Raw genomic sequence first — 461,373 nt, forward strand, 5'->3', positions numbered from 1 at the left:
AGAGCAGCGACAGCCGCTTGACCTTCTTGCCGGGTGGCCGGGCCTCGACGTCGACGCCGGTGGCGAGCATGTCACCTGGCTCGGTGAGCACCATCCTGCCCTCGCCACCGGGGAACAGCGCCGCGAACACGGTCTCGAACTCGCGTGCCACGTCCTCGTAGGCCGAGGTGAACACTTCGAGGATCTTGTCGTCGACGTCGGAGATCACCGAGAGCAGGTCCTCGCGGGTGGCCTTGAGGTCTTCGAGCTGCGTCGACAGGAACTTGTAGCGTTCCTCCAGCGCGGCGTACTCCTCCAGCGCGAGCGGGTTGACCTTGCCAAGCGTCGCGAGGTCACGCTCGGCTCGCTTGAGCCTGCGCTCCTGCTCGCCCCGGTCGTACGGGATCGGCTGCGGCTCGCTGACCTCCTCACCGCGTTCCTTCGCGGCCTCGTACTCGACCATCTCACCCGGGCTGGCAGGCACCGGCAGGTCCGGCCCGTACTCGTTGACCAGGTCCTCCAGCCCGATGCCGAACTCCTCGGCGATCTTGGTCTCCAGCTGCTCCAGTCGCATTCGCTGCTCAGCGCGCACCACCTCGTCGCGGTGCACGGCGTTGGTCAACTTCTCCAGCTCGGCGGACAGCTCGCGCGCCTTCGTGCGCACCTGCGCGAGCGCGTCCTCGCGGGACTGCCGCTGCTGCTGGATCGCGTCCCGCTCGGCAGCGGCGCGCTGCAACGACACCTCGATGCGCTCCAGCGCGACCTCGCCGCCGTCGACCACCGCGGCGGCCACTTCGGCCCCGCGCTGCCGGGCGATGCGGGCCTGCTCGGCGCGTTCCCGCGCCTGCCGCTCGGCCTGCGCGGCTCGCAGCAGCGAGTCCGCCCTCCCCGCGATGCCGCGCGCCCGTTCCTCGGAGGTCCGCAACGCCAACCGGGCATCCATCTCCTGCTGCCTGATCTCGGTGACGGCGGCAGCGGCCTCGTCCCGCTCGGTGGTGTCCGGATCGTCGTCAACCGGCTGATCAGACACCGCGGTGAGCCGTTCTTCCAGCTCAGCGAGCTGCTCTAACGCGGACTGCCTGCTCGCCTCGACCTTGTCGCGCTGCTGACGCAGCCGCTCCACCTCGGCCTCCGCCGAGCGCGCCGCCTGCCGCAGCCGGTCAAGCCGCTCCGCGACGCGAGCCTTGTCGATCTTCGACTCGGAGATCGCCTCGCGGGCCTGGCCGACCTCATCCCGGCGGGCCTGCTGCTCCGCCCGCGCGCCTTCCAGTTCAGCGGTGATGCGTTCCAGGGAGCGCTGCGCCTCGATGAGCCGATCTTCTGCCTCGTCAACGGCGGCTTGCACTTCGAGCACGCTTTCGCTGCGCGCGGACCCGCCGAACGCGAAATGCGCGCCGAGGACGTCGCCCTCGCTGGTCACGGCGCTGACATCGGGGTGATCGCGGACCAGCGCCTCGGCGGCGGGCAGGTCGGCGACGAGCGCCATCTTCTCCAGCGCAAGCTCGACGGCGGGCCGCAGTTCCTCCGGCGCTGAGACGACGTCACGCGCCCAGCGGGCACCGTCCGGCAGCGCGGGCCAGCTCGCGGGGTCGATGGCCGCGGCCGCGCCGCCGAGCAGCAGCGACGCCCTGCCGGACTCCTGTTCCTTGAGGTATTTCAACGCGATCAGCGCGTCCTCACCACAGCGCACCGCGACGGCGTCAGCGACCGGTCCGAGCGCGGCGGCCAGCGCGACCTCGTGGCCCGGCTCCACGGTCAACAACGCGGCGACCGACCCGAGCAGGCCCGGCAGTTGTCCCGTGGCGCTGAGCAGGTCGCCCGCGCCGTCCTTGCGGGCGAGGCCCATCGACAGCGCGTCAACTCGCGCCTTCTCGCTCGCGATCTCGCGCTCGGCCGCGCGTTCGGCCTCGACCAGCTCCGCGACCCGCGCCTTGGCGGCGTCGTTGGCGCGCATAGCCCGCTCAAGACGTTCGGTGAGGTCGCTGTCGTCGGTCTCAGGGTCGCCCTCGGCGGCCTTGGCCTCTTCCAGCTCCTCGGTCGCGGTCTCCGCGCGGGCGCTGGCCTCCTCGATGGCGGTGGTGAGGCGGTCGATCTCCTCCGACGTGGCGCCCGTCTTGCTGCGCAGCGCCTCGACCTGGCCGGACAGCTTCGCGATGCCCTCGCGCCGGTCCGCGACGGCCCGCACGGCGGCCATGTGGGCGCGCTCGGCGTCCTGCGCCTGGCGTTCCATCTCCTCCCGACGCTCGATGACGCTGGACAGCGCCGCTCGCGCCTGCTCGACCTCCTCGGTCAGCTCGGCCTCGCGCTCGGCGGCCTCCTCGGCCTCGATCTCCAGCTCTTCCGGATCCTTACCGCTGGACGGCATGGGTTCCTCTTCGGAGAGGTGGCGCTGCCGCTCGACGGCGAGCCGGACAGTGCCGCGCAGTCGTTCCGCCAGCGAAGAGAGCTTGTACCAGGTGTCCTGCGCGGCGGAGAGCTTCGGCGCGTCCTCGGCGAGGGCTTCCTCCAGCTCGGTCTGTTGCGTGCTGACGGCTTCGTACTCGTGCTCGACCTCATCGCGCCGCTGCTTCACGCGTGCCTCGTCGGCCTCGTCCTTGGCGATGGCCTCGCGCTGGCCGACCAGGTCGTCGGCGTAGAGGCGCAACTTGGCGTCACGCAGCTCGGACTGCACCGCCTGTGCCTTGCGCGCGATCTCTGCCTGCTTGCCGAGTGGTTTGAGCTGCCTGCGCAGTTCGGCGGTCAGGTCGTTGAGCCGGTCCAGATTGCCCTGCATCGCGTTGAGCTTGCGCAGCGCCTTTTCCTTGCGCTTGCGATGCTTGAGCACACCCGCTGCCTCTTCGATGAAGGCACGGCGATCTTCTGGCTTGGACTGCAGGATCTCGGACAGCTGTCCCTGCCCGACGATGACGTGCATCTCCCTGCCGATACCGGAGTCGGACAGCATCTCCTGAATGTCGAGCAGGCGGCAACTGTCGCCGTTGATCTCATACTCGCTGGCGCCGTCGCGGAACATCCTGCGGGTGATGGACACCTCGGTGTAATCGATCGGCAGCGCACCGTCCGAGTTATCGATGGTCAGCGTGACCTCGGCGCGGCCGAGCGGGGATCGGCCGGACGTGCCAGCGAAGATGACGTCTTCCATCTTGCCGCCGCGCAGGTCCTTGGCGCCCTGGGTACCCATGACCCAGCGCAGCGCGTCCAGCACGTTGGACTTGCCGGAGCCATTGGGGCCGACGACGCAGGTGATACCTGGTTCGAAGCGCAGCGTCGTCGCCGATGCGAAGGACTTGAACCCCTTCAGCGTCAAGCTCTTCAAATGCACAAGTGACGACCCTTCATAGTCCGCGTCAAGCCACACATCGTACCGGCGGCCCAGTACGGGGTTCGCACTGCTCGGCGTGTGTCAGGCGGCATTCACTCGCAGGAGGGTCTCTCCCGCACCACCAGGCTCACCAGCCCCGTGAGTCACCCAGCGCATCACCGTTGTGCGAAGTCCGACAGGGTCCCTTTGGGCTCGGACCAGCGTTCCACGACAGTGTCCACCCAACCGGGTGTATTGCCGGAGCGTAGCGCGGCCAGCAGTCGCTCGCAGTGATCACGCGGCCCTTCCGCGACGACCTCCACCCTGCCGTCGGAAAGGTTGCTCGCATGGCCGACGAGTCCAAGCTCCAACGCCTTGCTGCGCGTCCACCAGCGGAAACCGACGCCCTGCACCGCGCCGTGCACCCACGCGGTCATTCGGGCGTGCTCACGTACGTCGCTCACAGAATCCATGGTGCCCTACTACCCTCCGAAGTCAGTTATGCACGCCTCATGACACCTGAGAGGTGTCAGACTCACTCGTCGGTGATACAGTTCGCACCGCCTCCGTGAAATAGCTGTTCTGCTGCGGCCCCGACCGCGTCCCAGGAACAAGGAGCCTGTATGCCCCCGACTGGCTCTGCCGATGAGCCGCGCGTCACCGTGGCACCCCCGACCGTCGGCGACGCCAAATCCCGCAGGGCCGGATACCTCGCACTGCTCGCGAGCGGCCTGATCACCGCGACCGCCTTCGCTGGCATCGCGGACATCGCTGGCACCACCATGAACACCGCCAGCCCACCCCCGACACAGGACTACGAGCGCGCACCGTCCGACTCCGGCGACGGCTCGGACCTGATCCCCGGCAACGCGAGCCCTGAGAGTGAGGACGTCGCCGTCAGCGGCGCCGCGGCCACGGACAAGCTCGGCGCGTCGAAGCCGAAGACGACCACGCCCACCACCGTGATCATGACCAACCCGGACGGCACGACCACGACCACGGTCATCCGGCCGGACGGCACGACCACGACCACGACGGCGGACTCGACCAGCACGACGACATCGGGCTCGACCGAGCGGTCCTCGACGTCCAGCAGCAGTCCCGGCACCACCACGTCGACCTCCGAGACACAGCCGACGACGTCGGAGACGACGACCACCGAGACCACGACCACGACCACGACGTCGGAGACGTCGGAGACGTCGGAGACGACCACGACATCCGAGACGTCTGAGTCGACCACCACGACAACCCAAGGCACGCAATCCGGTGGCGACGGCGGCGGGGACGAGTAGACCTGCCCGGCCCACCACGTTTGATCAAGCACCTAACGCACAGTTGATCTCCGTTGCTCCCTGGCTGACCATCTTGACCGGACATTCGGGACGAATTTTGGTAACCGAGGGAGCAATGACGATCACAATGCCCCACAAGCGCGCCCAACTTGGAACGTGACGCGGTTTGGGTGCCCAGCGACAACGGCGAGCAGGACTCGCCGTGTGGACGCGGGGCTCCCGGCTAGGTACGCCCGCGGGGACGCGGCTGGCAGCGCGGGCAGAAGTACGACGACCGGTTGGTGAATCTCTCCCGCAAGATGAGCGCGCCACAGCGCAGGCACGGCTCATCCTCGCGGCCGTAGACGTTCAGCGATCGGCTGAAGTAGCCCGAGCTGCCGTTGACGTTGACGTAGAGCGAGTCGAACGACGTCCCACCTGCTGCGAGCGCTTCCGTCATCACCTCGCTGGCAGCCTGCAACAATCGAGTGGCCGTGGCGGTCGCGAGCCGTCCGGTCAGCCGAGTGCCGTGCAGTTTGGCGCGCCACAGCGCCTCGTCGGCGTAGATGTTGCCGATGCCGGAGATCAAGGTCTGGTCGAGCAGGGCACGTTTGATCTCGGTCCGCTTGGTGCGCAGCCGCGTGACTACCTGCGAAGGGTCGAACCGGGGGTCCATCGGATCGCGGGCGATGTGCGCGATCGGCTCTGGCACGGCGGTGCCGTCGACGTCAACCAGTTCGGTGAGGGTGAATCCTCCGAAAGTGCGTTGGTCGACGAAGCGTAGCTCGGTTCCGTTGTCGGCGAACCGCAGCCGGATGCGCAGGTGCGGACCGTCGTCGATGTCCGAGGGCTGCACCAGCAGCTGGCCGCTCATGCCAAGGTGGCCGAGCATCGCGTCGCCTGAGCTGAGCTCGAACCAGAGATACTTGCCCCTGCGACATACCGCATCGATGCGCTGACCGGCGAGCCTGCCGATGAAATCGGCGTCGCCGGGCACATAACGTCGGATCGCGCGCGGATGCAGCACCTCGGCGGCGACCACGGTCCTGCCGGTGACGTGGTTCGCGAGGCCAGCGCGCACGACCTCGACTTCGGGGAGCTCGGGCACGGCCGCTCAGTTCGCGGCGTCGTCGGCCGACGAGGCCGTGGCACCCGCGGTGATGTTCAGCTCGGCCGACAGCGCACGCCACGCCTTCTCGGCGGCGTTTTGCTCGGCTTCCTTCTTGGTGGTGCCGCTGCCGCTGCCGCGCTCGTCGTCGTTCACGATGACGGTCGCGGTGAACTCCTTCTGGTGGTCGGGCCCGGTGTCGACCACCTTGTACTCGGGCACGCCAAGCGAGGCGGACGCCGTCAGCTCCTGCAGGCTGGTCTTCCAGTCGAGACCGGCGCCTCGCAGCGGCGCTTCGGCGAGCAGGTCGCCGAACAGCCGGTGCACCAGTTGCCTGGCGACGTCGATGCCGTGCTCAAGGTAGACCGCGCCGATCATCGCCTCGAGGCCATCGGCAAGGATGCTGGCCTTGTCCCTGCCGCCGGTCATCTCCTCGCCCTTGCCGAGCAGCAGATGCGCGCCAAGCCCACCCTCGCCGAGACCCCGGGCGACTCCGGCGAGCGCGTGCATGTTCACCACGCTGGCGCGCAGCTTGGCTAGCTGCCCTTCCGGCAGGTCGGGGTGCTCGTTGTAGAGGTGGTCGGTGACCACGAGGCCGAGCACGGCGTCACCGAGAAACTCCAGCCGCTCGTTCGGCGGCAGCCCACCGTTCTCATAGGCATAGGAACGGTGGGTCAGCGCGAGGGTGAGCAACTCATCGCGCAGTTCGACACCCAGCGCCCGCAACAGCGGTGTGGTGTCGGACGCGGGGCCGCTCACCGTGTTCGACGCCATTCTCGCCTCAACCGATCAGGCAGGCTCGACGACCTGCCGACCGGAGTACTGACCGCAGTTCGGGCAGGCGACGTGCTGCGGCTTGAGCTCCTTGCACGCGCGGTTGGCACAGGGCACGAGGTGCACGGCGCTCGCCTTCCACTGCGAGCGGCGGGACCGCGTGTTGGAGCGCGACATCTTCCGCTTCGGGACAGCCACGACTACCTCTCCTCAATCTGGTCAGCTCGCACTGCGAGCGTGTTTCGGTCTTTGTTGACGCGGACAACGCGTCCGCGAAGTCCTTCGGTGGCAACAGCGCCGTCACCGAATCAGGTCACTGCGTGCCGCCTTCTGGGGTCGGCCTGTCAGAGCCGGGTTCCCCGAAGCGTTCGACAAGCGCTGCCCACCGAGGATCTATCTTCTCATGGCCATGTCCCGGTTCGAGATCGGCCCACTTGATCCCGCATTCGGCGCACAATCCCGGGCAGTCTGGCGAGCACAGCGGCACCTGCGGCAGCGCGAGCACGGCCGCATCGCGCACCACGGGCTGCAAGTCGATCAGATCATCGACGAGGCGGCTGACCTCGTCCTCATCTGTGGTCTCTTCGGTGGCGGAGTCCGGGTAGGCGAACAGTTCGGTGAACTGAATCGAGACCTCGTCAGCGATGGGATCGAGGCAGCGCGAGCATGCGCCCTCGATCGGGGCGGTGGCCTCCCCGGAGGCGAGCACGCCCTCGACGACGGCCTCCAGCAGGACGTCCAGCGCGAACTCCGCTCCGGCTCGCACCTCGATCACGCCCGAGACGCCAAGCGACTCGGCCACGGGGAGCTGACGCCGCACATCGCGGCTGGAGCCCGCCCGCCTGCCAAGGTCCCTGGTGTCGATGACCCACGGATCGCGCGGATCGAGTGCGGCCGAACGCTCGGCACGGTGCATGTCTGACATCACCTCAAGCCTACCGGTCACACCTGTGACTCCGTTGCCGACGTATGCCAGGGTGCGCCGCGCCTCGGCAGACGTGCGGCAGCGGCTCCGACCCGAGCCGGGGTGGTCTTGCCGGGTGCGCCGCTGCCTCAGTAGTCGTAGCCGTTGCGGGAGTAGCCGCTGGCACTGCCAACGGCACCGCCGCGCAGGTGATTACGTCCCTGGTCGACGGTACGCAGCGTCTGCGAGAGCAGGTCGGCGAACTCAGCGAGCTTGTCGTCGACGTAGACGTCGCACTCGTTGCGCTGCCGGTCCGCCTCGGCGTTGGCGTCGTCCACGATGCGTGCGGCCTCGCTGTGCGACGCGCGCACCACCTCGGTGTCGGCCACCAGCCGTGCCTGCTCGGCGAGGCCTTCCTGTACCGACCGGTCGTAGGCGTCCCTGCCTGCCTCGATCATCCGCTCCGACTCGCCGCGCGCCCGCTCGGTGAGCTGGTCGTACTCCGCGCGGCCAGCCGCGACGGCCCGATCGGCCTCAGCGTCGGCATCCGCGAGGATCTGATCCGCCTGCGAACGGGCATCCGCGACCAGCCGCTCGGCCTCCGCACGCGCGTCCGCGAGCGTCTGCTCCGCGTCGGCGTTGGCCGAGTTGATCGTCTCGTCGGCCTGCTGCCGCGCGGTGTTGACGATCTCATCCCGCTTGTCCAGGACGTCCTGCGCGTCGTCCACCTCACCAGGCAGCGCATCCCGCACGTCATCGAGGAGTTCGAGGACATCGCCACGCGGCACGACACAGCTGGACGTCATCGGCACGCCGCGTGCCTCTTCCACGATCGTGACGAGTTCGTCGAGAGCCTCGAACACGCGATACACGGCAGTCTCCTTGGGCCTTGCTGGGTTTGCTTGACACAAGTCTGCCCCGAGACGCCACGAAACGGGCGCAGGTGCGTGGTTGTTGGGCGTGTTGCTCAGCCGTTCTCGCGAATCCGGCGCAGCAGTTCCTTGCGCACGTGCTCCGGCACCAGCCCGGTGACGTCGCCGCCGTGAGTGGCGACCTCCTTGATCAGCGAACTCGACAGGAAGCTGTACTCCGGGTTGGTGGACATGAACAGCGTGTCCACGCCGGAGAGTCGCTTGTTCATCTGCGCCATCTGCAACTCGTAGTCGAAGTCGCTGACCGCGCGCAGCCCCTTGGTGATCGCCGCGATGCCGTTCTCGGTGCAGTACTCGACGAGCAGGCCGTACCACGAGTCGATGCGCACGTTCGGCAGGTGCGCGGTGACCGTGCGCAGCAGCTCTATCCGCTCATCGATGGAGAACAGGCCCTTTTTGCTCTTGTTGACCAGCACCGCGACGACGACCTCGTCGAAGAGACCGGCAGACCGCTCGATGATGTCGAGGTGGCCGTTGGTGACGGGGTCGTACGATCCGGGACACACCGCTCGCCGCATGCAGCGGACGGTAGCACTCACGTGGACCGTCCGATGGGGTGAGTGGCTCAGGCCACGTACTCGGCGCGGTGCAGCTTCGTGCCGCCGTAGCTGCGGCCGCGGAGCCGCCGGAACCCGGCCGGCCAGTCGATCTCGGACGTTTTGCTGTCCCGTTCGAGGATGATCAGCGCGTCCGGCGCGAGCCAGCCGTTGGCGGCCAGCGACGTCAGGGCCTGGTGGAGCTCCTCGTTGGATACCGTATACGGCGGGTCGAACAGCACCAGGTAGAACGTCGTGGGCGCCTCCTCGGCCAGAACCGAGGTGACGGTGCCGTGTCTGATGGTGCCGCCGAGGCCGAGGGCGTCGACGTTGGCACGCAGGTCGGCGACCGCGCGCCGGTCGGACTCCACGAAGTAGGCATCCGCCGCACCCCGCGACAGCGCTTCCAGGCCGAGCGCGCCGGAGCCCGCGTAGAGGTCGAGCACCCTGGCGCCCTCGACGTCTCCTGCGGCGTCGAGCGCATTGAACAGCGCTTCCCTAACCCGCTCGGCCGTCGGCCGTGTGCCGCGCGGCGGCACACGCAACCGCCTGCCGCCGACCGAGCCAGCCACGATCCTCGTCACACCGGGATTGTCGCAGCATGCGTTCACCCGCCCGCCGCAGGATGTTGGCGAACGGTGGCAGGGCCGCTAGCGGAACTGTGTCGCGCCCCGCCAGTCACCCTCGTCGTCGATGAACTTGGCGAAGCAGTCATCGGCCGGTATTCCCTCTGCCTCGCACCAGCCGTTGGCCTCGTCACCGGTATCGAACGTCACCGCGACGATGGTGACGTATGCGTTGTCACGGCGGAACACGGGATAATCACCGGACCACAAGATCCTGGCGGCGTCGTAGCGCTGCCGTAGTCGCTGGTGGTCGCTGAGGATCGCATCCGGGTCATAGGTCGTGCCGTCCACTTCGAGACCCACCCACTTCGCGGAAATCTGCGGTACCCAGTTCCCGAGCAGCGACCGAACGTCAGCCCGATCGTGACCGACCATCTCCGCCAACTGCTCCTCGGCCGTCAGCGGCTCCTCTGCTCCGGTGTCACGCGTCCCGGAGTCATCGGTCCCGGTGTCGCCGGTGCCGGTCGCGGCACCCGCGCCGCTCCCGCTGTCAGTGCTCGCCGCACTGTCGGACCACCAGCCAGCGCGCTCGCCCCACCACAAGCCTCCGATGCCTGCTGCCAGCACGATCATGACCGTGACGGCGATCAACACTGCTTTCCGGGACGTCGTCACCTCGAACGGCGAGGTCTGCTGCGTACGACTCGCCATCATCGATTCCGGCGCGGACACCGGTGCCGCCCTTGGTTGGCCGTGTGACTGCCTGTCCGGCGGCGTGCCGGACAGGCTGTGCGAAGCCGCCTGCGGTGTCACTTCCGGTGTCCCCGGTTCGGCTGGCGACTGCTGGGCTATCGGCGCGGTCGTCTTCGCTGGTTGCCGCGGCGGGGGCGCAGGCGGCTGCTGGGCGACGGGCGGCTTCCGCTGTGAGGAAGCGACGTCAGCGCCCGCGAGCAACGCGGCGCCGAGCGCGACCGCGTGCTTCGGGTGGGCGTCAACCGCTACGGGGCAACCGAACTCGGATCCGACAAGCTGAGCGACAAGCGGCATTCGCGACGAGCCACCGACAAGCAGCACCGAATGCAGATCCCCGGCAGTTACCCGCGCCGACTCGAGGGCACGCCGCAATGCCTCAATCGTCACGTACACCGTCGGCCGCACCATCGCCTCCAGCTCGGCCCTCGTCAGCCGGACCTCGGTCGTGATACTCGGCAACAGCACGGGTATCGCGACGTCGGTGTCGGACGACAGTGCTTGCTTGGCATCGACGCACTCCTGCTTCAGCCGAGCGACGGCCGCGACGGCGGCGGGGTCGTCCTCGTCGAGCTCATCGATGCTGTCACCGACCGTCTGGCTCACGTGGTCGTAGACGGCGGCATCGATGTCGATGCCGCCGAGTTGCTGGATACCTTCCGGCGTACCGAGGATCTCGAAGCCAGTGTCGCGTTTGCGCAGTACCGAAGCGTCGAAGGTGCCCCCGCCGAAGTCATAGACGGCCACGATCGAGCCGGGTTCGATGCGTTGCTGGCTGGCGTAAAAGACCGCTGCGGCCTCCGGCTCGGTGATGAACCGGTGCGCCTGGTCGAGACCGGCGAGCCGGAACACCTGTCGCAACAGATCGCGTTTGAACGGTCCCCAGTTGGCGGGATGCGTCAGGCACAGCTGGTGGGGCGGCCCGCCCTCCCGTTCCGAGACGTGTTCGACGACCCGGTCCAGCATCGCGGCCACGAGTGATTCCGCGGAGTACGGAGTGCCGCCGAGCATGATCGGCACCTCGTCACCGAAGCGGCGCTTGAACTGCCTAGCGATGCGCCCCGGTTCCAACAGTCCCCGCCGCAGTGCGGCATCACCTGTCAACGCGGAACCGTCATCGCGCATCAGCACCACAGAGGGGATCGCGGCCGCCTGCTCACCAAGCGTGGCCATTTCAGCATGGCCGTGACGCCATATCGCCGCCGCCGTGTACGTCGTGCCGATGTCGATGCCCAGCGCATACATCACATGCCCCCGGCAGATCACTTGCGAAATATCGCGATGTGCGAATTTTCGTTTCGAATGACCGTACTCGATCGGCCGACCGCGGGTCACGTGGTTGACGAACCTGGCGGGGCACGCGGGCGGCTTGCCCGGGCAAGGGGCGTATTCTCGACCTTCCCCTCTCATCTCTAGGAGCGCTGCGTGTCGGAACCTCGGGTCAGGCGAGCCGAGATCGCACTGGAGCAGGCCCACGTCGACCAGGTTTACGCACGCCTCGGCGAGCTGCGCGAGAACGCGGAGCAGATGCGCTCCAAGGGCTACGAGATCGGCCACGGCGCGCAGCAGGAAGCCGTCTTCGAGCAGGCGTCGATGCTGTTCGAGCGCGACATGATGGTCTTCCACGCGAATCAGACGCTGCACACGCTTGACGCCGAGTACGAGGGCCTCGTCTTCGGCCGCCTCGACTACGCCACATCCGGCGAGCCGATCTACGTCGGCAGGCTCGGCGTCCGCGACGCGGAGTTCAATAACGTCGTCACCGACTGGCGCGCCCCGGCGGCGGCGCCGTTCTACCAGGCAACGGCGCAGGAGCCGATGGAGGTCATCCGCAGGCGCGTCATCCGCTGTTCCGGTGCCGAGGTGCTTGACGTCGATGACGACGTGCTCATGGCGAGCGCCGTGCCGGACGACATGGTGATCGTCGGCGAAGGCGCGCTGATGGCCGCGCTGGGCAGGGCACGAGGCGACCGGATGCGTGACATCGTCGCCACCATCCAGAAGGAGCAAGACGACGTCATCCGCGCACCATGGCGAGGCGTCACCGAGATCACCGGCGGGCCTGGCACCGGCAAGACAGCGGTCGCGCTGCACCGGGCCGCCTACCTGCTGTACCGGCACCGACGGCAGCTCGGTGGCGCTGGCGTGCTCGTCATCGGGCCGTCCGGGGTGTTCACCAGCTACATCTCACGGGTGCTGCCCGCGATGGGCGAGACCGACGTCGAACTGCGCGCGCTCGGCGAGGTGCTTGACGGCGTCACCGCCGAGCACGCCGACCCCACCCCGGTCGCGGCGCTCAAGGGCTCACTGCGCATGCGCAAGGTGCTGCAGCGGGCCATCCGTGACACCCCGCCGAACGTGCCAACGCGGTTGCGCATGGTCTACCAGGGCCAGGTGCTGACCCTGGAGCATGACGCACTCGAACGGGTGCGGAAGCGAGTGCTGGCAAGCGGCGGCCAGCCGAATCGCATCCGAGTGCGCGCCGCTGAGGCACTGCTCGAAGCACTGGCCGACGTCGCCGAGCACGCCGCTCACGACGACGGCACACCCTTCTCGCCCGCCATGCGCGCCGACCTGATTACCGATCTGGGCGAACGGATGGATTTCCACCGGTTCGTCGTCGTGTGGTGGCCGATGCTGCACCCGGACGAGGTGCTCGGCTGGCTGGGTGATCCGAAACGGCTGGCCAGGGCGGCCCGCAAAGCGCTGACCGCCGACGAGGTCGCACTGCTCGCCGCCTCGTTCGCGGACCGCTCACGCGGCTTCTCCGTGGCGGACATCGCGCTGCTAGACGAGCTGCGGGTACTGGTCGGCAAGCCGCGACGCAGGCGGCGCGCCGTCGAAGCCTCGGAGCCGGACCGCACCGGGCACGGCGGGCGGCACCGGCCGGAACACTACGACGAGTACTCGCACATCGTCGTCGACGAGTCGCAGGACCTGTCGCCGATGCAGTGGCGGATGGTCGGCAGGCGCGGCAAGCACGCGAGCTGGACCGTGGTTGGCGACCCGGTGCAGAGTTCCTGGCCGGACACCGCCGAAGCCGAGACAGCGGCGGTCGAGGCGTTCGGGGCGAGCACCGCCCGCAGGCGGTTCACGCTGCGCACCAACTACCGCAACTCAGCGGAGATCTTCGACCTCGCGGCACGGGTCGTCGCGGACACCGCGGCGCCAGGCGAGCTGCCGCACGCGGTGCGCAGGACCGGGATCGTTCCCGAGGTCCGCGACGTCGCCGTCACCGAGTTGAAGACGGCCGTCGCCAGCGCCGCCGAGGAGATGCTGCGATCCGTCGACGGCACCGTCGGCGTGATCAGTGCGATGGAGCGGGTGCCGCACGTCGAGAAATGGGTGTCAACGCTGGCCGATGAGCGGCTGAAAGTGGTCGGCAGCCTGGACTGCAAGGGGCTGGAGTACGACGCGGTCGTGCTGGTTGAGCCGCGGGAGTTGATCGCGGAGTCGATCACCGGCGCCCGGCTCCTCTACGTCGCCCTGACCCGCGCCACCCAGCAACTGGTCGTGCTGGCCGCCGACCGGGACTGGCTGGCGGGGTAACCAGGGCGTGACAAGCGCCCTCAGCGTGGTCGTTTGCCGCCGTCGGCCAGGATCGCCACTCTCGTGCGCTCCGTTCTGCCGCGGAGTGGGACGCGCTTGTACTCCCGCCAGTGCTTGCGTTCGTCCTCGTCGCAGGCCCGCTCCAGCACGTGCATCGAGGCGGCGACGCTGCCCCGCACCGACTTGGCCAGTTCGGTCAGCCGTGCCGCTTCGTTGACCGGGTCACCGATCACGGTGTACTCGAACCGGGTCTCCGCACCGACGTTGCCCGCGACCGCGGGGCCCGCCGAGACACCGATACCCGCCGAGAACTCCGGCACCTCGGCGCGCAGCCGCTCGTTCATGCGCCGCGCGGCCTTGAGCGCCATGCATTCAGCATCGGGCAGCTCGGTGGGCGCGCCGAAGATCGCGAGCGCAGCGTCACCCTGGAATTTGTTCACGAACCCGTCGTGGGCGTGCACTTCGTCGACGACGACCGCGAAGAACCGGTTCAGCAACTCGACGACCTCGGTCGGCGGGAGGGTGGCCGCGATCGAGGTCGAGCCGACGACGTCGACGAACAGCACCGCGACGTCGCGCAGCTCGCCGCCCAACTCGACCCGCTGCGACATCGCGACCTCGGCGACGTCCTCCCCGACCAGCCTGCCGAAGATGTCCTTGACCCGTTCGCGTTCCCGCAGCCCGGCGACCATGTCGTTGAAGCCGGTCTGCAGTCTGCCCAGCTCGGTGCCGTCGAAGACGACGACCTCCGCGTCGAAGTCCCCGCGTTCCACCTTCGCCAGCGCCGCGCGCACGGTGCGGATCGGCGCGGTGGTCGCCCGCGTGGTGAGCAGCGTGAGGCCGAACCCACCGACCAGCGTCACCCCGCCGAGCACGATCATCGTCATCGCGAAGTCGAACCGCGAGACTTGATCCACCCGCAGCAGCGCCATCAGCGCGACCAGCATCATGCCCGCCACCGGAACCCCGGTGCCGATCGCCCAGAACAGCAACGTCCGCAGCGTCACGCCGACGGTCAGTCGCCGCAGTCTCGGCCCGGTCGACAACGCCCGCGCCGCGATCGGCCGCAGCGCGAACTCGCTGAGCAGGTAGGCGTTGGCGCAGGTCACGGCACCACTGAGCACGATGCTGAACGCGATCTTGAGCAGCAGGTCCGGGTTGGCGAGCCCATAGAGCAGTGAGAACACCACGAGCCCGCCGAACCACGCCAGCGCTTGCATCACGGTGAACTCGGCAGGCAGCCGCAACGTCGCCCTGCGCTGATGCTCGTCGAGCGGCCCGCCTTCGGTAGCCCACCGCAACACCCGAAGCCCGCGCATGACGGCCCAGACGTTGATACACGCCCAGGAGACGACGATGTACGCGGGCACCGCGACGAAGTTGACCAGCACCAACTCGTCTGTGAACACCGGCGGGCCGGGCATCACCAACGTGACCAGCAGGATCGCGACGGTCGCGCCGACGATGTTGGCGATGGCGAGCAGGCCGCCGAGCAGCCAGCGCACCCGGATGCGCAGTTTGCTGCCGTCCTGATCGCCTGAGCCGAGCAGCCACGACCCGAACGGCGACTCCCGCATCACCCGGTCCTCCGACTTGCGCGCCATCCGCAGCCGGTCGGCCATGGTGGGTGGCGACGTCGGCTGCTCACTCACCATGCCTCCCAGTGCTCGTCAACGGCGCTCAGTCCAGTACGACGAGGAGGTCTCCGCCTTCGACCTGCTGGACCGTGTTGATCGCCAGTCGGGACACGGTGCCCGCGGTGGATGCGGTGATCGCGGCTTCCATCTTCATCGCTTCGATAGTCGCTACGGTATCCCCAGCGGCGACGGTATCGCCCTCGGACACGGCAAGTGTGACAACTCCCGCAAACGGCGCAGCCACATGCCCCTTGTTGGACTTGTCCGCTTTCTCGGCGGCTGGCAGGTCGGAGGCGACCGACGTGTCACGAACCATGATGGGCCGGAGCTGGCCGTTCAGGCTGGCCATGACGGTGCGCATACCACGCTCGTCGGCCTCGCCGACCGCTTCCAGCTCGATGAGCAGCCGCACACCGGGCTCAAGATCAACCGCATACTCCTCGCCGGGGCGCAGCCCGTAAAAGAAGTCCTTGCTGGCCAGCACGCTGGTGTCGCCGTAGGCCTGCCGGTGCTCCTCGTAGTCCTTCGTCGGCCCGGGGAACAACAACCGGTTCAGCGTGGTGCGCCGCTCGGCTGCCAGCCCGGTGCGATCCTCAGCGGACAGCGCGGCGACCGGCTTGGCCTCGGCCCGCCCTTCGAGGGCCTTGCTGCGGAACGGTTCCGGCCAACCGCCGGGCGGGTCGCCCAGCTCGCCGCGCAGGAACCCGATCACCGAGTCCGGGATATCGAAGCTGTTCGGGGACTCCTCGAATTCCTTCGGCTCCACCCCGGCGCCCACCAAGTGCAGCGCCAGATCCCCGACGACCTTGGACGACGGCGTGACCTTGACCAGCCTGCCGAGCATGCGGTCGGCGGCGGCATACATCGCTTCGATGTCCTCGAACCGGTCGCCGAGGCCGAGCGCGATCGCCTGCGTGCGCAGGTTGGATAGCTGCCCGCCGGGGATCTCGTGGTGATAGACCCGCCCAGTCGGCGAGGCGAGCCCCGCCTCGAACGGCGCGTAGATCTTGCGGACGCTCTCCCAGTACGGCTCGAGGTCGGTGACCGCGCGCAGGTCGAGGCCGCTTGGCCGGTCGGAGTGATCGGTAGCGGCGACGATCGCCGACAGCGACGGCTGGCTGGTGGTGCCGGACATCGAGGCCACCGCCCCGTCCACGGCGTCGGCGCCAGCCTGCACGGCGGCAAGGTAGGTGGCGAGCTGCCCGCCAGCGGTGTCGTGGGTGTGGACGTGCACCGGCAGGTCGAATTCCGAGCGCAGCGCCGTGATCAGCCGGTTGGCGGCGGGAGCGCGCAGCAGCCCTGCCATGTCCTTGATCGCCAGCACGTGCGCGCCCGCTGCCACGATCTGCTCGGCGAGTTTGAGGTAGTAGTCCAGCGTGTAGAGGCTCTCGGACGGATCCGACAGGTCCGAGGTGTAGCAGAGCGCGACCTCGGCAATCGCGGTGCCGGTCTCCCGTACGGCCTCGATCGCCGGACGCATCTGCTCGACGTCGTTGAGCGCGTCGAAGATGCGGAAGATGTCGATACCGGTGGTAGCTGCCTCCTCCACGAAGGCGTGCGTCACCTCGGTCGGGTACGGGGTGTAGCCCACGGTGTTGCGGCCGCGCAGCAGCATCTGCAGGCAGATGTTCGGCACCGCCTCCCGCAGCGCGGCCAATCGTTCCCACGGATCCTCGGCCAGGAACCGCAGCGCGACGTCGTAGGTCGCCCCACCCCAGCACTCGAGCGACAACAGCTCAGGACAGGTCGCGGCGACCACCGGCGCCACCGCGAGCATGTCCTTGGTGCGCACCCGTGTGGCCAGCAGCGACTGGTGGGCGTCGCGGAACGTGGTGTCGGTGACGCCGAGCGTCGGCGAGGACCGCAGCCACTGCGCGAACCCCTCCGGGCCGAGCTCGGTCAGCTTCTGCTTCGATCCCGCCGCGGGTTCGATGCCGCTAATGTCGGGCAGCTTCGCCGCCGGGTCGATCATGTGCGGCCGCGTCCCGTTTGGCTTGTTCACCGTGACGTCGGCCAGGTAGGTCAGCAGTTTGGTGCCCCGGTCGGCGGAGTGCCGCGCGGTCAGCAGCTGCGGGCGTTCCTCGATGAACGACGTCGTCACCCGGCCCGCCCTGAAGTCAGGGTCGTCCAGCACGGCCTGCAGGAACGGGATGTTGGTCGCCACGCCACGGATCCGGAACTCGGCCACCGCCCGGCGAGCCTTACGCACCGCCGTGGCCAGGTCGCGGCCCCGGCAGGTCAGCTTCACCAGCATCGAGTCGAAATGCGCTGAGATCTCGGTGCCCGCGAACGCTGTGCCGCCGTCCAGCCGGATACCGGATCCACCCGGCGAGCGGTAGCCGGAGATCATGCCGACGTCGGGCCGGAACTCGTTCGCGGGGTCTTCCGTGGTGATGCGGCACTGCAACGCCGCACCCCGCACGTAGATCGCTTCTTGGTTCAAACCAAGGTCGTCGAGGGTTTCGCCGGACCCGATGCGCAGCTGCGACTGCACCAGGTCGACGTCGGTGACCTCTTCGGTCACCGTGTGCTCCACCTGGATGCGCGGGTTCATCTCGATGAAGTGATACTCCCCGCTCTCGTCCAGCAGGAACTCCACCGTGCCCGCGTTGCGGTAGCCGATCTGGCGGGCGAAGGCGACCGCGTCCGCGCAGATCCGTTCCCGCAGTTCCGGATCGAGGTTCGGGGCTGGGGCCAGCTCGATCACCTTCTGGTGCCGCCGCTGCACCGAGCAGTCCCGCTCGTAGAGGTGGATCACGTTCCCGGACCCATCGGCGAGGATCTGCACCTCGATGTGACGCGGGTTCACCACGGCCTTCTCCACGAACACCGTCGCGTCCCCGAACGCCGACTCCGCCTCCCGCGACGCGGCCTCGATCGCCTCCCGCAGCCGGGCGGGTTCCGACACTCGCCGCATGCCGCGCCCGCCGCCACCGGCGACGGCCTTGACGAAGACCGGGAATCCGACCTCCTCCGCCGCCGCGACCAGCTCATCGACGTCGGTCGACGGTCTGCTCGAGCCAAGCACCGGGATACCGGCCTCGCGGGCGGCGGCCACAGCGCGGGCCTTGTTGCCGGTCAGTTCCAGGATCTCCGCGCTCGGCCCGACGAACGTGATGCCCGCCTGCTCGCAAGCCCTTGCCAGGTCCGGGTTCTCCGAGAGAAACCCGTATCCGGGGTAGACGGCGTCAGCGCCTGCCTGTTGGGCGGCGCGCACGACCTCGTCAACGGAGAGGTACGCCCGGACCGGGTGCCCCCGCTCCCCGATTTCCAGCGACTGATCGGCCTTCAGCCGGTGCAACGAGTTGCGGTCCTCGTACGGAAACACCGCGACGGTCCCTGCCCCCAGTTCATAGGCGGCCCGGAACGCGCGGATCGCGATCTCGCCGCGGTTAGCGACGAGCACCTTGCGGAACATGCCCGATCCTTCCTCAGCAGGTTACTGAATCGGTTCTGAGACATTACTCGGTTCGCCACGATTTGCCGAGCCCCCGGCCACATAGTGAGAGCGTGCCAGGGGTGCGAGCACAGCACCACGTCGTCAGAACCTTACCGGTGCACGGCCGCGTTGTGGTGACACGACGAGGTGGGGCTGGCAGACACGCGATGTGTCTGCCAGCCCCACCTCAGTCCCGGTCAGTGGTCCAGTTCGGCCTCGGCGCGCGCGATGGCCTCGAACTCTTCCTCCGGCGCGTTGGCCACAAGGCGATGACGGGAGTAGAACCAGAAATACGCGATCGCGGCGAGGAAGATCGCCGCGACGATGGCCGCGGCGAGCAGGTCGACCAGGAACACCGCGATCAGCGCCGTCACCGCGAGGACCAGCGCGACACTCGTTGTCGCGATGCCGCCCGGGGTGCGATACGGCCGCTCCATGTCCGGTTCGCGCTTCCGCAGCACGATGTGCGCGACCATCATCAGCACGTACGACACCGCGGCGCCGAATACCGCGATCTGGATCATCAGATCGCCCGCCTGCGTGATGGAGGCCAGCGCGAAGCCGATCGTGCCGGGGATGATCAGCGCGAGATAGGGCGTGCGCCTGCTGCCGGTGACCGACAGCCAGCGTGGCAGATACCCGGCCCGCGACAGCGCGAACAACTGCCGCGAGTAGGCGTAGATGATCGAGAAGAAGCTCGCGATCAGCCCGGCGAGTCCGATGTAGTTGACGAAGTCCGCCAGGAAGGTGTTGCCGCCGTAGGCCTCTCGCAGCGCATCAGGCAGCGGGTTGTCGGAGTCCATCAGCGCCTGCGCTCCCGCACCGCCTGGCGCGGTCACCAGGATCAGCGCGGCGGTGACCAACAGGATCGCCATGCCGACGATGATTCCCCTTGGCATGTCGCGCTTGGGGTCGCGCGCCTCCTCCGCCGCGAGCGGGACGCCCTCGATGGCGAGGAAGAACCAGATCGCGAAGACCAGCGCGCCCCACACCCCCACGACGCCGAACGGCAGGAACGAGCTGGCGCCGAACGCGTCGGTCATCGGGACGTCGAACAGGTTGTCCACGTCGAACTCGCCGATCATGCCGACCACGAACACCACCAGCGCGACCAGAGCGAACCCGGTGATCACGAACATCAGCCGGAGCGCCTCGCCGACGCCCCACAGATGGATGCCGACGAAGATCGCGTAGGTGACGAGGAAGACCGGCCAGCCGCTGGTCAGGCCGAACAGCCCGAGCGCTTCGACGTAGCCGCCGATGAACACCGCGATCGCGGCGGGCGCGATCGCGTACTCGATGAGGATCGCGGTGCCGGTCGCGAAGCCGCCGAGCGGCCCGAGCGCCCGGCGCGCGAAACCGTAGCCCGCTCCCGCCACCGGCATGGCCGCGCTCATCTCCGCGAGGCCGTAGACCATGCAGGTGTACATCGTCGCCATCAGCACGGTGGCGATCAGCAAGCCGCCCCAGCCGCCCTGGGCGAGCCCGAAGTTCCAGCCCGCGAAGTCACCCGAGATCACGTACGACACGCCGAGTCCGGCGAGTAGTACCCACCCTGCCGCGCCACGGCGCAGCGAGCGCTGGTCGAAGTACTCCTGACCCTTGCGTTCGTAGTCCACGTCTACGCCGTGGCCGTGGACGTGGACGTGGGTGACGTCCGCCCCGCGCTTTCGGCCCTGTTCCATACCGGGCTGTTCCGTACCGGCCATCGCGCTCCCTTTCCTGCTGCGTGGCAGTAGATCGACGTCGGGCCGACCGCCGGGTTTCAATGGTCTAGGGTCGGTCCATTGCCAGATGGATGGTGAGAGTGGCATGGATCACTCGAAGGTGTCAAGGTCATCCTCGTGGCGTCCGCCGCGCCGCCGAGAACCCGGTTCCTCGCCCACCATTGACCGCGAGCCCGGTTGGTGGTTGCATAACTTAAAGGACTGTTCTTAGACCTTTAGTTCGGCACTGCGGCCGCGTGACTGGCGTACGCGGGCAGGAAGGAGCGGCGATCGTGTCCGCACAGCAGGGATTACTCACCGTCGACGAGCTCCGTGCGCTGGTGGACGCGGGCGAGATCGACACCGTGCTCGTCGCCGCGACGGACATGCAGGGGCGGCTGCAGGGCAAGCGGTGCGCCGCCGGCTACTTCCTCGAGGAGGTGTTGCCGCACGCCTCGGAGGCGTGCAGCTACCTGCTCGCGGTCGACGTCGACATGAACACCGTCGACGGGTACGCGATGTCGTCATGGGAGCGCGGCTACGGCGACTTCGTGCTCCGGCCCGACCTCGCGACACTGCGCAGGGTGCCCTGGGCCGACGCGACCGCGCTCGTGCTGTGCGATGTGCAGTGGGAAGGCGGCGACCCGGTCACCGCGTCGCCCCGGCAGGTGCTGCGCAAGCAGCTGGACCGGCTCGCCGAGCGGGGACTGCGCGCCTACGTCGGCACCGAGCTGGAGTTCATCGTCTTCAACGACACCTACGAGAGCGCGTGGCGAGGCGGCTACCGCGACCTCGAGCCCGCCAACCAGTACAACGTGGACTACTCGATGCTCGGCACCGGCCGGGTCGAAACGCTGCTGCGGCGCATCCGCAACGGCATGACAGGCGCCGGAATGTACGTCGAGTCGGCCAAGGGCGAGTGCAACCTCGGCCAGCACGAGATCGCGTTCAAGTACGACGAGGCGCTCACGACCTGCGACAACCACAGCATCTACAAGACCGGCGCGAAGGAGATCGCCGCGCAGGAAGGCATGAGCCTGACCTTCATGGCGAAGTTCGACGAGCGGGAGGGCAACTCCTGCCACATCCACATCTCGCTGCGCTCGGCAGGCGGCGACCCCGTCCTCGCCGGGGACGGACCGCACGGGTTCTCCCCGCTGATGGAGCACTTCCTCGCCGGGCAACAGGCCTGCCTGGCCGAGCTCACCTACTTGTTCGCGCCCAACGTCAACTCCTACAAGCGCTACCAGCCGGGCAGCTTCGCGCCGACCACCGTGGCGTGGGGGCTGGACAACCGCACATGCGCGCTGCGGGTGGTCGGGCACGGGCCGTCGCTACGGGTGGAGAACCGGGTGCCCGGCGGCGACGTCAACCCGTACCTCGCCGTCGCGGCGCTGGTCGCTGCCGGGCTGCACGGCATCGAGCACGAGCTGGAGCTCGAACCCGAGTTCACCGGCAACGCCTACACCGCCGACCTGCCACAGGTGCCCGCGAACCTGCGCGACGCAGCCCAGCTGTTCTCCGAGAGCAAGCTCGCCCGCGCCGCCTTCGGCGAGGACGTCGTCGACCACTACGCCAACGCCGCCAGGGTGGAGCTGGCCGCCTACGACGCGACCGTGACCGACTGGGAGAGGTTCCGTGGTTTCGAACGGCTCTAGCGCGACACGGCCGCTGATCGGGCTCACCACCTACGCCGAGCGGGCACAGACCGGCGTCTGGGACACCGGCTTCGCGCTGCTGCCCTACAACTACGTCGAGTCGGTCAGCCGTGCGGGCGGTGTGCCGGTGCTGCTGCCGCCGATCGACAACACGGCGCATGGTGCCGAGGAGGTCATCGCCGCGCTCGACGGGCTGGTGGTGTCCGGCGGCGCCGACATCGACCCCGCCCGCTACGGCCACCAGCCGCACCCGGCGACCACCGCCACCCGCCCCGGCCGCGACGGGTGGGAAGCGGAGCTGGTGCGCCACGCGCTGCCACGGGACCTGCCGGTGCTCGGCGTGTGCCGCGGCGCGCAACTGCTCAACGTCGCGCTCGGCGGGACGTTGCACCAGCACCTTCCCGACGTGGTCGGGCACGAGACGCACCGGCCGGGACCAGCCGTGTTCGGCACCATCCGGGTACGGCTGGCGGCAGGCAGCCTCGCCGCCAGCATTCTCGGCGACGAGGTCACGGTGCCGTGCTATCACCACCAGGCGCTCGACCGGATCGCCCCGGCGCTCACGACGACCGGCTGGGCCGCGGACGGCACCATCGAGGCCGTCGAACTGCCAGGGCACCGCTTCGTGCTGGGCGTGCAGTGGCACCCCGAGCAGGACGCCGACGACCTTCGTCTCTTCCAGGCACTCGTGACCGCCAGCACAGCGGCACGCCACGACACGAAAGAGAGCCAGTGACGACGTTCGACGTGATCAACCCCGCGACCGAGCAGCTGGTGCGGAGCGTGCCGCTGGCAGGCGTCGATGAGACCTCCGAAGCCATCGCGCGCGCCACGCGGGCGCAACGGCGGTGGCGCACTGTCGCACCCGCCGACCGGGGACGGCTGCTGCGCCGGTTCGCCGACGCCGTCGACGCCGACCTGGGGCACCTGGCCGAGCTGGAGGTGCGCAACTCCGGGCACACCATCGGCAACGCACGCGGCGAGGCGGGCAACGTCCGGGACGTGCTGCACTACTACGCGGCCGCGCCGGAACGGCAGTTCGGCAGGCAGATCCCGGTCGAGGGCGGCGTTGACATCACCTTCGCCGAGCCGCTCGGCGTCGTCGGGATCATCGTGCCGTGGAACTTTCCGATGCCGATCGCGGCGTGGGGCTTCGCGCCAGCCCTCGCCGCGGGTAACGCCGCGGTGCTCAAACCCGCCGAGCTCACCCCGCTGACCGCGCTGCGGCTGGCCGAGCTGGCACGGGAGGCGGGCATCCCGGAGGACGTCTTCCAGGTGATCCCCGGCAAGGGCGCTGTGGTCGGCGAGCGGTTCGTCACCCATCCCGACGTGCGCAAGGTGGTCTTCACCGGCTCCACAACGGTCGGCAAGCGGATCATGGCGGGCTGCGCCGAGCAGGTGAAGCGGGTGACCCTTGAGCTGGGCGGCAAGAGCGCCAACATCGTCTTCGCCGACGCCGATCTGGAACGGGCAGCGGCGACCGCGCCGTACGGCGTATTCGACAACGCGGGACAGGACTGCTGTGCCCGCTCCAGGATCCTGGTGCAGCGCGACGTCGTCGACGACTTCATGGCGCTGCTCGAACCCGCCGTCACCGGGGTGAAGGTCGGCGATCCCGGCGACGAGTCCACCGAGATGGGGCCGCTGATCTCAGCGGCGCAGCGCGAGACCGTGGCGTCCTTCGTCCCCGACGACGCCCCGGTCGCGTTCCGGGGCAGCTGCCCTGCCGGGGCGGGCTATTGGTTCCCGCCGACTGTGCTCGCGCCGGTCGATCTGGAATCACGCGCGTGGCGCGAGGAGATCTTCGGGCCAGTCGTCGCGGTGATGCCGTTCGACGACGAGGCCGACGCGATCCGCATCGCCAACGACACCGACTACGGTCTCGCGGGCTCGATCTGGACCCGCGACGTCGGCAAGGCGCTGCGGGTGGCGCGCGGCGTCGAGAGCGGCAACCTGTCCGTCAACTCGCATTCGGCCGTGCGGTACTCGACGCCGTTCGGCGGCTTCAAGCAGTCCGGCCTCGGCCGGGAGCTCGGCCCGGACGCGCTGGCCGCGTTCACCGAGACCAAGAACGTGTTCATCAACACCCAGGAGTGAAGCCATGACCCAGCGACTCGACGGCAAGGTGGCCGTGGTGACCGGCGGCGCGAGCGGGATCGGCCTCGCCGCCGTGCGCAGGCTCGCCTCGGACGGCGCGACGATCGTGATCGGCGACGTCGACCCGGGCGCGGGCAAGGCCGCCGCCGACGAGGTGGGCGGGCTGTTCGTGCCGACCGACGTCACCAGCGAGACCGACGTCGCGAACCTGCTCGCCGCGGCGGACGACAGCTACGGCGCGATCGACATCGCTTTCAACAACGCGGGCATCTCGCCGCCGGACGACGACTCGATCCTCGACACCGATCTCGACGCCTGGCGCAGGGTGCAGGACGTCAACCTCACCTCGGTGTACCTGTGCTGTAAGGCGGTCATTCCGTACATGCGGCGGCAGGGCAAGGGCTCCATCATCAACACCGCGTCGTTCGTGGCTGTCATGGGCGCCGCGACGTCGCAGGTCTCCTACACCGCGTCCAAGGGCGGCGTGCTCGCGATGTCGCGAGAACTCGGCGTGCAGTTCGCCCGCGAGGGCATCCGCGTCAACGCGCTGTGTCCCGGCCCGGTCAACACGCCGCTGTTGCAGGAGCTGTTCGCCAGGGACCCGGAGAAGGCGGAGCGCCGCCTGGTGCACGTGCCGATGGGCCGGTTCGCCGAGCCGGAGGAGATCGCCGCGGCGGTGGCGTTCCTGGCCAGCGACGATGCCTCGTTCATCACCGCGTCCACGTTCCTTGTCGACGGCGGCATCTCCAGCGCCTACGTCACCCCGCTGTAAGCGCGGCTCATCCGGCGGTCCGGCCACCATCCGTACTGTGCCGGTAGATTCCATTCCGACAGGAAGTAAGCCGAACTGGCAGGTCAAACGAGTGAGCCAGTCGACTGACTTCCGGTCTACTTGGTAATTTCGTGGTGTCAGACCATGAACCATTGAGGGCCGGAGGCCGCCGTGGCGAGCAGTCAAGAGGCGACCCCGCTCGAGTCGGCAGGCACCGTCGATGCGTTGTTCCGGCCGGTCAGGGCGGGCAACGCCTTCGAGGAGACCGTCGAGCGGTTGCTGCAAACGATCCGGCTCGGCGTGGTCGATCCCGGCGAGCGGCTGCCTGCCGAGCGAGACCTCGCCGCCCGGTTCAACGTCAGCAGGGTCACGCTGCGGGAAGCGATCCGCGCGCTGGCGCAAGCCGGATACGTGGAGTCGCGCCGGGGCCGCTACGGCGGCACGTTCGTCAGCCGCACGCCGCCACGGCCGCGCAAGCGCGACCTCAAGCGGATGGCGAGGCAGCTTGGCGACGGGCTGGACGACGCCCTCACCCTGCGCTACGTCCTCGAGGTGGGCGCGGCGGAGGCGGCCGCGGCGCGCGAGCTGTCCGACACGGAGCGGGACTACTTGCGGCGCAGGCTCGACGAGTGCGGCGGGGCGACGCTGGACAGCTACCGGCGGCTCGACTCCCGGTTCCACCTCGCCATCGCCGAGCTCAGCGGCTCATCCTCACTGACATCCGCCGTCGCCGACGCGCGGATGCGGCTCAACGAACTGCTCGACGCGATCCCGCTACTGACGCGCAACATCGAACACTCGAACCAGCAGCATGCCGCCATCGTCGAGGCGATCATCGCCGGTGACCAGGACGCCGCGCGACAGGCGATGGCAGAGCACGCGGCAGGCACCGCGTCACTGCTGCGCGGGTTCCTCGCCTGAGGCAGCCGGAGCCGGCCTCAGCTCTTCTCAAGAAAGTCCGCCCTGTCCGGGTCGATCAAGTCGGTGACAAGGTGTGCGAGGCCGAGGTGGCCACCAAGCGATGGGTCGTCGGCGACGATGCGCAACGCCGCCTCTCGCGCGTCGGCGATCATGTCCTCGTCAGCCAGCAACGACAACAGCTTGAGGCCAGAACGCTTGCCGGATTGTGCCGCGCCGAGAATGTCACCCTCCCGGCGTAGTTCCAGGTCTTTGCGGGACAGCTCGAAGCCGTCCAGCGTCGACTCGACGGCGGCCAGTCGTTCTCGCGCGGCCGTGCCCGCCAGCGTCTCGGTGACCAGCAGGCACAGCCCAGGAACGTCGCCCCGGCCGACCCGGCCGCGCAACTGGTGCAGCTGAGAGAGCCCGAACCGCTCGGCGTCCATGATCACCATCGCGGTCGCGTTCGGCACGTTCACGCCGACCTCGATCACCGTCGTCGCCACGAGGACGTCGACCTTGCCCGCCGCGAACGCCCGCATCACGGCGTCCTTATCCTCGGCGGCCAGCCTGCCGTGCAGTACCCCGACGCGCAGTTCGGACAGCGGACCGTTCTCCAGCTCGGCGGCCATGTCGAGCACCGAGATCGCGGGCCTGCCTTCGCCGTTGTTCGAGGGTGGCTCGTCACCGATCCTCGGGCACACCACGTACGCCTGGTGGCCCTTGCGCACCTCCTCCACGATGCGCTGCCATGTCCGCTCCAGCCAGGCTGGCTTCTCCGCGGCGGGCACCACGCTCGTCTTGATCGGTGACCTGCCCGCGGGCAGCTCCCGTAGCGCCGAGATCTCCAGGTCGCCGTACACCGTCATCGCCACCGTGCGCGGGATCGGCGTCGCGGTCATGACCAGCACGTGCGGGCTGGTGAAGTCCGCACCCCGCGACCGCAGAGCGTCCCGTTGTTCGACGCCGAACCGGTGCTGCTCGTCGACGACGACCAGCCCGAGATCAGCGAACGACACGGTGTCCTGGATCAGCGCGTGGGTGCCGACGATGATCCCCGCCGCGCCGCTCGCCGCGTCCAGCAACGCCTGTTTGCGCTGCTTCGCCGTCATCGAGCCGGTCAGCAGCGCCACCCTCGTCGCGCCATCGGCCGCACCCAGCTCCCCGGCGCAGCCGAGGTCGCCGAGCAGTTCCCGCAGTGAGCGAGCGTGCTGGGCGGCGAGCACCTCGGTGGGCGCGAGCATCGCTGCCTGCTTGCCCGCGTCGATGACCTGCGCCATCGCCCGCAGCGCCACCACGGTCTTCCCGCTGCCGACCTCGCCCTGCAGCAGCCGGTTCATCGGATGGTCCTGCGCGATATCCGCCGCGATGTCCTCACCGACCTCCCGCTGCCCGTCGGTGAGGGTGAACGGCAACCGTTCGTCGAACGCCTCCCGCAACCCGCCGGACACCGGCGGGCAGGCGGGCGCGGGACGAGACACCGCCGACATCCTGCGCTCCGCGAAGATCAGCTGGATCGCCATCGCCTCGTCCCACTTCAACCGCTCGCGGGCGACGTCGAGCGACTCGAAGTCCGGCGGCCGGTGGATCAGCCGCAGCGCGGCGTCGAGGCTGGCGAGCCCGCGCGTGGCGAGCAGTTCTGGCGGCATCGGGTCGTCGTCGATCTCCACCATGTCGAGCACCTGCCGCACGCAACGCGCGATCACCCAGGACTGCATCCCCTCCGCGGCGGGATACACCGGGATGATCTCGCTGACGAACTCGTCGACTGACGACGCGCTCATGTCGTCAAGCAGCTCGTACTCCGGGTGCGCGAGCTGCAACACCCGCCGGTACTCGGACACCTTGCCGGCGAACAGGCCGGTCTTGCCCGGCCGCAGTCGCTGTGCGTGGAACTTGGCCTTGTTGAAAAACGCGCAGCGCAGCTGCTTGCTGCCGTCGGTGATGGTGACTTCGAGGATGCTGCCCTTGCGGTTGCGCATGGTGCGGACGTTGGCGTTGACAACCCGCGCCATCACGGTGACGTGTTCGCCCTGCTCAAGCCCGGCTATCTCGGTCAACGCGCCGCGATCGGAGTAGCGGCGCGGGTAGTGCCGCAGCAACTCCCCAACGGTGGTGATCTCCATCGTCTTGGCAAGCAAGTTCGCCGATCGTGTCCCGATCAGCGACTTGAGGTCGTCGCGCAGCGTGGCCACGGTTGCTACTCCACTCCGAACGTCAGCATCGACTCGGTCTGTCCACCCTGGTACGCGGCGAATTCGACCTCGGGATGCGCCCGCGCGAGCCGTTCGGCGACGGCGGCGTCGATCCCCTCCGGCGCCCGGGCGCCGAGCAGCAGGGTGACGAGCTCGCCACCCGCGCTCAACATCCGTTCGACCACGCTCATCGCCGCGTCCGCGGCTACGGTAGCCGACGGCACCGACACTCCCGGTTCGATCAGCATCACCTCGCCGTCGACGAACCCGACCAGATCACCCGCGTGCACCCGGCCCACCCAGGTCATCGCGTCCTCGGCGGCGACGAGCAGCTCACCCCTGCGGGTGGCGGCGGCGGCCTCGGCCATCGCGACGACGTCGTCGGCGGCCCTGCGCTCGACGTCGTGCACCGCGATCGCGGCGAGCACCTGCACCGGCGACGCGCACGGGATGACGACGACGTCCTTGCCAGCCGTCACCGCGCGTTCGGTCGCGGCTTCGACGACGCCGGTCGTCTCCGCGCCAGCGGGCAGCACCACGACGTGCGACGCACGCAGCTCGGTGACGGCACGCATGACCCGGTCGATGCTCAGCGGGGTGCGGCTGTCGCACGCCAGCGCCCGCACACCCTCCTGGCGGCACAGCTCGGCGAACGGGCGACCGTGGACGACGGCGAGCACGGCCCTGCCGCCGAGCAGCGAGCCGCCAGCCACCGCGAGCGACTCCACCCGCACGTCACGCGGCCTGCCGACGTCCAGCCCAGCCTCGAGCGCCGCGCCGATGTCCGCGCAGTGCACGTGGACGGCGTGGCTGCCAGCGCCGTCACCAGCGATGGTGACGCAGTCGCCAAGCGAGCTGAGCCGATCCCGCAACTCGGGCAGGGCCATGTCCGACATCCCGTCGAGCAAGTACATGACCTCCCACGGCTGGGAGCTCTCGGTGAGCCTGCCCTGCGACGGCACCGGGTCCGCGCTGCCCGCGAACTCCGGGCGCTGCCTGGCCGGCCTGCCAGCCACCACACCGGCGAGCTCATCCAGCACGGCGAGCACGCCGCGTCCGCCCGCGTCCACGACGCCCGCGTCCGCGAGCACGGCGAGCTGCCGCGGGGTTTCGACGAGCGCCTCGGCCGCCGCATCCGCCGCTGCCTCCGCGACGGCGGCGACGCCGCCTTCCGTTGCCTCCTCCGCGGCGCGCGCGGCGGCAGCCAGCACGGTGAGCATCGTCCCGTCCACCGGCCGGGCGACAGCGGTCGTCGCTGTGCGCTCCGCCTGGGCGAGGGCGGCGGCGAGGCCGGGGGCGTCGACCACGGCGGCGTCCCCGGCGGAATCCGCGATGCCCCGCAGCAGCTGCGACAGGATCACCCCGGAGTTGCCGCGCGCTGCCCGCACCGCGCCTCGCGCGAACACCGCGAGCGCCGCACCAGCGCCGTCGTCCGGATTGCCCGGTCCGTGCAGCATGAGGGCGTCCCGTGCGCCGGTGACGGTGTAGAGCAGGTTGGAGCCGGTGTCGGAGTCCGGCACCGGGTAGATGTTGATCCGGTCGATGTCAGCGCGCAGCGCGTCGAGCACGGTGACGCAGGACGTCGCCCACTCCCGCACCGCAGCCGCGTCAACAGCCCGCATACCTACCTCGGAACCTCTGCCTGAGTCGCCACCGTGTGCCTTCTGTGCCTGCTGTGTCGTCCGTACCGGCTGGGTCGCTCGCGCCGGCGCCCAGTGCGGCGCCGGAACCGCGTCCGACCTGCCGATCTACCCGTGCGGGAGGGACGTCTCGTAGCCTGTGCTCAGCAAGCCTATCGACCCCGGTGCGCCCGGCGAGACCGCACCGGATACCCTATCCGAGTCGCCCGATGCGTTTCGGGCCTGCACATTTCTTTCCCTGATCTAAGGAGTGTTCGACGTGGCTGCCGTGTGCGACGTCTGCGGTAAGGGGCCGGGCTTCGGCAAGTCGGTCTCGCACTCCCACCGGCGCCACAACCGCCGGTGGAACCCCAACATTCAGACTGTTCACGCCAAGATCGGTCTTTCCGGTAAGAAGCGCATGAACGTCTGCACCTCGTGCCTGAAGGCTGGCAAAGTGACCCGTGTGAGCCGCACCGCGGTCTGACGTGTGAGCACTGCTCGCAGGTTCGAACCGATATCAGCGCGGCGCGAGAGCGCGAACTGACGAACCCCGGCGTGACCTGGTCACGCCGGGGTTTCGCGTGTGTGGGGTGCTGCCGCTAGGGCAGCTTCCAGTCGATGGGGGCCGCACCCTGCTTTTCCAGCAACTCGTTGGCACGACTGAACGGGCGGGAACCGAAGAAGCCGTTGTGCGCCGACAGCGGGCTCGGGTGCACCGACTCGATGCAGCGGTCCGCGCCGATCAGCGGCTTGAGCTTGCGGGCGTTGCTGCCCCACAGGATCGCGACCAGCGGCTCGTCTCGCGTCGCGAGCGCGCGGATGGCCTGCTCGGTGATCTCTTCCCACCCCTTGCCCTGGTGGGAGTTCGGCTTGCCTGGCTGCACACTCAGCGCTCGGTTCAGCAGCAGCACACCCTGCTCGGTCCACGGGGTGAGGTCACCATTGGACGGCAGCGGGTGGCCGAGGTCGTCCGAGTACTCCTTGAAGATGTTGACCAGGCTCTTCGGCAGCGGCCGGACGTCCGGCGCGACCGCGAAGCACAGCCCGATGGGATGGCCAGGCGTCGGGTACGGGTCCTGGCCGACGATCAGCACCCTGACGTCGTGGAACGGCTGTTTGAACGCCCGCAGCACGTTCTCCCCCGACGGTAGGTAGGTGCGTCCCGCCGCTATCTCCGCGCGCAGGAACTCTCCCATCCGCGCGATCTTGGGCGCGACCGGTTCGAGGGCCGTCGCCCAGCCTGCTTCAACGATCTCTTCGAGGGGCCGTGCTGCCATGCCGCCTGAGCCTAGCGCGCCGCTTCACGCCGACTGCGGCAGGTCCTTCGCGTAGCAGCGGCTGCACGGGTCGTCGCGGTAGGCGCCGAACCGAGGGATGGCGTGATACCCGGACGACTCATACAGCGACATCGCCTCAGGCTGCTCGGTGCCGGTCTCCAGGATCATCCGCTTCCTGCCAGCGTCACGGGCACTCTGCTCGATGACCTCGAGCAGAGCACGCGAGTAACCATTGCCACGCACCGAATCAGCGACGTACATCCGCTTGATCTCGGCATCGCCCGGCGTGTACTCGGGTTCGGGACCGTCCTGGCAACGCCAACCGCCGCAGGCTACCGGCGCGCCGTCGAGATACCCGACGAAGAACCGGCCGCGCGGCGGCGCGAAGTCATCCGGATCAACCGGCGTGATGTCCTCGTGGCCGTAGCGGATGATGTACTCCCGCTGCACCTCGACGATCAGCTTCGTCGCGTCGGGGTGGTCATAGGGCACTGGTGCGAATTCCACTCGCACGAGGGTACGCGAGGACCGTGCGCGAGTTCGCCCGGTTTTCCGACGGTGAGACGGACGGCTCAGCCGCGCCAGTGCTGCCAGCCCTGCTCCGGCTCGTACGGCTTGCCGTCGACCGTCACGCCGACTCCCCTGTCGGCCGCCGCCGCGACGACACCGATGCGCCGCCACCCCTGCGGCACCTGCTGTGCGCTGGGGAACGTCGCGGCGAGCGCGTGGTCCTCACCGCCGGTGAGCACCCACCGCAGCGGCTCCGCACCGAGCGCGGAGGCAACCTCGATCAGCTTTTGGTCCACCGGAAGGGCGTTGGAGTCGACATCGATGCCCACGCTGGACGCCTTGGCCACGTGTCCGAGGTCGGCGAGCAGACCGTCGGAGATGTCGATCATGGCGGTCGCGCCTGCCGCCGCCGCCTCGGGGCCAGCCGCGTACGGCGGCTCTGGGTAGCGATGCGCGTTGACCACGCTGACCGGGGAACGGAATCCCCTGCCGAGCACGGCGAGCCCCGCGGCGGACCAGCCCAGCCTGCCGTTGATCGCGACGATCTCGCCCGGCCGCGCGCCGGAACGCCGCACCGGCGCGGTGCCGCGCAGGTCGCCCAGCGCCGTGACACTGATCACGATCGCCTCGGCCGCGACGACGTCCCCGCCGACGAGGCCGACACCGGCGCGTTCGGCCTCCTCCCACATACCGTCGGCCAGCTCGGTGACCTGTTCGGTGCGGGTCGCGCCGGGGCAGGCGAGCCCGACAAGCACCGCCGTCGGCATCGCACCCATGGCGGCGACGTCGGCGAGGTTCACCGCGACCGCCTTCCTGCCGACCTGCGCCGGGCTGGACCAGTCGAGCCGGAAGTGCACGTTCTGCACCAGCATGTCCGTGCTGGCCACGACTTTGCCGTCCGGGGCCGCGACGATGGCGGCGTCGTCGCCGGGGCCGAGCAGCGTGTGCTCCGGCTGGCTGCGATGCCGGGTCACCGAGTCGATCAATCCGAACTCACCGATCTCCGCGACGGTGCCTTCGGTTGGTCCCTGCTGCGACGGCACGCTAGACCTCCAGGAGTCTCGGGGTGGGTACGTGCGAGGCTGGCACACGGCGGCCAGCGATGGCACTGCGCTGCCAGCCGCCGATGGCTGCGGTAGGTTGGGCGATCCACGTCAATCCTGCCTCACTACATTGGACACTGAACCGACCGACGCAGACGAAAGGGCGCGCCGTGGTCAACGCATACATCCTGATTCAGACCGAAGTCGGCAAGGCCGCCTCGGTCGCGGCCGAGATCGCGGAAATCCCAGGTGTGGCCAGCTCAGAGGACGTGACCGGCCCGTACGACGTCATTGTCAGGGCCGAAGCGGAGAACGTCGACCAGCTCGGCCAACTGGTTGTCGCGAAGGTGCAGAACGTCAGCGGAATCACACGCACCCTGACCTGCCCCGTGGTGCATCTCTGAGCTGTGGTCTCGTAACGCCGTGTCTGAACCGGATGCCGCCGCCCCCTCCCGCTCGCTGATCATCGTCGCCGCCGTGCTCGGCCTCGGGCTGGTGGCCGCCGTCGTCGCCATCGGCATCGCCACCGGCGGCGGTGACACCTCCGCTGACGACGCGGACAAGCCGACAGGCCCGCTGCCGCTTGTCGCCGTCGCGGCGCCGGAGTCAGGCTCTGCCGCGTGCACGACCCTGACCGGCGCGCTGCCGGACACGCTGGAGTCCGCGGGCAAGCAGTTGCCGCGCCGGGAGTTGGCCGACCCAGCGCCAGAGGGTGCCGCCGCCTGGGGCGCGGTGAATCCGGTCGTGCTGCGGTGCGGCATCCCCAAGCCGGGCACGCTGACCAAGACGGCCAAGCTGCGGCAGGTCAACGGCGTGCAGTGGCTACCAGTCACTGATCAAGGCGCGACGACCTGGTACGCCGTGGACCGCAAGGCCTACATCGCGCTGACGGTGCCCGCCGACGCTGGCACCGGCCCGCTGCAGGAGATCTCGGACATCATCGACGCGGAGCTGACGGCGGTGCCGCCTCGGCCGTGAGGCCAGGAGTCGCGTCGGGATCTGGCGCGCCGGTCAGCGCAGCCCGGTTCCCCTGCTCAGCGCCGTTTCAACCAGCGTGGTCAGCAGCGTCGCGTAGTCCACGCCGGTGACCTCCCACATCTTCGGGTAGGCCGACGTCGTTGTGAACCCTGGCAGTGTGTTGACCTCGTTGATCGTCAGCTCGCCGTCAGCGCCGACGAAGAAGTCGACCCGAGCGAGGCCCTCGCAGTCCAGCGCGCCGAACGCGCGCACCGCCATCGCCCTGAGCCGTTCGGTGGTGGCGTCATCGATCTTGGCGGGGATGTCCAGTTCGGCGGCGTCACCGAGGTACTTGGTCTCGAAGTCGTACCAGGCGGAGTCGTCGTCGGCGAGCACCCTGATCTCGGCGGGCAGCGATGCCTCGACCCTCCCGTCGGGGAACTCGAGCACGCCGCACTCGATCTCTCTGCCTGCGACTCCGGCCTCGATAAGCACCTTCGGATCGGTCTCGCGTGCCATCGCGATCGCGTCATCGAGCTGCGCCCAGTCGGTGACCTTGCTGATACCGATGGACGACCCCGCTCGCGCCGGTTTGACGAACACCGGCAGCCCGAGGCGGTCGCGTTCGGCGTCGTCGAGCGTGGCGGCGTTGCGGTCGAGCACGGCGTAGGTGCCGACCGGCAGCCCTTCCGCGGCGAGCAGCTTCTTGGCGAACACCTTGTCCATCGCGGCGGAGCTAGCCAGCACACCCGCGCCGACGTACGGCAGCTCGGCCATCTCAAGCAGGCCCTGGATGGTGCCGTCCTCCCCGAACGCGCCGTGTAGCACCGGGAACACGACGTCGACCCCAGCGAGCGTGTGAAGCTCGTCGCCGGACCCGATCATGACGAGGTCGCGGCGGGTCGGGTCACCCGCGAGCACCAGTTCGTCGCCGGACTCCACCGAGGGCAACGTCCTGCCGCTGATGGCGAGCGCCTTCGGGTCGCTGGCGCCGAGCACCCAGCCGCCCTCCCGGGTGATACCGATCGGAACGATCTCGAATCGTTCCGGATCAAGGTTGGCGAGGATGCTGCCCGCCGAGACGCACGAGATGGTGTGTTCGCTACTGCGGCCGCCGAACACGACCGCGACCCTCGTTTTGTGTCCGTGCGGCACCGAATTTGCCTCGCTCATGAGCGCCGACCCTACCGCTGCCGGGTGAGCACGCTGACGAGCACACCCACCGCTTCGTGCAGTTCCTCGCGGGAACACCCAGCGTAGCCGATCGCGATGCCGTGTGCGGTCGGTTCGTCCGCGTAGTGCCTTGCGAGCCCGTCGAGCAGGATGCCCTCCTGGCGCGCCGCACGCAGTTTCGCCCGCTCGTCGTCCGCCGAGCGCAGCGGGACGACGAGGTGCGCGCCCGCGTCGTCCCCGGCCATGCCGATGCCCGCCTCCCGGAGCGCCCCGACGAGCAATTGCCGTCGTTCGGACATCTCCCTGCGCACCCGCCGCAGGTGCCTGCCGAGGTCGCCGCTGTGCGCGAACTCGGTGAACACCCGCTGCCCCGCTGGCGACGGCCGGGTTCCAGTGCGGTCACGGTAGGTCAGCACGGTGTCGGCGACCCCGCGTGGCGCGACCAGCCAGCCAGCGCCAAGAGTCGGGGTGAGGATCTTGCTCGTGGTGCCAAGGTGCACCACGACATCCGGCGCGAGCCCCGCCAACAGCGGCAACGGGGCGACGTCGAAGCGCAGCTCACCGTCGTAGTCGTCCTCGATCACCAGGAATCCCTCGGCGCGGGCGCGCTCGACCAGCGCCACCCTCCGCGTCGCGCTCATCCTGCTGCCCATCGGGTACTGGTGCGCCGGGGAGCAGAACACCGCCTTGGCCCCCGTTGGGATGGCATCCACCACAACGCCATCGGTGTCGACCGGAACGCCTGCCACCCGCAGCCCCGCGGCGAGGAACACCTGCACCGCGCGCTGATAGCCGGGTTCCTCGACCGCGACGACGTCGCCTGGCTGGAACAGCGCGGAGGCCAGCTCGGCAACGGCGCTGGTGGTACCCGCCGTGGCGAGCACGCTGGCCGAAGCGATCATCAGACCCCGGTGCCGCAACAAGTGCTCGGCGATGGCCGCCCGGTACGCGGTGAGACCCGCGCGCTCGGTCTGCTGCGACGGCGGGGTGTCGGCGGCGGCCCGCCACGCCCTGCGCCACGTGGCGCGTTCGATGCCGTCCGCCCACGGGACGCCGGGCACCAGCGCGAGCAGGTCCTCGCCGTCGGTTTCGTCTTCCGGGATGGCACTGCGCTGCGGCGCGTCGGCCGGCGGCGTGGTGGTGACGTAGGTGCCTGAGCCGTGCTTGCCCGCGATCCAGCCCTCGGCGTGCAGCTGCTCGTACGCCGCCGACGTCACGGTCCTGCTGACGCCGAGCCGCCCAGCGAGCGCGCGGGTGGACGGCAACCGGTCCCCGCCGCGTAGGTGCCCGGTGGCGGCGGCGTCGCGCAGCGCGTCGGCGAGCTGCACCGCCAGCGGAACCCCGGACCGCCGATCCAGCGCGACCGGCAGGGCAGTGCCGACACCGGTGTTCACGCCGCCTCGCGCCGGGTAGGCCGTCATGCCAGCTCCAAGCGGACTTCTCGTTTACGGAAAGATTGGCCGTTCCATCATGCCACTTGGCTGGCGAGGATGATGCCATGATCTCCACCGCACTGTCTCCGACCGAACGCAGCACCCCTGGCCGCACCAAGCACCGCACCGTGCTCGAGCGCCACGCGCTCTACGACGTGCTGGACACCGGGCTGGTCTGCCACATCGGGCTGGTGCTCGACGACTCGCCCGTCGTCCTGCCGACAGGGTACGGCCGCGACGACGACACGCTGTACCTGCACGGTTCGACCGGGGCACGCAGCCTGCGCACGCCGCCCGACGGCGTCGACATCTGCGTCACCGTGACACACGTCGACGGCATCGTCTACGCGCGCAGCCTGAACCACCACTCGATGAACTACCGCAGTGCCGTCGTGCACGGCCGCGCCCGGCCGGTCACCGAGCGGGACGAGAAGCTGCACGGGTTGAAGGTGATCACCGAGCATCTCGCGCCCGGGTCGTGGGACCACGCCCGCGGGGTCAGCAACAAGGAGTACGCCGCCGTGTCGGTGCTGGCGCTGCCGTTGCATGAGGCATCGGTCAAGGTCAGGGCCGAAGGCCCGAACGACGACCCCGAAGACGTCGAGGCGAACGCGGTGTGGGCAGGCGTGCTGCCGGTCCGGCAGATGTTCGGCACGCCGGAGCCCGCCGCCGACCTCGCGACGGACCTGCCGGTGCCCACGCATGTCACAGCCCGCGCGGCCGCACCGGTGGCAGGGCATGCGGCCACGGACACGGCGGACTGACCACGCTCAGGCCAGCACCGGACCCCGCACGTCGTCGCGGTAGGAGCGCATCGTTCTGCCGCCGTAGCGGTAGACGTGGATGCTCACGGCCGGATCCGGCCCGACGTTGGTCACCTGGTGCACGTACCCGGGACCGAACACCCGCGACTGGCCGACGGACAGTTCGTGGATGTCCAACGCTTCGGGCCGGGTTTCCGGTTCGGCCACCGCACTACCACGCGCGACGACCTCGGTGAGCTTGCCGCTGACGACGGTGAACGCACCGCTGGTGTCGCCGTGGTCGTGCAGGTCGGTGCGCTGACCGGGCAGCCAGCTCAGCAGCCAGATCTCGTCGGTGTCGGTGCGCTCGATGAGCGTGGCGAACCGCTCGTCGGGGTCGTAGCGGAGCAGGTGCCGCCAGGAGTCGCGGTCGGTGGCATACGAAAGCGCGACGCGCACCGGGTGGCGCAACGCCGGGTTCTCAGGGGCGGCGACAGTGTTATCAGGAACGGCGAACATCGAGAGGTCCTTGCTGGTCACGACGGTGGGAATGCGAAGAAGGTGTACGCGCGCGAAGCGCGGCTGATCACCGACAACAACAAGGACACGGACACGGCGCGGCGGCGGCACGGGCGATCCCCGGCCGCGAGAACAGCGCACGCTCGATCATGACGTCTAGCGAAGCAGGTGCGTCAGCGCCGGTCAAGCCAGCGCCCACGGAGTGAGACACGGCGCACAGGCCGAGCCCCGAAGCGAGTGGATCTTGAGGCGGTCTGGTGATACGGATCGCCACAACGTCGCAACATCGACGAGACGAGCTCGCAGCGAGTTGATCTTGAGACTTTCTGGTCGCTATAACGACCACAACGCCTCAAGATCCACTGAGTTTTGGCAGGTTAGGGGCGGAAACGGGCGGGCTGCCGCACTCAGCCCCACTCGGACTTCTTCGCACGGTCGAACAGCTCCGCCACGAGCTTGCGCGGGGTGACATCCTCGTGGCAGACGCGGTGCATCGCGTCGGTCAGCGGCATGTCAACGCCATGCGCCCGCGCCAGTTCCCGGATCGACGAGCACGACTTGACGCCCTCTGCCACCTGTCCGCCAGTCGCCTCCTGGGCCTGCGCGACCGTCTCTCCCCTGCCGAGCCGCTCCCCGAACGTGCGGTTGCGCGACAACGATGATGAGCACGTCGCGACGAGGTCGCCCACCCCAGCGAGCCCGGCGAACGTCAGCGGGTCAGCGCCCAGCTTGCCGCCGAGCCGGGCCATCTCCGCGAGACCCCGGGTGATCAGGCTGGCCACGGTGTTGGCACCGTAACCGAGCCCCGCGGCCATGCCGCAGCTGAGCGCGATGACGTTCTTGCAGGCACCAGCAAGCTCGCAGCCGACGACATCGACGTTGGTGTACGGCCGGAAGTACGGCCCGGAAATCGCGCGCTGAATCGCCACCGCGCGGTCGTGGTCCGGGCACGCGACGACGGCGGCGGCAGGCTGTTCCGCGGCGACCTCAACGGCGAGGTTCGGGCCGGATACCACCACGACCTGCTCCGCGGGCGCGCCGGTGACCTCGGCGATCACCTCGCTCATCCGCTTCATGGTGCCGAGCTCGACACCCTTCGCGAGGCTGACCAGTGGCACGCCGGTCGGCAGCACCGGCAGCCATGAGGTCAGGTTCGCCCGCAGCGACTGGCTCGGCACCGCGAGCACGACGGCTTCGGCACCAGCAAGCGCACTCGCCGCGTCGCTGGTCGCGCGCACCCGTCGCGGCAGCACGACGTCGGGCAGATACGCCTCGTTGGTGTGCTTCTCGGTGATCTCCTCAGCCACCTCGGCCCTGCGGGCCCAGATCGTGACGTCTCTGCCGGCGTCGGCGAGCACCTTGGCGAACGTGGTCCCCCACGAGCCAGCGCCGAGCACGGTGATCCGCTGCGGCGTCGGCAGCGGTCGCTGCTGCGTGGTCTCCTGCCGCACGCTGGCTTCAGGCATCGTCGGCCTTCGATCCGCGCTCGGCTGCCGGTGGTTGCTCACCGCGCAACTCGGCGAGCAAGGTGGTGACCTCGCTGGTGATCAGGTCGGTGGCTTCACGCCTGACCGACGCGCTCTGCGGCAGTTCGCGGTACTTCGCGAGGTCGATCGGCTCCCCCACGTGGAACTCGACGGTCTTGCGGGGGAAAGGGCGGAATTTCTTGCGATAGCCGTCGAGAATCAGGTTGGTGCCCCAGCGTGCGATCGGGATCACCGGGACGTCGTTCTCCAGCGCGAGCCGCGCCACGCCGGTATACGAGTGCTTCATCCAGCCGTCAGGATCCTTGGTGATGGTGCCCTCCGGATAGATCACGACGATCTTGCCTTCGCGGAGAGTCCGGTGCGCCTCGCGCAGCGCGTCGCCCGCGCTGGTCGTGCCCCGATACACCGGGATGCCGCCTGAGCCGATGAGGATCTGCTTGAGCACGGGGATCGAGAACAGGCTCGCCTTCGCCATGAAACGCGGCACCCTGCGCTGCCGGTGCACGAACACCGCGTCGACGACCGGATCGAAGTGGGAGACGTGGTTGAGCACGAGCAGCGCTCCCCCACTGCGCGGAATCCGGTCAGCATGCCGGTAGCGATACCCGGCGAACCAGCTGAGGGGATAGAAGATCGCCGCGGTGAAACCGACCCAGAATCCGCCCCGCTCCCGCTCGGTCACCGTCGCATCCCTCCGTCCGGACTGCTGTGTCGCAGTGTCGCGCGCCTTACCATTCTCGGTCCAGCACGGGCAGACCTCACCACGGTCCGTGCGTCAGGCAAGATAGCCGCGTGGCACCTTCGGTGAGTCTTGTCGTGCCGATCAAGTCGTTGACGCTAGCAAAGTCACGACTGCTCGGCTGCTGCTTCCCGAGTGATGAACGCAACCGTGTCCGCCTCGTGCTCGCCATGGCAGCCGACACGGTAACCGCCGCGCTGGCCACGCCCGGCGTCGGCAGGGTGCTGGTCGCCGCCGCCAAGCCGGACGAGGTTGCCGGACTGCACCGGCTCGGCGCCGACGTCGTCGACGACGGGAACGCGGCGGACCTCAACGACGCACTGCGCCACGGGGCCGCACTGCTGCGGCGGGCCGATCCGGACGGCGTCGTCGGGGCGCTGCAAGCGGACCTGCCCGCGCTGCGGCCAGGGGATCTGGCCGCGGCCATAGTCGAGGCAGCTGGCAGGCGGGCGGTGTGCGCCGACCACGCGGGCACCGGGACGACCCTGCTGCTCTCGGCCTCCGGCTGCCCCCTCGACCCACGCTTCGGTGACGACTCCGCTGCGGCTCACGTGCGCTCCGGCGCACTGCGGCTGGCCACGCCCGCCGCGACGTTACGCACCGATGTGGATACCGTCGGCGACGTCGAGCGGGTGCGGGCGCTCGGTGTCGGCCGCAACACACTCGCGGTACTGCGCGGCGAACGACACAGCTGCGCCAGCGCTGAGCCGGTATCGTGATGCCAGGAGGATCACTCGAGCCGCGGTGGATGCGGCCCGGGGTCGGACGACGTGCGAGACAATGACGGGGTGAGCACACGACGGGCGCCACAACCGCGTGACGCGCGGGGACGATTCATTCGGGCGGTACAGGTGAGCACAAGCAGCACGGAAGGCACACCCAGTACCCGGCAGGCGGCCGGGAACGGGTACGTCGCGACCGATTCGCTCGCCGTGCCAACGGCTCCGCCCGCGGTGACCCCCGCGACGGCCGCCGGTGAGCTGCCCGACGACCGCTACCTCAACCGGGAACTGTCTTGGCAGGATTTCAACGCACGGGTGCTGTCACTGGCCGAGGACACCTCGCAGCCGCTGCTGGAACGTGCCAAGTTCCTCGCCATCTTCGCGTCCAATCTCGACGAGTTCTACATGGTGCGGGTCGCGGGGCTGAAGCGCCGCGACGAGACCGGCCTGTCGGTGCGCAGCGCGGACGGCCTCTCGCCCCGCGAGCAGTTGGCCTACATCGCCAAACGCAACCAGGACCTGGTCTCCCGGCAAACCAAGGTGTTCGAGGAGTCGGTGCGCCCCGCGTTGGACGCCGAGGGCGTGCGCATCGTGCGCTGGGCCGATCTGCCGACCGGGCAGCGCGAGCGGCTGTCGCACTACTTCAGCGACCAGATCTTCCCCGTGCTGACGCCGCTCGCGGTCGATCCAGCGCACCCCTTCCCCTACATCTCCGGGCTCTCGCTCAACCTCGCGGTGACGGTGCGCGACCCGGACGGCGGACTGGAGCGGTTCGCCAGGGTGAAGGTGCCGAACAACGTGCCCCGGCTGATCAGGGTCGAAACCACTCCTGACGCGCCGACCGCGACGTTCCTGCTGCTCGAGGAGTTGATCTCGGCGCACCTCGGTGACCTGTTCACCGGCATGGAGGTCTCCGAGCACCACGTCTTCCGCGTCACCCGCAACGCCGACTTCGAGGTCGAGGAAGACCGGGACGAGGACTTGCTGCAAGCGCTGGAACGGGAACTGGCGCAGCGCAGGTTCGGCCCGCCGGTGCGGCTCGAGGTCGAGCAGGACATGAGCGAGCACATGCTCGAACTGCTGTTGCGGGAGCTGGAAGTGGACCCCCGCGACGTCGTCGCCGTGCCCGGTCTGATCGACATGACCTGCCTCGAGCTGCTGGCCGACGTCGACCGCAAGGAACTCAAGTACCCGCCGTTCGTGCCAGCGACGCACCCGGCGTTCGCGGATCGGGAGACACCCCGCAGTGTGTTCTCCACCCTCCGCGAGGGCGATGTCCTGGTGCACCACCCGTACGACTCGTTCTCAACCAGCGTGCAGCGGTTCATCGAGCAGGCGGCCTTGGACGACAAGGTGCTGGCGATCAAGCAGACGCTGTACCGGACATCGGGTGACTCGCCGATCGTCAACGCGCTCATCGACGCGGCCGAGGCTGGCAAACAGGTCGTCGCACTGGTCGAGATCAAGGCGCGGTTCGACGAGCAGGCCAACATCGGCTGGGCGCGTGCGCTTGAGCGTTCCGGCGTGCACGTCGTCTACGGCCTCGTCGGGCTCAAAACGCACTGCAAGACATCGCTGGTCGTGCGGCAGGAGGGTCAGCGCATCCGGCGCTACTGCCACATCGGCACCGGTAACTACAACCCGAAAACCGCGCGGTTCTACGAGGACATCGGGCTGCTGACGGCCGACGACGACATCGGCGCGGACCTGACCGATCTGTTCAACGTGCTCACCGGGTACTCCAGGCAGAGTGCCTACCGCAACGTGCTGACCTCGCCGAGCGGCATCAGGAAGGGCATCCTGCGCAGCATCGCCGAGGAGATCGACCGTGCCCGCGACGGCCAGCAGGCGGGTGTGCGGCTCAAGGTGAACTCGCTGGTGGACGAGCAGATCATCGACGGGCTCTACCAGGCATCGCGCGCTGGGATTCCGGTCGAGATCGTGGTACGCGGGATCTGCGCCCTCAAACCGGGCGTGCCGGGGCTATCGGACAACATCACGGTGCGCTCCATCCTCGGCCGATTCCTCGAACACTCGCGGGTCTTCCACTTCGCGGCGAGCGGGCAGTATTGGATCGGCAGCGCCGACATGATGCACCGCAACCTCGACCGCAGGATCGAGGTCATCGTTCAGGTCAAGGACCCGAAGCTCACCGCACAGCTTGACGAACTGTTCGACTCCGCGCTCGACCCCGTGACCCGGTGCTGGGTATTGAGCTCCACCGGCGAATGGACCCCGTCGCCTGCCGAGATCACCCAAGTCAGGGACCATCAGGTGGAACTACTGGCCAAGCACAGGGCGACCGGGTGAGCTGAGGACACGCGTGGGCAACTTCGACGGCAGCCACGACAGCGACCAGCAACAGGACCACCACGACCCGAGACCGGGCACGACGACGACAGCGCCGAGACGCACCGTGCGCGCCGCGGGTGCGGTGTTGTGGCGCACGGGACCCGGCGGCGTCGAGGTGGCGGTGGCGCACCGGCCCCGCTACGACGATTGGTCACTGCCGAAGGGCAAGCTGGATCCCGGCGAGACAGTGCCCGAAGCGGCGGCACGGGAAGTAGCCGAGGAGACTGGGTTCTCCTGCGTGCTCGGGCAGCAGCTGTCGCACTGCCACTACCAGGTACGTGGCGGATCCGGCGCACTCGCGGACAAAACGGTCACGTACTTCAGCGCCCGCGCGCTCGATGGCGCGTTCCAGCCGAACGAGGAAGTCGACGCGCTGCGCTGGCTCAGCCCCGCCGCCGCACGGGACCTGCTCGACTACGCGGGCGAGACCGAGGCGCTCGACCAGTTCGTGCGCCTCGGCACCGACCTGACAACGGTGCTGCTCGTGCGGCACGCCAAGGCGGGCAAACGAGAACACTGGCGCGGCGATGACGACCTGCGCCCGCTCACCCCGGCGGGCAACCGGCAGGCCGACGCGCTGCGGGCGCTGCTTCCGCTGTTCGGCCCGGATCGGGTGCACTCCGCACCCCGCCTGCGCTGCGTGCAGACCGTGCAGGGCATAGCCGACGACCTCGGCACGGGAATCACGCACGAGCCATTGCTGTCCGAGGAGGGTTACTGGGGCGACCCGGAGGCCAGCCTCGACCGGATCCGCGCGCTCGCCGCCGACGAGGGCACGCCGCTGATCTCCAGCCAGGGCAAGGTGATCCCGCACCTGCTCGCCACGCTGACCGAACGCGACGGCGTCCCGCTCGACGAGGCGCCTAGCAAGAAGGGCTCGGTATGGCTGCTGAGCTTCCGGCGCCCCGCCGCGCATGACATGAGCACCGATGGCGTCCCGCTACTGGTCGCGGCCAGCTACCTGCCGCCACCTCCGGCAGCCACGGCGCCGGACTGACGCGAAGTTCAGCGGAGGTGCAACAGAGGTGCGACAGAGGGTTGTTGCCTGATTACGCCTTGCCATCGAGGATCATAGTGCGGTCCCGGGGCAGGGCAGGCCCGGACACAACTCAGCCCCGGTGACCGCTTCACTTGCGGCAGCGCACGAAGCGCGCCAGGCAGCGAAGGGGGCTCGGTGGCAACTCAGGACGGCATCGGCGTGGCGGTCACGCACCTGCGCATGGCCGCGGCCAGGACGAACGGCACGGAGGTAGGCGCGGACGCGCATACGGGCGCCAGGTACGAGGCCGCGTTCGCGGCGGTGGACAGAGAAGACTTCACCGCGGGGCCGCAGCAGCCACCATCGGCCGCCACGCTGGAACGGGTGTTGCGGTTGCTCGGCGCGCGCTCTGGCGATCGGGTGCTCGAAATCGGCACCGGATCCGGCTACCCGGCGGCGGTGTTGTCCGAGATCGTGGGCAGGCATGGCGATGTCGTCACGACCGAGGCCGACGTCGATGTCGCGAGCCAGGCGCGGGAACGGCTGATCACGTCGGGCAGGGAATGCCGGTACGGCACCGGCCTCATCAACGTCACCGTGCTCCGGCGCGAACCGTCCGATGTACCCGCACCGCCACAGTTGTGGGACCGCGTGCTGCTGAGCACGCCCGTGCCGCTCGGCAGGGTGCCGTACGCCGCTGTCGCCGGCACCCGCCCCGGCGGCGTGCTGGTCGCGCGGTTGAGCACCGAGTTCACCATCGGACCGCTGGTGCGGTTCGATGTCGGACCGGACGGCATCGCCACGGGCACGGCCGACGCCACCAGCATGGAGCGCATCACTCCGGTGCCGACCGAGCCATCCCGCTCCCGCGCCGTGCTCACGGACGTCGACGTCAGTCACACCACCATCGACGTCGCGAATCTGGTGCGACACCCTGCCTGGCGTTGCGCGGCCGCCGTGGCAGTGCCGTCATGCCGCTACCAGGACGTGGTCATCGCCGAGGACCGCTCCGGTCCCACGCGCCCCGGCCTGATGCTGACCGATCCGATGACGTCGTCATGGGCGCACATCGAACATGGCGACGGCAGCGACCACGTCACCGTGCGGCAGGCTGGCCCCCGGCTGCTCGCGGACGAGGTACTGGCCGCCGTCCGCTGGTATGCCGATCGCGGCGCGCCGCCGCTTGAGTCGTGGACATGGGAAGTCGGCCCGGACCGTCAGTGCGTCACCATTGGCGAGTGACGCACTGACGGCCCGGCGCCTACTTCTTTTTCTTGGCGGTGGCGGCCTTCTTGGTAGTGCTCGCCTTCGACGTCGTTGACTTCTTCGTCGACGGAGACGTCTTCGCCGTCGACTTCTTCGGCGCCGTCTTGCTCGACTTGGCCGTCGACGACGTCGCCGAAGCCTTCGGCGCCGCCTTGGCGGTCGATCGTGTCGTGGACTTGGTCGCCGTCTTGGCGGTGGACGCCTTCTTCGCCGTTGCCTTGGCAGGAGCCTTGGCGGTGGTCGACTTCGTCGACTTCGCGGGTGCCTTGGTGGCCGTCCGCGTCGTGGACTTCGCCGCCGTCTTGGCTGGCGCCTTCGCCGCGGTCCTCGTCGTCGACTTGGTCGCGGTCTTCGGCGCTGCCTTGGTCGTCGACTTCGCGGTCGTCGCACGCTTCGTCGTCGTCCGCGTGCTGGCGGCCTTCGTCGTTGTGGCAGGCGCCTTCTTCGCGGTCGTCGACCGGGTGGCAGCGGGCTTCGAACCCGCCCGCGACGTCTTGCTTGCTGGCTTGGCCGCCGTGGCGGTGGTGGTCCGCCGCGTTGTGCTCGCGGTCGACGCGCGCTTAGCGGGCGCCTTCGGCAGCTTGCGCTGACCGCCGACGACCTCGCGGAACATCGTGCCTGCCTTGAACGCGGGCACGTTGGTCTTCTTCAAGCGCACCGCCTCGCCAGTGCGAGGATTCCGGGCCGTGCGAGCAGCCCTCGGGCGCTTCTCGAACGCACCGAAGCCTGTGATCGTCACCTTCTCGCCCTTGTTCACGCGGCGCACGATGATGTCGACGAGACCATCAACCGCCTCGGCAGCGACCTTCTTGTCACCAAGGCGATCGGCGAGCGCCTCGACAACTTCTGACTTGTTGGCCATACGAGTCCTCCGGAGAACTGCAGTTGTTCACGGCCTCACGGACCGACTTGAATGGCACGCTATTACTCAAATCACGAGATGGCCACACGACACAGCTTCAATTGCGTTGTGTGGCCGGAAAAAACCCCTCCGGGTGAACGTTGGCGATACTTGTTAAGCCCCAGCGACCGGAGTCGTCGTCGGTTTATATGACGGCCGAGAACGCTCAAACGCCTCGATATCGTCGGCATAACGCAAGGTCAACGCGATGTCGTCAAGCCCTTCCAGCAGCCGCCAGCGCGTGTAGTCATCAATACGGAACGACGCGGTGAAGTCCTTCGCGGTGACCGTCTTTTCGCGCAGATCCACCGTCACCTCGGTACCGGGATCGTTCTCGAGAATCTTCCAGAGCTGCTCTACATCAGACTGCTCGCACTCGGCGGCGAGCAGTCCCTGCTTGCCCGAGTTGCCACGGAAGATATCGGCGAAACGGGACGAGATCACGGCCCGGAAACCGTAGTTCATCAACGCCCAGACGGCGTGTTCGCGCGACGATCCCGTGCCGAAGTCCGGCCCGGCGACCAGCACGCTGCCACCGCGGAAAGCGTCCTGGTTCAGCACGAACGTCTCGTCGCCGCGCCACGCGGCGAACAGGCCGTCCTCGAAGCCGGTGCGCGTGACGCGCTTGAGGTAGACGGCGGGGATGATCTGGTCGGTGTCCACATTAGAACGCCGCAGCGGGACGCCGACCCCGGTGTGCTGGGTAAACGGTTCCATTGAGTGGTCTCCTTGAGAAAGTCTGGGATCTAGAGGTCCGCTGTGTCTAATGGTCGGACCCTGCAAGCAGGTCCCCGTGTCTACTGGTCGGACCCTGCAAGCAGGTCCTCCGGAGACGACAACGTGCCTCGCACCGCCGTCGCCGCGGCCACCAGCGGCGACACCAGGTGGGTACGGCCGCCCTTGCCTTGCCTGCCCTCGAAGTTGCGATTCGACGTCGAGGCGCTGCGCTCGCCCGGGGTGAGCTGATCCGGGTTCATGCCGAGGCACATCGAGCAGCCCGCCTGCCGCCACTCCGCACCCGCGTCGAGGAACACCTTGTCCAGGCCTTCCTCCTCGGCCAGCTTGCGCACCCGCATCGAACCGGGCACCACCAGCATCCGCACACCGTCGGCGACCTTGTGACCAGCGAGCACATCGGCCGCGGCGCGCAGGTCCTCGATACGGCCGTTGGTGCAGGAGCCGAGGAACACCGTGTCCACCGCGATCTCCCGCAACGGGGTGCCCGGCTTCAGGTCCATGTACGCCAGCGCCTTCTCAGCCGAGTACCGCGCGGTTTCATCGGCGATCTGCTCCGGGTCAGGCACCGACTCGCTGAGCGGCAGCCCCTGCCCAGGATTGGTACCCCAGGTGACGAACGGCGTCAGCTCGTCGGCGTTGATCTCAACCTCGGTGTCGAACTCCGCGTCGTCGTCGGTGGGCAGCGCCCGCCACGCCGCGACGGCCTCGTCCCAGTCGGCGCCCTGCGGCGCGTGCGGACGCCCCTTGAGGTACTCGAATGTCGTCTCGTCCGGCGCGATCATGCCCGCGCGGGCGCCCGCCTCGATGGACATGTTGCAGATCGTCATCCGCGCTTCCATCGACAGCGACTCGATGGCCTCGCCCCGGTACTCCAAGACGTAGCCCTGTCCGCCACCGGTGCCGATCTTCGCGATCACGGCGAGGATGATGTCCTTCGCGGTCACGCCAGGGCGCAGCTTCCCGGTGACGTTGACCGCCATGGTCTTGAACGGCCGCAGCGGCAACGTCTGCGTGGCCAGCACATGCTCCACCTCGGATGTGCCGATGCCGAACGCCATCGCGCCGAACGCGCCGTGGGTCGAGGTGTGGCTGTCGCCGCACACGACCGTCATGCCGGGCTGTGTCAGGCCGAGCTGCGGGCCGATGACGTGCACGATGCCCTGCTCGGCGTCGCCCATCGGGTGCAGCCGGACGCCGAACTCCTCGCAGTTCTTGCGCAGGGTGCTGACCTGCGTGCGCGAGACCGGGTCCTCGATCGCCTCGATGTCGGCGGACTTGCGGGAGGGGTCAAGCGTCCACGTCGTCGGGACGTTGTGGTCCTCGGTCGCGATCGTGAGATCGGGACGACGCACCGGACGGCCGGCGAGCCGCAGCCCGTCGAACGCCTGCGGGCTGGTCACCTCGTGCACCAAGTGCAGGTCGATGTAGAGCACGTCGGGTTCAGCGCCGTCGCCACGGCGCACCACATGTGCGTCCCACACCTTCTCGGCCAATGTGCGGCCCGTCGTCGCCGTCATGACGTTCCTCCTAGCGTGCACCGATCGCTACGCCCTAGACTACGTCTCAACATCTGGACATCTCACGATTCGGGAATATAGTATCGCGCTGTGGGACAGCATACAGGTCACGAGGCACCCGTATCGCCCGGCACAGCGACCAAGCTGTCCAGCGGTATCGGGGTGCTCGACAAAGCCGTCGCCGTGCTGCAGGCCGTGGCGACCGAACCATGCGGGCTCGCCGAGCTCTGCGCGAAAACCGGCTTGCCACGAGCAACGGCACACCGGCTCGCGGTCGGGCTTGAGATGCACCGGATGTTGCGGCGTGCGCCGGACGGACGCTGGCGGCCGGGCACCGCGCTCGCGGAACTGGCGGGAGGTGCCACCGACCCGTTACTGGACGCCGCAGCCTCGGCGCTTCCCAAGTTGCGAGACATCACCGGCGAGAGCGTGCAGCTCTACCGCCGCGACGGTGCACAGCGGGTGTGCGTCGCCACCGCGGAACCGCCGAGCGGGTTGCGCGACACCGTTCCTGTCGGCGCGCGACTGCCGATGACGGCGGGCTCGGGCGCGAAGGTGCTCGCCGCGTGGTCCGATCCCACGACCCAGCGCAGCATCCTTGCCGACGCCGTGTTCGGCGAGCGCACGTTGCTCGAGGTGCGCAGGCGCGGCTGGGCGCAGAGCGTCGCCGAGCGCGAGCCAGGCGTGGCGAGCGTGTCCGCCCCGGTGCGGGACTCGACGGGCGCGGTCGTCGCGGCGGTATCGGTATCCGGCCCCATTGAGCGCATCGGCCGCAAACCGGGCGTGCGATGGGCGTCCGATCTGCTCTCGGCCGCCGACGCGCTGACCGAACGTCTGTGATCCGGCGAGGTTTTCCGGCGTGACTTCTGGCTGGCAGTTCTGGATCGACCGCGGCGGCACGTTCACCGACATCGTGGCGCGCCGCCCCGATGGCACGCTGCACACGCACAAGGTGCTGTCCGACAACCCGGCGCGCTACCGGGACGCCGCCGTGGCTGGCATCCGTGCGTTGCTCGGGATCGGTGAGGACGACCCAGTGCCCACCGACGTCGAGTCGGTTCGGATGGGCACAACGGTCGCGACCAACGCGCTGCTGGAACGTACCGGGGAGCGCACCGCGCTGGTCATCACGCGCGGGTTCGGTGACGCGCTGCGCATCGGCTACCAGAACCGGCCGCGCATCTTCGCGCGGCGCATCGAACTGCCGAGTGCGCTATACGAGCGGGTCATCGAAGTGGACGAGCGCGTCGCCTCCGACGGCACCGTGCTGCGCGAGCCCGATGTCGAGGCGCTTGGCAGGGAACTGCGCGACGCATATGACACTGGCATCCGCGCGGTCGCCGTCGTGTGCCTGCACAGCCACCTGTATCCAGAGCACGAGCAGCGCATCGCCCAGGTGGCCGAGGACATCGGCTTCCCGCAGGTGTCGCGATCGGCCGAGGCGAGCCCGCTGATGAAGCTGGTGCCACGCGGCGACACCGCCGTGGTGGACGCCTACCTCTCCCCCGTGCTGCGCCGCTACGTGGACCAGGTCGCCAGCGAGCTCAACGGCGTGACTGCCTCGAGAACCGGCGGGCTGGAAACTGCCTCCAGGGCCGGCGGGCCCGGAACTGCCTCCAGGGCCGGCGGGCCCGGAACTGCCTCCAGGGCCGGCGGGCCCGGAACTCGGCTGATGTTCATGCAGTCCAACGGCGGGCTGGCCGAGGCACACCACTTCCGGGGCAAGGACGCGATTCTGTCCGGCCCTGCGGGCGGGATCGTCGGCATGGTGCGGATGTCGCAGCTCGCCGGGTACGAGCAGGTGATCGGCTTCGACATGGGCGGCACGTCCACCGATGTCTCCCACTTCGCGGGCGAGTACGAGCGGGTGTTCCACACCGAGGTCGGCGGGGTGCGGCTGCGCGCGCCGATGCTCGACATCCACACCGTCGCTGCGGGCGGCGGGTCGATCCTGCACTTCGACGGCAGCCGTTACCGCGTCGGACCAGATTCGGCTGGCGCGGACCCTGGCCCTGCCTGTTACCGCAAGGGCGGGCCGCTCACCATCACCGACGCCAACGTGATGCTCGGCAGGGTGCAGCCAGCGCACTTCCCGCACGTCTTCGGCGCGGACGGCGACCAGCCGCTGGACGTCGACGTGGTACGGGCGCGGTTCACCGAGCTCGCGGGCGAGATCAAGGCCGCCACCGGGGACGACCGCGGTCCCGAGGAGGTCGCGGCCGGATTCCTGCGGATCGCGGTGGCGAACATGGCCAACGCCGTCAAGCGCATCTCGGTCCAGAAAGGACACGACGTCACCCGCTACGCGCTGACCACGTTCGGCGGCGCCGGGGCGCAGCACGCCTGCGCGGTGGCGGACTCGCTCGGCATCGACACCGTGCTGGTGCCACCGATGGCCGGAGTGCTGTCCGCGCTGGGTATCGGGCTCGCGGACACCACGGTGATGCGCGAGCAGTCGATGGAGCTGCGGCTATCCGCCGAGGCCGCACCCCAGCTGCACCAGGAGGCGGACGTGCTGGCCGACGCGGCCGAAGCCGAACTGCACGCTGAGGGAATCCCCACTGAGCGGATCAGCACCACTCGGCGGGCGCAAGTGCGCTACGACGGCACCGACACGACGGTCACCGTCGCACTCGCCGACGCGGACGCGATGGTGGCGGAGTTCGAGGCGGCGCATAAGGCGATGTACTCGTTCCTGATGGACCGGCCGCTGGTCGTGGAGGCGTTGTCGATCGAGGCGACCGGACTCACCGAGCAACCGGACCTCACGCTGGCGCGCGCCGATGCCGTCGCGGACAAGGCCGAGCCCGAGACCGTGCGGTTGTACGGACAGGACAGCTGGCGAGACGCCCCGCTACACCAGCGGGATCGGCTGCGGCCCGAGGACATCGTGACCGGACCGGCGATCATCGCGGAGGCCAACAGCACCACCGTGGTCGACGAGGGCTGGCAGGCGCGGGTCACCGCGCAAGGGCACCTCGTAGCCCGCCGGGTGGCACCACGCGCGGGCAGCGAGGCCAGCGCGACCGAGGTCGACCCGGTACTGCTGGAGATCTTCAACAATCTCTTCATGTCCATCGCGGAGCAGATGGGCACCCGGCTGGAGTCCACCGCGCAGTCGGTGAACATCAAGGAGCGGTTGGACTTCTCGTGTGCGCTGTTCGACCCGGACGGCAATCTCATCGCGAACGCGCCGCACATCCCGGTACACCTCGGCTCGATGGGCACCAGCGTCAAAGAGGTCGTGCAACGCCGCGCGGGCGAGATGCGGCCCGGCGACGTGTACGCAGTCAACGACCCGTATCACGGCGGCACGCACCTGCCCGACGTCACCGTGATCACGCCGGTGTTCTCGTCGTCCGGCGACGACGTGTTGTTCTATGTGGCTTCCCGGGGGCATCACGCCGAGATCGGTGGCCTCACGCCGGGTTCGATGCCCGCGCACAGCAGCGACGTCCACGAGGAAGGCGTGCTGTTCGACAACTGGCTGCTGGTCTCACGAGGGCACTTCCTTGAGGACGAGACGCGGCGGCTGCTTGCCGACGCGACGTACCCGTCGCGAAACCCCGAGACCAACCTGGCGGACCTGCGCGCGCAGATCGCGGCTAACCAGAAAGGCGTCGATGAGGTCGGCACGATGATCGAGCACTTCGGGCTGGACGTCGTGCAGGCGTATATGCGGCACGTACAGGACAACGCCGAGGAAGCCGTCCGCGGTGTCATCGACACGCTCACCGACGGCGAGTACGGCTACGAGATGGACTCCGGCGCGAGGATCGCGGTCCGCATCACCGTCGACCGTGCGGCGCGTTCGGCCACTATCGACTTCACCGGCACGACCGCGCAGCTACCGACGAACTTCAACGCGCCGTCGGCGGTGGTGACGGCGGCGGTGCTGTACGTGTTCCGCACGCTCGTGGCCGACGAGATCCCGCTCAACGACGGCTGCCTCCGTCCGCTCCGGCTGGTCATCCCGTCCGCGTCGATGCTCGCGCCGGAGTATCCGGCCGCCGTGGTGGCAGGCAACGTCGAAACGTCCCAGGCGATCACCGGCGCGCTGTACGCCGCGCTCGGCGCACAGGCCGAGGGCGCGGGGACGATGAACAACGTGACGTTCGGCAACGACCGGCACCAGTACTACGAGACGCTCGCGTCCGGCTCGGGCGCCGGTGACGGATTCGACGGCGCGCCAGTGGTGCAGACGCACATGACGAACTCGCGGTTGACCGACCCCGAGGTGTTGGAGTGGCGGTATCCGGTGCGGGTAGAGGAATTCGCGGTGCGGCGCAGCAGTGGTGGCGCCGGCCGGTGGCGTGGCGGAGACGGTGCGGTGCGCCGGTTGCGGTTCACCGAGCCGATGACGGTGTCGACGTTGTCCGGACATCGGCGGGTGCCGCCGTACGGGATGGCCGGTGGCTCCCCCGGTGCCTTGGGGGCCAACCGTGTGCGGCGCACGGACGGCAGCACCGAGGACCTGCCCGGCTGCGGCTCCGCCGACCTGGCACCGGGTGACGTGCTGATCGTCGAGACTCCAGGGGGCGGCGGCTACGGCACCCCGTAGCCGCCGTGTCCGACACTCAGGCCGCCGTGTCCGACACTCAGGCCGCCGTGTCCGACACTCAGGGTCCGTGTCCGACATTCCCGACGTCGTGTTTGGCGCATCCGATCGCCCTGATTTGTAGTCAGCACATCAACGCGCACCGCGAGCACGCACCCAAAGTTTATGAATTTCCTTCAAATTAGCCGTAACGGCGCTCCGCGCTTGCTCGTTGTTCGATCTATACGGCCGTCAGTGGCCCGGCTCACGAACGGAGGCGGTAGTGGTGCGCGTAGTTCGGACAACGGTCGTCGCGGCGCTGGCGACGCTGGTGGCCACCCTTGTCAGTCCCAGTCCACCGACGAGCGCGCAACCAGCACCGACCGACCGATTCGCGCTCGCGAGCGGCTGCTTCACGGCGCAGACCGCTGACGGCGACTACCTCAGCCGCACCGAGAACACCGTCACCGCGACCGGGGCGTCGCCCGCCGACGCCGAGCCATGGCACCTGCGAGCCACCGACCTAGGGCGCTACCTGCTGTTCGGCAGCGAGCGGGATTTCCTCGCCGCATCGGATGGCGAATTCGGCAAAGCCCTCGACGGCGCGCTGAACAACTCGGCAGGCGCGATGGCCGATGGGCTCAGCAGAGGCACGACCGGACAACTCGCCGACGACCTCGCCGCAGGACCACTCGGCACCACGACTGGCCGAGGCGCCCGGATCGTCACCGCCGCCGAGCCGAGCGATCTGGCTGACTGGCGGATCATCGAGGCACCCGGCGGATTCCACATCAGCCTCCCTTCTCTCGATGCGTGGCTGACCACCGACGACAGCGGCACCGTCAGCCTCACCCCGAACAAGGACAACGCCACCACCCTGGCGTTCCGGCACGCCACTGGCTGCGCGCCGTGGCCGGAGGCCGACGTCAACGTCACCGGTCCGGTGGCAACCGGCGAGACACCGTACGGCGAGGTGCGTGGATTCCTCGACGGCCACCTGCACGGCATGGCGTTCGAGTTCGTCGGTGGCAGGGCGCGTTGTGGCAGGCCGTGGCACCGCTTCGGCGTCATCGAGGCGTTGCAGGGCTGCCAGGAGCATGAGGCGTCCGGCGGGCGCACCCACCTGCTGGAAGCCGTCCTCTCCGAGCGCGACCCGATCGCGGGCCATGACACGCAGGGCTGGCCGACGTTCCACGACTGGCCCGCGCACGACTCGCTGACCTACGAGCAGGTGTACTACCGGTGGCTGGAACGCGCCTGGCGCGGCGGGCTGCGCATGGTGACCAACCTGCTCGTCGAGAACCACGCGCTGTGCGAGCAGTACCCGTTCAAACGCAACGACTGCAACGAGATGAACAGCGCCGCGCTGCAAGCCAAGCGCATCCGCCAGTTGGAGCGCTACATCGACGCGCAACACGGCGGCCCAGGCGAGGGCTGGCTGCGCATCGTGGACGACCCGTTCGAGGCGCGCCGCGTCGCGAACTCCGGCAAGCTCGCCGTGGTGCTCGGCGTCGAGCTGTCAGTGCCGTTCGACTGCGGACTGAAGGCGAATCAGCCCACGTGCGATCGCGAGCAGATCGACGCCGCCATCGACGAGTTGTACGACCTCGGGGTGCGACAGCTCGAACTGGTGAACAAGTTCGACAACGCATTGACCGGGGTGAAGGGCGACGCAGGCAGCACGGGCGTCGTGGTCAACAGCGGCAACTTCTACTCCACCGGCCAGTTCTGGCGGATGCGCAACTGCGAGGACGCGCATGCGCACGACCACACCCAGCCGAACGTCTCCGACGACTCGGGCGCACCCCAGGAGTTCACCGGAAGGGATTCCATCTTCGGCGCGATTCTGGCCGCGACTGGTACCAGTGGCGTGGCGCCGCTGTACCCGGAAGGGCCGCACTGCAACGTCCGCGGTCTGTCCGAACTGGGCAAGCACGCGCTGAATCGGATCGTCGAGCGTGGCCTGCTGTTCGATCCGGACCACATGAGTGCCAAGGCCGCCGACGAATCGCTCGACCTGCTCGAACGGAAGGGCTACTCCGGCGTGATCTCCAGCCACAGCTGGGCGGACAAGACGATCTACCCGCGTGTCTACGAGCTCGGCGGGGTGGTCACGCCGTATGCGGGTGACTCCGATGGCTTCGTCGAGAAGTGGCGCGAACACCGCGAGTGGGCGGACGACCGGTTCTACTTCGGATTCGGCTACGGCTCGGACACCAACGGCTTCGGCGCGCAGGGTGCGCCGCGCGGGGACACTCCCACGGCGGTGCGATACCCGTTCACCGGATTCGGCGGCACCACGATCCACCGGCAAGTCAGCGGCGAGCGGACGTTTGACGTCAACACCGACGGCGTCGCGCACTACGGCCTCTACCCGGACTGGATCGAGGACCTGCGGAGGCAGGCTGGCGAGCAGATCGTCGATGACATGACGCGCGGGCCGGAGGCATACCTGCAGATGTGGGAACGCGCCATCGGTATCGCGCCGGATTCCTGCCGGGACGACGTTGGCGACCTCACCGACGCCGACGCCACCCGCGTCACGACGGGCATGCCCCCTTCCGAGGTGCTGCGTGCGCTGGGCCAACCGGCCTCGCGTGACAACCGCACCTTCACTTACTGCCTCGCGGGGGATCGCTTCCTGCGAGTGCGGTTCGACCGACACGACCGAGTGGCGCAAGTCCGGGTGAGCCGGACTCGCTAGTCGTCTAGGAGGTTGTCATGGTCCGCTGTACCAGTCTGATCACACTGGTGGTGGCGCTCATATTCGGCGCCGCCACACCCGCGTTGGCCCACGAGGAACGCGAGTCGCGGTTCCCGCCGGGCGACGGGAGCGTCCCGGTGCACCGCGGCATCGACGAGGCCGCCGACGTCCACGTGGTCTGTAAACCAGACTCGCGGCAACGAATCCGGCAGATCGACGATCCTCGGCTGCGGTCGTTCAATCAGAAACTGCTCGGGCAGTGCGAGTTCGAGCACCTGCAGGCCGCGGTGGACGCGGTTTCCGAGCAGGGCACGAACATCTACGTCCTTCCGGGTGAGTACCGCGAGGAGCCGTCGTGGGCCCCGGAATGCACCAAGGACTACGACGGCGGTGTCGTCGACTACGAGCTGATGACTCGGTGCGGTGAGGTGGTCAACCTCGTCACCATCGCGGGTGACGACCCGGACGACCCGGACATCACCTGCGACAACGCACTCTGTGACCTGCAGATCGAAGGCACCGGCGACGACGCGCAGGACGTCGTGTTCACCGGCGGGTTCCAGCGGAACGGCGACTGGGTCAAACACAACGGGCTCAAGGCGGACCGGGCGGACGGCTTCTACCTCACGAACATGACGTTCGAACTGTTCCGGGAGAACGCCATCTACGTGCACGAAACCGACGGCTACACGCTCGACGACGTCGTCGCCAGGAAGAATGACCTCTACGGCATTCTCACGTTCACCTCGGACCACGGCCTGATCAGTGACTGCGAGACGTCGCACAACGGCGACTCCGGGGTGTATCCAGGCTCGCCCGCGGACGTGAACTCGCAGGACACCAACACCGGGCCACTGGAACGCTGGGCGGTGGAGATCACTGGCTGCGACACCCACCACAACGCGCTCGGTTTCTCCGGCACGGCGGGGAATTCAGTGTATTTCCACGACAACGACGTTCACCACAACGGCGCGGGCTACGTGACCGATTCCGTCGTCGGCGATCACCCAGGCATGCCGCAGGATCACGCCTGGGTCGAGGACAACCAGATCTACTCGAACAACGTCAACTACTACCCGAATGTGCAGGAAGGCGGCCCCTGCACAGCGGACAAGCCCGCCGACCGAGGGCATCAGGACGGCGTGGTGTGCCCGGCCTTCCCGGTACCGGTCGGCACGGGCGTGCTGATCGCGGGCGGGAACCACAACTTCGTGACGTCCAACGAGATCTACGACAACTGGCGCAACGGCGTCATGCTGTTCTGGGCGCCGGCGGCGATCCGGGGCGAATACGACCCGACATTGCAGCAGGACAATCCGCATCACAACGCGTTCACCAAGAACCAGATGGGTTACCAGCCCGGCGGCGCGGTGCTGCCGAACGGCACCGACTTCTGGTGGGACGACGCGGGCAACGGCAACTGCTGGGACGGCAACCTCGCCGCGCCTGGCGCGGAGATCACACACAACGCCACGGATCCGCGCGGCCTGCCGGGCTGCCCGCGCGGATCGACATGGCCGATCGGCAACGTGGTGAAGTCCGCGCAGCTGCTGCCGTGCTCGCAGTACAACCGGGAGTCCAATCCGGACCCGGTGGGCTGTGACTGGATGGACACGCCGCCCCGGCCGGGCTCTTCGGCATCGGAGGGCACGGTGAACACGATGTCGATGCCGGTCGGCGCGAGCGGAATCGGTGTGCTGCTGGCGGCAGCGGCGCTCAGTCTGGTGGCATGGCGCCGCAGGCGTGCCGGAACGTCGGCATGATCTGGCGCAGATGGACGTGGCGTGGGACGACCTGGCGCGGGATTGTCCGGCGCAGCTTGGCCCCGCGCAGCGTGGCCAGACGCAGGTGGGTTGCCGCGAGCGGGGTGCTGCTCGCGGCACTCGCCGTGGCCGGGTACGTCGTGGTGCCGTCACTCGCGCACTTCGCTGGCGGGACATCGCCGACGATGCCGGACGACGCGCACGTGGCGGTGCCGACGTTCGGTGAGCGCGGCAGCGACGTGCTGGCCTACCAGGACGGCGACACGTTCACGATGACGTTCCCACTGGTCAACGACGGCTGGCTGCCGGTGACCGTGCGCGATGTCCTGCTGTCCGACGGCCCGCGTCCGCTCGTCAGGGTCACGTCGGTGACATCCCATGGCACGCCGCTGCCGGTGACCGTGCCCGCCGGTGAGACGCGGCGGGTGGAGCTCACGGTGCGGTTCGACAACTGCCGCTACTACCACGAGCGGGAGATGCAGGTGATCTCCGGCGCGGTCGTCGACGGCAGCGTGTTCGGCCGTGACCTGCGGACGACAGCTGGCTTCGAGCACGATCTGGTGGTGTCCAGTCCGATGATCGCCAGCTGCCCCGACCGGACGCTGCGCCGCGACGACGACGTCCGGCGGTAGGTCCACGGCGGCACACGTAACTCCACGCCACTAACCGTCGTTGACTCGCTGGCAAGAGTTTCCGGCTTGCCGGGGCATGGGTTCGGCGCCACGCGCGGCGACCTCAGGCGCGTCATCCACAGGTGGTGTGCCTTCGCCCTTCCCTGCGTACCAACGGAGAAGGCACATGAAGTTCAAACGGACGCTGATCGCGCTGGCCACGGTAGTGACGATGGCAGCGGTGGGTGCCGCGCACGCGGGCGGCACCGTGTCAACTGTGTCGGATGACCCGTTCGCCGGTGCGACCGTCAGCGAGCTGAGTGCCCCAAAACCCGACTGGTACACCGACGAACTCCACGCGCAGGTCGTCGCGGCAGGCAAGAAGGGCGACACGGTCCCGATCCCCGACGGCGTCGACTACCCGACCAGCGGGCTCGCGTTCACCGGCATCCGCCCCGGCGCCTGGATCATCGCGCCAGCAGGCTGCACGACGAACTTCGTGTTCGGACGCAAGGGTGACTACTCGATTGGCACGGCAGGGCACTGCGCCGAGGTCGGCGACGAGGTCACGCTGATCGCCGCACCCGGAGTGCTGATGAACATCGGCAAGACGGTCAAGAGCGTGGACAACGGCGTCGGCAACGACTTCGCACTGATCGACATCTACCCACGCATGCAGCAGTACGTGAATCCGTCGATGGCGTATTTCGGCGGCCCGACGTCAGCTGGGGATCCCCGGTTCGGAGACCTGGTCGAGCACGCGGGGCATGGCCTCGTGGTCGGCACTGGCGGCACGCCTCGCGCCGGGATCGTGGTGTATCGGGGCTCTGGCGAGACCCGGCGTGGCGATGCGTTCGCCTGGGACGGTGCCGCGGCGCCTGGCGACTCCGGCTCGTCCGTGCGGCTGACCACCGGCGAAGCGGCGGGCAACCTGACACACCTCGTCGTGGGCGGACAGTACGCGCCGGGCCTCGTCGCGGGGACGTCGATCGACCGCATGCTCCGTATCGCGGGCAAGTCCCTCGCTACGGCACCAGACCTGCCGGATCCGCTGTACTGAGCGCGGTTTAGCGACCGCCCGGAATGCCGAACACAGCGTCCCGAGTGCCAAATACAACGTCGGGAACGCAGGACACGGCGTCGGCAGCGTCGGACACGGCGGCTACAGGCCTGCGAAGAGATCGTCGCCGGAGTCGCCGGGGCGGATGAACCACTCCGTTCCGAACATCAGGCGGAACGCGTCGTCAGGCATGCTCAGGAAGAACGACTGCTCGCTGATCTGACTCGCGTGCGCGCGCATCGCGGCACGCTTCACATCCAGAAACGCCGTCACGTCGACACCGGTGGTGATCACGGACTCTGGCTTGCCGAAGTCGGTGTTCGATTCGATGTCAGGCAACTCCACACCAGCGGCCTCAGCCTGCTCCGCGAACACGGCCATGGTGCGCAGCGCGTGGTCGCGGTTGATCGTGCTTTCGTATACCTTCGGCGTCCCGGCGAGTTCAGCCGCGCGCGTGCCGACGCGATGGACCTGGATGTGATCCGGGTGGCCGTAGCCGCCGTTGTCGTCGTAGATCGTGAGCACGTCGGCGCTCTCTTCCCACAGAATATCCGCGAGTTTGGCCGCCGCTTCCTCAACCGACGTCGTCCAGAACGAGCCGGGCGCGTCGTTGCTCGCCTCGCCCATCATGCCGGAGTCGTTGTAGCCGAGGAACTCCACGCGATGCGCGCCAAGGATCTCCGCGGCGGCATGGGTCTCGGCGACCCGCCGCTGCCAGAGCTGCTCTCCCTCCGCGAGGAACCCATCCGGCACCTCGCCTTCCTCACCCCTTGTCGCGACGACGAGCACGACGCGATGACCGTCCTCGTACGCCTTGCGCATGACACCGCCGCAGGTGATGCACTCGTCGTCAGGGTGGGCATGAAATGTCACCAAAGTAGCCACGGCCTCAGACGATACCCAGCCCCACCGACAGCGGGCATGCTCCAGCGTGCTCAGGCGGTCTGTTGCTGATCCGCGACCGTGTACTCGTTCAACGGCGGCATGGTGGCGGTGATGTGGAACCTGCCGGTGAGCCCGGCGACCTCGATGGGACGCAGCACCGCGCGGTCGGCCGCGACCACCAACAACGTGACGTCGCGCTCCCGACACTCCTGATCCGCCCAGATCAGCAGTTGAAGGCCGACCGTGCCGAAGAACACGACGCGGGAAAGATCAAGGACCAGCTTGCGCCGGCCATCCGAGGCCACCAGCGCGCTGCGCAGCCGATACTCCAGGTTCTCTGCCGTACTCACGTCTACCGCCCCGTGGGCCTCGACCACGATGGAATCGCTGAAAACGTGAGAGTCGACGCGCAAGGTCCGCATGCTCATCGCCCTCTCTATCGGGGGTGTAGACCGGCAGGGTGACGGCCTAAGACCTTGCTATCAGAGACAGACAGGTCTGTCTAGCAGTACGATAAGGGGACTATGAGTGCTGGTAGCCCGACCGACGACCCCACAGCGGCGCAGGGGCGCATCCTCGACACCGCGTACGACCTGTTCGCGCAACGGGGTATTCGCGCGGTCGGCATCGACGAAGTCATCTCCCAGTCCAAGGTCGCGAAGGCCACTCTTTACCGGCACTTCCCCTCCAAGGACGACTTGGTCCTGGCCTTCCTCGAGAATCGAGAGCAGCGCTGGACCTTCGGGTTCGTTGAGGCAGAGTCACACCGCAGGGGCACCACACCCGAAGAACAACTGCTCGCCATCTTCGACGTCTTCCACGACTGGTTCCAGGGCGCTGGTTTCGAGGCATGCTCGTTCATCAACGTCCTGCTGGAGATGGGACGGGATCACCCGGCAGGGGCAGCCTGCGTCAAGCACCTTGCCACCATTCGATGCGTGGTGGCCGAACGCGCGGAACGCGCGGGGCTGCGCGACCCGGACGAGTTCGCGCGGTCGTGGCACATCCTGATGAAGGGCTCGATCATCAGCGCCGCCGAGGGCGACACCAAGGCCGCCCGACGCGCCAAGGCGATGGCCCGCGCGCTGATCGAACAGTACCGGCCGGACAACAGCTGACTCCCGTCAACCGCGCCGCCTGACCAGCGTCACCGCCGGGCGGGTACCGGTACGCGCATCAGGTCGGCCGCGACGATGACATCCCCGCCGAACTCGGCTCCTGCTTCGTCCGCGAACCGGTCGGCCTCGCCATACCGCTGCGAGAAGTGCGTCAGCACCAGGGTCCGCACGCCGCACTCAGCGGCGACCCTGCCCGCCTGCGCCGCCGTCAGGTGGCCGTACTCCGTAGCGAAGCCGGCGTGCTCGGACAGAAACGTCGACTCGATCACCAGCAGGTCGGCGCCGGTCGCGAGCTGGAATACCGCGTCGCACAGCCGGGTGTCCATGACGAACGCGAACCGCTGCCCGCGCCGGGGCACGCTGACGTCGTCCAACCGGACCCGCCGCCCGCCCACCGTGAGCGCGCCATCGCGCTGCAGCCTGCCCACGTCCGGGCCAGTGACGCCGAACCGCGCGAGCGCGTCCGGCAGCATCCGCCTGCCATCCGGTTCGACGAGCCGGTAACCGACGGTGTCGATTCGGTGGTCCAACCACCGCACGGACAGCTCCCCGAACGCGCCGGTCGCGAGCACGCCCTCCCGCTCGACCGGTTCCTCCCGCAACTCGGCGTGCTCGGCGAACACGCACGCACCGCGCAGCCGCGCGAAGTACTCCGCCCCTGACGCCGGATAGTGCGCGATGACCGGGTGTGGCACCGCGTCGAGGCTGAGTCGCTGGATGATGCCAGGCACGCCGAGACAGTGGTCGCCATGGAAATGCGTCACGCAGATCCGGGTGATGGCAGTCGCCGCGACCCCGGCGAAGATCAACTGCCGCTGCGTCCCCTCCCCCGGGTCGAACAGCAGACCTTCACCGTCCCAGCGCAGCAGGTAGCCGTTGTGGTTGCGGGTCCGCGAGGGGGCCTGGCTGCCCGTACCAAGCACGACGAGTTCCCTGACAGACACGCCAGCGACCCTACTGCCCGTGAGGACGTCAGCGCGCGAACCGGCCGACCAGCGTGCCGCGCGCCAGCACGTGCCCGGCCATCGCGGCGCGGACGTCTCCAGCGTTGGCGTCCATCCGCAGCCGCAGCGGCGTGTCGACGGCGTAGAGCTGGAAGACGTAGCGGTGTGGTTCGTCACCGGCAGGCGGATGCGGCCCGCTCCAGCCAGGTGCGCCGAACCCGTTGCGGCCCGCGATGCCGCCACGCGGCGTGTCGGCCTCGTCAACGCCGTCGGCGTCCGGCTCGATGTCCTTGACGACCCAGTGCACGAACGTGCCGATCGGGGCGTCGATGTCCTCGCACAGCAGCACCAGTTCGGCCGTGCCGTCGGGAACCCCATCCCACAGCAGCGGCGGGGAGAGATTGTGACGTGCGTAGGAGAAGCGAGCGGGCAGCAGGCCGTCGTCATCGAACTCGGGACTGATCAATTCCAGCTCGGCGTCCCCGTCCGCCGCTTCGGTGATCTCGGGGCCGCTGGCGCGAGTGACCTGCTCGGGCATCACGTTACCTCCCAGGGCGAGCTGTCCGACTCACTCGCTACGTATACCCGCCGCAGCCGCACTCTTACGCACAGGGCGACCGCTTACCGAGCAGTGCGGTTAACGAGGTTTGATTTGTCGCATCGATGGCGATTCCGTTGGCACACGCGCCAAAACGGGGAGGAGGCACCATGGCACAACTCGCCGGAATGGTGCTGATCATGATCATATCGGCCGCCCTGTTCGGATTAGAGGCGCCGGGGGTCGTGCTACTCGCCAGGGCCGGGGTGCTGTTCGTCGTACACGTCCTGTTGAGCGAGCCTCATGCGACGCGATGATTAGCCGCTTGGCATCCGGGGTAGCCAGCCATCGGCGTTTGATGCATCCGAAGGAGGGTCAACCCATGGCAGCACCGACGACCGCGACGAAGGACAAGAACTACGACCTGATCTCCGCGCTGCATGCGTCACTGCACAACGTGTGGCAGGTCGAGACCTGGGCGAAGGACGCGGAGCGTGAGGGCGACACCGAGCTCGCGGAATGGTTCCGCAAGATCCAGCACAACAACCAGAAGGCCGCTGACCAGGGCAAGGAGCTGCTGATGCGGCGGCTGCGGGAAGACAGCTGACCAACGGCCGGGACGCCCGGCCGGGCAGGCAGCCGAACACATGACGCGGCCAGGTCGCACGTCGCGACCTGGCCCTCCTCCGTTCCAGGTGATGCCCGGCATAGTGTCGGTGACGCTTGGTAGCGTGCGCGCCATGACTGAGGGGCTGCGATCCATCGAGGAAGACTGGTCAACGGCGCTGGCGATCGTCGCGCATCCGGACGACTTGGAGTACGGTGCCGCCGCCGCGATCGCACGCTGGACCGCGCAGGGCAAACGAGTCGCGTACTGCCTCGCGACCAGTGGTGAGGCGGGGATCGACGGCACCCCGCCTGAGAAGGCTGGCCCGCTGCGTGAGCAGGAGGAACGCGACTCGGCGGCGATCGTCGGCGTGGACACCGTCGAGTTCCTCGGCTACCCGGACGGAGTTGTCGAATACGGCCTGCCGCTGCGCCGCGACATCGCGCGGGCGATCCGCCGCCATCGCCCGGATGTCGTGATCACAGGGAACTTCCGGGAGTACTGGCCCGGTGGCTTTCTCAACCAGGCGGATCACATCGCGGTGGGGCGCGCGGTCGTGGACGCGGTGCGCGACGCGGGCAACCGCTGGGTGTTCCGCGAACTGCTCGACGAGGACCTACAGCCGTGGGACGACGTACGCATGGTGCTGGTGGGCGGCTCACCTGAGGCCCGGCACGGCGTGGACGTCAGCGACCACTTCGAGGCCGGAATCCAGTCGCTACGGGCGCATGCCGCGTACCTGGCCGGACTCGGCGACGGCCCGATGAGCGATCCGACGGAGTTCCTGACCAGCATCGCGAGTGATGCGGGCACGCGGCTAGGCTGCCGCTACGCGGTGGAGTTCGAACAGCTCGCGATGTGAGGGTAGTGCGTCGGCTTCGGCCAGCAGGCATGCTGCTCCCGCAGGGTGCGACGGACATGATCGTGCGATGCGGCCCTCGCGTCGTCAGCGGCCGATGACCTGCGCGGACTGCGGCGCATAACCACCGCCACCATCAGTTCCGCCGCTGTCCGGACACGCGGTCAGCAGCAAGCCGCTCGCCGCGAGTGCTGCGCACGCCCGCAGCACGCTCTTCCACCGTGTCGTCATCATGCCCATCCTGTTCCCTGTTGTCAGCATCCGCAAACCCGCGACAGGCACAGGTGCGCTGGACGGCGGGCGGCTTGATCGGACTCCGCCCGGCTGCTCAGCGCGCCATCACGGCGTCCGGCGACTGGTGGACCGTCGGCCGGGTGTCGAGCCGCAACACCAGCCGGTAGGTCTCGTCGTCATAGCGCGGGGTGATCGCGCTGACCGGCTCGCCGAGGCCGTTGATCAGGCTCTCCAGATCGCCGTTGAGCAGGTCAACCGGGGTCTGCACCGAGGACTCGACGTCGGACGTCCTGCCGGTGAAGCTGTCCGAGATGGTCTGTTCGACACTGTCGACGTTGCCGAGGTTCTTCAGCCACCGGACGGCCGTTCCAACCTTGTAGCTCCAGTCGCCGTCGACGCTGACGCCGTTGGCATCGGGCATGACCACCGCATCGGCTGACTTCAGGTCGAGCGGTTCCTCAGGCCAGGTGTCGGTGCCGAGATCCAGCCGCAAGCCGATGGCGAAGTCCATCGTGGCCGTCGGGTTCTTGACGTAATCGGCATCGACCTTGGCTCGCATCTGGTGGTCACCAACCAGGTAGAACAGCGACACGCTCTGCCACTTCGGGCTGACGGTCAGGTTGAGCAGGCTGTCCGCGTCCGCGCTGGCCAGCGTCACGTCGACGTTGTATAGCTTGCCGCCGGACTCGGCCTCGATCTGCTGCTCCAGCTGGGTTTGCAGGTCACGAAGGCCGAAGTTCCACGCTGCCCGCAAGCCATCCTTCACATTGAAGCTGTCCACTTCGGTCTCAAAATACGGGAAGCGGTACACCGTGACGGCCGTGTCGCCGCTCCAGCCGCCGGAGTAGCTGCCGGGGTCAGGGTCGGCGTCTGGGTCACCGTCCGGTGGCGGGATGACGTCACCGTCGCCGAGGTCCATGCCCGGGCGCAGTGGCAGCCGCTGCCGGGTGACCGCCTCCGGCGCGTCGGGGCTCGATGTTGCCTCGGGCACCACCGACAGCTCGGGTGCGGCGGGCGGCGTCGCGCCCGAGACGGCGTCCGATGTGACGCCATCCGACGCGGCGTCTGTGGCGCTCCCCGGCGTGGCCGCCGCTGACCCGGTGTCCTGCGCGCCGGGGAACAGTCGTCCGAGGAAGAATCGGAACGGGTCCTCCGTTGTGGCATCGTCCAGCGCAGCCTGGGCAGTCGACGTGCCGCCAAGCACGGACGCGATCAGCGCCGCGGTGATCACCGCCCCGTGGACAGCGAGTTTGGCAGGAGACGCGGGCTTGCGATGACGACGAGTTGACATGGCGGGCACTCCTCACGCTCGGGCAGGCCATACCCGAGCGTGCGGGGCGCGCCTACGGCCCGGCATCGGGGCGAACCCCCTCCTAGCCGGACACCGTTAGGGGATGTGGATAAGTACGCGGGCCGGGTGACGATTCCCGGCCCGCGCTCGATTCGCTGTGACAATCAGCGTGCTGACCGGCGTGCTGACATCATCGGCAGCATCGCGGCCAGCCCGAACACGATGACTGCCGCGCCGCCGATGATGTTGCTCAGCAGCATTCCGGTGGTGGTGGCAACACCGGCCATCACCCAGTGCGCGATGATCACCCACACACCCAGCAGCGGGCACACCCACGTCAGCCGGTGGGTGCGCTCGTATGCGAACGCGTACCCCGCGCCGAGCCCCGCGATCGCGAGGCCGATGACGAGGTTACTGATCGCCACAGCAGATTCCGTGAACCCGACGATCCACGGGGACAGCGCCACGAACAGGCCTGCGAGGACGGTCAGCGCGTCCGACGCCTGTGCGGTCGGGGTCTCCGCGGCGCGCTCATAGCGAGCGCCCATCGCCACGATGTCGGGATGCTCGGCCAACTTGGTCGAACCTGTGCCCATGTTCTCCGTTGACATCCCATCACCTCCATGCGAGATGGTCCCCCGATTCTGAATTATCCCCCTTTATGCGGGATCTGACCATCACAATCCGTCACAGATCGTCGCTTCCGCGGAGTCCCCGGCGTGTCCGACCACCACCTTGGTCAGTCGACGCCGTGCTCGCGGTAGAAGTCGAGAGCCAGCCTGCCCGTCTGGTGTGCGGCGTTGGTGTGCACGGTGATCGGGACACCGGTCTCCTGGTGCGCCTCGCAGATCGCCGCCTGCACCCTGGTCTGGTCCGGCGTCATGCCCCGCTGCTCAACCACGCAATTCAACAGCCCCGCGCGTACCCCGGTGTGCCCGATGCCGTGCTGGATGTCGCGTACGAACATCTCGGTCATCGGCTCCGGGCCGCCGAGTAGCGTGCCGGGGCCCCGATAGTGGAAGAAGTGCGGGATCTCATCGAAGGTATACAGCCCGGCCGCCGCGACGATGTTGATGTCGGCTTCGCGATTGACCTCCTGGATGCGCGGAATGTAGCGGCCGAGTCCCACCACTGTCGGGTCCACAATGGTGTCCACCCCGGCTTGTTTGAGCGCCCGCAGCTTGTCGATGGCGTCCGAGACCCGCTCCTGCTCGTCCCACCACTGGTCGCCGTAGTTCTGCATGATGTCGGGCGTGAGCACGAAGACGTGTTCGTGCATCAGTGTCGACCGGGGGACACTCCTGTCGGTGGCAGTCAGGCCGGTGCGGTGATCAACGACAGCCAGACTTGTCGGTGGCTCGCGCTAGCTTCGCGTGGTGCCGTCTCAACTCCACGAAGCGCTCATCGAACTGTTCCACCATCGCCCCGCGCTGGCGGCGGAACTCCTGGCGACGTCGCTGGGCGTCGCGGTGCCGTCATATCGACACGCGAGGTTGGAATCGTGCGAGCTGACCGATCTCACGCCGACCGAGTACCGGGCGGACACCGTCGTCGTGCTGACCGACGACACAGGGCCCGTGTTCGCCATCATCGTCGAGATCCAACTCGGCCACGACGGCGACAAACGCTGGAGCTGGCCCGTGTATCTGACGACGTTACGCGCCCGGCTGCGCTGCCGCACCGCGCTGCTCGTGCTGTGCCCCAACGACGGCCTCGCCGACTGGTGCGCGACGCCAATCTCGCTGGGACACCCTGGCATGGTGATGCGGCCGCTCACTATCGGACCCGATCGGGTACCCGTGGTGACCGACCCGGCCTCGGCCAGCGACAGCCCCGAACTCGCCGTGCTCTCCGCCATGGCACACGGCAGCCATCCTGAGCGCGACAAAATCCTGAACGCCCTGCTCGCGGGCTTGCAAGCCGTCGATGATGATCACGCCGACCTGTATGCTGATGTCGTGCTCGCGGCACTGCCAACAGCGGCACGAGCGCACCTGGAGGAACTGATGCGGACCGGAACCTACGAGTACCAAAGCGACTTCGCACGCCACTACTTCAGCCAAGGCGAAGCCAGCGGGGAAGCCCGAGGCGAGGCCAAAGGCGAAATGAAAGCCCTGCTTGCCGTGCTGGCCGCACGTGACATCGCCGTGCCCACGGCCGCGCGCGAACGCATCATGTCTTGCACCGACGCGGGCCAACTCGAAGCGTGGGTCCGCCGCGCCGTAACCATCACCACCATCGACGAACTCTTCGACTGACGCTGCACCTCACGCGCGGGTGTGCTGTGCCCTGCGCCGCCGACTCACCGAGCCGCGACACCACCAACGCGCGATACTGCGAGAGCAGTACTGAGCGAAATTGGCACAAAAAAAAGAAAGGACGCACCCGAAGGCGCGTCCTTTCTTTCTGTACCCCCGATGGGATTCGAACCCACGCTACCGGCGTGAGAGGCCGGCGTCCTAGGCCGCTAGACGACGGGGGCTTGCTCTGTTTCGACCTAGAGTAACTTACCAGATCCTTGCGAACCTCTCGCAGCTGGGGTACCAGGACTCGAACCTAGACTAACTGAACCAGAATCAGTCGTGCTGCCGATTACACCATACCCCAAGGGCAGGTCCCTGCCTGCCGGAAATAAATACTAGACCACGGCATTCACGCCGCGAACACCGGGCCCCCTAGCGTGGCGGTGGCGCTCCGAGCTGCGCAAACTCGCACACCACCAGCTCGGGGATGTCGGCGAGGCTGGCGAGCCGCAGCACACCAGACTCCTCGGCCACACCTTCGGTGTCCTGCTGACCGTCTCGGTTCAGCCAGACACCGCGCATACCGGCGGACTGGGCGCCGATCGCGTCGGTGTGCAATCGGTCACCGATGTGCAGCGCCTGGGATGGTTCGCAGTCCAGCGCGGCGCACGCGGAGTGGAAGATCATCGGATCGGGTTTGGCCGCGCCGACCTCGCCCGCGATCGTGACGTGGTCAATAAACCGGCCCAGCCCGAGCGCGTCGAGCTTGGCCCGCTGGTGCGAACCTGAGGCGTTGGTCACCGCCGCGATGCTCACCCCGGCCGTGCGCAGCCAGTCGAGGCACGGCAGGACATCGTCGAAGAGCCGGAACCCGGAGCGCATCTCGGCCGCGCGGCTGCGCTCGAATCGCGCGGCGTCGTGATCACTCACATGCCTACCCAGCTCGGCCAGGAACGCCTTGGTGCGCTTGCGATGCATCGTCGGGTAGTCAAGCTCGCCCGTGACGACCATGGCCACGTGCGCCTCGGTGACGCACTCCCATAACGGCCACATGTCGTCCCTGCCGATCATGGTCGCCAGGGCGTCCCTGGACGCCGACGTGAAATCGATCAGGGTGTCATCGATGTCGAAGCACACGACGCGCAGATCAGATCGATCCCAAACAGTGGGATAGGACTGCGCATTACGCGGCTCGGTCGGGGCAAGCGCGAACTCCACCTAAAGAGGTTAGACGTTCGGAGGCCGTTTTCGCCTCGTCCAACGAGGTGAACTAGACCGACACTGACACGGTCAAGCTATTCACTCTTCGAAATTGTTCAATGCCTTGGTTAACCGGGAAACCGATTTCTCACGGCCGAGCAATTCCATGGACTCATACAAAGGGGGTGACACTGTTCGTCCGGTTACCGCAACGCGCACCGGAGCAAATGCCTTACGGGGTTTGAGTCCGAGCTCATCAACGAGCGCGGTTTTGAGCGCTTGTTCAATAGCGCCCGCTTCCCACACTTCGAGAGCATTCAGCGCGTCCACCGACGCCCGCAGCACCGTGGTGGGGTCGCCCTTGAAGCCCTTCGCCGCGGCGGATTCCTCCACCTCGAATTCCGCCTCGTCGACGAACAGGAAGCGCACCAGCGGTGCGGCTTCGGACAGCACCGTGACCCGCTCCTGCACCATCGGCGCGATGACGCGCAGCGTGGCGAGCTGCTCCTCGCTCGGCCGCTCCGGCAGCACACCGGCCTCGGTGAGATATGGCAGCACCCGCTCGGTGAAGTCCTCGACGTCGAGCGCGCGCACGTGCGTGGCGTTGATCGCCTCGGCCTTCTTGACGTCGAACCGCGCCGGGTTGGCGCTGACGTCGCCGATCTCGAAGGCGGCGACCAGCTCGTCCACGGTGAAGATGTCCCGATCCGGCGCGATGGACCAGCCAAGCAGCGCGAGATAGTTCAGCAGCCCCTCGCGGATGAACCCCCGCTCACGATGCAGGAAGAGGTTCGACTGCGGATCGCGCTTGGACAGCTTCTTGTTGCCCTCCCCCATCACGTAGGGCAGGTGGCCGAATTCCGGCGTGAAGTCGGTGACGCCGACCCGCCGCAACGCCGCGTAGAGCGCGAGCTGACGCGGGGTCGATGGCAACAGATCCTCGCCGCGCAGCACGTGGGTGATGCCCATCAGCGCGTCGTCGACCGGGTTGGTCAGCGGGTACAGCGGGTCGCCGTTGCCGCGTACGAGCACCGGGTCGGGGATGGTGGCCGCGTCAAAGCTGATCTCGCCGCGCACCAGGTCGTGCCAAGCCAGCTCGCCCTCAGGCATCCGCAGCCGCAGCACCGGCGTACGCCCCTCGGCACGAAACGCCGCCTTCTGCTCCTCGGTGAGATCGCGGTCGTAGTTGTCGTAACCGAGCTGCGGATCCTGCCCAGCGGCCTGGCGGCGCGCCTTGACCTCGTCGCTCGTGGAGAACGCCTCGTACAGTTCGCCAGCGTCGAGTAGTCGCTTGACGACGTCGTCGTAGAGCGCACGACGCTCGCTCTGCCGGTACGGGCCGTAGTCGCCGCCGAGTTCTGGACCCTCATCCCAGTCGATGCCGAGCCAGCGCAGCGCGTCGAGCAGCGCGGTATAGGACTCCTCGGAGTCGCGCGCGGCGTCGGTGTCCTCGATCCGGAACACCAGCGTGCCCTTGTGGTGGCGAGCGAAGGCCCAGTTGAACAGCGCGGTCCTGATCAGCCCAACGTGCGGGGTTCCGGTGGGCGACGGGCAGAAGCGGGCGCGGACGGGCCTGTCGGTGGACGTCAAAGTGGCGGCGTTGTCAGTCATAGCTCATTCAGCGTATAGCGGCGCTGGCTCACTTGACGCGGGGAGTCCGTGAAGGCAGTCTCGAAGTATTCAACATGTGCTGAATATGGGGAGGTACGGCATGACGGAGCGGACGTCCTGCGTGATCGCGGGCGGTGGACCTGCGGGAATGATGCTCGGACTGCTGCTGGCGCGAGCAGGGATCGACGTCACGGTGCTGGAGAAGCACGCCGATTTCCTGCGGGACTTCCGAGGCGACACCGTGCACCCCTCGACCATGCGACTACTCGACGAGCTAGGTCTCGGCGAGAAGTTCGCCGCGTTGCCGCAGAGCGCCCTGACCGAGATCGCGTTCCCTGTCGGCCAGGACGATCAGGTGGTCATCGGTGACCTGCGCAGGCTGCGCGTGCGGCACCCCTACATCGCGATCACTCCGCAGTGGGACCTGCTGACACTACTCGCGCAGGCGGCCGAGGCGGAGCCGACATTCACGCTACGGATGCGCACCGAGGTGACCGGATTGGTGCGCGAGGCGGGTCGAGTCCGTGGCGTGCGGTATCGCACCGAGGACGGCGTCACCGGTGAGATCCGCGCCGACCTGACCGTGGCGTGCGACGGTCGCCACTCGATCGTGCGAAACGAGGCGGGACTGCGCCGACGCGAGTTCCCGGTGCCGATCGACGCGTGGTGGTTCCGGTTGCCGCGCGACCCCGACGACGTGACGTCCACCCTCACGCCACGGATGGCGAACCGCCGGTTCGCCATCGTCATCCCACGCGAGGGTTACTACCAGGTCGCCTATATCGCCAAGAAGGACGCGGACGCGGCGCTGCGGGCGGCTGGGATCGAGCGGTTCCGCAGTGAGGTGGCGGCGGTCTTACCCGCGCTTGCCGACCGGGTCGACGCGATGACATCGATGGACGACGTGAAGCACCTCGACATACGGCTGAACCGGTTGGGCCGCTGGCACCTCGACGGACTGCTGTGCCTCGGCGACGCCGCGCATGCGATGTCGCCGATCGGCGGGGTTGGGATCAACCTCGCGGTGCAGGACGCGGTGGCCGCAGCGACGCTGCTCGCGGAGCCGCTGCGGCGCGGAGAGGCCGATACACGGGCGCTGGCGCGGGTGCGCGCCCGCCGGTTGCTGCCGACCGCCGTCATTCAGCAGCTACAGCGGGTCCTGCACCGGCTGGTGGCCAAGCCGGTGGTCGAAGGCCGCCGTGAGGGACCACCCGCGCCGATGGTCACGCTGTTCCGGCGGCTGCCGTGGCTGTCCGTCGTTCCGGCATACCTGATCGGCGTCGGGATCCGGCCCGAGCACGCGCCGGACTTCGCGCGCCGCTGATGCCGTGCGGTGAATGACGGAGTCAGCCCGCCTGGACCGGATTGGTCAGCGTGCCGATGCCCTCGACGGTGACCGACACCTTCTGCCCTTCGGCCAGCGGGCCGACGCCTTCCGGCGTGCCGGTGAGGATGACGTCGCCGGGAAGCAGCGTCATGATCCCGGAGATGAACTCGATCAGGTGGTTCACCTTGTGCACGATCGCGCTGGTCCGGGCCTGCTGCTTGACCTCGCCGTCCACATCGGTGCGGATCTCAAGATCAGCCGGGTCGACGGCGGTCTCGATCCACGGCCCCAGCGGACAGAACGTGTCGTAGCCCTTCGCCCTGGTGAACTGCACGTCGGCCTTCTGCTGGTCACGGGCGGTGACGTCGTTGGCGATGGTGTAGCCCAGCACCGCGGCACTCGCCCGCGCGGCCGAGACGTTCTTGACCGGCTGCCCGATCACCACCGCCAGCTCGCCCTCGAAGTCCACCCGCTCCGAACTCGGTGGCAGCTTGATCGCCACATCGGGGCCGATGACGCTGGTGTTCGGCTTCATGAAGATCAACGGCGTCTCGGGCACCTCGCCGCCGAACTCGGCCGCGTGCGCGGCGTAGTTCTTACCCACCGCGATGATCTTCGTGGGCAGGATCGGCGCGAGCAGCCGGACGTCGACGAGTGGCCACCGCTTCCCGGTGAAGTTCGGGTCCCCGAACGGGTGGTCGGCGATCTCCAACACCTCGTCGCCCTCGATCGAGGCGAACGCGACACCGGCGGGATGAGCGATTCGAGCTAGACGCATACCCGAACTCTAACCGGCGCCCGCACCGGCCCTGACCGGCACCGCGTCGCCATCGACACCCACCAGGCGTCAGGGCCGGACGCGCATGGATTTGTGCACCAGCGCGTCACACAGCGCCAGCCAGCTCGCTTCGACGATGTTCTCGTGCACGCCGACAGTGGTCCACTCGCGCTCGCGGTCGGAGCTTTCGATGAGCACCCGGGTGACGGCCTCGGTGCCGTGGGTGCCGGGCAGGATGCGCACCTTGTAGTCGGTGAGGTCCACACTGTCGAGCCATGCCAGTCGCGGCGTGAGCGCCTTGCGCAGCGCGGCGTCCAGCGCGTGCACTGGGCCGTTCCCCTCGGCCGTCGCGATCACCCGCTCCCCCGCGACGTGCACCTTCACCGTGGCCTCGGAAATCACCTCGTCATTCGAACGGTGGTCGAGCACCACCCGGTAGGACTCCAGCTCGAACGGCGCCTCCGGGGCGAGCGTGTCACCTGATCCGTCACCGTCATCGTCCATCGCCCGGCGGAGCAGCAGCTCCAGCGATGCGTCGGCGGCCTCGAACGACCACCCTTTCGCCTCAAGCGCCTTCACCTTCTCGACGACGTTGGTCAGTGCGGTCGGTTGGCTGGCGAGGTCAACCCCGAGCTCACGTCCCTTGAGCTCAAGGCTGGCCCTGCCAGCCATCTCGGTGACGAGTACCCGCATGTCGTTGCCGACGACGGGTGGATCGATGTGGTTGTACAACAACGGATCCACCTTGATCGCGCTCGCGTGCAGCCCCGCCTTGTGGGCGAAGGCCGACGCCCCGACATAAGCCTGGTGGGTGTCGGGTGCGATGTTCGCGATTTCGGCAAGGGCATGGGAGACGCGGGTGAGCTCGGCAGCGCCGCCGGTAGGCAGCACGTCCATGTCGAGCTTGGTCACCAAGTTCCCGATCACGGCGAACAGGTCGGCGTTGCCTGCCCGCTCGCCGTAGCCGTTGGCGGTGCACTGCACGTGCGTGGCACCGGCCTGTACCGCGGCGACGCTGTTGGCCACCGCGCACGAGGTGTCGTCCTGGCAGTGAATGCCGAGCCGCAGCCCCGTCTTGTCGGCCACCTCGCGCACCGTCTCGGCGATGCCGAGCGGAAGTTGCCCCCCGTTGGTGTCGCACAGCACGGCGACGTCCGCGCCGCCGTCGGCGCCAGCCCGCAGCACCCGGAGCGCGGTGTCCGGGTCGAAGGCGTAGCCGTCGAAGAAGTGCTCGGCATCGAGGAACACCCTGCGACCCTCGCTGACCAGGAACGACACCGTGTCGCGGACCATCGCGCACGCCTCGGCGACGTCAACCTTTAGCGCGCGCTCGATGTGGCGGCGGTCGGACTTGGCGACCAGGGTGATGACCGGGGCGTTCGAGTCGAGTAGCGCCCGGACCTGGGCGTCCTCGGACGCCGTTGTGCCCGCCTTGCGGGTGGCACCGAACGCGACGAGCGCGGCGTGCTTGAGCGCCAGCTCTCCCGAGCTGGCGCGGGCGAAGAACTCGGTGTCCTTGGGCAACGCGCCCGGCCAGCCGCCTTCGATGAAGCCGACGCCGAGCTCGTCGAGCAGCCGCGCTACGGCCAGTTTGTCGGTGACCGAGTACGAAATCCCCTCGCGCTGCGCGCCGTCGCGCAGGGTGGTGTCGTAGACGTGGAAAGTGTCACCGAGGGGCGTATCGGCGGGTTCCGTTCGGTTCACGGGTCACTCCTGGATCGTCTGGCCGCTTGTCGGTAGCAACAAAAAAACCTCCCGCAAGATGCGAGAGGTCAGCGCGCCGGTGGGCTCGTGTCGAGCACCTACTCGGCGCGCTTGCGAATAATGATCGCGGCAACGGGGCCGTAGAAAGCCATGTGCGACATCATGCCACATCGACGTCGTGTCCCACACCCAGACCCGCGTGTTTCACTCCCAGGGCTGCCGTGTCCCCTGTTCAGAACGCCGTGTTCCCCCTGCATGACGCCGTGTCCTGCAGTGCGGACGCCGTGTCCGACACTCGGACAGCTGTGTGCGATATCACGACCGGCGGCGAGCGTCGCGACTGCAGGACACAGCGTTCAGAACGTCGGACACAACGTCGCGACTGCAGGACACAGCGTTCAGAACGTCGGACACAACGTCGCGACTGCAGGACACAACGTCGTGAGCGCAGGACACGGCGTCCCTGGCACTGGCGCTAGGCGCCTTCGCGGACGTGAGAGGACACCAGTGCGGCCAAGCGGTCGCCAATGGCCTTCGTCGTCCCCGGCGAGGAGTGGTCTCGCGTCGCCAGGTCGAACGCCACCGAGGCCTCGATCCTGCGTGCCGCTTCCTTATAGCCGAGGTGGTCCAGCAGCAGGGACACCGACAGCACGGCGGCCGTCGGGTCCGCGATGCCCTGACCCGCGATGTCCGGAGCGCTGCCGTGCACCGGCTCGAACATGCTCGGATTGGCCCTGGTGACGTCGAGATTGCCGGAGGCGGCGAGCCCGATGCCGCCGGTGATGGCCGCGGCCAGGTCAGTGACGATGTCGCCGAACAAGTTGTCCGTGACGATCACATCGAACCGCGACGGGTCGGTCACCATGTGGATGGTCGCGGCATCGACGTGCTGATAGTCGACCGTGACCTCGGGGTGCTCCAGCGACACCTCCTCCACGATCCGCGACCACAACGACCCCGCGTGGGTGAGCACATTGGTCTTGTGCACCAACGTCAGATGCCGCCGGGGCCGCTGCGCCGCCCGCGCGAAGGCGTCCGAGACGACCCGCTTCACGCCGAACGCCGTGTTGAGACTGACCTCGGTGGCGATCTCGTGCTCGGTGTCCTTGCGGAGGATGCCGCCGTTGCCGACGTACGGGCCCTCGGTGCCCTCGCGGACGACGACCATGTCGATCTCGCCGGGGTCCATGATGGTGCCGCGCACACCGGGGTACAGCCGGGCTGGCCGCAGGTTCACATGGTGGTCCAGTTCGAAACGCAGCCGCAGCAGCAGACCGCGCTCCAAGATGCCGCTCGGCACCGTGGGGTCGCCGACCGCGCCAAGCAGGATGGCGTCGTGCTGCCGGAGCTCACCGAGCACCGACTCGGGAAGCAGCTCGCCGGTGGAATGCCAGCGTGCCGCACCGAGGTCGTAATTGGTGGTCTCCAAGTCAAACGCCGATGGCGCGACTTCGGCGAGCACCTTCAACGCCTCGGTCACAACCTCGGGCCCGATCCCGTCACCCGGGATCACCGCGAGCCGCATCCAACACCTCCATGTACTAAGGCCTGCACGTCGTCCGGCTTCCCCAGCCACGGCAGGTTACCGGTCCAACACACCATCCGTAACCTCGCCACCCCTGGCAGAGACCGAGATCGCAGTGCGCATCACTCAAACGGGGCAGCGCACTGCGATCCGGTAATCCTGCCACCGTGATCACGGACACGGTGGGGTGGTCAACATGGGTGTCAGGGGAAGGTGACGGCCCGCACGGTCGAGGCGCCAACGGTAGAGCCGATCGGGCCGAGCACGTCGGCGTCGACCGAGCGGTCCACGCGCAGCAGCATGACGGCGTCCGAGCCGTCGGTGGTCTGACTGATCTGGGCGGCTTCGATGTTGACGCCGGCCTCGCCGAGCAGCGTGCCAACACGGCCCATGACACCAGGGCGATCCGGGTACTCCAGCAGCAGCATGTGGCCCTCGGCGCGGATGTCGAAGTGGCGGCCGTTGACCTCGACCAGCTTCTCCACCTCGTCGAGGCCGGTGATGGCACCGGACACCGACAGCGCGGTGCCGTCGGCGTGCACGGCGCGCACGGTGACCTCGCTGCGGTAGATGACGCTCTCCGGCTGCGTCGAGACCTCGACGCTGACGCCGAGGTCGTCGGCGAGCTGCTGCGCGTTGACGAACGTGACCTGGTCCTCGACCACGGCGTCGAACACGCCGCGCAGCGCGGCGAGCGAAAGCACGCTGACGTCCTCGCTGGCCAACTCACCGGACACCTGCACGGCGACCGACGTCGGTGGCTTGGTGGAGAACGCCGAGAGCACGGTGCCGAGCTTCTGCGTCAGCGGCAGGTACGGCCGCAGCTCATCGCTGACGACGCCGCTGGCGACGTTGACCGCGTCGGGCACGAAGTCGCCCCGCAGCGCCAGCTTCACCGACTTCGCGACGTCGGTGCCCGCCCTGTCCTGCGCCTCGGCGGTCGACGCGCCCAGGTGCGGCGTGACAACGACGTTGGGCAACCCGAACAGCGGGCTGGAGGTGGTCGGCTCGGTGACGAACACATCGACGCCCGCGCCACCGACATGGCCGTCGGCAACCGCCTTGGCCAGGGCTTCCTCGTCGACGAGGCCACCACGCGCCGCGTTGATGACGATGACGCCCTGCTTGGTCTTAGCCAGCGCATCCGCGTCGATCAGACCCTTGGTCTCCGGCGTCTTGGGCAGGTGGATCGAGATGATGTCGGCGCGCGACAGCAGCTCATCGAGCGAGACGAGCTCGATGCCGAGCTGCTTGGCGCGCGCGGCCGACACGTACGGGTCGTAGGCGATCAACTCGGTGTCGAAGGCCGCGACACGGTGTGCGAACAGCTGGCCGATCTTGCCGAGTCCGACGACACCGACGGTCTTGCCGTTCAGCTCGACGCCGGTGTAGGAGCTGCGCTTCCACTCCCCGCCCTGCAGGCTCTGGTTCGCGGCAGGCACCCGGCGCAGCACCGAGAGCAGCAGCGTGACGGCGTGCTCGGCAGCGGAGACGATGTTCGACGTCGGGGCGTTCACCACCATGACGCCGCGCTCGGTCGCGGCGGGTACCTCGACGTTGTCGAGGCCGACACCGGCGCGCGCGACCACCTTGAGCTTGTTGGCCGCGGCGAGAACTTCGGCGTCCACCTTCGTCGCGGACCGCACCAGCAGCGCGTCGGCGTCCGCGACCGCTTCCAACAGTGCGGGCCGGTCGGTGCCATCGACACGGCGGATCTCCACCTCATCACCGAACACCTCAACAGCGGACGGCGCGAGCTTCTCAGCAAGCAGGACAACAGGGCGAGTAGCGCTGGTCACGAAACGACTCCGGTCGGTTGTGGCGTGCACAGGAAAGGGCGAGAGCGCGCTCAGCGGGCGCTGGGAACCTCTCGCGGCGCGTTACCACGGTGTAACGCGCAACAGGGGTGAGTCTAGCCAGCAGAACATCCCCGTTCGACCCTTGAGCGCCGGTGTGTGCGAAACCACCGCATCAGGGGGCACAACCACTGGTGACAGAGCCGCACGGCGTTCCACTGACTGGGAACCGGCTCCGACCAGCGAGGACGTCGCCCGCGGCGGCCCCGCCGAGCCGCCGTCACCACGGCGTGTCGAACTCGCCATCCTTGGCTCCAGCGATGAACGCCCGCCACTCACTTGGAGTAAAGATGAGCGTGGTGTCAGCTTGCCGAAGCGCCACATAGGTCAGCCCGTCGGTATGCGGGACGAAGGCGATCTCGAACGGCTCGCCGACATCGGCAGGGCTGTCGCCGGCCGCGACGGGACGCTGCCAGTGCGCCCCGCTGAGGTCGATCTCGCCCCGGATCGCGGCCTTGTCATCGTCGGCATCGTCGGCATCGGCACCCCCAGTCGCATTCTTCGCACCCCCCGGATCGTCTGTCATGCCGGTCACGGTAACCCGCATCGGCCCAGCTCACAGTAGGTGAGACAAGGCGCGACGCGGGATCACCGTGTCAGCCAGCGCCGCGCTATACCGTCTGTGCCCGCAGGGGTGCCCCGATCTGGTGCAAATACCGCAGCACGTGGCCGTAGGAGCGGAACCAGCCACACTGACTGTAGGAAATGCCGTGCTCGGCGCAGAACCGCTGCACGATTCGCTGAGCGTGCCGCAGGTTGGGCCGGGGCATGGTCGGGAACAGGTGGTGCTCGATCTGGTAGTTCAGCCCACCGAGCGCGAAATCGACAACCCGGCTCCCGCGCACGTTGCGCGCCGTCAGCACCTGCTTGTGCAGGAAGTCCAGCTTCTGTCCCTCGGGGACCGTAGGCATGCCCTTGTGGTTGGGCGCGAATGAGCAGCCCATGTACAGGCCCCACAGCCCCTGGTGCACCACGATGAACAGCACCGCGATCCCCGGAGAGAGAACGAGGAACAGCACCGTCGTGTAGACGGCGATGTGCGCCACCATCAGCGCCCCTTCCAGGGCGCGTAGCCGCACCTGGCCACGTAGGATCGCGATCGCGCCACCGACGCGCAGGTTCAGCCCTTCGAGTAACAGCAGCGGGAAGAACAGCACCGCCTGATACTTCGCGATCCACCGCAGTATGCCGCGCTTGGTGCCCGCCTGGCCGTTGGTGAACGCGAGTGCGGGAATCTCGATGTCGGGATCAGAACCCTCGTGGTTCGGGTTCGCGTGGTGCTGATTGTGCTGCTTGAGCCAGGAACCGTAGCTGAGCGCGACCAGCCCGCCATGCATATAGCCGACGACGTCGTTGAGCTTCTTGCTGCGAAAGATCTGCTTGTGGCCAGCATCGTGGCCGATGAAGGCAAGCTGCGCGAACACGATCGCGAGGAACGCCGCGATGAACAGCTGCCACCAGGAGTTCCCGATGAAGGCGAAGGCGACCCATGCCCCGGCCAGCATCAGCAGGTTCACGGCGATCCTGGCCGCGTAGTAGCCGTACCTGCGTTTCAGCAGGCCGGCGGATCGGATGCTGCGGGTCAGCTCGGCGAAGTCGCTCGGTTTACGAGCAGGCGTAACTGTAGGGGTGGAGGAAGTAATGGGAGTCACCTAGATTTCGTGTTGGAACCCCAGACACCGTCCACGATACGCCGATATGCGCTCACAGCGTCAAACATCAGCCGAAGGGCGGCACCCCACCGTGGCGGTGCCGCCCTTCGCGCGTTCCGTGCTATGTCATCGGATTACTTCATCCAGGCCATCAGGCCACGCAGCTTCGTGCCGACTTCCTCGATCGGGTGCTTCGCGCCCTGCTCGGCGAGCTTGGTGAAGTTCGGGCGGCCCGCTTCGTCCTCGGCGACCCATTCCTTCGCGAACGTGCCATCCTGGATCTCGCCCAGGATCTTGCGCATGTCCTCCTTGACCTGCGAGCCGATGACCCGGGGGCCACGGGTGAGGTCGCCGTACTCCGCGGTGTCGGACACCGAGTAGCGCTGGCCAGCGATGCCGCCTTCGTAGATCAGGTCGACGATCAGCTTCACCTCGTGCAGCACCTCGAAGTAGGCGATCTCCGGGGCGTAACCCGCCTCGGTCAGCACCTCGAAGCCGTTCTGGATCAGCGCGCTGATGCCACCGCAGAGCACCGCCTGCTCACCGAACAGGTCGGTCTCGGTTTCTTCCTTGAACGTCGTCTTGATGACACCCGCACGAGCACCACCGATCCCGGCGGCGTAGGAGAGCGCCAGCGCCTCGGTCTTGCCGTCCGGGTCCTGCTCGACGGCGATCAGGCACGGCACGCCCTTGCCGTCCACGAACTGACGGCGAACGAGGTGACCGGGGCCCTTCGGCGCGACCATCGCGACCGCGACGTCCGACGGCGGCTGGATCAGGCCGTAGCGGATGTTGAAACCGTGGCCAAAGAACAGCGCGTCACCCGACTTCAGGTTCGGCGCGATGTCCTCGGCGTAGATCTTGCGCTGCGCGGTGTCCGGCGCGAGGATCATGATCACGTCGGCCTCCGCCGCCGCCTCCGACGGCGTGACCACGCGCAGGCCCTCTTCCTCAGCCTTGGCGCGGGACTTCGAGGTCTCCGGCAGGCCGACGCGCACGTCGACCCCGGAGTCACGCAGGCTCAGCGCGTGCGCGTGCCCCTGGCTGCCGTAGCCGATGACGGCCACCTTGCGGGACTGGATGATGCCGAGGTCGGCGTCGTCGTCGTAGAACATTTCCACTGCCATGAGGGCTGCTTACTTCCTTTCCTGCTTCCAAGCATCGGCCGCGGCGGCACCAGGTGGGCCAGCGCGGCCAGGTCTGACTAGCGGGTCGACGTGGCCGTGATGGACTTCGCGCCCCGACCGACGGCGACCATGCCCGACTGCACCAGCTCCCTGACCCCGTAGGGCTCGAGCATGCGCAGCAGCGCGTTGATTTTGTCTGCGGTGCCGGTCGCCTCGACGGTCAGTGCCTCTGGCGAGACGTCGACCACCTTCGCGCGGAACAACTGCACCGTCTCCAGTACCTGACTGCGCACGGTCGCATCGGCGCGCACCTTCACCAGCAGCAGCTCACGCTGCACCGACGTCTGCGGGTCAAGCTCGACGATCTTGATGACGTTGACGAGCTTGTTGAGCTGCTTGGTCACCTGCTCAAGCGGCAGGTCCTCGACGGCGACGACGATCGTCATCCGCGAGACTTCGGGGTTCTCGGTCGGGCCGACCGCGAGTGATTCGATGTTGAACCCACGACGCGAGAACAGGCCGGCCACGCGCGCGAGCACACCGGGCTTGTTCTCGGTCAGCACGCTCAAGGTATGAGTACTCACGTCATGCTCCCTCGAATAGTATCCGCCGCCAGCATCGCCTCAGACCTCGTCGTCCTCGAACAGCGGGCGGATGCCTCGCGCGGCCATGATCTCGTCGTTGCCGGTTCCCGCGGCGACCATCGGCCACACCTGGGCGTCCTTGCCGACGATGAAGTCGATGACGACCGGCCGGTCGTTGATGTCCATCGCCTTCTTGATCACGTCGTCGACCTCGTCCTTGGCGTCACACCGCAGCCCGACGCAGCCCATCGACTCAGCGAGCAGCACGAAGTCGGGGATGCGGTGGGCGTGGGTGCCGAGGTCGGTGCTGGAGTAGCGCTCGGCGTAGAACAAGTTCTGCCACTGGCGCACCATGCCCAGGTTGCCGTTGTTGATGACCGCGACCTTGATCGGGGCACCCTCGATCGCGCAGGTGGCAAGCTCCTGGTTGGTCATCTGGAAACACCCGTCCCCGTCGATGGCCCACACCTGCTTGTCGGGATACGCGAACTTCGCGCCCATGGCCGCGGGCACCGCGAAGCCCATCGTGCCGAGGCCACCGGAGTTGATCCAGGTGCCTGGTTTCTCATATCCGATGAACTGGGCCGCCCACATCTGGTGCTGGCCGACGCCAGCGGCGTAAAGCGCATCCGGCCCGACAAGCGAGCCGATCCGCTCGATCACGTACTGCGGGGCCAGCGAGCCGTCGGTGGGCCAGTCGTAGCCAGCAGGGTAGGTGTCCCGCCACGACTCGATCTGCGTCCACCACGCGTCGTACTTACGCTCGCCGTCGCGGTCGATCTCGGCCTTCACCGCGGCGATCAGCTCATTGATGATCTCCGCGCAGTCACCGACGATCGGAACGTCAGCCTTACGGTTCTTGGAGATCTCCGCCGGGTCGATATCGGCGTGCACGACCTGCGCGTCCGGCGCGAACGACGACAACTGGCCGGTCACCCGGTCGTCGAACCGGGCGCCAAGCGCGACAAGCAGATCCGAGCGCTGCATCGCGGCGACCGCGGCAACCGAACCGTGCATGCCGGGCATACCGAGGTGCTGGGCGTGCGAGTCAGGGAACGCACCGCGCGCCATCAGCGTCGTCACCACCGGAATGCCGGTCAGCTCGGCCAGCGTCTTGAGCTGCTCCGCTGCCTTCGCCTTGACCACACCGCCACCGACATAGAGCACAGGGCGACGCGCGGACATCATCAGCCGCGCCGCTTCCCGCACCTGCTTGCCGTGTGGACGCAGCGTCGGCCGGTAACCGGGCAGCTGCATCTCAGGCGGCCAGACGTACGCGGTCTGCTCTTGCAGGACGTCCTTGGGGATGTCGACGAGAACCGGACCCGGCCTTCCGGTGCTCGCCAAATGGAATGCCTCCGCGATCGCGGCCGGAATATCAGCCGGATCGGTGACCAAGAAATTGTGCTTCGTGATCGGCATGGTGATGCCGCAAATATCGGCTTCCTGGAATGCGTCAGTACCGATCAGCGCACGGGTCTGCTGCCCGGTGATCGCCACAACCGGAACGGAATCCATATTGGCGTCAGCCAATGGAGTGACAAGATTCGTCGCGCCCGGCCCCGACGTCGCCATGCAGACACCGACCTTGCCGGTCGCCTGCGCATATCCCGTCGCCGCGTGACCGGCACCCTGCTCGTGCCGGACGAGCACGTGGCGCACCTTGGTCGAGTCGAGCAGCGGGTCGTACGCGGGCAGGATCGTGCCGCCGGGAATGCCGAACACGACCTCGACACCGACCGCTTCTAGCGAGCGCACCAGCGACTGCGCGCCGGTGAGCCGTACGGGAGCACCGGCCGGTGGTGCTGGCTTGGGTCGGGTACCTGGCTTCGCCTCGCGCGCTGCGGGCTCCTGCCCTGCGCGCGAACTCGGCCGCGAGGTGGCGCTTGTCATCGGATCTGCCTCGTTGGTCGTGGTTATCGAGTTTGATTATCGCCTATGGTGCCGGGTTCGGACGCTTGGGCCATTCACCGTTCCCGGTCTCCCTTCATCCCGCGTGACTACCGTCAGCGGGCTGGCGATAGTCAGTCGTAGATCGTCCGAGTCGTGAAACAGCGTCCAACGAAAAAACCCCCGCCGACCGAAAGGTCGCACGAGGGTCGCGCGTCGACGCAGCCAGCGGCTTCTTTCACGCGTCGACGCGCGAAAGAAGTACGAGGCTCGTCAGCTGTTCCACGCCGCAAACGCTACTGTTCCGCGCGTGCGAGTGTCAACTCTGCGGGATCGAGTTCCCGGATACTGAGAGCACCGCCACGTGGCGGGACCCCGCGTGACGACGATTTCGCCCGTCACGGCACCATCTACGAGTGAGCAGTACCCCGAACAGTGAGTCAGAAGCGGCCGCAGCGGCGCCCAAGCGCGCCATCTTCCGGATGCCGGGCGTCACGATCTTCGCCGCGTTCTTCGTCATGCTCTGCGCCACGCCGCTGGCATGGTCGGCCCTCTGGCTTACCCCGGTCTACCTGCTTCCGATCTCCTACATCGTCTGGGTCGTGCGCACGCGAACCGTGGCCGACGCCGACGGGCTCACCGCGCGGACCATCTTCAGCAGCAGGCGACTGGCCTGGTCGGAGCTGAAGGGACTGACGATCACCTCGCGCGCCGAGGTCCGTGCCGTGCTCACCGACGACTCAGAGGTGCGCCTGCCGACGGTGCGCACCAGGCACCTGCCCGTGCTCGCCTACGTCAGTGGCGGACGCGTCACTGACCCGACGACGCACGAGGCAACGCCGGAAGAGCCGTCAGAGCAGGATCAGCAGGCACCTTCCCAGGAGTAACGATGCCCGAACTGCGCTCCCGCACCACCACCCACGGCCGCAATGCGGCAGGCGCCCGCGCGCTGTGGCGTGCCACCGGCATGACCGACAGCGACTTCGGCAAGCCGATCGTGGCCATCGCCAACTCCTACACGCAGTTCGTGCCCGGCCACGTGCACCTGCGCGACCTCGGCGACATCGTGGCCGAAGGCGTCCGCGAGGCGGGCGGGGTGCCGCGCGAGTTCCACACCATCGCCGTCGACGACGGCATCGCCATGGGCCACTCCGGGATGCTGTACTCGCTGCCGTCGCGCGAAGTCATCTCCGACGCGGTGGAGTACATGGTCAATGCGCACCAGGCCGATGCGCTGGTGTGCATCTCCAACTGCGACAAGATCACCCCGGGCATGCTCAACGCGGCGATGCGGCTCAACGTGCCGGTGGTCTTCGTCTCCGGCGGGCCGATGGAGGCGGGCAAGGCGGTCGTCGTGGAGGGTGTCGCACAGGCACCGACCGACCTCATCACCGCGATCGCTGCGTCCGCCAGCAGCGCCGTCGACGACGACGGGTTGTCCGAAGTGGAGCGTTCGGCGTGCCCGACGTGCGGCTCCTGCTCCGGGATGTTCACCGCGAACTCGATGAACTGCCTGACGGAAGCGCTCGGGCTCGCGCTGCCGGGCAACGGCTCGACACTGGCCACCCACGCGCTGCGCCGGGAGTTGTTCTCCGACGCCGGGCGCACCGTTGTCGACCTGGCGACCCGCTACTACCGCGACGGCGACGAGTCCGTGCTGCCGCGCTCGATCGCGAACCGGGCAGCGTTCGAGAACGCGATGGCGCTGGACATGGCGATGGGCGGCTCGACGAATACCGTGCTACACGTCCTCGCCGCCGCCCAGGAGGGCGAGATCGACTTCACCATCGACGACATCGACGAGATCGGCAAGCGCGTGCCGTGCTTGAGCAAAGTCGCGCCGAACTCCGACTACCACATGGAGGACGTTCACCGAGCTGGCGGAATCCCGGCGATCCTCGGTGAGCTGTACCGGGGTGGCCTGCTCAACACGGGGGTGCGCGCGGTGCACGCACCGTCGCTGGAGCAGTGGCTCGGTGAGTGGGACATCCGGGCGGAGAAGCCGAGTGAGCGGGCAGTGGAGCTGTTCCACGCCGCTCCAGGCGGGGTCCGCACCACGCAGGCGTTCTCCACGGAGAACCGCTGGTCCAGCCTGGACACCGACGCAGAGGGCGGTTGCATCCGCGACGTCGCGCACGCCTACACCGCCGACGGCGGGCTCGCCGTGCTGCGCGGCAACCTCGCCGAGAACGGCGCCGTGATCAAGTCGGCGGGCATCGACGAGGAGCTATGGCGCTTCCAGGGCCCGGCACGGGTCGTGGAGAGCCAGGAGCAGGCGGTCTCGGTCATCCTCGGCAAGCAGTTGCAGCCGGGCGAGGTGCTCGTGGTGCGCTACGAAGGCCCGTCAGGCGGGCCTGGCATGCAGGAGATGCTGCACCCAACCGCGTTCCTCAAAGGCTCAGGGCTGGGCAGGAAGTGCGCGCTGATCACAGACGGCCGGTTCTCCGGTGGCTCGTCGGGCATCTCCGTCGGCCACATCTCGCCGGAAGCCGCCGCCGCGGGCACGATCGGGCTCGTCGAGGACGGTGACCAGATCCTCATCGACGTCCGCGAGCGGCTGCTGTCGTTGCTTGTCGACGACGACGTCCTCGCCGAGCGCCGCGCGAAGATGGCGGCGTCCGAACACCCGTGGCAGCCGGTGGACCGGAACCGCCCGGTGACCAAGGCGCTGCAGGCCTACGCCCGGCTGGCGACCTCCGCCGACACCGGCGCGGTGCGGGACCCGAGCCTGTAGGGCACGGACACGCTCGCGGCACGGAGTTGATCTACTTCCCCTGCCGTGCGACCACATCACGTCCGGCTTGTCCGGTTCTGGTGGTCGCAGCACAGGGGAAGTAGATCAACTCAGCGGAGCCGCACGCTCAGCGCGCCCCTCAGCGGAACAGCACCAGCACCGCGACCGCCGCGCCCGCGGCGAGCAACACACCGACGATGCCGAACGGAACCGGCTTACGCCGCCACGTCGTCGCGACATCGACCGCGATCCTGCCTGGGCCAGTGAACAGCAGCGCCAGCGCTGCGGCACCGGTCATCAGCGGGAAGGCGTAGCCGGGCAGCTGTGCGCCATCGACCTGCACGAGCGGGAAGTAGCCGATCTCGCGGTGCAGGTACACCGCGGTAGACGTGATCGCGAGGATCGCCGCCGCCGCGAGCGGGCTGAACATACCCAGCACCAGCAGACCGCCCGCGCCCACCTCGGTCATCCCGAGCAGCCATGCCAGCAACGTCGTCTGACTGGTGAAGCCGTTCGCGGCAAGCCCGTCGGCAACGCCGTCCATACCAGGCCCGCCGAACAGGCCGAACCGGTACAGCCCGTGCAGCAATGCCGTGCCGCCGACCGCGACTCGCAATATCAGCAAGCCGACGTCGAGTCCGGCGTGCCATCTGGTGACGGGTTCCTGCTCCTCTTCGACCGAGTCGTAGTCGTTGAGAAGATGTGCTGGCTCGTCGCGATGGCGTCGGCCACCCGAACTGGGGGTTTCGGTGGGTTCCTGACCGTAGAGCTCGTCGTGTGTGCTCATGGCCGGTCACACTAGCCAATGACGGGTGCGATTGGACACTCACCGTGGCACTTCGGCGCGTGTTCTTACCCCAATTGGGTGGCCAACTCGACCAGGGCACCCGGAGTAGCACTCACGGGACATTCACGGCCATCGCCGTACCCTCGGTACCTGTGCGGATCCGACACCGGCCCCTGCGTCGCGGCTACACGGTGCTGGCCGTATCACTCGCGCTGATGCTCAGCGGCTGCGCGGAATTCGACGACACCGCCGCGTCCGAGACGGCATGGCGCACGCCACCGGAGCTGACCGCGGAACAAGGCCCACAGCCGGAGGGCCGCCGGCCACCGCGGACCGGGCCGGACCCCCAGCAACGCGACATCCCACCGCCGGATGGCTGCACCGACCACGATCCCGCGGTGCTCGCCACCTGCCTCGACACCGTCACCGCCGTCGCCGCGATCGCGGGCACCAAGACGCCGATGGCGATCGCGGGCGAACGCCGCACCGGCAGGGTGCTGCGGGTAGAGCAGGGTGAGAAGCCGCAGGTGATCGCGAAGCTGAAGGTCTCAGCGGCCGGGGGCGGCGGGCTGACCGGCCTCGCACTGTCCTCGACCTACAACGAGGATCAGCTCGTCTTCGCCTACATCACCACGGCGAAGGACAACCGGGTCGTGCGGTTCGGGCCGGGTCAGCGGCCGAGCCCCGTGCTGACCGGAATCCCCAAGGGCCGCAGCGGAAACCGGGGCGTGCTCGCGCCGGACAACAGCGGCGCGCTGCTGGTCGCCACCGGTGATGCGGGCCGCCCGCAGGCCGCGAGCGACCCGGCGTCGCTGGCGGGCAAGGTGCTGCGCATCGACGGCTCCGGCGACCCGGCGCCCGGCAACCCGAATGCCAACTCCCGCGTCATCGCCAGTGGCCTGCACTCCCCCGGCGGCGTGTGCACCTCGGCGGACGGCTCCCGCACCTGGGTCACCGACCGGGCGGATGACGCCGACGCGCTGTACGAAGTCACGCCAGGCGACGAACTGGGCACCGCCGTGTGGAGCTGGCGTACCAAGCCGGGCGTCGCCGGGTGCGTCGATGCGGGTCAGGGCGTCACGATCGCGACGTCGATCGCGGGCAACCTGCAGTTCCTGCCGATCGGGCAGCGCGGGTCGGTGACCGGCAAGCCGACCGTCGCGCTCGACGGCGAGAACGGCTACGGCAGGCTGTCCGGCCTGAGCGTCCTCACCGAGAGCATCGCCGTCGCGGGCACGGTCAACAAGGACGGCGGCAGCCCGGTGTCCAGCGACGACCGTGTGGTCCTGCTGCCGATCCAGCCGGAAGGCGGAGGCGGCGGCAAGGACTGACCACCGCCCGACGTATGGATCTTGATGCGTTGTGGGCCATATGGATCGCCACAACGCATCAAGATCACTGCAGACGAGCGAAGGGCACGGCCCTACTGGCAGCGCTCCAGCACGAGCTCTCGGACGCGCTTGGCGTCGGCCTGCCCCTTCGTGGCCTTCATGACCGCGCCGACGATCGCGCCCGCGGCCTGGACCTTGCCGCCGCGGATCTTCTCCACGACGTCCGGCTGCGTGGCGAGCGCCTCGTCCACGGCTGCCAGCAGCGCCGAGTCGTCCGAGACGACCTCGAGGCCCCGGTCGGCGATGACCTGGTCTGGATCGCCCTCGCCCGCGAGCACCCCCTGTACGACCTCGCGCGCCAGCTTGTGGGTGAGTGTTCCCTCCCCGATCAGCGCGATCACCCGCGCGACCTGCGCTGGAGTGATGGGCAGCTCGGGCAGCTCGGTCTCGCGGGTGTTGGCCTGCTGTGTCAGATACTGCACCCACCAGCTGCGGGCCTCCGCGACGGGCGCGCCCGCGTCCACCGTCATCGCCACCAGATCGGCAGCGCCGGTGTTGAACAGGTCGCGGGTCTCCTCGTCGGTCAGGCCCCACTCCTGCTGGACGCGCTTACGGCGTTCCCACGGCAGCTCGGGCAGCGTGCCACGCAGTTCCTCGACCCACTCGCGGCTCGGCGCGATCGGCACCAAGTCCGGCTCGGGGAAGTACCGGTAGTCCTCGGAGGTCTCCTTGGGGCGGCCGGGCGAGGTCGTGCCGTCCGCCTCCTGGAAGTGCCGGGTCTCCTGCGTGATCGAGCCACCAGCGCGCAGCACCGCGGCCTGGCGGGTCATCTCGTAGCGCACCGCGCGCTCCACACTGCGCAGCGAGTTGACGTTCTTGGTCTCGGTGCGGGTGCCGAACTCCGTCGTGCCCTTCGGCATCAGCGACACGTTGGCGTCACAGCGCATCGAGCCCTGGTCCATGCGCACGTCGGACACGCCGAGCGCGAGCATCAACTCACGCAACGCGGTCACGTACGCCCGCGCGACCTCGGGAGCCCGGTGACCCATACCCTCGATCGGCTTGGTGACGATCTCGATCAGCGGCACGCCGGCGCGGTTGTAGTCCAGCAGCGAGTGCTCCGCACCGTGGATCCGGCCGGTGGCGCCACCGACGTGCAGCGACTTGCCGGTGTCCTCCTCCATGTGCGCGCGCTCAATGCCGACTCGCACGACCTCGCCGTCGTCCAGCACGACGTCAAGGTGCCCGTCGAAGGCGATCGGCTCGTCGTACTGCGACGTCTGGAAATTCTTCGGCATGTCGGGGTAGAAGTAGTTCTTCCGCGCGAATCGGCACCACGGCGCGATCTCACAGTTCAACGCCAGCCCCATGCGGATGGCCGACTCCACACCTTTGCCGTTCATCACCGGCAGCGCGCCGGGCAGGCCAAGGCACGTCGGGCACACGTGGGTGTTGGGCTCGCCGCCGAAGACGTTCGCGCAGCCGCAGAACATCTTGGTGTTGGTGTTCAGCTCGACATGCACCTCGAGCCCGAGCACGGGGTCAAAGTGTTCGAGGACCTCGTCGAAATCTAGGGTCTCTGCGATAGCAGTCACTTACAGCTCCGGGATCTGGTTGATCAACGCGCCACCGGCTGCGGCGTCGCGAGCGGTCTCGTAGGCGGCGGCCACCCGGTACATCCGGTCGTCGGCCAGCGCGGGCGCCATGATCTGCAGGCCGACCGGCAGTCCGTCGTCGGCGGCGAGCCCGCTCGGCACGCTCATCGCGGCGTTGCCGGCGAGGTTGGCCGGGATGGTGCACAGGTCGGCGAGGTACATCGCCATCGGGTCGTCCACCCGCTCACCGATGCGGAACGCTGTGGTCGGCGTCGTGGGCGAGACCAGCACGTCGACCTGGGAGTACGCGGCGGCGAAGTCGCGGGTAATGAGCGTGCGGACCTGCTGCGCCGAGCCGTAGTAGGCGTCGTAGTAGCCGGACGACAGCGCATAGGTGCCGATCATGATCCGGCGCTTCACCTCAGGACCGAAGCCCGCCTCGCGGGAGGCCGACATGACTTCCTCGGCGCTGCGGTCGCCGTCGTCACCGACGCGCAGGCCGTAGCGCATCGCGTCGAACCGGGCGAGGTTCGAGGAGCACTCACTCGGCGCGATCAGGTAATAGGCAGGCAACGCGTAAGCGAAGTTCGGGCAGGAGATCTCCACGACCTCGGCACCCAGCGCGCGTAGCTGCTCCACCGCTGCCTGGAATGAGTCCAGCACGCCCTGCTGGTAGCCCTCACCGCTGAACTCGGTCACCACGCCGACCTTCACGCCGGTGAGATCACCGCTCGCGCCCTGCCTGGCCGCCTCAACCACGTTCGGCACCGGGCTGTTGATCGACGTCGAGTCCATCGGATCGTGGCCCGCGATGACCTCGTGCAGCAGCGCCGCGTCCAGCACGGTGCGCGCGCACGGACCCGCCTGGTCCAGCGACGACGAGAACGCCACGAGACCGTAGCGAGAGACTCCGCCGTAGGTGGGCTTCACGCCGACGGTGCCGGTGACCGCGCCCGGCTGGCGGATGGAGCCACCGGTGTCGGTGCCGATCGCCAGTGGCGCCTCGAACGCCGCGAGCGCGGCCGAGGATCCGCCGCCGGAGCCGCCGGGGATGCGGCTGGTGTCCCACGGGTTGCGGGTCGGACCGTACGCGGAGTTCTCGGTGGACGAGCCCATGGCGAACTCGTCCATGTTCGTCTTACCGAGGATCGGGACACCGGCCTCCCGCAGCTTGCGGGTGACGGTGGCGTCGTACGGCGGCAGCCAGCCCTCGAGGGTCTTCGAGCCGCAGGTGGTCGGCACGCCCTTCGTCGTGAGGACGTCCTTGAGGCCGAGCGGCACGCCTGCCAGCGGCGATGCGGGGGGATTACCCGCAGCGATGTCGGCGTCGACCTTGGCCGCGGCCGCCAGCGCACCTTCGGCGTCGACGTGCCGGAAGGCGTTGAGCTGGTCGTCCACCTTGGTGATGCGGTCCAGGTGCGCCTGCGTCACGTCGACGGAGCTGAGCTCGCCGGAGTGGATGCGCGCCGCGAGTTCGGCGGCGGTCTGCTTAATCACGTTCACTGCTCCTCCCCCAGGATGCGCGGCACGCGGAAGCGGCCTTCCTCGGCGGCTGGTGCGCCGGACAGCGCTTGCTCCTGGGTTAGTCCTTGCCGCACCTCGTCCTCACGGAAGACGTTGGTCAGCTCGACCGCATGCGACGTCGGTGGCACGTCCTGTTCCGTGCCGACGACCTCGCCGACCTTGGCTACGGATTCCAGAATCACGTCGAGCTGCGGGGCGAAGGTGTCGAGCTCTTCGTCGGTGACGCCGAGCCTCGCCAGCTTGGCGAGGTGCGCGACCTCGTCGCGAGATATGTTGGGCACGCGGGTAACCCCCGGATGGTGCGGTTCGTGTTGGACTTCCAGATGCTCGAGTCTATGGCGTGCGGCGCGGAAGTCAGACGGCGGATCCGTTCCCGCGTGACAGTCTGGAACAATTCGCTGCGGCAATCAGGATCCGATGGTTCGGACCTGCGAGCAGTCCTCAGTACCCGAGGGCTCGGACCTGCAAGCAGTCCTCACCGTCCGATGGTTCGGACCTGCAAGCAGTCCTCACACACCAGGGAAGAGGTTCACGTTGTCTTTTCTGATCCGGGTGCAGCTCCCGGACAGCCCAGGATCGCTCGGCGCGGTCGCTTCGGCGCTCGGCATCGTCGACGCGGACATCCTCAGCGTGGACGTCGTTGAGCGCTCCGGCGGCGTCGCCGTCGACGATCTCGTCGTGGACCTCCCGGCAGGCAGCCTGCCGGACGCCCTGATCACAGCGGCGGAGAGCGTGGAAGGCGTCGTCGTCGACGCTGTCCGGCCCTACGCCGGTGTGCTCGACACACACCGTGAACTGGAGCTGGTCGAGGAGATCGCGGGCAGCCCGAAGGAAGGGCTCACGCTGCTCGCCGACGGGGTGCCCAGGATCATCCGATCGGGGTGGGCACTGGTCGTCGGCCACCGCGACAACGAGGTGGTGCGACTCGCGGCATCCAGCGCCGCCCCGGAGGCGCCGATCACCGAACTCCCCTGGTTACCACTCGAACGGGCGACGATCCTGGACGCTGAGGACGACTGGATCCCGTCGACCTGGCGTGAGCTGGGCACTGAGCTGGCCGCGACGCCGCTGGGCAAGCCGGACCGGGCACTGCTCGTCGGCAGGCCGGGCGGCCCGCAGTTCCGCGCCGCCGAGGTGGCCAGGTTGGCGCACCTGGCGGGGATCGTCTCCGTCGTCCTGGACGGCTGAGCCGCGAGTTCCGCGTTACGGGACCGCGAGTTCCGACTTGCGGGGGCCGCTACCCCGCTGCGGCGCCTCCGTCGAGCGCCCTGCGTAGCAGCGTGACGAGCTGTGCCCTGTCCTCCGGCTCGTCGCTGAGCACGGCCTGCATCAGCAGTCCGCACAGCAACACGCCAAGCATCCGACCGGTCACCGGGTCGGTGCGTTCGCTGAGGACGTCGGCGAGCGCGCGGTCCCAGTCGACGGCGGCTTTACGCAGCCGGGGGCGGTGCAGCGCGAGCGCATAGAGGTTGTACTCGGCCATGGTGTCCCCCCGATTGACACTGACCGAGTCGACGACGAAGTCGGCGAGCGCCTCGGCGAGATCGGCGTCCGGTGGCAGGGCGCGCTCCCACTCCCTGAGCTGCGCGACGCTGCGGTCGGCCGCATGTTGAAGTGCCGCCGCGATCAGGTCGTCCAGGGTCGCGAAGTGATACGTCGTCGAGCCGAGTGGCACCTCGGCCGCGGCGGCCACCCTCCGATGGGTGAGCGCGTCGACCCCCTGCTCGCCAATCACCTTGATGGCCGCCCGCGCGATGCGGCCTCGCCGGTCGGGGTCCGTCGGGCCGCGCTGCCTGCGCTTGGCGGGCACCTCGCTTGTCGTCATGACTCTGTGTTGTCCCCTCACTGCCGCTGAACGTCCCTGAAAGCCCTCGTAAACCTTCCGATGACCACCGTATCTTGCCCCAGTTGTGGACGCCAGTACACATCTTGTGTACGGTTGTACGCATCCGATGCCAGCAACCACTGGAGGAGCCAGCCCCATGCGCGAGCTGTTCATCGACGGCCGCTGGGTCGACACGACGGGAACGGCCCCGGCGCGCGTCGTCCTCAACCCGGCGAACGCCGCCGAACTGGCCACCGTCTGCGAGGCGGACGAGAAAGACGTCGACGCCGCCGTAGCCGCCGCCCGCCGGGCCTTCGACGACAGCCCCTGGCGCGCCACCACCGCGCGGGAACGCGGCGAGCTGCTGCGCGAGATCGCGCGGCTGCTGCAACGTGACAAAGAACACCTGGCCCGCACCGAAAGCCTCGACACCGGCAAGACGATGGCTGAGGGCAGGGTCGACGTCGACGACGTCACCTCGGTGTTCCGCTACTACGCCAACCTCGCCGACAACGAGGCGGGCCGCGTCGTCGACACCGGCGACGCGAGCGTCATCAGCCGCGTGGTGCACGAACCGGTCGGCGTCTGCTCGCTGATCGCACCGTGGAACTACCCGCTGCTGCAGATGTCGTGGAAGCTCGCGCCAGCCCTGGCGGCGGGCAACACTGTCGTGATGAAGCCCAGCGAGGTCACGCCGCTGACCACGATCGAGCTGATGCGCCTCGTTGAGGAGGCCGGCGTACCGGCGGGCGTGGTCAATCTGGTGCTCGGCGGCGGCGCGAACGTCGGCGCGCCGATGGTGTCACACCCTGACGTCGACCTCGTCTCTTTCACCGGTGGTCTGGAAACCGGCAAGAAGATCATGGCGATGGCCGCTGAGGGCGTGAAGCGCGTCGCACTCGAGTTGGGCGGCAAGAACCCCAACGTCGTGTTCGCCGACGCCGACTTCGACACCGCTGTCGACTACGCGCTGATGGCGGCGTTCGCACACTCCGGCCAGGTCTGCTCGGCGGGCTCGCGGCTCATCGTGGAATCCGACATCCACGACGAGTTCGTGGCGGAACTGGCGCGCCGCGCCGACGCGATCCGGCTCGGCGACGGCCTCGACCCCGCCACCGAGTGCGGTCCGCTGTCCTCGGCCGAGCACCGCGACAAGGTGGAGCGCCACATCGAAGAAGCCAAGACCGAGGGCGCACGACTGGTCGTCGGCGGCCACCGGCCGACCGAGCCGGAGCTGGCCGACGGCTACTTCCTGCGGCCAACGGTGTTCGCCGACTGCGACCGGGAGATGCGGATCGTGCAGGATGAGGTGTTCGGCCCCGTCGTCACGGTGGAGCGGTTCGACACCGAGGACGAGGCGATCCGGCTGGCCAACGACACCGAGTACGGCCTGGCCGGGGCGGTGTGGACTTCCGATGCCTCCCGCGCGCAGCGGGTCGCTGGCGCGCTGCGGCACGGCACCGTCTGGATCAACGACTTCCACCCCTACCTGCCGCAGGCGGAGTGGGGCGGCTTCGGCAAGTCCGGTATCGGGCGCGAGCTCGGCCCATCCGGACTCGAGGAGTACCGGGAGACCAAGCACATCTACCAGAACATCCGCCCGGCGCCGATGCGCTGGTTCGCGGGTCCCGAAGGAGATGCGGCATGAGGACTGCTAGCAGGTCCGAATCATCGGACATGAGGACTGCAGAGCACTACGACTACGTCATCGTCGGCGGCGGCTCGGCGGGCTGTGTGCTCGCCAACCGGCTGTCGGCAGACCCGAACACCAGCGTGCTGGTGCTTGAGGCGGGCAGGCCGGACTGGATCTGGGACCCGTTCATCCACATGCCAGCCGCGCTGACCATGATCATCGGCAACCCGCTCTACGACTGGCGCTACGAGTCCGAGCCGGAGCCCTACATGGGCGGCCGCCAGGTCTATCACGGCCGGGGCAAGGTGCTCGGCGGCTCCAGCTCCATCAACGGCATGATCTTCCAGCGGGGCAACCCGATGGACCTGGAGCGCTGGGCCTCCGATCCCGGCATGAAGAACTGGGACTACGCCCACTGCCTGCCGTACTTCAAACGTATGGAGACCTGCACCGAGGGCGGCGACGACTGGCGTGGCGACGACGGCCCGCTGGTGCTTGAGCGTGGTGAGGCGAAGAACCCGCTGTTCGGCGCCTTCCTGTCGGCGGCCAAGCAGGCGGGTCACCCGGTGACCTCCGACGTCAACGGTTACCAGCAGGAGGGCTTCGCCCGCTTCGACCGCAACATCAACAACGGCCGTCGCTGGTCATCGGCGCGGGCGTACTACCACCCGGTCAAGCGGCGCAAGAACCTCACGCTACGCACCCTCGCGCACGTCAACCGCGTACTGTTCGAGGGCAACCGCGCGGTCGGCGTCGAGTACCGCAGGGCTGGCGTCACCCGTACCGTGCGAGCGGGCGAGGTCATCCTCTCCGGCGGCGCGATCAACACGCCGCAGCTGCTGCAGCTGTCCGGTGTCGGCAACCCGGACGAGCTGCGCCGGTTCGGCATCGACGTCGTCAGCGGGCTGCGCGGCGTCGGCGAGAACCTGCAGGACCACCTCGAGGCATACGTACAGCACGCGTGCACCCAGCCGGTCTCGTTCAACCCCGCGCTCAAGCTGCACAACCGGCCGAAGATCGGGCTGCAGTGGCTGTTCGGCCGCACCGGGCCCGCCGCGACCAACCACTTCGAGGCGGGCGGCTTCGTCCGCGGTAACGACGAGGTGGACTACCCCAACCTGATGTTCCACTTCCTGCCGATCGCGGTGCGCTACGACGGCACGCCGGTGGACGCCGAGCACGGCTACCAGGTCCACATCGGACCGATGTATTCAGATGTGCGCGGCACCGTGAAGATCACGTCGACGAACCCGAAGCAGAAGCCCGCGCTGCGGTTCAACTACCTCTCGACGCCGAACGATCGCAAGGAGTGGATCGAGGCGATCCGCGTCGCCCGCGAGATCATGGCGCAGCCCGCATTCGCGGACTTCAACGGCGGGGAGATCTCGCCCGGCCCCGGCGTGCAGAGCGACGCCGAGATCCTGGATTGGGTCGCCAAGGACGCCGAGACCGCCTACCACCCGTCCTGCACCGCGAAGATGGGCATCGACGAGATGTCCGTCGTCGATCCCGATTCGATGCGGGTGCACGGCACCGAGGGACTGCGCGTCGTCGACGCATCGGCCATGCCGTACCTGACCAACGGCAACATCTACGCCCCGGTGATGATGCTCGCCGAAAAGGCAGCCGACCTGATTCAGGGCAATACCCCACTACCTCCATCCACTGTGGACTACTACCGCCACCGCGAACAGGAGAAGTGACGCCATGAGTAGCAGTACTAACCCACCAACGGATACCGCGGCGAAGGAACCGGAGGCGGCAGCCACCAAAGATCGCGCGCTGAAGCCGGTCGTGTTCTTCGGCTCGGCCGCCGTGATCCTCGCGATCTCGATCTGGGCGATCATCACGCCGGACGGCGCCGCCGACGTCATCGGCACGGGCGTCGGGTGGATCTCGTCCTGGTTCGGCTGGTACTACTTCCTCGCGGCGACGCTGTTCCTGGTGTTCGTCATCTTCATCGCCGCGTCTCGATACGGCAAGATCAAGCTCGGGCCACAACACTCCACACCGGACTACAGCCTGTTCGCCTGGGGCGCGATGTTCTTCGCTGCCGGCATCGGCATCGACCTGGTGTTCTTCTCGGTGGCCGGACCGGTCACCCACTACCTCGACCCACCGACCGGTAGCCCCGAGACCATCGAGGCCGCCAGACAGGGCGTGGTGTGGACGCTGTTCCACTACGGCATCACCGGCTGGGCGATGTACGCGCTCATGGGAATGGTGCTCGGCTACTTCGCGTTCCGGCACCGGCTGCCGCTGGCGATCCGATCGGCGCTGTACCCACTGATCGGCAAGCGCATCCACGGCCCCATCGGTGACGGCGTCGACCTCGCCGCCATGCTCGGCACCATCTTCGGCATCGCCGTCTCGCTCGGCATCGGTGTCGTGCAGCTCAACTACGGCCTGAACTTCATGTTCGGCGTGCCGCAGGGCGTGGCCGCCCAGATCGGGCTGATCGTCATCGCCGTCCTGATGGCCACGGTGTCCGCCGTCGCCGGTGTCGACAAGGGCATCCGGCGGGTGTCTGAGCTCAACGTCGTGCTCGCCATCGTGCTGATGGTCTACGTGGCGATTTTCGAGAGCCCGATCCGGGTGCTCAACGGCCTGATCATGAACATCGGCGACTACCTCAGCCGGTTCCCAAGCATGACGCTGAACACCTTCGCCTACGAGCAGCCGACCGAGTGGCTCAACGCCTGGACGCTGTTCTTCTGGGCATGGTGGATCGCATGGGCACCGTTCGTCGGGCTGTTCCTTGCCAGGATCTCGCGCGGCCGCACCATCCGGCAGTTCGTGTCCGCGACGCTGATCGTGCCGTTCCTGTTCACGCTGGCGTTCCTGTCGGTGTTCGGCAACGCGGCGCTGCGGCTGGTCCGCGACGGTAACGCCGAGTTCGGCGAGACCGCGGTATCCGCCCCTGAGGAGGGCTTCTTCGCGCTGCTCAGCCAGTACCCTGGTGTGAGCTTCAGCGCCGGACTCGTCGTCCTCGTCGGGCTGTTGCTGTACGTGACGTCGGCCGACTCCGGCGCGCTGGTGATGGCGAACCTCAGCTCGCACCTGCGCACCCCGACGACCGACGCCGCGCCGTGGCTGCGGATCTTCTGGGCATCGGCGACTGGTTTGCTGACACTGGCGATGCTGCTTGTCGGTGGCGTCAGCGCGCTGACGAACGCCACCATCATCATGGGGCTGCCGTTCTCGTTCGTGATGTTCCTGGTGATGTGGGGTCTCTACAAGGCGCTGCGCAAGGAGAGCATCCGCGAGGACGCGATGCTGTCCAGCCTGCCCGCCACACTGTCGGAGCGGACCACGATCGAGCCGCGCGGCGTACACCGCAGCTGGCGGCAGCGGCTGGCTCGGGTGATGAACTACCCGGGCAAGCGCGCGGCACAGCGGTTCGTCAACGACGCCGCCCGCCCGGCGTTCGAGGACGTCGCAGAGGAACTGCGCGCCCAGGGTGCCGAGGCGACGGTGACCGAGGGCCTCGACGACAGCCGCATCGAGCACCTCAGCCTGACCGTGCCGATGGAGCCCGAGGAGACGTTCGTCTACCGCGTGTGGCCGAGGGAGGTCCCGACGCCATCGTTCGCGATGCGCTCGGTCACCGACGACACCTACTTCCGGTTCGAGGTCTACCTCGGCGACAGTGGCCAGGGCTACGACGTCATGGACTACAGCAAGGATCAGCTCATCGGCGACATCCTTGACCAGTACGAACGACACCTGGAGTACCTGCGGCTGCATCGCGAGATCGGCGGTGCGGCACTGCCCGAACCCAGCTGACCCGGCTGGACCCCTGACCCAGCCACCCCGGCTGGACGCGCTCCCCGCGCACATGACGACGCCCCTGCCGCGCACCCGGCGGCAGGGGCGTCGTTCGTATGCATGATGACGTCGGCCGACGCATCAGCCGTCGACGTCGAGACCAAACGCGATCAGTCGAACGTCCGGCACCGGTTTCCAGTCGCGCTCGGGCAAGCGGACGAAGCCAAGCCTGTCGTAAAGCCGAATGGCTTTGGCGTTCTCGTCCACCACGCAGAGCACCACCCTGTGGCAACCGAACTCGCGCGCCCGGTCGATGACGGCGTGAACCAACAGCTCGCCGACGCCCCTGCCGCGCGCGGCGACCGACGTCGACAGCATGCGGAACTCCAGTTCGCCGTCACCCGCGATTTGCGACAGCGGCGTCCCGCTCGGTGCGACAGTGACCGTGCCGAGCATGGTGTCGTCGCCGTCCACAGCGACGAGCAGTTCGGCCTGCTCGTAGCGCGTCGTCGCGTCTCGCAGCACCGCCTCGTAGTGGCTGTCGTCGTCCAGCAGCCCCTCAGCGCGATAAGCAGAGACGGCGATCTCGGCGGTGGCGTCCACCTCGTCGTAGCGCGCGGGGCGGATGGTGATCTCGGGCGCCATGGTCCGGACCTGCGAGCAGTCCTCAGGGTCCATGGCTCGGACCTGCGAGCAGTCCTCACTCATCCTCGGTGACCTCCGCGACCTTGCGTGCTGCGTCCGGGCCCTGGTCGAGCAGCACGCGGAAGCCGTCCTCGTCCAGCACCGGCACCTTGAGCGACAAGGCCTTCTCGTACTTGGAGCCCGGCGCGTCACCGACGACGACGAACGCGGTCTTCTTCGACACCGACCCCGCGGCCTTGCCTCCCCTGGACATGATGGCTTCCTTGGCCTCGTCGCGGGAGAGGCTCGGCAGTGATCCGGTGACCACAATGGACAGACCTTCCAGGTGGCGAGGGATGGACTCGTCCCGTTCATCGGCCATCCGCACCCCGGACTCGGCCCACTTGCGCACGACCTCGCGGTGCCAGTCGACGGCGAACCATTCCTTCACCGCACTCGCGATCCTGGGACCGACACCGTCCACATCAGCCAATGCTTCCTCATCGGCGTTCTCGATCTCCGGAATGGAGCCGAACTCTCGAGCCAACGCCTGCGCCGCCGTCGGCCCCACATGGCGTATCGACAAACCGACAAGGACCTTCCACAGTGGACGTTCCTTGGCATCCTGCAAGTTGGCCAGCAATCGCTCACCGTTGGCAGATAGCTCGCCCGACTTGGTGCGGAACAGATCGACCGCCTTCAGCGTCTCTGCGTCGAGGTCGAACAGGTCGCCCTCGTCACCGATCGCCTCGGAGTTGACCAGCGCTGACGCCGCCTCGTACCCGAGCCCTTCGATGTCGAACGCGCCCCGGCTGCCGATGTGGAACAGTCGCTCCCGCCGCTGTGCGGGGCAGTACTGGGTGTTCGGACACCGGATGTCGGCGTCGCCTTCCTTCTCATACCGTAGGGTGGTGCCACACTCCGGGCACTCGGTGGGCATGACGAACTCGTGTTCGTCACCGGTGCGGACATCCACGACCGGCCCCAGCACCTCGGGGATGACGTCACCCGCCTTGCGAATCACCACGCGGTCGCCGATCAACACGCCCTTGCGCTTGACCTCGTTGGCGTTGTGCAGCGTGGCCATCGCCACCGTCGACCCGGCGACCTTGACCGGCTCCATCACCGCGTACGGGGTGACCCGGCCGGTCCTACCGACGTTCACCCTGATGTCGAGCAGCGTCGTCATCGCCTCTTCTGGTGCGTACTTGTACGCGATCGCCCAGCGCGGCGCACGCGACGTCGTGCCGAGCCTGCGCTGCAACGGCACCTCGTCGATCTTGATCACGATGCCGTCGATCTCGTGCTGCGCGTCTTGGCGGCGGCCACCCCAGTAGCTGATGTGGTCGAACAGCTCATCGCGGGTGGCGAGGACCGTGGTGTGCGGCGAGACCGGCAGGCCCCACGCCGCCAGTGCCTCGTAGGCCTCCGACTGCCGTTGTGGCTCGAAGCCGTCCCGCCTGCCGATACCGTGGCAGATCAAGCGCAACGGCCTGCTCGCGGTGATCCTCGGATCCTTCTGCCGCAGCGATCCAGCCGCGGTGTTACGCGGGTTCGCGAACGGCGGTTTGCCCGCCTCGACCAATTTCGCGTTCAGCTCGACGAAGTCGTCCACCCGGAAGAAGACCTCACCGCGCACCTCAAGGACGTCCGGGATGGGGAACTTGTCGCTCTCGGCGAGCCGCAGCGGGACGTCGTCCATGGTGCGCACGTTAAACGTGACGTCCTCGCCAGTGCGGCCGTCACCCCTGGTCAGAGCCCTGGTGAGGCGACCATTCTCGTACAGCAGGTTGATCGCGAGGCCGTCGATCTTGAGCTCGCACAGATAGTGCGCGTCAGCGCCCGCCTCACGCTCTACCCGATCGAGCCACGCGCTCAGCTCGTCCGAGTCGAAGGTGTTGTCCAGGCTGAGCATGCGTTCGAGGTGGTCGTACGTCTCGAACTCGGTGGAGTACGTGCCGCCGACCTGCTGTGTCGGCGACTCCGGCGTCACCAGCGCCGGATACTTCTGCTCGATCCGCTCGAGCTCGGCCATCATCGAGTCGAACTCGGCATCGGAGATGGTTGGTGTCGCCACGTAGTACCGGAACTGGTGGACCTGGATCTCCTCAGCCAGCTCGGCATGCCGTTCCCGCACGTCGGCGGGGACGTTCTCGACCCCATCGGCCGTTACGGCCGCTGCTTCCTCGCTCACGTCACCAGGTTAGCCAGCACCACCGACAGCCTCGCCCTCGCCTGCGGTGCCCGCATCAAGGCTGTGGACCAGCTCACGCAGATCGAGAAGAGTGATGGCGTTCTCCGGCGCGTTGTCCGCCGTCTCGACCCTGCCAAGCCAGCGGGCGGCCAGCCGCTCCCCCAGCGTCGCGTCCAGCGGCAGGAAGGTCAGTGCCTCCCGCGCGCGTGGCTCCAGTTCGGCCAGCTCTGGGTGGTGCACAGCGACGTCAACGGCACCGCTCGCCTCGTCGACCTGGGCGACGATCCGGACGTCGGCGAGCGCGATCTGGTGCGCGCCAAGGTTGACGGTGACCTCACTCGGATCGGGCACAGGAGGCACCGAATCGTGGTACTCCCAGATGGCGTCCTCATGCGGTGCGGCAGCCAGCCAGGCATCGGTGTAGGGCCGCAGCGCAGGGTCCTCCTGACCGGTGACGACGAGGGAGTAGATCGCGCGCTGCCCCCGGTCGACGGAGAACTGCAGGTCCGGGTGCATCGCGGCGACGGCTTCGGTCAGGTCGTGCTCGAACCGCTGCGGCTCGCGGTCCCCGAGCGCGGCGCTGATATCGGGCAGCAGTTCGTGCCATCGCTGCCAGAACTCTCGCGCGACCTGCTCCGGCTCCCCCGGGCGCTCATCGATGATCTCGGGCTGCCGCCGGAACCGTCGGAACCATCCCATGACCGCCCACCGTACGCGCCGCCGATGTCAGCTGGGGGCGGAACGGGCGAAGTCACATCGGCAGCGAGGAACACGGCGTCCTGAGCGCAGAACACGGCGTCCCGAACGCGGGACACGACGCACGCAGGCGGCTACCAGGACTCCGGGGGTTCCGCGAAAGCGTGCCCGAGGTCGCGAGTGAGTGCGAGCGCGCGACGGACCCAGGCGTTGCTGGCGCCCGCGAGGCCGCAGGTCGGTGTCGGGACGGCTTGGTCTCGCAGGATCGTACGACTGAAGCCGATGCGGTCGACGAGCTGGAGCGCGGGCTCGGCCACGCCGCGCAGGTCGAGCCGTTCTGCCGGTTCGAGGGCGGGCACCAGCCCAAGCAGGAAGGCCACGCCGCCGTCCCACGCCTCGCCGATGGCGTCCAATGTGGTCGCCGGCGCGCCGTCGAGCAGGGTCGCGTCGATCGCGATGGCACCCGCCCCCGCGTGGTGCATCAGTCCGATCGGCGGACGGCGGGCGCAGCAGTGCACGATCACAGGCGCGCCGGTTGCGTCAGCGCAGCCATCGATCATGGACGCCAGCAGCGCCCGTGCTTCCGGCCCCGGAACCGAGCGCACCGTGCCGTATCCAGACGCGGTCGGCAGGGTGCCCGCGAGGACGTCGGGCAAGGTCGGTTCGTCGAGTTGCACCACGATGGTCGCGCCGGTGCGCGCGGCCAGCTCCTTGACATGTGCCGTGACGCCCTCGATCAACGACTGGGTGAACTCGCGCACCGCGCCGTGATCGGTCAGCACCCGGTGACCGCGTGGCAGCTCAATCCCTGCCGCGAGCGACCACGGCCCCGCCACCTGCGTCTTGATCACACTCGGATTGCCCGCCGTGTGCGCCGCCTGCTCGATCGCGTCGAGATCCCAACGCCGCAGGTCCTGGGCGCGTCGGTGCTCGCGACCAGAACGAGACGTCACCCGGTACCCAGTCGGCATCGACTCCACCGCGAGGTCCACAAGCAGTGCGGCGCTTCTGCCAAGCATGTCCGCGCCGAATCCGCGGTCCGGCAGTTCGGGCTGGTACGGGAACTCGGGCAGCTCGCCGAACACGGTCGCGACGGAGTCCGCGCAGTCGGTGCCGGGCATCGAGCCGATACCGGTCGCCGCTGCCACCGGCCAGGGAAACTCACGCATGCCTCTAGTGTCTCGCGGACCGCCGATGGTGGCGCGGAGGGCGCGCTGGGTGTCGCGAAGGGCTTCTTTGGGACGTCAGGTGTCGCGAAGAAGCCCTTCGCGACACCGCTCACGCCGCGGTCGAGGCGATCTTCGCCGCGCCAAGCACCAGGTCGCCGCCGGCATCCTCCCGGTAGAGCACGATCGTCTGCCCCGGCGCGACACCCTTCAGCGGCTCTCGCAGCTCAACCCGCACGCCGTCGCCAACGCATTCCGCGACGGCGGGCGCGGTGCCGCCGTGCGCACGGACCTGCACCACGCACTCGGTCGGGCCGTCGAGCGAACGTTCGCTCGGCCACACCGGACGATCTGCGTCGATCCTGGTGACGCCGAGCTTGTCGCCCGAGCCGACGGTCACGGTGCCGGACACCGGCTCGAGGCTGAGCACGTAGCGCGGCCTGCCATCGGGCGCGGGCGCCTCGATGCCGAGCCCCTTGCGCTGCCCGACGGTGAAGCCATGCACCCCGGTGTGCTCACCGAGCACCGCACCGGTCTCGTCATCGACGAGCTGGCCCGGCCGCGAGCCGAGCCGCGACTCCAAGAACCCCTTCGTATCGCCGTCCGGAATGAAGCAGATGTCGTGGCTGTCCGGCTTGCTCGCGACCATCAGCCCACGCCGCTCGGCCTCCGCGCGCACGTCGGACTTCTCCGAGTCGCCCAGCGGGAACATCGCGTGCCGCAGCTGCTCCGGGGTCAGTGAGGCGAGCACATAGGACTGATCCTTGCCCGCGTCGGCGCTGCGCCGCAGTTCGGGCACGCCGTCGACCATCGCGAGCCGCGCGTAGTGGCCGGTGGCGACCGCGTCGAAGCCGAGCGCCATCGCCTTCTCGAGCAGCGCCTCGAACTTGATCTTCTCGTTACAGGTCACGCACGGGTTCGGCGTCCGGCCAGCGGCGTACTCCCCGACGAACGTCTCGATGACGTCCTCGCGGAACCGCTCGGCGAAGTCCCACACGTAGAACGGGATGCCGAGCAGGTCGGCTACCCGGCGGGCATCGCGGGAGTCCTCGATGGTGCAGCAGCCGCGCGCGCCGGTGCGCAGCGTACCCGGCTTGGCCGACAGCGCCAGGTGCACGCCGACGACCTCGTGCCCCGCGTCAACCGCGCGCGCCGCCGCGACGGCGGAGTCAACGCCGCCACTCATCGCGGCGAGCACCGTCATCTTGCTCATGTGCGCACCCCCTCGGCGTCGCTCTGCTTACCGGTAAGACCCGCCTTGCGTGCCCGTGCGACGACCCCGCCGATTTCCGCGAGCAGCGCGTCGACGTCTTCCTTGGTCGAAGTATGGCCGAGCGAGAACCGCAACGACCCGCGCGCCGACTGCTCGTCGACGCCCATCGCGAGCAACACGTGACTCGGCTGTGCCACCCCGGCCGTGCATGCCGAGCCGGTGGAGCACTCGATGCCCTTGGCGTCGAGCAGCATCAGCAGGCTGTCGCCCTCGCAGCCGGGGAAACTGAAGTGCGCGTTGCCCGCGAGCCGCTGATCGCTGTCGAGCGGCGCGCCGTTCAGCACGGCATCGTCCACCTGCTCCAGCACGCCACCCACGAGTGCGTCTCGCAGCGCGCTCAGGTCGGCGACGCGCCCAGGGATGTCGGTGGTGGCCTCCCGCACCGCCGCCGCGAAGGCGTGCACGCCGGGGACGTCGAGAGTGCCGGACCGCACGTCGCGCTCCTGGCCGCCGCCGTGCAGCAGCGGCGTGCACTCGACGTCGCGCGCCAGCAGCAACGCGCCGACACCGTATGGGCCGCCGAGCTTGTGACCGGTCAGGGTGAGCGCGCTGGCCCCGCTCGCGGCGAAATCGACATCGACCGCGCCAACGGCCTGCACCGCATCGGTGTGCAGCGGAACGTCGAACTCCGCGCAGACCTCCGCGATGCCTGCGATGCGGTTGACGGTGCCGACCTCGTTGTTCGCCCACATGACGGTGACCAACGCCACGTCGTCCGGGTTGGTCTCGATCGCGGCGCGAACAGTCTCCGGCAGCACCTGACCGGTCGCGTCGACCGGGAGCCAGGTGATCTCGGCACCCGCGTGCTCGGCAAGCCACTCGACGCTGTCCAGCACGGCGTGGTGCTCCACGGACGACACCAACACCCGGGTGCGGGCAGGGTCGGCCTTACGACGTGCCCAGTAGATGCCCTTGACGGCGATGTTGTCGCTCTCGGTGCCGCCACCGGTGAAAAGCACCTCGGACGGTCGCGCGCCGAGCGCCTCGGCGATGGCCTCGCGGGCCTCCTCGACCCTGCGGCGGGAACGCCTGCCCGAGGAATGCAACGACGAGGCGTTGCCGGTGTCCGACAGCGCCTCGGTCATCGCCGCAACGGCGCGCGGCGACATCGGGGTGGTCGCCGCGTGGTCAAGGTAGGTCATCGCCTTTCAAGGGTAACCGGGGCGGCAGCGCGCCGGCGCGTGGTGCGCGGTATGACGCTTGCACCACACCCAACGCCGCGAAGGCGTCATTCACCGCGCCGGCACGGGTACGTCCCTGCCGACCGGCGCCACGACGTCGCGGCCGAGGGCGGAGTGCACGGCGGCCTCGGTCAGCCGCGCGAGTTCCCCTCGGTCGCGAGCACGTCCCGGCGCGATCTCGTCGCACACGAAGACCTCGACGACGAGCCCGCGCAGCCGCAGCACCCGCCGGACGGACGCCAGCAACGAGTCCGGGCCGAGGAACGCGGGCCGGGTCGTCTCGGTGCCGCCCGCGAGCCGGTAGCGCAACGCGACCGGCCGCACCGGGACGCCGCCGTCGATGGCCGCCTGGAACGGCGCTGGTACGAACCGCCCGCTCGCCGCGCCACACCACGTCGTGCCCTCGGCGGAGACGTTGACCAGCGCGCCCGCCCGCAGCGCGGCGGCCAACTCCGCGACGGTGGCGGGCAGTGTCGAGAGGCGTTCCCTGTCGACGAAGATCGTCCCCGCCCGCGCGATGAGACCGCCGACCACCGGCCACGACGCGATCTCGGCCTTCGCCAGCGCCCGCATCGGGGTGACGGCGTTGACCGCGAGGATGTCCAGCCAGGAGATGTGATTGCTGGCAACCAGCGCGCCACGTCCTGATGGCGGCAGCTCGCCATGCACCACGAGCCGCGCCCCGCACGCCCGCAGCACCCTGACGCACCGCTGACTGGGTGGCGTCCGATGCAGCACGGCCGCGGCAATCGCGCCGAGCAGCCGAATCGCCCGCACGAGCACCCTGAGCACGCCAACTTTCGGCGCGGTGTCGACACAGCTCGGCCCGCACGGCGAGGTTGGCATCCACGGGTGGGCGCGCATCTACCCGGCTCCGAGGAAGTAACGGAGGTAGCGGTCGTTGAGCTGGTGCAGGTCGAGCAGCACGAAGAAGTCCGCGACGCCGAAGTCGGGGTCATGCGCGGGCGGGCCGCACACCCGCGCGCCCAGCCGCAGGTAGCCACGCAGCAGTGGCGGCAGCATCGGCCGTTGCCGACGTGGGACGCCGGAATCGTCCCAGGGATACAACGGCCTGATGCGCTGGGTGGCTGGCGCGTAGTGCTTGGCGAGCACCGTGTCCCAGACGCCAGCGGCGAGCGCGCCCCCGTCGGCGAGTGGCACGGACGCGCATCCGACGAGGTAGCGGTGTCCTGACAACAGCATGTAGCGCGCGATACCTGCCCAGGCCAGGCTGACGACGGCGCCGCTGCGGTGGTCAGGGTGCACGCAGGAGCGACCGGTCTCGACCAGGCTCTCCCGCAGCGGGTCGAGCGCGGTGAGGTCGAACTCGGCGTCGGCGTAGAGGCCACCGGCCAGCGCGGCCCTGTCCGGCGGCAGCATCCGGTAGGTGCCGACGACCGCGCCCGAGGCGTCGTCGCGGACGACGAGGTGGTCGCAGTAGGAGTCGAAGAAGTCCACATCGAGGCCGTCGACCGGGCTGGCCAGCCGGGCGCCCATCTCCCCGGCGAACACGTGGTGGCGGAGTCGTTGGGCGGCGACGACCTCGTCGGTACCGCGCGCGACGCGCAGCGAGTAGCGCGGAGGCGCGTTCTCGGTGTCATCCGTGCTGGTAAGCAGGAGTGAAGATGTCATGCCCGTAGATGTACGGGCCGGCCATGAACCGCACTTGGTGACACGACAGGCATGCGGTGCACAGCGCGTGAACGTGCGGTGAGGCTCCAGACAGCACGAAGGGCTCCTTCAGGACGTCATGCGTCCCGAAGAAGCCCTTCGCGTCAACTCGCCGGAGCGTCAGCCCTTGCGCTTGGCGACTTCCTCCTGCAGCTGCGGAGCGACCTGGAACAGGTCACCCACGATGCCGTAGTCGGCGATCTCGAAGATCGGTGCCTCGGGGTCCTTGTTCACCGCGACGATCGTCTTCGACGTCTGCATACCGGCACGGTGCTGGATAGCACCGGAGATGCCCAGCGCGATGTACAGCTGCGGCGAGACCGTCTTGCCGGTCTGGCCCACCTGGAACTGCGCGGGGTAGTAGCCGGAGTCGACGGCGGCACGTGAGGCGCCGACGGCGGCGCCCATCGCGTCCGCGAGACCCTCGATCACGGAGAACTGCTCGGCGCTGCCGACACCACGACCCCCGGAGACGACGACCGAGGCCTCGGTCAGCTCCGGCCGGTCGCCACCGACGACCGGCTCGACACCGGTGACCTTGGCGGCCTTCGCGGCGTCGACGGCGGGGACGTCGACGCTCTCCTCAGCGGCCGCGCCCTGCGCCTGCTCGGCGTCGACGCTGCCGGGACGCACGGAGATGACCGGCGCGCCCTTGGTGGACTTCGACTTCACGGTGAAGCCGCCACCGAAGATGGACTGCTCGACCGTGCCGTCACTTTCGACGCCGACGGCGTCGACGAGCAGACCGGAGCCAGTCCGCAGCGCCAGGCGAGCAGAGACCTCCTTGCCCTCCGGCGTCGCGGCGACCAGCACCGCAGCGGGTGACGTCTTCTCCGCCAGCGCGGCGAGCACCTCAACCTTCGGGGCCACGTGGTAGGACGCCGCGTCGTCGGACTCAGCGGCGTAGACCTTCGCCGCGCCGAAGGACGCCAGCGTCTCCTTCGCCTTGCCAGCCGTGCCGGGCGCGCCGACAACGACGGCCGATGGCTCACCAAGCGCACGAGCCGCGGTCAGCAGTTCGGTGGTGACTTTCTTGACCTCGCCGTCAACGTGGTCGACGAGTACCAGGACTTCAGCCATGGTTGTTTTCCTCCTCTTCGCCGCAGCTCGTCAGATAAGTTTCTGGCCGACCAGGTACTCGGCGATCTTCGTGCCGCCGTCGCCGTCGTCCTCGACCTTCTCGCCAGCCGTACGCGGCGGCTTCGGCGCGGCCTCCGACACCGTGGACCAGGCGTTGTCGAGGCCGACCTCGCCCGCGTCGAGGCCAAGGTCAGCGACAGTAAGCGTCTCGACCGGCTTCTTCTTGGCCGCCATGATGCCCTTGAACGACGGGTAGCGCGGCTCGTTGATCTTCTCGGTGACCGACACGACCGCGGGCAGGTTCGCCTCGAGGTGGGTGATGCCCTCGTCAGCGGTCTCGCGGTCCACCTTGATGGCCGAGCCCTCAACGCTGACGTGGTGCGCGTAGGTCAGCTGCGGCATGCCGAGCAGCTCGGCGAGCAGCGCGGGGACGGCACCGGCGCCACCGTCGGACGACTCGTTACCGGCGATGACCAGGTCCACACCCTCGACCTTGCCGATGGCCGCGGCGATGACCTTGGCGGTGGCGAGGATGTCGGAGCCGTGCAGCGCCTCGTCGGAGACGTGGATGGCCTTGTCCGCACCCATCGACAGCGCCTTGCGGATGGCGTCGGTAGCGCGGTCGGGGCCGACACACAGGACGGTGACCTCGCCCTCGCCGGCCTCCTTGATCTTCAGCGCCTCTTCGACGGCGCGCTCATTGATCTCGTCGAGCACCGCGTCGGCGGACTCGCGATCAAGCGTGTGGTCAGTCTCGGCGAGCTTGCGCTCCGAGTAGGTGTCAGGCACCTGCTTGACCAGGACAACGATGTTGGTCATGGGTCCTCTTCGACCTCCGTATCTCTGCCTCACCCCGGCGTTGCCGGTCGCGCGGCGCTGGTGCTCGTCTCTGCGGTGTCACGCACTCCCGCACTCAACCTAAGCGCGCGGCGGTGAATCCGCTCTCTGGACGCATCGGACGACGCCCGCTCCTTGGCCTTACTGACCGGTAGATTAGGCGTCTTTCGCGCGTCGGCAACGCCGGGGTGACAGCTTTCACCTGGATGCGTGTTTTCCTTGGACTATCGTCCAAAAAGTTTGCTGCACTTTCGTGCAGGTTCTTTACGCCTCTCGTCGGCGCACGTCAATCGGTTCTCGTTGACAACCTGACGTGGCGATCGTCACACTATTCAGGCTGCCGAACGAGAGGACCGGTCCATGGGGTTGGAGACCGCGCACGCATCAGCTCAATCAGGTACGACCGCACTCGCCGATCACGCGCTCTCCGCCCAAATACTCGCGGCGCATCGAGACGACACCGCATGGCTCAACGACCACGTCGAGGGCTGCGTGCATCCCTGGCTGGACGGCTACACCTGCGCGTACTGCGAGCTGCCCGTCCGCACCGACGGCGACCATCGCCACCCGGGCTACGGCGTCGTCGAGCACACCGACGGGCCTGCCGCCGCCACCGACCCGGACGCGCCGCTTCGCGTGCTGCACCGGTTCTGCAACCGCATGCGCAAGTGCCACACAACTCCGAACAGCACGGCCAATGGAGCGAGCGCCGACGACGTCGAGCACTACGGCATCGCACTACGACGCGCCTGGCTCGGCTGGGCCACCGACCAGTTCGTCAAAGGCGTCAAGGAGCGGCACTTCGGTGCCAAGCACTACGAACGCCTCGGTCTCCACCCGGACAAGCTCCGCAATCCCACGCTGTTCCGGAAGTACTGGCTGGTGCGCAAGATGCGCTGTGCGGCCCACGCGATTCACTACTACTCCGGCCTGCCGCGTAGACCCACCCGGGACTGAACGCCTGGTAGCGGCGGGTGATGAATTCCGGCCGCTGGTATCACCGCTGGTGGTGATAACGCTGCTGGAGCAGCGGCACCATCCGTGTCTCACTTCACACGAGCGCCAACGGCGCGCTACGTTGGCGCAATTACAGATTGTGTGATGCGGAGGCGCTGTGCTCATAACGCTGATCCTTGGCCTGCTCATGACCGTGGTCGGTCTTGGGTTCGCGGCCAAGCGCGTGCTGTGGCTGAAGAACCTGATCATGTCCGGCCAGCCGGCCCCTGGCAGGACGGACGGCGCTGGCGAGCGCGTCAAGGCGCACCTGCTTGAGGTCTTCGGTCAGCGCAAGCTCCTGAAATGGTCGATACCCGGACTGGCGCACTTCTTCACCTTCTGGGGCTTCGTCATCCTCGCCACGGTCTACCTCGAGGCCTACGGAGCGCTGTTCGACAAGTCGTTCGCCATCCCACTGGTCGGTGACTGGGCGGCACTCGGTTTCCTGCAGGACTTCATCGCGGTCGCGGTGTTCGCCTCGCTGGTGGTGTTCACCGTGATCCGGCTGCGCCAAGCGCCCGAGCGCCAGCAGCGCGCGTCCCGGTTCTACGGCTCGCACCTCGGCGGAGCGTGGATCACGCTGTTCATGATCTTCAACGTCATCTGGACGATGTTCCTGTTCCGGGGCGCGGCCTCGGCGGCGGGCCACTTCCCGTACGACAGCGGCGCGTTCGTCTCGCTCGGCGTCGGCAACCTGTTGGAGCCGCTGGGTGAGGACGTCAACTTCGTGCTCGACCGAGTCGGCCTGCTCGCCCACATCGGCGTGATGCTGGCGTTCCTGATCTTCGTGCTGCACTCCAAGCACCTGCACATCTTCCTCGCGCCGATCAACGTCACGGTCAAGCGCATGCCGGACGGCCTCGGCCCACTGCTGCCGATGGAGTCCGACGGCAAGCAGATCGACTTCGAGGACCCCGACGAGGACGCCATCTTCGGTCGCGGCAAGGTTGAGGACTTCACCTGGAAGGGCCTGCTCGACTTCGAGACCTGCACCGAGTGTGGCCGGTGTCAGAGCCAGTGTCCTGCGTGGAACACCGGCAAGCCGCTCTCGCCGAAGCTCGTGATCATGGACCTGCGTGATCACCTCAACGCCAAGGCGCCGTACCTGATCGAAGGCAAGGAAGCGCCCGAGGAAGGCTCGGTCACCATCGAGCCGAACGGGCACAACGGCCACGGCGTGCCGGAGTCCGGCTTCGAACGGGTGATGGGCTCCGGTCCGGACCAAGCCGCACGCCCGCTGGTCGGTACGGCCGAGCAGGGCGGCGTGATCGACCCGGATGTGCTGTGGGCGTGCACCTCCTGCGGTGCCTGCGTCGAGCAGTGCCCGGTCGACATCGAGCACGTCGACCACATCATCGACATGCGCCGCTACCAGGTCATGATCGAGTCGGAGTTCCCCAGTGAGCTGGGCACCCTGTTCCGCAACATGGAGAACAAGGGCAATCCGTGGGGCCAGAACAACTCCGAGCGGATGGACTGGGCCAAGGAACTGGACTTCGAGGTCCCGGTCTTGGATGCCGCTGCCGGGGAGTCCTTGGACCCCGACACCGAGTACCTGTTCTGGATCGGCTGCGCGGGCGCGTTCGATGACAACGCGAAGAAGACCGTGCAGGCCACGGCGGAGCTGCTGAACCTGGCGGGCGTGAAATACGTGACGCTCGGCAAGGAGGAGACCTGCACGGGCGACTCCGCGCGCCGGGCTGGCAACGAGTTCCTGTTCCAGATGATGGCGCAGCAAACCGTCGAGATGCTGAACAGCGTGTTCGAGAACCGCGAGCCGGTGCAGCGCAAGATCGTCACCACCTGCCCGCACTGCCTGAACACGCTCGGCAGGGAGTACCCGCAGTTGGAGGGCCACTACGAGGTCGTCCACCACACCCAGCTGCTGAACAAGCTGGTGCGGGACGGCAAGCTCACCCCGGTCAAGCCGCCCGCCGACGGCGGCGGGCCGTCGGTGACCTACCACGACCCGTGCTACCTGGGCAGGCACAACAAGGTCTACTCCCCGCCGCGTGATCTGATCGAGGCGACCGGTATGACCCACGCCGAGATGCCCCGGCACGCCGATCGCTCGCTGTGCTGCGGCGCGGGCGGCGCGCGGATGTGGATGGAAGAGCACATCGGCAAGCGCATCAACCTGGAGCGCGTCGATGAGGCGATCGAGACGCTGGGCGCGCAGGGCGACGCCGCCGGCACCGTCGCGACCGGTTGCCCGTTCTGCAAGGTGATGGTCTCCGACGGGCTGACGCAACGCTCCAGCGAGAACGTCGGCAGCAACGTCGGCGTCAAGGACGTCTCGCAGCTCCTGTTGGAGTCCGTCAAGCGTAACGACAAGACCGCGTCCGCCTCGACGACGTCTGGCGAGTCGACGTCGGACAGCGACGGCTGACGGGAAAGGGTTCCGAAACGGTGGATCTTGAGGCGTTCTGGTCGCTATAGCAGCCAAAACGCCTCAAGATCCACACTTCACGTCGTGAGCCGCTACCGCCCAGCGCTGACCAGCTCACGCTCCTCGGACTCCGCTGGACCGCGCAGCTTCTCCCCCTCGATGTCGACGCGGGGCACGATGCGGTCCAGCCACGCCGGAAGCCACCAGGCCCAGCGGCCGAGCAGCGTCAGCAACGACGGAATGATCACCATCCGGACGATGAAGGCGTCGAAGAACACCCCCGCGGCGAGCGCGAAGCCCATCGACCGGGCAGCGATGTCGTCCTCCAGCATGAAGGCGCTGAACACCGAGATCATGATGATCGCGGCGGCCGTGACGACGCGGGCACCGTGGTGGTACCCGTGCATCATGGCGTCCCTCGGCGAGCGGCCGTGCACGTACTCCTCACGCATCCTGGTCACCAGGAACACCTGGTAGTCCATCGCGAGGCCGAACACGAGCCCGATCAACATGATCGGCAGGAAGCTGACGATCGGATGCGGGTCGCTGACCAGCCCGAACGTACCTTCCTGGAAGATCAGCACAGTCGCGCCGAACGTCGCGGCCATCGACAGCAAGAAGCCAAGCGCCCCGGTCAGCGGCACCAAGATCGACCGGAACACCAGGATCAGCAGCAGGAACGCGGCAGTGGCGACGATCGCCATGTACGGCACGATCGAGCCGAGCAGCTTGTCGTCGATGTCGGCGTAGATCGCGGTGGTGCCGGTGACGCCATAGACCATGCCGTACTTCGCCGCGAGCTTCTCCTCGGCGTCACGCGCATCGGTGACCAAGTCCTTGGTCTCCTGGTTGTTCGGCCCGTATAGCGGCACCGCCTGGAACAGCGCGCCCTTACCGTCCTCACTGGGACGTGGGCCGACGACGTAATCCATGGTGTCGTACGACTCGAGCTCACTCCGTAGCTCACCGAGCGCCTGGTCACGCAGCCCCTCCGGGGTGTCGGTGAGGTCGACGGCGACCATCAGCACGCCGTTGGAACCCTCTCCGAAGCCCTCGGTGCGCAGCTCGTACGCCTGCCGCACGGTGCTGTCCTCGGGCGCGCTCTCGTCACCGGGCAAGCCGAGGCTCAGGTTCAGCGCGGGCGCGGCGAGCAGGCCGAGCACGATGATGCCCGCGGTCAGCGTCAGCGCCGGTGCCTTGGCGATCAGCCGGGCGAACCGCTGCCCGTTGGTGACGTAGCTGTCGTCCTCAGGATCGTGCTTGGCTACGAACGGGATCTTCGGCTTGAACAGGAACCGCCCGAACGCCCCGAGCAGCGCGGGCATCAGCGTCAGCGCCACCAGTACGGCGAACGCCGCCGCGAGCGCCCCGCCAAGACCCATGAACGTCAGGAACTCGATGCCGACGACGCTGAGCCCGGACAACGCGATGATCACCGTCAGCCCGGCGAAGACCACTGCGGTACCCGCGGTCCCGACGGCGCGACCGGCCGCTTCCTCCTGGTTCGGCGCGACATGCAGTTCGTGCTTGTAGCGCGAGACGATGAACAGCGCGTAGTCGATGGACAGCGCGATCCCGATCATCGAGGCGAGGAACGTCGTGAAGCTCGGCATCTCGATCACCGAGGTCCCGATCATGATCGTGGCGGTGGCCGCGCCGAGGCCGACGATCGCGGTGATGATCGGCACGAACGACGCCACGATCGCTCCGAACGCGATGATCATGACGAGGAAAGCGATGCCCATGCCGATCATCTCGGCGGTGCCGCCCGGTTCTTCCTGCTGCATCGCGATGGAACCGCTGAGCTCCACCTGGAGACCGGAATCCCGGGCGACGTCAGCAGCCGCATAGGCCGCCTCCCGATCGGCCTCCGTGATGTCCTGCCAGCTGTCGATGGTGAACGGCACGTCGAGCAGCGCGACCGAGTCCGGCCGCTCGTCGGCGAGCACGTTCAGCGGTGCCCCCGAGCACCGCGACGTGAACTCCTGCCCCTCGCGCTCGGGCGTGAGGCAGCCCATCTCCGCGGCGGCGTCGACCGGGTTCACCAGCGGCGTGCTGTGATCGACGATGTCCAAGCCGTTCAACTCGCGAATCAGCGCGTCGATGGCCTGCTTGTTCTCCGGGTCGGTGAGTTGCTCCCCCTCGGGAGCACCGATGACGTACGTGCCGGTCACGGCGTCGAAGTCGAACTGGGCTGACATCCCGGGGAAGTGCTCGTCCATGATCTCGGTGGCCCGCTCCGAGGGCAGGCCCGACATGGTGAAGTCGTCCTCCATCGGCTGGGAGACGACGCTGGCCAACGCGCCGAGACCGACCAGCAGGACGAGCCAGATCGGTAACACGACCCATTTGCGCCGGTAGGCGAGCTTGCCGAACCGGTACAGGTAGACGGACACGTGGAACTCCTTTTCACAGCCCTCGCAGGAAAAACCGGATAACGCGCACATCGTGGCGTTCAAGCGATCTGCCAGACATCAGGGATGGCCCTGATGTTCACCCCAGGAAGACCCCAAGTCGGGCGCGAGCATAGGTGAATCTTCCTCACCTGCGCCGCCGAAGCTGAGATGGGACTGAGAAAGCGGCACGTGATCTCGACCACCGGGCGGGACACCGGAGCCGATGTCGGCTCTGCCCACTCCGCTCCGCACGGTCGTTTTGCCACCTTTCCCCGCGGGTAACCGGAGGTGACCCAATTCCCACACGAGAAGGGGTGCTGGGCATGACAACGAGGCAGAACTACACCAGTCCTGTTCTGATCCGGTGGGGCGCAGTACTCGCGGGTACCATCCTCGGTTTCGGGTTGATGGTGTTGCTGGCGGCGTTCTGGGTCGCACTCGGCGGAAACATCGGCGCGATCTCCGCCAACATCCACTGGTACAACTTCGCGTCGGCAGTCATTGCCCTGTTCGTGGCCGGTCTGGCGGCGGGCCTGCTGTCCGGCATCAAGAGCACGGGCCACGGCGTCTTCCACGGGTTCACGGCATGGGGGCTGATCCTGGCCGCCACCACGTTGTTCCCGTTGCCCGCCGCGTTCGGACTGTTCAGTGTGTTCACGACACCGCTGCCGGAGATCGGCACCGGACCGGCGTGGGCATCCTTCTTCGCGTTGCTCATCGGCCTGGTGGCGGCGGCCGTCGGTGGCGCCATCGGCGGCACGCTGACACGGCCACCGGAAGCGCACGAGGAGGCCTACGGGCGGACCGCACCGGCGCCGCGCGGTGAGGAGCAGGCCGCGCGCACGCAAGAGTCGGTCTCGACGGGGCGGAGTCGCTCCGAGTAACCGGCGCAGTAGTGACAGGGGCCCGGCACCGGCCGGGTCCCTGCTCATAGTGCCAGGTGCCGGGCACTTCCTACCCGCACGTTAACCTCGCCGGTGTGAGTACCGTGCCGACAAGCCGCGCAGCAGCGCTGCACCTGACGGGCGAACGCACCGCGCCCGGCGTCCCTGAGGAGAACTACTGGTTCCGCAGGCACGAGGCCGCCTATCACGCGTTGCTGCCGTACTGCGCGGACGCGCGGGTGCTGGAGGCGGGCTGCGGTGAGGGCTACGGCGCCGGGTTGATCGCCGAGACCGCCGCCAGGGTGCTCGCGCTGGACTACGACACGCCGTCGACCGAGCACATCGCCGCTCGGTATCCGCAGGTCGACGTCGCGCGCGGCAATCTCGCGTACCTGCCTGTCGCGGACGGCGCGATCGACGTCGTGGCGAACTTCCAGGTCATCGAGCACCTGTGGGACCAGGACGGCTTCCTCGCGGAGTGCTTCCGGGTACTGCGGCCGGGCGGCAGGCTGCTGTGCACCACCCCGAACCGGCTCACCTTCACCCCGGATTCCGACACCCCGTTGAACCCGTATCACACCCGTGAGCTGGCGCCGGACGAACTGGCGGACCTGTTGCGCGACGCGGGCTTCGACGTCGAACTGCTGCACGGGCTACACCACGGCGCTGGCGTGCGCGCGCTGGACGAACGATATGGCGGGTCGATCATCGACGCGCAGCTCAACGTCGTCATGGGGCATCTGCCGGGTACCGCGCCGTGGCCGGAGCAGCTACTGGCTGACATCGATGCCATCCGGCCCGATGACTTCGACATCACCGGCGATGACCTCGACGTCAGCCTCGATCTCGTCGCGGTCGCGGTGCGGCCATGAGCGGTAACGACGGCGACCACGAAGGCACCTTCTGCCTCGTCCTGCACAGCCACCTGCCCTGGCTGCCACACCACGGGTCGTGGCCGGTCGGCGAGGAATGGCTCTACCAAGCATGGGCGCACTCCTACCTGCCGGTTGTCGATCTGCTGCGCCGGTTCGCCGACGAGGGCAAGCGCGACGTCCTCACCCTCGGGGTCACGCCAGTACTCGCCGCGCAGCTCGACGACCCATACACGCTGCGGGCGTTCCACGATTGGCTCGGCCACTGGCAACTGCGCTCCGAACACGCCGCCGGCCTGTGGCACGACCGCGGCCCGGTGCTCCGCGAACTCGCCGCCGCCGAGCATCGGCAGGCCTCGGAGGCCGTCGAGACATTCGAGACACGCTGGCGGCACGGCTTCTCCCCGCTGCTGCGCTCGCTGGTGGACGATGACGTCATCGAGTTGCTTGGCGGGCCGCTGACCCATCCGTTCCAGCCGCTGCTTGAGCCGAGGGTGACCGACTTCGCGCTGCGGGAGGGCCTCGCGGACACCGCGCTGCGTATCGGAACGACGCCCGAGGGGATTTGGGCGCCGGAGTGCGGCTACGCGCCCGGCATGGAACGACACTATGCGGCGGCGGGCGTGCGGCGGTTCCTGGTAGACGGCCCCGCGCTGCGCGGCGATACCTCGGCGGCCCGCACCGTCGGTGACTCAGACGTCGTGTGCTTCGGCAGAGACCTGGAGGTCACCTACCGGGTGTGGTCGCCCAAGGCGGGCTATCCCGGCCACGCGCACTACCGCGACTTCCACACCTGGGACCACGATGTCGGTATCAAGCCGTCACGGGTGACCGGCAAGCACATCGAGCCGCGTGACAAGGCGCCCTACGATCCCGAGCTGGCGCAACAGACCCTGCGCACCCACGTGAAGGACTTCGTCGACACCGTGGTGGAGCGATTGCGGTCGTTGCGCGCGCAGCACGGCAGGGAGGCGCTCGTCGTCGCGGCGTACGACACCGAGCTGTACGGGCACTGGTGGCACGAGGGCCCCGCGTGGTTGGAAGGCGTGCTGCGAGCGCTACCGGAGGCCGGGGTGCGGGTCACGACGCTGCGGGGCGCGCTGGAAGCGGGCCACCTCGGGCCTCGCTACGACCTGCCCGCGTCGTCCTGGGGCTCGGGCAAGGACTGGCGGGTGTGGGACGGCGAGCAGGTGTCCGACATGGTCGCCGACAACGCCGCGCTGCAGCGGGAACTGCTGGACACCCTCGACGATACGCCAACGCGGGTGCGCTCGGCCGCACGCGACCAGTTGGCGCGGGAGGCGCTGCTGGCGCTGTCCAGCGACTGGGCGTTCATGGTCACCAAGGACTCCGCCGCCGACTACGCGCGCGGCCGGGCGCACGAGCACCACGCGCGGTTCGGTGAGTTGGCGCGGCTGTTGCGCGCGGGCGACCCGGCCGCGACCGCCCGCGCCGCTGCGTTGCGGGCGCGGGACTACCCGTTCGGCCAGCTCGACGCCCGGCGACTCTGAGTCACTGGCTCAGGCCGAAGACCTGCCGCAGTCCACGATCGACTTGTTCCATGAGGCTCATCGGCAACCGCCCCACCGGTCCATCGAGGTCGGCTTTGTTGACGGTCACGAGCGCCGTGATGTTGACCACGGAATCCTTCGGCAAGCCACTGGCCACCGAGGGCACGAAGACGTTGCCCGGCATCGCCGACAACGCGGTGTTTGACGTCAGCACGGCGGCCAACGCGGTCGCCAGTTTGCTGTCGTTGTAGGAGTCAGCTTGGACAAGCAGCACGGGACGGTGCTTGGCAGGACGACTTCCGACCGTATCGCCGAGATCGACCCAATACACGCCCCCTCGCCGGATCACCAGTCACCCGACAACGCGGCGATACTCCGACGTCCCGCAGCCGCTGCGGCATCGTTCGAGTCGTCCTCGCCCACGATCGCGATCGCCTCGTTGATCTTCTCGGAAAGCTCCGCTGACTCCAGTTCATCGAGGTAACGCTGCGCCGCCTTGGTGTAGAACTCCGAGCGGCTCATACCCGAGTGAGCGGCATACTCCTCCACCCGCTCGAACGTCGTGTCAGGTACCGAAATCGCTGTCTTCACGACGTCGAGTATAACTCGGTATAACCAGAGCGGCAACGCCAGACACCCGGCGACTCTGAGTCACCCCTCCGGCGCGTCGTCCTACTCACGGGTAGACAGGACCGGGCCGTGCGCAGGGGTGTTTTCACCGGATGGGAGGATCGACGTCTATGCGCGTGCTGATGATGTCGTGGGAATACCCGCCCGTGGTTGTCGGTGGGCTGTCCCGGCACGTGCACGCGCTGGCCCGGCATCTCGCCGCCGGCGGCCACGACGTCGTCGTGCTGTGCAGGCATGTCGCGGGCACCGATGGGCAGACCCACCCCACCACTGATCGCGTCGTCGACGGCGTCCGGGTCATCCGGGTGGCCGAAGACCCAATGCATGTCACCTTCGAGCGTGACCTCGTGGCGTGGACGCTGGCGATGGGACACGCCATGGTGCGGGCGGGCACCGAGCTGCTGCGGCAGTGGCAGCCGGACGTCGTCCACGCGCACGACTGGCTGGTCACCCACCCCGCGATCGCGCTGAGCGAGGCCGCGGGAGTGCCGTTGGTCGGCACGGTGCACGCTACCGAGGCGGGCAGGCACTCCGGCTGGCTGTCGCACCCGCTGAACCAGCAGGTGCACTCGGTCGAGTGGTGGCTGACGCAGCGCGCGGACGAACTGATCACCTGCTCGGTGGCGATGCGGACCGAGGTGGCACACCTGTTCGACGTCGACGCCGCCGCGATCCACGTGATCCACAACGGCATCGAGGAGCGCGGCTGGCGGGTCAGCGACGCGGAGATCACCGAGGCGCGGCAGCGGCACGGCGCCGACGCGCCACTACTGCTGTACTTCGGTCGGCTGGAGTACGAGAAAGGCGTGCAGGACCTGCTCGCCGCACTCCCCCGCATCCGCCAGCGCCACCCCGGCACCCGGCTGGTCGTGGCTGGCAAGGGCAGGCACCTGGACCCGCTGATCGAACAGGCACGCAAGCTGCGTATCCGGCGCGCGGTGGACTTCACCGGGCACCTGTCCGACCGCGACCTGTGCGCGGTGCTGTCCGCGGCGGACGCCGTGGTGTTGCCCAGCCGCTATGAACCGTTCGGCATCGTCGCGCTTGAGGCGGCGGCGGCGCAGGCGCCGCTGGTCGCGTCCACGGCAGGCGGGCTCGGCGAGGTCGTGCTGGACGGCAAGACCGGGCTGGCATTCGCACCCGGCGACGTCGACGCGCTGGCGACGGCCGTCGGCACCGTGCTCGACGACCGGGACACCGCCACCCGCCGCGCGGAGGCCGCCGCTGCCCGGCTGGCGGGCTCGTTCAACTGGGCCACCATCGCCGAGGAGACCGTCGAGGTCTACCGCCGCGCCCGGCCATCGGGACCGCGTGACATGGCGCGGCCGAAGATCCCCACTGGCAACGTCTTCGACGTCGACGCGTAGCGCCCGCCAACGCCGACGATCATGAGGCGTTTGGGTAGTCATAGCAACCGCATTGCCTCATGATCAACCGCTCAGCCCGGACCGGCGGACGACGTGGCGTGCTGCGCACGGGGCGCATCGGCGGGGCGTAACACGAGCCGGGTGCCGCACTCGGGTCTGGGCAGCAGCCGGGCCGAGTGCCAGCCAGGCAGCCCCCGCCCGGCGGCCAGCGCGCACCGGACCGTTCGCGCGTCACGCACGTGGCGTGCGAAGGAGCGCGGCGAGCTCACCCTGCCACGCTCCACCTGCCCACGCCACGCGTCCGCGGGATCGACATCCAGCCAGAGCATCCGCCGGGTGCGGCGAGCGCATACCCCGATGCAGAGCAACAGGACCCTGGTGCGTCGGCGGGTGGCGGGAATGTGCGCCACGACCGGTCCGCACGCTCGCAGCGCCACCAGCCAGATGCGCCACCGGTGCGCGAGGTGGACGAGCGGGCGGTACCACCGGTATGGCAACCACGACGGCAGGAGGGCGGCGAGCCGATGCGCGACGTGCTCCGAGTCGAGAATGACGGCGCTGGCATGGTTGTCCAGATTGTGCAGCACGGTACTTTTACCCGCGCCGGGAATCCCCGCCACGATGACGAGATCGTCCGCTCCAAGTGCGATGTCCCAATCGGACACGGGACCCGGTGTGGTCGTCGACGGTGCGGCCATATCGGCAAGAACGTGACATGATCACGAACAGTTCCCGCGACGAGAAAATCCCTCCCCTCGCGTCGGTGGCGGGTGATCACCGACGCGAGCGGGAGGGACGTCTTTGGGTATCGCAACCGTGCCACACAACGTCGCAAATGCCGAACACAGCGTTCTGAGTGTCGGACACGGCGTCGTGAGTGCAGGACACGACGCGGGCGGTTACGTCGTGGTGAGGTACCGGGCGTAGGCGCTGGTGGTGAAGAAGCTCGGCAGCTTCTCCCCCAGCGCCGTCTCGACGACGATCTGCCGTGCGTCGCCGAGCGTGCCACTGGCGCCACCAAGATCGGCCGACACCGTCGCCAGCTCCTCGTCAAGCAGCTCGGTCACCAGCTCGGTGGTGATCGCGGTGCCGTCGGAGAGCTTGGTGCCGTTGTAGATCCACTGCCACACCTGGCAGCGCGCGATCTCGGCGGTCGCGGCGTCCTCCATCAAGTTCGAGATCGCCGCGGCTCCCGTGCCACGCAGCCACGAATCGACGTAACGCAGCGCGACGTTGAGGTTGGCACGCAGCCCCTCCTCGGTGACGTCGCCGCCAGCGCTGGCGACATTGAGCAGGTCCTCCGCGCCCACGGAGACATCCTCGCGCAGCCGGTCGAGCTGGTTCGGCTTGCCGCCAAGCACGCCGTCGAAGACCTCGCGGCACACCGGAGCGAGACCGGGGTGGGCGACCCAGGAACCGTCGAAGCCGTCACCGGCCTCGCGCTCCTTGTCCTGCCGCACCTTCTCGAAGGCCAGCGCGTTGGCGTCCGGGTCCTTGCTCGGGATGAACGCCGCCATGCCGCCGATCGCGTGTGCGCCCCGCCGGTGACAGGTGCGCACCAGCAGCTCGGTGTAGGCGCGCATGAATGGCACCGTCATGGTGACCTCGGCCCGATTCGGCAGCACGAAATCGGCGCCCTGCTTGGCGAAGTTCTTGATGACGCTGAAGATGTAGTCCCAGCGACCCGCGTTCAGACCGGCGGCGTGCTCACGCAGCTCGTAGAGGATCTCGTCCATCTCGAACGCGGCGGTGATGGTCTCGATCAGCACCGTCGCGCGGATGGTGCCCCGCGGGATGCCGAGCAGCTCCTGCGCCAGCAGGAAGACGTCGTTCCACAGCCGCGCTTCCTCGTGACTCTCCAGCTTCGGCAGGTAGAAGTACGGTCCGACACCGGCGTCGATCAGCCGCTTGGCGTTGTGGAAGAAGTAGATGCCGAAATCGAACAGCGCCGCCGACACGGGGCGGCCGTCGATGCGGACGTGCTTCTCGACCAGGTGCCAGCCGCGCGGCCGGACGACGATGGTCGCCGGGTCGTCGCCGATGGCGTAGCGCTTGCCCGCGTCGGTGGTGAAGTCGATGTCGCCGCCGATGGCGTCGTAGAGGTTGACCTGCCCGTCGACGATGTTCGCCCAGGTCGGCGAGGTGGCGTCCTCAAAGTCGGCGAGCCACACCTTCGCGCCGGAGTTCAGCGCGTTGACCGTCATCTTGCGGTCGGTCGGACCGGTGATCTCCACCCGCCGGTCCGCAAGACCAGCGGCGGCACCGGCGACGCGCCAGGAATCGTCGTCACGGATGTGCGCGGTCTCGGGCAGGAAGTCGAGCTGGCGCTCACCGCTGTTCAGCTCGTCCTTGCGGACCCGCCGCTCGTCGAGCAGTTCCCGGCGGCGACCGGCGAACTCGTTGTCGAGCCGCGCTACGAACTCCAGCGCCGCCGGGGTGAGGATCTCGTCCGAGCGTTCGGACGTCGACGGTGAGACCGCGATTCGGTAACCCAAGCTGGTGGCCATGATCGTCCCTTCGAGTCAGACACTGCGGACGCTGGAGTGAAGGTGGTGGGGTCGGGTCGTGAGTGGCTATCAGAGTTCTAACCCTGATAGCCACTCACGACCCTGAGGGGATTGATCAGAACTGCGCTTCCTCGGTGGAGCCAGTCAGCGCGGTGGTGGAGCTCTCCGGGTTGATCGCGGTCGACACGAGGTCGAACCAGCCGGTGCCCGCCTCACGCTGGTGCTTGACGGCGGTGAAGCCGCGCTCCTCCGACGCGAACTCGCGATCCTGCAGGTCGACGTAGGCGGTCATGCCCTCGCGGGCGTAGCCGTAGGCCAGGTCGAACATCGAGTAGTTGAGCGCGTGGAAGCCGGCCAGCGTGATGAACTGGAACTTGTAGCCCATGTGGCCCAGCTCGCGCTGGAACTTCGCGATGGTCGCATCGTCCAGGTTCTTCCGCCAGTTGAACGACGGCGAGCAGTTGTAGGCCAGCATCTGGTCCGGGAACTCGGCCTTGACGGCCTCGGCGAACTGGCGAGCCACCTCGAGGTCCGGCGTGCCGGTCTCCATCCAGATCAGGTCGGAGTACGGCGCGTAGGCCTTCGCACGCTCGATGCAGGGCTCGATGCCGTTGCGGACCTTGTAGAAGCCCTCCGAGGTGCGCTCACCGGTGAGGAACTTCTCGTCGCGCTCGTCGACGTCGCTGGTCATCAGCGTGGCGGCCTCGGCGTCGGTACGCGCGATCACGATGGACGGCACGTCGGAGACGTCGGACGCGAGCCGGGCGGCGTTCAGCGTGCGGACGTGCTGCTTGGTCGGGACAAGCACCTTGCCACCGAGGTGGCCGCACTTCTTCTCCGACGCGAGCTGGTCCTCCCAGTGCACACCGGCGGCACCCGCGGCGATCATGCCCTTCATCAGCTCGAACGCGTTGAGCGGGCCACCGAAGCCAGCCTCGGCGTCGGCGACGATCGGCGCGTACCAGTCGATGTCGGTGTTGCCCTCGGCGTAGTTGATCTGGTCAGCACGGCCGAGCGCGTTGTTGATGCGGCGCACGACAGCCGGGACCGAATTGGCCGGGTAGAGGCTCTGGTCCGGGTAGGTCTGGCCAGCCAAGTTGGCGTCGGCGGCGACCTGCCAGCCGGACAGGTAGATGGCCTTCAAGCCCGCGCGCACCTGCTGCACAGCCTGGCCACCGGTCAGCGCACCAAGCGCGTGCACGTAGTCCTCGGTGTGGAGCAGGTCCCACAGCTTCTCGGCACCACGGCGAGCAAGCGTGTTCTCCTCGATCACGCTGCCGCGCAGCTTGACGACGTCTTCCGCGGTGTACGAGCGGTCGATGCCCTTCCAGCGCGGGTTGGTCTCCCACTCCTTGGCGAGCTCGGCGGCGGCCTGCTCACGCGACTTGGTCGTGTCGGTCATCCGGTCTCCAGTGTTCGTGTCTGCGAGCTTGGCGCGAGGTGCGCAGACGCGGACCAAGCTCAAAGGTTGCAAAGGTTGCTATCCCGCATCTGCTTGCCAAGACCATTGCACAAGCAGCAAAAATCGCGCCACCAAGCGAATTTGCAAATTTATGTGAACGATCGGTAGCATCTTGTAAAGGCTGCGAAGATCGCCGTGGCGACACTGATCAAAACGACGGCGAAACGCGGGATTAACCTGAAGAAACTGCGGGTAGAGAGGCCCTTCATGGAGAAAACCTTCGCCGGGGCGAAGCTTCGACACCTCCGCGAGAGCCGTCAGATGAGTCAAGCGGATCTCGCAAGAGTGTTGGAGATCTCACCGAGCTACCTGAACCAGATCGAACATAATGCGAGGCCGCTCACAGTCCCGGTGCTGTTGCGCATCACGCAAGCATTCGGGGTCGACGCCGAGTTCTTCGCGAGCAACGACACCGCCCGGCTCGTCGCGGACGTCCGTGAAGCGCTGCTGGACGAGTCGGTCGACACCGATGTCAGCTCCGGGGAGTTGAACGACCTCGCCACGAACCTGCCGAACGTGGCAACCGCCCTGGTCAAGCTGCATCGGCGATACCGCGACGCGGTGGAGAACACCGCCGCGCTGGTCACAGAGGACGGCAGAGGCACCCACGGCAGCACCGCCGCTCCCCTGCCGCACGAAGAGGTCCGCGACTTCTTCTACGAGCGGGAGAACTACGTCGCCGAACTGGACGAACGCGCCGAGCGGATGTCGCTGGACATGAACCTGCGCCGCGGCGATCTGCGCAACGCGCTGCGGGAGAAGCTCGCCGATGTCTACGGCGTCATCGCCACCACGGAGGGCATCGACGAGTCGACCGGCGAGCAGCACCGCTACGAGCAGGACGCGAAGGTGCTGCGCATGGCGCCCAGCCTGCGAGTAGGCCAGCAGGCGTTCCGGATGGCATCGCAGATCGCGCTGCTCGAGTACTCCGAGCTGATCAACGAGCTGGCCGACTCCTGGGCGTTCTCCGGTTCGGCAGCTCGGTCGCTGGCGCGGGTCGGGCTGGCGAACTACTTCGCGGGCGCGCTGATCCTGCCGTACACCGCGTTCCACACGACGGCCGAGCGCTATCGCTACGACATCGAGCGGCTGTGCGACCACTTCGGCGTCGGCTTCGAGACGGTCTGCCACCGGCTATCGACGTTGCAGCGGCCGAAGCAGCGCGGCGTGCCGTTCTCGTTCGTGCGGGTCGACCGGGCGGGCAACATGTCCAAACGGCAGTCGGCGGCAGGGTTCCACTTCTCCCGGGTTGGCGGTTCCTGCCCGCTGTGGAACATCTACGAGGCGTTCGCCTCGCCGGGCAAGATTCTCACCCAGGTGGCCGAGATGCCGGACGGCAAGAAGTACTTCTGGGTGGCCCGAACCGTGTCACGCAACATCGGTGGCTACGGCAAACCAGGCAAGATCTTCTCGGTCGGACTCGGCTGCGAACTGCGGCACGCCCGCAGGCTGGTGTACTCCACCGGGCTCGACCTGGACGACTCATCGGCGGCAACGCCGATCGGCATGGGTTGTAAAGTCTGCGAACGGCAGGCATGCCCGCAGCGGGCGTTCCCGACGATCGGCAAGCAGCTCACCGTGGACGAGAACACGTCGACGTTCGTGCCGTACCCGGCGGTGCCCAAGGACGACTAATTCCTTGTGGATCTTGAGGCGTTGTGGTCGCTATCACGGCCACAACGCCTACAGCTTCGCCCTAAGCGACGTCAGTGCTCGTCGAGGGTCTGCCGCAGCGCGGCGTTGGCCTTGCGCGCCATGTCGGCGACGGCCTCCCTGCGGGCTCGGTCGGCCTCGTAAGCGTCCTGCCTGTCCCTGAGCACCTTCGCGGGGATGCCCCCGGCGACGGCGTAGTCCGGCACGTCGCCCTTGACCACGGCATGCGCGCCGAGCACGGCGCCGCGCCCGACCCGGGTGCCCTTGGTGACGGTGACCTTGGTGCAGATCCAGGTGTCCGGGCCGATACGCACCGGGGCCTTGATGATGCCCTGGTCCTTGATCGGCAGGTTGATGTCGGTCGTGACGTGATCGAAGTCGCAGATGTAGACCCAGTCGGCCACCAGCGTCGCGGCGCCCATCTCGATGTCGAGGTAGCAGTTGATGACGTTCTGCCGCCCGAACACGGTTTTGTCGCCGATGCGCAGTGATCCCTCGTGGCAGCGGATGGCGTTGCCGTCACCGATGTGCACCCAGCGGCCGATCTCCAGCCGCCCGTACCCGGCGCGGGCGTGCAACTCGACGTCCTTGCCGAGGAACACCATGCCGCGCAGGATCACGTGCGGGTTCGTGAGGCGGAACTTGAGCAGCCGCCAGTACCGCACCAAGTACCAGGGCGTAAACGCTCGATTGCGCAACACCCAGCGCAGCGAGTCCCTGGTCAGGAACTTCGCCTGGCGCGGATCGTTACGGGTCTTCCGCCACGCCTGAACTCGGTCGAAAACCGGTGAACCCCACATCGACGTCACGGCTGCACGGTAACCGACACGCTCAGCCGCTGCGAGCGTCACCCGGCCACCAGTCGGTGATCGCGGCGACGATCTCCTCGGGCGCGTCCTCCTGGATGTAGTGCGACGCGCCGCGCAGGATCCTCGTCGTGTGGTTCGGGAACGCCTGCTCCCAGCGCTCGCGGTGACGTTCCTTGAATGCCTGGTCCTTGTCCGCCCACACCAGCAGCGCGGGCTTGTCCCGTAGCGAAGCGAGCCCGGCCTCGACCTCGGCGAGCAGGTCGGTCGCTGCCAGGATCTCGTGCGGCATGACGTGCACCGGCACCCGCGACTCCGGCGTGGGATGCGGCGCCTTGTACATGGCGTGCTCAGCCGGGGTGAGCTTCTTACGTCTGATGCCGGCTTTCAGGAAGACGCTGGTGAAGACGTCGGCGTGTTTGACGAGCACGCCGCCGGGGATGCCGCTGCCGAGCAGTTTGGAGAACGTGGCGATGCTGCGGTCGTCGCGCACCGGCCAGGCCCAGGTGTTGCCGATGACGAACGCCCGGAACCGGTCCGGCTCATGGGTCGCGACCCAGAACCCGATCGGCCCGCCCCAGTCCTGCACCATGAGCGTGACGTCGCGCAGGTCGAGCTGCCGGATGAACTCCCGCACCACCCGTGCGTGCTCAGCGACCGTGTAGGCGTAGCCGTCGGGTGCGGTGGAGAGCCCGAAACCCGGGTAGTCCAGCGCGATGCAGCGGAACCGGTCCTTGAGTCCGGTCACGATGTGCCGGTACAGGAACGACCAGGTCGGGTTCCCGTGCAGACCGAGGAAGACCGGGCCTTCGCCTTCGTCGATGTAGTGCACCCGCGCGCCCGCCACCTCGGCGAAGTGGCTCTCGAACGGGAAGAGGTCGTCGTCCACCCAGCTTGGCCGCTCAGCCATGATGCACTCCTTACCTCGACGATTTGTCCATTCTGCTCCGGTGCCGACCGATGGGCATGCCAGCGAACCCGACTGGGGCAATGGCAGGATCGCGGGCATGACGCGCCTGATCATCGACACCGACCCTGGCGTCGACGACGCCATCGCGATCGCCATCGCGGCGCTGAGCCCCAGCACCGATCTGCTTGGCGTGACCACGGTGTTCGGCAACGTCCCATTGGCGAAGACCACCCGCAACGCGCTGCGCATCCTCGAGATGTGCGGGCGGGACGACGTCCCGGTCGCCGCGGGCGCTGCCATGCCACTGGTGCACCCGCAGGCACGCCAGGACAGCACCGCGCACGGCGACGACGGCTTGTCCGGACACGCTGACGTGCTACCCGAACCGTCTCGCGATGCCGTAGCGGATGGCGCGGTGGGGCTCATGGCGTCGCTGCTGGAACAGGCCGAGGAGCCGGTGACGATCTCGCCGATCGGCCCGCTGACCAATATCGCCGTGTTGCTTGCCGCGTATCCACACCTCAAGCCGAAGATCGAGCGCCTGGTGATCATGGGTGGCGCGCTCGAGGGTGGCAACGTCACCGCGCGGGCCGAGTTCAACGTCTGGAGCGACCCGGAAGCCGCCCGCCGGGTGCTGGTCACCGAAGACGTCCCGTGCGTGCTGGTGCCGATGGACCTGACCTACCGCTGCGCGGTCGACACGGATTGGCTGGAGCTGCTGGCCACGTCCGGCCGGGTGGGCGAGGCGCTGCGGGCACTCACGCCGGAGTACGTCCGGCACTACACCCGAGCGCTCGGCTGGCCGGGGATGGTGGTGCACGACGCGGTGGCCATCGTCGAAGCCATCACGCCGGGCACCCTGGTCACGGAGTCCCTGCCACTGGACATCGAGTGCTCATTCGGGCCGTCACGCGGGGCTGTGATCGCCGACCGCCGCAGGCGCGAGCAGATCGACGACACCGTGGCCCTCGATGAGGCTGGCCGGGTCGACGTCGCCATGGACACCGACATTGCTCGGCTGCGCGCAGTGCTTCTCGAGGGAATCGAGGAGAAGATGGAAGCATGACGGACCGGCGACTAGCGATCCTGCGACACGCGAAGGCTGCATGGCCGGAGGGCGTAACCGACCTCGAACGACCGCTGGCCGAACGTGGCGAGCGCGACGCGCCCGCTGCCGGCCGCTGGTTGGCCGAGAACCTTCGGCGCATCGACGTCGCGGTGTGCTCCCCGGCGGCCCGCGCCCGGCAGACCTGGATTCTGGCGGCAGGCGAACTGGCAGCGACCCCGCAAACCCGCTACGACGAGCGGATCTACGACGGCTCGCCCGGCGACCTGCTCGCCGTCGTGCAGGACATCGACGAGGCGGCGAGTACGGCGGTGCTGATCGGGCACAACCCCGGGGTGTCCCAGCTGGTGACGGCACTGACCGGTCAGCAGCACGAGCTCAGCACGTCAGGCATCGCGGTGCTGACCTGGTCCGGCGACTGGGCCAACGCGGGGAGCGTGCCGGTGGAGCTGGCGGAGGTGGCGAAGCCCCGAGGTGAGCTTTAGCGACGCGTGCTCTTGTCCTTGGCAGGCAGCGAACGCGCATAGGCAACGCCACGATTCACCCAGTCGCCGAGCTGGCGCTCGGACTTGATGGCCGCGGTATCGACCTTGAGCCACCCCCGCATCTCACGCCCACGCATCACCATGGGTCGTACCCGCTCGTCATCGACCAAGTCAGCGGCATTGTCGGGACTCATCCTGACCAGCAGGCCACCCTGCCCGCTCGCGGCCACCGACATGTTCCCGTTGATGAGAAACGCCAGGCCGCCGAACATCCGCTGCTCGGTCACGCCTTCCGTGCCGGCCACCAATTCGCGGATACGGTCGGCTAGTTCGTGGTCATAAGCCATGGACCAAGTATCCATCGGACACCGACAATTTCGACCCAGCTCAGGCCCTGGGCGGCCTAGCAGTCGTTGTCGAGGCAGAAGCTGTTCTCGGCTTCGTCGGTCTTGGCGACCTTCAACGTGATTTCGATGTCCGTGCGCACGCGCTTGCCGGCGGCGGGATCCTGACCGACGATCCGCCAGTTCGCGTAGTTGGCGGCGAACGCATGGCCGTCGACCGGCAGGGGCACGATGTCGGTGAATCCTCGCTTCTCCAACTTGTGGACGCTGACCTTCAGGTTCGTTCCCTTGACAGCTGGCATCTTCACGGCAGCTGGTGCCGTCGTCTCCGGCTCAGCCTCCGACGTCACGTCCACATGTGGAGTTGACGAGACAGTCGGGGAATCGGTCGGGCCGGTGGGTGTGCCGCACGCCGAGAGACCACCCGCCAGGACCGCGGCGAACGCAACGGCGACCAGCGACTTCAACACTATGGTTCCCCTCCCGACACGCACATGGCAGATCCACCGAAACGTCGCGTTCAGCCGACCTCACCGACAGCGTCCCATCGCGGCAGGATGGTGCGCGTCGCCTGGCTGTGCCCATCTTCAGGGCCGAACGGATGACATGCCCGTCGAGCAGCGGACTCACAACAGCAGCACCGTCGGCACCACGACCAGCGCCACGGCCGCGAGCCGCACGGCGAACCGGGCCGCGCGCGGCAGGGGTCGCGGTGGGGACTCGATTCGCGTCAACCGCTCCCCCATCGACGCCGAGAATCGCGTCAGCGCGGCGGACTCCGCACCGCCAGCGACCGATCGCAGCGCCCCCGCCAGCTCAGCAGGGCCGGCCTCGGCCGCCGCGACGTCGTCGGCGCGCATCTCGATCAATCGCGCGACCGCTCGCTGCGCGGCGACCATTCCCGGCACGCGACGTGCGGTCGCGCCCCAGGCGACGAACGGCAACACCACGAGGTCGTGCCGTTCGCGCAGGTGCGCGCGTTCGTGCGCGAGCACGGCGTCCAATTCGGACTGCGCGAGCGTCGTCACCGCACCGGCGCTGACGACGAGGCGGGACCGGGGTCCTGGCAGGCAGTACGCCACCGGGACCGGGTGGTCCAGCACGTGTGCCCCGGACGCCGATGGCCATGGCGTCGCGAGAACGTCCAGCAGGTCGCGGTGTTTGCGCCGCGCCCGCAACGTGCGGGTGGAAATCAGCCCAAGCACGCCAAGCAACCACGCGGCGACCACTAACGTGACCGCGAGGACGACATCGTGCAGCGGGCCGAGGTCGTGGAACTGCCCGGCCAGGATCGCGCGTCCTGCGGCCAGCAGGCCGTCGCCGAGCGGCGCGATGCCGAACGTGACACCCGCACCGAGCAGCGACAACCCGCCCGCCAAACCGATCGCCTGCCACAGCATCAACGCGCCGACCGGGTCACGCTCGGTCCACGCCGCGGCGGCGAGCCAGCGGCTGACTGGCTCGGCCAGGGCGATCCCGAGCGCGAGCAGGATCGGCCAGGCAGTGCTCATGGTGAACTCATGCCGGCTCAGTCCAGCAGGTCGCGCAGCGTCGAGCGGTCGTCGGGCGGCACCGAACCGAGGAAGCTCGCCAGCGCGGCACCGCGGTCAGGCGCGGCATCCAGAACGTCGCGCATCAGCTCGGCGATGTGATCCTCGCGGCTGGCGGTCGGCCGGTAGCGGTGCGCGCGACCGTCCTTCGCACGAGCGAGCAGCCCCTTGCGCTCAAGACGTCCCAGCACGGTCAACACCGTGGTCGTGGCCAGGTCCCGCTCGGCGAGCGCGTCCTGCACCTCACGGGCGGTCATCGGCTCGGGCGCGGCCCACAGCGCGTCCATGATCGCGCGTTCTAGATCTCCCAATGGCGGCACGCAAGTTATTCTACATCACGTAGAAGTTCTACAGCGTGTAGAAGTATGGTGACGTCATGCTGGATGATCTGACCGCCGCCAGGGAGCAGATGGCGTTCTCGCTCGGGTTCCACATCATCTTCGCGGTACTCGGCGTGGGGATGCCGTGGCTGATGCTGTGGGCGGAGTGGCGCGGCTTCCGCACCGGCGACGGCCGCTGGACGGCGCTGGCGCGACGCTGGTCGAAGGCGGTCGCGGTGTTGTTCGCGGTTGGCGCGGTCTCCGGCACGGTGCTGTCGGTCGAGTTCGGACTGCTGTGGCCGGAGTTCATGGCGCGATTCGGCTCGGCGTTCGGGATCTCGTTCACGCTGGAGTCGTTCGCGTTCTTCCTGGAAGCGATCTTCCTCGCGCTCTACCTGTACGGCTGGGACCGGCTCAGTCCCCGCGCGCACCTGCTGTGCGGCATCCCGGTAGCGGTGTCCGGGGTTGCCTCGGCGTTGTTCGTGACCACGGCGAACGCCTGGATGAACGGCCCCGTCGGGCTCGTCGAGGGTCCGGACGGCGAACTGGTGTCGACCGAACCGCTCGGCCCGTTCCTCGCGCCGACGACGGGGCCGCAGGTGGTGCACATGGTGCTCGCGGCGTTCCTGTGCACCGGGCTGGCGGTGGCGGCGGTATACGCGGTGGCGATGCTGCGCGACCCGGCCAAGCGGGACGGCTACCACCGACGCGGGTTCGCCGCCGGGGCTGTCATGGGACTCGGCCTCGCGGTACCGCAGGCCCTGGTCGGCGACTGGGCGTCGCGGGTCGTGGCCGAGTACCAGCCCGCGAAGTTCGCCGCGATGGAGGGACTGGAGCACACCACGGACGGCGCGCCGTTCTCCATCGGACCATGGGAGATTCCGAACCTGCTGTCACTGCTGCTGACGTTCGACCCGAATGCCCGCATCACCGGGCTGGACGTCGTGCCGCCCGCCGACCGGCCGCCGGTGGCGATCACCCATCTGGCCTTTCAGGTGATGATCGGCATCGGCGTCGCGCTGATCGCCCTCGGCGCGTACGCGGCATGGGCGTGGTACCGCGACCACCGGCGTGGCGCGCACGTCACCGACCGGCGCGGGCTGCTCATCGCCATGGCGGCCGCCGGCCCGGCACCGTTCGTGGCGCTGTTGGCGGGCTGGATCGTCACCGAGGTCGGCAGGCAGCCGTGGATCGTCTACCAGGTCATGCGCACACCCGAGGCGCTGACCAGCCAGACCGGCCTCGAGACGTACTTCTACGTGACCATCGTCGTCTACCTCGCGCTGTCCGTGGCGCTGGTGGCGATCCTGCGCCGCATCGCGGCGGGACCGCATCCAGCACCGGACCGCACGCCAGAAACGCGCGACCGGCACCGCGCCTTCAGCGACCAGTGGCACTGAGCGCGGAGCAAGCCCGTCGGCGTGTGAGACATAGCTAAGGAGCGCGGCATGACCACATCGGACATCTTGGCGCTGCTGGTGCTGGCCGGACTGACCGCCTATACCGTGCTCGGCGGGGCGGACTTCGGCGCGGGCCTGTGGGACCTCAGCCGCGACCGGCGGCAACGCGACCTCGTCGTGCGTGCGATGGGGCCGGTCTGGGAGGCCAACCACGTGTGGCTGATCTTCGTGCTGATCGCGCTGTTCTCCGGGTTCCCAGGCGGATTCGCGACACTGTCCCGCTCGCTGACCGGGCCACTGTCGATCGCGCTGCTCGGTATCGTGCTGCGCGGCGCGGCGTTCGCGTTCCGGCAGTACGGCGCGCCGCACGGCGGACCGCCGGTGCGCGGAACCGCGCTGTGGGGCCGGGTGTTCGCGGTGTCGTCGTTGATCACACCGTTCGCGTTCGGCGCGGCGGCGGGCGGGATCACCACCGGCGCGTTGCGCGCGGACGGCTCGGCGGGGTTTCTCGCGCCGTTCCTGGCGCCGTTGCCGTTGATCGCCGGACTGCTCGCCGTCGCAGCATGCGGGTTCATCGCGGCCGTGTACCTCACCACCGACGCCGATCGGGCGGGCGAGCCGGACCTGGTGGCGAAGCTACGCACGCGCGCGCTGGCGAGCGGGCTGGCCGCTGGAGCGCTGGCGTTGCTGGCACTTCCCTTGCTGCCAAAGGGGTTCCTCGACCGACTGCCATGGCTTGCCGTCGCGGTGAGTGTCCTCAGCGGTGCGCTCGCACTGGAGCTGATGCGGCGTGGCCAGTTCCTGCTGGCGCGGGTAGCGGCCGCGGGCGCACCGGCCGGACTGCTGACCGGCTGGGCGCTGGCGTTGTACCCGTGGGTACTTCCCGGCGAGGCGGCGCTGTCCCCCGCGCCATCGGCCACCGCCGGACTGATCGCGGGCGTGCTGATCGTCGGACTGCTGGTGGTGATCCCGAGCTACGTGTTCATGATCCGGGTGCTGCGAGCACCGGTAGATCGTACGGATGCCGTTACGGGCGTCGGCTGATATCAGTGGAACGTGACCGGCAGTTCGGTGAGGCCGCGGTTGCGGAACGACGGCTGCCAGCGCAGATCCTCGGCGGCGACCGCGAGGGTGCAGCCGCGCCGCAGCAGCGCGGATACCGTCACCGAGGTCTCCAATTGGCTGAGCCGCGACCCGAAGCTGCGGTGGATGCCGTGCCCGTAACTGAGATGCGGGTTCGGGGCCCTGCGCAGCCGCAGCTCATCGGGGTCGGCGAAGACATCTCCGTCGTGGTTGGCTGAGGCGATCCCCAGCAGGACGGTCTCCCCCGCTGAGATCGTCACGCCAGCGATGTCGACGTCGGTGAGCGGAAACCGGCGGATAGCGAACTGCAATGGCTGGTCGTAGCGAGTGAGTTCCTCGATGGCGCTGGGTAGCAGGGTCTCGTCGGCCCGAAGCTCGGCATACTGTTCGGGGTGGGTCAGCAACGCTCGCATGCCGTTGCCGATCAGGTTGACCACGTTCTCGTAGCCGGCCCACAGGCCAAGGAACACCAGCGATACCAGCTCGTCCTCGCTGAGCCGGTCACCGGCGTCGCGGACCGCGATCAGCTCCGAAAGCAAGTCGTCTGCCGGTTCGGCGCGCTTACGAGCCACCAGGTCGAGCAGATAGCGATGCATGTCTCCGACGGCGTCGCGCGCGGCCGTCGGAGCCTGACCTGGGCTCGGGGCGAGCAACGTGGTCGTCCACGTGCGGAACCGCGAGCGCTCGGCGGGCGGAACGCCGAACAAGTCACCGATGACCCGCACCGGAAGCGGCGCGGCGACGGTGGCGATCAGATCGACGGTCTCGCCGGGCGCGACGGCGTCCAGCAGCTCAGCGGCCGCCGCTTCAACCCGCGGGGCTAGCGCGGCCACCCGCTTCGGTGTGAAGGCACTGGCGATGAGCGAGCGCAGCCGGGTGTGATCCGGCGGATCCATGTTGAGCAGGTTCTCATCGAGTGCGGGCGGTAGCGAGTAGCCCTGGTAACCCCCGCGCGCGTTCTTCCGGTTCAGGGAGAGCCGCTCGTCTGCCAGTCCGGCACGGACGTCGTCGTAGCGGGTGATCAGCCATGCCTTCGACCCATCCGGCAGCGACACGTGGTGTGCCCCGCCCTCGGCACGCAACCGCGCGTACGTGGGATACGGATCGGCATGGAACGCCGAGTCGAACAGCTCGCTCATGATGTCTCCAGGGTTGCGAAGGCTCGGGCCACGCGCACCAGCCACGCGGTCTCCTCGCGGGATCCGTCGTTCGCGGGGTCCGGTACGGCGACGGTTGGTGATGGCGATGCCGGTACCGTCGCCTTCGCCCGTGCGGCGAGCGCCGTGGCGATGGTGACGGCTTCGGCGTGGGCGCGCCTGGCGTCGTCGGCTCCGGCATCACCGGCGTCAGCGACGTCCGCGCTGTGGTACGGCCGCAACCAGCGAATCCCGTCCCTGATCTCGATTACTCTCCGGTGCAGCCGGAAGTCGAGGTCACGGACCGCGCGCCGCCCCGCGTTCGGCTCGAGCGCCAGGTCAGGGTTGGCGCTGAGCAAGGCTCGCCACAACGGGTAGAGGTCCCGGTAGGCACGGTAGCGCCGCAGCCGCTCGCGGACGGCCCTGACCTGTGGCGCCCAGCCGGGCACGCTCCAGCCGACCAGCGCGAGGATGCCACCGACGCCCGCGCCGAGCCGGGCAAGGAACTCCCACCGCTGCGGATCGAGGTCAACCAGCTTGGCGACGACATCCGCGTACCGCACCGCGCAGTAGACGAGACCGCCGACAGCGCCTGTCGCGGCCAGCCGCAGACCGCGCCGCAACCATCTGCCGTCGACCACTCGGGCGTACTGGAAGCACCGCACAGCGATGAAGTACTCGGCTACGGCGAACGCGGTGACATACAACATCAGGTAGACGGAGTACAGACCCTCGCCCGCGAACCGCATCGCTGCCGTTGTGGTGTCTTCCTCGGTCAGGTCAGCCAGTGTGAACAGCACGACCATAGCGACAAGCACCCCGCCGAACGCGATCACCTGCCCGCGCACCCGCCGCGTGGCCCGCTCAGGTACGTCCTCCCAGAAGGTCAGCGCCGCGAGCTGGCTGGCGGCCACGCCGATAACGCATCCCTGGGACAGCACCAGCGCCAGGTTCGGCACACCGCTCGCGCTGCCGATCATCGCCCACACCCTCGGATCGCTGATGGTGAAGGTCAGCCCCATGAACAAGTAGAAGCACCCGACCGCGGCGGCCGCATGCCCACGGTCGCGACCGAGCAAGGCAGGGATCTTGAACAGCAGCCCAATCCATGCGACCGCGGCGCATAGCGGGTACAGGATGGCGTTCATCGCGATTCGGGATGGGACGAATGGTTGAGGGACCGGGCGATACGGCCGGCGACGTCACCACAAGACGTCGACGCTCCGGGGTTACGCAGCCGCTCCGCGAGCAGGAAAGCCATCACCTCGGCCTGCTGCTCCTGCTCGTCGCTGTAGGTGGTGCGGGCGACCATGTCGCGTACGAGTTGCGGGTCGATGTCGGGAAAGAACGCCGATGCGGTGTCTTCGTCGAGCTGACCGCTCCCACGGTGGCAGCAGATCATGTGTCCGATCTCGTGAAGAATGATGTGCTCCTGGTGCGCTCGAGTGGTGTCGGCGTCGTAGAAGATCCAATCGGCATCGGTCGCGGCGACCCATACGCCGCATGGTTGCGAAGCCATCAGCGAGACTGGCACGACACGCAGCGGCCGTCCCCTCGCATCGGACAGGTACCGGATCAGTGCCGGCAGATCCTCGCAGTCAGGCAGTCGGAGTTCGGCGAGCAGCGCGGCGCACTCGCGCCGCACCCGGCGCAGTTCCGAGCGCCTGGACACCGCCATCGCCTTAGGCCTCCGTCTCGTCATCAATCGGGGGCAAGCCCTGCTGGCGGCGGACCTGATCCAGCACGGCGGTGATGAACTCGATGTTGTCCTGCTGCAGCCCGACGGCGCGCTGTGCGATCCCGACCACGCCGTGCTTGCGCAAGGTGTCCAACTGCTCCAACTGCCGACGCACCCGCTCACCGTGACCATCGTCGTCATCGAAGAAGTAGCTGGTGCTCACGCCGAAGAACCGTGCGAGTGCGACAAGCAGATCCGTCGACGGGCTGGTGCGCTTGCCGGTGCGCAACATCGACAGGTATGCCCCGCTGACTCGCAGATCAGGATCGAGTTGCTTGATCCCCTCGGCGACCTTGGCGTTGGACCATTGCTTGCCTTGGGGACGGCTAACCCGGAACAACCGATCCAGACGGGCAGCAAGCCGTGCGCCATCGCCGTCCGACATCGCAACCCCCACGATCTCCCTGCGTCGATAAGGCCGAATAAGTGTGGCACGGTAACCATCAGTTGACAAAGCGTGGCAACACCCCGCTATTATCCGGACCCTGCGCTAACTGCCAGTTATGTCAGTTATTACTGGGGGTGTGCCGTGAACTGGGTATCGCCAGGGATCACGGGACCAGCCGCAGGCGGGGCTGTCGCACGATTCTCGGCGTGGGGTGCCGAAGACGTGCGGCGGCTCCGCAACACGGCCCGTAGCGACAGCTTTCGGTACTCGATTCTCACGCCATACCCCGCAGCAACTCCTGGACCGGGGCGTCCGCGTGGATGGGTATGCCAAGCGCGCGAGCATTGCTCTCGATCAACGCGAGGATCGAGTCGGCCAGCCTGCTGCTGACCTCCGCCGGAGCCACGACGGAGGCCGGGTCGCTTCGCCAAGCATTGACCACCCCGTCCACCAGGCCGATCACCCCGAACGCCATCGGCCTCGCGAAGGACGTGTCCTTCCCGAAATGGGCGAGCGCTTCGGTGAACAGGGCCGCCAGCTGCGCCGCGATGGCATCGCGCGCTCCGCTGACCACCGACGATCCGGTGGCGCGTTCGTGGTGCCGCCCGGTGCCGAGAAAGTGATGCAACCGCGGATGCCGCTCGACCCAGCTGAGGTAGGTGCCCACGGCGTGCCGGACGGCTTCGGCGACCGTGCCGCCCGGGTGCAGCGCTGGCTCCAGCTCCGCCAGCAACATCTCGAGGATGCGAGCCCTGATCTGCTCGTCGAGGTCCGTGCGCCCGTTGAAATGGCGGTACACCACCGGCCTCGGCAACCCCAGCCGGTCGGCGATCTGCTTCACCGTCACGCCGACGCCGTGCCGCTCGATCGCCTCGATCGCCGCGTCGAGCACGTCCAGCCTGCGCCGCGCGTTGTGTTCATCCCACCGGCTACTTCTGCCGTCGGCGGCGTGGCGTTCGGTCACTCGTGACACGTCGAGAACGATACCGCCACCCACTTGCCTGATACACGATGTCTCACTTAATGTAGGTGTGACACGAAGTAATAGATACTTGCGAGCAAGGGAGCTCGGTCATGGCGAACACGGTCGGCAGCGACCCGCGCGAGAAGGTCGCGCAGCGGTTACTCGGCGGCTCAGTGAAGCGGTCCTACGACCCAGACGTCGACATGGACTGGGACGCGCCACTCGATCCGGACAAGTTCTTCCTGCCGGCCGAGGTGCTGTCGCTCTACGGCACGCCGATGTGGCAGCGGATGACACACCAGCAACGCCAGGAACTCTCCCGCCAGGAGTTGGCGAACGTTCTCAGCGTCGGCATCTGGTTCGAGAACATCCTGAACCGGATGCTGTTGCGGGATCTGATCGACGAGGACCCAACCAGCAAGCACGCCCACTACACGCTGACCGAGATGGGCGACGAATGCAGGCACATGGTGATGTTCGGCAGGGTGATCGACCGGGTCGGCGCCAAGCCGTACTGGCCGAAGGGTCTCGACGCGCTGTTCGTCAAGGCGTTGCCGTTCTTCCTGCGCAGGTCGATGGTGTGGACCGGGGCGCTGCTCGGCGAGGAGATCTTCGATGCGCTGCAACGCCGCATCATGGCCAACCCTGACCTGCAGCCGCTGGTCGCACGGCTGATGCGGATCCACGTCACCGAGGAGGCCCGCCACATCCGCTTCGCACGGGAAGCCATCGCCCGCGACGCTGGCACCCTGCCCGCGTGGGAGCGCCGCTACACCCAGACGTTGACGGCGATCGCCGCACCGCTGTTCGCCGACATGTTCACCAACCGGCACATGTACCGGCGCGCCGGGCTCGACGCCCGCGAAGCCAAGCGCGAGGCGATGGCCAACCCGCACTTCCGCCAAGCCCGCGAAACCGGCGCCGCCAGCCTGGCCGAGTTCCTCGACGACGTCGGCCTGATGGGCAGGCACACCAAGGCGTCGTGGCGGCGGTGGGGATTCCTGGCATGAGCGAGGACTACCGCGGCCCCGCCACACTGGCCTGCGGCGACACCCACATTCCGGTGAGCGTGGTGCTCGGCGGTCACCGGGAACCGCTCGACGGCAAGTTCCACTGGTACGGCCGGATCAACACCGATGCCCGGGTGCGGTCACTCAAGGAGTCGGGGCGCTCGGACGTAGCCGTGACACTGCCTGACGGCGACCCGACGCCCGCCAAGCTCGGTGAGATCGACCCGTGGGGGCACGTGCGCGTCACCGGCGTCGGCACGCCGCCGTTCCCGCTGGAGACGCTCGAGGACATCGAGGGCTCGCTCGACGTCTAATCGAACGGCTGCCGCCTCGCGACACTAGAGCCGACCGGCCTGGCTCACCGATGAGCACTCCACCGAGGCGTCGGCGTTGTCAGCCTCGCTTACGTTCCCGGAACGCGGCGGCTTTGACCCGGTTCTGGCAGGCGGTGGAGCAGAACCGGCGCGTGCCGTTGCGGGAGGTATCGACGAACACTCGATCGCACGCCGACGCGGTACACACGCCGAGCCGGTCGTGCACCGGGTTGCCCAGCACAACGGCAAGTCCGGTCGCCATCGACGCCGCGCAGTTACGCGCCCACTCGTCGTCGATGGCGTGAAAGTGCAGGTGCCACGGCTCGTTGTCGTGCCGGGCGAGCACCGGCGCCGCGCGCGTCTCCCACAACACAGCGTTGGTGCGCTCACAAGCGTCGTCCATATTCCCCGCGTCGACGTCGGCGAATACCGCGTAGAGGCGCGCGGCGTACTCACTCAACTGGTCGATCTCGGCCGCGGTCGGCACGTGGCCAGGCCGGGAACTGCGGGGGCTCAACAGGCGCCGCAGTTCGTCACGGGGATCAGTCACACGGTATTCGCGACCGCGCGCGTGGCCCGGCACCAACAGGTTGACCACCGCGACGGCGGTCGCGACCACATCGCTTGTGTGACTGTCAAAATTCACTTGACCAGTTACTCCTAGCGCCGTAAGTTCGTCACTACTCAATACGATAATGACAGTGACGGAGGGGACCGTGACTTATCAGATCAACGCACCGACCGTACCCAGCGACGTCGCCGCGACCTGGCTGCGCCGCTGGGACACGCAACAAGAGCGCTACATCGCCGATCGCGAGGAACGATTCGCCGTCATCTGCGACATCGTTGACACCGTGCTCGCGGACGAAGCGGAACCTGTCATCGTCGACCTCGGCTGCGGACCCGGCTCCCTTGCCGCGCGGCTCCACGAACGGCGTCCCACGGCCCGCATCATCGGCATCGACTCGGACCCGCTGTTGCTCGCACTGGCGCGCTCGCACTACGGCGACGTCGCGGATTGGATCGATGCCGACCTCAGCGGGACGGCATGGCACGATCAGCTGCCACCAACCATCCACGCCGCCGTGTCCACCACCGCGCTGCACTGGCTCGCGCCCAATCAGCTTGCCGAGCTGTACCTCACCCTCGGCAGCCTGATCGCGCCGGGCGGCGTCTTCGTCAACGGCGACCACCTCGGACTGGGTGACGAGCGGATGCACACGCTCGCTCGGACGCTGCGCGATCGCAGAGCCCAGCGCGTCGGCGTGCGGGACAACGAGGAGTGGCACGCCTGGTGGGACACCATCCTCGCCGATCAGCACTTCACCGACGTCGCTCGCGACCGAGCGCAGCGGCTCAGCGCGCCCAACACGCCGTCCCCCGCTGGCGACTCGCACAGCCACGGCGACAACGGCGTCACCCTCGCCGAACACATCGATCTGTTGCGAAACGCCGGCTTCGGCAGCGTGTCACCGCTGTGGCAGGTCGGCGACGATCACGTGCTCGCCGCCGTGCGGTAGCCGCCGTCCGACGTCGTGAGAGCGACCGTGTAATCCTCGAGGTCCACACGGGACAGCTGACGGACGTACTGGGTGGCGAAACCGGGATACATGGTGGCGTTGAAGCCGTCCTCGGTGAGATACCAGCTCTGGCACCCCGAGTTCCAGGTTGTGGACTCGAGCCGCCGCTGGATATCGCGGTTGAACTCGTCCTGCCTGTCCTTGCGGACGTCGATAGCGCGCACCCCTTCGGCACGCATCAGCCGGATCGCGCTGACGATGTAGTCGATCTGCGCCTCGTTGTAGACAAGCACGGAGTTGTGGCCGGGCCCGGAGTTCGGGCCAAACGTGAAGAACAAGTTGGGAAACCCGGCGACGTTGACGCTCTTGTACGCGTACGCACCAGTGGCCCATTCCTCGCCGAGAACGCGCCCACCACTACCGGTGATCGGAAATGGCGTACCGGTCTTGCTCACGTCGAATCCCGTGGCGAAGACGATGCAGTCGAGTTCGTGCTCAACGCCCTCGGCCGTGCGGATGCCGTTGGGCGAGATCGCATACATCGGCCAGGTGATCAGCTTGCAGTTGTTCTGCTGCAGGGCCGGATAATAGTCGCTGGTCATCAGGATGCGCTTGCAGCCGATGCGGAAGTCAGGGGTGAGCTGGCGGCGCAACCACTTGTCCTTGACCGTGAGCCGCAGATGCGCCCGAGCTATGCCTTGCACGGCTGTGGTGGCAACCGAATCCCACACCACACCGAGTGCCACCACCTCGTGCAGCCAGAACAGCGCCTGGCGGGCCGCGCTCTGCACGGCGGGACGCCGCCGGAACGCGGCATTGAGCCAGTGCGGATGGGGCGGATTGGGTTTGGGCAGCACCCACCCTGGCGTCCGCTGAAACACCTTCACGCTGCTGGCCCGTTCGACCAGTTCCGGCACGATCTGTACCGCACTCGCGCCGGTGCCGATCACACCGACACGCTTGTCGGTGACGTCGTAGTCGTGGTCCCACCGTGCACTGTGGATGGTCTTTCCGGTGAAACCGTCGATGCCGGGAATATCCGGCCAGTCTGGATTCGCCAGCGGCCCGGCGGCCATGACCGCCGTCCGCCCGGTGAAATCGCGACCGTCCTCGGTGTGTGCGGTCCACGTAGCGGACTCGTCGTCGTAGTGCAATCCGATGACGTTGGCGCCGAAGTGGATGTGCGGACGGAGATCGAACCGCTCCACCATGGAGTCGATGTAGGCCAGGATCTCGGCGCTGCCGGAGTAGGCCCTGCTCCAGTCGGGGTTGGGCACGAAGGAGAACGAGTACATCAACGACGGGATGTCACAAGCGGCGCCGGGGTAGGTGTTGTCCCGCCAGGTACCGCCAACCTGACTGCCTCGTTCCAGGATGACGATGTCGGTGATTCCGGCTTGTTTGAGGCGGATCGCGGTGCCGAGACCGGCGAAACCGGCGCCGATGATGAGCACGGTATCTGTCATGCTGCTGCCCTTCGCCTGGGATGGTGTGCTCACTTGGCCACCGGTTCGTGGGTGAGTTCCTTCGACCAGGACGGCTGTTTGCCCATCAGCCGCGCCGGGATGCGGTTGGTGACCTTGACCATCGGATCGGCGAGGTAGCGGTGGTAGCCGTGGCCACGGTCCACGACCATCCGCGCCTGTGCCTTGAACACGTGATACACCGGGATCCGTTTGGTGTTCTCGCTGCGGTCACCGTTGCTGACGAAGCGCTTGACGGCGTTGTAGAGCTTGTGCTCGGGCAGCCCCATGGCCGCGATGTTGTCCCGCATCTTGTTCAGCAGCGGCACGAACACCACGATCAACCCGAGCAACATGTGCGGCTGCATCGCTGAGGCTGTCTCGATGAGCAGCCTGCGCGCGGGACCGGCGCCGACCAGGTCGAGCACCTGGAAGTCCACGGCGATGTGCCGGGACTCGTCGGAGTTGATGTGCCGGAACACCTCGTGGCACAGCGGATCGGCGACCTCGTCGAGCAGGAACTTCACCAGGGCGCCGTCGAGTGCGCATTCCAGCATGGGAATGAGCGTGGCGAGCGCGCTCAGCGGGATGTCGTCGCCGTAGGTGTCCAGCACCTTGATCGCCATCCGGATCTGGGTGTTCGGCGCGGGCTGTTCGCCGTCGGCCAGCATGCCCCAGCGCCGCATCAGCGCCAGTTCGGCATTGGCATGCTTCTGCTCCTCGGCGTGGAAGTACTCGTAGATCCGCTTGACGGTGTCGTTCGGGGCCTTCCGCGCCAGCGCGGCGAATCCGCGCGCCCCGATGTTCTCGATCCACACCAGATCGGACATGAATTGCTTGAGCTGAGGCCGTTGCTCCTCGGTGATCAGGTCGGCGCCGGGCGCGTCCCAGTCGATATCGGCCAGCGACCATTGCTTGTCCTTGATGGTGCGCAACATGGTGTCGAAGTCGAACGCCATTGTTCTCTCCCCTTCTGTGGTACGGCCACGGAATTACGACGACGGCAGCACTCGGCCGAGCAGGCCGAGTGCGCGGGTATAGGGCACGGGCAGCAGCCGCTTCATGCGCCAGATCAGGCGTGCGTCCCACTGCGGCACGACGTAGAGACGTCCCCGGTCGTGCGCGTCGAGGGTGGTCCTGGCGATGTCGTCCGGCGAGGCACCGGTTAGCCGCATCAGCCGGTCGGCGAGCCGGGTGGCCGCCGCACCGATCAACTCGCCCGAGGTGATGTTGGTCGTGACGAACGTCGGACAGAGCACGGTCACCGCCACACCAGTGCCGGACAGTTCGGCGGCCAGCGTTTCGGACAGCGCGAGCACGGCGGCTTTGCTCACGTTGTAGGCGCCCATCCGGGGTGCGGCGGCGAAACTCGCGGCGGAGGCGACGTTGATGATCCCGCCGCCCTCGGCGAGCCGAAGCCACGGTGTGAAGACATGACAGCCGTGAACGACACCCCACAGGTTCACGCCAAGGGTGCGCCGCCAGTCGCCGAGCGGGGTCTCCCCCACCACGTCACCACCCGCGCCGACGCCGGCATTGTTGATCACGAGGGTCGGCTGCGCGCCCAGCCAGTGCTCCGCGGTCTCGCTCAGCTCCCACACCTGCTGTTCGACGGCGACGTCGCAGGTCACCGCCAAGCCCTGCGCACCGAGCGCTTCGATCATCCTGACGGTCTCTTTGGCACCGCGTTCGTCCACGTCCGCGCACACGATGCGGCCGCACCTGCGGGCGAGTTCCAGCGCGAAAGCACGGCCGATACCGCTGCCGGCGCCGGTCACCACCGCCCGCGCATGGTAGGTACGGGCATCCACGGGACGCCTCATGAGGCCACCTCCAGCTCAGCAGGAATCGTGTCGAGTTCGGCGTCTACGAACGCCGCCGCCTCCGCCAGCGCCCGTCCGGCTTCCGGAACGAGCACTGGCAGGGCCTGGAAGACATGCATCTGGTCTGGCCACACGTCCAATTCGCACCGGCCGCCCGCGGCGCGGATGCCATCCGCGAGATGCTCGGCATCGGCGGTGAGCATCTCCCGCTCACCGGCCTGGATCAGGGTGGGCGGAAACCGCCGCGCCGAGGTGACGTCCAGCGCAAGCCGGGGATGTGCGGGGCTAGCGTCCCTGGTGTAGAGCGCGACCAGCCGACGCGCGCGGTCAGCGGAGATCATCGGGTCACGGCGCCGGGTTTCTCGCTCACGGGCAAAGCCGAGGCTGAGGTCGATCAGCGGCGAGAACAGCACCATCGCCGCGGGCGGGGTCGCGCCGCGCCGGAGTAGCTCCAGCACGAGGTCAACGGCGAGGTGGCCGCCGGCGGAGTCCCCTGCCAGCACAATTCGCTCCGGTGGGAACCCCTGGCCGGTGAGCCAGTCGAACGCGGCCCGCACGTCCTCGGCCGCTGCCGGAAACCGGTGTCCTGGTGCCAGCCGATAGCCGCAGGCGAACACCGGCACCCCGGCCCGCACCGCCAGACGCGTTGTCAGGCCTCGGTGGGTGCGCGGGGAGCACACCGTGTACGCACTGCCGTGGAGGTACAGCACCACGGCACTCTCGCGATGCTCACCGGGCGGGCGCACCCATTCGCCCCGGACCCGCGTCCCACCAGGCGTGGCGACGTCGACCAGCTCGATTCCGGTGTCTCGCTCGGCAGGTCCGAACAGGGCTAACGAACCCGCCACGATGCGGCGGAACAGCCACACCCGGCGATCGGTAGCGGGAACCGCCGTGGTGAACGGGCGCAGGGTGGCGGCGGTGACCTTGGCCAACGCTCGTGCCTGCCAGGAACCTCGGCCGCGACGTGATCGGTCGGGCGGCGCATCCCGACATTCTGAGGTCGCTTGCCCTCTCTGATGGCGCATGCCCTCAGATTGAGCGAGGCGGATAACCTTGTCAAGATGAGGTGGTGGGCAGCACAAAGAAGAAGTCCGGCATCTACGGCGGACTCAGTGCGGAAGAGCGCAAGGCCGAGCGGCGCGAGAAGCTGATCAACGCTGCCCTGAGCATCTGGCAGGAGCACGGCTGGGCGGCCGTCACCATGCGCGGTGTGTGCGCACAGGCTGGGCTGATCGACCGGTACTTCTACGAGAGCTTCAGCGACCGGGACGCGCTACTGGCCGCGGCATGGGACCACGTCCGCGACCAGACCCTCGCCATGCTGCTCCACTCGATCGCCGACAAGTTCGACCAGCCTCCGCTCGCTCAGCTACGGACGGCCATCGAAGCCTTCGTGCGTCACCTCGTAGCCGATCCGCGCCGGGCGCAGATCTTCTTCGGCGAGCACGCGGGCAGCGAGGTGCTCGAGCGCCGCCGCCACGACACGCTGCAACGCGCCACCGATCTACTCACCGAACAAGCCCGGCCCTTCCTGAAAGCCGGCGTCGACGAGGACGAGTTCCGAATGACCGTCTTGATGGGAATCGGCGGTTTCGTCGAGCTCATCACCGCCTGGCAATCCGGCATCGTCAAGGTCGACGCCGATCAGATCATCGAGCGGGCCGCCCAGTTCGGTTCCGTCCTCGGCAGCCAGTTCCTCCCTGACGAGTTCACACGCTGATCGTTCGCCGACTACGCGGATGCGGTTCCTCACGGAATCCGTTTCGCCTCGCACAGGAAGGCCATCGGACCGCGGCCGATCCGGGTCAGCACCACGCTCAGCTCTGCGGGGCCACGCAGCTTCAGCCGGGGCCGCAGCGCGTTCGGATCGACGTCGAGACCCCTGACCAGGATCTCCACTCGACCGACGTCCAGTTCCCGCAGCCGAGAACGCAGTTCCTTCTCTCGGTACGGCCCGAACTCCAGCACGTGGAACGCGCGGATGCCAGGCGGCGGTTCGTCGCCGGTCAGGTAGGCGATGCGCTCGTCGAGTTGCCACAACCCGTGCCGCGCCGCGTAATGGCGCACCAGCCCGGCCCGCACGACAGCGCCATCCGGATCGATCAGCCACTCCCCCGGCTCGCCGACCTCACAGTCGTCCGGCTCGTCATCGGAGATGGACCAACTCTTCCCCGAGTTGCGCAGCACGGTCGCCCGCCGCCCCGCGGTGGCGACCGACCCCGCCCACAGGCACGCCTCCCGCACTTGGCCGTCCAGCGACACGACCTCGAACTCGTCCGCCCACGGCACCGCGTCCGGATCGATACCCGGCGCGGACTTCACCACGAGGTCCCGGCCCCGGTACGCCGCAGCGAGCGCGTCGAGCGGCGGCTGGAAGTCATCCGTCCGCCAGCGCCTGCGGCCGCGCGCGTCGCGGCGAGCGGGGTCGGCAACGACGACGGCGTCCCGGGTGACCGGGCGCAGCGCGTCCGCGCGCACCAGCGCGGGCGCGACACCCGCGCGTTCGCAGTTGTGCCGCGTCATGGCGAGCCGGACCTCGTCCAGGTCGGAGCCGACGCACCGGCTGGCCGTCGCCGTGATGGGCACCAGGTCCGACCCGATGGAGCAGGTGACGTCGTGCACGTCGCGGCCAGCGAGGCGTTCCGCACGGCGCTGGGCGACGGCGGTGGGGCTCGCCTGCTGCAATGCCTCATCGGTGAGCAGCCAGTCGTCCGACAAGTCCAGTTTGGACGCGGCTTTGCGCCGCAGCAGCACGGTCTCAAGCACGGCGGCCGCCCGGTCCTCGCCGACCAGTTCCCTGGCGCGCCGGACGTCGCGCAACCGTGTCGCGTCGGTCAGCTCCAGATCGGCACACGCGACGACGGCGTCCGTCCCCGCTGCCGAGCGCAGGAACGCGACGTCGTCCATGGTGAAGGCATACCCCACGGCGCTGACGCTACCGGGCACACATCACCAGACCGGCGAGGCCCCGCGCGCATAGTTGATCAACTTACCGCGCGCCGTGACCATCACAATCGGACGAATCGGACACGACGTGGTCACAGCGCGCAGGGAGTTGATCGACTCGGACCACCGGCAAACCCACGGCCGCGACGGTATAGACAGCCACTCGAACTACGCTAATATCTTAGCGAGTGCATTCTTACTCATAAATAAGCTAGGGGATGGACATGGCACGACGCGGGACTCCACAGCCCGACGCGGTCGATCTGATGCTGGAGCAATGGCGCCGCGAGCGCCCCGATGTCGACACGTCGCCGCTGGGCGTGTTCGGCAGGCTGCACCGCTCATTCAACCGATACCAGAACCAGCTCACCAAACTCTTCGACAGCTACGACCTGAGCATGGCCGGGTTCGGCCTGCTGGCAGCGCTGCGCAGGCTGGGCGCACCGTACCGCTGCACGGCTGGCCAGCTCGCCGACACCATCCTGCTCTCCACCGGCGGTATCACGCAGCGCGTCGACAAACTGGAGACGGCGGGACTGGTACGCCGCGACCGCGACCCAGTCGACCGCAGGGTGGTCTACGTCGAGCTGACCGACAAGGGCCTCGCCTTGATCGACGAGGTCGCCGCGGCGCACTTCGCCAACGAGGCGCGCATGCTGAGCGGGCTCACACAGTCGGAGCAGGCGCAGCTCGCGAAGTTGCTGAGCCGCCTGGAGCACTCGCTCGATCTGGCGGAAATGAGCGCCAACTCCAGCACCGGAACATAGCCTCCAGCGGAGTGCCTCATCGAGCACGCCGCGACCCAGCGCGAAGCCGCCCCAACCAGGCGGCCGCGTGGCACGGCGACCAACCCGCCCCAGACAGCGCTCAACCCCGCGCCCAGGGCAACGGCTCCTCGTTGAGCCCGAAGTACACGCTCTTCTGCCGCTGGTAAGCACGGATGCCGTCCCGCCCCTTCTCCGTGCCGATCCCACTCGCCTTCATCCCGCTGAACGGCGTGGCGATACTGAATTGCTTATAGGTGTTGATCCACACAGTGCCAGCCTCGATCCGCCGCGCCAGCGACCACGCCGTGCGGTAATCCCGCGTCCAGATCCCGCACGCGAGCCCGTACACCGTGTCGTTGGCCTGCTCCACCAGGTCGTCGACGTCGTCGAACGGCAGCACCACCCCGACCGGGCCGAAGATCTCCTCCTGGCATGTCTTGCTGTCGTTGGCCAGCCCGGCAAGCAGCGTCGGCAGGTAGTACGCACCCCGCGCGAGCGCCGGGTCATCCGGGACGTCGCCGCCGCAGAGCACCCGCGCGCCTTCCTCGCTGGCGCGGTCGACCAGCGCCGCCACCCGGCCGCGGTGCGCGAACGTCGCCAGCGGTCCCACCTGGGTCGCCGAATCGGTACCCGGCCCGACCCGCAGCGATGTCGCCGCGCGCACCAGCCGGTCGACGAACTCCTCGTGGACGTCGCGGTGCACGAAGATCCGTGACCCGGCGATGCAGCTCTGCCCGGTCGAGGAGAAGACCCCGTACAGCACCCCGGCGACGGCGTGGTCAAGATCGGCGTCGGCGCACACGATCGTCGGCGACTTACCACCCAGTTCGGTGGTCACCGGCATGACCTTGTCGGCGGCGAGCCTGCCGATGAGCCGCCCGGTGTCGGTGCCGCCGGTGAACGACACCTTGCCTACCTTCGGGTGCCGCACGATCGCCTCGCCGACGACCCTGCCAGCACCCGGCAACACCGAGATCAGCCCCGGCGGAAACCCTGCTTCCAGCAGAAACGCCCCCAGCGCGAGCGAGACCAGCGGCGTCACCTCGGCCGGTTTCAGCAGCACGGCGTTGCCCCCGGCGAGCGCGGGCGCGACCTTCTGCGCGTCGCTGGCTATCGGCGAGTTCCACGGCGTGATCGCGCCAACGACGCCGATCGGCTCGTACATGCTCATGGCCAGGTGTGGCCCACGCGGCGGCGTCAACTCCGAGGATGCGGTTTCCAGCGCGGCGGCGTAGAACCGGAACGTCCCCGCGGCACTGCCAACCAGCGCGCGAGTCTCCGCCAGCGTCTTGCCGGTGTCGCGAGTCTGCAGCAGTGCCAGGCGTTCGGTGTCCCGCTCGATGAGGTCGGCTGCGGTGGCGAGCAGCCGCGCCCGCTGGTGCGGCAGCATGTCGCGCCACCCGGCTTCCGATGCCGCTCGCGACGCCCGCTCGGCAGCATGGTCGACGTCGTCAGCATCGGCACCGTGCAGCCTGGCGATCACCTCGCCCGTCGCGGGGTCGACCGTCTCGATGATCGGACCGTGACCGTGCCGCCACTCTCCCGCGACCAGGATCTCGCCGGGTGCGTCCCGCGAACCCGCCATGACAACTCCTCCACTCACCTAGTTAGCTTACTTCTAAGATTTATCGGATACCGAGACCATGCGCAAGCCCTCCCGATAGCGCACCCGCACGCACACCCCCTCTTAAAGGCCCTATTCACCGAGCAAGCGCACGAGGGCTTGCCATCAGGGCCAGCCAGTGCTACAAGTTTAGAAGTAGTTCGTTTAGCTCTAAGAGATCTAGTGAGGTGTGGACATGAGCGCCCCTTCGGACACGGCCGTGGACCTGGAGACGTTGATCGACTCCTGCATCGCGAGCAAGAAGTCGCGCGACGAGGACTGGGACACGCTGGGCTTCCAAGCCCAGGCGGGCGAGCAGTTCCGCCGCGCGCAGATTCGCTACATCGGCTCCGGCGCGACCGGCGACCACTCCGGCGACGACCGGATCCTGCCGTCGGAGCACTTCACGTTCTCCAACATGCGGCTGCCAGTCGGCGCGATCGGCCCCGAGCACACCCACCACGACGTCGAAGAGGTCTTCTTCGTGCTGGAGGGCAACCTCGAGGTCACCGTGCACGACGTCGAGGACGGCACGAAGACCGCCAGCCGCGTGCTCGGCTACCGCGACCTCATCCGCGTACCGGCAGGGGTTCCGCGCAGCCTGCGCAACATCGGTGACGTCGACGCGCTGTTCTGCGTGATCATCGGCGCACAGCGGCCGCAGCTGCCCACCTACCCGTCGACCTCGCCGATGCACGGCCTGAGCCGGGACTGATCCCAGACGGCGGGAAATACGAGGTGAGGGACATGGCCATCACGTTACGGGTGCAGCAGACGACCTGGCTGGCACACGGCGTCGTGCGCGTCGACCTGCGCCACCCGGGAGGCGACGCGCTGCCGGAGTGGCAACCGGGCGCACACCTGACGCTCCACCTGGCGAACGGGCTGCAGCGGCAGTACTCGCTGTGCGGCGACCCCGCTGACCGCCACGTCTACTCCGTCGCGGTGCTGCGCGAGCCGGCGTCGCGGGGTGGCAGCGCCTGGGTGCACGAGCGGTTGACCGCGGGCACCCTGCTCGACGTCGACGGCCCGAGGAACAACTTCTCGCTCACCGAGGCCGAGCGCTACCTGCTCATCGCGGGCGGCATCGGCATCACCCCGATCCTGCCGATGGCGCGACACCTGGCTGCCCGCGATCGGCCGTGGCAGCTGCTCTACTGCGGCCGATCGCGGGATTCCATGGCGTTTCTGCCCGAACTGACGCGCGACGAGGTCAGGGTGCACGCCGACGACGAGCGCGGTGGTCCGCCCGATCTGGCATCGGCGCTCGCGGACGTCGCCCCGGGCACGGCCGTGTACTGCTGCGGACCCGAGCCGCTGCTCGCCGCCGTAGAGCAGGCCGTGCCCGACGACGTCGACCTGCATGTCGAGCGGTTCCGGCCCGCCGCATCCCCGGCGACCGCCGCCGAGGACACCACCTTCGACGTCGTCTGCGCCGGATCGGGCACGCGCGTGCGGGTCGACGCGGACATCTCCATCCTCGACGCGCTCGCCACGGCGGGTGTCGCCGTGCCCAGCTCATGCCGCGAAGGGGTGTGCGGCACCTGCGAGACCAAGGTGCTCTCCGGTGAACCGGACCACCGCGACGTCCTGCTGACCGACGACGAGAAGGCGTCGGGCGCCACCATGCTCCCCTGCGTCTCCCGCTGCCGGTCGTCCGAACTCGTCCTCGACCTCAGCTAGCGGAGCCGATCATGAAAGCCTGCGTGAACTTCCGCCAGCGAGCCATGCTGCGCGCCGTCGCGGCCGGGCACGCCGAGATCACCTGCAGCTGCGAACCGGACCTCTACGTCGACGGCCTGCCGTGCTGCGACCAGACGGCCGCCCGCGAGCTGGTGCGCGCAGGACTGCTGCGAGCAGCCCGGCCCGGCCGCGTCGGCCAGCGGGTGCCCGCGCTGCTCACCGAACCTGGCCACGCGGCGCTGTCCGACCAGCTCGACCGCGCCGGCTGAGCCCCTGACTAACGAGGAGAACCCGACATGTCGCTCACCTTGCGACCAGTGCAGACCCGGACCCATCCCCCGGCCAGCTACGAGAACGCGCTCGCCGACGAGCTGGAGTCGATCTACGGCAGGGGCGTGCACGACCTGCCGGGCGTCGTCGCCGCGCTCAACGACAGCGGCGTCCGCCCGCCGGCCGGCACTGACTGGACCGAGGAGTCGTTCACCGCCGAGCTCGCCCGGCTCGGCGGCCCCGAGGAGGCACGGCCATGATCGCACCGACCCAACCACTCGACACCGCCGAAGGCATCCTCGCGCTGGGATTGCGCGACCGCTGGTACCCGCTGTGCCCTTCCGAGCAGGTGCGACGCGGCGAGCTGACCCGCATCGACCGTGCGGGCGAGGAACTGCTGCTGTGGCGCGACGCCAGCGGCAGGGTGCACGTCCAGGAGGACCGCTGCCCGCACCGGGGCGCACGGCTCTCGCTCGGCGTGCACATGGGCGATCGGATCGCGTGCAACTACCACGGCGTCCAGCTCGACGCAGCAGGCACGGTCGTGTCCGTGCCTGGTAGCCCCGGCTGCTCGCTGGAGGGCAGGCGGGCGCTGCGCACCTTCCCCGCCGAGGAGCACGCGGGCGCCATCTTCGCCTGGTTCGGCCTCGACGAGCAGACCCCGCCCGCCCCGCTGCACATCCCCGACCCGATCGCCGACGGGGGAGAGTGGGCGCACTTCTTGTGCTACGTCGAGTGGGACGCGCCTTACCTGTACTCGCTGGACAACCTGCTCGACCCGATGCACGGCGCGTTCCTGCACCGCGATAGCCACACCATGTTCGCGGGCAAGCAGGAGGCGGAGTTCCAGATCCGCGCCAACGACAACGGCTTCGTGTTCGAGAAGACCGACCAACGCGGCGTGAACTTCGACTGGGTGCAGCTCACCGACGCGGGCGCGCAGTGGATCACCCTCGACATCCCCTACCCCGACACCGCCGGTCCTGGCGGTCCCTTCACCATCGTCGCCGCGCTGGTGGCGATCAACGAACACCAGCACGCCGGGTTCTTCTGGCGCTGCCGCAAGGTGACCGGCTGGCAGCGCGACTCGTGGCGCTTCCTCTACCGCAACCGGCTGGAAGCCAGGCACTGGCAGGTGCTGGAGCAGGACCGGGGCATGGCCGAGGCGATGCCCGCAGACGCCTGGGCGCGGGAGAACCCCTACCAGCACGACATCGCGCTGATCCGGATGCGCCGCATGCTGCGCGCCGAGGCGAGTAAGCAGGCCGGTGCTCGCACCCAACCCGCGAACGGCAAGGCCGCCGCCGCCAGCCAGCCCGCCACCCACTGAGAGCGCTGAGAACAGGAGCACCCGATGACGTCGACTACCCCAGGGCCCATCGCGCGGCTGCGCGCGCTGCGCTCGGTCACGCTGCGCTCCACCGCCTGCGCCGACGCGGCCGAGTTCTACCACGAAGTGTGGGGACTGCGGCCGGTCGAGCACGACACCGGCGCGGTGTGGCTGCGCGGCACGAGCCCCGAGCACCACGTGCTGCAACTCCAGCAGGCCGAGCAGAACGCGCTCGGTAAGGTCGCCTTCGCCGTCGCCACCCCGGCCGACGTCGATGCGGCCGCCCACCGGCTCGCCGCGCACGGCGTGCCGCTCGTCACCGAGCCGGGCAAGCTCGACCAGGTCGGCGGCGGTTACGGGCTGCGGTTCGCCGACCCCGAGGGGCGGCTGATCGAGCTGTCCGCCGACGTCGACGCCGTCGTGCCGGACGACCCCGACGGGCATCCAGCCGTGCCGCGCAAAATCGCGCATGTCGTGCTCAACACCGCCGACATCGACACCGCCTGCGAGTTCTATACCCGCGTGCTCGGTATGCGGATCTCCGACTGGTCCGAGCACCAGATGGCGTTCCTGCGCTGCAACGCCGACCACCACGTGATCGCGTTCAACCAGGCGGAGTTCCCGTCGATCAACCACGTCGCCTACGAGATGCCCTCGATCGATCACTTCATGCGCGGCATCGGCAGGCTGCGGCACAACGGCATCACGCCATTGTGGGGACCCGGCAGGCACGGGCCGGGCAACAACACCTTCAGCTACTTCGCCGACCCGGCAGGGCTGGTCTGCGAGTACACCTCCGAGGTGGAGCAGATCGTGGAGGATGCCTGGCTGTGCCGGGTGTGGCGGCGCACCCCCGAGCTGTCCGACCTGTGGGGCACGGCGGGTCCGCCGTCGAAGGACGTCCGCGCACACATGAAGGGCGTGCCCGACCCCGGCTACACCGCGTGGTGGCAGGCATGAAGGTCGGCGTACTTGGCGCGGGCGCCATCGGCGGGATCGTCGCGCGGGCGCTGCGCGACGGCCAGGTGCCTGGTGCCGCGTTGACCGGCGTGGCCCACGACGGCGCCGCCGATCCCGACGGCCTGCCGGTGCTGGCCATGCCCGACTTGATCGCTGGCTCCGACCTGGTCGTCGAGGCGGCGGGGCAGCACGCGCTGGCGGAGCACGGTCCCGCCGTGCTCGATGCGGGCACCGACCTGCTCGTGGTCTCCGTCGGAGCACTGGCCAACACCGCGCTGTTCGACCGGCTCCTCGCAGCAGGCCCGGGTGCGCTGCACCTGTCTACTGGCGCGATCGGCGGCCTTGACCTGCTCCGCGCCGCCGCGCGAATGGCGCCGCTCGACCGGGTGGAGATCGTCACCACCAAGCGCGCCACCAGCCTGATCCAGCCGTGGATGGACGACGCCGAACGCGCAAGGCTGCACAGCGCGACCGCGCCCATCGAACTGCGCCGCGGCCCGGCCCGCGATATCACCGCGGCCTTCCCCAAGTCGGCCAACGTCGCGGCGTCGGTGGCCCTCGCGGCTGGCGACTGGGACGTCGTCGAGGCTGCCGTCGTCGCCGACCCGGCCGCCGCCACCACCTCGCACGTCATCACGGCCGACGGTGCGGCGGGCGAATACCGGTTCGAGATCCGCAACCAGCCATCCCCGCAGACCCCGACCAGCAGCCAGGTCGTGCCGTACGCGGTGCTGTCCGCACTCACCGCGCTGGCCACACCGAAGGGAGCGTTCCGGTGAACGTGAACGGCATCCACCTGCACACCGCTGGCGACACCGGCTCGCCTGTACTGCTGCTGCACGGCATCGGCGGATCGGGCCGGTCGTTCGACGCCCAGCTACCGGAGCTGGGGCGCGGGCACCGAGCCTTCGCCTGGGACGCCCCTGGATACGGCGCTTCCGCCGATCCACATGGCTATCCCGGCATGTCCGGCTACGCCGCCAGCGTCGTCGACGTGCTGGACGGGCTCGGTGCCGACAGCGCCCACCTGGTTGGCGTGTCCTGGGGTGGGGTCATCGCGACCCGCACCGCGCTGCTGCACCCCGACCGGGTGCGCTCGCTGGTGCTAGCGGACTCCACCCGGGGCTCCAGGCTCACCGAGGAGTCGGCCTCGCGGATGCGTGCCCGCGCGCGAGAGCGCGCCAGGCTCGGCAGGCTGGCGTTCGCCCGGGAACGCGGTCCCCGGCTTACCGCCCCTCACGCCAACCCGGACGTCGTCGAGCAGGTCATCACGCTGATGAGCGAGCTGCGGCTACCCGGGTACGCGGCGGCGGTGGAGTCGATGGCCGAGACCGACCATTCCGACGCGCTCGCGCACCTGAGCGTGCCGACGCTGGTGGTGGTCGGCGCGCAGGACCGCGTCACAGGGGTGGCCGAGAGCCGGGCGCTCGCCGAGGGAATCCCCGGCGCGAGACTGCGGATCATTCCCGGCGGCCACGCCGCCAACCAGGAGCACCCTGGCGAGTTCAACGCAGCCGTACGCGAGTTCCTGTCCGACGTGGACAGTGCGGTGCCCGCTGGGCCCGCCTGCCAAGCGGGAGGTGCCTGATGTCGCTGCACGGCAAGCGCATCGTCGTCACCGGAGCGGGGCGCGGGCTCGGCTATGCCATCGCCGCCGCGATCGGCGCGCATGGTGGGTCGGTGGTGCTCGCCGAACGCGACGCGGAGCTGGCCGAGCGGGCCACGGCGGAACTGACCGCAGCGGGCGTCGACGTCACCCGGGTCGATACCGACGTCGCCGATCCGGATTCCGTGCGCGGACTCGCCGAGCGGGTGGCCGAGACCGGCGGGACGGACGGGCTGGTGAACAACGCGGCACTGGCCGACGGTGTTGGCGGCAAGCATTTCGCCGAACTGGACGTAGCCGCATGGGACCGGCTGATGACCGTGAACGCGCGCGGCCCGTGGCTGGTGTCGGCCGCGCTGTATCCGCAGCTCGCCGCGCGGTCGGGACGGATCGTGCAGCTCGCCTCCGACGCCGCGCTGTACGGCTCACCCCTGCTGGCGCACTACATCGCGTCCAAGGGCGCGGTGATGGCGCTGACCAGGGCGATGGCCCGCGACGCTGGCCCGGACGGCGTCACCGTCAACGCCGTCGCGCCTGGCCTGACCGAAGTCGAGGCCACCGAGGCGGTGCCCCAGGAGCGGCACCAGCTCTACGCCCACAATCGGGCGCTGGACCGCGCCCAGCAGCCTGAGGACGTCGTGGGTGCCGTGACCTTCCTGCTCTCCGACGCCGCATCGTTCATCACCGGTCACACGCTCGTCGTCAACGGCGGGTTCGTCTTCAGCTAGGAGCTCCTCATGGATCTGGGACTTTCCGGCCGCAGCGTGCTGGTCACCGGTGCCAGTTCCGGCGTTGGCCTGGCCACCGCCGCCGCGCTGCTGGCCGAGGGCGCGAACGTCGCGGCCTGCGCGCGGGACAAAGCGCGGCTGGACGTCGCGCTCGCTGAGCTGCCGCGTGCGGAGAAGGCGCGCGTGGTCACCGCCGCCTGCGACGTGCTCGACGCCGAATCGGTCGACCAGTTCGTCGCCGACGCGGCCGCCGAACTGGGCGGCATCGACGGCGTGGTCAACAACGCGGGACGCTCGCTGCTGGCGCGGCTGGCCGAGACCACCGACGAGCAGTGGCGGGCCGAGCTGGAGCTGAAGATCTTCAGCGTGCTGCACGTGGTGCGCGCGGCGGTGCCGCGGTTGCGCCGCTCCCCCGCCGCGTCGGTGGTCAACGTCAACGCGATCCTCGCCCGCCAGCCGGAGCCGAAACTCGCCGCGACCTCGGCGGCACGGGCGGCGCTGCTGAACCTGTCGACGACGTTGGCTAGCGAACTCGCGCCGGAAGGCATCCGGGTGAACTCGGTGTGCCTCGGGTTGATCGACACCGGCCAGTGGCGCCGCCGCTACGAGACATCCGGTAGCCCGCTGAGGTTCGAGGAGTGGAGCGCCGAGCTGGCGGCCGACCGCGGCATCCCGCTGGGTCGGCTCGGCACCGCCGACGAGGTCGCCTACGCGGTGCTGTCGCTGCTCTCGCCCCGCGCGTCCTACATCACCGGCAGCTCCCTCGACGTCGGCGGCGGCGTCGCCCGTTACGTCTAGAAAGGACTCTCCATGCCCGAGACAACCGGCGGTGACCTGCTGGTGCGGCTGCTGCGTGAGCACGGTGTCAACACCGCGTTCGGCGTGGTCAGCGTGCACAACCTGCCCCTCGTCGATGCCATCGCTCATGAGCTCCGGTTCGTGCCAGTGCGCCACGAGGCCGCCGCGGTCAACGCCGCGGACGGCTACGCCCGCGCTACTGGCGGGCTGGGCGTCGCGGTCACCAGCACCGGAACCGGGGCGGGCAATGCCGCCGGGTCCATGATCGAAGCACTGTCGGCGGGCAGCAGGGTGCTGCACGTGACCGGCCAAGTCGACTCCGAGTTCATCGGCACCAATGGTGGCGTCAGGGGTGTTATTCATGAGACGCGCGATCAGCTCGGCATGCTCACCGCGATCTCCAAGCACGCCGCGACAGTGGCCTCGGCGGCGACGGCGGAACACACGCTGCGGGAGGCCATCGCGGCGGCACTGACCGCGCCGACCGGTCCTGCCAGCGTGGAATGGCCTATCGACCTGCAGTACGCCCGGCTCGGCGGCGCTGCCGTCGACGACGACACCGTCGCGACTGCCAGCACCACTCCTGCCACGCCGCCAGTCGACGAGGACGCGCTCGCTCGCGCTGTCAACGCCCTCACCGGCGCGCGTCGCCCCGCGATCTGGGCGGGCGGCGGCGCGACCTGCGCACGCGAGCAGGTGCGCGCGCTGGCCGAACGGCTCGGCGCGGCGGTGTTCACCAGCAACTCCGGCCGTGGCACACTCCCCGAGGACCACGACCTCGTGATCGGCAACTTCGCCGCCGCACCGGATGGTGCCGCGCTGCTCGCGGACGCCGACGTGCTGCTGTCGGTCGGCACGCACTTCCGCTCCAACGAGACCAAGCACTACCAGCTCACGCTGCCCGCCACCCATGTGCAGCTCGACATCGACTCCGCCGCGCTCGGCCGCTCCTACCCCGCCGACGTCGCGCTGCACGGCGACGCCGCCATCGTGCTGGACGCGCTGCTCGCGACGCTCGGCGAGCCCGCGACCGAACCGGGCTGGCGGGAACGGGTGACCGCGACCCGCATCGCGGTGCGGGACCGGCTCCGCGCCGCGATCGGCCCGTACGCGCTCATGTGCGACGCACTCCGGGAGCAGCTGCCGCGTGACGCGGTGATCGCCCGCGACGTCACCATCCCGTCGAGCCAGTGGGGCAACCGACTACTGGAGATCTACGACCCCGACACCAACGTCTTCCCGGTCGGCGGCGGCATCGGACAGGGCCTGGCCACCGGCATCGGCGCCGCCCTGGCCCGGCCAGACGCGCCCACCGTGGTCATGGTCGGCGACGGCGGTCTCGCCGTGCACCTCGGGGAGCTGGCCACGCTGGCGCAGGAACGACCGTGGCTGGTCGTCGTGCTGTTCAACGACGGTGGCTACGGCGTGCTCCGCAACATGCAAGAACGCCACAGCGGACGGCGCAGCGGCGTGGACCTCTTCACCCCGGACTTCCACCGGCTCGCCCGCGCCGTCGACCTGCCGTACGAGCTGGTCCACCGCGCCGAGCAGTTCCCAGCCGCGTTGACCAAGGCGCTGGATCAGCACGGTCCCGCCGTGCTGGAGGTGGACGTGACCGCGCTGGAGCCCGCGCCGGAGCCGTTCGTGCCGCCGGTGCACGTGCCGAACCAGGAGTGACACCGCTGAGTTACCGAGGAGTCCGCCCATGACCTCATCGACCAGCCCGCTCGACCATCACCACACGCACGGCCCAGCCAACCGGGGCCGTCGCGTGCTGGAGACGTCGGCGCCGCTGTTCGTGCGCTGGCCCGAGACACCGCCGCGTGGCGCCGTCGTGGTGCTGCACGACGTCTACGGGCTCACCGAGGACGTCGAACGCCGCTGCGCCACGCTGGCGGCACACGGAGAGCTCGCGGTCGCGCCGTACTTCTACTACGAGACCGGCGGCCGGGAGTTCACCACCACCTCCCCGGAGCGTGCCTGGCGTGCGTGGGCGCGGCTGACCGAGGCAAGCAAGCTCGCCGACGTCGCGGGGGCGTTAGACCACCTGCGACGTCGCTGCGGCATTCCGCAGGACGCCATCACGCTGCTTGGCATCGGCGCCGGTGCTGACGTCGCCGCGGCGGCGAGCGTCATTTCGAGCGGTCATACGCTCGCCCGCTGGCGTGCGTCGGTCACGACCTCTTCAGCCCATCGGTAGTCGGCCTTGCCGGTGGGTGCGCGCACGACGCGGTCCACGCGAACGACCGCCTTGGGCACTTTGTACCGCGCCACGTGCCGACCGCATTCGGCCAGCAGCTCCTCGTCGCGCACCGCGACATCGTCCTGAAGTTCCACGACGGCGACCACCTCGCTGCCCCACCGGCTGCTCGGCCGGCCTACCACGATGACGTCGCGCACGGCGGGATGTCCGATGATCGCGCGCTCGACCTCTTCGACGAAGATCTTCTCCCCGCCCGAGTTGATCGTGATGTTGTCGCGCCCGAGCAGCGCGATGCGGCCGTCGTCGAGCAGGTCGGCCCGGTCACCGGGAACCGCCCAGCGGACACCGTCCACCGTGGGGAAGGTGCGCGCGGTCTTGTCGGAGTCGCCGAGGTAGCCGAGGGGGACGCGGTCGCGGCGCGCGAGCCAGCCACCGCCCTCGCCGGGCTCAAGCACCCGGGTCAAGGCATCGTCGAGCACCGCGGTGTCCGGCTGCGGAGTGAAAATCGCTGCCTCCACCTCCGCGCCCTTGACCGACACGGAACTCATCTGGATTCCCGTCTCCGACGAGCCGGCGCCGTCAAGCAGGAGCACGTGCGGGATGGCTTCGAGTAGCCGGCTCCGCAGGCTGGGGCTGAGCGGAGCACCGCCGTTGTTCACCGCGGCGACCGATGACAGGTCGTACCCGGCCCCGGCAGCGGACGCCCGCTCCACCTCTTCCACCAGCGGCAGCGCCATCGCGTCCCCGACCACCGGAATGCTGATCACGCGTTCCCGCTGCACCAGGTCGAGCGTGTCCGCGGCCGAGAAATGCCGGGTGTCGTCCGGAAGGACGACCGTCCCGCCGCCGGTGATCGTGTAGAAGCTGGACCATTGGGCGTTGCCATGCATGAACGGCGCCACGACGAGCAACTTCATCTGGGCCTCGCCGGACCGGGCATGCTCCGCGATCGCGTCGTAGGATGCGTGCGGCTCCGGCGCCCCCGAACGGGGTGCCGCCCATGGAGGACACGAAGATGTCGTCCTGCCGCCACAGCACGCCTTTCGGCATACCGGTCGTCCCCCCGGTGTAGAGGACGTAGAGATCGTCCGGACTCGGCACCGGCATTCCGGTGGCGGGTGCCGGGGTGGTGACGATCGACTCGTAGTCGATCGCGCCGGGCAGCAGTTCGTTGCCGGACTCGTCGGCCACCTGGATCAGGATCGTCAGCTCGGGCAGTCGCTCACGGATGGCCCGCACGCGCGGCGCGAACTCCGCGTGGAAGACCAGCGCCCGCACCCTGGCGTCGGTCAGCAGGTAGACGAGCTCGTCCTCGACGTAGCGGTAGTTCACGTTCACCGGGGCCACCCGGGCGCGATAGCTGGCCACCATCGCCTCGAGATACTCGTTGCCGTTGCGGAGGTAGAGGCCGACGTGGTCCTGGCCAGACTCGTGACCGGCAAGGTTCGCCCGTTCGACATGGCAACCAAGGCCATGGCCGGCCAGGAAGTGCGCTACGCCGTCGATGCGCGTGTCCACCTCGGCGTACGTCAGCCGCCGGTCCCGCCACACCAGCACCTCGCGGTCGGGCACGGCGTCGGCGACGGTGCGGAAAACGGTCGCGAGATTGAACGCGGTCATGGTTCCTCCGATTGACAGTGCACCCGTTCCCCACGGTCGTGGTCAGAGTTTGTGCGGAATGTTCTGCACAGTGCCGCCGTCCATGACGAACTCGGTGCCGGTCGCGTAGGAGGACTCGTCGCTGGCGAGGAACAGGACGAAGCTCGCGACCTCGTCGGCAGTGCCTGCCCTGCCGAGCGGAATGGAGATCATATCGTCGGGGATGCCCTCGGTCAGCGGCGTGCGGATCAATCCGGGGTGGAGCGAGTTGACTCGGACTCCGTGCGGCGCCAGCTCCATCGCGACGGACTTGGTCAGGCCGCGGACACCCCATTTCGAGGCGACATACCCGTGCGCCCACGGGGTGCCGCGGAGACCTTCGATCGAGGAGACGTTGATGATCGATCCGCCACCCGCTTCGATGATCGCGTCGGCTGCGGCCTGGATGCCGTAGAAGGTCCCGGTCAGGTTGATCGCGATGATGCGGTCCCACTCGCCGTGGTCGAACCGCTGGACCGTGCTGCCGTTCGCGATGCCTGCGTTGTTGACCAGGACGGTGAGCTTGCCAAACGCCTCGACCGCCGTCGCCACCGCCGCCCGCCAGTCATCGGGCTGGGTGACGTCGAGGTGGACGTAGCGCGCGGCAGCGCCCAGCTCATCGGCCAGCGCCTTGCCCTCGTCGTCGCGCACATCGCCGATGACCACTTTGGCGCCCTCTGCCACCAAGAGCCGGGCGTCGGCCTCGCCGATGCCCCGCGCGCCGCCGCTGATGAGCGCGACCTTGCCGCTAACCCGCATGTCGGTTCCCTTCTGTCATTCCTGGCTGACGGTGCCGAAGCCGTTGCCTGCCACCAGCGGGAGGTCGAGTGTCGTCCTGATACCCGGTTCGGCGGCCATCACCGCTGGGATGGCGTTCACGATCCGGCCCGCACCAGCGAGGATCGCGGCGTGGTTGTGGTCACCCTCACGACTCGCCGGGCAGATGTCCACCGTGTATGACGGCTCCCCTGTGATCTCGATGCGGTACGAGCCGCCCGGCTGCGCGGGCTGCGCCCAGTCCGGCCGCAGCTCAGCGCGCAGTCGCGTGACATGCTCGACCACCAGCACCGGCCGCCCGGCCGACATACCGCTGACCTGGAAGCGCAACGCGGCCATGCCGCCCTTGGGGATGTGTCCCGCGGCGACGTCGAACGCCTCAGGCGCAGGCTCCCGCTCGTAACTCTCGACGATCTCGTCGATCTCGATTCCGAGTCCCGTCGCGAGCTGGCGGATGGTCACGCCCCATGCGCTGCTGAGCACGCCAGGGATCAGCAGCAGCGGCGTCTTCTCTTCCTGGAGGCCGAAGCCCATCACGTCGAACATCACCGTAGCGCCGGCATACGACGCGTAGTCGGCGATCTCGACGCAGCGGACCTGTTCGATAGTCCGGCAGGTACCGGCAAGCGTGAGCGGCATCAGGTCGTTGGCGAAGCCAGGGTCGACCCCGTTCACGAAGATGCTCACGCCCGCAGAGCGGGCGGCGTCCTCGATCGGATCGACCCACTTGTCGGGCAGCACCTGCCACGGATAGATCAGAGACGTCGGTGCCGTGCCGACGACGTTGGTCCCTGACTCGAGGATCCGGCGGCAGTCCTCCATCGCCTCCCGAAGACGGTTGTCGCCCATCGCGCAGTAGACGACAACCTCCGGCCGGGTGGCCAACACGGCGTCGAGCTCCCCTGCAGCCTTGATACCCGTGTCGGCGTCGAGTCCCGCGAGCTCGCCGGCATCGCGGCCCACCTTCTCCTCGGTGGAAACGCAGACACCAGTGAGCTCGAAGCGAGGATCGTCGATCACGTGCCGCAGCGCCAGGCGGCCGACAGTGCCGGTGCCCACATGCGCTACGCGGATCGGCATGGACCTCTCCTCACCCGATCGCGCCGGAGGCGCCGATCGTGGAAACAAGAACACGTTCCACCAAGGATAGACATATGACTGGACATCTGTCCATACGCGCACGAAATGCTGCTAGATCACGCTCTTTCCCTGCGCGCCAGGCTCAGACCGCCACGGACGCGGCGTGCCCCGCCGGACCGAGCGGCACCCGCCAGGCGTCGTAGGCGTACACCCAGTCCGCGTCGCCGGAGTCCTTCAGCCAGTTGTTGCCGCGCGAGCCGAGCTGGATGCGTGCGGTGCGTTCCCGTCGCGCCGCCTCGTACCGCCGCAGCGCATCCGCCACCGACGCGCTGTCCACGCCGGACAGTGCCCGCGCCAGCACCACGGCGTCCTCCACCGCCGTGCCAGCGCCCTGCGCCATGAACGGCATCATCGGATGGCAGGCATCGCCGAGCAGCGTCACCGTCCCCGCCGACCATCGCGGCAGCGGATCGCGCACGTACAGCGCGGACTTCAGTACCTCGTCGCAGGCGTCCAGCAGCGCACGGGCGTCCGGATGAAAGGCGCGGTAACGCTCCCGCAGCTCGGTCACGCTGCCCGGCATGGTCCACGACTCGTGCGTCCAGTCGTCCTGCGGCGCGGTGGCGAACACGAACGTCTCGGTGCCTCGGTTCAGCGGGAACGTCACGATCTGCGTGTCCGGGTCAGGTCCCCACCACTTCGTGAACGCCGTGATGTCCGGCACCGCGCGCACCCGCTCCGTCGGCACCACCGCGCGGTAGGCGACCACCCCGGTGAACGTCGGATGCTCAGGACCGAACAGCGCGGTGCGCACCGCAGAGTGGATGCCGTCCGCGCCGATCAGGACGTCGACCTCGGCGTCGGTGTCGTCGTCGAACCGCAGCCGGGACCGCTCACCCGGCTCCACGGCGGTCAGCCGTTTGCCGAACTCGATCACGCCGCCCGGCAGCGCGCCGGTGAGCGCCGCAAGCAAGTCCGCGCGATGAATCGTGAGCTGGGGCGAGCCGTAGCGCTCCTCGGCGGCGTGCGACATCGCCAGCCGGGACGTCTCATGCCCGGTGTCCCACATACGGCTGATGCGGTGCGTGGGGCGCGCCGCCGTCGCACGCAGCCGGTCACCGAGTCCAAGGCCGTCGAGGGCGGTGACGGCGTTCGGGGTCAGGTTGACGTCGGCGCCGACGCGGGCGAAGCCGGGTGCCTGCTCGAAGACCCGGACCTGGTGGCCGAAGCTCCGCAGCGCGATGGCCGCGGCGAGCCCGCCGATGCCGCCGCCGACGATTCCGATAACTCTGTCGCTCATGGGGCTGTCCTCTCTGTCGTGCGCCGCGGACGCCGGGGCGCGCCCGTGGCGCGGTGTACCGCTGCCGGTGAGTGCCGGGCCGTCATGCGGTGTGGGTGGGGGTCACGCCCTCGTCGGCGTGCGCGAGCATCGTCTGGACAAGCAGGTCGGTGAGGTCCGCGCGCAAGCCGCGGGAACGGTCGTGGTGCCAGCGGTTACGCATTTCCAGCGGGTCGGCGTCGTGGTCGAACAGCTCCCCGTCGTCGTGCCCCGCGTAGGTGGTCAGCCGCGCGTGCTCCGTGACCAACGAGCGCATCCGGATCGGACCAGGCAGGCCGGGCAGGCTGAACAGCTCGTCTTCCTCGACCAGCAGCGTCTCCCGCGGCCGCGCACGCGGATTGGTCAGCAGCGGCACCAGCGACTGGCCCTGCATCCCCCGGTACTCACGCGCGCCGCACAGGTCGAGGATGGTGCTGGCGATGTCCAGCGAGGACACCAGCGCGTCGCTCACGCCGGGCTCGTAGCCGGGCGCCCGAACCACCAGCGGTACCCGGACGCAGGCCTCGTAGTGCATGGCGTGCTTGAGCATCATGCCGTGGTCGCCGAACATGTCGCCGTGGTCGCTGGTGAAGATCACCACGGTGTTGTCGTCGAGGCCAAGTCGTTCCAGCGCGGCCATGAGCCTGCCGACGCCCTCGTCGACCATGGTGATCATGCCGAACTGGACGGCCGCGGCGACCCGGAACTGTTCCTCGGTGGGTGCCCAGCCGGTGAAGAACGTGCGCGCGTGCCCCCGTTCGGCGGCCATCGCGCGATAGTGCGGCATGGAGTGCTCGTGCGTGTCCGCGAAGGACTCCGGCAGGTCCACGTCGCTGGGCGAGTACATCTCGTAGTGCCGCTTCGGTGGCGCGAACGGGTGGTGCGGGTCGGGGAACGAGCACCACAGCAGGAACGGCTCGTCGTCGCCTGCGCGGTCGCTGAGGAAGTCGATGCTGCGGTCGACGATGTAGTTCGTCGGATACAGCTCCTCTGGCATCGGGGTCTGCCACACCTGGTTCCAGTCGTCGTAGCGCTGGGCGGCGTTCTGCCGCCCCTGCAGCAGCTCAGGGTCGACGCCCTGGCGCAGCAGCCACTGGTAGTAGTGCCCTGATGCGTTGGCGGAGTAGCCGCCGACCAGCCGGACGTGGTCGAAGCCGTAGAAATCCTCCGGAAGTTCGACGTCGGCGTGCCGGTGGCGTTCGACATCCTCCCACTGGTCCCACCCGTGCGGGTGATTTCTGGTCACGGCGTCGCCCTCGCGTTCGGCCAGCAGCTCCAGCACCTGTTCGGCACCTTTGCCAAGATTCTGCAGGTGGGACTTGCCGACCAGCCCGGTGCGATAGCCCTGCGCGCGCAGCACGCGGGCGAAGGTGTTGGCGTCGGGGTCGAGTGAGATGCCGTTGACCCTGGTGCCATGCGCCGAAGGCAGCCGGCCAGTCAGGATCGACGCCCGATTGGGCATACATATCGGGTTTGCGACGAATGCCCGGTCGAACCGCGTCCCAGACCGCGCCAACGCGTCCAGGTGCGGCGTCGCCACCAGCGGGTTTCCGCCGAATCCGACGTGGTCAGCACGTTGTTCGTCGGTCATGATCACCACGACATTCGGTGCTCCGGCACGCGGCATCACTCACTCCTTCCCCGTCGTCGACGTCTCGGGACGCCGCTGTTCTGCGGGCAGCGGCCCAGCGGAGGAGGCTTTCTCCACCCGAACCCTTGCGATCAGGCGACCGAGTGAGGTAAACCTCTTAGTGCTAAACCTCATACTAGCAAGATAGTTGCTGGAGTCACCCCCCGGATTTCCCCGGCAGGCCCGAGGACGGTCCGCCAGAGAAGGAGCCCCGCAATGCCAGGAACGAGATCACTGAGAGCTGTCGGCGCAGCGATCAGCGCACTCGGAGTGGCCGCAACGCTGGTCGCGTGCGGCGATCAGGGCGAAGCCGCCGCGCAGCTCGCCAACGCGCCCCGCTGCGCGGACGTCGACCTGTCGACACCGCCGCAGGAACCGGTCGAGATCCGGCTCGGGGTGCAGCCTTCCGTCATCGAGCCGCTACAGATCCAGTACGTGGACCCAGAGTTCGCGGGCGCCGAGCACTACGGCGAGTGGTACACCGTCAAGGCCACCACCTATGCGCCCGCCGATCGGCTGGACGCCTTCCAGGCGGGCCAGATCGACGGCGGCACCGCGTCCGCCCCGCAGCTCATCCGCGCGGTGGCCCAGGGCCTGCCGCTGCGGGTCGCGGCGTCGATCACGACGGAGTCCAGCGAGGGCTTCACCACCAAGTTCGCCACGCTCTCCGACAGCGGGATCACCGAGCTTGCTGACCTCAAGGGCAAGCGCATCGGCATTCTCGACCCGGTGACGTCCACCGCCTACTGGGCGCGCAGCACCGTCGCCAGCGCGGGGCTCGATCCCGACCGCGACGTCGAGTTCGTCACCATCCCGGTCGCCGAGCAGGAGAAGGCGCTGCGCGCGGGCACCATCGACGTCGCGGTGCTGCCGCAGCCCTTCTTCGACATGGCCAACGGCAGCGGCGGCATCGAGGTGCTGTTCGACTCTCGTACCGGCCCCGGCATCGACCAGGAGCTGATCGACGTCTTCTTCGGCGTCGAGTTCATCGCGAACAACCCGGAGGCGTACTGCGCGTGGCGGGCCGACTACCAGTCCGCCGTCAGCGCCTACCAGCAGGACCGCGCGACCGCGGTGACAACGCTCAACGAGGCGGAGGCCATCCGCGTCATGGACCTGGAGGCGTTCATCGAGGCGGAGGACTACGCCCGGCCCGATGACGGCAAGATCGACCTGGCCAACCTCGACGCGATGATCGACAACATGGCTGACGTCGGCTTCCTCAAGCCGAACCAGACGGTGCCCGCAGCCGACCTCGTCGCGGAGGGATACTCCCTTGTTAAGTAGCAATGCCGCGCCCTCGGGCGCCACGACGATGGAAGCGATCACGGACCAGCCGCAGCTACGCCTCACCGGCGTCAGGAAGACGTTCCACCGCGACCGCAAGACGGTCGAGGCGCTGCGCGACGTCTCCTTCGAGGTGCCGCGCGGGCAGTTCCTGTCCGCGCTGGGACCGAGTGGGTGCGGCAAGAGCACGATGCTGCACATCATCGGCGGGTTCGAGACGGCGACCTCCGGCTCGGTGCACCTCGACGGCAAGCCGGTGACAGCGCCGGGCCGCGACCGGGGCATGATGTTCCAGCAGGCCACGCTGTTCCCGTGGAAGACCGTGCAAGCCAACGTCGCGTGGCCGCTGCTCGTCGACGGCTGGAAGCGCAAGCATGCTCGCGAGCGAGCGCGGGAACTGCTGGCCACGGTCGGACTGAGCGGGTTCGAGCACTCCTATCCCGCCGAGCTGTCCGGCGGGATGCGCCAGCGCGCCGCACTGGCCCGCACCCTTGGGCTCGCCCCGGACATCCTGCTCATGGACGAGCCGTTCGGCGCGCTGGACGCGCAGACCAGGGAGCTGATGCAGGAGGAACTGACCCGGATCTGGCAGGAATCCCAGCTCACCGTCATCTTCATCACCCACGACATCAACGAGGCGGTGTTCCTCGGCGATCGCGTGCTGGTGATGGGCGCGCGGCCGGGCCGGATCATCGCCGACGTCGAGATCGAGCTGGATCGGCCACGCGGCGCGCACACCAAGCGTGATCCGAAGCTGGTCGAGTACCACAACGAGTTCTGGGACCTGATTCGCCAGGAGGCAGGCCCGCAGCCGTCCGGCTCACGGGACGCGGGAGAGACACCGTCATGACCGCCACGCTGACCCCCGAATCACGGGTGGGCAGGCGCGAATGGGCGGAGTGGATGCTCGACCGGCGCTGGCCGGTCGCCACGGCCGTCGTGCTGGTGCTGCTCGCCGCGTGGCAGACCTACGGCGTCATCGCCGGGCTGCCGGAATACATCCTCACGCCGTTCGAGATCGCGGGCTCCGTCACGGAGCTGTTGGCGTCCGGACGGCTGGTCGAGCTGAGCTCGGCCAGCCTCGGGCGGCTGACGGCAGGCTTCCTGCTCGGCACAACGAGCGGCGTGCTGATCGGCCTGCTCTCCGGAGTGTCGCGCTGGTTCGGTGACATCGTGGACGGCGCGGTCGGGTTCACCTACCCGATCCCGAAGATCACCCTGCTGCCGATCCTCGCGATCTGGCTCGGCTTCACCGACTCCACGCGAATCCTGGTGATCGCCATCGCGGTGTTCTTCCCCGCCTACATCAACGCCAACGCCGCGACCCGCGGTGTGGACCAGGAACTGGTGTGGGTCGCCAAGAACGCGGGCGCGGGCACCCTGCGCACCGTGCTGCAGGTGGTACTGCCCGCGGCGCTACCGAGAACGGTCGCCGGGATCAGGCAGAGTCTCGCGCTGTCGTTCATCTTCATGTTCGCCACGGAAGCCATCGGCAGCTCGACCGGTGCCGACGCGGGGCTCGGCGGGGAGATGTTCGCCGCCCGCGCCAACGGCGAGTACGACGTGCTGTGGGCCGCGCTGGCCACCGTCGCCGTGCTCGGCGGGACGATCGACGCCGGGTTCCGCTGGCTCGTCGGACGTCTGATGCGTGGGCAGGAGCTGGAGGTGACCGGTCGTGGCTAACGTGACCTTTCCGCGCGCCCTCGCGCCACGGAACCTGCTGACGGGCGCCGCGCTGCGCCGGTTGCTCGGCGTCGCCGCGCTGCTCGGCGGCTGGGAACTGGTCGCTCGGCTTGGTGGTACCCGGCTGACGCCGACGCTGGACGAGATCGCCATCCGCGTGCTCTACGACATCGAGACCGGCACGCTGCTCTTCCACGCGCAGCGGACGCTGCTGCTGGCGTTCAGTGGGCTGGCGATCGCGGTGGTGGTCGGGTGCGCCGTCGGGCTGCTGATGGCACGGAGCCGCTGGGCCGAGGCCGCGCTGCAGCCGCTGCTCGGGGCGACGTATCCGATCCCCCGGCTGGCGCTGTATCCGGTGTTGATCCTGCTGTTCGGCCTCGGCGCCGCGCCGAAGATCGTGCTGGTCTCGCTGGAGTGCCTGTATCCGATGGCGCTCGGTGCGTACGTCGGTGCCCGATCGGTGACCACGACCCAGCTGTGGCTGGCCCGCAACGTCGGCGCGAGCTGGTCACGCACCCTGCGCGACGTGATCGTGCCCGCCGCTTTGCCGTCGATGTTGACCGGACTTCGGGCGGCGGCCCCTGTGATGCTGATCGTGATCGTGGTGACCGAGATGATCGGCGAGAACCGGGGACTCGGCTACATGATCATGCTGGCGCGGGCGAACTTCGAGCCGGACGGTGTGCTCGCTGTCGTCGCTGTCCTCGCGGTGCTCGGCTTCGCCTTCGACCGTGCGGTCGTGCTGCTCAGCCGGGTCCTGGTGTTCTGGGAACGCGACGTCCGGTTGTAGGTTGCCGCGGGCCGGGCGATGCGCCCGGCCCCGGGCCTCGGGCCGCTGCCCGCGATCTTTAGACGTTTGGGGTGCTCCAGCGACCACAACGCCTCAAGATCCACAGGTCGAGCAGCCGCACGCCGGGTCGAGCGCAGGGGATCTCGCCGCGCTACAGCGCCACGGGCCCCGGCGGCTTCGTCCCGGCGATCATCACGTTGTAGAACACCGAACGCGGCAGCACCTTCGCCAGCACGCGTTTGTCGAGCTCGGACAGCCGCAGCCACGCCTTGTACGCGAACAGCCGCCACTGCGGCGTCAGCTTCTCGTCACGCACGGCGGCCTCGAAGGTGCGCACCGGCCAGCCGAACAGCGCGCCGGCGAACTCCTCGGTCACCGCCTGGACGTCGATCGCGCCGGCACCGAGCGCCCAGCGCTCCAGCTCGGCCGGGTCGAAGGTGTGCAGGTCGACGACGGCCTCCAGCGCCGCGGCGCGGGACGACTCGTCCAGCTCGGCCTGCGGACGTCGCCAGCCACGCAGCGCGGGCAGCTTGGTCAGGTTCGTCGTCGCCCACCAGGTGAGCTGGCCGAGCTTGCGGGCGTAGGTGTCACCGATCCGCGTCGGCTCGCCACAGAACACGAACCGCCCGCCCGGCTTGAGCACCCGAAGCACCTCGCGGAACGCGGCTTGCACGTCCGGGATGTGGTGCAGCACCGCGTGCCCGATGACCAGGTCGAAGCTGTCGTCGTCGTACGGCAGCCGCTCGGCGTCGGCGACCCTGCCGTCCACGTCGAGGCCGAGGTGTTCGGCGTTGCGCAGCGCGGCCTGCACCATGCCGGGTGAGAGGTCGGTGACCGAACCCTGCTTGATCACCCCGCCTTGCATCAGATTGAGCAGGAAGAACCCGGTGCCGCTGCCCAGCTCCATCGCCGTCTCGTACGGCGTGTCCTCCACACCGGCCGCGGCACGGAAGACATCGACGGCGTAGGTGATGCAGCGCTCGTCGTAGGAGATCGACCACTTCTCGTCGTAGGTGCCAGCCTCCCAGTCGTGGTAGAGCACGTTGGCGAGCTTCGGGTCGTCGTAGGCTGCCTGCACCTCGGCCTCGGTGGCGTGCGGGTGCGGCGCCGGATCGGACGGCTCCGGCTTGATCGCTTCGGTCACGGAGTGCTCACTTTCCGGAGAAGGTCGCCTTGCCGGGACCGTGTTCGAGGAACGACCGCATGCCTTCTGCCCTGTCCTCGGTGGCGAACAGTCCGGCGAACAGGTGGCTTTCCAGCTTGAGACCACTGGCGAGATCGTTGTCCAGACCGCCGTCGATGGCGGCCTTCGCGGCGGCGAGCGCCCTGCTCGCCGCGCCGACGAACTGCTCGGCCCAGGCGCGCGCGGCGCGGTAGACGTCGTCCGGTGCGACGACCTCGTCGACGATGCCAAGCCGCAGCGCCTCGTCCGGCTTGACGAACCGGCCGGTGTAGACAAGGTCCTTGGCCTTGCTCGGGCCGACGAGCCGCGCGAGTCGCTGCGTGCCTCCGGCGCCGGGGATGATGCCGAGCAGGATCTCCGGCTGGCCGACCTTGACGTTGTCACCAATCACGCGACGGTCGGCGGCCAACGCCAGTTCGAGCCCGCCGCCGAGCGCGTAACCGGTGATCGCGGCGACGGTCGGCTTCGGGATCTCGGCGATGGACGACAGCGAGGAGCTGAGGCCAGGCGCGCGGGCAGCCATGTCGGCGTACGACATCGCGGCGAACTCCTTGACATCCGCGCCACCAGCGAAGGTCTTCTCGCCGCCGTAGATGATCACCGCGGCGACGTCGTCGCGCTCGGTCGCCTCGTGGGCTGCCGCGCGGATCTCCTCCTGCATCTGCTTGTTCAGCGCGTTGACCGGGGGCCGGTCCAGCCGGATCGTGCCGATACCGGCCTCGACCTCAAAGCGTACGAACTCTGCCACGCGCTTCCTCCTCATCTCCACGGCCACGGACGACGTACTCGAATGCTACTCGCGAGTATCTTCGGCGCTGCGACAGGCTACGCCCGGTGCGGGTCGCAAAAATGGGAACACGTGTCGAAGCACTCCGCAGCACCTTGTGATCAAGACCCCGTTATCGGAGCCACAGTCTCACGACAACCTACCGTGCCCAGGAAGACAACTCGTGAACGAGATACCGCGTCAACGGCGGCGCGCGAAGAACCGATCACCCGAACGTTCCAGGACCAGCTGCTGGTCGAACGTCTCGGACAGGCTCTCGCTGCTGAGGACGTCCTCGATCAGGCCGCTGGCAACCTCCTCGCCGTCACGCAGTAGCAGCACGTGAGTGAAGCCGGGCGGGATCTCCTCGACGTGGTGGGTGACCAGCACCGTCGCGGGCGCATCCGGGTCCATGGCCAGCACGGAAAGCCGCGCGACCAGGTCCTCACGGCCGCCGAGGTCGAGTCCGGCCGCCGGTTCGTCAAGCAGCAGCATTTCCGGGTCGGTCATCAGCGACCGGGCGATCAGCGCGCGCTTGCGCTCGCCCTCGGAGAGCGTGCCGAACTTGCGGTCGGCCAGGGTCGCGATGCCGAGCCCGCCGAGCAACTCCTCCGCCCGGTCGTGGTCGATCTCGTCGTAGTGCTCGCGCCACCGGCCCATCACCGCGTACCCGGCACTGAGCACGACGTCACGGGCGGTCTCATCCGGCGGCACCCGATTCGCCAGTGCGGCCGAGGTGAAGCCGATCCTGGGCCGCAGCTCGAAGACGTCCGTCTTACCGAGCTGTTCCCCCAGCAGGTGCACCGACCCGGACGTGGGATGCAGCTCGGCGGCCGCGATCCGCAATAGCGTGGTCTTGCCGGCCCCGTTCGCGCCGAGCACGACCCAGCGTTCGTCCAGCTCGACCGACCAGGTGAGCTTGTTGAGCAGTGAGTTCTGCCCGCGCCGCACGACGACGTCGTCCATGTGCACGACAAGATCGTCCAGCACGACAGGCGGCGAGCTGATGGTCTCCGAGGCGTTCGGTGTCGATCGATCGGGGGTCACCGCGCCATTCTGTCCTAGCCGGCCGCCAGGCTCCCCGACGCCCGGCATCAGCTCGTCTTGTTCACCAAGCGGCTTGCGCCACTGCTCAAGCATCTGCATCGCTGAGCGCGCCCACCCCATCGGCCGTCATCACCTCGCCGTCATTTCCTCGGCAGCGCTTCGAGCTCGATCATCAGGCCGACCTTCGATCGACCAGCAGCGATCAGCACTGTCACCGATTGCCACCGTCCGCCACCATGACATCACCCACATCGGTAGCGGGCGCCACTTGACCCTGGCGCTGTGAACACAGTACCGGCATCCTCGCGCGACCCGCAGCCGCTACTGCGCCGGTAGGTAGCAATCCGACCGGAAGTCAGCAAACGCGCAGGAAAGCCAGGGTGGCACGTCCGCTGACTTCCGGTCTGCTTGCTACTGCAACACGACCTTGCCCAGCTCAGCGGGGCTCGCAAGCAGATTGTGACGCGGCAGCACCCGCACGGTGTAGCCGAGCGCGCCCGCATGGGGCAACGGCACCTCGGCAGCGAATCCCCCGTCCGGCTCACGCCGCATCGAGGTGGTGACGACGTCATGTAGATCCTCGGTATCGCCGACCTTGCCCAGCACCGCCTGGACGTCGACCTCATCGGGCGACAACCCGGCCAGTTCGACCTTCGCCGTGATCCGCACCGGCGTTCCGACGACTAGCTCGCTTCTGCCATCGGTACCGGTCAGCGCGGAGTCGGACACCCTGACGTGCTCCCACGCCCTGTCGAGCCGCGCGCGGTAGCCCGCCAGTTCGCGCGCGCCGTGGTAGTCGTCGGCCGACGTCGCCGCGACCGACGCCGCGGCAGGCAGGTAGTAGCGCTCAACGTACTCGCGCAGCATCCGGGAGGTCTGCACGCTCGGGCCGAGCGTGGCCAGCGTGTGCCACACCATCGACAGCCAGCCCTTCGGCACCCCGCCACCGTCACCGCCGTCGCGGTCGTAGAACAGCGGCGCGACCTGCTGCGTCATCAGCTCGTACAGCGCGGCGGCCTCCAGGTCATCGCGGCGCAGCGGATCCTTGATGCCGTCGGCGGCCGGGATCGCCCAGCCGTTGCTGCCGTCGTAGTAGTACTCCCACCAGCCGTCCTTGATGGACAGGTTGAGCCCGCCGTTGAGCGCCGATTTCATGCCTGAGGTGCCGCACGCCTCCAGCGGCCGGGTCGGGTTGTTCAGCCAGACGTCGCAGCCCCAGTACAGGTAGCGGGCCAGCGACATGTCGTAGTCCGGCAGGAACACGATCCGGTGGCGGACGTCGGCGTCGTCGGCGAACCGCACGATCTGCTGGATCAACGCCTTCCCACCCTCGTCTGCCGGGTGCGACTTGCCCGCGACGACGACCTGCACCGGCCTGCGTTCGTCGAGCAGGATGCGGCGCAGCCGTTCGGGATCGCGCAGCATCAGCGTGAGCCGCTTGTAGGTCGGCACCCTGCGGGCAAAGCCGACGGTGAGCACCTCGGGATCGAAGACCCGCTCTGTCCAGCCAAGCTCAAGCGCCGACGCGCCCCGCTGCAACCAGGACTCCCGCAGCCTGCGCCGCACCTCACCGATCAGCCGTTGCCGAAGCTCGCAGCGCACCCGCCACAGGTCGGCGTCGGTGACGTCGTCGTCGGCGAGCAGTTCGCTCATCTCACGGGCGGTCCAGGTCGGCCCGTGCACGCCGTTGGTGACCGAGCGAAGCGGGATCTCGTCCTCGGCGAGCCCTGGCCAGAGTCGTTTGAACATCCGCCGCGATACCGCGCCGTGCAGCCGGGAGACGGCGTTCGCGCGCTGCGCCAGCCGCAGCCCCATGTGCGCCATGTTGAACAAGCCAGGGTTGTCCTCGGCACCGAGCTCAAGCACCCGCTCGACGTCGATGCCTGGCACGAGCCTGCCGTCGCCGAAGTAGCGGCGCATCTTCTCGATCGGGAACCGGTCGATACCGGCTGGCACCGGGGTGTGGGTGGTGAACACGGTGCCCGCTCGCACCGCGGAGACAGCCTCGTCGAACGACAGCCCGGCGTCGGCGACCAGTTCCCGCGCCCGCTCGACGCCGAGGAACCCGGCGTGCCCCTCATTGGTGTGGAACACCTCGGGGTGCGGGTGGCCGGACAGCGCGCAGTATCGGCGCACCGCACGCACCCCGCCAATGCCCGCGAGCAGTTCCTGCCGGATGCGGTGGTCGGTGTCGCCGCCATAGAGACGGTCGGTGACCGAGCGCAGGTCCTCGTCGTTCTCCTCGATATCGGTGTCGAGCAGCAGCAGCGGCGCCCTGCCAACGGTGGCTTGCCACACCTGCGCGAGCAGGTCCCGGCCGCATGGCATGGCGACGTCGACCAGCACGGGCTCGCCGTCGTCGTCCTCCATCCTGGACAGCGGGAGCCCGCTGGGGTCGATCACCGGGTAGTGCTCGATCTGCCAGCCGTCGATCGACAGCGACTGCCTGAAATACCCCGCGCGGTAGAGCAGCCCGACACCGATCACCGGGACGCCCAGGTCGGAGGCCGATTTCAGGTGGTCGGCCGCGAGCACGCCGAGACCGCCCGAGTAGTTCGGCAACGCCTCGGTGACCCCGAACTCCATCGAGAAGTACGCGATGCCGCGCGGCAGCGGCCTGCCATCGTTGTCCTGCTCGGCCAGCCGCTGGTACCAGCCGGGTTCGGTGAGGTAGCGGTGCAGCTCCTCGCTGGCCGTCCTGGTGCGGGCGATGAAATCCTCGTCGGCGGCGAGTTCGTCCAGCCGCGCCGGGGTCACGCCGGTAAGGATGCGCAGCGGGTCGCCGCCGACCTCCGAGGCAAGCTCGGGGTCCATGGCCTTGAACAGTTCTCTGGTCTCCGGGTGCCACGTCCAGCGCAGGTTGGTCGCCAGCTCGGTCAGACCGGCCAGCGGCTCGGGAACACGGGCGCGCACGGTGAACCGTCGGACTGCCTTCATGTCTGGAGACTAACGGCAGCCGGTGACCACGTCGCCACGATCCGGCCGAGTGCCATCCCACCGAGCGGGGCGGGCGCGCGTTCCACCCGCCGATTGATCGGTACGGACCACGCGCGGGCGCACCGGCATCTCGGTAGGGTTTCCGCCTGTCGGCGCAGGAGAAAGGTCCTGGCTGGGGGCCGAGAACGGAGAGAATCACAGGATGTTTCCCGCACACAACGGCAGAGCGACGGTCGCGGTTTGCACCGCGCTCGCGCTCGCCACGATCACCGGGTGCGACCAGGCGACCGAGGGGCAAGCGATGCCGGTCGACGTCACCAAGGTCAGTGGCTTCGAGGTCACGCATTTCGAGAGCGGCATCAAACCGGACGCGCCCACCCCGGACGTCACGGTGGAGAACGCGACTAGTGAGCAGGTCGACACGCTGGCGATCGCGACCATCGCCGACCTGAACGAGTACTGGGGTGAGACGTTGCCCGCCGAGTTCGGCATGGAGTTCGACCCCGTCAGCAGGCTGGTCTCATATGACTCCCGCACGGACGACGTCCAGACGCCGTGCGGCACGCTGAACCAGCCGAACGCCTTCTTCTGCGAACGGGGCGACGTCGTGGCATGGGACAGGGGCGTGCTGCTGCCGGGCATGATGGCCAAGTACGGCCCGCTGGCGCCGGTGACCGTCATGGCGCACGAATACGGCCACGCGGTGCAGCACCGGCTCGGCGACAAAGCGGGCATCACCGACGCCACGGCGTCGATCGTCAAGGAGCTGCAGGCCGACTGCTTGACGGGGACCTATTTCCGCTGGGTCATCGCGGACAACAGCGAGTACCTGCGTGTCTCCACCGCCGAAGGCCTCAACGCCACGCTCAGCTCGCTGTACTTCGTGCGGGACGCACCAGGCACGCTGCACGGCGAGCAGGGCGCGCACGGCACGTCGTTCGATCGCGCCTACGCGTTCCAGGAGGGCTTCGAGCGCGGGCCGAAGACCTGCGCGGGCTACGACAAGGCGCTGCTCGAAGACCGCACGACACAACAGGCCTTCAGCGACCAGGACACCAACCAGGGCGACCTACCGGTCACCGACGACAATGTGCGGCTGGTCAAGGAAAGCCTCGACGCGGCGTTCGACGGCACCGGCGGCGCCGAGATCGTCGCGGCGTCAACGGGCACCGCGAGCTGCGACGACGGCGGGCGGGCCGCCGCCTACTGCGCTGGCGAGCGGACCGTGGTGCTCAACGTTTCGGAGTTGACCCGGATCGCGCGGCCGCTCGACATCGCCGCGGAACGCCAGGGGCAAGGCTCGCCCGGCAAGGGCGACTTCGCGGCGTGGGCCTCGATCGCATCGCGCTACGTGCTGTCGGTGCAGGAAGCCGATGACCTGCCGCTGGACGGCCCGCTGACCGGGCTGCGCACCGCGTGCCTCGTCGGCTCCTGGGCCGGTGCTGCCAACCAGCCGCGCCAGGTCGATAAGGTCATCCGGCTCTCACCAGGCGACGTCGACGAGGCGGTGCTCGAGATGCTGCAGCCGGAGAGCTTGATCGCCTCCGACGTCAACGGCGCGTCGGCGCCAAGCGGGTTCCTGCGCATCGAGGCGTTCCGCGTCGGCTACACCAACGGCCCTGATACCTGCACGGGGCGCTACAGCTGACGCGCGTGACCCTGCCGAGGGCAGCACGCATCGCCGATCGGCCCGCCGGGTGATGGCGGGGGCGTCCCCGCCATCACCCGCAAACCGCTCAGCGCACGCTCAGAACAGCGCGCTGGCCAGGTCCCTGCGGGCCTTGACCACGCGCTCGTCTGCCGGGTCGAACAGCTCGAACAGCTCGACGAGGTGGTTGCGCAGCTCGTCCTTGGTCTCGCCAGCGTTGACGCGGATGGCGGCGATCAGCCGTGCGAACGCCGCTTCCGGCTGCTGCCGCGCGACCTCGACGTCGGCGGCGGACATGGCGGCCGTCGCGTCGGCGGGGTCGGCGTTCGACGTCTCGATGACGGCGGGGTCGATCGACTCGGTCCGAGCGGCGAAACGCACCTGGTTCAGCGCTGCTTTGGCCTCGGTGTTGGCCGGTTCCTCGTCGAGGATGCGCTGGTAAGCGGCCTCCGCCTCGGCGAAGTCACCCCGTTCGAAGGCTGCTTCCGCCTCGGTGAACCTCGGGTCCTCTGGCTCTTCGGCCTCGACCTGCCCGCCCGCTTCCTCGGCGGCCTTGACGCCGGGCAGCTTGTCCCGCAGCGCGTCGAGCAGCGAGTTCAGCCACTTGCGGATCTCGGGCTCTGGCAGCGCGCCGGAGAACGCGTCGACCGGCTGACCGCCCGCGATGGCGACGACCGTCGGGATCGACTGCGCGCCGAACAGCTGCGCGATGCGCGGGTTCGCGTCGACGTCGACCTTGGCGAGCACCCAGGCGCCGTTGGCCTCGTTGGCCAGCTTGTCCAGGAGAGGGCCGAGCTGCTTGCACGGCCCACACCACTCCGCCCACAGGTCGACGACGACAAGCTGCTGCATCGAGCGCTCGACGACGTCGGACTGGAAGCTCGACTCCGTGACGTCGATGACGGCACCACCTGCGCTGGGCGGCGCCCCCGTCTGCTGCCCGCCTGGCGCCTGCTGCTGGGAAGCGGCTTCCGCCCGCTGCTTGAGACTGGACAGGTCGACCGCGCCCGCGAGCGACGCCGACATCGCGGGTGAAGGTTGTGCTGATTGCGCACCTGATCTCGGTGCGGATCCGGGTGGTTGTGTCACGCCACCATCCTGGCACGAAACACCGCTACGCTCACCATGACCCGACGCGTGAACCATTACACCTCGCGGCCGGTCGGCCTCCGGCAACGACCAGCGCTGTTGGTAGCTTGCCCGCTATGAATGATCCGTTGCCGTTCGACCCCATCGCCCGCGCCGCGGAACTCTGGGAGGAACGCATCGGACCCGCGCGGACCATGGCCGCCGCCACCGGCGTGATGCGCGTGCAGCAGATCATCCAGTCCGCCGTCGACGGCGCGCTCAAGCCGCACAAACTCACCTTCGCCCGGTTCGAAGCGCTGGTGCTGCTGACCTTCGCCCGCCGCGGCAGCTTGCCGATGCGGGTCATGGGCGAGCGGCTGCAGCTGCACCCGACCAGCGTCACCAACATCGTCGACCGGCTGGAAGCGGACGACCTGGTGACCCGGCTACCGCATCCGACGGATCGGCGCACCACGCTGGTGGAAATCACCCCCGCAGGCAGGCAGCGCTGCGAGGAGGCCACCAAGGCCGTCACCGACATCGACTTCGGCCTGAACGGGCTGACCGACAGGCAAACGGATCAGCTCGTCGAGCTGCTGACCAGGGTGCGGAAAGCGACCGGCGACTTCACGTGATCAGCCGCGCGTGATCAGGCGGTCGCCTGCCCGCGACCGCTCGGCAGGTACAGCGCGACACCGGCGCGGCGATCGATCTCGGGCCCGTCGAACTTGCCGGAACGCAACGCCCACAGCTCGAACCACCAGGTGCACAGCGGCGGCACGCTCGCGGCGAGCGCGAGCAGCAGGGTCTTGGCGTCCCAGCCGAAGATCCGGTGCACGGCCAGCGCCGTCACGACGTAGACGGCGAACAGGATGCCGTGCACCATCCCGATGACGGGCACGCCACCCTCACCGAACTCGAGCACGTACTTGACGAACATGCCCGCGAGCAGCGCCGCCCAGGACAGTGCCTCGGCGACGGCGATGATCCGGAACACCGTTGCGGCCTTGCCAACCACGATTTCCTCCAGACACACGAAACGGCGGCTCTCGCTCACTGAGTAGGGAGTGGGCTCAGCGCTGAACCCGCCAACAGCGGCGTGATTGCCGCTCTGGTTGTCATTCTGAAGCGTGACGGTGGTCACCGGGACACTGGGCGGCATGAATGACGCGAACCGGCAGCAGCCGAAAGCCGAATCCTTGCCACCGAACCAGCCGCCGCACTTCTACCGGGGCGGCACGGCGATCGCCGCGTTCCGGGGTCTGCCGGTGGCAGACGACTACCTGCCCGAGGACTGGGTCGCGTCCACGACTACGCGGTTCGGCACCACCGGCACCGGACTGAGCGTGCTCGCGGACGGCACGCCGCTGGCGGACGCCGTCCGCGCCGATCCGGCTGGGTGGCTCGGCGCCAGGCATGTCGCCAGGTTCGGTGACAGCACCGCGCTGCTGGTGAAGCTGCTCGATGCCGGGCAGCGGCTGCCGGTGCACTGCCACCCGTCGGACGACTTCGCGCGAACGCACCTCTCGTCGGGATGCGGCAAGACCGAAGCATGGCTCGTGCTGGGAACCACAGGAGAGCGACCCTCGGTGCGGGCCGGATTCCGCGCCGACGTCGATGAGGCGACGGTGCGGCGCTGGGTGTCTGACCAGGACAATGCCGCGCTGCTTGACGCACTGAACGAGATCCCGGTGCGCGCGGGCGACGCGCTCGTCATCCCAGCTGGACTGCCGCACGCCATCGGCGAGGGCGTGTTCGTGCTCGAACTGCAGCAGCCGAGCGATCTGTCGCTGACGCTGGAATGGCAGGGCTTCCTGGACACCGAGACGCAGGCGCACCTCGGCATCGGTTTCGAGCGGGCGCTGGCCGCGCTGGACCACTCCACCTGGGACGAGGACCGGCTCGCGACGCTGCTCACCCGGCGCGAGTCCGGTTCGCTGCTTGCCCCCGCCGCGGACGACTTCTTCCGCGCGCACCGGCTGTCCGACGACACGACGCTGGCGGCGGGGTTCGCGGTGCTCATCGTGCTGGACGGCAGCGGTACGCTGCACACCGCCGACGGCGCAACCCTGCCGCTGGCTCGAGGCACCACTGCCGTCGTCCCGCATTCCGCCGGACCGGCGCGACTCGACGGGCCCCTCGACGTAATCGCGTGTCGGCCCCCTGCAGTGCCCAATCCGGGTGATGCGGTGTCGTAATTGGCTCTTCCCGGTTAGGTTAACGCCACGCCCCATGCGGCTGTCGAGAAGAACGGAGAGGTGCCCGCGACGTGTCCACCGGCAATGGGCCACGTGCCCTGCCCCGTCGCACCCTCCTGCGCGGGGCGGCGGCCACCGGGCTGGTCACACTCACCGGCTGCGGGCCGGATGGCGCGAGCACCAGCTTCCAGTCCGCACAGCGAACCGGCTCCATCAAAGTCGGCTTCGCCAACGAGGCGCCGTACGGATTCCTCGACGAGACCGGCAGGCTCACCGGCGAGGCGCCCGAGGTGGCGCGGGCGGTGCTGCGGAAGTTCGGCATCACCGAGCTTGAGGGTGTCCTCGCCGACTTCCGTCAGCTCATCCCGGGGCTCAAGGCCAACAGGTATGCGTTCGTCGCGGCAGGCATGTTCATCAACCCGTCGCGGTGCGCCGACGCGGCGTTCTCCATTCCTGACTACCAGGTCGAGTCGGCGTTTCTCGTCCCGAAGGGCAACCCGAAGGGCATCACGCGGTTCACCGACATCCCCGATACGGACGCCCTGATCGCGGTGCTCACCGGCGCGGTGGAGCTGGGCTATGCGGTCGAGGCAGGCGTGCCGGAGGAACAGGTCGTGACGCTCGGCGACCAGGACAGTGTCTTCCGCGCCGTGCGGGAGGCCCGGGTCTACGGCGCCGCCGTCCTGGACACGACGGCGGCGTGGCTGTTGGAGCAGAACCCCGGCTCGGGGCTGGAGAAAACCGAGCCGTTCCGGCACGAATCGGAGCCGGGTATCGGCGCGTTCACCTTTCCGCGCGGCGCTACCGACTTCGTCGAGGCGTTCAACACGGAGCTGCGCAAGCTCAAGGAATCCGGCGAGTGGCTGCGCATCGTGGAACCGTTCGGCTTCAGCGAGCGGAATGTGCCCCCGCCGGATGTCACCACCGATCAGTTGTGCGGTGACGCGTGACCGACGACACCGCAACAGATGATGGCGCCGCGACACACGACCGCGACGTGGTCAAGGACGGCTCCGTCATCGAGGACGGCACTGTGATCAGGAACGTCGCCGAGCACGCCGTGCGCCCGTCGGCGCTGGGGATGGCCCGCAAGGACTTGCTGCGCAGCACGCCGGGCCAGTTGGGCGTACTACTGCTGGTGCTCGTCGTCGCGGGGCTCGTGGTGGGGCTGGTGACGTCGTTGAGTGTGCGTTCGCGGCAGCAGACGCTGGCCGACTTGGCCACGTCGTCCGGGCAGTTCCGCATGGCGGCCGCTGAGTTCCACCGCTCGCTGTCCACTGCCGACACGGCGGCAGCGGCCGCGTTTCTCGCCCGCGACCAGAACCGGGCGACCGACCGGGTCCGCTACGAAACATCGTACGAGACGGCGATCAGTGAGGCGCAGTCCGCGCTCGCGTCGCTGGTAGCCGCGCGCGACGAGGACGCCGACTCTGCCCGCCGCAATCTGCTCGGCACGCTGCCGGGCAGGCTGTCGGAGTACACGGTGCTGATCGAGACGGCGCGGGCCTACAACCGGCAGGGCGAGCAGGTCGCGTCGACGTACCAACTGCTCGCCGCCGACGCGATGCGCGCGCATCTGCTGCCAGCCGCGCGAGAGCTGCACCAAGCGACGCGGGCGCGGGTGGCCGACAAGCAATTGTCGGCGATGTCGTTCCCGCTGCTGGAAATAGTGCTGATCGGGTTGCTGATCGCGACCCTGGTGACCGCGCAGGTGTGGCTGCGACGGCGCACCAACCGCCTGGTGAACGTCGGTCTCGTCGGGGCGACCGTCTCCGCCATCGCGATGTTGGTGTGGACGACGGTGGGCGCCGTCGCTGCCGGTTCGCACACCGAACGGTCGGTCGAAGACGGCACCAAGGTCGGGAACGCGCTGACCGACGCGCACATCACCGCACTCGCGGCGCGGAGCAACGAGGCACTACTGCTGGTGTCCGCCCGCGACGGCCACGACACCAGCCGCTACCAGCAGCGTTTCGTTGAGCTGCGGGATCGGCTGGTGGGGTCGGGCTCTGACTCGGGCGGCGAACTCGCCTTGGCGAAGGCGGCCACCGACGACCCGGAGATACGGGACAGGATCGACACCGCCGCTACCGCCGCCGATCTCTGGCTGGCTCAGCACGACGTCGTGCTGAGCGCAGCGGGCGCCGCCCAGGCCGGTGCCGTCGAGGCGCTGCTCGGCTCGCCGGGCGCTAACGCGTTCACCACCGTCGACGACGCACTCGGTTCTGCCGTTGACGACGTCAGACACGACGTCGACGTCGATATCACCGCCGCCCGCTCTGCTCTCACAGCCATGACGCCCGGCGTCGTGATCCTGAGCGTGCTCACCGCACTCGCCGCGGGCGCCGGCGTCTGGCAGCGCCTCCGCGAATACCGCTGATCCGTGTCCCCCGCTCCCGGCGCCGTGTCCCCCGCTCCCGGCGCCGTGTCCCCCGCTCGCGGCGCCGTGCTGTCCGGTTAGGACATCGAGTACACCGCTCGCGACGTCGATTTCATGAGCAACCAGGAAATCGATAACGCCCGTTGCGTAACGCACATCTTCCGGACATCGAACTCGAGGGAGTAAATCAACTCGATTCAACCTAATGGGGTTATATGTCTAGGTTCGGAGCTGCCCTCGCGGCTGTCACCTTGGCCGCGGGAATGTCACTGACGTTCACGGCACCCGCGCTCGCACAACAGGACTACGACTGCGCTGACTTTGATACACAAGAAGAGGCACAAGCCGAGTACGAGAAGGACAAAAGCGACCCGCATGGCCTCGATGGTGATGGCGACGGCGTCGCCTGTGAGTCACTGCCGTCCAGCAGCGGAACGGGCGACGGCGACCAGGGTGATCAAGGCGATGGTGGCGATCAGGGCGGCCAGGCCAGCGGCGACCAGTACAACTGTTCGGACTTTGATACACAAGAGGAAGCCCAGGCCGAGTACGAAAAGGACACGAGCGATCCACACGGCCTCGATGGCGACAATGACGGCGTCGCCTGCGAGTCACTGCCGTCCAGCAGCGGAACGGGCGACGGCGGCCAGCCACCAGCGGACGACGGTCAGGGTGACCAGTCCACCGACACCGATAGCCAGGTGGAGCAGGTACCGCAGGGCGGTGTCGAAACCGGTGGCGGCACCGACGACAACGGCGTCTACCTGCTCGGCGGCGGGCTGATCCTCGCCGCGGCAGGCGGAACGGCACTGGTCGCGCGCCGCGCGCGCCGATGGTCAAGCCAGCAGTGACGCCTGATCACATTCAGCACGGTAACCCCCGCCGAGCGCTGTCCACAGCGCTGACGGGGGTTGCCCTCGTGCTGGCCACGAGCGCCGGTGCCTGCGGGTCGCCTGCTGCGCCGACTGCGCCAAGCATGCCGACCACCAGCGCGGGCCATACGACGCAGCCGACCGGGAACACCTCAGCGACCGCCGCATCGAAGCAGGATGTCGCGCCGATGTCCGCCGCCGACCCGACCAACCTGGCAATCCCGTCGCTGGGCGTGACCGCTCCGATCATGGATCTCGGGCTGCAGTCCGATGGGTCGCTCGAAGTGCCGCCCGGCGCGGAGCAAGCCGGGTGGTACACCGGCGCGCCGACACCGGGAGAACTTGGGCCAGCGATCATCGCCGCACACGTCAACTGGGAAGGCGAAGACGGTCCGTTCGCCCGGTTGAGCGAGCTGACGCCGGGAAGCCACGTTGTGGTCTCCCGCGCGGACGGTCGGCACGCCGTGTTCGCGGTCGATCGTGTGGAGCAGTATCCGAAGACGCAGTTCCCGACCGAGCGCGTCTACGGCGACATCGACCACGCCGGATTACGGCTGATCACCTGCGGTGGGGAGTTCGACAGCGCAGCAGACAGTTACAGGGACAACATCATCGCCTTCGCACGTCTCGTCGCGATCGAGAGGTAGCTAAGCAGCCTCTCGCACAATGGCTTCGCTCGCTTCGACGAGATGCTTGGCCTGGCGAAGCGAAGCAATGGCTCGCTGAGGCGTAACGAATGTCATGCCGTAGTGGGCACCGTCCTTGATGTCCAACAACCGGCCGAGATGACGTCCAATCGTCTTCCCGTTCGGTTCTATACTGGACAGCAGATCAACCGCCTGACGATGATCCTGGCCACGTGGGCGCTCATGCAGGGATGCGCAGCAGATCGCATCCGATGCGGCGATACCCGCAAGCACAGCAAGGGCGGCGGCGACATTGGGCGTCGCCACCTCGTCGTCAACGTCGGCCACCAACTCACCTGTATCCAGGAACGCACGAGCCTGTCGCGCGCGAACACGGGCATCCGCGCGGCCGCATGCCTGGGTTCGACCGCTCGGTCGCGGATTCACCGTAGGCTCCGCGACGGTGCTGACGAAAGCAGGGCGCGAAAGTCCTCGCCTGCGATGGTGATGGCGTCGCTGCGCCAGTCAGCGACGATAGGCTCCCGCACTCGTACGTGCTGTCCGAGCTCACTCGCCGACAGCGAGTAAATCTGACACCTGTTACCTGTCCATTCCTGCACTCGCTCACGCAAGCGATCCAATTGCCCCTCCCAATTTTCGTCGTTGTCGATCTCATCTCCCCGCACGACCACGACATCAATGTCGCTATCGGTGCTTCCGTCGCCTCGCACCGCGGAACCAAAGAGCGCCACCGAGAGCGGTGACAACACCCACGAGCGAACCTCGCGGCTCATCCTGTCGATCAACTCATTTCGAAGGTTTGCGAGTCGCGCAACGAGTGGCCACGCGACATGCTCACGGTTCGCCTCGTACAGCACCGACCGACCTGCTTCCGAGGCACGCACCAAGCCGTGATCGACCAAACGGCCGAGCACTTTTCGCACGCCAGCTTCCGACCCAACGCCAACGAGCTGGTGGACCTTCCGGCCGGTGACAGGACGGCCCAGCCGAGCCAGTGTCATCAACACCGGGCCATCGAGAGTCGGAATCACCGCACGATAAGGCGCCGCTACATCCATGACTCCCTACTATAGTTGGGATATCCCTATAATAGTAGGTATATCCCAATAATAGTGCGGATTAGGCTAGGGCGAGCGTGCCCGCGCGGGCACGACCCGCAGGCCACCATCGACCGCGATCAGCGCGATGTCACCCCGGATGTCAGTGCGCACGACCAGCGCTCCCCCGTCGCGCAACTCGTCAATCAACGTGGTGTTGGGGTGGCCGTACCGGTTCGTCGCGCCGACGCTGATCACGGCAATGGTGGGATCAACGGCATCCAGGAACCTCGGCAGCGTGGACCTGCTGCCGTGGTGCGGCACCTTGAGCACGTCGGCGCGCACGTTCTCGCCTGATGCCAGCAGGTCGGCCTGCGCTGCGAGTTCGACGTCGCCCGTGAGCAGCAGGCTCCCCGCTGATGTCTCAGCCTTGAGGACCACGGAGGCGTTATTGACCTCGGTGCCGTCCGCCTCGGGATCGGGCGGCGGCACGTACCTTGGGCCAAGCACGTGTAACCGCAGCCCTGGCCAGGTCAGCCGCTGCCCGACCGCCAACTCCAGCACCGCGACGTCGAACCGGCGTCCCGTCGTCACGACCTGCCGCCAGGCCCACTCAGGTGTGCGGCCTCGTCCGGTAGCGACGCCTCCCACAGCGCGTCCATCGAGCACGGCGGCCAACCCGCCGATGTGGTCGGCGTGCAAATGACTCAGGATCACCAGCGGCACTCGCTCGACGTCGAGCCGATCGAGGCACCGATCGATGTCGCCGAGCTCGGTTCCGGTGTCCACCACGACCGCGCTGCCACGCACCCCTGTCGACAGTACGAGCCCGTCGCCCTGGCCGACGTCGCAAGCTACGAACACCCACCGTTGCGGCGGCCACCCCGGTGCCACGACGAGGACGGGAATGGCGACGACGGCAATCCCGACCGACCCGGCGGTGAGCATCGTCAGCAGCAGGCGGGAACGCACCGCCAGGACGACACCGACACAGACGAGCGCGGCGGCGAGTCCGCCCCACCAGCCGTCCGGCCAGCCGACGACGGCGCCGGGCACGCTCGCGGCCTCCCTCGCGACCAGTACAAGCCAACTGACCGCTGGACCCGCCAGCCACACAGCCACCTCGGCCAGTACGGGCACGGCCGTCGCGCAGACAGCCGCCACTACGCCGAGCACGGTGGCCGGAGCGACCACGGGCGCGGCCAGCACGTTCGCCGCAACCGTCACCAAGCTGACCTCGCCAGACGTCCCCGCGATGATCGGCGTGGTCGCGACGAACGCCGCCAACGGCACCGCGATGCCTTCAGCGACACCAGCAGGCACGCCATGACGCCGCGCCGCTGCCACCCACACCGGCGCTAGCAGCACCAGCGCTGCCGTCGCGACCACCGACAACGCGAAGCCGACACTGATCGCCATCGCGGGATCGGCCAGCACCAGCACGATCACGCTGAACGCCAACGCGGGCAGCGCCGAGCGGTTCCTGCCCAGCGCGAGCGCGAGCAACCCGACGGCGCCCATCACACCAGCCCGCAGCACGCTGGGCTCGGATCCGACGAGCACCACGTACCCGAGCAACACCACCCCGGCGATCACCGCGGACGTTCGTGGCCCCACCCGCATCACGCGCAGCAGTACGAACGCGGCGCCAACGACGATCACGACGTTGGAACCGGACACGGCCGTCAGATGAGACATGCCCGCCGCGAGGAATTCCTCCTCCACCCGCAGCGGCAGCGCCGAAGTATCTCCGACGACCAGCCCTGGCAACAGGCCTGCCTCGTCGGGATCCAGCACGTCCGCCGAGACCGTGCGCAGCGCGTGCCGCATCGACCGTGCCGCGCGCTGCCACCACGGTGCCGCCGTGACGCGGGCAGGGTCGGTGCGAACTCGCAGCACCGCCACGATCAGTTCATCGGACTTCGCTGGCAGCAGCATCCCGGTAGCCCGCAACCGCTGTCCCGGCACGAGTCCGGACCAGCCGTTCGACGGCGCCACTAGCAGAACCCGCCCCGTGCTCGCGACCACTCGCCCCGACACCGCCGCTCGCTCAACCTCGGCGTGCAGCACGACCTGGCCACTACCGGCGGACTGACCCGCGTACCCGGCCGAGCGGATGGCGCGGGCCCTACTTGTCAGAACGACGTCCAGCACCGCGTCGGCGCTGCTGGCAGCGACGTCACGCAATGGATCGTGTTCGGCGTCGTGGAGCGCGACGGTCAGCGGCACCGCACTCAGCACGCCTGCCACCCCAAGCGCCGCAGCGCCATGGCGACGGCCGAACGTGGAACGCCGCACAGCGGGAAGCACGGCCGTCACGAACGCGCCGCCGCCGCACAATGCCGCTAGCCACCACGCGCCGAGCAACCCCAGCAGGCCGGCCGCCCACACCGTCAGGGCAGCGGGCACCAGCCGGTAGTCGTGCTGGGCGCCGCTAGCCGGCGCCGCGCTCGCCGAAGGCGAGGCAGAGATGAACCGACGCGCGACGCCACGAGTCGGTGTCATCCAGCGGCCGCGACGGTGACGCGCTCCCGGAGATCGGCCAGGCGCTGCTCCCCGATCCCGGACACCTCGCGCAACTGCTCGACGCCGGTGAAGCCACCGTGTTCCGCGCGCCACTCCACAATGCGCTGCGCCGTCACTTCCCCCACTCCTGGCAGCTCCCGCAGCTCAGCCTCTGTGGCCGCGTTGAGGTCAACCCGCGACTCCGTGGCACCCTCGCTACCCTCGGCCGCAGCCTGAGTCATCCCGGCAGGGACAGGAACGTCGACGTAGATCTGTTCGCCGTCGGACAATTTCCGGGCGAGGTTGATCGTGGCCAGATTCGCCCCACCAGTGGCACCACCGGCAGCCTCCAGCGCGTCGGCGACCCTGGCATCCTCATCGACCGTGACCAGGCCCGGCTCGGCCACTTTGCCCACGACGCTCACGACGAGACGCGCGGTGGTGGCGCTAGCAGCGGTAGACCCGCCAGCCGCGGTGGCGCCGCTGACCGTACCTGCGCCGCTGGCAGCCGTCGCACCGCCAGCAGCCCCCGGCTCCGTCGTGGTCGTCACCGTGTCATGGGCGGCCAGCGGCAACGGAGGTGCGGGCGTTGACTCCTGTCCGCCCGCCAGGAGCAGGAGGGCGACCGTGACGACCGAACTCAGCGCCCCGACGGCAACGGCGACGCGCGTCAAGCGAGTGCGTTTCGGAAGGGGCGGGCCAGTTGGCGAGCCGCCCGTGACGCCGGACGAGCCCGCAACGCCGACGCCGCCCGGCGGCGCGCCGGACCCACCAGGCGGCTCACCGGACGCCGGCGACCCGGGCGGCGCGGGCTCCCACAGTCGGCTCAACCGCGCCCGGACCACAGAAGCACGCACGGTATTGGACTTGGACACGAAGGGTGATTGCGCGAACATGCAGGCGACAGTAGAAGCCGATTGCAATCCCACGCCAGCCCCCTGATTGGGGCTGTGGACTGCCAACAACCTGTGGATACACCGGCACACTAGTGTCGGGACGTCACACCGGCTGGACCACTACGCCGACCACGCCGGGACCGGTGTGTGCCCCGATCACCGCGCCCAACTCGGCCACGACACAGCCCGTCGCGCCGGGGATCCGTTTTTCAAGCTGTTCAGCCAGCCGAGCGGCTCGTTCGTGCGCACCGAGGTGCTGCACCGCGACCTCAACCTGCTGGTCACCAGCCGCTTCCACGGCCAGATCGGCCAGCCTCGTCATCGCCCGGCTGAGCGTGCGCACCTTCTCCAACGGCTTGATCTTGCCGTCGTCGATATGCAACAGCGGCTTCATCGCCAACGCGGTTCCGAGCACAGCCGTGGCCGCTCCGATCCGGCCACCGCGGCGCAGGTGCTCCAACGTCTCGACGACGAACAACGTCCGTGAACGGGCAGCAGCGGACACCGCCGCGGCCTCAACTTCGGCCCCAGTTGCCCCGCGAGTGGCGACATCCGCAGCCCGCACGGCGGCGAACCCGAGTCCCATGACGGTCGTTCGGGAGTCCACGACTCGCACCGAGCCCTCGCCGCGTTCGGCGTTCACCTCGTCGGCGGCGGCGACGGCGGCACCCCACGTGCCGGACAGCTCGCTGGAGATGTGCACCGACACCACCATGTCAGCACCATTGTCCAACGCCTCGCGGTAGGCCTTGCTGAACGAGACGGGCGACGGCATCGACGTCGTCACCTTGCGCTTGGCCTTCAGCGCGTCGACAAGTTCACCCTGATCGACGTCGACGCCATCAAGCCCCTCCTCACCGTCGATGAGCACATACAGCGGCACCGTCGTGATGGAGTGCCGGACGGCGAAGCCCTCCGGCAGATAGGCTGTGGAATCGGTGACGACAGTGACCTGCACGTCGTCCAGCGTAAATCAGTTCGCGCCGGGAGCTTCGTGCCGCACGGCAAGCAGTGGCCGGAGTGCCCCGGCCATCGCCACCGCCATCTGGGCGTGACCTTCCCAACCCCAATGCATGCCGTCCGGGTTGCCACGCCCCGACATCACATGTTCGCCAGTGACAGCTGCCTGGTCGACGATCGGCACCCCGGCCCGTTCCGCCCACGTGTTAATCGCGGCGGCCGTGCGGATCCGGCCGGTGTGCACGAAGCCGTACGACGCCGCGCGGTGCTTCGGCGGCACCACACCGACGATCGGCAGGTCGGCGCGCAACGTCCGCAACGCGGTCACCGCCGCGTCCAGGTACCGCACGGTCTGCGCGGTCGGCAGCACCAGCGGACGTCCGCGCAGCGCCACCGACAGCCTCGGCTGCGCGGCCCGATAGGCACCGCGCACCGCCCGGCGCAGCCACTCGGGGCGGAGGTATCGCAGCCCGGTGCGCAGATACGTCGGCAACGGTGACGGCATCGAGTCCATCCCGCCGACTGCGAGCACCACGGCGTCCGCCCGGTGCAGGTCCGCCCACACCCGCGGGTCGCCGATCATCGACCACCAGGCGTCCCGCGCGGTCCAGCCTCGCCCGGCAACCAGGATCGCCTCACCGCCAAGCTCGGCAGCGGCGAGATTCGGCCACAGCCTCGGCTCGTCGGCGGCGTAAGCCTGATCAGGACCGTGGAAACTCAGCGAGTCCCCGAACACCAGCAGCGTGCCCAGCGAGCCGGACTCGACCTCCTGCGGCCCGTGAGCCGCCGGCGTGCCCGATGCGTCGGACCCATGGGCGGTCGCCATCGGACTACCCGGTCATCCCGGCGTTGTAGGCGTGCAACCGCCATCGGCCGTCTGGCCGCGCCAGCTCCACCCAGTGACAGTTGCCGATGCCACCGAGCACCGTCCAGTGCTCGATCGGCAGGTCGAGCAGCCGCGCGCTCAACGCCACGATCAGCCCGCCATGGGCGGCGAGCAGCACGGTGTCCAGGTCTTCTCGCTCCAGGTCCTCGACCACCTCGTACGCCCGATCGGCGACGTCGACGCGCGACTCGCCACCCGGCGGCGCCCACGTGGCGTCCACCCGCCACCGACGTCGATAGCCGGGCCAGCGCTCATCGACCTCGGCGCCGGTCAACCCCTGCCACTGGCCGAGACAGGTTTCGCGCAACCGCTTGTCAACGCGCAGTGGCACCCCCATGCCCTCGGTGAACACCGTGGCGGTGTCGGTGGCCCGCCGTAAATCGGACGCCACAACCAGATCCGGCGCGAACCGAGAGAGCGCGGGCACGGCGAACCGCGCCTGGTTCCAGCCGATCTCGGTCAGCTCGGTGTCGATGTGGCCCTGCATCCGGCCACTGGCGTTATAGGTCGTCTCGCCGTGGCGCCACAGGATGATCCTGCGCACTCCCGGGTCACTCACAGCTCATCGCCGACGTCCGCTGGCCGCAGACCGTCGACCTCCAGCTGCGGACAGTCCTTCCAGAGCCGTTCCAGCCCGTAGAAGGCGCGCTCCTCGTCGTGCTGAACGTGCACCACGACGTCGACGTAGTCCAGCAGCACCCACCGGCCCTCGCGCGCACCTTCGCGGCGCACCGGCTTGTGCCCGGTGGCCAGCAGCTTCTCCTCGACGTTGTCGACGACCGCGCCGACCTGGCGTTCGTTGGGCGCCGATGCGATGACGAAGACGTCGGTGATGACCAACTGGTCTGAGACGTCCAGCAGGACAATGTTGGACGCCTTCTTGTCCGCGGCGGCCCGTGCCGCCGTCTCAGCCAGCTCGCGTGCCTGGCCCGTCGCTGTCACCGTCGCTCGCTCCTTCGCCGTGTCACTTGAGTGCGCTGGTCGAGCGTACCTGCCCGCCCGGCTCACTCCCGGTAGAGCTTGTGTTTGTCGATGTAGCGCACCACACCGTCCGGGGTCAGATACCAGACGGGCTCGCCCTTGCGTACCCGTTCCCGCAGGCCGGTAGACGAGATCGCCATCGCGGTGACCTCGACCAGGCTGACCTTGCCTTCCGGCAGGTGATGGTCGTTGAGGTCATAACCCGGACGGGTGACGCCGATGAAGTGGGCGAAGTCGAACATCTCGTTCACGGCATACCAGGTAAGGATCTGCTCGATCGCGTCGGCACCGGTGATGAAGTACAACTCGTCGTCGGGATAGCGTTCGTGCAGTTCCCGCAATGTGTCGACCGTGTAGGTAGGACCGGGGCGGTCGATGTCGACCCTGCTGACGGTGAACACCGGATTGGACGCGGTCGCGATGACGGTCATGAGGTAGCGATCCTCGGCGTCACTGACCGTCTGGTCCGACTTCTGCCACGGCTGGCCCGTCGGGACGAAAATGACCTCGTCGAGCGAGAACCGCGACTGCACTTCGCTCGCGGCGACGAGGTGTCCGTTGTGGATCGGGTCGAATGTGCCACCCATGACGCCGACCCGTCGATGTGCTGCCATAACGGCCTCGAGCTTACGTCGGCGGTGAGACCGGAGACGACGCGGTGCGCGGATGGGACCCCGAATCCCCTGACAACATCACCCGCGCACCGCGCCGAGCGGTGAACTGGAATCACCGGCAGTATCCGCGCTACCCCGCGAGCACCGATACGCCCAGGAGACTTGCCCGCAGCTGGGTCATGACGCGTATCCGGAGCGTGGCTGTCCGTGATCACGGCCACACTCCCTTGGACGCACCCGCGTGATGGCTGTCGGGGGCATGCGGTAGACGTTGCAGCGTGGATACGAGCTCGCTGCGCACCCGTGCCGACACCGTGCTGCGCGCCCTCGCTGGCCCCGACGCCGTCCTGCGCGACGACCAGTGGCGCGCGATCGAGGCGCTGGTCGCTCAACGACGGCGTGCCCTGGTGGTGCAGCGCACCGGGTGGGGCAAGTCGGCGGTGTACTTCGTGGCCACGGCGCTGCTGCGGGAGCGTGGCGAGGGGCCGACGGTGATCGTGTCGCCACTGCTGGCGCTCATGCGCAACCAGATCGAGGCCGCGCGCCGCGCCGGGATCGCGGCGGTGACGATGAACTCCGCCAACCAACAGGACTGGGATGAGGTGCAGGCGTCGATCGCGGAGGGCACGGTCGACGTTCTGCTGGTGAGTCCGGAGCGACTGAACAACCCGGATTTCCGCGACGCCGTGCTGCCGAAGCTGGCCGCGACGGCGGGGCTGCTGGTCGTCGACGAGGCGCACTGCATCTCCGACTGGGGGCACGACTTTCGCCCGGACTACCGGCGACTCCGAACGCTGATCGCAGACCTGCCGGACGGAGTCCCGGTGCTGGCGACGACAGCGACAGCGAACGATCGCGTCGTGGCGGATGTGGCGGAGCAGGTCGTGCCTGGGGCGGCATCGTCCGGCGGGAGCGCCGACTCGGGTTCGGGAGTCGATGCCAGTGCGGAATCGTCAGGTGCGTTGGTGCTCAGGGGGCCGCTGGATCGGGAGAGCTTGCGGCTCGCCGTCGTCACGCTACCCACGCCTGAGGCGCGGCTGACGTGGCTGGCTGAGCGGCTCGACCAACTGCCCGGCTCGGGCATCATCTACACACTGACCGTCGCCGCCGCGCACGACATCGCCACGTTCCTCCGCGACCGAGGCTTCGCCGTCGCCGCCTATACCGGCAAGACCGACCCAGCCGAACGGTTACAGGCCGAGCAGGAGTTGCTGGACAACGACGTCAAGGCGCTGGTGGCGACATCCGCACTAGGCATGGGGTTCGACAAGCCTGACCTCGGGTTCGTGGTGCACGTCGGGGCGCCGTCGTCGCCGATCGCGTACTACCAGCAGATCGGCCGCGCGGGCCGTGGTGTCCGTCGCGCCGAGGTGATCCTGCTTCCTGGGCAGGAGGACGAAGCGATATGGAAGTACTTCGCCTCGCTGTCGTTCCCGGGCGAAGACCGGGTGACACAGGTGCTCCAGGCGCTTGAGGGGCAGGAGAAGCCGTTGTCCACCGCCGCGTTGGAGCCAATGGTGGAACTGTCGCGCTCGCGGCTTGAACTGGTGCTCAAGGTGCTTGACGTCGATGGCGCGGTGCGCCGGGTCAAGGGCGGCTGGGAATCAACAGGACAGGGCTGGCACTACGACGCGGAACGCTACGAGCGGGTGGCGCGGGCGCGTCGCGCCGAGCAGGCTGCGATCCGAGAGTACATCGAGTTGGACGGCTGCCGGATGGCGTTCCTGCTCCGCCAGCTCGACGACCCGCACGCCGCACCCTGCGGGCGCTGCGACAATTGCACCGGCGAGCGTTGGTCCCCTGAGGTCGACGCCAGTGTCGTGGCGGCGACGGGTGCGCGGCTCGCGCAGCCAGGAGTGGAGATCACGCCCCGGCGGCAATGGCCAACGGGGCTCGGGGCACTGGGCGTGTCGTTGTCTGGGCGGATCAAGGCGGACGAGCGCGCCGAGCCGGGGCGCGCGCTCGGCAGGTTGACCGACATCGGCTGGGGCTCCCGGCTGCGGGAGGTGCTTGGCACGAGCGCGGCGGACGGCCCGGTGCCCGCGTCGATGTTCGACGCTTGTGTGCGAGTGCTGTCCGAGTGGGACTGGGAGCAGCGACCTATAGCCGTCGCCGGAGTGCCGTCCTCGACCCGGCCGACGCTGGTGAACAGCCTGGTCGAGCGACTCGCGACGGTCGGGCGGCTGCGCGATCTCGGATTCGTCGAGCTGCGCGGCGGCGCGGGCAAGCGAGCGAACAGCGCGCTGCGGGTGGCCGACCTGGACGAGCGGATGGCGCTACCTCCTGGGATGGCGGACGCGCTGACGTCGCTGGACGGCCCAGTGCTGCTGGTCGACGACTACACCGACACCGGTTGGACGTTGACCCTCGGCACGCGGCTGCTCCGCTCAGCGGGCGCCCCCGCCGTGCTGCCCTTCACCCTCGCAACGACGAACTGAGCACCCCGGACGCCGTGTCTGACACTCAGGACGTTGTGTCATGCACTCCCGTCTTTGTGTCATGCGCTCAGGACGTTGTGTCATGCGCTCCCGACGAATCGTTGGTCGAGCGGGAACGGGTTTTGATGAGCGCCCATGCGACGAGGCCTGCCGCCACACCGACGAAAGTGCCCGTCACAACGCTGCTTATTGCTGCGAACACGCGGATGATGACGGTCTGAACGTCGGGATCTATGTCGGCCAGGTTGCCACCAAGCATCACTGGATCGTCGCTGTTGATGTTCCACAGGATTTGGTGGCCGACGGCGAGCAGTACGCCGTAGAACACGCCGACCACAAAAAGCGTCAAGATCGGGCGGTGAATCTTGCGGAGAACCGCGATTCCGATCCAAATCAATGGGGGAATGAACACGAAGAGGGCGTTGACGAATGTGCCTTCCTCAATGACGTCCAGATCGTGAAGGACGACGCGTGGCGCAGCGAGGAGCGCTAGCGCGAAAACGGCTGGCAATGGCAGTCCGATTCGGGGCGACCTCACCCAGCTGCCATGAGGCTCGTGCTCAGTCATGACCAGCACGCTAGATCCGACACACCGGTGGGAGACATCCGGGTAGCTCCTGAGATGTCCCTGAGGTGGACGGATCGGCGGCAGCAGCACCCCGGGACTTCATCTCGGTCAGTGGATGGACACGAGCGTCCGAACGTTGAATACGGCGTCGTGAATGTCGGACACAACGCCTGGAACGTCAGACACGACGTCATGGGCGTATGACACAAAGACGGGAGCGCATGACACGGCGTCGTGAATGTCGGACACGGCGTCGGGAGCGCATGACACAACGCCTGGAACGTCGGACACGATGCGGTGGGTCAGGGGGTGAGGGGGACCAGGTCGTCGGCGTGGACGACTTCGCGGCGGAGGTCGGGCGGGATCTGGTGACTGGAGCGGCCGATCAACTCTGGCAGCTCGCCCGCGTCGAAGCCAACGACGCCCCGGGCGACGACCCGTTGCTCGGGATCGACCAGGTCCACGACGTCGCCCGCGACGAAATCACCGTCGATACCGGTCACGCCAGCGGCGAGCAGCGAACGACGTCGCCGCACCACGGCGGAGACCGCACCGTCGTCCAGGTGCAAGCGCCCGGTCGCGCCAGCGGCGTAACCCAGCCAGAACCGGCGTGCCGTCAGTCGTGCTCCGGCGGCGGTGAACGCCGTGCCGACGTCCGCCGCGCCCAGCGCCCGTTCCGCGTCGCCCGAACTCGCCAGCAGCACTGGGATCCCGGCGGCAGCGGCCATCCGCGCGGCGGACAGCTTAGACACCATGCCGCCGGTGCCGAGGCCAGAACTGGACATGCCGATGTCGAGTCCCGCGAGGTCGGCCGCCCCGTCGATCTCAGTGATCTTGCGAGTCGCGCCGTGGCGGGGGTCGCCGTCATAGAGAGCGTCCACATCGGATAGCAACACGAGAGCGTCCGCGCCGATGAGGTGCGCCACCAACGCGGCGAGCCGGTCGTTGTCGCCGAACCGGATCTCCTCGGTGGCGACGGTGTCGTTCTCGTTGACCACGGGGACCGCGCCCAGCGCCAGCAGCCGGGAGAAGGTTCGCTGCGCGTTGCGGTAGTGCGCGCGACGCACGACGTCGTCCGAGGTCAGCAGCACCTGGCCCACGGTGAGCGCGTACCGGCCGAACGACTCGGCATACGCGTGCGCGAGCGCGAGTTGGCCGACGCTCGCCGCTGCCTGCTGGGTCGCCAGGTCGCGGGGCCGCACCGGCAACGCCAGCGGTGAGATGCCGGCGCCGATCGCGCCGGACGACACCAGCACCACCTGCACGCCCTGCTTGACCCGACTAGCGAGGGCGTCGACGAGCCCATCCAGCTTCGTACGGTCAAGGCCGTCCGCCGCGGTCGTCAGCGCCGAGGAACCGACTTTGACGACGAGCCGATCCGCCCCGACGACTGCCGCCCGGGAGGCCGACACGGTCACGACGACTCCTCGTCCGAATCGTCCGGATCATCGGAAAGGTCGTGAGTGCCGGATCGGTCGGCGGAACCGCCGGACGAGCCGCCAGCAGGCTCCTCCTCCGGCATGCCGTCCCGCCGCAGCTGCCGCGCCCGCTTACGCTCGGCCGCGCCCACCCGAGTGCTCTGCTCCAGCCGGGCGTCGGTGCCGCGTCCGGTCATCTGCACCGCGACGCCAGCAGGCGTCGACGGCTCCCAGTCGAACGTCACCCCGGCGATGGTGACCGGGCTGCCCGGCTTCGCACCGGCCTTAGCCAGCGCATCCTCCACGCCGAGCCGCGCCAGCCGGTCCGCTAGGTAACCGACGGCCTCGTCGTTGTCGAAGTTCGTCTGCGAGATCCAGCGCTCCGGACGCTCCCCGCGCACGATGAAGGCTTCCGGGTCCTCGGGGTCGGCCTCGATGGTGAACCCGGTGTCGTTGACCGCGGCAGGCCGCAGCACGATGCGCTTCGCCTGCTGTGGGGGCTGCGACGCCCGGTGCTCGGCGACGACCTCGCCCAGCGCGAACGTCAACTCACGCAGTCCCTGATGAGTCGCGGTGGACACCTCGAACACCCGCAGCCCGCGCGCCTCCAGCTCCAGTCGCACCAACTCAGCCAGCTCGGCGGCCTCCGGGACGTCCATCTTGTTCAGCACGATCACCCGAGGCCGTTTGGCCAGCTCATCGCCGAGGCTCGGTGTGTAGCGCGCCAGCTCGTCCTCCAGCGCGTCGACGTCAGAGAGCGGGTCGCGTCCCGGCTCGTAGGTGGCGCAGTCGACGACGTGAACCAGCACCGCGCAGCGGTCGATGTGGCGCAGGAAGTCGAGTCCGAGTCCCTTGCCCTCGCTCGCGCCGGGGATCAGGCCCGGCACGTCGGCCATGGTGAACGACGTCTCCCCCGCCGTCACCACACCGAGGTTGGGCACCAGCGTGGTGAACGGATAATCCGCGATCTTGGGCTTGGCCGCCGACAGCACCGAGATCAGCGACGACTTCCCAGCAGAGGGAAACCCAACGAGGCCGACGTCGGCGACCGAGCGCAGCTCAAGCACCAGGTCGTGCGCCTCGCCCTCCTCACCGAGCAGCGCGAAACCGGGGGCCTTGCGCGCCTTGGACGCCAGCGCGGCGTTGCCGAGACCGCCCCGGCCGCCCCTGGCTGCGACAAACGTCGTGCCAGGCCCGACGAGGTCGGCGAGCACCTCGCCGTCCTTGCTGAGCAAGACCGTGCCGTCCGGCACCTTCAGCTCGAGCGGCTCGCCAACGGCACCAGCCCGGTTGCTGCCCTGGCCGTGCTTACCGTTCGCCGCGCGGGCGTGCGGGCGGAAGTGGAAGTCGAGCAATGTGTGCACGTTGGGGTCGACGACGAGCAAGACATCGCCGCCGTTGCCACCGTTGCCACCGTCGGGACCGCCGAGCGGCTTGAACTTCTCGCGATGCACCGAGGCACAGCCGTTCCCGCCGTTGCCCGCGGCGATATGAATCACCGCACGATCAACGAACCGAGACATCTCGACGTCCTCCTGCTAGGCGTGCGCTACATACACAAAACGAGGGGCGGAGCCGGAATCGCTCCCGGCCCCGCCCCTCGCGTGGACTTCTGTGGCGGAAACCCGGTCAGGCTTCCACCGGGACGATGTTGACGGTCTTCTTGCCGCGCTTCTCGCCGAAGTGGACCGCGCCGGACTCCAGCGCGAACAGCGTGTCGTCACCGCCACGGCCGACGTTCACGCCGGGGTGGAACCGGGTGCCACGCTGGCGGATCAGAATCTCGCCCGCGTTCACTTCCTGGCCGCCGAACCGCTTGACACCAAGCCGCTTGGCATTGGAGTCACGACCGTTGCGAGAGCTCGATGCGCCCTTCTTGTGTGCCATGCCTGGTCAGCTCCTTATGCCTTGATCCCGGTGACCTCGACGCGGGTCAGCTGCTGCCGGTGACCCTGCCGCTTGTGGTAGCCGGTCTTGTTCTTGAACTTGTGGATCCGAATCTTCGGACCCTTGGTCTGCTCGACGACCTTGCCGGTCACCGCTACCTTCGCGAGGCTGTCGGCGTCGGCCGTGACCTTGCCGTCGTCAACGAGGAGGACCGCGGGGAAGGTGTGCTCGGTACCCGGCTCGCCCTCGAGCTTCTCAACCTCGACGACGTCGCCGACAGCAACCTTGTATTGCTTGCCGCCGGTCTTGACGATCGCATACGCCGACACGGATGCTCCTGCTACTCGATAGTGGGTGGGTTCTCGTGCGCCGTCCGGACGATGTGTTCGGAGGCACACGGTAAGGCCGCATTACCTGCGGGCCGACCTATAGGTTACGTTGCCGCCGAAACGGCGATCACACCGGGGGTCACGTCGGCTCCTCCTGTTCGGTAGCCGAGCCTGGCGCGGACGCGCCGACCGGCGGCCCAGCGGGTCGCGACGCGGCACGCCGCGCGCGGGTCCGCACTGTCCGCACAGCGGGCGCGGGCACGTCCGGGGTGGCCGTGTCGTCGCGCGCGACGTCGGACGCCGCGGTAGTCGCCGGCGCCGAGGTCGTCACCGAGGGCATTGGGGGCGCTGGCTCGGACTCGCGCGGCGCCGCGGCCCCGGCGGGCCGGGTGACGCGCGACCGTGCGGTCGACCTCACCGGCTTCGCCTGCGACTCCGTGGCTTGTCCGGTGTTCTCCTGCGCCTCAGCGCTCGCTGGGCTCTCCGGTGCGCTCGGGGCCGGCGCGGGCCGCGGCGTGGCTGGCTCCTCGGCGGTGGGCGCGGCGGATTCCTGCGGCTCCGCTGGCTTCACGGGCGCACCAATCCTGCCGGTCGCCGCTGGCTTCTCCTGCGCTGGCTGCTCGGAAGTCTCCGCGTCGGCGGACTTCGACGGCCCGCCGATCTTGCCCGTGACACCCGGCGAGACAGCACCCGAGACGGCGCCCGACGCCGGGGTTGGCTCCGCGCTGGCGGCAGCGGCGGCGTCCTTGCCAGCCTCGGTGGCGGTGCCGGCCTTGCCGACGCGCTTGCCTGCCGCCTTGCCCGTGTCCTTGGCCGCCTCGCCGGTGTCCTTGACGTCCTTGCCGGAAGCGGCATCAGCCGCCTTGCCGGTGTCCTTGGCAGCGGCGCTTTCAGCACCGGTGTCCTTGCTCGCGGCGGCCTTGGAGGCGTTCGCCATCGCCGCGACGGCGCTGGCGACGGTCTCCCGCTGTTCCGGCGTCTGATCCGGCACCTTGGGCACCGAGTCGTCACCCTTGCCCTTGCCGCGCTTGCGGCCCTGCTGACCGCTGTCGGAGCCGCCCTGACGCGGCTCGGACGTCACGATGACGCCCCTGCCCTTGCAGTGTTCGCACTGCGTCGAGTACGCCTCGAGTAGCCCGGTACCGATCCGCTTCCGGGTCATCTGCACCAACCCGAGCGAGGTCACCTCCGCGACCTGGTGCCGTGTCCGGTCGCGCGAGAGGCACTCGGTAAGCCTGCGAAGCACCAGGTCGCGGTTCGACTCGAGCACCATGTCGATGAAGTCGATCACGATGATGCCACCGATGTCGCGCAACCGGAGTTGCCGCACGATCTCCTCAGCCGACTCCAGGTTGTTGCGGGTCACCGTCTCTTCGAGATTGCCGCCAGATCCGGTGAACTTCCCGGTGTTGACGTCGATGACAGTCATCGCCTCGGTGCGGTCGATGACCAGGTATCCACCGGACGGCAGCCAGACCTTGCGGTCCAGCGCCTTGGTGATCTGCTCGTCGATGCGGAAGTCGGCGAAGACGTCACCGTTGCCGGTGTAACGCTGCAGCCGGTCGGACAGGTCAGGAGCGACGTTCTCCACGTAGGAGTTGATCGTCTCCCAGGCAACGGAGCCCTGCACCACCAGCTTGGTGAAGTCCTCGGTGAACAGGTCGCGAACGACCTTGACCAGCAGGTCCGGCTCCTCGTACAGCAGCGCGGGGGCCTTCTTGTTCTTGCCAGACTTACCGTTGCCGCCAGTGCCCTTGTCCGTCTTCTCCTTGATCGTCTCCCACTGCGACTGCAGCCTGCGAACGTCGCGCTCCAGCTCGTCGGCGCTGATGCCTTCCGATGCCGTCCTGATGATCACACCAGCATCCTCGGGGACGATCTGCTTGAGGATGTCCTTGAGCCTGCGGCGCTCGTTCTCCGGCAGCTTGCGCGAGATGCCGGTGGCGCCACCGCCCGGCACGTACACCAGGAAGCGACCGGGCAGCGAGATCTGCGTGGTCAGCCGCGCACCCTTGTGGCCGACCGGGTCCTTGGTGACCTGCACCAGCACCGGGTCGCCCGTGGACAGCGCCTGCTCGATCTTGCGGGACTTGCCTTCGAGACCGGCCGCGTCCCAGTCGACCTCTCCCGCGTACAGCACCGCGTTGCGGCCCTTGCCGATGTCGACGAACGCCGCCTCCATGCTGGGCAGCACGTTCTGCACCCGGCCGAGGTAGACGTTGCCGACGATGGAGCCGCTGCCGGACGAGGTCACGAAGTGCTCGACGAGGACGCCGTCCTCCAGCACACCGATCTGCGTGGTGCGATCCGCCGCGCTGCTGCTCTCCCGGACGATCATGGTGCGGTCGACGGACTCGCGCCGCGCGAGGAACTCCGCCTCGGACAGAATTGGCGCGCGCCGTCTACCCGCCTCTCGACCGTCCCTGCGGCGCTGCCGCTTGGCCTCGAGCCGCGTCGAGCCGCGAACGCTGCGCACCTGATCACGGGACGACGTCTCAGCCCGCGCCCCGTCCCTGACGTGCACGACGGTGTCTGGCGGGTCGTCACCCGTGGCGTTTTCGTCCCCAGAGCCACCCTTCCTGCGGCGACGGCGGCGACGCCTGCGGGACGCGCTGTCGCCCTGGTCGTCACCGGAGTCCGGCTCGCCCTGGTCGTCCTTCTGCTTCGCGTCGGTGTCCGCGCCGGACTCCGCTTGCTCGCCGGAGTCCTTGCCGCCCTGCTGAGTGTCGGTGTCCTTCTGCTCGTCGCCGCCCTTGCCACGGCCCCGGCCGCGCCTGCCGCGACGGCGACGGCGACGGGGGCCGCCGTCCTCCTCGCCATCGGTGTCGCTACCGGAGTCCTCACCGGAGTCGTCCGTGCTCTCGGCGGGCTCGCTCGCCGTCTTGGTGTCGCCGCTGGCCTCCGTCGTGGTGGTCGTCGCGGCGGCGGTGTCCGCGGTGGAGGCCTTGCTTGGCTCCGGCGGCAGGAACACCGGCGTCGGCGGCGCGAACATGGGCGCGGTTGGCTGGCCAGCTGGTTCGGCACTAGTCGGCGCCTCCGGCTGCGGCGCATGCGACATCAACGGGTGCGATGGCCCCTGCGGCGCCTGCTCACCGCTGGCGGCCGCGCTCGAGGCCTCGGCGCCCGCAGCCGCCTCGGAGCTCGCGGACGCATCGGCAGCAGGAGCACCCGTACCGCTCGCGCCCTGCACTCCATGGTGCTCGGCGACCTTGATCGCCACGTCCCGCGACACGCTGGACTGCGCGCTACGAGCCGTTTCGCCCAGCGCGTGCAGCGTGGCCAGCATGTCCTTGCTCGTCGTGCCCATGAGCTTCGCCAGGGCGTGCACCCTGATCCTGGGCGGCAGTGACGCCAGCTCCTCTGTCGCGGGTGTGGCGGCGTTCCCGCCGCTCTGGTCGGCGGGTGTTTCCGCGTGTGACATACATCTCCTCCGCCCCCGGGCGCGTTCCGAACGCCGCCAGCACCACTCGTGCTGCGAACATCGGAACGCGGCCGCGCAGGGGCCCTTTCTGTTGTGTGCCGCCTCTGGCTAGCGCCACAGGCGGGAATCCTGTGTGTTGCACCATCGTGTGTGTCAGGCGTTCTGACACCCAGATGGCCGGGTCTGCAGCAACCTGCCACGAAGAGCGACGGCGCACTGGCCGTCGTCGTCGAGCCGATCTTCCGGCGACGACGCGCCTCCCTCTGGACGTGGTCGCTCAGCCTCGGCACCGGAGCCTGCTGCCTTCACTGGCAGGGCCTGCCGCCACCGTGACCAATCTCAGTATCCCATATCGACCCGTCATCGTGTGCCGGTCGGTACCCGCGAGGGTCGCCCGTCGCACGAACGTGCACCATTACCTGCCTGGTTACCACCGGCAGGAACACGCAGTGCCGGAAAAATCCCACCGAGAGATGACCCACCTAGGTCATCTTCGTGTCGTCACTTGTCGCAGTGGCCCACCACTAGCTACCGTGCGCAGCTATGACCCTGTTGAGGTCGGGTGTGCGCGCACTACGCAGGGTGGTCATCGCCGCCGGTGCCGCACTGCTGGCTTTGGCGCTGTTCACGCCGCCCGCGTCGAGCGTGATCCCGGAACCGGCCGCCACCTGCGCGGCCGAGCCAACCGGCGATCCGCTGCGCTACATCGTCGTGTTCGACGAGGGCACGTCTCCGCGGCAAGCCAGAAGCGAGATCAACAGGGCCTGCGGCACGCAGACCGAGTACTACCCGCAGATCGCGGTCGCCGTCGCCACCTCAGCCGAACCGGAGTTCCGTCAGCGCATCGGCCCCGATAAAGCGTTCAGCGCCCAGGCAGCGCGCCGCGCGCACACCGGCGGGGGCGGACACCAACAACAGCGACTCACCAGGGAGCGCCGGGCGACCACGGACCGCACCGGTGAGCAGTGGGACATGCGGATGATCAACGCCCACCAGGCGCGCGAAGCGGGCGTGCGTGGCGATGACGACGTCGTGGTCGGCGTGCTCGACTCCGGTATCGATGCCAAGCATCCCGACCTCGCCGACGCCGTCGACCCAAACCTGTCAGCGGACTGCCTCACCGGCACCCCGGACACCCGACAGCGCGCGTGGCGGCCAACAGCGTCGCCGCACGGCACACACGTCGCGGGCGTCATCGCGGCGGCCGACGACGGCATCGGCATCACCGGCGTCGCCCCGGAGACCAGGCTCGCCGCGATCAAGGTGATCGGCGAGCAGGGCTATGCCGACCCGGAGTCCGCGGTGTGCGGGTACATGTGGGCGGCCCGTCACGACATGCCGATCACCAATTCGAGTTATTTCATTGACCCGTGGTCGCTATCCTGCGCGAGCCGGGATGGCCTCGACGTCGTCCGCGAAGCCATCGGCAGGGCGGTCGACTACGCCGCAGACCAAGGCACCATCCACGTCGCGGCGGCAACCAACGACGCCGCCGACCTCACCCCGGTCACCATCGGCGCCGAGACCGGCTGCGAGGCGCTGCCCGCCAGCCTGCCCTCGGTGATCACGGTATCGGCGACCGACAAGGATCGCCTCAAGTCCGGCTACAGCTCCTACGGCCTCGGCGTGATCTCGGTGGCCGCGCCCGGCGGCGGTGGCGACCGGTGCGTGCTGTCCACTGTGCCGAATGGCTACCGGACGATGTGCGGGACGTCCATGGCGGCCCCGCACGTTTCCGGTGTGCTGGCGCTGCTCGCGGCCGAGCACCCGAACGCGACCCCCGAACGGCTGCGGCAGCGGCTCACCGCGAACACCCAGCAACTGCCCTGCCCCGATGACTACGACCTGGCAGAAGATGGCACCCAGGACGCCTACTGCACCGGCTACCGGGCATACAACGGCTTCTACGGTCACGGCATGGTCGACGCGCTGGCCGCCGTCGACCACTCGGCGGTCTCGCGGAACTGAGGCTAGCCGAGCAACAGCGCGCCGATTCGCCGCGACGTCGCCACGACCCCGACGGCGGCCAGCGCGGCAAGCACACCGACGTGGCCGATCATGCTGACGTCGAGCACGCCAGCCGCGAGTCCGCGCATCAGCTCGACACCGTGGTACAGCGGTGACACCTGCACCAGCCACTGCACCGAGTCCGGGTAGACCGACACCGGGTAGAAGGTGGCCGAGAACAGGAACAGCGGCATCACCACGAGCCGGATGTAGTCGAACTGCGATGGCGAGCGCAGGAACGTCGACAGCGCCATACCCACCGAGGCGAACGCGAACGACACCAGCAACGCGGCGGGCACCAGCAGCACGGCGAACGGCGAGCCGACCAACCCCATCGTCGCCATCACCAGGACGAACGCCACCGAGTACACCCCGCCTCGGATAACCGCCCAGGTGATCTCGCCGAGCGCGATGTCGAACGGCCCAAGCGGGGTCGCCAGCATCGCGTCGTAGACCTTGGCGTAACGCAGCTTGAAGAACACCGGAAACGTCGTCTCGAAGATCGCGCCGTTCATGGCGGACGCCGCGAGCAACGCGGGCGCGACGAACGCGACGTAGTCCACCAGCTGCCCGCCCGGCCCCGCGACCTGGCCGACCAGTGCGCCGAAGCCGATCTGGAAGGCCAGCAGGTACACCACCGGCTCGGCGAACCCGGACACCATGATGACCCACGTCCGCGAATGCACCCGCATCGAGCGTTCCACGACCGAACCCGGCCCCCTGGTGTAGCGCCCGAACGGCAGGATGCGCAGGGCGAGACCCGGCATGCGCTCCGTCGACCTGTCCATCGTGCGCATGTCAGACCACCAGCCTGCGGTAGAACAGCTTCTTGGCGAGCAACACGCCCCCTGCCAGCAGGGCGAGCAGGAACCCACCGTGTCCGGCGACGGCGAGCGGATCGGCTCCGCCGAGCGCGACCGCGCGGGCGATCTCGTTGCCGTGCCACAGCGGGGAGATCCAGGTCAGCCAGCGCAGCTCGATCGGGATCTGTTCGATCGGGAAGAACGTCGCGGAGAACAGCATCATCGGCACCATGACGAATCGGAACATCACAACGAATCGACGCCCCTCGTCGTAGGTGGCGGCGGCCAGTGCCATCACCGGCGCCGCACACGCCAAGCCGGTAATCACCCCGACGCCGACCACAAGCACCGCGCCTGGGCGCAACCATGCCCCGAAGGTCAGCGCGACCAGGCCGTAGATGACACCGGACAGCGTCAGCCGGATGGCGAGCCACATGAGCTGCCCGCCGAGCAGCTGACCAGGCGTGATCGGGGTGGCGGTAACGGCGATGTAGTCCTTCTGCCACTTGAACCCGGACAGCACCGGGAAGCTGGACTCCCCCATCCCGCTCATCGTCGCGCCCGCGACCAGCAGCGCGGGCGCGACGTAGTGCAGGTACTCGTGCCCACCGGTCGCCGCGCCCGCTTCGACCTGCGAGCCGAAGCCGAGGCCCATCGCGGCGAGGAACAACAGCGGCTCGATGCCCGACGAGTAGAGGCTGGAACGCCAGTAGCGCCGGTACCAGGCCCAATGGCCTTCGACGCGCAGCCACATCGCCCGCCACGTTGGCACGACGGTGCCGGTCGAGCGCCGCACCGGCGGCACGGTCGGCGTCGGTTCGGGACGCGGATCAGTCGACAAGGCTGCGTCCCGTGAGTCGCAGGAAGACGTCCTCCAGCGTGCTACGCCGGATCAGCGTCGAGACTGGGCGCACCCCGCGCGCGTGGACCGCCTCCAGGGTGGCCTCGCCGTCGTCGGCGTAGAGCAGCAGCCGGTCAGGCAGTACCTCGTGCCGACCGGCGAGGTCGGCGACGCGGGAGAGCTGCCCGTCTTGCTCGCCCGGCGGGAAGCGGAGCTCCAGCACCTCGCGGGTGGAGAACCGCCGAATCAGTTCGGACGGCGAACCCTCCGCCACGATCTGTCCGCCGTCCATGACGACGAGGCGGTCGCAGAGCTGCTCGGCCTCGTGCATGTCGTGGGTGGTGATGATCTGCGTGACGCCCTGCTGTTTGAGCTGGTAGAGCCTGCCCCACAGCAAGTGCCGAGCCTGCGGGTCGAGCCCGGTGGTCGGCTCGTCGAGCAGCAGCAGTTCGGGGTCGTTGACCATGGACCGGGCGATCGTCAGCCGCCGTTTCATGCCGCCGGACAGCGGCTCGACCTGGTCGTCCGCGCGGTCGGACAGCTCGGCGAACTCCATCAGCTCGACCGCCTTGGCCCGCACCCGCGCCCGGGAAAGTCCGAAGTAGCGGCCATAGACCTGCAGGTTCTGCCGGACGGTGAGCTCGACGTCGAGGTTGTCCAGCTGCGGCACGACGCCGATACGCGCCCTGATCCGGGGGCCGTCGGTCTCCGGGTCCATGCTGAGCACCCGCAGTTCGCCGTCCGAGCGCGGCGACACGCAGGCGATCATCCGCATGGTGGACGATTTACCAGCGCCGTTCGGCCCAAGGAACCCGAATGACTCTCCCCGCCGGACCTCGACGTCGATCCCCGCGACCGCTGCGACGCCGCCGAACCGTTTGACCAGCGCCTTGCCGGACACCATCAGGTGCGGTTCGCGCTCGTCGTCCTCCCCGTCTCTCGCCATACGCCCACCCTGCACTCTCGAGTTCGCTGGAGGTCAACCGCGACGGGGTATGTCCCGGCTGACGCCCTTTGCTCGAGCCTACGAGCGGGCACCGACAGGGAGCGAACGGATTCTTGCCATCGTGGGGTGTGACATGGCGGGCGCTGAGTGCGGTGAATGACGCTTCGCCGCACTCAGCGCGGGGAAAGCGTCATTCACCGCGAACCAGGGCCGAAGCCGTGGCCCGGACGACAGACCGGGACCACGGCGGAAAGCTCAGCCCAGCTCGGGGAACCAGAGCTTGATCTCGCGCTCGGCCGACTCCGGGGAGTCCGAACCGTGCACGATGTTGTTCTGCACCTCAAGGGCGTAGTCACCCCGGATGCTGCCGGTCGCCGACTTGATCGGGTCGGTGGCACCGGCGAGCTGGCGAAAGCCCTCGATCGCGCGCGGGCCCTCGACGACCGCCGCGACCAGCGGGCCGGAGGTGATGAACTCGAGCAGGTCGCCGAAGAACGGCTTGTCCTTGTGCTCGGCGTAGTGCTCCTCGGCGAGTTCGTTGGCAACGGTGCGCAGTTCGAGCGCGACCAGCGAGAGGCCCTTGTTCTCGATCCGCGAGATGACCTCACCGATGAGGCCCTTGCTGACACCGTCCGGCTTCACCAAGACGAGCGTGCGCTCACTCACGACTATCCATTCCCCTTCGGTTCGCACCGCGCCAACGCGAGCGTCAGCAGCGGGTTTTCAGTCCGGATTACCCGCGCAGCTTACGACGCGCGCCACAGCGCATCCGCCCGCAGGGGTCGGCAACGCCGTCAAGACGTCTGCTGGCTGGGCAACGTGCCCGCCGCCATCCGCTTGGCGACGTCGTGGCGGAGCCAGAAAAGATACAGCCATACCCCGAGGAACAACACCCCGATGATGCCGATGGCAACCAGCGTGACGACGAAACCGATCAGCACGAGCTGGAGAACGAGAATCACCGGGCGGATCCAGGCGAATCGAAGCAGGCCGCACGCGGCAAGGTGCGCCACGGCGACCGCGATGGTCAGCCAGCCTTCCGCGCTGGTCACCCCGCCACCAAGCTGGGCAACAACCGGCAGCGCCAGCCCGAGCGTGATCGCCTCCATGATCAACGCACCGGCCATGATGCCCCGGAAGGACTTCATCGGGTCCTTCGGCGGCGGCGCCGACCCGTCGGCGTCCGACCCAGCCTCGGCGCCGTGCTCGGCACCCTTCTCCGGCTGAGCGGCGTCGTCGCTCATGCGGGTTCCTTCCCGAACAGCGAGCGAGCCTGTCCCGCCGTGACCACCGAGCCGGTGATCAGCACGCCGCCACCGGACAGTGGCTCTTCGACGTCACCGCCCTGCTCGACCTGTGCGACCGCTGTCTCGACCGCCTCGTCCAGCTGCGCCTCGACGTGCACCCGGTCCTCACCGAAGATCGAGCGCGCCAGCTCGGCCAGCTCGAACGGGTCCATCGAGCGCGGCGAGTTGTTGCGGGTGACGACGACATCGGTCACCACGGGCTCCAGCGCCTCGAGGATGCCGCGCGCGTCCTTGTCGGTCATGACCGCGACGACCGCGGCGAGTCTGCGGAACGCGAACTCGGCCTCGACGGTCTCGGCCAGTGCCCGTGCGCCAGCGGGGTTGTGCGCGGAGTCAAGCAGCACCGTCGGCGCGGAGCGCACGCGCTCAAGACGTCCCGGCATCTCGACATCGGCGAAGGCCTCCCGCACCGCCTCGATGACGAGCTGCTTGTCCTTGCCCGCGCCGAAGAACGCCTCGACCGTCGCCAGCGCGAGCGCGGCGTTGGCGGCCTGGTGGGCGCCGTGCAGTGGCAGAAAGATGTCGTCGTAGACGCCGCCGAGGCCCTGCAGCTTCAGCCGCTGCCCGCCGACTGCGACCTCGCGTTCCAGCACGCCGAACTCCTGGCCAGCGCGGGCGACCGCGGCGTCAACCTCGACGGTGCGTTCCAGGAGCACCCGCATGACGTCGGGCGGCTGTTCGGCGATGACCGCGACACTGCCCTGCTTGATGACCCCGGCCTTCTCGGCGGCGATCGACGCGATGTCGGAGCCGAGGTAGTCGGTGTGGTCGATGCTGACCGGGGCAATCGCGGCGACCTGTGCGTCGGCGACATTGGTGGCGTCCCAGCTGCCACCCATTCCGACCTCGAGGACGGCGGCTTCGACCGGGGCGTCGGCGAACGCGGCCAGCGCCATGCCGGTGAGCACCTCGAACTTGGTCATCCTCGGGCCATCGTCACCCGTGGCGCTGTCGACCATCCCGACGAACGGCGCGATGTCGCGGTACGTGTCGATGTAGGTCGACGCGGGGATCGGTGAGCCGTCGACAGCGATGCGCTCGGTCACCAGCTGCAAGTGCGGGCTGGTGTAGCGACCGGTCCGCAGGCCCATACGCGTCAGCAGCGCGTCGATCATCCGCGCGGTCGAGCCCTTGCCGTTGGTACCCGCGACGTGCAGCACCGGATACGTCGTATGCGGGTCGCCGACCAGGTGCAACAGCGTCGTGATCCGATCAAGCGACGGCGCGATCTTGGTCTCGCCCCAGCGCTGGTCCAGCTCGGCCTCGACCTCGCGCAGCTCAGCCAAGGCCTTCGCCTCGAGCACCGGATCCGGCTCGATCGGCTCGCCGGTGTCCGGCTTGGCCTCGTTCTCATCCTCGTCGTCCGGCAACGGACCGGCGACGGCGTTGTCACCCGTCGTGAGCTCGACGGGATAGTCCGGATCCCGCCCCTCGAACTCCAGCTCGCCCAGCTCGTCCAGCTCGGCTTCCTCGTCGTCTCGCGCCACGCACTCACTCCCAATTCACGCTACGCAGAGTCTACGAGCGAGGGTGACCGCGACGGCCCTCGGGCTGGGCGGGTGCCATGAAGGGCGTCTTACTGGCACGAGACACCAGCACGATGCCCTTCACAACACCTCACGGCAGTAACCCAGCGTGACGGGCGGCAGCCAGCGTCTCCACGCGGTTGCGCGCGCCGAGCTTGCGCATGGTGTTGCGCAGATGGGTCTTGACGGTGGTGGGAAGGATGCAGAGCCGTTCGGCGATCTCCGCGTTGGTGTAGCCCGCGGCGAGCTGGGTGATGACGTCGGATTCTCGCTGCGACAGGTGCACCACCGCCCGCGTCGTCGTGCCGACGGCGCCAGCGCTGCCGGTCACCCGCTGACTGAGCGCATGCAGCCGGTCGCGCAGCACGGCGTCCTGCGAGGCGGCGGCGATCGCGATGATCTCGGCGTTCAGCTCGGCCAGCTCGGACTGGCTCAGCGCGCCGCGTTCGGCTTCTGGCTGCTCATCGGCGACCCGTCGGAGCCTGCGCTGCACCTCGTCCTCGACCTCGATGTCGTGCGAGAGCTTCCGCGCGATCATGGTCGCCGTGGCGACGGTCCGGTCACCGAACGTCATCTCGCCGCGCGTGGCACCATAGATCATCGCCCTGGTCTCACCGCGCACGATGATCGGCAGCGCGATGGCGCTACGGACCCGGTCCGCGATGGCGGCGCGGTCGAACTGGTGGGTGATAGACGGTGAGGACACGTAGTCCTCGACCGATACCGGGCGACGGTGCTGCATGGCGACGCCACCCAGCCCGACCCCTGGCCGGATCACCACGCCGCGAAACAGTTCGCAGCGCAGGTTGTACAACTCACTGAGCACGAGCCTGCTCCCCGCCTGGGTGACAAGGCCACCCAGTCCCATCGACAGGCCGTCGAGCTGCGACAAATCGCGCAAGGTGCGACGCAGATGTCCAGCTATGGCATCTGTCGTAGTCACATCCGTCGTCATCGTCGACCTCCACGGCGTTAAGTGCCTGGATAATCCGACCTACCCATCAGTAGGTCAATGGGACTCACTCGTGTCGCGCTGTCAGAGCGCCAGCAGGCGTGCTACCAGGACCTCATCCGGTTCCGCACTCGCCTCATCCCTTTGGATGAGGCACTCGCCACAACAGGTGTTTTCCTGTGGCACAACGCACACGTTGAGCAATCAGTAACGAATCTATCGCAGAGCTTGGCGATGACCGTTCTGTGATCAATGCTCTCAGTGCGCTGTGATATCAGTCATACTACTGCGGAAGCGGAGGTTGAATGCTCGCCGTACGCAACCTCGAAGTCGTCTACAACGACGTCATTCTGGTTCTGCGGGGGGTTAGCCTCGACGTCGCCGATGGCAAGATCGTCGCACTGCTCGGGGCCAACGGAGCGGGTAAGACAACGTTGCTACGGGCGATCTCGGGACTTCTCGATGTGCACGACGGGGAGGTCACCAAGGGCTCGGTCACGCTCGACGGTGAACCCATCCATCGGCATAACCCCGCCAAGATCGTCCGGCTGGGCGTCAAGCAGGTGCTGGAAGGCAGACGGATCTTCGCCGAACTGAGTGTCGACGAAAACCTGCGGACAGGTGCCCACACCAACGCCAAGCACGTCCGGGAGAACCTGGACCGGGTCTACTCGCTGTTCCCCGTGCTCAAGGAACGACACAAAGGCACAGCCGGTTACCTGTCCGGAGGTGAGCAGCAGATGCTCGCCATGGGCAGGGCGCTGATGTCCAACCCCCGTTACCTGCTGCTCGACGAGCCGAGCCTGGGGCTCGCACCGTTGCTGGTGCAGCAGGTTCGAGACCTCATCGTCGAGATCAACAAACAGGGCACGACGGTGCTGCTCGTCGAACAGAACGCCACCATGGCGCTCTCGGTCGCCGAGCACGGCTACGTCATGGAGACCGGCAAGATCGTCATGGACCGGCCTGCCAAGGAACTACTCGACGACTCCGACATCCGCGAGTTCTACCTCGGCCTCGGCGCCGAGGGCACCGCTAAGTCGTTCCGCGACGTCAAGCACTACAAGCGCAGAAAGCGGTGGTTGTCATGACCGCGCAACTCGTCACGGAGCCAGCGACCACCCCAACCGCACCGATCCTGACCTTCACCGGCGTCACGCTGTCGTTCGCCGGCGTGACCGCCGTCAACGATGTCTCATTCGAGGTCGGCCAGCGGGAGCTGTTCGCCATCATCGGGCCGAACGGTGCGGGCAAGACGTCGATCTTCAACGTGCTGTCCGGGGTGTACCGGCCAGCGCGCGGGAAGGTGACGTTCAACGGCAGCGACATCATCGGCGCGAAACCGCACCGGATCGCCGAGCGGGGCATGGCGCGGACGTTCCAGAACATCGAGTTGTTCTCGAACCTGACCGTGCTGGACAACCTCATGCTCGGCCGCCACAACCACATCTCCTACGGCGCGATGTCGGCGTTCGCCTGGCTCGGCCGTGCTCGCAAGGCGGAGCTGCGGCACCGGGCCACCGTCGAGGACATCGTCGACTTCCTCGAACTGGAGCAGTGGCGGATGCTGCCGGTTGGGCTGCTGCCCTACGGCGTGCAAAAGCGCGTCGAGCTGGGCCGTGCCCTCGCGATGCAGCCCAAGCTGTTGCTGCTCGATGAGCCGGTGGCGGGCATGAACCAGGAGGAGACCGAGGACATGGCCCGGTTCATCCTCGACATCCGCGATGAGCTGGACATTCCGATGATCATGGTCGAGCACGACATGGGCCTCGTGATGGACCTTGCCGATCGGATCATGGCCGTCGACTTCGGCAAGCAGATCGCTACCGGAACACCAGCCGAGGTGCAGAACGACCCCGACGTCATCCACGCCTACCTCGGGGAGGACTCGTGACCAGGACGATCGTCACCAGGATCCGCGACCGGGCGAAGAACACACCGGGCACGGTCGCGATGCGGGAAAAGGACTTCGGCATCTGGCAGGAGGTGACCTGGGCGCAGTACTGGGACACCATCATCACCGCGGGACACGCGCTGATCGCGCTGGGCATCGAGCCGGGCGACCGCGTCGCGATTCACTCAGAGAACCGGCGCGAATGGCTGTACTCCGACATGGCGACGGTCGCGGTGCGCGCGATGACGGTAGGCCTCTACCCCACCAACCCGGCGCCCGAGGTCGCCTACCTGCTCTCGCACTCCGGCACCAAGATCCTCATCGCCGAGGACCAGGAGCAGGTCGACAAGGCGCTGGACGTACTCGACGAGCTGCCCGATCTCGAGCACATCGTCTACCTGGAGCCGCGTGGCATCCAGCGTCGCTACGACAACCCGAAGCTGCTGTTCTGGGAGGACTTCCTCGCCATCGGTGAGCGGCACCGGGCAGAGCACCCCGGTGCCGTCGAGGACCGCATGGCCGAGGCCACGTCTGAGGACATCTTGACGTTGATCTACACCTCGGGCACAACAGGACCGCCGAAGGGCGCGATGCTCACGGTGTCCAATGTGGAGTTCTGCGTCCATGAGCTGATCGAGGCGGGCGGGTTCACCTCTCCCCCGCCGAGCGAGAAGGACATCCTGCTGTCCTACCTGCCGCTGTGCCACGTCGCCGAGCGCATCTTCACCTCGTGGTTCAACGCGGCGTCCGGGGTGCAGGTGAACTTCGCGGAGTCGATCGCGACGGTGCAGGACAATCTCGCCGAGATCCAGCCGACCATCCTGTTCGGTGTGCCTCGCATCTGGGAGAAGGTGCTGGCAAGCGTGAACATCAAGCTGACATCGGCGTCGCTGCTGAAGCGGCTGTTCGCCCGGTTCTGGCTGAAGGTCGCGGACGGCATCGGCGACGCCATGGTGCGTAACGGCGGCAACCACACGCTGGGCACCCGATTGCGCTACGCACTCGGGTGGGTGTTCTTCTACCGCGCGCTGCGGGACCGGATCGGGATGCGCAAGGTGCGCTACGCCGCGTCCGGCGCGGCGCCGATCGCGCCCGAGGTGCTGAAGTTCTTCATGGGCATCGGGGTGCCGATGCACGAGGTGTACGGCATGACCGAGAACACCGCCATCGCCACCGGAAACATGCCGGGCAGAGTCAAGCTCGGCACCGTCGGCGAGCCGCACTCCGGCGTCGAGCTGCGCATCGACGAGACCACCGGCGAGATCCTGACCCGTCACCCCGGGGTGTTCGCTGGCTACTGGCGCAACCCCGACGCGACGGCGAAGAGCATCGACTCTGACGGGTGGCTGCACACCGGCGACGTCGGTGAGTGGGTCGACGGCACGCACATCAAGATCGTCGACCGGATGAAGGACATCATCATCACCGCGGGCGGCAAGAACATTTCGCCATCGGAGATCGAGAACGCGCTCAAGGCGTCCGAGTACATCAAGGAAGCGATCGTGCTCGGGGATCAACGCAACTACCTGACGGCGCTCATCGGCATCGAGATGGAGACCGTCGGCGACTGGGCGCAGCGCAACAAGATCCCCTACACCACCTACCGCGACCTGTCAGAACGCGAGGAGGTGATCGAGCTGGTGCAGGGCATCGTCGACCAGGTCAACAGGCGCTTCGCCCAGGTCGAGACCATCAAGAAGTTCCGAATGCTGCCCAAGGAGCTCGACCACGAGGACGGCGAGCTGACCGCGACGCAGAAGGTCAAGCGCGCCGCGATGGCCGAGCGGTTCAGCGACCTGGTCGAGTCGATGTACTCCGGCCAGAAAGCAGGTGCGGCATGAGGACTGCTTGCAGGTCCGAATCATCGGACCCGAGGACTGCTTGCAGGTCCGAATCATCGGACCCGAGGACTGCTTGCAGGTCCGAATCATCGGACCCGAGGACTGCTTGCAGGTCCGAATCATCGGACACCACGCTCGCCGACGCCATGGCACCGGCGCGGCTTGCCGCGCGGGGAGAGGAGGCGGCGTGAAGGAACTGCTCAGCAGCACGCTCGCCGGGCTGGGCCAGGGTTCGGTCTACGCCCTGCTCGCCCTCGGCTTCGTGATCATCTACAAGTCGATGCGGGTGATCAGCTTCGCGCAGCCGGCGCTGATGCTGGCAGGAGCGGTACTGGTCAGCTACCTGGTCGGTCCGTTCGGCTTCATCATCGCGGTGATCCTCGGTGTCGTCGGCATCGCGTTGCTCGGGCTCGGCCTCGAGCGCACCGTGATCCGGCCGATGGTCGGCAAACCGGTGTTCGTCGTCGCGATCATCACCCTCGGCATCGACATCGCGCTGCGCGTGGTGATCAACGGCTTCATCGGCACCGACGTCAGGCAGGTCGGCGACCCGTGGGGCTTCAGCCGAGTCTCACTGCTCGGGGTGACGGTGCAGGAGCGCTACATCGCGATGTTTCTGACCACCGCTGTGGTCATCACCGTGTTGTTCGCGTTCTTCAAGTACACGCGACTCGGGTTGGCGACACGGGCGGCGTCGTACGACCAGGAGACCGCCTTGGCACAGGGCATCTCGGTGAGCACGGTGTTCGCGATGGCGTGGGCCATCGCCGGTGGCCTCGCCGCTATCGCGGGCACCTTCGTGGCCACCGGCGTCGGCGTTGACCAGCAATTGTGGATCATCGCGCTGAAGGCGTTGCCCGCGATCATCCTCGGCGGTCTCGACTCGCTCGGCGGCGCGGTCGTCGGCGGGCTCACCATCGGCGTCGTCGAATCGCTCATCGCCACCTATCAGAGTGATTTCGCCCCCTGGCTCGGTGACAACTTCTCGGTTGTGTCGCCATATGTGGTGATGCTGCTGGTGCTGTTGGTTAAACCGTACGGACTCTTCGGCACCAAGGAGGTGGAGCGGGTATGACCACGCCGACATCCCAGCGTCCGCCCGGGCGCAAGCCCCGGCAGCTGTCCGGCAGGCCAGGGCTCTACACCTCCTACGCGCAGCACCTGCGGCTGCTCAACACCCGGCCGAAGCTCGTCGCGGTGGGAGCGATCGTGTTGCTCGCGCTCGCGATGCCGTGGCTGGTCCAGGACCGCACGCTGAGCCTGCTCGCGCTGGCCTGCGCCGCGTCGATCGGTGCGATCGGGCTCAACATCGTCACCGGCTACGCGGGGCAGGTCTCGCTCGGCCACGCGTTCTTCCTCGCTATCGGCGCTTACACGGCGGCGGCGCTGTCCGGCGACCCCGACGGCCGCACGATCGGCTTCGGCGTCACCAACGTGCTGGTGTGGCTGCTCGCCGCGGGCCTGGTCGCCGCGGTGTTCGGGGTGCTGGTCGCACCGCTGGCCACCCGGTTGCGCGGGCTCTATCTCGCGATCGTCACGCTCGGGCTCGTGTTCATCGGCGAGCACGTGTTCAAGGAGTGGCGGGACCTGACCGGCGGCGCTGGCGTCGGCAGGCCAGGACCGGTGCCGGAACTGTTCGGCGTCACGCTCAACAAGTCCGGCGACGTGCTCACATCGGATCAGAAGCTGTACCTGCTCATGCTGGTCTGTCTTGTGGTGCTCGGGATACTCGCCCGCAACCTGGCTCGGTCCAAGGTCGGCAGGGCGTTCGCCGCGATCCGCGACCGCGACATCGCGGCCTCGGTGATCGGCGTGAACCTGGCCCGGTACAAGATGATCGCGTTCGCGGTGTCGTCGTTCTACGCCGGCTGCGCGGGTGCGCTGCTCTACACCATCACCGGATTCATCGAGCCGACCTCGTTCAACCTGCTGCTGTCGGTGCAGTACATCGCGATGGTGCTGATCGGCGGAGTCGCCACGATCTCCGGTTCGATCATGGGCGCCTTCTTCATCACGCTGCTGCCCGCGCTGACCAGGGAGCTGCCGACCGTGGCGCCGTTCATCTCAAGCGACGCCAGCGCGCCGCTGAACGTGTTCCAGGTCGAGACGGTGCTCTACGGCCTGCTGATCATCGGGTTCCTGATCTTCGAACCACGCGGCTTGTACGGGATCTGGACCCGCATCCGTAACTACTGGAAGGCCTGGCCCTTCTCCTACTGACCCGGCCCTACCGATCGCCCTACGAAAGGATCGAATCATGGCCAACTGGAAACACAGGCGGACCGCTTTCGCCGCGGCTCTGTTCGCCGTCGCACTCGTCGCGACCGCGTGTCGCGGGGGCGGCGACACCGGCGGTGGCGGTGGTGATGGGGAGGTCGCCACCGGCACCGGTGTGACCGCGGAAGCCTGTCCGGACACGCCGAACCAGGACAACGGCTGCATCTACCTGGGCATCATCTCCGACCTGACGTCCGGTCCGTTCGCCGCGCTCGCGGTGCCGATCACCGACGCGCAGAAGGCGTTCTGGGAGCGGGTCAACGAGCAGGGCGGCATCCAGGCCGGTGACCAGGCCTTCGACGTCGATGTCACCAGCTACATCAAGGACAACAAGTACAACCCCGAGGTCCACCGGCAGGTCTACCAGGAGATCGAGAGCGAGGTGCTCGGGCTGGCCCAGACCCTCGGCTCACCAACCACCGCCGCGATCATCAACGACCTTGAGGCGAACAACGTCGTGTCGGCCCCCGCGTCGTGGACGTCGGCATGGGACTTCAAGGACGTCATCCTGGAGTCCGGCACCAACTACTGCTTCGAGTCGATGAACTCGGTCGACTACGCGGTCGATGAGTTCGGCGCGGAGTCGGTCATGGCGGTGCACTACGCCGGTGACTACGGCGAGGACGCCGCCGGCGGCGCCGAGGTCGCCGCCGAGGCCCAGGGCCTCGACTTCACCGCCATCGAAACCGGCCAGGGCCCGGAGAACCAGGCTGGCGCGATCAACGCGATCACCAAGCAGAAGCCTGACCTGGTGATCGTGACGACGGGGCCGACTGACGCCGCCGCCGTCGTCGGTCAGTCCGCTGCCAAGGGTTTCAAGGGCAAGTTCATCGGGACAAGCCCGACGTGGAACCCTGCCCTGCTCGAGAGCCCTGCCGCTGACGCGTTCAAGGCGCTGTACCTGCAGTCCGGTCCGTGGGCACCGTTTGGCGCCGACACCCCCGGCCACCAGGCCATGCGGGACGCGCTCGGCGACGTCGACCCGAGTGATGGCTACACCGCTGGCTGGGCCTGGTCCTACCCGATGAAGGCCGCACTGGAGACCGCCGCCGAGAACGGCGACCTGACCCGTGAGGGCCTTGTCGAGGCGGTGAAGTCGCTGACCACGGTCGACTACGAGGGCATGCTGCCCGAGGAAGCAGGCAACTTCGCCGACGAGCCGAACGACGCGGTCTTCCGGCAGAGCGTGATCAGCGAGGTCGACGAGGACGCCCCGACCGGCGTGTCCGTGACGAAGGACCTGTACACGGGTCCGAGCGCCGAGGGCTACGAGTTCTCGGAGCCCTGCTTCTGATGAACTCGAAGTTCTGAGTGGGGGACACGGCCGCCTCCCCGCCCCGGTCGTGTCCCCCACTCCAGACGCCGTGTCCTGCACTCACGACGTTGTGTTCCGCACACGGTAGGGTCACGTACGACAAAGGGCGTCTTACTCGCATCTCGTGCGAGTAAGACGCCCTTTGTCGCGCTGTAATGGCTACGCGCTCGGCAGCGACGCCAGCCGCGCCGAGATCCGTTCGATGTCGGACTCCGCCGCCTGCTTGCGGCCGCGGATCTTCTCGACGACATCCGCTGGCGCCTTCTCGACGAACGACGGGTTCGCCAGCTTCTTCTCCGTCTGCTCCAGCTCCTTACGGGCTGCGGCGAGATCCTTATCGAGCCGCTTGCGTTCGGCGGCGACATCGATCGCGCCGGACAGGTCCAGCTCGACGTGTGCGGTGCCGGTGGCAAGGCCGACCTCGAACGACGCGCTGCCGGAGAAGTCGTCGCCCGGTTCGGTCAGCTTCGCCAGCGTCCGCACCGACGACTCATGCCCGGCGATGCCATCGAAGCCAGCACCAGACAGCCGTGCCGCGACCTTCTGCCCCGGCTTGAGCCCCTGGTCAGAGCGGAACCGGCGGATCTCGGTGACCAGCTTCTGCACGTCCGCGATCCGCGCGGCAGCGCCAGTGTCCCGCTCCCCGCCGGTGGCACCCGGCCAGTCCGCGACCACCAGCGACTCTCCCCCGGTCAGCGACGTCCACAGCTTCTCGGTGACGAACGGCAGCACCGGGTGCAGCAGCCGCAGCACTGTGTCGAGCACGTGGCCAAGCACCGCCCGGGTGGAGTCGGCACGCTCGCCGCCCTCGGCGAGCTGCACCTTGGCCAGCTCCAGGTACCAGTCGCAGAACTCGTCCCAGGTGAAGTGGTACAGCGCATCGCACAACTTGGCGAACTGGAAGCCATCGAACAGCGTGTCCACATCGGACACCAGCTGGTCGGTGAGATCGAGTATCCAGCGGTCGGCGTCGGTCAGCGACTCCCGCGCTGGCAGCTCTGCCGCCGTCGTCGCGCCGTTCATCAGCGCGAACCGGCTTGCGTTGAACAGCTTGGTGCAGAAGTTACGCGACCCAGCGGCCCATTCCTCCGCGATCGCCATGTCGCTGCCAGGGTTGGCGCCGCGCGCCAGCGTGAACCGGGTGGCGTCGGCGCCGAAGCGGTCCAGCCAGTCAAGCGGGTCGATGACGTTGCCGCGCGACTTGGACATCTTCTTGCCGGTGGCGTCGCGGATGAGGCCGTGCAGGAAGACGTCTCGGAAAGGCACTGCACGGTTGGGACCTTGATCCGCCATCGCGTACAGCCCGAACATCATCATCCTGGCGACCCAGAAGAACAAGATGTCGTAGCCGGTGACGAGCACGCTCGTCGGGTAGAACGCGCGCAGGTCGGCGGTGTCGTCCGGCCAGCCGAGCGTGGAGAACGGCCACAGTCCCGACGAGAACCAGGTGTCGAGGACGTCGCCGTCCTGCGTCCAGCCCTCGCCGGACGGCGGCTCCTCGTCGGGGCCGACACAGACCTTCTCGCCGTTCGGGCCGTACCAGACCGGGATCCGGTGGCCCCACCACAGCTGGCGCGAGATGCACCAGTCGTGCATGTCGTCGACCCAGTCGAAGTAGCGCTTGGCCAGTTCCGGCGGGTGGATCGTGGTACGGCCGTCGCGCACCGCGTCGCCAGCGGCCTTCGCCAGTGGCGCCACCCGCACCCACCACTGCAACGACAGCCGGGGCTCGACCACGGTGTCGCAGCGGGAGCAGTGCCCGACCGAGTGCACATACGGGCGCTTCTCCGCGACGATGCGGCCCTGCTCACGCAGCGCGGCGATCACGGCGGGGCGCGCCTCGAAGCGGTCAAGCCCCTCGAAGGAACCGTGCGCGGTGACCACGCCGGTCTCGTCCATGATCGTCAGCATCGGCAGGTCGTGGCGCTTGCCGATCTCGAAGTCGTTCGGGTCGTGGGCTGGCGTCACCTTGACCGCGCCGGAGCCGAACTCCGGGTCGACGTGCTCATCGGCGACGATCGGGATCCTGCGGCCGGTCAGCGGCAGCTGCACCTCGGTGCCGATCAGGTGTGTGTAGCGCTCGTCGTCCGGGTGCACCGCGACGGCGGTGTCGCCGAGCATCGTCTCCGCACGCGTGGTCGCGACGACGATCGCGTCCTCCCCGTCGCCGTAGCGGATGGAGACCAGCTCACCATCGACCTCGTCGTGCTCCACCTCGATGTCGGACAGCGCGGTGTGGCAGCGCGGGCACCAGTTGATGATGCGCTCGGCCTGGTAGATCAGCCCGTCGTCGTAGAGCCGCTTGAAGATCGTCTGGACCGCGCGGGAAAGCCGGGAGTCCATGGTGAAGCGCTCACGGCTCCAGTCGACACCGTCGCCAAGGCGACGCATCTGGCCGAGGATCTTGCCGCCGTACTCTTCCTTCCACTCCCAGACGCGCTCGACGAACTTCTCGCGCCCGAGATCGTGGCGAGAGACACCCTGATCGGACAGCTCGCGCTCAACGACGTTCTGAGTCGCGATGCCCGCGTGGTCCATGCCGGGCAGCCACAGTGCCTCGTAGCCCTGCATCCTGCGGCGGCGAGTCAGCGCGTCCATCAGCGAGTGGTCGAGGGCGTGCCCCATGTGCATCGCGCCGGTGACGTTCGGCGGCGGCAGCACGATGGTGTACGTCGGTTTGCCGCTGTCCGGGTCGGCCGCGAAGTAGCCCGCGTCTACCCAGCGCTGGTACAGCTCGGCCTCGTGATCGGCCGGGTTCCAGGCGGAGGGCAGGTCTGTGCTGGGGTTATTCGCGTTCTCGGTCACAGTCGGTAAGTCTACGAACCGGCTAATCGGCGCAGCACAAGGCCCCGTGTCACTCCTCCCCTCACCCGATAAGGTGCACCGGGAAGAAAAGGGGGAACCATGAATGAACCGGACATAGACCGCCGTCTGTATTCGAGGTGGAACGCCTCCGGCTTGCGTGCGCGATGGCAGGCACGCCGCACGCATGCCAAGCTCCGGCGGAAGTGGGCCACCCCGGAGGTGCGCCGCCGTCGGCGCTACCGCACCATCGTGCGCCTCGCTGCTGTAATCACCGCCCCCATCGCGGCCGTCGCGCTCGTGACGTACTGGGACGACGTCCGTGTCATGGCGGGACTCACCGACCAGTCGACGTCCACCGAGGTACCGCGCACCTCACCAACGACGACTGTGTCGACCCATGTGCCAAGCAGCGTGCTCGACTTGGACCAACCGTTCGTCGGTACACCCGCCGCGTCCTGGGAAGACGGCATCGACGGCATCTCGGTCCCGAAGCCCAAGCCGGTCGGAGACTTCACCACGAAGCAGGTCGCACGCGCGCTCAGACAGGTCAAGCGCACCATCTCCGCGTCGCTACTCGATCGCAAGGTGATCGAGGACCACCGCATCCGGCGGTACCTGGCCACCCTGGCCCCTGGCGTGCGCCGTGACCTACGTGACCGTCTCGACGACCCGGCGATGGCGGCGAACTACATGGTGCTGATCCACGAGGACTACCCGCTGCTACCGGCATCACCCAAGCTCAGTGGCACGTTGCGCATGCGAGCGGGCAAGCCGGGTGAACTGATCATCACGGCAAAACTCGCCGCGGCCTACGCCTTCGACACCGATCACCCGGACCGGCTGCTCCGGGCGCTCGACATCGTCGCGGTACGGCGATCGGTGACGACCTACAAGGTCTACACCGGTCCGCGTTGGCAGGAGGCCGGGCATGGCGTGCACGTCCGACGCACCAAATACTTCATCTACTCGATGTCCTGCGATGCGGCCAAGAACGGTTACCTCGCTCCGCAGTACAGCGACCGGGGCTGGAACCGCGACAAGTTGGAGCACTCCGACGAGCACTACTTCGACCCGGCCAAACCAATTGACACCAGAACAAACTGCGACCTGTAGCTAATCACTTCCGCAGCAGTTCAGCGAGCACGGCGGCGTGCGAGTGGTCGACGTCCTTGGTCGCGGTGAGCAGGGTGAGGTCTTTCCCTGCGTGCTCCGTGAGACGCCGCAGCGCCCCCGCCCGCTCGCCGTGCTCCAGCTCGGCGAGGTAACGCTCCCGGAACTCCGAGAACCGCTCCGACTGGTGGCCGAACCAGCTCCGCAGCTCTTTTGACGGCGCGACGTCGCGGAGCCATTCGGTGTAGTCCAGCGCGTCTTTGCGAATACCGCGTGGCCACATACCGTCGATCAGCACCCGAGCGCCGTCGTCGGCACCCGCTTCGTCGTAAACGCGGCGTACCTGGACGCTCATCAATCAGCTCGTCCCCGTGATCACTGTCGGCACAATCACCGCGGCCGCCACTGCCGCGGTCAGCTCCTCGACGGCCTTCTTGGTGGCCGCCGACGCCCAGTCGCCCTCGGCGATCTGCTCCGCACGCTGCTTGGCGTCCTTGCGTTCGTGCTTCTCGACCACCTCTCCCACAGCGTCGACCGCCGAGAGCAGCGCGATCAGCGGCGCGGTGCGCTCGTCCGGCTCCGCGCCGCTGACGAGGACCGTGCGCAGTCGCTCCCGCAGCGCGAGCTCGTGGCTGGAATCCTCCGCGGGCCAGCGGGTCGTCGGGAAGATACCGAGGACCTTGCCCTTCTCCTCCCGTAGGATGCCGCGTTCGGCGAGGGTGGCGAGTAGCCGGTCAGCCAGGCCCGAGCTGAGGCCAGAGACCGCGTCCTTCGGTTTCTTGCCCTCGTACTTGGCGACCTTGCCGAGCCAGTCGTCGAGGACGGCCTGCCCTGTCGGCGCGTCGTCGACGACGGTCAGCCTCCCCTTTTCGGTGACATCGAGCCTGCCGAGATCGGCCAGGTCGATCAGCACCGCACCCGCCAGCGCGTAGTCGAGGTTCCCCACCCCGGACTTGCGCCCCGTATCGTCGTCATAGGACAGCAGCAAAAGATCCTCTGCGAGCAGCATGATCCCAGGCTAGGCCGATGCCAGGACGCTCGCAGACGGTTCGTGGAAAACGGAGGAATCGCCCAGGTGGGTCGCATCACCGTACGCACGCCCGTGTTGACCCTGCGCGCGGATGGCACCACACGCAGACAGGACACGCTGGCCGCCGAGGAGCCCTTGGAGTTACGCGTCGACGGCAAGGCGCTGACTGTCACCATGCGCACGCCGGGCAGCGACGTCGAACTGGCGCACGGCTTCCTGCTGACCGAAGGCGTGATCGGCGCGCGCGAGGACGTCTCGACGGCGCGGTATTGCGACGGCGTGGACGATCAGGGCCGCAACACCTACAACGTGCTGAACGTGACGCTCGCGCCCGGCGTCGCGCCACCGGACGTCGGGGTGGAACGCAATTTCTACACGACATCGTCCTGCGGCGTGTGCGGGAAGGCAGCGCTGGACGCGGTGCGACTGGCGTCGCGGTTCGACGTCGGGACGGAGTTCGCGGTGACACCCGAGGTGCTCGGCGGCCTACCGGACGCGCTGCGGGCGCGGCAGCGGGTGTTCCAGGCGACCGGCGGACTGCACGCCGCGGCGCTGTTCGACGCCGACGGGGAGCTGCTGGTGGTGCGTGAGGACGTCGGCAGGCACAACGCGGTCGACAAGGCAATCGGCTGGGCGGTGATGTCCGAACGGGTACCGCTGCACGACGCTGGGCTGCTGGTGTCAGGGCGGGCGTCGTTCGAGCTCGTGCAAAAGGCCGCGATGGCGGGCATCCCCATGCTGGCGGCGATCTCCGCGCCATCCTCGCTCGCGGTGGAACTGGCGGCGGAGCGGGACATGAGCCTGGTCGGTTTCCTGCGTGGCCGCGAGATGAACGTCTACACCGGGGAGAAGCGGGTGTCGTTGCCGTAGGTGTTGGGCATACGGCAAGACCGCCCGTTCGGTGGGTTCCCGCCACGTGGGCACTGTTGGCGGTGCGCGTGATCGACTTCTGAACGTACCGTGGCAGACGAGGAGCTGCCATGGGCGAATCTCGGATCAACAGGCGCACGATGCTCACGGCGGGCGCGACCGGGCTCGCGCTCACCGGCACTGGGCTGACCTCGCTGCTGCGTCCGTCCGGCGGTGGCGGCGCGTCTCCTGCCAGCTACCTGAGCCTGCGCCGCGTCGAGCGGGTGCACTCGCGGGCGCGTGGCCGCGACCTCGATCTGGTCACCATGCTGCCGCGTGACGACGTTCCCGATGCGCTACCGGTGTGTGTGGTGCTGCACGGGCTGGGTGGCGACGCCGTCGGTACTCACAAGTACGGCTTCGGTGCCCAACTGGTGAGCAAGGCGGCGCTGGGAACGATTCCACCGTTCGCGCTGGTCGCCGTCGACGGCGGGGACAACTACTGGAACCAGGTGCGTGCGGGCGACGATCCGATGGCGATGTTGCTCACCGAGCTACCGGTGTGGCTGCGGGAGCGCGACCTCGGCGACCGGCCATTCGCGTGCGTCGGGGTGTCGATGGGTGGCTTCGGCGCGTTGCACTACGCACGTATGCGCGCGGAGCGGCGGGAGCCGCTGCGTGCGACGGCGGCGGTGTCACCCGCGTTGATCACGTCCTGGGAAGTGATGCGCACCCGGCGAATCTTTCCGTCGCGCGAAGCATGGGCGGCACTGGACCCGCTGCATCACCCGGACGCGGTGGGCGACACCGCGCTCGGCGTGTGGTGCGGCGCCGACGACCCGTTCGTCACCGGCACCCGGCGGTTCATCGGGATGACCCAGCCAGCCGTAGCCCACATTGGTCCTGGTCGGCATACGACGGACTTCGTGAAGGGAGTCGCCGACGACGTCGTGCGATTCCTCGGAGCGCACGTGCCCTAGGCGGACTTCTCGCTGCGCTCGGTTTGGGCCCTGCGACGGGAGGGACGGCGGGACACGATCGTCGGGTTGACGTTCTCCCGTACGGTCTGCTCGGTGATGACCACCTTGGCGACATCCTCGCGGCTGGGGATGTCGTACATGACCTGCTGCAGAACCTCTTCCATGATCGCCCGCAGACCGCGGGCGCCGGTGCCACGCAGCACCGACTGGTCCGCGATCGCCTCCAGCGCCGTCTTGGTGAATTCCAGCTCGACGCCGTCCAGCTCGAACAGCTTCTTGTACTGTTTGACCAGTGCGTTGCGCGGCTCGGTAAGAATCTTGACCAGCGAGTGCTTGTCGAGGTTGGTCACGCTAGCCACGACCGGCAGCCTGCCGATGAACTCCGGGATCAGGCCAAACTTGATCAGGTCCTCCGGCATGGTTCCGCCGAAGATGTCGCTTTCCTCGATCTCGGTCCGCGTACGGATCTCCGCGCCGAAGCCGAGGCCGCGCTTGCCGATGCGCTCGTTGATGATCTTCTCAAGGCCCGCGAACGCGCCAGCGACGATGAACAGCACGTTCGTGGTGTCGATCTGGATGAACTCCTGGTGCGGGTGTTTGCGGCCACCCTGCGGCGGCACCGAAGCCGTCGTCCCTTCCAGGATCTTCAGCAGCGCCTGCTGCACGCCCTCGCCAGATACATCCCGAGTTATGGACGGGTTCTCACTCTTGCGCGCTATCTTGTCGACCTCGTCGATATAGATGATGCCGGTCTCGGCGCGCTTGACGTCGTAGTCGGCGGCCTGGATGAGCTTGAGCAGTATGTTCTCGACGTCCTCACCGACGTAGCCCGCCTCGGTGAGCGCGGTGGCGTCCGCGATGGCGAACGGCACGTTGAGCAACTTGGCGAGCGTCTGCGCGAGGTAGGTCTTACCGCACCCCGTCGGGCCGAGCATCAAGATGTTCGACTTGGCGATGTCGACCGGCTCGTCCTTGGACTCCTTGGTGCCACCACCCTTGGCGTCGGACTGGATGCGCTTGTAGTGGTTGTAGACCGCGACGGCGAGGGACCGCTTGGCGTCATCCTGTCCGATGACGTACTGCTCGAGAAAGTCGTGGATCTCGGCGGGCTTGGGAAGTTCATCAAGCTTGACGTCGCCGGCCTCGGCGAGTTCTTCCTCGATGATCTCATTGCAGAGGTCGATGCATTCGTCACAGATGTACACGCCGGGCCCGGCGATGAGCTTTTTCACCTGTTTCTGACTCTTGCCACAGAAAGAGCACTTCAACAGGTCTCCGCCGTCACCGATTCGCGCCATGGCCGTTGACCTCTGTCCCCTCCGGCGCACCGTCGCTGGTACGCCTGATGCGTGCGTGCTGGTGGGCTTCGCAAGGTGTCCTGCTACTGACGGTACCCGCCAGCTCTGCCCTTGGGGAGGACCAATTGCTGTCAGGACCGCGGTAGCCGACCTTAGTCCCCATCACGGGGTAACGCCCGCAATCGACACGCCCCGTAATGGAGCCGGTATGTTTCGCGGTCGGCGAAGCTCGGCTCCGGGAACACATGCCGGCAGGCAACCACCCGTCTGGGGGTTGACCTGCCAGCATGCGCACGTGACGACTAGCTGGCCGAGCCCTTGCGGTACGGCAGCACCTCGTCGATGATTCCGTAATCCAGCGCCTGCTCGGCGGTCAGAATCTTGTCGCGCTCGATGTCCTTGCGCACCTCTTCCGCCGCGCGGCCGGTGTGCTTGGACAGCGTCTGCTCCATCTGGGTACGCACCCGCTGGATCTCGTTGGCCTGGATCTCAAGATCTGAGACCTGACCGTATGCGCCCTCCATCGCGGGCTGGTGGATCAGCACCCGCGAGTTCGGCAGCGCAAACCGCTTGCCCTTGGTGCCAGCGGCCAGCAGCACGGCCGCCGCCGAGGCCGCCTGGCCGAGGCAGTAGGTCTGCACGTCGGGCCGCACGAACTGCATCGTGTCGTAGATCGCCATCAGCGAGGTGAACGAGCCACCCGGCGAGTTGATGTAGATGACGATGTCGCGGTCCGGGTCCTCGTGCTCGAGGTGCAGCAGCTGCGCCATGACGTCGTTGGCCGACGCGTCGTCGACCTGGACGCCGAGGAAGATGACCCGTTCCTCGTACAGCTTGTTGTACGGGTTGGATTCCTTTATCCCGTAGCTGGTGCGCTCGACGTAGCTCGGCAGCACGTACCGCGACTGCGGCAGCTGCCCAGGGTTGGCGCCCGACACCGGTGAGGGGGAACTGTGCTGGCTCATGAGGGTCTCCTGTATCAGCTCGCCGAGTTGATGTTCGCGAGGTGCTCGCGGGTCAGGACGTGGTCGACGAAGCCGTACTCCTTGGCCTCGGACGCGGTGAACCAGCGGTCCCTGTCACCGTCGGCGATGATCTGCTCCACCGTCTGCCCGGTCTGGTCCGACGTGATCTTGGCGAGCTCCTGCTTCCACTTGCCGAACACCTCGGCCTGGATCGCGATATCGGACGCGGTACCGGTGACACCGGCCGACGGCTGGTGCATCAGGATGCGCGCGTGCGGCAACGAGTAGCGCTTGCCTGGGGTGCCTGAGGACAGCAGGAACTGCCCCATCGAGGCGGCCAGGCCCATCGCGTACGTGGCCACGTCGGGCTCGATGAGCTGCATCGTGTCGTAGATGGCGAAGCCCGCGGTGACCGAGCCACCCGGCGAGTTGATGTAGAACCGGATGTCGGCCTGTGAGTCCTCCGCGGCCAGCAACAGCAGCTGCGCGGTGATCCGGTTCGCGATATCGTCGTTGACCTCGGAGCCGAGCACGACGATCCGTTCCTGGAGCAGTCGCTCGTACACCGAGTCGGTCAGGTTCAGCCCGGCGGTCGTCGTCCGCATATCGGGCGTTGGGTGCTGCGTCACGTCTGCCTGCCTTCTCTCCACAGTGTCTCCGTGACCGGGCACCGGTCCGAAGATCCACTGTGGACTTACGTTGTGAAGTACCTGCGATCTTGCAACCGACACTAACGAATGTGACGGCCTCGTCATGCCCGTTTGGCGCCGCGTTCGCTCAGAGCGTCACCGATTGGTGGAAGACTCCGCTTCCTCGTCAGCCTTCTCGTCCGACTCGGCGACCTCATCGGTGACGTCCGTGGCCTCGGCCTCGACCGTGTCCGGCTGCTCGTCACCGCCCTCGTCACCGAAGAACTCGCTGAGGTCGACTTCGTTGCCGCTCGCGTCGGTGACGGTGACCTTCCGCACGATCGTGGCCAGCGCCTTGCCCCGGCGGACGTCGGCGAAGATCGCGCCGAGCTGGCCGGACTGCTGCGCCCGCTGCACGTACTCGTCAGGGCTGACACCGAACCGCTGCGCCTGGTAGATGATCCGCTCGGTCAGCTCCGAGTCATCCACCTGGACGTTCTGGTCCTCGGCGATGGCGTCCAGCAGCAGCTGGGTGCGCACCGACTTCTCCGCCTCGGCGCGGGTCTCCTCTTCGAACTGCTCCAGGGTCTTGCCCTCGGCCTCAAGCGACCGGGCAAGCGCGTCCTCGTCGTGGTCGAGCTCGTGCAGCGCGTCGTGCTTGCGGTTGTCGACCTCGGCCTGGACGACGGCCTCCGGCAGCGGGATCTCGGTGGACTCGATCAACGAGTCGAGCACCTTGTCCCTGGCCTGCACGCCCTGCTGCATGCGCTTGACGCGGGTGAGCCGCTCGCGCAGGTCATTGCGCAGCTCGTCGATGGTGTCGAACTCGCTGGCCATCTGCGCGAACTCGTCATCGGCCTCCGGCAGCTCCCGCTGCTTGATGGACTGCACGGTGACGTTGACCTCGGCGTCGGTGCCCGTGTACTTGCCCGCGAGCAGCTTCGTGGTGAACGTCTTGGTCTCGCCCTCGGACGCGCCGATCAGCGCATCGTCGATGCCGTCGACGAGCTGGCCCGAGCCGATCTCGTAGGACAGCCCAGACGTGCTGGCATCCTCGACCTCCTCGCCGTCGACTGTCGCCGAAAGGTCGATGGAGACGAAGTCGCCGTTCTGCGCGGGACGGTCGACGCCGGTGAGGGTGCCGAACCGGGCGCGGAGTTCGTCGAGCTGCTCGTCCACCTCTTCCTCGGTCAACTCGATGTCATCGACGCTGACCTCGAGGCCCTCGACGTCCGGCATGTCGATCTCCGGCCGGATGTCCACCTCAGCGGTGAACTCGAGCACGTCCTTGTCCTCGAGCTTGGTCACCTCGAAGTCGGGCTGGCCCAGCGTACGGACCTCACCCGACTGCACGGCTTCCATGTACTTCGCGGGAATGGCCTCGTTGACGACCTCGTCGAGCACCGGGGCACGACCGATCCGGCTTTCCAGGACGCGAGCAGGCGCCTTACCAGGACGGAAACCCGGGATGCGGACCTGCTGAGCGATCTTGCGGTAGGCGCGGTCGAAGTTGGGCTTCAGCTCGTCGAACGGCACCTCGACATTGATCTTCACGCGCGTCGGGCTCAGCTGCTCGACGGTGCTCTTCAACGTATGCTCCTCAAGCTTGAAAACTAAAAGTGGCTGCCCCACGGAAATCTGCGGGCGAAACCTGAGTCTATGACAGTGTGCACCCAGCTACCGGACGGGGTTGACTGACACGGTATAGGCGCTCCATGGGGTGGCGGCGTCACTGCCCTTCGTTACGTTCCGCGACGAACTCCCCGGCGCGGGCCAGCGTCGCGGCGGCCGGAACCGCGATGAACGCGCCGAAGACTCCCAGCAGCGCACCACCGAGCGTGATCGCGACGATCACGACGAACGCGGGCAGCCGCACCAACCGTCCGGAGATCAGCGGTTCGAGCACGTTGCCCTCGAGAGCCTGCACACCGACGACGATCGCGGCGGCGATCAGCGCGACGCCGAGGCCGGCATCGGCGAACGCCACCAGCACCGCGACCAGCCCGGAGACCAGCGCGCCGATGTAGGGGAAGAAACCACCGAAGAAGATGAGCAGCGCGAGCGGCACCGCGACCGGTACCCCCAAGATGGCGAGCCCGGCCCCGATCAGCACCGCGTCGAGAACGGCGATGAAGAACAGCGCCCGGAAGTACGCACCAAGCGTCCACCAGATCCGCGTGGCGAGCTCGAGGGCGGACGCGCGTCGGGCGGGTGGCAGCACCCGCAGCGCGCCGCGTGCCAGCCACTCCCCCTGGTACAGGAAGAAGAACAGCGCGACCAGGAGGAACACCACCCCGGCGAGGGCGACGACGACGTTGCGGGTGATGCCAAGCGCGCTACCGAGTCCGTCACCCTCGGTGAACACCCGCAACAGCCGCTCGCCAACCGCCTGCCAGCTCGTGTCGGACGGTATGCCAGGAACGTCCTTGAGTAGCGAACGTAGCTCGTCGAGCGAGCGGGTCAACGAGTTGATGAGCGAAGGCAACTCGGCGAGGAACAGCGGCACCGCCACCGCGAAGAGGCCGCCGATGACGGCGAGCACGCCGATCTCGGCGATCACCGCGGCGAGCCATCGCGGCACCTTGCGGGCGTGCAGCCACGCGACGGCGGGGGTGAGTGCCGCTGCGGGGAACAGCGCGAGCAGGAGCGGCACGGTGAGCAACGCGACCGAGGACAGGGCGTAGTAGGCACCAGCGGCGACCACCACGATGCCGATCACAGCCCAGGCCGTCTGACCTGCGCGCAGGAACCGGTCCCGGTCAACCACGACGATCTCGCCTGCCCGGCATCGACGCCATGTGCTTAGTGTGCCAGCTACCGCAGGGGGTCAGCGTCAACATCGACCACGGCGGTGTGATGGGCGGGTGGCTGGGGTCACCGGGAACCGGTGCGAGAAAGCGTTAGGCGTACCCGCTAAGCTGTCGTAGCGCCGGTTGGCAACGACCGGGTGCGGGCGTAGCTCAATGGTAGAGCCCCAGTCTTCCAAACTGGTGGTGCGGGTTCGATTCCCGTCGCCCGCTCTATACCAGACACGGGGTGTGGCGCAGCTTGGTAGCGCATCCGCTTTGGGAGCGGAGGGTCGCAGGTTCAAATCCTGTCACCCCGACATTGTGGCCCTGGTGCGCATCGCACTACATCGCGCTGCGAAACCGGATGCGGCGCTCGCTACTCGATTCGTAGACTCCGGTCGTGTCCGAGATCGAGATCGCGCCGGACGACCCGCGCGCCGCGGATGTTCGCGCGCTGCTGACGCAGCACCTGGAGTTCGCGAACGAGCACAGCCCACCCGAAGACGTCCACGCGTTGGACATCGAGGGATTGTTGGATCTGGTTATCACATTCTTCAGCTGCCGATCCGGCGGGCAACTGCTGGCCGTGGGTGCACTGAAGCAACTTGACGATCGGCACGCCGAGGTGAAGTCCATGCACACCACACGCGACACCCGTGGCCGCGGGATCGGGCGGCGCATGGTCGAGCACCTCATCGACGTCGCGCGCGAGCGTGGGTTCGAGCGAATCAGCTTGGAGACGGGATCGATGGCCGCCTTCGCTCCGGCACGCGCGCTCTACGCCAGCGTTGGGTTCGAGCCATGCGAGCCGTTCGGCAACTACAGTGCGAGTCCGAACAGTGTTTACATGACGCTCACGCTGGAGCCCGCGCGATCCCCGCAGGTGTGAGTCGATCAACCTACCGCGCGATGTTGCGCGACAATGTCCGCCTCGTCCGGTTGAGCGAACTACGCCGCGCGGGTGATTGACCCGGCGCAGACGTACCGCCGTCCGGACAGCGACACTTACCAAGAAGACCGAAAGTAAGTCGACTGGCAAACTGGCTTGACCTGCCAGTTCGGCTTCCTTTCGGTCGGATTGGTATCTATCGGCACAGTAACCCACCGATGTCAGGCAGTCGCGTCAACGATGAAGTCGCGCTCCAACTTGAGCAGCACGTGGTCGGCGGTCACCAAATGCAGGCTAGCCCGGTCCGCCTGCGCGACAAGCAGCCGGTCGAATGGGTCGTGACGAGTCAACTCTGGGAAATCGCGGATACCCTCCGCGTGCTCTGCCGTGACGCTGAGCGGAACGAAGCCCTGGTCGACAAGACGGACGCTCAAGTCGGCGGGCACCGACAACTTCCCTAGCATCGCCTTGATCGTCAGCTCCCACACCGTCGCCGCAGACACATGTACGCCATCCGTCGAACTGATCAGGTCCCGCGCCGTTGCGCCCAACCGAGGGCTGTCATCGAGAACCCACAACAGTGCCTGACTATCGAGAAGCAGCATCGTCCTCGCCGTAGAACATGCGCTGAATGTCCGGGTCCACCTCAGCGAAGGCGGCATCGTCGTAGCTGATCTCGTTCTTTAGCCCGCCAAACACGACCCGCGCGGCCTGATGCGGCACGAGATCAGCCACCGGCTGCCCCGCTTTCGAGATCACGACCCGCTCACCGCTCGCAACCTGCTCAAGCAGGCGCGACAGATGAGTCTTCGCCTCATGAATGTTGACGTTGGTCGACATATATCGAGTGTACTGGTAAGACTAAGTTTAGTCTAGTCACGTGCCGCGAGCGCTGGAGAATGGGGCTCGACGAGGCAGATACTAGGGCTGACCCCCGACAGCCTTGGCCCGATACACCAGCACCGTCTCCGGCACGCCCTTGACGCGCTTGCGGGCCCGTTTGGACAGCGTCACGCCGGTGATCTCGCCCGCTGCCTCGACGACGTCATCGCTGACCAGCACCTGACCGCCCTTGGCGAGGTCGGTGACGCGCGCGGCGACGTTGACCGCATGCCCGAACAGATCGTCCTTGGTGACGACGACGGCGCCGTGGTGCACCCCTGCGCGCAGCGGCAGCGCGTCGGGCCGGGCCCCGACCAGCTCAACAGCCGCGCGCACCGCGTAGCCAGGGTCGTCGAACACCAGCATGAGGCCGTCGCCGAGACGCTTGACCACCCGGCCGCCCCAGCGGCGCACGATCGGGCCAACAACGCGGTAGTGCTCCGCGAGCAGCGTCAGCGCGGCGTCGTCGCCGTGACGTGCGGTGTAGCTGGTGAAGCCCTCCAGGTCGGTGAACACCACGGTGGCCGTGGACGCCGCCTCATCGGCCCTCGGCGAGCGCGTCAGCGAGGACAACGCCTGCACCGTGGTGAGCCCGAGGCGGGTGACAACGGACGGCCTGCGCTCGGCGGCACGCTCCAAGAACCGCCGCATGACCTCGGCCGGTGGGACTCGGGACAGCGGGCGCGCACCGGGTTCTTCCAGCCAGCGCTGGTCGATCAAGCCGACCTCGAGCGCGGCGTCCCGGAACTGCGGATCGTCCTGCAGCAGGTCGGCGAGGCGCTCCGAGGCCACGCTGTTCAGCGAGGCGAGTGCTGCTGGTGTCCTCGTCCTCGTCTTCGCGAATCGTGATCGCACCGACCTGGGCATGGGCCTACCGTACCGCCGCGATCTGCGGCGCAAGACGTCCGAAAGCCCCCGAAATGAGTGATCACTACCACGCTTGCCGCCCATCGCGACCATGCCTGCGATCCGGACACCGTGTCACAGAAGGAACGTCACGCACGGCGGTAACGTTGTCCCTGCAAGCGCTCGCCGGAGCAAAGCCCGACCGCAGGAGCCGCATCATGACCGAAGCCGCCATCCTCCTCGCGTTGCTGATCGTCGTCGTCATTGGCGGGCTCGTGCTCGTCAGCCAGCAGCGGGAACGCCGACGCAGGGAGTTGGAGGACGCCAAGGCCGACGCGCGGCGCTGGGTGGAGCGACTCGGCGGGCAGGTGCTCAACCTGACCGGCACCGACGTCGCGTCGCAGCAAGCCATCGCGGACGCCTCGGAGCGCTACAACGCGGCGGGCTCGCAGCTGGAGCAGGCACAGTCGGTGCAGCAGGCCAAGCTGGTGACTGACACGGCGCTTGAGGGGCTGTACTACGTACGGGCGGCGCGCCTCGCGATGGGTATGGATCCCGGCCCCGCGCTGCCCGGCGACGTCGCCCGCGCCCGCGCGGGCAAGGTGACCGAGGACCGCGAGGTCGACGTCGAAGGCCACCACTACGCCGCATCACCACAACCGGGGCAGGCGACGCCGTACTACTACCCCGGCGGTCGTGTCGCGGGCAGGCCGGTGCCTGAAGGCTGGTACAGCGAGCCGTGGTGGAAGCCCGCGCTGGTCACCGGCGCGTGGACGATGGCATCCGTGTTCATGTTCAGCGCGATGTTCTCCGGCATGGCTGGCATCCCGAGCGCCGAGGCGTGGCAGGACGGAAACGACGCGGGCCAGGAAGACGCGATGGAGGCCAGTGACATGGGCGGTGACGCCGGTGGCGACATGGGCGGTGGCGACATGGGCGGCGGCTTCTTCGACGGCGGGTTCGGCGGAGACCTCGGCGGCTTCTGATCCTGCCCAGTAACGTCGAGCCGCTCGGACGTCGAGCCGCGCGGCGGCTCTACCGCGCTGCGCTGAGCTTGGCGAGGCGCTCCGGGCGCGGCCACCGGACGTCGTAGGCCCAGCCGAGCTTCTCGAAGGCCCAAATCACCCGCGCGGAGATATCGATCTGGCCGCGCTGCACGCCGTGGCGGGCCGACGTCGGGTCGGCGTGGTGCAGGTTGTGCCACGACTCGCCCATGGACAGGATCGCCAGTGGCCAGAAGTTCGCCGAGCGGTCCCGCGCGGCGAACGGGCGCTCGCCCAGCATGTGACAGATCGAGTTCACCGACCAGGTCACGTGGTGCACGGCGGCGACACGCACCAGGCCCGCCCAGAAGAACGCCGTCACCGCGCCCCACCATGACCACGTGACCAACCCGCCGATCAGCGCGGGCAGCACCATCGTGGCGATGGTCAGCGGACCGAACAGCCGGTGCACGATCCGCATGTCGCGGTCGTCGAGCAGGTCAGGCGCGAACCGCCGCTGATTGGTCAGCGTGCGGCGGAAGATCCAGCCGATGTGGGCGTGCCAGAACCCGCGCACGATCGCCAGCGGGCTCGTGCCGAACAGCCACGGCGAGTGCGGGTCGCCCTCGCGGTCAGAGAACGCGTGGTGTCTGCGGTGGTCGGCGACCCAGTGCAAAACCGGGCCCTGCACCGCCATGCTGCCCAGCACCGCGAGCGCCACCCGCAGCGGACGTTTGGCCTTGAACGAGCCGTGCGTGAAGTAACGGTGGAAGCCAACCGTGACCCCGAGGATCGACAGCGTGTAGAAGAACGCGGCGAGGCTGAGGTCGAGCCAACTCACGCCCCATCCCCACATCATCGGCACCGCGATGAGCACGGCGATGAGTGGCACGATCGCGAACGCATACACGGAGATGTGCGCGGGCATCGGGCGCTTCTCACCGTCGATCGGCTTGGGTCCCTGTCGCGGGCGGGTGGCTTCGGGTGTGGCGACGTCTGTGGCTACGTCAGTGACTACGTTCGAGGTCACCGGGGTGATCCCCTCTCCTTCGTGCCTGCACCGAGTATCGGCTGTGCGGTCTCTGCCGACCCGGCGCAGGCCGGGCCACCCCCATTGCGCCGTACGCTACACGCGATCAGGCGGCACGCCGACGTGGCGCACGCCACGTTGACGACGTCCGTCGCGACGCGATGAGGTGTCAGGCTTGGCAGTTCGGGCACCAATAGAGATTGCGCGAAACCAGGTCCGCGCTGGCGATCTCGGTGCCGCAGACGTGACACGGGTGGCCTGCCCTGCGATAGACGTAGACCTCTCCCCCATGCCGGTCTTCGCGCGGTGCCCTGCCGGTGACCTCCGGCAGGTGCTCGGGCCGGACGGTGTCGATGCTGCCGGTGCGCACACCCTCGTGCATCAGCGTCACGAGGTCGTGCCAGATCGCGTGCCACTGTGCCTCGGTGAGCGACTTGCCCGGTGTCATCGGCGGGATGCCGTGCCGGAACAGCACCTCGGCGCGGTAGACGTTGCCGACGCCAGCCAGGACCGTCTGATCCATCAGTAGCGCTGCGATGGACGTCTTGGACGCCGTGATGCGCCGCCATGCCTGATCCGGGTCGGCGTCAGCGCGCAGCGGGTCAGGACCGAGCCGCGCGGTGATCGCCTCGACCTCGGCTTCGGTGAGCAGTTCGCAACGAGTCGGGCCGCGCAGGTCGGTGGCATGGGTGGGGCCGATGATGCGCAGCCGCACCTGCCCGACCGGCGCGGCTGGCGGCGTCGGCTGCTCGGTGAACGCGCCGTAGAGACCCAGATGGACGTGCACGACGCCATGCTCGCCATGGTGGTGGAACAGGTGCTTGCCGTGCGCGTCGGCGTGAGTCAGCACGGTGCCGTCGAGCAGCGCCGCCGACGCGGCGAACCGGCCCTGCGGACTGGACACGGCCACCTTGTGCCCGCCGTAGCGCTCGGTGTGCAGCCGGGCGAGCCGGTGCAGCGTGTGTCCCTCCGGCATCGGCAGGTCAGTCAGTCGGCAGCGGCGGCGGGGTTCCGGTGCGCTCGTAGTCGGTGAGCTGGGCGACGCGGCGGGTGTGGCGCTCGTCCGAATCGACCGGCGTGGCGAGGAAAGCGTCGACGATCTCGGTCGCCTCCTCGGTACTGTGCATCCGCGCGCCAACGCCGATGAGCTGCGCGTGGTTGTGCTGCCGTGTCAGTCGCGCCGTCTCGACACTCCAGGCGAGGCCGGCGCGGGCGCCGGCGACTTTGTTTGCCGCGATCTGCTCGCCGTTGCCCGACCCGCCGATGACGATCCCGAGGCTGCCCTCGTCCGCGACGACGCGGCGCGCGGCCTCGATGCAGAACGGCGGGTAGTCGTCAGCGGCGTCGTAGACGTGCGGGCCTACGTCGGTGACGTCGTGGCCCTGCTCGGTCAGATGCTTGACGAGGTGGTTCTTCAGCTCGAAACCAGCGTGGTCGGCTCCCAGGTAAACGCGCACGGCAGAAAGTCTGCCATCCGGCTCGAGCGCTCGCGCGACGGCACTGGCGTCGTGTGCGGTGGCTTACGCGCCGCCGCTACGCTCCACGCCGTGGCGGACGGACGATGGATCGAACTCGGCGAAGACGTCTACGCGAGGCGCTACGCCGAACTCGACCAGACGCTTGGCCTGATCGTCGGCACCGAACGATGTCTCGTGGTCGACACCGGGCGTGACGAGGTACACGGCGCGGCGTTCGCCGCCGCGATCCGCGAGATCACGCCACTGCCGTGGGACGTCGTCATCACCCACGCGCACTGGGACCACTTCTTCGGCACCGCCACGTTCTCGCCGTGCCAGGTGTGGGCGCACTCGCGCTGCCGCGAGGCGATCCGCACCGACGCCGAAGCGCAGCGCGCCGAGTGGACGCGGTACTACCGAGAGCAGGGCAAGCCCGATCTCGCGGCCGACCTCGATGTCGCGCGGGTAGTACTCCCTACGGCGGACGTCCCTGACCGGATGGACGTCGACCTGGGCGGGCGCACCGTGGTGCTGTGTCACCCCGGCAGAGGCCACACCGCGGGCGACGTCGTGGCGCACGTACCGGACGCGGGTGTGGTGTTCGCCGGAGACCTGGTCGAGCAGGGTGCCCCGCCCTCAGTCGGTGACGACGCCTACCCCGCCGAGTGGCCACGCGCGCTGGACGCCGTCCTCGCGCTGCGCCCGGACGTCGTCGTGCCGGGGCACGGCGAGCCGGTCGACGCCGCGTTCGTCGCCCGGCAGCGCGACGAACTCATCGGCGGTGGACGCTGACGGCGTAACCGCCGCCGTCGTACGGATCGCCGTCCCAGGTGGCGAAGCGCTGTCGCAGGCTGAGTCCGGCGTCGGCGCACCAGGCGTCGTAATCGGCCAGGGTCACCGTGGCCTCGTCGAGTGGCAGGTGCGCGGCATCGAGACCGAACCCGGCCACCAGCAGCCCTCCTGGACGAAGAGCCCCGGCCAGCGAGGTAACCACGGTCGCTTCCGTACCCGCGGCGACCAACGGGATCACGTTCCCCGCACACACCACCAGGTCAACGGCCCCGGCGAGCCCCAGTCCAGCGAGGTCAAGGGCAGCAAGGTCGGCCTGGATCCACCGGATCTCAGGCGCCGCGCGGCGAGCCTCGGCCAGCATCTCCTCGTCGAGATCAACACCGACGCACTCGTACCCATTGCGGTGCAGCCACTGCGCGACACGACCGGTGCCGCACCCCGCATCGAGCACCCACGCGCCAGCGGGAACCAGGGAGGCACAGAGCTGGGCCTCACCATGCACGTCGGTGCCCTTGGCTTCCAGCTCAGCGAACCGGGAGGCGTACTCGGCGCCCCGTGCGGCCCCAGTCATGTCCGTCCAGCGAGTCATGGTCGACACCTTCGCATGCGCGACGGCCTCAGCGCTGGATGGACTTGACCTCGAGGAACTCCTCGATGCCATAGGCGCCGAACTCGCGGCCGTTACCGGACTGCTTGTAGCCGCCGAACGGGGCCAGCGGGTTGAACGCGCCGCCATTGATGTCGACCTGGCCGGTACGCAGCCTCTTGGCAACCTCAAGCGCGCGCTCGTCCGAGTCGGAGAACACCGCGCCAGCCAGGCCGTACAGCGAGTTGTTCGCGATCCGCACCGCGTCGTCGGTGTCGTCGTACGGCATCACCGACAGCACCGGCCCGAAGATCTCCTCCTGCGCGATCGGCATGTCCTCGGTAACCCCGGCGAACACCGTCGGGCGCACGTAGAAACCCTCGTCCAGGTCGTCCGGCTTCTCAGGGCCGCCGTAGGCCAGCGTCGCGCCCGCCTCGGCACCCGCGCGGATAAAGCCGACCACCCGGTCGCGCTGCTGCTCGTTGACCATCGGGCCAAGCCGGGTCGCTGAGTCTGCCGGGTCCGCGGGCACGTACTTGGCCGCTGCCGCGATCGCCAGCTCGACCGCCTCGTCATGCCGGGACGCGGGCACCAGCATTCGCGTCCAGGCGTTGCAGCTCTGGCCGCCGTTGATGAAGGCGTTGGCGACACCGAGCTTGACCGCCTTGGTCAGCCCGGCCTCGTCGAGGTCGTCCAGGATGACGTTGGCAGACTTGCCGCCCAGTTCGAGCGCGACCCGCTTGATCGTCTCCGACGCCGCCGCCGAGACCGCCCGGCCAGCCCGAGTAGAGCCGGTGAACGACACCATGTCGACGTCAGGGTGCTCGGCGATCGCCGCCCCGACGACCGGCCCGGTGCCGTGCACGATGTTGACCACGCCATCGGGCACCCCCGCCTCGGCGATGATCTCCGCGAGGATGCCGGTGTTCAGCGGTGCGACCTCGCTCGGCTTGAGCACGACGGTGCAGCCGGTCGCCAGTGCGGGCGCCAGCTTGGCCATGATCTGGTGCAGCGGGTAGTTCCACGGGGTGATCGCGCCGACCACACCGATCGGCTCCCGCACGATCAGCGAATTGCCGATCTCTTCGGTGAAGCGGAACTCGCCGGACGCGATCAGGTCAGCGACCCCGGCCGACGTCGCTGCTGGCAGCGTTGCCTGCACCTTGGTCGCGAACGTGATCGGGACGCCGACCTCCGCGCTGATCTGCCGCGCGATCTCGTCGCGGCGGGCGGTGATGCCCTCGGAGATCCTGCGCACCACGGCGGCGCGTTCCTCAGCTGACGTGTCCGCCCACGCGGGGAACGCCGCACGCGCCGCAGCGACCGCAGCGTCGACGTCAGCCTGGGTTCCCACCGGAACCGTCCCGATGACCTGTTCGTTCGCCGGGTTCAGGACCTCGATGACGTCGTTCTCGTCGCCGTAACTGGTCTTGCCGTTGATCAGATGTCCGGTACGAGTGGTCGCGGGCGCGGCCATGGGGCCTCCTTGTCCTCGATGCGGGTCATCTCAACAATGGCACACGAATCGCACGCCTGAGCCGCTCGCCCTGCGGCTTGGGCGAGCCGCACAGCGCGGGTTCCGCGCCGTGCCCAACGCCGTGACCACCGGACGGTGCGACTCGCGGCCAACACGGTGAAACTCGCGCGAATTTCGGTGCGACTCGCGACCGATAAGGCGCGACTCGCGGCTGGCCGAGGTGGTCAGTCGAAGTTCAGCTCGCCGGTGCGGGTCCGCTTGAGCTCGAAGAAGTCCTGGTAGCCCGCGAGCAGCCTGGCGCCGTCGAACACCTTCACCGCGTCCTCGCCACGCGGCACCGAGCCGAGCACCGGCCCGAAGAACGCCACGCCATCGACGTGGATGGTCGGGGTGCCGACGTCCTGGCCGACCGGGTCCATGCCGCGGTGGTGGCTCTCCGACAACGCGTCGTCGTACTCGCTCGACGTCGCCGCGTCGGCCAGCTCAGGCGCACCGGCCTCAGCCAGCGCCTCCTGGATGACCAGCGCCTGATCGTCGATGCCCTTATTGTGCTTGCGCATGCCGAACGCCAGGTAGAAGTCCCGCAGTCCCTGCTGTCCGAGCTGTTGCTCGACGGCGATGGCGACCCGCACTGGCCCCATGGCGCGGTCCAGCATTTCGCGGTAATGGTCGGATAGGTTCTCGCGCTCCTTGTTGAGCAGCGTCAGGCTCATCACACCGAACCTGAGGTCGATGTCGCGCAACTGCTCAACCTCAAGCAGCCACCGGGACGTGATCCAGGCGAACGGGCACAACGGATCGACGTAGATCTCCACCTTCGTCGGCGCCACGGCATTCTCTCCTTCTGTCGGTGTCAACCGAGTTATGTTCACTATTCGTGCCCAACCAAGACAATGGCGAACTTGTTCCCCGCGTTGGCGCGAGGACGCCACACTTCATGATTTGATGCGTGCAGTGATTCGACCCGGAACCCAACTCAGCTGAGGTAGTAGTGGCCGCCCCTAATCTGACGCAGGAGCAAGCGATCCGCCGTGCGGAGCTGCTCGACGTGACTTCCTACGACATCGAACTCGATCTCACCGATGGGGCGGGCGCCCCAGGCGAGACGTCGTTCGACTCGAAGACCACCGTCACGTTCACCGCGGCCGAGCCTGGCACGTCGACGTTCGTCGACATCGTCGGCTCCGGGGTCCATTCGGCCACCCTCAACGGCGCGGCGCTCGACGTCTCGGACTACGTCGAGGACAACGGCATCGGGCTGCCGAACCTCGCGAAGAACAACGAGCTCACGGTGCACGCCGAGTGCCGGTACATGAACACCGGCGAGGGCCTGCACCGATTCGTCGACCCAGTCGACGGCGAGGTGTACCTCTACAGCCAGTTCGAGACCGCGGACGCGAAGCGCATGTTCGCCTGTTTCGACCAGCCTGACCTCAAGTCGGTGTACCGGCTGACGGTGACCGCGCCGCAGGGCTGGAAGGTGATCTCCAACGCGCCGGTCGAGTCGACGTCGACGACGCCCGAAGGCGCGGTGCGCACGGTGTTCGCAGAGTCGGAGCGCATCTCGACGTACCTGGTGGCACTGATCGCCGGGCCGTACGCGGAGTGGCGCGACGAGTTCTCCGACCAGCGCACCACGATCCCGCTTGGCATCTACTGCCGCGCGTCGCTGGCCGAGCACATGGACGCCGACCGACTGTTCACCGAGACCAAGCAGGGTTTCGGCTTCTACCACGAGAACTTCGGTGTCACCTACCCGTTCGGCAAGTACGACCAGCTGTTCGTGCCGGAATTCAACGCGGGCGCGATGGAAAACGCGGGCGCGGTGACGTTCCGCGAGGACTACGTCTTCCGCAGCCGCGTCACCCGGTATGCCTACGAGCGGCGCGCCGAGACGGTGCTCCATGAGATGGCGCACATGTGGTTCGGCGACCTGGTCACCATGCGCTGGTGGGACGACCTGTGGCTGAACGAGTCGTTCGCGACCTTCGCCAGCGTGCTCAGCCAGGCGGGCGCGACCGAGTACAAGCACGCCTGGACCAGCTTCGCCAACATCGAGAAGTCCTGGGCCTACCGGCAGGACCAGCTCCCGTCGACGCACCCGGTCGCCGCCGACATTCCCGACCTGCAGGCGGTCGAGGTCAACTTCGACGGCATCACCTACGCCAAGGGCGCGAGTGTGCTCAAGCAGCTCGTCGCCTACGTCGGGCAGGAGAACTTCCTGTCCGGGCTGAAGGTGTACTTCGACCGGCACGCATGGGGCAATGCCACGCTGGCCGACCTACTCGCCGCGCTGGAGGAGGCCTCAGGGCGGGACCTGTCGTGGTGGAGCGCGCAGTGGCTGGAAACGACGGGATTGAACTCGCTACGGCCGTCGTTCCGCGTCGACGACGAGGGCCGGTTCACCGAGTTCGCGATTCTGCAGGGCGGCGCCACACCAGGCGAGGGCGAGTGCCGCACCCACCGGGTCGCGGTCGGCGTTTACGACGAGACGCCGGAGTCCGGCGGCAAGCTCGTGCGCATCCACCGCGAGGAGCTCGACGTCAGCGGCGAGCGCACCGAGGTGCCGGAGTTGGTCGGCGTGCCACGAGGCAAACTGGTGCTGGTCAACGACGACGACCTGACCTACTGCGCCATGCGGCTCGACCCGGCGTCGCTGGCCACGCTGGTGGACAGGATCGCCGACATCGACGAGCCGCTCCCGCGCACGCTGTGCTGGTCGGCGGCGTGGGAGATGACCCGCGAAGCCGAGCTGAAGGCGCGCGACTTCATCACGCTGGTCAACCGGGGCATCCACGCCGAGGCCGAGGTCGGCGTCGTGCAGCGGGTGCTGCTGCAGACACAGGCGGCACTGAACTCGTACGCGACGCCGTCTTGGGCGAACGAGACCGGCTGGCCGTCGTTCACCGCGCGGCTGGTGGAGCTGGCGCGGTCGGCCGAAGCGGGCTCAGATCACCAACTCGCGTTCGTCAACGCGCTGACCAATTCAGTGCTCGGTGACGACGCGCTCAAGCTGGTCGGCGGGCTGCTGGACGGCTCGGAGCAGCTGCCCGGCCTGACGGTGGACACCGACCTGCGGTGGCGCCTGCTGTTCGCGCTGGTGGCGCACGGCAGGGCGGCCGATGCCGAGATCGACGCCGAGCTTGCCCGGGACAACACCTCGACCGGCCAACGGTACGCCGAGCGGGCACGTGCGCTGCGGCCGACGCCGGAGGCGAAGGAGCTGGCGTGGCAGCGGGCGGTGCACGACGACGTGCTACCCAACGCGATCAACGACGAGGTCATCACCGGATTCAGCCACCCGGCGCAGAAGCACTTGCTTGAGCCGTACGTGGAACGCTACTTCGCCGAGATCGACGGCGTGTGGCAGCGGCGTTCATCGGAGCGGGCGCAGCCGGTCGCGGTGGGGATGTATCCATCGTGGTCGGTGGACAAGGCCAGCATCGAAGCCGCGGACACCTGGCTCGACGGCGACCACCCCGCCGCGCTGCGGAGGCTGGTCAGCGAGGGTCGCGCCGGAATAGTCCGGGCGCTAGCCGCCCGCGAGTTCGACCAGGAATAACGATCACGACAAACGCCCCGCCGGGTGCACCTTCGGGTGCGTCCGGCGGGGCGTTCTCGTTGGTCGGGGTGCCGCTGATCGGTCAGCGGCGTGGGGCTTACTCCCTGGGGGAACCGGCCTGCTCGTCCAGCATCCGCAGGCCGCTGACCAGCCCGCCGATGAGGTCGCCTTCCTTGAACGACGCGACCATGCTCATCACAGCCAGCTTGCCGCCGCGCTTCGACAGGCGCTGCTCGGCGATCTCGCCCGTCACCAGCTCGACGACACGCTCGCCCGGCGAGACAGCGATCAGCACCGACTCCCTGCCACGCGGGCCGATGCGGCGGAACAGCTTCTCCGCCTCGGCACGGCTGTCCTTGCCGAGCGCACCGATGTAGACACTGAAGTCGAGTCCGGTGTCCCTGCTGGCCAGCGTCAGCGCCTCGTCGAGCCGCGCGAGCTGAGTCGCGGTGAACGGCCCCTTGGGCGTATTCGGGTCATACATCTTGGCCGCGGAGACCCTGCCGGACAGCGTCACGACGGAGCCAGGCTCCAGCTCCTGATCGCCTTGCGACCGCGTCCTGTCAGCTGTCAACTCACCAGCGCCCACTGGAACCTCCTACCGGGGTGGCTTCCTCGTCACCGGCGTCCGCATGCGTGCGGGTGGTGTCGAGCCCCTGCGGGTTGGCGCTCCACCAGACGGGTGGGTGGTCCCACTCCTGCCCCGGCCTGTATCGAGGCGTCGCAGCGAACTTCGACCGCATCGACAGCACGCCGAGCAGGCCGTAGATCACGGCGGGGATCACCACGAACACCAGGATGGTTTCGATCACGCTCACATGCGTACGGTACCGAACGCACGTCGCACCGCCGCCCGCCGGTACGGCCGACGGCGAACAAGGGGACGTCATGGCACGTCCGCTGACGTATGGCACGACAGCAGAGTCGATCAACCACCCGCCTCACGCCACGGCGTCGCCGAGGTAAAGCCGCCACTCCGGATCGGCGTCGTTCACCTGCGCGAGCAGCCGCCAGTACGGCCCGCGCGGAGCCTGCGGCCGCATCCGCAACGTCCAGCCGATCTCGCTCAGCAGCCGGTCGGCCTTGCGGTGGTTGCACCTGGTGCAGCAGGCTACGCAGTTCTCCCAGGTGTGTTGTCCGCCACGGCTCCGCGGCACGACGTGGTCGATCGTCTCGGCCTTGGCACCGCAGTAGGCGCATCGATACCGATCGCGATGCATCAGCCCCGCCCTGGTCAGCGGAACCATACCGCGATAGGGCACGCGGACGTAGTTGTTGAGCCGGATCACCGAGGGGACCGGCACGGTCACCGTCGCGGAGTGCAGCAGCAGCCCGGACGGATCGCCGTGCACGACTTCCGCCTTGCCGCACACCACGAGCACGACGGCACGGCGCAACGACAGTGCGGTCAACGGTTCGAATGTGGCATTCAGTAGCAGGACACGACTGCGACCGAAGGCAGGCGCGGTGCCGCTATGATCGCGCCCGAGTCTGCGGGCGTGCCCGCGCGCGATGCGCCCTGGGCGCCGATTGCGTCGTGCGGGCGGCGGCATGGTCGCCATCTCCCCGCCCATCGCTGTGTCCGAAGCATGGGCGGGGCTACCTATCGGTATCGGATGTCGGTCCGGCACTCGGCTACCTCCAGCGTGTCGCGAGCATCCACACCCAGGCGACGACCGGACGTGGCCTTCGATACCCGTCATGGCCGACCGCCTAGGGTGTCGTGCAGGCATAGTCGACCACGATTACACCTGAAAAGCACGTCCTATTCAGGATGTGTTACGAGACAGCGTTGCAACAACGAGACCAATGGACAAGGAACGGGGAGCCACGCTGTGCTACCGCTGCTTAGCGCACCTGACTGCGCATCCGAACACGGAACCTGGTGCCAGCAAGTTTACCGGCTGACTGGCAATGAGTGGCTTGCCGTTTCAGCGGATTGGCTGGTCGCCAAGCCACTCAAGATCATCCTGACCCTTCTCATCGCGTATTTGATCCGTTTCCTCATCAAGAAACTGATCGACAAACTCACCAGGGCGACGGGCGACGGCAAGCAGCCGGCGCTGCTCCGGCCGCTGCGCAATCGCATCAACGGTCCGCCCTCCGTCGAGACGATCGAACGCAGCAGGCAACGCGCCGAGACCATCGGGGCGGTGCTGAAGTCGATCACCACGTTCCTCGTGTTCGGCATCGCGGTGATCGAGATCCTCGCTGAGCTCGGCATCTCCGTCGGGCCGCTGATCGCGTCGGCGGGCATCGTCGGTGTCGCCCTCGGATTCGGCGCGCAGAACCTGGTGCAGGACTTCGTGTCCGGGATCTTCATGATGGTCGAGGATCAGTACGGCGTCGGCGACGTCGTCGACCTCGGCGAGGCCATCGGTGTCGTGGAGACGGTCGGGCTGCGCATCACCACGTTGCGCGCGCTGGACGGCACGGTCTGGTATGTCCGCAATGGCGAGATCATGCGTGTCGGCAACTTCAGCCAGGACCATTCGGTCGCCGTCATCGACATCCCGCTCGGGCACAGCGCCAACATCGAGCACGCCACCAGGCTCATCTCGCAGACCGCGACCGAGGTCACCAGCGAGCCGCCGGTGTCGGAGGACGCCCTTGAGCAGCCCAACCTGCTTGGCGTGGACAACATCACAGTGCAGGCGGTCTACATCCGGCTCACCCTCAAGGTACGACCGGGCAAGCAGTGGGCGGTGCAGCGGACCCTGCGCGGCAAGATCCTCGCCGCGCTGTCCGACGCGGGGTTCGAGAACCCGCTGCCGCTGTTACTCGGCAGCGAGACGACGCAGTAATCGGCCAACACATGGTTGGTCCAAGGTTCCGATAACAGGCAGGATGTGAACGTGAGCACTGAGCAGGCGCCGGAGACGTTCTACGACGCGGTCGGCGGCGAGGAAACCTTCCGCAAGATTGTCGGACGGTTCTACGAGGAAGTCGCCAACGACGAGGTGCTCCGGCCGATCTACCCCGAGGAGGACCTCGGACCAGCGGAGGAACGGCTGCGACTGTTCCTGATGCAGTACTGGGGTGGCCCACACACCTACTCCGACCAGCGGGGTCACCCCAGGCTGCGGATGCGGCACGCGCCGTTCACCATCGGCCCGATCGAACGGGACGCCTGGCTGCGCTGTATGCGGATCGCCGTCGATGAGGCCGGCCTGGAGGAGCCCTACCGGCAGCAGCTGTGGTCATACCTGGAAATGGCGGCCAACAGCCTCATGAACAGCTGGGTGTAGCCAGTCAACGACTCCCGGCAACCGCGCTGCGATCGTGTCGGGACCGGATGGCAGGATAGCCAGCTATGGGACGAGGGGTGAGAAGCGAGGCCCACGCGGCAGAACACGACGCCGCGGCGACATCAGCGCCGTGGTGGCGCGACGCGGTGTTCTACCAGGTATACGTGCAGTCCTTCGCCGACTCGAACGGCGACGGAGTTGGTGACCTCGAGGGAGTGCGCTCCCGGCTCGGCTACCTTGAGCTGCTGGGTGTTGACGCACTGTGGCTGACGCCGTTCTACCGGTCGCCGATGGTTGACAACGGCTATGACGTCACCGATCCGCGTGATGTCGATCCCCTGTTCGGGGACCTGGCAACGTTCGACGCCCTGCTTGCCGAGGCACACGAGCACGGCATCAAGGTCACCATCGACCTCGTACCGAACCACACCAGCGACCAGCACCCCTGGTTCACCGCGGCCCGCGCCGCCGGGCCGGGAAGCCACGAGCGCGAGCGCTATATCTTCCGCGATGGCACCGGGGACTACGGCGAGCGGCCGCCCAACAACTGGGTCAGTGTCTTTGGCGGTCCCGCGTGGACCAGGGTCGAGGACGGCCAGTGGTACCTCCACCTGTTCGCGCCGGAGCAGCCCGACCTGAACTGGCGTAATCCCGAGGTACGGCAGGACGTCGAGCGGACCATGCGGTTCTGGCTTGACCGGGGTGTCGATGGGTTCCGTATTGACGTCGCGCACGGCTTGGCCAAACCGGACGGCCTGCCCGACATGGACCCGCGTGCGGCGCAGACCATCGGGCCGCATGACTACGCCGATCCCCGGTTCGACAACGAGGGTCTTGCCGACATCCACGCGTTCTTCCGGTCAGTGCTCGACGACTACCCCGGCACGATCGCGACCGGCGAGCTGTGGACCTTCGATGACAACCTGCTCGCGCGCTACCTGGAGCCGGGCATGTTGCACCTCGGCTTCAACTTCCGGCTCGCGCTGACGCACTTCGACGCCGACACGCTGCGCTCGACGATCGATCGCTCGCTGGCGGCGCCGCATCGGGTCGGCGCTCCCCCGACATGGGCGCTGGGCAACCACGACGTGTGGCGGCAGGTCAGCCGCTACGGCGGCGGGGATGCCGGACTGCGACGCGCGCGGGCGATGATGCTGGTCGTGCTCGCACTGCCGGGCGCGGCGTATCTCTACAACGGCGAAGAGCTGGGGCTCGACAACGTCGAACTACCCCCGGGCACCGGCCACGATCCGCGTGCGCGAGCAAACGGCGACCCCGATCGCAACGTGGCGCGGGTGCCGATGCCGTGGGAGGGCAGCGCGCCGCCGTTCGGCTTCTCCACCAGCGAGCAGACGTGGCTGCCGATGCCCGCTACATGGGCGGACCGCACGGTCGAGGCGCAGTTGGAGGACCCGGACTCAACGCTGTCGCTGTACCGAGCCGCGATCGAGCTACGCCACAATCACGAGGCGTTCAGCGGTGACAGTGTCGAGTGGTACGGCGCGCCCGCGGGGTGTTTCGCGTTCCGCCGCGCCGACCTCAGCGGTGAGGACGACGAGTCCGGCCTGGTGTGCGTGCTGAACACCTCAGGCTCACTGGTCGACCTGCCGCCGGGCGACGTGCTGCTGGCCAGCGCCCCGCTCGTCGACGGCAAGCTGCCGTCGGATACGGCCGCGTGGTTGGCGTAGGTCGCGCAGCGGCTACGCCAACCACGTGTGCGTTGTGCCGCTCGGCATCGTCAGGCGAAGAGCTCGTCCACGGTGTCGATGGCGACGGCTCGACGGATCCAGGCGTCCAGCTGGTCAAGCTCGGTGCAGCTGGTGATGCGCGTCCTCGCCTCGTCGGTGATGTCAATGCCGCGCGCGGCCAACAGCGCGAGCAGGGCGTTCGCCTCACCCTCGGCACGCCCCTCGACGCGTCCCTCGGCACGACCTTGGTTGACATGCCTACGGACGAAGTCGCTCTGGTATTCGTAGGTTCCAGCCGTCATCATGTCCTCCAAACGAGCGCGCGCAGCCTCGGGGAGCACCGCGAGCACGAGATCATGGTAGCGCGTCAGGTGTTCGTCATCGATGTTTCGTAAGCCAGCGAGCAGCGCGGACAGCACCTTCTCGCCATGAGTGTGTTCCGCGCCATGCGCCATGGCCGAAAGCACGGCCAGTTCGGGACTGCGCTCGGCATCCTCAGGCTCGGTGACCACTGGCACGCGGTCTGGACCGACCACCAGTGGCCGCAATACCCATCCCGGATGGCCAAGGTCGATAGGCGCGGCGCACCAATCAGCGACTCTCGTTGTCGAGCACAACACCAAGAGCGCTACGGAACATCGCAGCCGGGAGCGGAGCGTGGCGAGATAGACGGGCCAGGACCAGCGTTTGCCACCATCCCGCCCGAGCTGAATCTCGATCACGACGGCCAGTACCGGCTGATCACCGTCCGTGAGAACAACGACAGCGTCCGCGCGGTACTCGGTCGGCGTCACATCGGCCAGTTCACACGACTCAAGTCGTACCCCCTTGTGCTCCGGCACCGGCACCCCCAGTGCGCCCGTCAACAACTCTGCGGCGAGCGCTGGGCGTTCGTGGAACAACGCCACCAGCACTTCGTGCAGTTGTGAAGGCATGCCGGAACGCTAGCGCGAGGCACCGACATTCTTCGAACGTATGGTCGATGCGGTTGGGTGAGGGGTGCGAGGACCTTCCCTTAGAACACCAGCGGCAGCAGGGCATGCCTGCGGCGGAGCACGGCGCCGTACCGGGCGTCCATGCGCAGCCAGGAGTCGGTGGCGCTGACACGCACAACGTCGCTGGTCGCCGCCTCCCCCGCTGCGGCGTCGCCCTCGTCGGAGCCGTCCTCAACACTCTCCCCCACGACGCCACCAGCGCCCTCGCCGCTAGTGCCGGTGAAGCCCATGCCGGACAGCGCGAACAGGCACCGCAGCTGCACCTTGAGGTCGACGTTGTCATTGCTGACGGTCAGCACCGGCTGGTCGAGCAGCGAGGCGGGCGGGGTGCCCTGCGGACCGACGTTGTCCCGCGCGACGTCGACGCCCCGTTCGGTCACCTCGGTCACGACCGACGTCGGCAAGTCCTCCACGTGCTGCCACGTTCCGGACGTCGGCAGATCAGAGCGCCACAGCAGGTCTCGCGACGGCCCGGGGTCCATCCGCTCGCCACCGGCCACGGTCAGTGCGGCGAGCAGTTCGTTGCCGGACACCGTGACGTCACGCGGCTCGATATCACCCCGCACACCCCTGGTGGCGAGGACGTCGAACGGCGTTATCGTCCACGCATCGAGCACGCCCGGTGTCGCGTCCCGCTGCCGCAATCGCACGACAGCCTGCCCGTCGAGGCGCACGGCGCGGGCGACGAACGCGGCAAGGTTCTCCCGCTCGCCCGCGTCGGCAACTCGTAGTTCTGTCACGTCTCTACCGTACGCAGCGCGATGCGACGAATGACGCCTTGGGTGCGCTCGGCCCACGCATCCAGCTCCCTCACCGCGCCATGCTGCGCAGCTCCCGCGCGGCGACGGAGACCGTGGCCAGGTCGAGTCGTCCCGAGCGGCTGATCTCGCCGAGCGTGACACGTGCCCTGGCCAGGCGGGAGGCGTTGACCGTCTCCCACTCGGCGATCTTGTCATCGACGTGGTCGTCCGGATCGCAGTTTCGCAGCGCGTCGAGCGTGATCATCCGCAGCGACTCGTAGATGTCGTCCCGCAGCGCCAGCCGCGCCAGCGCGTGCCAGCGGTTGCCCCGCTCCAAAGCGCTCACCGAGGTGAGCATCGCGTCGACATCGAGATGCGAGGACAGCGCGTAGTACAGCTCAGCGGTTTCATGCGGGCTGCGTTCCTTGCTCAAGCCCACCTCGTGCTCGGCGAGCTCGGCCACCTCGATAACGTCGAGCAGCCCGTAGGTGTGCAGCAGCACCGCCATCCGGTCGGCGAGGTCGGCGGGCAGCCCATTTCCAGCGAGCTCGGCTCGCTTGACGTCGACCGACTCCGCCTGCGCGCCTCGCAGGAAGCCAGCCACCTTGGGCATCAGCTCCGAAACGACGGCGAAGCGGTTGATCTCGGCACCGACGGCCAGCGGCTGCGGCCGGTTGGTCAGCCACCAGCGCGAGGCCCGGTCAAGCAGCCTGCGGGTTTCCAGCACGATGGTGTCGGTGTCCTCGGTGGAGACATCGGTGTCGAGCGCGTCGACCTGCCGCCAGATGGCCTGCAGGTCGAACACCTTGGTGGCCACGACGAAGGCCCGCACCGCGTCGGTCGCGGTGGCGTTCAGCTCCTCGTTGAGCCGGTAGGCATATGTCAGTCCGCCCCCGCCGACGACCTCGTTGACCACCTGGGTGGTGACGATCTCCCGGTTCAGCGGGTGGTCCAGGATCTGCTTGCGGAACCGATCGCGCAGCGCGGACGGGAAGTAGTCCGGCAGGATGCGCAGGAACACTTCCTGGTCGGGCAGGTCGCTGTCGAGCAGTTCATCCTTGAGGTCCAGTTTGACGTGCGCCAGCAGCGTCGCCAGCTCCGGCGAGGACAGCCCCTGCCCCGCCTTGTCCAGCTCCTTGAACTCCTCGTTACTCGGGAGCGCCTCCAGCTCGCGATCCAGACCAGCCTTGGTCTCCAAGTACGACACCTGCCGCTGGTGCACCGAGGCCATCGCGGGAGCGTGCGCCCGCGCGGTGCCGAGCACGGCGTTCTGCCGGTAGTTATTGGCCAGCACCAGTTCGCCGACCTCGTCGGTCATCGACTCCAGCAGCGACACCCGGTTGTCTTTGTCGAGGTGCCCTTCATCGATCAGCTGCTCCAAGAGGATCTTGATGTTGACCTCGTGGTCGGAGCAGTCGACACCGGCGGAGTTGTCCAGCGCGTCCGTGTTGATCTTGCCGCCACCGCGGGCGAACTCAATCCTGCCTCGCTCGGTCAGCCCGAGGTTGCCGCCCTCACCGACGACGTTGACCCGCAGGTCCTTGCCGTTGACGCGCAGCGGATCATTGGTCTTGTCGTCGGCATCGGCATGACTCTCGGTGGATGCCTTGACGTAGGTGCCGATGCCGCCATTCCACAGCAGGTCGACGGGGGCGAGCAGGATCGCGCGGATCAGCTCGTTCGGCGTCAACTTGGTGACGCCGTCCGCGATGCCGAGCGCCTCGCGGACCTGCGGTGTGATCGGGACGGACTTCGCGCTGCGCGAATACACCCCGCCGCCCTCGCTGATCAGCGAGGTGTCGTAGTCCTCCCACGACGAGCGAGGCAGCGCGAACATCCGCTCCCGCTCCCGGAAAGCGGCAGCAGTGTCCGTCGGGTTCGGGTCAAGGAAAATGTGCAGGTGGTTGAACGCCGCGACCAGACGGATATGTTCGGAGAGCAGCATCCCGTTGCCGAAGACGTCGCCGCCCATGTCGCCGATACCGACCACGGTGAAGTCCTGCCGCTGGGTGTCGACGCCCAGCTCCCGGAAGTGCCGCTTGACCGACTCCCACGCGCCCTTAGCGGTGATGCCCATGGCCTTGTGGTCGTAGCCGACCGAGCCGCCGGAGGCGAACGCGTCGCCCAGCCAGAAGCCATAGCTGGCTGAGACGTCGTTGGCGATGTCGGAGAACGTGGCCGTGCCCTTGTCAGCGGCGACCACGAGGTAACTGTCATCGCCGTCGTAGCGCACTACGGACGGCGCTGGCACCGTGACGCCTTCCTTGCGGTTGTCGGTGAGGTCGAGCAGGCCAGAGATGAACATGCGGTAGCAGGCGATGCCCTCGGCCTGCCGTGCCTCCCGGTCGACAGTCGAGTCACCAGTCGCCGCGGGCGGGCGCTTGACGACGAAGCCGCCCTTCGCACCGACCGGGACGATCACGGCGTTCTTCACCGCCTGCGCCTTGACCAGCCCAAGGACCTCGGTGCGGAAGTCCTCCCTGCGGTCCGACCAGCGCAGCCCGCCGCGCGCGACCAGCCCGAACCGCAGGTGCACGCCTTCCACCCGCGCGGAGTAGACGAAGATCTCGAAGCGCGGCCTCGGTTCCGGCAGGTCCGGCACAGCCGCCGGTTCCAGCTTGATCGACAGGTACGGCCTCGGCTGGCCGTCGGCGTCGGTGACGTAGTAGTTGGTGCGCAACGTCGCGGTGATCACCGCGAGCAGGCTGCGCAAGATGCGGTCCTCGTCCAGGCTGACGACCGCGTCGATCATGGTGCTGATCTCGGTCACGATGCCGTCGACCCGCTCGGTGCGGTCCTCGTCGGGTGCGTCGATGTCGAACTTCGCCTCGAACAGCCGCACCAAGGCCGCCGAGATCGCCGAGTTGGCCAGGACGGCGTCCTCGATGTACTCCTGCGAGTACGGAGTGCCCGCTTGGCGCAGATAACGCGAGTACGCCCGCAGGACGGCTGCCTGCCGCCAGGTCAGGCCAGCGCGCAACACCAGCCCGTTGAAGCCGTCGACCTCGGCGTTGCCTTCCCACATCGAGCGGAAGGCGTCCTGGAAACGTTCGCGCACTTCGAGCAACGCGGTCTCGTCGGTGAACCGCTCCAGCACCGTCGGATCGACCCGCAGCCCGAAGTCGTAAATCCAGCCGCGCGTGCCGTCGGCGACGCTGATCTCGTACGGCCGCTGGTCGACGACCTCGACGTCCATCTTCTGCAGCATCGGCAGCAGTGTGGACAACGTGACGCCCTCACCGAGCAGGTACAGCTTGAACCGACGCTGCTCGCTCCGGGTCTCGTCCGGCACGTAGAACGACATCGCGACGTCGTCCTCGCTGGACAACGACTCGACGGTGCGCAGGTCGGCCAGCCCGGTGGCGGCGTCGAAGTCCTCCTTGTACGCCTCGGGAACCGATCCGGCGAGCCGCTGGCCGAGCTGATACGAGGTCTCGTCGCGGTAGCCGTCGTCGCCCGCGGCCGCTCGCTCGGCGTGGATCGCCTCGATCAGGCGGTCATCCCAGCCGCGCACCGCGTCATTCAGCAGTTCCTGCAGTCGCAACGCGTCCGGCTCGATCATCCGTTCCGGCTGGGTGTGCACGGTGAAGTGCACCTGCGCGAACAGCGTCTCGCCCAGCCGCACGGCGAACTCGACGGTGTCGGCGTCCAGCTCGGTGCGCAGCACTTCTTGCATCGCTTGCCTGGTCTGCGTGGAGTAGCGATCACGCGGCACGAACACCACACAGGAATAGAACCGGCCGTAGGGATCGCGGCGCAGGAACGCACGCAGCCTGCGCCGGTCGGCGAGCGCGATCGCGCCGGTGACGGTGGCATACAGCGAGTCGAGGTCGGTGGAGAACAGCTCGGCGCGAGGCCAGCTCTGCAGCACTTCCAGCATCTCCTGGCCGGAGTGCGACTCGATCGGGAAGCCCGCGCGGTGGATGACGTCGCGGACCTTGCGCTCGATCACCGGGATGTCGAGCACGTCCTCGTGCAGCGCGGATGTGGTGAACATGCCGAGGAAGCGGTGTTCACCAACCACGTCGCCGTCGTCGTCGAAGATCTTGACGCCGATGTAGTACGGGTGCACGGGGCGATGCACCGTGGACGGTGCGCTGGCCGGGGTCAGCACCAGCAACGTCGGGGCCAGCGCGGTTTCGGCCATGTCCGGACCCTTGGTGAGGTCGCGGGCCGCGAGGCTGTCCTGCCGCAGCACACCCAGCCCGGACGCCAGCACTGCCCGCAGCGCGGGATGTTGCTCCTCCTGCGTGGCCGCGGCGCTCTCGGCACCGTCCTCAATGACGTTTTCGGCGATGACCTCGTAGCGCCGATAGCCAAGGAAGGTGAAGTGTCCCCGCACCAGCCAGCGCAGCAGTGCCTCGCCGTCAGCGACCTCAGTCCGCGGCAGGTTCGGCGGGGACGTCCGCAGCTCCTCGGCGATGTCCAGCGCGGTGGCCGACATCCGTTCGGAGTCCTCGACGACCTCCCGGACGTCGTTGATGACCGCGTGCAGCCGGTTCTCCATCTCGAGGGCGCGTTCGGCGTCGGTCATCCGATCCAGCTCGACCAGGATCCACGACTCGGTCGCCGCCCCCTCCGGCGGAGCGGCAGCGTCGGCGGTGGGGTGCAGTTCGCGCAGTGAGCCGGTGACGTCTCGGGTCACGACGAGGATCGGGTGCACGATGCGCTGCACGTCGATACCGGAGCGGGCGAACTTGGCCGCCACGCTGTCGACGAGGAACGGCATGTCATCGGTGACGATCTGCACCACCGTGCCGTCGCTGGACCAGCCGTTTTCCTGCGCATTGGGCTTGCCGATCCAAATCGCGGGCGAGCCCGGGGTACGCTGCTCGGCCAGCCGCTTGTGGGCGCGCACCGCCCCGACAAGGTCAGCGGGGTCGGTGCCGACGATGTCCTCCGGCGGCACGTGGCGGTAGTAGAGCCGGATCAGGTCGGCGATATCGGACGCCATCGACGTCGCTCGCTCTACGAGGGCGTCGCGTTGCTGTTCCAGCGACGGGGTCGCGACGCGGCCACCGGCAGCACGTTCCGAACCCACTGTGGTCATGCCGACTCCCATCCTGCCCGTTCCGCTCGACGTTCGCCGCCAGCGACGTCGAGCTCCGGCGACATCCCTTTTCATTCCGCACGCTCGTGCGCCGTCACTCCACCTGTCGTTTCGCACGCACGGCTGCCCACCGGGAGCGGACCGCGACGCTGCGATCGACGCCACACACCCTAGCTCCGTGGCCGCACCGGTGTCCTCCCAGGAGGCAGCGAGACATCTCCTGGCGGCACGCTATGCTTCGAGGTTCCGGCAGGAACATACGCGCGGTGACTGGCCCGGATCACGGCAGCACCGCGGGCGCGGCCGCTTCGGACACCCGGTATTACGTGGGGTGCGGTGGCCTATCAGGGGCGGTTAGATCGGGCCGCCACCGTGGTTGCCACGCAGCGGGCTGTCGCCGTTGACGGCGTGCCCGTTGGTGCCGCGATGTCCGCTGGCGGACCCACTGGTCTCGGTACGCTGCCACCGTCTGCTGCGCACTCGCGGCGTCACCGCCGAGTTGTCGTCGTCGCCATTGGCCCAGCTGCTGAACACCGCAAGGACGCTGTCGAGTTCCCGGACCGGCTGCGGCTCGGGCGCTGGCTCCGGCGTCCGGTCTGGCTCTGGCGACGTGTCCGAGCCGATCTCGACCTCGGGTCTTTGCGGCACCTCAGGCTCGACCTCCCGCGGGGCGAACAGCGGCTCGGCCCGCACGTCGGGCGGGGCGGCATACAGCGTCGGGGCCTCTTCCGGCGTGGGCTCGGGTGCGGGCTCTGGCTCCGGTTCCGGACGCGGGTCGGGCCGCCACGACCACTCCGCGTTCGCGGGTTGCGCGGTCCATGCCGGGCGCGACGGCGGCTTCGCATGCGGTGGTTCGGAGTGCCGCTGCTCCCAACGCTCGGCCCACGAGGGGCTGGGCGGCTGCTGCTCCTGCGCGGGCTGCTCCCACGGCATCGGCGGCCGTGACGGAGGCTTCGACCGCTCATCCCGCTGCTCCATCCACGGCGTGTGAGCAGGCTGATCGCTCCACGGCGTGTGAACCGGTCGCTCGCTCCACGACGGCTGAACCGGTCGCTCGCTCCACGACGGCTGAGCCGGTTGCTCGGTCCAGGACGGCTGAGCCGGTTGCTCGGTCCAGCCCGTGCCAGCCGTGTGGTCGGGTTGTTCATGCCGCCCACGCCGATCTGGCTCGTCGTCAGATGCGTGCCGCCTGCCACCGGACCCGACCGCGACGCCGAGCCGATCCAGCACGGACCGCACCGATGACGTCCTGTCAGCTTGGTGCCTGGCCCCCTGGTCCGCCTCCTGGGGTGCGGAGTGTTTGGCCCACGGCACGGCGGGCTGCTGGACTGTCTCCCACGGAGCGGTCGACGGCCGCGCCGGAGCGGCCTCGTGCGACGCGGGTGAGTCTTCGTACGCGGCCGACGACGGCCGGTTCGCCGGCGCGGCGGGTTCGGACGACGTGGTCTCCCAGGACGCGGGCTCCCAGAACCCGGGCTCCGGCGACGCGGACGTCGATGGAGCGGGCTCGGGCCGCGCTGGCTCGCTGCGCGGTGGGGGCGCATCGGCGGTCACCGCGGGCATCATCTGGGTTGTCTCAGTCGACGGCTCAACACGCCTGCGTTTGCCAGCTGGCTGGCTCTTGCGTTGCTGCGCGACGCGCTCCTCGTGCTCAGCGAGCGCGCGATTGAAGTCGGCGGCTGGCTGCTCCCCTCTGCCGAACTCGCCGGTGAGTAACCCGAGTGCCTGTCGCCGCAGTCTGCCGTAGCTGTGCTCGCAGACCCGCGCCTCACGCAGACACGTGAGCGCTTCCGCTGGCCTGCCAAGTTGCTCCTCGATGTGGGAGAGCTCCAGCAACAGGCGTGAGCTGAGCGCGAGTAGGTCATGCCGCCGAGTGTGGTGCAGAGCGTCACGGATCAACATGCCCGCCGTCTCAGGGGCTGCGGACGCCAGATGCACCCTGGTCGCGATGGCCAGTCGCATCCACGCGAGTGGCGCGATAGAAGCCGCCCGCGCCGGTTCGGCGAACAGCGGCTGCGCGAGGGCGTCCGCTTCATCGCGCGAGCCCTGATCCAGCAACGCGCACACCAGTTCCAGGGTGAGCCTGGTACGCATCTGCGTGCTGTCGACGAGAACGTCGTCGCTGCCCTCGACGATGTCGAGACCGTTGCGCGCCGCGTCGATCGACGCCGAGATGTCGCCATGCCGACGCAGATGCGCGGCCGTGCGCGCCTGGACTAGCGCGCGCATGCTGACCCGGTCGGCGTCGCCGATCCCCGGGTCGGAGTCCGCGAGCTTGTCGGCCTCCTCCAGCGCGCGATCGAGTACACCTCGGCGTCCGATCGAGGCCATACACCCGACGAATTGCAGCAACGCGCCGATCCGGCATACCGGCTGGGCGTGCTCGTCGGCCAGCACCGGTCGCAGCGCGGCGAGCCCGGTCAGCGGGACGCCAACACTACGCGCGCACAGCGCCAATTCGGTACGCATCTGCGCGGCGAGATCGGCGTGCCCGTCGGCCTCCGCCGTCCGCAGCACCACGACCGCCCGGTTGACGACGTCGGCACGATGCCCGAGCCGGACCCGCGCCGACACCGACAATCCCTCGGCATACGCCCAGACTCGCTCCGAGCCGGACGCCTCGGCGAGAGCGGCCGCACGCTCACCGGACACCAGCGCGAGTTCGGGCGCGCCGAACATCAGCCGCAGGCCGTCGGAGACCAGCGTTTCAGCGGGGTCATCGGCCTGCGGTGCGGAAGGCGCGCGGCGTCTCGCTCGCGCGTCCTGGCTGTGCGTGCTGGCTGCCACGAACCCTCCGCTGATGTAATCGACTCGATCGCGCTCGTGTCAGTCGCGAGTCAACTTGCGGTACGTCACCCTATGGGGCCGCGCTGCCTCCGGCCCGAGTCGGTCGATCTTGTTCTTTTCGTAGCCTTCGAAGTTACCTTCAAACCAGAACCATTTGGCGGGATTCTCGTCAGTACCCTCCCACGCGAGGATGTGCGTGGCGACCCGGTCGAGGAACCAGCGGTCGTGCGAGATGACCACCGCGCAGCCAGGGAACTGTTCCAGCGCGTTCTCCAGCGAGCCGAGGGTTTCGACGTCGAGGTCGTTGGTCGGCTCGTCAAGCAGGATCAGGTTACCGCCCTGCTTGAGGGTCAGCGCGAGATTCAGCCGGTTACGCTCGCCACCGGAAAGCACACCAGCGGGCTTCTGCTGGTCGGGGCCCTTGAATCCGAACGCACTCACGTAGGCGCGGGACGGCATCTCGGTCTGGCCGACGTGGATGTAGTCGAGCCGGTCGGAGACGACCTCCCATACGGTCTTGTCGGGTTCAATGCCAGCCCGCGTCTGGTCCACATAGGACAGCTTTACGGTGTCGCCAACCTTCACCGAGCCCGAGTCCGGCTCCTCCAGTCCGACGATCGTCTTGAACAGCGTGGTCTTACCGACACCGTTCGGACCGATCACACCGACGATGCCGTTGCGAGGCAGGGTGAACGACAGCCCGTCGATGAGCGGCCTGTCGTCGAAACCCTTGGCCAGGTCGTTGACCTCGACGACGACGTCACCCAGCCGGGGCCCCGGCGGGATCTGGATCTCCTCGAAGTCCAGCTTCTTGGTCTTCTCCGCCTCGGCCGCCATCTCTTCGTAGCGCTCGAGACGCTTGCGGGACTTGGTTTGCCGTGCCTTGGCGCCCGACCGGACCCAGTCGAGCTCGCTCTTGAGCCGCTTGGCGAGCTTGGCGTCCTTCTTGCCTTGAACTTCCAGTCGTTCGCGCTTCTTCTCCAGGTACGTCGAGTAGTTGCCCTCGTAGCCTGCGACCCTGCCCCGGTCCAGCTCCATGATCCACTCGGCCACGTTGTCCAGGAAGTACCTGTCGTGTGTGACGGCGAGGACAGCGCCTGGGTAGTCGGCCAGGTGCTGTTCGAGCCAGAGCACGCTCTCGGCGTCAAGGTGGTTGGTGGGCTCGTCGAGCAGCAGCAGATCGGGCTTGGACAGCAGCAGTTTGCAGAGCGCGACCCTGCGCTTCTCACCGCCGGAGAGGTGGCTGACGGCTTCCTCTCCCGGGGGGCACCGCAGCGCGTCCATGGCCTGTTCGAGCTGTGAGTCCAGCTCCCAGGCGTCGGCGTGGTCCAGGTCCTCCTGGAGCTTGCCCATCTCCTCCATCAGCGCGTCGCTGTAGTCGGTGGCAAGCTTTTCGGCGATCTCGTTGAACCGGTCGAGCTTGACCTTGATCTCGCCGAGCCCTTCCTCGACGTTGCCGCGCACCGTCTTGCTCTCGTTCAGCGGCGGCTCCTGCATCAGGATGCCGACCGACGCGCCAGGCTGGATGAACGCCTCACCATTGCTCGGCTGGTCGAGTCCCGCCATGATCTTGAGGACCGTGGACTTCCCCGCCCCATTCGGTCCCACGACGCCGATCTTGGCGCCCGGATAGAACGCGGTGCTGACATCGTCGAGGATCACTTTGTCTCCGACGGTCTTGCGCACCTTCTTCATGGTGTAGATGAACTCGGCCATGGCACCCGATGGTAGAGCTGTCCGCATTGGCACATGACGCCGGTCGGCAACTCCACTGGCGGTATCACTGGCTGCCGCGTGCGACCCGGCTGAGTGACCCAGATCAGCGACGCACAGCGACAGGCCAGCTCAGGCGGCATGGCGCAGCTCTGTCTCGGACGGTGGTGATGCCGGTGGCGCTGGCGAGACGACCGGCGGGGACTCCGACGAGCCCGCCTCCCGACTGCCGGTGGGCATCCTCACCACGGTCGCGGTGGCTCTGGCCAGGTTCGGCCCGATGGCATACGCGTCGACCTCAGTGATGTATCTGGTCGTACCGCCGTCGTCGTACTGCCGCGTGCGCAGCCTTCCCGCCACCATGACCTCGTCGCCGCTGTGCAGCGACGCCCAGACGTGCCGGGCCAGCCTGCGCCGGCATGTCACCCACACGGAACACCTGTGGCCGTCGATCCACTCCCCGACCTCTTTGCTGAAGCGCCGTTCGGTGCTGATGACGAGAAACCCGACCGACTCGCCGCCGTCGTTGAGTTCGCGCTTGACTGGCTCGGTCGCGATCCGGCCGTTGATGTTGAGGTACGTCTCCCCGATGGGCATGGCTCGCATCTCCCCGTCGCTCGTCGCTGCGGATATGTCCTCAGCGTGCGCGAGGACTGAGCGCCATGGGGAACACGAGCCGCGATGTGGACAACCCAGGCCGCCACTGGCGCCACTGGTGCGCCCATTAGGGCGGTTGGGGACAACCACGTACCCGTAAGTTGTCCGTCGTTGTGCCCCCAGCAGGACTCGAACCTAGAGAGTCGCAGGCAACCCCGTGATCGGGCGGAGCGAGGCGGAGTGTGGGTGCTCTGACCTGGGACGATGGTCGTACATGGCGGAACCTAACGGACCTGAGTTGAGTGTGATTTTGGACGGTTAGGTACGAGAGGTTGTGTCCAGCCGGATCGATTCCAGGTGCTCGGCGGCCCCCACGTTGTTCACGAGTGATCAGAAGGGCACGCCGCACAGCCAAGCGACGACCCGCGCGAGGTCTTCGGCGTCGACCTGCGTGATCGCATCCGCGATCATCCGGGTGCGGTCATTCTCGTCGAGCACGCGAGGATCGGCGCCCAACTCGTTGAGCGCCCGCAGCACAGCGACGTCGTAGCTGCCGCGCAACGTAGCGCGCGCGTCACCGTTGGTCGAGTACGACGCGGTCGGCACGCTCGATGAGTTTGCCGCCTATCTGGCTCAGCTCCGTGCCAAGGCCGCGGAGTAGGTCACCGTCAAGCTCGGCGCGGTCCAGCTCGGTGACCAGCAGGTAGATCGTGCGGACGATGCCGGGTTCGGTCGCGGCGAGGGCCGCCCATAGGTCTGGATCGGTCTCGCGTGCTGTCATGGCAGCATCAGCACCCTGAGCGCGGCCCACGTCATCGCGGTGATCAGCACAACCGCAGCAATGACAGCACCTTGCCGATCCCGGCGACGCTGCCGCTCCAGATGGCGGCTCACTCGTTTGCCTCCCAGCAGTCTGGGCAGGTTCCGCGCCAGTCGATCTCGTCGGCGCCGACCTCTCGCCACAGCGGTAGGGCGATCAGCCCGCAGAGGGTCGGCCACCCGCCAGATCCGCCCATGCCGCCCGTGCACGGCCCAGTGCTCGGTACCCACTGGGCGTTGGTGCGGCCGAGGTGGAACACACCGACCGACATCGGCTCAGTGGCCATCCAGCGCGCAGTCGGCGGCAGCGTCGGGGCTGTGGCGGCGGTCATAGGTGTAGCGTCTGCCGTTTGCGACGCACGCGGGAGTGGCCACGGGGGTAGCCAAATCTCAGGCGGCGGTGATCTCGTCCATCAGCATCCGCAGCGTCAAGCTGTGCTTCTCGGGTGGCAACTCGTCGAGCGCAGCGCGCGCGACGTCGACGCCGGACTGATCTCCCGAGCGAACGAGCATTAGACCCTGGTGCATCTGGAGGTGTGTGCGGAATCGCGGCAGCGACGGTGGCAGATGGCGCGCAGCCTCGGCTTGCGCGTCGAGCGCGATCCGGTCCTCGCCGAGCCGTGCGGCCATCAGCGAGGTGAAGACCTGGAATCGCCACCACGGCACGGCGTAGTCGGACTCGGCGTCGTCGGAGCCCGCGTGGTCGAACGCTCGTCTGCCCTCGTCGAGCAGCGTCAACGCGGTGCCGCGGTCACCGCGGAGCGCAGCGGTGTGCGCTCGTCCCATGACGGCGTTGACGCGGCCGAGGCTCGGCCGGTCGTCCAGCTCGATGGCCTGCTGCGCGAGCGTGTCCGCGATGCCGAGCGATGCGCCCTCGTAGCCGAGCGCGATCGCGGCGCGGCCGCGCACCCACACGCGCGTGTCCAGGTCGCCGCTCCTGTCGGCGAACTCGGCGGCGTGCCGATACCAGCGCACGGCGCGGTTCCCGTCGCTTCCGGGGAATGTCTTGGCATACAGCGTCGCGAGACGAGCGGCGACTGCCCACATGTGCGGGCTGTCGGTCTGCTGCTGGAGCACGACGAGGTCGGCTGCGAGGCGGCGCTGGATCTCGGCTGCGCCTGCTGTCATGTAGTCGCGGCCGTAGACGTCGACGAGCTGTTCCCAGTCGTCGAGCGACGGCCCAGCACCGTTGATGCGAGCGGCGAAACCTGTCTCGACGAGATCGCTCGCGACGAGCGGCGCGATCGCCGTTCCCGCAGCCGCTGTCAAGAAACCACGTCGATCCACTCCGCTCCTCTCCAGCACCTCGATGGGAACCTGCAGAACGGTCGCCAGATGCCTCAACCAGTACGGACCGGGGCAGCGCCTGCCGTGCTCCCAGCGCGAGATCATCTCGCGAGTCACGGTGTCCCGATCAGCCGCCTGGTGCAGCTCGGCAGCGAGACGCGCTTGAGACCAGCCCAGGGCTGTGCGCAGCTCTCGGATCGTCTGCCCTACAGCGGCAGCGTCTGACGACACGGCGTCACACCCTCAACGTCGCACGGACCACCCCTGTCGCATGCCCCGGTGGCCAAACCGGGGGCATGCGACAGAGTGGTTCACCCACAGGGTACTCATCGCGATGATCGCGTGTCTCCACCATCACGACGCCTCCGGGATGCGCGGTGATGACGAGCGGCCGACAGCCACGACGGCAGCGAGCCCGGCGCAGGAGCTGCGAGAGCTGCCCGCGCCGCGCCGGGTTTGCCAGCGGCCGACCGCGGTGAACGTCGTGGCCATGATCGCCAGGAGCGCGACCGCGCCGACCGCGTCCCTCGGTTCGCCGAGGGACGCTGTCGGCGGCATGGCGACGCCGTAGCCGATGCACCGCCGCATCCATCGGAATGGCACGCCGGACCGCCTTCGAGCCGATCAAGGTCCGGGTGAAAGCGGACCCCTTTTGGACCTTCCGGTGTTCGAGGTTCGGGTTAGGAAGTGATCAACATGCTCCGTGACCTCGTGATACGAGTGCCCCCGGCAGGACTCGAACCTGCGACCTAGAGATTAGAAGGCTCTTGCTCTATCCAGCTGAGCTACGGAGGCGGGCCGAGGCTACGCCTGGCGCTCTGGCCAAGTTTATCGGTAGCCGTTGGTGTGATCGCGTCAGATGTCGCGATTGTTTCACCTGAGGCGTACATCGGCATGGCGTTCGGGCAGGCGACGTCGCCCGGATGGCGTCATCGCGGCCGACCATACGCACTAACGACGCACTGTGAGCGGCGCCGCATTTCGCCGTTATGCGGGGGTGCGCGCGTCGCTGCCACTCGTCAGCACCCTACCCTTCTGATGTGCGGCAACAGCAAGGAACGGTGACAACGACGCGCACGTCGCGGCCAGCGGGCGTGACCACGCTCGCCGTGGTGGGCACGTCGCTCGCCTTCGTGGTAGCGGTGCTGTTAATCACACTGTCCGGTGCCGCGGGCGAAGAGATCGCTGGAATCTCTGATCCCGGCGCGTTCACCCGATACGGCGTCACCGTAACGCGCGTGCTCGCCGAGATCGCCGCCGTCGTCACCATTGGCTCGCTGCTGCTGGCCGCGTTCCTGGTGCCACCGCAGAAGTCCGGCACACTCGCCGCGGATGGCTATGCCGCCGTGTGCACCGCGGCGATATCCGCCTGGTGCTGGATGGTGGCGTCGATCGCCGCCGCACTGTTCGCCGCCGCCGATGGCGCAGGCAGGCCGGTCACTGACCTGCTCGATCCGCAGGTCTTCGTCCAGTTCGTCGGCGCCATCGAACAGCCGAAAGCGTGGCTGATCACGGCGTTCATCGCGTTCGTGCTCGCCGTCGCGTCGCGGGTGGTGCTGTCGTGGGGCTGGACGACGGTGCTGTTCTTCGTCGCCGTCGGCGGTCTGATTCCGATCGGGGCCACCGGGCACTCTTCTTCAGGTGGTTCACACGATGTGGCGACCAACAGCTTGCTCATCCACATCATCGCCGCCGCGCTCTGGGTGGGTGGCCTGATCGCGCTCATCGCGCTCGGCAGGCGCAAGGGGCCGGACCTTCCGCTGGCCGCCCGCCGGTTCTCCCGCATCGCACTGGCCTGCTGGATCGCGATGGCCATCTCTGGCGTCATCAACTCACTCGTTCGGGTGGCGCCCGGTGACTTGTTCACCACGCAGTACGGCCTGCTGGTCTTCGCCAAGATCACCGCTCTCGGCATGCTCGGTGTGTTCGGTCAGCAGCAGCGCAGCAGGGGCGTCCGTGCACTTACCGAGCGAGGCACGAAGGGCGCGTTCATGCAGCTCGCTGGGGTCGAGGTGCTGATCATGTTCGTGACGCTCGGCATCGCGGGCGCCCTGGCGCGCACACAACCACCTGCCGAGATTGGCACGGTTCCCGGCACGATCGAACTTCTCATTGGCTACCCGCTGGAGGGACCACCGACCCTGGCGAGGTTGCTGTTCGACTGGCGCTTCGACCTCATCTACGGCTCGCTCGCCCTCGTCCTCGCCGCCGTTTACCTCGCGGGTGTCCGGCGGCTGCGTCGCCGCGGCGACTCCTGGCCGGTAGGCCGCACAGTCGCGTGGCTGCTCGGCTGCGCCACGATCCTGATCTCGACGTCGTCCGGCATCGGCAAATACTCGCCAGCCATGTTCAGCGTGCACATGGGCAACCACATGCTGCTGTCGATGGTCGCGCCGGTGTTCCTCGTACTGGGCGGCGCCGTCACGCTCGCGCTGCGTGCGCTGCCACCAGCGGGCAAGAACGGTGCGCCGGGACCACGCGAATGGGTGCTGGCGTTCGTGCACTCGCCCATCTCACGCGGGCTGACACAACCGCTCGTCGCTGGCGTGCTGTTCGTCGGGTCGTTCTACTTGCTCTACTTCTCAGGGCTGTTCGACGTCGCCCTCGACTACCACTGGGCGCACTTGGCGATGAACGCCCACTTCCTGCTGGTCGGCTACGTCTTCTTTTGGCCGTTGATCGGCGTTGACCCCGCGCCGCGGCCACTTCAGCCCCTTGGCAGGCTCGGCCTGATGTTCGCGTCGATGCCGTTCCACGCGTTCTTCGGCGTCATCCTGATGAGCTCGCAGACCGTCATGGGAGCGGCCTTCTACCGCGGCCTCGACCTGCCGTGGGTCAACGATCTGCTCTCGGAACAACGTCTCGGCGGCGGAATCGCGTGGGCATCTGGCGAGATTCCCGCGCTCATCGTGCTGATCGCGCTGATGATGCAGTGGGCACGCGCAGACGAGCGGCAGGCCAAGCGCATGGACCGCAAGGCCGACGGCGACAGCGAAGCGGATCTCGCCGCGTACAACGAGATGCTGCGACGCATGGCGAACGAGGGCGACCAAACGCGCCGCTGAGCGTGGCTCTCGGGCGATCGATACCGTCCAGGCACGCCGCGCAATGGGGGAGGAACAGTTGGCCGGAACCGCGCTGTACGACCGCATCGGCAACGGATACTCACTAGGACGGCGCACCGATCGACGTTGGATGACGGCCATCCTCGCCGCACTCGGCACCGCGCATTCCATCGCGAACATCGGCGCGGGCACCGGCTCCTACGAGCCAGACGATCGGCCCGTACTCGCCCTAGAGCCGTCCAGCAAGATGGTTCGTCAGCGACCGCACACAGCACATCCCGCCGTTCGCGCGGTCGCCGAGGCCCTGCCGCTGCGCGACCATGCCGTCGACGCCGCACTGGCCGTACTCACGGTCCATCACTGGTCCGACTGGCGCGCAGGGCTCACCGAACTCCGCCGAATAGCACCGCGCCAAGTCGTCCTCGCCTACGACACACATCGGCACACCGAGTTCTGGCTGGTCCGCGACTACATACCCGAGATCGCTGATGTGGAACTGACCCGGCCGTCCGCGGACGACATCGCGACCGAACTACGCGCCGACAGCGTCACGGCCTTGCCGCTGCCGTGGGACTTCACCGATGGCGTGTTCCCTGCCTACTGGCGACGCCCAGCCGCCTACCTCGACCCTCGCGTTCGGCGCGCTTGTTCCGCACTCGCGCAGACGAACCCTGACGCCGTCGAGCGCGGCATAGATCGTCTACGCCACGACCTGAACACCCGCCGATGGCATGAACGTCACCGGAACCTACTCGACCTCGATCGGTGGGATGCCGGCTTCCGTCTCATCGTGTCGCACACCTGAGTCAGCCGTTCCGTATCGGAGCGGCGCGCCCAGCAGGCTACCCACCCGCCATCGCGCCGACGATGAGCAGCGGTTCGTCGCCTATGAGAACCTCCTTCGGTAACGGCGTGTCCGGCGGATCATGCGAGAGATCCCGCTCGCAGGCGAAGTAGCGCACGAATGCTCGGCGTTTGCCGGTGTTCAGGTCACGGATCGTGCCGCGCAACACCGGGTACCGGTCCTCCAGCGCGTCCAGCACCATCGACACCGAGGCCTCGCCAAGATGATCGAGGTCCAGTTCGACTTCGCCGTCCACGTGCGCGAGATTACGCAGATGCGTCGGGAGCTTGACGCGGATCATGGCAGCGTCTGCACCTCCACGGACAGCACCGACGGCAGGTTGGACACGATCGGCGCCCAACTGTCTCCCGCATCAGACGATGCGTAGACCTGGCCTCCCGTTGTGCCGACGTAGACACCACACTCATCAAGCGAGTCGACCGCCATCGCGTCGCGCAGCACGTTGACGTAGCAGTTCTCCTGCGGCAACCCGTTGGTCAGCGGTTCCCACTCGTTGCCACCGACCCGGCTCCGGTACACGCGCAGTTTGCCCTCCGGCGGGTAGTGCAGCGAGTCGCTGGTGATCGGGACGACGTAGACCGTGTCCGGCTGGTGAGCGTGCACCGCGATCGGGAAGCCGAAGTCGGTAGGCAGATCGCCACTGATCTCATACCAGTTGTCGCCCGCGTCGTCGCTGCGCATGACGTCCCAGTGCTTCTGCATGAACAGCACATCCGGCCGGGACGGATGCATCGCGATGCGGTGCACGCAGTGGCCGACCTCGGCGTCAGGGTCCGGGATGCCGTCGGACTTCAGACCTCGATTGATCGCCTGCCATGTCTGCGCGCCATCGTCGGTGCGGAACGCGCCAGCCGCCGAGATGGCGATGGTCAGCCGGTCCTGGTTGGTCGGATGCTGGATGATCGTGTGCAGGCACAGCCCGCCCGCGCCCGGCTGCCACTGCGGCCCTGTCCCGTGGGCTCGCAACCCGGGCAGCTCCTGCCATGTCTGGCCGCCGTCGACCGTGCGGAACAGCCCAGCGTCCTCGATGCCCGCGTAGACGGTGTCCGGGTCGGTCAGCGACGGCTCAAGATGCCAGACGCGGGTGAACTCCCATGGCACCGCTGTGCCGTCGTAGAACTGATGCGTGCCGGTCTCGCCCTCATAGGTGAAGTCCTTGCCCACCGGCTCCCATGTCGTGCCGCCATCGTCCGAACGCTGGATGAGCTGCCCGAACCACGCTGTCGACTGCGACGCGTAGAGGCGCTCGGGATCGGCGGGTGATCCCGCGACATGGTAGATCTCCCAGCCAGCGAAGTGCGGTCCGCTGACCTTCCACTCCTCGCGCTTGCCGTCCGATGTCAGCACGAACGCACCCTTGCGTGTGCCGACGAGAACACGTACTCGACTCATGCTTGCTCCATTCCTCTCCCCCTCCGATCGCGCCTGCCACCAGTGCTGACCGCGGTCGAGCGGGTGCTTGTCGCTGTATCGCGCAGTCTGGCAGCGGGGACCGACAATTCGGCGAATCCGAGGCTGTTCGGTAGTCGAACGGGGCACGGGCGGCGTTACGGATTCGCAGGTTCAGGCTGGGGCCAGACCACCGTCGCGATGAGTCGCGCGGTGGCGATCCTCAGCGTCCTGCGTGGCACGTTGTATCCGATCTAGTTTGCAAGTAGTTTTAAACTATGACCGCACCAGAGGTGAACTTCTCGGATCTGTCCAACAAGCCCAAGGACACCGTCCGCAAGCTCGAACGCTCGCGGACCAGGTCCCTGCGAGTGCATCGGCGTGGTGCCGACGAGGACCTCGTGCTGACCACCGCCAGCCGAGCCGCGCAGACCATGGAGGTCTCGACCGCAACCATCCGGCTGTTCCTCATCCTGCTTGAGTTCGACGACGGCTTCCGAAGGCTAGTCAATGACGTCATGCCCGGGGCGTTCCCGTGGGTGCGCTTCCTACCTGAGGACGACGTCCGGGAGTTCGCCACAGAGTTGATCGACGCGCTGGCAGGTGGCGAAGCGCTCAAGAATCCCGCGCCAGCCGCTCAGGTCATTACCAGCTGGCGACACACCGCGGAAGTCCACGCCGACCCTGAACTGTTCACCATCCTGACGTCGGACGGAGAGGACCTTGGTGCCGTGCCTCAACCGGCGGCGGACACGTGAGTCCCAAGCGCAACGATCGCGTCGCGCCACCACCGATCGAGCACGAGTGGGATGTTCGCTTCTCGACCACGGAAGCCGTCAAGGGCTGGGATGAGCTCTGCAATGCCGCCCCAGGCAACACCGCAGACGCGTGGCGGACGATGCGCGTCACTGACTGACCTGTCGTCTTACCCCGGCACACAACCGATGTGCGCCATACAGTAACCAGGTGTCCTGATCGAGCTGTGCCGTTCGTCGGTGTACTGGATCGACATAAGGAGGAACGGCTGTGAAGTACATGCTACTCATCTGCGGCGATGAGACGGCGGCGAAGCACGCGGAGGACGGCTGCGGCGGCTGGACCGACGAGATGCAGGCGCGAGGCGTGTTGCGAGGTGGCGCCGGGCTGCGGCCGCCACACGACGCCACGACGGTGCGCCTTCGTGACGATACGGTGCTGCTGACCGATGGCCCGTTCGCGGAGACGAAGGAACAGATCGGTGGGTTCTGCCTGATCGAATGCGCCGACTTGGACGAAGCGATCGAGATCTCGGCAAAACACCCCGCAGCGAGCTACGGCACGATCGAGATCCGGCCCGTCGTGGACCCGTGATCGACGTCGAAACAGCGGTCGCCACCGCGTTCCGCGAGGAATGGGGCCAGGTTGTGGCCGCCCTGATCCGGACGACCGGTGACTGGGACTTGGCGGAGGAATGCGCGCAGGACGCGTTCGCGCAGGCGCTGGCGCGCTGGCCGCACGACGGCATTCCGGATCGTCCCGGCGCGTGGCTGACGACGACAGCTCGACGTCGGGCCACCGATCGGTTGCGCAGGGATGCAGTCGGCGCGGCCAAGCTGCGAGAGGTGGCTGCCATGACTCGCGAGCCGGAACCGCACCCCGACGACAGCGGTGTGCCGGATGACCGGTTACGACTGATGTTCACGTGCTGCCATCCGGCGCTGGCGCTGGAGTCCCAGGTGGCGCTCACGCTGCGTACCCTGGCAGGGCTGACTACGACCGAGATCGCACGAGCGTTCCTTGTCGGCGAATCGGCCATGGCGAAGCGCCTCACTCGCGCCAAGCAGAAGATCAAACACGCGGGCGTGCCGTACCGGGTACCGCCCGCGCACCTGCTGCCGGAACGCACGCCCGCTGTGCTCGCGGTGCTGTACCTGCTGTTCAACGAGGGCTACTCGGCGACTTCGGGAGCCGAGCTGATCCGGCACGACCTCGCCGCTGAGGCGATCCGGTTCGCGCGAGTGCTGACCCAGCTGATGCCCGACGAACCCGAAGCGGCAGGGCTGCTCGCGCTGATGCTGTTGCAGCACGCCCGCCGCGACACCCGGGTCGACGGCGCCGGTGAGCTGGTGACGCTGGCCGAGCAGGATCGCGACCGTTGGGACCACGATGAGATCGCCGAGGGCACGACGGTGCTGGATGGCGCGCTGCGGCGCGGTCAGCCAGGCCCGTACCAGATCCAGGCCGCGATCGCCGCCTGTCACGCCACGGCGCGGGACGCCGCCGACACCGACTGGACACAGATCGCCGCGCTCTACGAGCAGCTGGAGCAGCGAACGCCGTCACCGGCCGTGGCGCTGAACCGCGCGGTGGCCGTCGGCATGGCGGATGGCCCGGCCGCAGGGCTGCGGCTGGTGGACGAGCTGGCGACGTCCAGTTCGCTGGCCGGGTATCACCTGCTGCCCGCGACCCGCGCGGACCTGCTGCGACGTCTCGGTCGCGACGTCGAGGCGGTGGAGGCGTACCGCGAAGCGCTGGCGTTGGCGCCGACCGGCACCGAGCGCCGCTACCTGCGCCGCAAGCTCGCCGACCTCGGTGCCAACGTCACCGAGAAATCCTGACGGAGATGTCCTGCCGGGTCGCGCCCACTCGTCGGTCAGTAAAGCCCCCGAGGAGAGGAGCCCCGATGACCGAGACCCAGCAGGCCATCGCGACGCAACGTCGTGAGCTGGCCGCGTTGCTCACCGAGCTGCCCACCGCACGCTGGGACGCACCGACGCTGTGCGAAGGCTGGCGGGTCCGGGAGGTCGTCGCGCACATGACGATGCCGTTCCGGCATTCGGCACCGCGCGTACTGCTCGAAGCCCTCAAAGCGGGCGGCCACTTCGGGCGGATGGCCGACCGTCTCGCCCGGCAGGACGCGGCGGCGCATTCACCCGAGGAACTGGTCGCCACGCTGCGCGACAACGCGGAGCATCCGTGGCGGCCGCCAGGCGGCGGGTTCGAGGGCGCTCTGTCGCATGACCTGATTCATAGTCTCGACATCACCGTGCCGCTCGACCTCGACTGGCAGGTACCCGAGGAGCGGTTGCGTATCGTGCATGGCACCCTGACGCCGAAACGCATCGCGCGCTTCCACGCCAATCTCGACGGCGTCGAGCTGCGCGCCGATGACATCGACTGGTCCTACGGCTCCGGTAGCCCGGTCACCGGCGCGGCCCAGGATCTCCTGCTGGCCCTGTGCGGCCGGACCGTGCCCGAAGGCAGGCTGCGTGGTACCCACAGTGACCGCTTCAGCCGCGTGTGACCCGGCCGCCGTGGCTGGCGAGCGGCACCGTCAGCGGTTCGCCCACTTGGGCGTCGGACTCGAACGTAACCGTGTAGTCGCGGTCGGCGATGTCCAGCACTGCGACCTGGTTGCGGAAGTCCGGCCCCGACAGCCGGTACCACCACAACGGGCGCGGTCCGACCCCGCGTCGGCGTGCCCACCAGCTCACCAACCGGGTCACGGCCTTCGACCACGTCACGCGGAACGCGAGCTCGGCCACCAGCGGAATGGTGTTGTGTACCGGAGAGCACGTCACCTGCCACACCTTCGGCCACTCGCGCTCGCCGAAGTGTGCCTCGGCGATGTAGCTGTGGTGGACATCGCCGGAGAGCACGCTGACCGTGGCAGGCGGTCGCGTGGTGCGTTCGCCACTGCCGATGGCGTGCAGCAGTCTGGCCAGCCGGTCGAACGAGGTGCGAAACGCCGACCAGTGCTCCAGGTCGATCGCCTGCCGCACCCGTTCGGCCAACCAGCCTCGGATGCCACCCCGCGCGCACGCGCGCTCGTTCAGCGACTCCACCTCGTGCACGGCATGCGGCAGCAGCCACGGCAGCGACGAGCCGATCAGCAGGTGCTCATAGTCACCGCGCGTCGCGTCCTCGATCCAGTCGAACTCGGCGTCGGACACCATGAGCCGATTCGTGCCGAGGATGCGGCCGCACCGGGTGTCGATGACGACCAGCCGCACCGATCCGATATCGCGGCGGTAGCTCCAGCGGGTGTACTTCACGCCGTCGACCTCGGCGTCGGCCTTGTCGGCGAAGTCGCGGAGGACGTCGTAGGCGTCGCCGGTCTCGCCCACGCGGCGGACCTCGGCCAGCAACTCGTGCTCAGCGAGTTCGGACGGCGTGAGGTTGCCGAGGTGCTGGTACAGCCAGTACGCCATCAGGCAGCCGCGAATCCGCTCGCGCCACCAGGGCAGCCGCGCCATCGCGCGTCGCCATGCGGCCGAGGTGTTCCAGTCATCGATGATGTCGTGGTCGTCGAAGATCATCGACGTCGACACCGTGGACATCAGCCAGCGAATCTCGGGATCGGACCAGGTCTCGGCGTAGAGCTGGGTGGCTTCCTCGAAGTCCGCGACGCCGATGCCCGGCGGCTTACCGGTGTCGCGGCGCCGGGAGATCCAACGCCGGATGTAGGGCGAGGTCTCGTCGGCGTATACCTGGTCGCCGAGAAGTAGCAGCACGTCTGGCCACTGCGAGTCCGATTGCTCGGCCATACGCTCGGCGTAGGCGTTGAGCGCGTCGCCGCCGACGTTGCGCCGCTGTCTGGGGGTCAGCGGCGAGGCGAACCGGCACGACCCGAACACCATCCGCAGCTGGGAGCCCTGATCGACGGCGTAGGTGCGGATGCGGCTCGCCGGAAACGGTGAGTCTGGCAACGGCCACACGGTGTGGCCGTCGAGGCTCACCGTGTACGGCCGCGACTCGCCCGGAGTGAGGCCGGTGATGATGACGAGGCCGTAGTGATGCCCGCCGACCTGGAACGTCCGCGACGTGCTGCCGAGGATCTCGACGACACATGAGCGGTCGGTCTCGACCCAGACCGTCGCCGACGTCTCGTCGACGTGCCGCAGCACCGGCCCCAGGATCAAACGTGGTTCGGTCATCAGCCGTCCGCTTCAGAGGTTCGACATCCGCTCGCCGGTCACGAGCCCGTCAGTCCTCAGCCAGCCTGCTCGATCGGCCACCGCCGCCGCAAGTTCACCGGGCGGTGCAGCGGACCGGTCACGTGACCGTCGCCGGTGCGCCGAAGCGCTCCTCCCGCCAGACGCCGGACTCCAGCACATCCCGCAGCCGCACCACGGCGTCCCACACGTCGGCGTAGCGCAGGTACAGCGGAGTGAAGCCGAACCGCAGCATGTCAGGCGTGCGGAAGTCGCCGATCACGCCGCGTTCGATCAGTGCCCGGATGATCCGGTAGCCGTCCGGATGTCGCAGCGAGACCTGGCTGCCGCGTTCCTCTGGGTCGAGCGGCGAGGCGATCTCAAGTCCGTGACCCGCGCACTCCGCTTCGACCAGAGTGACGAACAAGCTCGTCATCGCGACACTCTTGGCACGAACCCTGCCCATGTCCACCCGGCTCCAGATGTCCAAACTGGACTCCAGTGGCGCGTAGGACACCACCGGTGGCGTGCCGACGAGGAACCGAGATATCCCCGGCGCGGGCTGGTACTCCGCGCTGAACGCGAACGGGTCGGCGTGGCCGTGCCAGCCGGACAATGGCTGCCGCGCATCATGCTGATGGCGCCGCGCGGCGAAGGCGAACGCGGGCGAGCCCGGCCCGCCATTGAGGTACTTGTACGTGCAGCCGACCGCGAAGTCGACGCCACAGTCGCCAAGCCGCACCGGCAGCGCGCCGACACTATGGCAGACATCCCAGATCATCAGCGCCCCAGCGCGATGCACCTGGTCGGTCATCCGCGCCATATCGCGGAGTCGTCCAGTGCGGTAGTCGACGTGGCCGAGCACGACCACCGCCACGTCGTCGTCCAACACCTCGGCGAGGTCCTGGCCGTCGTAGAGCAGCTTACGTCGGTAGCCCTTCGCGGAGCTGGTGGCGCCCTCGACGATGTAGAGGTCGGTGGGGAAGCCGCCCGCCTCGGTCACCACCGTCGAACGTCCTGGCCGAAGCCGTAACGCCGCGCTGAGCACCTTGAACAGGTTGATCGACGTCGAGTCGCAGACCACGACCTCGTCCGGCTGCGCGCCGACCAGTGGAGCGATCCGCGCACCGAGTGTGCGGGGTTTGTCGAACCAGCCGGCGTCGTTCCAGCTGCGGACCAGGCCTTCGCCCCATTCGACGTCGACCAGCTCGCGGACCCGCTCGCTTGCGGCGCGCGGGAGCGGGCCAAGTGAGTTTCCGTCGAGGTAAATGACGCCGTCCGGCAGCGTGAACTCCTCGCGCATCCGCGCGAGCGGATCGTGCTTGTCCAGCTCAGCGCAGTCCGAACGGGTGGCGGGTGTGACCATCCAATCGCCCCTTTCGTACCCGCACATCATGCCGTCACGCACAACCCCCGGCCCTCGCCGCCTACACGTGGGGAACGGATAGGCTCCCGCTCTATGTCCGACCGACTCTATTTCCGCCAGTTGTTGTCCGGCCGTGACTTCGCTGTGGGTGATCCAGTCGCCACCCAGATGCTGAATTTCGCGTATCTGATCGGCGACCGTGAGACACGGGAAGCCGTCATCGTCGATCCCGCCTACGCCGTCGGCGAACTGCTCGACGTGCTCGCCGCGGATGACATGCGGCTGGTCGGTGTGCTCGGCACACACCACCATCCCGATCACGTCGGCGGGAGCATGATGGGCTTCGAGCTGCCGGGGCTGGCCGAGCTACTGGCCCGCGAGCCGGTCCCCGTGCACGTGAACCGCGAGGAACTCGACTGGGTGCAGCGCATCACCGGCGTCTCGGCCACCGACCTCACCGGGCACGACCACGACTCCAGGATCGAGGTCGGCGCCATCACCATCCGCACGCTGCACACGCCGGGTCACACGCCGGGCAGCCAGTGCTTCCTCGTCGGCAACCGGCTCGTCGCGGGCGACACGCTGTTCCTCGACGGCTGCGGACGCACCGACTTTCCTGGTGGCGACGCCGAAGCGATGTATCACAGCCTGCACCAGCTCGCCGGGCTGCCGAACGACCCGGTGGTGTACCCGGGCCACCAGTACTCGAAGGATCCGTCCGCGCCGCTGTCGACCGTCCGGGAGAACAACGTCGTGTTCCGGCCCCGGTCGCTGCAGGAGTGGCAGCAGATGTTCGGCGCCTGAGGGTCCCAGCCCGTACGGCGTTGTGGATCTTGATGCGTTCTGGCGGTCCGGACCGCCGTCTTGCCTCAAGATCCACAACGCCAGGCAGGCCGAACGCGGTAGTGAAGAAACCCCCGGCCACCACCCCAGCGTCACTCTCGCGGTAGTGCGACGGTCTTTTCCAGGGTGGCGCCACCGAAGCATGTAGCCGAGCCCGGTCATAACCGGCGCCGCCACTTCCCGAAGCGCTCCTCGACACGGTCGCCCCGTCGCGGACCTCACTAGCCGAAGTTGATCTACTCCCTGCGGGCTGTGATCGCAGGAAGACTGTTATGTCCGTTTCTATTCGTCACAGCCCGCAGGAAGCTGATCAACACCGCGGCACGCGAGTGCGTGCCATGAGCCGCGAGTTCTCGCGCTCTCTCGATTTCGCCACCCGCGCCCACGATCCAACTAATTGCCAACGTGACAATACCGAGCGCGCATAGCAGCATCGCGATACCCGTGACTACCTACCTTCGTCGGTTCACGTTCCGTGGAATAACAATGACGCCCGCTGCGCCAATTCTCCCGGGAGAACGAGAACTCATTCACTGGCTGTCATTACTCGGTGCGATGTCCGGGTGAATCCAGCCAACAGGCATTACGAGGACCACTCATGTTCGTTGGTCACGGTCACCACAACCGAATATGGCAGCGCAACGACGCGGTCTAGCCGAAACCAGGGATTCCCGTCCCGATGATGACGACGCCGAGAGTGAACCGGAGGGGCCACGGCGGAGCAACAAGAACCCCAATTCGGACATCGTGCCTAGAACGCGATATTACGGAAGGAAGGTGCCTCCTGCGTTGAGCTGAACAACTCTCGCACCATTGAGCAACATTGCCGACACAATTAAAAAAGCAAAGCGAGTCATTCCCATCCGGGCTCGCCAGGATTTCTGCGCCAAATTTTCCACCGACCAATAAATGATGTTCCAACATTTGAGGGACAGGTCGTGACAAGGCCGTTGTTATCTGTATTACTTACCGATCAGTCCGACAACCAAGCGGGCTGAACACGCTGCCACATCGCCCACCGGCACGTGGCAACGAGAAACAACGGAAAGGAACGTCATGCGCATAACCCCACGCGCAGTCGCATTGAGTGCGGCGTTGCTGGTCATGCCAGGAACGGCGTACGCGGCGACGGGAACGTCAGCTTCGTCCGGCGATGAAGGCGCCAAACGCTACATCGTCACCCTGGTCGAGGACGCGAAGCCGGGTGCCGTCGCCAAGCAACACTCGCAAAAGCACGACGCGCAGGTGCGGCACGTGTACAAGCACGCGCTGAACGGCTATTCGGCACGCATCCCTGCCAGCCAGGTGGCGCGCATCCAGGCCGATGAGCGGGTGGACGCCGTCACGCCGGACCGGAAGGTCAGCACGTACGCGCAGAGCACGCCGACCGGGATCGATCGCATCGACGCCGAGCAGTCGACCACGGCGAACATCGACGGCACCGACGACCGCGTCGACGTCGACGTCGCGGTGATCGACACCGGCATCGACCTCGACCACCCCGACCTCAACGTCTACACGAAGGGCGCGAAGAACTGCTCCACCGGCCGCAGCGCCGATGACGGCAACGGACACGGCTCCCACGTGGCGGGCACCATCGGTGCGATCGACGACAGCAATGGAGTCGTCGGCGCGGCACCTGGCGCACGTGTGTGGCCGGTGCGGGTGCTCAATCGCCGTGGCTCGGGCTCCTGGTCCGACGTCATCTGTGGCATCGACTACGTGACCGCGAACGCCGATCAGATCGAGGTCGCCAACATGAGCCTCGGCGGTAGCGGCAGCGATGACGGCAACTGCGGCTACACCAACGATGACGCGATGCACCAGGCCATCTGCAACTCCGTCGACGCGGGTGTCACCTATGCCGTCGCGGCGGGGAACAGCTACGAGGACGCGGCGAACTCGGTGCCCGCCGCTTACGACGAGGTCATCACGGTCAGCGCGCTGGCTGACTTCGACGGCGTCTCGGGCGGTAACGGCAGCCCGACCTGCCGTGACGACGAGGACGACACCTTCGCCAACTTCTCCAACTACGGCGCTGACGTCGACCTCATCGCACCCGGTGTGTGCATCGAGTCGACATGGAAGGACGGTGGTTACAACACCATCTCCGGCACGTCGATGGCCTCACCGCACGTCGCGGGCGGTGCCGCGCTCTACAAGGCCAACAACCCGAGCGCGTCGCCGAGCCAGGTGCAGTCCGCACTGGAGTCCGAGGGCACCACGGACTGGATCTGGCCGAGTGAGGACCCCGACGGCATTCAAGAGCCGCTGCTGAACGTCGGCAACCTCTAACCTTCGGACCGACCTCCTCCCCTACGGCCTGGGCCCGGACCGCACACGGTCCGGGCCCAGGTCGTGCCGCGACCACCACCTGGCACGAGGCGCCAGCGTCAGGCACCCAGCGGGTCAGACCCTGCGGTCGTGCAGCGCGTCGCGCACCTTGTCGATGATGCTGACGCCAGCGTCGAGGACGAGGTTGGCAGGCGGACGATCCGGCATACCAGGGTGAGGCCGGGTCGGCGCGGAGTCCTTCGCGACGATCACCTTCCCACCCAGGTCGCGCAGCTCCGCCTCGGAGCACCGCGATCGCAGCGCCGGTAGCAGATCACGTTCCTCGTCTTCGAAGTGGTGGCGGACGTCGTCGATCAACTGGCTCGCCACGTCGTCGAAACGCGGATCGGATGCGTCGAGCGGCTCCAGCTCCTTCATGAGTCGTTCCGCTCTCGTGTGCTCGGCGATCTCGTGGTCGACGATCTCGTCGCCATCCTCGATCCGGTCCCGCGCGACGGGATAGACGAATTGCTCCTCGGCCACCGAGTGCCGCACTAAGTCCGCGATCACGTGGTCAACGAGGTCCTTACGGTAGGCCAGCGAGTGGTTGTGCCGTTCGATCTCGCTGAACACCCGCTCGAGATCGCGATGATCCCGGATGATGGCGTGGATCAGGTCGTCAGCGAACTGCTGTGTGGTGCTCATCAGTTCTCCCATGGTGGCTGCGGCTCACAGCAGACATACCCGGCTAGGCCGAGCGCGACACCTCACCGCAGGCTGGCGGAGGACCATACGGTGCCCGCGTCGCTGACCAGTTCAACCGCGACGACGTCGGCGGCACCGGGCACCCGCACGACCCAGGTCCACCCCTGTTCCGTACGGATCTGCCAGCGTCCGGCGTCGACCCTGCTGCCGTCGGCTAGCACCAACTGGCAGGTGTAGCTCTTGCCCGCTGGCGCGCCGGACACTCCGACGACCATGACCGGATCACCGTCGACGGTGCTGGCGGACACGGCGCCGACGGGGTCGCCCTCGCTGGTGCGCAGCAGCGCGGAATTGCTGGTGACGGCGATATCGGGTGCCGTGTCCGACGGGGACAACGCGGCGACACCGGCCACGCCGAGCGCGATCCCGATGACGACGGCCGCCGCGAGCCACAGCGCGCTGCCGCCGGGCAGCCACCGGCCGCGGCCCCGCGCCGCCGACTCGGTCGTGATGGCGCTGACCACGGTGCGATCGAGGCCAGGCGGCGGGTCGACACGCGGAGCCGCGGCCAGGGTCCGGTCAAGGGCGGCCTGAATCGAGTCGTAGCTACTCCGGCAGGCGGCGCAGTCGTTCAGATGCCGCAGCAGCTCGTCGCGACTCGGCGAGCCAGCGTCGTCAAGATCGTCGATAGCCAACTCAACGAGCAGGTCGTCGGAGGGATGCCGGTCAGTCATCGCGCACCTGCTCCATTCCCGCACGCAGCCGCCGGAGCCCCGAACGGATGCGTGTCTTGGCCGTGCCGAGCGGGATCCCCTCATGCTCGCTCACCTCGGCCGCCGTGCAGCCAGCCACGACGGCGAGTACCACGGCCCGCGCCTGCTCCGGCGCCAATGCCCGCAACCGTTCCACCGCTCTGTCGCTCTCCACCCTGCGCAGCGCCGACTCCGCAGGGTCGGGACCTTGCACCGTGTCGTTGATGATCTGTTCCAGGACGTCACCGTCAGTCGGGGTTGCCCTGCGTGCCCTGACGACGTCGATGGCGGCATTGCGGGTAATCGTCAGCAGCCACGTCAGCACCGACCCCCGCCTGGTGTCGTAGCCCCCTGCCGCTCGCCACGCCCGCACGAACACCTCCTGTGCGACATCCTCGGCCACGGCGGTGTCCCTGGTGATCGACACCGCGAGTCCGAACACCGCACTCTGGAAGCGACGCACGAACGCCGTGACAGCAGCCTGGTCACCGACAGCGACACCCGCCACCAGTGCGGCATCGGATGCCCTGTCCGCTCGGGAGATCAGCTGCACGTCAGGTGATACGTCCGCATCGGCGATGGGGATTGCGTCCGGATGCGATGCCACGACATCACCCGTGCGTACCGGAATCGACCGCGACCGGCTGAACCGCCACCATCCTCGTCGCACCATTGTTCGCCTTTGCAGGACACGCCGAACCGGCGTCGCGAAGTTCGTGGATCGATTATCACGGACATCACGCCCAACCGAAACGCTTACGCGGCCAGATCGGGAGCTTCGTCCGCCGGAAGGCCGAGCACCGCACGCGCGGATGCGGTGAGCACGGCGGGCACCCGCTCCCCCTAGATCACCCAAGCACAGCCAGCGAGACGTAGCCGGTCGCGCCGATGAGCAGCGTCGCGCCCAGTCCGAGCAGCAACGCGCGCGGGCCGGTGCGCAACAGTGCCCGCAGCCGCACCCCGCAACCGAGGCCGAACAGGGCGCCCGCGAGCAGCAGCGAGGTGATCGTCGCCACGACGCCGAGCCCCGCATCCGGCACGATTCCGGTGCTGCGCACCCCGATCATGGCGAGGAATCCGAGCACGAACAGTGGCACCAGCGGCGGCCCGCGGCCAACTGTCGCGTGGTGCCGCCGTTCCCGCACGCTCATACCCGCCACCAGCGGGGCGAGCAGCACGACCCGGCTGAGTTTGACCACGGCCGCGGTGGCCACGGCCGCCGCACCGGCAGGCGATGCGGCCGCGACCACCTGCGCCACCTCGTGTACCGATACCCCTGCCCAGGCACCCAGCTCCTCGCTACCGAGTCCCAGTACCGGCCCGGCTAGCGGAACGGCGACGATGGCTAGACTCCCGTACAGCGTGACCAGCGCGATCGCGGTGGCGACGTCCGAGTCCTTGCGACGCACGACGCCTTCCATCGCCGCGATCGCCGACGCGCCGCAGATGGAGAAGCCGGTGGCGACCAGGATCGTCAGCCCGCGCGAGACCCCGAGCAGCCTGCCGAGCCACCACGTGCCTGTGAAGGTGACCGCGACGGTGAGCGCGATAGCCAGCAGCGTGCCCGCGCCGAGGCCGAGCACCTGATCGACGGCGAGCTGCAAGCCGAGCAGCACCACCCCGACGCGCAGCATCCGGCGGGTCGCCCACTCCAGCCCTGACCGGGCGAACGTCGGCAGCAACGGCGTGTTTCCGGCGAGCACGCCGAGAACGACGGCGACCGTGAGCGCGCTGAGCCCGGGAATCGCCGCGGCGGTAGCTGCCGACGCGGCGATTCCCGCACCCGCGACCAGCAGCCCCGGCAGCAGCCGACGCGGCGCACGACCGGCCTGGCCGCGCGAGGGGGATGGAGCAGGCTGCGTGTCGTTGACGGTGGCCATGGCTTCCACGGTCGGGGAACCAGGTGCGCTCCGGTAGCCGTCAATCGCGCATGAGGTCATACCCTGTGGCTATGACAGCTGTGCCTGACCTGGAGTCGCTGCGGCTGCTCGTGCTTGTCGATGAGCTGGGCAGCATGGGAAAGGCCGCCGCCACGCTCGGTATCGCGCAGCCATCGGTGAGCAAGCGACTGACGACGCTGGAGCACAGGCTCGGGTTGATACTGGTGGACCGCACCCGGCGCGGCTCGGCGTTGACCCCGGCAGGCCGGGTGGTCTGCGGCTGGGCCCAGCGGGTACTCGGTGAGCTGGACGGCCTGCTGACCGGCGCCGAGGCGCTGCGCACCCGGCGCGACGCGGAATTGCGGGTCGCCGCGAGCATGACCATCGCCGAACACCTGGTTCCGACGTGGATCGGCGAGTTACGCAAGAGCCAGCCGGAGCTCTACGTCGGACTGCGGGTGACCAACTCGGTGAACGTGGGCGAGTTGGTGCACAACGGCGAGGTTGACATCGGCTTCGTCGAATCGCCGTCGGCACCGGGCGGGTTGTCGACGAAGCGGGTCGCCACCGACCGGCTGAAGGTAGTGGTCGCGCCGTCGCATCCGCTCGCTCGGCGGCGCTCGCTGAGCACCGCCGAGCTCGCACGGGAAGGTCTTGTCGTGCGTGAGCCAGGGTCAGGCACCAGGGAGACACTGGAGCGCGCCCTGCGGCGCGCCGGCGTCGGGGAGTTAACCCCGCTGGTCGAACTCGGCTCGGCCGCAGCGGTACGCGGGGCTGTCATCGCGGGCACCGGACCAGCCGTGATGAGCGAACTGGCGGTCGCGGGTGATCTCGTCGAAGGACGACTGGTGGCGGTGGAAGTGACGGATCTCGACCTGCGACGTACTTTCCGGGCGGTGTGGCCCGCGGGCCGCAAGGTGACTGGCCCCGCCGCGGAGTTGCTCGCCGTCGCGGCGGGAATGCGATGACGAGGGGAAAAATCTGTATCCATTCGAGGAAATTACGCGCCTGATGTCCAAATTAAGTCCCTTAGCATGGCTTGACAGTCATTGCGATGAATACGTGAAACGTATCACTCACAAAACGCAGCGCTCATCGCACATGGGCGGCGAGCAATAGCATTTCGTGATCGCAACGGGCAACTCGTCGCCCACATTCATTTGTTCGGGTGAACAAAACAGATGCGTTGGGTGCACCTAGTGAATCCGCACGAGCTATCGTGAACCACTTTATTGTGATTACACGTCACGATCGATTGATGAGTATCGCACCGGCGTTCGAACGTAGGTACGTTCGGTTTCGGGTAGGCAATACACATTGCCCCGGCCCAGATATGGATTCTCAACAAAGGAGAGTGCACCTACCATGAAAAAGGTTGGATTCGTCGCCGCGTCAGCGATCGGCCTCTCGGTGATCTTCGGTGGCACCGCGCAGGCCGCGCCCGCGGAGAACAACGTCGATGTTCCGGGGGGCGACGACATCACCTACGCGGACGCCTTCCACACGTTCAACGAAGGCGGCGGCGCACTGGGTTACGGTGCTGCCTCACTCGTGTCGAGTGCCTACACCGGCATCGTGCTGACCCCGCATCTCGTCGCGGACTCCTTCGGGGACTAAGACGACCTGACGACGCAGGCCCCGGCTTTCGAGCCGGGGCCCGCGTCGCGTTTGGCATCTCGCCGCATCGAGTGCCCCAGCTGAACCGCCGACACAGGTACGTTAGAGCTCATGGCTGAGATTCCCACGATCACTTTGAACAACGGCGTCAACATGCCGCAGGTCGGTCTCGGCGTGTTCCAGGTCCCGAGCGAGCAGACCCGCGCCGCCGTGACCAGCGCGCTTGAGGCTGGATATCGCAGCATCGACACTGCGGCGGTCTATGGCAACGAGGCCGAGGTCGGCGAGGCCATCGCGCAGTCGGGCATCGCGCGCGACGAACTGTTCGTCACCACCAAGCTGTGGAACTCCAACCAGGGATACGACGAGACGGCGCGCGCGTTCGAGAAGAGCCTGAGCAAGCTCGGCATGGACTACGTCGACCTGTACCTGATCCACTGGCCGGTCCCGGAGTACGGCCGCTACCGCGACACGTGGCGCGCGTTCGAAAAGCTGCACGCCGACGGCACGGTCCGCGCGATCGGCGTCTCCAACTTCAAACCGCATCACCTCGACCGGCTCGCCGAGAGCAGTGACGTCGTGCCCGCGGTGAACCAGATCGAACTGCACCCCTACCTGCAGCAAGCCGAGTCGCGGCAGTACCACGCTGAGCACGGCATCGTCACCGAGGCCTGGGCCCCGATCGGCCAGGGCGGTGGCCTGCTGGAGGACGCGACGATCGCGCGGCTCGCCGACAAGCACGGCCGCACCCCGGCGCAGATCGTGCTGCGCTGGCACCTGCAGCTGGGCAACGTGGTGATCCCGAAGTCGGTCACGCCGTCGCGGATCAGGCAGAACCTGGACCTGTTCGGGTTCAGCCTCGATGACGACGACATGGCCGCCATCGGCGGCGTGAACCGCGACGAGCGCATCGGACCGGACCCGGACACGATGAATATTCGCTAAACACTATTGAACTGAACACTATCGAGCTGAACATTTTGAAGGGCGCCGTACTAGTGACTCGCACTAGTACGGCGCCCTTCATGGCACCAACCGCCGCACGCCAGGCTCCTGTCCGGCGGGCTTACTGCTCCTGAGAGATCTTCTCCCGAACCTCGTCCATGTCAACCTGGCCGATTTTCTCGATCAGCTCGTCCAGCTGCGGCGCCGACAGCGCACCCGGCTGCGCGTAGAGCACGACGCCGTCACGCGCGGCCATCACGGTGGGGATCGACGAGATCCCGAACGCCTGCGCGATCTCCGGCTGCGCCTCGGTGTCGACCTTGCCGAACGTGATGTCCGGGTTGTTCTCCGCAGCTTGCTCGAACACCGGCGCGAACGTCCGGCATGGCCCGCACCACGAAGCCCAGAAGTCGACCAGCACGGTGCCTTCCGCGCTCACGATGTCGTTGAAGTTGTCCTGGGTCAGTTCGACCGTAGCCACATCGGCTCCTTCCTTGTGAAGACCCCGTCCGGTATGCACAACACCGCGCGCACCACTGTTGTTCCGCTGCCACGCAACCGGTTGTGAACGCCCGTACGGATCAACATCAACGAGGCAAACGGCCCAATGTTGGACACTGCAAGGTGACCAAGGTCACGCGGCCGTGACACCGCCGTTGCCAGTTCGTAATCTAAGCGCGCTCTTGCGGTGATGGGGCGCAAGAACGCACGTTCCCGCGCTCGAACTCACCGCAAAGGATGACGTTAGGCATGGCTGGTCGACATCGCGCTACCACCCCATCACGTACGAGGCCGATCGCCATCGGCGTCATCGCGGTCGCCATGCTCGGCGCGACGTTCTGGCTGGTCAGCAGCCTGGGCGCCGGCGCGGGCGACCAAGCGATCTCGGCCGCGACGTTTCGCGGCCCTTCGATCGCACCACCAAGCACCAGCACGACGACCACATCGACCACGACATCGTCTACGCCCAGCGCCACGCCAACCCCGACGACCACGCGGCGAAGCACGTCCCGACCCAGCAAACCGAAGCCGCGGCCGACGAGCAAGAGCCCGAAGCCGACCCAGCGCACACACTCGCCGACGACGCCTCCTCCGCCACCCCCAACGTCCTGCTCAACCACGTTGGACGGCACCCAGCCTCATGTGGCGCAGGTCGGCAACCACCTGCTCGGCCGGTTCGACGTCAGTTCGGTGATCGGCAATGCGGCGCGGTCCGGTGCCAGCGATCACCCCGAAGGGCTCGCGCTCGACTTCATGGTCTCGACGCCGACCGGCGACGCGCTGGCCAGCTACGTGTTGAACAACCAGGCACGGTTCGGCGTCAAATACGTGATCTGGCGGCAGCGCTACAACGACGGTGGCGGCTGGTCGATGATGTCCGACCGTGGCAGCGCCACCGCCAACCACTACGACCACGTGCACCTGTCATTTCACTCGGGCGTGAGCGTCGACGTCACGTGCTGAGTGTCGTGACGGGCTTCGTTACCTCGCTCGGCGTTGCGGCGACGTCCATGACGGCATCCGCCCAACCCCGGCAGGATGACACCATCTACACAAGCGTCTAACGTGGTGCGCAACGGAGCCAGTCAGGCACACGCCGGAGGCACGAGCATGACGCAGTCCGAGCAGGCACCAGCACCCACCGCCGAGCGCGTCGAGCACGTTGAGGTCCTCATCGTCGGAGCGGGACTGTCCGGCGTCGGCGCCGCGTGCCACCTGAAGCGAACGCTGCCGCACAAGACGTTCACCATCCTGGAGGCACGCGAGTCGCTGGGCGGCACCTGGGATCTGTTCCGCTACCCCGGCATCCGGTCCGACTCCGACATGTTCACGCTCGGCTACCGGTTCAAACCATGGCCCGAGCGCGAGGCGATCGCTGATGGCCCGTCGATCCTGCGCTACGTCGCCAACACCGCCCGCGAGTACGGCGTCGACAAGCATATCCGTTACCAGCACCGCGTGGTGCGAGCGGAATGGTCGAGCGCCGACGCACGCTGGCTGGTCACCGCCGAGCGCACCGACACCGGCGAGCTCGTCCAGTTCAGCTGTGGGTTCCTCTTTACCTGCAGCGGCTACTACCGCTATGACCAGGGCTACTCTCCCGAGTTCCCCGGCAGCGAGCGGTTCACCGGCCAACTCGTGCACCCGCAGCACTGGCCAGACCATCTCGACTACGCGGGCAAGCGGGTCGTCGTGATCGGCAGCGGCGCCACCGCCGTCACGCTGGTGCCCGCGATGGCCGAGGATGCCGCGCACGTGACGATGTTGCAGCGTTCGCCCACCTACATCATCACCATCCCCGGCACCGACGCGATCGCCAACGGTCTGCGACGACTACTGCCCGATATGGCGGCCTACCGGCTCACTCGCTGGAAGAACGTGCTGCTGCAGGTCGGCATCTACCAGCTCAGCCGCCGACGTCCGAAGCTGGTGCGCTCGTTGTTGCGCAAGATGCTGCGGATGCAACTGCCGTCCGGCTACGACATCGACACCCACTTCAACCCGCGCTACAACCCGTGGGAGCAGCGGCTCTGCCTGGTGCCTGACGGCGACCTGTTCAAGGCGCTCAGCAAGGGCAGCGCGTCGATTGTCACCGACACCATCGACACCTTCACCGAGCACGGCGTCCGGCTGTCCTCTGGCGAGGAACTGGCCGCGGACATCATCATCACGGCGACCGGACTGAACCTGCTGCCATTCGGCGGGATCGAGCTCGTCGTGGACGGCGAGCCGGTTCACTTGCCGGACACCCTGGCGTACAAGGGCGTGATGCTGTCCGACGTGCCGAACTTCGCCTACGTGATGGGCTACACCAACGCCTCGTGGACGCTCAAGGCGGACCTCGCGTGCGAATATGTCTGCCGCTTGCTGGCGCATATGGAGGCCAACGGCTACGACCGCTGCGTCCCCGAACGGGAGTCCGGCGTCGGCGAGGCGCCGTTCGTCGACCTGGCGGCGGGCTACATCCTGCGCTCGCTGGACAAACTCCCCAAGCAGGGCACGATTGCGCCGTGGAAGCTACGGATGAACCACCTGCGCGACACGCTCACACTGCGCTACGGTCCGATCGAGGACCGGGTGTTGTCGTTTCGGCGCGTGCGGGATCGGCGTAAGGCGGGTGCCGCATAGCGGCGGCGCGTGGGTTGGCGCCCTTTGACGCCGTGGGCGTCAGGTGTCGGCGTTGTCCGGTGTGGGCTCCGTCGTGCGCCCCAGGGTGCGGACGATCGCGCTGGTCGCGCGGTTAATCTGGACCGTGATCGCCTTGACCGCGAGCCACGCGATCGCTAAAAACAGCGCGCCGTAGAACAGCGGCGTCGCGGCACCCGACGAGTCGCTGAACAGCGCCGTGATGGCGCCGACGACCAGCGCCAGTCCGAAGAGGACGAACGCGGAGTACCCGATCCGCGTGATGTACTCGTTCCGTTCGTACAACACCGACAGCTCATCGACCGCATGCTTGTGGTTCGGCTTCACCAGGTCCCCTCCTGTCGCGCCAGCTTCGCCATGGGCAGGGCGCACATTACCGAAGTATCGGGCCGCTGCGGACGGTGAGCCATGCAGAAATGTGCGAGCAGAAGGTGTGCGTTGGGAGCACAATGCTGGCATGGCTACCTTGCACATCTACGGCGTCTCCGACGACGCGGTGACGACTCTCAAGGTGCGAGCGGCCCGTGCGGGGCAATCCCTTCAGACATACGTTCGCCGCATCCTCGAAGCCGAGGCAGAAGCGTTGACGCCAGAGGAAGCCGCTGACCGCGCACAGCACTATCGCCGAACGGTCGTCGGTCACCGCTGACGACGTCGTGCAGGCGATCACGGACATGCGCGAGGCCCGAGGGTGACCCTGTCCGGCACGTCCTGAGTTCACCGAGCCCGCGAGGTCTTAGACGGCATGCCATCCGCGTGACAGCGCGTCGCGAACGTCGAACACGACGTCCTGAGCGCAGGACACGGCGTCACGAATGCCGAACATGCCATCGGGAATGCAGGACATAACGTTCTGAGCGCAGGACACAACGTTGGGAGCGGGGGACACGGCGCGGCCACGGTGCTCAGTCGACGGTGCGGGCGGCGCGGCGGGCCTCGGTGGCGGCGGCATCGGTCGGAGCAGTGGCGGCGTGGGCGTCGGCCTGCCGCTCCGCGCGGTAGCGTTCCACCTCCTCCTTGCGGCGCACGTCATCCCAGCCGAGGACGTCCCCGACGACGTCCGCGGCGTGCTGCGCGGCGGAGACACCCCTGTCGGGGGTCTCCATGAACACCCGAGTCCGGCGCACCAACACGTCGTCCAACGTCAGCGCGCCCTCGTGCGCGGCGGCGTAATGCAGTTCAGCGCCCAGATACCCCGGCGCACCGGGCACGGGCTCCCCCAGTGCGGGCCGATCCGCGATCAGGTCAAGCAACTCCGTGGTCAGCGCGCCGTAGCGGCCGAGAAGGTGCTCGATCGTCGGCTCCGGCAGCCCGGATTCCGCCGCCAGCGACGTCACCTGGTTGCGCAACGCCGGGTACCCGGTCGCGCCGAGAACGGGCAGTCGCTCGGTCACCGACGCGGGCACCGCACGGTCAAGCCGCGCCGCGGCGGCGTCAATGGCGTCGCGGGCCATGATCCGGTACGTGGTGTACTTCCCGCCCACCACGGAGAACATCCCGTGTGGCCCTTCCAGCACCGCGTGGTCACGCGACAGCGCGGCGGTCGCGTCACCCTTGCCGGTGACCAGCGGCCGCAGTCCGGCATACACACCGACGACGTCCTCAGTGGACAGTGGCGTGCGGAGCCAGCGGTTGGCCTGGCCGAGCAGGTAGTCGACGTCGGCCTTGGTGGCGGCGGGGTCGTCGCGGTCGGCATCCCAGCGCGTGTCGGTGGTGCCCATCAGCCAGTAGTCGAACCAGCGGCGGATGATGAACACGCTGTCGGACGTCTTGGCGATCATGCCGGTAGCCGAGTCGATCCGGTCGCCGGGCACCACGAGGTGGATGCCCTTCGCGGCGGTCACCGAAATGGACGACTCCCCCGCCAGCGACTGCACGTCCTCTGCCCACACACCTGTCGCGCTGACGACGGTGCGGCCGTGCACGGTCACCTCGTCGCCGCCCTCGGCGTCGCGCACCCGGACGCCGCGCGCCTGACCCGCCTCGGTGAGCACGCCGACGACCGGGGCCCGTGTGATGATCCGCGCACCCAGCCCCGCGGCCGTGCGTGCGACGGTCATGGTGTGGCGGGCGTCGTCGACCCGGACGTCGTAGTACTGCACGCCGCCGGTGACGTCGTCACGGAGCGCGGGCATCTCCCGCAGCACGCCCCGCCTGCTCAGGTGACGGTGTCCGGCGACGCTGCGGGTTCCGGTGAGCCGCAACAGGTCGTAGAGCAGCACCCCGGAACCGATGTACGGGCGTTCCCACCGGCGGGTGAAGGGGAACAGAAACTTCTCCGGCGACACCAGGTGTGGACAGAGCCGGTCCACCATGAGGTCGCGTTCGGTCAGCGCCTCCCGCACCAGCGAGAAGTTCAGCTGCTCCAGATAGCGCAGCCCGCCGTGGAACACCTTCCCGGAGCGAGACGACGTCCCGGACGCGAGGTCGCCCTTCTCGAACAGCGCCACCGACAGGCCCCTGCTGACGGCATCCAGTGCGGTACCGACGCCGGTGATGCCACCGCCGATCACGATCACGTCGTACTCGCGGGTGGCGGCCTCGCGTAGCGCCCCGCCGCGCTGCTCTGGGTTGAGGCTGGCAGCGTCGTTCATCGCTCTCCCTTCGCGGCCAGCCGACGCCTGCGGTGCAGTTCGTCCGGCCGGGTGTCGATCCGTTCCGCCTCCGCATCGGTGAGGTAGGTCGGCTTGCCGACGGCGAGCGCACCCGCGAGGATCCGCGCGGCCTTCACGGTCATCTCGGTGACCGCCAGCGCCTCACTGGTGCTCGCGGCGAGCACGAAGATGCCGTGGTTGACGAGGTAGATCACCTTCGGCGGCCGGTCGTGCCGCTCCAGGTGACGGTGCAGTTCGGTACGCACCGCCCGCGCCAGCGCGAGCCCGGGGTCGGCGTAGGGCACCAGCACGGTGTGCCGCCCCATGACGACGACCTGATCCGGGAACAGCGCCCCGGCCACCAACTCCGCCGCCCGATCGGAGCACAGGATGCCGTTGACGGCCGTCGGATGGGTGTGGGCGACGACCTCCGCCCCGGCTTCCTCCAGACACATCGCGTGCAGCAGCGCCTCCATGGAGGGCTTCGGCGCGTCGGCGTTCAGCCGGGCATCCAGCAGTACCTGGTTCACCTGGGCGTCGTCAGACTCGTCGGAGGCGACCAGGTCGAGCAGCGGCTGGGTGCGCACGGCGACGAAATCGGCCTCGGTCGCGGTGGCCATCGTCGAGCCGCTGGCCTTGACCAGCATCTCGCCGTCGCCGGTGCGCATCGACGTGTTGCCCTCCGCGAGCACCACCAGGTCGCGGTCCGGTTCAGCGAGGGTGCGGGTGAGCGTCACAAGGTCGGTCCCGATCGAACCAGTCATGACGCGTGCTCCTTCCATCGGGTGCGGGCGGCGGCCACGCGGGCGCGGTAGTCGGCGTAGCCCTCGGTGTAGCGGGCGGCGGTGGTGGGATCGGGCTCGATCACGCCTTCCGGCGCGGTCCACGCGGCGATGTCGACGTCGTGGCCGAGCGCCCGCGCCCCGGCGATCACCGCGCCCCGCGCGCCGGACTCCGGCTGTGGCGCGAGCCGGATCGGGCGGCCGAGGACGTCGGCGAAGATCCGCAGCCAGCCCGCGCTCTGCGTGCCGCCGCCGCACATGGCGATCTCGCCGGTGGGCCCGGCGACGTCGAAACAGTGCCGCGCGGCATAGGCGACGGCTTCGCAGGTGGCGCGCACCAAGTCGGCCTTCGTGCTCTGCACGGTGATCCGGTCGAAGCTGGCCCGCGCGCCGGGCTCGACGAACGGCGCCCGCTCCCCCGCCGGTGAGAAGAACGGCAGGCAGGTCACCCCGTGCGCACCGGGTTGGCTCGCGGCGAGCAGATCGTCCAGCGCGTCGTGGGTCTCGCCGACGACGTCGAGGACCCAGTCGACGGCGGCGCAGCCCATCATCGCCAGCATCGCCCGCAGCCACTGACCCTCGGTGCCTGTCGCGAAGGTCAACCCCGCCGGTTCACCGGTGGTGTCGAGCGCGTCCAGCAGCACCTGGCAGGCCAGCGTGGTGCCAACGATCAGGTGCCCGCCGCCGGGCGTGGTGACACCGGAGCCGAGCGCGCAGGCGGGCACGTCGAACGGCCCGGAGGTAACCGGCAGGCCCTCCGGCAGTCCGAGCAGCTCGGCCCCGGTGTTGGTCAGTGCGCCGATCGGTAGCGGGTCGGTGATCGGCGCGAGCAGGTCGGCGCGGGTGGCCAGCCCGCACCAGGCGAGCACGTCATGGTCGTAATCACGGGCGTGTGGGTCGAGGAACGGCATCGACGCATCGGAGACGTCGGTGGCGCGTATCCCGGTGAGCCGCTGCATCACCAGGTCCTTGCAGTATCCGGCGGTGGCGGCGCGGTCAAGCGACTCCGGCTCGTGCTCGGCCAGCCACGCCAGGATCGGCGCGGGCGCACCGGGAAACATGGCGCTGCCGGTGTGGCGGTAGGTCTTCGTCACGACGTCGTTGTCCTGCCAACGTCGCAGGATGCCTGCCGCACGGGCGTCCATCCAGGAGATCGCGGGCCGCACCGGATGTCCGTGCTCGTCGCCGAGCCACACGCCGTCGCCCTGCCCGGTGAGCCCGATGAACTCCGGCCGCTGCCCTGCTTCCGCGACGGCGGCGCGGACGACGGCGGCAACCGAGCGCAGGATCTCGTCAGGGTCTTGCTCGAACCAGCCTTCCGCCGGGTTGCTCATGCCGGTCTGCTGCCGCTGCACCGCACGCAGCGCACCGGTGGCGTCGAAGACGGCGGCCTTGGTGACGGTGGTGCCGATGTCGATGCCGAGATACATCACGCCTCCCGGAACACGGCCGGGTTGGCGCAGTTCGCCAGCGGTTCGCCACGCACCCAGCGGCCGACCTCGGCGGCGCAGATGCGAGCGGCCCGCTCGGCGACTTCTTTGCTGCAGCCCGCGATGTGCGGGGCGAGCACCAGGTTCGGCGTGCGCAGCAACCGCGAGTCCGCCGGCAGTGGCTCGGTGGCGTAGACGTCGAGGCCAGCCGCGGCGAGGTGGCCGTCGTCCAGGGCGTCGCACAGCGCGTCGTAGTCGAGCACGGCCCCGCGCGCGGTGTTGATCAGCGCCGCCCCTGGCTGCATCTGCCTGAGTTGTTCCGCTCCGATCATGCCGCGCGTCTCGGGCGTGACCCGCTGGTGCAGGCTCACCACCCGCGACTGCCGCAGCAGCGTGGCCAACTCGGGAACGCGTGTCACGCCAGGCTCGACGTCGTCGATGTACGGGTCATAGACCAGCACTCGCGCGCCGAACGCGGTCAGCAGCCGCGCCACCCGCCGTCCGATCGCGCCGTAGCCGACCAGCCCGACGGTCGAGCCGTCCAGTTCGAACCCGGCGCTGCGGTACTCGTAGTAGTGCCCGCCCCATTCGCCGCGCGCGAGGTCGGCGTGGCCCGCGACCAGGCTGCGGCAGGTGCTGATCAGCAGCCCGATGGTGAACTCGGCGACCGCGTTGGCGTTGCGGCCTGGCGCGTAACAGACCGCGACCCCGTGTTCGGTCGCCGCGTCGATGTTGACGTTGACCGGCCCGCCACGCGACACGACGACCAACCGCAGGTCCGGCGCGTTGGCGAACACCTTCTCGGTGAACGGTGCCAGGTGGGTCACCGCGACCTCGGCACCGGACAGCGCCTTGATGACGCTGTCCTCGTCGCCGCAGGCCTCGTCGACTTCGGCGACCTGCCCGAACGGCACGCCGGGCCACGGCAGCGGCAGCTCCCGCACCGGATGGTCGTCGCCGAGTTCGTCGTGCAGTGCGGTAGTGAACAGCCGGGTGAGCACGAAGTCGTCACCCGAGGCAAGGATGTGAGTCATCGCAGCCGCTCCCCGGAATCGGTGTCGAACAGATAGGTACGGTCCCGCTGCAACGCGAGCGAGACCGGCTGGCCTGGCGCCAGGTCCAGTCCCGGCGCGGTCTGCGCCACGATGCGCTCGGTGACGCCGGGCAGCTCCACGCTGGCCAAGCCGTACTCGAGCAGCTCCTCGTACACCAGCACGGTGCCGGTGACGTCGGCGTTCTCGGGCTCGGTAAGCGCGACGTCCTCCGGCCGCACGCCGAGTACGACGGAGCCGCCAGTCCCCGCCGTGACGGGCACCTCGACGTCGCCGGAGAGTCGGACGCGGCCATCGACGAGCGTGCCCTCGACGGTGTTCATCGGCGGCTCACCAACGAACGTCGCGACGAACAGGTTGGCGGGGTCGTCGTAGATCTCGTCCGGAGTGCCGACCTGCTGCACCACGCCGTCGTGCATGACCACGACGCGATCGGCGAGGCTCAGCGCCTCCTCCTGGTCGTGGGTGACGAGGATCGTGGTGTAGCCGAGTTCCTGTTGCAGGTGCCGGAGTTCGCGGCGGGTGGTGTCGCGCTGCGCGGCGTCCAAATGCGACAGTGGCTCGTCCAGCAGTAGCACGTCCGGCTGCCGCACGATCGCGCGCGCCAGCGACACCCGCTGCTTCTGCCCGGACGACAGCCCGACAGGGCGCGCGTCCAGGATGTCGCCGAGCCCGATCCGGCGCGCGACGTCGGCGACGCGCTCCTTGCGGTTGGCCTTGCCACGTGCTCGCAGCCCGAACGCGATGTTCTCCGCGACCGTCAACGGCGGGTACAGCGCGTAGTTCTCGAACGCGACACCGATGTTCCGCCGTTGCGGCGGCAGCCCGACCATCGATGCGCCGCCGACCCGGATGTCGCCACTGGTGACGTCCTCCAACCCCGCGATCATGCGCAACGTGGTCGACTTGCCGCAGCCGGACGGTCCGAGCAGGCCGACCAGTTCACCGCTGCCGACGTCGAGGTCGAAGCCGCGCACCGCCTCCACCTCGGGACGCCCCTTGGTGCGGTAGGTCTTGCGGATACTGTCCAACGCCAAGTCACTCATGCGCCCGTCCTCTGCTCGTAGTCGCTGATCACGCAGACCTTGGCGTTGGAAGGCGACTCCGGGTCGAACTCGTAGTCCAGCCATTCGCGCACCAGCCTGCGCGCCAGCTCGATGCCGACGACGCGTTGACCGAGCGCGATGATCTGGCAGTCGTTGGACAGCACCGAGCGTTCACACGAGTAGCTGTCGTGGACGGTGGTGGCCCGCACTCCGGACACCTTGTTGGCCGAGATGGCCATGCCGATGCCGGTGCCGCAGATCAGCACCGCCCGGTCGAGGCTGTCGTTCGCGACCGCCTCCGCCACGGCGAGCCCGATCTCCGGGTAGGCCGTGCTTTCCTGAGCGTCGACGCCGAAGTCCTCGACCAGCTCGACCCTGGGGTCATCGGCGAGGTCGGCCAGCAGCGCCGCCTTGTATTCGTAGCCCGCGTCGTCCGATCCGACGCCGATGCGCCACCGCTTCGTCGTCACTGCTCACCTCCACAGTCCTCGGTCAGCACCACGCCGACGGCGGTCGCGCACAACGCGAGCGAGACCGCGCCGGGGTCAGGTGTGCCGATGCTTTTCTCCGCGAGCGGCCGGGCCCTGCCGATGTTCGGCCGCAACTGGCTGGTGTTCTCCGCGGACGCCGTCGCCTCCGCCGCGGCGCGCCGCCAGGCGTCCGCGAGCCCGGTACCCGCCGCGACGTCACGCTCCAGGCCCTCGACGAACGGCACCAGCGCGTCCAACAAGGTCTTGTCGCCGACCTTCGCGCCGCCCAGCTCCGCGATGGTGTCCGCGCCTGCGCGCAGCGCGGCGGCCACCGCTTGCGGCAGAGGGACGTCGGTGTCGCCGATGCCGTCACCCACGGCGCGCAGCATCGCGCCCCACAGCACCCCGGACGACCCGCCGCCGTTGTCGGCCAGCGCGTCCCCTGCCGCGCGCAGCGCGCCGCCCGCGCCAGCCCGGTCGCTGTCGTGGGCAGCTCGGCAGGCCGCGCGCAGCCCGCGCAGCATCCCCCTGCCGTGATCACCATCCCCAGCCACAGCGTCGATATCGCCGAGGTAGCGCTCGTGCTCGGTGACGGTGGCCAGCATCGCGTCCAGGCAGGACCGCACGGTTCGCGCGAGTCGCTGCGACGCGGCACTGGCCGCGACGGGTCGTGAGTGCTGGTCAGGGTTAGAACTCTGATCAGCACTCACGACCCCGGTCGCCTCGCGAGATGGCGCCACCCCTCGGGGTGCCATCCCGGAGACATCGCCCCTGCGGAACGCGGGGGTGTCTGCGGGTGCGTCCCACAGTTCCGCCAGCTCGTCGTCGAGCCAGTGCAGCGTCAACGAACACCCGGCCATGTCCAGACTGGTCACCAACTCGCCGACCTCGGGCGAGGTCACCTCGATCCCGGCGGCGGCCAGCCGGTCGGCGACCGCCTTCCAGACCACGAACAGCTCCTCGTACTTGGTCGAGCCGAGGCCGTTCAGGATCACCCCAGCGCGCCCGTCGGCGTCGGCAGGGCGTTCGACGAGCAGCCGCTCGACCAGCAGTTCGGCCAGCTCGGTCGCGGTGAGCCGTTCCGTGGTGGCCACGCCGGGCTCGCCGTGGATGCCAAGCCCTAGTTCCATCTCCGCCGGGTCCACGGTGAACAGGGGCTCGCTGCGGCCGGGGAACGTGCAGCCCGCGAACGCGGCGCCGAGCGTGCGGGTGCGGTCGTTGGCTTTGCGCGCGATCCGCTCCACCTCCGCGATCGGCTCACCCCGGTCGGCGGCAGCGCCCGCCGCCTTGAACACGCAGAAATCGCCTGCGATGCCGCGTCGCTGCTCCACGATGTCGGCGCTCGCGGAGGCGATGTCGTCGGTGACCACCACGGTCCGGCAGTCGATACCTTCGCCACGCAGCCGGGACTGCGCGAGCCCGAAGTTCATGACGTCGCCGTTGTAGTTGCCGTAGCTGAACAGCACCCCGGCACCGCCGTCGAGTGCCTTGCCGACAAGGTAGGCCTGTTCGGCCGATGGGGAGGTGAAGATGTCCCCGATCACCGCACCATCGGCGAAGCCGGGGCCGACCAGGCCGCAGAACGCCGGGTAGTGCCCCGATCCGCCACCGACGATCACGCTGACCTTGCCCGGCACCGGGCCTGCCGCACGGAGTACCCCGGACGCGCCGGGCACGCGGCGCACGTAGCGGTCATAGGCGGCCACGAATCCGTCGACCATGTCGTCGCGGAACCGGGCCGGGTCGTTGTACAGCCGAGTCATGGGAACGTCCTTTACGACAGACGGGCGAGCAAGGCATCGAGCGCGTCGCGGTGGCCGGCGGCGACGACGTCGGCGTGCGCGAGCGCGTCGGGTTTCGGGGGATACTGCGGGTTCGGGATGGCGATGACGGTCAGCCCAGCCGCGTGGGCGGCGCGGATGCCGTTTCCGGAGTCCTCGACGGCGACGGCGTCGGCTGGCTCGACGTCGATGCGCCGGGCCGCGGCCAGATAGACGTCCGGGCTCGGCTTGCCCCTGCTGACCTCCTCGCTGGAGACGGTGGCGGCGAAGTGGCCGGTCAGGTCATGCGCGTCGAGCACGGCGTCGATCACCCGGCGCGCCGCCGAGGACGCCAGCGCGAGCGGCACCCGCTCGCTGGCCTTGCGAATGAGGTCGGCCGCGCCGTCGAGCAGCGGCGCGTCACCCGCGCTGATGGCGGCGACCATGAGATCAACGCACTCGCTGCGCACCTCGTCGGCGAGGCCGGGATCGCCCAGCTTGGCCGCCACGAAGGCGGCCCATTCCGGGGAGCTCATCCCCTGCACCGTCGCGGTGTCACTGGACTCCCAGCGCACGCCTCTGCGAGCGCAGCAGGCGCGCCAACTGCGCTCCCAGAGGTGTTCGCTGTCGACGATCACGCCGTCCATGTCAAGGATGACGCCGGTCGCTCGTGGCGTCGCGGTCATGACGCGACCTCGTAGGGCACGTTGTAGCGCTTCAGCTCGGCCAGCGCGCTCTCCTGCGCACCGGAGTCGACGATGACCAGGTCGAACTCCGCGAGCGGCACCAGCCGGTGCAGCGCGACTTTGCCGAGCTTGGTGTGGTCCATCAGCAGGTAGCGCTTCTCCGCGACCTCCAGCATCTTGCGTTTCACCGCGACGATGCGGTCCTCCTGGTGGAAGGCGTAACGCCCCGACAGCGCCGAGGTGGACACGAACGCCGCGTCCACCCGGATCGAGTCGATGCATTCCAGGCAGGTGACCCCGAGGAAGGAGTCGTGCAGCGGGTCGTAGTCGCCGCCGAGCGCGGTGAGCGAGATTCCCCGGTATTCGCTGAGCTTGCGCATGGCGTCCAGGTAGTTGGTCGCCACCCGCAACGGGGTGATCTCCGCGAGCAGCGGGATCATGGACGCCGTCGTGGTCGCGTCATCCAGCATGATGGACATGCCGGGCTCCACATAGGACGCCGCGACCTTCGCGATGGCTTCCTTCTGCGCCCGCATCGCCTTCTTGCGATAGGTCACATTGGATTCGAAGACCCCTGAGGGTTGCGCGGTGACGCCGCCCCGGTACTTGCGGACCATGCCCTGACGTTCCAGCTCGTCCAGGTCCCGGTGCACGGTCATCACGCTGACACCGAACATGGTGGCCAGCTCCTGTGCTGAGATGCTGCCCCTGTCGGTGACCACGTCCGAGATCTGCTTCTGGCGGTCCTCGGGCGTGCGAGTCTTGGCTTCCTCGGTCATCGGGAGAGTCGCCTTCCATCATCGCTGTCGCTGTCGCCGAACACGTGCACTGTGGCAGGGTCGAGCAGCAGGCTCACCTTGTCGTCCACGGTGAGACCTCCGACGTCACTGCGCGGCGCCACCACCGAGACCAGCGACTCCCCGACCCGCACCGTGACCTCGGTCTGCCGGCCAAGGTGTTCCAGCACGTAGACGACGCCGTCCAGCCGTTCGTGGCCCGCTGGCTGGTCTCCGGCGCCCGTATGCAGCGAAAGGTCGCGCGGGCGGATGCCGATCCGCACCTGCTCACCCGCGGCCGCATCGACATCGGGCACCGGCACCGCGATGGCACCGTCCGAGCTGAGGAACCGCAGGGTGCCGTTGTCGTCGACCAGCCCGCCGGATACGAAGCTGATGCGGGGCTTGCCGAACGCCTGCGCCACGAACGCGGTCTCCGGCGCGTTCCATACCTGCTCCGGCGTGCCGACCTGCAGGATTTGGCCGTCCTTGATCACCCCGATGCGGTCGGCGAGCGAGAGCGCTTCCACGTAGTCGTGGGTGACATAGACGGTGGTGGTGTTCAGCTCGCCGTGGGCGATGCGCTTCAGCTCCGCCCGCATCGAGGTGCGCAGCTTGGCGTCCAAATGCGACAGCGGCTCATCAAGCAGGTAGGCGTTGGCCGGTCGCACCAGCACGCGGCCGAGTGCGACCCGCTGCCGCTGGCCGTTGGAGAGCTGGTCGACGCCCCTGTCGAGCAGGTGCGCCACACCGAGCATCTCGGCGGTACGGCCCACCCGCTCCCGCACCTCGCCGTCCGGCAGCCGCAGCACCGGGGAGCGCAGCGGCGATGCCATGTTGTCGAAGACGTTGTGCTGCGGGTAGAGCGCGTAGCTCTCGAAGCACATCGCCAGGTTGCGGTGGTTCGGCTCGATCTCGCCCGCGTTCTGCCCGCCGAGCCACACCTCGCCGGAGTCCGGCTGCACCAGCCCCGCGATGCTCTTGAGTGTGGTGGTCTTGCCAGCACCTGACGGGCCGAGCAGACAGAAGAACTCGCCGTCGTTGACGCTGAACGAGACGTCGTCCAGCGCGACGAGCTTGCCGAACGTCTTGCGCACCGAGCGCACGTCGATCGTTGCCATCAGCCTTTCACCGCCCCGAACGACAGGCCGCGGACCAGATAGCGCTGGATGCACAGCGCGAGCACCAGCGGTGGCAGCACCGCCATCACCGCACCGGCCGCGACGAGGTTGAACCGCACCTGGTTGCCGCCGAGGAAGGCCAGCGAACTCACCGTCACCGTCTGCGCGTCACCCGAGGTGAGCGTGAACGGGAAGATGAAGTTGTTCCAGGCGAAGATGAACGCCAGCAGGCACACCGCCGCGATGCCCGGCCGCACCAGCGGCAGCACGATCTTGAAGAACGCCTGCCTGCGGGTGTAGCCGTCCAGCAACGCCGCTTCCTCCAGCTCGGCTGGCAGGTCCTGGAAGAACGAGCGCAGGATCCACACCACCAGCGGCATGGTCACCAGCTGCAGCACCCAGACCATCCCGAAGATCGTGTCGTAGAGGCCGATCTGCTGGTAGATCACGCCGAGCGGGATGATCACGACGAGTTCCGGCGCGAACCGGAAGCTCAGCAGCGTGAACATCAGGTCCTCGCTGCCCTTGAACCGGTACCGGGCCGCCGCATAGGCGGCAGGGATGCCGATCGCCAGCGAGACCAGCACCGCTCCGGTGGACGTCGCGAGGCTGGCGAGGAAGAACCGCACGTACGACGAGCCGGAGTCGCCAAGCCCGAGCACGGTCTGGTAGTTCTCCAGCGTCGGCGTGAACCACAGGTAGGTAGTGGTCTGCTCGGCGTTGGTCTTCAGGCTCAGCGCCACGATGAACAGCACCGGTAGCAGCGAGAACGCGAAGTACAGCACCAGCGCCAGATTCGCGAGCAGACCTGCCGCGGAGCCACGCTGTGCCGCACGCTGGTCTGCCCTGCGCGCAGCGGTCGGCGGTGGTTTCGTTGGTGCCGGTGCGGCGGCCGGTTGCGCCTGGGTCGGCTCGGTCGTTGTTGCCATCGCGCTCACACTCCCGCTGCCCGGTCTTGGATCCGGCGCAGGTACTTGACGAGGATCATGGAGATGACGAACACCAGCAGCCACAGCAAGAACATGTAGGTCAGTCCCCTGCTGTAGCGGGCGTAGCTGATCGCTTCCAGGTAGGCGCTGATCTGCAACGTCGTCGTGGCGTCACCCGGCCCACCTGAGGTGAGGCCGAAGATGACGTCGAACATCTTCAGGTTGTCCATCAGCCGGAAGATCACCGCGACCAGCAGGTACGGCCACAGCATCGGAAGCGTCAGCTTGCGGAACGTCAGCCACCAGCCAGCGCCGTCGACAGCGGACGCCTCGAATGGCGACTTCGGCAGCGACCGCAGCCCGGCGAGCGCGATGATCGCGACGAACGGGGTGAAGATCCAGGCGTCGACGATCACTGCCCACACCATCGCCATCACCGGCGAGTCCGTGCCGTTGTAGTCGTTGACGCCGAAGAACTGCGCGATCGGACGGACCCAACCGACCTCGGGCAGCAGCAACAGCTTCCACATGATCGCCGCGAGAATCGGCGCCACCATCAGCGGCACGATGAGCACGCGTTCGAACAGCTTGCCGACGAGGCTGCTGCGGTTCAGCAGCAGCGCCACCCCGACACCAAGCACGGTCTCCAGCACCGTGGCGCTCAGCGCGAAGGTCAGCGTGACCCGGACCGACGTCCAGAACGCATCGCTGCCGAGGATCGTGGTGAAGTTGTCGAAGCCGACGGCGTCCGGGGCGGGGTTGGCCGCCGAGAAGTCGAAGAACGTGTACGAGACGCCGAGGAAGAACGGGTACAGGATGCCCGCGCACAGCAGCACGGCGGGCACCGACAGCAGGTACGGGCGCAACGCCTTGCGCCGCCGCGACACCCTTGGCGCGCCGGCCAGCGGCGCTGGCTGGTTATCGCGACCTGCGCCGTCCGGCGGCGGGGTTTCAGCGGTGGCGGTACCACCGCGCGATCCCGCGAGCGGATCGTCGGACATCAGCCGTTGACCCTCCCCTCCAGGTCATTGGCGAGCTTGTCGAGCGTCCCCGATGCGTCGGAGCCGTTGTAGATCTGCTGCAGCGCGGCGGCCCAGGACGTTGTCGCGTCGAAGAAGTTGGTCTGCGGCGTGAACTGGATAGCGGTCTGCGGCATGACCTCCTCGAAGGTCTCGACGAAGTTGGTCGCCTTCGACAGCCGATCCTTGTATTCGGGCGAACCCGCCACCGACGTGCGCACCGCGTCGATGTGCTGCTTCTTGGTCGCCGCGTACTGCAGGTGCTCCTTCGATGTGGCCCACTGCAGGAACCACCAGGCGGCTTCCTTGTTTTCGGACGCGGCGTTCATGCCGAGCGACCAGATCCACATGTTGGTGTCCAGTGAGCCGTCGGGGCCCTTCGGACCCGGGTGCCAGGCGAGCTTGCCCGCCGCCGGAGTGTCCTCGTTCTGGAAGTACGCGGCGATATCGGCGTCGAACAGCATCGCGGCATTGCCAGCGCCAAGGTCGCTGGATGCCTGGTACCAGGTGTAAGACGTCCAGCCGGCCGGGCCGGAGTCGGCGACCATCTTCGCCCACTTGTCGGTGAACTCCACCGCTTCCGGGGAGTTCATCATGGGGATGAGCTTGCCGTCGGCGAGTTCGAAGTCGGTCAAGCCCATGCGGGCGTACATCGTCATGAAGCCGGGGTGGATGGTGGCCCATTCCTTGGAGCCGCGCACCGCGATGCCATACATATCGCCGAATCCGGCCGACGACGCCTTCTTCGTGATCGCGTCCGCGGTCTCGATCAGTTCGTCGAACGTCTCGGCGGGCCGCAGGCCCAGCTTGTCGAAGACGTCCTTGCGGTAGCAGACGGTGTTGGTCTCGAAGCCCCACGGCAGCATCCACTGCTGGTCACCGCCGAGCGGGGCGCCGTTCTCGAAGTTCCACTGGCCCGCGGTGAGCAGGTTGGGGAAGAAGTCGTCCGGCTCGAACTCGGCCGCGGTTGCCGAGGTGTTGTCGATCCAGGGCTGGAGGTCCTCGAGGTAGCCGGGCGGGCCGTACTGCCACACCATGTACGCGCCGAGCATGAACGCGTCGTAGTTGCCCTGCCGCGAGCGCAGCTCCAGGGTGAGCTTGTCGAAGTAGTTCGACTCGGGGAACTCGTCGATCGCCAGCGTGATGCCGGTCTTCTCCTCGAATTCCTTGCGGTGCGCCTTGAGCGCGTCGGTGTACGGATGCTTGTTCATCAGCAACCGCACGGTCTTGCCCTTGTGCTTCTTCCAGTCGAACGATCCGGTGACGGCGTTGGCCGCCGAGTCACCCGATGTGCCTGCCTGTCCCCCGAAGCCGCAGGCCTGCAGCAATGGCACGGACGCCGCCGCGGCGGTCGCTGTACCCGCGATGCGGAGCAGGCGACGGCGACTGAGGCCGCGACCGGCGGTGCTGGTGATGAAGTGGTTGTCGTCCATGGCGCTCAACGAACCTCCGTTGCTTCGGGCGCTGCTTCGGGCGGCTAGCGCACGCGCTCTTGCTATTCCGATCTGGCCGGACGTCAGCCAGTCGTGTTATCCCAAGGTCGGGATCACACTCGATGGTGTGTTGTGACACACACCTTGCCGTGATGTTCACACGAAGTCAAGTGTTGTTAACAAAGAATCTTGTTAAGATCTCGACGCGCTGTGCTTCCCCGGCCCCAGCGCGGGGTTGAACGCCACCAGCCGCCATGCCCCGTGGGTGTCGTCTTGTGCCAGCACAGCCCCAGAGACGTTGTGCACCACGGGAAACTCGCGGCGGTAGTCCGCCGGGTCGATGCCGGTGAGCGCGCAGGTGACCAGCCGCAACACCGTGCTATGGCAGACCGCCAGCACGACGCCGCCGGGATGTCGTGCGGCGATATCGGACACCGCCGCGGTGCCGCGCGCGATGGCCACGCGGGGATCTTCGCCGCCGGGCAGCGGGTTGGCCACCGGGTCATGCTCGAACGCCGCGCGGAGCTCTGGCCAGCGACGCGCCATCTCCCGCGAGGTCAGCCCTTCCGCCTCACCGAAGTCGAGTTCGATCAACCGGTCGTCGACATGTACGGGAAGGCCGGCCGCACGGGCGGCGGGCTCAGCCGTGCGCGCGGCTCTGACCAGCGGAGAGCTGTAGACGGCGTCGAGTCCTGCCTGACCCGCCCACGCCGCGAGCTGATCCGCCTGCGCCTCGCCCGCTTCGGTGAGGCCGACGTCAGTACGGCCGCAATAGCGGTTTCCATCGTGGAACGGCGTCTCACCATGGCGGAGGAGATAAAGCGTCCTCGCCTCCCATGATTCGGACCTGCGAGCAGTCCTCGAGTCCGATGATTCGGACCTGCGAGCAGTCCTCGAGTCCGATGATTCGGACCTGCGAGCAGTCCTCATGCCGCCCCCGCCAGGGCCGTGCCCGCCAACGCGGCGTCGATCCACCCCAGCTCGGCCAGCCCGCGCACCAGATCGGCGTAGGCGGCGTCGAAGCGTTCGTGCGCCCCTGGCCGGGGCTCGACGACTCGCACCGGGCCGAGCATCCGTTCGGCCATCGCTGTCAACTGCTCACCCGGATCGCCACCCGTGCCAGCGGCGGCGAGCACCGCCATGCCCACCGCGCCCTCGGCCACCTGTGGCACTGCCACCGGCCTGCCGAGGATGTCCGCCTGGAGCTGGGTCCAGTACGGGCTGCGGGTGGCGCCGCCGCTAATGGTGACCGGGCCGTCGACGGTCGCGCCGAGACCACGCAGGTGATCGAGACAGAGGCGTTCCACGAACGCGACACCCTGCAGCACGGCAGCGAACCGATCCGTCGGGTCACGGTCGTTACCCCAGCTCACGCCGGTCGCGTCGGACCGGAGGAACGGGAACCGCTCGCCGACGCCCGCCAGCGGGTACGTCACCGACGCGGCGGGCTCACGGTTGGCGGCATGGCGTTCCAGCGCGGCGAAGTCGGCGCCGTCGAACTCCTGGCTCAGCACGCCAGCGCCCGCGCTCGATGCCCCGCCGGGCCACCAGCGACCGTCCGGGGCACGGTGCGAGTAGAGCGCACCGGACGGATCAGCCAGCAGCGTGTCGGAGACACCTTTGAGCACGGTCGTCGTGCCCACCACGAAGCTCCACTGCCCAGGACGCAGCACGCCGGAGGCGATCTGCGCGGCGCAGCCGTCGGTCATGCCCGCGACCACCGGCACACCGACCGCCAGGCCAGTCTGCTCCGCCGCGGCAGGCGACACCTCGCCCAGCACCGTGCCCGGCCGCACCAGCGGCGGCAGCAACCGAGGGTCGAGGCCAAGTCGGGCCAGGTCAGCGGTGGGCCAGCCGCCTTCGACGAGGTCGGCGCCAGACTTGAGCGCGTGGCTGGTGTCGGTGGGCGCAGGCCTACCGATCAGCCGCGACGTGACGACGTCGGCCTGGTGCGCCAACCGCACGCCAGGGCCGGGGTCACCGCCACGGAGCAACCACAACGCCTTGGGCAACGCCCACGAGCGTTGCGGAGTGAGACCAGCGGCGCGCCACGCGGGAGCGGGGTCGTCGGCCACCCGGCGAGCCTGCTCGACGGCGCGACCGTCGTCGTACATCAGCCCGGGTGTGACGGGCTGCGCCGGGTCGTCCGGGGTCTCGCGCACCAGGGCGATCGTGCCGGACGTCGCGCAGCAGGCGAGCGCCGCGACCTCGACGTCTCCCGCCGCGGCGAGCGCGTGGCGGGTGGTGGCGGCGACGGCCTGCCACCAGTGCTCCGGATCCTGCTCGTGCCTGCCGTCAGGCCAGCGAGTACTGGTCAGCCGCTCAGCGGCGGAGCCGAGCACCGCGCCATCCGCGTCGACCAGCACCGCGCGCACGCTCTGGGTTCCGAGGTCGACACCGAGCCATGCCTGCCGGGTCCTCGGGTCCAACGATTCGGACCTGCGAGCAGTCCTCGCGTCCAACGATTCGGACCTGCGAGCAGTCCTCATGCGGCCACCCTTCACCAAGTCTCTTCACAAGCTAGCGTGTTATGTGTATGTTAATTTAACACTTTCTGTTGATATGAGGAAGTCGCGACAAGCTCAGACGTAACGCCCGTGGAGGGCCGCACCATGACCGTCGACAACGAGACGCTGCATCCCGGACAGCTAGCCATCCTGCGCGCCGTCGCCTCCGGCCGCGCCGAGATCACCTGCAGCTGCGAACCCGACCTCTACGTCGACGGTGTGCCGTGCTGCAACCAGTGGGTCGTGCACGCGTTGGTGCGCTCCGGACACGTGCGGGCCGCGCGGCCCGGCCGGATCGGGCAGCGGGTCGCCGCGACCCTGACCGCAAGCGGCCGGAGTGCCCTCGGTGCTCTTGGTGCCGTCGCTCCCCGCCACTCCCCCGTCCCCGCAGCGAAGGAGATCGCGTGACATCCGATCTGACCAGCCCCCGGTTCCCCGACGAGTGGACCGACCTCGATACCCGCGCCGTCGACACCGCCCGCGTGCTGGCCGCCGACGCCGTGCAGCACTGCGGCAGCGGCCACCCCGGGACCGCGATGAGCCTGGCGCCCACGGCGTACGCGCTGTTTCAGCGGGTGATGCGGCACGACCCCGCCGACCCGGCGTGGCTGGGCCGCGACCGGTTCGTGCTCTCTTGCGGACACACCAGCCTGACGCTCTACATCCAGTTGTTCCTCGCCGGTTACGGGCTCGAACTCGATGACCTCAGACAGCTGCGCCGCTGGGGCTCGCGGACCCCCGGCCACCCGGAGTACGGACACACCTCCGGTGTCGAGATCACCACTGGGCCGCTCGGGCAGGGGCTCGCGTCGGCGGTCGGCATGGCGATGGCCGCCCGTCGAAGCAGGGGCCTGCTCGACCCGGACGCGCCTGCGGGTACCAGCCCGTTCGACCACCACGTCTACGTGCTCGCCTCCGACGGCGATATCGAGGAAGGCGTCACGGCGGAGGCGTCGTCGCTGGCAGGGCACCAGCAGCTCGGCAACCTCGTGGTGATCTACGACGACAACCAGATCTCCATCGAGGACGACACCGCGATCGCGCTCAGCGAGGACGTCGCCGCTCGCTACGAGGCCTACGGCTGGCACGTGCAGCGGGTGGCCGGCGGTGAGAACGTCGCGGGACTGCTCGCCGCGATCGAGGCCGCGAAGGCGGAGACCGAGCGGCCCTCGTTCATCGCGCTGCGTACCGTGATCGGCCACCCCGCGCCGACACTGGCCAACACCGGTGCTGTCCACGGTGCCGCTCTCGGTGACGAGGAAGTCGCCAGGGTCAAGGAGCTACTTGGCTTCGACCCGGAGCGGGAATTCGTTGTCGAAGACGCGGTGCTGGCCCACGTCCGGCAGGCGCGCGAGCGTGGCGCGCGGGAGCGAGCACGCTGGCAGGAATCATTCGACCGCTGGTCGGCGGCCAACCCGCACAGCGCGGAGCTGCTTGCCCGGCTGCAGCGACGAGAGCTTCCGGACGGCTGGGAGCGGAAACTGCCCTCCTGGGAAGAGGGCACCGCGATCGCCACCCGCAAGGCATCCGGTGCGTGTCTGAACGCCGTCGCCGAGCTGCTGCCCGAGCTGTGGGGCGGATCGGCCGACCTGGCGGGCAGCAACAACACGCTGATTACTGGCGTGGACTCGTTCGGTCCGGCGTCGGCGAGCACGAAGATGTTCGCCACGCACCCGTACGGCCGCAACCTGCACTTCGGTGTGCGTGAACACGCCATGGCCGCGATCAGCAACGGCATCGCGCTGCACGGGCTGACCCGGCCGTACTGCGCGACGTTCCTGATCTTCTCCGACTACCTGCGCCCCGCAGTGCGGCTCGCCGCGCTGATGCGGCAGCCAGTGGTGCACATCTGGACGCACGACTCCATCGGGCTCGGCGAGGACGGGCCCACGCACCAGCCGGTGGAGCAGCTCGCCGCGCTGCGCGCCATTCCCGGGCTCAACGTCGTGCGTCCCGCCGACGCGAACGAGACGTCTGGCGCCTGGCGCGCCGCACTGACGACCACCGACGCCCCAACCGGGCTGGCGCTGACCAGGCAAAACGTGCCGGTGCTTGCGGGCACCAATCCTGATGCCGTCACGCGCGGCGGGTACGTGCTCGCCGAGGCCGAGGGTGGCGCACCCCGGGTTGTGTTGATCGGTACCGGCTCGGAAGTCCAGCTCGCCGTCGCCGCACGGGAGACGTTGCAGGCCGAGGGCGTGCCGACGCGAGTGGTGTCGATGCCCTGTGTGGAGTGGTTCGACGCGCAAGACGTCGCGTATCGCGAATCGGTGTTGCCGCCCCAGGTCACCGCGCGGGTGGTGGTCGAGGCGGGCATCGCGCAGCCGTGGCATCGGTTCGCCGGTGACAACGGCGAGATCGTGTCCCTGGAGCACTTCGGTGCGTCGGCGGACTATCAGACCTTGTATCGCGAGTTCGGCATCACGGCCGAGGCCGTCGTGGCGGCCGCGCGGCGTTGCCTCGCGCGGCAAAGCGGGTAACCCTAGGACAACGACCGCATCCGGCGGGAAAGGATGACGATGACTAACCGACTGGCACAGCTGAGCGACGCGGGCGTGTCGATCTGGCTCGACGACCTGTCGCGGCAGCGGCTCACGTCTGGGCAGCTTGCCGAGCTGATTCGCGACCACCACGTCGTCGGCGTGACCACCAACCCGACAATCTTCGCCAAGGCCGTATCCAGCGGCGACGACTACGTGCCGCAGCTGCGTGAGCTGGCGGGGCGGGACGCCGGGGTGCACGAGGCTGTCCGCGAGATCACGACCAGCGACGTCCGCGACGCGTGCGATGTGTTCCGCTCGGTGTACGACGCGACCGGCGGGGTCGACGGCCGAGTCTCACTCGAGGTGGACCCGGAGCTGGCGTGGGACACCGACCGCACCGTCGCCGAGGCACTGGAGCTGGCCAAGACCGTGGACCGGCCCAACCTGTTCGTCAAGATTCCGGCGACCGAGCAGGGTTTGCCCGCGATCACCCGCACACTGGCCGAAGGGGTGAGCGTCAATGTCACGCTGATCTTCTCGGTGGATCGCTACCGGGAGGTGATCGACGCGTTCATGACCGGGCTGGAACGTGCGCGGGCCAATGGACACCAGTTGTCCAGCATCCACTCGGTCGCGTCGTTCTTCGTCTCCCGTGTCGACGCCGAGGTCGACACGCGGCTCGAAGCCATCGGCACCGATGAGGCGCTCGCGCTACGCGGCGAGGCCGCGATCGCCAATGCGCGCATCGCCCACGCCGTGCACCGGGAGCTGTTCGCCACCGACCGCTGGCAGGCACTGGCCGCCGACGGAGCCCACGTGCAGCGGCCGCTGTGGGCGTCGACCGGCGTGAAGAACCCGGAGTACTCCGACACCCGCTACGTCGACCGGCTCGTCACGGCGGGCGTCGTGAACACGATGCCGGAGCAGACACTGCAAGCCGTGGCCGACCACGCGGTCATTGAGGGTGACGCGGTGGTCGACCGCGCCGATGCCGCGCGGGAGACATTCGAGCGGCTCGAAGCGGCGGGTGTTGACCTGGCCGACGTGTTCCTCACGCTGGAGAACGAGGGCGTGGACAAGTTCGTGGCGTCCTGGCGCGAGTTGCTGGAGACGGTGGCGGGGCAGCTGGCGTGAGGTGGCGCTTCGCACCCTGATCAAGCTCCGAATCTTGAGGCGTTGTGGCGATCCATATCGCCACAACGCCTCAAGGTCGACTCATGCGGGTTCCGCTCAGCGTGGACTCACAACGATCGCGCCCACGCTGCGACAGCTGCCAAGTGGTCGTCGGTGATCCCGGTTCGCGGGTTCACCGTGACCAACTCGGTCGACAGGTTCGCCGCCCGACGTCGCATCTCGAACGTCTTCCGCCGGGGCGGCCCATGGGCTCAGCGGGCCATCGACATCCAATAGCAGCAGCGGCTTGACCATCACGGCTCCATCGGTTGACACAGCCACGCAGGTAATAGGCACAACAGGGCGTAATCTTGCTTGATTCGCAGGCAAAACCCAAAGATGACGACGCCTTCGTCAGCAATGACCAGCGTGTGCTCCTTGATGCCATTCCGGACGCTCGCCTGGTCCTGTATTATGCCGCTGACCGCTCGTGGTCAGCATCTAGGAAATCACATCTCGCGCGCCACGCGAGACCAGTCGAAGCCGACGAGGCCGTCATCCCTGCGATGACTCAACGGATCGGCGTCGACGAATCGAACTCCCGCCTCCCGCAGCCGCGTGATGCTGTCGCTGTAGGCGGGATGCTCTCGAAGAGCCTGTTTGACGCAGGGCACAGCGGTGATGGGCACGCCCGTGCCGAGCAGTTCGCACAGGATGGCGACGGCGAGGGTGTCGGCAATCCCCGCTGCCCATTTGTTGAGCGTGTTGAACGTGAGAGGTGCTGCGAGGATCGCGTCCGCCTTGGGGAGCGGGTCCTGCTCGGTCGGGAGGCGGGCTTCGGAGCGCACGAGGCATCCCGTGGTCGCGGCCAGTTTGTCCACGTCGATCCACGATGCGGCAGCGGGACTGAGTATCAGGGACACATTCCATCGCTGCTGAAGCGCGTCGATGCCTTCTGCGATGCCGAGGACGGGCGGGGCCGCGCTGGCGATGACGTAGAGGCTACGACCGGCGCTCATCGGGCGACTCCGGCGCGTTGCGCAAGACCGCGCAGGCCGGCATCGCGACGCGGCGTTCCCGGGCGAGCAGGTCATTGATCAACCGGTTCGCGTCGGTGCTGTGGCGCACCAATTCCGGTGCGACCCGTTCGGCGTCAAGCAGGTTGATCACCGCATGCGCGTCCTCGTTCAGGGCGCTGTTTGCCCACGCACTGTCGAGACACACCTGGGCTTGTCTGCCGCGCAGCTGGTCGGGGATGACAACGGTGTCCAGCCGGTCGGCGATGTCGAGAACCTCACGCGGCTGTTCGAGCGCGAGGGCCGCGCTCATGCGGTGGATCCGCACGTTGCTCGGGCCGAACGCGGTCCAGCCGATGTTTCCATCGGAACCGAGTTGGTCGGCAAGGTGTTCGGCGTGGGTGAGCCGTTCCCTGGTCGCGGCCCGATCATTCCGTCGGGCGGCGATGATCGCCGATGAGGGTGAGCGCACCGCGCCAGGTCAGACTTTGCGGGCTTCGATCACTGATCTTGGCGAGGGATTCGCCCGAGAGCCGTTCCGCGAGTTCGCTGCGGCCAGTCTTAAGTGCGGCGCAGACCAACTGGTAGGTGGCGGCCGCCATCGCATAACGGTCGTCGGCCAGTTGGGCGGCTTCCCGGGCTCGGGTGGCCGATTTCCAGGCCGCGGAACCGTGACCGATCTTCGTCGCCAGTTTCGCACCGACAACCTCAACGCTACACAGGAGCCGCAGCGCGTTTCGACGATCGCTCGGTGGCGCTTCATCGACGAATGTCCGCGCGGCGGTAGTGAGCCTGGGCAGGATCGTGCCTAGCTCTTGATACCTCGTTGCCTGGTAACAGTGGTGGGCGTGCGAGACCAGCTGCACGATCTCCTCGGGGGCCAATGGACCGCTGATGTACGCGGTGGCGCTCTCGCCGAGCCGCGAGTTCGGGCTGGCACTTGACGTGTCCGTTGATCCTCCTCGGCGTTGGCTCCGTGCGACGGCGACTGCACGCCGCGCTGAAGCGGAAGTGGATCAGGGTACGGCCGACGGGCAACTCATCGGTCTTGACGGTGCCACGCATCCACCACATCAGAATGCCGGTACCGGATGTCTACGGTTTGAGTTGCTCGGCCAGGCCAATAATGATCCCTTCCGGGCCACGGATGTAGCAGAGCAGGAAAATGTCCTCGAACCGCTCTACTTCGCCGACCAGTTCGGCGCCGTGAGGCTTGAGGCGAGTCAGGGTGTCCTCAAGGTCGTCGACAGCGAACATGACGCGATGGAGGCCGAGTGTGTTTGCCGGAGGTGTCTTTGGATCAGGGCTGATCGCTGCCGGCTTGAGGTAGGTCATCAGCTCAAGCTTGCTGTGGCCATCAGGTGTCAGCATCATCGCGATATCCGCCTGGTGATCGTCGATCCCAACGACGCGTGACGCCCACCCGCCTCCGACCGTCATTCGGCCTTCGAGTTCCATCCCCAGTTCGGCAAAGAACGCGATGGCTGCCTCAAGGTCGTCAACGACGATGCCGACGTTGTCCATCCGCTGAATTGTCATAGCGGGGAGACTATGCGGGGACCTCACCGTGGGGTGTCGGCGGGCAGGGGGCCGCCGTAGTCCGTCCAGCCGCTACCGGCAGATCAGCGAGGAGTTGGACATGCCCGCCGTGTTGCTGCGACCGGACGGCCACGTGGCGTGGGTCGGTGACGATCAGCAGGGGCTGCACGGCCAGCTCTCCCGGTGGTTCGGTGCCGCCGTCGGCTAGCTTCGCCAGGCAAATAGCCAATGGAAAACGGCAAACAGCTACTAATCCGGCGCAAATCGCGCCATTTCCCCGGCGAAGCTGCGGCACATACGTTGCCGTCAGCGGGCGTCCAGCAGTTCCTTCAACTTCTCCGAGAACGCGGCCGGTTGGCCCGGCATGCCGTACTCGTCGCGGAGGAATCCGCCGTGATGACTAGGGAAGGTGACCACCTCAGAGCCGAGGCGGTCGGCGATCGCGTGCGTCGCCCGTGCCGTCAGCTGGCCTTCGGATTCCACACCCGCCGCCAGGTGGATCGTGGTGGATGCCGCCCGCAGGGCGTCGAAGTCGAGCTCGTAAGACGGGATGGTGAGCATGGCGCTACCCAGCAATGGGTCGTCCCGATTGCCGTCGTCCTCGGTCGGCAGCCCGAACTGAGCTGGATCCGGTGCGGGCCGCTCGGCCCAGTCCTTGGGCAGTTCACCGGTGTAACTGGTCAGCGCGATGAACTTGGCCATGGCCGCACCCATGCCGTCACGCTGGTACGTCTCGTGAATGTCGCGGCAGGCCGTCTCGAGTTGCTCGCGGTCGGGCAGCACCGATGCCGTCGGCGGCTCGTGCGCGACCAGGATCCGCACCTGCTCGGGGTGGGCGGCAACCAGCGCCAGGGCGTTGATCGCACCGCCGCTGCTGCCGAAGATGTTCACCGCGGGCAGACCCAGATCCTCGATCACGCGGTGCAGGTCGTCGGCGTGCACGTCCGGTGTGACCTCGGTGTCGTCGGTGAGCTCGCTGCGCTCGGTGTGGCGCGGATCGTAGGTCACCACGGGGCGGTCGGTGAGATAACCGGCCAACGTACCGAACCCGGCTGCGGCCATCGGCGAGCCGATCAGGAACACGGCGCGCTCGGCGGCGCCGGGGGCGAACAGATCACCGCGAATGTCGTACCGCAGCCGCGCGCCCGGTACGTCGAGGACGCGGGTTTCGATGCTGGACATGGCGCCTCCCTCTCCAAACAATAGCCCTTATCCGTAAGACTCGTTGAAATCATTGAAGATGTCCGCCAGCTGCGTCCGTGTCATTCCCGGTGGCATCGTCATCGGAGGTCCATAGGTTCCCTCAACGGCTCTTTTCAAACGTTCGGATGCATGCATATCCGCACCACAGAGCCGTGGGACATAGCGACCGTACGCAGCCACCGGATTATGAATGACGACAGTCCGCAATGCACATCTGCTGCTCTCCACCAAAACACATACCCCGAGCGCCCCGCCCGGGTAATCTCGTCGTTCGCAACGACCACTGGCCAGGGTCGTAACGCCCCGGCGTGACCGATGAGTCACTTACATGCTGGTCGGACCTGGTGAGGAGCATCCGCAGATTGGCGAGGGAGCAACATGGTGACGGAGCCGAGCGGGCAGCGCGTCCCGGAGTTCAGCGAGCCAAGCAGCAGCGCCGTCCCCTGGAGCGACGTCGAGCAGGTGTTGCGCGAGTCGGAGATGTTCTGGCTGTCCACCGTGCGCCGGGATGGGCGTCCGCACGTGGCACCACTGCCCGCGATGTGGCTGGACGGCGAGCTGCATTTTTGCACCGGAGCGCACGAACAGAAAGCCCGCAACCTCGAGTCGGACCCGCGTTGTGTGCTCACCACCGGCACGAACTCGTACCGCTCTGGCCTGGACGTGGTCGTCGAGGGCACCGTGGCGCAGGTCAGCGACGAGGCAACGTTGACCCGGCTGGCTCAGCTGTGGCGGGACAAACTCGGCTGGCCGTTCGAGGTTGTCGACGGACAGTTCAGCGATCCCGGCAACGACGACCACCGGGCACCCGTCTTCGCCGTGACACCGGCCAAAGTGCTGGCCTTCAGCAAGGCCCCATACAGCCAGACGCGCTTCACGTTCCCGGCCATCGGTGTTCCGGGTGCCGTCAGACATAGCTGAACAACGGCGGAAAACCTCAGCAGCCACGAGGACCAGGCGAGGTTGGCCAACAGGATGAGCTTCGCGACCGTTCACAGCACACCAGCTCGCGCGGCCCGAGCCAGCCTCCTGGCTTCACGCAGCGGCGTTGGCGTCCGGTGTTTGGCGCACGCCGACACCACCCGCACCGCGACGTCCGGATCGGTGCGCCACCCGGCGTGCACCGCGACCGGCCGACGTCCTTGCCGTGTCCGCAACCAATAGGCGACGACATCTCCCGCGAGCGCCACCGGGCTGGTCGCGCCACGTTCGTCAGGCGGCCACTCCCCTCCGGCGAGCAGCAGGCGATGCGTGACGCCAACCGTCGGCAGGTCGAGCATCGCACCGAGTTGTACCGCGAGACCGCAGCGGCGCGGATGGTCACGCCCAGTCGCGTCAACAAGCAGCACGTCGGGCGGCTGCGGCATGAGCCGCACGACCGCGTCCAGTACGGGACCGACGCGCAGTGCGAGCAGCCCCGGCCGGTAGCTCCAACCAGCCGCGCTGGACGTCGTCGCGTGGCAGACGCGGCGGCGCCGATACGCCGCCGCACCAGCCCAGACCGGGTCTCCAACAGCGCCGGGACCGGCATACCCCTTCGGAAATGCCGCGAAGCATCCACCGATCAGCGGCTCGGCAGGTGGCCGCCACGGTTCCGGGTCAGCGGCCGCGAGTTCGTGCTGTGCTGCCACGAGGGCGTCGACGGTCGTCGGCCACTGCGTCATGCTCACGTCACCGGCACGATCCGGGCGTCGACCAGCGTGCCGTCGTCGATCCGCAGCAGGCCGATGGTGCCGTGCGGCTGGCGCCTGCGGTCGGTTGGCGAGCCCGGGTTGAAGATCCGCAGCCGGTCGCCGGATTCATCCATCGGGATGTGCGAGTGGCCGAACACCACGAGATCGGCGGACGGGAACCGGCGCCGCATCCTGGCGAGCCTGCCCTGGGCCCGACCGGCGTCGTGGATCATGCCGACGCGCAGCCCGGCAAGGTCTACCTCCAGGACATCGGGCGCACCCCAGTCCGCGACGTCCTGCCGGTCGTTGTTGCCGAAGACCACGTACACCCGTGCGTATTCCGCGAGTTCGTCGAGCACATCGGCGGTACACACGTCACCGCCATGCAGGATGACGTCCGCGTGCTTGAGGTGTTCAGCGACCGCAGGCGGGCACGACTTCCACCGGCGCGGCGCATGCGTGTCGGACAGGACAACGACGTTCACGCCGCCATTGTGCGTCACTCCGGGAAGAGCCGCCGCGCGTTGCCAGACAGGAACAACTCTCGCGCCTCGTCGTCCAGGCCAAGCTCGTCCAGCCGCTTCAGTGCCTGCGCCGGGGTGACCATCGGGTAGTTGCTGCCGAACAGTACCTTCCGGCGGCCGTGGCCCCGCATGTACTCGACCAGCTCCGGCGGGTACCGGTGCGCCACATACGCCGAGGTGTCGATGTAGACGTTCGGGTACTTCGTGGCGAGCGAGATCATCTCCTGCGTCCACGGGTACCCGACGTGCCCGCCAATGATGACCAGCTCCGGGAATTCCAGCGCGACGTCGTCCAGATACGGGATCGGCCGACCGGTCTCAGATGTGCGCAACGGACCGGTGTGGCCAACCTGCGTCATGAACGGAATGCCCAGGTCGACGCACTCGGCGAACAGCGGGTAATACAGCCGGTGGTTCGGGGGCAGACCCCACAACCACGGCACGATCCGCAGCGCACGAAACCCGAGGTCGTGCACCGCCCGCCGCAGCTCTCGCACTGCCTTCATCGGGGAGCGGAGGTCGACCGATGCGACGCCGGTCAGCCGGTCGGGATGCGCCGCCACCCAACCGGCGACCTCGTCGTTGCTGATCAGCGCGCCACTCGCCTCGTACCACGCACACACCAGGCCACGCTCGACACCAGCCTCGTCCATCGCGGCGATGGTGGCGTCGATCGGGATCTCATCGGTGGGCGCCTCCTGCTTGGTCCAGCGGAGCACCGACTCCAGCATGTCGTGCTGGAAGAACCGCAGCGTCGGGTGCTGCATCCAAACGTCAACGATCGTCATGACGCCATGATGTCAGGGCGATGCAGCACAGGGACCGGGCGCGGCGCACAGACTGGGCTGTGCGCCGCGCCGCATGTTTCACGGGTGTCGTCCGATGAACGCCAGCAGCCGGGTCTGGACGTCGACGTCGTCGGGAACTTCGGTCCGTGGCCCGAACTGGCCACTCTTCCGCAGCACATCGTCCAGCGGCAGCATGCCCTCGAGCAGTTGTGCGCACTTGTCAGGGTCGAGTCGTTCGTCCTGTCCAGTCGCACGCGCCAGGTCCCACGTGTGCATGAAGACGTCCGACGTGTAGAACCGGTCGGCAGCTCGACGCCCGCACCCGCTCGCAGGAACGCCGGGAACCACTCCACGAGGTGACGCACGACGTCGCGGGCGGTCCACCCCTCGCACGGCGCTGGGTTGTCCCATGCCGACGGACTCGCGCCACGAACGCGTCGGTGAACGCGGCGGCGATCCTGCGGTGCTCCTCCGCAGGGCCAGCCACGGCGGAGCGGTCCTTATCGCGTGAGCCACCGGAGCTCATGCCGTCCTCCCGGACCGAATTACGAGGTTCACGCCGTCAGTATGCCGACACTGGCACCGAGACACCCCCAGCGACTCGGCGCGCCCTAGGCCACTTGTCGACATGTGTGCCCTCCGTCGCGGGCTCAGCGTACGACGCGGTACCGGAGATGAGTGGTCGTGCTGGATTCGAGCACATCGATCGGCCGCAGTTCGATGTGCTCGCTGCCGAGGTTGCCGAACAACCTGCGACCGGCGCCGAGTAGCACCGGAACCAGGTGGATCGACACCTCGTCGACCAATCCTGCCGCGAGGTACTGCTACGCGGTGTCCGCCCCGCCCATCACGCAGACGTCCTTGTCACCCGCGGCCGCCTGGCCTGCTCGAGCGCGCTCTCGATGCCATCCACGAACATAAACGGCGAACCGTCACCGAGGCCTTCCTCGTCGACCCCATGGGACACGACGAAAACCGGCGTACTACCCGCGGGACCCTTCCCCACGCCCCACCACGGCTTGCTGTTGTCGTAGGTGCGCCGACCGCTGATGATCGCGCCAGGCGCCGACTGCTCAAGCACCGTGCTTTCGACGTCGGTCCGGTCGGTCGTCAGCCAGTTGTGCAACCGCAGGCCACCCTCACCAAGGGGCTCGTCGGGACGGTCCTTCGGCGCGGCGATGAAACCGTCAAGGGACATCGTGATGTCGATGATTAGCTTTCCCATGGAACCTCTCCCCTACCGTCGTCCCGGTCGACACCAGCCTGATCCCCGTGGCGTCGACCGGGCCTCCTCCGTACTCAGCTCGCGGCACTCATGCCAGCTCCTCCAGCAGTTCATCCAGCAGTTCATCCAGTTGCTCGAAGGACTCACGGATGCCGGTCTCCATGCCACTGGCGATCATCGCGTCGCGGTCCTCGACCCTGTCCACAACGGACGTCGTCGTCACACGGGTGCGGCCACCGAGGTCTTCGAAGATCGCCTTCTCCAGCGAAACCCCCTCGGGCATACCCTCGAAGGTGAACGTCTGCACGATGCGGTCGTGTGGGCGCACCTCGTGGAAAACACCCCGGAACGCGTACTCGCTGCCGTCTGCGTCGACGTGCCGGTACCGGTAGGAGCCACCGGTACGAGCGTCGAACTCATCGATGTGCATCGTGAGTCTGCGCGGACCGAGCCACTGGCTGACCAGCTCCGGCTCGGTATAGGCGCGAAACACCAGCTCGGGCGGCGCGTCGAACTCCCGAGTCAACACGATCGTCGGCACGTTGGGATCCGCCACGATCTCGGTCTCGTTGTGGTGAGTGGTGTTGGTGGTCATGATGCCTGTCCCTCCTGCGTGGTGCCGTCCTCCGAGGCTTCGTCTTTCAGCTGTTCGAGCACGACGTCCAGACGGCGGAACCGCTCCTCCGCCTCACGCCGATACCGTTCGATCCACTTCGTCATCAGGTCGAAGACCTCCGCTTCGAGGTGGCAGGGCCGCCGCTGCGCATCCCGCGTCCGGCTCACCAGCCCGGCGTCTTCGAGCACGCGGATGTGCTTGGACACCGCCTGCACGCTGACGTCGTATGGCTCGGCCAGCTCGTTGACCGTCGCGTCCCGCACCGCGAGCCGAGCCACGATGTCGCGCCGCGTTGGATCGGCCAACGCTGAGAACACCTGGGACAGCTGGTCGTCCGTCACGTCATCCTCGATTCTTCAACCATCTCGTTGAATACGACGATACGACCCGTCGAGACGGTTGTCAACCCGATGGTTGAATACCGTTCGCACGTTCACCCATCGCGGCTTCGCCGGGGACATCGCGCGATTCGCGCCGGATTCGCCGCTGTTTGTCCGTCTCTCGAGGCCGTTCGCCCGGCGAAGTCAGTGGGTCGCCGTAGGCTCCGACACCGCGCGCTCACCCCGCGACTCCGGAGTCTCGCTCGGCGTCCCCACCGGCACCACCCGGCGCGACCTGCGACGCGAGATCGCCACGCCCAGCAGGCACAGCGCGCCACCGGCGAAGCCGTACACCGTCGGCAACTCGGCGAGCCACACCCAAGACAGCAGCACCGACACCGCTGGCACCGCGTAGGTCGTCGCGCTGAGCCTGCCCGCGTCCATCCGCTTCAGCGCGTACGCCCAGGTGCTGAAGCCGATCGCGGTCGGGAACAGTCCTAAGTAGACGGTGCCGAGGATCGCGTCGGACGGCGCCGTGGCCAGCTCACCGATGAGCTGCGGGGTCCATGGCAGCAGTGCGATGGTCGCGACAACACTGCCCAGCCAGGTCACGGTCATCCCATCAACCCGGCGCAGCGTTACTTTCTGGATCAGCACACCGGTCGCGTACAGCACGGCGGCGGTCAGGCACAGCACGATGCCGAGACCGTCGATTTGGCCTGTTGAGTCGAGCGCGATGACCGCCACTCCCCCGAACGCGATCACCGAACCAATCAGCAGCGGACGCGGGTAGCCCTCGCCGAGGAACCGGCCAGCACCGAAGGCCACCAGCAACGGCGCGAGCGCGACCAGCAACGCCGCCGTCCCGGCGTCGACGAGTTGCTCGGCGGAGTTGAGCACGACGGTATAGCCGGCGAGCCAGAGCACGCCGTAGGCGAGGATCAATCGCAGCGACGTCCATGAGCGGGGAATACGCGGCGCACGCCGGGTCACGACGGCCACCATCACGGTCAGCGCCGCCGCGGCGACGACGAGGCGCAGCAGCGCCATCGAGCCTGGCGAGAGCGTCTGGCCAATATCGCGGATGGCCACGAACGACGACGCCCACAGCAGCACGGTCACGCAGACCGCGAGCAACGCCTTGACGTCAACCGTGCCGGACGCCGGAAGGATGCGAGGTTTCTGAAGTCGATTGGTCACGCCATCCATCCTCAGCACGCCAATGCATCAGCACAAGCGAATATTTCTACACTACTGTTAAGCTAAGGTGTACAGTCGTCGCATGCTGGACATTACCCGCCTGCGCCTGCTCCGAGCCGTCGTCGCGACCGGCTCGATCCGGACCACCGCCACGCAACTCGGCTACACGCCGTCCGCTGTCAGCCAGCAACTCGCATCGCTGCAACGCGAAACCGGGCTGCGACTCATCGAGCGCGTGGGCAGAGGCATCTGCCCCACAGCGGCAGGGCACACCCTCGCGGCGGAGGCCGAGTCACTGTTCGAGACGCTCACCCGGATCGACGGCGTCGTCAGCGATCTGCGCGCTGGCCGCATGGGCAGCCTCTCCATCGGCTACTTCGGCTCGGCGGGCACCACCTGGCTGCCGCCTGTCGTCGCCGCGCTGCGCACCGAGTTCCCCGAGCTGCGGCTCGACCTGCGGATCACCGAGTTCGACCTCGGCGGACCGGAGCCCGACATCGACATCTTCGTCGAGCACGCCCATCCCGATCACGCCGCGGGCCGCGAGGTGCGACGTCTCATCACCGACCCCTACTTCGCCGTCGTGCCGAAAGACGATCCGCTGGCGGAGAAGGCCCAGGTGCCGCTCGCGGAGCTGGCTGGCAGCCGATGGGTGGACAACGACATCAAGAAAGGGCCGTGCCGCGAGGTACTGCTCAACGCCTGTGCCGAGGCGGGTTTCAGCCCGGAGTTCGCGGTGGAGACCCACGACTACCGCACCGCGATCTCGTTCGTGGCCACCGGAATCGGCATCACCGTCCTGCCACGGCTCGGCATCGGCACACTGCCGGACGGCCTGGTCACCATCCCGGTGGTCGCACCGACGCCGATGCGGCACATCAGCGTCGCGGTCCGGCCCGCCGTCGCGCAGCACCCGGCCGCGCGCCGGGCCATCGAGCTACTGGAACGCAGCGCCGTTCAGGACACCGTGACCGCGTCGGCGAGCTGAGTGCGCCGCACGAGGCGCAAGGCGTAGCGCAGCGCGAGGATGTCGTCGTGCGTGACGACGGCGACGACGTTCCAGTCCTGCCCGAGCGCCTCGCGGAGTCGCTCGTCGGACGGTGAGGGCAGATGCCGGACGGTCGAGCCCCATCGGCGAGCCTGCTCAGCTACCGCCGCGCTGAGCGATCCCGCACCGATGAGCAGCACCCGCTGGGGGCACATCCCCGCCGTGCCGGCATCTGCCCGCGCCATATCAGCCGATCCGCTCCGGCTCGACCTCCACGTCGCCCTCACGGAGCCGCGCGCGGAACTTCGCCAGCTCCTGCTTGACCACCGGTGCCAGCAGGTACAGGCCCGCGATGTTGACCACCGAGAGCAGGAACAGCACCGCGTCGGTGAAGTCGAGCACGCTGCTGAAGGTCAGCACCGCGCCGACGACGATGAACGCGCAGTACACCAGCTGGTACACGCGGGTACTGAACGTGCTCTCGCCGAACAGGTGGCCCCACGCCTTCTGGCCGTAGTAGCCCCACGTGATCATCGTGGAGACGGCGAACAGGATCACCGCGAGCGTCAGCACGTACGGGAAGCCAGGCAGCACGGTCTCGAACGCGCTGGAGGTGACGGTGACGCCGTCGGCCTTCTCCCCGTCCGCGACGTAGGTCGCCTTCGCGTCGTTCCAGAACTGCGAGTTGGCGATGACGATGGTCAGCGCCGTCATGGTGCAGACGACGACGGTGTCGATGAACGGCTCAAGCAGGGCGACAAGGCCCTCGGTCGCCGGGTAGCGGGTCTTGACCGCCGAGTGCGCGATCGGCGCGGAGCCGAGGCCCGCTTCGTTGGAGAACGCGGCGCGGGTGAAGCCGACGATCAGCGCGCCGATGGCACCGCCGACGACGCCCTCGCCGGTGAACGCGCCGCTGAAGATCTGGCCGAAGGCGCCAGGAACGAGGTCGATGTTGACCAGGATGACGATCGCGCACGCCGCGACGTAGATGGCGGCCATGGACGGCACGAGCCTGCTGGTCACGCGGCCGACCGACTTGATGCCACCGAAGATCACCGCGCCGACGACGACCGCGAGGATGAGACCCATGATGAGCGCGGCACCGTCGCTGGCGAGGATGCTGTCCTCGCCACCGGTGACGTCACGTAGCTGCGCGACGGTCTGGTTCGCCTGGAACATGTTGCCGCCGCCGATACCGAACAGCAAGATCATGACGGCGGCGAGCCCGGCGAGCGTCCCGCCGATCACGCGACCCGCCGAGCCGGGAATCCGCTCGGCGATGCCCTTGCGCAGGTAATGCATCGGGCCACCGGACACGGTCCCGTCCGGGTGCACCTCGCGGTACCGCACGCCAAGGGTGCACTCGACGAACTTGGTGCACATGCCGAGCAGGCCGCACAGCACCATCCAGAACGTCGCCCCCGCGCCACCGATGGTGACCGCGACGCCGACACCGGCGATGTTGCCCAGCCCGACAGTGCCGGACACCGCCGAGCTCAGCGCCTGGAAGTGGGTGATCTCCCCCGGCTCGTCGTCCTTGGTGTACTTGCCGCGCACGACCTCGGTAGCCAGCTTGAAGCTGCGGAACTGGATGAAGCCGAAGTAGAGCGTGAAGATGATGCCGGCAAGGACCAGCCAGGACACGATCCACGGGAAGGTGGCCCCGAAGACCGTGACCTCGGCGAAGACGAACCCGCCGAGCCCTTCGGCGATGGGGTCGAACCAGCTGTTGATCGTCTCTTCGATCCGCGCGAGAGTCCCTCCGCCCCCTTCGGGCTCCTGCGCGAGCACGGCTTCGGATCGGAACACCGATCCGTAGTGGTGAACGGGCACCATTGCGATCTCCTTTGGACACGCTGTCGGGGCGCACCCAGGCTCAGTAGCCGAGACGGCGGGTGCGCTGTGCAGTTCGAAAACCGTATGTGAGCCCGAACACCCGCGTATTGTTCGATTGGCTAGGAAATCGCGCGTGATCTTGTGGAGGCGGACAAGGTCTAGGCTGAACGGCCGATGATCTCGTCCCATGCGTGGCGGCCCGTGTCGGAGGGGTGAGGTCGACAGTCGGCGGGCGCGACGCCACCTCCGGCGTCAGCTCACCTGACGCTCGCGGCCCTCCCAGAACGGGGCGCGGAGCTTGAACTTCTGCAACTTGCCGGTCGCGGTGCGGGCCAGTTCCGTGCGGAACTCCACCGACGTCGGCGCCTTGTACCCCGCCAGCCGTTCCTTGCAGTGCTTGATCAGCTCCGCCTCGGACACCTCGGCGCCAGGCACGGTTACCACAAGGGCCTTGATCGTCTCGCCCCACTTCTCATCAGGCACTCCGATCACAGCGACCTCAGCCACGGCCGGATGGCTGTGCAAGCAGTCCTCCACCTCGATCGACGAGACGTTCTCCCCGCCGGTGATGATCACGTCCTTCTTGCGGTCCATGATCGTGAGGTAGTTCTCCTCATCGAACACGCCGCCATCACCGGTATGGAACCAGCCGCCCTCGAGCTGCCGGGCGCTCTCCTCCGGCTGCTCCCAGTAGCCCTCAAGGACGACGTTGGACCGGGCGAGCACTTCGCCGGACTCCGACGTCCGCAGTGTCACGCCGAGGGCTGGCGCCCCCGCCCGCACCAGCTTGGCGGCGCGCTCACCCGCGCTGAAGTCGTCCCATTCGGAGCGGGAGCGGTTGATCGTCAGCAACGGCGACGTCTCGGTGAGGCCGTAGATCTGGATGAACTCCCAACCCAGTTCGGTCTCGACCCGCTCGATCGTCGTGGTCGGTGGCGGTGCGCCCGCCACGATCACGCGCACCCGGTCGCGGCCGGGAATCTCACCCTCCCAGTCTTTGACGGCGTCCAGTGCCGCGTTGACCACGGCGGGCGCGGCGCACAACACCGTGACGCCGTACTTCTCGACACGCCGCAGGATCTCCGCGCCGTCGATCTTGCGGATGACGATCTGCGGCACGCCGAGCCCGGCCATCGCGAACGGCATGCCCCAGCCGTTGCAGTGGAACATCGGCAGCGTGTGCAAGTAGACGTCGCGATCGGTCACGCCAGCGTGCAGCGCGAACGTCGTGGCGTTGACCCAGATGTTGCGGTGCGTCAGTTGCACACCCTTGGGACGCGCGGTGGTGCCGCTAGTGTAGTTGATGGTGGCCGTGGCGCCTTCGTCGGCGGGCCACAGCTTCGGGTCCGCGTCGAAGCGGTACAGCTCGGCGTCACTGGCCGCGCCGAGCGTGAAGCGGTGTTTGATCGGAATGTCCGGCACGATGTCTTCGAGTTCGGGATCGACCAGCAGCACACTGGCGCCGGAATGCTCGACGATGTAGCGGATTTCCTCGGCGCTGAGCCGGAAGTTGATCGGGACGAGCACCCTGCCGTAGCCGCAGACCCCGAAAAACGACGTCAGCAGCCGCGCGCTGTTGTGCGACACGATCGCGACGCGCTCGCCCTGCTCGACGCCGAGCGCGTCCAGACCGGCCGCCTGTGCCCTGGCGAGTTCAGCGACCCGTTTGTAGGTCAGGCCGGGGAGCGGTTCTGCCGGCTGGTCGGGTTCATCCACGATTCCGGTTCGTTCGCCATAGACGCTTTCCGCCCGGTCGAGAAAATCCCGTGCGCTGAACGGCACGAACATGCTGGCCTCCTGAACAGTGTGTCCGCCTCAGATACACATCACAGTCACGGTCGCACCAGCGACGGGGAAACGCCAGGGCTCACCGACACACAACCGCGCCCGTTGGACGCACTCTTGACCACACTCTCGGCGCACGCCAGGCATCACCCACCAGAGTGGGTATGTCGTCCTGCGCCACGATGGGTGAGACAGGTTGTGCCTATCTCGGACGGCCGCGGGCGGCGCTGGCTGCCCGGTTCGGGTCGTGCCGTGGCCCCATCGAGGACGTGCCAGCACGTTAGTACGACAGCGGTAGATCGAGATGTTCATGGTTCGGTTCGTGCGCGTCGCTGGTAGTGGCTGGTTTTGGCGCGGTACTGGTGTTGCCGTCGCCAGAGTGACCAGCGCAGTCGGTGGCTGAAGTCGCTGATCGGGCGGGCGATGAGGACGTTGAAGAGGTGGTGTATCTCGTTGCAGGTCAACGGGATCAACCCGTCGGGTGTCGGGTGGCGTTCGCGTTCGGTGGCAGCGAGCACGGCGAGGTAGGCGTGGGCAAGCATCGCCAGCACGGTCCAGCGGTGCCAGGAGACCCAGCGGCGAACCTGGTGCTGATCCAGCCCGGTCAGGCCTTTGCTGGCCTGGAACGACTCCTCCACGGTCCAACGCCGTCCGGCCACACGCACCAGCTCCGATAGCGGCACCGGGCTCGGGGCGTAACAGCGGTAGAACGCCAGCTCGCCGGTGCTGCTGTTGCGGCGGATGAGTAGCCATCGCTGCCCCGGCTTGGCGGTGTCGATGGTGATCCAAGCCCAGTCGTAGAACCGCTGGCCCCTGGAACCCGCTCCGGCGGAGAGACGCTGCCAGGCGCATCTGGGCAGGCGGGCGGCGATGGCGTCTGCGCGGAGCTTTCTCGCCGCGGTCATCACGGGGTGGCTGCGGGCAACGGCCAGAACGTAGCCGACACCGCGATCCTCCAGTGCGTTGCGCAGGCGCGGGTCGGCACCATAGACCTCGTCGCCAGCCACCCAGGACGCGGTGGCGCCGCCGTCGAGCGCGGCGAGGATCATCTCGCGCGCCAGCGTGGGCTTGGTCGCGAACTCCACCTCGCCCGGCACCCCCGCAGCAGCACGCCGCTCGGTGTCGGCGACCCAGGATTTCGGGAGGTACAACGCCCGGTCGATCAGCGCATGCCCCCGACTGGTGGCATAGGGTCAGATACACCGCGACCTGCGAGTTCTCGATCCGACCAGCGGTGCCGGTGTACTGGCGCTGCACCCCGACAGTGCGATTTCCCTTCTTGAGATCGCCCGTCTCATCGACCACCAACACGGCCCGTTCGGCACCGAGGTGCTCGACCACATAGTCACGCAGGTCGTCCCGCACGCCGTCGTGGTCCCACACCGCCCGGCGCAGCAGGTGCTGCAGCCCTTCCGGCGTGGCGTGTCCAACATGCTCAGCGATGGTCCAACAGTTCTTCGTCGGCACCTCCGAGACCAGCCCGCGCACCAGGTCCTCGGCGTGGCGACGCGGCTCTACACGGCCGAACCGGCCACAGATGCGTGCCAACAGATCCTGAAATCGCGCCCCGAACACGCCAGGGTCTACACTGGCAGCCGCGGCCACCGCAAGATCAACTTGGTTCCACACAAACCCGGCATGATCACGCGGTGGCCGCCCTCATGTCACGCCACCACGCCCAAGATCACGATCTACCGCTGTCGTATTAGGCCACCTGGAGGCCAGTGATACCGGAAGTTGTGACAACCTCTCATCGATCGGCGTTCGCATCACCATGCGTAATGCAACACTAGGCCAAATGCGCGGAATTGTTAGTCGAACCTACCATCGCATTATCACGTATCGTTCGCCGCGCGTTTCTCGAACGCCGACCGCCGCGGCAAGATCACCTCAGTCCACGGCATAACCTGTGCCGATGATCGCCCCAAAGAATTTGGTCGGTCGCTCTTTCAGGGAATGTACCGTCGCGTTCTCCCGCTGGTAACTTCCTATTCGCAACGGCCCAGTTCAAATGGCGAAACCATGAGGACACGGTCACCATTCCGCCGTCCTCAGTGATAAACCGGCCAACCTGCGATCACCCTTTCCTGATTGGCGGTGGACTGTGACCAGCTCGGGCGACACCCTGCTGTCGCGGGTCAATGAACCATCCGACCTGCGCGGGCTCTCCGAGACCGAGGTGGCGCGCCTGGCCAGCGAGGCCAAGGAGCACCTCGACACCCGCACCGAGGCCCTTAGTGGGGGCACCGTCGAGCTGACACTCGCAGTGCACCGGATCTTCACCGCCCCCAAAGACGTCTTGCTGTTCGACACTCACCACACGGCCGCGGCGCGGGGAATCCTGACCAGCCGAGCAGAGGAGCCCGCTCACGCTCCGCCCCAGTTCAGCGACCACGCGCACGCAGCGACACCACTGTCCTATGCGGACGGAATGGCGAAGGCGTTCGCGGTGCGCGGCACGACACGGAAGCGGCGCGTGGTCGCGGTGATCGGCGACGACGCGCTGACCAGCGGGCTGAGCTGGGAAGCACTGAACAACATCGGCGCGGCACCCACCCGGCCGGTCGTGGTGGTACTCAACGATGGCGGCAAGCCGTATGCCTCGGTGCAGGGCGGGATCGCCAGGCACCTCACCGAACTGAAGCGAGCGGCAGCAGGGCTGGCCGCGAGCCAGATTCCCGTGCAACGGCGAGGAAAACCGTTGCGGACGAACGTGTTCACCGATCTCGGATTCGTCTATATCGGACCGGTCGACGGTCACAACATGAACGCTTTGGAACGCGCGTTGCGGCGGGCGGCTACCGTGGGCCGCCCGGTACTGGTGCACTGCGTCACCAAACAGCAGACCGAATCCGTTGCCGTGCCACCAGAAACGACGAAGCGGCGGCGCTCCCGCGCGCGTAGGACGTGGACGTCGGTATTCGAGACGGAACTGGCGGCGATCGGTGCCGACCGCGACGACGTCGTGTGCGTGACGGCAGGCACCGGTGTCGGTGAGTTCGCGACCCGGTTCCCCGACCGAGTATTCGACGTCGGTAACGCCGAACCGCACGCCATCACCTCGGCAGCGGGCCTCGCGCTCGGCGGCGCACGTCCGGTAGTCCGGTTACGCGCGGACGCGCTGCCCCGAGCGTTCGATCGGCTGCTCGCCGACGTCGCACGCCACCGGCTGCCAGTCACCGTCGGGCTCGACCATGCCGGGGTGAACGGGCAGGGCGACCACGGCGTGTGGGATCCAGCCGTGCTCGCCGCGATTCCCGGGCTGTGGCTCGGTGCGCCACGCGACACCGTCCGGCTCCGGGAGATGCTGCGCCAGGCGATCGAACGCGACACCGGCCCGACCGTGCTGCGGCATCCGCCCGGCCCAGCGCCACTGGACGTCCCCGCGGCGAGGCGCGTCGGCCCGTGCGACGTGCTGCGCGAGGCGGCCGACCCGGACGTCGTGCTGCTCGCGCCAGGCGCGCTCGCGCAGCCGTGCCTCGCCGCGGCCGAGTCACTGGCATTGCGGGAGGTCAGCGCCACCGTGCTTGATCCACGATGGTCGGTCCCGGCTGACTCGGCGTTGATCAAGTTGCTCGCCCCGCACCGGATGGTCGTCGTGGTCGAAGAGGCCACGGCGACCGGCGGGCTCGGCGCACGGCTCGCGCAAGCGCTGGCGGCGGCCGGGTCGGGCACCAGGGTCGTCACGCACGCGCTACCGCCGCGCTTTCTGCCCCGCGCCTCACGCGACCAACTGCTACGGGCGTGCTCGCTGGACGCCTCCGGCATCGCGCAGGTGGTGGGCACGCTGCTGGGTAAGCCGTCATTGCGGCAGGGGTAGCAGCGGCGTCCCGCTGAGGAGGTCAGTACGGGTTTTCCTCCGCGCCACGCACGTCGACGACGTCGTCGGAGAGCCGCTTCGGGAACGACACGACGTCCGGCTGCCCGTCGGAGGTGTAGCGCTGCTTCGGGTGCTCGGCCAGCCAGTCCAGCCAGTACGCGGAGTCGAACTTGACCCTGCCCTTGCCTGACCGGATGCGCGGAACGCCACCGCCGTCGAGCCCGGCGAACGGCGACGGCGCGGGTTCGGCCCCGACCAGCATGACGCCGTCGAAGCGATAGGACTGGCCGTTCCAACTGCCGCGACGCACGAGGCGTCGATCACCAGGGAAGATGCCGAGCGGCAGCGCCATGGTGCGCACCGTCACGCCCGGTGCCGCGTCTTTGATGCCGTTGATGTTGCTGACCAGTTCGCGCTGCACGCCGGCGCTGTCCAGTGAGCCGAGGTTGGCGTGCGTGCTGGTGTGCGCGCCGATCTCGTAGCCATTGTCGTGCAGCCACGCCAGCGCGCGCTCGTCCCCAGCGAACGGGTCGGCGTTAACGTAAAACGTTCCGGTCGGATTGAAATCGGAGTGTTTCTCACCGAACTCCGTCAGGATGCCGACCATGGTGCCCGGCTTCGGCTCGCCGTCCTTGCCGATGCGGATCTGACTCGCGGTGGAGTCGTCGAAGGTCAGCACCACCGGGTGCGTGCCGGCGGGCAGGTCGATATCGCCAGAGACGAGCTGTGCCGCCGTCACCGGCCGGTAGTCCTCACGGTACAGCCGTCTCAGTTCGGCGCGGAATTCCCTCGGCGTCTGGTCGTACTCGCTGACCGGGTTCGGCGTGAGCTGGTGGTACATCAGCACCGGAACGAGGCCGAGTTCGTTGGCGCCGACGTCCGCCGGGTCAGGGGCGGCCGACGTGGTGACCGACGCGGTGGGCGGTGGGCTGCTGGTCGTCGTGGCGCTCGTCGTTGACCGCGGCGCTGGGCTTGACGCGGCCACGTCTTGGGTGCCCGACACCGGGGCGCTACACCCGCCGAGTACCGCGCCGATCAGTCCAATCGCAACCGTCGTTATCGCCGCGTGACCTGGTCCGATCGTCATCTAAGTCAGGTTACGGAACGCCTCGGTTCAGTCACTGATCGATTTGAGTGAATCTTGACGACAGCACCCCCGACAGGATGGATAGTAGAGACACGCGACACACGATCGGGGGTGCACGAACCAGTGAACAAAATCCGCATTTCCCGTCGATGGCTACTAGCCGTCATAGCGATCGTGGTCGTGGTCCTGACGTCAGTGACCGTCAGTGGAGTGACAGCGGAACAACCGACACTGGATGTGTCCGGACTACCCGCAGGCCTCATCGGTGCGGCCGCACTGTCCGATTTGGAACTTCGAGTCGAGACCGGTGGCGAGGATCCAAGCCCGATGACCCTCACCCTGGACGGCCAGCCCGTCAACGGCAGCGTCGTCGGCTCCACCATGGTCTACCGGCCGAGAGAGCTCAGCGACGGCGAACACCAGTTCGCCGCCGAACTCCCCGCGTCGGGTCCGCTCGGGTTCCTCAAGTCGTCCCGCACCGGCAGCCGCAGCTTCACCGTGGACGCCACCCCACCCACACTGGACATCGATGAGATACCCGCCGTGACGTCGTACCGAGACGGCGTCACCGTGTCGGGCCAGACCGACGGAGCCAATCAGCTGACCATTGACGGCGAGGACGTCACGCTCAGTCCGGACGGCACCTTCGAGGCAGACCTGCCGCACGTGCCCACTAACACGAAAGTCGTCGCGACCGACGCCGCGGGCAACCAGACGTCGACGAAGATCAGTGGATCAGTCACCACGCCGCAGATCAGGGCGGTGCACGTGACGGCACACGCGTGGGCGCACGACGGCCTGCGCGGCGACGTCCTCGACATGGCCCGGCGGGGGCTGATCAACGCCGTTCAACTCGATATCAAGGACGAGGACGGCATCGTCGGCTACGACTCCGAGGTTCCGCTGGCCAAACGGTCCGGTGCGAACGCCGGAATCTACGACCCCAGTGCCGCACTGAAGAAGCTGCATCGGATGGACATCCGTGTGATCGGCAGGATCGTCGCGTTCCGCGACCCGAAGCTGGCGGAGTGGGCGTGGCGGCACGGGCATCACGACTGGGTCATCCAGCACCCGGGCGGAGCGCCGTATGCCAGTAAGTACGGGCCGATCGCGTTCACCAACTTCGCACACGAGAAGGTGCGCCAATACAACATCGACCTCGCGACCGAGGCGGCGGAACTCGGTTTCGACGGGATCATGTACGACTACATCCGCAGGCCAGACGGCGACCTGTCCGGGATGGCCTTCCCAGGGCTCGACGTGAAGCCGCACGTGTCGGTGGCGCGGTTCCTGAAGGAAAGCCGGGAGCCGGTTCGCTCGGCTGGCGCACATCTGAGCGCGGCGGTGTTCGGGATAGCGGCCACCCGTCCGCACGAGATCGCGCAGGACATCCCGATGATGGCCGAGCACGTTGACTACCTCTCGCCGATGGTCTACCCGTCGCACTGGAACCAGGGCGAGTACGACGTCGCCAACCCGAACTCGCAGCCGTATCCGATCGTGCGGCGCTCGCTGAAGGACTTCAAGCGGCAGGTGCGCGGCACCGAGGCGAAGATCATCCCGTGGTTGCAGGACTTCAGCCTCGGTGTGAGTTATGGCGACGCCCAGGTCGCCGCGCAGATCTCCGGCGCGGCGGACGCGGGCATCGACAGCTTCTTCCTGTGGAGCCCCAGCGTCCGGTACCACTCCGGCGCCCTCGGCTAACGCGAGTCTCACCGTATCCCGCGCGAGTCGCACCATGCGGCGCGCGAGTTTTCCGCGATCTCGAAACCGTTACCCTCGACGTATGCCTGCTGATCACGTGATCGTGTCCACGACGACCGACAGCGAATCCGCGGCCACGGCGCTGGCCTCCAGCGCGATTGAGCACCGCCTGGGCGCGTGCGCACAGGTCGTGGGGCCGCTGACCAGCGTGTTCCGATGGGACGGTGCGGTGCAGACCGAACAGGAGTGGCGCGTCGACATCAAGACCGTCGCGAACCGGGTCCGCGCGCTGACGGAGCACCTCAGAACTGAACACAGCTACGACGTCCCCGAGATCATCGCGACGCCGATCGAGGGCGGTAGCGCCGAGTATCTCGACTGGCTGGTCGAGGAGACCGCCGACTCAGCCTGACGCCAAGCCAGGTTTAGCAAGCCGGAAGTCGAAACACGCGGGACTCGCGACCCTGCAAGTGGGAACTCGCGCCCGCGACGGTGAAACTCGCGCGCCACAAGGTGTAACTCGCGGCGAATAGGGTGCGACTCGCCCGGGATAGGGTGTGACTCGCGGAGGTCAGGGAGACGTCGAGGGCGGCCAGGGCTGCCGCAAGGCCTAGCCCCGCCCGGGGCGGGTGTAGGCGGCAGGGGTCACGCCCTTCCAGCGTTTGAAGGCGTGGATGAAGCTGGTCGCTTCGGCGTAGCCGAGGCGGACGGCGACGTCGGACACCGACAGCGCACCAGTCGCCAGCATCTCCTCGGCCAGTGCCTCCCTGACCTCGTCCAACAGCATCCGATAGCTGGTGCCAGCCTCCGACAGCTTGCGCCGCAGCGTGCGAGTACTCACGTTCAACTCCGCGGCCACCGCGTCCATCCCGGTGTCCGCCCCGCCGAGATTGATCAGCCGTTCCCGCACCTCGTGCGAGATCCCAGTCCGCGCCCTGCGCCGCGCCACCATCTCCCGGCACTGCGCCTCGCACATCGCCACGGTCTGCGCGTTGGCCTGCGGTAACGGCTTGTCCAGGTAGGCGACGTCGAACGTCGAGGCGTGCGCCGGACAGCCGAAGTCCGGCGTCACACCGAACACCTCCTCGTAGTCGTCCATCGAGGCCGGCGAGTCGAAGGCGAACTCCAACCGGCGGATCGGAACCCGCATCGGCAACAGGTCGTTCATGATCGTGTACATCGCGGCGAGGTCTCGCTCGACGAGGAATCGGCGGAGCTGGCCGGGCACCGCGTCGTCGTGCAGTTGGATCTTGATCTCGAAGTCGCCGATCTCCACCTCGGGGATGCCGAACGCGAAGCTGAGGTCCCAGTAGCGCAACGCGAACGAGATGACGTCGCGCAGCGTCGGGCTGCTGACGCAGGCGAAGCCGAAGATCCCGAACGTCGTGACCTGATACCGCGCGCCGACCCGCAGGCCAAGCCCCGGCTGGTCACCGAGGCAGGTGACGAGGTGGCGGACGACGGCGAGTTCCTGGTGCGCGTCAATCTGGGTGTCCGGGTCCTCCGCCTCGGCCAGCGTGAGCGCCGCGCCACGCAGCATGTCCTCATGCCCGACGCCGTGCTCGGCGGCGAAACGGGTCATCAGCAGCACGCTCGCCGCGCTGCGCGGGAAGTCCCATTCGCGCACCGAGGCCGCCGCATGTTCCACCATGGCCGGAATTATGGATCGTGAGCGGCACTACCGGAAGGAAGACTGGCCGAAACTATGGATTTTCTGTCCGCGTATCACTGCTCACCGCCGCTACCTGGGGCTACGGTTAGCGCATGAGAACTTCCACATCCCCGTCGGTCGCGATCGTCGGCACCGGCTTCGGTGGCATCGGCATGGCGCTGGAGCTCAAGCGCGCCGGGTTCGACGACATCGTCATCCTGGAGAAGGGTGACGACATCGGCGGCGTGTGGCGCGAGAACACCTACCCCGGCGCCGCCTGCGACATCCCGTCGCCGTACTACTCGTTCTCCACCGATCCGAACCCGGCCTGGTCGTCGCGGTTCTCGCCGCAGGCAGAGATCAAGGACTACATCCGTCGCGTCGTCGACGCCAACGACCTGCGTCGCCACATCCGTTTCGGTGTCGAGGTCACCGCAGCGACCTTCGACGAAGCCAGCACGCAGTGGCGGCTGAGCACCGACACCGGCGAGGAGTACGTGGCGGACGTCTTCGTGCCGGCCACCGGGCAGTTGTCCCGGCCCGCGCTGCCGACCATCGAGGGCATCGACACCTTCAGCGGACCGTCGTTTCACTCCGCCGAGTGGGATCATTCGGTCGACCTGCGCGGCAAGCGCGTCGCGGTGATCGGCACCGGGGCGAGCGCGGTGCAGTTCGTGCCCGCGATCCAGCCGGACGTCGAGCACATGACGGTGTTCCAACGTTCCGCCCCCTGGGTGTTGCCGCGTCCCGAGGTGGTCTACAAGCAGTGGCATCACACGATGTTCCGCACGCTGCCGTTCACACGGCTGGCCGAGCGGTTCGGATTCTGGCTGCTGTGCGAGGCACTCGCGCTGGCGCTGGTCGACGTCCCGAAGATGCGCCCGCTGTTCGCCGCGATCGCCCGGTTCCACCTGCACAGACAGGTGCCGGACAAGCGGCTGCGCGCCAAGCTGACCCCGGACTACGAGCCCGGCTGCAAGCGCGGGCTGTTTTCCGGTGACTACTACCCCGCGTTGGGCCAACCGAACGTCCACGTGGAGACGACCGGCATCGAACGCATCGAGCCCTCCGGGGTGCGCACCACCGACGGCACACTGCACCAGGCCGACGTGATCATCTACGGCACCGGCTTCAAGACGTCGGAGTTTCTCGGGCCGATGGCGGTGCACGGCCTCGACGGCCGCAAGCTCGCCGACGAATGGAGCGAGGGCGCGCACGCCTACCTCGGCATGACTGTGCCCGGTTTCCCCAACATGTTCCTGATGTACGGTCCGAACACCAACCTCGGCGTCGGGTCGATCATCTACATGCTGGAGTGTCAGGCCAGCTACATCGGCAAGGCGGTGCGGCTGCTCGCGCGCAACGGCGCTCGTGCGATGGACGTCAAAGCGGACGTCGCCCGGCGGTTCGACGAACAGCTGCAGAGCAGGCTGGACCGATCGGTGTGGACGTTGTGCTCCAGCTGGTATCGCAACGAACACGGCCGCATCACCAACAACTGGCCGGGCACGGTCAGTTCGTATCGGCTGGCCACCCGCACCCTTGACCCGGACGACTATCGGCTACTCGACCGCAAGGAGGCGGCAGCGTGACTGACTTCGACTACGACGTCCTTGTCATCGGCTCGGGCTTCGGCGGCAGCGTGTCCGCGCTACGGCTGAGCGAGAAGGGTTACCGGGTGGGGGTGTTCGAGTCGGGGCGGCGCTGGCGGCCGGAGGACTACCCGAAGTCGAACTGGAACCTGCGCAAGTCGATCTGGGCGCCGAAGCTCGGGCTGACCGGAACGCAACGGATCAGCTGGCTCGGCAAGTGCGCGCTGTTCAGCGCGTCCGGCGTGGGTGGTGGCTCGCTGATCTACGGCAACACGCTGTACGAGCCACTGGACAAGTTCTACTCCGACCCGGCGTGGGCGCACATCACCGACTGGCGCGCCGAGCTCGCACCGTACTACGACCAGGCGAAACGGATGCTCGGGGTCACCACCAACCCACGCATCACCCCGGCGGACGAGGTGCTGCGGGAGGTCGCCGAAGAGCTGGGCGTCGCGGACACATTCCACCCCACGCAGGTCGGCGTGTTCTTCGGCGAGGGTGATGACACCGAAGGCAAGACCGTGCCCGACCCGTACTTCGGCGGCGCGGGACCAGAGCGCACCGGCTGTGTGCACTGCGCGCGGTGCTTCACCGGCTGTCCGCACAACGCGAAGAACACCACCACGACGAACTACCTCTACCTCGCCGAGCAGGCGGGCGCGCGGGTGCACGAGATGGCCACGGTGACCGACGTCCGGCCGCTGGACGGCGGAGGCTACGAGGTCACCGCGGTGCGATCCGGCAGCGTGCTCCGCAAGCAGCGTCGCCGCTACACCGCGGAGCACGTCGTGTTCTCGGCAGCGGCACTGGGCACCCAGAAGCTGTTGCACCAGCTCAAGGACACCGGTCGGCTGCCGAGGCTGTCGGATCGGCTGGGCGAGCTGACCCGCACCAACTCCGAGGCGATCCTGGTGTCGTCCAGCCGCACCCGACGCGACTTCGCGCAGGGCATCGCGATCACGTCGTCGATCCATCCGGAGGCCGACACCCACATAGAGGTGTGCCACTACGGCACCGGACAGAACTCGCTGTTCCCGCTCTCCGCGCCGATGGTTGACGGCGGGAAGCTGCGGGCGCTGCGATTCGTGCTGTCGGTGATCGCGCATCCGCTGCGGTTCCTGCGCTCGCTCAATGTGCGCGGCGCGTCAGATCGGTCGGTGATCCTGCTGGTCATGCAGTCACTGGACAACTCGCTGACGTCGTTCCGCAAGCGCGGGCTTTTCGGGCACCGGCTGTCGACACGGCAGGGCACCGGCGAGCCGAACCCGACGTGGATTCCGATCGGACACGAGGCGAACCGGCGCTACTCCGACAAGATCAACGGCGACGCGCTCGGGCTCTACATGGACGTCGTCAACGTGCCGTCGACGGCGCATTACATCGGCGGCTGCCCGATCGGTGACTCGCCGGAGACCGGCGTGGTCGATCCGTACCAGCGGCTCTACGGCTACCAGGGGCTGCATGTGGTGGACGGCTCTGCGATCTCGGCGAACCTGGGCGTGAATCCGTCCCTGACGATCACCGCGCAAGCCGAGCGGGCGCTGGCGTTCTGGCCGAACAAGGGCGAGGCCGACCCCCGCCCGCCGCTGGGTGAGGCATACCGTCGGATCGACCCGGTGCCGCCGGCGCGGCCGACCGTGCCAGAGTCGGCGCCGGGCGCGCTGCGGCTACCGCTCACCCCGGTGAAGGCGCGCAAGGGCCGTGCGGCGAAGGCAACCAAGACGGAGCGAGCATGACGGAACAGACCTACCCGCCGGAACCGTGGACGCTGTGCGGCGACGCGTTCGTGTCGGTGTGGCGGTTACCAGAAGCGGAGCTACCCGCGCTGCCGGACGGCGTCGAGCCGATCACCGTGGCGGGTACGGGCGTCGTCGTCACCGCGTGGGTCGACTACCAGGAGCCGGGGGTGCTGTCCTACCGCGAGCTCATGGCGACCGTCGCGGTGCGCGACGGCGCCAGGCCCGCCGCGTCGATTACCCACATCTGGGTGGACAGCGAGACGTCGCTCGCGGGCGGCAGGGAGCTGTGGCGGATCCCGAAGGACATGGCGAAATTCGAGCTGACGAGGAGTCGTGCGATCACCGCGACGGCTCACATCGACCACGGCCCGATCGCGGGCGCGGCGTTCGTGCCGGTGGCGACACTGCCGATCGCGGTGCCTTCGGCGTTCGCGGTGATCCAGCGCGGTCCGCTACGTAGCCCAGTGCGGGTCGCGGGCAAGCCGGTGCTGGTGCGTTCGTCGTGGTGGGTGGATGCTGACGGCCCGCTCGGCTTCCTGCACGGGCGGAAACCGCTGGCCAGTATGGGGATCACTGGTTTCGAGATGCGCTTCGGAACGGATCGGGGCTAGCGCACCAGCGCGCGTTGACCTCGGGCACGAGATGGATCTCGTCCGGCGGCCGGGTGCCGCCAACTCCAGTGATCAACGCGAAAAGCCGTTGCGCGCGCGAGCGCGGCCCCACACGCTGGGCGTATGCGATTTCGCGACGCCACGGCCGAGGACTGGCCACGGATCTGGCCATTTCTGCGGCGCACCATCATCGAAGGCACGACGTTGACCTGGGACCCCAACACCGACGAGGTGAGTGCGCGGGCACAGTGGATGCACGAGCCGCCGGGGCGCACGATCGTCGCCGTCGACGACGATGGCCGCGTGGTGGGCACGTCGGAGACCCACCCCAACAAGCCCGGCCCCGGTTCGCACGTCGCCAACGCCGGGTTCCTGGTTGACCCCGACCACGGCGGCAAGGGCATCGGCAGGCGGCTCGCGGAGTACACGATCAAGCAGGCCAGTGCGGACGGCTACCGGGCGATGCAGTTCAACGCCGTCGTCGAGACCAACACTCGTGCGGTGGAACTGTGGCGCTCGCTCGGGTTCACGATCCTGACGACCGTGCCGGAAGCCTTCCACCACCCGGAGAAGGGCTACGTCGGGCTGCACGTGATGTATCGACGGCTGTAGTGCCATAGTGCGCGACGACGTCTCTCCCGGACGTCTCGTCCCGCACGTAGTGCACGTCGAGGCCAGTCTGGCCCGGCGCCAGCTCCGGGCGTAACACCAGCGTGTCGTCGTAGTCGCCGCTGTCCTCGTGCCGGAAGGGCAGCGGTTCCGCTGTGAACAACGTGGCGAGTCGTTCCCGCAGGTCGGGCAGCACCGCGCGGTAGCCAGCGTCGTCCATGCGGTCCGCGCCGTAGACGACCATCGGCGGCAGTGCGGCCATGCCGGTGTAGAAGAACGTGCCGTGCAGCAGCGGGAACAGCACATGATCGATGTCGCCGTGGATGCCGCGCGGGCCGAAGCTCGACGGACGGGCACCGACCGAGGTTGTCAGGAGGGCGCGCTTGCCCGCGAGCCCGCCGTCACCGTAGCGCCGGGTGCGGCCATCGGTGCCGGTGACTCCGAACGCGAAGCCCTGCACCAGCACGCGGTCGAACCAGCCCTTGAGGATGGCGGGTGGGCCGAGCCACCACAGCGGGAACTGGAAGATCACCGCGTCCGCTCGCGCGAGCTTGGTGTGCTCCGCGCGGATGTCCTCGCTGAGCGTGCCGCCACGGTAGCCGCGCTCCTGCTCGGCGCCGATGACGAACCGGTTGCCGACGTCGTGGCCGACGTCGCCCCTGTCGACGACGGGGTTCCAGCCCATCGCGTAGAGGTCGGACACCTGGACGTAGTGCCCCGCCTCGCGGAGCTGGCTGATGCCTTTGGTGAGAACTGCTCTATTCAATGAGCACTGCTCCGGGTGAGCGAAAATCCAGAGTACGTTCATGGTCTCCAGCCTGACCGCGCCGCCCACTCGATACGAGTGGCCTGATGGACATGATGTGAAAGAATCGGGCCATGCACCGAATAGCCGTCCTCGTCCGCCCCGGCCTGGTACCGCTGGAGCTGGGCATCGTGCATCAGGTCTTCGGCCGCGCCTTCGCGCCGGACGGCACACCGCTGTACGACGTCGTCACGTGCGCGGCGCGGCCGGGCCAGGTGCCCACCGACGCGGACTTCCCCATTACCGTCGCGCGCGGACCAGAAGCGCTGGCCGAGGCGGACACCGTGATCGTGCCCGCGACACACCCGGACGAGACGGAGACTGAAGGCCGTCTCGCGCCGGAGCTCGCGGCGGCGCTGGCGCGCGTCCAGCCGGGCACGCGGGTGGCGTCGATCTGCACCGGCGCGTTCGTGCTCGCCGCCGCCGGGTGGCTCGACGGGACGCGCGCCACGACGCACTGGAAGTCCGCCGAGCAGTTTCGGCGACTGTTTCCGCGCGTCGAGCTGGACCCCGACGTGCTCTACACGGACTCCGGCACGGTGCTGACGTCGGCGGGCGAGGCGTCCGGCATCGACCTGTGCCTGCATCTGGTGCGCCGCGACCACGGCGCTGCGGTGGCCAACGACGTCGCGCGCACGACGGTGGTGCCACCGCACCGGGAGGGCGGGCAAGCGCAGTTCATCCCGCGCCCGGTGATCTCGCGGCGGGAGACATCCACCGGCGCGGCGCGGGCATGGGCACTCGCACACCTCGATCAGCCGCTCACGCTGCGGGAGCTGGCCGCGCGCGATGCGATGAGCGTGCGGACGTTCACCAGGCGCTTCCGGGAGGAGACCGGGCTGTCGCCGTTGCGGTGGCTGACACAGCAACGCGTAGCGCGGGCGCGGGAGCTGCTCGAGGAGACCGACCTCCCGGTGGACCGGGTCGCGGCTGCGGCCGGGTTCGGCACCGCCGTCTCGCTGCGCCAGCACCTGCACGCCGCGATCGGCGTCTCGCCTCGGGCGTACCGGGCGACGTTCCGGGGATGCCACACGGCGCCCTGAATGCACGACACGGCGCCCTGAATGCACGACACGGCGTCGTGAATGCAGGACACGGCGTCGTGAGCGCAGGACACAAGGTCGTGAGCGCAGGACACGAGGTCGGGGCTACCCGGTACGGTCTGGGGCCATGGCCGCAAACCCAGCGATAATGGCGCCGCCATGAAGAAGACCGTGGCGCGGCTCGCCGATGGCAGACAGCTGATCTACTACGACACCACCGACGGTGGCAAATCCCGCGCGCGGCCGGCCGACAGCAGGCAGCTGTCCGCGCTGACCGTCGGCAGCGAACTGCGCTTCGACCCGCTCGTCGACGAGTGGGTCGCGATCGCCGCGCATCGGCAGGACCGCACCCATCTGCCGGACGCCGCCGAGTGTCCACTGTGCCCTTCGCGGGACGGCGCGCTCACCGAGATCCCTGCCAGCGACTACGAGGTCGTGGTGTTCGACAACCGGTTCCCGTCGCTGTCCGCCGACGTCGGTGAACTGGCATCCGCCGGTGAGGAGCTCGTCCCGCGGCAGCCTGGCATCGGCCACTGCGAGATCGTCTGCTTCACCAGCGACCACGACAGCTCGTTCGCCCAGCTCACCCCGGCGCGAGCGCGCACGGTACTGGAGGCATGGGCTGACCGGACCATCGAGCTCGGGCTGCAGCCGGGCATCGAGCAGGTGGTGCCGTTCGAGAACCGGGGCGTCGAGATCGGCGTGACGCTGCAGCACCCGCACGGCCAGATCTACGCCCTCCCATTCGCCGCGCCCCGCACAAGGCGGATGCTGGAGTCCGCCCGCTCGTACCGCAGGCGCACCTGGCGCAATCTGTTCGCCGACGTCCTCGCCACCGAACGCAAGGCGGGTACCAGGATCGTCGCGGAGAACGAGTTCTGGACAGCGTTCGTACCGGCAGCGGCGCGCTGGCCGGTCGAAGTGCACGTTTATCCGCACCGGCAGGTGCCCGATTTGCCTGCGCTGTCCGAGGCCGAGCGGGACGCGTTCTGCCACATCTACCTCGACCTGCTGCGGCGGCTGGACCGGCTGTACGACACACCGCTGCCCTACGTCGCCGCGTGGCAGCAGGCCATGGTCAACATCGACCGCGACCTCAGCTACCTGCGGCTGGAGCTGTTCTCCATCCGCCGCGCCGAGGACAAGCTCAAGTACCTCGCCGCGATGGAGTCAGCGATGGGGGTGTTTCTCAACGACGTCCGGCCGGAAGACGTCGCGCAGCGGCTGCGGGACCTCGGCGACTGAACTGGACATCCGTGCGCGGCGCTGGTGGCGCGGCACCGGCCATGACACCGGTCAGCCGGACGCCGATCGACCGAGCCCACCCCAACTGAGTACGCTCGGACGCATGGTGGCTGTGGAATCAACCATGCTCCCGCTCGGTACGACAGCGCCGGGTTTCGCGCTGCCCGACCCCGACGGCACCGTGTGGAGCCTGGAGCAGGTCGCTGGCCAGCGCGGCACCCTGGTCGCATTCGTCTGCAACCATTGCCCGTACGTGCGGCATCTCGCCGTCGAGTTCGGCAAGGCCACGTCTCGCTGGCAGGTATCCGGCATCGGCGTCGTCGGCATCAACAGCAACGACGTCACGTCCCACCCGGACGACCGGCCGGAGAAGATGGCCGAACAGGCGAAAGCATGGGGCTGGACATTCCCCTATGTCAGTGACGTCGACCAGTCCGTCGCCAAGGCGTACCGCGCGGCGTGCACGCCGGACTTCTTCCTGTTCGACGACTCGCGCTGCCTGGTCTATCGGGGCCGGTTCGACGGCGCGACGCCGGGCAACGATGTCGCGGTGACCGGTGAGGAACTGGACGCCGCGGTGCGGTCGCTGCTCACCGGCGAGCCGGTCAGCGGGAACCAGGTGCCCAGCATCGGCTGCAACATCAAGTGGGCGCCGGGTAACGAGCCCGAGTGGTTCGGCTGATCAGCTCTCGTCGCTCTGCGCCGTGCAGGAGCCGCAGTCGCAGACGTCGACCAGCCCGTAGCTGATCTCGTCGGCGACGCAGACCTCGAAGGTCTCCACCGACATCCCGCTCGGGGAGATCACCAGCCGCACCCCGGTGCCGCCTTCAACCGGCGTGTATTCCGTCTTGCCGACGTCGTCGTGCAGCAGGCCGACAATGCGGTACTGCGCGAACGGCCGGATCAGTGTCTCTACCTCGTGATAGGCGGCGCGGACGTCATCCCGACTCGCCAACGGCTCGTCGGACTCCATCCACTCGGCATGGCCTTCGGTGATGTGCCATCCCGTCGCCTCTATGACGTACGAGGACTGCGTAGTCATACGTGCACCCTTCAGCTCGCCTCGTGGACTTTCTCGTCACAGTGACGGGGTTCGTTACCGCGATGACGGGCTAAACCGGCCGCTGATACTGAATCGAGTTCCCGGCGTAACACGCAATGCCGCGTACCGGACAATCGGGTGGAAATTACCGCTTGATCAGGGCAGATGCGAGTCGCAGACCATCGGTGACGTCGTCGCTACCGTCCGCGCCATCGAGTACCGGCGCGAGCGCGGCGGTGTCGACACCCGCGAGCGCGAGCGCGGCGGCGCAGACGACGTCGCGCGCCCTGCTGGTGCCGTCGGCCACCTTGATCGCGACGGCGGTGCCGTCCGGCAGCGCGGCGACCTCGACTCCCTCGGCGCCGTCCTTGGCGATGAGGCCGGGCACGGCGCGGATCAGTTCGGTGACCGGGCGGGCGCTGCCGCCGAGTTGCATAGGATTTTCCCGAATCGACTCGGCGACCGCCGCCATGGGTGAGCCGTCCGCCGCGCTGGCGACCGCACCGATAGCCCTGGCGAGCCCGGTCAGCGACAGCGCGAACAGCGGTGCGCCGCAACCGTCGACGGCCACTTTGGCGATCTTCTCGCCGGACACCTCAGCCAACAACGACGCGATCTCGCGCTGCACAGGGTGCTCCGGATCGCGGTAGTCGTCCAGCGACCAGTCGTTGCGCCGCGCCGTAACCAGCATCGCGGCGTGCTTGCCCGAGCAATTCTGCGCCAGCCTGCTCGGCGGACGTCCGGCGGCGAGCCACTTGTCGCGCACGGCGGTGTCAAGCGGATACCCGATCGGGTTCCGCAGGTCGTCCTCGGACAACGACCCGGTGGCGAGGATGCGCAGCACGCCATCGACATGACACTGTTCGCCGGAGTGACTGGACGCCGCGAGCGCGAGCAGATCGGCGGGCAGGTCAAGGCCGCAGCCGACCATGGCGCTCGCCTGGATCGGCTTGACCGCCGAACGCGGATACATGACCGCGTCCGGGTCGCCGACCGCGTACCGGATGCTCCCGTCCGCGTCGAGCACGACGGCAGAGCCGTAGTGCACGCTCTCGGCCATGCCAGCGCGCATGACGTAAGCGAGCGGTTCGTGGCGCGGCGCGCGCGGCTCCATCGACGTCCCCTTCCCCTCGGCGGTGTCACCCGAACGGCGCCACTGTACCGGGACGCCACTCCGCGCCGCCGCCGCCAACCCGCAGCACCGGCGGCATAACCGAGACAATCTCATTTTTCGTACTCGATTAAATACCTAGTGACGCGTATCGTTCATTCCTAGTCATCGTTGACCTGTGCGGAATCCATGAGTGAAGCCACGATCCCCAATACCCTCGGCTCCACTCCTGACCGTCACATTCAGGGAGTTCCTATGGTCGATAAACCACGCGCTGTGCTTGTCACCGGAGCAGGCGGATTCATCGGAGGCCACCTGGTCAGACGACTTCTCGAGCAAGGAAAGCACGTGCGTGCGGTGGACGTGAAACCCGCTCATAAATGGGACCAGCGCTTCTCCGGCGCGGAAAACATCACACTCGACCTTCAATTGCTGCCACAATGCCGGATCGCGGCGGCCGGAATGGACGCGGTGTATCACCTGGCCGCCGACATGGGCGGCATCGGCTTCATCGAGAACCACAAGGCCGAATGCATGCTGTCGGTGTTGATCAGCACCCACATGCTGCAGGCCGCCCGCGACGCGGGTGTGAGCGAGTTCTTCTACTCGTCGTCCGCCTGCGTCTACGCGGCGGACAAACAGGACCGGCCGGACGCCGAGTACCTGGTCGAGTCCGACGCCTACCCCGCGATGCCGGAGGACGGCTACGGCTGGGAGAAGCTGTTCTCCGAGCGCATGGCGCGCCACTTCGCCGAGGACTACGGCATGCACACCCGCGTCGCCCGGTACCACAACGTCTACGGCCCGCACGGCGCGTGGCAGGGCGGCAGGGAGAAGGCTCCAGCCGCGATCTGCCGCAAGGTCGCCACCGCCAAGCTCACCGGCGACCACAGCATCGAGATCTGGGGTGACGGCAGGCAGACTCGCAGCTTCACCTACGTCGACGACTGCGTCACCGGCAGCATCATGATCGCCGAGGGCGACTACGCCCACCCGCTGAACCTGGGAAGCTCCGAACTGGTGACGATCAACGAACTGGTCGACGTCATCGAGGACATCGCGGGAATCCGGCTGCACCGGCAGTACAAGCTCGACGCGCCACAGGGCGTGCGCGGCCGGTGCAGCGACAACACGCTGATCGAGTCGGTCTACGGCTGGCAGCCGTCGATCTCGCTGCGAGAAGGCCTCACCGAGACCTACGCCTGGATCGAGCAGCAGGTAGCGAGGCAGCTCTCGCTGGCACCGGCGTAACTGGGCGGGCCGCGGCAGGCTCGTGCGCGGCCGCACTGAATGACGCCTTCGCTGCGTTCGCCGCGGCGAAGGCGTCATTCACGTCGCCCAGCGCAGTGAAGCATCATTCACCGCGCCTCACCCCGGCGCGCCTCAGCGCGACGGGCCGAACACCGTGATGACGTCGCCGGGGTTCGGCAGGCTGAACCGGTTCCCCTCACCCCAGCGCGCGAACTGCCGGTGCACCCGCATCCCCGACTCAGTCACCAGCTCGGCGAACAGCTCCGCCGTCATCGCGGAGCGCCACCCCTCGGCGGAGCCGCCGTCACCGGGGTGATGGACGACGGCGACCGCGCCGGGCCGCATCACCCGCGCCAGCTCACGCAGATACCCCTTCTGGTCCACCGGAGCGATGTGCAGGAAGACGTCAAACGACCACACGAAGTCGATCGAACCGTCCGCGATGCCCGGCAGGGTGTTGCCGTCGGTGACCAGGTACGACAGGTTCTCACCCCGCCCGAAACGCTCCTGGCACAGCTCGATCGCGCGCTCACTGATGTCGGCGAGCGAAAGCGAGCGCACCCTTGGCAACAGCTCCCGCGTCCAACGGCCTGCGCCGGGACCGATCTCCAGCGCGTGTGCGTCCGAGGGCAGCAGCGGCGCGAGCACCTCGGCGACGACCGACTCGCGCCACTCCACCGATGGCGTCCACTCCTCACCGTCGTGCGACCAGTCGTAGGCGGTCCACAACAGCCGGTTGTACTCGCGGGTGTTGACGCCGGGCAGGTCGCGCGCCCGCTCGCGAGCACGGGCGCGGCCGTCGAAGAACTGGCTCACCTTCGCGGCGGCGCGGTCGAGCACGTGGTAGCCGAGCCAGACCGGGTCGTTGGCCTTGAGCCGGTCTCGCAACACCCGCACCGCCCCGGCAGGCAGCGCCTCCCGGCCGCTGTCCCCCGCTACCGCCGTACGGGCCAACTCGGGGGCACTGCGCGCATCGCGGTCGGTCATCGTCATTTCCACTCCCGGCTCTGTCGGTCGACTAGTCCCGCCTGTCCGTTTCCGGCACGGCGGACACGGCATTCCTTCCGTTGTCACGTAACGACCGACGGCGCATCTCGTTACGCATTCTTGAGGCGGTCATCGCCTTTTCGCGCGACTATTTCGAGGAGTTCCTATACGTGAGAAACTTACATCTCCGCAGCTCAACGCTGCTTAGCTATGGCAACACTCACAGCGATCGCGCGAACGCGAACAATGCTCACTAAACCTACTACGATAAAAACCTAGTCGCACGTCCACAATCCGGGAAACCACACATGACAAGGGGGCCTTGTGAAGCTTGGCCACTACTATCCGCACGCGACCGGGCCGCACTCCGGCGTCACGGCCGGCATCGCGTCCTGGACCACCGCACTGCTCGACGCGGGCCAGGACGTCGTCGTGCTGCACGACGGCGCGCCGGACACCACCCGGTACGGCACGGCCGAACTGCGGGCGGTGCGCCACGTCGGCAAGGGGCGGGCCAGCCGCGTGCCGATCGGCATGGCCGAGACGATCCGTGACCTCGACGTCCTTGTGCTGCACGAAGCGTGGTTCGCCGCGAACCCCGCGGCCGCGCTGGCGGCGAAGCGCGCGGGTGTGCCGTACGTCGTCGTGCCGCACGGCGTATTCGAGCCGACCTGGGTGAGCTACCTGAAGCAGCCACGCACGCTGCGGCAGGCCGTGGAGCGCGCTGTGCTGCGGGGCGCGGCCGCGGCGCACGTGTGGTTCCCGCAGGAGGCCACGCACGTGCGCCGGATCGAGCCGTCGGTGCGTTGCCTGCTCGCCCCACCCGGTTTCGACGTCCCTGCCGAGCAGTGGCGTCCTGGCGGCGACTATCTCGCCTGGTACGGCCGGTACGCGGTGACGAACAAAGGGCTCGACGTCCTGCTGCGCGCGCTGGCGGCGATCCCGGTGTCGCTGCGCCCGCCGCTGCGGCTGCACGGTGTGGACTACGAAGGCGGCTTCGCGCGCACCAAGGCCCTGGTCAGCGACCTCGGTCTCACCCGCTGGGTCGATGTCGGCGGCCCGATATGGGGTGAAGACAAACTCGACTTCGTGCTGAACAGCGCCGGGTTCGTGCACCCGTCTCGATGGGACTGCATCCCGATCGCGGTCGCGGAGAACCTCGCGCTCGGTGTGCCGTGCCTGGTCTCCGACGCGATCAACCTGGCGCCCGACCTGGCGGCGGACGGAGCGGCGACGGTCAGCGGCCTCGGCATCGCCGAGTTCAGCACGGCGCTGGCGAGCTTCCCTGAGCGCGGCCCCGAGCACGCCAACGCGGGACGCCGGTTCGTAGCCAAGCGGCTGAGCTGGGCGGAGATCATGCCCAGTTACCTGCGCCAACTCACCGACATCGTCAGCGGCTGCCGTGCCCACTGAAGCGCCCGCGCCGACCGCGCGCAGGCTGGGCGGCTACGTCCTCTCGCTCGGCAGCGCCGAGATCCTGGGCCGGGGACTGTCCTTTGTGGCCATCATCGTGGTGGCTCGGGTGCTCGGGCCAGAGTCGTTCGGCCGGTTCGCGCTGGCGCAGGCGATCGTGCTGTACCTCGCCGCGCTCGGCGACGGCGGCCTGACACTGTGGACGCAGCGCGAAATCGTGCGCCGCCCGGCAGAACTGTCCCGGCTCATCGCACAGACACTGGTGGCGCAGGTGCTGCTCGCGGTGGCGGCGATGTCCGTGCTCGCGGTCATCGCGCTCGCCGCACCGGTACCCGACGACACCGCTGTGCTGATCCTCGCCGCCGCGCCCACCGCGTTGGCACAGGCGGTGAGCACGGTCTACGCGCTGCAGGCGCTGGAGTGGATGCGAGCCGCCGCCGTGGTCAAAGTGGTCACGCAGCTCGTCGCGGCGTCGCTGGCGATCGCCCTTGCGCTGCTGACCGCGAACCCCGTCGTGGTGATCATGACGATGTGGTCGGGTCTGCTGGCGGGTGCGGTGCTGGCGCTCGCGGTCCTGGTCCGCCGCGCTGGCCTGCGGGCACAGCTGCCGAGCTGGGCGCAAGTGGGCACCACACTGCGCGCGGGGTTGCCGATCCTCGGGGCGATCGCGCTGGTGCACTACTCGCAGCTGATGGACACCCTGGTGCTTGGTGTGCTGCGCGGCAGCCACGAGACCGGCGTCTACGCGGCGGCGGCGCGACTGATGGTGGTGGCAGCGGTAGTGGCGATGGTACTGGCCAACGCCGTCTACCCGGAGATGGTGCGCCGCCACAGCGTGAGCACCGCCGAGCTTGGCGTGTTCAGCGGGCGGCTGCTCGCGGTGACGCTGCGGGTATCGCTGGTGGCCGCCGTCGTGACAGCCGCGCTCGCTCCCGTGATCATCGACCTCCTCTACGACGCGCGGTTCGCGGCGAGCGCCGACGTGCTGCGGGTGCTTGCCCTGCTCATGCCGGTGTTGTGCGTGAACAGCATCGGCACGCAGGTGCTGATGGCCGCGGGGCTGCGACGCCGGCTGCTGGCCGGTGTCAGCATCGGCGCGGCGGTGGCGTCGGTGGCCATCCCGCTGGCGACGCTCGCGTTCGGCGGGGTCGGCACGGCGGTGGCGCTGGTCGGGGCGATGGCGACGCAGTGCCTCGCGTTCAGCTGGCTCGCGAGGGGGCCGGTGACGACCGGCTGGGCGCGGCTACTCGGCGGCGAGATCGCGCTCGGTCTGGTGCCGTTCGCCGCGATCATCGCGCTAGGAGCCATCACGGCCGCACCCCCTGCCGCGGCGGTGGCCCTGGCGTTGGCGGTGGCTGTCGGCATCGAGGCGGCGCGCGGCTGGCCCACGGCCGCCCTGCTGGCGCCGAGGCTGCCGGGGAGACGCCGATGCTGAAAGCGCGGGTCCCGCAGGACACCGCCAGCCGAGTGGCGCGCTACTGGCATACACACGCGACGGCGATCGCACTCGGCGCCATCGCCGTGTCCGTGCTCGGCTGCCTCACCTACGGGTTCGCGCTCGGAGACGAGATCCGCTACGCCGACGAGCGCGACTACCTCGCGCTGACGTACTCGCTGGTCAACGGTGAGGGCTATGCCTCGGACGGCCAGCCGACCGCCTACCGGCCACCCGGTCTGGTGTTGCTGCTCGCTCCGCTGACGGTGGTGCTCGGCGACAGCATGCCGGTGGCGCGACTAGTCGGCATCGCCGCGCTCGCGGTGTCGGTATGGCTGGCGTTCCTGCTCGGCCGCAGGCTGCGCTCGCCGTCGTGCGGCGCGGTGGCGGCGGTCGTCGTAGCGAGCTACCCGCTGTTCGTCTACACCGCGACGACGATCTACCCGCAGGTGCCCGGCATGGCGTTGCTGCTCGGGTTCCTGGAGGCAGCGTTCCGGGCGGCGGAGCGGCGCGGCATCCCGGCGGCACTGGTCGCCGGGCTGTGCGGCGGGATGCTCGCGCTCACCGTGCCGACGCTGGCGGTGTCGGTACCGATCGTGATCGGGTTTCTCGCGTGGCGCCACCGTCCGCCACGCACGGTGCTCGTCACGATGCTGGCGCTCGCGCTGCTCATCCCTGGCGCGTGGACGGTGCGCAACGCCGTCGTGCTGGACGCGTTCGTGCCGGTATCGACCAACAGCGGCGTGAACCTGCTGCTCGGCAACAGCGAACACGTAACGCCGGAGACCGGCTCGGCGGCCGACATCACGCGCTACTACCGCGAGGCAGAGCAGCAGGACCTCGACGAGATCGAAGCCAACCGGTTCTACCGCGAGCAGGCGCTGGGCTGGATCAGCGACAACCCCGTCGAGGCCGCGGTGCTCTACGTGCGGAAGGTGGCGCACGCCTTCGCGTTCAGCGACGACCTCTTCACCGAGGAGCAGGCATCGCCACTACACGACGTCCTCGCCGCGATCACGTTCTCGGCGCTGTTCGCGCTGGTGGGACTGCGACTACTGCTCACCCGCTGGCATCCGCTCGATCCACGCGAGAAACTGCTTGTCACGCTGGTGGTGGTGAACATCCTCGTGCTCGCGGTGTTCTTCACGCGCATCCGGTTGCGGCTGCCGGTCGACGGCCTCCTGATTCTGCTCGCCGCCTCCGCGCTGGTGCGGGTGGTGTCCCTGCTGCGCGAGCAGGGACACCACCGGATCAGCTCACCGTGATGGTGTGTTCCGCTGAGGCGGCCTGGCCGTTCTCGCCCCAGGCCACCAGGGTCACCCGGTAGACGCCAGGCTTCGGGTAGACGACGGTGCCATCGGCCGTGCGCGCCGGGCCGGTGCCGAGGTCCCACAGCACGTGCCGTGCCTTGCTTCCCCGGTACGAGACCGGCTCGCCCGCGACGGCGGTCGCTGGCATGCTGATCGACGGTTTCGGCGGCGACCACCGCTCGCCCCATTCCCCCGCGTCAAGGTCAGGGCACGGGTCACCGCAGTCATTGTGCTCCCAGTTGACGTTGGCTGGTGGTGTGGTGCGCCAGTCCACCAGATCGCTGTTGCCGGTCAGCGTGCTGTGCCGGACGGCGAGGCGGTCGGCGGCGATACCAGCGTGCGTGATCGCGCTGCCCGCGTTGTCGGTAAGCGCGATGCCGGTCATGGTCAGGTTCTCGACGACGTTCCACAGCGCGACACCGTGCCCGCCTAGCAGCAGACCACCTCGGGTCGAGTCGACCGTTCCGCCCTCGGCGAAGATGTGGCTGATCCGCTGCTGGCCAGCGTCGTCGGACTTGAACCAGAGGCCGATCTCGCGCGCGGCACGGACGTCGTTGCGCAGCAGTGCCAGCCGCTCGACGTCGCGCTCGCTACCCGCGAGCACGGCGATGCCGTGGTTGACGCCGGAGTCGACGACGTTGTCGGCGGCGACGACGTCGCGGGAGGTGCCCAGCTCGATGCCGACGAAGCCGGACGCGTCCTGCGGCTGCGCGACGGTGTTGCGCCGCACCGCGACCCCGAGGGACTCGACGACGCTGATGCCCTGGTCGAGCCGGTTGTCCTCGACGAACGAGTCGTCGCAACCGTGGTACAGCTCGATACCCCAGCCGTCGTCACCGACGTTCGTGACCACATTGGACCGGACGCTGATCGCGCGTGCCGTGTGATCGGGGTCGTTGGCGCCGGACGGTGTCGCGCAGACGATGCCCCTGCCACCGACGCCGTCGACGATGTTGTCGCGGATGCGCACGTGCTCGCTGCGGCTGACCGCCGAACCGGGCAGCGTGGTTACGCCGATTCCCTCGCCGCCGTCGTTGGGGTCGATGGCGCGGATCTCGTTGCGTTCGACGACGACGTCGCAGACGTTGCCGAGGCGGATGCCGTGCGACCAACTGCGGCTCAGGCCCCGCACGGTGATGTCGTGGACGTGCAGCGTGGGATCGCTCGTCGCGGCGCAGGAGTCGGCGGACCAGCCGTTGTTCCATGAGTTGATGCCGAACTGCGGCCATGACGCGCCATCGCCGTCCAGCGTGAGCCCCGCGATCTCCACACCGGGCGCTGGCGCGGCGACACACGAGCCATCGCCGTCCGGCCGCTCGTTGACCTCGACCATCGCGGCCCCTTCGATGCCACAGACCCTGCCGGTCGCCGAGCGCAGCACCGCCGCGCGGATAATCGTCGCGTCGCGACCGGCGCCACGCAGCGTGGTGCCTTGGTCCAGGTCGATGGTGTCGTTGATGTGGAACGTCCCCGCGCATAGCTCGATCAGTGATCCCGATCGGCGCTCGATCCGCGTGAGGTCGGTCGCGCCGAGGGTGTCGCCGGACGGCGCGAGGCAGCTGTCCTGGCTCGCGGCTGTCACCCGCGCTGGTGTGGCCGCGCCACTGCCCTGACCAAGCAGCAGGCCGGTGAGGACGAGGACCAACGCGAGCGCGACCCCGCGGGGCGGTCCTGACGTGCGATATGGAGAGATAGCGGCGTCATCCCTTCTTGTGGCGGCTTCCTGACAATTCGGTGTGGTGTCCACACCGGACAGATTCGATGGCGTCCTGATAGGACGCGAGTAGCGACCGCAGCCCGTTATCCTCGGCGTAGCGGCGCAGGTAGCTGTCGCGAGCGCGCTGACCAGCCGCGTCGATGAGGGCGTCGTCGCGCAGCCTGGCGAGCGCGTCGGCCCAGCAGGGGACGTCGCCGGGTGGTGCGAGCCATTCCGAGCCCAGCTCGCCAGCGACCTCGGCGGGACCGGCGATGTCCGAGGCCAGCACCGGGACGCCCGCTGCCATCGCTTCCACTGCGGTCATGCCGAACGTCTCGTAGCACTCGGTTGGCGCGACGACGGCGCGCGAGTGCAGCAGGAGGGCGCGCACCTGGTCGGCGGGCAGCCAGCCGGTGAACCGCACGCCCTCCGGGGCGCGTCGCGCCAGCTCCGCGTACCGGGGGCCGTCGCCGACCAACAGCAGTTCAAGGTCGTCGCACCCCGCGGCACGCCAGGCATCGAGCAGGGTGTCGATGCCCTTCTCCGGTGCGAGCCTGCTGAGGCAGAGCACCCGCCGAGACGTCGATGGCGGCAGCGTGCGGGGTCCAGGGTCGGCGGCGCTGTGCGGTTTGACCGTGATGCGCTCCGGCGCGAAGCCCGCAGCGACATAGACGTCTCTGACGAACTCCGACGGCGCGAGGAACCGCGCCACCCGTTGCCACGTGCCGCGTCGCGCCGCGAGCGCGATCGTTGCCGCGGCGACCGCCGACTGTGCGCGCGAGCCCCGGTAGCAGCCGTGCCGCACCGCATGCCACGGCGAGTCGCCGACGCAGTCGGTGCACACCGCGCCGTCACGGAACAGCAGCGCGTTGCCGCACACCAGCCGGTAATTGTGCAGCGTCATCACGATGGGCACACCCGCATCGGCCAGCGCGTCCACAATGGACGACGAGAGGCTGAACCAGGTGTTGTGCATGTGCGCGACGTCCGGCCGGTCCTCCCGCAGCCTGGCGCGCAGTTCGGCGCCACGCAGCGGGTTCCACGGCGCGCCGGCGAGCGCTGCCGCCGCTCGCGCGCCGCCTGGGTTACGTACGCGCAGCGCATCGATCTGATGCCCAGCGTCGGCGAGCAGCCGCGCCTCCGCTTCGACGACCGAGTCCTCCCCGCCGGGCAACGCGTACTGGTTGTGCACCTGGAGCACCTTCACGCGACCACCTCGCGGTCGCCGCGGGTAACGGGCACTGCAGGGCGGGAGCGGTCGGGCCCGGGCTCCTCAGTGCGGGTGAGCCCGAGGAACCGCCGGATCGACGTGACCAGGCCGTGCTGGCACGCGACGGCGGAGAGGTGGCCCAGCGCCCAGTAGTACGGCAGCGCACCGAACGGCGCTTCCAGCATCACGCCGACCAGCGCCACTCCCGGCATCCCCGCCGCGATCATGATGGCGAGCACGTCGACGTCGCTGAGGCGGGGTGCCCGCCCGCCGACGACGACGGCGAGCCGCCAGCCCAGCACGGTCAGCGCGAGCAGCAGCGCGAGCCCGAGCAGACCGAGCCGTGCCCACGCGCCGAGCAGGTAGTTGTGCGGGGATCGGACGTCCTCGCGGGTGCCGCTGTAGAGCTCGTGGTCGGCCTTGGAGTCGATGAGGTAGTTCGGCCCGAATCCGACGCCGACGACGTTGCGCGCCGGGTCGTCCTGCAGGTACCCAGCCAGTTGCGCCCAGGAGTGCGCGCGGGCGGACATCGTGCCCTGCGCTCCCCCGACGTCCGCCGTCGCGGAGAACAACCCGCCGACCGATGCGCTGAGCCGTTCGATGGCGTAGCCGTTGCTCGCCGCGATCCCCGCGATCGGCAGCGCGAGCAGAAGCAGCGCCACCGCCCAGCGCCGGGATCTGCTCCGGGACTCGCCGCGCGGCCGGTCCTGGAACTGGCTCGGCGACCAGCCCTGCGACCGGGACCGGCCCGGGATGCCGCGCCGACGGTGGCCAAGCAGCGCGACGGCGAGCAGGGCCGCGGTGACACCGAGCAGCGCGCCGCGCGAGCCGAGCCCGATGGTGACGGCGAGGCTGATGCCCGCGAGCGTCAGGTTCAGCACCGGCGCCCTGCCGCTGAGCGCGCGGTGCAGTGCGAGCCCGGCGAGTAGCCCGCTGATGAAGCCGTCGACGTCCGGCCGGGGCACGAACACCGGCACGGTCTCGCTCAGCGGCGGCACCAGCGCGACCACCGAGGGCAACGTCATCCCGATGACACTCCACGCGGCGTGGAACACCAGCGCGACGGTCACCGCCGTCTCCGCGCCACGTGTGTGCTCGGCGCGGGGTGCGAGCACAAGCAGCGCCACCAGCACGTAGGCGTAGGGAGCGGCGTCGCGTAGCGCGACCATCTCCCAGTCGCCGAGCAGCAGCCAGCCGAGCGAGAGGCCGAGCAGCGCGGTCGCGGCCAGCGCCAGCGTCGCGTCGTGCGGAGTGCGCTGGCTCCTGCCCGCCGCGAGGACGAGGACGCGGTCGAGCAGCAGGACGGCGAGCACGATGTCGGCGATGAACGGCGGCGACGCGGCGGGTAAGAAACTGCCCCAGCGGGCCGTAGCGAGCAAGAACAGCGCCAGTGCGAACACGCCGTAGCGCCGCAATCCGTCCGGTTTCACCGCGCGGCCACCAGTACGGCCCCGGCGACCGTCGCGCCCACGGCGGCGAGCTGGGCCAGCGCGGCGTCGACATCGCGGCGGGACGTCGTGCCCTCGACCACCACCAGCACCACGGCGTCAACCTGCGCCGCCACCGCGACCGAATCGGCGTACGGCAGGATCGGCGCGCCGTCGACGACGAGCGTGTCGTAACGCGGCGCGACCGCGCCAAGGAAGTCGCGAAACGTCCGCCCGCCGAGCAGCTCACCCGGCTGGCGCACGTCGGTGCCTGCCGGGATGACACCCAACGCGCTCGCCGTGGCCAGCGCACTCGGCCGCGGGTGCGGCTGGGGCACCGAGGCACCAGAGCCCGCGCCCCGCGAGGAAACGTCGACCACCACATCGGTGAGGAGGGCGCTACCACGCAGCACGTCGGTCAACCCGGGCTGTGTGGTCAGGCCGAGCCGCTGGCACAGTCGGGGCGCGCGCAGGTCGCACTCCACGAGCAGGGTCGTCGCGCCCGCGGCCGCGCTGGCGTTGGCGAACAACGCCGCGACGGCCGACGCGCCCTCACCGCCCGAGACCCCGGCGACCAGCACCGTACGCAGCGGGTCCGCGGCGAGCTGCGATGTCGCGCGCCACCGGCGCACCGACTCCAAGCTGGTCTCGTCCCACCGGCCCGCTCCGGGCAAACCGGTGCCGTCGGTGCTGTTGTCGGCCAGCGAGACGCGCGCGAGCGGGGTGACGCCGAGCGCTCGGCGCAGGTCATCCTCGTCGCGCACCGTGCGCTCCAGGATCTCCCTGCCGACCGCGACGCCCGCGCCGAGCAGCACCCCGACGACGACGCCGACCGGCACCAGCCGCACGGGACTCGGCGCGGTCGTCGTCGCGGGATCCGCCCGGGACGCGATGGTCAGCGCGAGCCCGGACTCGCGCTGCCCGAACAGCCCGTTGACCAGCTCACTCGCCTCGGCCGCCGCCGCGTTCGCCAGCTGGACCGCGCGGTCGCGGCTCGCCGCGGAGGCGGTCAACGTGATCAGGTAGGTGTTGGTCGGCACCTGCGCGGTCAGTACCTCGCGCAACTCGGCGGGCGGTGTGTCCAGCGACAGCCGTGCCGCCACGCCCGTGGCGACGTCCAGCGAGGTGGCCAGGTCGGCATAGGTTTCCATGCCGGTCGCCGAGATCAGCGCTGGCGCTCGCGCGCCCGCCGCGTCCGATGCCGGGACCGGGGTGACCACCAGCGTGGCGGACGCGGTGTGGCCGCCACCGGTCACGGCCCCGAACGCCAGCGCGCCGAGCACGGCCACTGCCACGACGACGGCGAACGTGCGCCACTGCCGCCGCAGCACCTGGCAGAACTCGTCAAAGGTCATCAGCGGGTCCGCAACCAGATGCTCGACGGGAAGTGACCGCTCCCACGCCGGTCGTCGATGCCGCGGGTCATCGGACGGGGGCGATAGTCGGGCAGCACGGCGGCGAGCGCGTCAGGGCGCGCGTGGTGCAGCGCGGACTGACAACTCAGCACCTCGAAGCGGTCGTTGCCGATCAGCAACGCCGACAGCAGCGCGGTCTCCTGCCAGTCCCAGATGTCGTCGAGCACCCACGGCGAGTACTGGTAGGGCAGGTAGATGTCGTGGATGTGCACCAGCACGCCCTTCGGCAGCGATGGCAGCAGCTCGAGGTAGATGTGGTGCAGCTCGGAGCCGGTCTTGACGGCGTGGGTCGAGTCAATGAACAGCAGGTCCCCCGCGCCGAGGCCGGTGACCGTCTCGGCTGGCACCTGCTGCGCGGGGATTTCGCGCACCGACACATGCGGCAGGTGCCGCAGCGCGGCGGGGGCGTACGGGTCGATGGTGGTGATCTCGCTGGCTTGCCCGCCGTCGGCGACGGTGCGGCTGACGGCGGCGGACATGATCGCGGTGGACGCGCCGCTGCCGATCTCCACGATCCGCTTCGGGACAAAGGTTCGTACCGCGCAGTGCAGCACCTGTGCCTCGATCGCGCCATAGCGGAAGTCGATGCCGCGCGCATCCAGGTCGCGCAGAAAGCCGAAGCCGCGCACCTCGTCCAGGTAGGGCGCCTCGCACACTCGCGCGAGCCAGTCGAGCTGCTCATCCAGTCGCCACCGCACGCCAGGCAGCTCGGTGGGGCGGCGCCACAGCTCCTCGTTCTCCCGCAGCCACCGCCGTTGCGGCACCGAGGAGTAGAAGTGCGCGGGCAGTAGGTGCAACCGGGACCGCTCCAGCGAGGTCAGCGCGGTCACGGCGGCCCGTTTCAGCAGGCTTTTCGGGGCGATGCCTTGCGCGGCAGTGTGCTGTTCCTCTGCGGCGCGCGATGCCGTCCGATGTGCCGAGTGCTCAGCCATCTCGGTGCTCTCCTGTGTTGGCTCTTGCGCGTCGTGCAGCCGGGGCGGTGTGCGCAGCACGGCGGCGACGAAGCGAGGGTTGTGCTTGAGGTAGCGGGGTCCGAGCCGACGCGGTGAGCGGGCCATTCGGTACGCCCATTCGAAACCGGTCGGCCGGATCCAGGCGGGCGCCTCATCGACGAGCCCCGCGTGGATGTCGAACGCCGCACCGAACCCGAGCAGCGCGGGCGCGGTGACCCTGCCGAGCGCCCACGACATCCAGCGTTCCTGTTTCGGTGTCGACATGCCGACGAAGACGATGTCCGGCTTCGCGGCGTTGATCTCGTCGATGAACGGGGCCTCCCCGTCGGGGTCGAAGTCCCCGAACGGCGGTGAGGCGGCGCCGACGATCGTGAGCCCGGGATACCACGCGCACAGCCGGTCGGCGAGGCGTTCCGCGACGCCGGGCGCCGCGCCGTAACAGTAGATCCGCCAGCCGCGGTCGGCGGCGCGTTCGGCCAGCGCTGGCATCAGGTCGGGCCCACGCACCCGGCCCATGCCCTCAGCGCCGACGTAGCGGCCTGCCCACAGCAACGGCGCGCCGTCCGGCACGGTCAGCCCGGACGCGTTGTGGATCCGGCGCAGTTCGGGGTCGCGCTGCGACTCCATCACGCCGTGCACCCCGCTGACGCAGACGTAGTGCTGCTCGCGACGATCGATCCAGCCGCCGATGCGCTCCAGCGCGTCGGCGATGGAGGTAATGCTGACCCGCACACCAAGTACGTCGACGCGCGGGTCGGTCACGGTCATCGTGATGCTCATGCCAGCGACCTCCGTCTCGGCGTGAGCCGATCGCGGGTGATGAGAAACCGCCCACCACCGACCGCCCTGATCCGGTTCTCGCTGACCCACCCGGAGCCGAGCGCCCAACGCGGCACCGCACTGAGCCGGATCGGTCTGCCACCGACCATCAGCAACGCGGTACGCCACAGAATCCAGATGTCCATGCGTAGTGAGCCGTACTGCAGGTAGCAGAAGTCGTACTCCGGGCGTTCGTGCACCAGATAGTGCGACTCGTCGCCGATCTGCCACAGCCCGGTGCAGCCCTGCCGCACCAGCTGGCGGGCGTCGCGGTAGCCGGGGTCGGTCGGCTCGAACCGGTCCGGCATCTTCGGCCGAGGCCCGACCAGGCTCATCTTGAGCAACGGCACCAGCAGCAGTTGGGGCAGCTCGTCGATGTGCCTGCGCCGAAGGAAGGCGGTGAACCGGTCGACCGGGATGACGTCGCCACCGTCCTTGAGCGCGTAGCGCGGCGTTGTCTTCGGCAGGGTCCGTAACTTCGGGAAGGTGATCGGCCTGCCATGCCGCCCGATCCGCCGATGCCAGAAGAACGGCCACTGTCCTAACCGGATGGCCAGGACGACGGCGAGCGCGGCGATCACCGGGATCGTCGCCACCGCCAGGATCGTGCCGAGCACGATGTCCATGAACGCCTTTCCGGCGCGTCCGGCGAGCTGGCCGAGTCGCGCCGTGTCTATGTCGTGTTGATCCTGAAAGATCGTTGCTCTGTCACCAGCGGGCTGTACATACAGCGGATCCCTGACCGGCTCGCTCACACCTAACTCCCGAGTGCCCTACGCCGAGAAACGTGAAGACGAATCGTCGTTTCATCGCCCTTGTGGGGCCACCGCGATATTCAACGTGTTACTCACGACTTGGTTACGGGATCGATTTGTTTTATCGAGATTTCCCTACCATCGCTGTGACCTTTGTTACTCGCTTATAGTTATTTATGAAAATAACTCTGCTTTCAGGGGCGGGGCGCTGATTCCCTGCTCAGCGGCGTACCTTGCGCTAGCCAATCGCGATAAATACGACATTCAGGTCATGTCGACCATGGCTAGTCCTCGGCTCGGTGGAATGGCGGCAACCTGGCCGAGTAGTGGCGGTCGTGCGGGGCGCCCAACCCAGACGCGACGTCTTTTCATGAACGCGTACGACCGCGAGACTGTCCCCATGACGCATCACGAGGGGGACATCGGTCCCGCGCACTCACTGCCGCTGCGCGGGCGTGCGCGGGACCTCACCGCGCTGGACGAGATGCTCAGCCACGCCGCGACGGGTCGCGGCGGCGCACGGGTCATCGTCGGCGGCCCCGGGCTCGGCAAGACGGCGCTGCTCGACGCGGCGGCGCGCTCGGCGACCGGCTTCCACGTGCTGCGGGCCAGCGGCACCCCCGCGGAGTCGGCACTGCCGTATGCCGGGCTGCACCAGCTCCTGCTGCCACTCGGGGAGCTGACGGAGCGGATACCCGAGCGGCACCGGGCGTCACTCCTCCCCCTGCTCGATCCAGCGGTGGACGTCGCACCGCCCGACACGCTGGCGCTGCACGCCGCGCTGCACGCGTTGCTGGTCACAGCCGCCGCCGAACGACCGATGCTGTGTTGCGTCGACGCGGCCCACGACCTGGACCGGGCTTCGCTCGACGCGCTCGTCTTCACCGCACGACGCAGCGACGCGGCCCCCCTCGCGCTACTGTTCACCGCCGACCTCGGCGGTACGGACACAGCCGAAACGCTGGCGGATGTCCCGATACAGCACCTCGGTCCGGTCGACGACGATGCCGCGCACCGCATCTTGACCGACCGCATCGGCCCCGCGATACCGCCCGAGCTGACCAGCAGCGTGCTCGACATCGCCGAGGGGAACCCGCTCGCACTGACCGAACTCGCCACCCGCGTCACCCCGGCGCAGCTCAGCGGCATCGATCCGCCGCCGTCCACGTTGCCAGCGGACAGCAGGCTCTGCCGCGCCGTCCGGCTCAGGCTGGCCGAGCTACCAGCGGCCACCGCACTGCTGGTGCGGCTCGCCGCCATCGACGAGCGGCTCGATGTGTCCACCGTGGACAACATGGCCATGACGCTGGCTCTCGACGACGCGGCTCGCATCGGCGCACTGGTGGTCGCAGGCGACACCGTGCGGCTGGCCAATGGCGTGCCGCGCGACGCGGTACTGGCCACGATGACCGCCGCGGAGCGGCGGCAGGCTCACCGGCTGCTGGCGGACGCCGCCGAGCCGACCGACCACGTCCGATGGCTCTGGCACCGAGCGTCCTGCGCGACGGCACCGGCCCCCGCGTTGGCGACCGAGCTGGACACCGCTGCCGAGCTGGCACGACAGGCGCAACGACACGGCGACGCCGCCGCGGCCAGCGAACGCGCGGCGACACTGTCAGGCAGCGACGCCGACCGGGCCCGGCGATTGCTCACCGCCGCCGCCGACCACTGGGCGAGCGGCCATCCCCACCGTGCCCGCACCGCGCTGCGACGAGCGCGCCCGCTGACCAGCCACGGCCCCGCCACCACGCTCGCCGGCGAGATCGAACTGCGCAGCGGCAACCCGGCGGCGGCAGCGGCCGACCTGCTCAGCACCGCCCACCAGCTCAGCCGCGCGGACACCGGACTGGTGGCCACCACGTTCCTGCTCGCAGGGGAGGCAAGCTGCGTCGCGGGTGACGACGACCGCTACTGCGCCACCGCACTCGACGTCACCCGGTGGCGGGAGCTGCACCGACAGCCCGCCACCCGGCTGGTGCTCGAGCACTTCGTCGCCATGTCCGCGACGTTCAACGGTCATCACGCGAAGGCCGCGAACCCGCTGCACAGTGTCGTCCGGCTGGGCGATGAGATCGCTGACCCGACCGCGAAGACGTTGGCGAGCCAGGCCGCGTTCACCCTTGGGGACGCCGCCGCGACGCGCGACCTCGCGCTGCAAGCCGTGGCATGCGCGCACGCGAGCGGCGACCTCGCGCGCGTGCCGTGGGCGTTGGTATATGCCGCGATGGCGGCGGTACTGTCCGGCGAGCACGCGCCCGCGATCACCAGCGCGTTGGATGGCCTGCGCCTCGCGGAGTCGCTTGGCCAGCCGAACTGCGTCGTGGACCATCTGACGATACTGGCGATGCTCGCGGCGTTGCGGGGCGATCGCGAGACGACCCGGCTGCGCCTGGATGACGCGGCCTCCGGCGTGGTCGAGCGCGGCCTCGGCCGGCCCGGCTCGCTGGCCAGTTGGGCGGCGGCGTGCGCCGACCTCGCCGCTGACCGACCGGCCGACGCGCTGCATCGCTTCCGCCGGATGAGCGCGGGTCCGACGTGGAGCTTCTCGCCGATCCGCGTCATGGCAACGCCGCACTACGTCGAGGCGGCCGTGCGCTGCGGGAAGCAGCGAGACGCCGCCAACGCCGTCACCCATTTCGAACGGTGGGCCAACACAACCGGTGGGCAGGCGCGCGTCGCGCTCGCACACCGCTGCCGGGGCCTGCTCACCGACCACCCCGGCGAGTCGGAGGAGCACTTCACCGAGGCGATCAGGCTGCATCGCAGCGCGGGCGCGTCCTACGACCTCGCCTACACCGAGCTGCTGCTCGCCAGCCGGCTCCGGCGACACCGCAAGCCACGGCAGGCGCGCGAGATCCTCATCGAGGCGGCGCAGGTCTTCGATGACCTCGATGCCCACCGCTGGCGCGACCACGCGCGTCGCGAGCTGCGGGCGTGTGGCTACCCGGTGGATCGGCCGTCCGATGGCGCGAGCAGCGAGCTGACGCCGCAGCAGGGCCGCATCGCCGAGTTGGTGGCCGAAGGCGCGACGAACCGCGAGATCGCGGCGACGTTGTTCATCAGCCACCGCACGGTCGACCACCATCTGCGCAACATCTTCGAGCGCCTCAACATCCGTTCCCGCGTCGAACTCGCCGCGCTGTACCGGTGAGCCGCCAAGACTGGCGATTTCACCGATACCGGCACGCCGGCCCCGGTGGCAAGAATCGATAACCGTTCGTCATCAGGCGGACCCGTCCGGTCACAGGACCGGGTGGCGCTCCCGACGAAAGGACTCGACACCGTGGGTTTCCGCATACAGCATCCACCACGCACATCGCGATGGCGGCTCCGGCACGCCTTCGCCGTGCTGTTCGCCACGCTCCTCTTGGTCGGCACGCCCGCCGCGACAGGGGTGGCGACCGCTCAGGACAACCCGTACGAGCGCGGGCCTGATCCGACCGAGAGCAGCATCGAGGCCCCGCGCGGGCCGTTCGACGTCGCCACCACCTCCGTGTCGAGCTGGGTGTCCGGCTTCGGCGGCGGCACCATCTACTACCCCACCGACACCAGTCAGGGCACCTTCGGCGGGGTCGCCATCGCCCCCGGCTACACCGCGAGCGAGTCGAGCATGAGCTGGTACGGGCCCCGGCTGGCATCGCAGGGCTTCGTCGTGTTCACCATCGACACCAACAGCCGCTACGACTACCCGGCGAGCCGGGGCAGGCAGCTGCTCGCCGCACTCGACTACCTGACGGAGCGCAGCTCGGTGCGGTACCGCGTCGACGAGAACCGGCTCGCCGTGATGGGGCACTCCATGGGTGGCGGCGGCTCGCTCGAAGCGGCGTCCGACGACCCGTCGTTGCAGGCCGCGATCCCGCTGACGCCGTGGAATACAGACAAGACCTGGTACGAGGTGACGGTGCCGACCTTCATCATCGGTGCGGAGGATGACAGCATCGCCCCGGTGCGCCGCCACTCGGAGCCGTTCTACGAAAGCCTGTCGTCGAGCCTGGACAAGGCATACCTGGAGCTGAACAACGCGGGCCACTTCGCGCCGAACTCCTCCAACACCACGATCGCCAAGTACAGCATCTCGTGGCTGAAGCTGTTCGTGGACAACGACACCCGCTACCACCAATTCCTCTGCCCAGCACCGAGCGGCTGGGCGATCGAGGAGTACCGGGAGACCTGCGACTACTCGCCATAAGCCACGGCACGCAGGGCTACGAGCGTCCCGGGTCCCATCGGGTGAGCTCGCTCGATGGGACCCGTTCGTGCTTACCGCGCCAGTGCGCCTACCGCGCCAGTGCGCCTACCGCGCCATCGTGACGACGGCGTTCTCCAGCAGGCTGCCGAAGTACAGCTGGGCATCGCGTTCCCGCACCCCGGTCAGCATGTGAAAGCCGTCGATCTCGCCTTCGTAGGAATGCACGATGTCGCCCCTGTCATCGACCCCGATAACCCGCATCGTCTTGCTCGGCGCGGGCTGCAGCGACTCTGGCAGCTTGGTGACCGCGGAGCGGACCAGGCCCGGTAGCTTCTGCACCACGCCGAGGGCCGGGTTGCGCGGCGCGGGAATCGCGATCCAGATCAAACCATCGCTACCGGTTGAGGAGTTGTCCGGGTAGCCACTGAGATCGCCGACGAACAAATCGGCGGTACCTGCCCGCTGGCCCGTCAGCCAGAACCGGCGGACCTGGCACGCGCCCGACTCGGCCACCGTCACGAACGACTCGTCGGCGGCGAGCGCGACGCCGTTGGCGAAGTGCAGCCCGGTCAACAGCTCGTCGACCGTGCCGTCGGGATTGCGCCGCAGCAGTCGCCCGGTGCGAGTCTGCTCGATCAGGTCGGTGCGCCACTCCGGGATCGGGTAGCGGCGGGAGGAGTCGCTGAAGTAGATCGTGCCGTCGCTGGCCACCGCCGCGTTGTTGCAGGCGAGTATGGGTGCGTCGAACACGGTGTCCGCCAGCACCCGCACCGCACCTGAGGACAGCGACACGGCGAGCAACCCGGCGTCCGATGCGCACACCACCAGGTCGTCGTCGCCATAGAACTCCAGCCCAAGGGGCCGACCGGGGCAGGTCGCGATGGTCTCGATGGTGCTGCCGTCATTGTCGACGCGAAGGACCCGTCCGTCGGTGAGCCCGGTGTAGATCCGACCCTGCTTGTCGACGAGGACGTCCTCGGTGCCCTCGCCGTTGACCGGGATGACGGTGGCGGACTGGAAGCTCATACCGCCTCCTCTTCGCGCGCGGCACGCCGCGCCGTTGACTTGGCGTCGGCGAGCATGGTGCCCGATGATTCGGACCTGCAAGCAGTCCTCATACGTGCTCCTAGCGGTAGGTGAGCAAGCTGCGGTGCTCGGCCTCGAAGTGCGCGTGCTCGTTGAACGCGAGCAGTGTGAGGCCCGACCGACCGGTCACCAGTTTGGTGATTCCGGCGTTGCATGTCACGCGGTGCAGCGCGGTGAACCGCCCTGGCTGATCACCGATCGCCCGTGCGGCGAGCGCGCCGATCACCCCGCCCGAGGTGAACACCAGCGCGTTGCCGCCCTTGGGCAGCCCCGCGGCCAGCTCGTCGAACGCCGCGTTCACCCGGTCAGCGAACGCGGTCCACGGCTCGGTGCAGGTACTACCATCAGCCGCCGTGATCCAGGCGAGCAACGCCTCGTCAAGCGCGGCCTGGAACCCGCGCGGGTCCACCGGCTCCGGCAGCTCGGCCCCATGACCGCGCAGGACGTCGATGAAGTCGTACTCGTTCCAGCGCTCGTCCGCCGCGGCGTCGAACCCGGCAGCCGACGCGGTGTCGCGCTGCCGCGTCATCGTGCCGCAGCGGACCTCGGTGAACTCGACCCCACGTCTGCGCAGTTCGTCTCCGGCGACCTTGGACTGCTCGGCGCCGACGTCGGACAACTTGTCGTAGTCAGCCGAGCCGAACGACGCCTGCCCGTGCCGGACCAGATAAATGGCACCCATCAGCCACCGGCCTTCGCGATGATTTCCTTGCAGCGCCACTCCAAGTAGCCGACGAACATCCAGTAGTCGGCGTAGCGCGTGTTGTGGGTGCCGCCGTCGTGGTAGCGCCGGTACAGCTGCTGGATGATCACCGCGAGCCGGAACAGCCCGTAGACCTCGTAGAACGTCCAGTCGTCCACCGCGAGGCCGGTCTTGGCGAGGTAGTAGTTCACCACCTCGTCCCTGGTGAGCATGCCGGGCAGGTGAGTCGGCTGCCGCCTGCTCTGCGTGAAGACGTCGTCGTCATCGGCGTGCACCCAGTACGCCATGGTCGCGCCCAGTTCCATCATCGGGTCGCCCAGCGTTGACATCTCCCAGTCCAGGATGCCGACGACGTTCAGTGTCTTCGCCGCGTCCGGTGGCGTGAGAACGATGTTGTCGAACCGGAAGTCGTTGTGGATCAGGCAGGTGGCGACGTCGTCAGGCTGGTTGGCCGCCAGCCACGCCATCACCTCGGTGTAGGCGGGGACGTTCTCGGTGCGGGCCTTGCGGTACCGGTCGGACCAGCCTTCGATCTGCCTGCGCACGTAGCCAGCGCCCTTGCCGAGGTCGGACAGCCCCGCCGCCTCGACGTCGACCTGATGCAGCTCGACCAGCTTGTCGATGACGTCTTTGCACAGCTCGCGCACCGCGTCCGGGCCGAGGTCGAGGCCTTCCGGCAGGTCGCGGCGCAAGATGATGCCCTTCAGGCGTTCCATGACGTAGAACTCGGCGCCGATGACCGACTCGTCGTCACAGAACGCCACCATCTCCGGTACGTAAGGGAACACCGGCTTGAGTCCGGATTGGACCCGGTACTCGCGGGACATGTCGTGCGCGGAAGCAGCCTTGTGCCCGCGCGGTGGCTTGCGCAGGATCAGGTCACGGTCCGGATAGGACAGTTCGTACGTCAGGTTGGACGCACCGCCGGGAAACTGCCGCACGGTCGGCGGGGTGTCGCCAAGGCCATCGACCCGCGCCGACAGCCACTCGTGCACGGCGGCGGCGTCGAAGGCGTCCTCTTCCCTGACCTCGCCCGCGGTATCGACGAGTTCGCTCATGACAGCTTCCGCACCAGGCTCAGCGGGGCGAACCGCAGCACCTGCGCCAGCACGGTCCACGGCCACCACGGCACGTACGCCTTGGCCTTCTCCGCCTCGATCGCGCTCACCAGCGCCTGCGCGCCCTTCTCGCCGCTGACCATCAGCGGCGTCTTGCTCGCCCGGCCAGTCATCTCCGACTCGATGTAGCCGGGCAGCAGGGTTGTTACAGCGATGTCGGCGGTGTCCTTGCTCAGATGCTGCGCGCGGATGCCCTCGGCCAGCGACGCGGCAGCGGCCTTCGACGCAGCATAGGTGGTGACGTTGCCACGCATCCCGCGCACCGCACTCACCGAGGACACCACGACGAGGTGACCCGCTTTCTGCTCGCGGAAGATCTCCATCGCGGCCTCGCACTGCGCGAGCAGACCGATGACGTTGGTTTCGATGGTCTGCTTGTTCGCCTCGAAGTAGCCGGTGCCGATGGGCTGTCCCTTGCCGAGCCCAGCGTTGGCGATGACGCGGTCGATGCTGCCCAGTTCGTCGCGGAACTCGCGGAACACCCGGAACACCGCGTCGGAGTCAGTGACGTCGAGCGCCTTGGTGACCACCGTGATGCCCGGGTGCGTCTCGGTCAGTTCCTTGGCCAGCGTCTCCAGCCGGTCGGTGCGCCGCGCGCACAGCGCGAGGTTGCGCCCCTTGGCGGCGAACTCCCGCGCCATGCCCTCACCGAGGCCGGAGCTGGCCCCAGTGATCACGATGTTCTTGCGTTCGGTGCTCATGTGCTCGGTGTGCCTTTCTCCGGTTGCGTGTCAGCTCGTGCGCGGCCATCAGCCCGCGTTGCCCGCCGGTTCAGCCCTCGATCGTCGACCGTAGCCGCTGCGCCGTCATGCCCGCTCCTTGTAGGGCGCCAACTCGATGCGGGAGATGACGCCGAGGTGCACCTCGTCCGGGCCGTCGGCCATCCGCAGCGAGCGCGCGCCCGCGTAGGCGCCCGCGAGCGGGAAGTCGTTGGTCAGGCCACCGCCGCCGTGCAGCTGGATCGCCATGTCGATCACCTGCTCGGCCATGCCGGGCACGCTCGCCTTGATCTGCGACAACGAAGACACAATGTCAAACGGCGCAGCGTTTGACTGGGTGTCGAGCAGCCACGCGGTGTGCAGCACCTGCAGTCTGGCCTGGTTGATCGCGATGCGGGCGCGCGCGATGCGCTCGCGGTTGCCGCCGAGGTTCACCAGCGGTTTGCCGAACGCGGTGCGGTCCATCGCGCGGGTGATGGCCATTTCCAGCCCGCGTTCAGCGAGGCCGATGAGCCGCATGCAGTGGTGGATGCGGCCAGGGCCCAGGCGACCCTGGGCGATCTCGAAGCCTTTGCCCAGCCCCGCGATCACGTTCTCCTTCGGCACCCGGACGTCGTCGAAGGTGACCTCGCCGTGGCCGTACGGCTCGTCGTAGTAGCCGAACACCGGCAGCATCCGCTCCACGGTGAACCCGGGCGTGTCCTTCGGCACGATCACCATGGAGTGCCGCGCGTGGCGGTGCGCGACCGGGTCGGCCAGCCCCATGAAAATGACGAACTCGCAGCGCGGGTGGCCGATGCCGGTGGAGAACCATTTGCGGCCGTTGAGTACGACCTCGTCACCGTCCGGGACGACGGTGGCTGCCATGTTGGTGGCATCCGACGAGGCCACCTCGGGCTCGGTCATGCAGAACGCCGAGCGGATCTCGCCGTCAAGCAGGGGCCGGAGCCAGCGTTGCTTCTGCTGCTCGCTGCCGTAGTGGATCAGCACCTCGGCGTTGCCGGTGTCCGGGGCATTGCAGTTGAACACCTCCGGACCGAGCACGTGGCGGCCCATATGCTCTGCCAGCGGGGCATAGTCGACGTTGCTCAGCCCGGCGCCCTCCCCTGTCTCCTCGGAGTACGCCTTGGGCAGGAAGAAGTTCCACAGGCCGCGCTCGCGCGCCTTCGCCTTGAGCTCGTCCACGAGCGGCAGCACCACCCACGGGTCCTTGGCCTCGTGGAGGGCACGCAGGTAGTCCGCCTCGGTCGGGGCGATCTCGGTGGCGATGAACTCGGCCACCTTGTCGCGGTACTCGGCCGATCGCGCTGACGGCGTGAAGTCCATGGCAGGACACGCTACGCTACTTATCGAGCATTGCTCAATAGTGACGCGAGGAGGTCGCATGGCAGCGGGCAGCCCTGGGGCCAAGCGCCGCGCCCGCCAGCACCCGGACGAGCGGCGCAAGCAGCTCATCGGCATCGGGCTGGAAATGCTGACCACGCGACCGCTGCACCAGATCACGATTGACGACGTCGCCGCGAAGGCCGGGATCTCGCGCAGCCTGTTGTTCCACTACTTCCCCACCAAGCGGGACTACTACGCCGATGTGGTGCGCGCGGCCAGCAGGCGGCTGCTGCGGGCGACGCGAGTGGAGGGCGACACGATCGACGACCTCGTCGCCGGGTTCCTCAACTTCATCGAACGCAGGCACGAGCCCTACATCGCGCTGTTCCGCAGCGCGGGCACCGACGACTGGGCGCACGAAATCTTCCGCGAGACCCGTGCGGCGCTGACCGACCAAGTGCTCACGGCGCTCGCGATCGAGCAGCCGAGCGAGCTGGTCCGTGCTGCCGTCGGCGCGTGGCTGGCCTACGCCGAGGAACTGGCGCTGGAGTGGGCGCAGCACCACACCGGCACCCGCGAACAGGTACACGCCCTGCTCACCGGCGCACTGGAGCACATCGTGCGGTCGGCGCGGTAGTCCGAGGCGGGCGCGATCTTGATGCATCGTGGTGACACGTATCCCCACGATGCATCAAGATCGACCACTCGCCAGGAACCAGCCCTCGGGCTACTCCCCCAGCTTGGCGCGCAGCAGCTTCCCGGTGGCGTTGCGGGGCAGTTCGTCCAAGAACTCGACGTCGCGCGGCACTTTATAGCGGGCGAGGTTCGCCTTGACGTAGGACTTGATCTCGTCGGCGTCGGTCGTCACGCCCTCGGCGAGGACCACGAACGCCTTGAGCCGCTGGCCGAACTCCTCGTCCGGCACGCCGACCACGGCGGCCTCCAGCACGTCCCCCCGGTCGGCGAGCAGGTTCTCCACCTCAAGTGGATAGACGTTCTCGCCACCGGAGACGATCATGTCGTCGTCGCGGCCGTCGACGAACAGCAAGCCGTTCTCGTCGAAGTGCCCGACGTCTCCTGTGGACAGCAGGCCGTCGATGATGTCCTTGTTCCTGCCATCGGTGTAGCCGGAGAAGCTCAGCCCGCTGCCGACGAAGATGCGCCCGACACTGCCCTGCTCGGTGACCTCGGTGCCGTTGCTGTCGTAGAGCTTCACCTGGCAGCCGACCGGCGGTTTGCCCGCCGTGCTCGGGTCGATACGCAGGTCCTCCGGAGTCGCGACGGTGGCCACGGCGACCTCGGTTGAGCCGTATAAGTTGTAGAGCACGTCACCGAAGATGTCCATGGTGCGGGTGACGACGTCGCGCGGGATCGCCGAGCCGGCCGCGAAGATGATCCGCAGCGACGACGTGTCGTACTTGCCCAGTACCTCAGGCCCGAGGTCGATGATCCGCTGCAGCATCGTCGGCACCACGACCAGCACCGCGCACCGGTGCTCGGCCACCACGCGCAGCGCCTCCTCCGGGTCGAACCTGCGCCGCAGCACGACCGTGTTGCCCAGCGCGAACGCGAGCAGCACCTGGGACAAGCCGGTGCCGTGGAACATCGGTGCCGCCATGTGCATCGGCTGGCCACGCCGCAACGGCACCCGGTCGAGCAGCTGTGCCGAGGACAGCGGCGACGTCTTCTCCCTCGGCGCGCCCTTCGGCGTGCCGGTGGTGCCGCTGGTCAGCAAGATGAACCCGCCCGGCCGCTCCGGACTGGGCACCGGCGCGCCGTCGGTGGTGGCGATCAGCGCTTCGAGCGAGTCGGCGCCAGCGGGCGGCTGGGTGTCCACCCAGGCCACGCAGCGCTCGACGTCCTCACCGACCGCGTCGAGCAGGCCGGTGAACTCCTCGTCGTAGACCAGCAGCGAGACCTGCTCGCGGCGGGCGACGTCGGCGAGCTGCGGCTTGGCGAAGCCCGTGTTGAGCAGCAGCAACCGGGCACCGAGCTTGCCGGTCGCCGCCATCACGGTGACCAGCCCCCGGTGGTCGCGGCACAGCGCGGCGACCACGGTGCCCGCACCGATGCCACGTTGCGACCAGGCCCGCGCGAGCGCATTGGAGCGGCGTTCGATCTGGTCGTAGGTCAGCTCGCCCAGCTCATCGACGATGGCTACGGCGTCCGGGTTACGGTGCGCACCGATCGAGATCACCCCGGCGAACGGGCCGACCTTGTGCACCGCGAGGACCGACCGGATGCTGTCGTCCGGCCTGCCAGCCAGCCCAGCGCGGTACAGCACGGCAGCGCTCTGTACGGCGACGGTGGCCTTCGATGCGGCTTGCGAGAAGGCCTTCTTGGCTTGGGTCAGGATCATCGCCGTACCTCCGTTGCTACCGACCAGTACACCCCAGGACTGACACTAACCGGTTCACCTGCCGAGAACGAGACGAGCGTGGTTCAGCTCGCTCACTGAACCGAATCAAGCGCCCGCTGCACTCGCTTCTCCGACACCGGATACGCGGTGCCCAGCGTCTGCGCGAACAGGCTCACCCGCAGTTCCTCCAGCATCCAGCGGATCTCGATGAGCTGTTCCCGAGCGGCGTCATCGTCTGCTGGGGTGTCTGCCAGCAGCGCGCGGTACTCGTCGGTCAGCGCGAGCACGGTGCGCATCCGCTGCGTGTCGCGCTCCAGGTCACGCGGCAACTTCTCCAGCCGCCGCTCGACAGCCGTCAGGTACCGCACCAGGTCGGCCAATCGCTCGAACCCGGTCGCGGTGACGAACCCGTCGTAGACCAGTTCGTCGAGCTGTGCGGATACGTCGGCCAGCGCGTCGCCGAATCCGGGCCCGTCAGTCCGCTTCACCGCGAGCTGCGCCGACCGCCACGCGACCAGCACCTTCCTTACCCGCTCCATCGTCTCGATCACCCTGCGGTCCAGCCCGGCGCGTGCGGCCGTGACCAGCCGTTCGAAGCCCGCTGCGTCCCACGCTGGCCCGCCCGCCTCAGCGATGATCACGTCCAGCGCGCAGTTCACGCAGTCGTCCAGCAGCCCTGACACACCGCCGTGCGGGTTCTGCGCCAGCTCCAGCTTCGCGGTGTTGGACAACGTCCGCCGCAGCGCCTTCCGGGGCGAGCCGACCCGCAGCAGCAGCAGCCGCCGCGTACCGCGCCACATCGCCTCCCGCTGCTCGTGCTCGGTGGCCAGCACCTTCACGTCGACCGCGTCGCCCGCGTCGACCAGTGCCGGGTAGCCCTTCACCGGCTTGCCGTGCTTCCCGCCTGATGTGCCCTCGAACGACCGCGGCAGGCTGTCGAAGTCCCAGTCGGAAACGCCGGTGCGCTCCAGTTTCTCGGCGGCGCGGGAGAGCTGGCCGCGCAGCTTCGGCGCCAGCTGCTGCCGCAGCGCCGCAAGATCCTTGCCCTCGGCGACTCGTTTACCACGCTCGTCGACGATGCGGAACGTCATCCGCAGGTGGTCCGGCACCTTGGTGAGGTCCCAGTCGTCCGGCCGGACGTCAACGCCACGCAGCGCATGCAGCTCGCGCTCCAGTGCGGCCAGCAGCGGCTCGCGTTCAGCGTCGGGAACATCAGGGTCGAGCCGGGCGAGCACGACCTTGGCGGTGTCCGGTGCGGGCACCAGCTCCCGCCGTAGCGGCTTCGGCAACGCCTTGATCAGCGCGGTGACCAGCTCCTCCCGGAAACCGGGCACCTGCCAGTCGAAGCAGTCCGCGTTGACCTGGTTCAGCACCGCGAGCGGAACGTGCACGGTCACGCCGTCCGCGTCACCTTCGGACGCGCCCGGCTCGAACTGGTACGTCAGCGCGAGGTCGAGGTCGCCGTGCCGCCAGCGCTGCGGGTAGTCGGTCTCGCTGACCTCGGCGGCGCGCTCGTTGACCAGCATCGGCAGCGAGAAGTCGAGCAGATCTGGCTGCTCCCGGCGCGCCTTCTTCCACCAGGAGTCGAAGTGCCGCGCGGAAACGACGTGGTCTGGAATGCGCTCGTCGTAGAAGTCGAACAGCGTCTGGTCGTCGACAAGGATGTCGCGCCTGCGGGCGCGGTTCTCCAGTTCGGCGACCTCGTCAAGCAACTCGCGGTTGGCGTGGAAGAACCGGTGGTCGGTGCGCCAGTCGCCCTCGACAAGCGCGTGGCGGATGAACAGCTCCCGGCACAACTCCGGCTCGACCCGCGCGTAGTTGACCTTGCGACCGGACACCAGCGGGATGCCGTAGAGCGTGACGGTCTCGGCCGCCATCACCGCGCCCCGGTTGCGTTCCCAGTGCGGCTCGGCGTAGTTGCGTTTGACCAGGTGGCCGGCGAGCCGCTCGACCCACTCCGGCTCGATGCGGGCGACGATCCTGCCCCACAACCGCGACGTCTCCACCAGTTCGGCCGCCATCACCCAGCGCGGTGTCTTCTTGAACAGCGCCGAACCGGGGAACACCGCGAACCGGGCGCCGCGCGCGCCGAGGAAGTCGCGCTTCTCCGGGTCCTTGAGCCCGACGTGGGAAAGCATCCCGGCAAGCAGGCTCTCGTGCAGCCGCTGGTAGTCCGGCCCGCTGAAATCGGCCGTCCCCTTCGGCTTGGTCACGCTGATCCCTGCTGAGTTGGCGGCCTCCTTGAGCTGGTTGTAGAGGTCCTGCCACTCCCGCACCCGCAGGAAGTGAAGGAACTCCGCCTTGCACAGCTTGCGGAACCGGCTACCGGACAACTCCCGCTGCTGCTCCCGCAGGTAGTCCCAGAGGGACAGGAAAGCCAAGAAATCCGAGTTGGGGTCCGCGAAACGGGCGTGCTTGGCGTCGGCGGCCTGCCGCTGCTCCTCCGGTCGTTCCCGTGGGTCCTGAATGGACAACGCGGCGGCGATGACCAGCACCTCGTGCACGCAGCCGTTGTCCGCGGCGGCCACGATCATCCGCCCCATCCGGGGATCGACCGGGAGTTGTGCCAGCGCCTTGCCGACGTCAGTGAGCCGATGCGCGGAGTGTTGCTTGCCGCTCCGTGCATCGGACGTCTCCAACGCGCCCAGCTCCCGCAGCAGCGCCAAGCCGTCCGCGATCTGGCGCTTGTCCGGCGGCTCAACGAACGGGAAGTCCGCGATATCGCCAAGGTCGGACGCGGTGAGCTGCAGGATCACCGAGGCCAGGTTGGTGCGCAGGATCTCAGGGTCGGTGAACTCCGGTCGGGACAGGAAGTCGTCCTCGGAGTAGAGCCGGATGCAGATACCGTCCGACACCCGGCCGCAGCGGCCCTTGCGCTGGTTGGCCGAGGCCTGTGAGACCGGCTCGATCGGCAGCCGCTGCACCTTGAGCCGGTTGCTGTAGCGGGAGATACGGGCGGTGCCGGGGTCGATGACGTACTTGATGCCCGGCACGGTCAGCGAGGTCTCGGCGACGTTCGTGGCCAAGACGATGCGGCGGCCGGTATGCCGCTGGAAGACGCGGTGCTGCTCGGCCGCCGACAGCCGCGCGTACAGCGGCAGGATCTCGGTGCCCGGCAGGTCCATCGCGGTCAGCGCATCAGCCGTATCGCGAATCTCCCGCTCCCCGGACAGGAACACGAGGATGTCGCCCGGCGGTTCGGCGCGCAGTTCCGTGACGGCGTCGCAGATGGCCTGGGTCTGATCGCGGTCCTTGTCGGCGCTGCCGGCACCGGCGTTCTCGGCATCAGGAGCAGCGTCGTCCCGAATCGGCCGGTAGCGGACCTCCACCGGATACGTGCGCCCGGACACCTCCACGATCGGCGCTGGGGTGCCGTCCGGGGTCGCGAAGTGCTCCGCGAAACGTTCAGGATCGATGGTGGCCGATGTGATGATCACCTTGAGGTCGGGGCGGCGCGGCAGCAGCTGCTTGAGATAACCGAGCAGGAAGTCGATGTTGAGGCTGCGCTCGTGTGCCTCGTCGATGATGAGCGTGTCGTACTGCCGCAGCAGCCGGTCGCGGGCGATCTCGGCGAGCAGGATGCCGTCGGTCATCACCTTGACCAGCGTGTTCTCGCTCACCTGATCGGTGAAACGGACCTTCCAGCCCACGGTGTCGCCCAGCTCGGTACCGAGTTCGCTCGCGATGCGTTCTGCCACCGAACGGGCCGCGATCCTGCGCGGCTGCGTGTGGCCGATGGTGCCGTGCACTCCCCTGCCGACGTCGAGGCAGATCTTCGGCAGCTGGGTGGTCTTGCCGGACCCAGTCTCGCCAGCGACGATGACGACCTGGTTGTCCCTGACGGCGGCCGCGAGGTCCTCCGCCCGCTGACTGACCGGCAGTTCCGCCGGGTATCGCACCGTCGGAACCGACTCGCGCCTGCTGGCCAGCCGCAGCTCGGCGGTGTCGATGTCCGCGGCGATGGCGCGCAGCACGGACGCGCGTTTGCGCTCGTCGCGGAGCTTGCGGGTGCCGTCGATTCTGCGTCGCAGCCGGACGCGATCGGCCAGCATCACGTCGTCGAGCCGTCGCAGCAGCGCGCGAGGCGCGACGGCTTCCGCCGAAGGTGCAGTGGACATACCTCTCACTACTCTATCCGGGCTGTCGCGGTGTTTTACCGGGCAGCCCGATCCCGCCACCTGCGGGATACTGGCGTTATGTACCGGGTACTCGCGGACGCGACGATGGTGCTGCACTTCGCCTTCCTGGTGTACCTCACACTTGGTGGGTTCGTGGCGTGGCGATGGCCACGCACGATCATCGCGCACCTGATCGCGGTGGCGTGGGGCGCGCTGATCGTGATCTTCGAGTTCGACTGCCCGCTGACCGGCCCCGAGGACTACTTCCGCAAGCAGGCGGGCCAGGAGGGCCTGCCAGGCGGGTTCATCGACACCTACCTGACCGACGTGGTGTATCCAGCCGAGCACGTCGATCTGGTTCGGCTGGCCGTCGCGGTCGTGGTCGCGGTGTCCTGGGCGGGATTCGTGGTCCGGCTGCGGGCGCGCCGCAGAGCACGCCTCAGCCGGTGAGTCGCACGACCGGTCGGTGACGCAGCCGGGCACGGCCACATGAAACGCGCCGCGCCTCTCAATCGACGATGCCGCGCTGGGCGGCACGCAGCTTCTCGCACAGCTCACCCAGGGTGCGCAGCTCGGCGGCGGTCAGTCCAGCGCCGACGTAGCGCGCGATGGAGTCAGCGTGCTCGTGGCCAACGCGCCGCTGCACCTTGAGGCCGTAGTCGGTCAGGATGACGATGGTTCCCCTGCGGTCCTCCGGGTCGCGTTCCCTGCGGACGAGGCCCTGCTTCTCCATCCGCTCGATCAGTCTGCTGAGACTAGGCTGGGTCAGCACGATGTGTTCGTTGAGTTCGTGCAGGCGCAGTCGTTGCCCGTCGAACAGCGTGAGGTTGTAGAGCACGTCGTACTCACCGAGCGTGATCTCGGCACCACGAAAGTCGTCCCGAAGCCTGCGGAACACCGCGACCTGCGCGCGAAACAGCGACTCCCAGCTTTGCAACGCCTGCGCTCGACGCCCGCGCACGACACACCTCCTCCCGGTCCGCCCTGATCCTGCCATGTCACCCCGACTGGTGAAGAACGTTCGGGAAATCCGTTGGCGCGAGCGAGCCCCTATGACACGGCGTCGGCCAGGTCGGCGAGGTCGGCATCACGCAGCTGCTCCGGGGTGACCGCCGCCCGGTCGTCGACCAGCGTGCGCAGCGCGTCAGCGTCGTCGAAGGTGTTGACGTTCATGGCGGCGGTCACCCTGCCGCCGTGCCGCCAGAACGCGATGAACTCGCGCGAGCCCAGGTCACCACGCACCACCAGTTCGTCCAGGTCGGGGTCGGCCAGGCCCCGGTACTCGCAGCCGAGGTCGTACTGGTCGGTGAAGAAATACGGCGTCGCGGTATAGGGCTCGTGCTCGCCGAGAAGGTTGCCCGCGACGTGCTCGCCCTGCCACTTCGCGTTCGCCCAGTGCTCGACACGGATGCGCCTGCCGTAGCGGGGGTGGAAGTGCGCCGCGACGTCGCCAGCGGCGTAGATGGCGGGAGACGCGCTACGCAGTCCGGCGTCGACGTCGACACCACCGTCGTCGGCCACCTCCAGCCCGGCGGCGCGAGCCAGCTGCGACCGGGGTGCCGCCCCGACCGCGACCAGCACGACGTCAGCGGCGACGTGGCTGCCGTCGGACAGCTCGGCGCCGTCGACCTGCTCATCGCCGAGGAAGCGGGTTACCGACGTCGCCAGCCGCCACTGCACGCCGTGGTCGGCGTGCAGGTCGCGGAACACCGTGGCGACGTCGTCACCGAGCGAAACCAGCGGTAGCGGCTGCGGCTCGACGACCGTCACGTCCGCGCCCGCCGATCGGGCGGCAGCGGCGGCCTCGCAGCCGATCCAGCCCGCGCCGACGATCAGCACGTCCTGGGCGTCCTCGATGGCCGTGCGCAGGTCGAGGGCGTCATCGAGGGTGCGCAGCGTCGCGACACCGGGCAGATCGGCGCCGGGGACGTCGAGAGTGCGCGGGCGGGAGCCGGTCGCGAGCAGCAGCCGATCGAAACTGTGCTCCGCCCCGACTACGTCGGTGAGCGTCCGCGCGCCCAGCTCGATGCGGGTGGCCTCGACACCGCGCCGCAGGTCGATGCCGTGCTTGACGTAGTAGTTCTCGTCGGCGACCCAGTCCGGCTCGTCGGTGTCGTGCAGCAGCACGCTCTTGGAGAGCGCTGGCAGCTCGTACGGTCGATGGTGCTCCGCGCCGAGTAGCAGCACGTCGCCGTCGAAGCCCTGCTTGCGCAGCGATATCGCCGCGGTGGCCCCCGCGAGACCCGCTCCAACGATTACGATGCGATGCGGTTCCGCCATCGCCAACCTCCCATGCCTGCACGCGCGTGCCCGCACGCTACCGCTCGCGCCCACCCCGCGCGCGAGGCCATCCGTGGTGTGCGTCTCGTGGGGACCACCACGCGCCTGATCCACCACCCGGCGCCGGTGAGCTACTGTCTGGCGCGTGAACGATCGTCTTGTCTGGATCGACTGTGAAATGACCGGCCTCGACCTCGCGAAGGACGCGCTGATCGAGATCGCCGCGCTGGTCACCGACGCCGACCTGAACATCCTCGGCGAGGGCATCGACGTGGTCATCCACGCCGATGACGACGTCCTGGCCGGGATGCCGGACGTCGTACGTGACATGCACGCCGCGTCGGGGCTGACCGACGAGGTGCGCCGCTCGACGGTCACCCTGGAGCAGGCCGAGCAGCAGGTGCTCGACTACATCCGCTCGTGGGTACCCGAGCCGAAGACGGCACCGCTGGCGGGCAACTCCATCGCGACCGACCGCGGCTACATCGCTCGCGACATGCCCAAGCTCGACGAGCACCTGCACTACCGGATGGTCGACGTCTCCTCGGTGAAGGAGCTGGTGCACCGCTGGTACCCGAGGATCTATTACGCGAAGCCGGAGAAGGGGCTGGCACACCGCGCGCTGGCGGACATCAAGGAGTCGATCAGCGAGCTGAGCTACTACCGCAGGACGGCGTTCGTCGGGCATCCCGGCCCGTCCAGCGAGGAGGCGAAGGCGGTCGCGGAAGACGTCGTGCGGCAGGGCATGGAGGCCTCGGCGCCGGATACCCCCGGCGACTGACAGGGCCGGACGTCTGGCCGCATCGGCGGCACGCTACGATGTCATGGCTAGCGCGTCATCGACGTGCGCGCATGGTGGGTATAGCTCAGTTGGCAGAGCGCCTGGTTGTGGTCCAGGAGGTCGCCGGTTCAAGTCCGGTTATCCACCCCACGGAGAGGCCCTTTCCCACACGCGGGAAAGGGCCTCTCTGCTGCGTGTGGCAGGCATCAGCCGAGTCGACGCCGTGCACCTACGCGGCGTTCAACGTGAGTTCATCGAATCGCCGTAGTCGGCTTCACCCGAAAGCGTGTGGGCTTAGCGGGGTCGCGGTCCACCCCGATCGACCGCGACGACACCCGAGTTGGAGGAGCACCACCATGTCGACCCACCACACACCGGCCAGCACGGCGCCGACCCGGCGCGGTTTCCTCAAGGCAGGCGCCGCGGCGGGGGCGACCGCCACGCTGCTCGGCCTGATGCGCACCACCAGCGCCGAAGCGGCGACCCGCGGCCACGGCGGCAAGCCCGCTGAGCAAGCTCCCGACAACGGCGGCTACGGACCGCTCCAGCCCGCGCCGGGTGGCGAGTTGCTGCTGCCCGCTGGCTTCACCTACACCGCGTTCGGACACACCGGTACCCCGATGAGCGACGGCACCCCGACGCCGGGACGTCACGACGGCATGGCGGCGTTCGCCGGCGACGACGGCCTGATCCGGCTGGTGCGCAACCACGAGCAGAGCGACGGCCCCGCGTTCGCCTCACCCGCCTACGACGCGCTCGCGGCGGGCGGCACCACGACGATGCTGTTCGACCCGGAGAGCATGTCGCTGCGAGCCACCCACCCGACGATCGCGGGCACGATCCGCAACTGCGCTGGCGGTCCTACCCCGTGGGGAACGTGGCTGACCTGCGAGGAGACCTTCACTGGCTTGGGCGTTGACACGCCGCACGGCTACATCTTCGAGGTGCCCGCTGACGCCGACAGCCCGGTGGAACCGGTGCCGTACAAGGCGATGGGCCGGTTCGTGCACGAAGCCGTCGCCATCGACCCGGGCACCGGCATCGTCTACGAAACCGAGGACCGGGGCTCCGCGGGCTTCTACCGCTTCCTGCCGGACGAGCCCGGCAATCTCGGCGCTGGCGGCAGGCTGCAAATGCTCGCGATCAAGAGCCAGCCGCGGTACGACACGCGACTCAGCCAGCGGGTCGGTAAGCCGCTGCCGGTGGAGTGGGTCGACATCGCCGACCCCGACCCAGACAGCGACGACACCCTCGCCGTGTTCCACCAGGGCCGCGAGCAGGGCGCCGCTGTGTTCGCACGGCTGGAAGGCGCCTGGTACGGCGACGGGTCGATCTACATCGTCTCCACCAGCGGCGGTGACGCCGGTCTCGGCCAAGTGTGGGAGTACCGGCCGCGCGGCAACTCGGGTGGCCAGCTCGTACTGGTTTACGAGTCGACCGACCCGGAACTGCTGCAGAGCCCGGACAACATGTGCGTTTCCCCCAACACCGGCGGGTTGGTGCTGTGCGAGGACGGCGACGGCAGGGACATGCTGCGCGGCGTCACCAATAAGGGCCAGATCTTCGACTTCGCGGGCCTGAACAGCGCGAACACCACCGAGCTCGCTGGGGCGACGTTCAGCCCCGACGGCAGGATCCTCTTCTTCAACGCCCAAAGCCCTGGCGTCACCTACGCCGTCACCGGACCATGGGAGCGCGGCGCGCTCTGAGCGAAGCCCGGTGCGGTCGGCCCTCGCGGCCGGCCGCACCGGAGCGGTTCAGCCGGTTCCGGGTGCTCACGACGTCGGCACCAACCGGCTGGTCAATCCACACCGGTCAGTCCACACCGCCGGTGCGCCACTCCCGCCACGGCAACTGCCAGACGCTGAAGCCATCCGTCGGCTCCAGCCGTTGACCACCGCTCTTGACGACCCGGACCAGGTCACCCGGTTTGGAGTTGTTCATCATCCACTCGGCGTCGGCGGTGGACAGGTTGAGGCAGCCGTGACTGACGTTGCGATTGCCCTGATCACCCACCGACCACGGCGCGGAGTGGTAGAAGATTCCGCTGTACGACAACCGGGTGGCGTGCGACACCGTGATCTCGTAGCCCTCATCGTCGTCGACCGGAACGCCGTACGTCGATGAGTCCATCGTGTAGTCGTAGTGCTCGCTCATCACGGTGTAGGTGCCGTGCGGCGTCGGGTGCGTCGGCTTGCCCATGGAGATCGGCATCCGCTTCACCTTGTGGCCATCAATCCACACGCTCATGTGGTGGGTCTTGCCGTTGGCGACGGCGACCACGCGCTTGCCGATGGTCATGCTGGTGCTGACGTCCTGGGCGCCGTACATGTCGTTGCCGAAGTCCCTGCCGTAGATGTCGGCATCGATGGTGACCTCGGTGCCCGGCTCCCAGTGATCCTTCGGACGCCACACCACCCACTCGTCGTTGAACCAGTAGAAACCGCCCTTCGTCTTCGGCTCCGACGTGACCCGCAGCGCCCGTTCGGCGGCGTCTTTGTCGCTGATCGGCGCGCTAAACCGGAACGAAACCGGCATGCCGACGCCGACAGTGGCCCCGTCGACGACAGCGGGGGTGACCGACACCGTCTGCGCGGGAACCGCCGTGGTGAATGTGGCGCGCTTCATCGCGCGTTCACCGTCCTCGCCGACCCCGCGCGCCGTCAGCGTGTACTCCTTACCGAACCCGAGCTTCTCCCCAGCCCGCCATGCGGTGCTGTCGTTGTTGAGCGAGCCCTTGACAACAGTGCCGTCGGCCCCGATCAGCGTGACTTTCGTCAACTCGCCATGCTCGGCCGCGACCGTGACTGGCTTGCCCGGTTCGACGTCGTCCGCCTTCGGACCGGGTCTCAGATCAAGCTCAAGGGACTGGGTTTCGGGCGGCGAGGCCGGGCTCGCCGCGCTCGACTCCTCCGCACTGGTGGGCGTCGTGCATCCGCCCGCGATAAGGCAAACCCCCATGACGGCAGCGAAAACCCGCCGTGTATTCGGCATCCTGACTCTCCCCATAAGCCGGTGACTTGTCGCCCACGCTTCCCGTGGCATTCGCCCGTGTCGACGCGTCAAGTCTGTCGGACGTTGTCCGCTATGAGATCACTATCCCGACTCAGCTCCGACACCATTCGGTACCCCCTGCGCGAAGCCGTCCGATCGTGCCGTGCTAACGTTTTCAACGTCGCACCGGCCGGGTGCCGGTGAGTTTCTTCGCGCCGATAGCTCAATTGGCAGAGCAGCTGGCTCTTAACCAGCGGGTTCGGGGTTCGAGTCCCTGTCGGCGCACTTCCACCGCAGGTCAGCCTCCCGCTGGCCTGCGGTTTTGTTTTGCGACACGAAGGCGATAGTGACGCCCCGAATCGTATGGCCATGACCGAGCCGCGATCGACGCCGAGACCGGCGGTCTTCGGCTTCCTCACCGCGCGACCACCCGGCACGTGCTACGATTGCTACGGAGGTTAGTCGTATGGCCCGAGTGATCCCGCACCGCGAGCTGCGGAACAACAGCAGCGCCGTGCTGCGCGACGTGCAAGCTGGGGAAAGTATCCAGATCAGCAATCACGGCGAAGTCGTCGCGGTCCTGGTGCCACCGACGCAACCAGCACCTACCGCGCTGCGGGTACGACGCGCCAAGTATCGCGCCGGGTTCTCCGACCTGCCTCGCGTGCGCATTGAGCAGCCCGTGCAGCAACTCCTCGACGACCTCCGAGGCGATCGTTGACCGTCTATCTCGAAACCTCGGCGGCAGCGAAGCTTCTGGTCACGGAACACGAATCAGCAGCACTCAGCGCACATCTCGATCGGCTCGCCACCGAGGAGGTCGACATCGTGTCGAGCGTGCTCCTCGAAACCGAGTTGCGACGCCTTGCCGTGCGACTTGACCTCGACCAGTCGCGGGTGTCCGACGTCCTCGATCGTATCGACCTGTACGAACCGGATCGCGCCGCGTTCGTCGAAGCCGGGCTGCTGCCAGGCAAACACCTCCGCAGCCTCGACGCGTTGCATGTCGCCGTCGCCATCCGCGTCGCCGCCGACGAGATGGCGACGTACGACGTCCGGCAAGCCGAAGCAGCGCGTTCCGTGGGACTCGCGGTCGTCGCGCCAGCGGATTGACCCAGCGACGACCGTAAACGAGTTGATCTTGCTGCTGCCGCTGGCCGGGCGGCAGGATATTTGTTGATCAGGGACCCTGCCGGTGGGCCCACAATGTGCCTGATATGTCCGGCTGTCATGGTTCCAAGCGCAGGGTCCCTGATCAACACGCGGAGATAGACGCGCGCCGCATACCATCCCCGACCATGACAACGCCGCCGTACCAGCCGTACGACACACCCCACGGCCCAGGGCAACCCGACGTCAAGCCGTCGAAGGCGCTCTACGGTGTCGCGGTCGGCGTGTTCGTGCTCGCGCTGGTGGGAGCGGCACTGCTCGGCTACCGCGCCGTCACCAGCTTCCCCGGGCCCGTCGCTGAGTTGGCTGCTGGCGAGGAACGCCAGATCACGCTGGACGAGGAAGGCCTCACCGTCTTCGTCGACCGAACCCCAGCCAGCGGCCAGTGCCGAGTGACCGACGGCGGCGGCACGCCAGTCGAACTGGGACCGACGAAGGGCACCGAGACGGTCACCGCCAGCGGCACCGAATGGCAAGTCCTGCTGCGCTCGGCCAACCCCGTCCCAAGCGGCACATACACGGTCACCTGCGTCGCCACAGCGGACACCCCGGAGACGATCAGGTTCGGTGTCGGACCTCATACCTCAGTGTTCGGCATGGTCGCGATGATCTTCAGCGCGTTCGGGCTCGCGCTGCTCGGCTCGCTCATCGCGGTGATCATCGGTCTGGTCACGTTCTTCCGCCGCCGCTCCGCACTGCGCAAGCTCCAGCAGCCGTACGGAATGAATCCACCTTATGGCGGCTACCCGCCGTACCCGCCCCACGGCTACACCGGCTGACACCCCGCAGCGTCGTCCGGTCGACGGCGAGGACGAGCAGTTCGCTCGCGCGGTGCTGCATCCGGACCTGATCGAGTTCCTGCTCACCGATCCCCGGCAGCCGCGCGGGTTCTGGCTACTCGGCGGGCACCTCGACGTCCTGCACGAGGTGGGCGACCACCGCGATCCGGACAACCTCGTCCCCGCGCTCGACCTCCGCTGCGACATCTTGGACCGCATCCCCCAGCAGGTGTGGAGCTGAGGCTTCGCCGTCTCCAGCACCGACGTCCACCGCGCATTCGCCCTACACATACGCCTGCGCCCCGCGCACCAGACGGTGCACGGGGCGCAGGCGGTAACCGGTCAGCGAGACCGGACTAGCACAACTCGATCAGAACGACACCGGCGAGTAGTAGTCCAGCATCTCCGCGAACGTCTCGAACGCGGGGTTGGACACGCCGTACGGCGCCTCGAGGTGGATGCTGATCTCGAAGCCGAGGTCGGCGACCTGGTCGATCACCCGCTTGTACAGCTCGACCAGCTCGCGCTTCTTCTCGGCGAACGAGGACTCCGCCAGCCGCGCGACGAACTCCTGCTCCTCCTTGACCACCCGGTTGCCGGGGTCCTGGATGAGCCAGTCGATCAGCCCGATCTTCTTCTCGATACCCGGCACGAAGCCGAACGACAACAGCACGTCCGGCCGGTGGTCGGTCTGCTTCGCGAAGTCCCGCAGGAAGTCCACGATCGAGTCGGAGAACAGCAACTGCGTCATGGCGTATGTGGCGCCCTGGTTGCACTTGAAGTTGAACCGGCCGTGCTCGCCCTCCCGAGTCGGGATGAGGATCACGCCGCGGTTCGGCACGATGCCGGTGAACTCGGCCAGCGCGTCGGTCGGCGCCATGCCGGGTCCGTCGCCGTCGGCCATGGTGCGCGGCACGCCGACGAAGGTGATGCCGTCCATGCCAGCGGTGCGCAGCGCGTTCAGTCGGTCGGTCAGTTGCGGTTTGGCGTCGAACGCGGTGACCTGGGTGCACAGCCCGCGCATGTCGGGGAGTTCGGGACGGAGCCGCTGCCAGAAGTCGAGGACGTCCATCCTCGGCTTCAGCTCGACGGGCCGGTCGTCCTCCTCGGCGATCATGCCGGGGATCATGACGTGCTTGATGGCACCGGACAGGCCGGTTTCCTCGGCCACCCGCGCGACTTTCTGGCCTTCTTCGACAGCCCGCTGCTCGCCGCCGTCAATCTCCGGCGGCACCAGCTCTAGGGCAATGGTCTTCATGTACGAATCGCCTTCTCGGGTCCACGCAGACACGAACTACGTCACTGAAACGGGCACGTACCGCCCGGCACGACTCATGGCGTCAGCCGTGCCGGGCGAGACACGCGCCGATCAGTACCGGTAGTGCTCGGGCTTGTACGGGCCCTCGACGTCGACGCCGATGTACTCGGCCTGCTCCTTGGTCAGCTTGGTGAGCTTCACGCCAAGGGCGTCGAGGTGCAGCCGGGCGACCTTCTCGTCGAGGTGCTTCGGCAGCACGTAGACGTCCTTCTTGTACTCGTCCGGCTTGGTGAAGATCTCCATCTGCGCCATCACCTGGTTGGTGAAGCTGTTCGACATCACGAAGCTCGGGTGGCCGGTGGCGTTACCCAGGTTGAGCAGTCGACCCTCGCTCAGCACGATGATCGAGTGACCGTCCGGGAACACGTACTCGTGCACCTGCGGCTTGATCTCGACCTTCTTGATGCCCGGGGTCTTCTCCAGGCCGGCCATGTCGATCTCGTTGTCGAAGTGGCCGATGTTGCCCACGATGGCCTGGTGCTTCATCTTCGCCATGTGGTCGGCGGTGAGGATGTTGAAGTTACCGGTCGTGGTGATGAAGATGTCGGCCTTGTCGACGACGTCCTCGATGGTGGCCACCTCGTAGCCCTCCATCGCGGCCTGCAGCGCACAGATCGGGTCGATCTCGGTGATGATGACCCGGGCGCCCTGGCCACGCAGCGACTCGGCGGAGCCCTTGCCGACGTCACCGAAGCCAGCGACGACCGCGACCTTGCCACCGATCAGGACGTCGGTGGCGCGGTTGATGCCGTCGGCCAGCGAGTGGCGGCAGCCGTACTTGTTGTCGAACTTCGACTTGGTGACCGAGTCGTTGACGTTGATCGCCGGGAACAGCAGGTCACCGGTCTTGGCGAACTCGTACAGCCGCAGGACACCGGTGGTGGTCTCCTCGGTGACACCCTTGATCTGCTCGGCGATCTTGGTGAACCGCTTCGAGTCGGCGGCCAGGCTCTTCTTCAGCGTGGCCAGCACGACCTTGTACTCGTCCGGGTCGTCCTCGGTCGGCTCCGGCACGGCACCGGCGGCCTCGAACTCGACACCCTTGTGGACCAGCAGCGTGGCGTCGCCGCCGTCGTCCAGGATCATGTTCGGGCCCTTGTCACCGAACTGGAACAGCTGGTCGGTGCACCACCAGTACTCTTCGAGGGTCTCGCCCTTCCAGGCGAACACCGAGACACCCTCCGGCTTCTCCGGGGTGCCGTTCCGGCCGACGACGACCGCGGCGGCGGCCTCGTCCTGCGTCGAGAAGATGTTGCAGGACACCCAGCGCACCTCGGCGCCGAGGTCGACAAGGGTCTCGATCAGCACGGCGGTCTGCACGGTCATGTGCAGCGAGCCCGCGATCCGCGCGCCCTTCAGCGGCTTGGAGTCCGCGAACTCCCTGCGAGTCGCCATCAGGCCGGGCATCTCGTGCTCGGCCAACCGGATCTGGTGCCTGCCGGCTTCGGCAAGTGAAAGGTCGGCGACGGCGAACTCAAGACCGCCTACCTGCTGCAACTTCGTGCTCATAACTTCCTTTCGATCATTTCGACCCGCGCCCCCTGCGACCGCGCGGGTCGAGCTAGGGGATTACGGGAACAAAGGGGACGCCGCGCGAGCGACGGGATCAGGGAACTGACCTGTCAACACGGTCGGCCTCCTCGCAAGAAGGCGCCCTTTCTGCAAGAGATGGGGCCGAGCGTGGCGGACGATCGTCCGCTGCAGCGCCTCTCGGCCGCTATTTCGAGTTTTGCAGGAACTGCCGTACGACGTCAAACCTTCGTCGCACGGCTCACCTCGGTGGTTAATGGAGCCCATACGTCAGTCCTCGGGGTCGTAGCCCAGGTTGGCCGACAGCCAGCGCTCCGCCTCGGCAAGCGACCAGCCCTTGCGGGCGGCGTAGTCCTCGACCTGGTCGCGGCCGAGTCGGCCGACGACGAAGTACCGCGACTCGGGGTGGCTGAAGTAGAAGCCGGAGACGGCCGCGCCGGGCCACATCGCCATCGACTCGGTGAGCTCGATGCCGACCGTCTTCTCCACATCGAGCAGTTGCCACAGCGTCTGCTTCTCGGTGTGCTCCGGGCACGCCGGGTAGCCGGGGGCGGGGCGAATACCGTCGTACCGCTCCTTGATCAGACCGACGTTGTCCAGCTCCTCATCAGGCGCGTAGCCCCAGAACTCCTTGCGCACCCGCTCGTGCATCCGCTCGGCGAACGCCTCCGCGAGACGGTCGGCCAGGGACTCGAGCAGGATCGCGTTGTAGTCGTCGAGGGCGTCCTTGAACTCCTGCACCTTCTGCTGCGAGCCGAGGCCCGCGGTGACGGCGAACGCGCCGACCCAGTCCTCCAGGCCGGTCTCCTTGGGCGCTACGAAGTCGCCGATGGAGCGGTTCGGGACGCCCTCGCGGTGCTGGCCCTGCTGGCGCAGGTTGAACAGGCGGGTGGCCACCTCGTCACGCTGTTCGGAGGTGTACAGCTCGATGTCGTCGCCGACCGCGTTGGCAGGGAAGAGACCGATGACGCCGTTGGCGGTCAGCCACTTCTCCTCGATCAGCTTGTCGAGCATGGCCTGCGCGTCGTCGTACAGCTTGCGCGCGGTCTCGCCGGTCGACGGGTTGTTGAGAATGTCCGGGAACGAGCCCTTCATCTCCCATGCGTTGAAGAACGGCTGCCAGTCGATGTACGGGCGCAACTCGGCCAGGTCGTAGTCCTCGAAGACGTGCACCCCCGGCTTGGCAGGCACCGGCGGCGTGTACGACGACCAGTCCACCGGAGTACGGTTCTCCCGCGCCTGCTCGAGGCTGACCAACGGCCGGTCCTGCTTGTTCGCGTGACGAGCGCGCAGCGCATCGTAATCGGCCTGGACCTCGGCCAGCAGCGTCTCGCGCTGCGTCTCGTGCAGCAGCGACGCCACCACCGGCACCGAGCGTGAGGCATCCTTCACCCACACCACGGGGCCGTGGTACTTCTTGTCGACCTTGACCGCTGTATGTGCGCGCGAAGTCGTGGCACCGCCGAGCAACAGCGGTATGTCGAACTCCTGCCGCTGCAGCTCGGAGGCGAAGTTGACCATCTCGTCCAGCGACGGGGTGATCAGCCCGGACAGCCCGATCACGTCGGCCTGATGCTCCTTCGCGGCGTCGATGATCTTCTGAGCAGGCACCATGACGCCGAGGTCGATGACCTCGTAGTTGTTGCACTGCAGCACCACGCCGACGATGTTCTTGCCGATGTCGTGGACGTCGCCCTTCACGGTCGCCAGCACCACCGTGCCGTTGGTGTCCTTGGCGCCGGTGGTGCCGTTGTCCGCCTTCTCCTGCTCGATGAAGGGGATCAGATACGCCACGGCCTTCTTCATCACCCGAGCGCTCTTGACCACCTGCGGCAGGAACATCTTGCCGGCGCCGAACAGGTCGCCGACGACGTTCATGCCCTCCATCAGCGGGCCCTCGATGACCTCGATCGGCCGGCCGCCGCGTTCGGCGATCTGGCCGCGCAGCTCCTCGGTGTCGGACTCGACGTGGGCGTCGATGCCCTTCACTAGCGCGTGCGTGATCCGCTCGCCGACCGGCAGCTCGCGCCACTCAGCCGCAGCACCGCCGGTCTCGTCGTTGTTGTCCCCGCTGCCCTTGTACTGCTCGGCGAGCTCCAGCAAACGCTCGGTCGCTGCCTGGGAGTCGTCGGTGCGGTTCAGGACGACGTCCTCGATGGCGTCCCGCAGATCGGGCGCCACCTCGTCGTAGACGGCGAGCGCGCCCGCGTTGACGATTCCCATGTCCAGGCCCGCGTCGATCGCGTGGTAGAGGAAGACCGCGTGGATCGCCTCGCGCACGGTGTTGTTGCCGCGGAAGGAGAACGAGACGTTGGAGATGCCGCCGGAGATCTTCGCTTCCGGCAGGTTCTCCTTGATCCAACGAGCGCCCTCGATGAAGTCCATGCCGTACGTGGCGTGTTCCTCGATGCCCGTCGCGACCGCGAACACGTTCGGGTCGAAGACGATGTCCTCGCGGGGGAAGCCGACCCGGTCGACGAGGATGTCATAGGCGCGCTTGCAGATCTCCTTGCGGCGTTCGAGGTTGTCCGCCTGCCCGTCCTCGTCGAAGGCCATTACGACGACGGCCGCGCCGTACTTCTTGCAGAGCTGGGCCTGCTCGATGAACTCGTCCTCGCCCGCCTTGAGTGAGATCGAGTTGACGATCGGCTTGCCCTGGATGTTCTTCAGGCCGGCCTCGATGACTTCCCACTTGGAGGAGTCGACCATGATCGGCACGCGGCTGATGTCGGGTTCGGAGGCGATCAGCTTGAGGAAACGGTCCATCGCCTCGACGCCGTCGATCATGCCCTCGTCCATGTTGACGTCGATGACCTGCGCGCCGTTCTCCACCTGCTGCACGGCCACCGAGAGGGCGGTGTCGTAGTCGCTGTCCTTGATCAGCTTGCGGAACCGGGCCGAGCCGGTGATGTTGGTCCGCTCGCCCACGTTCACGAACAGCGACGAGTTGTCGACGTTGAAGGGCTCCAGGCCGGACAGCCGCATCGCGGGCTCGGGCTCGGCGGGCTTGCGAGGCGGCAGTCCGTCGGCCGCCTTCGCGATCGCGGCGATGTGGTCCGGGGTGGTGCCGCAGCAGCCGCCGAGCACATTGACCAGACCGGCCTCGGCGAACTCGCGGACCACGGGCGCCATCTGCTCGGGGCTCTCGTCGTACTCGCCGAACGCGTTGGGCAAGCCCGCGTTGGGGTAGCAGTGCACGAAGCAGTCCGCGATCCGGCTGAGCTCCGCGACGTATTGGCGCATCTCGGACGCACCGAGAGCGCAGTTGAGGCCGACCATCAGCGGCTTGATGTGCCGGATCGAGTTGAAGAACGCCTCGGTGGTCTGACCAGACAGCGTGCGGCCGGAGGCGTCGGTGATGGTGCCCGAGACCATCACCGGCCAACGGCGGCCACGCTCCTCGAACAGCGTCTCCAGCGCGAAGATGCAGGCCTTCGCGTTGAGCGTGTCGAAGATCGTCTCGATCAGCAGCAGGTCCGCGCCGCCGTCTACGAGGGCGTTGGCCTGCTGGAGGTAGGCGGTGACCAGCTCGTCGTAAGTGACGTTGCGGGCGCCGGGGTCGTTGACATCCGGAGAGATCGACGCCGTGCGGTTGGTCGGGCCCAGCGCGCCCGCGACGTACCGCGGACGTTCCGGCGTCGCGAACTCGTCCGCGGCGACGCGCGCCAGCCGTGAACTCTCGTAGTTGAGCTCGTAGACCAGCTCCTGCATCTCGAAGTCGGCCTGCGCGATCGTGGTCGCCGAGAAGGTGTTCGTCTCGACGATGTCCGCGCCTGCCTCGAGAAACTGACGCGTGATGCTGGTGATCAGCTCCGGCTGGGTGAGCGACAGAAGGTCACCGTTGCCCTTGACGTCGCAGCCCCAGTCGGCGAAGCGTTCGCCGCGGAACTCGGCCTCGCTGGGCGACTGCTGCTGGATCATCGTGCCCATCGCACCGTCGATGATCAGGATGCGCTCACGCAGCAGCGCGGAGAGCTCCTCGGTGCGGTCTGGCTGGATGTGGCTCACGTTCGTATCACTCTTCCAGCTGGACGAAGTCGTCCAGCATCAGGTCGTAGGCCTGCAACGCGGTCCCCATGCCGCCATCGGCGATGAGGACGCGTTTTTCCAGCGCCTCTAGGAAGCGACTGTCCATTGTCATCCCGGCAGTGCTCACACCCTCAGTTTGGACTCAATCTCGGCGGCAGCGTCGTTGCCGTAGGCACGCGCGGCACGATCCGAGAAGTCAGCGCGGTCGAGCGGGTACTCCTGCGGGCCGACGGTCTCAAGCACGATGCTGGCCAGCACGCAGCCGACCTGTGCGGAGCGCTCCAGGCTCAGGTTCCAGCTCAGGCCCCACAGGAAGCCGGCGCGGAAGGCGTCACCGACACCGGTCGGCTCCACCTCCTTGACCTCGGGAATGGCCTTGACCTGCACCGGCTCGTGATGCTTGCTCTCGATGCGCACACCCTGGCCACCGTAGGTGGTGACCCAGCTGCCGACCCGGTCCAGCACCTCGTCCGTGGTCCAGCCGGTGTGCTTGAGCAGCAGCGAACTCTCGTACTCGTTGGTGAACAGGTAGGACGCGCCGTCAACAAGCTTGCGGACGTCCTCGCCGGGCATGATGGCCAGTTGCTGCGAGATGTCGGCGGCGAAGGTGAGGCCGCGCTGCCTGCACTCCTCAGTGTGGCGCAGCATGGCCTCGGGGTCGTTCGGCGCGACGACGACGAGGTCGAGCTGGCCGACGCGGTCGGCGACGGTCTGTAGCTCGATCTCGCGGGCCTCGCTCATCGCACCAGCGTAGAACGACGCGATCTGGTTCTGCGTCGTGTCTGTGGTGCACAGGAACCGCGCGGTGTGCTTCTCCTCGGACACGTGCACCGACTTGGTGTCGACGCCGTGCCGGTCAAGCCACGAACGGTAGTCACCGAAGTCGTGGCCGACGGCGCCGACCAGGATCGGTGAGAGTCCCATGCGACCCAGCGCGAAGGAGATGTTGGCTGCCACGCCTCCCCTGCGGATGTCCAGTTCCTCGACCAGGAAGGACAGCGAGACGTGGTCCAGCTGGTCGGCGACCAACTGGTCGCTGAACTTGCCGGAGAAGGACATCAGGTGGTCGGTCGCGATCGATCCGGTCACCGCGATACGCATGCGGGCTCTCTCCTCTTAATGAGTCGAACGTCGTGAGTGTCGTGGGGCGACGCTCTCCGGGTGACGTTCCAGCTGGGGAACGTCACCCGGAGAGGCGGCAAGTTACGCCTTCGCGGCGTCCTTCAGGGCGGCGGCCCGGTCCGTGCGCTCCCACGGCACGTCGAGGTCCTCACGACCGAAGTGCCCGTACGCCGCGGTCGGGCCATAGATCGGGCGCAGCAGGTCAAGGTCACGGATGATCGCGGCGGGACGCAGGTCGAAGACCTCGTCGATGGCCGCCTGGATCTTGGCCGGGTCGACCTTCTCGGTGCCGAACGTCTCGACGAACAGACCGACAGGGGCTGCCTTGCCGATGGCGTAGGCGACCTGGATCTCGGCGCGCTCGGCCAGACCGGCGGCCACGACGTTCTTGGCGACCCAGCGCGTCGCGTACGCGGCGGAGCGGTCCACCTTCGACGGGTCCTTACCGGAGAAGGCGCCACCACCGTGACGGGCCATGCCGCCGTAGGTGTCGACGATGATCTTGCGGCCGGTCAGACCGGCGTCACCCATCGGGCCACCGACGACGAACCGGCCGGTCGGGTTGATCAGGATCTTCGGGTTCTCCGCCTCAAGGCCGAGCGAGGAGATCTCCGGGTCGATCACGTGCTTCTTGAGGTCGACCGCCAGCTGCTTGTCGAGGTCGATGCCCTCGGCGTGCTGGCTGGAGATGACGACGGTGTCCAGCCGCGCGGGCTTCTCGCCGTCGTACTCGATGGTGACCTGGGTCTTGCCATCGGGACGCAGGTAACCGACCGTGCCCTCCTTGCGGACCTTGGTCAGCCTGCGGGAGAGGCGCTGCGCCAGCGCGATCGGCAGCGGCATCAGCTCGGGCGTGTCGGAGCACGCGTAGCCGAACATCAGGCCCTGGTCACCCGCGCCCTGCTTGTCCATCTCGTCGAGCTTGTTGTCCACCCGCGACTCGTACGCGGTGTCGACGCCCTGCGCGATGTCGGGCGACTGCTGGTCAATCGCCACGTTAACCCCGCAGGATGCGCCGTCGAAGCCCTTGTCGGAGGAGTCGTAACCGATCTCGAGGATGGTGTCGCGTACGAGGGAGGGGATGTCGACGTACGCCTTGGTGGTCACCTCACCGGCGATGTGCACCTGGCCCGTGGTGATCAGCGTCTCCGCCGCGACACGCGAGGTTGGATCCTCGGCGAGCATCGCGTCCAGGATGGCGTCGCTGATCGCGTCCGCCATCTTGTCCGGGTGCCCCTCGGTCACCGACTCGCTGCTGAACAGCCTTCGACTTGCAGTCACTATGCGACCTTTCTTCGTTGTTCGGTTGGTCAGGAACGTGCGTGGAAGATGCCCCAGGCGAGGTTGCCCGCGCGGCCACCCTCGACCCAGTGCTTCAGGCCCGCCTTCATGCGGGTGCGGTATTCCTCACTGACGTGCTGGGAGATGTCGTCCTCCCGCTTCTGGAGCTCTTCGAGCACCCGGCCGTAGTGGGTGGCCAGCTGCGGTGTGCGGTCATCGAATTCGACCACGTCCATGCCGAGACGACTCAGCTCGCGGCGGTAGAACGCCGGCGAGCCCATCGACTCGAGGTGCAGCCGGTCCAGGATCGGCCGCAGCCCGGCCTTATCCGCGCTGTCGGCGGCCATCGGGTCGGTGAAGATGAACTCCCCTCCCGGCTTGAGCACGCGGGAAACCTCCTGCAGGACACGGACGCGGTCACCACTGTGCAGCATCGCATCCTGCGACCAGATGACGTGGAAGGTGTTGTCGTCGAACGGCAGGTCCTCGAACGAACCGTCAACCACATCGATCAGGTGGTCCAGCCCCTGCTCGGTGTTGTGCTGGCGGTTCCGGTCGTTCTCCACCTCGCTGAGGTTGAGACAGGTGACCTTGCACCCGTAGGTGCGGGCGAGGTACCTGGCGGCACCACCGTACCCAGCGCCGACGTCGAGAACGTGGGTGTCCTTGGTGAACTGGCCCTTGCTCGCCATCGTAGCGACCGTGCGCACGCTGGCCGGGGCGATCTCTTCCGTCGGGTGCTCGTACAGCCCGACGTGGATGTCCTCGCCGCCCCAGACGTGGTAGTAGAAATTGTCCGCGTCGTCAGAATTGTAGTACTCGCGGGCCGTATTGACGGCGGAAGAATAGCTGGTCTTGTCGACAAGCGACTTGATGTAATTCTTTTCCGCGACATGAACGAGGAAGTCCGGCTCATCGGCCGAGAATGATTCCTGGAAATCGCCGTATGTTTCGACGTGCTGGAAACCGACCTCGCGCAAAAGCCTGCGGACGTATTCTTTCCGCAGGGGGAACATGTTGAGGTGATACTGCGACTTGTCCGGGAAGTCGTACCGGAATCGCGCAAGGCCCTCGTCGACGTACTCGGGCTCGGCGCTCACCTGGTCGCCGCAGTAGTAATAGGTGTGCTTGCTCGAGAATCCATTGTCCAAAATGGTGTCATAGTTGCGCTGGTCGAGGATCAGCACACCGTCGTGCTTGAGCACGGCGTAGAACTCGGCGAGCGCTTTGCGACGGTCCCGCTCGGAGAACAGGTGGGTGAACGAGTTGCCAAGGCAGATGACGGCGTCAAACTCGCCGTGGACGTCGCGGTTGAGCCAGCGCCAGTCGGCGTGCACGACGCGCAGGATGTGACCGCCGTAGTTCTTGCCGTTCTCGAACGCCTTGGCCAGCATCTCGGGACTGCCGTCGACGCTGACCGTCTCGAAGCCTTCTTCGATCAGCCGCACCGAGTGGAAGCCGGTGCCCGTCGCGACGTCGAGAACGGACTTCACCCCACGCGACTTGAGCAGATCGACGAAGAAGCTGCCCTCGCTCTCGTAGCGCTTCTTCCAGTCAATCAGGTCATCCCACTTGTCAACAAAACCTTCGACGTACTCGTCGGCATAGTGATCGGAATCACGCACCTGCAATGGGTCGGCGCCGAAATCCTGTGCTTGCTGCACAGCGTCGCCATTACCGGAAGCGGGTGTCGCATCCGTTTCGTCGGTCATCGCGTTCTTCATCGAGTTTCCTTCGGGTACGGCCGGAAATGTGATCGGTCAGACACGCCGCGTGTGCGCAGCGCGTCGCAGGGTCACGTCACTTTCTACTGCCTCCTCCGCTACGGGATCCGCGCACGACGCACCGATTCCGCCTAGCCGGAAAATCGCACAGCGACCGCACGACCTCCGCCGTCCGCGGTCGGGCCGACAGGCATGGATCACCTCGCCGCAATGGCTGGATCCCGCAACCCCGACCTGGTGGCCCCGGCGGCGCATCGGCGTTGATCACCGCAAACCACTGGCTAATAACTTATTCTTAGTAGAACCACTAATCAATAGGTCGATGGCGTGAAAGTCGGTTTTCACCCCAGGTGAAACTCGCGGCCCTGAGTTCGCGCCGCGAGAGCACCTTCTCGACCGTTCGGTCAGCGCTGAATTCCCGGCATAGTGCGAGGTAGCAGCGCGTATGGCGAGAGTTGTCGACGACCACCCACCGCACTACCGTGCTCTAGGCCACACCGATCACGCCGTCACTCACTTGCAGCAACAAAAACTACCCTGGGTAGATTTTTGGCCATTTCTCCGCCCTCGCTTGGTCCGCTTGCCTGACGTTGCGACCTTCGGTTGACCATGGTGTGTAGCCGAACACGGATCGCGTACGAGTTATTACCTTAAGTTATGTGCGGTTGCATTTTGCGGAACGGTTTCTCTAGAAACAACTTCTGAACCGGGCCACACACACTAGTTGTTTCCGCAACAGATATGTCAGATTCACCACCATTCTGGTCGGAACGAGCGCCGATGCGGTACCGGAACGCGTGGAAATGATCAAGAGCGCGGGTGGTGCCGCCGGACGCCACCGATGAGCCGACTGGCGCCGCCGCCGAGGGGCAGCTGCCGTCGTCCGATGTCGCCGTCGCCCGCCGCCGACGGCCTGCCCGATGTCCGCCGACGGCCTGCCCGACCGTGTCATCCCCTGCCACGACACGGCAACGGCTCGGTGTAGCTCGCGGGCTCGCGGCGCTGAGAAGGGGCACCATAGAGTCAGGCACACATGCTCACGTGCCCCGGCCAAGCCACAAGCGACGGACGGGGCCGACAACGAGAGGTCATCACCATGACTGCGAGAGTGTTCACCACCAAGCCCTGGCATGAGCAAGTCGTGTTCTGCCACGACGAGCCGAGCGGGCTCACCGCCATCATCGGCATCTACTCCACCACGCTCGGCCCCGCGCTTGGCGGCACGCGCTTCTACCCGTTCGAGTCGGAGGACGCCGCGCTCGCGGACGTACTCAACCTGTCGAAGGGGATGGCGTACAAGACCGCACTCGCCGGGCTGCCGCTCGGCGGCGGTAAGGCCGTGATCATCGGCGACCCCGCGACCGACAAAACACCCGAACTGCTCCGAGCTTACGGCCGCTACGTGCAGTCGCTCGGTGGTCGCTACATCACCGCCTGCGATGTCGGGACGTTCGTCGCCGACATGGACATCGTCGCGACCGAGTGCGACTACGTCACCGGCCGCTCCCAGGAACACGGCGGCGCTGGCGACTCCTCGATCCTGACCGCCTACGGCACGCTGCGCGGGATGCAGGCCTGCGCCGAACACCGCTGGGGCAGCTCATCGCTGCGGGGCAGGACAGTCGGCATCTCCGGCGTCGGCAAGGTCGGCCACTTGCTGGTTGACGACCTGATCGAGCAGGGCGCCCATGTGGTGATCACCGATGTCAAAGAGCGCGCGGTCGAGCGGGTGCAGCGCAACCACCCTGAGGTGCACGTCGTCCCCGACACGGCGACACTGATCCGCTCGGACATCGACGTGTTCGCGCCGTGCGCTCTCGGCGGCGCGCTCAACGATGACTCCGTGCCGGTGCTGCGGGCGAGCATCGTGTGCGGCGCGGCGAACAACCAGCTCGCCCACCCCGGTGTCGAGCAGGACCTCGCCGCGCGCGGCATCCTCTATGCGCCGGACTACGTGGTGAACTCCGGCGGCGTCATCCAGGTCGCGGACGAACTGCACGGGTTCAACTTCAACCGCGCGAAGGACCTCGCGTCGAAGATCTTCTCCACGACCAAGGAAGTCCTCGAACTCGCCGACACCGAGGGCGTCCCACCCGCCACGGCGGCCGACCGGCTCGCGGAACGCCGCATGGCGGCGGCCCGCACCCCAGCCACCGCGGCGAGCTGACCGGAACACGCTGGGGCCGTGCGGGTGCTGTCATCCGCACGGCCCCAGCGTCCCGACGCCGTGTCATGCATTCCCGACGCCGTGTCCTGCATTCCCGACGCCGTGTCCTGCATTCCCGACGCCGTGTCCTGCGCTCCCGACGCTGTGTTCGCCCCTCCGGCACCCGGTGTAACTACCCGCCCTGTCGCGACGACCTTCGAGCAAGACCTACTCGAGCGTCGGATCGGCAGCTATGGCAGCAACACCGGACATCCTCGCGCCGCCCGCCTTCGTCACCCGCACCGTCGGGCGGCTGGACGACTCGCTCGAAGCGACGGTTCCCGCGAAGCAGCCTGGTCGCAACATCCTGGTCGCCACGTGGAACATCCGGGCGCTCTCCGACCTCACCAAGGCGTGGGAGACGCCGGAGGACACCTCTCCCCTGCGCAACTTCGCTGACCTGCACTACATTGCCGCGCACATCCGCCGGTTCGACGTCGTCGCGGTGCAAGAAATCCGGGGTAACCTGCGCGCGCTGCGATACCTGCTGAAGATCCTCGGCGACACGTGGGCTTTCCTCCTCACCGACGTCACCGGCGGGCACGCAGGCAACGGCGAACGGCTCAGCTTCCTGTACGACACTGAACGGGTCAAACCGTCCGGCCTCGCGTGTGAACTCGTGGTCACGCTCGGCGAAGGCCCAGCCAGGGTGAGTCGCGGGGTGCTCGACCGGCAGTTCGCCCGCACCCCGTACGCGGTCAGCTTCCGCTCAGCGGATCAGACGTTCACGCTGGTCACGCTGCACATCAACTACGGCGACAAACCGAGCGACCGCCTGCCGGAGCTGACCGCGCTCGCGCAGTGGCTAGCGAACTGGGCCGAGCGCGAGTTCGGCTGGCATCACAACCTGATAACACTGGGTGACTTCAACATCGACCGCGCTGACGATCCGCTGTTCGACGCATTCACCTCGACGGGTCTCACTCCCGCGCCGCCGCTGGCGACGCTGCCGCGCACAATCTTCGACAAGCCTGGCAAACACCACCATTACGACCAGATCGCATGGTTCACGCACGGCACCCATGGCAGGGCGGTGCTGAACCTGGAGTGCGCGGCAGGTGGTCAACTCGACTTCGTTGACAACTTGCTCGGCGAGCAGACATTGACGACGCTGTCCTGGCACATCTCCGACCACTATCCGCTCTGGGTGGAGTTCGACGTCCCACGGTGATCGGCTTCCGACCGTGTGTGAGCCTGCACGACAGGCACAGCGTCGGGAGCGCAGGACCCGACGTCGCGCCGGCAACGCCCAGGTCACGCCTCCGCCACGACCACCCCATTCCGGTTGACCAGGCCCATACCGAGAGGATCATGGACACTGACAGTCCACGATGGAGTGAAGATGAACCGACGAGCACGAGGGTGGCTGATCGCGGTCGCGATCGCACTTGCGCTTGCGCTGGTGGCGGGCATGATCTGGTACGTCATGCAGCTCTCAGAGCCGAGTCCTGACCAAGCGCGAGACGACACGCTGCCGACTGAGTCAGTGCTCGCCGTAAAGATCGACAACGTGGCGGCGGCGCGGCCGCAGACCGGCCTCAGCGCGGCCGAAGCCATCTACGTCACGCCGGTCGAAGGCGGGCTCACCCGACTGCTCGGGATCTACACCGGCGAACTACCCGACGCGATCGGGCCGGTACGCAGTGCGCGGGCGTCGGACATCGAACTGCTCGCCCAGTACGGCCACCCCACGTTCGCCTATTCGGGCGCCGCACCCGAAGTGCTCACCGACCTGGCAGACGCCCCGCTCGTGCCCGCGTCACCGAGCAGGAGCGAGGGCTACTACCGGGAGACGGAACGCGAGTCTCCGCACAACCTCTACGTCGACCCTGCCGCGCTACCCTCCCCGGACGCCCCGCCGGAACAAACCGTGATCCAGCGCGGTGACGCACCGGCAGGTGGGGTCGTCGCGGCGAGCCACACCACGAACTACGGTAACGCGACGTTCGAGTTCTCCTGGTCAGCCCGCGAGGGCTGGCTGATCACCACGGACGGCACGCCGGTCAGCGACACCGAGAGCGAAGAGCTGAGTGCGGCCACCATCGTCGAGCAGCACGTCGACATCACCAGCGAGGGCCAGGCGGATGCCAGCGGCAACCGGTCGCCGACGTATCGCACCGTGGGCAACGGCGATGCGACGGTGCTGCGGAACGGCAGGCGGTTCGACGCGCAGTGGTCGCGACCATCCCCGGACGCGCCAACCCGCTTCACGACCACGGATGGCACGCCGTTGCCGATGGGGCAAGGCCAGGTATGGATCCTGCTCGTCCCGAACTCGTGACACAGCCGGTGGCCCGGCGTCCTGGTGCGTAGCCTGAGGCCATGACGCCGCTCATCGGCCAATTCTCGCTCGGCCCGCCATCGGCACGGCTGTTCGTCAGGACCAGCCGCACCGGACTCGGCGCGCGAGCGGGACAGGATCTGACCATCGAGGTCACCCGCTGGGAAGCCCAGGTCAGCGTGCCGGAGCCGGATGTGACGACGTCATCGGTGAGCGTTGCGGCCGACACCGCTTCATTCGAGGTGCGAGAAGGCGCGGGCGGGGTGCTGCCGCTCTCGGACGCCGACCGCACGGAGATCGAGCGCACTATTCGCGACAAGATCCTCTTCCCGGACGTCTACCCCGCCATTACGTTCACGTCGACCGCGGTCCGTGGCAGCGGCGATGGGATCGAGATTGACGGCGACCTCACGATCATGGCCGTCACGCAGCCGCTCACCACCTATGTCCGGCTCGGTGATGACGGCTTCGTGCGCGGCAGGGCCGCGGTCACGCAGACGGAGTGGGGAATCAAACCGTACTCGGCGTTGTTCGGTGCGTTGCGGCTTGCCGACGAGGTGGCCGTGGAAATCGAGGGCGCACTCGGCGGCTGAGCGCCGCGTGCCAAGCCGAGCGCGAGACGCTGCGACCCTCATGTCGCGGCGACCGCGTCTTACCGAACAGTTACGAACGCCCCCGTGCCGCGTGCCGACCCGCCGCGCGGAACTACGCTGGCGGCATACGCTGTCAGCGCCGTTGCCGCATGCCCACGCCAGGAGGTCGCCACCATGAACGCCAGTGCCCGCACGATAGGGTCGGCGCTGCTCGCGTCGGCCGCATTGCTGCTGGTGAGCGCGTGCGGATCGAGCGGCGAAAGCGCCCCGTCATCGGTGAAGGACCAGACGTCGGTGAGCGCACCGGCCGAGGACACCACGACCACGAAGCCCTCGGACAAGCAGGCCAAGGACAACAAGGCTGATGCGCCCACGCCGGAAGAGCTCCGGTTCAGCGCGCGGACGCTGGACGGCTCGACATTCAACGGGACGTCGCTGGCCGGTGAGCCCGCTGTGCTGTGGTTCTGGGCACCGTGGTGCCCGAACTGCCAGCGGGAGGCCCCCACGATCGCCGACGCGGAGGCCACGCACGGCGAGCAGGTCACGTTCGTCGGCGTCGCCGCGCGCGATGAGGTGTCCGCGATGAAGGACTTCGCCACCAAATACGGCATCGACGGCTTCACCAACCTCAACGACGCGAACGCCGCCGTCTGGGCGCGGTTCGGCGTGACCTATCAGCCCGCGTTCGCCTTCATCGGCGCTGATGGCTCGGTCGACGTCGTCAAGGGCTCGCTGTCGGCTGAGGAGCTCGACGTCCGGCTGTCCGCGATGGCCGGCTGACCCGCGATTGCCTGCTGACTGATGGACACGACGACGCTGGGGTTCGCATTGAGCGCCGGACTCGTCGCCGCCGTCAACCCGTGCGGGTTCGCGATGCTGCCCGCGTACCTGGCGCTGGTCGTGCTCGGCGAGGGCACCGAACGCAGCCAAGCGACGGCGATGGCACGAGCGCTAGCGGCCACCGCAGCGATGACGCTCGGTTTCCTGCTCGTCTTCGGCGCGTTTGGCCTGGTGGTCGCGCCGCTGGCCAGTCAGGTGCAGCAGTACCTGCCCGCGGTCACCGTCGTGATCGGAGCCGCGCTGATTGGGCTCGGCGGGTGGCTGGTCGGCGGCAGGGAGCTGACCGTGCTGCTGCCGAAGTTCGCCGGTGGCACACCGACCGCACAGCTCGGCTCGATGCTCGGCTACGGCATCGCGTACGCCACCGCGTCGTTGTCCTGCACCATCGGCCCGTTCCTCGCGGTCACCGGGACGACGTTCCAGAGCGGCTCCGTGCTGCTCGGTGTGTTGGCGTTCCTGGCCTACGGCGCTGGCATGGCGCTGGTCGTCGGTGTCCTTGCGATCGCGGTCGCGGTGGCTGGCGCGAGCGCGGTCACCCGGATGCGGCGACTACTGCCGTACGTGAACCGGATCAGCGGTGTGCTGCTGATCGTTGTCGGCGGCTACGTCGGCTACTACGGCGTCTATGAGCTGCGGTTGTTCCACGGCAACGCCGACCCGAGCGACCCGGTGATCAACGCGGCGGGCGCGATCCAGCAGACGCTGGCCCGCTGGGTCGACGCGATCGGCCCGCTGCCGCTACTCGCCGCCCTCGCCGCGTTGGTCGGGCTCGCGGTCCTGCTCGGCTACGCGCGCTCCCGCCGCCGCGCGCGCACGTAGCCCACACCGGTCCACGAGGCTGGCCCGGCACGGCTCGGGACGCGCGGACACCGGCCGAGCGCCTCGCGCTCACGCGCTCCGCAGCGGCTCCACCCACTTCCGCAGCCGGGGCGGCACCCGCTTCTCCAGCCCGTACGGCTCCAGGTGCGCGCCGAAGACCTCATCGAACGCGCGCCGGACGCTGTCGACGTCCCACAGCTCGCGCTCCAGGATCGGTTCCTTGAGGTATGGCTGGCCGACGATGTGCAGTTGTGAGCCGTTGCAACGCACCAACTGCCCGGTAACGCCATCCGCACTGTCGCTGAGCAGGTAGACGACGAGCGGCGCCACCCGGTCTGGCGTGCGGTCCTGCTTGCAGGCGCGCATTGACCGCTCCGACTTGGCGATCATGCGGGTATAGGCCAGCGGGCACACCGCATTGACCCTGATCCCGACAGCCTCCATGTCCAGCGCCCAGGAATAGGTCAGCGAGGCGACCGCGCCCTTACTCGCGGCGTAGGTGGCGAGGTTGCGCTGCCCGAGCGAGGCTCCGGACGCGATGTTGACGATCGACCCGCCGCTGCGGTCGACCATCGCTCGTGCGGCTGCGCCGCCGACATACATGACGCCGAGCACGTTGACCTCGACCAGTTCGCGAATCCGCTCCGGGTCGTCCTGCCAGGACACGGCTTCGTAGTTGAGGCCAGCGTTGTTGACGAGGCCATCGATGGTGCCGAACTCCCCGACACAGGTCGCGACGATCTCCTCCGCCTGTGCTGGGTCAGCGACCGAGTGTCCGCTGACGGCCGCCCTGCCCCCTCTGTCGATGATCACCTTCGCGGTGCGTTCCGCGCACGCGACGTCAATGTCGTTGACCACGACGTTGGCGCCGGCGTCAGCGGCGTGGGTCGCGAACGCCGCGCCCAGTCCACGGCCCGCTCCAGTGACGATTATGGCCTTGCCTTCGAGCGTGTTCATGTCACCCACTCCCCGTAGCAGCCGCGATCAGCCACGCCTTGTGGCCGTGCGGCTCTACTCAGTGTGTGACTGGAAGCGCCCAGCGGGCATAGCTTGTCGATGAACGGTCCGGTCAATGCGTCGAATGAGTGACCGCTGATTAGTGGGGTGTAATCAGTGGACCGATCACCCAGCCGAAGCCACTGACAGTATGTGTTGGCACTAGTACTATCTGGCACAAGGCTTACGAATCGGTTAAGCGGTGGCTACAGGCCGTCAGGCCGCGCCGGGGCACGACGTCACCGCTCCGAGGGGGCACTAACTCAGCAAGTCATCGAGGACGGGCAACGCAGCGGTGCACAAGAATTCATCGGAGTCGCCGAGCGCATCGACGTCGCAACGTGAGCCGGAGTCGCGAGGTGAGTCGGAGCCGACGGACTCGGATTCGCGAAGCCACTCGGATTCGACGAGCGAGCGGCACCGAGGCATACCCCGGGTCGTTGACGTCGTCGCGAATCCCGAGTTCCGCGGGCTCTGGCTGGCCGAAGCGCTGTCCATCGCCGGTGACCAGCTCGCCAAGGTCGCGCTCGCGATCATGGTCTACGACCGTACCGAGTCCGCGCTCTGGGCCGCCCTCGTCTACGCGATGACCTTCCTGCCAGCGCTGGCGGGCGGCCTCGGGTTGTCGCAACTCGCCGACCGCGTACCGCGCCGCACTCTGCTGGTCGGCAGCGCACTGGTGCAAGCGGCGCTCGTCGCGCTGATGACGATCCCCGGCATGCCGCTCGTGCTGCTGTGTGCCCTGGTCTTCCTGGTCTCACTCGTGTCAGCGCCCGCGAACGCGGCGCAGAACGCGACCACTCGCGACGTCTTCGATGACGACGCGCTCTACCTGCGGAGCCAGGACCTGCGCGGCATCACGATGAACGTGATGATGCTGCTCGGCCTGGCAGGCGGCGGCGTGCTCGTCACCCTGATCGGCACACGGGCAGCGCTCGCCATCGACGCGGCGACCTTTGTGGTCGCGGCGTGGCTGGTGTATGCGGGTGTCACCTGGCGGCCGAGCGCAGCAGGAGACGAGCATGGCTGGTTCGACGGCGCCCGTCTCATGGCGTCTGACAAGAAACTCCGAGTGCTGCTCGGGCTCGCTCTGCTCGCCGGGCTCACGGTCGTGCCAGAAGGCCTCGCGGCACCGCTCGCCGATCAGCTCGGAGCACCCAACCACGCCGTCGGCTGGCTGCTCGCCGCCGATCCGCTCGGGTTCATCATCGGCGCCTTCGTGTTCTCGCACTACGTCCCGGCACACGTACGACTGCGGCTGATCGGCCCGCTCGCGGTAGCGTCTCCGGCCGTGCTCATCGCGTTCGTGGCACAGCCGACTATGCCGTTCGCCCTCGCATTGCTAGCGCTGTCAGGAACCACGGGGGCATACATCCTCACCGTGATCGCGACAGTCAACACCTCCGTGCCCAACGGGGTGCGAGGTTCCGTTATCGGCGTCAGCCACGCGAGCCTCCGCGTCGTGCAGGGACTGGGCGTCGCTCTGGGTGGCGCTGTGGCGGAATGGCTCGGATCCGCCTCGCACACCGTGACCATCGCGGGAGTACTCGGCGTCGTCATCGCCGTGCCGCTCGCGGCCACGTGGTGGCAGCTCAACAAAACACCTGGGCACAGGCCGACGCCATGACGCCCATCGGCCACTTCTGTCAGATCGGGTTCACCATGCGCGGTCAGACATCTCGCACCTCCCGAATTGATCAATGCATCCCACAGCGGTCAACCAAGCCCATCACCATGCGCGATCAGACATCTCGCACCTCCTCATCCGATGAGAACTGCTCGCCAATACGTACAGTCACCATGCGCGATCAGACATCTCGCACCTCCTCATCCGATGAGAACTGCTCGCCAATACGTACAGTCACCATGCGCGATCGGACATCTCGCACCTCCCATTTCCTATTTCACGGTCAACACACCGCGTGGCTGGAACGATGAACATTTCTCAACTAGCACCAGCCAACATGAACATAATAGAATCGATGCGTTATACACTTATACCCTTCCGGCCCCAACAGTTGGTCGGGGCAGTAGGGCGAGATGGTATGAGCACGCCCCGACACCAGACAGAAGGCACTGCATGACGGGGCGCGTGGCGCCGCAGGATGGCCGCGCGGCACTGCCGGGCCGGGAACACCGTGCCGGACGGGCAGAGCAGGGCGTGAAGAAAACGGCGAGTGCGGCCATCAAAGCAGCCCACCCCCGTAACTGGGAACTGTGGACACTCCGATCACGGGTAATCGTATTCCTCGCTATCTGGGAGCCGCTGACACTGCTGCTGGTGGTGTGGGGAATCGCTATCTCGAAACCCACGACCACCGTCGACTGGATACGTTTCGCCAGTCTGGCAGCCTGCGCTACGGCGCACATTCAACTGACCCGTAGGCAAGAGGAGCGGAGACGAAACCGTCTGACAACCGTCTTCATCGACCTCACCGGGATCTGGATCTTCCCTGCCGCATTGCTGTTGCCGATGAGCCTCACCCTACTGCTCATCGTTCTCGTCGGCGGGCAGCGATGGTTCAACTGGCGGCGGCCACCGCACCGTTTCCTGTTCACGTCCTTGACCACCGCCGCAGCAGCGGCAGCGGCACATTGGCTGTTTGGCGTACTCGACCCGACCGCGCTGAGCACCTTGCGAGATGACAACTCGGTAGCCGAGTTCGGATATCTCTTCGCGGCCGGGTTCGTATACGCGACTATCCAGGCACTAGCCGTCGCCGCGGTACTGGCGTTGAGCAATTCCGTCCGGCCGACGCTGCGCGCGGTGTTTGGCACCAGGACCGACAACCTTCTCGACGCGGGAACCGTGGGCCTTGGCGCCATCAACGCCGTCCTGTTGGTGTATCTCCCGCCCGCGATCGTCGTGCTCGTACTCGTGAGCGTGCTCGGGAACCGGCTGGCTGAGATCAGCCAACTCCAAGACGACGCCCAGACCGACGCCAAGACCGGACTGCTGAACATGCGCGGCTGGTCGGAGTCCGCCGCGAGGGCATTCGAACGCACCAGGCGAGCGGGCGACCGCGTGGCTCTGCTGATGATCGATCTCGACTACTTCAAGTGGATCAACGACACCTACGGCCATCCAGCGGGCGACGAGGTCATCCTCGCGGTGGGCAGGCTATTGCAGAAGATCGTGCGACCGGTTGACATCGTCGGCAGGTTCGGTGGCGAAGAATTCGTCGTGCTGCTTCTCGACACCGAAGTCGCTGCCGCCGAACGCGCCGCCGAGCGGGTGCGGACCGCGATCGCCGACCTGCGGATCCGGACGACGGGACGGCGCGGCGCGCCCACGACCATCACGAACCGCACCACGTCGATCGGTGTCGCGGTCTATCCCGACCACGGGAACACTGTGGACGAACTGCTGCATGCCGCCGATTCGGCGGTGTATGAGGCGAAGGAGAACGGCAGGAATCAGGTGCGATTCGCCGTTTCGGGCCACCAAGGGAACGTTGAGCACATCCGTGATCATCGGGACTCTCGGCCATCCACACAGCCCTGACCAGCGACCCCGCGTCGACTAGCTCCGACACGCCGACGATCCGAGGGACACACAACACTGGTTTCACTCCAACGCCGTAACCTGTGCCCGACGGCCGGGGATAGATCGTGAATCTCCTACGCTTCAGGCAACCTGGCCGGGCGTGACGGGCGTCAACTCATGCGAGTCGCCAATCGCATCGCACGGGCAGGGAAGCGAAGGGAGCAGGCAGGTGGAACAGCGGCCACGGTCTGGCGATGGTCAGCCCGGGCCCGACCGCGCGCCGCGACCAGGGCGTTCCACCCCACAGCCGCCTCAGCCACACCCCCGCCAGGCGCGCCGCCAGCCGCCGCAGGCGCGCCCCGGCGACTCTGGCCCGACCAGGCGCCGCGCCACCCCACCACCGGCCGAACCGGGCGCCCGACGTCCCCCGGCCAGCCGACCGGGCTCGGCGGGTGCTGGAGCGACGGCGCGGCACAACGAGCGCGGCCGACCCGGCGGCGCTGGCCGCACCCCGCCGCCGCGCGACCGCTCGCGGCGGTCCGGCCACGAGCGCTTCTCGCGGCAGGACCGCCGCACACTGCCGCTGCTCGCGACCAAGGTGGCACTGTCACTGGTGTCAATCCTGGTCGTAAGCCTCACCGGCTACTCATGGGCCGCGGTCGAGGGCTTCCTCGAAGGCGTGGTCGTCGTCGACGTCCTCAGCGAGGGCGCCGGCGGTGACCAACCGGCGGACGGCTCCCGCGACATCCTGCTGGTCGGCATGGACAGCCGGACCGACGCGAAAGGCAACCCGCTGCCGCAGGAGATGCTGCGCAAGCTGCGCGCCGGTGTCGCGGACGGCGAACTGAACACTGACACGCTGATCTTGCTCCACATCCCGAACGACGGCAGCAAGGCCGTCGCGCTCTCGATGCCTCGGGACTCCTACGTCGAGATCCCCGGCTACGGCCAGCACAAGATCAACTCCGCCTACGGCCGCGCGAAGACCACCAAGGAGCGCGAGCTGAGGGACGCGGGCGTCACCGATCCCCAGCAGATCGACGTCCAGTCAAACGAGGCAGGCGCGAAGTCGCTGATCGCGACCGTCGAGACGCTGACCGGCCGCACCATCGACAACTACGCCTCGGTGAACCTGCTCGGCTTCTACGAGATCACCCAGGCGATCGGCGGCGTCGACGTCTGCCTCAAGAACGCCGTGAGCGACTCATACTCCGGCGCAGACTTCGCCGCCGGCCAGCAGACGATCTCCGGCGCGGAGGCGTTGGCGTTCGTCCGGCAGCGGCACGGCCTGCCAAGGGGTGACATCGACCGCGTCGTGCGCCAGCAGGTGTTCATGGCAGGACTAGCCCGCAAGGTCATCTCGGCGGGCACGCTGGCCAACCCGCAGAAGTTCAGGAACCTCAAGACGGCGATCGAGAACTCCGTCGTGCTCAACGAGGGCTGGGACATCATCGACTTCGCCAACCAGATGAGCGACCTCACCGGCGGCCAGATCGAGTTCCACACCATCCCGGTCGGCAGCATCGGCCTCGATACCCCGGACGGCTCGGCCGTCGAGGTCGATCCCTGGCAGGTACAGCAGTTCATCGAAGGCCTCTCCGGCAGCGTCGATGACCAGAAGCCAGCGGAGACGGACAAAGCGGGCAACGCCAAGATCACCGTCACGGTGCTGAACGCGGCGGGCGTGACCGGCATGGCTGGCGACGTCTCGGAGCGACTGGCGCAGGCGGGCTTCGCCACGGGCCAGGTCGGCAACGCCGCGGCGAGGGATGCGACGGTCGTCCGGCACGCCCCCGGCGAGACGGACGCCGCACGGCGGGTCGCCTCGGCGCTGGAGGGACCGGCGCACATCGAGGTGGACCCCACCCTGGCCGCGGGCACGGTGACCGCGGTACTCGGTGCCGACTTCCCGCCCCCAGGCCAGGACGCCTCGGCGGCCGGCGGTGGCACCCAGTCCGGGGGCCAGCCCGCCGCGCAGAACGAGGCGCCGCCCCAGCCACAACAACAGGGCGAACAACCCAAAAACGACACCATCACGGCCGATGGCGTCACCTGTGTGAACTAACTCGCAGCACTATTCTGGGTTCATTCGCGTCAGGATCCAGCATCGAATGGCTTTCACCTAGTGAGGTCGCCATGCCGCCTCACTGACGCACCGCTGAACCGGTGCTAGCCACGTGGTTCGAGCTGAGGGATGAGACCAGTGCACCTGGACAGCGAGCACTACCAGCGAATGTTGGGCAACGAGCTGCGCACGCTGCGCAAGAGCCGCGGCTGGACGCGCAAGCAGCTGAACGCACGGCTGCAGAGCACGATCTCGCTGCAGACGCTTGCCACCTACGAGCACGGCACGCGGCAATGCTCGGTCGTCCGGTTCGCCGAGATCTGCCTCGCGCTGGGCGAGAAGCCGCACGACGTGCTGGCGCGGGTGGACCGGCGACTGTTCACGACGGCAGCGGACGAGATCAGGGTCGACCTCAGCAAAATCGCGGAGTCCACCGAGCCGACGTTGCTGCCGCTGCGCCGCTGGGCCGCCGACCGCCTACGGGAGACCGACCCGGCAAGCGGCAACGAGATCACGCTGACCACGGCGGCCATCGAGCGAATGGCCGAGCTGTGCGGCACGACGTCGGTCGAGCTGCTTAGCTACCTGCGGGAGCTGACCGGACGCCGCTCAGGCAATGGCGCCAGCAGCTCGAACAGCCCGAACGCCGCTGACAACGGCACGGCCGACGGCGGCGCCACCGGCAGCTCGTATCCGCTGCGGTGAGTGACGCCGTCCCCGCGTTAGCCGCGGGGAAAGCGACATTCGCCGGTGGAGCCAAGGCCCAACACAGCGGAATATCATTCAGCGCGGCGGAATGTCATTCAGCGCGCGGCGCCCTCGGGCACCTCAGCCGATCGCCTGCCGACCAGCTCGTAGTCGCTGGTATCGACCTTGCGTGTCTCCAGCCAGTATTTCCAGGTAAACCCGGGCCATAGCGTGCGGTTGACGCCCTTGGCGTCCAGGTACCAGCTGGTGCAGCCGCCGGTGCTCCAGACACCCTTGGCCAGCTTGTCCTGGATCTCGCGCTGGAACTCCTCCTGCGCGTCCGAGCGGACCCGCAGCGCCCGCGCGCCGGAGCGCTCGACATGGTTGATCGCGCCGATGACGTAGCGCGCCTGCGACTCGATCATGAACACCACGGACATGTGGCCAAGTCCGGTGTTCGGCCCGAGCAGGAAGAACAGGTTCGGGAAGCCCTCGACCGTGATGCCCTTGTGGGTGGTCATCCCCTTCTCTGCCCACTCGGTGGACAAGTCACGGCCGTTCTCGCCAGTGATGTCCAGGTAGTCGAACGCGTCGGTGACATGGAAGCCGGTGCCGTAGATGATCGCGTCGACCTCGTGCTCGACACCCGCACTGTCGATGATGCTGCGCTCGCGCACCTCGGCGATACCGTCGGTGATGACATCGACGTTCTGCCTGGCCAGCGCCGGGTAGTAGTCGTTTGCCTGCAACACCCGCTTGCAGCCCATCCGGTAGTCCGGGGTGAGCTTGGCCCGCAGCTCAGGGTCCTTGATGGCCTTGTTGATCTGACGGCGGCAGACCCGCTCCCCCGCCTTCATGATCGCCGGATGGCCGTTGAAGCCGATCGCGCGCGACTCGAGGAACCAATACAGCGCGTTGCGCACCGCCCGTTGCGTGATGGGCGCACGACGGAACAGCGCCTTGGCCCAGCGCGGGACCTGGTGGTCCGGTTTCGGCATCACCCACGGCGGCGTGCGCTGGAACAGCGTCAGCCGCTCCACCTCGGGCGCGATCTGCGGTACGAACTGGATCGCGCTCGCGCCCGTTCCGATGACGGCGACGCGCTTGCCGTGCAAGTCGTAGTCGTGGTTCCAGTCGGCGGAGTGGAACTGCTCGCCCTGGAACGTCTCGATGCCGGACAGCTTCGGGATGTTCGGGATGTGCAGCGCGCCGACACCAGAGATCAGATAGCTGCCGACGAAGGTCTCACCGTTGGCTCCGGTAACGGTCCAGGTGGCGTCCGACTCGTTCCAGGTCGCGCCGGTCATCTCGACGCCGAACCGGATGAACTCGCGCAGCCCGTACTTGTCGGCGACACCCTTGAGGTACTCGAAGATCTCCGGCTGCCCGGAAAACGCCCGCGACCAGTTCGGATTCTGCTCGTAGGAGAACGAGTACATGTGCGACTGGATGTCGCAAGCGCAGCCGGGGTAGGTGTTGTCGCGCCAGGTGCCGCCGACCTCGTGCGCCTTCTCCAGGATGACGAAGTCGTCGCGGCCGTCCTTGAGCAGTTGGATGGCCATACCAAGGCCCGAGAAACCGGTACCGACGATCACGATCGTCGCCCGTTCCCTGCTGGTTTCCGAGGTTCCGGTGCTGCTCATCGCGCCCCAATCCTTGCTTCGGTCGTTCCCCTCACCGCTTACCTTACTATCAGTAGGTTACTTCCGGTAGAGTGTGTGATGTGACCGCCATCAACAAGCAATCACCCAGTGGACCACCACCCCGCCGCAAGCGCATGCCGAGGGCTGAGCGGGAACGACAGATGATCGACGTCGCGGTCACCACCTTCGCCGAGCACGGCTACGTCGCGACATCGATGGATGACATCGCCGAGCGGGTCGGCGTCTCCAAGCCGATGCTCTACGAGTACTTCCATTCGAAAGAGGGGCTGCTGCTCGCGGCGATCCGAGAAGCGCGCACCGCGCTGCGGCAGGCGACCGAACGGGCGGTGACCGGCGCGACGACTGGCAAGGAAGTGCTGGAGCGCGGACTGCTCGCCTACTTCCGGTTCATGGCCGAGCGCCAGGACGCGTGGTCGCTGCTGCGGCACGAGCTGTCATTTCTCGGTCCGGTGGCCTCCGAAGAAGTGGAGGCCATCCGCCAGCAGCAGACCGACTTCAACACGTTGCTGATGCGCGCACATCTGTCCGGCGCTTCCGAGGAGGAAGTGGAGGCCGCCGCGGAGATCCTCGTGGGCGCGTGTGAGCGAATGGCGGTCTGGTACGAGCGGCATGACCACGCCACGCCGGAACTGGCCACCCAGTACACGATGAACATCATCTGGAACGGCATGGCGTCCTGGCAGGAGCCGGACCGGGGCACAGCGGCGGACTGACCCGCTTCATCGGCCCCATTACTAGACAGCACTCGGCGAATGTCGTAACGACGCTCGCCCGATCGGGTCAATTTCGTGGTTATTCGCGGACTAACCGGTGACGATCGACATCAGGAGTCGCACGCAGCAGGGTCACACGGTCACACTGCGAACCCGGGCGCCAGCCTGTGAGGCGCGGTGATCGACGTCCATGAGCGAGAGGGATGAACACGGTGGATCCGATTACGGCAACCTACGTCCACGACGACGCCGACTGGACGATCACGGTATCCGGTCTCGGTAAGGAACTCACCGACCGCGCACCCGGCATCATCGCGGCACGCGATCGCGCGGACCAACTGGTTGAGAAGGTTGCCCCGGAGCACGGCGGCAGGACGGTGGTGCACCTGCTCAACGGCAGCGCGCTCGACTTCACCGCCGCCTACATCGAGGCACGGCTGACGACGTCAGGCGCGCAGTCTGGAGCCGCACAAGCGTCGGGCACTCCGTCGGCGCGCAAGGCCGCGACGGCGAGCACCGATGCCGCCAGCACGAACTCGGAGGCAACGGCCGACAGCGCGGACGCAGAGACTGCGGCCACCAGCGAGCAGAAGGAACCGGCGGTCGCCACCGCGGCCACCGGGAGCTGACGCGGACTGACCCGGACCCCGGGCTCCTCGGCCGCGCCGGGACTTTCGGGGCGCGTGATGTTGATCAACAAGAGGGCCAGCGCCTAGGCATACGGCATCCAGCTCGGCGCGCGGCCGGAGACGTCAGCGCAGGAGCTTGCGCAACAGCAACAGCACGATCAGCACGACGACGGCGATGACAGGGTACTTCACCTTCGGCTCCTCGAACGTGCTCTTCGCGGTGGTCTTGGCGTCGTCGGCGAGCCGCCTCGGGTTCACCCGCGTGCTGAGCTGGTCGATGTTCGACGCCAGCGCGTCCCGGTGCTTCTCGATGTCACGCTTGATGGCTTCCTGATCGCGAACCACGAATCCTCCTCCGTTCCTGGCGGGGTGACCGGCCAACGCTGCTGCCGCCAGGCCATAACGGTAGATCACGACACGCGACCACACCGCACAGGCCACGCCGTGCAGGGCCACACGGTCACGCCACGGACACAACGGTTAAGCTCGTGACGATCAGGATCCGTAGCCCAATTGGCAGAGGCACACGGTTTAGGTCCGTGCCAGTGTGGGTTCGAGTCCCACCGGATCCACCACGGCGGTCGCTGCGTCCAGCGCGGCGGCAGTTCGTCTCAGCGGGTTGGTTGCCGGTGTGGGGAAACCAGGCGGGGGATGGCGTGAACGTAGACGTCGAGCCGGAACACCCGAGCCCGAGTCCGGCCATCACGATGAGGAACGCGGCGTAGAGCGGGACGACGGTGACGACCTGGCTCAGCTCGTGGCTGATCTTGGGGATCTGGCCGGCCCGCGATCGAGTGCTGACTCAATCCACGTGCCGTTGCCCTGCCGCCTCCCGACCATCGATGTGGCCTTCAGCCGTCGGTATGCCCCCACCACGGTGTTGCGTCCCACGGCGAGGGCCGCAGCGAGATCGCGTTCGGGCGGGAGCCGTCACCCAGCGGAGAGCTCACCTCGACGGATGGCAGCCGCCGGTGTGCGTCATGCCCGTCGCGGTAGCGCCCAGGCTCTGTCGTCGACGACCAACACCTCGCCGGGCTGGGCCCGCTCGATGGCATCGAGAAAGACATCGACGCCATCGACATGCTTCACCGGCAGGGCCGCGCCGACTACGACCTCGGAGCAGCCAGGCATCGACGGTGCGTCGTCCGGCTCAGCCGAGGTGCCACGAGTGTCCTGCCGACATGGCCGGGTTTCCCGGCCACAGCAGGAGCTCTCCCTGATCGGGACGCATGAGCACCGCCGCCACCGTGCGCTCGCGGCGGATGTCGCCCGTATCGGGAACGCACAGGGGTGGCTGGGAGAGCAGGCGGTAATGCGCGCCCGCGTCGGTGGGGTCCGGGATACCGTGCGCATGGACCGCCTCGAGTCGCCGTACCGACGAGTTGCGCGCGAACACGTTGAGCTCATCGCGTTCGGCGAACTCGGGATGCAGGAAATGGTTCGTGTGGACCAGCTCGGGACCCCGCAGCACCCGATGTGCGCCGTCGATGATCTCAACACAGGCCACCTGCTGCCGGTCGCAGAGCATGATCGCCCGTGAACTCGCCAGCGGTAGCTCGCGGAGCACCTCAAGGGCGTGATCCACGCTGTCACTCACGTCGAGAACGTGGCGGATCGCCAGGTAGGGAGGCACGCCCGCCCGCCAGGTACCGCCGAGGACGAGATTCAACCCGACGCCGACGCCCCCCTCGTTGACCCCCAGATAGCCAAGCAGTCCTCCGAAGCTCAGCACCAGCGACCGGTACCGGGGCCCTGAGACGGAAAGGACAGCGACATAGTCATCCAGGTTGCCGTTCAGGTCGACGGTCTGCGCCAGCACCGGACCGTCGCGCGTCGCGGCATACGTGGTGCAGTCACCCGCTGTCACGCGGCTGTAGCCGAGGATCTCGCGGCGCAGTTGTAACAGCCATGCCTCGTCGAAGGAAATCGCGGCACCGGCCGCCAGGCCACGCACCTCTGCCGCCACATCCGGCAGCGCCTCGGCAGCGACGGCACGGTGCGCGGCGATATCCTCGCGAAGCTCATCCAATGAGACAGCGCGATCGCGCAACTGGCCGATACGTGCCAGCGAGTCGTCGAGAAACGCGCGAAGGCGCCCCGACAGCGCCCGGCCGTGTTGGAGTCCGCGAGCATAGGCGGAGCCGGACAGCGTGAGGTGCGTCACCTCACTCATGGCACCGCGACCGATGCCGTGACGCGCCGCCGAAGCCGCTCTTTGGTCGCTGGCCATTCACCGGCAAGGATCGCGTAGTATACGGCGTCCCTTCGCCTTCCATCGGGCATGTAGTTGTAGCTGCGCAGCATGCCTTCCTCGCGGGCTCCGATGTTGCGCAGACCCGCGCGTGCCTGACGGTTGAAGGCGTCGGTCTTGAACTCCACGCGCTCGGCATCCATGCGTTCGAACGCATGCTCCAGCAGGAGATACTTCGTCCACCCGTTGACACCGCGCCCCTGGAATCGGCGTCCGAGCCACGACCAGCCGATCTCCAACCTCCGCTCGCTCTCGGCCATGTTGCCGTAGCTGGAGCTCCCGGCGAACCGACCAGTCAGCTTGTCATAGATCGTATACACCGCACGGGTTCCTGCTCGCTGATCCGTCAGCATGGCGTCGAACATCGAGTCGAATGCCTCGTCGCTGTCGCCCCGGCCGACGAAATAGGTCCAGATGCACGCGTCCCGCGCGAGGACGCGCAACGGTTCCCGCGCAGCCTCGCTCACTGGCTCCAGCCGGACATGGTCGTTCTCGAGAACGGCAGACGCCGTATCGCGCCACGCACTCGCGCTCATCGGACCTCCCCTTGCTCGGTGACGTGCGGGCGAAGCGCCGCCACGACATCGCTCAACGTGCGCATACCGGCGAGGTCGTCCTCGGAGAAATGGGTCAGGCTGACACTCGCTTCCTTACACAGCGATGTCAGGAAGAGAACCTTGTTGAGCGAGGTGAGGCCGTAGGAACCCACCAGATCCTCCGCCGCGTCCAGCGACGCTGGATCGGGCCGGTCACGCAGCACGTGCGAAAGCTGCTCGCGGGCGAGCGTATCAAGGTTGTCGTGCACGGATACCCTCCTTCGGGTCGTGGAGCGCGTCTTCGTACCGCTCCCGAATGCGTTGCCGGATCGGTTTGAACTGCGATGTGAGCAGGCCGTTGCCTGTCGTGAACGGTTCGGAGGCCACGATCACGCGGGCGACGCGCTCGTCCTTTTCGGACTCCGAGTTGACGCTGTCAAGCGCGGAAGCGATCGCCGGCGCGTCGGTACCTTCCGAATGGGGCGAGACGACCGCGACAAGTTCCGTTTGCTTGGGACAGAAGATCACGCACTCCGCAACGGCTCCGGTATGGCGGAACCGTTCCTCGATCGGGCGAGCGAGGACGTTCTTCCCGTTCTCGAGGACGATGACGTCGTCGGACCTGCCGTGGATGTAGAGGTAACCGTCGCTGTCGAGGTGCCCACGATCACCGGTACGGACCACACCGTCCGGCAGGAAGATCTTGTCACTCGCGCCGGATTCCGCGTAGGTGTAAGCCACATTGACCGGGTAATCGCTGCGGACACACACGACACCATCGTCGTCGATGATGATCTCCTTGCCCGGCATCGCCTTGCCCACGCTTCCCTGCCGGTGCGCTCGCGGGTGGTTCTTGGTCGCGATGCAGGTTTCGTTCAGCCCGTAGCCCTCGTACATGGGCAACCCCGCATCATTGAAGAACCGCAAGGTGGCGGGATCGGCGGGCGCCGAGCCCGTCCACAAGTAACGGATTCTGTCGCCCATGAGCTCGGTAGCCGCCACGCTCGCGTCCGTGCCCGCGCGCACCTGGCTCTCGAGATATCGCCTCGCGGCATCGAAGAACCCGGGGACCCCCATGACAACCGTCGGCCGGACGGCAGACATCACCGCGAACGCGGACTGGTAGGTGGTGATGGTGACGTCATGTCCCCAGCGCAGCGCCGAGTAGATCCAATAGCGCTGCTGAAGCAGTGCCAGCGGGAGGAACACCAGGAGGTTGTCCCCTCGGTCATGCTGGAAGATCTCCTGCACCGCATTCAGCGAGGAGTCGATGCTCCCGACCGTCGCCTCCAGTCCTTTCGGGACACCGGTTGAGCCTGACGTGAACTTCACCGTCGTCGTCTCATCGGGCCGGTAGTGAACGGGCTCCAGCGACGCCGCCGTGTCGGCGAAGTCACCGACGTCCGATAGCGGGCGTATCCTCGGGTCACGCTCGTCGGATGGCACCTTGTCCGCGTACAGGACGGTGAGATCGTAGCGATCCAGCAGGTCCGCCGCTGGTGCGAACTTGTCCGGCTCGAACCCTGCCGTCTGTACTTTGAGGAGCAGCCCCGCGAGATCGAGCAACGCCCATTCCAGGCTGTTACCCGCGAGGATTCCGACCCGATCCCCCGGCCGGATTCCCTGGTCGCGTAACCCGTTGGCGACCGATCGCGCCTGCTGGTAGATCGTCGCCAGCGGTACGGTTCGCGTCCCGCCTATTCCGGCAACGGTCAGCTCGCCCTCGTGCCGGGGAACGTCGGCGACGATGTGGTTGATGACCGACTCCATTACCCGTATCACTCCCCCGCTGTCACGGCGACGATGTGATTGGCCATCGCCCGCACCGTGTTGAGCCCGTAGATCGCATCGACAGGCAGCGCCACCCCGTAGCGGCCCCGCACCGCCGTCAGGATGCGCGCCGCGGTGAGCGAGTCCCCGCCGAGAGCGGTGAAGTCCGCGTCGACGTCGACGTCGATGCCGCGCAGCGCCGTCGACCAGATCTCGGCGACCTCCGCTTCCAACGCGGGGTCGGTGGCCGTCGAAGGCTCGCCGCTCGCGGTGTCGAGCGGGAACTCGGCTAGCGCCTTGCGATCGACCTTCCGGTTGCGGTTCAGCGGCAACGCCTCGTGCCAGACGGCGTGTGCCGGGAGCATGTACTCCGGAAGGTCGGTACGAAGCGCCGCGCGCAGCTCGTCGAGTGACGGCACGCGGTCGGCATCGCGCGCCACGAGATGCGCCACGAGCACCGTCCCGCTGGCCCCCTCACGAGCGACAACGGCGGCCTCGGCAACGGAGTCCGTTGCCACAAGGCGGGTCTCGATCTCACCCGTCTCGATCCGATAGCCATTGACCTTGATCTGGAAGTCGATCCGGCCCAGGATGTCGATCGTCCCGTCGGGGAGGTACCGCCCCAGGTCGCCGGTGCGGTACAGCCGCTCGCCGGTGTCCTTGTCGTGGATGTAGCGCTCCGCGGTCAGCTCGGGTGCGTTCCAGTATCCCGGCGTGACGCCGGTACCGGCCGCGAGGATCTCCCCAGGAACCCAGTCGGGACAATCACGCCCGTCACCGTCGCGGATGTAGGCGCGATTGTTCCCGTTGGGACGTCCATAAGGCACGGGCTCGTCCTCGGGGTGATCCGGTGGGATCGAGTAGCGCACGTTCCAGATCGTGGTCTCCGTCGGCCCTCCCAACGACTCAACGCGCAAGTTCGGTCGTTGCCGGTACAAAGCGCTGGGAAGATCGGGAGGGATCCGGTCGCCGCTCATCATCACGAGGCGAAGCGAAGGCGGCAGCGGCCGTTCCTGGTCGAGCAGCATGCGAACGATCGCGGGGACGGAGTTCCACACCGTCACCCCGGCATCGGTGGCGAGCTCGCTCCAGTGCTCCGGGTCCGCCGCGCGGTCGGCGTCGGGTAGCACCAGTGCGGCACCGGCGCTGAGGGAACCGAAGACGTCCCACACCGACAGGTCGAAGGTAAACGCGCTGATGGCGAAGAATCTGTCGGCCGGTTCGATGCCGAATCGTCCGGCACAGTCCTCGACCACGTTGGTCACGTTCTCGTGAGTGACAGCCACACCCTTGGGATCCCCGGTACTGCCCGAGGTGTAGAGGATGTAGGCCAGCTCGTCCGGTGTCGCGTCCACCGGGCGTGCCGGTGTCTCTCCCGGAGGGGGCTCGGCAAGGTCGAGTGCTGGTATGCCGTAGTCGATGTCAGCCGCGTTCGTGACGACCAGCCGGGCGCCGCCGTCGCGGAGGTAGTAGCCCTGGCGGGCAGCCGGAAGGTCGGGATCGATCGGGATGTAGGCCGCTCCCGCGAACAGCGTGCCGAGGATACCCGCGATCTGGTCGGGACCGCGCCGCAGCACGAGCCCGACCCGGTCACCGCGCTCGATCCCGTGCTCGCGCAGCCAGGAGGCGATGCCTCCCGCCCTGCGATACAGGTCGCCGTAGCCCACCCGCTCCCGCGACGTGATGACGGCGGGCGCGTCCGGATCGTGCGTCGCGTGATGTGCGAAGGCGTCGGTGAGCATGGCCGGATGCCGGTCGGCCGCGGTGTCGTTGGCCGCGCGGCGCCGCTCGCGTTGCTCGGCGGGAAGCAGGTCGAAGCCGTACTCCGACCATGCGGGCTCGTCGCACAACCGGTGCAGCAGCGTCTCAAGGGCTCCGGCCAGAGCGTCGAGCATACCCGAGGGATAGAGCGCCTCGACCGCGTCGAGCCGGACGACGAGCTCGCCGTGTTGCTGGAGGACGAACACGTCAAGGTACACCTGTGGTGTCTGCGATACCGTGAACACCTCCGGCCCGAACCGTTCCAGCGTCGAGCCGTCGACGCCGTCGAGCGCGTCCAGCGTGCTATTGAACGTGTACGGCATCGCGGTGTGCTGGCCGACGCCGTGCTGCCGTGCCAGGTCACGCATGACGTCGATGCCGGAGTAGTGCCGGTGATCGAGATCCGTCCGCAGTTGTTCCTGCAGCGCGCGGGCACGCTCACCGAACGTGCGCGACCGGTCGAGGTTCACCGCGAGCAGCAACGGATCGGAGAACTGGCCAATCGCCCGGAACGCCTCGGGATGGACGGGCTGTCGCTGCGCGACGGTGGTGTTGACGGTGAACCGGGGCCCGGCTCCCCACAGCGACAGGACCTCCGCCCACGCGGTCAGCACGCCGACCGACCTGCTGACACCGGCGGCCGTGACGCGCTGCTGGAACCGGCTCCAGGCATCGGCCTTGAGCCGCACGTGTCGCGGCACCACGCGGGTCCCGTCCAACGCGCCGGGATCCTTCGCCAGCGGCAGTTGCGGTGCGGGAAGGAGGTCGTGCAGCCGAGAAAGCCAGTAGTCGCGGGAGCGCTGGTACGCCGGTGTGTCACGCAGCGCGGCCATCGCGTTGACGTGGACACGGAAGTCCATACCTTCGCCACCGTCTGCGGCGCCACCGGCGCTGTAGTACCGGTGCCACTCGGCGAAGAGCAGGAACATACTGATCCCGTCGACGGCCATCCCGTCGTGGTTGACGTGCAGCACCATCTCGTCATCGGCGAGCACCGTGACTTCCGCATCGAGCAGCGGCCCCGCCGGTGGAAGCGTGAGATGGGACCGGCGCTCCCGCGTCACCAGCCGCTTTCGCTGCCGCTCGGGAGGATCGAGTTCCCGGAGATCGGTTACGGTCAACCGTGGGTAGGTCCCGGTCACGGCTTGCCGCTCCGCGTCGAGGACACACAACCGGAGCGCGGGGTGCGCGGCTGCGGTGGTCTCGAGCGCGCGCTGCAATGCCGCCAGGTCCCATACCCCTTCGATCTCATGGTAGACCTGGTTGGACACGTCGCCGATGTCGAACAGACCCGATCTGCCCACGAAGTAGCCACGCTGTAGCGGCGTGAGCCCGAAGCTGTCCTCGGCAGCGGCCAGGTGCTCGAGCAGTTCCGGCTTGCCTGCCTGCAACCGGTCGACCAGCTCCGGTGTCATCGCCTCCCTGCGGCCCTCGATCCTCAGGTTTCCGTCGACGACGGAGATGGCGAGACCGGAGTTCTCCAGGTCGGCCAGAATAGCGGCGGGTGTATCGGTCATGCTGCCTCCCCGGCAACAGTGGCGAGCACCGTGGCATCGACCCGCTCGACGAGCCGGGACGCCACGGTTGTCAGCGGCACGTCCGCGACAAGGACATCCAGCGGCACATCAGCCTTCAGCTCGGTCAGCAGGTAGTACTGCAGCGTCGTCACCGCCAGCGAGCTCATCCCGAGCGCTGGCATGGATTTATGGATGATGTCGCCGTCGGCAGGCTGCTGTGTCAGTTTCGCGACCTTGTCGCGGAGCCAGTCAAGCAACAACGGAGAGGGATGCGCTGCGGTGAAGAAATCCGTCGCTGCCAGCGTGCACGCGCTGCCCGGTTCCACGAGCGCGACGGTGTCCGGCCAGGCGTCGAGCTGGGCGAGCCCCAGCGCGTCGATGAGCCGACCGGAGAAGCGCGGCATCAGCGGTGCTGACACGCTGCCGAGCAGCCGCGCCGCCGCCAGTTCCAGAGCGACGGCCGTGCGTGCCTCCGAATCCCATTCCGGGAGGTCACGCAGCGGGGACTGCTGGCGGGAGAACGCGCGTGCGTCGGCGACGATCGCGTCGAGCACGGCCCCCGCGTGCCGCAACGAGAACGCCTCCGGGTTGAGTGCTGTGGTGATCTCGTCGAGGTGCAGGGACAGGCGAGCGAGAAACGCCGTGTGTTCCGCCGTCCAGGTTCCGGCGTCGGGAGCGCTGCCGTCGTAGTCGCGGCGCACGCGCTCGCCAACGTCGTGCAGCCACCGCTGCCACTGTCCCACCAGCGTCTCGGCGACAGCGTGCTCGAAGTCGGCGCGACGGAAGTCGGTGCGCTCGTCCTCCGGCCTGGTGCTGCTCAGATAGTAGCGAACAGCGTCGACGCTGTCGGGGGTGAGGATCTCCTTACCCCACACGACATGCTGGCGGCTTGTGGAGAACTTCTCCCCTTCGAGGAGGTAGAACTCGTTGAGGTGGTAGTCGATGTCGGGTTTCCACTCCGGAAACGCCAGCCGGTAGAGCGCGGGGTAGAGGATGGCGTGGTAGAAGCTGTTGTCGTAGCCGAAGAAGTGGACGATCTTCCAGTCGGCTTCCGGCTCGTCCCACGACCAGCTCTCACCCACTGTCTCGGCCAGCCGCTCGATGCCGTACAGGAAGCCGTAGCTCATCTCCGGCCACACCCAGATAACCTGGCCGGAAAGCTCGTCCTGCTCCGGTTCGACACCCCACGTGGCCGGATGGGACAGCGGAAGGTCGAGCGCGTCCCTTCCGAACACGCGGCGAGCCAGTTCGCGGAGCCGCACTGGGACCCGTCCTGACCGATAGTGCTCGGCGATGGCGTCGGCGAACTCGTGCAGCGGCAGCATGTAGCGATCCATGTCGACGACACGCGGCTCGGACTCGCTGTACCGAGAGCGTGGCGTCACCAGATCGGTCACGACGTTGGGCTCGCCGCACTCCTCGCAGATGTTGCCGCCGGTAGGTCCGGAGCATCCCGGGCAGTCACCGCTGACAGCGACCTCGTAGAGGTACTGGCCGTCGTCACCGTCCACAAGGGCCGGTCCGGCTGCCGGACGCACCCACCCCGAAGCGATCAGCCGCGAGAAGAAGCGCCGGAGCCCCTGCTCGTACTCCTCGTCGGTACTGGTGACCGTGAACTGGTCCACCTCGATGTCCATCGCCTCGAGCGTGGCGGCGATCTCCCGCCCGTAGTGTCGCGCCGTTTCGGCGGGTGTGCTGCCGTCACGCGCGGCGGCGGCTTGCACATAGCTCTGGAAGTCGTCGCTCCCGGTCACATGCCAGGCCCTGTTGCCGAGCAGGCGCTGGTACCGGACATAGACATCGGCACCGAGGTAGGGCCCCGACAGGTGCCCCAGGTGCAAGTCCCCGTTCGGCGTGGGCGGGGTGGAGAAGACGAACTGCGGACGTCCGGAGGCGTGCGGCCGGGTCCGTGAGACCGCCGAGAGCCGCGCGCGCTCGGTGTCACGCCAGTATTGCGTGAAGAACACGAGATCCTCGTCCCCGGTATTGGTAATGATGTGGGACTCGAACGGCTCGAACAACGCCACCGTGCCCGCACCAGCGCGACACGTACGACCGTCGACGGTCAGTTCCCCCGTCCCGGCGACGATCACGAACATCTCAGTCTCATCGTGCTGATGGCTGGTCGAGCTCACCCCGGGCCGAACACGGCCCCATCCCGCACCGACCTCGAGCCCCTCGACAGGGGACATGTCGATGCCGAACGCACTGGATAGGTCTGCTTCGTCGTAGTGGTTCAGAATCACGGCTTCACCTCTCGCTGTTGTTACGGGCACCGACCGGCGTCGCGGTAGTGGGAGTGGCACCGAGCGCGGCAACGACCTCGGTGGCGATGGCGGGGGCCAGCCGGTACCCGGAGCCTCCTGCGGCGGAAGCAACGACCAGTCCGGGCGACAGTTCGGCTACCACCGGCGCACCAGCGGCGCTGTAGGCGTCGCAGAACACGCGGCCCGAACGGCAACGGTCCGCCAGCCACGGCGAGTAATGCCCGAGAACGGCGCGTGCTGTCGTGAGATCGCCGGGTGCGAGCCCTGTCACGACCGAATCGGGATCGACGTCCCACTCATCGCAGGTATAGCTGAAGAGCAGGTGCCCGCGATGGTGTACAGGTAGCAGGAAGGCGTCCTCGCCGTGAAAGATCGTCAACTCCTCGTCGGGACGGGGAGTCACGTCGACGTGAACCGAAACGATCTTCTTGATCCGGATACCCAACGTCGCTGTCAGTTCCGTCCACGGCGGACGGTTCACCCACGGCCCTTGAGTCAGGACCACCTGGCGTGCGCGCAGCTCAGCACCGTGGCTGAGCGTCAAGCGGTAGCCGTCTCCGTCACCGTCGATGGCGACGACGGCGCTGCCCTCCCAGACGGTGGTACTTCCACGCAGTGCGGTCAGCAGGCGTCGAGCCACGGAAGGCACGTCGGCATAGTGACACCCCCGTACCGACCACGCCCTCGTTCCCGACGGGCGACTCCAGCCCCGCACATCCACCTGATCGAGCGGGAGTGGCCGGAGTTCGGCGAGCTCCAGATAGGACTCCTCGACCACATCGGCGCTCGCATCCGGTGCCACTACGGCGCAGGCGATGTCGCGCACCGGCAACTCGCACTCGGCAATGTGCCGTTGCCAGTAATGATGGCTGAACTCACTCATGGACCTGACCCGCTCGTTCCCGCCACGTGGAAAGTGGACTCCCGCCGAACGGCTACTTGCTCCCTGCCCGATCAGGTCCCGTTCGAACACGGTGATGCGCGCGCCGGGCAGCGCCGACACCAGCTCGCGACTGACGACCGCGCCGATGATCCCTCCCCCGACGACGGCGATGTCGGTCTCGTTCACGGCTATTCACGCCCGCCCTTCACTGACCAGTCGATGAACGACACCGCCGGTTCGCTCCCTGGATCGCCCCGCAGCCGGTTCGCGATACGTTGCGCCCGCCAGGCGTTGAGGCTCAGGTTGACGTCGGGTAAGCCTCGCTGTGCGCGCACGGCGTTCTGCACAAAGATGTTGCGGTCCACCGGCCCGTCCCAGGCGACCGCGAAATCCTCGTCGACGCGGAACTCACCGTTCTCGGTCTCGATCCGCCCAAGCAGCGGCTCGAGGAATGTCTTCGGCGCGGGCTGGTAGCCCGTCGCCCACACCACAGCGTCGACGACGGCTCGCTGCGTCTGGTCCCGTTCGTCGTTGTGCGTCAGCGAGAGCTCCCAGGAGCCATCGGGGAGCTGATCGACGCTCGAGACCGCGCGGTTCGGAAGCAGCGTGCAGCGACGCGCGTCCTGCTCGATGAACTGGACCCGGTACAGCTCCTGATAAATCGCCCTGAGCGTCGACTCGGAGATCCCGTCCGACGTCAGCACGTGCTGGGAGTTGATCTCGCTGCGCGCGGCCTCCGGCAGCCGGAAGAAGTAGTCGGAATAATCCGGCATGAAGAAGTCATTGGTGAACGTGGAGTCGTCCAGCGGGAAGTAGTTGCGTCGCCGGGAGATCCACTGCACTTCGGCAGGGCGTTCCGGCTCGAGTTTCGACAGCAGATCCAGAACCACCTCGGCACCCGACTGGCCGCCGCCGACGACGGCGACGCGTTTGCCTGCCAGGTCCGCAGCCCGCTGCCCGTACTCGCTGACGTGGAACTGGTCCTTTCCCAGGTGCCGGTACGCGAACTCGGGTACCCACCGGACAGTGCCCACCCCTACGGCAATGTTGTCCGCTGTGACCTGCCTGCGATCAGTAACCACACGGAAGACGTCGTCGAATTCGACGCGCTCGACTGTCTCGGAGAACACGATGTTGGGATTTTTCCCGGTAGCCCATTCCAAGTAGTTGCGAAACTCGCTCCGAGGTATCTCAGTGAACTGGGCGTTCAGAAAATGGTATATGCGCCCGTGCTCGTGGAGGTAAGACAGGAACGAGAACCGATTCGTCGGATCGGACAGACTCACCAGGTCCTTGAATATGGAGACCTGGAGTGTCGCCCCGGCGATGAGCTGGTCATCATGCCAAGTGAAACTATTCTTACGATCGAAGAACACATTCGGAACCGTCGGGTCCTCGTACAGCAGTGACGCCAAACTCAAGTTGGCTGGGCCTGCGCCAATACCGATAAGGCGGTAGTGCTCCGGCCGTCTCCCGTCCTCGGGGCTCTTTCTCGCGTGTTGTTCACGTCCCACGTCAAGTCCTTCCTGTGGCAGAGCGAGCGGGTCATCGCTCGTCGAAGTCGACCACTGCGGCATCACAACGAATTGCTCTTTCCGGATTCACGCAGTTCCACACGATGACCGCCGCCAGCAACGAGCCTGCGGCCATCACCGGCCACGCCCACGTGCCCATGTGCAGGTACAGCCATCCCCCCACGAGTGGCCCGACGGCGATGCCCGAGCTGAACATGAAGTGAAAGCTGCCGAGATAGTGCGACTTGAGTCGCTGCGGTCCCGCGTTAGCGGGATGGGCGAAGAACGTCGGCCCGGATACGATCTCACCGAGCGACCAGATCAGTGTCCCGATGATGAGGGCGGCGGGTCCAATGGGAAGCCCGTAGGCGGCGACCCCGGCGCCGACCAGCGCGAACCCGCCTGCCAGCACCAACCGGGACGACTGCCGCTGCGTCACCTTCGTGACGACCATCTCGAAGGCGATGACGATGACCCCGTTCATCGACACCGCGAGGGTGTACCAGAGCAGCGCCATGCCGACGTCCTCGACGTACAGCGGCAGTGTGGTCACGTACTGCACGAACACGGCCGAGTGCAGCAGCGTGGCCACCAGATACGCCACGAACTTGCGGTCGCCGAGCACCGCGAGGTACCCCTGCTTGCCTTGGTCAGTCTGCTCTTCGGGGGTCGAGGGCAGGGCCGCCTTCGCCGGGAGCGTCGCTGCCGCGAGCGCGGCGTAGATCGCGGCGATCAGCGCCTCGCCCCAGAATACGTACACGAAGCTCTCGCCACCGAGGTGGTAGAGCCCGTAGCCGACCATCGGAGCTCCCGTAGCACCGATGTTCAGCCCTAGGCGATACATCGCGAAGATCATCACCTGGCGCTCGTCCGAGGTGAGCGACGAGAGCAGCATGGTGGAAGCGGGGCGGAAGAGCTGCACGCACGCACTGGCCCCGGCGACGACCACAAGCACGAGCGCATAGCTTGGTAGGTACAGGAGCGCGGCGGTCAGCACGGCGGTCGAGGCCATGCTGGCGACGGTGGCCGCCTTCGGCCCCAGCCAGGCAGTAGCTGTACCTCCACCGAGAGCGCCCGCGACCGCACCAGCACCGTATACCCCGACGGCGATGACCGCCTGCTCTGACGAATATCCCTCGGCGGTGAGGAAGAGGACGATGAAGATCTGCAGGAACCCGGAGAGCCGGTTGACGGTCACACCGAGCAAGATGACCTTCGCGCTAAGGGGACTGTCGCGAAAGGTCTCCCCGATCTTCGGGGCTGTGGACGACGGAGCTGCGGTCACGGAGATCTCCTAGGAAACAACGATGTCGAGCGCGGACAGAACCTCGGCATGCAGCGTGTCGAGCTGCTCGACGGTGGGGGCGTCGATGAAGAACGTGACCGCGCGGTCGTCGGACGAGCGCAGTGGTTCCAGGCGAGTCCCCTTCTCCTTCTGCACGAAGACAGCCCGAAGCGCAGGGGGATCCTCCGGGTTCCCCGGAGGCAGGTAGGGCCACAGCCCGCCTTCGCCGAGCCAGTCGGGCTCGACACCGGACCAGTCGAGCTGTACGTCCTCCAGAACGCCAAGGGGATGTTCCACGTAAACTTGCCGAGCGACCCGATGCGGCTGCGGGTAGCTGGCCGGTTCTCCGAGCGCGACCCGCACGATCTGCGGCTCGAGCGGTTGGCCGGTCGCCAGCTCGTAGAGGACGAGCAGCCCGTCGCCAGGGGTACGCGCCGCGATCTCCATCAGCCACGGTCGGCGCGAATCGTCCACCCGCCATTCGGAGTGGGTGATCCCGTCCTCGAAACGCAACCGGCGCAGCACATCGGCGTCGGCGTCACGCAGCACCCTTGTGATCTCGTTCGTGGCGCCGACAGTGTGGGACAGCTCCACGAAGGTACGGCTGTGCGTATCCGTTGTGGCTTTGGTGGTCACCGAGGAGAAGACCGGGCGGCCGTGTTGTGTCAGCGTCTCGACCGAATACTCCGGTCCGCTCACACAGTGCTCGACAAGCAGCGTCTCGTGGTCCGGGTAACCGGCCAGTTCCGTCTTCATCACCTCGGGATCGGTGGCTACCACCACGCCGGAGGACGAATGCCGCGTCGCGGGTTTGACCACCGAGGGATACGTGAGCTGTGCGGGGTCGATGGCATCCCGTTCCTCAGGCGGGATGACTAGCGACTCGGGACTCATCTCGTCCAGGTACAGCCGTTGCAGGTACTTGCTCCGGCACACGCGGGTGGCGCGCAGGCCGGGAAACGGCGCGTCGAACGCGTCGGCCACCACACCGGACGGCTCCACCAAGGTCTCACCAACCGCGTAGATCCCCTCGATGTGGTACTGCCTGCGCCAGCGCATCACGGTTGCCATGACGTCAGGCATGAACGATGCCTCTCTGTCGAGGGAACCGTTCACGTAACCGATGTCGTCGATGAGCGCAGCGGGTCCCTCGCCCTTGGCGCGGAAGGCATCCGCCTGCGCTCGGAACTTCTCGGGCGTGATGATCAGCACGCGCAACCCCCGCTCGACCAGCTCGCTGAGGTAACGCGGATTACGGCAGATCACCCAGAACGCGCCGGTGAGGATGAATGCTCGTGGCCGGTCAGTCATCGCGGACATCACGCCTTCCCTTTTCGCTTGAGTGATAGGTCATCGGCAGGTCGTGGCCTGCCAGACTGGTGAGCCATTCGTTCGCCTCGCTTGGATCAGCTGTCGCGCGGTGCAGCCCCGGTTGCCATCGCGACTTCACGACCGAGCGCAGGCCACTGGCCAGCGAACTCGACACACAGCGCGCCATCGCCGTATCCGTGTGGTCACCGGCCACGTCGAGCGTGTAGCAGCCTTCCCATCGCACGTCGGCGTGCTCGACTTCGAGCGTGACGGCGAGTACGACCCGGTCTCGGTCCTCCGGCGTTGTCGGATACCGCTCGGCGAGATCTTCCGCGAGCGCCACGATCCGGTCGTCCGCTCCGGAAGCGACGACGTCGAATACCGGCCCCCATGCGCGCTTCCATCCGCTCGGACGGAGTGTGCCGCGAACGAACGTTTCCACTGTCCATTCCGGAGGAAGTCCGTACTGGCTCGTGAAACCGATGCTGTCCCGGTTAGGATAGACCTCGAAGGCTTCCCCGCCGACCGTGTAGGTCTCGGTGGCTTCCCACGGCCGCTCGGCGACCCTGACCTGACCGCCGTGGATATACCTCGCCGGGGTGGTCAGCGCCCGCAGCACACCGACCGGTGCCCAGCTGAACTGGTACCGGAACTCCCCCGGATGCGCGGGAATGCCGCCACAATACGAGGTCAACGCGACCCGATCGGCCGTGTCCCCTACCTGCTCACGTGCCTGGGTGACCAGGACATGAGCCATGAGATGGTCGATTCCCGGGTCGAGGCCTGCTTCGGTGAGCACGACGGTTCCCACCTCGCGCGCCCGCTGTGACAGCTCGGCCACCTCGGGTGCGGTGTAACTGGTGCAGGCGAAGTGCGCACGGTTGTCGAGTGCCGTCCGCAGCAACTCGGTGTGGTGCGCGACAGGGAGCATCGACACGACGACGTCGCCAGGCCCAATCGAGTCGGCCAGATCATCGCGGTCGAGACCGCGCACCGACACGGACGCGCTCACATCGAGCATCTCGAGGCGTCGCCTGGCTCGTTCGCGGGTACGGCCCCACAGCACGACGTCGGTGTCCTCGGCGAGCGCCGTCAATCCACTGTGGCCTGTCGACATTCCGGTGCCGACCCAGTGGACGGTGCCGCTCGGCTCGATCCATCGCTCAGTCATGGCGAATCATCTCCTTGGTGTCCAGAGCGGCCAGGAAGGCATCGCGACAGCGCTGCCAGCAGGTGCCGTCGGGAAGTTGTTCGAGGAGCGGGGCAAGCTGGCCGGAGAAGTCAGCGCTTGCCTCACGAGGAAGTAATGACGGGAGGTTGTCGATCGCGATGACCGACAGGCCGTCGGTGACCGTACGAACCGGCTCATCCCAGGTCGTGAGCTGGTCGTAGACAGGGAGTAGGTGATTCGGGGAACCGACGTCGCAGGTGACGTCGACAATCAGCGCGAGCCGCCGGTTCAGCCGCAGGTGCTGCGGGGCGAGCAGGACGTCGCTTGGGCCGCTCCCGCCGACGGTGTTGATGAGAATGTCATGGTCCTGTATCGCGTCGCGATCGAGCCGGGCGGTCTCCCGAACGTCCCACAGCGTCGGCCGGATCCCCGCCTGAGCCAGCGCTTCCCTGGCTCCCCGACCGCATCGGCCGAGCCCGCCGATCACCAGCACCCTTGGCGTGGTCGGGAACCCGGCGATACTGGCATCGAGCTCGCCACGGCTTGTCGGCTCCAGCGGCAGGGGCAGGCGGCCGTTCCACTGCAACACCGCGAGCGCTGCGGCCACATATCCGGCCCACCTGCCGAACGCCGCGAGCCGCTTGCCCTCCCCGTCCGTCACGTATTCGAGGTCGAGAAGCTCACCCCGACCGGCAAGGAACCGGTCGAGTAGCCGGTCGGTGCCCCGCTGCCCCCGGAAGGCATGCGCGAAATACAGATGACGCCCGCTGAGCGGTTCGGGCTCGTCGGGAAGCGCCTTCACCCCGAGAATGTAGGTATCGGGCGGCGCGTCAACCCAGCTCCCGGTCTCCGCCGTACAGGCTCCCGACGCTTCGAAGTCCTCGACCGGGTAGCAGCGCGCGGCCGAATCCTCGACAGTGACGCTCGCGCCCTGGTCGACGAGCGCGGCCACATCGCTCGGGGCAAGCGGCGTACGACGCTCGCCGGTGTACGTCTCGGCTCGAAGCCACAGGTCGAGGCCGTTCATCACCGTTCCTCTCTGCCGAACACGGGGATGCGCGCGTTGGGCGAGGGCATGTACCGCACGGGCCCATGAAGGTCACCGGGGGACCAGCCAGCCTCATCGAGCACGGACAGGATCTCCGCCGCGATCCCGATCGCCAGCGCACGGCCCGGGCATTCGTGCGCGCCAGCACTGAAGGTGAACGTGACGGGATCGGACCGGTCGGGCCGGAATTCGTCCGGGTCCTCGTTGACCATCGGGTCGCGGTTGGCCGCCGCGAGCAGCACGAGGACGACCTGCCCCGCCCGCACGGTGTGCGGTCCGTAGCGGTAGGGCTCGGTGGCGAACCGGCGGGTGTTCTGGATCGGCGCATCGTGCCGGGCGACCTCGGCGACGAACGCGTGCGCGCTCGGGCCAAGATCGTACGTGGTTCGCGCGCGCAACGCGTTGCCCACGAGACCGGCTGTCGCGTCGTAGGTCTGGGAGAGGAATCCGATCCCGTTGGAGACCACCTCACTCTCCGTCGCGCCTGAGGCGCCGGTCGCCGCCATGAGGCTGGCGACGAGGCCGTCCCCCTTCGCTGCGGCCGTGGCGATCAACGGCCGCAGCTCATCGGCCGCCGCCGCTGCCGCCGCGCAGTCCTCAGCCGTCGCCGAGCCGGGAATGCACCGGACGAACTCCGCTGTCACCTCGGCAGCCCGCCCTACCTCGGCTGCGGGCACGCCGCACAGCGTGGCGACCGTGGCGGCGGGGACGCCGAACGCGAGCTCGCGGTAGTCGGGCCCGCGTCGCACCGCGTCCCTGGCGAGCTCACCGGCGACGCGCGCGACCTCGGTTGCCGTCACCCGCGAGAGCGTCGTGACGACCGCGTCCTTGAGTTCGTCTCGCGCCGCGTCGTCCCGCATCCGTATCAGGTCCTTGTAGACCGAGCCCGCCGCCGTGTCCCTGATCGGGCCGGGGACGCTGTTCCCCGGCGGCCGCACGGCGAGTTCCGGCGCGCGCAGCACATCGTGGACAGCGCGGGCGTCAGCCGCGACCCACATGTCGAGCGTCGGGTCGAACGCGAACGGCTGCTCCGCGGCGCGGCGCGCGTAGTAGGGATAGGGGTCGTCGAGTCGTAGGGCGTCGAGCGGTGTTGTCATCGAACCTCCCGGCAGTGGTCGCGTGGTTGGTGTGTCGCCTGACCTGTCACAACGACTCCGCGATCGTCATCGCAAGCAGTTCCGAGGACCCCTCGTAGATGCGAAGCGCGCGAACCTGCCGGTAGAGCCGCTCGATCGCCGTACCGGACACGACCCCTGCCGCGCCGAAGACCTGGACAGCGGCGTCGACGACCTGCCCCGCTGATTCGGTCGCGTACAGCTTGGCTACGGCGGAGTCCTTGGCGTACTCGCCGCCGGTGTCCAGCGCCAAGGCCGCACGCGCCGTCAGCAGCGCCGCGGCGGACAACCTGACATCCATCGACGTCAGGGACGATTTCACGAGCTGGAGATCGGCGAGCCGGCCGCCGAACGCTTCCCGGCCGCGTGCCCGGTCGAGCGCGAGCCGGTACGCACGCCTCCCGAAGCCGACCGCCGCTGCGGCCACGGTCATGCGGAACCGTTCCAGCATCTCGAGGGCAACGACGAACCCCTGGCCCCGCTCGCCAAGCAGGGCCCCGGTGCCGACGTGGCAGTCGGTGAACGTCAGCTCGGCCCACGAGCGGGGCGCGATGGCCTCGATGGCGCCGCGTGTCACGCCCGTCGCGTGCATGTCGACGAGGAACGCGGACAGCCCCAGCGGACCCGGCCCATCACCGGTACGAGCCAACACCACACACATGTCGGCGATGTCGCCGAGAGCGATCCACGTCTTGACACCGTTGAGCACGTACCCGTCATGGCTGGGCTCGGCACGCAGCGCGACAGCGCCCAAATCCGAGCCCGCCCCCTCCTCGGAGAGCGCCACCGCCGCCACCACGGAACCGTCCGACATCCCCGGCAGGTAACGGCCTCGCTGCTCGGCGGTTCCGTACCTGGCCACCGCGATCGCGGCCAGCTCCTGGATCGAATACGTCAGGTCGCTGAGGTCCTCGTGGTATGCCAGTGTCTGGCGACGCACGCAGACGGACCGCATGTCGGACGCCTCCCCGCCGCCGTCGAGGTGCGCCAACCATCCGGCGTCCCCGAGCTCGGCCATCAGGGCACGACAGCGCTCGGCGGGGTCGCGATCGCTGTCCCGTTCCCAGTCGGACATCCTGCTGCCGCACCAGTCTTCGAGCCGTTCGGCGAGGGCCCGATGCCCGTTGTCATAGAGCGGGAGGTTGAGGATCGCCGGGTCGTGGCTCACGCAAGTAGTCATCGTCCAGACACCTCAGATGATCATTTCGCTGGACAGCTGGCGCGTGCGGTTGAGCGACTTCACCAGATCGACCTCCAGGAAATAGGCGAATGACGCGTAGCCGCGCCACACGCGCCGCCACCGCCGCCGCACTTCCGCGTCCCCGCTGTGCCGGGCGATGTCGTCCAGGTGCACGGTGATGAGATCCACCGACTGGCGGGCATGCCCCGCCGAGAAGTTGTCGATGGTCAGGTGGGCTTCCTCGTAGACCGTGTCGAATCCCCATCGGCGTAGCTTCTGGATCTCGTGAAGCCGCATCTCACCGAGACCGAGCATTTCGATGCCCAGGTTGTATCCGACGATCTCGTCGTAGAAGGACTCCGGAAACAGCGCGAGACTCAGCTGATGGATGGGGAACGCGTAGATGTCAGGGAGTTCGGCCTGCTCCGTGAACTCCTCGCTCCTGATGTGCGGCAGGTGGATATCCATGCTGGCCAGCACCCGCCGGATCAGCGTGATGTGGTTCTTCGTGACATACCCACGCCCCATCTCGTCGGCGTAGATCCCCAGCAGCATCCCGTCGGCACGGTGATCGAAGCGGCCGACGCCGCCGATACGGTGAACCCACGCGCCGTCGATCAGGCTGCCGAACGCGGTGAGCTTCTGGCCGAAGATGACCTCGTCGCGATCGGGAATGGTGTCGAGCTTGCGGTACGGTTCGACGAGCTTGTCCCAGTAGATCCGTTCGGCTCGCTCCAGCAGCGCCTGCGGGCTGTACTCGAAGAACGAGGCATCGGTGTAGCGCCCATCGGCGCCGTGCTCGAACAGGATCTCGGCATCGCGCAGTCCTTGCTCAGCGCGCTGCTTCGCCAGCGGAAGCACGTGCGGGAAACGCTCGATGTTGACCAGCCGGTAGAACAGTTCCCGATCATCCAGCTCCGCTGCCTCCGCTGTGACGACACGGCCGGACCGCGCTTGGTCGGCGACTCGTTCCCGCCACCTCTGTGTCGCGCTGTCACCCGCGCGACAGGGCGAAATATCGACAGCGGGCTCGGCGCCGTCGTGGATCGACTGGATCCACTCGGCAAAGGTCGCCGCTTCGTGAGCGTCGAAGATCCCGAACATCGGGCCACCGAACTTGATGGCGTCCAGAAACCGGACCGAGCCGTCGGCGCGGCGCCGCACGAGGCGCGATGAGCGCAGGGCCGCGAGGAAGCCCTCGACATCGGCGGTGTCTGGATCGGCGAACCACTCGGTGAGCAGCCTCCCCCCGACCTTGATGTTCTTGTGCTGCTTACCGGCGAATGGGATGTGCCGCATCACGATGGCGGCGACTTTCGCGTCGAGCGACAATCCCTCTTGCCACGAAGCGAGGTCGTCGAGCATCGCGAGATACTCGTCCTCGAGCGCCACGACGGCTGATACCGCGTTCACCATCCGGGACCAGTCAGCTCTCCCGGATGGCGACTCGGCACACAACTCGGCGTACAGCTCGAGGACCGAGACCAGCTCGTCCTCGTCGATCGCCGGATTCCTGCCGAACATGGCGTCGTCGAGTCCCAGCAGGAAGTAGGCGCAGTGCACCCCGACGACCTCAGGGAGGTAGCTCGCGGGCATCCGGCACAGCGCCAGGTAGAACGCCGCGTGCACGGCGGTGAGCGGGCGTGCCTCCGACCGGGCGACGAAGTCCGACGCCCGCAGTCGCGGGAGATGGACCCCCGCCTCTTCCAGCGCCCGGCGTCGGGTCGCCTCGAGTGAGTTCGTGATGACACCGTCGCCCTTGAGCGCGAGGTGATGGGCACCGAGATGGTTGACGACGACCGCAGGCTCGGTCGCCGGCTGCGAGACCGTGTCCAGCCAGCATCCCGCGATCAGCGATAGCGGTGACCGCTGTCGCACGATCGACAGCCACGACTCGCTGTCACGCCAGCGTAGGACGCGTTGCCGCATCGCAGCGCGCCGCGTGCGAAGGTCCGTGACGATATCCGCGCCATCCACGGTGCTGCCCCGTGGTGCGGTGAGTACCGCATCGATGATGCTCACCGCGAGCGCACGGCTCGCCTGGGACTCGCCGTCGCCGAGCAACGTCTCCACCCACGTGCCGCTCTGGCTTCGCAGCAGCTCACCCGCTGCCTCGACAGCCGAAGCGTCGCAATGGACCGTGCCGCGTGGCAGTGATGTCGTGACATCGCGGTCGTGTCCCCGCTCCTGCCGGGCTGTAGGGAAGGTCATGTCTCCTCCGGGTTGCGCTACGAGGTCGTATGAACCGGGGCGCGGTAACGCACGAGCACTCCGGCCCGCATACCGGGAACGCTTGAGGCAAGGAGGTAGCGCTCACCGTCCACGAGTTCCGAGGCTCTGTACCTGTCCACGAGGTTGATCAGCGGATCGGCGGCGAAACAGTGCCCGAACCGGGCGATGTTCGCCAGGAAGAGCTGGTCCGATCGGAACCCCGCTTGCGACTCCTTCAACGTCACCAGCGGGATGTAGAGGTTGTTGTGCATCACGCCCGCGATATCACCGGGCGAGACACTGGTCGCGTCCTCGATGCGCTTGTTCACCGCGATCGCCAGCTCGGCCGAGATCTGCTCACCAACACCGTTGGCGCACAGGTCCTGGCTCACGGCGCTCCCCTCCACACGGAAGCCACCGTGCTCGCCCGAAGGGTCCCCGCCATCGCTGGGCACGACGAGACAGCTCGCGGCCCCATCGGAAAAGAGCGCGAAGCTTTCCAGCCGCTCGGCATCGCCGCTGATCCGATCGGCGGTAATCACCAATGCCACGCCGCACTGCCGCGCGGCGATCGCGGCGCACGCCGCGCGCACTGCCAGCAGCAGGTTCGTACAGCGCCCCAGGGTCACGCCAGTGACGGCCGCGTGGCGCAGTCCCAGGCCGGACGTCACCTCCGCGACGAACGCCGACTGGTCCGCGAGCGAGGGCGAGAACGCTGTCGAACACAGGTACAGTTCGTCCACATCGGAGCCGTGCACACCGGCGCGGTCAAGCGTCGCCTGTCCTGTCTCCACGGCGAGCTGGGCGCAGGAACGTGCCGACCTGCGCACCTCACCCCACCCCCACAGCTCGGGATCCGGCGCCATCCGCAACCGCTCTGCCCTGTGCTGCCAGTTCTCGACCGCGTCGTACGGCTCGGCGATCTCACCAAGGACGTAGTCCAACGCAATCAGGTTCGGCATCACGCGCCCTGCCTACCCATCAGCTCGCGCATGTCGGCGATGGACAGGGATTCGGACACGAAGTCACACGTCCCCGTCTCCAGCACCTCTCCAGCCGCCTTCCGGAACGCCGCGAGCGCCACACGCGAGAGCGACGACCCCAGCGAGATTCGCCGCACCCCGAGATCGATCAGTTCCGCGACACTCAGCCGCTGCCCCGCCCCCATCAGTACGTTCACCGGGCGGCCGACCTCATCGCATACCCGCCGGATCGCCTCGGCGCCAGGCAGGCCAGGGGCATAGACCACGTCGGCACCAGCGTCCGCGTACGCGCGAAGCCGCGCGACCGTGTCGTCGAGATCGTGCCGCCCGTACAGGAAGTTCTCGGCACGCGCGGTGACGGTGAACGGGATGTCGAGCCCGCGTGCGGCCTCCACCGCTGCGGTCACCCGCTCGACCGCGTCGCCGAACTCCCGGATCGGGGCCGTATCGCTTCCGGTGGCGTCCTCGATCGATCCGCCAACCGCCCCGGTAGCCGCAGCGGCCGTGACCGTCGCAGCGACCTCCGATGCCGTCGCTCCGAAGCCATCCTCGAGATCAACCGACACCGGCAGCGACGTCGATTCGACGATGTCGCGGGCATTGTGGAACGTCTCGTCTCGGGTGACCTCACCCCGCCGGTCCACCTTGCCGAGCATGGCCGCCAATCCACCACTGGTCGTCGCGAGCGCTCGAAACCCCATGCCTTCGAGCATCATCGCGGTTCCCGCGTCCCAAGGATTCGGAATGATGAATGGCTCGTCGTGCAACGCGACGAACCGCCGCGCGCGTTCCCGCTGATCCTGAATACCCGGCGCCCGAGCGGCATCGTGATGACCACCTGGTTGATCCGGACTCACCACACCAACACGACCGACATGGTCGCTACTCCTTTCCTCGTATGCGCCTCGGGAACATCAGCGACCCAGGTGACGTTGTTGAGCATCAGATGGACCACACATGAATTCCGGTGGACGAATCCTCGCCGCGCTGACCGTCGGACGTCGCCAGCACCAGGCGTCGCAGAATCGCGATGATCTCGTCGTTCTCCTCGAAATAGAAGTGGCCGCCGGGTACCACATGAGACTCGATCGGGTGCGCGGTCACCTCTTGCCAGCAACTCGCCTTCGTTCCGGTCACGTGCGGGTCGGACTCACCGACCACGGTGACGATCGGGATGTTCAGAACCGGCTCTGGTTCGAACACGTAACCAGCTACCATGCGGAACTCCTGGCGCAGCCGCTCCACAAGAACCTCTGCCATCTCCGGAAATTGCAGACTGTCACTCGGGACGCCACCGAAAAACTGGGCTTCCTCCAGGAAACTGTCGGGCGGCAGCGAGGCAAGGCGCACGACTCGCTCCGACGGAAGCAGTCGCGGTCCGGCGCATCCCGACACCACGAGGGCAGCCGGACGGACAGGCAACCGTCGCGCCACCTCGAAGGCCACGAGCGCGCCAAGGCTGTGGCCGAACAGGTAGAACTCGCCTTCCGCTGCCTCGGCTAGCTCCGTCGCGGCAGCATCCGCGAGCTCGACGACGGTTCGCGGCCGTTCCTCGGCGAACCGGTGCCCCGCACCGGGCGGGCACACGCCGACGAGCCGAACCGTGCCGTCCAGTTCCGGTTGCCACTCCAGGAATCGCTCGGCTCTACCACCCGCGTGCGGGAACATGAACATCGTCGGATACTCCGAATGGGCGCCTGTAATGAACCAGTCACTACTGCGGGCGGCACTCTCGGACTCGGGAGTACCCGACACGTACGGATCTTTCATGTTTCCCCTGTTTTCCAAGTTCTTTGATTGCGCGAAAATACTCCGTAGCCAGGACCGATAAAGCTCATAATCCTCCCCCGATCACCAGCGCACCACGACGATCCGAAAATCACACAGCGATCCGAAACTCGCCATCCACGCCATACCGCGGAAATTCCGTCACGATAGCAGGACGGCGACGCGATATCCGAGGACACGCAGCCAGCGCAGCACAGCCCCACCGATCGACCACGCGAATCTGTTCAATGGTCGATCGATCATTTCAGCGCATTTCGAATGCTATTAGTCAACCCCTTTATACAATGCCGGAATAAGGTCCCACGATGTATGACCACACATCCGCAAACCCCCGGTAATCCCCGAAGACATCTCTATATCTCTCTGCCTGTTTCCACGTCGACTTTCAGTCAATGTGACGAAAACGACATTACCGAGCGCAATGGAGAGGTTGCCATCATCTATACGGGTGTGATCTGGATCACACCATCCACAATAGACTAACCTAGCGTCACAATCCAGCTCAGTGACCCCACTTTCGTTGTACGCCAGAAGGTCTGACATTACGACATACGTAGCCAGGGAGTGTCATTCGGCCGATCATTTCTCTCCCGCGCGGCACGCAACCAATCACCACTGAGTGGTCTCGCGGGAAGAAGGGCTCAGTAATACCCCGCACGCACCCTCAGCATGGCGACTCGTACGACTCCTGCGGCAGGTAGCGCCGCCATTCCGCCGGGGTGAGCACGCCAGACGAGACCGCGCAGATCCGCTCGACGCTGCGCTCGACGTCGTAGTCCCAGAGGCGCGCGGTGCCGTCGCTGCCGCCGGTGACGACGGTGCCGCCGTCCGGGGTGAACGCCACCGATTCGACCACACCGGTGTGCCCGGTGAGCGCGACCGAGCCTGGCAGCCGCGGCGCCTTCCACATCCGAACGGTCTTGTCGTAGCTGCCGCTCATCAGCCGGTACCCGTCCGGACTGAACGCCACCGACGTCACCGTGTCGGTGTGCCCGTACAGCGGGCCGCCGAGCGCGTGCACATCGGACATGTCCCGCGTGCTCCACAACCGGATGGTCTTGTCGCCGCTCGCTGTGGCGAGCGCGAAGTCGTTCGGGTGAAACGCGACCGACCAGACCGGGCCGGAGTGCCCGGTCAACGGCTCGCCACGTGGCTTCGGATCACCTGGATCGCTGACGTCCCACAACCGGGCGGTCTGGTCGAAGCTGCCGGTCACGAACGTCTCGCCGTCCGCGCTGAACGCCCCGGACGTGATGTAGGCGGAATGCCCGGTGTCGATGTCAGCGAGCTTCTCCGGCTTCGCGGGATTCGAGACGTCGTAGAGCCGCAAGTCCATGCCGTCGACCACGGCGAGCGTGGTCGCGTCAGGACCGAAGAACCCCGCCGCCCCGGGCAGAGTCGCCACCAGCTCCGGGTGCTCGGGATCGGCCACCCGCCACAACCGGACCTTGATGTCGGTGCCGCCGGTCGCGAGCAGCCCGCCGCGCGAGCTGAAGTCGAGCGCATACACCGTGCCCTTCACATCGCGCAACACCGGCCCGATCGGGGTCGGGTCCTCGCGGTCAGCGATCCGCCACAACCGCGCCGTCCGATCGGCCCCACCGGTGGCCATCAGCTCACCACGGGGGCCGACGGCGACCGCGCTGACGCCGTCCGGGTGGCTGGCCAGCGCGCCACTCGGCAGCGACCACACTCGCGCGACCCCGTCGTCGCTGCCGGTGGCCAGCCGAGCCCCGTCCGGACTGAACCCGACCGCGTAGACGGTGCCCGATCGCGCAGAAAGCGGCTCACCGAACGGCACAGCGTGCGCCGGATCGGTGACGTTCCACAGCCGGGTGGTGCCGTCAGCACTGGCTGAGGCGAGCCGCCGCCCGTCAGGGCTGAACTTGACCGACCACACCAAGCCCTCGTGCCCGGTCAGCGTGTCGTGCTGCCGCGCCCGCCTCGGGTCGGAGACATCCCACAACCGCACCGTGGTGTCCTCGACCCCCACCGCGAGCGTGTCACCGTCCGGGCTGAACGCCACAGAGTGCACCATGTCCGCCGCACCGGTCAGCGGTTCGCCGAGTTGCTCCGGACCGCGCGGGTGGGAGACATCCCAGAGCCGGACGTCGTGGTCATCGCTGCCGCTGGCGAGCACGGTGCCGTCCGGGCTGAACGCGATCGACCGGACCGCGGCGTCGTGCCCGGTCAGCACGTCCAACCGCGTCGGCCGCGACGGATCGGAGACGTCCCACAGGCCGACGGTGCCGTCATCGTTGGCGGTAGCGAGCAGGTCACCGTCCGGGCCGAACGCGAGCAGGTACATCGTGCCGTTGCCGGGCCGGAGCGGTTCCCCGATTCGCGTGACGGCAGCGGGGTCTGAGACGTCCCAGAACCGGATCGTGGCGTCGTCGCCGGTGGTGGCGAGGGTGTCACCGTCCGGGCTGAACACTGCCGAGCTCACCCAGCTCTCGTGCCCGGTCAGCGGCTCTCCGAGCGGCATGACATTCGCCGGATCCGAGACGTCCCACAACCGCACGGTCCTGTCCCCGCTGGCGGTGGCGAGCACCGTGCCGTCCGGGCTGAACGATGTCAGATACACCGCACCCTCGTGACCGCGCAGCGGGGTGGCCAGCGGCGACTGGCCGGTGGACAGCAGCCGCGCGGCGACGCCCTGGTGTTGCGGGCGCATTCGGTGCGCGACCAGGCTGAGCTGCGCGGATAGCGACGGGTCTTCGGTCGCGATGCTGTCCGCCTCTGCCACGATCTGCCGGAACTCGGCGTCATCGCGTTCGTTGACGGCGATAGCCGCGGCTCCCGCCGCGATCAGCGCGAACACGCCGACGAGCGAGACGGCGGCCCGCCGTAGCCAGCGCTGCCTGCGGTGTTGCTGACTGGACACCCGGACGAAACGCCGGGCGCGCGGGGTCAGCTCGACGGTGCCGGACTCGCACGCGAGCTGTTCGGACGACTCCAGCCGCGAGCCGCGATACAGCAGCGACGGGTCACGGTCCTGCTCGTCCCACGTCGCGGCGTCGGCTTCGAGCCGCTGCCGGGCCAGGTTCTCGGCACGGTTGTCGTCGATCCAGCCGCGCAGCCTCGGCCACGCGTCGAGCAGCGCCTCGTGAGTGATCTCGACCGACTCGGCGTCCAGGGTGACCAGTCGTGCCTGTACCAGGACTTCCAGCGCCCGCTCGCGCGCCGGATCGGGGTCGGTGCCGACCAGCTCGGCGCGGGTGGCCACGCGCCGGACGTCGCGCGTCTCGTCGCCAACCCGGACCAGCCGCAGCAGGATGCGGCGCGCTGCCTCGGCGGCGTCCTCATCCAACTCGGCCCATGCCCGCTCGGCGGTGGCGGCGACCGCGCCATGGATGCCACCCGCGCGCCGGTAGCCCGCGACGGTCAGCTTGCCGTTGCCGCGGCGCTGCCAGGTCGCGAGCAGCGCGTGCGCGAGTAGCGGCAGGGCGCCCGCCTCGTAACCGGGCGCACCGCTGGGACGGCTACCACTGCGGCGCAGCGTCGCGCCGAGGTCGGCCAGCATCAAGTCGACAAGGCCCGGCTCCCACTGCAGCCCGACCGCTTTCGCGGGCCGCACGACGGCGTCACGGAGTTCGCTCTCGCTCATCGCACCGAGCGCGAGCTGCCGCCGCTGCATCGCATCGACCAGCTCGGGGAAGCCGAGGCAGTGGTGATAGAAGTCGGCGCGCACACCGAGCACCACGACGTACGGTGCCTGGCTGTCGCCGGATGGGGTGCACAGCGCGTGCAGGCGTCGTACGAACTCGATCCGGACGTCCTCGTCGTCGCACAGCGTGAATAGCTCTTCGAACTGGTCGACGATCAGGACGCCGCATGGGATCGCGCCTGCCGGATCGGCGGCATCGGAGCCTGCGGCATCACCGCCGTCTCCGGATGCGCCGTCGCCCTCGAACGCCGCGAGCTGACCCAGCGGGTCGGCGCCCGGCGTCAGCGTGGTGATCGGCAGCTCCGACGTCTGCTCCTCCCCCAGCGTGCCCGCCGACAGTGAGGGCCCGAGACCCGCGCGCAGCAACGACGACTTCCCCGCGCCGGACGCGCCGACCAGCACCACGAACCCGCCGTCGGTGCCAGCCTGCGCGATGCGGGCGATCAGGTCTGAGGTGGCGCGCTCCCGCCCGAAGAACCACTCCGAGTCGGACTGCTGGAACGCCGCCAGTCCCCGGTACGGACACACCGCATCGCCCTCGACCGCGGCGCGTGGCGACACCACCTCGCCGCTGTCCGAGAGCGGGCTGGCGAGTGCGGCCTCCCACCAGGAGCGCCACGTCGTCATGTCGTACAGACCAGCGATCACCGGCTCGGGCCTGCGCCTGCGCGCCTCACCGATCAGCACGCGCAGCACGGCGGCGAGTCCGGCGAAGCGGGCGGGCACGTTCCTGCCGCGCCGCCAGTCGCTGATGCGTTGCGCGGGCACGCGCACCGGACGCCCGTTGTCGTCGACGCCGCGTTCCCGCGCGACCGACTCGGTGACTCGTTTCAACGGCGGGTTGCCCGCCTCCGCATACAGCAGCGCGAAGCGTTCGGCGAAGGCAGCACGGGTGCTGTCGGTCACATCGGTCTCGGTCACGAACCTTCACTTCCTACGCGGCAGAGTCGTCGCGTCCGGACCGGATAACCGGCCCCCAGTCGCTCAACTGGGATTTTAGGGAACCGGAACTGACGGACTGTTGTACTCCCCCGCCGATCATCGGCACTCTGCTGTGGGGCCGGAGGGATCCAACGGGTCACGCTGTGCTGGGCAGGGCTAGGGGGCTTGCCCAGCGCGGCGATCCGGCTCGGGGGTGTCAGCCGTCGGTGATGAGCCCGCCGGAATCGTCCGGCGTGGTCGTCGTTGTCGTCGGCTCGGCAGACGGCGAGGGCTCGCTCGTCTCAGTGCTCGGTGAGCCGTTAGCGGGCGGCTCGTCAGGCCCGCCGTCCGGTTCCGGTTCGGGGTCCGGTGCCGGCGGCGGGGCACACTGGATCTCCTCTGTCGGCTGGTAGACGACCGTGCGGGTCTCGCGGTCGACGAGTTCGCCGTCGAGGGTGCGAATGATCCTGGTGTTGGTGGCGCTGTAGCCGGACGCGCCCTCCTGCGGAACGCACTCGGTGCCGTATGGCTTCACGACGACGGGCGCGCTGGTGTAGTTGAACGGCTCGCTGGTGACCGACTTCACCTTGAAGTGCTTGGTGCCCCAGAGCTTGACGGTGATGCTCGTCGGCGTCCACTTCGTCTCGATGGCGACGCCGTTCGGCGTGGTGTTGCGGAACTTCAGGTCGATGACGCTTGAGCCGTCCGGGTTCTGGAACACCGTGGCTTCGCGCGCGAGCGGGTACCGGCTGATGTAGCGGCTGTGCTCACGGTGCTCGACGTCGGCCATGCCCGCGAAATAGGCAGCGTTGTAGAGCGTGGTCGCGAACTGCGAGATGCCACCGCCGACGGCGCGGGTCAGCTCGCCGTTCTCGATGATGGCGGCCGCTACGTAGCCCTGCTTGATGCCGCGAGGCCCGGTGTGGCCGTTGAGGCTGAACGTTTCGTCGGGCCGCACGATCGCGCCGTGGACTTCCTTGGCGACGCGCTTGATGTTCACGCCGGAGTCGCTGGCGAAGTTGTGCGTGGTGAACTTGCCGATGACTTCTTTGATACCGAGGTCTTTGAGTTCCTTGGTGGTCAGCTCGGCGGGTGTGTCGTGGTAGGCGACGTTGACCTCGCGCTCGTCCGTCGTGTTCGCGGCTTTGAGCACCGCGTCCGATGTGGCTTTCCACTCCACCTCGGTGCCGTCAACGGATGGCTTGACTTTGGCGCGCTTCTTGCCGAACTCGATCCGGGCGTCCTCGCCCTTGACCTCGGTGGACGCCAGGCGCTTGCCCATCGTCTTCCGCAGCCGCTTGGGCGGGATCCTTGGGCTGAGGCTGCCGTCGTCGTTGGCGGTGAACGTGACGACGCGCGCGATCTGGCCCGGTGTCATCCGCATGGTGCGACCGCGTGCCTCCAGCGTGATTGGCTCCGACACAGCCGTCCGCGCGAAGCCGTTCAGGGCGCGCCGCACGCCGTCCGGCGTCGCCTTCACCGCGAGCGTATCCACCGGAATCGGGATGACATCGTGCTTCACCCAGCCGGTGATGACGTCCTGTACGCCGCGGGCCACGTCCAATCGCTTGCCCGCGGCTGGCTGGACTGGCACCGGAGTCGTCCCGTCGAACTCGACGGTGCCCTCGACCTTGGCGACGTCGATGCTCTCGGCGAGTTCGCTGAGCGTCTTCGCGATGGCCTCGTTGTTGCCGCTGGCGACGGCGTCCACCTCGCGATCGGTGAACAGTGACAGCGCCCTGGTGAACGGGTTGTAGTCGGGCGTGTTCGCGGCGTCGACGGTCGCCGCCCAGTCGATCGTCACCTCAGCCGCGTCAGGCTCGATCTCGATGGACTCGCCATCGGCGGTCGCGGTACGGGGCTGGTCGAGCCGAGGCGAGAGCCGCAGCCGCAGCACGGACTCCGCCTCGATCGGTTCGAGGCCGCCGATCTCCACACCAGCGACGACCACGTTGCGCGGGATCTCGCCCTGGGTGGCGAGCAGGTCGATCAGGTACAGCCCCGTGAGCGCGGCAAGGACAGCCGCGGCGATGCCTAGCGTCTTGCGCAGCCGGGCGAACAGCGACACGACAGCCGCACCCACGCTCGCCAGCACTGGCTTGCGGCGTGGGGCTGGTTCGTGCTCGGACGTCTCGTCCTCGGCTGCCGCGTCCGGCGCTTCGCCGTCCGGTGCCGTTTCGTCGAGCGTGACGGCACCGATTTGGACCGTCTTGGGATCAAGGTCGACCGGCACGTGTTGGATCGTCGGAGGCTCGGCGTCCGACCGCTCCGGCTCGGTTTCAGCCGTCCCGGTCGTGTCCGGGCCTGAGCCCTCCTCGGCCTTGTCCGCCTCAGCCTTGTCTGCCTCCTCGGCTGGCTCGGCTGGCTCGGCTGTTTCGGCTGTCTCGGCTCCATCCGATGCCGCTGACGTCGCGGCGATGACGGCGGTCGCCTCCGCGTCAGACCGTTCCGGCTTGGATTCGTCGGTGTCCGCGTCCGCAGCGGTGGACTCGGCGGCCTCAGTGGCCCCAGCGTCCGCCTCAGTGGCGTCGGCGTCGTCGGCATCCGTGACGTCGGCATCCGTGACGTCGGCGTCCGCTTCGGTGGTGTGCGATTCAGTGGTGTGCGGTTCAGCGGTTTCGGCTTCGACGGCTTTATCGGCTGCGGCGGCGGTCTCGTCGGACGCAGCCTCAGCGTCGGGCTCGTCAGTGTCGGTGACCTCAGCGCTCTCGGACTCGACAGGCGCAGCGTCCGCCGCGTCAGGCCCGGTGTCGGCCTCCGTGTCGGCGTCGGGACCCGAATCCGCGTCATCCGCGGTCTCGGCACCGTCCGCCTCCGTTGCTTCCCCCTCAGCCACCTCCGCATTGGTCTCGGCGCGCTCAGGCTTGGCCTGCTCGGCGCCCGCTACGTCACCCGGCTGGGCCTCCGCTGCCGACGCCTCGTCGTCACGCCCCTCATCCGTTTCCTCAGCTGGCCTCGCGCCGGCGTCACCGTCACTCATCGCGAGTCCCTCACGCATTCACCTCGATTTCAGCGGCAAGGCCCAGAATCATGCCAGATCGCACGCTTCGCCCACTGCCGACCCGCCTTCTCCAAGACTAGGCGTCCCCCTCAGCGCCGAGCGGCGAAGATCAGCACTGCCCCAGCTCAGCTCGCTCGCGAGGGGTGGGATCGCGGAGCTTGTGATCCGGCACGGCCACCGGCCACAGCGCAACAGAACAATCAAGAAAATGGCGGACAAAGCATCCCGTCGAGGCCATTCCACGTAACCCCACTCACGCCGTTAACGCCGATTATCGAAACGATCGGGAAGCCGCTGTCAGAATGCCGTGCAATACCGCGTCGGCACGAGTTTTCGCAACCATCCTCAACCGAGTACCGACACGTTCTGACAACGCTGCCTCACAGATCGTAATGCCCGGATTGTCGTGTGGCACACGAAAGCGTCATCCGGCCACACTTAAGCTTGTCCCCACTATGAGTGATCACGACTACCACAGTTTCGTCGCCATCGGCGACTCGTTCACCGAGGGGATGTCCGACTCCCACCCCGACGGCAGCTACCGAGGCTGGGCGGACCTGCTCGCGGCCCGACTCGCCGAGACCCGTCCCGAGCTGCACTACGCGAACCTCGCGATCCGGGGCAAGCTGGTCGGACAGATCGCCCAGGAACAGGCTCCCCAGGCGGCCGCGATGGGTGCGGACCTGGTCAGCTTCGCTGGCGGCGTCAACGACCTCATGCGACCGCGCTGCGACCTGTCCGCCGTCTGCACCCACGTGGAGCAGACCGTGGGACGACTTGCCGCAACGTCGGGCACGTTGGTGCTGTTCAGGCCCGTCGACCCATCCCGGCGAATGCGCGGCGGCGCGCGCCTCGCACCCCGGCTACACCGGCTGACCGCGCTGGTGACCGAGCTGGCCGAACGGCACAAAGCCGTCGTCGTCGACCTCGCTTCGGCACGAGTCTTCGACGACCCTCGGCTGTGGGCCGACGACCGCATCCACCTCAACGGCGAGGGTCACCGCAGGGTCGCCGAGGCCGTCAGCCAGGCGATCGGCCTCGCACCGCGCTTCGACTGGCAAGCGTCGCTACCACCGATGGGCCGTGCGAGCTGGACCGAACAGCGACTCGCCGACGCCCGGTGGGCGCGCGTCCACCTACTGCCCTGGATAGGCAGGCGGCTGACCGGCCGGTCCTCCGGCGACGGGCTCACTCCCAAGCGCCCCAGCCTCGCGCCACTCCGCATGGACGTCAGCGACATCGGTGACTCCGGTTGAGACACCGCGGCAACCGGGGACAACAACTGAGACAGCGATTACTCCAATGGCACTACCCAACCCCGTGCACGTGCATATTACTTTTCATGTAGGATCACTCGTGCCGGTCGACCCCCAGGGCCGGCATACGCCCCCGGCGCCCCCTCCCCCCTCGGCGCCGGGGGCCCTTTATGTCTGGCTCAATCCTCGGCGCCGCCACGCCAAACTCCCAGGCCCTGCAAGCGATTTCGAGCACTGCGCTACGCTCCCGGGCCATGCGCACGCTGAACCCGCTGCGGTGTGTCTCCCGGCTCGCCGACTCCTTCGAAGAGCGTGGCGTATATGTGCCCGGCATCGATGGGGGACCCGTTCAGCCGTGGCGGGAATTCGGCTGGGCCATCGTCGGCTGGATCTTCACGATCGGTCTCTTCGTTCTTTTCTTCGCCTTGGCGACCTGAGTCGCAACGGCCGGCATGACGGCCTTTCACATCTTCGTCCTAGGAATTCCACTCGATTTCGTGAGCGCCGTCACCGACAACGACGATCGGATTACGGGATGGCCACGGGCGTACACCAGGTCCGACTCAACGCGGCTTCCCGACTCGCCACTGCGAGCTATAACGTCCAGAGTTGTGACTAGCCGGTTTTTGTACTGGTGACCGCAAAGTCCTGTTACGTCCGTAACAGTCACCGCTCACGAGAAGGAGTGACCCCTGTGCGCAGACCCGTGAGGGTTGCGATCGCGTGCGCGTTGCTCGCAGGCGTCGTCGCCGGAGCTACCGCGTGTGAGTCCGCGGAGGGGGATGCGGCGGAGGACTCCACATCAGCCAGCCCGTCGTCCGACGGACCCGCGCCAGGGACCGGCGAGCAGGCATTCGGCGACCGGTTCACCTTCCTGAACGGCCTGTCAGTCACGGTGTCACGGCCGAAGTCGTTCACCCCGAGCGACACGGCCTATCCCGACTCGCCGCGCGCGGTCGCGTTCGAGATCGTCATCCAGAACGGCACCGAGTGGCCGTACCACCTCTCCGACTTGTCGATCACGACGTGGATCGGCGGCGACCAGAGCCCCGAGCTGATAGACACCACCCAGGGCTACAACGGCATCGTTGACATCGACGCCGAAGTTCCTGTGGCCCGTAAGACCCGCATGACGTTGGCCTACGCCGCCGACCGAGACGCCGATGCCGTCCGGCTGCGGATCCGCCCCAAGCCCGACGCCTCGGCGACGGTGACCTACGTCGGTCAGGGGTAGCCGGTAATCTCGCTCGCGTGACTGAACAAACTCGACTTCAGGTTGGCGACCCCGCCCCCGATTTCTCGCTGACCAGCAGTGATGGCACGCAGGTAACCCTGTCCGACTTCCGGGGCACGTCGGTCATCGTCTACTTCTACCCCAAAGCCGCCACGCCCGGCTGCACCAAGCAGGCGTGCGACTTCACCGATAACCTGGCTCTCCTGGGCGACGCGGGCTACGAGGTGCTTGGCATCTCCCCCGACTCACCGGAGAAGCTGGCGCGGTTCGTCGAGGACGAAAAGCTGCGCATCACGCTGCTGTCCGATCCCGAGAAGCAGGTGCTCACCGAGTGGGGCGCCTTCGGGGAGAAGAAGAACTACGGCAAGGTGGTGCAGGGCGTGATCCGCTCGACCTTCGTGGTCGACCCGGATGGCACGCTCGCCGAGGCCCGCTACAACGTCAAGGCAACCGGACACGTCGCGAAACTCATCAAGGATCTCAAGATCGCGTGAGCTATCGCCCGCGCGCCGCGACACCCCACCGTGCGCGCGGGCGCCACGCGCGCCTCCACCCGCCGAGCGTCAACCAGACCAGGTAGATCAGACGCGGAATGACGCTGGGCGTGCAGGCCAATGCGCGTCGGGACGCGCGTCGTCAGCCTTCGGCGAGGGCGCGCAGGTGCGGCAGCAGCGCGCGCAACGCTCTACCCCGGTGCGAGTGCTCGTCCTTCTCGGCGGAGTTCAGTTCGGCGGAAGTGCGCCGCTCCCCCTCCGGCACGAAGATCGGGTCGTACCCGAAGCCGTTCTCCCCGCGGGGCTCACGGGTGAGCGTGCCAGGCCAGCGGCCCCGGACAACGGTTTCCGAGCCGTCCGGTGTCACCAGCGCCGCCGCGCACACGAACGCGGCCCCCCTGCGGTCATCGGGAACGTCGGTGAGCTGATCGAGCACCAGCCGCAGGTTGGCATCGTCGTCGCCGTGCCTCCCCGCCCAGCGCGCCGAGAGCACGCCGGGCATGTCGTTCAGTGCGGCCACCGTCAACCCGGAGTCGTCCGCGACGGCGGCCAACCCGGTAGCCGCGACGGCATCGCGTGCCTTGGCCAGCGCGTTGCCCTCGAAGGTCGGCTCCGTCTCCGGCGCCTCGGCGAACGGCTCGACGTCGCCGAGACCGATGACCTCAAGCTCCGCGACACCCTCGGCAGCGAGAATGCGGCGCAGCTCGTCGAGTTTCTTGCTGTTGCGCGTGGCCAGCAGCAGCCTCGTCACTTGCTCGCCTTCGACTTCTTCTCGTTCTTGTCCTTCTTCTCGTTCTTCTGCGGCTGCGGCTCCGGTTCGGGCAACTCGCCCGGGTAGGGCTGCTTCAGCACCTCGGCCTGCTTGGTGCTCAGCTCGGCGCACCCAGCCAGCGCCATGTCGAGCATGGTGTCCATCGTGGAGCGGGTGAACGTCGCGCCCTCCGCGGTGCCCTGCACCTCGATCAATGTGCCGGAGTCGGTAGCGACGACGTTCATGTCGACCTCGGCGCGGGCGTCTTCCTCGTAAGGCAGGTCGAGCCGCACCCTGCCATCGACGACGCCGACACTGATCGCGGACACCCCGCTGGCCAGTGGCTGCGGATCAGCGAGCCGACCGGCTGCCGCCAGCCAGTTGATCGCATCCGCGAGCGCCACGTAGCCGCCGGTAATGGCGGCCGTGCGAGTGCCGCCATCGGCCTGGATGACGTCGCAGTCGATGACGATCGTGTTCTCGCCCAGCGCGGCGAGGTCGATGCACGCCCGCAGCGACCTGCCGATCAGCCGGGAGATCTCGTGCGTGCGCCCGCCGATCTTGCCTTTCACGGACTCGCGGGCGCTGCGCGTGTTGGTGCTCGACGGCAGCATCGCGTACTCGGCGGTCACCCAACCAAGCCCGGAGCCGGTGCGCCAGCGCGGCACGCCCTCGGACACGCTCGCCGCGCACAACACCCTGGTGTTGCCGAACTCGATCAGCACGGACCCCGCGGGCCACTTCTGGAAGCCCCGGGTGATCCTCACATCGCGGAGTGCGTCGTCTTCTCTGCCATCTGCTCTCACCACGATGAGTCAGCCTACGAGCCGGACAATCGCGCCATGCGGGGTGGGTGGGTGTTGCCCGGCTCAGATGTCGTAGGTGGCGCCCTGTTCGACCAGCTCAAGCGGGCCATCGAACGTCGTCCGCGCCTCGGCGTAGATCTTGGCGCGGTCGGTCCACGGCGCGACATGGGTGAGCAGCAGCCGCCGTGCGCCGGTCCGGTGCGCGAGCTGGCCCGCCTCCACCCCGGACAGGTGAACACCGAGCGGCCGGTCGTCGGCGTCGGTCCAGGACGCCTCGCTGAGCAGCACGTCGACGTCGCGCGCCAACTCGTCCAGCGCGGGGCACACTCCGGTGTCGCCGGTGTAAGCGAGCGTGGTGCCGCCGTGGCTGATACGCAGCCCATACGCGGGCGTCGGGTGCAGCACCTCGTACGCGGTGACCTCGAACGGACCAATCGCGAACGGTTCGAGCGGCAGCGGGTGGAACTGGTAGACGTCACCGAGGTCGGTCTCGGCACGCTCCGGTTCGTTCGGCGCGTACAGGTTGACCAGCCGCTGCTCGGTGTCCGCCGGCCCGTAGACCGGCAGCCGCACCGGCCTGCCGTCCGGCCAGTGCGGGTGGTAACGCCGGATGACCGTCAGCGCGCCGAAGTCAGCGCAGTGGTCGGGGTGCAAGTGCGAGAAGACCAGCGCATCGAGGTCAAACGGGCTGCGATACGACTGGAGCTGCGACAACGTGCCGTTGCCGAGTTCGAGCCCGAGCACGAAGCCATCCGCCTCGAGCAGGTAGCCGGAGGCGTTGGTGTTCGGTCCAGGCACGCTGCCCGCGCACCCGAGAATGGTCAAACGCACGTGCCTACCCTGCCATGCGAACGCCGATCCGCGAATGACCGCCAACACGTCGCGATGGGTTTCACTCTGCTGCGAGTATCCATGTGACGTGGTGTGGTCACGCCATGGTGAGCTCGAACCCCGGTGGCGCCCCGAGGAAACGTCTGGCGAGTTTGTTGAACCGCTCCGGCTCGCCGGTGGCGAGGAACTCGTGCTTCGGCTGCTCGCCGGACGGCTCCGCGAGCAGGTCGGCCTCGGTGAGCACCCGAACGACGTCCTTCGCGGTCTCCTCGGCGCTGGACACGAGGGTGACGTCCTGTCCCATGACGATCTGCAGCACCCCGGTGAGCAGCGGGTAGTGCGTGCAGCCGAGTACCAGCGTGTCGACCTCGGCCGCGAGCAGCGGCTCAAGATAGCCCTGCGCGAGCCCGAGCACCTGACGGCCGGAGGTGGTGCCGCGCTCGACGAAGTCGACGAACCTGGGGCAGGCAACGCTGGTCACGCTGATGTGGTTCGCGGCATGAAAGGCGTCATCGTAGGCGCGGGAGCGGATGGTGCCCTCGGTACCGATGACCCCGACCCTGCCAGTGTGGGTCGCGGCGACCGCCCTGCGCACCGCGGGCAGCACGACCTCCACTACCGGGACGTCGTAGCGTTCTCGCGCATCCCGCAGGCACGCGGCTGATGCGGTGTTACACGCGATGACCAGCGCCTTCACGCCGCCCGCCACCATGCTGTCCATCGCGGCGAGGGCCAGCTCCCGCACCCGCGCGATCGGCAACGGGCCGTAGGGGGTGTGGGCGGTGTCGCCGAGGTAGCGCACGCGCTCGGCGGGCAACTGGTCGAGGATCGCCCGCGCCACGGTCAGGCCGCCGACGCCGGAGTCGAAGATGCCGATCGGCGCGTCGGTGCTGGTGGCAAGGGGGGCAGGGGAAGCGCTCACGCGCCGAGATTACCCGGCAGCGTGGCGCCAGCCGGACGTGCGGGCGGCCTGGTGGGGCGGTCCGCGCGGGCGACCAGCCACGCGGCGAGTACCCCGGCCACCGCGCCGAACAGGTGTCCCTGCCAGGAGACGTTGCCCGCAACGGTGGGCAACACCCCCCAGAACATCCCGCCGTAGACGAAGAACAGCACGGCGGCAAGCACCAACTGCCCTACCGACCGGTTGAAAATGCCTCTGACCAGCAGGAACGCCAGCCAACCGAAGGCGAGGCCGGACGCGCCGATGGTGACGGCGTCCGATGGGCCGACCAGCCATACGCCCAGTCCGCTGAACAGCCAGACCGTCGCGGTCACCGCGATCCACTGGCCGATGCCGCCGGACATCACCAGAAATCCGAACAGCGCCACCGGGACGGTGTTGGCCACCACGTGCCCCCAAGGGCCATGCAGCATCGGCGCCCACAGCACGCCGTCCAGCCCGGACAGCGTGCGCGCCTGGATGCCTTCTTGCTGCAGGTTGGTGGGCAGAATGCGATCGACGACCTCGATGACGTAGAGCAGCATCGTGAACGAGGCCGCGAACAGCACGGCAACGAACGGCCGCGGCGGCAGGACCCGCTTGGCGGGGTCGGTCCGCCTGACCTGCGTCGGGGTCGCGTTCATACCCCCAGGCTACGGATTCTCGCGCGCATCGGCCGCGGGGTGCCGGTCAGCCGGTGCCCTCGTCGGGATCACATCCGGGCGACGCCCGCGGATTCGTCAGCTCGGCCAACGGCTCAACCTGCCATGGGTCGTCCGGGTCGGGCCGCTCCGCGAACCATCGGCGGGCATCCTCTTGCCCCATCGTGATCAACTCCTGATGAAACTCAGGGTCGAAGTACAGGTAGCTGAGCAATTCAGCGCGAGCCGGAGTGTCACCGCCGAGCAGCTGCCCGAGCAGGCGCGTCGTCGGCGAGCGCAGCCCGCGCCACCCGCCGTACCGCGAGCGGAAGACGTCCCTGCCGAGCTCGCTGATCGCACCGCGATGCCGGGGCGCGATGAAGATGTACGGCACCTGCCGGTACGGCGCCTTGCCGCGGATTCGCCGGTAGCGGTTGGCCGCGGGCGCGGTGTCGGTATCCGCGAAGAACAGATTGACATTGCCGAGCCGCACGATGTCCTCGGCGAGCGGGTCACCGAGGGCGCCAGCGAGGAGATGGATCACCCCGTTGAAGATGTCCGGCTCCGATTCGTCATCGCAGCGCAGGGGGTCCTCCGGGGTGCGGACGGACTCCGTCCCGATCACGACGAGGCGGTCGACGCCGAGGTCGAGCGCGGGCTTGATCGGGGTGTTGAGCCGAGTTCCGCCGTCGACGTACCAACCACGCGCGTGGTGCGGTGTGCCGACCCATACCGGCGGGAACAACAGCGGTATCGCCGCCGACGCCCGCAACTGGTCGAACTCGATGCGCGTGGGAACGTAGTCGATCAGGTGCGAGCGGTGCTTGACCCGGGCGGTGTCACTCTCGACGAACACCACGGCGCGGCCGGAGCGAGCCGGTGTCGCGACGATCGCGAGCGCATCGGTGACGTGCTGGGCGACGTTGCGGTGCACGCCGTCGAGATTCACCCACTCCGGCAGCGCGCGGCCGAGTGGTTCCGGATCGAGCAGACTGGACAATTGGACGCCAGGCACGGCCAGCACCTCGCCGAGGTACTGGAACATCCCGAGCGGTACTTGACGGCTGACCGGCCGAACGATGCGTTCCAGCGAGATCTCCCGCCAGGTCGCCATGCCCGCCTCGGCGACGTCGGCGGCCGCCCGATGGCGGTTGGCGGCGAGAAACGCGGCGTTCAGCGCGCCGACGCTGTTGCCGACGAACACCGACGGCCGCTGGCCAAGCCGTTCCAGCTCGGGGCCGAGCACGGACAGCACGCCCACCTCGTATGCCCCGCGCGCACCTCCCCCACCAAGCACCAAACCGATTCGTTCACGTCGTGCCATCAGGCGCCATTATCCGGCAGTGCGCCGGTTCCCGTCCGGGTTTATGTCGCCAGCCAAACAATCAGGGCGGCTCAGGCCCAGAGCTGGCCGTCGAGGCGTTCCGCCGCCTCGTCGACCGAACCGGCGTAGGCGCCGGTGGAGAGGTACTTCCAGCCAGCGTCGGCGACGACGAACGCGATGTCGGCCGACTCGCCCTTCTTCGCCGCCTTCTCGCCGACGGTCAACGCGCCATGCAGCACCGCACCAGTGGAGATGCCGGCGAAGATGCCTTCCACTTCGAGTAGTTCGCGGGTCCTGCGCAGCGCATCGTAGGCACCGACGGAGAACCGCCCGGTGAGCACGTCCTCGTCGTAAAGTTCGGGCACGAAACCCTCGTCCAGGTTGCGCAACCCGTAGACCAGCTCGCCGTAACGCGGCTCAGCGGCGACAATCTGCACGTCCGGCTTGTGCTCGCGCAGGTACCGGCCGACACCAACCAGCGTGCCGGTGGTGCCGAGGCCCGCGACGAAGTGGGTGATCTCGGGCAGGTCCTTGAGGAGCTCCGGACCGGTGCCGCTGTAGTGCGCGTCGGCGTTGGCCGGGTTGCCGTACTGGTAGAGCAGCACCCAGTCCGGATTGGCCTCGGCGAGCTCTTTCGCCCTGCGCACGGCCTCGTTGGAACCACCGGCGGCTGGCGAGTACACGATCCGCGCGCCGTAGGCCTGCAGCAGTTGCTTGCGCTCCTCCGAGGTGTTCTCCGGCATCACGCACACCAGGCCGTACCCCTTGACCTTGGCGGCCATGGCCAGCGAGATGCCGGTGTTGCCCGACGTCGGCTCCAAGATGGTGCAACCGTGCGTCAGCGTGCCGTCAGCCTCGGCCGCCTCGATCATGGCCAGCGCGGGGCGGTCCTTGATCGAGCCGGTCGGGTTACGGTCCTCCAGCTTCGCCCACAGCCGAACATTCGGTGCGGGCGAGAGCCGGGGAAGACCGACGAGTGGGGTGCCGCCGAGCGCGTCGAGCAGCGACGAATACCTGCTCACGGTGGTTAGCGCATGCCACCCGCGACAGCGGGCAGGATCGTCACGGTGTCGCCGTCGGACACCTCGGCGTCAAGGCCGCCGGAGAACCGCACGTCCTCGTCGTTGACGTAGACGTTGACGAAGCGGTGCAGCTTGTCCTCCTTGACCAGGCGTGCCTTCAGCCCGCTGTGCCGCGACTCGACGTCGTCGATGATCTCGGCCACGGTATTGCCCTTCGCCTCGACGGCCTTCTCGCCGCCGGTGTGGGTCCGCAGGATGGTCGGGATGGACACGGTCACGGCCATGTGGGTTACCTCCGCTAAATGGGTTGACGCAATCAACTGACGCTACAAAGGGTGGGTCTATTCCCGCACGTCAGGAGTCGGGCTTGTCGTCACTGCCGGTGTTGGCGAACATGTACGACTCAGTGGGGCTCGCTTCCGGGCTCGCCGCGTCGACGATCTCGACGTCTTCCTCGGTCACGACGCCGTCGACGATGCGATACGACCGGAACTCATGCGTCTCCGGGTCCCGCGTCGACACCAGCACGTAGTGCGCGTCCGGCTCGGAGGCGTAGGAGATGTCGGTCCGCGACGGGTACGCTTCGGTCGCGGTGTGGGAGTGGTAGATGACGACGGGAACCTCGTCGTTGGCGTCCATCTCCCGGTACAACTTCAGCAGGTCGAGCGAGTCAAACTCGTAGAACGTCGGCGAACGCGCCGCGTTGAGCATGGGTATGAAACGCTCGGGGCGGTCGGAACCCTCTGGTCCGGCGATCACCCCGCACGCCTCGTCAGGATGGTCTTTCCTGGCGTGCGCGACGATCGCGTCAACGAGGTCGCGGCGGATCTGAAGCACGCTCCCATCCTAAAGGGTGGACACCAAATCCCCACGGGTGTCCGTACCGTGAGACGTCCCACGTCACATCGACCGCTTCGCGAGTCGCACCGTATCCCGCGCGAGTCGCACCGTGATCGCCGCGAGTTGCACCTTGGTCCCGGGGACCCGGAACTCGCGGTTTCCACTCGGCTTCGCCAGGCAAATGGTCACGAGAATCGGACAAACGATGACGAATCCGGCGCGAATCGCGCAATATGCCCGGCGAAGCAGCTATAATCCTGCAAAGCGGGTCGGCCACGCTTCGGAAGGGTGCGACTCGCGCGGGATAAGGTGCGACTCGCGCGGGATAAGGTGCGACTCGCGCGAATTAGGGTGCGACTCGCGCGCCGCCTACGACATCGCGGCGAGGCGGGCGTGGTGGGCGGCCACGATCCGCCGGCGCGGGTCGGTCCTGGGAAGCAGGCCGCACAACCGCTCGACGACCTCGGCATCGTCGGCGCCACACGACGTCTCCCAGAAGCGCCACAGCGCCCCGGCGTCGCCGCTGTCCAGCACCGCGCGGCGCACCAGCGCGATCAGCGACTCCCGCTCGTCGCGCACCGCTGGCGCCTCGGAGTCGGCGAGCAGCGGGCCGTCGAACGCCTCGACCACCGCGTCCACGTCGCCGTCCCGCAGCGCCGCACTGACCCGCAGGAAGTCGGCGTCGATATCGGCGGCGAGCCGATACGGCTTTGTCCGCACCACATCCGCACCGAGCTGCGAGCGCAGCCGGTGGATCTCCGCGCGCACGGTGACCGGGTTGCCGTCGTCGCCGTACAGCTCCAGCGCCAGCCGGTCGGCGGTCATGCCGTGCGAGTGCATCGCCAGCACAGTCAGGATCTCCGCGTGCCGCAGTGTGATCGGAATCTCGCGGTCGTCGACGGTGACGACCGGCGCGCTGTCACTCAGGAAGGTGAGACCGAGCCTGCGGGGCGGAGTGTGACTCGCACCTGTGCCCACCCCAGTACTCGACGTCCGCCCGAGCCGGAGCAGGTAGCCCTCCGGCAGTGGCTCCAGCATGCCAACCCTGCCGTCCGGCAGCGCCACGTCCGAGCCGGTGATCGGCACCGCCTCCGGCAACGCCCCGCAGGATTCCGTCGCCAGCACCTTGCCGGACGCCGACAGCAACGCGCCCGGCTCGCCCCGCAACGCGTGCAGGTGCGGCATGTGGCTGCGGCGCACCCGCTCGTCGCGCACCGCCAGCTGGGCCTTGAGCTGGCCTTCCGCGAGGCTGGCCGACGCGGACACCAGCGCGAGCATCGCCGGATGCACCGTGCGCAGCGGGCCGCTGACGTCGATGGCACCCAGCAGCGCGCCGGTCTCCGGGTCGCGCACCGGCGCCGCCGCGCAGGTCCAGGTGTGATACGTCCGCACCAGGTGCTCCGCGGAGTAGACCTGCACCGGCTCGCCGGTCGCGAGCACGGTGCCCATCGCGTTGGTGCCGATGACGTCCTCTGACCACCGCACGCCTTCGGTGAGCAGCACCCGGTCGGCGTCGTGGCACACCCCGGACGCGCCCTCGCGCCACAGGATGTGGCCATCGGCGTCGGTGACGATCATGATGTGCTCAGCGTCGTCAGCGATGCTGACCAGGTTCTGCCGCAGCAGCGGCAACACCGCCGCCAGCGGGTGCGCCTGCCGGACGTCGTCCAACTCGTCGGTGTCGTAGACCAGCGGCGGGAGCTTGCCGTCCGGGTCGACATCGGCCGCGAGCGAGCGGTCCCAGGACGCCGAGATCACCGAACGCGGCGGCCGGGGCGCTGGCGCACCAGAGAGCACGGCCTCGTGCACCCGCCGCAACAGCTTGGCGTAGGCATCGGGGTCGTGCAGCAGCTCCGCGGACACAGCGTGCTCACCCACGGATATGACGGTAGTGATCGCCATCACCGCACTGCAACGTCGTTGCAACGTTGCCGCTCCTAGCGTCGCGCCATCACACCGCAACGAAGCGAGTAAGGACGGCATCAGCCCATGACCACGTACGCAGCGCCCGGCACAGAGGGCAGCATCGTCTCCTACGAGTCCCGGTACGACCACTTCATCGGCGGCGAGTACGTCCCGCCAGCGAAGGGCCAGCACTTCGAGAACCCCACGCCGGTGACCGGCCAGCCGTTCACCGAGATCGCCCGGGGCACCGCCGAGGACGTCGAGCGCGCGCTGGACGCCGCCCACGGCGCGGCACCGGCGTGGGGGAAGACGTCCGTGGCCGAGCGAGCCACCATCCTCAACCGCATCGCCGACCGCATGGAGGCCAACCTCGAAGCCCTCGCCGTGGCCGAGAGCTGGGAGAACGGCAAGGCGGTTCGCGAAACCCTGAACGCCGACATCCCGCTGGCCATCGACCACTTCCGCTACTTCGCCGGCGCCATCCGCGCGCAGGAAGGCGGCGTGTCCGAGATCGACGGCGACACCGTCGCCTACCACTTCCACGAGCCGCTCGGCGTCGTCGGCCAGATCATCCCGTGGAACTTCCCGATCCTGATGGCGACCTGGAAGCTGGCCCCCGCCCTGGCGGCGGGCAACGCCGTCGTGCTCAAGCCAGCCGAGCAGACCCCGGCGTCGATCCACCTCCTGATGTCGCTGATCAGCGACCTACTGCCACCCGGTGTGCTGAACATCGTCAACGGTTTCGGCGTCGAGGCTGGCAAACCGCTGGCGTCGAACCGCAGGATCAGCAAGGTCGCCTTCACGGGTGAAACCACCACCGGGCGGCTGATCATGCAGTACGCCAGCGAGAGCCTGATCCCGGTCACGCTTGAGCTGGGCGGCAAGAGCCCGAACCTCTTCTTCGACGACGTCGCCAGCGCACACGACGCCTACTACGACAAGGCACTCGAAGGCTTCACGATGTTCGCGCTGAACCAGGGCGAGGTGTGCACCTGCCCGTCGCGCGCACTGATCCAGGCGCGCATCTACGACCGGTTCCTCGCTGACGCGACCGAGCGCACCAAGGCCGTCAAGCAGGGCCACCCGCTGGACACCGAGACCATGATCGGCGCGCAGGCAAGCAACGACCAATACGAGAAGATCCTGTCCTACATCGACATCGGCAAGCAGGAGGGCGCGCGCGTCGTCACCGGCGGCGAGCCTTCTGACCTGGGCGGGGAGCTGTCCGGCGGCTACTACGTGCAGCCGACGATCTTCGAGGGCCACAACAAGATGCGGATCTTCCAGGAGGAGATCTTCGGGCCGGTGGTGTCAGTAGCGAAGTTCGACGACTACAACGACGCCATCAAGACCGCCAACGACACGCTCTACGGCCTCGGCGCCGGAGTGTGGTCGCGCAACGGCAACGTCGCCTACCGAGCGGGCCGCGACATCCAGGCGGGCCGGGTGTGGGTGAACAACTACCACGCCTACCCGGCGCACGCGGCGTTCGGCGGCTACAAGCAGTCCGGCATCGGCCGGGAAAACCACTCGATGATGCTCGACCACTACCAGCAGACGAAGAACCTGCTGGTCAACTACTCGGAGAACAAGCTGGGCTTCTTCTAGGCCTGGCGCCACTGACCGCCGGGCGTGGCGTGTATGCCCCGCCGCAACGGCGCGCGCCGCGCCCGGCTTCCCTTCCCGAGCCAGAAAGGCCCGCCTTCCCATGACCGCAGAACGGGTTGCCGTGACGCCGGCGGCCGCGGACCTGCTCCGCAACCTCGCTGATACGCACGGCCCGCTGATGTTTCACCAGTCGGGCGGATGCTGCGATGGCAGCGCCCCGATGTGCTACCCGGCGGGCGAGTTCCGCACCGGTGACTCCGACGTCCACCTCGGTGAGCTGACCGTGGACGGCATCGACCCGGTGCCGGTGTGGATGTCGGCATCGCAGTTCGAGTACTGGCAGCACACCCACCTGACCATCGACGTCGTGCCGGGGCGTGGCAGCGGCTTCTCACTGGAGGCTCCGGAAGGCGTGCGGTTCCTGATCCGCTCCCGGCTGCTCACCGACGACGAACTCCGGGCATTCGGGCTGGCCTGACGAGTCCCGACGTCTGGTCCTGACGAGTCCCGACGTCTGGTACCGCGAGTCCCGCGTTACGGGCGTGCGAGTCCCGCGTTACGGGTGCACGAGTTCCGACTTCCCGGAGCGCACCTTCGAGCCGTCGAGGACGACCGCCCGGGAATCGCTATGCTCACCCCGTCAATGGTCTCACTCGTCTGGGGGTACGCGAATGCCCGTGCTGGGGCTCGGCGCAGTCAGCCTGTTCCTGCTCGCGCTGTGGCTGTACTGCATCTACAACGTCATCACGACCGACGAGTCGGGTTGCCGGAACCTGCCGAAGGTGCTGTGGCTGGTCATCGTGATCTTCGTTCCCACGGTGGGCTCCATCATGTGGCTGATCGCGGGACGCCCCGTCACCGCCCGGCCCGCACGTCCAGTGAGCGGGCCGACCGGCTTTCCGGAGTACGACCGACCCGGTCGGCACATCGCCGCCAATCCCGCCGCCGACGAGGAGTTCCTGCGCCGCTGCCGGGAGCGCGCCGAGGAGCAGCGCAAGGCGGCGCATGAGCGCAAAGAGAACAGCGACGACAGCACAGACGCCGACGGCAGCTGACCCGTCAGTCCCCCTGCGAGTCCTGCTGGTCGTCGTACTCCAGCAGCCGCTGCCAGTCGTGGCCGCACGCCGCCGTCGCGACGTACTGCTGCACCTGCGCCAGCCAGAACGCCTTGCCGTGACCGAACGAGCCCTGCAGCGGGTTCGGTGACCTGCGGTGAATGTAGAGCGTCTGCGCCTGGCCGCACACCGCGAACCAGTCAGCGATGGCGGCGCGGTCGAGCACGAACGTCGGCTCGTCTGGCCAGGCGTCCCTGATGCGGCACGCCGACGCGTGCAGCGACTCTCGCATCCACCCGTTGTGCCGCTGGCGAAACTGCCTGCTCGGTTTCGGCCGGGGATAGGCGTGGGCGAACAGCCGCCAGTTGCTCAGCCGCCTGCGCAACACGCCTGGTCTGCGTCCGGTTTCCAGTGCCTCGATGAACTGCCCCACGCTGGTGCGCACGGTCCCGGCAACGTCGGGCGACAACGTCAGGCGTATCGCACCGTCGTCCAGCGAGATCGCCTCGATGTAGCCCTCCACGTCACACCCACTTCATCGTGGCGCACAAGCCGTACAGCTGCAGCTGCGCAACGAACGACTCCGCCTGCTCCTGACTCTCGTACTGACCGAGCACGGCTGAGCCGGTGCTCGACACCTCAGCCGCGGCATGCGCACCGTTCTCCACCGGGATGCCGAATACCTCGTACAGCACGTAGCAGACGCCTTCAACGGTGTTGATGTCATCATCGTGCAGCAGCACCGCCCATGCCCGCGTCACACCGGAATCACGGCGTCGCACGTCGCGCTTCCGGCCAGACATCGCCGTACGCACGCAGCGATCCCACGCTGCTCGCCGCGAGCACGCCGTGCACGATCGCCCGCGCGAACGACGTCGCCGCCGCGGCACAGAGCCCGTCGAGCACCGCGGCGCGCTGGGGCACACCGAACGGCCCGCTCGCCTCAGGCAGTTCCCGCGCGCCGGTAGCCAGCGCGAAGACCGTGTCGCCGTCGAACATCGAATGCGCGGGCCGCACCGCCCGCGCGAGGCCATCCTGGGCGCTCATCGCCAGCCGCCGACACTCCGCTTTGGACAGTGCCGCGTCGGTCGCGACCACGCCGATGGTGGTATTCAACGACGCCCCGCCAGCGGCGTCACCGGGGCCAGCGCCGCCGTCCCCGACATCACCTGGCCGGTCCGGCCACCGCACCCCGAACTCGCCCGCCAGCTCGTGATCCGCCGTCCACGGACGTCCAGTGCTCACGTCCACCGCCTCGCCGTGCGCGTTAACGACCGCCAGCGCGCCAACAGTGTGCTCGCCGACCGTCACACTCGCGGTGCCGAGCCCGCCCTTGAGCGAGCCCACCTTCGCGCCAGCGCCAGCGCCGACACAGCCCTGCGTCACCGCAACGCTCGCCACCTCGCACGCCGCATAGCCGAATCCGGCGTCAGGCCGGTTGCCCCACTCGGACCGCGGCAGGTCGAAAATCACCGCACCGGGCACGATCGGCACCACCTCGTGCGGCTCAACCCCAACGGGAAAACCACTGTCCTGTTCGGACAGCCACCGCATCACACCGTCCGCCGCCGCGAGACCGTAGGCGCTGCCACCGGACAGGCACACCGCGTGCGCCCGCTGCACCATGTTCTCCGGCGCGAGCAGGTCAGTCTCGCGGGTGCCCGGTGCGCCCCCGCGTGCGTCGACACCGCCGACCGCGCCGCCAGCTGCCAGCACGACGGTGGTTCCGGTCGCCCAGCCGTCACCGATCCGGTGCTGGTGGCCAACCGACACGCCGTCGACGTCGGTGATCGCGTTGCGTGGACCGGGCGTGCTCATCCCGACATCGCCTGCACCAAGCTCTCCTGCAGGTACGTCAGCCAGTGGTAGACGCCGATGTGCGCCGCGCGCGGGTCGTCGTCCGGTAGCTGGTCGGGCATGTCCTCGGTGACGTCGAGCGCGGTGCCGAGCGCGAGCCGGACATCGTTGATCGCGGACAGCCACGAGTCCGCCTGCTCCAGCGAGAGCCGCACCTCGCCACCGCCGGGCCCCAGGGTCTCCATGACCACCCCCGTGGCACCGAGCTTCACGTCGAGCAACTCCGGCTCGTGCAGCGAGCGCAGCGCCGCGGCGGAGTCCATGTCCTCCTGCGTCGGTTGGTCGGGATCAAGACGGTGGAAATCGGGCAGCAGCCGCGCGAGCACCGGGTCGTCCGGCGCGGTCGACGGGCCTGCCTTGATGCCGGTCAGCTCGCTCAGCTCATCCTCGGGCGCCTCGTCGGCGCGGGCCCTGAGCATGTCCTCCAACTGGCTGACAAGACCGCGCAGTATCGCCGCTTCCTGCTGTTCGAACGAGGCGACCATCCTGGCGCCCTTACGCCGCCATGGCTTCACGACGCCTGCTGCATCGTCGCCCACAGCCCGGCCGCGTGCAGCCGGGCGACGTCTCCCTCGACCTTCTCCTTGGAACCGGACGACACGATCGCTTTCCCCTTGTGATGCACGTCGAGCATGAGCTTGGTCGCATGGTCATGGCTGTAGCCGAACAGCTTCTGGAACACGTACGTCACGTACGACATCAGGTTGACCGGGTCGTTCCAGACGACGGTCTGCCAGGGCCGGTCAGCCGCGCCGAGTTCGTCGGACGCGGGCTCAACCTGCGTCTGCTCGTCCGCTGCTGGCATGGACATAGTTCTATGGTGGCACGACACGCCCTTCGTGCAATGACCAGGTGTGGGCGTGCGCTGCCCCGTCACCCCACTCGCTCATAGGCTGAGGCCATGACAGCGCCACAGCAGCAATCACCGAGCACAGCACTGCTGACCGACCACTATGAGCTGACCATGCTCGCCAGCGCGCTCGCGGACGGCAGCGCCGAGCGGGACTGCGTGTTCGAGGTCTTCGCGCGCAGGCTGCCCGACGGCCGCAGATACGGCGTCGTCGCGGGCGCGGCGCGGCTGCTTGAGGCACTGGTGGACTTCCGCTTCACCGACGCAGAGATCGACCAGCTCGCCGCGACCAATGTGGTGGGTGACGACACCCTCGACTGGCTGGCGAGCTACACGTTCTCCGGCGACATCGACGGCTACCCGGAGGGCGAACTGTACTTTCCCGGCTCGCCGGTGCTGACCGTGCGAGCCAGCTTCGCGGAGGCCGTCGTGATGGAGACGCTCGCGCTCTCGATCCTCAACCACGACTGCGCGATCGCCTCAGCGGCGGCACGGATGGCATCGGCGGCGGGTACCCGGCCGATCATCGAGATGGGCGGCCGCCGCACCCACGAGTACGCCGCCGTCGCCGCCGCCCGCGCCGCCTACATCGGCGGGTTCGCCACGACGTCCAATCTGGAGGCTGGCCGCCGCTACGGCATCTCAACACGCGGCACCGTCGCGCACGCCTTCATGCTCCTGCACGACACCGAGGAAGCGGCATTCGCGGCGCAGATCGAGAAACTGGGCACCGACACCACCTTGCTTGTCGACACCTACGACATCACAGCGGGCATCGACACCGCGGTACGCGTCGCTGGTACCGAACTGGGCGCGGTCCGCATCGACTCCGGCGACGTCGGCGTGCTGGCACGCCAAGCCCGCCAGCAACTCGACCGGCTCGGCGCCCGCGACACCCGCATCGTCGTCTCCGGCGACCTCGACGAACACGCCATCGCGGCGCTGCGCGCGGAACCGGTTGACGCCTACGGGGTCGGCACCGCCGTCGTCACCGGATCGGGCGCACCGACCGCGAACATGGTTTACAAGCTGGTCGAGGTCGACGGCAAACCGGTGGCCAAGCGCAGCGAGAGCAAGGAATCGCGCGGCGGCAGGAAGTCCGCGCTGCGCAGGCACAAACCGACCGGAACGGCGATCGAGGAAGTCGTCTACCAGGCGGCGTCACCCCCTGAGCTGGGCGAGCACGACCGCGAGCTGCCGATTCCGCTGGTGAGAGGTGGTGAGGTCGTCGATAATCCGCCTACCCTGGAAGACAGCAGGCAACGCCTCCGGCACGCGCTGGTGAGCCTGCCGTGGGCGGGGCTGAAACTCTCCCACGGCGATCCGGCGATCCCCACCGTGTTCCGGTAGCAGGAGGTAGGCATGGCGAACGCACTGATCATCGTCGACGTACAGAACGACTTCTGCGAGGGCGGCTCGCTCGCCGTCCCCGGCGGAGCGATGCTCGCGGGCGACATCTCGACGTTCCTCGCCGATGACGCCGCCTACGACCACATCGTCGCCACCCGCGACTACCACATCGACCCCGGCGCGCACTTCAGCGACAACCCGGACTTCGTGCGGTCCTGGCCGCCGCACTGCCGCGCCGGCACACCCGGCGCGTCGTTCCACCCGGCGCTCGACGTCGGACCGATCCGCGACGTGTTCTCCAAGGGCCAATACAGCGACGGCTACTCCGGCTTCGAGGGCGAGTCTCCGGAAGGCAACCCGCTCGCGGCCTGGCTGCGGTCCCGCGACGTCGACCAGGTGGACGTCGTCGGCATCGCGACCGACCACTGCGTGCGCGCGACGTCGCTGGACGCCGCGAAGGAGGGCTTCCGGGTGCGCACGCTGCTCGACCTCACCGCTGGCGTGTCGCAGGACACCGTGAACGAAGCGCTGGAACAGCTCCGGTTGGCGGGCGTCGAGCTAGTCGGCAGCCCCAGAGTCGGCTGAGCCGCCGTACGGGTCGCAGGCCGCCGAACCAACCAGGATCTCGCCGCTCGCCGGGCCGCCCTCGGGGAACAGCTCGATCCGGATGGCGTTCACCCGCAGGCTGCCGTCCGGCGGCTGCGGCGCGATCAGCTCATTGATGACCACTTTGGCCAGCGGAGGGTCGTCCTCGGCGGGCCCGGGAATCGTGACGGTGTGGTTCGACGAGACGTTCTCCGGCAGGTCCAAGCCGTACACCCCGCCTAGCTCCATCACGGTGTTGCTGCCCTTGGTGGTGGTGTCGCAGCGGGCGGCGAACGACGACACCCTGATCCTCGGTCCGCCCCACCGGCGCAGGATGCTTGTCGAGAAGTACCGGCCGTCGACGTCGACGTGTGCGTTGCCCTGCTCGTCGCGGGTGCAGTCGGACGTGCCGCCCCAGAAGTCCGCCACGTCGTCGACCGGGAACAGGCCGGTCTCGTTGTGCTGCTCCCCCGCGACATCGCAGGCACCAATCGGCCCCACCGGCAGCGGCTCGCCATCCACGGTGACGGCGACCGCGCCGAGGAACCCGCTGCCGATGGCTCTGGGTTGCGCCGGGGGTTCGGCCGCCGCCGCGCTTGCCGCGACGGGTGTTGCTGTGGCGAGTGCCGCCGTGAGGCCGCCCGCGATGGCGACCGTGACGGCCCGCCGCACGCGACGTGCCATGACGGGCTCCCTTCTGCCGTGTGCGAGCTCGCGAGTGGAACATCGGCAGGGTCAATTCCCGGTCTGATGCCTCGTCGGCCACGCCACCCACTCGTGTGCCGTCCCGAAGCGGGCGGCGCGGCGGTACCGTCTTGTGCCATGGCTGCCCTCTCCCCCGCGCCCGAATCCGCACGGACCCGCCTGCCATCCGTGCGCGAGTTGCTCCACACCGCCGTCGAAGCCGTGGGCGGCACCGAGCGCGAAGGCCAGGTGCGGATGGCAGACGCCGTGGACACCGCGATCCGCACCGGGGAACACCTTGCGGTGCAGGCGGGCACCGGCACCGGGAAATCGCTGGCGTACCTGGTGCCCGCGATCCGGCACGCCGTCGACCGTGACGCGACCGTCGTGGTCTCGACGGCGACCATCGCGCTGCAGCGCCAGCTGGTTGACCGCGACCTGCCCCGGCTGGCGAAGGCGTTGAAGTCCGAACTCGGGCGGGAGCCACGGTTCGCCATCCTCAAGGGCAGGCGCAACTACCTGTGCCTGCACCGGCTCGACACCGGCGCGCCAGACGACCCGGACGACGCGCTGTTCGACCAGTTCGCGGTGTCCCGGCTCGGCAAGGAGGTCGCGCGGCTGCACGAGTGGGCGGGCGAGACCGTCACCGGCGACCGCGATGACCTGGTGCCCGGCGTGACCGAACTGGCGTGGCGGCAGGTGTCGGTGACGGCGAAGGAATGCCTCGGCGCCGCCCGCTGCCCGGTGGCGTCCGACTGCTTCGCCGAGCACGCCCGCGCCGAAGCGGGCAAGGCGGACGTGGTCGTCACCAACCACGCGTTGCTCGCGATCGACGCGATGCAAGGACGCCACATCATGCCCGAGCACGACCTTGTCGTCATCGACGAGGCGCACGACCTGGTCGACAGGGTGACGTCGGCAGCTACGGCCGAGCTGACCAGCTCGATGGTGGCCACGGCGGCCAGGCGCTGCGGCAAGCTCATCGACGCCGAGGTCGCCGACCGGCTCATGGAGGCCTCCGATGGGCTCGCGCTGGTGCTCGACGACGCGCCAGCCGGGCGGCTGGACGCTCTGCCCGGTTCGCTCGGCGGGGCACTGACTGCGGTGCGCGACGCGGCCCACGGCTGCATCACTGGGCTCGGCCCGGAGCGCAAGGAGGACGCCGACGACGCCACCAGCCGAAAACTCGCCCGCGCGCTGCTCGACGAGGTCCACGACACCGCGGTGCGGCTGCTGACGGCGTTCGAGCCGGAGCTGGCACAGCGCAGGGACGTCGTATGGCTGACGTCGAACCCAGAGAGTTCGCGCCCGCCGTCACTGCACGTCGCGCCACTGTCGGTGTCCGGACTGCTGCGGGAGACGTTGTTCGAAAGCCGCACAACGGTGCTGACGTCCGCGACGCTGGCGCTCGGCGGTTCGTTCGACACGCTGGCGCGCCAGTGGGGCCTCCCACCCTCAGCGGCAGCAGGTGACGGCTCGGCGGCCAGCGGTGACGGCTCCGCAGTGGCAGGTGACGGCTCGGCGGCGACAACCGAGAGCGCCGCGGCTTCCTCCCCCACCGACGGTGCCGCTCGCAACGGCACCGCCACGGAGAAAGCCCCGCCGTCGGACGACAGCGGGCCGACGTGGACCGGGCTCGACGTCGGCTCGCCGTTCGATCACACGCGCAACGGGATCCTGTACCTCGCGCGGCACCTGCCCCCACCTGGCCGAGATGGGCTGACCGAATCGCTGCTCACCGAGCTGGCCGAACTGATCACGGCAGCGGGTGGTCGCACGCTGGGGTTGTTCTCATCGATGCGCGCCGCCAAGCAGGCGACCGAGGCGCTGCGGGAGCGGGTCGAGCACCCGATCCTGTGCCAGGGCGACGACTCGACAGGGCTGCTGGTGCGCCGCTTCGCCGAAGACGAGCGGACCTGCTTGTTCGGCACGTTGTCGCTGTGGCAAGGCGTCGACGTGCCCGGGCCGTCGTTGCAGCTGGTCGTCGTGGATCGAATCCCGTTTCCGCGTCCGGACGACCCGGTGCAGTCCGCGCGGCAGCGCGCGATCGAGGCCAGGGGCGGCAACGGCTTCATGACGGTCGCCGCGACCCACGCCGCCCTGCTGCTCGCCCAGGGCGTCGGCAGGCTGCACCGGACCATGGACGACAAGGGCGTCGTCGCGGTGCTCGACTCGCGGCTGGCGAAGGCGCGCTACGGCGGTTTTCTGCGCGCATCGCTACCGCCGTTCTGGCCGACGCACGACGCCGAGGTGGTCCGGGCCGCGTTGCGCAGGCTGGACACGGCGGCGAACGGACATAGCTGACCCCTGGGCTCGATCGCGTGTGAGTGGAGTTACGGTGATGACGCATCACACGCAAAGGAGACCCGTTGTCCCAGGATTCGCGGTACGCACAATCTCGCGCCGTCACCGTCGACGACACCGGCGTCCGCCGGACGCTCGCCGACGGCAGTGTCGAGTCGGTGACCTGGGAGGAGCTCAAGTCGGTCGTCATCAGGGTGATCCCTGAGGGCCCTTGGTCGGAGGACGTCTTCCTGATGCTGGCAGGCAGTGACGGCACCGGTACCGCCGTGCCCAGCGGCGACCCAGCCGCCGACGCGCTGATCGAACGCCTCCAGACGCTGCCCGGCTTCGACAACGAACGCTTCATCGAGGCCATGACGACGGACGCCGACGAAGCCTACGTCGTCTGGACCGCCGCCTCCGTCTAAGCGCCGTGTCCGGCACTCCCGACGCCGTGTCCGACGCTCAGGACGCTGTGTCTGGCACTCCCGACGCCGTGTCTGGCGTTCCCGGGCGCCGTGCGGAGACAGTGCTGGGGATAGTGCGGTGCATTTCGAAGCCAACAAGGTGCAACTCGGGCCAGATAAGGCGTGATTCGCGACCGACAGGGTGAAACTCGGGCCCATTGCGGTGCGACTCGCGGCAAGTAAGTCGGAACTCACCGCACCGGAGCGGGGGACTCGCGTAGTGGGTCAGGGTGCCTCGGCCAGCACCGTGATGGTGCCGGGGTCGACTTCGGTGAAGCCCGCGTCCCGGACGGAGATCATGCCCCGGTCTCGCCAGGCTGCCGCGGGGTCATCCGGCAGCATCGACGTCCAGCGTTCAGCCGGGGGCGTCCGCACCGCACACCGGAACCCATCCCGCACCCACGCCGCACGCTGCTCAGTGTCGAGCACCGCGGCGAGCAGCATCGTGGCGTGACCGACCTGGGCGGCGGCCTTGCCGACCGTCATCGCCACGTCGGGGTTCAGCCACAACACGGGAAGTCCGTGAGGCGGCGGACCGGGCTCATCGGCGGGCAGGTCGCTCCCGGAGATCTGCAACCGGCTGACCGTCTTCGGTAGCTCGCTCACGCGACACGGCAGCAACGCGCGGACCTCAGCTCCCCCGACCGCCACGGTCACGCCGGGAAGGTCCTGCACCGCGCGCCAGTGCGCGCCGCGCGCACGTCGCGCCACCTTCCGAATCCGCCCGGATACCCACGCCGCCACGGCATCGTGCCACTCACCACCCGGCTCGGCGCGCGGATCAAGACACACGGCGACAGCGGCAGCGGCCGCGGTCTCGAGCAGCGGCGTCCGGGACGGAACCGGATCACGCTCAAGACGGAGCACCACCGGCATCGCGCGGACATCGTCGGGATCCTCGTCGCGGACGTCGGCGACAGCGTGTGCGGGCAGCCCGTGCCAGGCGGCGTACCGCGCCGCCAGCGGCGCGAGAACGTCGGCGTCGGCACCGCCATGCGCACTGACACCGCCAGGCACGTCGGCACCCACGCCATCGACGTCGGTCACGGCCGCAGGAGTTCCAGCCCGTCGGCGGCGTCGGCGGCCTCGACCTCCGCACGGGTCACGCCGAGCATGAACAGCACCGCGTCCAGGTACGGATGACTCAGCGTGGTGTCCGCGATCTCCCGCAGCGCGGGCTTGGCGTTGAACGCAACGCCCATCCCCGCGGCGGAGAGCATGTCAATGTCGTTCGCACCGTCCCCGACCGCGACGCACTGCTCAAGCGAGATGCCGTACGAGTCCGCGAACTTCCGCAGTGCGACCGCCTTGCCTGGCCGGTCGACGACGTCACCGACCACGCGGCCGGTGAGGCGTCCGTCGACGATCTCCAGCTCGTTGGCCGCGACGAAGTCCAGTCCGAGGTCGTCCGCGAG

417 protein-coding genes, 8 tRNA genes, 6 pseudogenes and 1 riboswitch (2 of these 432 cut by a window edge) are annotated in these 461,373 nt (G+C 68.0%); of the genes and pseudogenes, 163 read left to right on the top strand and 268 right to left on the bottom strand.

The annotated features are described in order from the left end of the window. Window positions 1–3,301, bottom strand: partial view of a chromosome segregation protein SMC gene (gene smc, locus AMYHA_RS19930; protein ID WP_034278092.1) — the 5' portion only. Its footprint begins 293 nt before the window's first position; 3,301 of the gene's 3,594 nt are visible here — the first part of the coding sequence; the start codon lies at window positions 3,299–3,301; the stop codon falls past the left edge of the window. Between the two features lie 155 nt (window positions 3,302–3,456). Further along, window positions 3,457–3,753 carry an acylphosphatase gene (locus tag AMYHA_RS19935; protein ID WP_034273472.1) on the bottom strand — a complete coding sequence of 99 codons (297 nt, stop codon included), beginning with the start codon at window positions 3,751–3,753 and terminating at the stop codon, window positions 3,457–3,459. Between the two features lie 150 nt (window positions 3,754–3,903). Here AMYHA_RS19935 and AMYHA_RS19940 point away from each other — a divergent pair, with 150 nt between their 5' ends. Further along, window positions 3,904–4,575 (top strand): hypothetical protein, encoded by a 672-nt coding sequence (locus AMYHA_RS19940; RefSeq protein ID WP_034273474.1) that lies wholly within the window; start codon window positions 3,904–3,906, stop codon window positions 4,573–4,575. Window positions 4,576–4,798: 223 nt separating this feature from the next. Here AMYHA_RS19940 and mutM read toward each other — a convergent pair whose 3' ends face one another. The 8 genes from mutM to AMYHA_RS25985 form a co-directional block, all read right to left on the bottom strand. Further along, window positions 4,799–5,662 carry a bifunctional DNA-formamidopyrimidine glycosylase/DNA-(apurinic or apyrimidinic site) lyase gene (gene mutM / locus AMYHA_RS19945; protein WP_034273475.1) on the bottom strand — a complete coding sequence of 288 codons (864 nt, stop codon included), beginning with the start codon at window positions 5,660–5,662 and terminating at the stop codon, window positions 4,799–4,801. A 6-nt stretch (window positions 5,663–5,668) separates the two neighbouring features. Continuing rightward, entirely contained in the window at window positions 5,669–6,436 is a 768-nt protein-coding gene (gene rnc, locus AMYHA_RS19950; protein WP_034273477.1) for a ribonuclease III, read from the bottom strand. Window positions 6,437–6,451: 15 nt separating this feature from the next. Next, window positions 6,452–6,634, bottom strand: a complete 183-nt coding sequence (gene rpmF / locus AMYHA_RS19955) for a 50S ribosomal protein L32 (RefSeq protein WP_034273479.1) — start codon at window positions 6,632–6,634, stop codon at window positions 6,452–6,454. A gap of 115 nt (window positions 6,635–6,749) precedes the next feature. Beyond that, complete coding sequence (locus tag AMYHA_RS19960; RefSeq protein WP_034278094.1) at window positions 6,750–7,361, bottom strand: YceD family protein; 612 nt, start codon at window positions 7,359–7,361, stop codon at window positions 6,750–6,752. 128 nt (window positions 7,362–7,489) lie between these two features. After that, window positions 7,490–8,212, bottom strand: coding sequence for a DivIVA domain-containing protein (locus tag AMYHA_RS19965; protein ID WP_034273480.1), 723 nt, complete (start codon window positions 8,210–8,212; stop codon window positions 7,490–7,492). Between the two features lie 95 nt (window positions 8,213–8,307). Continuing rightward, window positions 8,308–8,790 carry a pantetheine-phosphate adenylyltransferase gene (gene coaD / locus AMYHA_RS19970; RefSeq protein WP_034273482.1) on the bottom strand — a complete coding sequence of 161 codons (483 nt, stop codon included), beginning with the start codon at window positions 8,788–8,790 and terminating at the stop codon, window positions 8,308–8,310. 47 nt (window positions 8,791–8,837) lie between these two features. Further along, window positions 8,838–9,392, bottom strand: coding sequence for a 16S rRNA (guanine(966)-N(2))-methyltransferase RsmD (gene rsmD, locus AMYHA_RS19975; protein WP_157362268.1), 555 nt, complete (start codon window positions 9,390–9,392; stop codon window positions 8,838–8,840). A gap of 66 nt (window positions 9,393–9,458) precedes the next feature. Beyond that, window positions 9,459–11,369: an Hsp70 family protein gene (locus tag AMYHA_RS25985; RefSeq protein ID WP_051400110.1), complete on the bottom strand. Its 1,911-nt coding sequence runs from the start codon at window positions 11,367–11,369 to the stop codon at window positions 9,459–9,461. 180 nt (window positions 11,370–11,549) lie between these two features. On the opposite strand from AMYHA_RS25985, the gene AMYHA_RS19985 reads away from it, so the two are divergent. Then, on the top strand, window positions 11,550–13,673 hold the full coding sequence (locus AMYHA_RS19985) for a HelD family protein (RefSeq protein WP_034273487.1): 2,124 nt from the start codon (window positions 11,550–11,552) through the stop codon (window positions 13,671–13,673). Window positions 13,674–13,693: 20 nt separating this feature from the next. Here the strand turns inward: AMYHA_RS19985 and AMYHA_RS19990 are convergent, their stop codons facing one another. From AMYHA_RS19990 to eat, 3 genes are all read right to left on the bottom strand, one after another. Continuing rightward, complete coding sequence (locus tag AMYHA_RS19990) at window positions 13,694–15,325, bottom strand: adenylate/guanylate cyclase domain-containing protein (RefSeq protein WP_330760620.1); 1,632 nt, start codon at window positions 15,323–15,325, stop codon at window positions 13,694–13,696. Window positions 15,326–15,353: 28 nt separating this feature from the next. Beyond that, window positions 15,354–18,728 (bottom strand): pyruvate carboxylase, encoded by a 3,375-nt coding sequence (locus AMYHA_RS19995; RefSeq protein WP_034273490.1) that lies wholly within the window; start codon window positions 18,726–18,728, stop codon window positions 15,354–15,356. 218 nt (window positions 18,729–18,946) lie between these two features. Next, a complete protein-coding gene (eat, locus tag AMYHA_RS20000) occupies window positions 18,947–20,458 on the bottom strand; it encodes an ethanolamine permease (protein ID WP_231104836.1) in 1,512 nt (503 codons plus the stop codon). Between the two features lie 290 nt (window positions 20,459–20,748). Between eat and AMYHA_RS20005 the strand changes: the two genes are divergently transcribed. From AMYHA_RS20005 to AMYHA_RS20025, 5 genes are all read left to right on the top strand, one after another. Then, window positions 20,749–22,113, top strand: coding sequence for a glutamine synthetase family protein (locus tag AMYHA_RS20005; protein ID WP_034278102.1), 1,365 nt, complete (start codon window positions 20,749–20,751; stop codon window positions 22,111–22,113). Then, the gene (locus tag AMYHA_RS20010; protein ID WP_034273492.1) at window positions 22,094–22,849 is read left to right on the top strand and encodes a gamma-glutamyl-gamma-aminobutyrate hydrolase family protein; all 756 of its coding nucleotides are present in this window, start codon (window positions 22,094–22,096) and stop codon (window positions 22,847–22,849) included. Before AMYHA_RS20005 ends, AMYHA_RS20010 begins: the two co-directional genes overlap by 20 nt. Next, window positions 22,846–24,210 (top strand): aldehyde dehydrogenase family protein, encoded by a 1,365-nt coding sequence (locus tag AMYHA_RS20015; protein ID WP_034273494.1) that lies wholly within the window; start codon window positions 22,846–22,848, stop codon window positions 24,208–24,210. Before AMYHA_RS20010 ends, AMYHA_RS20015 begins: the two co-directional genes overlap by 4 nt. A 4-nt stretch (window positions 24,211–24,214) precedes the next feature. Next, window positions 24,215–24,982 (top strand): 3-oxoacyl-ACP reductase, encoded by a 768-nt coding sequence (locus tag AMYHA_RS20020; RefSeq protein ID WP_034273496.1) that lies wholly within the window; start codon window positions 24,215–24,217, stop codon window positions 24,980–24,982. Window positions 24,983–25,153: 171 nt separating this feature from the next. After that, window positions 25,154–25,903, top strand: a complete 750-nt coding sequence (locus tag AMYHA_RS20025; RefSeq protein ID WP_034273499.1) for a FadR/GntR family transcriptional regulator — start codon at window positions 25,154–25,156, stop codon at window positions 25,901–25,903. 17 nt (window positions 25,904–25,920) lie between these two features. Here AMYHA_RS20025 and recG read toward each other — a convergent pair whose 3' ends face one another. Beyond that, window positions 25,921–28,074 (bottom strand): ATP-dependent DNA helicase RecG, encoded by a 2,154-nt coding sequence (gene recG / locus AMYHA_RS20030; RefSeq protein WP_034273502.1) that lies wholly within the window; start codon window positions 28,072–28,074, stop codon window positions 25,921–25,923. Between the two features lie 5 nt (window positions 28,075–28,079). Further along, on the bottom strand, window positions 28,080–29,696 hold the full coding sequence (locus tag AMYHA_RS20035) for a DAK2 domain-containing protein (protein WP_034273505.1): 1,617 nt from the start codon (window positions 29,694–29,696) through the stop codon (window positions 28,080–28,082). A gap of 277 nt (window positions 29,697–29,973) precedes the next feature. On the opposite strand from AMYHA_RS20035, the gene rpmB reads away from it, so the two are divergent. Beyond that, window positions 29,974–30,180 (top strand): 50S ribosomal protein L28, encoded by a 207-nt coding sequence (gene rpmB / locus AMYHA_RS20040; RefSeq protein WP_034278105.1) that lies wholly within the window; start codon window positions 29,974–29,976, stop codon window positions 30,178–30,180. A 115-nt stretch (window positions 30,181–30,295) separates the two neighbouring features. Here the strand turns inward: rpmB and AMYHA_RS20045 are convergent, their stop codons facing one another. The 3 genes from AMYHA_RS20045 to AMYHA_RS20055 form a co-directional block, all read right to left on the bottom strand. Then, on the bottom strand, window positions 30,296–30,973 hold the full coding sequence (locus AMYHA_RS20045; RefSeq protein ID WP_034273508.1) for a uracil-DNA glycosylase: 678 nt from the start codon (window positions 30,971–30,973) through the stop codon (window positions 30,296–30,298). Between the two features lie 24 nt (window positions 30,974–30,997). Then, a complete protein-coding gene (locus AMYHA_RS20050) occupies window positions 30,998–31,480 on the bottom strand; it encodes a GNAT family N-acetyltransferase (protein WP_034273513.1) in 483 nt (160 codons plus the stop codon). A 65-nt stretch (window positions 31,481–31,545) separates the two neighbouring features. Then, window positions 31,546–32,526 carry a thiamine-phosphate kinase gene (locus AMYHA_RS20055; protein WP_034273516.1) on the bottom strand — a complete coding sequence of 327 codons (981 nt, stop codon included), beginning with the start codon at window positions 32,524–32,526 and terminating at the stop codon, window positions 31,546–31,548. Between the two features lie 170 nt (window positions 32,527–32,696). Here AMYHA_RS20055 and AMYHA_RS20060 point away from each other — a divergent pair, with 170 nt between their 5' ends. Further along, the gene (locus AMYHA_RS20060) at window positions 32,697–32,930 is read left to right on the top strand and encodes an Lrp/AsnC family transcriptional regulator (protein WP_034273519.1); all 234 of its coding nucleotides are present in this window, start codon (window positions 32,697–32,699) and stop codon (window positions 32,928–32,930) included. A 19-nt stretch (window positions 32,931–32,949) separates the two neighbouring features. Then, the gene (locus tag AMYHA_RS20065; protein ID WP_034273522.1) at window positions 32,950–33,504 is read left to right on the top strand and encodes a DUF3515 domain-containing protein; all 555 of its coding nucleotides are present in this window, start codon (window positions 32,950–32,952) and stop codon (window positions 33,502–33,504) included. A gap of 33 nt (window positions 33,505–33,537) precedes the next feature. On the opposite strand, the gene AMYHA_RS20070 is transcribed toward AMYHA_RS20065, so the two are convergent. Both AMYHA_RS20070 and pdxR read right to left on the bottom strand, forming a co-directional pair. Then, on the bottom strand, window positions 33,538–34,656 hold the full coding sequence (locus tag AMYHA_RS20070) for a D-alanine--D-alanine ligase family protein (protein ID WP_034273523.1): 1,119 nt from the start codon (window positions 34,654–34,656) through the stop codon (window positions 33,538–33,540). A gap of 11 nt (window positions 34,657–34,667) precedes the next feature. Then, window positions 34,668–36,077 carry a MocR-like pyridoxine biosynthesis transcription factor PdxR gene (gene pdxR / locus AMYHA_RS20075; protein WP_051400111.1) on the bottom strand — a complete coding sequence of 470 codons (1,410 nt, stop codon included), beginning with the start codon at window positions 36,075–36,077 and terminating at the stop codon, window positions 34,668–34,670. Between the two features lie 77 nt (window positions 36,078–36,154). Here pdxR and AMYHA_RS20080 point away from each other — a divergent pair, with 77 nt between their 5' ends. Further along, window positions 36,155–36,853, top strand: coding sequence for a pyridoxamine 5'-phosphate oxidase family protein (locus tag AMYHA_RS20080; RefSeq protein WP_051400112.1), 699 nt, complete (start codon window positions 36,155–36,157; stop codon window positions 36,851–36,853). Window positions 36,854–36,859: 6 nt separating this feature from the next. On the opposite strand, the gene AMYHA_RS20085 is transcribed toward AMYHA_RS20080, so the two are convergent. The 3 genes from AMYHA_RS20085 to AMYHA_RS20095 all read right to left on the bottom strand — a co-directional run bounded on the left by AMYHA_RS20085 (window position 36,860) and on the right by AMYHA_RS20095 (window position 39,520). Then, complete coding sequence (locus tag AMYHA_RS20085) at window positions 36,860–37,351, bottom strand: cysteine dioxygenase (RefSeq protein WP_034278111.1); 492 nt, start codon at window positions 37,349–37,351, stop codon at window positions 36,860–36,862. Between the two features lie 407 nt (window positions 37,352–37,758). Next, window positions 37,759–38,817 (bottom strand): NAD(P)H-dependent glycerol-3-phosphate dehydrogenase, encoded by a 1,059-nt coding sequence (locus AMYHA_RS20090; protein WP_051400113.1) that lies wholly within the window; start codon window positions 38,815–38,817, stop codon window positions 37,759–37,761. Continuing rightward, window positions 38,810–39,520, bottom strand: a complete 711-nt coding sequence (locus AMYHA_RS20095; protein WP_034273525.1) for a lysophospholipid acyltransferase family protein — start codon at window positions 39,518–39,520, stop codon at window positions 38,810–38,812. The genes AMYHA_RS20090 and AMYHA_RS20095 overlap by 8 nt, the downstream gene beginning before the upstream one ends. Window positions 39,521–39,630: 110 nt before the next feature. Between AMYHA_RS20095 and cofC the strand changes: the two genes are divergently transcribed. From cofC to AMYHA_RS20115, 4 genes are all read left to right on the top strand, one after another. Continuing rightward, on the top strand, window positions 39,631–40,296 hold the full coding sequence (cofC, locus tag AMYHA_RS20100) for a 2-phospho-L-lactate guanylyltransferase (protein ID WP_231104837.1): 666 nt from the start codon (window positions 39,631–39,633) through the stop codon (window positions 40,294–40,296). Window positions 40,297–40,428: 132 nt separating this feature from the next. Beyond that, window positions 40,429–42,609, top strand: a complete 2,181-nt coding sequence (locus AMYHA_RS20105; RefSeq protein WP_034273530.1) for an RNA degradosome polyphosphate kinase — start codon at window positions 40,429–40,431, stop codon at window positions 42,607–42,609. A 106-nt stretch (window positions 42,610–42,715) separates the two neighbouring features. Continuing rightward, on the top strand, window positions 42,716–43,648 hold the full coding sequence (locus AMYHA_RS20110; protein WP_084037644.1) for an NUDIX hydrolase: 933 nt from the start codon (window positions 42,716–42,718) through the stop codon (window positions 43,646–43,648). A gap of 177 nt (window positions 43,649–43,825) precedes the next feature. Then, entirely contained in the window at window positions 43,826–44,872 is a 1,047-nt protein-coding gene (locus AMYHA_RS20115) for a protein-L-isoaspartate O-methyltransferase family protein (RefSeq protein ID WP_051400114.1), read from the top strand. A gap of 19 nt (window positions 44,873–44,891) precedes the next feature. Here AMYHA_RS20115 and AMYHA_RS26595 read toward each other — a convergent pair whose 3' ends face one another. The 3 genes from AMYHA_RS26595 to leuC form a co-directional block, all read right to left on the bottom strand. Next, window positions 44,892–45,758 carry an HU family DNA-binding protein gene (locus AMYHA_RS26595; RefSeq protein ID WP_084037394.1) on the bottom strand — a complete coding sequence of 289 codons (867 nt, stop codon included), beginning with the start codon at window positions 45,756–45,758 and terminating at the stop codon, window positions 44,892–44,894. 153 nt (window positions 45,759–45,911) lie between these two features. Continuing rightward, complete coding sequence (gene leuD / locus AMYHA_RS20125) at window positions 45,912–46,514, bottom strand: 3-isopropylmalate dehydratase small subunit (protein WP_034273532.1); 603 nt, start codon at window positions 46,512–46,514, stop codon at window positions 45,912–45,914. Window positions 46,515–46,594: 80 nt separating this feature from the next. Then, the gene (leuC, locus tag AMYHA_RS20130; protein ID WP_034273535.1) at window positions 46,595–48,052 is read right to left on the bottom strand and encodes a 3-isopropylmalate dehydratase large subunit; all 1,458 of its coding nucleotides are present in this window, start codon (window positions 48,050–48,052) and stop codon (window positions 46,595–46,597) included. A gap of 90 nt (window positions 48,053–48,142) precedes the next feature. On the opposite strand from leuC, the gene AMYHA_RS20135 reads away from it, so the two are divergent. The 6 genes from AMYHA_RS20135 (at window position 48,143) to AMYHA_RS20160 (ending at window position 58,727) form a co-directional block, all read left to right on the top strand. Next, a complete protein-coding gene (locus tag AMYHA_RS20135; RefSeq protein WP_330760623.1) occupies window positions 48,143–48,892 on the top strand; it encodes an IclR family transcriptional regulator in 750 nt (249 codons plus the stop codon). A 19-nt stretch (window positions 48,893–48,911) separates the two neighbouring features. Further along, window positions 48,912–52,613: a hydantoinase B/oxoprolinase family protein gene (locus tag AMYHA_RS20140; protein WP_034273538.1), complete on the top strand. Its 3,702-nt coding sequence runs from the start codon at window positions 48,912–48,914 to the stop codon at window positions 52,611–52,613. Between the two features lie 259 nt (window positions 52,614–52,872). Next, on the top strand, window positions 52,873–55,293 hold the full coding sequence (locus AMYHA_RS20145) for a hypothetical protein (protein WP_051400116.1): 2,421 nt from the start codon (window positions 52,873–52,875) through the stop codon (window positions 55,291–55,293). A 17-nt stretch (window positions 55,294–55,310) separates the two neighbouring features. After that, window positions 55,311–57,056: a right-handed parallel beta-helix repeat-containing protein gene (locus AMYHA_RS20150; protein ID WP_051400117.1), complete on the top strand. Its 1,746-nt coding sequence runs from the start codon at window positions 55,311–55,313 to the stop codon at window positions 57,054–57,056. 71 nt (window positions 57,057–57,127) lie between these two features. After that, complete coding sequence (locus AMYHA_RS20155) at window positions 57,128–57,688, top strand: hypothetical protein (RefSeq protein WP_157362270.1); 561 nt, start codon at window positions 57,128–57,130, stop codon at window positions 57,686–57,688. Between the two features lie 166 nt (window positions 57,689–57,854). Further along, a complete protein-coding gene (locus tag AMYHA_RS20160) occupies window positions 57,855–58,727 on the top strand; it encodes a chymotrypsin family serine protease (protein WP_034273542.1) in 873 nt (290 codons plus the stop codon). 102 nt (window positions 58,728–58,829) lie between these two features. On the opposite strand, the gene AMYHA_RS20165 is transcribed toward AMYHA_RS20160, so the two are convergent. Further along, window positions 58,830–59,612, bottom strand: a complete 783-nt coding sequence (locus AMYHA_RS20165) for a PIG-L family deacetylase (RefSeq protein ID WP_034273544.1) — start codon at window positions 59,610–59,612, stop codon at window positions 58,830–58,832. Between the two features lie 50 nt (window positions 59,613–59,662). Beyond that, window positions 59,663–60,040, bottom strand: coding sequence for an STAS domain-containing protein (locus AMYHA_RS20170; RefSeq protein WP_084037395.1), 378 nt, complete (start codon window positions 60,038–60,040; stop codon window positions 59,663–59,665). A gap of 96 nt (window positions 60,041–60,136) precedes the next feature. Between AMYHA_RS20170 and AMYHA_RS20175 the strand changes: the two genes are divergently transcribed. Continuing rightward, window positions 60,137–60,730, top strand: a complete 594-nt coding sequence (locus AMYHA_RS20175) for a TetR/AcrR family transcriptional regulator (protein WP_034273547.1) — start codon at window positions 60,137–60,139, stop codon at window positions 60,728–60,730. 29 nt (window positions 60,731–60,759) lie between these two features. Here the strand turns inward: AMYHA_RS20175 and AMYHA_RS20180 are convergent, their stop codons facing one another. After that, a complete protein-coding gene (locus AMYHA_RS20180; RefSeq protein ID WP_034273549.1) occupies window positions 60,760–61,674 on the bottom strand; it encodes a ribonuclease Z in 915 nt (304 codons plus the stop codon). A gap of 28 nt (window positions 61,675–61,702) precedes the next feature. Continuing rightward, on the bottom strand, window positions 61,703–62,212 hold the full coding sequence (locus tag AMYHA_RS20185; RefSeq protein ID WP_051400119.1) for a YbhB/YbcL family Raf kinase inhibitor-like protein: 510 nt from the start codon (window positions 62,210–62,212) through the stop codon (window positions 61,703–61,705). Window positions 62,213–62,382: 170 nt separating this feature from the next. On the opposite strand from AMYHA_RS20185, the gene AMYHA_RS27185 reads away from it, so the two are divergent. The 3 genes from AMYHA_RS27185 (at window position 62,383) to AMYHA_RS20195 (ending at window position 63,681) form a co-directional block, all read left to right on the top strand. Continuing rightward, window positions 62,383–62,529 (top strand): hypothetical protein, encoded by a 147-nt coding sequence (locus AMYHA_RS27185; RefSeq protein WP_157362272.1) that lies wholly within the window; start codon window positions 62,383–62,385, stop codon window positions 62,527–62,529. Window positions 62,530–62,594: 65 nt separating this feature from the next. Beyond that, entirely contained in the window at window positions 62,595–62,819 is a 225-nt protein-coding gene (locus tag AMYHA_RS20190; RefSeq protein WP_034273551.1) for a hypothetical protein, read from the top strand. Between the two features lie 133 nt (window positions 62,820–62,952). Beyond that, window positions 62,953–63,681 (top strand): PIG-L deacetylase family protein, encoded by a 729-nt coding sequence (locus tag AMYHA_RS20195; RefSeq protein ID WP_034273554.1) that lies wholly within the window; start codon window positions 62,953–62,955, stop codon window positions 63,679–63,681. A gap of 84 nt (window positions 63,682–63,765) precedes the next feature. On the opposite strand, the gene AMYHA_RS27190 is transcribed toward AMYHA_RS20195, so the two are convergent. The 4 genes from AMYHA_RS27190 to AMYHA_RS20210 all read right to left on the bottom strand — a co-directional run bounded on the left by AMYHA_RS27190 (window position 63,766) and on the right by AMYHA_RS20210 (window position 66,482). Continuing rightward, entirely contained in the window at window positions 63,766–63,912 is a 147-nt protein-coding gene (locus AMYHA_RS27190; RefSeq protein WP_157362274.1) for a hypothetical protein, read from the bottom strand. A 94-nt stretch (window positions 63,913–64,006) separates the two neighbouring features. Next, on the bottom strand, window positions 64,007–65,203 hold the full coding sequence (locus AMYHA_RS20200; RefSeq protein ID WP_157362275.1) for a hypothetical protein: 1,197 nt from the start codon (window positions 65,201–65,203) through the stop codon (window positions 64,007–64,009). A gap of 164 nt (window positions 65,204–65,367) precedes the next feature. Beyond that, window positions 65,368–65,814, bottom strand: coding sequence for an SPW repeat protein (locus AMYHA_RS20205; protein WP_231104839.1), 447 nt, complete (start codon window positions 65,812–65,814; stop codon window positions 65,368–65,370). A 128-nt stretch (window positions 65,815–65,942) separates the two neighbouring features. Then, the gene (locus AMYHA_RS20210; protein ID WP_051400120.1) at window positions 65,943–66,482 is read right to left on the bottom strand and encodes a phosphotriesterase family protein; all 540 of its coding nucleotides are present in this window, start codon (window positions 66,480–66,482) and stop codon (window positions 65,943–65,945) included. A gap of 97 nt (window positions 66,483–66,579) precedes the next feature. Here AMYHA_RS20210 and AMYHA_RS20215 point away from each other — a divergent pair, with 97 nt between their 5' ends. Next, window positions 66,580–67,461, top strand: a complete 882-nt coding sequence (locus AMYHA_RS20215; RefSeq protein WP_034278134.1) for a hypothetical protein — start codon at window positions 66,580–66,582, stop codon at window positions 67,459–67,461. Between the two features lie 151 nt (window positions 67,462–67,612). Here the strand turns inward: AMYHA_RS20215 and AMYHA_RS20220 are convergent. The 4 genes from AMYHA_RS20220 to gltX all read right to left on the bottom strand — a co-directional run bounded on the left by AMYHA_RS20220 (window position 67,613) and on the right by gltX (window position 70,257). Further along, window positions 67,613–67,685: transfer RNA gene (locus AMYHA_RS20220), tRNA-Glu, on the bottom strand. Between the two features lie 53 nt (window positions 67,686–67,738). Next, window positions 67,739–67,810 (bottom strand) — tRNA-Gln (locus tag AMYHA_RS20225). A gap of 68 nt (window positions 67,811–67,878) precedes the next feature. Further along, window positions 67,879–68,583, bottom strand: coding sequence for an HAD family hydrolase (locus AMYHA_RS20230; RefSeq protein ID WP_034278136.1), 705 nt, complete (start codon window positions 68,581–68,583; stop codon window positions 67,879–67,881). Between the two features lie 162 nt (window positions 68,584–68,745). After that, complete coding sequence (gene gltX / locus AMYHA_RS20235; protein WP_051400122.1) at window positions 68,746–70,257, bottom strand: glutamate--tRNA ligase; 1,512 nt, start codon at window positions 70,255–70,257, stop codon at window positions 68,746–68,748. Between the two features lie 100 nt (window positions 70,258–70,357). On the opposite strand from gltX, the gene AMYHA_RS20240 reads away from it, so the two are divergent. Further along, window positions 70,358–71,581 (top strand): FAD-dependent oxidoreductase, encoded by a 1,224-nt coding sequence (locus AMYHA_RS20240; protein ID WP_034273560.1) that lies wholly within the window; start codon window positions 70,358–70,360, stop codon window positions 71,579–71,581. Between the two features lie 22 nt (window positions 71,582–71,603). Here AMYHA_RS20240 and AMYHA_RS20245 read toward each other — a convergent pair whose 3' ends face one another. The 9 genes from AMYHA_RS20245 to AMYHA_RS20285 form a co-directional block, all read right to left on the bottom strand. After that, a complete protein-coding gene (locus AMYHA_RS20245) occupies window positions 71,604–72,362 on the bottom strand; it encodes a fumarylacetoacetate hydrolase family protein (protein WP_034273563.1) in 759 nt (252 codons plus the stop codon). A gap of 69 nt (window positions 72,363–72,431) precedes the next feature. Beyond that, window positions 72,432–74,066: a citramalate synthase gene (gene cimA, locus AMYHA_RS20250; RefSeq protein ID WP_034273566.1), complete on the bottom strand. Its 1,635-nt coding sequence runs from the start codon at window positions 74,064–74,066 to the stop codon at window positions 72,432–72,434. A 475-nt stretch (window positions 74,067–74,541) separates the two neighbouring features. Continuing rightward, complete coding sequence (locus AMYHA_RS20255) at window positions 74,542–75,591, bottom strand: 3-isopropylmalate dehydrogenase (RefSeq protein ID WP_034273569.1); 1,050 nt, start codon at window positions 75,589–75,591, stop codon at window positions 74,542–74,544. Between the two features lie 203 nt (window positions 75,592–75,794). Then, window positions 75,795–77,390: a phosphoglycerate dehydrogenase gene (gene serA / locus AMYHA_RS20260; RefSeq protein ID WP_034273571.1), complete on the bottom strand. Its 1,596-nt coding sequence runs from the start codon at window positions 77,388–77,390 to the stop codon at window positions 75,795–75,797. A gap of 277 nt (window positions 77,391–77,667) precedes the next feature. Further along, window positions 77,668–77,973 (bottom strand): DUF397 domain-containing protein, encoded by a 306-nt coding sequence (locus AMYHA_RS20265; RefSeq protein WP_051400463.1) that lies wholly within the window; start codon window positions 77,971–77,973, stop codon window positions 77,668–77,670. 85 nt (window positions 77,974–78,058) lie between these two features. Further along, window positions 78,059–79,099, bottom strand: a complete 1,041-nt coding sequence (locus tag AMYHA_RS20270) for a fatty acid desaturase family protein (protein ID WP_034273574.1) — start codon at window positions 79,097–79,099, stop codon at window positions 78,059–78,061. A gap of 134 nt (window positions 79,100–79,233) precedes the next feature. Further along, a complete protein-coding gene (ilvC, locus tag AMYHA_RS20275; RefSeq protein WP_034273576.1) occupies window positions 79,234–80,226 on the bottom strand; it encodes a ketol-acid reductoisomerase in 993 nt (330 codons plus the stop codon). A gap of 77 nt (window positions 80,227–80,303) precedes the next feature. After that, window positions 80,304–80,810, bottom strand: coding sequence for an acetolactate synthase small subunit (ilvN, locus tag AMYHA_RS20280; RefSeq protein ID WP_034273578.1), 507 nt, complete (start codon window positions 80,808–80,810; stop codon window positions 80,304–80,306). A gap of 39 nt (window positions 80,811–80,849) precedes the next feature. Next, window positions 80,850–82,703, bottom strand: a complete 1,854-nt coding sequence (locus AMYHA_RS20285; protein ID WP_034273580.1) for an acetolactate synthase large subunit — start codon at window positions 82,701–82,703, stop codon at window positions 80,850–80,852. A 413-nt stretch (window positions 82,704–83,116) separates the two neighbouring features. Between AMYHA_RS20285 and AMYHA_RS20290 the strand changes: the two genes are divergently transcribed. Beyond that, the gene (locus AMYHA_RS20290) at window positions 83,117–83,587 is read left to right on the top strand and encodes a PH domain-containing protein (protein ID WP_034273582.1); all 471 of its coding nucleotides are present in this window, start codon (window positions 83,117–83,119) and stop codon (window positions 83,585–83,587) included. Window positions 83,588–83,589: 2 nt separating this feature from the next. Then, entirely contained in the window at window positions 83,590–85,434 is a 1,845-nt protein-coding gene (gene ilvD / locus AMYHA_RS20295) for a dihydroxy-acid dehydratase (protein WP_034273584.1), read from the top strand. Window positions 85,435–85,573: 139 nt separating this feature from the next. On the opposite strand, the gene AMYHA_RS20300 is transcribed toward ilvD, so the two are convergent. Next, window positions 85,574–86,221 carry a DoxX family protein gene (locus AMYHA_RS20300; RefSeq protein ID WP_051400123.1) on the bottom strand — a complete coding sequence of 216 codons (648 nt, stop codon included), beginning with the start codon at window positions 86,219–86,221 and terminating at the stop codon, window positions 85,574–85,576. A 152-nt stretch (window positions 86,222–86,373) separates the two neighbouring features. On the opposite strand from AMYHA_RS20300, the gene AMYHA_RS20305 reads away from it, so the two are divergent. Continuing rightward, window positions 86,374–87,552, top strand: coding sequence for a PQQ-dependent sugar dehydrogenase (locus AMYHA_RS20305; RefSeq protein ID WP_407919892.1), 1,179 nt, complete (start codon window positions 86,374–86,376; stop codon window positions 87,550–87,552). Between the two features lie 92 nt (window positions 87,553–87,644). On the opposite strand, the gene gatB is transcribed toward AMYHA_RS20305, so the two are convergent. Genes gatB through gatC form a run of 3 tightly spaced genes read right to left on the bottom strand, consistent with a single transcriptional unit; the run spans window position 87,645 to window position 90,952 of the window. Further along, on the bottom strand, window positions 87,645–89,147 hold the full coding sequence (gene gatB / locus AMYHA_RS20310) for an Asp-tRNA(Asn)/Glu-tRNA(Gln) amidotransferase subunit GatB (RefSeq protein WP_034273586.1): 1,503 nt from the start codon (window positions 89,145–89,147) through the stop codon (window positions 87,645–87,647). Beyond that, a complete protein-coding gene (gene gatA / locus AMYHA_RS20315; RefSeq protein WP_034273589.1) occupies window positions 89,148–90,650 on the bottom strand; it encodes an Asp-tRNA(Asn)/Glu-tRNA(Gln) amidotransferase subunit GatA in 1,503 nt (500 codons plus the stop codon). It abuts the gene before it with no gap. Next, window positions 90,647–90,952, bottom strand: a complete 306-nt coding sequence (gene gatC, locus AMYHA_RS20320; protein WP_034273592.1) for an Asp-tRNA(Asn)/Glu-tRNA(Gln) amidotransferase subunit GatC — start codon at window positions 90,950–90,952, stop codon at window positions 90,647–90,649. Before gatC ends, gatA begins: the two co-directional genes overlap by 4 nt. Before the next feature lie 253 nt (window positions 90,953–91,205). Between gatC and AMYHA_RS20325 the strand changes: the two genes are divergently transcribed. Beyond that, window positions 91,206–91,859, top strand: a complete 654-nt coding sequence (locus tag AMYHA_RS20325; RefSeq protein ID WP_034273594.1) for an ACT domain-containing protein — start codon at window positions 91,206–91,208, stop codon at window positions 91,857–91,859. A 49-nt stretch (window positions 91,860–91,908) separates the two neighbouring features. On the opposite strand, the gene AMYHA_RS20330 is transcribed toward AMYHA_RS20325, so the two are convergent. After that, the gene (locus AMYHA_RS20330) at window positions 91,909–92,496 is read right to left on the bottom strand and encodes a TetR/AcrR family transcriptional regulator (protein ID WP_034273596.1); all 588 of its coding nucleotides are present in this window, start codon (window positions 92,494–92,496) and stop codon (window positions 91,909–91,911) included. Between the two features lie 157 nt (window positions 92,497–92,653). Between AMYHA_RS20330 and AMYHA_RS20335 the strand changes: the two genes are divergently transcribed. From AMYHA_RS20335 to betT, 3 genes are read left to right on the top strand one after another with little or no spacing between them, the layout of a single operon-like run. Then, the gene (locus tag AMYHA_RS20335) at window positions 92,654–94,144 is read left to right on the top strand and encodes an aldehyde dehydrogenase family protein (protein ID WP_034273599.1); all 1,491 of its coding nucleotides are present in this window, start codon (window positions 92,654–92,656) and stop codon (window positions 94,142–94,144) included. A 29-nt stretch (window positions 94,145–94,173) separates the two neighbouring features. Next, window positions 94,174–95,832, top strand: a complete 1,659-nt coding sequence (gene betA / locus AMYHA_RS20340) for a choline dehydrogenase (protein ID WP_034273602.1) — start codon at window positions 94,174–94,176, stop codon at window positions 95,830–95,832. Window positions 95,833–95,836: 4 nt separating this feature from the next. Then, entirely contained in the window at window positions 95,837–97,915 is a 2,079-nt protein-coding gene (gene betT, locus AMYHA_RS20345) for a choline BCCT transporter BetT (protein WP_034278147.1), read from the top strand. A 123-nt stretch (window positions 97,916–98,038) separates the two neighbouring features. On the opposite strand, the gene AMYHA_RS20350 is transcribed toward betT, so the two are convergent. The 10 genes from AMYHA_RS20350 to AMYHA_RS20395 form a co-directional block, all read right to left on the bottom strand. Continuing rightward, complete coding sequence (locus AMYHA_RS20350; RefSeq protein WP_330760625.1) at window positions 98,039–98,605, bottom strand: GNAT family N-acetyltransferase; 567 nt, start codon at window positions 98,603–98,605, stop codon at window positions 98,039–98,041. After that, window positions 98,598–100,715, bottom strand: coding sequence for an NAD-dependent DNA ligase LigA (ligA, locus tag AMYHA_RS20355; RefSeq protein ID WP_034273605.1), 2,118 nt, complete (start codon window positions 100,713–100,715; stop codon window positions 98,598–98,600). The genes AMYHA_RS20350 and ligA overlap by 8 nt, the downstream gene beginning before the upstream one ends. Before the next feature lie 9 nt (window positions 100,716–100,724). Beyond that, window positions 100,725–101,414: a hypothetical protein gene (locus AMYHA_RS20360; RefSeq protein ID WP_034273608.1), complete on the bottom strand. Its 690-nt coding sequence runs from the start codon at window positions 101,412–101,414 to the stop codon at window positions 100,725–100,727. A 131-nt stretch (window positions 101,415–101,545) separates the two neighbouring features. Next, on the bottom strand, window positions 101,546–102,580 hold the full coding sequence (locus tag AMYHA_RS20365) for a uroporphyrinogen decarboxylase/cobalamine-independent methonine synthase family protein (protein ID WP_034273611.1): 1,035 nt from the start codon (window positions 102,578–102,580) through the stop codon (window positions 101,546–101,548). Between the two features lie 109 nt (window positions 102,581–102,689). Further along, the gene (mnmA, locus tag AMYHA_RS20370) at window positions 102,690–103,781 is read right to left on the bottom strand and encodes a tRNA 2-thiouridine(34) synthase MnmA (RefSeq protein ID WP_034278151.1); all 1,092 of its coding nucleotides are present in this window, start codon (window positions 103,779–103,781) and stop codon (window positions 102,690–102,692) included. Window positions 103,782–103,786: 5 nt separating this feature from the next. Next, the gene (locus AMYHA_RS20375; RefSeq protein ID WP_034273613.1) at window positions 103,787–104,992 is read right to left on the bottom strand and encodes a cysteine desulfurase family protein; all 1,206 of its coding nucleotides are present in this window, start codon (window positions 104,990–104,992) and stop codon (window positions 103,787–103,789) included. Window positions 104,993–105,082: 90 nt separating this feature from the next. Continuing rightward, window positions 105,083–105,895 (bottom strand): lysophospholipid acyltransferase family protein, encoded by an 813-nt coding sequence (locus tag AMYHA_RS20380; protein ID WP_034273614.1) that lies wholly within the window; start codon window positions 105,893–105,895, stop codon window positions 105,083–105,085. Further along, the gene (locus tag AMYHA_RS20385) at window positions 105,896–106,663 is read right to left on the bottom strand and encodes a GNAT family N-acetyltransferase (protein WP_034273616.1); all 768 of its coding nucleotides are present in this window, start codon (window positions 106,661–106,663) and stop codon (window positions 105,896–105,898) included. Between the two features lie 159 nt (window positions 106,664–106,822). Then, a complete protein-coding gene (locus AMYHA_RS20390) occupies window positions 106,823–107,782 on the bottom strand; it encodes an electron transfer flavoprotein subunit alpha/FixB family protein (RefSeq protein ID WP_034273617.1) in 960 nt (319 codons plus the stop codon). Between the two features lie 30 nt (window positions 107,783–107,812). Beyond that, window positions 107,813–108,601, bottom strand: a complete 789-nt coding sequence (locus AMYHA_RS20395) for an electron transfer flavoprotein subunit beta/FixA family protein (RefSeq protein WP_034273620.1) — start codon at window positions 108,599–108,601, stop codon at window positions 107,813–107,815. A gap of 378 nt (window positions 108,602–108,979) precedes the next feature. On the opposite strand from AMYHA_RS20395, the gene AMYHA_RS20400 reads away from it, so the two are divergent. Together AMYHA_RS20400 and AMYHA_RS20405 are read left to right on the top strand one after the other, a co-directional pair. Further along, the gene (locus AMYHA_RS20400; RefSeq protein ID WP_051400124.1) at window positions 108,980–109,576 is read left to right on the top strand and encodes a hypothetical protein; all 597 of its coding nucleotides are present in this window, start codon (window positions 108,980–108,982) and stop codon (window positions 109,574–109,576) included. Window positions 109,577–109,733: 157 nt separating this feature from the next. Then, on the top strand, window positions 109,734–112,004 hold the full coding sequence (locus tag AMYHA_RS20405; protein WP_034273623.1) for a (Fe-S)-binding protein: 2,271 nt from the start codon (window positions 109,734–109,736) through the stop codon (window positions 112,002–112,004). A gap of 92 nt (window positions 112,005–112,096) precedes the next feature. Here AMYHA_RS20405 and AMYHA_RS20410 read toward each other — a convergent pair whose 3' ends face one another. Beyond that, a complete protein-coding gene (locus AMYHA_RS20410) occupies window positions 112,097–114,400 on the bottom strand; it encodes an MMPL family transporter (RefSeq protein WP_034273626.1) in 2,304 nt (767 codons plus the stop codon). Between the two features lie 323 nt (window positions 114,401–114,723). Here AMYHA_RS20410 and AMYHA_RS20415 point away from each other — a divergent pair, with 323 nt between their 5' ends. The 3 genes from AMYHA_RS20415 (at window position 114,724) to AMYHA_RS20425 (ending at window position 117,667) form a co-directional block, all read left to right on the top strand. Continuing rightward, window positions 114,724–115,284, top strand: a complete 561-nt coding sequence (locus AMYHA_RS20415; RefSeq protein WP_157362277.1) for an ABC transporter permease family protein — start codon at window positions 114,724–114,726, stop codon at window positions 115,282–115,284. A gap of 104 nt (window positions 115,285–115,388) precedes the next feature. After that, window positions 115,389–116,156, top strand: coding sequence for a class I SAM-dependent methyltransferase (locus tag AMYHA_RS20420; RefSeq protein WP_034278162.1), 768 nt, complete (start codon window positions 115,389–115,391; stop codon window positions 116,154–116,156). Further along, window positions 116,153–117,667, top strand: a complete 1,515-nt coding sequence (locus tag AMYHA_RS20425) for a 1,4-alpha-glucan branching protein domain-containing protein (RefSeq protein WP_034273630.1) — start codon at window positions 116,153–116,155, stop codon at window positions 117,665–117,667. The genes AMYHA_RS20420 and AMYHA_RS20425 overlap by 4 nt, the downstream gene beginning before the upstream one ends. Window position 117,668: 1 nt before the next feature. Here AMYHA_RS20425 and AMYHA_RS20430 read toward each other — a convergent pair whose 3' ends face one another. Together AMYHA_RS20430 and AMYHA_RS20435 are read right to left on the bottom strand one after the other, a co-directional pair. Next, a complete protein-coding gene (locus AMYHA_RS20430) occupies window positions 117,669–118,016 on the bottom strand; it encodes a type II toxin-antitoxin system PemK/MazF family toxin (protein ID WP_330760626.1) in 348 nt (115 codons plus the stop codon). After that, window positions 118,013–118,258: a type II toxin-antitoxin system HicB family antitoxin gene (locus AMYHA_RS20435; RefSeq protein WP_034273636.1), complete on the bottom strand. Its 246-nt coding sequence runs from the start codon at window positions 118,256–118,258 to the stop codon at window positions 118,013–118,015. Before AMYHA_RS20435 ends, AMYHA_RS20430 begins: the two co-directional genes overlap by 4 nt. Window positions 118,259–118,407: 149 nt before the next feature. Here AMYHA_RS20435 and AMYHA_RS20440 point away from each other — a divergent pair, with 149 nt between their 5' ends. Then, complete coding sequence (locus AMYHA_RS20440; RefSeq protein ID WP_034273639.1) at window positions 118,408–119,664, top strand: glycosyltransferase family 4 protein; 1,257 nt, start codon at window positions 118,408–118,410, stop codon at window positions 119,662–119,664. A 71-nt stretch (window positions 119,665–119,735) separates the two neighbouring features. Here the strand turns inward: AMYHA_RS20440 and AMYHA_RS20445 are convergent, their stop codons facing one another. From AMYHA_RS20445 to aceA, 3 genes are all read right to left on the bottom strand, one after another. After that, entirely contained in the window at window positions 119,736–120,329 is a 594-nt protein-coding gene (locus AMYHA_RS20445) for an AAA family ATPase (protein ID WP_231104840.1), read from the bottom strand. 234 nt (window positions 120,330–120,563) lie between these two features. Further along, entirely contained in the window at window positions 120,564–122,171 is a 1,608-nt protein-coding gene (gene aceB, locus AMYHA_RS20450) for a malate synthase A (protein ID WP_034273642.1), read from the bottom strand. A gap of 115 nt (window positions 122,172–122,286) precedes the next feature. Beyond that, window positions 122,287–123,573 carry an isocitrate lyase gene (gene aceA, locus AMYHA_RS20455; protein WP_034273644.1) on the bottom strand — a complete coding sequence of 429 codons (1,287 nt, stop codon included), beginning with the start codon at window positions 123,571–123,573 and terminating at the stop codon, window positions 122,287–122,289. Window positions 123,574–123,840: 267 nt separating this feature from the next. Here aceA and AMYHA_RS20460 point away from each other — a divergent pair, with 267 nt between their 5' ends. Further along, window positions 123,841–125,268 (top strand): short-chain fatty acyl-CoA regulator family protein, encoded by a 1,428-nt coding sequence (locus tag AMYHA_RS20460; protein ID WP_034278164.1) that lies wholly within the window; start codon window positions 123,841–123,843, stop codon window positions 125,266–125,268. 71 nt (window positions 125,269–125,339) lie between these two features. Here AMYHA_RS20460 and AMYHA_RS20465 read toward each other — a convergent pair whose 3' ends face one another. Both AMYHA_RS20465 and AMYHA_RS20470 read right to left on the bottom strand, forming a co-directional pair. Next, a complete protein-coding gene (locus AMYHA_RS20465) occupies window positions 125,340–126,095 on the bottom strand; it encodes an acyltransferase (protein WP_034278166.1) in 756 nt (251 codons plus the stop codon). Window positions 126,096–126,117: 22 nt separating this feature from the next. Then, window positions 126,118–127,002, bottom strand: a complete 885-nt coding sequence (locus AMYHA_RS20470; protein WP_034273647.1) for an alpha/beta fold hydrolase — start codon at window positions 127,000–127,002, stop codon at window positions 126,118–126,120. Between the two features lie 97 nt (window positions 127,003–127,099). Between AMYHA_RS20470 and AMYHA_RS20475 the strand changes: the two genes are divergently transcribed. Further along, window positions 127,100–128,068: a nucleoside hydrolase gene (locus AMYHA_RS20475; protein WP_034278168.1), complete on the top strand. Its 969-nt coding sequence runs from the start codon at window positions 127,100–127,102 to the stop codon at window positions 128,066–128,068. Then, window positions 128,065–128,553 carry a SixA phosphatase family protein gene (locus AMYHA_RS20480; protein ID WP_034273650.1) on the top strand — a complete coding sequence of 163 codons (489 nt, stop codon included), beginning with the start codon at window positions 128,065–128,067 and terminating at the stop codon, window positions 128,551–128,553. The genes AMYHA_RS20475 and AMYHA_RS20480 overlap by 4 nt, the downstream gene beginning before the upstream one ends. Here AMYHA_RS20480 and AMYHA_RS20485 read toward each other — a convergent pair. The 4 genes from AMYHA_RS20485 to AMYHA_RS20500 form a co-directional block, all read right to left on the bottom strand. Then, the gene (locus AMYHA_RS20485) at window positions 128,550–128,900 is read right to left on the bottom strand and encodes a TfoX/Sxy family protein (RefSeq protein ID WP_034273652.1); all 351 of its coding nucleotides are present in this window, start codon (window positions 128,898–128,900) and stop codon (window positions 128,550–128,552) included. The two genes, AMYHA_RS20480 and AMYHA_RS20485, sit on opposite strands and share 4 nt — an antisense overlap. Before the next feature lie 56 nt (window positions 128,901–128,956). Further along, window positions 128,957–129,253, bottom strand: a complete 297-nt coding sequence (locus AMYHA_RS20490; protein ID WP_157362279.1) for a PASTA domain-containing protein — start codon at window positions 129,251–129,253, stop codon at window positions 128,957–128,959. Between the two features lie 270 nt (window positions 129,254–129,523). Next, entirely contained in the window at window positions 129,524–130,408 is an 885-nt protein-coding gene (locus AMYHA_RS20495) for a M56 family metallopeptidase (RefSeq protein WP_034273654.1), read from the bottom strand. 17 nt (window positions 130,409–130,425) lie between these two features. Beyond that, window positions 130,426–130,767 carry a BlaI/MecI/CopY family transcriptional regulator gene (locus AMYHA_RS20500; protein ID WP_034273657.1) on the bottom strand — a complete coding sequence of 114 codons (342 nt, stop codon included), beginning with the start codon at window positions 130,765–130,767 and terminating at the stop codon, window positions 130,426–130,428. Window positions 130,768–130,823: 56 nt separating this feature from the next. Between AMYHA_RS20500 and AMYHA_RS20505 the strand changes: the two genes are divergently transcribed. Then, window positions 130,824–132,167 (top strand): cytochrome ubiquinol oxidase subunit I, encoded by a 1,344-nt coding sequence (locus tag AMYHA_RS20505; RefSeq protein ID WP_051400128.1) that lies wholly within the window; start codon window positions 130,824–130,826, stop codon window positions 132,165–132,167. A 48-nt stretch (window positions 132,168–132,215) separates the two neighbouring features. Then, window positions 132,216–133,211: a cytochrome d ubiquinol oxidase subunit II gene (locus AMYHA_RS20510; RefSeq protein ID WP_034273659.1), complete on the top strand. Its 996-nt coding sequence runs from the start codon at window positions 132,216–132,218 to the stop codon at window positions 133,209–133,211. A gap of 2 nt (window positions 133,212–133,213) precedes the next feature. Here AMYHA_RS20510 and AMYHA_RS20515 read toward each other — a convergent pair whose 3' ends face one another. From AMYHA_RS20515 to AMYHA_RS20535, 5 genes are all read right to left on the bottom strand, one after another. Then, the gene (locus tag AMYHA_RS20515; RefSeq protein ID WP_034273661.1) at window positions 133,214–134,389 is read right to left on the bottom strand and encodes a cytochrome P450 family protein; all 1,176 of its coding nucleotides are present in this window, start codon (window positions 134,387–134,389) and stop codon (window positions 133,214–133,216) included. Further along, complete coding sequence (locus AMYHA_RS20520) at window positions 134,386–135,534, bottom strand: MAB_1171c family putative transporter (protein WP_034273664.1); 1,149 nt, start codon at window positions 135,532–135,534, stop codon at window positions 134,386–134,388. Before AMYHA_RS20520 ends, AMYHA_RS20515 begins: the two co-directional genes overlap by 4 nt. Next, window positions 135,531–136,064: a hypothetical protein gene (locus AMYHA_RS20525; RefSeq protein WP_034273667.1), complete on the bottom strand. Its 534-nt coding sequence runs from the start codon at window positions 136,062–136,064 to the stop codon at window positions 135,531–135,533. The genes AMYHA_RS20520 and AMYHA_RS20525 overlap by 4 nt, the downstream gene beginning before the upstream one ends. Before the next feature lie 4 nt (window positions 136,065–136,068). Next, window positions 136,069–136,521 (bottom strand): helix-turn-helix domain-containing protein, encoded by a 453-nt coding sequence (locus AMYHA_RS20530; RefSeq protein ID WP_231104841.1) that lies wholly within the window; start codon window positions 136,519–136,521, stop codon window positions 136,069–136,071. 265 nt (window positions 136,522–136,786) lie between these two features. Next, window positions 136,787–137,485: a TetR/AcrR family transcriptional regulator gene (locus AMYHA_RS20535; RefSeq protein WP_034278173.1), complete on the bottom strand. Its 699-nt coding sequence runs from the start codon at window positions 137,483–137,485 to the stop codon at window positions 136,787–136,789. 101 nt (window positions 137,486–137,586) lie between these two features. Between AMYHA_RS20535 and AMYHA_RS20540 the strand changes: the two genes are divergently transcribed. Continuing rightward, on the top strand, window positions 137,587–138,486 hold the full coding sequence (locus AMYHA_RS20540; RefSeq protein WP_034273672.1) for an AurF N-oxygenase family protein: 900 nt from the start codon (window positions 137,587–137,589) through the stop codon (window positions 138,484–138,486). Beyond that, window positions 138,483–138,800 carry a DUF4873 domain-containing protein gene (locus AMYHA_RS20545; protein ID WP_034273675.1) on the top strand — a complete coding sequence of 106 codons (318 nt, stop codon included), beginning with the start codon at window positions 138,483–138,485 and terminating at the stop codon, window positions 138,798–138,800. Before AMYHA_RS20540 ends, AMYHA_RS20545 begins: the two co-directional genes overlap by 4 nt. Window positions 138,801–138,879: 79 nt before the next feature. Here AMYHA_RS20545 and AMYHA_RS20550 read toward each other — a convergent pair whose 3' ends face one another. Further along, complete coding sequence (locus AMYHA_RS20550) at window positions 138,880–139,446, bottom strand: CGNR zinc finger domain-containing protein (RefSeq protein ID WP_034273677.1); 567 nt, start codon at window positions 139,444–139,446, stop codon at window positions 138,880–138,882. A gap of 70 nt (window positions 139,447–139,516) precedes the next feature. Here AMYHA_RS20550 and AMYHA_RS20555 point away from each other — a divergent pair, with 70 nt between their 5' ends. Further along, complete coding sequence (locus tag AMYHA_RS20555) at window positions 139,517–140,320, top strand: class I SAM-dependent methyltransferase (RefSeq protein WP_231104842.1); 804 nt, start codon at window positions 139,517–139,519, stop codon at window positions 140,318–140,320. Here the strand turns inward: AMYHA_RS20555 and AMYHA_RS20560 are convergent. From AMYHA_RS20560 to AMYHA_RS20575, 4 genes are read right to left on the bottom strand one after another with little or no spacing between them, the layout of a single operon-like run. Then, the gene (locus AMYHA_RS20560) at window positions 140,296–141,786 is read right to left on the bottom strand and encodes a flavin-containing monooxygenase (protein ID WP_051400469.1); all 1,491 of its coding nucleotides are present in this window, start codon (window positions 141,784–141,786) and stop codon (window positions 140,296–140,298) included. The two genes, AMYHA_RS20555 and AMYHA_RS20560, sit on opposite strands and share 25 nt — an antisense overlap. A gap of 29 nt (window positions 141,787–141,815) precedes the next feature. Continuing rightward, the gene (locus AMYHA_RS20565; RefSeq protein WP_034273679.1) at window positions 141,816–142,742 is read right to left on the bottom strand and encodes a reductase; all 927 of its coding nucleotides are present in this window, start codon (window positions 142,740–142,742) and stop codon (window positions 141,816–141,818) included. 33 nt (window positions 142,743–142,775) lie between these two features. Next, window positions 142,776–143,606 (bottom strand): SDR family NAD(P)-dependent oxidoreductase, encoded by an 831-nt coding sequence (locus tag AMYHA_RS20570; protein ID WP_034273681.1) that lies wholly within the window; start codon window positions 143,604–143,606, stop codon window positions 142,776–142,778. Then, window positions 143,603–144,541, bottom strand: a complete 939-nt coding sequence (locus AMYHA_RS20575; protein ID WP_051400130.1) for an alpha/beta hydrolase — start codon at window positions 144,539–144,541, stop codon at window positions 143,603–143,605. The genes AMYHA_RS20570 and AMYHA_RS20575 overlap by 4 nt, the downstream gene beginning before the upstream one ends. A gap of 137 nt (window positions 144,542–144,678) precedes the next feature. On the opposite strand from AMYHA_RS20575, the gene AMYHA_RS20580 reads away from it, so the two are divergent. Next, entirely contained in the window at window positions 144,679–145,329 is a 651-nt protein-coding gene (locus AMYHA_RS20580) for a TetR/AcrR family transcriptional regulator (protein ID WP_034273683.1), read from the top strand. Between the two features lie 29 nt (window positions 145,330–145,358). Here AMYHA_RS20580 and AMYHA_RS20585 read toward each other — a convergent pair whose 3' ends face one another. Beyond that, entirely contained in the window at window positions 145,359–146,534 is a 1,176-nt protein-coding gene (locus AMYHA_RS20585; protein ID WP_034273686.1) for a THUMP-like domain-containing protein, read from the bottom strand. A gap of 245 nt (window positions 146,535–146,779) precedes the next feature. Here AMYHA_RS20585 and AMYHA_RS20590 point away from each other — a divergent pair, with 245 nt between their 5' ends. Then, the gene (locus AMYHA_RS20590) at window positions 146,780–147,322 is read left to right on the top strand and encodes a MarR family winged helix-turn-helix transcriptional regulator (RefSeq protein WP_034278185.1); all 543 of its coding nucleotides are present in this window, start codon (window positions 146,780–146,782) and stop codon (window positions 147,320–147,322) included. Between the two features lie 100 nt (window positions 147,323–147,422). On the opposite strand, the gene AMYHA_RS20595 is transcribed toward AMYHA_RS20590, so the two are convergent. Further along, window positions 147,423–148,907, bottom strand: coding sequence for an aldehyde dehydrogenase (locus tag AMYHA_RS20595; protein ID WP_034273689.1), 1,485 nt, complete (start codon window positions 148,905–148,907; stop codon window positions 147,423–147,425). A 214-nt stretch (window positions 148,908–149,121) separates the two neighbouring features. Between AMYHA_RS20595 and AMYHA_RS20600 the strand changes: the two genes are divergently transcribed. From AMYHA_RS20600 to AMYHA_RS20655, 12 genes are read left to right on the top strand one after another with little or no spacing between them, the layout of a single operon-like run. Further along, window positions 149,122–149,640, top strand: a complete 519-nt coding sequence (locus tag AMYHA_RS20600) for a cupin domain-containing protein (RefSeq protein WP_034273691.1) — start codon at window positions 149,122–149,124, stop codon at window positions 149,638–149,640. A 32-nt stretch (window positions 149,641–149,672) separates the two neighbouring features. After that, window positions 149,673–150,608 (top strand): PDR/VanB family oxidoreductase, encoded by a 936-nt coding sequence (locus AMYHA_RS20605; RefSeq protein WP_084037397.1) that lies wholly within the window; start codon window positions 149,673–149,675, stop codon window positions 150,606–150,608. A gap of 11 nt (window positions 150,609–150,619) precedes the next feature. Continuing rightward, complete coding sequence (locus AMYHA_RS20610) at window positions 150,620–150,877, top strand: hypothetical protein (protein WP_051400131.1); 258 nt, start codon at window positions 150,620–150,622, stop codon at window positions 150,875–150,877. Window positions 150,878–150,904: 27 nt separating this feature from the next. Beyond that, window positions 150,905–151,138: a recombinase-like helix-turn-helix domain-containing protein gene (locus AMYHA_RS20615; RefSeq protein WP_034273697.1), complete on the top strand. Its 234-nt coding sequence runs from the start codon at window positions 150,905–150,907 to the stop codon at window positions 151,136–151,138. Next, window positions 151,135–152,208 (top strand): aromatic ring-hydroxylating oxygenase subunit alpha, encoded by a 1,074-nt coding sequence (locus tag AMYHA_RS20620; RefSeq protein WP_034273699.1) that lies wholly within the window; start codon window positions 151,135–151,137, stop codon window positions 152,206–152,208. Before AMYHA_RS20615 ends, AMYHA_RS20620 begins: the two co-directional genes overlap by 4 nt. A 24-nt stretch (window positions 152,209–152,232) precedes the next feature. Then, window positions 152,233–153,168 (top strand): VOC family protein, encoded by a 936-nt coding sequence (locus AMYHA_RS20625; RefSeq protein ID WP_034273701.1) that lies wholly within the window; start codon window positions 152,233–152,235, stop codon window positions 153,166–153,168. Further along, window positions 153,165–153,947 (top strand): aspartate dehydrogenase domain-containing protein, encoded by a 783-nt coding sequence (locus AMYHA_RS20630; protein ID WP_034278187.1) that lies wholly within the window; start codon window positions 153,165–153,167, stop codon window positions 153,945–153,947. Before AMYHA_RS20625 ends, AMYHA_RS20630 begins: the two co-directional genes overlap by 4 nt. Continuing rightward, window positions 153,944–154,756: an alpha/beta fold hydrolase gene (locus tag AMYHA_RS20635; RefSeq protein WP_051400132.1), complete on the top strand. Its 813-nt coding sequence runs from the start codon at window positions 153,944–153,946 to the stop codon at window positions 154,754–154,756. Before AMYHA_RS20630 ends, AMYHA_RS20635 begins: the two co-directional genes overlap by 4 nt. Further along, window positions 154,756–155,502 carry an SDR family oxidoreductase gene (locus tag AMYHA_RS20640; protein ID WP_034273703.1) on the top strand — a complete coding sequence of 249 codons (747 nt, stop codon included), beginning with the start codon at window positions 154,756–154,758 and terminating at the stop codon, window positions 155,500–155,502. Before AMYHA_RS20635 ends, AMYHA_RS20640 begins: the two co-directional genes overlap by 1 nt. 9 nt (window positions 155,503–155,511) lie before the next feature. Beyond that, window positions 155,512–156,300: an SDR family oxidoreductase gene (locus AMYHA_RS20645; protein WP_034273705.1), complete on the top strand. Its 789-nt coding sequence runs from the start codon at window positions 155,512–155,514 to the stop codon at window positions 156,298–156,300. Between the two features lie 12 nt (window positions 156,301–156,312). Beyond that, complete coding sequence (locus tag AMYHA_RS20650; protein ID WP_034273707.1) at window positions 156,313–157,977, top strand: thiamine pyrophosphate-binding protein; 1,665 nt, start codon at window positions 156,313–156,315, stop codon at window positions 157,975–157,977. Window positions 157,978–158,005: 28 nt separating this feature from the next. After that, the gene (locus AMYHA_RS20655) at window positions 158,006–158,500 is read left to right on the top strand and encodes a dienelactone hydrolase family protein (RefSeq protein ID WP_034273709.1); all 495 of its coding nucleotides are present in this window, start codon (window positions 158,006–158,008) and stop codon (window positions 158,498–158,500) included. Here the strand turns inward: AMYHA_RS20655 and AMYHA_RS28235 are convergent. From AMYHA_RS28235 to AMYHA_RS20680, 6 genes and pseudogenes are all read right to left on the bottom strand, one after another. Continuing rightward, window positions 158,446–159,588, bottom strand: a complete 1,143-nt coding sequence (locus AMYHA_RS28235) for an AMP-binding protein (protein WP_330760653.1) — start codon at window positions 159,586–159,588, stop codon at window positions 158,446–158,448. The two genes, AMYHA_RS20655 and AMYHA_RS28235, sit on opposite strands and share 55 nt — an antisense overlap. Continuing rightward, window positions 159,578–160,123 (bottom strand): annotated as a pseudogene (locus AMYHA_RS28445) (AMP-binding protein); the annotation flags it as partial. The pseudogene AMYHA_RS28445 and the gene AMYHA_RS28235, both read right to left, overlap by 11 nt. Window positions 160,124–160,165: 42 nt before the next feature. After that, window positions 160,166–160,900: a glucose 1-dehydrogenase gene (locus tag AMYHA_RS20665; RefSeq protein WP_034273711.1), complete on the bottom strand. Its 735-nt coding sequence runs from the start codon at window positions 160,898–160,900 to the stop codon at window positions 160,166–160,168. A 15-nt stretch (window positions 160,901–160,915) separates the two neighbouring features. Further along, window positions 160,916–161,998, bottom strand: a complete 1,083-nt coding sequence (locus AMYHA_RS20670; protein ID WP_034273713.1) for an NAD(P)H-dependent amine dehydrogenase family protein — start codon at window positions 161,996–161,998, stop codon at window positions 160,916–160,918. 142 nt (window positions 161,999–162,140) lie between these two features. Then, window positions 162,141–163,298, bottom strand: a complete 1,158-nt coding sequence (locus AMYHA_RS20675) for an FAD-dependent monooxygenase (protein WP_034273715.1) — start codon at window positions 163,296–163,298, stop codon at window positions 162,141–162,143. An 82-nt stretch (window positions 163,299–163,380) separates the two neighbouring features. Then, window positions 163,381–164,943 carry a sulfatase family protein gene (locus AMYHA_RS20680; protein ID WP_034273717.1) on the bottom strand — a complete coding sequence of 521 codons (1,563 nt, stop codon included), beginning with the start codon at window positions 164,941–164,943 and terminating at the stop codon, window positions 163,381–163,383. Between the two features lie 219 nt (window positions 164,944–165,162). On the opposite strand from AMYHA_RS20680, the gene AMYHA_RS20685 reads away from it, so the two are divergent. The 4 genes from AMYHA_RS20685 to AMYHA_RS20700 are packed head-to-tail and all read left to right on the top strand — an operon-like array spanning window position 165,163 to window position 168,706. Beyond that, window positions 165,163–166,233, top strand: a complete 1,071-nt coding sequence (locus AMYHA_RS20685) for an ABC transporter substrate-binding protein (RefSeq protein WP_084037398.1) — start codon at window positions 165,163–165,165, stop codon at window positions 166,231–166,233. A gap of 28 nt (window positions 166,234–166,261) precedes the next feature. Beyond that, the gene (locus AMYHA_RS20690; RefSeq protein WP_051400133.1) at window positions 166,262–167,083 is read left to right on the top strand and encodes an ABC transporter ATP-binding protein; all 822 of its coding nucleotides are present in this window, start codon (window positions 166,262–166,264) and stop codon (window positions 167,081–167,083) included. Then, entirely contained in the window at window positions 167,080–167,916 is an 837-nt protein-coding gene (locus AMYHA_RS20695) for an ABC transporter permease (RefSeq protein ID WP_034273721.1), read from the top strand. Before AMYHA_RS20690 ends, AMYHA_RS20695 begins: the two co-directional genes overlap by 4 nt. Further along, window positions 167,909–168,706 (top strand): ABC transporter permease, encoded by a 798-nt coding sequence (locus AMYHA_RS20700; RefSeq protein ID WP_157362282.1) that lies wholly within the window; start codon window positions 167,909–167,911, stop codon window positions 168,704–168,706. The genes AMYHA_RS20695 and AMYHA_RS20700 overlap by 8 nt, the downstream gene beginning before the upstream one ends. Before the next feature lie 151 nt (window positions 168,707–168,857). Here the strand turns inward: AMYHA_RS20700 and AMYHA_RS20705 are convergent, their stop codons facing one another. The 4 genes from AMYHA_RS20705 to glgP all read right to left on the bottom strand — a co-directional run bounded on the left by AMYHA_RS20705 (window position 168,858) and on the right by glgP (window position 174,639). Continuing rightward, a complete protein-coding gene (locus tag AMYHA_RS20705; RefSeq protein WP_231104843.1) occupies window positions 168,858–169,850 on the bottom strand; it encodes a class I SAM-dependent methyltransferase in 993 nt (330 codons plus the stop codon). A 7-nt stretch (window positions 169,851–169,857) separates the two neighbouring features. Continuing rightward, entirely contained in the window at window positions 169,858–170,637 is a 780-nt protein-coding gene (locus AMYHA_RS20710) for an enoyl-CoA hydratase/isomerase family protein (RefSeq protein WP_034273724.1), read from the bottom strand. A gap of 219 nt (window positions 170,638–170,856) precedes the next feature. After that, window positions 170,857–171,621 (bottom strand): ABC transporter ATP-binding protein, encoded by a 765-nt coding sequence (locus tag AMYHA_RS20715; protein ID WP_051400470.1) that lies wholly within the window; start codon window positions 171,619–171,621, stop codon window positions 170,857–170,859. Window positions 171,622–172,113: 492 nt separating this feature from the next. Continuing rightward, a complete protein-coding gene (glgP, locus tag AMYHA_RS20720) occupies window positions 172,114–174,639 on the bottom strand; it encodes an alpha-glucan family phosphorylase (protein ID WP_034273726.1) in 2,526 nt (841 codons plus the stop codon). Window positions 174,640–174,841: 202 nt separating this feature from the next. Between glgP and AMYHA_RS20725 the strand changes: the two genes are divergently transcribed. Then, a complete protein-coding gene (locus AMYHA_RS20725) occupies window positions 174,842–176,287 on the top strand; it encodes a neutral zinc metallopeptidase (protein WP_034273728.1) in 1,446 nt (481 codons plus the stop codon). A 99-nt stretch (window positions 176,288–176,386) separates the two neighbouring features. On the opposite strand, the gene AMYHA_RS20730 is transcribed toward AMYHA_RS20725, so the two are convergent. Beyond that, complete coding sequence (locus AMYHA_RS20730; protein ID WP_034273731.1) at window positions 176,387–177,376, bottom strand: tetratricopeptide repeat protein; 990 nt, start codon at window positions 177,374–177,376, stop codon at window positions 176,387–176,389. 116 nt (window positions 177,377–177,492) lie between these two features. On the opposite strand from AMYHA_RS20730, the gene AMYHA_RS20735 reads away from it, so the two are divergent. Then, window positions 177,493–177,990 (top strand): MarR family winged helix-turn-helix transcriptional regulator, encoded by a 498-nt coding sequence (locus AMYHA_RS20735; protein WP_034273734.1) that lies wholly within the window; start codon window positions 177,493–177,495, stop codon window positions 177,988–177,990. A 14-nt stretch (window positions 177,991–178,004) separates the two neighbouring features. On the opposite strand, the gene AMYHA_RS20740 is transcribed toward AMYHA_RS20735, so the two are convergent. After that, window positions 178,005–178,373, bottom strand: a complete 369-nt coding sequence (locus AMYHA_RS20740) for a DUF3817 domain-containing protein (protein WP_034278201.1) — start codon at window positions 178,371–178,373, stop codon at window positions 178,005–178,007. 142 nt (window positions 178,374–178,515) lie between these two features. Here AMYHA_RS20740 and AMYHA_RS20745 point away from each other — a divergent pair, with 142 nt between their 5' ends. From AMYHA_RS20745 to AMYHA_RS20770, 5 genes are all read left to right on the top strand, one after another. After that, window positions 178,516–179,553 carry a class I mannose-6-phosphate isomerase gene (locus tag AMYHA_RS20745; protein WP_051400135.1) on the top strand — a complete coding sequence of 346 codons (1,038 nt, stop codon included), beginning with the start codon at window positions 178,516–178,518 and terminating at the stop codon, window positions 179,551–179,553. Between the two features lie 71 nt (window positions 179,554–179,624). Continuing rightward, window positions 179,625–180,503: an ectoine/hydroxyectoine ABC transporter substrate-binding protein EhuB gene (gene ehuB, locus AMYHA_RS20750; RefSeq protein ID WP_231104844.1), complete on the top strand. Its 879-nt coding sequence runs from the start codon at window positions 179,625–179,627 to the stop codon at window positions 180,501–180,503. Continuing rightward, complete coding sequence (locus AMYHA_RS20755) at window positions 180,500–181,933, top strand: hypothetical protein (RefSeq protein ID WP_034273737.1); 1,434 nt, start codon at window positions 180,500–180,502, stop codon at window positions 181,931–181,933. The genes ehuB and AMYHA_RS20755 overlap by 4 nt, the downstream gene beginning before the upstream one ends. A 215-nt stretch (window positions 181,934–182,148) precedes the next feature. Next, complete coding sequence (locus AMYHA_RS25995) at window positions 182,149–182,784, top strand: excalibur calcium-binding domain-containing protein (protein WP_196776941.1); 636 nt, start codon at window positions 182,149–182,151, stop codon at window positions 182,782–182,784. 125 nt (window positions 182,785–182,909) lie between these two features. Further along, entirely contained in the window at window positions 182,910–183,452 is a 543-nt protein-coding gene (locus tag AMYHA_RS20770; protein ID WP_231104845.1) for a class F sortase, read from the top strand. Here AMYHA_RS20770 and AMYHA_RS20775 read toward each other — a convergent pair whose 3' ends face one another. The 9 genes from AMYHA_RS20775 to nadD all read right to left on the bottom strand — a co-directional run bounded on the left by AMYHA_RS20775 (window position 183,453) and on the right by nadD (window position 191,331). After that, window positions 183,453–183,779, bottom strand: a complete 327-nt coding sequence (locus AMYHA_RS20775) for a hypothetical protein (protein WP_051400137.1) — start codon at window positions 183,777–183,779, stop codon at window positions 183,453–183,455. A gap of 95 nt (window positions 183,780–183,874) precedes the next feature. Continuing rightward, window positions 183,875–184,510, bottom strand: a complete 636-nt coding sequence (locus AMYHA_RS20780; protein ID WP_034273741.1) for a nucleotidyltransferase domain-containing protein — start codon at window positions 184,508–184,510, stop codon at window positions 183,875–183,877. A 66-nt stretch (window positions 184,511–184,576) separates the two neighbouring features. Then, the gene (locus AMYHA_RS20785) at window positions 184,577–186,994 is read right to left on the bottom strand and encodes a DNA internalization-related competence protein ComEC/Rec2 (protein ID WP_084037401.1); all 2,418 of its coding nucleotides are present in this window, start codon (window positions 186,992–186,994) and stop codon (window positions 184,577–184,579) included. Further along, window positions 186,991–187,890, bottom strand: a complete 900-nt coding sequence (locus tag AMYHA_RS20790) for a helix-hairpin-helix domain-containing protein (RefSeq protein WP_084037402.1) — start codon at window positions 187,888–187,890, stop codon at window positions 186,991–186,993. The genes AMYHA_RS20785 and AMYHA_RS20790 overlap by 4 nt, the downstream gene beginning before the upstream one ends. 103 nt (window positions 187,891–187,993) lie before the next feature. After that, a complete protein-coding gene (locus AMYHA_RS20795) occupies window positions 187,994–188,848 on the bottom strand; it encodes a DegV family protein (RefSeq protein ID WP_034273745.1) in 855 nt (284 codons plus the stop codon). A 15-nt stretch (window positions 188,849–188,863) separates the two neighbouring features. After that, window positions 188,864–189,601, bottom strand: a complete 738-nt coding sequence (gene octT, locus AMYHA_RS20800; RefSeq protein WP_034278214.1) for a diglucosylglycerate octanoyltransferase — start codon at window positions 189,599–189,601, stop codon at window positions 188,864–188,866. Window positions 189,602–189,680: 79 nt separating this feature from the next. Next, window positions 189,681–190,295: a histidine phosphatase family protein gene (locus AMYHA_RS20805; protein ID WP_231104846.1), complete on the bottom strand. Its 615-nt coding sequence runs from the start codon at window positions 190,293–190,295 to the stop codon at window positions 189,681–189,683. Beyond that, window positions 190,292–190,678, bottom strand: a complete 387-nt coding sequence (gene rsfS / locus AMYHA_RS20810) for a ribosome silencing factor (protein WP_034273751.1) — start codon at window positions 190,676–190,678, stop codon at window positions 190,292–190,294. Before rsfS ends, AMYHA_RS20805 begins: the two co-directional genes overlap by 4 nt. Before the next feature lie 62 nt (window positions 190,679–190,740). After that, window positions 190,741–191,331: a nicotinate-nucleotide adenylyltransferase gene (nadD, locus tag AMYHA_RS20815; protein ID WP_084037404.1), complete on the bottom strand. Its 591-nt coding sequence runs from the start codon at window positions 191,329–191,331 to the stop codon at window positions 190,741–190,743. A gap of 278 nt (window positions 191,332–191,609) precedes the next feature. Between nadD and AMYHA_RS20820 the strand changes: the two genes are divergently transcribed. Continuing rightward, window positions 191,610–193,769, top strand: a complete 2,160-nt coding sequence (locus AMYHA_RS20820) for a RecQ family ATP-dependent DNA helicase (protein WP_034273754.1) — start codon at window positions 191,610–191,612, stop codon at window positions 193,767–193,769. Between the two features lie 67 nt (window positions 193,770–193,836). Here the strand turns inward: AMYHA_RS20820 and AMYHA_RS20825 are convergent, their stop codons facing one another. The 6 genes from AMYHA_RS20825 to AMYHA_RS20850 all read right to left on the bottom strand — a co-directional run bounded on the left by AMYHA_RS20825 (window position 193,837) and on the right by AMYHA_RS20850 (window position 201,392). Then, window positions 193,837–194,337, bottom strand: a complete 501-nt coding sequence (locus tag AMYHA_RS20825) for a hypothetical protein (RefSeq protein WP_051400473.1) — start codon at window positions 194,335–194,337, stop codon at window positions 193,837–193,839. A 302-nt stretch (window positions 194,338–194,639) separates the two neighbouring features. Then, window positions 194,640–195,749, bottom strand: a complete 1,110-nt coding sequence (gene proB / locus AMYHA_RS20830; protein ID WP_034278220.1) for a glutamate 5-kinase — start codon at window positions 195,747–195,749, stop codon at window positions 194,640–194,642. A 2-nt stretch (window positions 195,750–195,751) separates the two neighbouring features. Continuing rightward, on the bottom strand, window positions 195,752–197,278 hold the full coding sequence (gene obgE / locus AMYHA_RS20835) for a GTPase ObgE (protein ID WP_084037405.1): 1,527 nt from the start codon (window positions 197,276–197,278) through the stop codon (window positions 195,752–195,754). A gap of 106 nt (window positions 197,279–197,384) precedes the next feature. Then, window positions 197,385–197,642: a 50S ribosomal protein L27 gene (gene rpmA, locus AMYHA_RS20840; protein ID WP_034273755.1), complete on the bottom strand. Its 258-nt coding sequence runs from the start codon at window positions 197,640–197,642 to the stop codon at window positions 197,385–197,387. A 14-nt stretch (window positions 197,643–197,656) separates the two neighbouring features. Next, window positions 197,657–197,971, bottom strand: a complete 315-nt coding sequence (rplU, locus tag AMYHA_RS20845; protein ID WP_034273757.1) for a 50S ribosomal protein L21 — start codon at window positions 197,969–197,971, stop codon at window positions 197,657–197,659. A 139-nt stretch (window positions 197,972–198,110) separates the two neighbouring features. Next, window positions 198,111–201,392, bottom strand: a complete 3,282-nt coding sequence (locus AMYHA_RS20850; RefSeq protein WP_034273759.1) for a translation initiation factor IF-2 N-terminal domain-containing protein — start codon at window positions 201,390–201,392, stop codon at window positions 198,111–198,113. A 543-nt stretch (window positions 201,393–201,935) separates the two neighbouring features. Here AMYHA_RS20850 and AMYHA_RS20855 point away from each other — a divergent pair. Then, window positions 201,936–203,360, top strand: coding sequence for a S8 family peptidase (locus AMYHA_RS20855; RefSeq protein ID WP_084037406.1), 1,425 nt, complete (start codon window positions 201,936–201,938; stop codon window positions 203,358–203,360). Between the two features lie 2 nt (window positions 203,361–203,362). On the opposite strand, the gene AMYHA_RS20860 is transcribed toward AMYHA_RS20855, so the two are convergent. The 7 genes from AMYHA_RS20860 to AMYHA_RS20890 form a co-directional block, all read right to left on the bottom strand. Further along, window positions 203,363–204,196, bottom strand: a complete 834-nt coding sequence (locus tag AMYHA_RS20860; RefSeq protein WP_051400139.1) for an ABC transporter permease — start codon at window positions 204,194–204,196, stop codon at window positions 203,363–203,365. 1 nt (window position 204,197) lies between these two features. Continuing rightward, complete coding sequence (locus AMYHA_RS20865; RefSeq protein ID WP_084037648.1) at window positions 204,198–204,956, bottom strand: ABC transporter permease; 759 nt, start codon at window positions 204,954–204,956, stop codon at window positions 204,198–204,200. A gap of 76 nt (window positions 204,957–205,032) precedes the next feature. Continuing rightward, window positions 205,033–205,989, bottom strand: coding sequence for an ABC transporter ATP-binding protein (locus tag AMYHA_RS20870; protein WP_034273763.1), 957 nt, complete (start codon window positions 205,987–205,989; stop codon window positions 205,033–205,035). A 255-nt stretch (window positions 205,990–206,244) separates the two neighbouring features. Then, window positions 206,245–206,655, bottom strand: coding sequence for a nucleoside-diphosphate kinase (gene ndk, locus AMYHA_RS20875; RefSeq protein WP_034273765.1), 411 nt, complete (start codon window positions 206,653–206,655; stop codon window positions 206,245–206,247). A gap of 128 nt (window positions 206,656–206,783) precedes the next feature. Continuing rightward, window positions 206,784–207,137: a DUF4233 domain-containing protein gene (locus AMYHA_RS20880; RefSeq protein WP_051400475.1), complete on the bottom strand. Its 354-nt coding sequence runs from the start codon at window positions 207,135–207,137 to the stop codon at window positions 206,784–206,786. A gap of 92 nt (window positions 207,138–207,229) precedes the next feature. Further along, window positions 207,230–208,783 (bottom strand): bifunctional tetrahydrofolate synthase/dihydrofolate synthase, encoded by a 1,554-nt coding sequence (gene folC, locus AMYHA_RS20885; RefSeq protein WP_084037407.1) that lies wholly within the window; start codon window positions 208,781–208,783, stop codon window positions 207,230–207,232. A 130-nt stretch (window positions 208,784–208,913) separates the two neighbouring features. After that, the gene (locus tag AMYHA_RS20890) at window positions 208,914–209,777 is read right to left on the bottom strand and encodes a LuxR C-terminal-related transcriptional regulator (protein ID WP_034273770.1); all 864 of its coding nucleotides are present in this window, start codon (window positions 209,775–209,777) and stop codon (window positions 208,914–208,916) included. A 302-nt stretch (window positions 209,778–210,079) separates the two neighbouring features. Between AMYHA_RS20890 and AMYHA_RS20895 the strand changes: the two genes are divergently transcribed. From AMYHA_RS20895 to AMYHA_RS20920, 6 genes are all read left to right on the top strand, one after another. After that, window positions 210,080–210,865, top strand: coding sequence for an ABC transporter ATP-binding protein (locus AMYHA_RS20895; protein ID WP_034273773.1), 786 nt, complete (start codon window positions 210,080–210,082; stop codon window positions 210,863–210,865). Beyond that, a complete protein-coding gene (locus AMYHA_RS20900) occupies window positions 210,862–211,668 on the top strand; it encodes an ABC transporter ATP-binding protein (protein WP_051400141.1) in 807 nt (268 codons plus the stop codon). Before AMYHA_RS20895 ends, AMYHA_RS20900 begins: the two co-directional genes overlap by 4 nt. Continuing rightward, entirely contained in the window at window positions 211,665–213,509 is a 1,845-nt protein-coding gene (locus tag AMYHA_RS20905; RefSeq protein WP_034273776.1) for an AMP-dependent synthetase/ligase, read from the top strand. The genes AMYHA_RS20900 and AMYHA_RS20905 overlap by 4 nt, the downstream gene beginning before the upstream one ends. Window positions 213,510–213,696: 187 nt before the next feature. Further along, entirely contained in the window at window positions 213,697–214,584 is an 888-nt protein-coding gene (locus AMYHA_RS20910; RefSeq protein WP_034273779.1) for a branched-chain amino acid ABC transporter permease, read from the top strand. Then, window positions 214,581–215,729, top strand: coding sequence for a branched-chain amino acid ABC transporter permease (locus AMYHA_RS20915; protein WP_196776942.1), 1,149 nt, complete (start codon window positions 214,581–214,583; stop codon window positions 215,727–215,729). Before AMYHA_RS20910 ends, AMYHA_RS20915 begins: the two co-directional genes overlap by 4 nt. Before the next feature lie 37 nt (window positions 215,730–215,766). Beyond that, window positions 215,767–217,080 (top strand): ABC transporter substrate-binding protein, encoded by a 1,314-nt coding sequence (locus AMYHA_RS20920; RefSeq protein WP_051400142.1) that lies wholly within the window; start codon window positions 215,767–215,769, stop codon window positions 217,078–217,080. A 180-nt stretch (window positions 217,081–217,260) separates the two neighbouring features. Here AMYHA_RS20920 and AMYHA_RS20925 read toward each other — a convergent pair whose 3' ends face one another. Next, on the bottom strand, window positions 217,261–219,906 hold the full coding sequence (locus tag AMYHA_RS20925; RefSeq protein WP_034273782.1) for a valine--tRNA ligase: 2,646 nt from the start codon (window positions 219,904–219,906) through the stop codon (window positions 217,261–217,263). 99 nt (window positions 219,907–220,005) lie between these two features. On the opposite strand from AMYHA_RS20925, the gene AMYHA_RS20930 reads away from it, so the two are divergent. Beyond that, entirely contained in the window at window positions 220,006–221,019 is a 1,014-nt protein-coding gene (locus tag AMYHA_RS20930) for a hypothetical protein (protein WP_157362286.1), read from the top strand. Between the two features lie 4 nt (window positions 221,020–221,023). On the opposite strand, the gene AMYHA_RS20935 is transcribed toward AMYHA_RS20930, so the two are convergent. Continuing rightward, window positions 221,024–221,371, bottom strand: a complete 348-nt coding sequence (locus AMYHA_RS20935) for a DUF488 domain-containing protein (protein ID WP_034273786.1) — start codon at window positions 221,369–221,371, stop codon at window positions 221,024–221,026. Window positions 221,372–221,374: 3 nt separating this feature from the next. Next, window positions 221,375–222,025 (bottom strand): GOLPH3/VPS74 family protein, encoded by a 651-nt coding sequence (locus tag AMYHA_RS20940; RefSeq protein WP_051400143.1) that lies wholly within the window; start codon window positions 222,023–222,025, stop codon window positions 221,375–221,377. Window positions 222,026–222,091: 66 nt separating this feature from the next. Here AMYHA_RS20940 and fdhD point away from each other — a divergent pair, with 66 nt between their 5' ends. Both fdhD and AMYHA_RS20950 read left to right on the top strand, forming a co-directional pair. Beyond that, window positions 222,092–222,916 carry a formate dehydrogenase accessory sulfurtransferase FdhD gene (gene fdhD / locus AMYHA_RS20945; protein ID WP_034273791.1) on the top strand — a complete coding sequence of 275 codons (825 nt, stop codon included), beginning with the start codon at window positions 222,092–222,094 and terminating at the stop codon, window positions 222,914–222,916. Between the two features lie 110 nt (window positions 222,917–223,026). Beyond that, window positions 223,027–223,875 (top strand): alpha/beta hydrolase, encoded by an 849-nt coding sequence (locus AMYHA_RS20950; protein ID WP_034273793.1) that lies wholly within the window; start codon window positions 223,027–223,029, stop codon window positions 223,873–223,875. Here the strand turns inward: AMYHA_RS20950 and clpX are convergent. From clpX to AMYHA_RS20975, 5 genes are all read right to left on the bottom strand, one after another. Further along, a complete protein-coding gene (gene clpX, locus AMYHA_RS20955; RefSeq protein ID WP_034273795.1) occupies window positions 223,872–225,173 on the bottom strand; it encodes an ATP-dependent Clp protease ATP-binding subunit ClpX in 1,302 nt (433 codons plus the stop codon). The genes AMYHA_RS20950 and clpX overlap by 4 nt on opposite strands. A gap of 302 nt (window positions 225,174–225,475) precedes the next feature. Continuing rightward, the gene (locus AMYHA_RS20960; RefSeq protein WP_051400144.1) at window positions 225,476–226,138 is read right to left on the bottom strand and encodes an ATP-dependent Clp protease proteolytic subunit; all 663 of its coding nucleotides are present in this window, start codon (window positions 226,136–226,138) and stop codon (window positions 225,476–225,478) included. Window positions 226,139–226,152: 14 nt separating this feature from the next. Next, window positions 226,153–226,767: a ClpP family protease gene (locus tag AMYHA_RS20965; RefSeq protein WP_084037408.1), complete on the bottom strand. Its 615-nt coding sequence runs from the start codon at window positions 226,765–226,767 to the stop codon at window positions 226,153–226,155. Between the two features lie 156 nt (window positions 226,768–226,923). Beyond that, window positions 226,924–228,357, bottom strand: coding sequence for a trigger factor (tig, locus tag AMYHA_RS20970; RefSeq protein WP_034273804.1), 1,434 nt, complete (start codon window positions 228,355–228,357; stop codon window positions 226,924–226,926). A 139-nt stretch (window positions 228,358–228,496) separates the two neighbouring features. Continuing rightward, window positions 228,497–229,534: an AI-2E family transporter gene (locus AMYHA_RS20975; protein WP_051400145.1), complete on the bottom strand. Its 1,038-nt coding sequence runs from the start codon at window positions 229,532–229,534 to the stop codon at window positions 228,497–228,499. A gap of 182 nt (window positions 229,535–229,716) precedes the next feature. Between AMYHA_RS20975 and AMYHA_RS20980 the strand changes: the two genes are divergently transcribed. The 3 genes from AMYHA_RS20980 to AMYHA_RS20990 all read left to right on the top strand — a co-directional run bounded on the left by AMYHA_RS20980 (window position 229,717) and on the right by AMYHA_RS20990 (window position 230,445). After that, window positions 229,717–229,787, top strand: a tRNA-Gly gene (locus AMYHA_RS20980). A 12-nt stretch (window positions 229,788–229,799) separates the two neighbouring features. Beyond that, window positions 229,800–229,873 (top strand) — tRNA-Pro (locus AMYHA_RS20985). A gap of 83 nt (window positions 229,874–229,956) precedes the next feature. Further along, window positions 229,957–230,445, top strand: a complete 489-nt coding sequence (locus tag AMYHA_RS20990) for a GNAT family N-acetyltransferase (RefSeq protein ID WP_051400146.1) — start codon at window positions 229,957–229,959, stop codon at window positions 230,443–230,445. A gap of 221 nt (window positions 230,446–230,666) precedes the next feature. On the opposite strand, the gene AMYHA_RS20995 is transcribed toward AMYHA_RS20990, so the two are convergent. From AMYHA_RS20995 to AMYHA_RS21005, 3 genes are all read right to left on the bottom strand, one after another. Continuing rightward, window positions 230,667–231,050 (bottom strand): type II toxin-antitoxin system VapC family toxin, encoded by a 384-nt coding sequence (locus AMYHA_RS20995; protein WP_034273807.1) that lies wholly within the window; start codon window positions 231,048–231,050, stop codon window positions 230,667–230,669. Beyond that, complete coding sequence (locus AMYHA_RS21000; RefSeq protein WP_034273810.1) at window positions 231,034–231,285, bottom strand: type II toxin-antitoxin system Phd/YefM family antitoxin; 252 nt, start codon at window positions 231,283–231,285, stop codon at window positions 231,034–231,036. The genes AMYHA_RS20995 and AMYHA_RS21000 overlap by 17 nt, the downstream gene beginning before the upstream one ends. Before the next feature lie 81 nt (window positions 231,286–231,366). Continuing rightward, complete coding sequence (locus tag AMYHA_RS21005; RefSeq protein ID WP_169732961.1) at window positions 231,367–232,194, bottom strand: adenylate/guanylate cyclase domain-containing protein; 828 nt, start codon at window positions 232,192–232,194, stop codon at window positions 231,367–231,369. Window positions 232,195–232,391: 197 nt separating this feature from the next. Between AMYHA_RS21005 and AMYHA_RS21010 the strand changes: the two genes are divergently transcribed. Continuing rightward, the gene (locus tag AMYHA_RS21010; protein ID WP_034273812.1) at window positions 232,392–233,159 is read left to right on the top strand and encodes a hypothetical protein; all 768 of its coding nucleotides are present in this window, start codon (window positions 232,392–232,394) and stop codon (window positions 233,157–233,159) included. A 49-nt stretch (window positions 233,160–233,208) separates the two neighbouring features. On the opposite strand, the gene AMYHA_RS21015 is transcribed toward AMYHA_RS21010, so the two are convergent. From AMYHA_RS21015 to AMYHA_RS21025, 3 genes are all read right to left on the bottom strand, one after another. Next, window positions 233,209–234,186: an acyl-CoA desaturase gene (locus AMYHA_RS21015; RefSeq protein WP_034273814.1), complete on the bottom strand. Its 978-nt coding sequence runs from the start codon at window positions 234,184–234,186 to the stop codon at window positions 233,209–233,211. Between the two features lie 169 nt (window positions 234,187–234,355). Then, window positions 234,356–235,162, bottom strand: a complete 807-nt coding sequence (locus AMYHA_RS21020; RefSeq protein ID WP_034273816.1) for an Fpg/Nei family DNA glycosylase — start codon at window positions 235,160–235,162, stop codon at window positions 234,356–234,358. A gap of 7 nt (window positions 235,163–235,169) precedes the next feature. Next, window positions 235,170–235,643, bottom strand: a complete 474-nt coding sequence (locus tag AMYHA_RS21025) for a ribose-5-phosphate isomerase (RefSeq protein ID WP_034273818.1) — start codon at window positions 235,641–235,643, stop codon at window positions 235,170–235,172. Between the two features lie 90 nt (window positions 235,644–235,733). Between AMYHA_RS21025 and AMYHA_RS21030 the strand changes: the two genes are divergently transcribed. Beyond that, on the top strand, window positions 235,734–236,435 hold the full coding sequence (locus AMYHA_RS21030) for an MBL fold metallo-hydrolase (RefSeq protein ID WP_034278244.1): 702 nt from the start codon (window positions 235,734–235,736) through the stop codon (window positions 236,433–236,435). Here the strand turns inward: AMYHA_RS21030 and AMYHA_RS21035 are convergent. From AMYHA_RS21035 to AMYHA_RS21045, 3 genes are all read right to left on the bottom strand, one after another. Next, window positions 236,416–237,024 carry a class I SAM-dependent methyltransferase gene (locus tag AMYHA_RS21035; protein ID WP_034273819.1) on the bottom strand — a complete coding sequence of 203 codons (609 nt, stop codon included), beginning with the start codon at window positions 237,022–237,024 and terminating at the stop codon, window positions 236,416–236,418. The two genes, AMYHA_RS21030 and AMYHA_RS21035, sit on opposite strands and share 20 nt — an antisense overlap. Window positions 237,025–237,052: 28 nt before the next feature. Continuing rightward, window positions 237,053–238,498 carry an aldehyde dehydrogenase family protein gene (locus AMYHA_RS21040; protein ID WP_034273822.1) on the bottom strand — a complete coding sequence of 482 codons (1,446 nt, stop codon included), beginning with the start codon at window positions 238,496–238,498 and terminating at the stop codon, window positions 237,053–237,055. A 224-nt stretch (window positions 238,499–238,722) separates the two neighbouring features. Continuing rightward, on the bottom strand, window positions 238,723–239,328 hold the full coding sequence (locus tag AMYHA_RS21045) for a mycothiol-dependent nitroreductase Rv2466c family protein (RefSeq protein ID WP_034273824.1): 606 nt from the start codon (window positions 239,326–239,328) through the stop codon (window positions 238,723–238,725). Between the two features lie 161 nt (window positions 239,329–239,489). Between AMYHA_RS21045 and pepN the strand changes: the two genes are divergently transcribed. After that, entirely contained in the window at window positions 239,490–242,060 is a 2,571-nt protein-coding gene (pepN, locus tag AMYHA_RS21050; protein WP_034273826.1) for an aminopeptidase N, read from the top strand. A gap of 97 nt (window positions 242,061–242,157) precedes the next feature. Here pepN and AMYHA_RS21055 read toward each other — a convergent pair whose 3' ends face one another. The 3 genes from AMYHA_RS21055 to AMYHA_RS21065 form a co-directional block, all read right to left on the bottom strand. After that, complete coding sequence (locus tag AMYHA_RS21055) at window positions 242,158–242,649, bottom strand: DUF5130 family protein (protein ID WP_034273830.1); 492 nt, start codon at window positions 242,647–242,649, stop codon at window positions 242,158–242,160. Continuing rightward, window positions 242,636–242,878, bottom strand: a complete 243-nt coding sequence (ctaJ, locus tag AMYHA_RS21060) for an aa3-type cytochrome oxidase subunit CtaJ (protein ID WP_034273832.1) — start codon at window positions 242,876–242,878, stop codon at window positions 242,636–242,638. Before ctaJ ends, AMYHA_RS21055 begins: the two co-directional genes overlap by 14 nt. Before the next feature lie 123 nt (window positions 242,879–243,001). Next, window positions 243,002–243,499, bottom strand: coding sequence for an HNH endonuclease (locus AMYHA_RS21065; RefSeq protein WP_034278246.1), 498 nt, complete (start codon window positions 243,497–243,499; stop codon window positions 243,002–243,004). 396 nt (window positions 243,500–243,895) lie between these two features. On the opposite strand from AMYHA_RS21065, the gene AMYHA_RS21070 reads away from it, so the two are divergent. The 3 genes from AMYHA_RS21070 (at window position 243,896) to AMYHA_RS21080 (ending at window position 246,996) form a co-directional block, all read left to right on the top strand. Next, complete coding sequence (locus AMYHA_RS21070) at window positions 243,896–244,864, top strand: mechanosensitive ion channel family protein (protein WP_034273835.1); 969 nt, start codon at window positions 243,896–243,898, stop codon at window positions 244,862–244,864. A 51-nt stretch (window positions 244,865–244,915) separates the two neighbouring features. Beyond that, window positions 244,916–245,308, top strand: a complete 393-nt coding sequence (locus AMYHA_RS21075) for a globin (RefSeq protein WP_034278248.1) — start codon at window positions 244,916–244,918, stop codon at window positions 245,306–245,308. Window positions 245,309–245,373: 65 nt separating this feature from the next. Then, entirely contained in the window at window positions 245,374–246,996 is a 1,623-nt protein-coding gene (locus AMYHA_RS21080) for a glycoside hydrolase family 13 protein (protein ID WP_084037412.1), read from the top strand. A gap of 50 nt (window positions 246,997–247,046) precedes the next feature. Here the strand turns inward: AMYHA_RS21080 and AMYHA_RS21085 are convergent, their stop codons facing one another. The 12 genes from AMYHA_RS21085 to AMYHA_RS21140 form a co-directional block, all read right to left on the bottom strand. Next, window positions 247,047–247,931, bottom strand: coding sequence for a hypothetical protein (locus tag AMYHA_RS21085; RefSeq protein WP_034273837.1), 885 nt, complete (start codon window positions 247,929–247,931; stop codon window positions 247,047–247,049). Between the two features lie 80 nt (window positions 247,932–248,011). Next, entirely contained in the window at window positions 248,012–248,731 is a 720-nt protein-coding gene (locus AMYHA_RS21090) for a hypothetical protein (protein ID WP_034273840.1), read from the bottom strand. Window positions 248,732–248,801: 70 nt separating this feature from the next. Continuing rightward, a complete protein-coding gene (locus AMYHA_RS21095; protein ID WP_231104847.1) occupies window positions 248,802–253,781 on the bottom strand; it encodes an NAD-glutamate dehydrogenase in 4,980 nt (1,659 codons plus the stop codon). A gap of 354 nt (window positions 253,782–254,135) precedes the next feature. After that, a complete protein-coding gene (locus tag AMYHA_RS26000; protein WP_051400150.1) occupies window positions 254,136–256,568 on the bottom strand; it encodes a hypothetical protein in 2,433 nt (810 codons plus the stop codon). A gap of 39 nt (window positions 256,569–256,607) precedes the next feature. Then, window positions 256,608–258,284 (bottom strand): energy-dependent translational throttle protein EttA, encoded by a 1,677-nt coding sequence (ettA, locus tag AMYHA_RS21105; protein ID WP_034273846.1) that lies wholly within the window; start codon window positions 258,282–258,284, stop codon window positions 256,608–256,610. 129 nt (window positions 258,285–258,413) lie between these two features. Continuing rightward, window positions 258,414–258,878, bottom strand: a complete 465-nt coding sequence (locus AMYHA_RS21110; RefSeq protein WP_169732962.1) for a single-stranded DNA-binding protein — start codon at window positions 258,876–258,878, stop codon at window positions 258,414–258,416. Between the two features lie 390 nt (window positions 258,879–259,268). After that, entirely contained in the window at window positions 259,269–259,484 is a 216-nt protein-coding gene (locus AMYHA_RS21115) for a hypothetical protein (protein WP_034273849.1), read from the bottom strand. Beyond that, a complete protein-coding gene (locus tag AMYHA_RS21120) occupies window positions 259,453–259,659 on the bottom strand; it encodes a hypothetical protein (protein WP_034273852.1) in 207 nt (68 codons plus the stop codon). The genes AMYHA_RS21115 and AMYHA_RS21120 overlap by 32 nt, the downstream gene beginning before the upstream one ends. A 109-nt stretch (window positions 259,660–259,768) precedes the next feature. Further along, complete coding sequence (locus tag AMYHA_RS21125) at window positions 259,769–260,029, bottom strand: hypothetical protein (RefSeq protein WP_034273854.1); 261 nt, start codon at window positions 260,027–260,029, stop codon at window positions 259,769–259,771. 58 nt (window positions 260,030–260,087) lie between these two features. Next, the gene (locus AMYHA_RS21130) at window positions 260,088–261,215 is read right to left on the bottom strand and encodes a helix-turn-helix domain-containing protein (RefSeq protein WP_051400152.1); all 1,128 of its coding nucleotides are present in this window, start codon (window positions 261,213–261,215) and stop codon (window positions 260,088–260,090) included. A 123-nt stretch (window positions 261,216–261,338) separates the two neighbouring features. Then, the gene (locus AMYHA_RS21135) at window positions 261,339–261,572 is read right to left on the bottom strand and encodes a hypothetical protein (RefSeq protein WP_034273857.1); all 234 of its coding nucleotides are present in this window, start codon (window positions 261,570–261,572) and stop codon (window positions 261,339–261,341) included. Window positions 261,573–261,705: 133 nt separating this feature from the next. Continuing rightward, a tRNA-Arg gene (locus AMYHA_RS21140) sits at window positions 261,706–261,779 on the bottom strand. Between the two features lie 194 nt (window positions 261,780–261,973). Between AMYHA_RS21140 and AMYHA_RS21145 the strand changes: the two genes are divergently transcribed. Further along, window positions 261,974–264,049 carry a cytochrome c oxidase assembly protein gene (locus AMYHA_RS21145; protein ID WP_084037413.1) on the top strand — a complete coding sequence of 692 codons (2,076 nt, stop codon included), beginning with the start codon at window positions 261,974–261,976 and terminating at the stop codon, window positions 264,047–264,049. A gap of 130 nt (window positions 264,050–264,179) precedes the next feature. Continuing rightward, entirely contained in the window at window positions 264,180–264,854 is a 675-nt protein-coding gene (locus AMYHA_RS21150) for a class I SAM-dependent methyltransferase (protein WP_084037654.1), read from the top strand. 37 nt (window positions 264,855–264,891) lie between these two features. Here AMYHA_RS21150 and AMYHA_RS21155 read toward each other — a convergent pair whose 3' ends face one another. Together AMYHA_RS21155 and AMYHA_RS21160 are read right to left on the bottom strand one after the other, a co-directional pair. Then, window positions 264,892–265,194, bottom strand: coding sequence for a MoaD/ThiS family protein (locus AMYHA_RS21155; protein ID WP_034273863.1), 303 nt, complete (start codon window positions 265,192–265,194; stop codon window positions 264,892–264,894). Next, window positions 265,191–266,306, bottom strand: coding sequence for a WD40/YVTN/BNR-like repeat-containing protein (locus tag AMYHA_RS21160; RefSeq protein ID WP_034273866.1), 1,116 nt, complete (start codon window positions 266,304–266,306; stop codon window positions 265,191–265,193). Before AMYHA_RS21160 ends, AMYHA_RS21155 begins: the two co-directional genes overlap by 4 nt. 275 nt (window positions 266,307–266,581) lie before the next feature. On the opposite strand from AMYHA_RS21160, the gene AMYHA_RS21170 reads away from it, so the two are divergent. From AMYHA_RS21170 to AMYHA_RS21185, 4 genes are all read left to right on the top strand, one after another. Then, window positions 266,582–267,061, top strand: coding sequence for a hypothetical protein (locus AMYHA_RS21170; protein ID WP_034273870.1), 480 nt, complete (start codon window positions 266,582–266,584; stop codon window positions 267,059–267,061). 268 nt (window positions 267,062–267,329) lie between these two features. Further along, complete coding sequence (locus tag AMYHA_RS21175) at window positions 267,330–267,653, top strand: YciI family protein (protein WP_034273872.1); 324 nt, start codon at window positions 267,330–267,332, stop codon at window positions 267,651–267,653. Continuing rightward, window positions 267,650–268,900 (top strand): RNA polymerase sigma factor, encoded by a 1,251-nt coding sequence (locus AMYHA_RS21180; RefSeq protein ID WP_034273875.1) that lies wholly within the window; start codon window positions 267,650–267,652, stop codon window positions 268,898–268,900. The genes AMYHA_RS21175 and AMYHA_RS21180 overlap by 4 nt, the downstream gene beginning before the upstream one ends. A gap of 65 nt (window positions 268,901–268,965) precedes the next feature. Further along, entirely contained in the window at window positions 268,966–269,586 is a 621-nt protein-coding gene (locus AMYHA_RS21185) for a maleylpyruvate isomerase family mycothiol-dependent enzyme (protein ID WP_034273877.1), read from the top strand. Here the strand turns inward: AMYHA_RS21185 and AMYHA_RS21190 are convergent. Then, the gene (locus tag AMYHA_RS21190) at window positions 269,573–271,219 is read right to left on the bottom strand and encodes a DUF7800 domain-containing protein (RefSeq protein ID WP_051400153.1); all 1,647 of its coding nucleotides are present in this window, start codon (window positions 271,217–271,219) and stop codon (window positions 269,573–269,575) included. The genes AMYHA_RS21185 and AMYHA_RS21190 overlap by 14 nt on opposite strands. Before the next feature lie 118 nt (window positions 271,220–271,337). Next, window positions 271,338–272,582: a kynureninase gene (gene kynU, locus AMYHA_RS21195; RefSeq protein ID WP_034273879.1), complete on the bottom strand. Its 1,245-nt coding sequence runs from the start codon at window positions 272,580–272,582 to the stop codon at window positions 271,338–271,340. 93 nt (window positions 272,583–272,675) lie between these two features. On the opposite strand from kynU, the gene AMYHA_RS21200 reads away from it, so the two are divergent. Then, window positions 272,676–273,386, top strand: a complete 711-nt coding sequence (locus tag AMYHA_RS21200) for an MBL fold metallo-hydrolase (RefSeq protein ID WP_034273881.1) — start codon at window positions 272,676–272,678, stop codon at window positions 273,384–273,386. A 1,095-nt stretch (window positions 273,387–274,481) separates the two neighbouring features. After that, window positions 274,482–275,720 carry a S8 family serine peptidase gene (locus AMYHA_RS21205; RefSeq protein WP_034273884.1) on the top strand — a complete coding sequence of 413 codons (1,239 nt, stop codon included), beginning with the start codon at window positions 274,482–274,484 and terminating at the stop codon, window positions 275,718–275,720. Between the two features lie 114 nt (window positions 275,721–275,834). Here the strand turns inward: AMYHA_RS21205 and AMYHA_RS21210 are convergent, their stop codons facing one another. The 4 genes from AMYHA_RS21210 to AMYHA_RS21225 form a co-directional block, all read right to left on the bottom strand. Then, entirely contained in the window at window positions 275,835–276,404 is a 570-nt protein-coding gene (locus AMYHA_RS21210) for a hemerythrin domain-containing protein (protein WP_034273887.1), read from the bottom strand. Window positions 276,405–276,466: 62 nt separating this feature from the next. After that, the gene (locus AMYHA_RS21215) at window positions 276,467–277,138 is read right to left on the bottom strand and encodes a hypothetical protein (RefSeq protein ID WP_034273890.1); all 672 of its coding nucleotides are present in this window, start codon (window positions 277,136–277,138) and stop codon (window positions 276,467–276,469) included. Beyond that, a complete protein-coding gene (locus AMYHA_RS21220) occupies window positions 277,131–277,763 on the bottom strand; it encodes an RNA polymerase sigma factor (RefSeq protein ID WP_196776945.1) in 633 nt (210 codons plus the stop codon). Before AMYHA_RS21220 ends, AMYHA_RS21215 begins: the two co-directional genes overlap by 8 nt. A 241-nt stretch (window positions 277,764–278,004) precedes the next feature. Then, complete coding sequence (locus tag AMYHA_RS21225; RefSeq protein WP_084037416.1) at window positions 278,005–279,036, bottom strand: YeiH family protein; 1,032 nt, start codon at window positions 279,034–279,036, stop codon at window positions 278,005–278,007. Window positions 279,037–279,107: 71 nt separating this feature from the next. Between AMYHA_RS21225 and AMYHA_RS21230 the strand changes: the two genes are divergently transcribed. The 3 genes from AMYHA_RS21230 to AMYHA_RS21240 all read left to right on the top strand — a co-directional run bounded on the left by AMYHA_RS21230 (window position 279,108) and on the right by AMYHA_RS21240 (window position 281,598). Continuing rightward, window positions 279,108–280,004, top strand: coding sequence for a LysR family transcriptional regulator (locus tag AMYHA_RS21230; protein ID WP_034273893.1), 897 nt, complete (start codon window positions 279,108–279,110; stop codon window positions 280,002–280,004). Between the two features lie 397 nt (window positions 280,005–280,401). After that, window positions 280,402–280,653, top strand: coding sequence for a hypothetical protein (locus AMYHA_RS21235; protein WP_034273896.1), 252 nt, complete (start codon window positions 280,402–280,404; stop codon window positions 280,651–280,653). A gap of 111 nt (window positions 280,654–280,764) precedes the next feature. Beyond that, window positions 280,765–281,598: an aldo/keto reductase gene (locus tag AMYHA_RS21240; RefSeq protein WP_034273898.1), complete on the top strand. Its 834-nt coding sequence runs from the start codon at window positions 280,765–280,767 to the stop codon at window positions 281,596–281,598. 121 nt (window positions 281,599–281,719) lie between these two features. Here the strand turns inward: AMYHA_RS21240 and trxA are convergent, their stop codons facing one another. Then, window positions 281,720–282,079: a thioredoxin gene (trxA, locus tag AMYHA_RS21245; RefSeq protein WP_034273900.1), complete on the bottom strand. Its 360-nt coding sequence runs from the start codon at window positions 282,077–282,079 to the stop codon at window positions 281,720–281,722. Between the two features lie 190 nt (window positions 282,080–282,269). Next, window positions 282,270–282,719: a hypothetical protein gene (locus tag AMYHA_RS28025; protein ID WP_231104853.1), complete on the bottom strand. Its 450-nt coding sequence runs from the start codon at window positions 282,717–282,719 to the stop codon at window positions 282,270–282,272. A gap of 22 nt (window positions 282,720–282,741) precedes the next feature. Here AMYHA_RS28025 and AMYHA_RS28030 point away from each other — a divergent pair, with 22 nt between their 5' ends. Then, entirely contained in the window at window positions 282,742–283,062 is a 321-nt protein-coding gene (locus AMYHA_RS28030; RefSeq protein WP_231104855.1) for a hypothetical protein, read from the top strand. Between the two features lie 147 nt (window positions 283,063–283,209). Continuing rightward, on the top strand, window positions 283,210–284,727 hold the full coding sequence (locus AMYHA_RS21255; protein ID WP_051400478.1) for a flavin-containing monooxygenase: 1,518 nt from the start codon (window positions 283,210–283,212) through the stop codon (window positions 284,725–284,727). Window positions 284,728–284,766: 39 nt separating this feature from the next. On the opposite strand, the gene AMYHA_RS21260 is transcribed toward AMYHA_RS21255, so the two are convergent. Beyond that, entirely contained in the window at window positions 284,767–285,072 is a 306-nt protein-coding gene (locus AMYHA_RS21260) for a hypothetical protein (protein ID WP_034273904.1), read from the bottom strand. A gap of 130 nt (window positions 285,073–285,202) precedes the next feature. On the opposite strand from AMYHA_RS21260, the gene AMYHA_RS21265 reads away from it, so the two are divergent. After that, window positions 285,203–285,394, top strand: a complete 192-nt coding sequence (locus AMYHA_RS21265) for a FitA-like ribbon-helix-helix domain-containing protein (RefSeq protein ID WP_196776946.1) — start codon at window positions 285,203–285,205, stop codon at window positions 285,392–285,394. Window positions 285,395–285,650: 256 nt separating this feature from the next. On the opposite strand, the gene AMYHA_RS21270 is transcribed toward AMYHA_RS21265, so the two are convergent. The 15 genes from AMYHA_RS21270 to AMYHA_RS21340 all read right to left on the bottom strand — a co-directional run bounded on the left by AMYHA_RS21270 (window position 285,651) and on the right by AMYHA_RS21340 (window position 302,332). Next, entirely contained in the window at window positions 285,651–287,339 is a 1,689-nt protein-coding gene (locus tag AMYHA_RS21270) for a glycerol-3-phosphate dehydrogenase/oxidase (RefSeq protein ID WP_034273906.1), read from the bottom strand. After that, window positions 287,336–288,103: a class II aldolase/adducin family protein gene (locus tag AMYHA_RS21275; RefSeq protein ID WP_034273909.1), complete on the bottom strand. Its 768-nt coding sequence runs from the start codon at window positions 288,101–288,103 to the stop codon at window positions 287,336–287,338. Before AMYHA_RS21275 ends, AMYHA_RS21270 begins: the two co-directional genes overlap by 4 nt. Further along, window positions 288,100–289,551: an FGGY-family carbohydrate kinase gene (locus AMYHA_RS21280; protein ID WP_034273912.1), complete on the bottom strand. Its 1,452-nt coding sequence runs from the start codon at window positions 289,549–289,551 to the stop codon at window positions 288,100–288,102. Before AMYHA_RS21280 ends, AMYHA_RS21275 begins: the two co-directional genes overlap by 4 nt. Continuing rightward, window positions 289,551–290,585 (bottom strand): 2-hydroxyacid dehydrogenase, encoded by a 1,035-nt coding sequence (locus AMYHA_RS21285; protein ID WP_034273914.1) that lies wholly within the window; start codon window positions 290,583–290,585, stop codon window positions 289,551–289,553. The genes AMYHA_RS21280 and AMYHA_RS21285 overlap by 1 nt, the downstream gene beginning before the upstream one ends. Beyond that, on the bottom strand, window positions 290,582–291,649 hold the full coding sequence (locus AMYHA_RS21290) for an ABC transporter ATP-binding protein (RefSeq protein ID WP_034273916.1): 1,068 nt from the start codon (window positions 291,647–291,649) through the stop codon (window positions 290,582–290,584). Before AMYHA_RS21290 ends, AMYHA_RS21285 begins: the two co-directional genes overlap by 4 nt. Then, window positions 291,646–292,119 carry a ribose-5-phosphate isomerase gene (locus tag AMYHA_RS21295; protein ID WP_034273918.1) on the bottom strand — a complete coding sequence of 158 codons (474 nt, stop codon included), beginning with the start codon at window positions 292,117–292,119 and terminating at the stop codon, window positions 291,646–291,648. Before AMYHA_RS21295 ends, AMYHA_RS21290 begins: the two co-directional genes overlap by 4 nt. Beyond that, on the bottom strand, window positions 292,116–293,882 hold the full coding sequence (locus AMYHA_RS21300) for a dihydroxyacetone kinase family protein (protein WP_034273921.1): 1,767 nt from the start codon (window positions 293,880–293,882) through the stop codon (window positions 292,116–292,118). Before AMYHA_RS21300 ends, AMYHA_RS21295 begins: the two co-directional genes overlap by 4 nt. Before the next feature lie 11 nt (window positions 293,883–293,893). Continuing rightward, the gene (locus AMYHA_RS21305) at window positions 293,894–294,565 is read right to left on the bottom strand and encodes an HAD family hydrolase (protein ID WP_034273922.1); all 672 of its coding nucleotides are present in this window, start codon (window positions 294,563–294,565) and stop codon (window positions 293,894–293,896) included. Then, window positions 294,562–295,344: a DeoR/GlpR family DNA-binding transcription regulator gene (locus AMYHA_RS21310; RefSeq protein WP_034273925.1), complete on the bottom strand. Its 783-nt coding sequence runs from the start codon at window positions 295,342–295,344 to the stop codon at window positions 294,562–294,564. The genes AMYHA_RS21305 and AMYHA_RS21310 overlap by 4 nt, the downstream gene beginning before the upstream one ends. Further along, a complete protein-coding gene (locus AMYHA_RS21315) occupies window positions 295,341–296,462 on the bottom strand; it encodes an ABC transporter ATP-binding protein (RefSeq protein ID WP_034273927.1) in 1,122 nt (373 codons plus the stop codon). The genes AMYHA_RS21310 and AMYHA_RS21315 overlap by 4 nt, the downstream gene beginning before the upstream one ends. Next, a complete protein-coding gene (locus AMYHA_RS21320; RefSeq protein WP_084037417.1) occupies window positions 296,462–297,391 on the bottom strand; it encodes a carbohydrate ABC transporter permease in 930 nt (309 codons plus the stop codon). The genes AMYHA_RS21315 and AMYHA_RS21320 overlap by 1 nt, the downstream gene beginning before the upstream one ends. Before the next feature lie 5 nt (window positions 297,392–297,396). Then, a complete protein-coding gene (locus AMYHA_RS21325; RefSeq protein WP_084037418.1) occupies window positions 297,397–298,392 on the bottom strand; it encodes a carbohydrate ABC transporter permease in 996 nt (331 codons plus the stop codon). Beyond that, window positions 298,392–299,843, bottom strand: coding sequence for an extracellular solute-binding protein (locus AMYHA_RS21330; protein ID WP_051400154.1), 1,452 nt, complete (start codon window positions 299,841–299,843; stop codon window positions 298,392–298,394). Before AMYHA_RS21330 ends, AMYHA_RS21325 begins: the two co-directional genes overlap by 1 nt. Before the next feature lie 192 nt (window positions 299,844–300,035). Then, window positions 300,036–300,773 carry a histidine phosphatase family protein gene (locus AMYHA_RS21335; protein WP_084037655.1) on the bottom strand — a complete coding sequence of 246 codons (738 nt, stop codon included), beginning with the start codon at window positions 300,771–300,773 and terminating at the stop codon, window positions 300,036–300,038. Continuing rightward, window positions 300,770–302,332, bottom strand: coding sequence for an FGGY-family carbohydrate kinase (locus AMYHA_RS21340; protein ID WP_084037419.1), 1,563 nt, complete (start codon window positions 302,330–302,332; stop codon window positions 300,770–300,772). The genes AMYHA_RS21335 and AMYHA_RS21340 overlap by 4 nt, the downstream gene beginning before the upstream one ends. A 123-nt stretch (window positions 302,333–302,455) precedes the next feature. Here AMYHA_RS21340 and AMYHA_RS21345 point away from each other — a divergent pair, with 123 nt between their 5' ends. From AMYHA_RS21345 to tal, 3 genes are read left to right on the top strand one after another with little or no spacing between them, the layout of a single operon-like run. Beyond that, window positions 302,456–302,758: a hypothetical protein gene (locus AMYHA_RS21345; protein WP_051400479.1), complete on the top strand. Its 303-nt coding sequence runs from the start codon at window positions 302,456–302,458 to the stop codon at window positions 302,756–302,758. Then, window positions 302,755–304,830 carry a transketolase gene (gene tkt / locus AMYHA_RS21350; RefSeq protein WP_034273933.1) on the top strand — a complete coding sequence of 692 codons (2,076 nt, stop codon included), beginning with the start codon at window positions 302,755–302,757 and terminating at the stop codon, window positions 304,828–304,830. The genes AMYHA_RS21345 and tkt overlap by 4 nt, the downstream gene beginning before the upstream one ends. A gap of 33 nt (window positions 304,831–304,863) precedes the next feature. Continuing rightward, window positions 304,864–305,967: a transaldolase gene (gene tal, locus AMYHA_RS21355; protein WP_034273936.1), complete on the top strand. Its 1,104-nt coding sequence runs from the start codon at window positions 304,864–304,866 to the stop codon at window positions 305,965–305,967. Window positions 305,968–306,455: 488 nt separating this feature from the next. Here tal and AMYHA_RS21360 read toward each other — a convergent pair whose 3' ends face one another. From AMYHA_RS21360 to AMYHA_RS21370, 4 genes are all read right to left on the bottom strand, one after another. After that, window positions 306,456–306,965 (bottom strand): flavoprotein, encoded by a 510-nt coding sequence (locus tag AMYHA_RS21360; protein ID WP_034273938.1) that lies wholly within the window; start codon window positions 306,963–306,965, stop codon window positions 306,456–306,458. Continuing rightward, on the bottom strand, window positions 306,949–307,434 hold the full coding sequence (locus AMYHA_RS26005; RefSeq protein WP_051400155.1) for a hypothetical protein: 486 nt from the start codon (window positions 307,432–307,434) through the stop codon (window positions 306,949–306,951). The genes AMYHA_RS21360 and AMYHA_RS26005 overlap by 17 nt, the downstream gene beginning before the upstream one ends. Next, the gene (locus AMYHA_RS26010; RefSeq protein WP_051400156.1) at window positions 307,391–307,828 is read right to left on the bottom strand and encodes a hypothetical protein; all 438 of its coding nucleotides are present in this window, start codon (window positions 307,826–307,828) and stop codon (window positions 307,391–307,393) included. The genes AMYHA_RS26005 and AMYHA_RS26010 overlap by 44 nt, the downstream gene beginning before the upstream one ends. 229 nt (window positions 307,829–308,057) lie before the next feature. Continuing rightward, a complete protein-coding gene (locus AMYHA_RS21370) occupies window positions 308,058–308,486 on the bottom strand; it encodes a VOC family protein (RefSeq protein ID WP_456236143.1) in 429 nt (142 codons plus the stop codon). A 97-nt stretch (window positions 308,487–308,583) separates the two neighbouring features. Here AMYHA_RS21370 and AMYHA_RS28310 point away from each other — a divergent pair. Continuing rightward, window positions 308,584–308,709: pseudogene (locus AMYHA_RS28310) on the top strand (aromatic-ring hydroxylase C-terminal domain-containing protein); the annotation flags it as partial. 98 nt (window positions 308,710–308,807) lie between these two features. Here AMYHA_RS28310 and AMYHA_RS21375 read toward each other — a convergent pair. Then, the gene (locus AMYHA_RS21375; RefSeq protein ID WP_034273944.1) at window positions 308,808–309,683 is read right to left on the bottom strand and encodes an alpha/beta fold hydrolase; all 876 of its coding nucleotides are present in this window, start codon (window positions 309,681–309,683) and stop codon (window positions 308,808–308,810) included. Between the two features lie 399 nt (window positions 309,684–310,082). On the opposite strand from AMYHA_RS21375, the gene AMYHA_RS21380 reads away from it, so the two are divergent. Then, window positions 310,083–310,625, top strand: coding sequence for a pyridoxamine 5'-phosphate oxidase family protein (locus AMYHA_RS21380; protein ID WP_034273947.1), 543 nt, complete (start codon window positions 310,083–310,085; stop codon window positions 310,623–310,625). 71 nt (window positions 310,626–310,696) lie between these two features. On the opposite strand, the gene AMYHA_RS21385 is transcribed toward AMYHA_RS21380, so the two are convergent. The 9 genes and pseudogenes from AMYHA_RS21385 to AMYHA_RS21420 form a co-directional block, all read right to left on the bottom strand. Beyond that, window positions 310,697–311,368 carry an endonuclease V gene (locus AMYHA_RS21385; protein WP_034273950.1) on the bottom strand — a complete coding sequence of 224 codons (672 nt, stop codon included), beginning with the start codon at window positions 311,366–311,368 and terminating at the stop codon, window positions 310,697–310,699. A gap of 2 nt (window positions 311,369–311,370) precedes the next feature. After that, entirely contained in the window at window positions 311,371–311,862 is a 492-nt protein-coding gene (locus AMYHA_RS21390; protein WP_034278275.1) for a metallophosphoesterase family protein, read from the bottom strand. 14 nt (window positions 311,863–311,876) lie between these two features. Then, the gene (locus tag AMYHA_RS21395) at window positions 311,877–312,689 is read right to left on the bottom strand and encodes an amidohydrolase family protein (protein ID WP_034273953.1); all 813 of its coding nucleotides are present in this window, start codon (window positions 312,687–312,689) and stop codon (window positions 311,877–311,879) included. Window positions 312,690–312,767: 78 nt separating this feature from the next. Then, a complete protein-coding gene (locus AMYHA_RS28035) occupies window positions 312,768–312,965 on the bottom strand; it encodes a DinB family protein (RefSeq protein WP_231104856.1) in 198 nt (65 codons plus the stop codon). Between the two features lie 374 nt (window positions 312,966–313,339). Then, a pseudogene (locus tag AMYHA_RS27655) lies at window positions 313,340–313,501 on the bottom strand (dihydrofolate reductase family protein); the annotation flags it as partial. A gap of 35 nt (window positions 313,502–313,536) precedes the next feature. Next, on the bottom strand, window positions 313,537–313,914 hold the full coding sequence (locus tag AMYHA_RS21405) for a dihydrofolate reductase family protein (protein ID WP_051400157.1): 378 nt from the start codon (window positions 313,912–313,914) through the stop codon (window positions 313,537–313,539). Between the two features lie 88 nt (window positions 313,915–314,002). Further along, entirely contained in the window at window positions 314,003–314,509 is a 507-nt protein-coding gene (locus AMYHA_RS21410; RefSeq protein WP_051400158.1) for an SRPBCC family protein, read from the bottom strand. Continuing rightward, window positions 314,506–314,871, bottom strand: a complete 366-nt coding sequence (locus AMYHA_RS21415; protein WP_034273956.1) for an ArsR/SmtB family transcription factor — start codon at window positions 314,869–314,871, stop codon at window positions 314,506–314,508. The genes AMYHA_RS21410 and AMYHA_RS21415 overlap by 4 nt, the downstream gene beginning before the upstream one ends. A 183-nt stretch (window positions 314,872–315,054) precedes the next feature. Next, the gene (locus tag AMYHA_RS21420) at window positions 315,055–316,059 is read right to left on the bottom strand and encodes a DMT family transporter (protein ID WP_051400159.1); all 1,005 of its coding nucleotides are present in this window, start codon (window positions 316,057–316,059) and stop codon (window positions 315,055–315,057) included. A gap of 73 nt (window positions 316,060–316,132) precedes the next feature. Between AMYHA_RS21420 and AMYHA_RS21425 the strand changes: the two genes are divergently transcribed. Beyond that, window positions 316,133–317,038, top strand: coding sequence for a LysR family transcriptional regulator (locus AMYHA_RS21425; RefSeq protein ID WP_034273958.1), 906 nt, complete (start codon window positions 316,133–316,135; stop codon window positions 317,036–317,038). Here AMYHA_RS21425 and AMYHA_RS21430 read toward each other — a convergent pair. From AMYHA_RS21430 to AMYHA_RS21445, 4 genes and pseudogenes are all read right to left on the bottom strand, one after another. Continuing rightward, entirely contained in the window at window positions 317,008–317,283 is a 276-nt protein-coding gene (locus tag AMYHA_RS21430; RefSeq protein ID WP_034273960.1) for a hypothetical protein, read from the bottom strand. The genes AMYHA_RS21425 and AMYHA_RS21430 overlap by 31 nt on opposite strands. A gap of 1 nt (window position 317,284) precedes the next feature. Next, entirely contained in the window at window positions 317,285–318,874 is a 1,590-nt protein-coding gene (locus AMYHA_RS21435; RefSeq protein WP_084037422.1) for an alanine/glycine:cation symporter family protein, read from the bottom strand. 252 nt (window positions 318,875–319,126) lie between these two features. Beyond that, window positions 319,127–320,662, bottom strand: coding sequence for an AMP-binding protein (locus AMYHA_RS21440; RefSeq protein WP_034273963.1), 1,536 nt, complete (start codon window positions 320,660–320,662; stop codon window positions 319,127–319,129). A gap of 305 nt (window positions 320,663–320,967) precedes the next feature. Beyond that, window positions 320,968–322,264 (bottom strand): annotated as a pseudogene (locus AMYHA_RS21445) (IS701 family transposase). Between the two features lie 499 nt (window positions 322,265–322,763). Between AMYHA_RS21445 and AMYHA_RS21450 the strand changes: the two are divergent. Then, entirely contained in the window at window positions 322,764–324,479 is a 1,716-nt protein-coding gene (locus tag AMYHA_RS21450; RefSeq protein WP_034273965.1) for a 1-deoxy-D-xylulose-5-phosphate synthase N-terminal domain-containing protein, read from the top strand. Window positions 324,480–324,501: 22 nt separating this feature from the next. Here the strand turns inward: AMYHA_RS21450 and AMYHA_RS21455 are convergent, their stop codons facing one another. Further along, window positions 324,502–325,566 (bottom strand): polysaccharide deacetylase family protein, encoded by a 1,065-nt coding sequence (locus AMYHA_RS21455; RefSeq protein WP_084037423.1) that lies wholly within the window; start codon window positions 325,564–325,566, stop codon window positions 324,502–324,504. 210 nt (window positions 325,567–325,776) lie between these two features. Between AMYHA_RS21455 and AMYHA_RS21460 the strand changes: the two genes are divergently transcribed. Further along, on the top strand, window positions 325,777–327,270 hold the full coding sequence (locus AMYHA_RS21460; RefSeq protein WP_231104857.1) for a putative glycoside hydrolase: 1,494 nt from the start codon (window positions 325,777–325,779) through the stop codon (window positions 327,268–327,270). A gap of 82 nt (window positions 327,271–327,352) precedes the next feature. Next, window positions 327,353–327,682 carry a divalent-cation tolerance protein CutA gene (gene cutA, locus AMYHA_RS21465; protein WP_034273968.1) on the top strand — a complete coding sequence of 110 codons (330 nt, stop codon included), beginning with the start codon at window positions 327,353–327,355 and terminating at the stop codon, window positions 327,680–327,682. 198 nt (window positions 327,683–327,880) lie between these two features. Here the strand turns inward: cutA and AMYHA_RS21470 are convergent, their stop codons facing one another. Further along, complete coding sequence (locus tag AMYHA_RS21470) at window positions 327,881–328,921, bottom strand: AraC family transcriptional regulator (protein ID WP_034273971.1); 1,041 nt, start codon at window positions 328,919–328,921, stop codon at window positions 327,881–327,883. A 113-nt stretch (window positions 328,922–329,034) separates the two neighbouring features. On the opposite strand from AMYHA_RS21470, the gene AMYHA_RS21475 reads away from it, so the two are divergent. From AMYHA_RS21475 to AMYHA_RS21490, 4 genes are all read left to right on the top strand, one after another. Next, window positions 329,035–330,513: a flavin-containing monooxygenase gene (locus AMYHA_RS21475; protein WP_034273974.1), complete on the top strand. Its 1,479-nt coding sequence runs from the start codon at window positions 329,035–329,037 to the stop codon at window positions 330,511–330,513. Continuing rightward, window positions 330,510–332,249, top strand: a complete 1,740-nt coding sequence (locus AMYHA_RS21480; RefSeq protein WP_051400160.1) for a GMC oxidoreductase — start codon at window positions 330,510–330,512, stop codon at window positions 332,247–332,249. The genes AMYHA_RS21475 and AMYHA_RS21480 overlap by 4 nt, the downstream gene beginning before the upstream one ends. After that, window positions 332,246–332,863, top strand: coding sequence for an acetoacetate decarboxylase family protein (locus AMYHA_RS21485; protein ID WP_034273977.1), 618 nt, complete (start codon window positions 332,246–332,248; stop codon window positions 332,861–332,863). Before AMYHA_RS21480 ends, AMYHA_RS21485 begins: the two co-directional genes overlap by 4 nt. Window positions 332,864–332,986: 123 nt before the next feature. Beyond that, window positions 332,987–333,475, top strand: coding sequence for a GNAT family N-acetyltransferase (locus AMYHA_RS21490; RefSeq protein ID WP_034273979.1), 489 nt, complete (start codon window positions 332,987–332,989; stop codon window positions 333,473–333,475). Here the strand turns inward: AMYHA_RS21490 and AMYHA_RS21495 are convergent. After that, window positions 333,390–334,238 (bottom strand): NAD(P)H-dependent oxidoreductase, encoded by an 849-nt coding sequence (locus AMYHA_RS21495; RefSeq protein ID WP_330760634.1) that lies wholly within the window; start codon window positions 334,236–334,238, stop codon window positions 333,390–333,392. The genes AMYHA_RS21490 and AMYHA_RS21495 overlap by 86 nt on opposite strands. Before the next feature lie 113 nt (window positions 334,239–334,351). Here AMYHA_RS21495 and AMYHA_RS21500 point away from each other — a divergent pair, with 113 nt between their 5' ends. The 3 genes from AMYHA_RS21500 to AMYHA_RS21510 all read left to right on the top strand — a co-directional run bounded on the left by AMYHA_RS21500 (window position 334,352) and on the right by AMYHA_RS21510 (window position 337,247). Beyond that, a complete protein-coding gene (locus AMYHA_RS21500; protein ID WP_034273981.1) occupies window positions 334,352–335,320 on the top strand; it encodes a GlxA family transcriptional regulator in 969 nt (322 codons plus the stop codon). 159 nt (window positions 335,321–335,479) lie between these two features. Then, complete coding sequence (gene galT, locus AMYHA_RS21505; RefSeq protein ID WP_034273983.1) at window positions 335,480–336,565, top strand: galactose-1-phosphate uridylyltransferase; 1,086 nt, start codon at window positions 335,480–335,482, stop codon at window positions 336,563–336,565. A 103-nt stretch (window positions 336,566–336,668) separates the two neighbouring features. Further along, window positions 336,669–337,247 carry a thioredoxin family protein gene (locus tag AMYHA_RS21510; protein WP_034273985.1) on the top strand — a complete coding sequence of 193 codons (579 nt, stop codon included), beginning with the start codon at window positions 336,669–336,671 and terminating at the stop codon, window positions 337,245–337,247. On the opposite strand, the gene AMYHA_RS21515 is transcribed toward AMYHA_RS21510, so the two are convergent. Together AMYHA_RS21515 and AMYHA_RS21520 are read right to left on the bottom strand one after the other, a co-directional pair. Further along, window positions 337,248–337,607 (bottom strand): hypothetical protein, encoded by a 360-nt coding sequence (locus AMYHA_RS21515; protein ID WP_034273987.1) that lies wholly within the window; start codon window positions 337,605–337,607, stop codon window positions 337,248–337,250. Window positions 337,608–337,752: 145 nt separating this feature from the next. Then, a complete protein-coding gene (locus tag AMYHA_RS21520; protein ID WP_034273990.1) occupies window positions 337,753–338,721 on the bottom strand; it encodes an asparaginase in 969 nt (322 codons plus the stop codon). A 252-nt stretch (window positions 338,722–338,973) separates the two neighbouring features. On the opposite strand from AMYHA_RS21520, the gene AMYHA_RS21525 reads away from it, so the two are divergent. Further along, a complete protein-coding gene (locus AMYHA_RS21525; RefSeq protein WP_034273992.1) occupies window positions 338,974–339,969 on the top strand; it encodes an NAD-dependent epimerase/dehydratase family protein in 996 nt (331 codons plus the stop codon). Window positions 339,970–340,101: 132 nt separating this feature from the next. Here the strand turns inward: AMYHA_RS21525 and AMYHA_RS26020 are convergent, their stop codons facing one another. Next, window positions 340,102–340,962, bottom strand: coding sequence for a class I SAM-dependent methyltransferase (locus AMYHA_RS26020; protein ID WP_051400161.1), 861 nt, complete (start codon window positions 340,960–340,962; stop codon window positions 340,102–340,104). A gap of 318 nt (window positions 340,963–341,280) precedes the next feature. On the opposite strand from AMYHA_RS26020, the gene AMYHA_RS21535 reads away from it, so the two are divergent. From AMYHA_RS21535 to AMYHA_RS21545, 3 genes are read left to right on the top strand one after another with little or no spacing between them, the layout of a single operon-like run. After that, window positions 341,281–342,369 (top strand): glycosyltransferase family 4 protein, encoded by a 1,089-nt coding sequence (locus tag AMYHA_RS21535; RefSeq protein WP_034273994.1) that lies wholly within the window; start codon window positions 341,281–341,283, stop codon window positions 342,367–342,369. Beyond that, window positions 342,359–343,804, top strand: coding sequence for an oligosaccharide flippase family protein (locus AMYHA_RS21540; RefSeq protein ID WP_034273997.1), 1,446 nt, complete (start codon window positions 342,359–342,361; stop codon window positions 343,802–343,804). The genes AMYHA_RS21535 and AMYHA_RS21540 overlap by 11 nt, the downstream gene beginning before the upstream one ends. After that, complete coding sequence (locus AMYHA_RS21545) at window positions 343,798–345,069, top strand: ArnT family glycosyltransferase (RefSeq protein ID WP_034274000.1); 1,272 nt, start codon at window positions 343,798–343,800, stop codon at window positions 345,067–345,069. The genes AMYHA_RS21540 and AMYHA_RS21545 overlap by 7 nt, the downstream gene beginning before the upstream one ends. Here AMYHA_RS21545 and AMYHA_RS21550 read toward each other — a convergent pair. Genes AMYHA_RS21550 through AMYHA_RS21575 form a run of 6 tightly spaced genes read right to left on the bottom strand, consistent with a single transcriptional unit; the run spans window position 345,056 to window position 353,389 of the window. Further along, on the bottom strand, window positions 345,056–346,759 hold the full coding sequence (locus tag AMYHA_RS21550; RefSeq protein ID WP_034274002.1) for a right-handed parallel beta-helix repeat-containing protein: 1,704 nt from the start codon (window positions 346,757–346,759) through the stop codon (window positions 345,056–345,058). The genes AMYHA_RS21545 and AMYHA_RS21550 overlap by 14 nt on opposite strands. 55 nt (window positions 346,760–346,814) lie before the next feature. Further along, window positions 346,815–348,017, bottom strand: coding sequence for a glycosyltransferase (locus AMYHA_RS21555; RefSeq protein WP_051400162.1), 1,203 nt, complete (start codon window positions 348,015–348,017; stop codon window positions 346,815–346,817). Next, a complete protein-coding gene (locus AMYHA_RS21560; RefSeq protein WP_034274005.1) occupies window positions 348,014–349,450 on the bottom strand; it encodes an O-antigen ligase family protein in 1,437 nt (478 codons plus the stop codon). The genes AMYHA_RS21555 and AMYHA_RS21560 overlap by 4 nt, the downstream gene beginning before the upstream one ends. Beyond that, entirely contained in the window at window positions 349,447–350,802 is a 1,356-nt protein-coding gene (locus AMYHA_RS21565) for a hypothetical protein (protein ID WP_034274006.1), read from the bottom strand. Before AMYHA_RS21565 ends, AMYHA_RS21560 begins: the two co-directional genes overlap by 4 nt. Then, the gene (locus AMYHA_RS26025; protein WP_051400163.1) at window positions 350,802–352,595 is read right to left on the bottom strand and encodes a WecB/TagA/CpsF family glycosyltransferase; all 1,794 of its coding nucleotides are present in this window, start codon (window positions 352,593–352,595) and stop codon (window positions 350,802–350,804) included. The genes AMYHA_RS21565 and AMYHA_RS26025 overlap by 1 nt, the downstream gene beginning before the upstream one ends. Then, window positions 352,592–353,389 (bottom strand): sugar transferase, encoded by a 798-nt coding sequence (locus tag AMYHA_RS21575; RefSeq protein WP_051400164.1) that lies wholly within the window; start codon window positions 353,387–353,389, stop codon window positions 352,592–352,594. The genes AMYHA_RS26025 and AMYHA_RS21575 overlap by 4 nt, the downstream gene beginning before the upstream one ends. Before the next feature lie 400 nt (window positions 353,390–353,789). On the opposite strand from AMYHA_RS21575, the gene AMYHA_RS21580 reads away from it, so the two are divergent. Continuing rightward, window positions 353,790–356,540 (top strand): AAA family ATPase, encoded by a 2,751-nt coding sequence (locus AMYHA_RS21580; RefSeq protein WP_034278299.1) that lies wholly within the window; start codon window positions 353,790–353,792, stop codon window positions 356,538–356,540. 195 nt (window positions 356,541–356,735) lie between these two features. After that, window positions 356,736–357,578, top strand: a complete 843-nt coding sequence (locus tag AMYHA_RS21585; RefSeq protein ID WP_051400483.1) for a poly(ethylene terephthalate) hydrolase family protein — start codon at window positions 356,736–356,738, stop codon at window positions 357,576–357,578. A 105-nt stretch (window positions 357,579–357,683) separates the two neighbouring features. Here AMYHA_RS21585 and AMYHA_RS21590 read toward each other — a convergent pair whose 3' ends face one another. From AMYHA_RS21590 to AMYHA_RS21610, 5 genes are all read right to left on the bottom strand, one after another. After that, a complete protein-coding gene (locus AMYHA_RS21590; RefSeq protein ID WP_034274008.1) occupies window positions 357,684–358,604 on the bottom strand; it encodes an SMP-30/gluconolactonase/LRE family protein in 921 nt (306 codons plus the stop codon). A gap of 100 nt (window positions 358,605–358,704) precedes the next feature. Next, entirely contained in the window at window positions 358,705–359,346 is a 642-nt protein-coding gene (locus AMYHA_RS21595; protein WP_034274010.1) for a histidine phosphatase family protein, read from the bottom strand. After that, window positions 359,346–360,425: a phosphotransferase family protein gene (locus AMYHA_RS21600; protein WP_034274012.1), complete on the bottom strand. Its 1,080-nt coding sequence runs from the start codon at window positions 360,423–360,425 to the stop codon at window positions 359,346–359,348. The genes AMYHA_RS21595 and AMYHA_RS21600 overlap by 1 nt, the downstream gene beginning before the upstream one ends. Next, entirely contained in the window at window positions 360,422–361,186 is a 765-nt protein-coding gene (locus AMYHA_RS21605; protein WP_034274013.1) for an SDR family oxidoreductase, read from the bottom strand. The genes AMYHA_RS21600 and AMYHA_RS21605 overlap by 4 nt, the downstream gene beginning before the upstream one ends. A 105-nt stretch (window positions 361,187–361,291) precedes the next feature. Then, window positions 361,292–362,530: an acyl-CoA dehydrogenase family protein gene (locus AMYHA_RS21610; protein WP_034274015.1), complete on the bottom strand. Its 1,239-nt coding sequence runs from the start codon at window positions 362,528–362,530 to the stop codon at window positions 361,292–361,294. A gap of 58 nt (window positions 362,531–362,588) precedes the next feature. On the opposite strand from AMYHA_RS21610, the gene AMYHA_RS21615 reads away from it, so the two are divergent. Next, window positions 362,589–363,167, top strand: a complete 579-nt coding sequence (locus AMYHA_RS21615) for a TetR/AcrR family transcriptional regulator (RefSeq protein WP_034274018.1) — start codon at window positions 362,589–362,591, stop codon at window positions 363,165–363,167. 90 nt (window positions 363,168–363,257) lie between these two features. On the opposite strand, the gene AMYHA_RS21620 is transcribed toward AMYHA_RS21615, so the two are convergent. Together AMYHA_RS21620 and hrpA are read right to left on the bottom strand one after the other, a co-directional pair. Next, window positions 363,258–364,889: an acyl-CoA synthetase gene (locus tag AMYHA_RS21620; RefSeq protein ID WP_084037425.1), complete on the bottom strand. Its 1,632-nt coding sequence runs from the start codon at window positions 364,887–364,889 to the stop codon at window positions 363,258–363,260. Between the two features lie 92 nt (window positions 364,890–364,981). Further along, the gene (hrpA, locus tag AMYHA_RS21625) at window positions 364,982–369,007 is read right to left on the bottom strand and encodes an ATP-dependent RNA helicase HrpA (protein ID WP_034274020.1); all 4,026 of its coding nucleotides are present in this window, start codon (window positions 369,005–369,007) and stop codon (window positions 364,982–364,984) included. A gap of 78 nt (window positions 369,008–369,085) precedes the next feature. Between hrpA and AMYHA_RS21630 the strand changes: the two genes are divergently transcribed. Continuing rightward, window positions 369,086–369,457: a DUF2784 domain-containing protein gene (locus AMYHA_RS21630; protein WP_034274023.1), complete on the top strand. Its 372-nt coding sequence runs from the start codon at window positions 369,086–369,088 to the stop codon at window positions 369,455–369,457. Window positions 369,458–369,515: 58 nt separating this feature from the next. Here AMYHA_RS21630 and AMYHA_RS21635 read toward each other — a convergent pair whose 3' ends face one another. Next, a complete protein-coding gene (locus AMYHA_RS21635) occupies window positions 369,516–369,968 on the bottom strand; it encodes a MarR family winged helix-turn-helix transcriptional regulator (protein ID WP_034274026.1) in 453 nt (150 codons plus the stop codon). An 89-nt stretch (window positions 369,969–370,057) separates the two neighbouring features. Continuing rightward, window positions 370,058–371,287: an NAD(P)/FAD-dependent oxidoreductase gene (locus AMYHA_RS21640; RefSeq protein WP_034274029.1), complete on the bottom strand. Its 1,230-nt coding sequence runs from the start codon at window positions 371,285–371,287 to the stop codon at window positions 370,058–370,060. Window positions 371,288–371,432: 145 nt separating this feature from the next. Between AMYHA_RS21640 and orn the strand changes: the two genes are divergently transcribed. From orn to AMYHA_RS21655, 3 genes are all read left to right on the top strand, one after another. Then, the gene (gene orn, locus AMYHA_RS21645; protein ID WP_034274032.1) at window positions 371,433–372,068 is read left to right on the top strand and encodes an oligoribonuclease; all 636 of its coding nucleotides are present in this window, start codon (window positions 371,433–371,435) and stop codon (window positions 372,066–372,068) included. A gap of 74 nt (window positions 372,069–372,142) precedes the next feature. Further along, window positions 372,143–372,218, top strand: a tRNA-His gene (locus tag AMYHA_RS21650). Window positions 372,219–372,424: 206 nt separating this feature from the next. Then, complete coding sequence (locus AMYHA_RS21655) at window positions 372,425–373,777, top strand: alkaline phosphatase PhoX (protein WP_034274035.1); 1,353 nt, start codon at window positions 372,425–372,427, stop codon at window positions 373,775–373,777. A gap of 106 nt (window positions 373,778–373,883) precedes the next feature. Here AMYHA_RS21655 and AMYHA_RS21660 read toward each other — a convergent pair whose 3' ends face one another. After that, entirely contained in the window at window positions 373,884–375,029 is a 1,146-nt protein-coding gene (locus AMYHA_RS21660) for a L,D-transpeptidase (protein ID WP_157362294.1), read from the bottom strand. Window positions 375,030–375,274: 245 nt separating this feature from the next. Here AMYHA_RS21660 and AMYHA_RS21665 point away from each other — a divergent pair. From AMYHA_RS21665 to AMYHA_RS21685, 5 genes are all read left to right on the top strand, one after another. Next, window positions 375,275–375,347, top strand: a tRNA-Lys gene (locus AMYHA_RS21665). 181 nt (window positions 375,348–375,528) lie between these two features. Continuing rightward, complete coding sequence (locus AMYHA_RS21670) at window positions 375,529–375,783, top strand: type II toxin-antitoxin system Phd/YefM family antitoxin (RefSeq protein ID WP_034274040.1); 255 nt, start codon at window positions 375,529–375,531, stop codon at window positions 375,781–375,783. Next, window positions 375,780–376,175, top strand: a complete 396-nt coding sequence (locus tag AMYHA_RS21675; RefSeq protein WP_034274042.1) for a type II toxin-antitoxin system VapC family toxin — start codon at window positions 375,780–375,782, stop codon at window positions 376,173–376,175. Before AMYHA_RS21670 ends, AMYHA_RS21675 begins: the two co-directional genes overlap by 4 nt. Before the next feature lie 185 nt (window positions 376,176–376,360). Further along, window positions 376,361–377,011: a hypothetical protein gene (locus AMYHA_RS21680; RefSeq protein WP_034274044.1), complete on the top strand. Its 651-nt coding sequence runs from the start codon at window positions 376,361–376,363 to the stop codon at window positions 377,009–377,011. Next, window positions 376,968–377,252 carry a hypothetical protein gene (locus AMYHA_RS21685; RefSeq protein ID WP_051400167.1) on the top strand — a complete coding sequence of 95 codons (285 nt, stop codon included), beginning with the start codon at window positions 376,968–376,970 and terminating at the stop codon, window positions 377,250–377,252. Before AMYHA_RS21680 ends, AMYHA_RS21685 begins: the two co-directional genes overlap by 44 nt. A gap of 129 nt (window positions 377,253–377,381) precedes the next feature. Here the strand turns inward: AMYHA_RS21685 and AMYHA_RS21690 are convergent, their stop codons facing one another. The 7 genes from AMYHA_RS21690 to AMYHA_RS21715 form a co-directional block, all read right to left on the bottom strand. Continuing rightward, window positions 377,382–378,269, bottom strand: coding sequence for a mycobacterial-type methylenetetrahydrofolate reductase (locus AMYHA_RS21690; protein WP_034274046.1), 888 nt, complete (start codon window positions 378,267–378,269; stop codon window positions 377,382–377,384). Between the two features lie 111 nt (window positions 378,270–378,380). Then, the gene (gene ahcY / locus AMYHA_RS21695; RefSeq protein ID WP_034274048.1) at window positions 378,381–379,838 is read right to left on the bottom strand and encodes an adenosylhomocysteinase; all 1,458 of its coding nucleotides are present in this window, start codon (window positions 379,836–379,838) and stop codon (window positions 378,381–378,383) included. A 132-nt stretch (window positions 379,839–379,970) separates the two neighbouring features. Next, a riboswitch (S-adenosyl-L-homocysteine riboswitch) is annotated at window positions 379,971–380,047 on the bottom strand. 82 nt (window positions 380,048–380,129) lie between these two features. Beyond that, window positions 380,130–383,867, bottom strand: coding sequence for a methionine synthase (gene metH, locus AMYHA_RS21700; protein WP_034274050.1), 3,738 nt, complete (start codon window positions 383,865–383,867; stop codon window positions 380,130–380,132). 7 nt (window positions 383,868–383,874) lie between these two features. Continuing rightward, the gene (locus AMYHA_RS27195; RefSeq protein ID WP_157362296.1) at window positions 383,875–384,015 is read right to left on the bottom strand and encodes a hypothetical protein; all 141 of its coding nucleotides are present in this window, start codon (window positions 384,013–384,015) and stop codon (window positions 383,875–383,877) included. Beyond that, window positions 384,012–384,989 carry a carbohydrate kinase family protein gene (locus AMYHA_RS21705; protein WP_034274052.1) on the bottom strand — a complete coding sequence of 326 codons (978 nt, stop codon included), beginning with the start codon at window positions 384,987–384,989 and terminating at the stop codon, window positions 384,012–384,014. Before AMYHA_RS21705 ends, AMYHA_RS27195 begins: the two co-directional genes overlap by 4 nt. 102 nt (window positions 384,990–385,091) lie before the next feature. Then, window positions 385,092–386,291, bottom strand: coding sequence for a methionine adenosyltransferase (gene metK, locus AMYHA_RS21710; RefSeq protein WP_034274054.1), 1,200 nt, complete (start codon window positions 386,289–386,291; stop codon window positions 385,092–385,094). Window positions 386,292–386,320: 29 nt separating this feature from the next. After that, window positions 386,321–388,003, bottom strand: a complete 1,683-nt coding sequence (locus AMYHA_RS21715) for a glycine/sarcosine N-methyltransferase (RefSeq protein ID WP_231104976.1) — start codon at window positions 388,001–388,003, stop codon at window positions 386,321–386,323. A gap of 1,108 nt (window positions 388,004–389,111) precedes the next feature. On the opposite strand from AMYHA_RS21715, the gene AMYHA_RS21720 reads away from it, so the two are divergent. From AMYHA_RS21720 to AMYHA_RS21745, 6 genes are all read left to right on the top strand, one after another. Next, window positions 389,112–390,182, top strand: a complete 1,071-nt coding sequence (locus tag AMYHA_RS21720; protein WP_034274058.1) for a Glu/Leu/Phe/Val dehydrogenase dimerization domain-containing protein — start codon at window positions 389,112–389,114, stop codon at window positions 390,180–390,182. A gap of 232 nt (window positions 390,183–390,414) precedes the next feature. Then, window positions 390,415–391,392, top strand: a complete 978-nt coding sequence (locus tag AMYHA_RS21725; protein ID WP_034274060.1) for an endonuclease/exonuclease/phosphatase family protein — start codon at window positions 390,415–390,417, stop codon at window positions 391,390–391,392. Window positions 391,393–391,563: 171 nt separating this feature from the next. Then, window positions 391,564–392,502 carry a DUF3048 domain-containing protein gene (locus AMYHA_RS21730; RefSeq protein WP_034278306.1) on the top strand — a complete coding sequence of 313 codons (939 nt, stop codon included), beginning with the start codon at window positions 391,564–391,566 and terminating at the stop codon, window positions 392,500–392,502. A gap of 41 nt (window positions 392,503–392,543) precedes the next feature. Continuing rightward, window positions 392,544–393,095, top strand: coding sequence for a YceI family protein (locus AMYHA_RS21735; protein WP_034274063.1), 552 nt, complete (start codon window positions 392,544–392,546; stop codon window positions 393,093–393,095). Window positions 393,096–393,269: 174 nt separating this feature from the next. After that, on the top strand, window positions 393,270–393,875 hold the full coding sequence (locus tag AMYHA_RS21740; RefSeq protein ID WP_034274065.1) for a protein disulfide oxidoreductase: 606 nt from the start codon (window positions 393,270–393,272) through the stop codon (window positions 393,873–393,875). Window positions 393,876–393,896: 21 nt separating this feature from the next. Next, the gene (locus AMYHA_RS21745; protein WP_034274068.1) at window positions 393,897–394,754 is read left to right on the top strand and encodes a cytochrome c biogenesis CcdA family protein; all 858 of its coding nucleotides are present in this window, start codon (window positions 393,897–393,899) and stop codon (window positions 394,752–394,754) included. A 69-nt stretch (window positions 394,755–394,823) separates the two neighbouring features. Here the strand turns inward: AMYHA_RS21745 and AMYHA_RS21750 are convergent, their stop codons facing one another. Then, window positions 394,824–395,711: an SDR family NAD(P)-dependent oxidoreductase gene (locus AMYHA_RS21750; RefSeq protein ID WP_034274070.1), complete on the bottom strand. Its 888-nt coding sequence runs from the start codon at window positions 395,709–395,711 to the stop codon at window positions 394,824–394,826. Between the two features lie 466 nt (window positions 395,712–396,177). Here AMYHA_RS21750 and AMYHA_RS21755 point away from each other — a divergent pair, with 466 nt between their 5' ends. From AMYHA_RS21755 to AMYHA_RS21770, 4 genes and pseudogenes are all read left to right on the top strand, one after another. Further along, a complete protein-coding gene (locus tag AMYHA_RS21755) occupies window positions 396,178–397,377 on the top strand; it encodes an MFS transporter (protein ID WP_034278308.1) in 1,200 nt (399 codons plus the stop codon). Between the two features lie 453 nt (window positions 397,378–397,830). Further along, the gene (locus AMYHA_RS21760) at window positions 397,831–399,255 is read left to right on the top strand and encodes a sensor domain-containing diguanylate cyclase (RefSeq protein WP_084037427.1); all 1,425 of its coding nucleotides are present in this window, start codon (window positions 397,831–397,833) and stop codon (window positions 399,253–399,255) included. 211 nt (window positions 399,256–399,466) lie between these two features. After that, window positions 399,467–401,302, top strand: a complete 1,836-nt coding sequence (locus AMYHA_RS21765) for an LCP family protein (protein ID WP_084037428.1) — start codon at window positions 399,467–399,469, stop codon at window positions 401,300–401,302. Between the two features lie 138 nt (window positions 401,303–401,440). Further along, a pseudogene (locus AMYHA_RS21770) lies at window positions 401,441–401,905 on the top strand (helix-turn-helix transcriptional regulator); the annotation flags it as partial. Between the two features lie 200 nt (window positions 401,906–402,105). Here the strand turns inward: AMYHA_RS21770 and AMYHA_RS21775 are convergent. Further along, window positions 402,106–403,632: a flavin-containing monooxygenase gene (locus AMYHA_RS21775; RefSeq protein ID WP_034274072.1), complete on the bottom strand. Its 1,527-nt coding sequence runs from the start codon at window positions 403,630–403,632 to the stop codon at window positions 402,106–402,108. Between the two features lie 134 nt (window positions 403,633–403,766). On the opposite strand from AMYHA_RS21775, the gene AMYHA_RS21780 reads away from it, so the two are divergent. Both AMYHA_RS21780 and AMYHA_RS28045 read left to right on the top strand, forming a co-directional pair. Next, window positions 403,767–404,366, top strand: coding sequence for a TetR/AcrR family transcriptional regulator (locus AMYHA_RS21780; protein ID WP_034274074.1), 600 nt, complete (start codon window positions 403,767–403,769; stop codon window positions 404,364–404,366). A gap of 203 nt (window positions 404,367–404,569) precedes the next feature. Continuing rightward, window positions 404,570–404,995 carry a hypothetical protein gene (locus AMYHA_RS28045; RefSeq protein WP_034274076.1) on the top strand — a complete coding sequence of 142 codons (426 nt, stop codon included), beginning with the start codon at window positions 404,570–404,572 and terminating at the stop codon, window positions 404,993–404,995. A gap of 123 nt (window positions 404,996–405,118) precedes the next feature. On the opposite strand, the gene AMYHA_RS21790 is transcribed toward AMYHA_RS28045, so the two are convergent. Next, entirely contained in the window at window positions 405,119–405,340 is a 222-nt protein-coding gene (locus tag AMYHA_RS21790) for a DUF3618 domain-containing protein (protein ID WP_034278317.1), read from the bottom strand. Between the two features lie 153 nt (window positions 405,341–405,493). On the opposite strand from AMYHA_RS21790, the gene AMYHA_RS21795 reads away from it, so the two are divergent. Further along, window positions 405,494–405,570, top strand: a tRNA-Leu gene (locus AMYHA_RS21795). Window positions 405,571–405,745: 175 nt separating this feature from the next. On the opposite strand, the pseudogene AMYHA_RS28450 reads toward AMYHA_RS21795, so the two are convergent. From AMYHA_RS28450 to AMYHA_RS26035, 22 genes and pseudogenes are all read right to left on the bottom strand, one after another. Then, window positions 405,746–405,913: pseudogene (locus AMYHA_RS28450) on the bottom strand (GntR family transcriptional regulator); the annotation flags it as partial. 60 nt (window positions 405,914–405,973) lie between these two features. Then, on the bottom strand, window positions 405,974–406,126 hold the full coding sequence (locus AMYHA_RS27205) for a hypothetical protein (RefSeq protein WP_157362300.1): 153 nt from the start codon (window positions 406,124–406,126) through the stop codon (window positions 405,974–405,976). 19 nt (window positions 406,127–406,145) lie between these two features. Beyond that, the gene (locus AMYHA_RS21800; protein ID WP_034274078.1) at window positions 406,146–407,168 is read right to left on the bottom strand and encodes a C45 family autoproteolytic acyltransferase/hydolase; all 1,023 of its coding nucleotides are present in this window, start codon (window positions 407,166–407,168) and stop codon (window positions 406,146–406,148) included. Continuing rightward, complete coding sequence (locus AMYHA_RS21805; RefSeq protein ID WP_034274080.1) at window positions 407,165–407,782, bottom strand: GNAT family N-acetyltransferase; 618 nt, start codon at window positions 407,780–407,782, stop codon at window positions 407,165–407,167. Before AMYHA_RS21805 ends, AMYHA_RS21800 begins: the two co-directional genes overlap by 4 nt. After that, a complete protein-coding gene (locus AMYHA_RS21810; RefSeq protein WP_034274083.1) occupies window positions 407,779–408,051 on the bottom strand; it encodes a hypothetical protein in 273 nt (90 codons plus the stop codon). The genes AMYHA_RS21805 and AMYHA_RS21810 overlap by 4 nt, the downstream gene beginning before the upstream one ends. Beyond that, a complete protein-coding gene (locus AMYHA_RS21815) occupies window positions 408,035–409,552 on the bottom strand; it encodes an AMP-binding protein (protein ID WP_034274086.1) in 1,518 nt (505 codons plus the stop codon). The genes AMYHA_RS21810 and AMYHA_RS21815 overlap by 17 nt, the downstream gene beginning before the upstream one ends. Window positions 409,553–409,560: 8 nt before the next feature. Next, the gene (locus AMYHA_RS21820; RefSeq protein WP_034274089.1) at window positions 409,561–412,830 is read right to left on the bottom strand and encodes a non-ribosomal peptide synthetase; all 3,270 of its coding nucleotides are present in this window, start codon (window positions 412,828–412,830) and stop codon (window positions 409,561–409,563) included. Further along, the gene (locus tag AMYHA_RS21825) at window positions 412,827–415,076 is read right to left on the bottom strand and encodes a class I tRNA ligase family protein (RefSeq protein ID WP_034274092.1); all 2,250 of its coding nucleotides are present in this window, start codon (window positions 415,074–415,076) and stop codon (window positions 412,827–412,829) included. The genes AMYHA_RS21820 and AMYHA_RS21825 overlap by 4 nt, the downstream gene beginning before the upstream one ends. Before the next feature lie 4 nt (window positions 415,077–415,080). Then, window positions 415,081–416,166 (bottom strand): NAD(P)/FAD-dependent oxidoreductase, encoded by a 1,086-nt coding sequence (locus AMYHA_RS21830; RefSeq protein WP_051400168.1) that lies wholly within the window; start codon window positions 416,164–416,166, stop codon window positions 415,081–415,083. A gap of 2 nt (window positions 416,167–416,168) precedes the next feature. Further along, a complete protein-coding gene (locus AMYHA_RS21835) occupies window positions 416,169–417,557 on the bottom strand; it encodes a lysine N(6)-hydroxylase/L-ornithine N(5)-oxygenase family protein (protein ID WP_084037430.1) in 1,389 nt (462 codons plus the stop codon). After that, window positions 417,526–418,779 (bottom strand): MFS transporter, encoded by a 1,254-nt coding sequence (locus tag AMYHA_RS21840; protein WP_034274098.1) that lies wholly within the window; start codon window positions 418,777–418,779, stop codon window positions 417,526–417,528. The genes AMYHA_RS21835 and AMYHA_RS21840 overlap by 32 nt, the downstream gene beginning before the upstream one ends. Before the next feature lie 9 nt (window positions 418,780–418,788). After that, window positions 418,789–420,099 (bottom strand): ATP-grasp domain-containing protein, encoded by a 1,311-nt coding sequence (locus AMYHA_RS21845; protein WP_034274101.1) that lies wholly within the window; start codon window positions 420,097–420,099, stop codon window positions 418,789–418,791. Further along, complete coding sequence (locus AMYHA_RS21850; RefSeq protein ID WP_051400170.1) at window positions 420,083–421,261, bottom strand: saccharopine dehydrogenase C-terminal domain-containing protein; 1,179 nt, start codon at window positions 421,259–421,261, stop codon at window positions 420,083–420,085. Before AMYHA_RS21850 ends, AMYHA_RS21845 begins: the two co-directional genes overlap by 17 nt. After that, window positions 421,254–422,288 (bottom strand): Rossmann-fold NAD(P)-binding domain-containing protein, encoded by a 1,035-nt coding sequence (locus AMYHA_RS21855; protein ID WP_034274104.1) that lies wholly within the window; start codon window positions 422,286–422,288, stop codon window positions 421,254–421,256. Before AMYHA_RS21855 ends, AMYHA_RS21850 begins: the two co-directional genes overlap by 8 nt. Next, the gene (locus AMYHA_RS21860; RefSeq protein WP_034274106.1) at window positions 422,288–423,406 is read right to left on the bottom strand and encodes a cytochrome P450; all 1,119 of its coding nucleotides are present in this window, start codon (window positions 423,404–423,406) and stop codon (window positions 422,288–422,290) included. The genes AMYHA_RS21855 and AMYHA_RS21860 overlap by 1 nt, the downstream gene beginning before the upstream one ends. A gap of 46 nt (window positions 423,407–423,452) precedes the next feature. Continuing rightward, window positions 423,453–424,604 carry an acyl-CoA dehydrogenase family protein gene (locus AMYHA_RS21865; protein ID WP_034274109.1) on the bottom strand — a complete coding sequence of 384 codons (1,152 nt, stop codon included), beginning with the start codon at window positions 424,602–424,604 and terminating at the stop codon, window positions 423,453–423,455. A 12-nt stretch (window positions 424,605–424,616) separates the two neighbouring features. Beyond that, window positions 424,617–426,815 (bottom strand): iron-containing redox enzyme family protein, encoded by a 2,199-nt coding sequence (locus AMYHA_RS21870; RefSeq protein WP_051400171.1) that lies wholly within the window; start codon window positions 426,813–426,815, stop codon window positions 424,617–424,619. 17 nt (window positions 426,816–426,832) lie between these two features. Beyond that, entirely contained in the window at window positions 426,833–427,777 is a 945-nt protein-coding gene (locus tag AMYHA_RS21875; protein ID WP_034274111.1) for a hypothetical protein, read from the bottom strand. After that, entirely contained in the window at window positions 427,777–428,655 is an 879-nt protein-coding gene (locus tag AMYHA_RS21880; protein ID WP_231104858.1) for an isocitrate lyase/PEP mutase family protein, read from the bottom strand. The genes AMYHA_RS21875 and AMYHA_RS21880 overlap by 1 nt, the downstream gene beginning before the upstream one ends. Window positions 428,656–428,740: 85 nt before the next feature. Further along, complete coding sequence (locus AMYHA_RS21885) at window positions 428,741–429,472, bottom strand: thioesterase II family protein (RefSeq protein ID WP_169732965.1); 732 nt, start codon at window positions 429,470–429,472, stop codon at window positions 428,741–428,743. Window positions 429,473–430,250: 778 nt separating this feature from the next. Next, window positions 430,251–434,174, bottom strand: a complete 3,924-nt coding sequence (locus tag AMYHA_RS21890; protein ID WP_051400173.1) for a WD40 repeat domain-containing protein — start codon at window positions 434,172–434,174, stop codon at window positions 430,251–430,253. 217 nt (window positions 434,175–434,391) lie between these two features. Then, window positions 434,392–437,154 (bottom strand): VanW family protein, encoded by a 2,763-nt coding sequence (locus AMYHA_RS26035; protein ID WP_169732966.1) that lies wholly within the window; start codon window positions 437,152–437,154, stop codon window positions 434,392–434,394. Window positions 437,155–437,630: 476 nt separating this feature from the next. On the opposite strand from AMYHA_RS26035, the gene AMYHA_RS21905 reads away from it, so the two are divergent. The 4 genes from AMYHA_RS21905 (at window position 437,631) to bcp (ending at window position 440,159) form a co-directional block, all read left to right on the top strand. Next, window positions 437,631–438,431, top strand: coding sequence for an SGNH/GDSL hydrolase family protein (locus AMYHA_RS21905; RefSeq protein WP_034274113.1), 801 nt, complete (start codon window positions 437,631–437,633; stop codon window positions 438,429–438,431). Between the two features lie 254 nt (window positions 438,432–438,685). Then, the gene (locus AMYHA_RS21910; protein ID WP_034274116.1) at window positions 438,686–438,868 is read left to right on the top strand and encodes a hypothetical protein; all 183 of its coding nucleotides are present in this window, start codon (window positions 438,686–438,688) and stop codon (window positions 438,866–438,868) included. A 257-nt stretch (window positions 438,869–439,125) separates the two neighbouring features. After that, window positions 439,126–439,665 carry a hypothetical protein gene (locus AMYHA_RS21915; RefSeq protein WP_034274118.1) on the top strand — a complete coding sequence of 180 codons (540 nt, stop codon included), beginning with the start codon at window positions 439,126–439,128 and terminating at the stop codon, window positions 439,663–439,665. Window positions 439,666–439,682: 17 nt separating this feature from the next. Beyond that, window positions 439,683–440,159, top strand: coding sequence for a thioredoxin-dependent thiol peroxidase (gene bcp / locus AMYHA_RS21920; protein WP_034274120.1), 477 nt, complete (start codon window positions 439,683–439,685; stop codon window positions 440,157–440,159). A gap of 142 nt (window positions 440,160–440,301) precedes the next feature. Here the strand turns inward: bcp and rdgB are convergent, their stop codons facing one another. From rdgB to AMYHA_RS21970, 10 genes are all read right to left on the bottom strand, one after another. After that, a complete protein-coding gene (rdgB, locus tag AMYHA_RS21925) occupies window positions 440,302–440,910 on the bottom strand; it encodes an RdgB/HAM1 family non-canonical purine NTP pyrophosphatase (RefSeq protein WP_034274122.1) in 609 nt (202 codons plus the stop codon). Then, on the bottom strand, window positions 440,907–441,719 hold the full coding sequence (gene rph, locus AMYHA_RS21930; protein ID WP_034274124.1) for a ribonuclease PH: 813 nt from the start codon (window positions 441,717–441,719) through the stop codon (window positions 440,907–440,909). Before rph ends, rdgB begins: the two co-directional genes overlap by 4 nt. Before the next feature lie 60 nt (window positions 441,720–441,779). Then, window positions 441,780–442,547, bottom strand: coding sequence for an MBL fold metallo-hydrolase (locus AMYHA_RS21935; RefSeq protein ID WP_034278338.1), 768 nt, complete (start codon window positions 442,545–442,547; stop codon window positions 441,780–441,782). A 97-nt stretch (window positions 442,548–442,644) separates the two neighbouring features. Beyond that, the gene (gene murI, locus AMYHA_RS21940; protein ID WP_084037432.1) at window positions 442,645–443,469 is read right to left on the bottom strand and encodes a glutamate racemase; all 825 of its coding nucleotides are present in this window, start codon (window positions 443,467–443,469) and stop codon (window positions 442,645–442,647) included. Continuing rightward, a complete protein-coding gene (locus tag AMYHA_RS21945; protein WP_051400176.1) occupies window positions 443,466–444,131 on the bottom strand; it encodes a rhomboid family intramembrane serine protease in 666 nt (221 codons plus the stop codon). The genes murI and AMYHA_RS21945 overlap by 4 nt, the downstream gene beginning before the upstream one ends. A 46-nt stretch (window positions 444,132–444,177) precedes the next feature. Beyond that, window positions 444,178–445,452, bottom strand: a complete 1,275-nt coding sequence (locus AMYHA_RS21950; protein WP_084037433.1) for a patatin-like phospholipase family protein — start codon at window positions 445,450–445,452, stop codon at window positions 444,178–444,180. A gap of 71 nt (window positions 445,453–445,523) precedes the next feature. Next, window positions 445,524–446,474 (bottom strand): PLP-dependent cysteine synthase family protein, encoded by a 951-nt coding sequence (locus AMYHA_RS21955; protein ID WP_034274127.1) that lies wholly within the window; start codon window positions 446,472–446,474, stop codon window positions 445,524–445,526. Window positions 446,475–446,479: 5 nt separating this feature from the next. After that, window positions 446,480–446,758 carry a MoaD/ThiS family protein gene (locus tag AMYHA_RS21960; RefSeq protein WP_034274128.1) on the bottom strand — a complete coding sequence of 93 codons (279 nt, stop codon included), beginning with the start codon at window positions 446,756–446,758 and terminating at the stop codon, window positions 446,480–446,482. A 70-nt stretch (window positions 446,759–446,828) separates the two neighbouring features. Further along, window positions 446,829–447,311, bottom strand: coding sequence for a Mov34/MPN/PAD-1 family protein (locus AMYHA_RS21965; RefSeq protein WP_034274130.1), 483 nt, complete (start codon window positions 447,309–447,311; stop codon window positions 446,829–446,831). A gap of 372 nt (window positions 447,312–447,683) precedes the next feature. Then, window positions 447,684–449,216, bottom strand: a complete 1,533-nt coding sequence (locus AMYHA_RS21970) for a GAF domain-containing protein (RefSeq protein ID WP_051400178.1) — start codon at window positions 449,214–449,216, stop codon at window positions 447,684–447,686. 87 nt (window positions 449,217–449,303) lie between these two features. Between AMYHA_RS21970 and exaC the strand changes: the two genes are divergently transcribed. The 3 genes from exaC to AMYHA_RS21985 all read left to right on the top strand — a co-directional run bounded on the left by exaC (window position 449,304) and on the right by AMYHA_RS21985 (window position 451,882). Then, on the top strand, window positions 449,304–450,827 hold the full coding sequence (exaC, locus tag AMYHA_RS21975; RefSeq protein WP_034274132.1) for an acetaldehyde dehydrogenase ExaC: 1,524 nt from the start codon (window positions 449,304–449,306) through the stop codon (window positions 450,825–450,827). Window positions 450,828–450,927: 100 nt separating this feature from the next. Continuing rightward, complete coding sequence (locus tag AMYHA_RS21980) at window positions 450,928–451,305, top strand: DUF779 domain-containing protein (protein WP_034274134.1); 378 nt, start codon at window positions 450,928–450,930, stop codon at window positions 451,303–451,305. Window positions 451,306–451,498: 193 nt separating this feature from the next. Then, entirely contained in the window at window positions 451,499–451,882 is a 384-nt protein-coding gene (locus AMYHA_RS21985; protein WP_034274137.1) for a PLD nuclease N-terminal domain-containing protein, read from the top strand. Between the two features lie 4 nt (window positions 451,883–451,886). On the opposite strand, the gene AMYHA_RS26040 is transcribed toward AMYHA_RS21985, so the two are convergent. Genes AMYHA_RS26040 through clpS form a run of 5 tightly spaced genes read right to left on the bottom strand, consistent with a single transcriptional unit; the run spans window position 451,887 to window position 454,550 of the window. After that, the gene (locus AMYHA_RS26040; protein ID WP_051400179.1) at window positions 451,887–452,405 is read right to left on the bottom strand and encodes a DUF2017 family protein; all 519 of its coding nucleotides are present in this window, start codon (window positions 452,403–452,405) and stop codon (window positions 451,887–451,889) included. Window position 452,406: 1 nt separating this feature from the next. Beyond that, entirely contained in the window at window positions 452,407–452,664 is a 258-nt protein-coding gene (locus AMYHA_RS21995; RefSeq protein ID WP_169732967.1) for an ATP-dependent Clp protease adaptor ClpS, read from the bottom strand. Next, entirely contained in the window at window positions 452,651–453,700 is a 1,050-nt protein-coding gene (locus AMYHA_RS22000) for a P1 family peptidase (protein WP_034274142.1), read from the bottom strand. Before AMYHA_RS22000 ends, AMYHA_RS21995 begins: the two co-directional genes overlap by 14 nt. Continuing rightward, the gene (locus AMYHA_RS22005) at window positions 453,697–454,254 is read right to left on the bottom strand and encodes a DUF2017 domain-containing protein (protein ID WP_034278355.1); all 558 of its coding nucleotides are present in this window, start codon (window positions 454,252–454,254) and stop codon (window positions 453,697–453,699) included. Before AMYHA_RS22005 ends, AMYHA_RS22000 begins: the two co-directional genes overlap by 4 nt. Further along, window positions 454,251–454,550, bottom strand: coding sequence for an ATP-dependent Clp protease adapter ClpS (gene clpS / locus AMYHA_RS22010; protein WP_034274146.1), 300 nt, complete (start codon window positions 454,548–454,550; stop codon window positions 454,251–454,253). Before clpS ends, AMYHA_RS22005 begins: the two co-directional genes overlap by 4 nt. A gap of 90 nt (window positions 454,551–454,640) precedes the next feature. Between clpS and AMYHA_RS22015 the strand changes: the two genes are divergently transcribed. Together AMYHA_RS22015 and AMYHA_RS22020 are read left to right on the top strand one after the other, a co-directional pair. After that, window positions 454,641–455,939: a nicotinate phosphoribosyltransferase gene (locus AMYHA_RS22015; RefSeq protein ID WP_034274149.1), complete on the top strand. Its 1,299-nt coding sequence runs from the start codon at window positions 454,641–454,643 to the stop codon at window positions 455,937–455,939. Between the two features lie 12 nt (window positions 455,940–455,951). Further along, entirely contained in the window at window positions 455,952–456,524 is a 573-nt protein-coding gene (locus AMYHA_RS22020) for a nicotinamidase (protein WP_034274152.1), read from the top strand. On the opposite strand, the gene AMYHA_RS22025 is transcribed toward AMYHA_RS22020, so the two are convergent. Further along, window positions 456,498–457,208, bottom strand: coding sequence for a choice-of-anchor P family protein (locus AMYHA_RS22025; RefSeq protein ID WP_034274155.1), 711 nt, complete (start codon window positions 457,206–457,208; stop codon window positions 456,498–456,500). The two genes, AMYHA_RS22020 and AMYHA_RS22025, sit on opposite strands and share 27 nt — an antisense overlap. 138 nt (window positions 457,209–457,346) lie before the next feature. Here AMYHA_RS22025 and AMYHA_RS22030 point away from each other — a divergent pair, with 138 nt between their 5' ends. Then, window positions 457,347–459,512 (top strand): ATP-dependent DNA helicase, encoded by a 2,166-nt coding sequence (locus AMYHA_RS22030; RefSeq protein WP_034274159.1) that lies wholly within the window; start codon window positions 457,347–457,349, stop codon window positions 459,510–459,512. Between the two features lie 65 nt (window positions 459,513–459,577). Next, window positions 459,578–459,919 (top strand): hypothetical protein, encoded by a 342-nt coding sequence (locus AMYHA_RS22035; protein ID WP_034274161.1) that lies wholly within the window; start codon window positions 459,578–459,580, stop codon window positions 459,917–459,919. A gap of 264 nt (window positions 459,920–460,183) precedes the next feature. On the opposite strand, the gene AMYHA_RS22040 is transcribed toward AMYHA_RS22035, so the two are convergent. Both AMYHA_RS22040 and serB read right to left on the bottom strand, forming a co-directional pair. Continuing rightward, a complete protein-coding gene (locus tag AMYHA_RS22040; protein ID WP_051400488.1) occupies window positions 460,184–460,975 on the bottom strand; it encodes a peptidyl-tRNA hydrolase in 792 nt (263 codons plus the stop codon). Window positions 460,976–461,001: 26 nt separating this feature from the next. Continuing rightward, on the bottom strand, window positions 461,002–461,373 hold the final stretch of the coding sequence (gene serB, locus AMYHA_RS22045) for a phosphoserine phosphatase SerB (protein WP_034278360.1). The gene runs 858 nt beyond the window's last position; 372 of the gene's 1,230 nt are visible here — the last part of the coding sequence; its start codon lies beyond the right edge, outside the window — the gene reads right to left on this strand; it ends in the stop codon at window positions 461,002–461,004.

Origin of the sequence: Haloechinothrix halophila YIM 93223 (assembly GCF_000504245.1) — a bacterium.
In the GTDB taxonomy this organism is placed as follows: Bacteria; Actinomycetota; Actinomycetes; order Mycobacteriales; family Pseudonocardiaceae; genus Haloechinothrix_A; species Haloechinothrix_A halophila.

Excerpts from the sequence above, each read along its gene's own strand:
- clpS (WP_034274146.1), bottom strand. The coding sequence starts at position 454,550 with ATGTCCATGCCAGCAGCGGACGAGCAGACGCAGGTTGAGCCCGCGTCC.
- AMYHA_RS20920 (WP_051400142.1), top strand. The coding sequence starts at position 215,767 with ATGGCCAACTGGAAACACAGGCGGACCGCTTTCGCCGCGGCTCTGTTC.
- obgE (WP_084037405.1), bottom strand. The coding sequence starts at position 197,278 with ATGTCTCGGTTCGTTGATCGTGCGGTGATTCATATCGCCGCGGGCAAC.
- AMYHA_RS21340 (WP_084037419.1), bottom strand. The coding sequence starts at position 302,332 with ATGAGGACTGCTCGCAGGTCCGAATCGTTGGACGCGAGGACTGCTCGC.
- AMYHA_RS21190 (WP_051400153.1), bottom strand. The coding sequence starts at position 271,219 with ATGACCGAACCACGTTTGATCCTGGGGCCGGTGCTGCGGCACGTCGAC.
- AMYHA_RS21620 (WP_084037425.1), bottom strand. The coding sequence starts at position 364,889 with ATGATCCTGACCCAAGCCAAGAAGGCCTTCTCGCAAGCCGCATCGAAG.
- AMYHA_RS20850 (WP_034273759.1), bottom strand. The coding sequence starts at position 201,392 with ATGTCACACGCGGAAACACCCGCCGACCAGAGCGGCGGGAACGCCGCC.
- AMYHA_RS20515 (WP_034273661.1), bottom strand. The coding sequence starts at position 134,389 with ATGAGCGAGCTGTTCGACTCGGCGTTCCATGCCGATCCGTATCCCACG.
- AMYHA_RS20195 (WP_034273554.1), top strand. The coding sequence starts at position 62,953 with ATGACTGAGGGGCTGCGATCCATCGAGGAAGACTGGTCAACGGCGCTG.
- AMYHA_RS21135 (WP_034273857.1), bottom strand. The coding sequence starts at position 261,572 with ATGCGGCGGTGCATCGGCTACGGCGTCGCCATGCCGCCGACAGCGTCC.
- AMYHA_RS20565 (WP_034273679.1), bottom strand. The coding sequence starts at position 142,742 with ATGGCGTTCGACTTCGACACCATGTTGCGCACCATCAAGGACAAGCAA.
- AMYHA_RS21855 (WP_034274104.1), bottom strand. The coding sequence starts at position 422,288 with ATGAACGGCCTCGACCTGTGGCTTCGAGCCGAGACGTACACCGGCGAG.
- leuC (WP_034273535.1), bottom strand. The coding sequence starts at position 48,052 with ATGACGGCGACGACGGGCCGCACATTGGCCGAGAAGGTGTGGGACGCA.
- AMYHA_RS20090 (WP_051400113.1), bottom strand. The coding sequence starts at position 38,817 with ATGCCTGAAGCCAGCGTGCGGCAGGAGACCACGCAGCAGCGACCGCTG.
- AMYHA_RS21020 (WP_034273816.1), bottom strand. The coding sequence starts at position 235,162 with ATGCCGGAGGGACACACGCTGCACCGGCTCGCCCGGCTGCACACCGAG.
- kynU (WP_034273879.1), bottom strand. The coding sequence starts at position 272,582 with ATGGTCACACCCGCCACCCGTTCGGACTGCGCTGAGCTGGACAAGCAC.
- AMYHA_RS20950 (WP_034273793.1), top strand. The coding sequence starts at position 223,027 with ATGGGCGAATCTCGGATCAACAGGCGCACGATGCTCACGGCGGGCGCG.
- AMYHA_RS20640 (WP_034273703.1), top strand. The coding sequence starts at position 154,756 with ATGTCGCTGCACGGCAAGCGCATCGTCGTCACCGGAGCGGGGCGCGGG.
- AMYHA_RS21565 (WP_034274006.1), bottom strand. The coding sequence starts at position 350,802 with ATGACCTTTGACGAGTTCTGCCAGGTGCTGCGGCGGCAGTGGCGCACG.
- AMYHA_RS20470 (WP_034273647.1), bottom strand. The coding sequence starts at position 127,002 with ATGGCTGAGCGGCCAAGCTGGGTGGACGACGACCTCTTCCCGTTCGAG.
- hrpA (WP_034274020.1), bottom strand. The coding sequence starts at position 369,007 with ATGTCCACTGCACCTTCGGCGGAAGCCGTCGCGCCTCGCGCGCTGCTG.
- AMYHA_RS20485 (WP_034273652.1), bottom strand. The coding sequence starts at position 128,900 with ATGGCTTATGACCACGAACTAGCCGACCGTATCCGCGAATTGGTGGCC.
- AMYHA_RS20475 (WP_034278168.1), top strand. The coding sequence starts at position 127,100 with ATGACGCGCCTGATCATCGACACCGACCCTGGCGTCGACGACGCCATC.
- AMYHA_RS20460 (WP_034278164.1), top strand. The coding sequence starts at position 123,841 with ATGGAGAAAACCTTCGCCGGGGCGAAGCTTCGACACCTCCGCGAGAGC.
- AMYHA_RS20790 (WP_084037402.1), bottom strand. The coding sequence starts at position 187,890 with ATGTTCGCGCAATCACCCTTCGTGTCCAAGTCCAATACCGTGCGTGCT.
- AMYHA_RS21320 (WP_084037417.1), bottom strand. The coding sequence starts at position 297,391 with ATGGCAACAACGACCGAGCCGACCCAGGCGCAACCGGCCGCCGCACCG.
- mnmA (WP_034278151.1), bottom strand. The coding sequence starts at position 103,781 with ATGACGGTGCTCGCCGCGATGAGTGGCGGCGTTGACTCCGCCGTCGCG.
- eat (WP_231104836.1), bottom strand. The coding sequence starts at position 20,458 with ATGGCCGGTACGGAACAGCCCGGTATGGAACAGGGCCGAAAGCGCGGG.
- AMYHA_RS21805 (WP_034274080.1), bottom strand. The coding sequence starts at position 407,782 with ATGAGCGCGAGTGCGTGGCGCGATACGGCGTCTGCCGTTCTCGAGAAC.
- AMYHA_RS20510 (WP_034273659.1), top strand. The coding sequence starts at position 132,216 with ATGACCACATCGGACATCTTGGCGCTGCTGGTGCTGGCCGGACTGACC.
- AMYHA_RS20690 (WP_051400133.1), top strand. The coding sequence starts at position 166,262 with ATGGAAGCGATCACGGACCAGCCGCAGCTACGCCTCACCGGCGTCAGG.
- AMYHA_RS20880 (WP_051400475.1), bottom strand. The coding sequence starts at position 207,137 with ATGAAGTCCTTCCGGGGCATCATGGCCGGTGCGTTGATCATGGAGGCG.
- AMYHA_RS20200 (WP_157362275.1), bottom strand. The coding sequence starts at position 65,203 with ATGTCAACTCGTCGTCATCGCAAGCCCGCGTCTCCTGCCAAACTCGCT.
- AMYHA_RS21005 (WP_169732961.1), bottom strand. The coding sequence starts at position 232,194 with ATGCCCAGGTCGGTGCGATCACGATTCGCGAAGACGAGGACGAGGACA.
- AMYHA_RS19935 (WP_034273472.1), bottom strand. The coding sequence starts at position 3,753 with ATGGATTCTGTGAGCGACGTACGTGAGCACGCCCGAATGACCGCGTGG.
- AMYHA_RS20865 (WP_084037648.1), bottom strand. The coding sequence starts at position 204,956 with ATGTGGCTGCGCGTCGAAGGCCATTGGGCCTGGTACCGGCGCTACTGG.
- AMYHA_RS21490 (WP_034273979.1), top strand. The coding sequence starts at position 332,987 with ATGCGATTTCGCGACGCCACGGCCGAGGACTGGCCACGGATCTGGCCA.
- AMYHA_RS21845 (WP_034274101.1), bottom strand. The coding sequence starts at position 420,099 with ATGTCCGCGATGACTGACCGGCCACGAGCATTCATCCTCACCGGCGCG.
- AMYHA_RS21270 (WP_034273906.1), bottom strand. The coding sequence starts at position 287,339 with ATGAACGACGCTGCCAGCCTCAACCCAGAGCAGCGCGGCGGGGCGCTA.
- AMYHA_RS21760 (WP_084037427.1), top strand. The coding sequence starts at position 397,831 with ATGACGGGGCGCGTGGCGCCGCAGGATGGCCGCGCGGCACTGCCGGGC.
- AMYHA_RS21655 (WP_034274035.1), top strand. The coding sequence starts at position 372,425 with ATGTCGACCCACCACACACCGGCCAGCACGGCGCCGACCCGGCGCGGT.
- rpmA (WP_034273755.1), bottom strand. The coding sequence starts at position 197,642 with ATGGCACACAAGAAGGGCGCATCGAGCTCTCGCAACGGTCGTGACTCC.
- AMYHA_RS26020 (WP_051400161.1), bottom strand. The coding sequence starts at position 340,962 with ATGACGATGACCGACCGCGATGCGCGCAGTGCCCCCGAGTTGGCCCGT.
- AMYHA_RS21360 (WP_034273938.1), bottom strand. The coding sequence starts at position 306,965 with ATGAGCGCCGGTCGTAGCCTCTACGTCATCGCCAGCGCGGCCCCGCCC.
- AMYHA_RS21375 (WP_034273944.1), bottom strand. The coding sequence starts at position 309,683 with ATGTCCAGCATCGAAACCCGCGTCCTCGACGTACCGGGCGCGCGGCTG.
- galT (WP_034273983.1), top strand. The coding sequence starts at position 335,480 with ATGAAGAAGACCGTGGCGCGGCTCGCCGATGGCAGACAGCTGATCTAC.
- AMYHA_RS20915 (WP_196776942.1), top strand. The coding sequence starts at position 214,581 with ATGACCACGCCGACATCCCAGCGTCCGCCCGGGCGCAAGCCCCGGCAG.
- AMYHA_RS21850 (WP_051400170.1), bottom strand. The coding sequence starts at position 421,261 with ATGACTGAGCGATGGATCGAGCCGAGCGGCACCGTCCACTGGGTCGGC.
- AMYHA_RS21970 (WP_051400178.1), bottom strand. The coding sequence starts at position 449,216 with ATGGCGATCACTACCGTCATATCCGTGGGTGAGCACGCTGTGTCCGCG.
- AMYHA_RS21315 (WP_034273927.1), bottom strand. The coding sequence starts at position 296,462 with ATGGCAACGATCGACGTGCGCTCGGTGCGCAAGACGTTCGGCAAGCTC.
- AMYHA_RS21740 (WP_034274065.1), top strand. The coding sequence starts at position 393,270 with ATGAACGCCAGTGCCCGCACGATAGGGTCGGCGCTGCTCGCGTCGGCC.
- AMYHA_RS20745 (WP_051400135.1), top strand. The coding sequence starts at position 178,516 with ATGAATGACGCGAACCGGCAGCAGCCGAAAGCCGAATCCTTGCCACCG.
- AMYHA_RS20715 (WP_051400470.1), bottom strand. The coding sequence starts at position 171,621 with ATGGACGACGTCGTCGTGCGGCGCGGGCAGAACTCACTGCTCAACAAG.
- AMYHA_RS21385 (WP_034273950.1), bottom strand. The coding sequence starts at position 311,368 with ATGACGCAGTGGCCGACGACCGTCGACGCCCTCGTGGCAGCACAGCAC.
- AMYHA_RS21330 (WP_051400154.1), bottom strand. The coding sequence starts at position 299,843 with ATGGACGACAACCACTTCATCACCAGCACCGCCGGTCGCGGCCTCAGT.
- ahcY (WP_034274048.1), bottom strand. The coding sequence starts at position 379,838 with ATGAGCACGAAGTTGCAGCAGGTAGGCGGTCTTGAGTTCGCCGTCGCC.
- AMYHA_RS21000 (WP_034273810.1), bottom strand. The coding sequence starts at position 231,285 with ATGTCGACCAACGTCAACATTCATGAGGCGAAGACTCATCTGTCGCGC.
- AMYHA_RS21420 (WP_051400159.1), bottom strand. The coding sequence starts at position 316,059 with ATGGATGGCGTGACCAATCGACTTCAGAAACCTCGCATCCTTCCGGCG.
- AMYHA_RS20395 (WP_034273620.1), bottom strand. The coding sequence starts at position 108,601 with ATGACCAACATCGTTGTCCTGGTCAAGCAGGTGCCTGACACCTACTCG.
- AMYHA_RS21335 (WP_084037655.1), bottom strand. The coding sequence starts at position 300,773 with ATGAGGACTGCTCGCAGGTCCGAATCATCGGACTCGAGGACTGCTCGC.
- AMYHA_RS20655 (WP_034273709.1), top strand. The coding sequence starts at position 158,006 with ATGACCTCATCGACCAGCCCGCTCGACCATCACCACACGCACGGCCCA.
- aceA (WP_034273644.1), bottom strand. The coding sequence starts at position 123,573 with ATGACCGACACGACCAAGTCGCGTGAGCAGGCCGCCGCCGAGCTCGCC.
- AMYHA_RS21125 (WP_034273854.1), bottom strand. The coding sequence starts at position 260,029 with ATGACCGCCGCCACAGCCCCGACGCTGCCGCCGACTGCGCGCTGGATG.
- AMYHA_RS20695 (WP_034273721.1), top strand. The coding sequence starts at position 167,080 with ATGACCGCCACGCTGACCCCCGAATCACGGGTGGGCAGGCGCGAATGG.
- AMYHA_RS19940 (WP_034273474.1), top strand. The coding sequence starts at position 3,904 with ATGCCCCCGACTGGCTCTGCCGATGAGCCGCGCGTCACCGTGGCACCC.
- AMYHA_RS21085 (WP_034273837.1), bottom strand. The coding sequence starts at position 247,931 with ATGCCTTCACAACTGCACGAAGTGCTGGTGGCGTTGTTCCACGAACGC.
- AMYHA_RS20265 (WP_051400463.1), bottom strand. The coding sequence starts at position 77,973 with ATGACAGACGATCCGGGGGGTGCGAAGAATGCGACTGGGGGTGCCGAT.
- AMYHA_RS26025 (WP_051400163.1), bottom strand. The coding sequence starts at position 352,595 with ATGAGCATCACGATGACCGTGACCGACCCGCGCGTCGACGTACTTGGT.
- AMYHA_RS20375 (WP_034273613.1), bottom strand. The coding sequence starts at position 104,992 with ATGACCTACCTTGACCACGCGGCGACCACCCCGATGTCGCCGCGCGCC.
- AMYHA_RS20545 (WP_034273675.1), top strand. The coding sequence starts at position 138,483 with ATGAGCGAGGACTACCGCGGCCCCGCCACACTGGCCTGCGGCGACACC.
- ettA (WP_034273846.1), bottom strand. The coding sequence starts at position 258,284 with ATGGCCGAGTTCATCTACACCATGAAGAAGGTGCGCAAGACCGTCGGA.
- AMYHA_RS20895 (WP_034273773.1), top strand. The coding sequence starts at position 210,080 with ATGCTCGCCGTACGCAACCTCGAAGTCGTCTACAACGACGTCATTCTG.
- AMYHA_RS21715 (WP_231104976.1), bottom strand. The coding sequence starts at position 388,003 with ATGACCGACGAAACGGATGCGACACCCGCTTCCGGTAATGGCGACGCT.
- AMYHA_RS21145 (WP_084037413.1), top strand. The coding sequence starts at position 261,974 with ATGCGGGGGTGCGCGCGTCGCTGCCACTCGTCAGCACCCTACCCTTCT.
- AMYHA_RS21615 (WP_034274018.1), top strand. The coding sequence starts at position 362,589 with ATGGCAGCGGGCAGCCCTGGGGCCAAGCGCCGCGCCCGCCAGCACCCG.
- AMYHA_RS20935 (WP_034273786.1), bottom strand. The coding sequence starts at position 221,371 with ATGAGCGTCCAGGTACGCCGCGTTTACGACGAAGCGGGTGCCGACGAC.
- glgP (WP_034273726.1), bottom strand. The coding sequence starts at position 174,639 with ATGAAGGCAGTCCGACGGTTCACCGTGCGCGCCCGTGTTCCCGAGCCG.
- AMYHA_RS25985 (WP_051400110.1), bottom strand. The coding sequence starts at position 11,369 with ATGTATGCGCTGGGCATCGACATCGGCACGACGTACACGGCGGCGGCG.
- AMYHA_RS27205 (WP_157362300.1), bottom strand. The coding sequence starts at position 406,126 with ATGCCTGGCTGCTCCGAGGTCGTAGTCGGCGCGGCCCTGCCGGTGAAG.
- AMYHA_RS21800 (WP_034274078.1), bottom strand. The coding sequence starts at position 407,168 with ATGAGTGAGGTGACGCACCTCACGCTGTCCGGCTCCGCCTATGCTCGC.
- AMYHA_RS21395 (WP_034273953.1), bottom strand. The coding sequence starts at position 312,689 with ATGACGATCGTTGACGTTTGGATGCAGCACCCGACGCTGCGGTTCTTC.
- pdxR (WP_051400111.1), bottom strand. The coding sequence starts at position 36,077 with ATGACGGCCTACCCGGCGCGAGGCGGCGTGAACACCGGTGTCGGCACT.
- AMYHA_RS26035 (WP_169732966.1), bottom strand. The coding sequence starts at position 437,154 with ATGAGTGACGGTGACGCCGGCGCGAGGCCAGCTGAGGAAACGGATGAG.
- AMYHA_RS20995 (WP_034273807.1), bottom strand. The coding sequence starts at position 231,050 with ATGCTGCTTCTCGATAGTCAGGCACTGTTGTGGGTTCTCGATGACAGC.
- AMYHA_RS20240 (WP_034273560.1), top strand. The coding sequence starts at position 70,358 with ATGACGGAGCGGACGTCCTGCGTGATCGCGGGCGGTGGACCTGCGGGA.
- AMYHA_RS21185 (WP_034273877.1), top strand. The coding sequence starts at position 268,966 with ATGACCGAGACCCAGCAGGCCATCGCGACGCAACGTCGTGAGCTGGCC.
- AMYHA_RS20425 (WP_034273630.1), top strand. The coding sequence starts at position 116,153 with ATGAGCGGTAACGACGGCGACCACGAAGGCACCTTCTGCCTCGTCCTG.
- AMYHA_RS20785 (WP_084037401.1), bottom strand. The coding sequence starts at position 186,994 with ATGACACCGACTCGTGGCGTCGCGCGTCGGTTCATCTCTGCCTCGCCT.
- AMYHA_RS20480 (WP_034273650.1), top strand. The coding sequence starts at position 128,065 with ATGACGGACCGGCGACTAGCGATCCTGCGACACGCGAAGGCTGCATGG.
- AMYHA_RS21885 (WP_169732965.1), bottom strand. The coding sequence starts at position 429,472 with ATGTTCATGTTCCCGCACGCGGGTGGTAGAGCCGAGCGATTCCTGGAG.
- AMYHA_RS20045 (WP_034273508.1), bottom strand. The coding sequence starts at position 30,973 with ATGGCAGCACGGCCCCTCGAAGAGATCGTTGAAGCAGGCTGGGCGACG.
- betT (WP_034278147.1), top strand. The coding sequence starts at position 95,837 with ATGAGTAGCAGTACTAACCCACCAACGGATACCGCGGCGAAGGAACCG.
- ilvD (WP_034273584.1), top strand. The coding sequence starts at position 83,590 with ATGCCCGAACTGCGCTCCCGCACCACCACCCACGGCCGCAATGCGGCA.
- cutA (WP_034273968.1), top strand. The coding sequence starts at position 327,353 with ATGCCTGCTGATCACGTGATCGTGTCCACGACGACCGACAGCGAATCC.
- AMYHA_RS21775 (WP_034274072.1), bottom strand. The coding sequence starts at position 403,632 with ATGAGCAGCACCGGAACCTCGGAAACCAGCAGGGAACGGGCGACGATC.
- AMYHA_RS19960 (WP_034278094.1), bottom strand. The coding sequence starts at position 7,361 with ATGTCAGACATGCACCGTGCCGAGCGTTCGGCCGCACTCGATCCGCGC.
- AMYHA_RS21255 (WP_051400478.1), top strand. The coding sequence starts at position 283,210 with ATGACGCAGTCCGAGCAGGCACCAGCACCCACCGCCGAGCGCGTCGAG.
- aceB (WP_034273642.1), bottom strand. The coding sequence starts at position 122,171 with ATGGCCACCAGCTTGGGTTACCGAATCGCGGTCTCACCGTCGACGTCC.
- AMYHA_RS21325 (WP_084037418.1), bottom strand. The coding sequence starts at position 298,392 with ATGTCCGACGATCCGCTCGCGGGATCGCGCGGTGGTACCGCCACCGCT.
- AMYHA_RS21120 (WP_034273852.1), bottom strand. The coding sequence starts at position 259,659 with ATGACAGCACGCGAGACCGATCCAGACCTATGGGCGGCCCTCGCCGCG.
- AMYHA_RS21510 (WP_034273985.1), top strand. The coding sequence starts at position 336,669 with ATGGTGGCTGTGGAATCAACCATGCTCCCGCTCGGTACGACAGCGCCG.
- AMYHA_RS20495 (WP_034273654.1), bottom strand. The coding sequence starts at position 130,408 with ATGAGCACTGCCTGGCCGATCCTGCTCGCGCTCGGGATCGCCCTGGCC.
- AMYHA_RS21155 (WP_034273863.1), bottom strand. The coding sequence starts at position 265,194 with ATGATCCGCGTCAAGCTCCCGACGCATCTGCGTAATCTCGCGCACGTG.
- AMYHA_RS20685 (WP_084037398.1), top strand. The coding sequence starts at position 165,163 with ATGCCAGGAACGAGATCACTGAGAGCTGTCGGCGCAGCGATCAGCGCA.
- AMYHA_RS21835 (WP_084037430.1), bottom strand. The coding sequence starts at position 417,557 with ATGCCGCAGTGGTCGACTTCGACGAGCGATGACCCGCTCGCTCTGCCA.
- AMYHA_RS20590 (WP_034278185.1), top strand. The coding sequence starts at position 146,780 with ATGGCACGACGCGGGACTCCACAGCCCGACGCGGTCGATCTGATGCTG.
- AMYHA_RS20170 (WP_084037395.1), bottom strand. The coding sequence starts at position 60,040 with ATGAGCATGCGGACCTTGCGCGTCGACTCTCACGTTTTCAGCGATTCC.
- AMYHA_RS21745 (WP_034274068.1), top strand. The coding sequence starts at position 393,897 with ATGGACACGACGACGCTGGGGTTCGCATTGAGCGCCGGACTCGTCGCC.
- AMYHA_RS21470 (WP_034273971.1), bottom strand. The coding sequence starts at position 328,921 with ATGGTGGAACATGCGGCGGCCTCGGTGCGCGAATGGGACTTCCCGCGC.
- coaD (WP_034273482.1), bottom strand. The coding sequence starts at position 8,790 with ATGCGGCGAGCGGTGTGTCCCGGATCGTACGACCCCGTCACCAACGGC.
- AMYHA_RS20245 (WP_034273563.1), bottom strand. The coding sequence starts at position 72,362 with ATGCGTCTAGCTCGAATCGCTCATCCCGCCGGTGTCGCGTTCGCCTCG.
- AMYHA_RS21870 (WP_051400171.1), bottom strand. The coding sequence starts at position 426,815 with ATGACCTTCCCTACAGCCCGGCAGGAGCGGGGACACGACCGCGATGTC.
- ilvC (WP_034273576.1), bottom strand. The coding sequence starts at position 80,226 with ATGGCAGTGGAAATGTTCTACGACGACGACGCCGACCTCGGCATCATC.
- AMYHA_RS21210 (WP_034273887.1), bottom strand. The coding sequence starts at position 276,404 with ATGAGCACCACACAGCAGTTCGCTGACGACCTGATCCACGCCATCATC.
- AMYHA_RS20960 (WP_051400144.1), bottom strand. The coding sequence starts at position 226,138 with ATGAGCCAGCACAGTTCCCCCTCACCGGTGTCGGGCGCCAACCCTGGG.
- AMYHA_RS21305 (WP_034273922.1), bottom strand. The coding sequence starts at position 294,565 with ATGACCGCGACGCCACGAGCGACCGGCGTCATCCTTGACATGGACGGC.
- AMYHA_RS22025 (WP_034274155.1), bottom strand. The coding sequence starts at position 457,208 with ATGGCACGTCGCGTGCGGCGGGCCGTCACGGTCGCCATCGCGGGCGGC.
- AMYHA_RS20680 (WP_034273717.1), bottom strand. The coding sequence starts at position 164,943 with ATGCCGCGTGCCGGAGCACCGAATGTCGTGGTGATCATGACCGACGAA.
- AMYHA_RS21265 (WP_196776946.1), top strand. The coding sequence starts at position 285,203 with ATGGCTACCTTGCACATCTACGGCGTCTCCGACGACGCGGTGACGACT.
- AMYHA_RS21680 (WP_034274044.1), top strand. The coding sequence starts at position 376,361 with ATGACAACGCCGCCGTACCAGCCGTACGACACACCCCACGGCCCAGGG.
- AMYHA_RS21670 (WP_034274040.1), top strand. The coding sequence starts at position 375,529 with ATGGCCCGAGTGATCCCGCACCGCGAGCTGCGGAACAACAGCAGCGCC.
- AMYHA_RS21630 (WP_034274023.1), top strand. The coding sequence starts at position 369,086 with ATGTACCGGGTACTCGCGGACGCGACGATGGTGCTGCACTTCGCCTTC.
- AMYHA_RS20035 (WP_034273505.1), bottom strand. The coding sequence starts at position 29,696 with ATGCGGGCTGTTGACGCGGCTGCGGTGCGGGAGTGGGCGACGTCCTGC.
- AMYHA_RS21410 (WP_051400158.1), bottom strand. The coding sequence starts at position 314,509 with ATGACCACCAACACCACTCACCACAACGAGACCGAGATCGTGGCGGAT.
- AMYHA_RS21225 (WP_084037416.1), bottom strand. The coding sequence starts at position 279,036 with ATGGCCACCGTCAACGACACGCAGCCTGCTCCATCCCCCTCGCGCGGC.
- AMYHA_RS21720 (WP_034274058.1), top strand. The coding sequence starts at position 389,112 with ATGACTGCGAGAGTGTTCACCACCAAGCCCTGGCATGAGCAAGTCGTG.
- AMYHA_RS20255 (WP_034273569.1), bottom strand. The coding sequence starts at position 75,591 with ATGCGGCTCGCGGTGATCCCGGGTGACGGGATCGGGCCCGAGGTTGTG.
- AMYHA_RS20675 (WP_034273715.1), bottom strand. The coding sequence starts at position 163,298 with ATGAGCGACAGAGTTATCGGAATCGTCGGCGGCGGCATCGGCGGGCTC.
- AMYHA_RS20620 (WP_034273699.1), top strand. The coding sequence starts at position 151,135 with ATGATCGCACCGACCCAACCACTCGACACCGCCGAAGGCATCCTCGCG.
- AMYHA_RS21660 (WP_157362294.1), bottom strand. The coding sequence starts at position 375,029 with ATGGGGGTTTGCCTTATCGCGGGCGGATGCACGACGCCCACCAGTGCG.
- AMYHA_RS20365 (WP_034273611.1), bottom strand. The coding sequence starts at position 102,580 with ATGCGTGAGTTTCCCTGGCCGGTGGCAGCGGCGACCGGTATCGGCTCG.
- AMYHA_RS21725 (WP_034274060.1), top strand. The coding sequence starts at position 390,415 with ATGGCAGCAACACCGGACATCCTCGCGCCGCCCGCCTTCGTCACCCGC.
- AMYHA_RS21485 (WP_034273977.1), top strand. The coding sequence starts at position 332,246 with ATGACGGAACAGACCTACCCGCCGGAACCGTGGACGCTGTGCGGCGAC.
- AMYHA_RS21370 (WP_456236143.1), bottom strand. The coding sequence starts at position 308,486 with ATGGACAACGTCGGCATCGTCGTTGACGACCTTGAGGCAGCCATCGCG.
- AMYHA_RS20525 (WP_034273667.1), bottom strand. The coding sequence starts at position 136,064 with ATGGCGGTGTCCAGGCGCTCGGAACTGCGCCGGGTGCGGCGCGAGTGC.
- tal (WP_034273936.1), top strand. The coding sequence starts at position 304,864 with ATGACGATGACTAACCGACTGGCACAGCTGAGCGACGCGGGCGTGTCG.
- AMYHA_RS21040 (WP_034273822.1), bottom strand. The coding sequence starts at position 238,498 with ATGGCCGCGCCCGCGACCACTCGTACCGGACATCTGATCAACGGCAAG.
- AMYHA_RS21500 (WP_034273981.1), top strand. The coding sequence starts at position 334,352 with ATGCACCGAATAGCCGTCCTCGTCCGCCCCGGCCTGGTACCGCTGGAG.
- AMYHA_RS22020 (WP_034274152.1), top strand. The coding sequence starts at position 455,952 with ATGGCGAACGCACTGATCATCGTCGACGTACAGAACGACTTCTGCGAG.
- AMYHA_RS20630 (WP_034278187.1), top strand. The coding sequence starts at position 153,165 with ATGAAGGTCGGCGTACTTGGCGCGGGCGCCATCGGCGGGATCGTCGCG.
- AMYHA_RS21605 (WP_034274013.1), bottom strand. The coding sequence starts at position 361,186 with ATGAGCACCGAACGCAAGAACATCGTGATCACTGGGGCCAGCTCCGGC.
- AMYHA_RS20020 (WP_034273496.1), top strand. The coding sequence starts at position 24,215 with ATGACCCAGCGACTCGACGGCAAGGTGGCCGTGGTGACCGGCGGCGCG.
- AMYHA_RS21600 (WP_034274012.1), bottom strand. The coding sequence starts at position 360,425 with ATGAGCGAACTCGTCGATACCGCGGGCGAGGTCAGGGAAGAGGACGCC.
- AMYHA_RS20205 (WP_231104839.1), bottom strand. The coding sequence starts at position 65,814 with ATGTCAACGGAGAACATGGGCACAGGTTCGACCAAGTTGGCCGAGCAT.
- AMYHA_RS21345 (WP_051400479.1), top strand. The coding sequence starts at position 302,456 with ATGACCGTCGACAACGAGACGCTGCATCCCGGACAGCTAGCCATCCTG.
- AMYHA_RS20825 (WP_051400473.1), bottom strand. The coding sequence starts at position 194,337 with ATGACTGAGCACGAGCCTCATGGCAGCTGGGTGAGGTCGCCCCGAATC.
- AMYHA_RS20860 (WP_051400139.1), bottom strand. The coding sequence starts at position 204,196 with ATGCGCACGATGGACAGGTCGACGGAGCGCATGCCGGGTCTCGCCCTG.
- AMYHA_RS20285 (WP_034273580.1), bottom strand. The coding sequence starts at position 82,703 with ATGACAAGCGCCACCTCGCGGCCGAGTTCGCGCGCAGGGCAGGAGCCC.
- AMYHA_RS21215 (WP_034273890.1), bottom strand. The coding sequence starts at position 277,138 with ATGACTGACCGGCATCCCTCCGACGACCTGCTCGTTGAGTTGGCTATC.
- AMYHA_RS21815 (WP_034274086.1), bottom strand. The coding sequence starts at position 409,552 with ATGGAGTCGGTCATCAACCACATCGTCGCCGACGTTCCCCGGCACGAG.
- AMYHA_RS20930 (WP_157362286.1), top strand. The coding sequence starts at position 220,006 with ATGAATGAACCGGACATAGACCGCCGTCTGTATTCGAGGTGGAACGCC.
- AMYHA_RS20335 (WP_034273599.1), top strand. The coding sequence starts at position 92,654 with ATGCGCGAGCTGTTCATCGACGGCCGCTGGGTCGACACGACGGGAACG.
- betA (WP_034273602.1), top strand. The coding sequence starts at position 94,174 with ATGAGGACTGCAGAGCACTACGACTACGTCATCGTCGGCGGCGGCTCG.
- AMYHA_RS21310 (WP_034273925.1), bottom strand. The coding sequence starts at position 295,344 with ATGACCGAGGAAGCCAAGACTCGCACGCCCGAGGACCGCCAGAAGCAG.
- AMYHA_RS21095 (WP_231104847.1), bottom strand. The coding sequence starts at position 253,781 with ATGACCACAGTGGGTTCGGAACGTGCTGCCGGTGGCCGCGTCGCGACC.
- AMYHA_RS21440 (WP_034273963.1), bottom strand. The coding sequence starts at position 320,662 with ATGTTCGTGCCGTTCAGCGCACGGGATTTTCTCGACCGGGCGGAAAGC.
- AMYHA_RS20330 (WP_034273596.1), bottom strand. The coding sequence starts at position 92,496 with ATGACGACAAGCGAGGTGCCCGCCAAGCGCAGGCAGCGCGGCCCGACG.
- AMYHA_RS20665 (WP_034273711.1), bottom strand. The coding sequence starts at position 160,900 with ATGCGGGTTAGCGGCAAGGTCGCGCTCATCAGCGGCGGCGCGCGGGGC.
- AMYHA_RS20595 (WP_034273689.1), bottom strand. The coding sequence starts at position 148,907 with ATGGCGGGTTCGCGGGACGCACCCGGCGAGATCCTGGTCGCGGGAGAG.
- AMYHA_RS20600 (WP_034273691.1), top strand. The coding sequence starts at position 149,122 with ATGAGCGCCCCTTCGGACACGGCCGTGGACCTGGAGACGTTGATCGAC.
- AMYHA_RS20080 (WP_051400112.1), top strand. The coding sequence starts at position 36,155 with ATGATCTCCACCGCACTGTCTCCGACCGAACGCAGCACCCCTGGCCGC.
- AMYHA_RS20940 (WP_051400143.1), bottom strand. The coding sequence starts at position 222,025 with ATGCTGCTCGCAGAGGATCTTTTGCTGCTGTCCTATGACGACGATACG.
- AMYHA_RS21150 (WP_084037654.1), top strand. The coding sequence starts at position 264,180 with ATGACGGCCATCCTCGCCGCACTCGGCACCGCGCATTCCATCGCGAAC.
- AMYHA_RS26595 (WP_084037394.1), bottom strand. The coding sequence starts at position 45,758 with ATGGCCAACAAGTCAGAAGTTGTCGAGGCGCTCGCCGATCGCCTTGGT.
- AMYHA_RS20780 (WP_034273741.1), bottom strand. The coding sequence starts at position 184,510 with ATGGATGTAGCGGCGCCTTATCGTGCGGTGATTCCGACTCTCGATGGC.
- AMYHA_RS21985 (WP_034274137.1), top strand. The coding sequence starts at position 451,499 with ATGCCCGTGCTGGGGCTCGGCGCAGTCAGCCTGTTCCTGCTCGCGCTG.
- AMYHA_RS20560 (WP_051400469.1), bottom strand. The coding sequence starts at position 141,786 with ATGACAGATACCGTGCTCATCATCGGCGCCGGTTTCGCCGGTCTCGGC.
- gltX (WP_051400122.1), bottom strand. The coding sequence starts at position 70,257 with ATGACTGACAACGCCGCCACTTTGACGTCCACCGACAGGCCCGTCCGC.
- AMYHA_RS20570 (WP_034273681.1), bottom strand. The coding sequence starts at position 143,606 with ATGAGGCGTCCCGTGGATGCCCGTACCTACCATGCGCGGGCGGTGGTG.
- AMYHA_RS20890 (WP_034273770.1), bottom strand. The coding sequence starts at position 209,777 with ATGACGACGGATGTGACTACGACAGATGCCATAGCTGGACATCTGCGT.
- AMYHA_RS28035 (WP_231104856.1), bottom strand. The coding sequence starts at position 312,965 with ATGCACACGTGGGACCTGGCGCGTGCGACTGGACAGGACGAACGACTC.
- AMYHA_RS20185 (WP_051400119.1), bottom strand. The coding sequence starts at position 62,212 with ATGCCCGAGCAGGTCACTCGCGCCAGCGGCCCCGAGATCACCGAAGCG.
- AMYHA_RS21170 (WP_034273870.1), top strand. The coding sequence starts at position 266,582 with ATGACCGCACCAGAGGTGAACTTCTCGGATCTGTCCAACAAGCCCAAG.
- AMYHA_RS20725 (WP_034273728.1), top strand. The coding sequence starts at position 174,842 with ATGTTTCCCGCACACAACGGCAGAGCGACGGTCGCGGTTTGCACCGCG.
- AMYHA_RS20380 (WP_034273614.1), bottom strand. The coding sequence starts at position 105,895 with ATGCGCGCCCACCCGTGGATGCCAACCTCGCCGTGCGGGCCGAGCTGT.
- AMYHA_RS20190 (WP_034273551.1), top strand. The coding sequence starts at position 62,595 with ATGGCAGCACCGACGACCGCGACGAAGGACAAGAACTACGACCTGATC.
- AMYHA_RS21610 (WP_034274015.1), bottom strand. The coding sequence starts at position 362,530 with ATGGACTTCACGCCGTCAGCGCGATCGGCCGAGTACCGCGACAAGGTG.
- AMYHA_RS20390 (WP_034273617.1), bottom strand. The coding sequence starts at position 107,782 with ATGGCTGAAGTCCTGGTACTCGTCGACCACGTTGACGGCGAGGTCAAG.
- AMYHA_RS21520 (WP_034273990.1), bottom strand. The coding sequence starts at position 338,721 with ATGGAGCCGCGCGCGCCGCGCCACGAACCGCTCGCTTACGTCATGCGC.
- AMYHA_RS21580 (WP_034278299.1), top strand. The coding sequence starts at position 353,790 with ATGACGCATCACGAGGGGGACATCGGTCCCGCGCACTCACTGCCGCTG.
- AMYHA_RS21780 (WP_034274074.1), top strand. The coding sequence starts at position 403,767 with ATGCCGAGGGCTGAGCGGGAACGACAGATGATCGACGTCGCGGTCACC.
- AMYHA_RS21945 (WP_051400176.1), bottom strand. The coding sequence starts at position 444,131 with ATGAACGCGACCCCGACGCAGGTCAGGCGGACCGACCCCGCCAAGCGG.
- AMYHA_RS21590 (WP_034274008.1), bottom strand. The coding sequence starts at position 358,604 with ATGAGCTTCCAGTCCGCCACCGTCATCCCGGTCAACGGCGAGGGCACC.
- AMYHA_RS21525 (WP_034273992.1), top strand. The coding sequence starts at position 338,974 with ATGGTCGATAAACCACGCGCTGTGCTTGTCACCGGAGCAGGCGGATTC.
- AMYHA_RS20210 (WP_051400120.1), bottom strand. The coding sequence starts at position 66,482 with ATGCACGAACACGTCTTCGTGCTCACGCCCGACATCATGCAGAACTAC.
- clpX (WP_034273795.1), bottom strand. The coding sequence starts at position 225,173 with ATGGCGCGAATCGGTGACGGCGGAGACCTGTTGAAGTGCTCTTTCTGT.
- AMYHA_RS21515 (WP_034273987.1), bottom strand. The coding sequence starts at position 337,607 with ATGACTACGCAGTCCTCGTACGTCATAGAGGCGACGGGATGGCACATC.
- nadD (WP_084037404.1), bottom strand. The coding sequence starts at position 191,331 with ATGGCAGCACATCGACGGGTCGGCGTCATGGGTGGCACATTCGACCCG.
- AMYHA_RS21160 (WP_034273866.1), bottom strand. The coding sequence starts at position 266,306 with ATGAGTCGAGTACGTGTTCTCGTCGGCACACGCAAGGGTGCGTTCGTG.
- AMYHA_RS20670 (WP_034273713.1), bottom strand. The coding sequence starts at position 161,998 with ATGCCGATCCGCGTAGCGCATGTGGGCACCGGCACTGTCGGCCGCCTG.
- AMYHA_RS20175 (WP_034273547.1), top strand. The coding sequence starts at position 60,137 with ATGAGTGCTGGTAGCCCGACCGACGACCCCACAGCGGCGCAGGGGCGC.
- AMYHA_RS20150 (WP_051400117.1), top strand. The coding sequence starts at position 55,311 with ATGGTCCGCTGTACCAGTCTGATCACACTGGTGGTGGCGCTCATATTC.
- AMYHA_RS20870 (WP_034273763.1), bottom strand. The coding sequence starts at position 205,989 with ATGGCGAGAGACGGGGAGGACGACGAGCGCGAACCGCACCTGATGGTG.
- AMYHA_RS21980 (WP_034274134.1), top strand. The coding sequence starts at position 450,928 with ATGACCGCAGAACGGGTTGCCGTGACGCCGGCGGCCGCGGACCTGCTC.
- AMYHA_RS21640 (WP_034274029.1), bottom strand. The coding sequence starts at position 371,287 with ATGGCGGAACCGCATCGCATCGTAATCGTTGGAGCGGGTCTCGCGGGG.
- AMYHA_RS21705 (WP_034274052.1), bottom strand. The coding sequence starts at position 384,989 with ATGCGTATCGCGGTGACCGGATCGATCGCGACCGACCACCTGATGTCC.
- AMYHA_RS25995 (WP_196776941.1), top strand. The coding sequence starts at position 182,149 with ATGTCTAGGTTCGGAGCTGCCCTCGCGGCTGTCACCTTGGCCGCGGGA.
- AMYHA_RS21455 (WP_084037423.1), bottom strand. The coding sequence starts at position 325,566 with ATGACGATCGGACCAGGTCACGCGGCGATAACGACGGTTGCGATTGGA.
- AMYHA_RS21730 (WP_034278306.1), top strand. The coding sequence starts at position 391,564 with ATGAACCGACGAGCACGAGGGTGGCTGATCGCGGTCGCGATCGCACTT.
- AMYHA_RS21430 (WP_034273960.1), bottom strand. The coding sequence starts at position 317,283 with ATGGCGCGGGCAGATGCCGGCACGGCGGGGATGTGCCCCCAGCGGGTG.
- AMYHA_RS21475 (WP_034273974.1), top strand. The coding sequence starts at position 329,035 with ATGAGAACTTCCACATCCCCGTCGGTCGCGATCGTCGGCACCGGCTTC.
- AMYHA_RS22030 (WP_034274159.1), top strand. The coding sequence starts at position 457,347 with ATGGCTGCCCTCTCCCCCGCGCCCGAATCCGCACGGACCCGCCTGCCA.
- AMYHA_RS20520 (WP_034273664.1), bottom strand. The coding sequence starts at position 135,534 with ATGAACGCCATCCTGTACCCGCTATGCGCCGCGGTCGCATGGATTGGG.
- AMYHA_RS20900 (WP_051400141.1), top strand. The coding sequence starts at position 210,862 with ATGACCGCGCAACTCGTCACGGAGCCAGCGACCACCCCAACCGCACCG.
- AMYHA_RS21035 (WP_034273819.1), bottom strand. The coding sequence starts at position 237,024 with ATGACTCGCTGGACGGACATGACTGGGGCCGCACGGGGCGCCGAGTAC.
- AMYHA_RS20540 (WP_034273672.1), top strand. The coding sequence starts at position 137,587 with ATGGCGAACACGGTCGGCAGCGACCCGCGCGAGAAGGTCGCGCAGCGG.
- AMYHA_RS20645 (WP_034273705.1), top strand. The coding sequence starts at position 155,512 with ATGGATCTGGGACTTTCCGGCCGCAGCGTGCTGGTCACCGGTGCCAGT.
- AMYHA_RS21910 (WP_034274116.1), top strand. The coding sequence starts at position 438,686 with ATGCGCACGCTGAACCCGCTGCGGTGTGTCTCCCGGCTCGCCGACTCC.
- rnc (WP_034273477.1), bottom strand. The coding sequence starts at position 6,436 with ATGGCGTCGAACACGGTGAGCGGCCCCGCGTCCGACACCACACCGCTG.
- AMYHA_RS20160 (WP_034273542.1), top strand. The coding sequence starts at position 57,855 with ATGAAGTTCAAACGGACGCTGATCGCGCTGGCCACGGTAGTGACGATG.
- AMYHA_RS21200 (WP_034273881.1), top strand. The coding sequence starts at position 272,676 with ATGTCCGACCGACTCTATTTCCGCCAGTTGTTGTCCGGCCGTGACTTC.
- AMYHA_RS20440 (WP_034273639.1), top strand. The coding sequence starts at position 118,408 with ATGCGCGTGCTGATGATGTCGTGGGAATACCCGCCCGTGGTTGTCGGT.
- AMYHA_RS21905 (WP_034274113.1), top strand. The coding sequence starts at position 437,631 with ATGAGTGATCACGACTACCACAGTTTCGTCGCCATCGGCGACTCGTTC.
- AMYHA_RS21545 (WP_034274000.1), top strand. The coding sequence starts at position 343,798 with ATGCTGAAAGCGCGGGTCCCGCAGGACACCGCCAGCCGAGTGGCGCGC.
- AMYHA_RS21425 (WP_034273958.1), top strand. The coding sequence starts at position 316,133 with ATGCTGGACATTACCCGCCTGCGCCTGCTCCGAGCCGTCGTCGCGACC.
- AMYHA_RS21860 (WP_034274106.1), bottom strand. The coding sequence starts at position 423,406 with ATGACAACACCGCTCGACGCCCTACGACTCGACGACCCCTATCCCTAC.
- AMYHA_RS20300 (WP_051400123.1), bottom strand. The coding sequence starts at position 86,221 with ATGAGCACACACGACGAGCTCTACGGTCAGGAACCCACCGAAACCCCC.
- AMYHA_RS21685 (WP_051400167.1), top strand. The coding sequence starts at position 376,968 with ATGGCGGCTACCCGCCGTACCCGCCCCACGGCTACACCGGCTGACACC.
- AMYHA_RS21960 (WP_034274128.1), bottom strand. The coding sequence starts at position 446,758 with ATGGCCGTGACCGTGTCCATCCCGACCATCCTGCGGACCCACACCGGC.
- AMYHA_RS21275 (WP_034273909.1), bottom strand. The coding sequence starts at position 288,103 with ATGACTGGTTCGATCGGGACCGACCTTGTGACGCTCACCCGCACCCTC.
- exaC (WP_034274132.1), top strand. The coding sequence starts at position 449,304 with ATGACCACGTACGCAGCGCCCGGCACAGAGGGCAGCATCGTCTCCTAC.
- AMYHA_RS21595 (WP_034274010.1), bottom strand. The coding sequence starts at position 359,346 with ATGGGTGCCATTTATCTGGTCCGGCACGGGCAGGCGTCGTTCGGCTCG.
- AMYHA_RS21010 (WP_034273812.1), top strand. The coding sequence starts at position 232,392 with ATGACCGAAGCCGCCATCCTCCTCGCGTTGCTGATCGTCGTCGTCATT.
- AMYHA_RS21950 (WP_084037433.1), bottom strand. The coding sequence starts at position 445,452 with ATGGCACGACGTGAACGAATCGGTTTGGTGCTTGGTGGGGGAGGTGCG.
- AMYHA_RS22015 (WP_034274149.1), top strand. The coding sequence starts at position 454,641 with ATGACAGCGCCACAGCAGCAATCACCGAGCACAGCACTGCTGACCGAC.
- AMYHA_RS20085 (WP_034278111.1), bottom strand. The coding sequence starts at position 37,351 with ATGTTCGCCGTTCCTGATAACACTGTCGCCGCCCCTGAGAACCCGGCG.
- AMYHA_RS20615 (WP_034273697.1), top strand. The coding sequence starts at position 150,905 with ATGTCGCTCACCTTGCGACCAGTGCAGACCCGGACCCATCCCCCGGCC.
- AMYHA_RS19995 (WP_034273490.1), bottom strand. The coding sequence starts at position 18,728 with ATGTTCCGCAAGGTGCTCGTCGCTAACCGCGGCGAGATCGCGATCCGC.
- AMYHA_RS20625 (WP_034273701.1), top strand. The coding sequence starts at position 152,233 with ATGACGTCGACTACCCCAGGGCCCATCGCGCGGCTGCGCGCGCTGCGC.
- AMYHA_RS21290 (WP_034273916.1), bottom strand. The coding sequence starts at position 291,649 with ATGAGTGACTTGGCGTTGGACAGTATCCGCAAGACCTACCGCACCAAG.
- AMYHA_RS20415 (WP_157362277.1), top strand. The coding sequence starts at position 114,724 with ATGACAACGAGGCAGAACTACACCAGTCCTGTTCTGATCCGGTGGGGC.
- AMYHA_RS27190 (WP_157362274.1), bottom strand. The coding sequence starts at position 63,912 with ATGATGACGACACGGTGGAAGAGCGTGCTGCGGGCGTGCGCAGCACTC.
- leuD (WP_034273532.1), bottom strand. The coding sequence starts at position 46,514 with ATGGAACCGTTTACCCAGCACACCGGGGTCGGCGTCCCGCTGCGGCGT.
- AMYHA_RS21110 (WP_169732962.1), bottom strand. The coding sequence starts at position 258,878 with ATGCCCATCGGGGAGACGTACCTCAACATCAACGGCCGGATCGCGACC.
- AMYHA_RS21735 (WP_034274063.1), top strand. The coding sequence starts at position 392,544 with ATGACGCCGCTCATCGGCCAATTCTCGCTCGGCCCGCCATCGGCACGG.
- AMYHA_RS20735 (WP_034273734.1), top strand. The coding sequence starts at position 177,493 with ATGAATGATCCGTTGCCGTTCGACCCCATCGCCCGCGCCGCGGAACTC.
- AMYHA_RS20855 (WP_084037406.1), top strand. The coding sequence starts at position 201,936 with ATGACCCTGTTGAGGTCGGGTGTGCGCGCACTACGCAGGGTGGTCATC.
- AMYHA_RS21405 (WP_051400157.1), bottom strand. The coding sequence starts at position 313,914 with ATGGGAAAGCTAATCATCGACATCACGATGTCCCTTGACGGTTTCATC.
- AMYHA_RS21230 (WP_034273893.1), top strand. The coding sequence starts at position 279,108 with ATGACAGCTGTGCCTGACCTGGAGTCGCTGCGGCTGCTCGTGCTTGTC.
- AMYHA_RS21235 (WP_034273896.1), top strand. The coding sequence starts at position 280,402 with ATGAAAAAGGTTGGATTCGTCGCCGCGTCAGCGATCGGCCTCTCGGTG.
- AMYHA_RS21875 (WP_034274111.1), bottom strand. The coding sequence starts at position 427,777 with ATGCCGAACCTGATTGCGTTGGACTACGTCCTTGGTGAGATCGCCGAG.
- AMYHA_RS21205 (WP_034273884.1), top strand. The coding sequence starts at position 274,482 with ATGCGCATAACCCCACGCGCAGTCGCATTGAGTGCGGCGTTGCTGGTC.
- AMYHA_RS20385 (WP_034273616.1), bottom strand. The coding sequence starts at position 106,663 with ATGACATCTTCACTCCTGCTTACCAGCACGGATGACACCGAGAACGCG.
- AMYHA_RS20605 (WP_084037397.1), top strand. The coding sequence starts at position 149,673 with ATGGCCATCACGTTACGGGTGCAGCAGACGACCTGGCTGGCACACGGC.
- AMYHA_RS20505 (WP_051400128.1), top strand. The coding sequence starts at position 130,824 with ATGCTGGATGATCTGACCGCCGCCAGGGAGCAGATGGCGTTCTCGCTC.
- AMYHA_RS21380 (WP_034273947.1), top strand. The coding sequence starts at position 310,083 with ATGGTGACGGAGCCGAGCGGGCAGCGCGTCCCGGAGTTCAGCGAGCCA.
- AMYHA_RS21240 (WP_034273898.1), top strand. The coding sequence starts at position 280,765 with ATGGCTGAGATTCCCACGATCACTTTGAACAACGGCGTCAACATGCCG.
- AMYHA_RS21300 (WP_034273921.1), bottom strand. The coding sequence starts at position 293,882 with ATGACTCGGCTGTACAACGACCCGGCCCGGTTCCGCGACGACATGGTC.
- AMYHA_RS20350 (WP_330760625.1), bottom strand. The coding sequence starts at position 98,605 with ATGAGTGAGGACTGCTCGCAGGTCCGAGCCATGGACCCTGAGGACTGC.
- AMYHA_RS21435 (WP_084037422.1), bottom strand. The coding sequence starts at position 318,874 with ATGGTGCCCGTTCACCACTACGGATCGGTGTTCCGATCCGAAGCCGTG.
- AMYHA_RS21285 (WP_034273914.1), bottom strand. The coding sequence starts at position 290,585 with ATGACTCACATCCTTGCCTCGGGTGACGACTTCGTGCTCACCCGGCTG.
- AMYHA_RS21820 (WP_034274089.1), bottom strand. The coding sequence starts at position 412,830 with ATGACCGATACACCCGCCGCTATTCTGGCCGACCTGGAGAACTCCGGT.
- AMYHA_RS20770 (WP_231104845.1), top strand. The coding sequence starts at position 182,910 with ATGCCGACCACCAGCGCGGGCCATACGACGCAGCCGACCGGGAACACC.
- AMYHA_RS20650 (WP_034273707.1), top strand. The coding sequence starts at position 156,313 with ATGCCCGAGACAACCGGCGGTGACCTGCTGGTGCGGCTGCTGCGTGAG.
- AMYHA_RS20360 (WP_034273608.1), bottom strand. The coding sequence starts at position 101,414 with ATGGGATGGTTCCGACGGTTCCGGCGGCAGCCCGAGATCATCGATGAG.
- AMYHA_RS20610 (WP_051400131.1), top strand. The coding sequence starts at position 150,620 with ATGAAAGCCTGCGTGAACTTCCGCCAGCGAGCCATGCTGCGCGCCGTC.
- AMYHA_RS20400 (WP_051400124.1), top strand. The coding sequence starts at position 108,980 with ATGGGGTTGGAGACCGCGCACGCATCAGCTCAATCAGGTACGACCGCA.
- AMYHA_RS21280 (WP_034273912.1), bottom strand. The coding sequence starts at position 289,551 with ATGTATCTCGGCATCGACATCGGCACCACCGTCACCAAGGCCGCCGTC.
- AMYHA_RS28045 (WP_034274076.1), top strand. The coding sequence starts at position 404,570 with ATGAACACGGTGGATCCGATTACGGCAACCTACGTCCACGACGACGCC.
- AMYHA_RS21080 (WP_084037412.1), top strand. The coding sequence starts at position 245,374 with ATGGGACGAGGGGTGAGAAGCGAGGCCCACGCGGCAGAACACGACGCC.
- AMYHA_RS21690 (WP_034274046.1), bottom strand. The coding sequence starts at position 378,269 with ATGAAGACCATTGCCCTAGAGCTGGTGCCGCCGGAGATTGACGGCGGC.
- AMYHA_RS21750 (WP_034274070.1), bottom strand. The coding sequence starts at position 395,711 with ATGAACACGCTCGAAGGCAAGGCCATAATCGTCACTGGAGCGGGCCGT.
- AMYHA_RS27185 (WP_157362272.1), top strand. The coding sequence starts at position 62,383 with ATGGCACAACTCGCCGGAATGGTGCTGATCATGATCATATCGGCCGCC.
- AMYHA_RS21865 (WP_034274109.1), bottom strand. The coding sequence starts at position 424,604 with ATGACTACTTGCGTGAGCCACGACCCGGCGATCCTCAACCTCCCGCTC.
- AMYHA_RS22000 (WP_034274142.1), bottom strand. The coding sequence starts at position 453,700 with ATGAGCACGCCCGGTCCACGCAACGCGATCACCGACGTCGACGGCGTG.
- AMYHA_RS20070 (WP_034273523.1), bottom strand. The coding sequence starts at position 34,656 with ATGAGCGAGGCAAATTCGGTGCCGCACGGACACAAAACGAGGGTCGCG.